The sequence below is a fragment of the Pseudomonas canadensis genome, from assembly GCF_030980095.1.
Lineage (GTDB): Bacteria > Pseudomonadota > Gammaproteobacteria > Pseudomonadales > Pseudomonadaceae > Aquipseudomonas > Aquipseudomonas canadensis.
On the sequence record NZ_CP133298.1, the window covers coordinates 3246655 to 3705155 of the forward strand.

Here is a 458501-nt window from a genome sequence, read left to right on the forward strand (position 1 = left end):
TCATCCCCCAAAGCCTCCAGCACCGTGCCACCCTCGCGGGTCACGATGGACGCCGGGTACGCGGTAAACCACACCGACGACAGGGCCGAAGCATCACGGGGCCGGGTCTGCGCATACGGCTGTTGCCACAACCGGCCCTGGCCCGAATAGAGCTTGGCCCGCTGGCGTGCCGCGTGCAGCATCGATTGTTCCACCAGCCAGTTCACATGGTTGTTTTCAGCCGCCGTCATATGCCTGATCCCTGTTGTCGTCCAAAGGTTGCTCGTAAGCATAGGAGCCACAACCGGGGCCATTCGTTGCATTGCAATGTGGGGCGACTACTCCAACTGCCGATACTGCCTCGGCGTAAACCCAGTCGACGCCTTGAACTGGCGGGTGAACGCGCTGTGGTCGGTATACCCGCACTGCAACGCCACTTCGGTGATCGGCAGGTCGGTGTGCAACAGCTGGTGCGCATGCTCCAGTCGCACTTTCTGGATCATCTGCCGTGGCGTGAGGTGGAACACGCGCTTGCAGTAGCGCTCCAACTGCGCCACCGAAATCCCTGCGATCCGTGTCAATTCACCCAAGGGCACACGACGGTTGAAGTGCGCGCGGATGTGCGCGTCCACGGCGGCCAGGCGCTGGTACGCCGGGTGGCTTTCGCTGGCGGTCTGCAGGTCGACCGAGATACCGGCCAGGCCAATGATCGCGCCCGAATGGTTGTACAGCGGCCACTTGTGGGTCAAGCACCAGCCGGGTTCGCGGGTGCCGTACAGGTGCAGTTCCAGCTGATCTTCCAGCACAAAGCCCTGCTCCAGCACGCGCCGGTCCTGCTCGGTGTAGCCCGGCCCCAGTTGCGCAGGAAAGACTTCGGCACTGGTCTTGCCCAGCAGCGGTTGCAGCTGCTTGAGGCCGCAGCGCTGCACCAGGGTGCGGTTGGCGAGCACATAGCGGGCCTGGGTGTCCTTGATGAAAATCGCCGCATTGGGGATCACGTCCAGCATCGGCAATAGCTGCGCGACACTGCCCAATAACTGTTCGATGTCTTGGGGGTTGCTCCCTTGGCAAAGGGTCGCAAACGCGCTCTGCATCATGACGGTTGCTCCCATTGTTTGCCTGGACGGCTAGCAGATTGCCCGATGCCCTGCGCCCTGTCGAGCCACCAAAACTGTGCTGATTTCGTCATCGATGCCAGCAAAAAACATCAATCGCGCCGCCGTTCATGAGTTCACTCTATGGCCACTGCATGCCTATCCAATAACTCACAAGAAGGCGACGCTATGTCAGCTCAAGGCAAGTTCAAGAAACAGCTTTCCCTGATGGACCTGACCTTTATCGGGTTGGGTGCCATCTTTGGTTCGGGCTGGTTGTTCGCAGCCAGCCACGTATCCGCAATCGCAGGCCCGGCGGGCATTATTTCCTGGCTCATCGGTGGTTTCGCGGTACTGCTGCTGGGCATTGTGTACTGCGAACTGGGCGCCGCATTGCCGCGTGCCGGCGGCGTGGTGCGCTACCCGGTCTACTCCCATGGCCCGCTGTTGGGCTACCTGATGGGTTTCATTACCCTGATTGCATTTTCCAGCCTGGTGGCTATCGAAGTGGTCGCCTCGCGACAGTACGCGGCGGCATGGTTTCCCGAGCTGACCAAAGCCGGCTCCAGCGACCCGACCACCCTGGGTTGGCTGGTGCAATTCGCCCTGCTGTGCCTGTTCTTCGTGCTCAATTACCGCAGCGTGAAAACCTTCGCCATCGCCAACAACCTGGTCAGCGTGTTCAAGTTCATCGTACCGTTGCTGGTGATTGGCGTGCTGTTCACCTTCTTCAAACCGGCGAACTTCCAGGTGCAGGGTTTCGCGCCGTTTGGGCTGTCGGGCATCGAGATGGCGGTGTCGGCCGGCGGGGTGATTTTTGCCTACCTGGGGCTGACGCCGATCATCTCGGTGGCCAGTGAAGTGAAGAACCCGCAACGCACGATTCCCATTGCCTTGATCCTTTCGGTGTTGTTGTCGACCGCGATCTACGTGCTGCTGCAAACCGCCTTCCTCGGTGGCGTGCCCACGGAAATGCTTGCCAATGGCTGGGCCGGGATCAGCAAGGAACTGGCGCTGCCCTACCGCGATATCGCCCTGGCGCTGGGCGTGGGCTGGTTGGCCTATCTGGTGGTGGCCGACGCCGTGATCTCCCCCAGCGGCTGCGGCAATATCTACATGAACGCCACGCCCCGTGTGGTGTATGGCTGGGCGCAGACCGGCACGTTCTTCAAGATTTTCACGCGTATCGATGAGAAGTCCGGCATTCCACGGCCCGCGCTATGGCTGACCTTTGGCTTGTCGGTGTTCTGGACCCTGCCGTTCCCGTCCTGGGAAGCACTGATCAATGTGGTGTCTGCGGCGCTGATCCTCAGCTACGCCGTGGCCCCGGTTACTGTTGCCGCGCTGCGTCGCAATGCACCGCAGATGGCGCGGCCGTTCCGGGTCAAGGGCATGGCGGTGCTGGGCCCGCTGTCGTTCATCATCGCCGCACTGATTGTGTACTGGTCTGGCTGGGGCACGGTGTCCTGGCTGCTCGGCCTGCAGATCCTGATGTTCGTGGTGTACCTGTTGTGCGCACGCTGGGTGCCGACCGCACACATCAACCTCAAGCAGCAAGTGCGCTCGTCTGCCTGGCTGATCGGCTTTTACGCGGTGACGATCCTGCTGTCCAAGCTCGGCAGTTTTGGCGGCATCGGCGTGATCAGCCACCCGCTCGACACGATTGTCGTCGCCGTTTGCGCACTCGGCATTTACTACTGGGGCGCAGCCACTGGCGTGCCGGCTCACCTGGTACGGCTGGAACACGAAGCCGATGAAAGCGAAGCGGTCGACGAACCTCACGCGCCGCTGACACCCGCGACTTACTGATTCAGGAGCCTTTTATGAAGCGACTGCATGTGATCGACTCCCACACCGGCGGCGAACCGACGCGCCTGGTCATGAGCGGTTTCCCGGCGCTGAACGGCGCGACGATTGCCGATCAACTGCACAGCCTGCGCACCGAGCATGATCAATGGCGCCGCGCCTGCCTGCTGGAGCCGCGTGGCAATGATGTACTGGTGGGCGCGCTGTATTGCGAGCCCGTTACGCCAGGCGCGATCTGTGGCGTGATCTTCTTCAACAACGCCGGTTACCTCGGCATGTGCGGCCACGGCACCATCGGTCTGGTTGCGTCGCTGCACCACCTGGGCCGTATCCAGCCCGGCGTGCACACGATCGACACGCCCGTTGGCCCGGTGGCGGCCACGCTGCACGAAGACGGCAGCGTAACCCTGCGCAATGTGCCTGCCTATCGCCTGCGCCAGCAGGTGCCGGTGCAAGTGCCGGGGCATGGCGTGGCCTACGGCGATATCGCCTGGGGCGGCAACTGGTTTTTCCTGGTGTCGGACCATGGCCAACGCTTGCAGATGGACAACGTGGATGCGCTTACCGACTACACCTGGGCGATGCTCAAGGCCTTGGAAGAGCAAGGCATTCAGGGTGCAGACGGTGCACTGATCGACCATATCGAGTTGTTCGCCGACGACGACCACGCCGACAGCCGCAACTTCGTGATGTGCCCCGGTAAAGCCTACGACCGCTCGCCCTGCGGCACCGGCACCAGCGCCAAGCTGGCGTGCCTGGCCGCCGATGAAAAACTCAAGCCGGGTGAAACCTGGACCCAAGCCAGCATCACCGGCAGCCAATTCGAAGGCCGCTACGAATGGGACGGCGAGCACATCCGCCCCTTCATCACTGGCAGCGCCTACATGACCGCCGACAGCACCTTGCTGATCGACGAGCGTGACCCTTTTGCCTGGGGCATCTGAACCCTTCCCTGTTTGTACTGAACGTTCCAAGGAGTTAGAACAATGAGCGACAACATCTTCACCGGCTGCATCCCCGCCCTGATGACCCCGTGCACCGCCGAGCGCAAGCCCGACTTCGACGCCCTGGTCGCCAAGGGCCGCGAGTTGATCGATATCGGCATGAGTGCCGTGGTGTACTGCGGCTCCATGGGCGACTGGCCGTTGCTCACCGAAGCCGAACGCCAGGAAGGCGTGGCACGCCTGGTGGCAGCCGGTGTGCCGACCATCGTTGGCACCGGCGCGGTCAACAGCCGCGAAGCCGTGGCCCATGCCGCCCATGCGGCCAAGGTCGGCGCCCATGGCCTGATGGTGATTCCGCGCGTGCTGTCCCGTGGTGCCTCCGCTAACGCGCAGAAGGCGCACTTTTCGGCGATCCTCAAGGCCGCGCCAAACCTGCCAGCGGTGATCTACAACAGCCCCTACTACGGCTTCGCCACCCGCGCCGACCTGTTCTTCGAACTGCGTCGCGAACACCCGAACCTGATCGGTTTCAAGGAATTCGGCGGCGGTGCCGACCTGCGCTACGCCGCAGAGCACATCACATCCCAGGACGATAACGTGACCCTGATGGTCGGCGTCGACACCCAGGTGGTGCACGGTTTCGTCAACTGCAACGCCACCGGCGCCATTACCGGCATTGGTAACGCCTTGCCTCGGGAAGTGTTGCAACTGGTCGCGCTGAGCAAAAAAGCCGCCAAGGGCGATGCCAAGGCCCGTCGCCAGGCCCGTGAGCTGGAAGCGGCGCTGGCGGTGCTGTCGTCGTTCGATGAAGGCTGCGACCTGGTGCTGTATTACAAGCACTTGATGGTGCTCAACGGTGATAAAGGCTACGCCCTGCACTTCAACGACACCGACGCGCTCAGCGACGCGCAACGTCGTTACGCCGAAAACCAGTACGCGCTGTTCCGCCAGTGGTACGCCACCTGGTCGGCGGAACAGAACGTCGCCTGACCCCTTGCGCGCCGCTGCGGTTCTCGCAGCGGCCAACCTCTTTTCTACCAGGACGATCCCATGACTCTGACGGGCAAAATGCTGATCGGTCAGCACGCCACTACCGGCAATCGCGAGGCGATCCGGGCGGTCAATCCCGCGACCGACACCCCCATGGAACCGGCCTATCCGGGCGGCAACGGCGAACAAGTGGCCAAGGCGTGCGCTCTGGCGTGGGCCGCGTTTGATGGGTACCGCGAAACCTCGCTGGAGGTTCGAGCCACATTCCTTGAGACCATCGCCGCGCAAATCGAAGCCCTGGGTGATGAGCTGATCGAACGTGCCGTCGCCGAAACCGGCCTGCCCCACGCGCGCATTCAAGGCGAGCGCGGGCGTACTTGCGGCCAACTGCGCACCTTCGCCCGCACCGTACGCGCCGGGGAATGGCTGGATGTGCGGGTGGACCCTGCACAGCCGCAACGCCAGCCGCTGCCTCGCCCAGACCTGCGCCAGCGCCATATCGCGCTGGGCCCGGTGGCCGTGTTTGGTGCGAGCAACTTCCCCCTGGCGTTTTCCGTGGCGGGTGGCGATACCGCCTCCGCGCTGGCCGCCGGTTGCCCGGTGGTCGTCAAGGCCCATGGCGCGCATCCAGGCACCAGTGAACTGGTGGGCCGGGCGGTGGCGCAAGCCGTTCAGGCCTGTGGTTTGCCCGAGGGCGTGTTTTCGTTGCTGTACGGTTCAGGTCGCGAGGTGGGGATTGCGTTGGTCACCGATCCGCGCATCAAGGCAGTTGGCTTTACCGGCTCGCGCAGCGGTGGCGTGGCGTTGAAACAGGCGGCGCAGGCACGGGCCGAGCCAATTCCGGTGTATGCGGAAATGAGCTCAATCAACCCGGTGTACCTGTTTGCGGCGGCACTGGCCGCCCGGGGTGAAGCATTGGCCCAGGGCTTCGTGGCTTCATTGACCCAGGGTGCCGGGCAGTTCTGCACCAACCCAGGGTTGGTGATCGGGGTGCAAGGGCCGGCCCTGGATCGCTTCATCCGCACCACCAGTGAGTTGCTGCCGAGTTGCGCGGCGCAGACCATGCTCACACCCGGTATCGCCAGTGCCTACGATTCCGGCGTGGACGCATTGACCGAACACGCCAAGGTTGTCGCACAGGGTTTGCCGGCGACGGGCCCGAACCAGGGCCAGGCCCATGTGTTTGTGACCCAGGCGCAAGCGTTCCTGGCCAATCAACACCTGCAGGCCGAAGTCTTCGGCGCGGCGTCGCTGATAGTCGTCTGCGCTAACAATGAAGAAGTGCGCCAGGTGTCCGAACACCTGGAAGGCCAACTGACCGCCACCCTGCATCTGGACGAAGACGATCTGCCAAGCGCCAAAGCCCTGCTGCCGGTTCTGGAGCGCAAGGCCGGTCGCCTGCTGGTCAACGGCTGGCCGACGGGTGTGGAAGTCTGCGATGCCATGGTTCATGGCGGGCCCTTTCCCGCCACATCCGATTCGCGCAGCACGTCGGTGGGCACGGCGGCGATCCAACGGTTTTTGCGCCCCGTATGTTATCAAGACTTCCCCGATGCACTGTTGCCTGCCGCGCTCCAGCACGGCAACCCTTTGCTGCTGCGGCGCTTGCTCGATGGCCAGAGGGAGGCGTAGGCCATGTCCGATCCGGATATCATCGTGGTCGGCGCCGGCATCATCGGCGTCGCCTGTGCCCTGCAACTGGCTCGTCAGGGGCGCCAAGTGCTGGTGGTCGACCCGCAGGAACCGGGTATGGGCGCGTCGTACGGCAACGCCGGGCACCTGGCGACCGAGCAAGTGTTTCCCATCGCCGACCTATCGATCCTCAAGCGCTTGCCCGGCATGCTGCTGGACCCCATGGGCCCACTGCGCCTGGACTGGAAATACCTGCCGCACGCCCTGCCCTGGTTCGTGCGTTTGCTGCTGAACCTGCGTCCGGCGAACTATCAACGCACGGTCGCGGGTATCCGCGCGCTCAATGAAGGCAGCCTGGGCGCCTGGCAGCGCTTGCTGCACAGCATTGGGCGCGCGGAGTTGCTGCGTGAGGATGGCTCGCTGCTGGTGTTTGAACGGGCGGATTCACGGGAAGCCCTCAATGCCTTGCAGCAGCGCATGCAACAGCAGCAGGTGCCGGTGGCGTTCTGGTCCGGCGATGCCATACGCGGGGCTGTACCGCAGTTGAGCGACAACATTCAGGGCGGGCTGTTTTTTCCCGGCACCGGGCACTTTCTTGATCCTTACCACGTGGTCTGCGAACTGGTGCGGGCAGCCAGAGCCAGCGGCGTGCAGTTTCTTAAACGCCAGGTGCTGGATGGCCGCGTCGACGCACAGGGCATCTCACTCTCCACTGACCAGGAACCGCTGAGCGCGCGTCAGGTCCTGATCGCCTGCGGCGCCCATTCGGCCAAACTGACCGCCGCCCTGACCGGCAAAAAAGTCCCGCTGGACACCGAGCGCGGCTACCACCTGATGCTGCCCAATGAACACCACCGTCTGCCGTTTGCGGTCACCTCCCTGGAGCGTAAATTCATCATGACGCCCATGACCGACGGCTTGCGCCTGGCCGGCACGGTGGAATTCGCCGGCCTTGATCGGCCTGCGAATATGGAGCGTGCCTGGCAACTGCATCGGTTGAGCAAGGGGTTGTTTCGCGAGGACTTGAGTGCAGAAGGTGCAACGCCGTGGATGGGGTTTCGGCCGTCATTGCCAGACTCGCTGCCAGTGATTGACCGGGTGTGTGACGGGAAGGTGCTGCTTGCGTTTGGGCATCAGCATTTAGGGCTGACACAGGCGGCGGTGACGGCGGAGTGGGTTGGGGAGTTGGCGAGAGTGGGCCAGGCACCGTCAGTGGCCCCCTATCGCCTGGACCGATTCTGAACTCTCTGTAGTGAGCAGGCTTGCCCTGCGCTGGGCTGCGAAGCAGCCCTAAACCCAGACGGCCGATTTCCGACTGAAGAACTGCGGTGCCTGCAGTGGGGCCGCTTCGCGGCCCAGCGCAGGGCAAGCCTGCTCACCACAACAAGCCTGTTTACCCCAGCAAATCGGCTCACTTCAGGGAGCTTCGTGATCCCTTAGTTGATGGGTAACAGGTTTTAAGTAGAGGCCTTGAACAATGCGTCAGCCATTTCTTCAATGTCATCACGCATGCAAAGCTTTTCCAACCACGCCTGCGGAATACCTTGCACGCCATAATGTGCCCCCGCCAATTGCCCAACGATAGCAGCCGTTGTATCAGCATCATCGCCCAGGTTCGCGGCCGCCAACACCGCGTCGGCGAAGCTGTCAGTCTGAAGGACACACCACAGCGCCGCTTCTAATGAGGCCACCGCGTAACCAGAACCCGTGATTTACGCGAGCCTCTTGCTGCAATAATCCCCCTGGGCAATTGCTACGACCTTCGGCGCAGAGATACCGGCACGCGAAACACTCAACATCTGCTCCTTTGTCGCACCACTCAACGCATTACTGATTGCCCGCGCCAGCACCACGCAGCACTCGATTGCCTCTTGAGCGCCATGCGTCGTACGAGAACTTTGACGGGAAAAATCGTCGATAGAGTAAACGTCAGGGAAGTAAAACAACACTATCGGCGCGAGACGCATAAGCGAGCCGTTGCCCGCAGAAAAAGGATCAGTAGAGCCCGCAAATGGATCACCGTGCGTCTCGAATGCCGTGAGTGCAGAGCGCACGGTCATACCGATATCAAAGCAATCGCCCGTGGAGCTCAAGTAGCCCCACTTCCACCAGTTCAAATACCGGCCCATCTGGTCGGCTGCGTCGAATCCACCTTTGCACAGCAGGCTTTCGGCCAAACACAGCGCCATTGAGGTGTCATCTGTCCATTGGCCCGGCTTCAGGCTGAACGGACCTCCACCCACCATATCGGTGAGCGGTGTGAATGTGCCGCGAGGCATGAATTCAACCGTAGTGCCTACCGCATCGCCGCACGCAAGGCCCAGCAAACTACCGCGATAACGATCCAAAAGTGTCAGAGGCATAACCCTTCCTTGAAAAAATCAGTCAGTCATCACCTTACTTGACCAAGCGCTTCTCCTTGGAGGGGCGATATCCGAAATACGAGCTATAGCACTTGCTGAAATGACTCGGCGAAACAAACCCACACGCCACCAGCACCTCCACCTGTGACAACTCGGTGTGCTGCAACAGCCGCCGCGCTTCCGTCACGCGCAGTTCCATATAGTAGCGCTGCGGCGTGGTATCCAGTTGTTCCTTGAACAAGCGTTCCAACTGGCGCCGAGAGCGGCCGGCGTAGACGGCCAACTGGTCCAGCTCCAGGGGTTCTTCGAGGTTGGCGTCCATCAGCTTCACCACTTCACGCAGGGGCGCGCTGACGCTGACGTTTTCGGTGGGCTTGATGCGCCGGTAGCGGGATTCTTCGAAGGCCAGGATGTCTTCGATGCCCTCGACCAGGGCCTTGTCATGCAAGCCCTTGATCCAGTCCAGCGCCATGTGGAAGGCTCCAGACGGGCTCGAGGCGGTAAGGCGGTCGCGATCGATCACGTAGGGTTCGCTGGTGACGTGGGTGGCCTTGGACACTTCTGCCAGTGCCGGGCGATGTTCCGGGTGGATGGCGCAGCGATAGCCTTGTAACAGTCCGGCACGGCCAAGGAACCAAGCGCCGTTCCACAGGCCGGCGAGGCTGATGCCCTGTTCGGCGGCAGCGCGCAGCAAATGAATGAAGTCTTCGCCGGCCTTGAGTTCCGTGCGAAAGCCGCCGCAGATCACCAGCAGTTCCAGGTCTTGCAGCGCCAACACGTCCAGGCGTGCATCCGGGCGGATCACCAGACCAAGGTCGCTGATGACTTCACCCTCATCACAGCCGAACGTACGCGAGGCAAACAGGTCGGGACGCAGCAGGTTGGCGGTAACGAACGTGTCGAGGGTCTGGGTGAAGGCCGGCAGGGAGAAGTGTTCGAGCAACAGGAAGCCGACGCGGGTGACCGACGCCGGCTGCGAGGTTTCGTTGAGGTAGCGCAGGTTCTTGCCTTTCATGCCACCGCTGAATTGACGTCTTTCCATCGAGGGTTGGCCCACTCTTATTGTTGATGCACTGGGCGCCATCTTAGGGGCAAATACGTTGGCTGTCTCAGGCACTGAGCCTGAAAAAACCTTAACCCTTCAAAGCCCCCGGCAGAACAGCCGCAAGCGCATCTGATACGTTTTTTTCTTTGCCATCTGCATCTGTATCGAAACGCCTCCTGGGCGGACAATAGCGCCATCCCCACCCCCTTCCCTTCGGAGGCCTTATGACCAAGATGGCACTTTTCCTGTTCGGCTTTTTGGTACTCACCATCGGCATCGGCCTGCTGGCAACCATCTCACCCGTCTGAAGCGGCCCTCAGCTGACAACCAGCATCGGGTACAGTGACAGCACCAGCAACGCCGCCATCGACCAATTGAACACCCGCAACCAGCGCGGCTCACGCAACACATTGCGCAAGCCGCTGCCACACACGACCCACACGCAGACGCTGGGCAGGTTGACCACGGCGAACACCAGTGCAATCACCAGCACATTGGTGACGTAGCCTTCAGCCGGCGTATAGGTGGTGATTGCCCCCAACGCCATGATCCAGGCCTTGGGGTTCACCCATTGGAACGCCGCCGCGCCAAGGAAGGTCATTGGCTTGCCCTGTTCATCAGGGCTGTCGGACATGCCGCCCGCCGTCGCAATCTTCCACGCCAGGTACAGCAGATAGGCTGCGCCCACGTAGCGCAGCACGGTATACGCCCACGGAAACACCTTGAACACCTCGCCCAACCCCAGGCCTACCGAAATCACCAGCAGCATGAAACCAATGCTGATCCCCAGCGCGTGAGGCATCGAGCGGCGAAACCCGAAGTTCACGCCCGACGCAAGCAACATAGTGTTATTGGGTCCCGGGGTGATCGAAGACACGAAGGCAAACAGCACAAAAGCTGACAACAGGCTGGTAGACATGAACATAACGCGGCATCCAAGCGGAGGGGTATGCCAGCGACAGTAGAGGGTTATGGACTGCCCTGCCCCGTACAGCCACGTCACGATTGAGGCATACACTTTTTTGCCAAAGCTTTCACAAACCTTTCACAGATAGAGGAATAGGGTGAATCCAGCTCCTAATGAACATCCTTTTAGCCCGCGCGCCCCACGCGGGCTTTTCTTTGCCTGGGGTTTATCAGAGGCAAAAAAAGAGGCAAGCCCTTCATCAAGGCTTGCCTCCCATCTCTACCCGTCAGCGCGGGCCGCCACCACCGCCAGGGCCGCCGCCTTGCCCGTGCCCTCCACCGTGACCACCACCACCGCCGCCACCCGGCGGCATGAACATCCAGCAGCCCGACAAGGTCGACAACAGCGCGACAACCACTGCCGCCTTGGTTAGATAACTCAACTTCATGACCACACTCTCTTACTTGACGAGATTAACTTCTCGCTGGATATGACAGTGCCAACTCAAATGCGTCACGGCTATCGTGTAACCTGTTGGTAGGGTTTGTAAGCCCGGCGGTACAAGCTGCCGTCAGTTCTGCGGCCGTTGTTTGGTCGAGTCCAGCTCGGCTTTTTTGGCAGTGCTGATTTCGGTGATTTGCGCCGACTTGGCGATCGCAAAATCGAATGTATCCTGCATCTTGGCAATGGCATCGGTGGCGGTGCCTTTCAGCCCACCGTTGGCCGCCCAATCGAAGTTCCACACGCCCGACAGGTTATCGGCACCGGCCACGTCGTGGGTTTCGATGGCGGTGAACACGTCAGGGTGACGCTCCATGTACCTGGCAGCATCGGACACCTCGGCAGGCACTTTGCCCGAGGCATTGTTGGCCAACTGGGTCAGCTCCTGCTTGGTGATGGCCGACTTGCCGGTCTGGCGCATATAGTCGGCAATCACTTTGCTGGACTTGGCAATGTTCAACTTGTCATCGAACGCCGAAGGTGACGCTTTAGGCGTGTTTGCCCCGCTGCCGGCGGGCGTTACGGTAGTAGACATCGGCGCTGCTCCCCTGAAGGTACGAATGAAATCGTCGTGCTGACGATAGCCTGGCGCCGACGTTAGCATGGGCAATGGGCCATTAACCTGTGCTTCACAACAATTCACAACGCCAGGCTGTCCGGCTTCAATGAGCGCACACCATTCGGCTGGCATGAGCCTACACTCATGGAAAAACTGATTACAACAAGGCTCGCCGGGACCCACCAATGAGAGATCTCCCCCCCACTGCCACGCTTCGCGCGTTCGAAGTCGCGACCCGACATGCGACGTTCACTTCAGCCTCAGAAGAATTGCATGTGACCCAGAGCGCCGTCAGCCACCAACTCAAGCACCTTGAAGACCTCTGGGGGTTACAACTCTTCCAACGCGGCAAGTCTTTGCGGCTGACCCCAGCCGGTGCGGCACTGGCGCCTATCGTGCGCGAGTTTTTCATGAACCTGGAAGCCACATTGACGGACCTTAGAGAACAAAAAGGCAGGGTTCGGCTCAAGGTCAGCACCACCTATTCTTTCGCACTGAAATGGTTGCTGCCCCGGTTGCCAGGTCTGTCGCAGCGGCACCCGGAAATTCTAATCACGCTGGAAACCAGTGACAAAGCGATCAACTTTTCCAGCGCGGATTCAGATGTCGCGATCCGCCTGGGCAACGGTCATTACCCCGCCTTGCATTCGGAGTTCATGCTCAGGGAGCAAATTTTCCCGGTGGCCAGCCCTGACCTGCTTAACCGTTTTGGCACCCCGAACGAGCCCGCCGAATTGTTGCGTTACCCGCTACTTACGCGTGACGGCGCAGACCTGGTGCCCAAGTGGGAAGCCTGGTTCGAGCACGTCGGCGTGGGCGTTTCGACACTCAAGGAAAGCGTCAGGTTTGCTGACACCAACATGACCATAGAAGCCGCCTTGCTGGGCCAGGGCATCGCCTTGGCCCGTAGCGGCCATGTCGAGGCCGAAATCAACGACGGCAGCCTCATGAGGCTGTTCAATGTGCCGTTCGCCTCACCGGTCGCCTATTTCTTTGTCTGTCCCAAAGGGCTCGAAACACAGCCTCACATCATCAGCTTTCGTAACTGGCTGCTGGCGGAGTCGACTCAGGCCCAGCAACACTATCGTTGACAGTATGAGGAATGGCTCATGCCAGGATGAAGGGACTTCGCTGTTGTCCAGCCGCCAGTTTGCTTAACATGGCGCATGCCCTTTCCTATCGTATTACTCGTCCTCTTCGCCGCCCTCTTGCACGCCAGCTGGAACGCGCTGCTGCGTGTCGGCACCGACAGGCTCTGGTCGATGACCGTGATGTGCCTGTCGGTCGCCCTCGTCAGCATGGGCTTTGCGCTGTACCTCCCAGCGCCTGCCGCTGCCAGTTGGCCTTACGCCGCGCTCTCGGGTGTCTTGCACGTCGGTTATAACCTGTTCCTGGTGCGCAGCTACAAGGTGGGTGATCTGGGGCAAACCTACCCGATCGCCCGCGGCTCCTCGCCCATTTTGATCACATTGTTCGCCATGGTGTTTGCTGGCGAAACCCTCAGCACCAGTGCCCTGTTCGGCATTGCACTGGTGTCGAGCGGCATTATTTCACTGGCTTTCAGGCAGCGCAGGCTCGCGGTCCCCAGCTTGCCTTACGCCTTGGGCACGGGTTTTTTCATCGCAGCCTACAGCGTCACCGATGGCATAGGCGCGCGACTTTCAGGTGCGCCGCTGGCCTATACCGCCTGGATGTGCGCCCTCTGGGGCGTACTGATGCCGCTGGTTTATATCGGTCTGCGCGGCGCACGCAGCCTGCTTGCCCCGCGCCCGGGGCTCATCACCGCCTTGATGGGTGGGCTGGTCTCCCTGCTGGCCTACGGCATTGTTATCTACGCCATGTCTGAATCGCCGATGGGATCGGTTTCGGCCTTGCGCGAGACCAGCGTACTGTTTGCGGCGTTGATCGGTTATTTCTTCCTGGGCGAGACACTGACTGTCCGCAAAGTCCTGGCGTGCGCAGTGATTGCCACCGGCACGATGCTAATTGGCTAAATTCACCTCCCTCATAAAAGGTTCAAGACATGGCTACCGGCCCTTCAGCTCCCCTGATTCTGATCACCGGCGGTAGCCGGGGTGTAGGCGCGGCAACGGCGCGGCTCGCCGCAGCGCAAGGCTATGACGTCGTCATCAGCTACATCAACAATGAGGCCGCCGCACTCGGCGTGGTGGCTGACGTGCAAGCGCTCGGACGACGCGCCTTGGCCATACGCGCCGACAGTGCCGACCCGGAACAGGTCGCGCATCTGTTCCGAGCCATCGACGACACGTTCGGCCGCATCGACGTTCTGGTCAACAACGCCGCAATCATCGCGCTTCAATCGCGCTTTGAAGACCTCGACTTTGCCCGCATGCAACGCATCTTCGCAATCAATGCCATCGGCCCGATGCTCTGCGCGCAGCAAGCCGTGAAGCGCATGTCTTTTCGACACAGCGGCAACGGCGGCAGCGTGATCAACGTCTCCTCGGGCGCCGCGCGGTTGGGCAGCCCCAACGAGTACGTCGACTACGCAGCGTCGAAGGGAGCACTGGAAACCTTCACCATCGGGCTATCCAAGGAAGTCGCGCGCGACGGCATCCGCGTCAACTGCGTTCGCCCAGGGCATATCTACACCGAAATGCACGCCAGCGGCGGAGAACCGGGTCGCGTGGATCGCGTCAAGGAAAGCATCCCGATGGGCCGGGGCGGCGAGCCCGAAGAAGTGGCGCGGGCCATACTGTGGCTGGCAGGTAAAGAGGCGTCGTTTGTTACCGGGACCTTTCTGGATGTGACTGGGGGCAAGTGAGACATTTGCACACGCTTGACTGGGAACACACACTGCGTCATCGAGCATCCAACCAGAACAAATACTGATAACGGTTCCATTGAAAAAAACGGGAAAACTCATGGGGATTAACGTCACGATGCTAAAGGGCATTTGCTTCCTGACGATGGGTGCCATTGCCCTCGATGCGCTTGCGGGGACGTCGGAACAGAACTATCTGTGCAAGACGCAAGAAACACTGCTGTTCGGCTGCGACTCCGGGCCGAAAATGATCTCGGTTTGCGCATCACACGATTTCTCAGCGACAACCGGCTATGTGCAATACCGATTTGGTACGCCCGGCAAAATCGAGTTGAGCTACCCCGAAAAACCGAGCCCACCGAAGGGTCACTTCTGGCTCAGTTCCACGGCCTACTCCGGTGGAGGCGAAGCTCATCTGCGCTTTACCAATCATGGGGTAACCTACGCCGTTTTCGACCGTATGGTACGCACCAACTTTACACCCGGAGAACCCAACGACCCCGAGATGAGCGAGGGAGTGGTCGTGCGTCCGCAGGGAAAAAAAGCCACACGGCGGCTTTGTACCTATTCCGAAGGCGGGATTCGCGAGCAAGCTTATACAACCATCGAACGTGAAGATTTCGACGATAGCCTCGTTCCTTAAGCGCGAATGTCGCATGATCACCGCCTGGCAACCGACTGACACGAGAACCACCATGCTCCGTATCTATCCAGCGACCCCAGCCGATCTTGAAGCCTTGCGCGAAGTCGGCTGCACCACCTATCGAGAACACTTTGCACACATCTGGTCGCCTGCCGGATTGCAGGCGTTCCTTGATCGGGACTTTTCCCACGACGCCTTACGCCAATCACTCGAAACATCCGACAGCCCTCTATGGCTGCTCGCTTCAGATGACAACGCGCAAGTCGTAGGCGTGGCAAAGGTCAACTGGTCGGCGCCGGCGCCCATAACAGGCGAAGCTGGCGCAGAACTGCGCAAGATCTACTTTCTCAAATCCGCCGCCGGGCGCGGGTATGGCAAGCGATTTATGCAGTTCATTTGCGACCAGGCGGTAGAGCGTGGTGAGCGCTCGCTGTGGCTGACGGTGCTCAAGTCCAATCCCGATGCACGACGGTTTTATGAGGCGTTTGGGTTCAAGTGGATCGGAGAAATTCCGTTCAAAACGGACCTGGCTGAAATCGGGATGGATGTGATGGGGCTTGAACTGCAGCGGCAGGATGGATAAATGGATGAGTTGATACAAGGCCTCGACGGGCCCAGGACGGCGCAGCAGGAACTGTTCTACGACCTGGAAGATGCGTCGGCGGTGATTGGGTGGTCGGTGGTTGAGCTGAGCGCTTTGGCGGCCAGCGGCAAGACGCCGGATGAGGCAGTGGCATTGATGAAGATTTGCGCGCTGCTGGCGGCGCAGCAGGAGAAATTGCGGGCGTATGCAGGTGAAGTCAAAGACCAGAGGATCGTCAGGTCTCAGGTCCTATAAGCCCGACGCAGCGGTCGGGCTCATTGAATTACAAATGTTCAGTTGTCGGGATGCTCGCTCGCCACTGAATCAGCGGCGTCTACATCCGACATGTCCTCTTCAAGAGGCGCGTCATCGTCCGGTGGCAACGGAACACCCTCCTCATCGCGCTTCGGATCGTGCCCTGTCTCATTGTCGGTGCCGCGAGTTACATCCTGCTGAGAAATATTCCCAGGGGCATTTTCATTGATTTCCATGCTGGCTCTCCGTTCTTACGCTCGGGATATCGGCGCTTAAACATGGGATCAGGCAGTGGTCTGCGAGTGCGATGTACTTGACGAACGGCAGAAAGCCTTGCGCAATGGCAAGGCGTTTCAGAGTCAATTCCTAACGCACCAGACTTCCAAAACTTTTTCGAAGCCAATAAAAAACCCCGTAGACGTTAATCTACGGGGTTTTCAAGAGTGGAGGCCGAGGTCGGAATCGAACCGGCGTAGGCGGATTTGCAATCCGCTGCATAACCATTTTGCTACTCGGCCTCAAACGATCAATGTCCTGACTGCTGACACTCACCGGATAAAAACTTGAGTGGGCTGTAAAACCCTGCCTCTACTCTAACTCATTGAATACATTGAAGTTTTTAATGCTTCATTGCGTTCGATGGGCGCCATTATGTACGTATTTGCCAAAGCGTGCAACCCCTTGATTTCAAAAATATTTCGTATTGGCATCAAGGAGTTGCGTACCTGCCCTACTCCTTGATGCGCAGCTGTTGATAGTGCGGGTCGGCCTTGATTTGCGCTTCGGTGAAGGGCAACGGGCTGAGCTTTTTCTGGGAGAAGGCTTGGGTCTGGTCCTTGGCGTGTTTTGACGCCGGATTGCTGGACTCGGAGAACGCGAGTACGCCTTGGGCGTTGGGCCCCTCGTCGTCGAAGGTGACGATTTGCAGGTAGCTGGTGCCGCTGACCACTTCGCGCTTGCCGTCAGCGCGGGGCACGGTTTGCATGGCGTTGTAGATCCCCAGTTCTTGCGGGCCGCCGTGGATCGGGGTTTGGCCGGAGACTTGGAGGTCGCCCCAGGTGCCGTCTGCGGTGAGGCCGAGTTTAGCGACGTCGGCGGTGGACGCCAGCATGGCTTCGCGCAGGGCTTTGGCGACATCGGTGCGCTCGATAGCCAGGCCACGTGGCGTGGTGAGGGGTTGCGCCGGGTCGAAGGCGACGCGCCAGGCATCGGGAATTTGCTGCAGGTGTTGCACCAGGTTGATGAAGTGCACCAGGCCGATGCCGCTGTCGAGGTTGGCGTGTTGGTCCCAGTTTTTCAGGTGGGTGCACAGGGGTTGCAGCGCAGTGGCGTCGGCGCCGAGGTGTTTGGCGCAGAATGCGAGTAGGTCGGGCATGACTTGGCTCGCCAGGTACACCTCGTTGTCCATCACCATGTTTTGCAGGTCGGTGACGCTGATCGGTTTGTCCAGGGATTGCAGGCGTTGCAAGGCAAAACGCGCGCGTGGGCCAAGGCCGATGTGGTCCTGGCTGATCACCGGGGAGAAGCCGGTGAGCGGCGCCTTGGGGTTGGCTAGCCAGGCCGAGTCGTTGGAGTGCTGGACGTAGTCGGTGCGTTGCAGTTGCGGCAGTTGGTCGGCCGCGAAGATGCCGGCCTGGGCTGCGCGTGGGTCAACGTCCCAGGCGCAGGCGCTGTGGGCGCCGTCGAGCATGATCATCTGCAGGCCGGCACGGGGGTCGCTGCATTGTGCGAGTTTGGCCGCGCTGACGTTGGGCACCACCGACTGGTTCATGTACAGGCTCTGGCCCTGGTCATCGGCGGCCAGGGTGTTGACCCACGGGATACCTTGCAGGGTGTGCACCGAGGTTTTCAGTTGGTCCAGACTGCCCGCGCGGTTCATCGCGTACCACTGTTGCAGCACGCGGTCGTTGCCCAGGTTGGCGTCACGCAGGCTGAAAGCGTAATGGCTGTCCCAGTCGAGCTTGCCCGGCCATTGCACCACCGGACCGAATTGCGAGCTATAGACGGTGTGCGACTGGCCCTTGAGGCTGCCATCGGCTTGCTTGACCTGCACCGTCACCGTGGTTTTATCCAGGGCCACGGATTTGCCATCGAGCAGATAGCGCGTGGAATCCTTTGGGTCCAGGGTCAGGCGATACAGGGTGAAGTGCTTGGACGTGTCCACGGTGTGGGTCCACGCCACATGCTGGTTGAAGCCGATATTGATCACCGGCAGGCCCGGCAACGCAGCGCCCATCACATCCAGCTGACCGGGGATGGTCAGGTGCATTTCATAAAAGCGCATGCCGCCCACCCACGGGAAGTGCGGGTTGGCCAGCAGCATGCCGCGCCCGTTGAACGAACGATCGCGGCCCACCGCTACGGCGTTGCTGCCACGATCGAAGGCGAAGCGCTGCTGATTGGCGGCGGCCACTTCAAAGGCTTTCGAGTCGGTCGATACACTGGCTGTGGCTTGGGGCGGCGTCGCACCGACCAGGGCTTCAGCGAATTGGCCGACACCGCCTTCCACCAATAACCTACGGGTCAGCTTGACCAAGTCTTCAGCCACCAAGGGCCGCACCCACGCCGCCTGGCACTGCGCCGGAGCGCCCTGCTCTTTCAGGTAGCGGTTGTAGCCGGCCACGTAACCTTCGATACGCTGTTGGATCTGCGGGCTTTGCGCTTTCCAGAATGCGGCGACCGATTCCGGCGTATTGAGCCACGTGAAAAACACATCACTGGCCAGGTTATTGCGCTCTTCCAGGGTCGCCTGCTCGGGGCCGAAGAACTTGGCGCGCTCGCCATTCACCGTGACCACTTCATTGGCCAGCAGGCACAGGTTGTCCTGGGCGTAGGCGTAGCCGATGCCGAAGCCCAGGCCACGCTCATCGTTGGCGCGAATGTGCGGCACGCCGTAACTGGTACGCCGGATATCCGCCGAGGCTTGCGTCACTTGTTCCCGCGCCGAGACGGCCAGGCTCAACCCCAGTAACACGCCCGCCACACATACCCTGGACAACCCATTGGAAATAATCACGCAAACTCCACCGTCAGATTTAACCGCCTCACAAGGGGTAATGACCCCACCGTAAGAACGCAAATCACCAGGAATAATTTAGCGCGACAGCGTGTTTATTTAAGGCCGCGCAGATGTGACAAAACCGATACTGACAAAATTTCTACATCCGGGACTTCATGATTTCGCTCGCTCGTTCGTCTTATCAACTAAGAGCGCTCATTTTTTCCTGATCAGGCTCTGATAAGGAGTTTTTGCATGTACAACCCGCAAGTGCCCACGGATGGACATTCACCGGCTGCCGAGGCCAGTTTCGGCAACGGCGCACAAGCGTTCGGCAAAGCGCCCGAACAACAAGGCAACCAGCGTATCCGCCACCTGCTCAAGTGTTTTGGCTTGCGCACCAGCCTGATCCGGCTGAAGGTCATCGACGCCCTGCTCACCGCCGCCGACAACAGGCGCACCCTCGGGGTACGCGGTGTGCACAGTCATCTGCTGGAGCTGGGCATCCCGTTGTCGTTTCTCAGCGTGCGCGAGGTGCTCAAGCGCCTGTGCAGCGAGGGCGTGATCACCCTCAATGCGGATAAAAGCTACAGCCTCCATGAAGAGGCTGCCAAGGTGCTCGAAGGCCGAGCCTGATCGCCCTTATAGCTTGACCTTGCGGCGCATGATGCCGTTGATCACCACCACGACCACTGCGACGGCAATGGCGATGGTCTGGAATGTCTTCTCACTGATAACCCCGGTGTTCTGCAAATAGGACAGGCCAAACATCGTCGCCAGTACGGCCAGGGCAATCAGAATCGAATATTTCAAACGCTGCTTTTGTGTCATGACGGGTTCCTGAACCTTGAAAATGAAGCGTCGAACCTGTCCTACGCGCAAGGGCGAACAGGTCCGACAGGCGCTCATGTTACAGGCGATGAAAAACTTTGGCTCGACCAATCAACCGGCGTGCACCCAACGCTGGTGCAGCCAACGCGCCAAGGCATCCAGCGCAAAGCCCAGCAACCCGATCAGCAGCACCATCGCCATCAGCTCCGAGTAGGCCAGCCGATCACGGGTGTCGAGGATGTAGTAGCCCAGCCCGGCACTGACCCCGAGCATTTCGCATGGCACCAGCACGATCCACAAGATACCGATGGCCAAACGCACGCCGGTCAGCACGTGCCCGACCACTCCAGGAATGATCACCCGGCGCAAGGTCTCCCAGCGCGTCGCACTCAGGCTGCTGCTCAGCTGTAGCCAGCGCGGGTCCAACTGCCGCACGCCGGCAGCGGTATTGAGCATGATCGGCCACACGGCGGCAAACGCCAGCAGGAAATAGATCGGCTGATCCCCTACCCCCATCAGCATCACCACGATGGGCATCCACGACAGCGGCGAGATCATGCGCAGGAACTGAAAGGCCGGCGTGGTCGCCGCTTCCAGCTTGCGCGAACTGCCCACCAGCAGCCCCAACGGAACGCCTACCAACAACGCCAGGAACAACCCGACAAAAATGCGCTTCAGGCTCACAGCAATATGCACATACAGCTCACCGCGCCCCAGCAATTCCCACAGGCTACTGAAGGTGGCGGCCAGGGAAAAACGCGCAGACAACCCCTCCGTCGCGCCAAACACCTTCACCCCCAGCCACCAGAGCAACAGCAACCCCGCCAAGCCACTCAACCCGAGCAACCAGCCCGGGATTTCACGGTTGTTCAAACGCTGATCTCCTCATGCCGCTCATAGCCGTCCGGCAAACCAAAGGTCTTCATGCCGCCCACGGCCTCGATGGCATTGCGCACGAAGCGGTCGTCCACCAGGTCCTTGGCGACGAACGCCGCGTCGAGGTCAGCGAGGAATTTCTTGTCGCCCTCGATCAGCGTGTCTTTCAAACGCCGTACCAACTCCTCGGTGTAGCTGGGGAATGGATAAGGTTGAAAGTCGATACGGTGTTCATCCCAATTGCCGTGTTGGATCGCACCGTCTGCCAGGTAGGCGGCACGGTCAGTTGCGGCGGGTGCGAGTACTTTGCTCAATACCGGCTCGGCATGCGGGGTGTAGCGATTCGGGCCGTCCTTGGACAGCAACTTGACCGCCTCTTCGCGGTTGTCGCGAGTCCAGACCTGCGCCTTGACGATGGCGTTCACCACCTTCTGCGACCAGTCCGGGCGATTCGTTAAGTCGTGCTCATGCATAAACACCACGCAGCACGCGTGGTTGCGCCACACGTCGCCGGTAAAGCGCTGCACGCGGCCAACCTTGAGGTTTTCCGCCAGGGCATTGAACGGCTCGGCGACGATATACCCATCGATGCGCTGGCTGGCCAGGGCCGGCGGCATGTCCGAAGGCGGCAACACGATCAGGTTGACCTCATTGGCCGCAATCGCACTGCCCGCCGCCCGCGCCACTGGCGTGAGGCCGTTGTCGCGGAACAACTGCTGCACCACCACGTTATGGATCGAATACCAGAACGGAATCGCCACCGATTTGCCGCCCAGCTGTTTCACGTCCGTGATGCCCGGCGCCACGGTCAGGCCCGAACCGCCCACATGGTTCCAGGCCACCACCTTGGCCGGGACCTTGCTGCCGTAACGTGCCCATACAGTCATGGGAGATAGCAGGTGAATCACATTGACCTGGCCCGAGATGAACGCCTCGATCACCTGCGCCCAACTGCGCAGCAACACCGGGCGCTCAGCCTTGATGCCTTCAGCGTCGAACAGGCCATTGTTGTGCGCCACCAACAACGGCGTAGCGTCGGTGATCGGCAGGTAGCCGATGCGCACCGGCGCATCCGGCTCGCTGGCGGCGCGGGCTTGCAAACTGCTGAGCAGCGGCAACGCGCCGGCGGCGCTGAGTACGGCGGAGAGTTTGAGAAAGTCGCGGCGCGAATGGGTCAGGTCATCCAGGCACATGGGCAGGCTCCAGCAGATCAAGGGGGTTGGGTTGAGGGCGGCTCGCCTGCCGTAAGGTTTTAAGGATCTCGATGCGCAGCGCGCCGATGGCTTCCACCTGTTCTTCGCGGGGTTGCGGCAGGTCGATCAGCCATTCGCCCAACGTCCGCGCCGGGCGGTTGCCCAGTAGCAGGATGCGGTCGGACAGCAGCAGCGCTTCGTCAATGTCATGGGTGATCAGCACCGCCGCCGAACCCTGTTCGCGGTTGACCTTGAGCAGCAGGTGTTGCATGTCGGCGCGGGTCACTTCGTCCAGGGCGCCGAAGGGTTCATCCAGCAACAGCACCTGAGGCTGGCGCGCCAGGCAACGGGCCAATGCGGTGCGCTGGGCCATGCCGCCGGACAGCTGCGCCGGGAATTGCTGGCGCGCATGCTCCAGGCCGACGGCGGCAATGGCATGGTCGACGCGCTGGCGGCGCTCGTCAGCGCTCAAATGGGGTTGCCGGGCGAAATCCAGGCCAAAGGCGACGTTCTTTTCCAGGCTTAGCCAGGGCAACAGACTCGGGTCCTGGAACGCCACCGCCACGCGTGGATGGGGACCCTTCAAGGGCTCGCCCAACGCGCGCACACTGCCGCCTTGCGGTGCCTGCAAACCGGCGAGGACGCGCAACAGACTGGACTTGCCCACGCCGCTGGGACCGAGGATCGACACCACTTCACCGGGTTGCAAGTGCAGGTCGAAGTGCTGTAACACCGGCCCGCTGGCATAGCCCAGGCAAATCCCCTGGGCACTCAGTACGGCACTTGTCATAGGTTGGCCTGACGCTGCAGTTCAGTACGCAATTGCACCAGGCTTGGGGTCACGATCGGCACAAACGCCGACTCACGCCAACGTCGCGCAAAACCATTGCCGTGGGCGGTGAGATAGGCCTTGCCGCCGCTGGCCTGCAACTCCAGTTGCACGGCGCTGGCGGCAGTCTCCGCCAGGGCGATGCGCAGCTTGAACAGCGGCACCGGTTCGGCGGCGAAACGCCCGGCAAGCAGACCGCTTTTCAAGTCGCGGACCAAGTGATCCAGGGTCACGCGCAGGGTTTCCAGTTCTTCGCGCAGTACCGTACGGGTCGCGCCCAGATGGTTGGCGACTTCCGCCAGGGAACGACGTGCCAACCCGATGGACATCCCGCACTGCAGGCCCAGGAACGCCGGGCGCACCGCCGGCAGGAATGTGCGTGCGTCTTCATGCAGCAGCCAATCGCGGCTCAGCTCCACGCCAAGCAAATCCAGGGCGGCGGTGTTGCTTGACTGCAAGCCGAGCAGTTCCAGGTCGCGAGAGCGCTGCAAGCCCGCCACCGAGTCCGGAATGGCCAGGATAAACGGCGCGCCACCCTCCGCCAGTTCGATGGCCGCCGCCGCGACAAAACCGTTCCGTCGCAGGTTGGTCACCCAGTGCAGGCGACCGTTGAGGGTCCAGCCATCGTTGGACGGTTCGGCACTGATCTGCAGGGTCTCAATGCCCGACAAGAACTTCATCGCATTTGACAGTCCTGTCGCCCCCGCCAACTTGCCGCTGAGCAAATCCGGCAACAGCTGTTCACGCAGCCGCGCATTCGGACTCTGCAGCAAATACTCGATAAACGAGCGCTGGCCCCAGCACACGAACGCCGCCGCCAGGGAATGGCTGGCGACATTGGCGATGGCCTCCACGGCGCCCGCCACATCGCCGCCCAGGCCGCCCAGTTGAGCCGGCACGCCGATGCGCAACACGTTGGCCTCTGCCAGCCGCGGCAGCACTTCCTGTGGATCGCAACTGCCCACGTCCAAGGCCTGCGCCTGGATGTCGAGCCAACGGCTCAAGATGGGGTCAAGCATTCCTGTTTCTCCTTTACAGCGGGTGGGCCAACTTCAGCTTGCGGGTTTTTCCCAACGGTATTGCGCCAGCTCGGGGTTCAGCGGGGTACGAGCAAACACGTTAGCGAAGTTGCACAGGGTTGCCAGGCTGACGCCCAGAATCACTTCCAGGGCCTGGCCTTCGGTGTAACCGACGGCGCGGAATGCGTCATAGCCCGCATCGCTCACATCACCCCGGGTGGCGATCACTTCGCGGGTAAAGGCAGCCAGGGTTTCATAGCGGGCATTGGGCAACTCGCCGCGTTGACGCAGGGCTTCGATGACGGCTTCCGGCAACTTGGCTTTGTTACGCGCAACGGCGGTGTGGCCGGCCACGCAGAAATCGCAGCCGTGGGTGGTGGCGGCAATCAGTTGCACCACCTCGCGATCGGCGAGGCCGAGTTCGGATTTGGCGTTCAAAGCGGAGACGGTGATGTAAGTTTCCAGCGCGGCCGGCGCATTGGCCAGCACCGCAAGCAAATTGGGGATGAAGCCCGAGCCTTTCAGCGCGTTTTCCAGCAAAGGCTTGGCCGCCTCCGGCGCGGTTTCAGGGGTGAGCAAGGGTACACGGGACATGGAGCAGTCTCCTGATGGGTTCGTGTATCCAGTCTGTTGGTTATAAAAAATCGCCTCAATAGTCTAAAGTAGCGATTACTTGCTCTTGAGTCTTTCCATTAGATGAATTCGTCCAGTGCACTTGTCGATTGGTTATTAGACAGCCTCGAACTCGACACCAGCCTATTCCATGTAGGTCGTTATTGCGGCGACTGGCATGCGAGCACCCATGGCCTGGCGAGCGCGAGTTTCCACCTGATCGTACAGGGCCAGTGCTGGCTGCATATCGACGGCGACGCCACGCCTCATCGCCTCGACAACGGCGATGCGGTGTTCCTGCTGCGCGACCTTGAATATCGCCTCTCCGGCGAGCCCACGGCGGTGGGTGCGCAGGAATGCCCGCGTGTGCCAATGGTGCCCCTGGACAGCGCCGCCAGCGATGGCGTCGGCCTGGTGTGTGGGTTCTTTCACTTCCAGTCGGGATTGTCAGCGATGATCGTCGACACCCTGCCCGCGTGGATCATCCTACGGGCGGGCGATCCCTCACTGACCGCCGCGCGCAACCTGTTCGAACTGATCCTGCAAGAATGCCAGCGCCTGCCTGCGCCCTCCTCGGCCTTGCTGGAACGGCTTTGCCACCTGCTGTTTCTATATGTACTGCGCCAACAGGTGCTGGATAACAGCGAACTGGGCGGCCTGGCGGCGCTGGGTCGGCAGCCGGCGTTTGCCGGTTTGCTGGAACAGTTGATCGCGCACCCGGCCGATGCCTGGACTCTGGAAAGCATGGCCGCCTGTACCGGGCTGTCGCGTTCGGCGTTTTTCAAGCGCTTCAATGAACTGTGCGGACAGTCACCGGGCCAGGTGCTGCTGATGATGCGCATGCGCCATGCCTGCCAATTATTCAAGCAGGACCAGACGGTGGCGGATGTCGCGCTGGCGGTGGGTTATCAGTCAGTGGCGGCGTTTACCCGGGCGTTTCACAAGGTGACGGGGCAACAGCCTGGGGCCTATCGAAAGGCACAGGCTTAGCGTCGCAAACCGGTGCCGGGGGTGGCGCAGAGTTCGACCAGCCAATCCACAAACACCCGCACGCGTTGGGACAGTTGGCGGTGCGGCGGGTACAGCGCCGTCAAGGCCATTGTCGGCACGGCAAACCGGGGCAGTACTTCCACCAGGGTGCCTTGGGCCAGTCGTTGTCTGGCGTGATAGTACGGCGCCTGGATCAACCCATAGCCAGCTTCGCAAGCGCAGAAGTAGCCGTCGGCGCTGTTAACTGCGACCACCTTTGGCAAATTGAGCGTGCGCAATTGGGAGGCGAGTAGAAACTCCAAGCCAAACCGTTTGCCGCTGGCGGCCGAGACGTATTCGACCATCTGATGGTGGGCTAAGTCGTCGAGCGTGTCGGGCACCCCCATACGGTCAAGGTAAGCGGGGCTGGCCAGGGTGATTTGATCCATCATCGCCAGCGGCCGCGCCACCAGCGAATCATCCAGTGCCAGGCCACCGCGCAGCACACAATCGACGCCTTCACGGATCAGGTCCACCGGCCGGTCATTCAAGCCGATTTCCAACTCAATCTGCGGATACAGGGCAGTGAACGTGGGCAGTGCGGGTATCACCAGATACCGGCCAATACCCGCCGGCATATCAATGCTCAACGTGCCACGTGGGCTCTGCCGACTGGCGGAAAACACCGCTTCAGTTTCCTCAAGGTCCGACAGCAATTGCACACAGCGCTGGTAATACGCGGCGCCATCCAGTGTCGGGCTAACCTGCCGTGTAGTGCGTTGCAATAGTTGCACGCCGAGGTGCGCCTCCAATTGCTTGATCAGCACCGTCACCGAGGCACGGGGCAGTTGCAGGCTGTCGGCGGCCTTGGCAAAGCCCCGCAGTTCGACGATCCGGGTGAACACGCGCATCGCGTTGAAACGGTCCAAGCGCCGGCTCCTTGAGCTGATTATTTAGAAATACCGAATAGTGTTAGTGCTTTTAGCCGGTTTATCCCGATTTTGTCGAGCGTGACAATGCAGGCCTTCCCAACCAGGAGCTGGCCCCATGCACACCCGTCCACTCGGTACCAACGGTCCCCTCATCTCCGCCATCGGCCTCGGCTGCATGGGCATGAGCGATTTCTACACACCCGGCAGCGACACCCGGGAAGCCACCGCGACCCTGCACCGCGCGTTGGAACTCGGTGTCAACTTTCTGGATACTGCCGACATCTACGGCCCGCACACCAATGAAGAACTGATCGGCAAAGCCATCACGGGTAAACGTGACCAAGTGTTCCTGGCCAGCAAATTCGGCATTGCGCGCGACCCGGCCAACCCGGCGTTGCGTGGCGTCAACGGTCGCCCCGAGTACATTCGCAAGGCGATTGACGGCACGCTGCAACGCCTCGGCGTCGACACACTGGACCTGTACTACCAGCACCGCATCGACCCGGATGTCGCCATCGAAGAAACCGTCGGCGCCATGGCCGAGTTGGTGCAACAAGGCAAAGTGCGTTATCTGGGATTGAGCGAAGCGTCCGCCGCGACCTTGGAACGGGCCCATAACGTGCATCCCATCAGCGCCCTGCAAAGCGAATATTCGCTGTGGAGCCGCGATCAGGAACACAACGGCTGCCTCGCCGCCTGCCAACGTCTGGGCATTGCTTTTGTGCCTTATAGCCCGCTGGGGCGTGGTTTCCTCACCGGCGCCCTGCAAAGTCCGGATGATTTCAGTGCCGATGACTACCGCCGCTTCAGCCCGCGTTTCCAGGGCGAAAACTTCGGCAAGAACCTGGAACTGGTCAAGCGAGTGCAGGCACTGGCAGCCGACAAAGGCGTGAGTGCCGGTCAACTCGCGCTGGCCTGGGTACTGGCGCAGGGTGACTTCATTATTCCGATTCCCGGCACCAAGCAGCGCAAGTACTTGGAAGAGAACGTTGCAGCCCTCTCGATCAGCCTCAGCCCGGCCGAATTGGCGGCGCTGGAAGCGATCTTCCCTGTCGAGGCAACCGCTGGCCTGCGTTACCCGGAAGCGGTAATGGCCATGCTGGATATCTGACCGAAGGAGCGCCCTCGCCAGGCGCTCGTTTTCTTGCACGACCGTACCTAAAGCTCCTCCTCGCCAAGCCGATAGCCCGACGAAGCTCCAACAAAGCCACGTCGGTGATAAATGCTTCGTAAGGACGACCCCATGCCCCCACTGCGCTCTATCCAAGCCCGCTATACCCTGTTCCTGGTGCTGTTCGTCCTGGTGTTATTTGTGTTGACCGTAGTGGGCATCGGCCAGTTGGTCGCGCCCACGTTGCGTCACACCGAAGAACAGGTGGTGCTCAACCGCATCGCCGAGGTGGCTGAACAGATCCAGGGCGAGCTGAACAAGGTTCAGTCCCAGCAACGCAGCATCACCCAGACCATCCCGTTGCTCGACAGCGATGCCATCGACAAGGTCCTGCCTGGCCTGGTCGACCAGTACGGCGAGCTGAAAGTCTTCGGTGGCGGGATCTGGCCGCTGCCCAACCAGCGCACACCGGGGCGCAACAAGCACAGCACGTTCTGGCACCGGGATGCTTCGGGCAAACTGGCAGTCAACACTTTCTGGAACAGCGACCCCGCCCCCAACTATTACGACCAGAGCTGGTACAAAGGCGGCCTGGCCTCCCCGCGTGGCCAGTGCGCCTGGGCGGCCGCTTATAAGGACGACGCCAGCCAGGAGCCACGCACCAACTGCGCCATGGCAATCCAGCGCGACGGCGTGCCGTACGGCGTCGCCACCATCGACGTGACCCTGGGCTTCTTTAATGACTTGGTAGCCAGTAAAGAAAAAGACATCGGCGGGCAAATGCTGATCGTCGAGGGCGACGGCAAGATCATCAGCAACAGTTCGCGCATCAGCGGCCCGGTGGTGTTGAAAAACATCAGCGAACTCACCGGCACCTCGGCGTTTGCCGCCCAGGTCAGCAAGGCCCTGACCAATCGAGACCAGGCGCTGCAGCGTAGCGAGTTCGACAATCAGGGCGTGGCCAGCACTTTCTATATGCGCCCGATCGGTGGCACGCCGTGGTTCCTCGCCACCGCCCTGCCCACCTCGCTGATCACTGCACAGCGCGATGACGTACTCGGCACTCTGGCCCTGCTGCAAATCCCCATGGTGTTGCTGCTGGTGCTGCTCGCGGTGTATGCGATCCGCCAACTGGTGCAGCGCATGAAGTCGCTGAAATCCAATATCGACGCGCTGTCTGCCGGCGATGCCGACCTGACGCGACGCATCACCATCCGTGCCGAAGACGAGCTAGGCGCCATTGGCCACTCAGTGAACCGTTTTATCGTTTACCTGCAGAACATGATTGGTGAAGTGACCCAGGCCACCGGCGCCATGTCGTCGAGCCTTGAGCAACTGCAACGGACCTCGGCGCACACCAACCAGATCCTGGTGCGACATGCCTCGGAGACCGATCAGACGGTCACCGCCATCACCGAAATGAGTTCCACCGCCGACACCGTCGCGCAAAACGCCGCCGAAACCGCCGCGTTCACCCAGCGCGCCAATGAGCATGCCGACCGCTCCCGCGTGGTGGTGGGTGAAGCATCCACCAGCGTCAGCGCCTTGATCGGCGAAGTGTCCAGCGCCACCCACAGCGTGGAAAACATGCGCCAGGACGCCGCACGCATCACTGAAACCCTCGGTGTGATTGGTGCGATTGCCGGCCAGACCAACCTGCTCGCCCTCAACGCGGCGATTGAAGCCGCGCGTGCTGGCGAGCAAGGCCGGGGCTTTGCGGTGGTGGCCGATGAAGTGCGTGCGCTGGCTGCCCGCACCCAGGCCAGCACCTCGCAGATCAACGACATGCTCACGCGCCTGACCGCGGGCGTCAGCTCCTCGGTGGCCGCCATGGAAAACACCCAGGCCAGTTGCCAGTCGGCGGCGGATGCCACGGCACGGGTAAACACTGGCCTGGATGAAATGGCCGGTTCGGTCAGCCATATCAACAACCTCAGCACGCAGATCGCCACGGCGGCCGAGCAGCAGAGCGCGGTGACCGAGGAGATCAACCGCAGCATGGTGCAGATCCGACAAATGGTCGAAGAGCTGGTGCAGAGCGGCCATGCCACCGAAACCAATACCCAAAGCCTGCTGGAGGCGAATGGCCGGGTGATTGCCTTGATGGGTCGATTCAAGGTTCGCTGATAAACGGCTGAAACACTCCCGTGCAATGTGCGGGAGTGGGACTATTCTGACAGCTCCTAGTCGCAACACAGGAGGTGTGCCATGCGAGCTGCCGAGCAGTCGGTCCGTTTGGAGCGGATCAGTCAGGAACGCTTTATCCGAGCCCCTATCGAAGCCGTCTACGAGTATGTGACCCAACCGGATCGCTGGCACGAATGGCACCCCACGTCCCTCAGCGCCGATACCGGCAACGCCGGTTCATTGCCTGCCGGTGCACGTTTTACCGAGTTCATTGACTTGCTGGGGGTGCGCGTGCCCATGAGTTACCGCGTGCAGATCGCCCGGCGCCCTGGCGAGTTCAAGACGGTGTTCACCTCCCTGGCCGTTGATGGCTCCATTCACTACTACCTGCTGCCTCATCAGGGCGGCACGCTGTTCAAGCGGGTGCTGACCTACGAGACCGAGCTGCAACTGGCCACCTTGCATGAACGCATGATCGAGTTGTCGACCATTGCCCTGGACCAGCTCAAGCACCGCTTGGAAAACCCACCCTTCGTATAATTTGGAAACATTCCCAACCGGTAGGCGCTGGCTTGCCTGCGATGACAGCGTCATGATCGCCGCCATCCCGACGGCCCTCTCCTACACGCGAGTTCCTATGAAAACCACATTGCGCCTGGCCCTGCTGTCAGCCCTGTTCACCACCACCCTGGCCCAGGCCGCCGACCTGATTCCCATCGACGTGCACCGTGACGCCAACTGCGGTTGCTGCAAAAAATGGATCAGTCACCTGGAAAGCAACGGTTTCAAGGTCAATGACCACGTCGAAGCCGACATGAGCGCCGTCAAGCAACGCCTGGGCGTGGCGCCGCGCCTGGGTTCGTGTCACACCGCCGTGATCGACGGCAAGTTCGTCGAAGGCCACGTGCCCGCCGAACAGGTGCTGGCGTTGCGCAACCGCGATGACCTGCTGGGCCTCGCCGCGCCGGGCATGCCCATGGGCTCACCGGGCATGGAAGTCGAAGGCCGCAGCGAGGCCTATCGAGTCATCGGCCTGACCCGTGAAGGCAAAGACGTGGTGGTGGCGCAATACCCGGCGCAATGATCGCCGGCTATCTAGGGTTATTCTTCGCGGCGTTTGGCGCCGCGACGCTGTTGCCTCTGCAATCGGAAGCCGTGCTGGTGGGCCTGCTGCTCAGCGGGCATTACAGCCTGTGGCTGCTGCTGGGCGCTGCCACGCTGGGCAATGTGCTGGGCTCCGTGGTGAACTGGTGGTTGGGGCGTTGGGTTGAGCACTTCAAGGGGCGGCGCTGGTTTCCCGTCAGTGACAAGCAGTTGGACAAGACTCGTAACCATTACCAGCGCTGGGGTCATTGGACGTTGCTGCTCAGTTGGGTGCCGATCATTGGCGACCCGCTGACGTTGGTCGCTGGGGTGATGCGCGAGCCGTTGTGGCGTTTTTTGCTGCTGGTGACCCTGGCGAAAGCGACCCGGTATGGCGCGCTGGCATGGCTGACCTATAGCCAGTGGACCCGCCTCTAGTCCCCTGACCGTAAGTCGCCACTGTCATTTCTCACAGCTAGACGCTCGCATCTGACTGATGTCTGCTGACCTTGCATGGCACTTTCTCAAATGAGCCTACAAGGAGCACCACCATGTCTGACGAATCCCTCGACAAACTACCCGTCCGGTACACGACGCGCATCGCGGACCTGGAACCACCGCCCTACAATGACAACACTGTGCGTCCGGTAGTGGACCCTCCTGCTGACGTAGGGGTGGGCATTCGAAGTCTTGAAAACCGCTTTTTGATTACCTTTGAGCGCTGGACCGGCGCAAGTATCGGCGACATCTTCGAATTTTATATGGGCGACAGGCGCGTTCCCAAGGCATGGGGGGAAATCCTGCCTGGTCAAATCGGCCAGAGCCGCTTCCAGCTCTCGGTGCTCCGCGAAAATGTGCCATTTGGCAGGCCGGGCGAACAAGGCAGTGTATTCCCCTGCTATGGGTTGGTCAGGCGCATCGGCAGTACAACTGAAAGCACGTCGCAGGAACAAACCTTTTTTATCAAGGCTACCCGCCCAGGTGGAGTCGATCAGGACCCGGGGGAGCCGAACCATTCAAGGTTGCGTCTTCATCTGCCGGCCGACCTGAGCGGCCCGGATGCCGTGCTGGATCTCGATCGCGCGCGCGACGGGGTGCTCATAACCATCGAGCACTACCCTGACGCGTTCAAGGGGGACACTGTCGAGCTGTACTGGAACGGCCACTTGGTGACCCACGTGCTGAGCGAAGACCAGGCCCGCGGGCTCGCGCCCATTGAGGTGTTCGTCCCGCCGGAGATTATCCTGCTGCCAGGCGGCAGCGGCCAGGTCATCATCAGGTTTCGGGTTTACGACGTCGTACTGAACTTCTCCGGGGACGTTCAACAGTGGTCCGAGGCGGTACGCCTGGAAAGTGACCTGGATCCAAATCAATTGGATACCCCCTTCTTTCTGGTCGACGGAAATCCGACGGTGTCGGTCAACTTTGACACACAGAGCGAAGCGCTCTTCCAGGTGGGCGTCACTGTGCCTCGCAGGCTGCCCCCCAACAACACCGCCACACCTGCAGGTACCCAGATCATCGTGACGCTGCGCGGGCAGCTTGACGACAACAGCGTTCCGCCGTTCGAAGTTCAATTGCCACCGGTGACTGCCACTGTCGGCTTGACGCGATTTATTACCGTCGAAAACAGCATCATCAAACGCTTGATCAACGGTTCTCTACAAATTACCTATCGGTTGGAATTCCCACTGGGCACCGTGATAGGCAACTCCCGTCGTACGACCGTCACGATTTTTGGTACCTCGTCCACCATGCCGGCGGTTGATATCGAGGAGGATGAAGGGGGTCTGATCGATCCGACCGTTCCTTACCTCAAAATCAACTTCCCGGAATACACCCCTTACAACGCGAATTACCCCGTCACGTTACGCATGGAGGCGGACCAAACGGGTGGCGGCGTAGTGTTTTATGAACAAACCCAGCAAGCCGGTGCTCCTCCGCCGCCCACACGCTATCGCATTGTAACGGCGGCTAACTTCGCCCGGTTCATTGGGCTCGGCCCGGTCAACGTGTTCTATCGCGTCAACGACGGAGTGAACACAGTGCTGGATGCTGGCGTGCTGACGGTCCGTGAATCCGATCACCGGATAGTAGAGATTGGCGCACGTATTGCCGACCTGCCGGCCCCCCTGATTGACGGGGTAGACGACAACGACAACCTCGACCCGAAGGACGTGATCTTCCAGGTCGAAGCCACGCTCCCCTATACCCGCTTTATGCCAGGCGACACAGTAATCTGGCGCTGGACTGGCTCGGGGGTGGGTGGCAGTACCGGGGGCGAAATTGATGTGGTGGTGGCGGGGCAAATTTCGTTCTCGGTGGAACGTCAATTTGTCGACTTGAACAACAATGGAACGATTCGGTTCGGCTATACCCTCATTCGCGGCTTGGACACGCTGCGCTCTGAAGTGCTTGAAGTGACTGTCGGTAAGGCGTTGGGGGTATTGCCTAGACCGGAAGTACTCGAAGCTTCGAGGCACCCTGACGAACTGCGTCCGGAGTCCGCCACAGTGAAAGCGACCATTGAGGTCTCGTTCCCGACAATGTCGCCGGAGGACAGGATCCTGGCAGTGTGGAGTGGGCTTCCCGACATTGGTACACACGAGGAGACTCAATTTGGCAATACCTTCAAGACCGTGCATTTCGATGTGCACAGTGATGTGATCGGAGCCAGCATTCTGCCCGAAGGCCGCGTCATTACCGTGCAGTATTTTGTGCTGCGCGGAACACGGAAAATACCTTCACCGATTCTGCTGTTGCAGTTGTTGCCCCTGACCACACTGCCGATCCCCACCATCGAAGGGCAAGACAACCCGATACTGAACATCGCCCGACTCAATGGCCTTGAGCGCACCCTGATCAACAAGTGGGAGTTTTCTCACCCGGACCAGCTGATGTGGATGGAATATGAAGGCGAATACGACGACGGCGAGCGGTTCTTTGAGGCCACCTACACAGCGAACCTGGTCACGAGCGACGGCGCGATGCAAGGCATCATGCCACCGACGCCGGTGGATAAGTTGCGCAAGCTCAAGAATGACTCGTTTCTGAAGATCAGATTTTGGGTCAGCTTTGATCGCAGCTCCGACAGGAGCCATGCGACGCTGTTCCGCGTGCGCGAGTATGTCGTACAGGCCGTTCCTGGCGTGCTGCCACATCCGTTTATCGGCGGTGCATCCGGGGTCGGGCCAGAAGTGACGGTGGATCCGTTGCCCATTGAACACAACACCACGGTGACCGTCCGTTACGATGGAATGCGCAGTACAGACAAAATAACCTTGAGCTGGTTTTTCCATGATTGCACGGAAGAACAGAGGACACTCGACGGCCAGGACGGCGGGACAGTGGTCTTCAACCTCACCAGCGCGGGTTTCCTGAATTACAGCGTGAACAGCACCGTGCAGTTGAAGTATTCGGTGCTGCGCGAGGGTTCCCCCGAGCCGACTCCATCCGAAGTGCAGACGGTACAGGTCAACACCATTCCTGCCATAGACTTGCCGGCGCCCCTGATCAACAACATCGCCAACAACGGCGTGATAAATCTGCCAACCATCAGCGGCAACCCCAACTCCGCAGTCGCGAAATGGCCGTTGAGCGCCAAGGATCAATACGTATGGCTGTACTGCATCGCGGGTGACAATGTGCTGACCGTGATTGACGGTGAGCCTATCGACGGCACCGAGGCAGCGAACGGGTTGACCAACAAACCAGTATTGAGGACCTGGCTGGCGGCGCTGGTTGATAACACGAGTATCAGGGTGGTTCTCAAAGTGGCTTACACCCGGGCCAATGATGTAGAGCAGGCGGTCGTCTTCTCTGAGACCCTCTACACGGTGAAGACAGTGCGTCCGATAGCCCTGGATGAAAGTCGCATGTTCGTGAATCTAGGGGGCTGGTTGCTGCAAGGCTTCGGATATACCGACGTGGTTTATACGGGCACAGTTCGGCAGGCCAGTGGTGGTGAAGGAACCTTATCGTATTCCTCCAGCAACACGTCAGTCGCTATCGTTGATAACTCGGCAAACAGGGGACGATTGACGTTCACGGGCACCGGCACGACGACGATCACTGTTAGAGATCAGAAGAGTCAGTCGAAGAGTTACGACATCCAGGTATCTGGTGGCGGCAGAATTTGCAGGCTGGTCGGGAACGGCACGTTTGATCAAATGCTCGCGACCATTGGCAGCTTAGGTGGCTCGATGCTCACATATGGTACAGCGTCTTCGCTCAATTCAAGGTTCGCAACCCGGTTCCCTCGCACGGGAGAAGCATGGGTGAACGAAGGCGTTCCGCCAATATCTCCTACAAGTCGTTATTTGGTCAGGGTCTACAATGGCCAAGGAATCGGAGGTGGTTTTTACGGTAATGGGAATTTCGACGGTTACGGAATTTTCTAAAGCCGGAGCCCGTTGAAAAGAACAGAGAAGGCGAGTTTATCCAACCGATAAACTCGCCTTTTTTATGGCCGCAATTGCGCCCGGCACAGCGTTAACCTGCCCTTAATCCCCCCTCCACAGTATCCGGCTATTGTTCCCGGAGTTCGCCCATGCCACGTATCCGCATATTTTGCCTCACCAGCCTGCTGACGGGCTGCACCCTTCCCGCCACTGAAGGCCCCGTCTACGGCCCCGAGCTGCAAGGCTTTGAATACCCCTACCCCGTCGAGCATTTCAACTTCAAGTCCCAGGGCAAACCCTTGCAAATGGGCTACATGGACGTACCGGCCAATGGCCAGGCTAACGGTCGCAGCGTGGTGCTGATGCACGGCAAGAACTTCTGCGGCGCCACCTGGGAAGGCTCGATCAAGGCCCTGAGCGACGCCGGTTACCGGGTCATTGCGCCGGACCAGATCGGTTTTTGCAGCTCCAGCAAGCCCGACCATTATCAATACAGTTTCCAGCAGTTGGCGACCAACACCCATCAACTGCTGGAAAAACTCGGCATTCAAAAGGCCACCGTTATTGGTCATTCCACCGGTGGCATGCTCGCCACCCGGTATGCGCTGATGTACCCCGAGCAGACCGAACAGCTGGCGATGGTCAACCCGATTGGCCTGGAAGACTGGAAGGCGCTGGGCGTGCCGTCGCTCACCGTCGACCAATGGTATGCGCGTGAACTGAAAGTCAGCGCCGACGCCATTCGCAACTACCAACTCAACACCTATTACGTCGGACGCTGGAAGCCCGAGTACGAGCGTTGGGTAGACATGTACGCCGGCCTGAGCAACGGCCCGGGGCATACCCTGGTCGCATGGAACTCGGCGTTGATTTACGACATGATCTTCACCCAGCCGGTGTACTACGAGTTCAAGAACCTGCAAATGCCCACACTGCTGCTGATCGGCACATCCGATAACACCGCTATTGGCAAGGACGTTGCGCCGCCGGCAGTCAAGGCCAAGCTCGGCAACTATGCCGTGCTGGGCAAGCAAGTGGCCAAGTTGATTCCCCATGCAACCCTGGTGGAGTTCCCGGGCTTGGGGCATGCACCGCAGATGGAGGAACCGGCTCAGTTTCATAAAGCGCTGTTGCAGGGTTTGAACGCCCTTTAATCCAACCTTTTTCGAGGCACTCGTGAATGTCGGTACAGATTGCAGTCATTGATGATTGGCAGAATGTGGCCAGTGGCGTGGTGGATTGGTCGGTGCTTGAGGCCGTGGGCCAGGTGCATTTCCTGCACGATTACCCGGCCGATACCGTCGCCATGATCGAGCGTTTGCAGAGCTTCGAGGTGATTTGCGTGATGCGCGAACGCTCGACCTTCGACAAGACCCTACTGCAAGGTCTGCCCAAACTTAAATTGCTGGTCACTGGCGGCATGCGCAACGCGGCCATCGACATTCCTGCGGCCAAGGCGCTGGGCATCACGGTCTGCGGCACCGACAGCTATAAACACGCTGCGCCGGAATTGACCTGGGCGCTGATCATGGCCTCCACCCGCAATCTGCTGGCCGAGGCCAACTCCTTGCGCGCCGGCCACTGGCAGATTGGCCTGGGCGGTGACCTGCATGGCAAGACCCTAGGCATTCTCGGCCTCGGCAGCATCGGCCAGAAAGTGGCCCAGTTTGCCCAGGTGTTCGGCATGCGGGTGATTGCCTGGAGTGAAAACCTCACGCCGGAACGCGCGGCGGAATCGGGCGTGACCTGGGTCAGCAAGCAAGCGTTGTTTGAACAGGCGGATATTCTCACCGTCCACCTGGTGCTCAGCGACCGCAGCCGTGGGTTGGTGGATGCCGAAGCACTGAGCTGGATGAAACCAAGCGCTCGCTTGGTCAATACGGCGCGCGGGCCGATTGTGGATGAGTCGGCGCTGGTGCAGGCGTTGGAAAACGGTCGCTTGGCGGGAGCGGCGCTGGATGTGTATGCCGAGGAGCCGTTGCCGGTGGATCACCCGTTCCGCCGCCTGCCCAATGTGCTGGCGACGCCGCATGTGGGGTATGTGAGTGAACAGAATTACCGGCAGTTTTACGCGCAGATGATCGAAGATATTCACGCGTGGGCGAGCGGCGTGCCCATTCGCGTGCTGGGCTGACGCACCATTCAAGGGCAACCCGCACCCGCTTGGTGTTCACTGAACCTTGTGTTGAGCAGGCTTGCCCTGCGCTGGGGCGCTAAGCGGCGCTGATGTCGAGATCCGGTCGGGAGCGCTTCGCACTCCAGCGCAGGGCAAGCCTGCTCACTGCATACCGGCGTTTTCTACGAGAGCATATGGTTACAAGTTTTTGTCCTACAAAATTCCCCCAGAAACCCTACGCGCTCTAGGATCTGTCCTAGACTCATGACCGATGGGTCCGTTCGAAAACAAAAACCCCGCAAAAAATCGAAACTTTCCAACTCTGCCGTAGGTCCAGTTTTAAGGTAAGGCGTGCACGCGTGGTTCACGCGAAATGCCCGTCCATCCAATCTTTTTTGGCTAACCGTGCAACTGGCATACGCCTTGCCAGTTTGTACAGTGCTTGTGCGCCTGGCCGCAGGATGTGGCCATCGGAGCTAATGGCAGCGGGCCATTAGCCGACCAACATGTGGGAGAGAACTATGATCAGTGCCGCTGTAGATATTCAGGGAGAGCGTGTCAGTCAGCCGGTAGGGGGACCTTCGTTGGTCGACCTGCCCACCACTGTGCGGCCGATCGTGAGTCAGAATCCTAATCGCAAGAAAGTCCTGTTCGTGACCTCTGAATTTGCCGACCTGGTGAAAACCGGCGGCCTGGGCGATGTGTCCGCGGCCCTGCCCCGCGCCATGGCCCACCTGCACGACGTGCGGGTGTTGATTCCCGGTTACCCGCAGGTGATGGAGAGCGATAACCCGATCCATATCATCGGTGAGCTGGGTGGCCACGCCGCGCTGCCGCCGTGCAAGATCGGGCGCATGGACCTCAAGGACGGCCTGGTCATTTATGTCCTGATCTGCCCCGAGCTGTACGAGCGCGAAGGCACACCCTACGGCGCCAATAACGGCCGCGACTGGCCGGACAACCACATTCGTTTCGCCCGCCTGGGCCTGGCCGCCGCCGACATGGCCGCCAACCTTGCGCAAATCCACTGGTGCCCGGACCTGGTGCACGCCCACGACTGGCCCGCTGGCCTGGCGCCGGCATACATGCACTGGCGTGGGTCACGCACGCCGACGCTGTTCACCATTCATAACCTGGCTTATCAGGGCGTGATCAGCCTGGCCTCGACGCCGGAACTGGGCATTCCACCCCACGCCTTGCAGCAGGAAGGCATGGAGTTCTACGGCAAGATGTCGTACCTCAAGGCCGGCATGGCGTATTCCAGCCACATCACCACGGTGAGCGCCACCTACGCCCGGGAAATCACCACCCCGGAATTCGGCTGCGGCCTTGATGGCTTTCTTGCCAGCAAGACCCAGCAAGGCTTGCTCAGCGGCATTCCCAACGGCATTGAAGACAGCTGGGAAACCTCCACCGACCCGCACCTGACCCACAACTTCAACATCGGCGACTGGGAAGGCAAAGCGGTCAACGCGGCCCAAGTGCGCGAGCTGTTTGGCCTGAGTGAATCCACCGGCCCGCTGTTCGCCGTGGTCTCACGCTTGGTGTTTCAAAAAGGCCTCGACCTGACCGAAGCCGTGGCCAGCTTTATTGTCGAGCAAGGTGGGCAGATCGCGATCATCGGTCGCGGCGAGCCGGAAGAAGAAAACGCCATGCGTGAACTGGCGCTGCGCTTCCCTGGGCAGATCGGTGTGCGTATCGGCTTCAACGAGACCGATGCCCGGCGCATGTTCGCCGGCAGTGACTTCCTGCTGATGCCATCGCGCTACGAGCCGTGCGGCCTGAGCCAGATGTACGCCCAGCGCTTCGGCTCGCTGCCCGTTGCGCGTAATACCGGCGGCTTGGCCGACACCATCGAAAATGGCGTGACAGGCTTCCTGTTCAATGAATCCACAGTCGAGAGTTACAAAGAAGCCTTGAGCCGCGCGTTCAAGGTGTTTGCCTACCCTGGCCTGCTCAATGCAATGCGCTGCCGAGCAATGACGCAACCGTTCAACTGGAGCCAGGCGGTGGAACCCTACGCCGAACTGTACGAACAGCTTGTGGCCAAGGCCTTGGGGAAATCCGCTAAATAATCAACGGGAGGTCTCTATAGATGCCGTTACGGACTCTGGAAACCTGGCCCCACGGCGCAATCATGCTGGACGCGCAACACACGCGTTTTGCCTTGTGGGCGCCAGACGCGTTTTATGTCAGCGTTGAATTGGAAAACGGCAAGTCCATTGCCATGCTGCCGCAGGCGGATGGCTGGTTTGAAACCGAAATAGCGTGCCCGGCGGGCACGCGCTACCGCTTCAATATCGACGGGGAAGTGGATGTACCCGACCCTGCCTCCAGGGCCCAGGCCTCGGATGTGCACGGTTGGAGCCTAGTTGTCGATCCCCTCGCCTATCAATGGCGCCACAGCCAGTGGCAAGGCCGTCCCTGGCACGAAGCCGTCATTTATGAGCTGCATGTCGGCGCAATGGGCGGCTACGCCGGCGTCGAGAAGCACCTGCCACGCCTCGCCGAGCTGGGTGTGACCGCGATTGAATTGATGCCGCTGGCGCAATTCCCCGGCGAACGCAACTGGGGCTATGACGGCGTCCTACCCTATGCACCCCAGGCTTCCTACGGCACGCCTGATCAACTCAAGCACCTGATCGACAGCGCCCACGAACACGGCCTGGCGGTGATCCTCGACGTGGTTTACAACCACTTCGGCCCCGACGGCAACTACCTCGGCCAGTACGCCAAAGGTTTCTTCCAGGAAGACGTGCACACGCCCTGGGGCGCCGGTATCGACTTCGACCGGCGTGAAGTGCGGGATTTCTTCTTGGATAACGCCTTGATGTGGCTGCTGGAATACCGTTTCGACGGCCTGCGCCTGGACGCGGTACATGCCATCGACAACCCGGATTTTCTGAAACAACTGGCTCACCGCGTTCGCGAACAAATCGACACCGGCCGACACGTCTGGCTGATGCTGGAAAACGAGTTCAATCAGGCCAGCCTGCTGCAACACGATTTTGACGCGCAATGGAATGATGACTTTCATAACGTCCTGCACGTACTGCTGACCGGCGAAACCGACGCCTACTACAGTGACTTCGCCGAAGAGCCTACCGCCAAATTGGCGCGCTGCCTGGGCGAAGGCTTCATCTTCCAGGGGCATACCACCCGGCATGGTCATGAACGCGGCGAACCCAGTGGGCACCTACCGCCAAGCGCGTTTGTGGCGTTTTTGCAGAACCATGACCAGATCGGCAACCGCGCCCTGGGCGAGCGCCTGCACCAGCTGTGCTTGCCGCAAGCGTTGAACGCGGCGACCACCCTCCTGTTGCTTTCACCGATGATCCCGCTGATGTTCATGGGCGACGAAGTCAACGCCAGCGAGCCATTCCTGTTCTTCACCGACCATCACGGCGAGTTGGCCGAAGCGGTACGTGAAGGACGGCGCAATGAGTTTGCTGATTTCGCCGCGTTCAAGGACCCGGAACGACGTGAACGCATTCCCGATCCCAACGACGCGACCACCTTTGAACAATCGGCCCCGTCGTTTACCGACAACCCGCACGCCCAGCTCTACCGCCAACTGCTGAACCTGCGCCACCACCATATCGTGCCGCACTTGCCGGGCAGCCTCGCGCTGGGTGCGCAGGTGCTGGCCGAGGGGGCCGTCAGCGCACGCTGGCGCCTGGGTAACGGCAGCCTGTTGCAGATCGACCTCAACCTGAGTGCCGCGCCGCTGGATCACCCGGCGGCGGGCGCTGTCCTTTTCGAAACGCCTGCCAACCTCGGCGCCCAGCTGCCGGCGTGTAGCGCACGCGTTACCCTATCCCCTGTTGGAGAGCACCCTTGAGCGAAGCGAACCTGGAAATCCTCGCCAGCCGAGCGGGCCTGGCCGTCGATTGGATCGACGCAAACGGCCGCCCGCAACGTGTGAAACCCGACGCTTTGCGCGCCGTTCTCAAAGGCCTGGGCCACCCGGCCGACAGCGATGCAGAGATCGACGCCAGCCTGCTTGAACTGGAACAGGCACAACAAGACAAACACCTGCCACCGTTGATGACCATCGACAGCGGCGAAAGCCTGGATCTGGCCCGTTACTTTGACCCGGACACCCTGTGCCGGGTCAGCCTCGAAGACGGTGAAACCCTGGAGCTGCGCCTCGATGGCGACGCCGTGTTGCCCGGCGTCATCGCCCTGGGTTATCACCAAGTGCATATCGCCGGGCAGACGTTCACCCTAGCCGTCGCCCCCACCCACTGCTACAGCGTCGCCGAGGCCGTCGACAGTCGCCCCGCCCGTGCCTGGGGCCTCAGCGCGCAACTGTATAGCTTGCGCCGCCTGGGCGATGGCGGTTTTGGCGACACCCTGGCCCTGGAACATCTGGCCCGTTCGGCTGCCGAACGCGGTGCCGATGCCTTGGCAATCAGCCCGATGCACGCCATGTTCAGCGCCGACACCGAGCGCTACAGCCCGTATTCGCCCTCCAGTCGCTTGTTCCTCAACAGCTTGTACGCCTCGCCGGGTTGCATCTTGGGTGAGCGCGAAGTGCGCAACGCCATTGAATCCCTCGGCCTGACGGATGAACTGCACGACCTGGAACAACACAGCCTGATCGACTGGCCCACAGCTGCCAAGGCCAAGCAGCGTCTGATGCGGAAGCTGTACGAAGACTTCCGCCACGGCCAGCATCCACAACACGCCGATTTTCTGAGTTTCCGCCAGGCCGGTGGTGAAGCGCTGGAAAACCATTGCCGCTTCGAAGCGGTGCAATCCGCGCGCGCCGCCAAAGGTGAGGATCTCGACTGGCGCCACTGGCCTGAAGACTGGCGCAACCCGCAGAGTCCGGCACTCGCAGCCTTTGCCGCAGAAAACCAGGATGAGATCGGCTACTTCGCCTTCAGCCAATGGCTGATCGCCCGCTGCCTGGAGCGCGCGCAACAAGCCGCTCGCGGCAGTGGCATGGGCGTCGGATTGATCGCCGACCTGGCGGTGGGCGCCGACGGCGGCGGCAGCCAAGCCTGGAGTCGTCAGGATGAACTGCTCGCGGACCTGACCGTGGGCGCGCCACCCGACATTCTCAATCGCGCCGGGCAAGGCTGGGGCATCTCCGCGTTCTCGCCTGAAGGCCTCAAGCGCAACGGCTTCCGCGCCTTTATCGAGATGCTGCGCGCCAACTTCGCCCATGCCGGTGGCCTGCGTATCGACCATGTGATGGGCCTGCAACGCCTGTGGGTGATGCCCATGGACGCCTCGCCGCGTGAAGGCGCCTACCTGTATTACCCAGTGGACGACCTGTTGCGCCTGCTGGCCCTGGAATCCCATCGCCACCAAGCCATCGTGCTCGGTGAAGACCTGGGCACGGTGCCGGACGGCCTGCGCGAAAAACTCATCGCCCGCTCGATCCTCGGCATGCGCGTGTTGCTGTTCGAGCAAAACCACGACGGCCAGTTCAAGCCGATCCTCGACTGGACGGACAACGCCCTGGCCACCACCAGCACCCACGACTTGCCGACGCTCAACGGCTGGTGGCACAGCCGCGATATCGACTGGAACATCCAGCTCGGCCTTATCGATGCGCCTACCGTGGAGCAATGGAGCGAACACCGCCTGCGCGAACGCCAGGCACTGCGTCAGGCCTTGAGCCAGGACCCGCAGAACTTCGTCGATGAGATCCGCAACGAGACCGACCACATGATCGACGCCAGCGTCCGCTACCTCGGCCACACCCGCGCACCGTTGGTGCTGTTGCCGTTGGAGGATGCGCTCGGCGTCGAGGAGCAGGCCAACCTGCCCGGTACCACCGACACCCACCCCAATTGGCGCCGTCGCTTTGTGGGTGAGGCCTCCAGCCTGCTCGACAATGCCGGGGCCGCCCGCCGCCTCGAACTGTTGGCCGTCGCGCGCAACCAAGCCTATGAGCGTGACCGATGAAAGCACTGCCCCTGCGCGCGACCCAGCGCCTGCAATTTCATAAAGGTTTTACCCTGGACGACGCGGTGCCCCTGGTGCCCTACTTCGCCCGCCTCGGCATCAGCCACCTGTACGCTTCACCACTGCTCAGCGCCCGCGCCGGTTCCATGCACGGCTATGACGTGGTGGACCCCACACGCGTCAACCCTGAACTGGGTGGCGAAGCCGCCTTGCGCCGCCTGGTCGCCGCGTTGCGTGAACACGGCATGGGTCTGATCCTTGACATCGTCTCCAACCATATGGCCGTGGGCGGTGCGGATAACCCCTGGTGGCTGGACCTGCTGGAATGGGGACGCATGAGCCCCTACAGCGAGTTCTTCGATATCCAGTGGCACTCGCCCGACCCGCTGCTCAAAGGCCAGTTGCTGATGCCGTTCCTCGGCAGCGACTACGGTGAAGCCTTGCAGACTGGCACCGTGACCCTGCAATTCGATGCCACCCACGGCGCGTTCTACGTCGAGCATTACGAGCATCGCTTTCCGATCTGCCCACGAGATTACGCGGTGATTTTGGGTAGCGATGAATTACTCAAGCCCTTGTCCGACCGCTTCAGCGCCCTGGCCTATCAGGACGATGCTTACCACGAGGCCGCCTGGCTCAAACAAGCCCTGGCCGAACGGGCCACTGAAGACGAAGTACGCCAGGCCATCAACAGACAGTTGGCGACGTTCGATTTTGACCGCCTGCACCACCTGCTCGAACAACAGGCCTATCGACTCGCCAGTTGGCGCACCGCAGCGGACGATATCAACTGGCGGCGCTTCTTCGATGTCAATGAACTGGGCGGCTTGCGCGTGGAACGCACCGCCGTATTTGAAGCCACCCACGGCAAGATTTTCGAACTGATCAGCGAAGGTTTGGTGGATGGCCTGCGTATCGACCATATCGACGGCCTGGCCGACCCGCGCGGGTATTGCCGCAAGCTGCGGCGCCGGGTGGATTCGCTGTCACCGCAGCGGCATTTACCGATCTTCGTGGAAAAAATCCTCGGTGAAGGCGAAACACTGCGCGAAGACTGGCAGGTGGACGGCACCACCGGCTACGAATTCATGAACCAGCTGTCGCTGCTGCAACATCACCCGGACGGTTTTGAACCTTTGGCCGAACTGTGGACCCGTCACAGCGAACGGCCCTCGGCCTTCATCGAGGAAGCGCGACTGGCGCGCCAGCAAATCCTCAACGGCTCGCTCGGCGGCGACTTCGAAAGTGTGGCCCAGGCCCTGCTGCAAGTAGCCCGCGACGATGTGATGACCCGCGACCTGACCCTAGGCGCCATCCGCCGCGCGTTGCAGGAACTGATCGTGCATTTCCCGGTGTACCGCACCTACATCAGCGCACGTGGCCGCAGCGACGCTGACGACCAAGTGTTCCAACACGCCATGGACGGCGCACGCTCCACCTTAGGCGAAGGCGACTGGCCGGTACTCGATCACCTGGAAAAATGGTTGGGCGGTCAACCCTGGCGCAATCGCCCGGTAGGCCGTGAACGCAAGATCCTCAAGCATGCTTGCGTGCGTTTCCAGCAATTGACGTCGCCCGCCGCCGCCAAGGCCGTGGAGGACACCGCGTTCTATCGCTCGGCGGTACTGCTGTCGCGCAACGACGTGGGCTTCAGCACAGAGCAGTTCAGCGCGCCCTTGGCCGACTTTCATGCTGTCAACCAGCAGCGTTTGCAGACCTTCCCCGACAACCTCCTGGCGACTGCCACCCACGACCACAAACGCGGCGAAGACACCCGTGCGCGCCTGGCGGTGCTGAGTGAGTGCGCGCCGTGGTTTGTTGAACAGGTGGAACACTGGCGCACCCTGGCCGCTCCATTGCGAACCGACGCCGCGCCCTCGGCCGGCGACGAATTGATCCTCTATCAAGTCTTGCTCGGTAGTTGGCCGTTGGATCAGGGCACTGAGTTTGACGGCTACCAGCAGCGCCTGTGGCAGTGGCAACAAAAGGCCCTGCGCGAAGCCAAGTTGCAGAGCAGCTGGAGCGCGCCCAACGAAGCCTATGAACAAGGTGTCGAAACGTTCCTTTCACGGCTGTTGCTCAGCGATGAAGGCCACGCGCTGCGTACCGCCATCGGCAATGCCGCTCAGGTGATTGCCCCGGCGGGCGCGTTGAATAGCCTGGCGCAATCCTTGCTTCGTATGACCGTGCCGGGTGTGCCGGACCTGTACCAGGGCGATGAGTTCTGGGACTTCAGCCTGGTAGACCCGGACAACCGTCGCCCGGTGGATTTCAGCGCACGGCACCAGGCACTGGCGACCCCACCGGACATCGGCGAACTGTTGTTCAACTGGCGCGACGGGCGTATCAAACAGGCGTTGATTGCTCAGGTGCTGGCCTTGCGCAAGGCCCTGCCTGAAGTGTTCCGCAGCGGCACCTACACGCCGCTGGAAGTGGTCGGCGAGCACGCTGACCGGGTGGTCGCATTCTCTCGCGAACACCAGGGCAAGTACCTGCTGGTGTTGGTGCCACGCTGGCCCCATCACCTGCTTGAAAACGGTGTGCACCCTCAGATCAATGCGCAGGTTTGGGGCGATACACGGGTGAAATTACCGTTCGCCGCCACAACGCAAAACTGGAAGGGACTTTTTCATACAGGTGCAGTCACACCAGACAAGGAGCTGTTGGTTAGCGCTGCCCTGGGGGATTTCCCGGTCAATGTCTTTATCAATCCTGATGATCAAGAAAGCTGAAAATTTTCTGTGAGGAGCATTGTGATGAGTACTGAAGACAAACGCATACGCGAACTGGCGCATCAGATCTGGGAGTCCGAAGGCAAACCCCATGGTGAAGATGCACGCCACTGGGAGATGGCGCGCAAACTGGCGGAAGCCGAAGCGCTGACGCCAAGCAAGCCCAAGGCAGCGGCCAAGCCCAAGGCCGGCGCTCCCAAGCCGCAGGCGAAAGCCAAGCCAGCGGCGCCTGCGGCCAGCAAGCCGGCGCCACCGGCCGCTAAAAAACCACCGGCGCCCAAAAAGCCCAAGCCTTGACCCCTCACCTCTTGCCGGCGCTGTCGGCAAGAGGTGATTTCACCTTCCAGACTCCCAGCTGAAATTTCGTCAGCACGGCCGCGTTCGGCCCGAAAAAAGACCTTTGCAGGAGCAACTCAATGAGCAAACCCGATAAAACCCCTTCGACGCCGGGCAACGAGCCGTCGCGGATTCGTGAAGGTTTGCCCTTCCCCCTTGGCGCGACCTGGGACGGCCTGGGTGTCAACTTTGCCTTGTTCTCGGCCAACGCGACCAAGGTCGAACTGTGCCTGTTCGATGATTCAGGCGAAGTCGAGCTGGAGCGCATCGAACTGCCGGAATACACCGACGAAACCTTCCACGGCTACCTGCCCGACGCCCACCCAGGTCTGATTTACGGCTACCGTGTGTACGGTGCGTATGACCCCGCCAACGGCCACCGTTTCAACCACAACAAATTGCTGATCGACCCCTACGCCAAGCAGCTGGTGGGCGAATTGAAATGGTCCGAGGCGCTGTTCGGCTACACCATCGGTCACCCGGATGACGACCTCAGTTTCGATGAACGCGACAGCGCACCCTTCGTGCCCAAATGCAAAGTCATCGACCCAGCACACACCTGGGGCAACGACCAGCCGGTGCGGGTGCCGTGGGACCGCACGATCATCTACGAGACCCATCTGCGCGGGATCAGCATGCGCCACCCTTCCGTGGGCGAGTCCGTACGCGGCACCTGCGCTGGCTTAATGGAAGACGACGTGCTCAAGCACATTCGCCAGTTGGGTGTGTCGTCAGTCGAGCTGCTGCCCGTGCATGCCTTCGTCAACGACCAGCATTTGCTGCAAAAAGGCATGACCAACTATTGGGGCTACAACAGCATCGCGTTTTTCGCCCCCGACCCGCGCTACCTGGCCAGCGGCAAGATCGCCGAGTTCAAGGAGATGGTCGCGCACCTGCATGAGCAGAAGCTCGAAGTGATCCTCGATGTGGTCTACAACCACACTGCGGAAGGCAACGAGCGCGGCCCGACCCTGTCCATGCGCGGTATCGACAACGCTTCGTACTACCGCCTGATGCCGGATGACAAGCGTTTCTACATCAACGATTCCGGCACCGGGAATACCCTGGACCTGAGCCATCCGTGCGTATTGCAGATGGTCACCGACTCGCTGCGTTACTGGGCCAATGAGATGCACGTCGACGGTTTCCGCTTCGACCTGGCGACTATTCTTGGCCGTTACCGCGATGGTTTCGATGAACGTCACAGCTTCCTGGTCGCTTGTCGTCAGGACCCGGTATTGCGTCAGCTCAAATTGATCGCCGAGCCGTGGGACTGCGGCCCCGGCGGTTATCAGGTGGGCAACTTCCCACCGGGCTGGGTGGAATGGAACGACCGCTTCCGCGACACCGTGCGTGCTTTCTGGAAAGGCGATGACGGCCAACTGGCGGACTTTGCCGGGCGCATGACCGCTTCGGGCGAGATGTTCAACCATCGTGGCCGTCGTCCCTACAGTTCGGTGAACTTCATCACCGCCCACGACGGCTTCACCCTGCACGACCTGGTGTCGTACAACGACAAGCACAACGAGGCCAATGACGAAAACAACCAGGACGGCAGTAACAACAACCTGTCCTGGAACCATGGCGTCGAAGGGCCGACTGACGATCCGGAAATCAACGAACTGCGCCTGCGCCAGATGCGCAACTTCTTCGCCACCCTGCTGCTTGCCCAAGGCACGCCGATGATCGTGGCCGGTGATGAGTTCGCACGCACCCAGCACGGCAACAACAACGCCTATTGCCAGGACAGCGAGATCGGCTGGGTCAACTGGGACCTGGACGACGACGGCAAGGCCTTGCTCAAGTTTGTGAAGCGTCTGATCAAGCTGCGCCTGGCTTATCCGATTCTGCGGCGTGGGCGCTTTCTGGTGGGCGACTACAACGAAGACATCGGCGTGAAGGACGTCACCTGGCTCGCGCCGGATGGCAATGAGATGACCACCGAACAGTGGCAAGACAGCCACGGCCGCTGCCTGGGCATGTTGATGGATGGCCGCGCCCAGGAAACCGGGATACGCCGTGCCGGCGCCGATGCCACCTTGCTGTTGGTGGTCAATGCCCACCACGACATGGTCAATTTCCGCCTCCCGCCGGTGCCCGAAGGCGAGTTCTGGACCTGCATGCTCGACACCAACTCCCCGGCGGTACGCGGCCAGGAACGCTTTGATTTTGATCATGAGTACGCGGTGACTGGGCGTTCGTTGTTACTGTTTGAATTGCAGCGTGAAGACGAGGTGTGAAATGGCACTGCATGGATTCCTTCAAGGCTACCGGGGCTACGCGGACACGCAAGCCCTGGGCGCGGCCCTGAAGGCGCTTCAGGAGGAAGGCCTGGACCAGCTGCCCTTACCGGGCGGCGGTCAGACCCTGGAACGGTTCAGCCGCTTGGCACAGGTGGCTGCCCATGACCTGCGCTTGTGCAAGCTGTTCGAGGGCCACACCGACGCGTTGGCAATCATTGCCGAACTCAATAGCCCCTTACCCCCCTTGGGCAGCATTTGGGGCATGTGGGCAGCTGAGCCCCCCACCGCCAAGGTGCGCGTTTTCAAAGATGGCCATCGCCTGAAGTTACAAGGGCGTAAAGCCTGGTGTTCCGGCGCGGCGGTGGTCAGCCATGGCTTGCTGACGGCCTGGGACGAAGAAGACCGCCAGCAGTTGGTGGCGGTGCCTATGGATCAACCCGGTATCGTGGTGACGGACGAAGGTTGGAACGCCGTGGGCATGGCCGCCACCGGCAGTGTGGAAATAGTGTTCGACGAGGCCTGGGGGCTGGCCGTGGGCGGACCGGGTGATTACCTCGCGCGCCCCGGTTTCTGGCAAGGCGGCATTGGCATTGCCGCCTGCTGGTACGGCGCGGCCCAACGTCTGGCAGAAGCCCTGCGTGAGCAGTGCAGCAAACGCCCCGAGCCCCACGCCCTCGCCCACCTCGGTGCGGTCGACAGCGCACTGAACAGCGCCGCTTGTGTACTGCGCGCCAGCGCGGAACAGGTCGACCGCGAACCCAAGGCCAATGGCAGGGAGCTGGCGCAACAGACTCGGGCCTGTATCGAGGACACCGTCGAACAAGTGATTCACCACGTCGGACGCGCTGTGGGTGCGGGGCCGTACTGCAAGGATCCGCATTTCGCCCAGTTGATGGCGGACTTGCCGGTGTATGTACGCCAGAGTCACGCCGAGCGCGACTTGGCCGGCCTTGGCGAGTTGGTCGCCGGCGAACCCACAGGGAGGTGGCAGTTATGAAACCCAATCCAATCGTTGGCCAAGGCACGCCGCTGCATCGCTGGCAGGCATCGCCAAAGATGGCCGAGCTGCCGCCGATCAGCGTTGCGCAATTGGTTCCCGAAGGCCACCGGGCGGTGATCATCGCCCCCCATCCGGATGATGAAGTGTTGGGTTGTGGTGGCTTGATGCAGGGGCTCGCGGCACTTGGCCGTCCGATCCAACTGATTTCGGTGACCGATGGCAGCGCCAGTCATCCCGGCTCGCGGCGTTGGCCAGTCGAGCGCTTGAGCGTCGTGCGCCCCCAGGAATCGGCCCAGGCGCTGCATCGTCTCGGCTTGCCGCTGCACAGCCTGAAATGGCTGCGTGCGGGGTTTACCGACAGTAAGGTGGCGGCGCGGGAGGATGAACTCGCGGCGTTTATCCAGCGTTACCTCAAACCCACCGACGTCGTATTCACCACCTGGCGCGAAGACGGTCATTGCGACCATGAAGCCGTCGGCCGTGCCAGCGCCAAGGCCTCCCTTGCGGTCGGCGCAACCCTGTATGAACTGCCGGTGTGGACCTGGCACTGGGCAACGCCCGAGGATGACCAGGTGCCTTGGTACCGCGCCCGCAAGATTCCATTGACCTGTGAAGCGGTAGCCCGCAAACGCCACGCCATCCATGCCTTCGCCAGCCAGTTGGAGGGTGATCCGCAGATCGGCCTGGCGCCCGTGCTGGCGCCCTATGTGGTGGAGCGCCTCTTGCAGCCCTTTGAAGTGGTATTCGTATGAGTGTGGCCACACCGTATTTCGACCAATTGTTCGCCAATAACGACGACCCCTGGGCCTTTCGCCAACGCTGGTACGAACGGCGCAAACGCGCGTTGACCCTGGCGGTGCTCACCCGGCCACGTTATGCCTCGGTGTTCGAGCCCGGTTGCGCCAATGGCGAACTCAGCTTCGAACTCGCGCCCCGCTGTGACCGCCTGCTGTGTTGCGACACAGCCTCGGCCGCCGTCGCCCTGGCACGCGGTCGCTTGCTGGGCTTTGCGCATGCCGAGGTGCAGCAAAGTCGATTGCCCGAACAGTGGCCCGCGGGCCAGTTCGACCTGATCGTATTTAGCGAATTGTGTTATTACCTCGACGCCGATGACCTGAGCGCGCTGGTAGATCGTGCTCGCGCTTCGCTGACCGACAACGGCCAAGTGCTGGCCTGTCACTGGCGCCCCGCCATCGAAGGTTGCCCACAAACCGCCGAGCAGGTGCACACCCTGCTCCATCAGCGTTTAGACATGCCTAACGTCTGCAGCCACCACGAACACGACTTCCTACTCGACTTGTGGAGCCGTGACGGCACTTCGGTCGCCACCCTAGAGGGCTTGCGATGATCGGCATTCTGATCCCGGTACATAATGAACAGGCCTTGCTGGCGGACTGCCTGAGCGCGGCATTGATCGCGGCCAGCCATCCAGGTTTACTGGGTGAGGAAGTGACTGTCTTGGTTGTACTCGACAGTTGCAGCGATGACAGCGCCGTGATTGCCCAGGCCTACCCAGTGCAATGCCTGGAAGCCCAGGTGCGCAACGTGGGACACGTACGTGGCGTGGGCGCGCGGCATCTGCTCAACCAGGGTGCACGTTGGATCTCCTGCACCGACGCCGACAGCCGCGTGGCGCCTGATTGGCTGGTGGCCCAATTGGCGCTAGGGGCCGATGCTGTGTGTGGCACGGTCACCGTGGACGCCTGGGGTGAAGGTTTCGACTCTGCAGCGCAGATTCGCTATAACCAGGCTTACGAGGCGCGGGACGGCCATCGGCATATCCACGGTGCCAACCTGGGAGTGAGCGCCGGTGCCTATGTCCGCGCCGGTGGCTTCGAACCCCTGGCGTGCCATGAGGATGTGCAATTGGTGCGTAACCTGGAGTTGTGCGGCGCCTCCATCGCCTGGAGCCATACCCCGCAGGTGATCACCAGTGCGCGCCTGGACGCCCGCGCCCAGGGTGGTTTCGGTGATTACTTGAAGACCCTGATGCACGCTACTTGAAAAAAACGACATTACAAAATGTAAAACCGACAGATCCTTGTCTATGCTGATGACGCCTTGCTGGCGTTCCAAGGGTGGAGTGCTATGCAGCCACTGCGGCGGAGCCTGTAGTGGATAGAAGAGTGTCGTCCCGTCAACGGACCACGACCCAGCATCAATCGACAAGGATGTGACACCCCATGAAGCTTGCTTCCTTAAGCGACGGCCGTCGCGGCCCCGAGCAAATCTGGAACAGCGCCCCGCAGTTGGCGCAAATCCCTCCTATCTCCCCGTCCTCATTGGTGCCACCGGGCGCGCGTGTGGTCATCATCGCCCCCCATCCCGGTGACGAAGTGCTGGCCTGTGGCGGCCTGCTGCAATTGCTCAGTACATTGGAGCATCCACTGCAACTCATCTCGATCACCGATGGCAGCGCCAGCCACCCAGGGTCCGACGTCTGGCCCGCCAGCCGCCTGAGCGTGGTACGGCCCCAGGAAAGTGTCGAGGCCCTACGCCGCCTGGGTATGCCCTTGCACAGCCTGAAGTGGATTCGCGGCGGCTTCTGTGACGATGCCCTCGCCGGCCGCGAGGCGCAACTGAGCCAATTCATCGCGCGCTACTTGCAACCGGGCGATGTCGTGTTCAGCACTTGGCGCAATGACGGCAATGACGACCACGAAACCGTCGGCCGCGCCAGCGCCAACGCCTGCAGCCTGGTGAGCGCGCGTCTGTATGAACTGCCGATCTGGGCTTGGCACTGGCCCGCTCGGGAAGGCGCAATCATCCCCTGGCAACGCGCACGCAAGGTGCGTCTGGACACGTGGACCGTCGCACGCAAGCTCCATGCAGCCCATGCCTATGCCAGCCAGTTGGCTGGCGACCCGCAGATCGGTCTGGCACCGATGCTGGCCCAGGTGCTGCTGGAGAGAATGCGTGAACCCTATGAGATCGTGCTGTCTTAGCCGCCGATCCGTCCTACCTGGCAGCGGCTGCCGAAGGGGTGACTGGGGGCTTCTCAATTCAACGTCTGCAAGGTTTGTATCGCAGTGTGTACAGAGCTCACTGCGATACACAGCCTTTAACTCAACGGGTTTCCTGAAACAGGCCAGATACAGCCCGGCGTTCAACTGAGCACCAGGCACACATCCAGCCGCAGGAGGCTCGCCATGCACACTCAGTTGACTCGCCGTTTCAACCGACACTCCCTTTTCCTGGCCGTGGCCTTGTCGCAATTCGGCATTCTGGGCATGGCCCGAGCCGAAATGCCCGAGGCGCCTACCCGCGCCGTCGCCAGCCCACAAACCGCCTTCGGTGCCCTCAAGCACGTCAAGGCCGGCCTGCTGGACGTGGCCTACGCTGAAGTTGGCCCGGCCACCGGCCCGGCGGTGATCATGCTGCATGGCTGGCCCTACGATATCGACAGTTACGCCCAGGTCGCACCGCTGCTGGCGGCCAAGGGTTATCGCGTGCTGATCCCCTATGCCCGGGGTTATGGCGGTACGCGTTTCCTCTCGGACAACACCCTGCGCAACGGCCAACCGGCTGCCCTGGCCAGTGACGTGATCGACTTCATGGACGCGCTGAAGATCAAGCAAGCCGTACTCGGTGGCTACGACTGGGGCGCACGCTCGGCCGACATCGTTTCGGCGCTGTGGCCGGAACGGGTCAAGGCGCTGGTGTCGGTCAGTGGTTACCTGATCGGCAACCAGGCGGCGGGCAAGAACCCTTTGCCGCCTAAAGCTGAACTGCAATGGTGGTATCAGTTCTACTTCGCCACCGAGCGCGGTGCAGCCGGCTACCAGAAAAACACCCACGATTTCGCCAAGCTGATCTGGCAACTGGCTTCGCCGCAATGGAAGTTCGATGACGCCACCTTTGACCGCAGCGCCAAGGGCCTGGAGAACCCGGATCACGTCGCGATCAGCGTGTTCAACTACCGCTGGCGCCTCGGCCTGGTCCAAGGTGAGACGAAGTACGATCCCCTGGAGCAGAAACTCGCCCAGGCGCCTTCGATTGGCGTGCCGACCATCACCCTCGAAGGCGATGCCAACGGTGCACCGCATCCGCAGCCCGAGGACTACGCCAAACGTTTTACCGGCAAGTATGAGTTCCGCCTGATCAACGGCGGCGTGGGCCACAACCTGCCTCAGGAAGCGCCCGAAGCGTTTGCCAAGGCGGTCATTGATGCGGATCACTTGTGACCGAATGCGGCGCCTTCATCCAATGGCCTCCCTTAAAGCGTGAAAACTGATAAGCAACTCCCAGCCAGATAAACCAGGCCGGCATCACGCACAGCGCCAAGCGTGTATCCGGCCGCAACGCCAACAGGCCCAGCACAAACGCGAGAAACCCCAGCGAAAACCAGGCCATCGGCACACCGCCAGGCATCTTGTAGAGGGATTTGGCGTGCAGGTCCGGACGCTTCTTGCGGTAGGCGATGTAGGACGCCAGGATCGTCGACCAGGTAAAAATCACCAGGATTGCCGACACTGTCGACACGATGGTGAAGGCGGTCATCACCTCTGGCACCACAAACAGCAACACCAGCCCCAGCAACATCAGCAGTGTCGTAAACGCCAGGCTGATAAACGGCACGCTGCTCTTCGACAAACGCCGGAAGATCCCCGGCGCATCCCCCAGGTCAGCCAGGCCGAACAACATACGGCTGGCGGAAAACACGCCGCTATTGGCCGACGACGCCGCGGAGGTCAGCACCACGAAATTGACGATGCCCGCCGCTGCCGGAAAACCCGCCACCAGGAACAACTCAACAAACGGGCTTTTGCTCGGCGAGACTTGCTGCCATGAGGTCACCGCAATGATGCACGCCAGAGCCAGCACGTAGAACAGGATGATGCGCAACGGGATCGAATTAATCGCCTTGGACAAGGTTTTTTCCGGCGCACGGGTTTCGGCGGCGGCAGTGCCGATCAGTTCGGTGCCGGCAAAGGAGAAAATCGCCATCTGGAACCCGGCAAAAAAGCCGAACAAACCATTGGGAAACGCGGCCTGTTTATCCAGCAAGTGCGTCAGCGAAGCGGTGACGCCCGTCGGCGAGACAAACGAGCTGGCGATCAACACCACGCTCACCCCAATCAAGGTCACTACGGCGATGATCTTGATAATCGCGAACCAGAATTCCACTTCGCCAAACAACTTCACCGTCAGCACATTCAACGCAAACAGCGTAAGCAACATGCCCACCGCCGGCATCCAGGCCGGCACATGGGGAAACCAGTACTGGAAGAAGCCACCGACCACCACCGCATCCCCCACTACCGCCACGCTCCAGCTCAACCAATACGACCAGCCGAGAAAGAACGCCGCACGCGGCCCCAGATAGGCGCCGGCAAAGTCAGCGAAGCTCTTGAAGTTCAGGTTCGACAGCAGCAACTCGCCCATGGCGCGCATCACGAAATACACGAAGAGCCCGATGATCATATAGATCAGGATGATCGAGGTGCCGGACAGCGCAATGATCTTGCCGGAGCCCATGAACAGGCCGGTGCCGATTGCACCACCCATGGCCATCAATTGGATATGGCGGTTGCTCAGGGTGCGTTGCAACGCTGGCTTTTCACAAAGCCCGGACGTGGTTGTTTTCATCACAAAACCTCTTGTTATGTTTTTGAGTTTTGGCAGAAGAAAAGACGACGGGTTGTTGTTATCGGGTGCTGCTTTCAAAACCGTGCAGCACGTTGACGGCGTTGATGCCGATTTCATCGACCATGTAGCCGCCTTCCATCACGAACAGGGTGGGCACGCCGACGCTGGCGATGATTTCGCCCATGCCGAGGAAGTCCTGGCTGTCGAGCAGGAAGTGGCTGATGGGATCGTCCTTGAAGGTGTCAACGCCGAGGGAGATCACCAGCACCTCGGGCGCGAAGTCGCGCAGTTGCTGGCACGCATTGATCAAAGCGGTCTGGTAGTGCGCCCACGTGGTGTTTTTCGGCAACGGATAATTCAGGTTGAAGCCCTCCCCTGCGCCCGCGCCGCGCTCACTGGCTGCGCCGGAAAAGTACGGGTAAGAGACTGCCGGATCGCCATGCAGGGAAATGAACAACACGTCCGGGCGGTCGTAGAAAATATTTTGCGTGCCGTTACCGTGGTGGAAATCCACATCCAGCACCGCCACGCGCTTGGCGCCTTGAGTAATAGCCTGCTGCGCGGCAATCGCTGCGTTGTTGAGGTAGCAATAACCGCCCATGTATTCGCGGGCTGCGTGGTGACCTGGTGGGCGGCACAGGGCGAATGCACTGTGATGGCCTTCGTCGATCAGCGCCAGGCCGGTCAAGGCGATATCGGCGCTGGTTCTGACCGCATCCCAGGTGGTGCGGGTAATCGGCGAGCCGGCGTCCATGGCGAAGAAACCGAGCTTGCCGTCGATGAAGTCCGGGACTTGATGGTTGGCCAGGTCACGCACCGGCCACACCAGGGGCAATGCATCATGGCTACGGCCAATGGCGGTCCATTCGGCCCAGGCCGACTCGAGGAATGCCACGTAGCGTTCGCTGTGGGCGTTGACGTAACAGGCCCGGTCAAAGCGGCGCGGCGTGATGATATCGCCCAGGCCCACCTGCCTGACGCGATCGCGCACGGTGTCGGCGCGACTGGGTTGTTCGAACGACGGTTTGAGCACGCCGTCCTTCAGTTCAGTGCCGTGGTGCAAACGGTGGGCTTCGCTAAAAACAGTCAACATGAGTGGGCATCCGCCAGTAAAAGACAGGGTCTATTTTGTTCTGGCAGCGTCGGGCTTTCTTTGCTTTTATTTGCGGCACTGTTAGTTTTATCGGGAATATTTACCCCTACAGCGCCTAGTTATGAAAAATAAAACCAATCAGGTCGTTCTTGACGACACCGATCTCGCCATCCTCGCGCTACTGCAGGAAGATGCGAGTATTTCCAACGCGCAGTTGAGCGAGCGTCTATCCCTGAGCCTCACGCCCTGCTGGCGTCGGCGTAAACGCCTGGAAGAGGAAGGTGTAATCAAAGACTACCAGGCCAATCTCGATCGCAAGCTGCTCGGGCTGAACATCATGGCGTTCGTGCATGTGCGTTTCGCGATCCACACCGATCATGCACCGGATGCGTTCGAAGCGGTGGTGAAGGAGCTGCCGCAGGTGCTGTCGTGCCACAAGATCACCGGTGATGCGGATTACCTGTTGCAGGTCCTCGCGGAAGATCTGGACAGCTACAGCGAGTTTGTCGAGAGCGTGTTGCGGCGCCAGTTGGGGATTGCGTCGATTCAATCGAGTCTGGCGCTGAGGGAAGTCAAGGCGACGAGTCGGGTGGCCATTCCAAGGCATGAATAGTCATCCATGAGATCGCGTTTGCTGGGGCCGATTTAGCAAATCGCTGCCAGTAAATTGTGAAAAAAACGTTAACTAATTCTCTCCGAAGGCTTTTTCCTTCGAACTCAATCTGCCACACTGATGCGAATAATTATCAACACCTTTATTATTCGCTATGGAAGGCATTCGGGGAGAGTCAGTTCCATGTCTGTGCAACAACACGGCAGCAAAGGTTTTTCACCCAGTCTGATGGCGTTGGCCGTCTGTCTTGCAAGTTCAACGGCGGCCTTTGCCGCTGAGGCGGAAAAAACCGCCCCGCTCGAATTGGGTGCCACCCAGATCAGCACTGAACAGCTGGGCCAGACCACCGAAGGCACCCAGTCCTACACCACCGGCGAGATGGCGACCGCCACCAAACTCCCGCTGACCATGCGTGAAACACCCCAGGCCGTCACGGTCATCACCCGCCAACGCATGGACGACCAGGCCATGACCAGCGTCAACGACGTGGTCAAGAACACGCCCGGCCTGTTCCTCAGCCAGTCCAGCGGTCCTGGCCGGCAGACGTACAGATCACGTGGCTTCGACATCGACAACATGATGTTTGACGGCATCCCCAGCTCCTATTCCGGCTACGCCAACAGCGTGCAGCCCAACCTGGCGATGTTCGACCGTGTAGAAGTGATCCGTGGCGCCACCGGCCTGGTCACCGGCGCCGGCAACCCTTCGGCGGCGATCAACTTTGTGCGCAAGCGCCCGACCGCCACGCAGCAGGTATCGATCACCGGTGCCGCCGGCAGTTGGGACGATTATCGCGGCGAATTCGACGCTTCCAGCGCCTTGAATGACAGCGGCACCCTGCGTGGCCGCGTCGTAGGCTCCTACCGCGACGCCAACAGTTTCCGCAAAGGCGAAGAAAGCGACCACGGCCTGTTCTACGCCATCGGTGAAGCTGACCTCAGCGAAAACACCACCGCCACCCTGGGTTTCTCGCGCCAGGAAGACCAGACCAACTTCTTCTGGGGCGGCCTGCCCATCGGCACCGACGGCCATCACCTGAACCTGCCCCGCTCCACCAACCCCGGCTCCGACTGGGAAAACAAGAAGCTGACCATCGACACTGTCTTCGGTGATATCGAACATCGCTTCGCCAACGACTGGAAGCTCCACATCGCAGGTTCCTCCTCTCAGTTGGACGGTGTGTTCACCGGCACCTACCAGTCGCGCTACCAGACCACACTGGCGCGCACCGCCTATCAATCGCACCAGGACGACAAGCAGTACGGCCTGGACACGTTCCTCAGCGGCCCGGTCGAAGCGTTCGGGCGCACCCATGAAGTGGTGGTCGGTACCAGCAAGCGCATCTACGACGCCACGTCCAAGGAATACAGCCCCTACGACACCAATTACCCGCTCAATGGGGCAAAACCGGACTTCGTACGTGACGGCAAAGGCCACAGCATCACCACCCAGGACGGCGTTTACCTGACCACCCGCCTGAACCTCGCAGACCCGCTCAAGGTGATCCTCGGCGCGCGCGTGGACTGGTATGACTACGATGACCGCCAAGGCGACGGCGACTACAAAGTCACCCGTAACCTCACGCGCTACGCCGGCGTGATCTATGACCTGAACGACCAGTACTCCGTGTACGCGAGCTACACCGACATCTTCACACCGCAGACAAGCCGCGACTTCTCGGACAAGCCACTGAAGCCCATCGTCGGCGAAAACTATGAAGTCGGTATCAAGGGCGAATACTTCAACGGCGCGCTCAACGCCAGCCTGGCGGTGTTCCAGATCGACCAGAAAAACCGTGCGACCCTGCCCGAGAGCCAAGCCGGTTGCCCGATCATGGCGTGCTACGAAGCCTCCGGCCTGGTACGTAGCCAAGGCATAGACCTTGAGCTGCAAGGTGCACTCACCGAAAACTGGCAGGTCGGCGGCGGTTTCACCTACACCCGTGCGCATTACATCAAGGACACCAATGCGGCCAACAACAACCAGCGTTTCGACACCGACACCCCGGAACGTTTGTTCAAACTCACCACCTCCTACCGCTTCCAGGGCCCACTGGAAAAACTGCGCATCGGTGGCAATGTTTACTGGCAGAGCCGCATGTACAACGATGTGGTGCTCGCCAACAGCAATACCTATCGCCTGGAACAAGGCAGTTATGCCGTTGCCGACGTGATGGCCGGTTACCAGGTGAACAAACACCTGGACCTGCAGTTGAACGTGAACAACATTTTCGACCGCACCTATTACTCGGCCATCGCCACCAGCCCGATCTGGGGTTCGACCGACACTTACGGTAACCCGCGCAGCTTTGGCGTCACGGCCAAATACAGCTTCTGATCGTGATCCGATCAACGGCTACCCGCCCGGGTAGCCGTTCCTCAAGTCCCGCCGCCGGATGCCGATAACCGTTGGCATCACTGAATCCAATAAAAACTAAAAACACCTGATTCGCTCCACCCTGCCCCTCACTTTGATTCGGCCAGACCACAGGGAGTAAGTGTGAATGCCCACCCGCGCGCGTTTTTTCGAGCACTACCGTAAAGCCGACCGCATCATGCTGGCGTTGATCTGGTTGATGTTCCTGTTCTCCCTAGGCTTGGCGTTCTGGCATGACACCTTGATGCAAGCCGCCATCATCGGCGGCGGCACCAGCGTGGTGCTCACGGCGCTGTACCGTGCGATAGGCAGCACCCGCGTGATGCGTTGTGCCCTCGGCGCGGGCCTGATGATCATGGCGGCACTGCACATCAACCAGGCCCAGGGCGTGATCGAATCGCACTTCGGGATCTTCGCGCTTTTGGCGGTGCTGACGTTTTATCGTGACTGGCTGCCGATCCTGGTCGCCGCCGCCACCATCGCCGTGCATCACGTGGTCTTCCATGCCCTGCAACACCAAGGGTTCCCGGTGTTTGTGATGGAGCATCACGGCGGCTGGACCATGGTGTTCGTCCACGCCTTCTACGTGGTGATGGAAACCGTCGCCCTGCTCTACCTCGCCGTGCACAGCCAAGCCGAAGCGGTCGAGAGCCAGGAAATGCTGGAGAAGATGCTCGCAGTCACGTCCCAATTCAGCGCGCAAACCACCCATGGCGAAGGCAAGGTGCATGTGTCGTTGGCCACGCGCTTCGACCACTTCCTGCAACAGATCACGCACCTGATCGACGGCGTCGCCCGCGACTCCCACGGCCTCGGCCAACTCGGCCAGGAACTGGCCAGCGCCAGCGGTACCCTGGAAAAAGGCGCTCGGCATCAATTGGCGCAGATCACCCAGATGACCGGCTCGATGCAGCGCATGGAAGACGCCATGGGCCATATCGCCGTGCACGTCGAGCAAGCGGTGGACCACGCCGGCAAGGCCAGTCAACAGATCCAGCGCGGCCAGGAAAGCGTCAGCCGTGCCCAACAGGAAATCACCCAACTGGCCACACGCCTCAACGGCACCCACGAAACGGTGCAGGGCCTCGCCGTGCAAGCCGAGCAGATCGGCACCGTGCTCGAAGTGATCAACAGCATCGCCAACCAGACCAACCTGCTCGCCCTCAACGCGGCCATCGAGGCCGCCCGCGCCGGCGAGCAAGGCCGCGGCTTTGCCGTGGTCGCCGACGAAGTGCGCAGCCTAGCGCAGCGCACGGCGGTGTCCACCCAGGAAATCAAGACCATCATCGAAGGCCTGCAACACGGCAGCCGCCAGGCCGTGGAAGCCATGCACGACAGCCGCCAAGGCGTGGAGCGTTGCGTTGAAGACAGTCAGGTAGCCGTCGACATGCTGCGCGCGGTGGGAAGCGACATTGCGCACATCGACGATCTGAATGGACGGATCGTGACCACCACCCGCGAACAGACCACGGCGAACCTGGAGATTGTCGGGCGGTTGCAGTCGGTGCAGAGCATTGCGCAAAGCACCGCCGACGATGTGGAAACCCTGGCGCGCAGCAGCGAGCGATTACCGCCGATTGCAGTGCGGCTGGATGCGTTGGGACGCAGGTTCCACCCCTAGGCCCAGTAGCCCCCAATCCCGTCCCACAGCAGCTTCAGCGCCGTGATAATCAGCAAGCCATAGCAGGCGCGATAGAGCTGGCGCTGATCCAATCGCGCATGCAGCCGCCAGCCCAGCCACACGCCACTGGGCACGGCGAACAAACAGATAAGCGCCAGACCCAACACGTTGCCGGTAGGCCTGGCGAGGATCAACCACGGAATCGCCTTGAGCACATTGCCCACGGTGAAAAACAGGCTGGTGGTCCCGGCGTAAACCTGTTTGCTCAGGCCCAGTGGCAGCAAGTACATCGCCAACGGTGGCCCACCGGAATGCGCAACCATGGTGGTGATTCCCGAGGTGACCCCAGCGGCCACGGCCTTCGGCGTTGAGCGCGGCTTCACACTGACATTTCCCCCGGCCCTGAACCACAGGCCGACGAACACCAGCGTGACCACCGCCATCACGATGGCAATCGCACGGTGATCCAATACGCGAAAAAGCAGGTAGCCAACGCCGATTCCGACCACCAACCCAGGTACCAGTAACGTGAGGTCGGGCTTTGACCAGGTCGACGGTTTCCAATAGCGCAGGCCGAACAGGTCCATGGCGATGAACAACGGCGCCAGCAAGCCGCCGGCAGTGATCGGGTCCATCACCAGCGACAGCAGCGGGATACCGACGATGGCAAAGCCGCCGCCAAAGGCGCCTTTCATAAAGCAGATCAAAAAGACCCCGGCAAAGGTCACAAGGATCGTCGTGGTTGTCAGCTCAAGTTCCATGGCGTGCATTCATTTCGCAGAGAAGAGACGTCATAATCTCGCGCATCACCGGCACCGCAAAAAGTACCAGTTTTGAGGTTTTTCCATGGGCCAGTTATCGAACCCCAGGCGCGGCGCGGAACGCCGCCTCTACACCAAGCTGCGAGCGCAGATAGAGGACGGCACCCTGGCGCCCGACGCGAAGCTGCCCTCCACCCGTGCCATGGCGGAGACGCTTGGGGTCTCGCGCACCACGGTCACCGCCGCCTACGAGCAATTGGCTGCCGAAGGGTTTGTGGTGACCGCCGTGGGCAAGGCCGCCAGGGTCGCAGCCCTTACCAGTGCGCTTCCTGTCGTTGGCACCGTGCCCCGCGACAGCCCGCCACCCCCATTGTCGCGCTATGGGCAGCGGGTTGCCGCTCTCACGCCCTATCACATGGTTTCGCCCACCGCGCGCATCGACTTCCGATATGGAGCGGTCGCCTCGCGGGACTTTCCGGCACTGGGCTGGAACCGCGCCTATCGAGCCGAACTGATCAAGCGCCAACCTACGCGGCCTTACGGCCAGCCCGAAGGCGAAGCCGCTTTGCGCCAGGCGCTGCAAGGCTACCTGCGCCGCGCCCGTGGCTTGACCTGCGATACCGAGCAGCTACTGGTGGTGCACGGCTCCCAGCAAGGGCTAGACCTGTGTGCCCGCTTGCTGCTCAACCCTGACGACGCCTTCATTTTCGAAGACCCCGGCTACCGCATGGCCCGCTATTGCTTCGAGGCCACCGGCGCAACGGCCTTGCCCATCCCGGTGGATGCATCCGGTTTGCAGACACACCTGTTGCTGGATGACCCGCGCGCACGGTTGGCCTACGTCACTCCGTCGCACCAATTCCCCATGGGCGCCGTGCTGTCCATCGCGCGACGCGTCGAACTGCTGAACTGGGCAAAGCGCCATCGCGCCTGGATCATCGAAGACGATTACGGTGGCGAGTTCCGTTACGGCCAGCGTCCCATCGACGCCTTGCAATCGATGGATGCCGAGGCCCGCGTGATCTACGTCGGCACCTTCTCCAAGGCGCTTTCGCCGCAACTGAGGTTGGGTTACCTGGTACTGCCGCGCGAACTGGTGGGCGTGTTTCGCGAGGCCAAACGGTTGACCGATCGCAACGAAACCCGTTGGGAGCAAAACGTGCTTGCCTCGTTGATCGACAGTGGCGCCTACGAACGCCATCTACGCCGCTTGCGCCGTGATAACGAAGGCCGACGAAAAGCCCTGCTGGATACCGTCGACCGCCACTTGGCGGGGCTTGGAAAACTGGAGGGCATGGCGGCCGGGTTGCACGGTGTATTGCTATTGCCAACCCTGCATGCCCGGGATGAAAGCGCATTGCAGGCGATGGCGCTTGAGCGCGGGATAGGTGTGTATCCGCTATCGCCGTTGTTCACGTCGGCAAGAGAACGACCGGCAAGCCTGATACTGGGCTATGCCGGGCTTACTGTGCAGCAGATTGATGAAGGCATCAGGATACTTGCGCAAGTCATTCGGCAGGTCATGGGAGCAGTCCGCGCGCCTCTCATACCCCAAAGTTGAACGCGATGGAGATCCGCGGCCGCGTCCCCTCAAAGCGTCGTACCGAGTGCATCAACCAGGACGGAAACATGATCAATGTCCCGCTGCTGGCAACGCAGGTGCTGCTGAACCCGGCGGTCAGGCAATCCTCGACCCGCATGCGCAAGGCGGGATTGTAGGTCGAGGCCACCATGCCTCGCGGATCAACGAATTCCAGGTCGCCGCCGACGGTGGCGTCCTCTTCACGGCCTCCTGCATCAACCCAATACACCCCCGACCAGAATGCTCCCGGATGCCCATGCAGCGCATTGCTGTGGCCAGCCTGGCTCACATTGGCCCACGCGTTGAGCTTCCACTCGAAACCGGGCACGGTTAATCCGAAGCCTTCGTGATGAACCGCAGTCAGTTCGGTGGCGAACTGCGTGGCGAAGGCCACCAACGCGCCGCAGGCGTCCCCACCCCACTCCTGAAAATCGTTCGCGGATTGCCAGCCGCCATCGTTGCTGCGCTGGGCGCCGCACTGGTCCTGGGCCATGCGGTGGGTGACGAGCGCTTTGAGCTCTGCGTTGAGCGTGTCGGCGTTCGGGTATTGGATGCTGGCCAAGGGCGTTGTGAACAGCCGCCGGATGTTGATCAGCTCCGGATTCAAAAGATTGTCGCTCGACTGCATCGGGTAATCATCATGTTTGCCAGTAGCCACAAACCATAACGGCATCAAAGGTTCAGCGATGTAAACCATTGTTAAAGTCTTAACCAAAGTTGCGCACACGCTCCTTGCCTCACCTGGCCCAATTCCTGCCTCCCCCAACTCGACCAAGTCGCTACTGACTACGCGGACGACTCTTTTGGGCCCCGCCGCCCAACCGCCAGCCCCGATAATCAGCCATCCCCGCACCTATCCCGAGGCCTCACCCCATGACGAGCCCATCCACCGAACAGGTCAGCCCCCAGACTTTGCTAAAGGTCATTATCGCCGCCGGCATCGGTAACTTTGTCGAGTGGTTCGACTTCGCCGTCTACGGTTTCCTCGCCACCACCATCGCCCAGCAATTCTTCCCCAGCGGCGACGCCAGCGTGGCATTGCTCAAGACCTTCGCCGTGTTTGCCGTGGCGTTTGCCTTCCGGCCACTGGGCGGGATTTTCTTCGGCATGCTCGGCGACCGTATCGGCCGCAAACGCACGCTGGCCATGACGATCCTGTTGATGGCTGGCGCCACCACCCTGATTGGCCTGCTGCCGACCTACGCAGCTATCGGCGTAGCGGCGCCGATCCTGTTGTCGCTGATTCGCTGCGCCCAAGGGTTCTCCGCCGGGGGCGAATATGCCGGGGCCTGTGCCTATCTGATGGAGCACGCGCCCAGTGACAAGCGCGCCTGGTACGGCAGCTTCGTGCCGGTGTCGACGTTTTCCGCCTTCGCTGCCGCCGCGGTGGTGGCGTATGCACTGGAAGCGTCGTTATCCGCCGAGGCGATGGGCAGTTGGGGCTGGCGCTTGCCGTTCCTGATCGCCGCGCCGCTCGGCCTGGTGGGGCTTTACCTGCGCTGGAAGCTGGACGAGACGCCCGCCTTCCAGGCCGTGAAGGAAGAACACACGGTGGCCCACTCCCCGCTCAAGGAAACCCTGCGCAACCATGGTGCGGCGATCTGCTGCCTGGGCGCTTTTGTGTCACTGACGGCGCTGTCGTTTTATATGTTCACCACGTATTTCGCGACCTATCTGCAAGTGGCGGGCGGCTTGAGTCGGGCGATGGCGTTGCTGGTGTCGCTGATTGCGTTGATCTTCGCGGCGGCGATTTGCCCGCTGGCGGGGCTGTATTCGGATCGGGTCGGGCGTCGTGTCACCGTGATGACCGCCTGCGTGCTGTTGATGGTCGTGGTGTATCCGTCATTCCTGATGGCCAGCTCCGGTTCGTTCGTGGCGTCCATTGTCGGCGTGATGCTGCTGGCGGTGGGGGCCGTGCTGTGTGGGGTGGTCACGGCAGCCTTGCTGTCGGAAACGTTTCCGACCCGCACGCGCTACACCGCCTCGGCGATCACCTACAACCTGGCCTATACGATCTTCGGCGGCACCGCGCCGTTGATGGCGACCTGGTTGATCAGCACCACCGGCAGCAATCTGTCACCGGCGTTTTACCTGATTGCCGTGGCGTTGCTGGCGTTGGCGGGTGGGCTGGCGTTGCCGGAGACGTCGCGGATTTCCTTGCATGACGTGGGTTCGGAGGAAAAAGACGCGGCGCCCTTGCTTTCGCGAACACGGGTATGATCCAGGCTCACACGGCACGACTGGACCCACGCTTATGCCCGCCTCCCAAACCCGCCCGTCCCTCGCGCCGTTGCTCAAGCCTGGCGAAACCGTGGTGCTGTTCGACGGCGTGTGCAAGCTGTGCAACGGTTGGGCGAGGTTCCTGATCCGTCACGACCGCCAACGGCGCGTGCGCTTGGCGGCGGTGCAGTCCCCCGAAGGCCAGGCGTTGCTGGCCTGGGCGGGGCTGCCCCTGGATCAGTTCGACACCCTGGCGGTCATTCGAAACCACCATTACTGGGTGCGTTCGGACGCCGTGTTCGAAATCGTTGCGCAACTGCCTGCCGTGTGGCGTCCATTGCTGCTGTTGCGCATCATCCCACGCGCGCTTCGGGACTGGGCTTACGACCGCGTCGCACGCAATCGCTATCGGATTTTTGGGCAGTACGACACCTGCCTGTTGCCGCATCCAGACCATGAACAGCGTTTTCTGAAGGCGCCGCAGTGAACCCTTTGGTGCGCACCTGCTAAACCGCCGCAGCCATGCGCGCTCGAGAACCCCAGGCGAACGTCACGACCATCAGCAACCCCAAGCCCGCCATCGCGGCGCCGGCCAGGGAAATCGCCGGGTAGCCCAGCCCTGCGTTGATCACTGCGCCACCCACTGCTGCGCCAATCGCGTTGCCGAAGTTGAAGGCGCCGATGTTCACGGCCGAGGCCAGGTTCGGCGCATCTTTGGCCGCTTCCATCACACGCATCTGCAACGGCGGCACGACGGCGAAGCTGGCGATACTCCAGATGAGGATGCTCACCGCTGCCGGTATCGGCCAACGCATCAGGAATGCAAAGGCCAGCAGGACCAGAATCAGTGCGCTCAGCGAGACGATCAGGGTCCGGTCGATCGAGCGATCTGCTGCCTTGCCCCCCCATATATTGCCCAGGGTCAACCCGACGCCGAACAGCACCAGCATGGCCGTGATAAAGGGAGTAGACGCATGGGTCTGGTTGCTCAGGATCGGCGCGATATAGGTAAACACGGTGAACATAGCACTGGAGCCCACCACGGTCAGGGCCAGTGCCGCCAGTACCGAACCGCGTCCCAGCACTTTGATTTCGGCCAGCACACCGTCACTTTTCGGCAACGGCAGGTTAGGCAGCGCGAACCACAGCGCGACCATGGTCACCAGGCCCAGTCCGCCAATGCCCCAGAACGCCGTACGCCAGCCAAGCAGTTCACCAAACCAGGTCGCCAGTGGCACGCCACCAATGGTCGCCAGGGTCAGGCCCATAAACATCGCGGCGACAGCTCCCGCGCGCTTGTCCGGCGCGACCACACTGGCCGCGACGATGGAACCGACGCCAAAAAACGCGCCGTGGTTGAGCGAAGTGATGACGCGGGCAATCAACAGGTCGTAATAGCCGGTTGCAAGCGCCGACATCACGTTACCCAGGGTGAAAATGGCCATAAGCCCGACCAGCAAGTGACGACGGGGGATCTTGCCAGTGGTCAAGATCATCAGTGGCGCGCCGAGCAATACCCCCAGGGCGTAGGCGCTGACCAACAGCCCCGCAGTGGGAATCGAAACGCCAAGGTCATTGGCGATGGTGGGCAACATGCCCATGGGCGCGAACTCAGTGACGCCAATGCCGAAGGCACCGACAGCAAGGGCTACAAGGGGTGGATTGATACGCATGGAAGACTCCTCATTTATGCCGCAAATGCTACGATCAACGCTTTAACGGCACTAGACCGTTTAATTGGCAATCACCTTTGCGCGCGAGGCAAAAATGGATTTCAACGGCAGGTCGGGTGAGATGGCGGTATTTGCAATGGTGGCGCAGGAAGGCAGCCTGTCGGCAGCAGCGCGGGCATTACGATTGACGCCCTCGGCCGTCAGCCGCGTCATCGCACGCACAGAACAACGCCTGGGCACCCGCCTGTTGATTCGTACGACCCGCGCCCTCGCCTTCACAGCCGAAGGCGAGGCGTACCTTCGCGGCGCCCGGCGCATCCTGGCCGACATGGCGGAAGTCGAAGAAGCCATCGCCGACCAAGGCGCGCCCAAAGGCCGGCTGCGGGTCAGTGCGGCCCTGGGCCACGGCCGCATGGCCATCGTGCCGTTGGTGGCGGCGTTCAGCGCCTGCTACCCGAACATTGTGGTGGACCTGACCTTGGGCGACGAAGTGGTCGACATCCTCGGCGGCCAGGCTGACGTCGCGATCCGCTTTGGCGACCTGCCAGACAGTCCGCTGACAGCACGGCGCATCGGCGACACCGGCCAGGTCCTGGTGGCGTCGCCGGAGTACCTCGCGCAACACGGCACACCTCTGGAACCCAACGACTTGCTGCGCCACAACTGCCTGCGCTTCAACTTCCGCCGTGCGCAATCCGACTGGCCCTTCGCCCGTGACGGCCGGGAGTTTTCCCTGAAGATAAACGGCAATATCGAATGCAGCAGTGGCGAAGCACTCGCTCAACTGGCGCGGTTAGGCGCCGGTATCGCACGCATCGGCGAGTTCACGGTTGCAGAAGACCTGCAACGCGGTCACCTGGTGCCCCTGCTGGAATCCTGGAACCCCGGCGACCGGGAGCCGATCCACGTGGTGTTTGTCGGCGGTGCGAGCATGCCCGCGCGGATCCGCGTGTTTGTGGATTTCTTGCTGGAACATCACCGGCTATAAACGTGCAGGCTTGTGCAGCCGCTCAAGCACCTCGTCAGCCGCCTCGCGCCATGCCTGTGTCGCGCCTTTGTTTCTCAACACCTCCAACCCAGCCGCGGTAAAGGTGCCCGGTGTCGCAATCGCGCTACCCAACGCTTCCAGACTCGCGGACGGCTGGTGACGGGCGCTGGCCAAGCAGTCTTGCAGGTTGCCCATCACCAGTTGGGCAGCCTGATCCTTGGACAGGCCTTTGTCGGTAAACCACTGCTGAAGATCACTCAGGAAGAAATAGAACCAACCGTTCATGCAGGCCGCGACAGTGGCCAGTTCGAACGCCTCTTCCTCGTCCAGCACCACCAATGAACCGAGCGCGCCCAGCAGTGTTGCATAGGGTTCGCCACCGGGCGTGATCACCACAGTCGTCTGGTTGATCTGGGCGGCATAGGACAGCATGGCGCGCACGACACGCGCCTGCGGGAACCGGCGTTGAAGCTCGGCCAGCTTCAATCCTGCTACCAACGACACCAGCGTTTGCTCAGGTCTAAGCTGCACTTCATTCGAAAGCTGATCGACCACCTCCGGGCGCACGCCCAAGACTAACAAGTCCGCCCCATCGACAACCTGTTGATTGTCAGCCATCACCTCACAGTCCCACTGTTCAGCGAGCTGCTGCGCACGTTCGTGGTTACGCGCAGACAGCAACACCCGCCCGCCAAACCCACTGCGCCGCAGGCCGATCACCACCTTTTCCGTCAGCTCACCGACGCCCAGGATTCCAATCTTCAGCACGCTGTCCGCTCCGATTAATTCTGTAGTCGGGAGCATCATAGGCACGATTCCCGTCTTCATGCAGGCGGACGTTCACGCTACACTCGCCGCTCTTAACATCGGCCAGGAAGGCACGCATGAGCGCTCAAGGTAAAGACCGGCAAATCGACAACATCGAATTCAACGTCAGCGATATTGCCCGCAGCAAAGCCTTCTACGGCGGCGCGTTCGGCTGGACGTTCGTCGATTACGGCCCCCTCTACACGGAGTTCAGCGATGGGCGTCTGACAGGCGGGTTCACCACGGGGGAGCCGGTTCGGCCGGGTGGCCCGTTAGTTATTTTGTACGCCGATGATCTCGATGCCACGCAGCAGCGACTCAAAGCCCTGGGGGCTGTCATCACCCGCGAGACATTTTCGTTCCCTGGTGGACGCAGGTTTCACTTCACCGATCCGGATGGCTATGAACTGGCGGTTTGGAACGCTGATCAATAGGCCTCAACCCGACGCCTAGGCGAAGGCATCAATCGCTGCCTCTCAAGCCCCACTCTTACAGAATATGAAGGTTAACCATGCGTTTTCTCTTTCCCCTGGCGTTCAGCTTGACGCTTATCGGCTGCGCCACCACCAAAACCGACGTTCGCAACGAAACCCAGATCAGCCAATACGACCCGGCCAACTCAGCCCGCGTCCGTTTCATCACGGGGGACACCACCAACGCGGGCTTCCTCAGCGGCCAGACTTGCGAGGCGTTTTACAACGGGTCCCTGCTGACCAAAACGCCTGAAGAAGCTGGATGGCAAACAGCCCATGTCGACTCGGCGGGCCTCTACCCTTTCAGGGCCACTGACAGTCAGAACAGCGTGATTGGCATGCCTGCCAGCAAGGCAAGCAAAGCCATCAACCAGTCACCCAAAGTGTTTGACGAGCACGTCATTCCGGCGGGTAAACCCTTTATTGCAGGGTTCGCCATGGGCGGTTCGCAAATGTCCTGCTTTCCCGCGCCTGTCACACTCATTCCCGCGCCCGGCAAAGACTATGAAATGGAACTTCAGATGGTCAAAATCAGCACGTTCAAGGCAGGTTGCGTGATTGCCGTTCGCCAACTTTCCGCTCAAGGCAACAACACCGTTGAAACACCGCTCAGGCCGCAGATATGTGCCAAAACCCCGTCGGGTTGGTACACCGTCAACCCGAAACCTTTGCCCTGAAATGCCTGGGCAGGACGACAGAGTCGTCCTGCTTATCGGACATATCCCTGACCTGGGACCCGGCTTGTATTCATGGAGGAAAAATGCGGATCTACATCACAGGAGCATCGTGCGCGGGCGTCACCACGCTGGGTCACAACCTCGCCACGCGGCTCGGTATACGGCAAGTCGACGTCGATGACTTTTACTGGATGCCCACCAACCCTCCTTTCACAACCAAGCGACCTCCCAGCGACCGCGTTTCCCTGATGCAACAAGCACTCGGTGACGACGGCTGGGTGCTGAGTGGTTCCTGCATGGTGTGGGGCGATGCGTTGATTGCCGATGCTGACTTGATCGTGTTCGTCGCCACCCCCACGCCCGTTCGCCTCGAACGGTTGGCGGCCCGCGAGAAGGCGCGTTTCGGCGATCGGATCGCACCCGGTGGTGATATGTACGCGATACACGTGGCTTTTCGGGAATGGGCTTCGCAGTACGACGATCCAAATTTCTCAGGGCGTAACCGGGCGTGGCATGAGGCATGGCTATCACAGCAGACGGTACCGCTCTTACGGATTGACGGGATGCGCAGTGCTGAACAGATGGCCGCTGATGTCGCAAATGCCACGATAGCTCAAAACAAGAACGGCTGAGGCTGTCCAACGACTTCCACTCCCCTTATCCTCACACATCCCCGCCCCCGCGAACCCGGAGCCGCCATGGACCTCGCCACCCTCGCCCTTTTCCTCCCCGCCTGCTTCGCCCTCAACATGGCGCCGGGCCCGAACAACCTGCTGTCCGTGAGCAACTCCACCCGCTACGGCTATCGCATCTCCTGTTTGGCGGGCATCGGCCGTTTGCTGGCCTTCGCCGGCATGATCGCCCTCGCATCCGCCGGGTTGGCGGTGGTGTTGCAGACGTCGGAGCTGCTGTTCTACGGGATCAAGATCCTGGGCGCGGCATATCTATTTTATCTGGCGTTTCAGTTGTGGCGGGCCAATCCGGAGGCAGAGGCGCAGTCCGCGACGGCCAAGGTGGGATTGTGGGCGTTGGCGCGGCAGGAGTTTTTGGTGGCGGCGGGCAATCCGAAGGCAATCCTGATCTTCACCGCCTTCCTCCCACAATTTGTAGTGCCCGGCGAGCCCATCACCCCGCAATTCGCGCTGCTCGGCGCAATGTTCCTGGTGCTGGAGTGGATCGCCATCAGCGCCTACGCCTATATGGGCTTGCACATGCGCCGCTGGTTTGCCGAGCCGCGGGGCAAGCGGATTTTCAATCGGTGCTGCGCAGGCTTGCTGTCGGCGGCGGCGACGGTGTTGTTGATGGCGCGCAGGGCTTGAATAACGATTTAACAGTCAAGGAGACACGCAATGAAAACCCTGGTGGTAGGCGCAAGCAAAGGATTGGGCAAAGCCCTGATCGAAGGGCTCGGTGAGCCTGGGGATACGCTGATCGGCGTGTCCCGCAGCCGCCCTGAGCAGTTGGCTCACAAGGACGGCGTCGAGGTGCAGTGGATCGAGGCCAATCTCGCTAAACCCACCCAGGCTGCGCACGTCATCGCCGAGGCGATTGCCGATAACGGCTTGGACACGCTGATCTACAACCTAGGCATCTGGGAAGAGTTTGCTTTCGACCCGGCCTACAACTTCCTGGCCGACGATGATGAGCAGATCGAGGCCATCGTCACCTGCAACATCACCTCTACCCTGCTGCTGATCAAGCGCCTGTTGCCGATGCTGCTTAAAAGCCAAAACCCGAGGATCATCCTGACCGGCTCCACTTCCGGCCTGCCGCAAAGTGGCCGTCCGGAGGTCGCCTTCGGGGCCTCGAAGTTTGCCTTGCGCGGGATTGCCGATGCGTTGCGTGAAGGCTATCGCCAGCAGCGCCTGGCTATCACCTGTCTGAATCTGGGGTACTTGAACACTGAGGATCCCCTTGGCACGCCGCGCGAGCAAGCCGCGCAGCGGGATGAAGGCCACTCGATTCCTGTGCACGATGTGGTGCAGGTGGTACGCATGACGTTGAGCCTGTCCTCGGCCAGCTTCGTCAAGGACATCACTTTGCCGGCGATACTGGACGAGCGCTTTTGACCCAGGAGTACGCGACATGACCCGAGACGAACTCGCCGTCTAGACTCCACACAGCCATTTTCCTGTGGAGACCGACCATGAAAAGCAAAAACACCCTCTGCCTCTGGTACAACGGCACCGCCCTGGAGGCTGCCACCTTCTACGCCATGACCTTCCCGGACAGCAAAGTCAACGCCGTGCACCTGGCACCCGGCGATTATCCGTCCGGCAAACAGGGCGACGTGTTGACCGTGGACTTCACCGTCTTGGGCATCCCCTGCATCGGCCTCAACGGCGGGCCGATCTTTCCCCATACCGAGGCGTTTTCGTTTCAGGTGGCCACTGATGACCAGGCCGAGACGGATCGTTACTGGAACGCCATCGTCGGTAACGGTGGCCAGGAAAGCGCCTGTGGCTGGTGCAAGGATAAGTGGGGGTTGTCGTGGCAGATTTCACCGCGCGTGCTGACGGACGCCGTCACCCACCCGGACCCGGCCGTCGCCAAGCGCGCCTTTGACGCAATGATGACCATGAAGAAGATCGACATCGCTGCCATTGAAGCGGCGGTGGCCGCCGGCTAAGGCAATGCCTTGAGCATGGCCTTTGCCGCCAGGGCGTGGACCTTGCGGGTGGGGTGCCATTCGTCCCAGTAGTAATGCGCATCGGCATCGGCGCACACCGGTTTCACGTCCGGGTAGGTGGCCTGGCACGGTGTGTCCAGGTCCGTGAATCGATTGGCTTGCGGATTGGCGCGTAGCGCGTCGCTGAACGCCAGGTGATCGAAGTAGGTGACCTTCGCCACGCCAATCTGCGCCAATATGGCCGGGAGCTTCTGTGCGAGCAATTGCTGGTAGTGCTTCGCGTTGTCGACCTGGTTGCCCTGCACCACGGCGGGCACGTGACTGAGGTCCGTCGTGCCCACCACCATTACATGCCTGGCCCCCGCGGCCACCAGTTGCTCGGTGGCGTTGCGGATGTTGACCAGGCTCGACTCACTCAAGGCCTCGATGGTTTCAGGATGGGAGAAGTCGGCCCATTCAAAAAAATCGTTGGCCGAGATGAAGATGAAATACAGCGCCTTGGGGTCGGCCTTGTGGGACTTGGCGGCCTGCAAGTGCTCGGCGACTTGGCCGAGCACGCCTGTGTCCTGGGTCGGCATCAGCCACGTATAGTAGTTGCCGTGGCCGCTTTTGGCGCCGCCCACGGCGTAGTCGGTCAGCGGTGTCTTCAACGCCTGGGCCAGGCCTTCGACGGCGGTTGGGCCGTTGCTCCAGCGTCCCTTCCAGTAAAGCGGGCCAGGCAGTGCCTGCGCGTCCTTGACCTGCTGCGCGGCAAGCCGGGAGGTAAGTGCTTCGCCCGCGCCATTGTCGGAATAGCTGTCGCCAAAGGCATACAAATGATCGTAGGTCGAGGCGCCAAAGGCGGTCGACACAGACAGGGTCAGCAAAGCGGCCAAACACGCGCGTCGGATCATCGAGGTTCTCCCGGAATGTCCGAATAGACTATCGGCTGGCAGAAAGTACGGCTGGACGATTGCGACCCGCACATATCCGGCGGCGGCCATGCTAGCGCTGTACAGATGCCGTCATGCTCGTTAGGCTTTTGTCTCGCAACATCCGGCTACAGATTCGGCTCAATCGGCCGCCACTCTTATCTCCCTGAATGGACTCAACGAGGCTCTCGTGCGCGTTATTACTTCTCTCTTGCTCATCGGTAGCCTCGCTACCCTGGCCGGTTGTGCCACCCAGAAAAACCAAGTCGACCGCATGTTCGCCGACACCCTCACCCAGCCCCTGGTTGAAAACAGCATCGTGCGCGAGGGCGACTCGCTCAGCTTCGAGCTGCTGATGCCGGGCGGCCCGAGTGGTCTGCGGCGCACCATGCAATTCGAGGCCGCTTGCTCATCGCCGCAACTGCACTTGCTGTACCTGGACGGCTCACAACGGGTCTACCCGGCCAGCGCTGGCCGTTACAGCGCGGCGCGCAAGTTGTCGCCGCAATTGCGCGCGACCTTGGCTGCCAACCAGACGTTCATACGCGCCTGTGCCGAAACGCCAAAGCCAGACTGGCGCCTGGTGCAGGCCAACGCGCACGATAGCCAGGTATTGATTGACGCCAACAGCATCAAGACGGTGAATGGCGAAACGCGCTTTTGGGCCGCCTTCGACGAACCGGCGGTGCTCAACGACATGCCCTACAACGCCCCCTATGCCCAGAAGCGTGAACACTTTGCGGTGTCTTGCACGGGCGGGACCTATAAGGAACTGGCCGGCTACGACATGGACGCCGACAATCGCGTCAGCGACGGCCGTGTCGACAGCTTTCCCACGCCGCAGAAGATCGCCGGCAGCAATGCCGACTATGAGTTGTTGTTCAATAAAGTCTGCGCGACGCCACAGACAATCGCCGCGCTGCCGGTGTTCAAACCACGCCTGAAGGCGCCGATGAACATCGCACTGACCTCGGTGCAACCACAGGTGCTGGCCGCAATCACGCAGTTGAACCTGGACAAACCCGCGCGCGCCTTCAAATATGTGCATATGACCGGCACGTCGACGCTCAAGGGCGAAACCAGCCAGTTTCAGAGTGCGGAATTCATCAGCCAAGACGCGGCGAGCGAGCAATTGGCCATCGCCACCCGCGGGCAGGGTTATGAAAGCCACACGGTGAGCTGGCGTAACCTCATCCCGCTGGTGGCAAAAAACACCTACAGCTCCTCGGGCATGGCAGAAAGCGAGGCGCTGACGCAATTGAGCTTCACCGGCAATTGGAAGGCCCTGCCAGTTGGCGATACCGTGGTCTACCAAACCACCCGCGCCAGCCTCAACAGCCTGATTGGCAGCCGTACCAAAGTCCAGACTACCCGCTGCGTAGTTGAACGCGAACTGCAAGCCAGCGAGCTCAACCCTGGCCTGCTCGGGGCGGCCAAGGCCCTGAAGTGCAGCTTCGACAACGATGAATACAACCGGGTGAACCACCTGTACTACCTGACCGACTACGCCTACTTCTACGAGTCGAGCACGGACAAGAACGCGTTCTACTACTCCGACACGCGTATCGATAAATTCGAATAAGCCCCGTTGACACACTCTGCAATATTCCATGAAGATGGAAGCCTTATTCAGGGTGTGTCAGCCAATGTCCGCAATGTCCTCCGTTAACCTTTCCGTCATTGGCTCCCCTGCCAAGGCGCAAGGTTGCGTTGCGCACGCCCTCAAATCGAAGAAACAGTCGCTCATGTGACCGGGGCGCGCTGTCCCGTCAGATGAGCTGACAGGACATTGAGCGCGACGGCCTTCCTCCCTTGCACAATTCCCTCTGCCCTTCTGACGGTGACTCCAGCGGTCAATCATCAGGAGAAAGTGCATGTCATCGTTTCAAGGTATCTGGGTTCCCGTGGTCACACCGTTCCATGACGGCGCCATTGATTTCATTGGCCTGCACCGCCTGGTCAGCCACTTGCTGGAAAAACACGTGGCCGGGATCATGGTGTGCACCACCACCGGGGAAGCGGCGTCGCTGAGTCGTCAGGAACAATTGGCGGTGCTCGATGCGGTGTTGCAATGGGTGCCGGCGCACCGCGTGGTGATGGGCCTGGCGGGCTATAACCAGATTGAGCTGCTGCACTTCCAGCGTGAAATCCTGCAACGCCCGGTGGCTGGGCTTTTGGTGCCGGCGCCGAGTTACATCCGCCCGTCCCAAGCGGGTTTGGAGGCGTTTTTCCGCACGGTGGCCGATGCCTCCAGCGTGCCGATCATTCTTTACGACATTCCCTACCGCACTGGCGCTACTTTCGAGCAGGCGACCCTGCTCAACATCGTCGCCCATGAGCGCATCGTGGCGATCAAGGATTGTGGTGGCAACCTGGGCAACACCCTTGCACTGCTGGCCAGCGGTGACGTGGACGTGTTGTGTGGCGAAGACGTACAGATTTTCAACGCACTGTGCCTCGGCGCGACCGGTGCGATTGCGGCCTCGGCCCACCTGCACACCGAGCAATTTGTGGCGCTTTTCCAGCAAGTGCGCGACAACCAACTGGCTGAAGCGCGAGCGACATTCTTCCAGTTGCTGCCACTGATCAACACGCTGTTCATGGAGCCCAATCCAGCACCGGTAAAAGCCGCGCTGGCTGTGCAAGACTTGATCGGCAGCGAATTGCGCGCACCCATGCAGGCCGCCAGTAGCGCCGTCGTCACGCGCTTGCAGCAGGTACTGAACCCGGCCGGCTAATGCGCCAAAAACAGACAGCCAACGGACCGTCCGGTTGCGACCGGACCGATCCCGGCCTATCGTCGAACCCATGCTTTGCCTTTTGCTGTCCAACCCATTCGTATTCAGGTGACGACATGCCCACGCTTTCCCGCCCCGCCGTCCTCGAATTGATCGGCAACACGCCGCTGGTTCGGGTCAGCCGGTTCGATACCGGCCCCTGCACGTTGTTTCTCAAGCTTGAATCCCAGAACCCCGGTGGTTCCATCAAGGACCGCATCGGCCTGGCCATGATCGACGCCGCCGAGCGCGACGGCCGCTTGCGCCCCGGCGGCACGATTATCGAAGCCACCGCCGGCAACACCGGCCTGGGCCTGGCACTGGTCGGTCGGGCCAAGGGCTACCGGGTGGTCCTGGTGGTACCCGACAAGATGTCCACGGAAAAGGTGCTGCACCTCAAGGCCATGGGCGCCGAGGTGCACATCACCCGCTCCGATGTGGGCAAGGGCCACCCCGAGTATTACCAGGACGTGGCCGCGCGCCTGGCCAAGGATATTCCGGGCTCGTTCTTCGCTGACCAATTCAACAACCCGGCCAACCCCCTGGCCCATGAAACCAGCACCGCGCCGGAAATCTGGGCGCAGACCCAGCATGATGTCGACGCGATCGTCGTCGGCGTCGGCTCTGCCGGCACCCTCACCGGCCTGACGCGCTTCTTCAAGCGCGTGCAACCCGAACTGGCCATGGTGCTGGCCGACCCGGTGGGCTCGGTGATGGCCGAATACAGCCGCAGTGGCAAAATGGAAACGCCGGGCTCCTGGGCGGTGGAAGGCATTGGCGAAGACTTCATTCCGTCGATTGCCGACCTGTCCAGCGTGCGTCACGCCTATTCGATCAGCGACGAAGAAAGTTTCGACCATGCCCGGCAGTTGCTCAAGGCCGAAGGCATTCTCGGCGGTTCCTCCACCGGCACCCTGCTCGCGGCCGCCCTGCGTTACTGCCGCGAACAGACCGAGCCCAAGCGCGTGGTGACTTTTGTCTGCGACACCGGCACCCGTTACCTGTCGAAGGTCTACAACGACCAATGGATGAATGACGCCGGCCTGCTGCACTACAAGCACTACGGCGACCTGCGCGACCTGATCGCGCGGCGCTTCGAAGACGGCCGCGTGATCAGCGTAAGCCCCGACGACACGCTGCTCACCGCCTTCCAGCGCATGCGCCTGGCGGATGTCTCGCAGTTGCCAGTGCTGGTGGACGGTCAAAAACTGGTCGGCGTGATCGATGAATCCGACATCCTGCTGGGCCTGCACCAGGACGCCACGCACTTTTCCATGATCGTCTCCAGCGCCATGACCGACACCCTGCAAACCCTGGCCCCCAGCGCCAGCCTGGCCGAACTGCAGGCGGAGCTGGATCGCGGCCTGGTCGCCATCATTGCCGACGCGTCAGGCTTCCACGGCCTGATCACCCGCGTCGACCTGCTCAACCACCTACGGAGATCCCTTGCATGAGTCAGTCCGATAAAAGCGCGTTTGCCACCCGTGTGATCCATGCTGGACAGTCCCCCGACCCGACCACGGGCGCGCTGATGCCGCCGATCTACGCCAACTCTACCTACCTGCAAGACAGCCCCGGCGTGCACAAAGGCTTCGACTACGGCCGCTCCCACAACCCCACGCGGTTTGCCCTGGAACGCTGCGTGGCCGACCTGGAGGGCGGCAGCCAGGCGTTTGCTTTCGCGTCCGGGCTGGCGGCGATTTCGACAGTCTTGGAGTTGCTGGATGCCGGCGCCCATATCGTGTCCGGCAATGACCTGTACGGCGGCACCTTCCGGCTATTCGACAAAGTGCGCCAACGCAGCGCCGGGCACCGTTTCAGCTTTGTCGACCTGAGCGATTTGTCGGCGTTTGAAGCGAGCCTGCAGGACGACACGCGCATGGTCTGGGTCGAGACCCCCAGCAACCCGCTGCTGAGCCTGACCGACCTGAGCGCCATTGCACGTATCTGCCGTGATCGCGGCATCATCTGTGTGGCCGACAACACCTTCGCCAGCCCTTGGATCCAGCGTCCTCTGGAGCTGGGCTTTGATGTAGTGGTGCATTCCACCACCAAATACCTCAACGGCCACTCCGATGTGATCGGCGGCATCGCCATTGTCGGCGACAACCCCGAACTGGCGGAGCGCCTGGGCTTCCTGCAAAACTCGGTCGGCGCCATCGCCGGGCCCTTCGACGCGTTCCTCACCCTGCGCGGCGTGAAAACCCTGGCGCTGCGCATGGAACGCCATTGCAGCAACGCCCTGGACCTCGCCACCTGGCTGGAGCAGCAACCGCAAGTGGCACGGGTTTATTACCCGGGCCTCACGTCCCATCCCCAGCATGAACTGGCGCGCGAACAAATGCGTGGGTTTGGCGGGATGATTTCGATTGACCTGAACAGCGACCTGGCCGGCGCCACGCGTTTCCTGGAAAACGTCAAGATCTTCGCCCTGGCCGAAAGCCTTGGCGGCGTGGAAAGCCTGATCGAACACCCGGCGATCATGACCCATGCAAGCATCCCGGCGGCAACGCGGGCGCAGCTGGGGATTGGGGATGGGTTGGTACGCTTGTCGGTGGGGGTTGAGGATGTGGAGGATCTGCGGGCAGATTTGGCGCAAGCCTTGGCACTTATCTAAATAGGTTGGCTTAGCCTGTGTGATGGGCTGGCTTGCTGTGGTGAGCGGGCTTGCCCCGCGCTGGGCTGCGAAGCAGCCCTAAAACCAGACGCCGCATTCTGCCTGACAGAATGCGGCGTTTTTATTGGGGCGGCTTCGCCACCCAGCGCGGGCGGTGCGACGATTCGACAAGCCCGCTCACCACAACAGCCCGCTCACCATACCAAAGCCAATCACCACACCAGGCCAGCTCCCACAGAAAGTTGTGTCAGGCTGAGGTGACGTTGGCACGCGCCGCATGCAGCTTCTTGTAGCTGTCGATCAAGCGCAAATGCCGATCCAGCCCTTCCAGCTTCATGCTGGTCGGCGTCAAACCATAGAAACGCACATCGCCCTGTACCGAACCAATCACCGCATCCATCCGCTCATTGCCAAACATGCGACGGAAGTTGGCTTCGTAGTCCGCCAGTTCCAGGTCATCGTCCAGTTCCATCTCCAGCACCGCATTCATCGCCTGGTAGAACAGGCCACGCTCAGCGGTGTTGTCGTTGTACTGCAGGAACATCTCCACGCACTCCTTGGCCTCTTCATATTGCTGCAAGGCCAGGAAGATCAGCAGTTTCAACTCCAGGATGGTCAGCTGACCCCAGGCAGTGTTGTCATCGAATTCGATGCCGATCAGGGTGGTGATATCGGTGTAGTCGTCCAGCTCGCTTTCGATCAGGCGCTCGACCAACGCTTGCAACTCTTCCTCGTTGAGGCGGTGCAGGTTGAGGATATCCTCACGGAAAAATAGCGCTTTGTTGGTGTTGTCCCAGATCAGGTCATCCACCGGGTAGATTTCCGAATAGTCCGGCACCAGGATGCGGCACGCGGTGGCGCCGAGGTGTTCGTACACGGCCATGTACGATTCTTTACCCATGCCTTCTAGAATGCCGAACAGGGTCGCAGCTTCCTGGGCGTTGGAATCTTCACCTTCGCCTGAGAAATCCCACTCGACGAATTCGTAATCCGATTGGGCACTGAAGAAACGCCACGACACCACACCGCTGGAGTCGATGAAGTGCTCGACGAAGTTATTCGGCTCGGTCACCGCCTGACCTTCGAAGGTCGGCTGCGGCAAGTCGTTGAGGCCTTCGAAACTGCGGCCTTGCAGCAGTTCGGTGAGGCTGCGTTCCAGCGCCACTTCCAGGCTTGGATGCGCACCGAACGAGGCGAACACGCCACCCGTGCGCGGGTTCATCAGGGTCACGCACATCACCGGGAATTCGCCGCCCAGGGACGCGTCCTTGACCAGCACCGGGAAACCCTGGGCTTCCAGACCCTGGATACCGGCCAGGATGCTCGGGTACTTGGCCAGCACCTCGGCGGGTACATCCGGCAAGGCGAACTCACCTTCGATGATTTCACGCTTCACCGCGCGCTCGAAGATCTCCGACAGGCACTGCACCTGGGCTTCGGCCAAGGTGTTGCCGGCGCTCATGCCGTTGCTGAGGTAGAGGTTTTCGATCAGGTTGGACGGGAAGTACACCACTTCACCGTCCGATTGGCGCACGAACGGCAGCGACACAATCCCGCGCGCTTCGTTGCCGGAGTTGGTATCGAACAGGTGCGAACCACGCAGTTCGCCCTCGCGGTTGTAGACCTTCAGGCAGTAGGCGTCGAGGATTTCACCTGGCAGCTCGTCGTTAGGGCCCGGCTGAAACCAGCGCTCATCCGGGTAATGCACGAACGGCGCATTCGCCAGTTCCTCACCCCAGAACTGATCGTTATAGAAGAAGTTGCAGTTGAGCCGCTCGATGAACTCGCCCAGTGCCGACGCCAAGGCGCCCTCTTTGGTCGCGCCCTTACCGTTGGTGAAGCACATCGGCGAATGTGCATCGCGGATATGCAGCGACCACACGTTGGGCACGATATTGCGCCACGACGCGATTTCAATCTTCATGCCCAGGCCGGCCAGGAGGCCGGACATGTTGGCAATGGTCTGTTCCAGCGGCAGGTCTTTGCCGGCGATATAAGTGCCACCCTCTGACGTCGAGTTGGGCATCAACAACGCCTGGGCGTCGGCGTCCAGGTTTTCGACTTCTTCGATGACGAACTCAGGCCCGGCCTGCACCACTTTCTTGACCGTGCAACGGTCGATGGAACGCAAGATGCCTTGGCGGTCTTTGTCGGAAATGTCGGCCGGCAGCTCGACCTGGATCTTGAAGATCTGGTTGTAGCGGTTTTCCGGGTCGACGATGTTGTTCTGCGACAGGCGAATATTCTCAGTGGGGATATTGCGCGTCTGACAGTACAGCTTCACGAAGTACGCCGCGCACAACGCCGACGACGCCAGGAAGTAATCGAACGGCCCCGGTGCCGAACCATCGCCTTTGTAGCGGATGGGCTGGTCGGCAATCACCGTGAAGTCGTCGAACTTGGCTTCAAGCCGGAGGTTGTCGAGAAAATTGACCTTGATTTCCATGGGGGCACACCAGAATAACGGCTAAACAAAAATGGCCGCCATTATGAGGTTTTTCGGCAGGAAGTTTCAGGCTTTTGACCAGTGGCTGGCGAATTGACCAATGTGGATTAACCTTTTCGCAGATGGCGCCGATGGACTGAGGGCAACCAGGGAGTAGTCGGAATGCGCAATAACCAGCCCGTAACACAGCGTGAGATTTCCCTCGCGCCTTCGCAAAAACTCATCTCCGCCACGGATGTCCGAGGTGTCATCACTTACTGCAACGACGCGTTTGTCGACATCAGCGGCTTTGAACGCGCTGACTTGATTGGCGCGCCGCAGAACATCGTCCGTCACCCCGATGTGCCCCCCGCCGTGTTTGCGCACATGTGGAGCGCACTCAAGCAAGGCCTGCCCTGGATGGGCATCGTCAAGAACCGCTCGAAAAACGGCGATCATTATTGGGTCAACGCCTACGTCACCCCCATATTCGATGGCAGCAAAGTCGTTGGTTTCGAGTCCGTGCGGGTCAAGCCCACGGCGGATGAAATCCGTCGGGCCCAGGCCCTGTACCGCCGCATCAGCCAAGGTAAACCGGCCGTTCCGCGGCAGGATGCCTGGCTGCCGGCGGCCATCAGTTGTGTGCCGTATGTGGCAACCGGGCTTACCGGCTGCCTCGCCGGTTTGTTCCTCAGCGCGCCCGTCGCCATTGCTGTGACCGTTGCAGTCGCAATCCCGGTGGGCGTGCTCTGCTCACGCTGGCGTCAAGGCAGCACGTTGCGTCTGTTGCACGGTGTGGAGCCCTCGACCTCGGATGCCTTGATCGCGCAGATGTACAGCGACGCCAGCGGGCCACAGGCACGTCTCGAAACGGCGTTCCTCAGCCAGAACGCACGCCTGAAGACCTGCCTCACCCGCTTGCAGGACAGCGCCGAGCAACTCAGTGCCTTGGCCGGGCAATCCGATCAGTTGGCCACCGCTAGTTCCAAAGGCCTGGACCGCCAGCGTGTCGAAACCGAACAGGTCTCGGCCGCCGTCAACCAGATGGCCGCCACCACCCAGGAAGTCGCCAGCCACGTGCAACGCACCGCCGACGCCACCCAGCAAGCCAACGTCCTGACCGGGCGCGGGCGCGAAGTGGCACGCGACACCCGTGAGGCGATCGAACGCCTGTCTGCGGTGGTCAGCGAAACCGGCGCGACCGTGGCGCAACTGGCCAAGGACAGCGACGAAATCGGCAGCGTGGTGGACGTGATCAAGGGCATTGCCGACCAGACCAACCTGCTGGCCCTCAACGCAGCCATCGAAGCGGCGCGTGCCGGCGAGCAAGGCCGTGGTTTTGCCGTGGTGGCCGACGAAGTGCGGCAGCTGGCACAACGCACGTCCCAGTCCACCACCCAGATCCATGGGTTGATCACCCAGCTGCAGGCGTCCTCCAACAATGCCGTGCAAAGCATGGAACACGGCCAGCGCCAGGCCCAGGAAGGTGTGGCTTGGGTGCTGGAGGCGGACCAGGCGCTGGTCGGCATCAGCGAAGCGGTGTCCCATATCACTGACATGACCACCCAGATCGCCGCCGCCACCGAGGAACAGAGCGCGGTCGCCGAGGAAATCAGCCGCAACATCACCACCATCGCCGAACTGGCCGACCAGACGTCGATACAAGCCCATCAATCCACGGACCTGAGCAAGGAGCTGACGAACAACGCGTCCACCCAATATGCGTTGGTTGAGCGGTTCAATCGCTGAGCCTACGTTTACAGTAGCAAGCCCGCTTTCTGTAGTGAGCGGGCTTGTTGTGGTGAGCAGGCTTGCGTGGTGAGCGGGCTTGCCCCGCGCTGGGCTGCGAAGCAGCCCCATAGCCAGGCACGATGGCGTGCCTGACACACCACGTCGCTCATCGATGGGGCCGCTTCGCAGCCCAGCGCAGGGCAAGCCTGCTCACCACAGGAAAATCGCTCATCCCAGGATAATGGAGATTTGCTTAGGCAAACCTCCACCCATCATGAATCCCCCCATGCCCATTACCAATATCCTCCTCGCCGCTGCCACGCTGGGGATCAACCCCGGTTGTCTGCTGTGGTCTCCAATATTGATCGGCGCCACGCAGTCGCTTTCCGGTTTCCTGCGTCGCGAAAAGGTCATCCAGTGGATGGACAGCACCACCGGTATGATCTTTGTGTTGTTCGCAGCAAGGCTGGCGTTCAGCAAGCGCTGAATACTCGCTTAGCCCAGGCGCATTGAAAGTTCGATGTCATCGGTAAACGGCACCGACAAGTAACCGTTCTCCGGGGCGCGCACATAGGCCAGGTATTCAGGGCAATAATCGGTGTTGTCCGCGACTACCAGTGCGCCAGGACGCAGGTTGTTTTCCACCAGGTTCAGTACGTCGCCATACAGCGTCTTGGCGCCGTCCAGCAGCAACAGATCGACAACATCCGGCAAGTCGCTGGCCAGGGTCACCAGCGCGTCACCTTCGCGAATGTGGATCAGGTCGCTCACGCCGCCTTCGATGAAATGCTCGCGCGCCAGGGCGATCTTCGAGGCTTCAAATTCGCTGCCGATCAGCACACCGCCGCCGTTGTCACGCAGCGCGGCAGCCAGGAACAAGGTCGACAGCCCAAATGAAGTGCCAAACTCCACAATCGCCCGCGCCTTGTTGCTGCGCGCCAGCATGTAGAGCAGCTTGCCGGTGTCCTGCGACACGGGCAGCCACAGGTCCTTGAGCATCGAATACAGCGCCATGTATTCGGTTTTGCTGTGCATTAGCCGTTCGCGTTCTTCCTTGGATACCGAGTTCACCAACGGGCTGGTGGCCGCATTGGCCTGGGCATAAAGACGTTCGATAAGGGGCGCCAGAGGCGCGGTGGTCAGGCTCGACATAATTGATTTCCAGTGAGGTGGGACTAAGATGCGACTAATTCGTCGCATTAAAAGTATGCGAGTCATTCGCATCCTTCGCTATTCGCATTAGCCCTGCTTCAGGAGCCCCGTATGACCAGCCGCCAGACCCCACGTATTTCCACGCGCAAACACCCGCAACAGGCCCGTTCCACCGAGTTGGTGGCGGCGATTCTGCAAGCGGCTATTCAGGTTTTGGCCAAGGAAGGCGCCACCCGTTTCACCACTGCACGGGTCGCGGAAAAGGCCGGCGTGAGCGTGGGGTCGGTGTACCAGTACTTCCCCAACAAAGCGGCGATTCTGTTCCGGTTGCAGAGTGATGAGTGGCAGCAGACCACCCAGATGCTGCGCGACATCCTGGAGAAACGCGACGAAACGCCACTGGATCGCCTGCGAACGTTGGTGCACGCCTTTATCCAATCGGAATGCGAAGAAGCGCAGATGCGCGGTGCGCTGAGTGACGCGGCGCCGCTCTATCGTGATGCGCCGGAGGCCCTGGAGGTGCGCGCGGCGGGACGGCAGGCGTTCAAGGGGTTCATGCTGGAGTTGTTGCCTGAGGTGTCGGTTGACACGCGTACGGTAGCCAGTGATTTGATCCTGACCACGCTCAGTTCAGTGGGGAAGGAGTTCTCCAACAGTCCGCGAACGGCTGAAGAGATCGCGGTTTATGCCGAGGGGATGGCTGAAATGTTTCTTGCGTATGTGAATGTGCTCAACCTGGTCCAAAGGGCAACCGATACCTCATTTCTACCAGAGTGACACCTCCCCTCTGAAGATTACGTTCACTCCCCGCGTCCTCGACACAGCCCATCCTGCGATAAAACCGGATAGCCCTTTCATTTCGGCTCAAGACCCAAAGCGTCAAACCCTGAAACCCCTCCTCCCTCAGGAACTGCAGGCCCGCATTCCACAACGCCAGCCCAACGCCGGCTTGCCAATACTTGGCTAAAACATAAATGGCCATGACCTCACCGGTGTTTGCTCCGGCAGCTTCTTCGTCGCGACTGGCACCGACCGATATCCAGCCCACAACGTGCCCGTCCAGCTCCGCGACCCACACGTCGGACTCGCCCGACTCAATCGAGCGAACCCAAAAGGATTCGCGCCGAGCCAGCGTTGCATCCAGCCCATTCAAGAACTCGGCAGGCATCATGTCACGATAGGCTTCCTGCCAACTGCGGATATGCACCTGGGCGATGGCGTTGGCGTCGCCAGGTAACGCTTTGCGGATCATTAATCTATTCCTTATTCAGTCAATGTCCTTCAAGTAAAACCAACCTTCATGACCGTTTACCCTCGTGGTATGTTTCGAGCCCAACCCGCAAAAGGAGGTGCCATGCAATCGTTAGCCATCAACGCCGCACTGCTGATCATCGACATGCAGCAAGGCATGAACCGACCAAAGCTGGGACGACGCAACAACCCCGACGCCGAAGTGCAGATACAGCGTCTGCTGACTGCCTGGCGTCAATCCGACCGCCCTGTTGTTCACATCCGGCACATGTCCCGCTCTCCCGACTCGGTGTTCTGGCCGGGCCAGCCGGGCTGCGAATTCCAGCCGGCGCTGCAACCGCTGGCGCATGAGCATGTGACCGAAAAGAACGTTCCGGATGCCTTCGTCGCCTCAGGACTGGAACGCTGGCTGCACGCGCGCGGGATCCGGCAACTGGTGATCGCCGGCGTGATCACCAACAACTCGGTCGAGGCCACGGCACGCTCAGGCGGCAACCTGGGTTTTGCGGTGACGGTGGTTTCGGATGCCTGCTACACCTTCGACCAAACCGATTTGTCCGGGCGCCTGTGGCCCGCTGAAGACGTGCATGCGCTGTCGCTGAGCAACCTGGCGATGGATTATGCCAAGATTGCCGAGGTCGACGAAATCCTGGCATGCACGGGATGAAGAGGATGGATTTACCTTAATCCGGAAAACCGTATTGCTTCATTTTGACCCACTCGGTAATCTCTTCGAACGTTGTAAACTCATGATTGGAAACTTTTAATATCAAGGCTCTTGTCAACGTCTCTATTCTCAACACTTCTTGATTATCTGCCCGCTCTCCCGCATGCGCGATTTTACTTCGAATACCATAGAGTAGTTTTATTTCCTTTTCGATACCCAAGCGCTCAGCGGGCAATTCAGAAAAGATAAACGCAGCCCGCTCCGATATTTTTTGAGTGATACTGCCCATTGAAGTCATAAATGTCTGCACCTCCTTGCCAGTGAGCAGGCACTCTAATGAGATTGCGAAAAACAAGAATTGCTGCTCATTGGTATCAGCATTAACCGCTTTACCAAACCAATAAATGGATTGAGCGACGGACTTCTCAACCGATGTTTTCTTCAGGTAACTCTGAAGAAGCGGCCGATATTCCTCTACGATGATCTTGCGGACGGACTCATCTACCAAATGGTAAGTGGTGACGGGTTCCTCAGGTTGAAGCATAGATAAGGGTTCACAAATAGCCTGATACCCATCAAGCCCGGGATTCAGAAGCCTGAAATTCAGTTCGTACGGGAAGTTATGGAACGGGCTCTCGGTATCGTTGTATTGATAATAAACAGTAGAGTCTCCCGATTCGGAACCCCATATCGAAACCTTTCTGCGCCTGGGAAAAAAATCACCATAATCTTTGTCATACCAGTTACTTGAACGTTTCCAGGCTCTGTAGGAGGAAGATCCAACATGCAGTGAAAGCAAGGCACAAAGGTATTCCGCGAGTTCAAGCGCTCTGGTGATAGCCTCTCTGTCATCCGTGACAGACTCAACTTCAAGATAGCAATGTGATGAATCCAAAGCATTGATATCATGCTGAGAACTAAAACGTGCTGTGCCATCCTTTAACAACTCTGGAAGGAGTCCTTCATCGCGCCGATAGAGAACGCCAAACCCAAGATCCATTGATGGGACGCGCATATCAATACCTTGAATTGGTATGCACGTAGTGCGCTTCTTGATTAATCCGGCAAGGTGGTCAATCAACGCATCAGCTGCTTCTTCACAAGTACTCATGGACACGCATACTTTAGCAACTGCATTGGAAAAACTTTCTTCAGTGAGGGTTGGGCAATTATTTTGAAAAATTTTCAATGCCCCTTTCAGACCCTTTCGATATTCTACTTCGTCCCAAGCCACAAGCCTGTAGGGCTTCCCATACAAGTTGAATGTTTTATCTTGCTTACTCGACGATATTATCGTGGTGGCCGAGACCGATTGCTGCAAATACTTAACGAGGTTTTTGCCATCCATAACAAGTTCCTAACACCTGCGATATTAGTAGACAACGCCAATACGATGACGGGAAGCGGACCAGTCCCCGAAGGCTTTTTAGTAGGTTGACGGATTTTCCAACAATTCGGCAATAGCTCGGCACAACGTCCCATGTTCATGCTCTGTATACGGTACCGCGTTTTTCCAATCATAAAACCACGCCGGCATCGTGCGTTTGTCGTCCGGTTCCGAGGCATAGCGCGGGAAGAGATGGCAATGCAACTCCGGCTCGGAATTGCCCAGGATCTCGTAGTTCATGCGCAACGCACCGGTAGCCTGCAACACCGCATCGCCAAGGCGGGCCATGTCCAACAGATAGGCTGTGCGGGCCTCGGTGTCCAGGTCGTTCAGGCTGGCAACGACCGGGTCAGGCAGCAGCAGGCAGTAACCGGGTAGAAACTGTACATCACCCATGACCGCCCAGCCTGAAGCCATGCGGCAAATGACTTTTTCGTTGGCGCCATTGCGGGCGAGCGCGACGCGCTCCGTGATAAGCGGCATACAGTGTCCTTGATCTGAGTGAGGTCCAGGCGGCATCTTAACGCGACTTCAGCAACTGGCGGGCTTGTTGTAGTGAGCGGGCTTGCCCCGCGCTGGGGTGCGAAGCAGCCCCAGTAAGATCACCGTGTTTATTCAGACAAACCGCGGGGTTTGGTTCTAGGGCTGCTTCGCACCCCAGCGCGGGGCAAGCCCGCTCACCACAAGCAAGCCCGCTCACCGCAGTAAGTCGGCTCGACGCAAGACCCTGCACACAGCATCAATCCAATGCCAATTCCACCACCCCAGCGTTCAACCGCACCGGCCAAACCCGCAGCCTCTGATCAGGCGCTTCCAGGCACTGCCCGTCCTCGAGCCGGTAATGCTGCTTGTAGATCGGCGCCGCCACCACCAGGTCGCCCTTGATACTGCCGATCAAGCCGCGTCCGATCACATTCGCGCCGGATTCCGGGTCATGGTTGTCGATGGCGAACAACGTCTGGTCCTGCGCACCCGGCAGGTAGAACAGCGCCACTTGCGCGCCGTCCAGCCACACCACCACGCCGGAATTGCTCACCAGGTCGGTCTCGCTGCACACACCTTTCCAGGTGGTCAGGTTGCGTTGCGGGTTGGCTTGGCTCATCAGGCAATCTCCTCGGTGACGGGAATCAGGTTGAGTTCGGCGGCCATGATCGGCCGGCGTTGGCCGCGCTCCTGGACGAAGTGGATGTCCGGGTCGGGGCGTTTGTCGTTGACGAAGGTGCGGAAGCGCTTGAGTTTTTCCGGGTCTGCGAGGGCGTTGGCCCATTCGCATTCGTAGCGGTCGACCACCAGCTGCATCTGCGCTTCCAGCTCTGCGCCGAGGCCCAGGCTGTCGTGCAGGATCACGTCCTTGAGGAAATCCAGGCCGCCTTCGAGGCTTTCGCGCCAGACCGAGGTGCGTTGCAGCTTGTCGGCGGTGCGGATGTAGAACATCAGGAAGCGGTCGATGTAGCGGATCAGCGTGGCGTCATCCAGGTCGGTGGCGAACAGCTCCGCATGGCGTGGGCGCATGCCGCCGTTGCCGGCGATGTAGAGGTTCCAGCCCTTCTCGGTGGCGATCACGCCGACGTCTTTGCTCTGGGCTTCGGCGCATTCGCGGGTACAGCCGGACACTGCGAATTTGAGCTTGTGCGGCGAGCGCAGGCCCTTGTAACGGTCCTCGATCAACAGCGCCATTTTCACGCTGTCCTGCACGCCGTAACGGCACCAGGTGCTGCCCACGCAGGACTTCACCGTACGCGTGGATTTGCCGTAGGCGTGCCCGGTTTCAAACCCGGCGGCGATCAGTTCGCTCCAGATATCCGGCAGTTCGTGCAGTTGTGCACCAAACAGGTCGATGCGCTGGCCGCCGGTGATTTTGGTATAGAGGTCATATTTCTTCGCGACCTCGCCAATCACGATGAGTTTATCCGCGGTGATTTCGCCGCCTGGAATACGCGGCACCACCGAGTAGGTGCCGTTTTTCTGCATGTTGGCCATGAACGTATCGTTGGTGTCCTGCAACGGCACCAGGGACGCATCCATGATCGGCTGGTTCCAGCACGACGCCAGGATCGAGCCCACCGCCGGCTTGCACACGTCGCAGCCGGTGTGACCACGGCCGTGTTTGGCCAGCAGTTCGTCAAAGGTGAGGATGCCTTCCACGCGTACCAGGGCGTACAACTCCTGCCGGGTGTAGGCGAAGTGTTCGCACAGGCTCTTGTCGACGCTGACGCCACGGGCGATCAGTTCATGTTCGAACACCTGCTTCAGCAAACCGGCGCAGCCGCCGCAACCGGTGCAGGCCTTGGTCTGGGCTTTGAGCAGGCCGAGGTCGCTGCAGCCGCCGTCGATGGCCGAGCAAATCGCGCCCTTGGTCACGTTGTGGCAGGAGCAGACGGTGGCCGATTCCGGCAGCGCACCGGGGCCGAGGGTCGGTGCGCCGTTGGACGACGGCAGGATCAGGCTGGCCGGCTCGGACGGCAGCGCGATGCTGTTTTGCATGTATTGCAGCAGGGTGTCGTAGTAGCTGTTGTCGCCCACCAACACCGCGCCGATCACATGTTTGCCCGACGCATCCACCACCAGGCGCCGGTAGCTGGCGCTGGCTTCGTCGATGAACTGGTAGCTGCGCGCGCCCGGCGTGTGGGCATGGGCGTCGCCGATGGAGCCCACGTCGACGCCGAGCAACTTGAGTTTGGTCGACATGTCGGCACCCACAAACGGCTCGGCGGTTTGCGCGCACAGCAGTGCGGCAACGCCACGGGCCATCTGATAGCCCGGCGCGACCAGGCCGAACAGGCTGCCGTTCCAGGACGCGCATTCGCCAATCGCGTAGATGTTCGGGTCGATGCTCAGGCATTCGTCATTGATCACCACTCCGCCACGCGGGCCGATGTCCAGGCCGGCCTGGCGGGCCAGTGCATCCTGGGCGCGGATACCGGCGGAGAATACGATCAGGTCGGTTTCAAGGAACTCGTCATTGGCAAAATTCATGCGGTAGCGGTACTGCTCACCCGCGCTGATGGATTGGGTGGCGCGCGACAAATGCACGCCCACGCCCAGCCGTTCGATCTGCGCCTTGAGTGCCAGGCCGCCAAAGTCGTCGAGTTGCACCGGCATCAAGCGCGGCGCGAACTCCACCACATGGGCCTCAAGGCCGAGGCTTTTCAGGGCATTGGCGGCTTCCAGGCCCAACAGGCCGCCGCCCACCACCACGCCGCGTCGTGCATTGGCGGCTGCCTTGCGAATCGCGTCCAGGTCTTCAAGGGTGCGATACACCAGCCGTGAATCGCCTTCGGCGCCTTCGATAGGCGGCACAAACGGATAGGAGCCGGTGGCCAACACCAGCTTGTCATAGGCGACGCAGCCGTCAGCGGTGATCACCTCGCAGCGGGCGCGGTCGATCTCCAGCACCGGTACGCCGAGATGCAGGGTGACACCCGGCGTCTGGTACAGCGAGGCGTCGGACAAGGCCAGCGACTCGGCGTCGCGGCCAGTGAAATACTCGGACAGGTGCACCCGGTCATAGGCGCGCATCGGCTCTTCGCTGAACACATGCAAACGGTAGTGATCCAGCGCGCCGCGCTCGATCAATTGCGCCACACAGTGGTGGCCGACCATGCCATTGCCGACGACGATCAAGGTTTTGAGATGGTTCATAGTAAGCACCCGACAAAGCTCATCACGGTTTTAAAAAAGCAAAAAAAAACGCCTGAAACCTTGCGGTTCCAGGCGTCTTTGCCTGTTCTTATGCGGGTTCGGATCGGGCGACTGCGCCGGATTCTCCGCTATTGCCCCTGGTGTCGATCGTCGTTGACCGAAGTGGGTTGAGGGGGAGCTTGCAGGGTCTGTGCCAAGCGGATGCAAGGCCTGTGTTCACGGCTCAACAGGGGAGTCGGCGATGCCAAGCACCACCTCCAGCGCCTCCAACTGGTGCATCTCGCGTCATAAAAGTGCATGACTCGCCATGAATGAATGGTTTTCTGTGGTGAGCGGGCTTGCCCCGCGCCGACGGCGCCTCGGTATCAAGGGGCAGTTCAAAAACCTGGCGCGTGACTTGCTAGGAACACCCCAACCAAGCAGTCAACGCTGACTGCCCTCTCACGACAAAGGCGCCGTGTAATCCCCGTTCTGAACGGAGGGTTGCAAGGCGCCTTTTTTGTTTACGCAGGTTTCAGATGGCCAACCAAAGCATACGCAGTGTGTGTCCCTATTGTGGCGTGGGCTGTGGCATCGTCATGCAGGTGCAAGACAACAAAGTGGTCAAGGTGATCGGCGATAAGGCCCACCCCACCAACTTTGGCCGCCTGTGCACCAAGGGCACCACCTGCGGGCAAGCCATCGCCGAGTCCGGGCGCATGGAAAACGCCTATGTACGCCAGGCGCGGGAGCATGACCCGGTGCGCATCGGCATGGACAACGCCATCCGCGAAACCGCGCACCGCCTGCGTCACACCCTCGACACGCACGGCCCGGACGCCTTGGCATTCTACGTGTCAGGGCAGATGTCGCTGGAGTCCCAGTACCTGCTCAACAAATTGGCCAAGGGCTTCGTCCGCACCGCCAACATCGAGTCCAACTCGCGGCTGTGCATGGCCAGCGCCGGCAGTGGCTACAAACTCTCCCTTGGCTCCGACGGCCCGCCGGGGTCATATGAAGACTTCGATCGCGCCGACCTGTTCTTCGTGATCGGCGCGAACATGGCTGACTGTCACCCGATCCTGTTCTTGCGCATGATGGACCGGGTCAAGGCCGGGGCGAAGCTGATCGTGGTCGACCCACGGCGCAGTGCCACGGCAGACAAGGCCCACCTGTTCCTGCCGATCAAACCCGGCACCGACCTGGCGTTGCTCAATGGTCTGCTGCATCTGCTGGTCAAAAACGGCCACACCGACCCTGCCTTTATCGCCACCTTTACCGAAGGCTGGGAGGCGCTGCCGGAATTCCTGGAGGACTATTCGCCAGATCAAGTCGCCGCCATCACCGGCCTGGCCGAAGCCGATATCCGCCAAGCCGCCGACTGGATCGGCCAGGCCGCCGAGTGGATGAGCTGCTGGACCATGGGCCTCAACCAGAGCACCCACGGCACCTGGCACACCAACGCGCTGTGCAACCTGCACCTGGCCACTGGTGCCATCTGCCGTCCGGGCAGCGGGCCGTTTTCCCTCACGGGTCAACCCAACGCCATGGGCGGGCGCGAAATGGGTTACATGGGCCCTGGACTGCCGGGGCAACGTTCGGTGCTGGTCGAGGCCGACCGCGCCTTTATCGAAGACCTGTGGCAGATCCCCCACGACAGCCTGCCGCGCCAGGCTGGCAGCGGCACCGTGGCGATGTTCGAACAGATGGCCGCCGGGCAGATCAAGGCCTGCTGGATCATCTGCACCAACCCGGTCGCCAGCGTGCCTAACCGGCAGACCGTGATCGAAGGCCTGCAAACCGCCGAACTGGTGATCACCCAGGATGCTTTTCTCGACACCGAGACCAACCGCTACGCCGACATCCTGTTGCCCGGCGCGCTGTGGGCCGAGGCCGAAGGGGTGATGATCAACTCCGAGCGCAACCTGACCCTGATGCAAAAGGCCGTGGATGCGCCCGGCGAGACCCTGCCCGACTGGCAGATCATTGCCAGGGTCGCTTGCGAAATGGGCTTTGCCGATGCGTTCACCTATGCATCCGCCGCCGACGTGTTTGAAGAAATCAAACGCGCCTGGAACCCCAAGACCGGCTACGACCTGCGTGGTGCGAGCTACCCGCGCCTGCGTGAGAAGCCGCTGCAATGGCCTTGCGCGGCGGAGGATGGCGCGGACCGCAACCCGATCCGCTACCTGGACACAGGCACCCTCGCCTTCGCCACCGAAAACGGCAAAGCCCAGTTCTTCGCCCGCCCCCATATGCCACCCGCAGAAATGCCGGAAGACGCATTCCCCTTCGTGCTTAACACCGGCCGCGTGCAGCACCAATGGCACACCCTGACCAAGACCGGCAAGGTTGCAACCCTGAATAAACTCAACCCCGGCCCCTTTGTGGAATTACACCCCGAAGACGCGAGCCGATTGGGTATCAAGGACAAGGATCGAGTCGAGATACGCTCCCAGCGCGGCCGCGCCGTGCTGCCCGCCGTGGTCACCGACCGTGTGCGGCCAGGCAATTGTTTTGCGCCGTTCCACTGGAACGATGTATTCGGTGAAAACCTGGCAATCAACGCGGTGACCAACGACGCGGTGGACCCGATTTCCTTACAGCCGGAGTTCAAGTACTGCGCCGTCGCCCTGGCCCGCGTCGAGCTGATCGAACACCAATTCCTGGACCGCCCTTCCCCCGTAGCAGAGGACACCGCCATGTCGCGCCTCGACGCCTTCGCCGAAATCGCCGGCATCCGCAACCTACCCGCGCCCCCCTTGAGCGAGAATGAGCGCACCTACCTCGCCGGCTTTCTCAGCGGCCTGCAGTCCAACGCCGCGCGCCAGGCGGTCGGCGTGCCGACCATGCCCGCCAATGCACCGCTGGCCGATGCCGCGCGGCTGTGGCTGAACGGCTTGCTCGGCGGTTTGTTCAGCCATACGCAATCCCTCGCAGCGCCCTCCCCAGCCGTCACCTTGTTGTGGGCCTCGCAAACCGGCAACGCCGAAGCTTTGGCCGAGCGTTTTGCCAAACGGCTGCGTGACGCGGGCATTGCCGTGGAACTGAGCGCGATGTCGGATTTCCCGGCGAGCAAACTGGCAAGCATCCACACCCTGGCGCTGATCAGCAGCACCTTTGGCGACGGCGACCCACCGGACAATGGCGAAGGTTTCTGGCACAGCCTCAGCACTGCCGAGACGCGCCTGGAGTCCTTGCGCTTTGCAGTGCTGGCCCTGGGTGATCCGAACTATGACCAGTTCTGCAACCACGGCAAGCAACTCGACCAACGCCTGTTGGAACTGGGCGCCACCCGCCTGCTGGAACGCGTCGACTGCGACACCGAATTCGAAGCGTTGGCCGATGCGTGGCTGGTGCGTTTCCAGCAAACCCTCGCCCCGACAAAGCCCGTCGCGCCCGCCACCCCCGCCGGTAAAACCAAATTGTACGGCTCACGCCTGCTGCTCAACCGTCACCTGAACCCGCTAAGTCCCCACAAGGAAACCCGTCAGTTCGCCCTCGACCTGGCCGGCTCCGGGCTGACCTACGAAGCCGGCGATGCGCTGGGCGTACGGCCGCGCAACTGCCCCGAACTGGTCAACGAACTGCTCGACCTCACCCGCCTGAACGCCCATACCAGCGTGAACATCGAGACCTTCGGCGATGTGCCGCTGCAACAGGCCTTGACCCAACACTTCGAAATCGCCCGGCCCAGCAGCGACACCTTGGCCTTCATCGCCGAGCGCAGCGCCAACCCTGGCCTCAAGCACTTGCTCAACCCCGAACACAAGGCCGAACTGAATGACTGGCTGTGGGGCCGGCAACTGGCGGATGTGCTGCAGGCATACCCCATCGAGTGCTCGGCGGATGAATTACTGGGCACCCTCAAGCGCTTGCAACCACGCTTGTATTCAATCGCTTCGAGTGCCAAGGCCTATCCGCAGGAAGTGCATCTCACCGTGGCTGCCGTGCGCTATGGCAAGCGCAAGGGTGTGTCCTCGACGTTCCTGGCTGACCGGGTCGGCGACGGCGAAGTGCCGCTGTTCGTGCAGCCGTCCAAGCACTTTCGCACGCCCACTGACGGCGACGTACCCATGATCATGATCGGACCCGGCACCGGTATCGCGCCCTTTCGCGCGTTCTTGCAGGAACGTCGCGCGCTGGGTCATCAGGGGCGCAACTGGCTGTTCTTCGGCGAACAGCACGCCGCCAGCGATTTCTACTATCAGGACGAACTGCAAGGCATGCAGCGCGACGGCCTGCTCAACCACTTGAGCCTGGCGTTCTCGCGCGACCAGGCGCAAAAGGTCTACGTGCAGGACCGCATCCGCGAACAGGGGGCCGAGCTGTGGCGCTGGTTGCAGGATGGCGCCAAGCTGTACATCTGCGGTGACGCTAGCCACATGGCCAAAGATGTCGACCAGGCCCTGCGCCAAGTCGCGCAAACCCACGGCGGGCTTGGCCTCGAGGGTGCCGTGGAGTACTGGCGGCAGTTAAGTGAGCAGAAGCGTTATCTGCGTGATGTGTATTGATTGGATACAGAACAATAAGCACTTTGTATTGTGTACAAAAAACCCTAAAGATTTACCGGGGCCGAGCCGAAACATCAGTGATAGCAAATCGCCGTAATCCTGATCGAGGTGCGCGACGATTTGGCCGCCCTTCACGCTGATGGTCGTCTCGATGAAAATAAAAAATAAGCTGGTACTCGCATTTGTCTCCGTTGCTTTCATCCCGGTAAGCCTGGTGGCCGTGATTTCGGTCATGAACACGCGGACCCAGGCGGTGGATCAGTTTATCGACGGCAGCACCCGGGAAATCCGTCAGATCGACGGCAATATCCGCCAGTTCTTCGACGGTACGCTGCAAAATGTCGATCAAATGGCCACTGATCCTGTATACACCTCAGTGAACACGCTGAAGAACTACCAGCCTGCCGACGCGGCCAGCCAGCCCATGCCCGCCGAGGCGCAAGCGGTGATCGACCGCTTCGCGCGCTTTGGCGCCACACACCCGGCGGCGGCCATCCTGTCCATCGGCCTGGAAGACGGCACCTACGCCAAATGGCCGGATGACCCGCAACTGGCCAAGTACGACCCGCGCACCCGCCCCTGGTACAAGGCGGCCATGGCCAGCCCCGGCAAGACCGTGCGCACCCCCGCGTATTACTACGACAAAGATGACGTCGCCCTGGTGGGTACCGCGCGCGCCCTGCTGGAAAACGGCAAGGCCAAGGGCGTCTTCGTGGTCAGCGTCTCACTGAAAAACCTCACCGAACTGCTCAAGAGCATCAAACTGGGCGAAAGCGGCTACGTGATGCTGATTGAGGACGGCGTGGTGCTGGTCGACCCGCGCAACGCCGCCCACAACTTCAAGCCGCTCAAAGACCTGGGCACAGCCTATGCACAGTTGGCGGACACCGCACAGGGCTCCACTGAAGTGGTGATCGATGGCGTGCGCTACATGGCCAACGTATGGACCTCCCCCGGCCTCGGCTGGCGCTACATCGGGCTGATCGAACACCGTGAAGTCATGGCCGAAGCCACGCGCATGACCTACCTCACCGCCATCATCGTCGCGGTGCTGGTGCTGATCTTCGGGCTGATCGCGGCAGCGTTTTCCAAGGTCATCGTCAAACCCATCGGCCAGGTCAGTACCGGCTTGCAGTCCATCGCCCAGGGCGAAGGCGACTTGCGCCACGAACTGCAGGTCCAGGGCAAGGATGAAACCGCCGAACTGGCCGGCTGGTTCAACAAGTTTCTCGCGGCGATCCGCCAACTGATCCAACACATCGGCGCCGCCTCGGCCAATTTGCAGAACGCCTCCAAGGTCAACAGCGAGGTGGCGCACAACATGAACGAGGCGGCCGGGCGCCAGCGTGAGGCGGTAGAACTTGTCTCTACGGCGTTCAACGAAATGGTCGCCACGGCCAACGAAGTCGCACGCTCCTGCAGTGGCGCGGCGGAATCCGCCGAGAACGGGCACCGGCGTGTGGCCGAGGGCAAGCAGCAGATCGAAGTCACCACCGACAACGTCAACCGCCTGGGGCGCCGCCTGACCGAGTCATCCCAGGCCATGGTCGAACTGGAAGCCGGCAGCCGCAGCATCAACCAGATCCTCGGCACCATCCGTGCGATTGCCGAACAGACCAACTTGTTGGCGCTCAACGCCGCCATCGAAGCCGCCCGCGCCGGTGACCAGGGCCGTGGCTTCGCGGTGGTGGCCGATGAAGTGCGTGCCCTGGCCAAGCGCACGTCCGACTCCACCGGTGAGATCGAGCAACTGCTCGGCACCCTGGAAAACAAGACCCAGGAAGTCACCCAGAAGATGGGTAGTTGCCTGGACTTGTCGCGGGCCAGCGTGTCGTCCATCGAAAGCGCGCGGGACAGCTTTGAAGGCATCCAGACGTCGGTCAACGAAATCCGCGACCAGAACCTGCAGATCTCCGCCGCCGCCGAGGAACAACACAGCGTGGCCGAGGAGATCAACCGGCATATCCAGCAGATCTACGACGAGGCGCGGCTGGTGGAAAGCCTGGCCAACTCGGCGCAGGACGACTCTGGGCGGTTGTCGAATTTATCGGATGAGCTAAATGGCTTGGTGGGGCGATTCAAGTCCTGAGAAAGTCAGCGATTTGCTGCCACATCGCGCCAGGGTTGGAATACATCGGGAAGCGCCCGCACTCGACAATCGGCGCCAGCCGCACGCCGTGGGCCTGGATGTGCGGCAGGTAGGACAGCCCGGCGTTCTGCTCGCCGTACATGAACAGCTTCGGGCAGGGCAGCCCAGGAACTTGCCCATCAGGTCGGCGTTATCGGAAAGCTCGACCATCGACTGGAAGATTCAGCGCACGGCGCCCGCCCGTACCTTATGGCGCAGGCTCGCCGAATACAGCGCGCTGGCCAAGCTCGACAGGCTGGTGCGCGTACGCGCGGCCAAAGCATGGTGGCTGGGCAAAGCCACCATCAAGCGGTCTTCCCGCAACGGCAGCGACTGAACCGTCGGGCCCGGGTCGCCGTCCAGCCGGGCAAAGGCCAGGTCGATATTCCCTGCTTCCCCCCGCCGCGAACGCTCGAACAGCGTGACCTCGAGCGCCTGCTCCAGCACCTGGATCTGCTCGCTCAGCGGCGGCTGCGACATCCCCAGGTACTATCCCCCCCACGCTATCCACGATGCGAAGCGAGCCGCTCTTGCTCTTGCTCTTGCTCTTGCTCTTGCTCTTGCTCTTGCTCTTGCTCTTGCTCTTGCTCTTGCTCTTGCTCTTGCTCTTGCTCTTGCTCTTGCTCTTGCTCTTGCTCTTGCTCTTGCTCTTGCTCTTGATCTTAGGCGCCCCGTCAAACACGCTGGCCGGAATTCGACAGGGATTTGGGGGGTAAACCGGCAGGGATGCCGGTTTAGCCGCCCCGCGCCATGGATGGCGCGTGGCGGCGGCCCCCCAAATACCTGGCGGATTACGGGCACACCGAGCCTAGGCGAGGTGCCGAGTGTTGGGGCAAGAGCCTTTTGCTTACTTTGGGGCTTTTCCAAAGTGAGCCGCCGTAAGGGCGGAACCATTAGCAGCCGTTACCTAAATAACGGATATGTACCTAGTCTGATCCAACATTCTGGTCGGCTGTCAGGCCGTCTTCGCGGGCAAGCCAGCTCCCACAGTTTTGAATCGCGGGGCAACAGTCAGAGCGTGGTCGGCTGTTAGGCCGTCTTCGCAGGCAAGCCAGCTCCCACAGTTTTGAATCGCGGGGGGACAGTTAGATTGTGGTCGGCTGTTAGGTCGCCATCGCTGGCAAGCCAGCTCCTACAGAGGAACGGCCGTATGACTTCGCTGTAAAACCATCCACCCCAGAAACGCTTGAAGCCGGGCCAAGAACCTTTCACTGTCAGCACCCGGGTTTCGAGCCTCAAACAGAAAAAACGCCACCTGCGTCACCCGCATCGGATACCTCTGCACGAACAGCGCCACATACTCCTCCAATGTCTGCGGCCAAGTCGCCCCCTCTACCCCGCACACTATCTGGGTCGCCCTGATCAGCTTGCGTGACGCTTCGCGCTGCAGGCGAAGCCGCTCGTGTTCGGTGTCGGCACGCGCAATGCGGCTGAGGTAGGCGCTCAGCACCGCTTCAAAGTCACCATTCACAGCCAAGGCGATGTCCAGTGATGGCCGAAACCGCTCGAACTGCACCGCCAGATCATTGCCCCATACGCACCGGCAATGGTGCTTGAGCCAGAACCCCCAACGATGTTTATTCTCAACAGCCAGTACCTGCGCGCGGCTGCCGATATCGAAATCGACCTTGGTGACTGACGGGTGCCGCAGCGCCAGGTCGCACCGAATCCGTTCCAACCGCTCCAGGCTCGCAGCGGTAGGCGGCTCGCTCAGCACCAACGTGAGATCAAGATCGGATACACCCGGCAGCGCATCGCCGCGTGCAACACTGCCATAGACATAAATGCCGTCAACCCCCAAGCCTGGCTGCGAGAGCAGGCCGCAGGCATCCTCGAGCAAAGGCTGAAACTCACGCTGCACGGGGGCGTCGGGAACCGTGAGGATAAAACCCTCGGCGTCCACACCCATGGGTTGCGATGCACTCATGGGCGATGCCTCTCGATCACCATGCCTTCTGCTTCAGTCGGCACGCAGAAATGGCGGGTAATCAGATCGAACTCGGCATCAGTGGCGGCGAAGTCATGCTCACCCTGGGCATTGCGCGCGTGCAGCCGGGCCCGGCAGGTGGCGTCGTCCAGTTCAAGGTAATGCAGGCAGTGCCGGACCTTGGCGACCTGTGCCAAGCCCAGCAGCCATTCGCGGTTAGCCAAGGTGTTGGCAGGGAAATCCAGCACCACGTTGGTACCCGACTGCAGCACATTGATCACCAATGGGCCCAGTACGCCGCGTATTCGCTGGGCACAACGGATGTAGTCGGCAATGGAGCGGATTTCACCGGGGTAAAGCGTGGCAAGCCAGTGGTCTTCGCTGAGTACAATGGCCGCGTGCTCGGTGGCCAGGGTCTTTGCGAGCGTGGACTTGCCGGAGGCGATCTTGCCGCAGAGCAAATGCAGGGTTGGCATGGCAAGGTTCCTTATGTGAGGCCAGCCAGCATGCACGCTGGGGGTTGATCACACAACGCGCCGCTGCCAGTGCGCGTAGAACGCGAGGGCCGCGACGTTCTTGTCCTTGGCTTCAAGCATGATGTCGAAGCGGTCGAGAAACTGCAGCGCGTAATCGTTGGTCCAGCGGTTCCACATTTGCGCGCTGTGGGCGTAGAGGTCGCGCTTGGAAACCACCTGCAACAGCGCGTCCATTTCCAGCTTGTGCTCGGCGTCGAACCCCAGTTCCTGCAGGCTCTCCTGCGGTTGGGAGTAGTGCATGGTCGGGCGAACGCCGCGCCAGCTTTCGATCACACGGGCGACCCGTTCCGAGTGGGGGTCGATGTAGTCGTTTTCATTGATCCAGCAGTGGTGGATGTCCAGCACCACTGGCGCCAGGTCCGCGACTTGCAGGCAGTGGTCCAGGCCGTAGGTCTTCTCGTCGTTCTCGAAGGTAATGCAGTTGCGCGCCACTTCCGACAGGCGCGCCCACACCGCGCGGGTACCCGCCACACCAAGGCGACCGGCGATATGCACGTTGCACTTGAGGTCCTGGAAGCGTCGGCCGTAGCCCATCATGCGGATCATGTCGGCGTGGTATTCGAATTCGGCCAGGCTGTTTTCCACCACGCCAGGGTTCTCCGAACCCAGCACACAGTACTGGCCGGGGTGGAACGACAGGCGAATATCCGCAGCGCGCGCCAAGTCACCGATCGCGGCAAACCCCTCGACCAACTGATGCTCGATGGCCGGGTCCTTGTACACCGCGGCGATTTTCGGATGGCTGTAGAACGGCAACAGATCGCTGCTCAGGCGCAGCATGCGCAAGGTTGGCGGCAATTCGGCGACATACGCCAACAGGCGCAATTGAGCCGCCAGGTTGTGGGTGACCACCTCCACCAATTTGTCGCGGGCCACTTGGGGCGTGACACTGTCCATCCAGCGCAACGTGGTGGTGCGCGGGTTGAAGGGGCCTTCGATCAACTTCAAGGCGCTGGCCGACAGCAGGCGTTCGGGGTGCTTGTACTGGCACGCGAAGCCGATTCGAGGGTGGGTCATGGAGAGGCCTGGAGGTGAACAATCGTGGGAATTATAAGAGCTTAGGTGGGTAACACCGCCAGGGGTTCACTCTGGAAAATAAGTTGAATCCTGGTTTTCGCAGGCAGTCACCTATAAGGACAACAGCGAGACGACAACGCAACGGAGGTGGCTATGAACCTTGCAATGACACTCTTCAGCCTGTTTGCCGGATGGATGGCGATTGTGTTTTCGATGATGTGGGGCGTACTGCGGGTGGTACGCTGGCACCATGATTAGCACGCCGGATGGGCGCTACTTTGTGGTCAAGGGCCAACTCTGGCGCTGCACCAACCCGGCGCTGGACGAAGACACCCGCCAGCGCCTGGTCAATGCATTGATGGACGCGCGCCGTGCCGTCAAGGCGGCCAAGGCCTCGGGTGACCCGCAACAACTGAGGGTGGCGCGACACCAGGTGCACGGTGCCAAGGTCGACCTTGGCGAACGCGGCCCCGTCTGGTGGAGCGATGGAAGCCCGGACTTCAATCGCTGTCAGGTTGCCAATACGCCTTATGCCCAATGGTTTGAAAAACATCTGGACATGAAACCCCAGTGAACTTTCCCGCGAACGCCACGCTCCTTTCCTATGCGAAGTCATTGCGCCCTGAATCCAGGAGCGCTGAACGATAAGGAGCCGCCCCCCATGACTACCCCCCCCGCCTACTACGCAACACGGCCAGGCCCGCTGCATGCACTCTTGCTGGCTGGCAGCGTACCGTTGTTTCTGGGTGCCCTGCTCAGCGACGTTGCCTACGGCCAGACCTACCAGATTCAATGGGCCAACTTCGCTTCCTGGCTGATTGCCGGCGCCTTGGTGTTCAGTGGGTTCGCGCTGTTGTTCGCGCTGGTCAACCTGCTTCGTGCGCGGCGCAAATCCGGACGACCTGCCACTTACTTCCTGTTGCTGCTGGCGGCCTGGGTACTGGGTTTGATCAATGCTTTCCAGCATGCCAAGGATGCATACGCCATGATGCCCGCCGGCCTGGTGCTGTCGGTGATCGTTACGCTGCTGGCACTGGTGGCTGCGTGGATCGGCCTGTCTGACCTGCGTTCGGGAGATGCCAAATGAAAACGTCCAGCACCCTGACCCTGTTGAGCGCCGCCCTGTTGCTGACCGCCTGCGGTGGCGAAGGCGACAAGACCCAGGCCCGCGGCCCTGACCCCAAACTGCCGGAGCAGCAAAGCAGCCTGCTGCCGAGCATGAAGATTGCCGAACCAGTGCCGTGGGGCGAGCAAAAACCCAAGGTCCCGGAAGGCTACAGCGTGACCGCTATCGCCACCGACCTGGCCATACCGCGCCAGACCCTGGTGCTTCCCAACGGCGACATCCTCGTCGCTGAAGGCCGTGGCGGCAGTGCGGCCAAGCTCAAGCCCAAGGATGTGATCGCCAGCCTGATCAAGGCCGAAGGCAACACCAAGGTCAAAGGCGGCAACCGCCTGACCTTGCTGCGTGACGCCGACGGTGACGGCACCTATGAACTCAAGACCGTGTTCGCCGAAAACCTCAACGCGCCGTACGGCCTGGCGTTTGCCAACGGCAAGCTCTACGTGGCCAACCAGGATGCGCTGGTGAGTTTCGACTACGCCGACGGCCAGACCAAGGCATCTGGCCCGCCCACCAAGGTCACCGACCTGCCGGCGCAGATCAACCACCACTGGACAAAATCCCTGGCGGTGAGTGCAGATGGCAGTCAGCTTTACGTGGGTATCGGCTCCAACAGCAACGTTACCGAACGTGGCATGGAAGTGGAGATCGATCGCGCAATGGTCTGGCAGATCGACGCCGCCACTGGCGCGCACAAGCCTTATGCAACAGGCCTGCGCAACCCGACGGCACTGACGATCCAGCCGGACACCGGGCAACTCTGGACCGTGGTCAACGAACGCGACGAACTGGGCCCCGACTTGGTGCCGGACTACCTGACCTCGGTGCGTGAAGGCGCGTTCTATGGCTGGCCCTACAGCTACTGGGGCCAGAATGTCGACCCACGTGCCCAGCCGCAGAACCCGGCCAAGGTCGCCGCCGCGATCAAGCCGGATTACAGCCTGGGCTCCCATGTGGCAGCGCTCGGCGTGGACTTCTCCATCCCGCAAATGGGCGAGCAGTTCGCTGACGGCGTGTTTGTCGGTGAGCACGGCAGTTGGAACCGCGACAACCCGGTGGGCTACAAAGTGATCTTCGTGCCGTTCAGCAACGGCAAGCCGTCCGGCGAACCGATCGACTTTGCCACCGGCTTTCGCGGAGACGACGGCAAGACCCGTGGCCGCCCCGTCGGTGTGACGGTGGACCCCAAAGGTGCGCTGATCATTGCCGATGACTTGGCCAACACCCTTTGGCGGGTGACGCGTAACCGCTAAGCAAAGTGTTTGACATGGTTGCCTTAAGCAACAATATAATTGCTTCAGGCAACCATTCGAGCATTCCCGCATGTCCACTCCCCTGCTTGTCGAACGCGCCGGCATCGTGCGCGGCTTCAATCGCTTCTACACCCACCAGATCGGCGTGCTGCAGGAACATCTGCTGCAGAGCGACTATTCGCTCACCGAAATCCGCGTGATGTACGAATTGTCCACCCGTGGTGATCTCACCAGCGCCGACCTGTGCCAGATGCTCAGCCTCGACGCGGGTTACCTGAGCCGATTGACCAGTGGTTTCGAAAAGAAGGGCCTGATCCAGAAAGTCCGCTCCGCCACCGATGCCCGAGCGGTGCAACTGCACCTCACCGACCACGGCCGTGCGGTGCTGGCGCCGCTGGAACAGCAGACCCAAAGCGAAGTCATCGCCCTGCTCGACAACCTGCCGGAAGCCCAACAGCGGCAACTCACCGACGCCATGAAGCGCATCCAGGCCCTGCTGCAAGGTACGGCGCCCAGCTATCTGCTACGCGATCCGCAACCCGGCGACATGGGCGTGGTGGTGCAACAACAGACCGCATTGTATGCCCGTGAATATGGTTGGAACTGGGAGTTCGAAGCATTAGTGGCGGAGACGGTCGCCAAGTACCTGAGGGCATTTGATCCAACCTGCGAGCGTTGCTGGATCGCGGAAAAGGACGGCGAAGTGGTGGGTTCGGTGTTCGTTATCCGCCACGGCGAAACCACAGCCCAACTGCGCATGCTCTACGTGGACGCCAGTGCGCGCGGCATGGGCATCGGCCAACGGCTGGTGGATGAGTGTGTGCGCTTTGCCCGGCAGGTCGGCTACCAACGCATGCAACTGTGGACGGTGGACGTCCTCGGCGATGCACGCAAGCTGTATCAGAAGGCCGGGTTCGCGTTGGTCGAGGAAGAAACGATAGACAGCTTCGGCAAATCCCTGGTCAGCCAGACCTGGGCGCTCACGCTGTAAAGTGGTCCCGCGCCGTTGCGGCGCGGGACATAAGACCTTACAGGTCAGTGATTTCCTTGTGACGTGGCACCAGCGTCTTCATCACGCTCCAGGCCACCAGGTAGGCCAGTGCGCAGATGGCGAACATGATCATGTAGCCGGTATGGATGTCGCCGACGGACTTGTAGTAGTCGAACACCCAACCGCCGATCTTGGTCATTACCACGCCACCCAGGCCGCCGGCCATGCCGCCGATACCGACCACCGAGGCCACGGTTTTCTGCGGGAACATGTCCGACACCGTGGTGAAGATGTTGCATGACCACGCCTGGTGCGCCGAGGCGCCCACGCCAATCAGCAATACCGGCACCCAGAAGCTGATATAGCCCAATGGCTGCGCCAGCAACACCACCAGCGGGAACAGCGCGATCACCAACATGGCTTTCATGCGGCCATCGTAGGGCGCATCGCCGCGTGCCATGAAGTAGCTCGGGAACCAGCCGCCGCCGATACTGCCGACCATGGTCATGCTGTACAGCACCGCCAGCGGCATCACGATATCGGCGCCTTTCATGCCGTACTGCGCCGACAGGTAGGTGGGCAACCAGAACAGGAAGAACCACCACACGCCATCGGTCATGAACTTGCCGAAGGCAAAGGCCCAGGTCTGGCGATAAGTGAGCAGCTTGAACCACGAAACTTTCTTCTCCACGGCGCCGGCCGGTGACGGGGTGAAGGGTTGCACGGTCTGGTCGCTGCGGATGTAAGCCAGCTCCGCCGCCGACAGGCGCTTCTGTTCATCCGGCTTTTGGTAGAGCGCGATCCACACCGCCACCCACACAAAACCCAACGCGCCAATCACGATGAACGCGGCTTCCCAGCCCCAGAGACCAGCGATCAACGGCACGCAAATCGGCGCCAGGATCGCGCCCACGTTGGCGCCGGAGTTGAAGATGCCGGTGGCCAGCGAGCGTTCTTTCTTGGGGAAGTACTCGGCGGTGGCTTTGATCGCAATCGGGAAGTTGCCCGCCTCGCCAATCGCCAGCACCGCACGGGACAGCATGAAGCCCGCAATCGACACCGGGATCACCGCCAGGCCTATCGCCCCGCTGATGGCAGCGATGCCCTCGCCCATCGGCACCGAGAACGCATGCATGACGGCGCCCGTGGACCAGATACCGATTGCCACCACATAAGCCGCCTTGGTGCCGATCTTGTCGACAAAACGCCCGGCAAACAGCATGGAGATCGCGTAGACAAACTGGAACACCGCCGCGATATTGGCGTAATCGGTGTTACTCCAGCCAAATTGCGTGGACAACTGAGGGGCCAAGAGACTGAGCACCTGGCGGTCGAGGTAGTTGACGGTAGTCGCGAAGAACAGCATCGCGCAGATGGTCCAGCGATAGTTGCCTACAGCTTGGCCAACGCGGTGAGCGTTGATGGGCTCGTTCAAGTTCATGGCATCACTTTTTATTTTTGTTAGGTAGGACACATGTAACGTCATATGTCGTCGTACAACTGCGACTTTTATATCGGGACGCCTGAACGCTGTCAATCTGAAAGATTGCCGTTTATCGAGGTATTGCGCGGGTATGTGAAATGTCAGGCAAAAGCAGTTGTAGGATGACGAGCGCGTAGTACCAGGCTGGGTGCCTTGCCCGGCACATCATCGAGCGTACCGAAAGGCTGCATGCCGATCTTTTCCAGTACACGGATGGATGCCGCGTGATCCGGACGTACCAACCCGAACACTTCGGGCAATCCAAGTGTTTCGAAGGCCAGCTTTAATGCATCACGGCCCAACTCGGTGGCGTAGCCCTGCCCCCAGGCTTGCGCCGCAAACCGGTAACCCAGGTTGATGCGTCTTTCGGTCAGGTAATCCATTGGCGCGATTCCACCAAAGCCGATGATGTGATCCGGCGCTTCGACGCGTGCAATCGCCCACCAGCCGTAGCCTTGGGTAGCCCACTGTTTGAGCCAGTGATCGAGCAGGCGTTGTGCAACCTCCAGGCTGGCCATGGGGCCGGCGGGGTTGAACAGGTTGGTCTGCGGATCCCCGTAGATCGCGAACAATCGCTGCACGTCACCGGGTTGTGGGCGACGGTAGGTCAGGCGCGAAGCGGCAGCAGGCATTCGGATTCCTCTCCTTTAGTTGTAGTGAGCGGGCTTGCCCCGCGCTGGGTGGCGCAGCCACCCCAATGTAATCACCGCATTTCTTCAGACAAAAATGCGGTGCTTGGTTTTAGGGCCGCTTCGCAGCCCAGCGCGGGGCAAGCCCGCTCACCACAGCAAGCCCGATCACCACTAAGCCTGCTCACCACAAAGAATGCAAAAAAAGCAAAATAGTGGTGAATTATTTCATGTCCGCTTGTATCTGAACTGACAGAGCGGTGCCATCGCAACGATGGCACCTCCCCTGTTCTGCTTTAGAGTGTCCCGCATGAAATTACGTAAGAAAAGCGTCAAGCCCATCGGATTGAAAGACATCACCATCGTCGACGACACCAAGGTGCGCAAGGCAATCACCGCCGCTGCCCTGGGTAACGCCATGGAATGGTTCGATTTTGGCGTCTACGGCTTCGTCGCCTATGTGCTCGGCAAAGTGTTCTTCCCCGACGCCTCACCCAGCGTACAAATGATCGCTGCACTCGGCACGTTCTCGGTGCCGTTCCTGATCCGTCCCCTGGGTGGCCTGTTCTTCGGCGCCCTGGGCGATAAATACGGACGGCAAAAGGTCCTCGCCGCGACCATCGTGATCATGTCCCTGAGCACCTTTGCCATCGGCCTGATCCCCTCCTACGCCTCCATCGGTATCTGGGCGCCGATTTTGCTGTTGCTGTGCAAAATGGCCCAGGGCTTCTCGGTGGGTGGTGAATACACCGGCGCCTCGATCTTCGTCGCCGAGTATGCCCCGGACCGCAAGCGTGGCTTCCTCGGCAGTTGGCTGGACTTCGGATCCATCGCCGGTTTCGTGCTGGGCGCGGGCGTTGTCGTGCTGATCTCAAGCATATTGGGCGAAGCTGACTTTGAGTCATGGGGCTGGCGCCTGCCGTTCTTCCTTGCCCTGCCCCTGGGCATTATCGGCCTGTACCTGCGTCATGCGCTGGAAGAGACCCCAGCCTTCCAGCAGCACATGGACAAAATGGAGCAAGGCGACCGCGAAGGCTTGACCCACGGCCCCAAAGTCTCGTTCAAGGAAGTGGCGACCAAGCACTGGCGCAGCCTGCTGACCTGCATCGGCATCGTGGCGGCGACCAACGTGACCTACTACATGTTGCTCACCTACATGCCGAGCTACCTGTCGCACAACCTGCACTACAAAGAAAACAGCGGCGTGCTGATCATCATCGCGATCATGGTCGGCATGCTGTTCGTGCAGCCGTTCATTGGTTTCATAAGTGACAAGATCGGCCGCAAGCCCTTCATCATCGCCGGCAGTATCGGCCTGTTGTTCCTGTCCATCCCGGCGTTCATGTTGATCACCAGCGGCAAGATCGGCCTGATCTTCGCGGGCTTGCTGATCCTCGCCGTGATCCTCAACTTCTTCATCGGCGTGATGGCCTCGACGCTGCCCGCAATGTTCCCGACTCACCTGCGCTACAGCGCGTTGGCCAGTGCATTCAACGTGTCGGTGCTGATCGCTGGCGTGACCCCGACCGCAGTAGCCTGGTTGGTGGAAAGCACCAACGATCTGTTTATGCCTGCTTACTACCTGATGGTGTTTGCCGTGGTCGGCCTGATCACCGGCCTGACCATGAAGGAAACCGCCAACAAGCCACTGCGTGGCGCAGCGCCGGCCGCTTCGGACATGGAAGAAGCCAAGGAACTGCTGCAGGAGCATCACGACAATATCGAGCAGAAGATCGAAGACATCGATGCCGAAATTGCCGAACTGGAGGCCAAGCGCAAGAACCTGGTCGAGCAACATCCGCGTATCAACTAACACCTGAAAGCGCGTGGCGGCTCGGGCCGCCACGCTACTGGAGTATCCCCATGGTTCCAAGCGTCACCGCACCACAGTCCCTGCTCAGCGCCGATGAGCGTGCTGCCATCGCCGAAATAGAAGCCACCACCAGCATCTTGCAACTGGTCACCCGCCTGACGGGGATGCGCTTTGCCGGCATCGCCAAATTCACCGACCTGGAATGGGTAGTCTGCTCGGTGCACGACACCGGGGACATGGGCATCCATGTCGACGATGTGCTCGATCTGGAAACCACCCTGTGCAGCGAGTTCTGCATCAACCCGCAAACCCTGTTCATCCCGCAGATCAGCCAGAACGGCCGCTTCGCAGCCCGCCCGGTGGTCAAGCAATTCGCCATTGAGAGCTATGCCGGCGCGCCGATTTTCCTGCCCGATGGCCGCCTGTTTGGCGCTCTGTGCGCGCTCGATTCAAGAGCGATGCTGTTTGAGGACCCCAACCTGCCGGAAACCCTGAACCTGTTTGCGCGGCTGATCGGGTGCATATTCTTTGCTAATTTGACGTCCGATCATTGACCTCGGTCCTGCCACGCAGCGCCGCGATATCACGTTTGGGTGGCACCCCAAACAACCGGCCGTATTCGCGACTGAACTGAGAGGGGCTTTCATAGCCCACCTTGAACGCCGCGCTGGACACGTCCTGATGCTCGTTCAACATCAAGCGCCGCGCCTCGTTAAGGCGTAGCCACTTCTGATACTGCAACGGGCTCATTGCCGTCAGTTGGCGAAAGTGATGGTGAAACGTCGCTGCGCTCATTTGCACGCGCGCGGCCAACTCGTCTACGCGCAAGGCCGCGGTGTAATTGAGCTTCAGCCAATCGATGGCCTTGGCAATCCGATACCCCTGGCCGTCGACGGAGCAGATCTGGCGCAATCGGTTCGCCTGGTCGCTTTTCAGTAGCCGGTAATGGATTTCGCGCTGAATCAACGGCGCTAGCACCGGGATGGCTTCAGGTTCATCGAGCAGCGCCACCAGGCGCGCAAACGATGCCAGCATGCCCTCGGTCACCGTGCCGATACCCACGCCCTTCAACACTGCCCGCTCCCGCGTTGGCGGAAGCTCACTCTGGGCGATCAGCTCGGCCAATATGCGCAAGTCCAGCTTCAACGTGAGCCCCAGGCACGGTTGCTCTGGGCTGGCCGCCAGCACTTCGGAGTTGGCGGGAATGTCCAGGGAGGTCACCAGGAAGCGTGACGTGTCATACGGGTAGCCTTCGCCACCGACCCACAACTGCTTTTCACCCTGGGCGACCAGCACGATGCACGGTTCCACCATGCACACGACGGGTGTTGCAGGCTGATCACGGTGATAAAAACCCAGGCCCGGAATCGGCATGGGGTAGTCACCGGGCGCGTGCACGCGCGAGCCGATGGCTTGGATCAGCGCATTCAAGGATGTTTGATGAGTGGTCATTACAGGCTCTTTCCTCTCTTCATCGGACTTTACCCCGTCGCGCCCATGGCCGTCCCCGGCAAACTACAAGACTCAGAGGATCAGGCAAGTATTCCAGTCAAACGCACTACAGAACCCTGCTCTCACTCGGGAAAATGCGCGGACCAACCTTCTCGAGGAACCCCCGATGAAAAGCCTCTTGCTCACCCTGAGTTTGCTGGTGACCTCAATGTCGACACTGGGAGCCGATATGTCCAATGGTGCTAACAACTTCTACCAAAGCGAGCGGGTGACCGTCGAAAAAGTCACCTTCAACAATCAATATGGCATGACGGTCGCAGGCAACTTGTTTGTGCCCAAGCACCTTGCCCCCTCTTCAAAAAATGCGGCAATCATCGTGGGCCACCCGATGGGCGCCGTCAAAGAACAGAGCGCGAATCTGTACGCCACCAAAATGGCCGAGCAGGGCTTTGTCACCCTTTCCTTGGACTTGTCGTTCTGGGGCGCAAGCGCTGGCGAGCCGCGCAATGCCGTGTTGCCCGATCTTTACAGTGAAGCGTTCAGCGCCGCCGTGGATTACCTCGGCACCCGCCCGATGGTCGACCGCGAGCGCATCGGCGTGATTGGCATCTGCGGCAGCGGCAGCTTTGCCATCGCAGCGGCAAAGATCGACCCGCGCCTCAAAGCCATCGCTACGGTGAGTATGTACGACATGGGCGCAGCCAACCGTAACGGCCTTAAACGCGGCGTGACCTTGGCGCAGCGCCAGCAAGTACTGCTGCAAGCCGCCAACCAGCGTTATGTAGAGTTCCAGGGTGGCAACACCGTCTACACCGGCGGCACGCCTCAGACCCTGACCGGCGATGCCGTGGGCGATGAGTTCTACGACTTCTATCGCACGCCGCGTGGTGCGTTCACCCCGGCGGGTGCCTCGCCGCAAAACACCACGCGGCCGACGCTGACCAGCAACGTTAAGTTCATGAATTTCTACCCGTTCAACGACATCGAGACGCTTTCCCCACGACCACTGCTGCTGATTGCCGGTGCCAATGCCCATTCCCTTGAGTTCAGCGAGGACGCCTACCAGCGTGCTGCCGAGCCCAAGGAACTGGTGATCATCCCGGATGCCGGCCATGTGGACCTGTACGACCGAGTCGGCCTGATCCCGTTCGACAAGCTGACCAGCTTTTTCAGGAGCAACTTGAAGTGATCTCCGACACCCCGAAAAACTGGGGCGCTGTGCTCGCGATGTCCCTGGCCGCCTTTGCCCTGGTGGCGTCCGAGTTCATGCCCGTAAGCCTGCTCACGCCCCTGGCGGCCGACTTGCAGATTACCGAGGGGCAAGCCGGCCAGGGCATTTCGGTGTCTGGTCTGTTTGCGTTGCTTACCAGCCTGCTGATCGCAGGCGTAGCGGCGCGGGTCGAGCGTAAGCGCCTCTTGCTGGCCTTGACCGTGCTGATGATTGTTTCTGGCACCGTGGTGGCGCTGGCACCGAATTACCCGGTGTTCATGCTTGGCCGTGCGTTAATCGGCGTGGCCATCGGTGGCTTTTGGTCATTGTCGGCCGCCACGGCCATGCGCCTGGTGCCTGAGCCCCAGGTGCCGCGTGCGCTGGCGATCGTCAATGGTGGCAACGCTTTGGCGACGGTGATCGCCGCGCCATTGGGCAGTTTTGTCGGCGGCTTGATCGGCTGGCGCGGGGCGTTCTTTTGCGTCGTCCCCGTCGCGACGTTGGCAGCGGCCTGGTTGATGATCAGACTGCCTTCAATCAAGGCTCAAGGCGTCGCCAAAAACAGCAGCCTGCTGCACTTGATGAAACGCACGCCGGTGGCCTTGGGCATGCTGGCGGTGAGTGTGTTTTTCATGGGCCAGTTTATGTTGTTCACCTACCTGCGGCCGTTTCTGGAGGCCGTCACCCAGGTAAGTGCGTCCGGGCTGTCGTTGATCTTGCTGGTGCTGGGATTGGCTGGTTTTGCGGGGACGTTGGTGATTGAGCGTTTCCTGAAAAAAAGCCTGTTCCTGACGCTGGGCATTATTCCGCTGGTGATGGCCGGGATTGCGCTGGCGCTGGTCATGTTTGGCAGTTCCACAGCGATAACCACGCTATTACTGGGGCTCTGGGGCCTGGTCGCCACCGCCGCCCCCGTGGGTTGGTGGACCTGGCTGTCAAAAACCCTGCCCGACGACGCCGAGGCAGGGGGTGGCTTGATGGTGGCGATCATCCAACTGGCGATCGCTTCCGGCGCTATCGTGGGCGGCCTGATGTTCGACCTGAGCGGGTATCAGGCGACATTCGAGTTGAGTGCTGCGGTGCTGAGCGTCGCGGCCCTATTGACGTGGTTGGCAACGCGCGCCAGCAGCCACCCTCCCCGGCGGTCTAAATGTTTTGCCAGAGCTGCCGATAGCAAGGGATACCCCTGACAAGCAGCGACGCCCTGCGGGAAACTATGCCGAACGCTCTCGCCCCTATCGTCCGCTCGCTTTCCGATCGCACCAGTCTGTCGCTGGCGCGCACCTCACTCTTCAGGTTCATGGCCTTGCTGGCTGTGGTGTTTGCCGCCGCGGCCTACTCGTTGGTCTATCTGGCCCATGAACTGGACCGCTCCGAGCAGGCTGAAAGTGCGTTCTATACCCGCAAAGCCGTGCAGTCGCTGGAAAAGTCCCTGCGGGTGACGGTCAAGGACTACGCCTTCTGGAGTGACGCCTACAAGCATTTGCATATGACGGTAGACGCTGATTGGGCCTTTGTTCGTGGCAACATCGGCGCCACACTGTTCGATGATTTCGGCTTTCAAGGCCTGTTCGTGGTCGACGACGCCAACCGCACGATGTATGCCGTCGTTGACGGCCAGTTACAGACCGTCGAACTCAACCAGTGGCTCGGTGGGCCCATCACCGAGATTCTTGAGCAGGCTCGCGCGGGCGCAGACAATGAGACACCCGCCACGGCCTTTATCAATGTGCACGGCAGCCCTGCACTGGTAGCTGCCGCCGCCATCACCCCCGGTACCGACCCCACGGTGTTGCCCGACGGCCGGACAGCGTCGGTGCTGATCTTTATCGATATTCTCGACAGCGCCAAACTGGCGGTGATCGGCGATGAATTCGGCGTGGACAAACTGCACGTCGCCACCGCCGATGAAATCGGCAAGACCTTGCTCTTCCCCCTCGGCGCCAACGGCTCGGCCGGCAGCCTCCACTGGGAGCCGGCTCGTCCCGGCTTGCGCCTGATGGGCGTAGGCCTACCGCTGCTGGGCCTGGCTGCGCTGCTGGTGTGCGTGATGACCTGGGTCATTTCGCGGCGCACCACCGCCGCCGCACTTGCCCTGGACGCCAGTCATTCATCGCTGCAGAACAGTCAGAACGCCCTGGCCACCAGCGAAGCCCGCTTTCGCGATGTGGTGGAAGCCAGTTCCGATTGGGTATGGGAAATCGACGCCGGCTGGCGCTTTACCTACCTGTCGGAACGCTTTGAAGGCGTGACCGGGCTGGTGCGCAACGCTTGGATCGGCGCCACAATGAACGATTTGCTGGAGACCGAAAGCGGCCTGCTCTCCCAGTGGCTCAGCGCCCCCGAACGTCGCCCGGATATCAGCGTGCAGTGTCGTTACGTCGATGCATTGGGGCTGGAACGCAGCACTCGACTGTCCGCACGGCAGATGCCATGTGGCGGGTTTCGCGGAACGGCCACCGATGTAACGGAAGAAGTCGAGGCCCGTCGACGCATCGAGTTCCTGTCCCAGCATGACGCCCTCACCGGGCTACCCAATCGCACGCGCCTGCAGGCGTTTCTGGAGGGCAAGTTCAAGGCCTTGTCGTCGTTGGAGCAGCCGTTGGTCATGCTCAGCCTGGACCTCGACCGGTTCAAACCGGTCAACGACTTGCTTGGGCACGCTGCCGGTGATCGGGTGCTCAACGAAGTGTCGGCCCGCCTGGCGGACTGTGTTCGCCATGGGGATCTGGTCGCACGAATCGGCGGTGATGAATTTGTACTGATCCTGACCGATGCAGGCACTCAAGACGAAGTCGAAGCCCTGTGCAAGCGCTTGATCGAATCCATCGAGCGTACGATCAGAATCGACGAGCAGGAGGTGTTTGTCAGCGCCAGCATCGGAATCGCCATCGCCCCCACCGATACCCGTGAAGCCACGGAACTTCTGCGCTACGCCGACATTGCCTTGTACGAAGCAAAGGCTGCGGGGCGCAATACCTGGCGGTTCTACTCCGGCGACATGAACGCGCGGATTATCGAACGCCGCCGCTTGGAGAGCGACCTGCGCTATGCGATCAAACACGGCGAGCTGCGCCTGCATTTCCAGCCGCGCTATCGCATCGCCGACGGGCAAATGGTCGGCGCCGAAGCCCTGGTGCGCTGGCAACATCCCGTGCGTGGGCTGATCGCGCCTGACACCTTCATCCCGATTGCCGAGGAGTCCGGGCTGATCCTGGCGTTGAGCGACTGGGTACTCGAAACCGCCTGCGCGCGTGCCGCCCAATGGCCAGAGCATCTGTTTGTGTCGGTGAACCTGTCACCCACCGAATTCAAGCGCGGCAACCTGGTCGAGCGCGCACGCCAGGCATTGGCGACGTCGGGTATCAACCCGGCACGGGTGGAACTGGAAATCACCGAAAGCGTCATGCTCGATGATACCGACGGCGCACTTGAGGTCATGCATACGCTAAAGCACTTGGGCCTGCGTATCGCCATGGATGACTTCGGCACCGGTTACTCATCCCTGAGCTACCTGCGGGCGTTCCCATTCGATGGTTTGAAGATCGACCGCAGCTTCCTGACCCGCCTGGAAGAAAGCGACGATGACAAGGCGATCATCCAGGCGATTGTCGGCCTGGGCCGGGCCCTGGCACTGACGGTGACAGCCGAAGGCATCGAAACCGCCGAGCACTTGGCATTACTCAAGAGCGTGGCCTGTGAGGAGGGCCAAGGCTATTTCCTCAGCCGACCGCTGGACATTGATGCGTTCAACGGTCTGTTGGACCTGCACGCCAACCTCACGCAGGCGCCTACCTGAAGAAATGACTCGGCGTCTTGCCGAACTGTTTCTTGAACATACTGGTAAAAGCGCTCGGACTTTCGTAACCCAGTTCCAGGGCGATATCGATCACCTTCTCCCCCACCGCAATCCTCTCCAATGCCAGCAGCAGCCGCGCCTGCTGGCGCCACTGGCCGAAGGTCATGCCGGTTTCCTTGCGGAACAGACGCTGGATGGTTTTCTGATCCAGGTTCAGGCGCTCACTCCAGTGGGCGACCGTGGAGGCGTCGCCGGGCTCTTCCTGCAACGCGAGGCAAATGCGCTGCAGGCGCGGGTCGGCGGGCTGCGGCAAGGACAGTGGCAAGGCCGGCAGGATGGCGAGCTCGTCGAGGATCAGGTGCATGATCCGCGCATCCCGCGAGTCCTCGGCATACGGCGGTTTCAGGCTCACCGAGGCCTTGATCAGTTCGCTCAGCAGCGGCGAGATACTTACCGTCTTCGGCTCGCCGGGCATGTTCGGGAAACGATCCGGGCGCACAAACACGCTGCGCATTTTCAGGGTGCCCACGCAACGCAGGGAATGCACCTGCCCGGCGGGCATCCAGATCCCGCGATTGGGCGGCACCGTCCATTGGTTGAGCGCCGAGTACACCACCATCACGCCTTCGATGGCGTAGAGCAGTTGGTGCTTCTCGTGGCTGTGGTCGGGGATCACCCAGTTTTCCGGATAATCCGTGGCGGAACTGATGACCGCCCACGCACCTTCGTTGATTTCCTGGAGGAATTCGTTCAGTGGTTTGATGATTTCGCCCTTTTTGCGATGGTTGTCGCCCGAATTACGCGAGACAGGCATCCCTGACGAATCTAGCATGAACGCCGAATCATTTTGTAATGGATGGCGACCTTAAGAAGTTGCCGCCTCTGATTAGCTGCCTTGTATGGAATGCCTGCATGTCGACCCTCACCGCGTCACCCGCCGCTGCAACCACCACACCCCAAGCCAGCCCTTTGGTCATGCGTGTTCTCGGCGCCTGCGCCCTGGCGCATTTGATCAATGACCTGATCCAGGCTGTGCTGCCGTCGATCTACCCAATGCTCAAGGCCAACTACGGCCTGTCGTTTACCCAGGTGGGCCTGATCACCCTGACGTTCCAGCTGACCGCATCCCTGCTGCAGCCGTGGATCGGCTACCACACCGATCGCCACCCGAAACCCTGGCTGCTGCCGGCGGGCATGGTTTGCACCTTGATCGGCATTCTGATGCTGGCGTTTGTCGGCACGTTCCCGGCGATTCTGCTTGCAGCAGGCCTGGTGGGCGTCGGCTCGTCGACCTTCCACCCGGAAACCTCCCGCGTTGCGCGCCTGGCGTCCGGCGGTCGCTACGGCCTGGCGCAGTCGACGTTCCAGGTCGGTGGCAACACCGGCAGTGCTTTCGGCCCGTTGCTGGCGGCCGCGATCATCATTCCTTACGGCCAGGGCAATATCGCCTGGTTCGGGTTGTTTGCAGTGTTCGCCATCTTGGTGCTTTACGGTTTGAGCCGCTGGTACCGCAACCACCTCAACCTGTTCAAGCTCAAGCAAGGCGGCAAAGCGACCCACGGCTTGTCCAAGGGCCGCGTGACCTTCGCCCTGGTGGTACTGGCCGTGCTGGTGTTCTCCAAATACTGGTACATGACCAGCTTGACCAGCTACTTCACGTTCTACCTGATCGAAAAATTCCAGCTGTCGGTCGCAAGCTCCCAAATGTACCTGTTCCTGTTCCTCGGCGCCGTGGCCGTCGGCACCTTCGCCGGCGGCCCGATCGGCGACAAGATCGGGCGCAAGAAAGTCATCTGGTTCTCCATCCTCGGCGCCGCGCCGTTCACCCTGGCCCTGCCCTACGTCGACCTGTTCTGGACGGCGGTGTTGAGCGTGGTGATCGGGTTCATCATCGCGTCGGCCTTCTCGGCCATCGTGGTGTATGCCCAGGAACTGGTGCCGGGTAACGTGGGCATGATCGCCGGGATCTTCTTCGGCCTGATGTTCGGGTTTAGCGGGATTGGCGCAGCCTTGCTCGGTTTGCTCGCTGATACCCACGGTATCGAGTACGTCTACAAGCTGTGTTCGTTCCTGCCGCTGGTGGGCATTCTGACGGTCTTGTTACCCTCCACCAAAGGCATTTGATCGCGCCTACGCCCACGACTGACGCAGGCAAGGACGCCTGCGTATAGCCATTCCGTGCTTAAATCCTTGTTTGGCAGTTTCCCGTGAGCTTCTGCCCATCCAAGGACCTCCCGTATGCGCCTGCCTGACTTCATTCTCGCGAACCTCGAGCCGATCCTTCAGGCGTGGGAAGACTTTGCCCGCACCATCCAGACACCTGGGGCCGACCTCGACCGTGGAGGCTTGCGCGATCATGCCGAGCAGATGCTTCGCGCCATCGTGAGTGACCTGCGCACCACCCAGACCGTGCAGGAGCAAACTGACAAGGCGCAAGGGTTGGCGCCGCAGAATGACGAAGAAAGCCCGGCTGAAACCCACGCGGTGACACGCTTGATGGCGGGTTTCTCCATCGACCAGATGGTGTCTGAATACCGCGCGTTGCGCACCAGCGTGCTCAGCCAGTGGCTTGATCAGGTCAAACACGGTACGGCGCTGGAAGTCGACGACATGAACCGCTTCCATGAAGCCATCGACCAGGCACTGGCAGAATCCATCGCCAGTTACTCACGTGCCGTAGAAGCGTCGCGCAATGTTTTCCTGGGCATCCTCGGCCACGACCTGCGCACGCCGTTGGGCGCGATTCTGCTGGGCGCCGACATGCTCCGGCGCTCGCCGACTGTGGACGAGCGCGGCAGCCGTGTGGCCACGCAGATCTATACCAGTGTGCAACGTGCCAGCCAGATCGTCGGTGATCTGCTGGATTTGACACGTTGTCAGATGGGGCCAGGCATTCCGGTCAAGCGTACTGAGGTCGATCTTGCACCGATCTGTGAACGCATTGTCGAGGAGATCCGAGCCTTTCACCCGGCTTCGAACATCGTCTTCGAAGCAAAAGCCCAGGCGACTGGCAGCTTTGATGGCCCGCGCATGGAGCAGGTATTTTCCAACATCATCAGTAATGCCGTGCAACACGGCGATGCACAGTTACCCATCACAGTCGAGTTGGCGACTCGCGCAGAGACGGTGGTGTTCACTGTGCGCAACGGTGGCAACCCCATTTCTGCCGATGTCCTGCCGTTCATATTCAATCCCATGGGGCGCTTTTCCCAACGGTCGGTCATTGAACACGGCCCAGCGGAAGGTCTTGGATTGGGCTTGTTCATCGCCTCTGAAATTGTCACCTCCCATCAAGGTTTAATTGAGGTCGAGTCAGATCTGGCGTCGGGAACGGTGTTCCGCGCGACGTTGCCAGTGCGTTAAATTGAATGCGTTGATAGCCGTTCGCCAGTAAGCCTCCGAAAACCTCGCGCGAACGCTTACAATCGCGGTTTTCAACGCAACCCTGGCAGACCCGGCAGCACATGACGCTCGACCCTCCTACGATTTTGGCACTCACCGTTGCCCTGGCAGCCGCTGCCGCCCTGTACCTGGCCGTTGAATGGCGCAGCGTGCGCGAACCTTCGCTGCTGTGCTGGAGCGCCGGTTTTGCCACCATCAGCATCGGCTCCACCCTCGCCCTGCTGCGCATCAACGGCTATTTGATGATCGGCATCTGGTTCGCCAACGGCTTGCTGGTGACCGCGCATTTCCTGTTCTTGCTCGGTGTGGCGCGATTCACGCAAACACGCTTGTCGCCCGTGTGGCTGCTGATGCTGGTGGCCTGGTTTTGCATGCTGATGCTGCCGAGTGATCCTTCATGGTCTAAAGCCATGCTAGCGGTACAGTCGCTGTTGGTGGCGTTGCCGACCCTGCGCGCCAGCTTTTTACTGCGGCCCCATGGCAAATCCCTGAGCATCGGCGCCGTGCAACTACGCTATGTGCTGTTGATCCACGGCGCGTTTTATGTGGTCAAGGCGCTGTCGGTGCTGATCCCCGGCACCTTGATCGACCTCGCCGCGTTCAAGGGCGAGATCATCCAGATTTCCCTGGTGGAAGGCGCCATGGCGATCATGCTGATCGCGTTGTCGATGACCGGCTCCGAACGCTACCGACGCGAACAACAGATTGCCCGCCTCGCCGCCCGCGACCCACTGACCGCCCTGTACAACCGCCGCGCCCTCGACCTGCGCGCACCGCGCCTGCTGGCCCAGGTCTCGCCGGCGCAACCCGGCGCGTTACTGCTGATCGACATCGACAACTTCAAGTCGGTCAACGACCTCTACGGCCACACCGCCGGCGACCGTTTGCTGATCGCCTTGAGCGAGATGATTCGCAGCGTGGTGCCCCAGGGAGCATTGGCCGCACGCCTGGGCGGGGATGAGTTCGTGATCCTGCTGAACCCGGCGTCCACCGAGCAGATCGTCGAACTGGGCAGCAGCCTGCGCGACCAGTTCCAAAAGCTGGCCGCGCAGACCTTCACCACGCCGGCGCCGGTAACCCTGAGCATCGGCGCCAACCTGTTCGACCAGCCGCCACCGAGCCTCACGGCGTTGATCGAGCAAGGCGACACCACGCTGTATGAAACCAAGCGTGGCGGGCGCGATAGTATCCGGTTGGTGGATAGAACGGGAACCGCACCCTATGGTTAAGTGGAAATCACCATCAGCCTGGCAACCACAGTGGCGCCCTGCCCGAGCAGGCAGATTGCGCCCAGCCCATACGCGAGCGTCCGCCAGGGCTGGCACCCCACCAGATACATCACCGTATGCGCAACCCGTGCAAGGGTAAAACAGACAAATAACCCTGCCGTCACAGCGCCGCTCGCCCCCAACGCAATACACAGCCCGCCCAACACGAAAAACAGTGGAATATTCTCCAAGTCGTTCGCCCAGGCCTTGGTCGCCCTCATCACTTGCGGCAGTTCCGCTGAATGCGCAGCACGCTTGAAGAACGCTGCATCCTCCAGGTTGGTAAACGCCTGGCGCCGTATCCGAAAGATCCCCTGATAACAGGAAATCGCAAACATCTTCAGGCACAGCACCAGCACACAGAGTGCGTAGACGTGCAAAAGCTCATTCATCACGCCCCCCGTACACCACCAGATAGAGCAACGGCCCCACCGACACAAACACTGCCGTCAGCACAAAATACGGCAGCAACGAAACCACCGAGCGCCCGCGACGTCGTGCGTCCTGGTACATCCACACACACGCCAGCACCGCCATCAAATACAGGTCGATCACCACCTGCGCGGTGTCCGGCCGTGACATCAGTTCACGGCCAAAGGCCCACAGCGACTGTTCGGCTGTCAGCATCGTCGCCAGGGTGTAGAACGAAAATCCCAGCAAACCGGCCAGGGCGATAAAGCGACTGCTCATGGTCTCTTCCTTGAAGTGATGGAAGCCCACGTTAGTGATAAGGTTCGGACCCTCGCAATGACCTCGGAGGTCATGATTCCGCCATGGACAACCTTGTTACTGCCGGCGAACAGCTGCGCCAATTGCGCCGGCACGCCAAGCTGAGCCAACTCGACCTGGCCCTGATCACCGGCATTTCCCAGCGTCACCTCAGTTGCATCGAGACCGGTCGCGCCAAACCAGGCACCGCCACATTGCATAATCTGTTGACGGCACTGGAGGCACCGCTGGAGCAGTGCAACCGCGTATTCCTCGCCGCCGGCTATGCGCCGCGCTACACCGCCACCCCGCTCGCCTCGCCGGCCATGGCAGCAATCCGCGAAGCCGTCAGCCATGTGCTGCACGCCAACAATCCGGCCCCTGCCATCCTGTTGGGCAGCCAGTGGGAAGTGCTGGCGGCGAATGCCAGTACCGGCCTGCTGTTTGAATTAGTGGGCATCCGGGCGGATGCCGCTGAGGGCGTGAACTTGCTGTCGACGCTGCTGCAGCCGGGCGGCCTGGGCGATCACCTGATCAATGCCAAGGAGATCCGCGCCCTGGCCTGGCAGCGCGCCACCCGTGAAGCGCTGGGCAATCCCGAACTGGCCGCATTACTGGCGAGTTTGCCGACACCGGCCAACACCGAACTGCCCGCGCACATGCCGCCGCTGGTACTGACCCGCGTGCGCTCACGCCAGGGTGAACTGAGTTTTTTGTCCACCTTCACCACGTTTGGCATGCCCCAGGACATTACCCTCACCTCCCTGCGGATCGAACATCTGATTCCCGCTGACGAGGCCACCTGGCAGGTGATGCGTGGCGCCTATGCGGAGTATGCGGCGCTGGTTTTGTGAAATATCTGTACGTAGACTGCCGCCATACCCCCACTTGAAGGCGGCGAAAAAAACGTGATGCAAGTTACCGAAGTCTCCATTGCCCAATTGCGCGCTGCGCTTGAATCCGGCCAGACCACGGCGGTTGAACTGGTCAAGGCCTACCTGGCGCGGATCGAGGCCTATGACGGCCCGCAGACCGCCACCGCCTTGAACGCCGTGGTGGTGCGCAACCCCGACGCCCTGAAAGAAGCCGAGGCGTCCGATGCACGCCGGGCCAAAGGCGAAATCTTGGGGCCATTGGATGGCATTCCTTACACCGCCAAAGACAGCTACCTGGTCAAGGGCCTGACCGCCGCCTCCGGCAGCCCGGCGTTTGCCCGCCTGGTCGCCCAGCGTGATGCATTCACCATCGAACGCCTGCGCGGCGGCGGCGCCATCTGCCTGGGCAAGACCAACATGCCACCGATGGCCAATGGCGGCATGCAGCGTGGTGTGTATGGCCGGGCGGAAAGCCCGTATAACGCCGACTACCTGACGGCGCCGTTTGCCTCCGGTTCGTCCAACGGCGCCGGCACCGCGACGGCGGCCAGTTTTGCCGCGTTTGGCGTGGCCGAAGAAACCTGGTCCAGCGGACGCGGCCCGGCGTCCAACAATGGCCTGTGCGCCTACACCCCGTCCCGTGGCGTGATTTCGGTGCGCGGCAACTGGCCGCTCACACCGACCATGGACGTGGTCGTGCCTTACGCCCGCACCATGGCCGACCTGTTGGAAGTGCTCGATGTGGTGGTGGCCGAAGACCCGGACACCCGTGGCGACCTGTGGCGTTTGCAGCCGTGGGTGCCGATCCCGAGCGTCGCCTCGGTGCGCCCGGCGTCCTACGCTGAACTGGCCGTGAGTTGCGAATCCCTCGCCGGCAAACGCTTTGGTGTGCCGCGCATGTACATCAACGCCGACCCTGACGCAGGCACCAGTGAAAAACCCGGCATCGGCGGCCCTACCGGGCAGAAGATCAACACCCGCGCCAGCGTGATCGACCTGTGGAACGACGCGCGCCAGGCGCTGGTTGCGGCCGGTGCCGAAGTCATCGACGTAGACTTCCCGCTGGTGTCCAACTGCGAAGGCGACCGCCCTGGCGCACCCACCGTGTTCACCCGTGGACTGGTCTCCAAGGAGTTCCTCCACGATGAACTGTGGGAACTGTCGGCCTGGGCCTTTGATGACTTCCTGCGTGCCAACAATGACCCGGCCCTCAACCGCCTGGCGGATGTGGACGGCCCGAAAATCTTCCCCCACGACCCCGGCACCCTGCCCAACCGTGAGGACGACCTGGCCGCGGGCATGGACGAATACGTGCGCATGGCCGAACGCGGCATCACGCCTTGGAACGAGATCAGCACGGTCCCCGATGGCCTGCGCGGTTTGGAACAGACCCGCCGCATCGACCTGGAAGACTGGATGGACACGCTCGGTCTCGACGCCGTGTTGTTCCCGACCGTGGCTGACGTAGGCCCGGCGGATGCTGACGTGAATGAAGCGTCGGCTGACATTGCCTGGAGCAACGGCGTGTGGGTCGCCAACGGCAACCTCGCCATCCGCCACCTCGGCGTGCCGACCGTCACCGTGCCGATGGGCGTGATGGCGGATATCGGCATGCCAGTGGGGCTGACGTTTGCCGGACGGGCATATGACGATTCGGCGTTGCTGCGGTTTGCTTCTGCCTATGAAGCCACCGGCAGCAAACGCCTGATTCCACCGCGTACACCCCCGCTGGCAACTGACTAAACGCCCTCCCAGTAGGAGCCGGCTTGCCGGCGATAGCGGTCTAACTGTGAGGTTGCGCAGCCTGGACCAACGCCATCGCCGGCAAGCTGGCTCCTACAGTTGAATCGAGTGTCACATCAAGCGCTGTGGGCGACGGCAATCATATCGATCTCCACTGCCGCCGACTTCGGCAGTTGCATCACCCCCACCGACGTACGCGTATGCACCCCGGCGCTGCCAAGGATCTCGTGCAACAGATCCGACGCACCGTTGGCCACTTCACTCTGCTGATCAAAATCCTCGGCACTGCGCACATACACGGTGATGCGCAGGATTGCCTTGACCTGGTCCAGCGAACCCAAGGCCTGCTTCAGCAACCCCAGGCAGCGCAACGCGCTGATACCGGCGGCGATTTGCGCCTGGGCCAAGGTCAAGGTGTCTCCGACCTTGCCCGGCAGCACGATGGCATCGCCGACCCGGGGAATCTGGCCGCTGATGTACAGGTGGTTGGCGTCCCGGACCAGTGGCGTGTAGTTGCCACCGACTTTGAATTCATCCAGCTGATAGCCGAGACGTTGCTGGGCGGCCTGGTATTTTTCGTCGGGTGTCATGGGCGTGAATCCTCGTTTCGGCGTTGCCGCTCGTCCACCACGTCGCCCAGAGTCTTGGGCACCTCGTTGCGGATCCAGGCCATGAACGGCCGGTCGAATTTGAACCCTGGGCCGCAGTGTTCACGCATGAAGCGGCGCACGTTTTGAGTGTTTTTGTAGTGTGGGGTTACCGGAGTGGCGCGGGTGAGTGTGTCGCTGTGCCAGTCAAAATCCATTTTGTCTCTCGGGCAGTGTCAGGTTTCGGCAGTAGCATAGCGATGTGCTACTTGCACAGGAAGCGAGGCATGATTAGATCGACGTGTTGAGACATCGTATAAGTTTGCGTGTGTTTTATAACGCCTTAAAGCCTAATCTATTCAACATATTTCGAAATTTCACTTTCCTTCCCCACCCGAAATATTGCATGGTTGTACGACGACTTAAGCTGTCGTGCCAGCCTCCAACAACAATAAGGAAACACCCATGCAAAACGTCAAAGTGCTGATCGGATTTCTGTGCCTGTTCACCGGTTATGTCGCAGCCGCGCCTGCCCCTGCCGAAAAGGATGTGGCACAAGCGGTCGACCAACTGACCCAAGCCATGCTGCACCTGGACCTCAAGCAACTTCACGCGTTGACGGCCGACAAGCTCACCTACGGTCACTCCAGCGGCAAGGTGCAGAACAAAGACCAATTCATCGCTGACCTGGAAACCCATACCAGCGCCTTCAAGACCCTGGAAATGCAGAACCAGACCATCACCCTGCAAGGCGACACCGCGCTGGTACGCAACCACTTCCATGCCCTGGCCGTGAACAGCGGCGTTGAAGTGCCTACCGACATCGACAACTTCCAGGTCTGGCAGAAACAGAAAGGCAAATGGTTGCTGATCGGGCGTCAGGCTTACAAGTACTGATGTCCAGCGGTGAGCCGCCGAAACCGGCTCACCACGCCACCACCTTGCGCACCTTGAGCAACGCTTCGCGCAGTGCCGACATCGGCACCGAACCCAAGGCCAACCGCAACGCGTGCGGGACATACCCCGAGACGGCAAACGGCTCGGCGGTGGACACTGAAATATTGTCGCGCTGCAAGGTCATGGCGACCTGATCGGCCCGGGCGTCTTCCGCCAACGGCAGCCATAGAAAATACGACGAGGGATGGCTGATGGTGGTCAGCCCTTTGAACACCTGAGCGGCCAAAGCCTGGCGTGCCTGGGCGTCCTCGCGCTTTTGCGCCTCAAGCTGTGCCACGGTGCCATCCTCCAGCCATGCCACCGCCATGGCGCTCATCACGCCGGGTACATTCCAGGTGGTGGCCATGAGGGTGCGCTCCAGCGTCTTTACCCATTCCATCGGCGCCGCGACAAACCCCACGCGTAGGCCCGTCGCCACACTTTTTGACAGCCCACCCACATACACCGTGCGTTCCGGCGCCAGCGTCGCCACCGGGGGCGGTGGGTCTTCAGCGAGGAACGCGTAGGCCGCGTCTTCGATGATCATCAGATTGTGCTGACGGGCGATGGACACCAGCCGTTCGCGTTGGACCAGATCCATCACCCAACCGAGGGGATTGTGCAGGGTCGGCATGCTGTATACGGCGCGCACCGGGCGCTTGCGACACAGGTTTTGCAAGGCTTCCAGGTCCGGGCCGGTCGGCGTCACCGGGATCGCGACAATTTCCAGGTGCAGGGTTTCGGCCAGTACCTTGAAGCCCGAATAGGTCAACGCATCGACCGCAATCACGTCACCGGGTTTGAGCAACGCCATCATCGTTACCGCCAGGCCATGTTGGGCGCCACTGACCAGCAGCACTTGGTCGGGCTCCACGGTAAGCCCACGGTTCAATAAGTGCCGCGCAAAGGCCGCGCGCTCATGCAGACGCCCGGCGTGGGGCTGGTAACGCAACAGCGCTTCAAGGTCGCCGGACAGCGCCAGTTGGCGCAATGCTGTGCGCAACAGGTCTGCCTGGCCCGGCAACGAGGGATAGTTGAAATTGAGGTCGAGCATGCCCGCCGTCACCGTCATCTGACCACTGCCCTGCCCGGGCGGCAACGAGATTTCGCGCACGAAGGTGCCACGCCCGGGTTCGCCGCTGACCAGGCCCATGGCCTCAAGCTCGGTGTACACGCGGCTGGCGGTGACCAGTGCCAGGCCATGCTCGGCGGCCAATTGACGATGCGTCGGCAGGCGCGTGCCAGGCGGCATTTGGCCGCTGCGGATGGCTCCAGCAAAGGTGTCGACCAAGGACTTGTAGCGAGCGCGCGGCATTGGGATGTATCCATGACAATTTTTTGATTGTCTTAATGCTCGCCCCTAGGATGGCCTGAACGCAACCCCTCCGGCTTCGGGCACTCCCTCATGGAACGTACATCCCCTCTCAACACCCTGGACACCAGTACCCAGGGCTGGATCAACGGTTTTATCGGCGTGGTGATTTTCAGCGGTTCATTACCTGCCACACGATTGGCCGTGATGGAATTCGACCCAGTGTTTCTCACCATGGTCCGTGCCGCGATCGCCGCCGTCCTCGGCGTGTCTTTGCTGTGGCTATTCAAGGAAAAACGCCCCGCGCGCAATCAGTGGGTGCCGCTGGCGATTGTCGCCCTAGGCGTGGTGATTGGCTTCCCCTTGCTCACCGCCCTGGCGTTGCAATACGTGACCTCGGCCCACTCCATCGTATTCATCGGCCTGCTGCCCCTCGCCACCGCCGTGTTTGGCGTGTTGCGCGGCGGCGAGCGACCGCGGCCGGTGTTCTGGCTGTTCTCGGTGCTGGGCAGTGTGCTGGTGATGGGTTATGCCGTCGCCCAAGGCTTGAGCGCCGCACCGGCCGGCGATCTGCTGATGCTGCTGGCAGTGCTGGTGTGCGGCCTGGGTTACGCCGAAGGCGCCAAGCTGTCGCGCAGCCTGGGCGGTTGGCAGGTGATCTGCTGGGCACTGGTGGTGTCGATGCCGGTGGTGGTGCCGTTGAGCCTGATGCTTGCGCCGTCGAGTTTCAGCGGCATCAGCCTGCCCGCCTGGTTGAGCCTGGCTTATGTGTCACTGTTCAGCATGCTGATCGGCTTTGTGTTCTGGTATCGCGGGCTGGCCCAGGGTGGCATTGCCGCCGTCGGCCAGTTGCAGTTGCTGCAACCATTTTTCGGCCTGGCGCTGGCGGCAGGCCTGCTGCATGAGCAGGTCAGCCTGGGCATGGTGCTGGTGACGGTCGCGGTGATCGGCTGCGTGGCCGGCGCAAAGAAGTTCGCGCGTTAACGCTGCGGCGCAACCATCTTGAACTTGATGTTGATGTCATTGGATACCACGCTGTTGCCGGCCCACTCACCCTCGCCGATCTTGAAGTCGCCACGTTTGAGGACGAACTCACCGTCGAACACGCCAATGCCGCTCTGCTCCTTGAGCACCACGTCCACGTCCACCGGGCGCGTGGTGCCCTTGATGGTCAGATTGCCGCTGATCGTGTAGCGGTTGTCGCCCAAGGCTTTGACGCCGGTGGATTCGTACACGCCCACCGGAAACGTCGCGGTATCAAACCAGGACGCGCGTTGCAGCTCGCCGTTGGCGTCCGGGCTGCCCGCGTCGATACTGGCCAGATGGATCTTGAGCAAGGCATGCCCGGCCTCCGGTTTTTGCGTGTCGAAGGTCAAGGCGCCTTCAAACTCGCTGAACGTGCCATACACCCGCTGCCCCAATTGCTTGTAGGTGAAGCTGATCTGGCTGGCGGTGCGGTTGACGTCCTTGTACTCCACCGCCTGGGCGCTGGCACCATAAGCAAGGATCAAGGCCAGTACGGCGACCGGGGACATAAGACGTTTCATGCAACGCTCCGCTAGAGGTAAGGACACAGGTACTGAGCTAACACGCCACACCAGGGATTTATTCCCATCCGGCGCCTGTCCTGCTAAACAGAGTAGTCGCACACGCACATATAAGGACTCTGCATGCACGCCCCTTCACTCCAGGACATCACCGCGCCGGAAGGCATCTGCTACGGCTGCGGCGGCAGCAACCCCCACGGCCTGCACATCAAGAGCCGCTGGGACGCGGACGGCATCCACCTCGTCGCCGAGCACCTGCCCGAAGCCCACTACAGCGGCTGGCCCGACCTGGTCTACGGCGGCCTGATCGCCATGCTGGTGGACTGCCACTCCAACTGGACCGCCATGGCCTACCACTACCGCGCCGAAGGGCGCGAACCCGGCAGTCTGCCGCGCATCGACTGCGTCACCGGCAACCTGGGGATCAAATTCATCAAGCCGACGCCCATGGGCATCACCCTCACCCTGCGCGCGCGGGTCGACGGTGACGTGGGACGCAAGACCCGCGTGATCTGTGAGGTGTACGCCGGTGACGTACTGACCGCCATCGGCGATTCGATCTTCGTGCGCGTCGACACCGGTCAATTGGCCGCCGTCGCCCATGGTCGCGAGGGCTGATCCTGGGCTACATTGACCGCCACCGCTAATCGAGGATGCACCGATGACTCGTCTGACCGCGAAAGACTTTGCCCCCGAACTGCTGGAACTCTACGACGGCTATGCCCACGGCAAGATCAACCGCCGCGAATTTCTCGACCGCGCTGCGCTGTTCACCTTTGGCGGCCTCACCGCTTCGGCCTTGCTGGCGGCCCTGAGCCCCAACTACGCGCTGGCCGAACAAGTGAAATTCACCGACCCGGACATCGTCGCCGACTACATCACCTACCCCTCGCCCAAAGGCAACGGCACGGTGCGCGGCTATCTGGTGCGCCCAGCCAAAGCCACGGGCAAGCTGCCAGCGGTGGTGGTGGTCCACGAAAACCGCGGCCTCAACCCCTACATCGAAGACGTCGCCCGGCGCCTGGCCAAGGCCGGCTTCATCGCCCTGGCCCCGGATGGCCTGACCTCGGTGGGCGGTTACCCCGGCAACGATGAAAAAGGCGTGGCCCTGCAACAGACCGTCGACCCGACCAAGCTGATGAACGACTTCTTCGCCGCCATCGAATGGCTGATGCACCACGACAGCAGCACGGGCAAGGTCGGAATTACCGGCTTCTGTTATGGCGGCGGCGTGACCAACGCGGCAGCGGTGGCCTACCCGGAACTAGGTGCGGCCGTGTCGTTTTATGGGCGCCAGCCGCAAGCCAAGGACGTGCCACGGATCAAGGCGCCGATCATGTTGCATTTCGGTGAGCTGGATACGCGGATTAACGAGGGTTGGCCGGCGTATGAGCAGGCGCTCAAGGCCGCCGGCACCACGTATGAGGCGTATATCTACAAGGGCGCCAACCACGGCTTCCATAATGATTCGACGCCACGCTATGACGAGGCGGCGGCGAATCTGGCGTGGGAAAGAACGTTGGGTTGGTTCAACAAGTACCTGGTTTAAGCGTTTACGCTTTCACACATCCACCTTTTAAACGCCAGCATCGCTGGCGTTTCAGCGCGCGACTGCAAACGCGTCAACCAATAGCTGCCCGTGCTAATGCCGACGTCGAAGGGCTGGCGGATCACGTCGCTCTCCAGTTGCCGCGAAAACATCATCGCCGGCGCCAGTGCCACTCCGATGCCTTGCAAGGCGGCTTCCATCATCGCCAACGAAGAATCGAACACGATGCTGCGCGGCACTAAAGTATCAGCGGGTAGACCGGCGGCCTGAAACCACAGGTTCCATTCATCGGTGCGATAGGAGCGCAGCAAGGTGTGTTTGAGCAAGTCTTCCGGTGCGTGCAGTTGCTCGGCCAATGGCGGCACGCAAAGTACGGTGAGAGGCGCTGCCAGTAGCTCACAGGCGTCGGTGCCGTGCCAGGCACCCGCGCCGAAGCGGATCGCATAATCCAGTCCTTCGGCCGCCACGTCGACACGGTTGTTGTGGGTGGACAGGCGCAGGTCGATAAACGGGTAACGCGCCTGGAACTCGGGCAGCCGTGGCAGCAACCAGCCCACAGCAAAGGTGCCGACCGCGCCCACCGTGAGCACTTCACGGTAATGCCCGCCTTCGAATTGGCTCAAGGTCTGGGCGATGCGGTCAAACGAGTCGCGCACCACCGGCAACAGGGTTTCGCCTTCGCTGGTGAGCATCAGGCCACGGGGCAGGCGCTTGAACAAGGTCACGTTCAACTGCGTTTCCAGGCTTTTGACTTGATGGCTGACCGCCGCCTGGGTCACGCATAACTCGATGGCGGCGCGGGTAAAACTCAAATGCCGGGCCGAGGCTTCAAAGGCACGCAGGGCATTGAGGGGAAGATGGGAGCGCAGCATGCTTGACCCCAATTAATCTAATGGCAGGTGCGAGATATCATCGTTTGCCCAACGCCCGCGAACTGCCTACATTGGCCACGCCCGCGCAGGCTCTTCATTCAATCGATCACTCTCATGGAAGCGATATCATGCCTCAACTCTCCCTGTCCGGAGTGCGTAACTTGGGCGCCCTGGCGTTATTTCTCGCCACCGGCCACTGCCTGGCCGCCGACGACCTGCGCGCCGTAGTGGACGCCAGCGTCAAGCCGCTGATGCAGCAACAGTCTATTCCAGGTCTGGTTATCGGTGTCGTCAAGGACGGCAAGGCGCAATACTTTAACTACGGCGTTGCCAGTAAAGACGCCAAACAGCCTGTCAGTGAGAACACCCTGTTTGAAATCGGCTCGGTCAGCAAGACCTTCACCGCAACCCTCGCCGGCTATGCCGTGGCGAGCGGCAAACTGACCCTCACCGACCCGGCCAGCCAGTACCTGCCAGCGTTGCGCGGCGGCAAGTTCGACCACATCAGCCTACTCAACCTGGGCACCTACACCGCCGGTGGCCTGCCGCTGCAATTTCCCCGCGCGGCGGACAACACCCAGCACATGATCAGCTACTTCCAGCAGTGGAAACCCGACTTCGCCCCGGGTACCCAACGCCTGTATTCCAACCCGAGCCTGGGCCTGTTCGGCTACCTGGCGGCGCAGAGCCTGAAGCAGCCGTTTGATCAACTGATGGAGAAAACCCTGCTTCCGAAACTGGGGCTCAAGCACACCTTCGTCACTGTTCCCAAGAGCCAGATGAACCTGTACGCCCAGGGCTATGGCAAGGACGGACAACCCGTGCGAGTCGGCCCCGGCGCGATGGACAGCGAGGCCTATGGCATCAAGACCAGCGCTTCGGACCTGTTGCATTACGTAGAGGTCAATATGCGCCCGGCGACACTGGACCCAGTGCTGCAACAAGCCATCACCACCACACACACCGGCTACTACACTGTCGAGGGCATGACCCAGGGGCTGGGCTGGGAGATGTACCCTTACCCGATCAAGCTGGACGCCCTGGTGGAGGGCAACTCGACAAAAATGGCGATGGAACCGCATCCGGTGAACTGGCTGACCCCGCCACAAGCGCCGCGCGCCGACACGCTGGTGAACAAAACCGGCTCGACCAATGGGTTCGGTGCGTACGTGGCGTATGTGCCAAGCAAGGGGATGGGGGTGGTGATCCTGGCAAACAAGAACTACCCGAACGGGGAGCGAGTGAAAGTGGCCCATGCGATCTTGAGTTCGCTGGACCATTAAAGGACCCAGCGCCCTTTGCAGGAGCCGGCTTGCCGGCGATGGCGTCCTTGATTGCTGTACCGAATTCAAGGGCCTCATCGCCGGCAAGCCGGCTCCTACAGGGGGGCGACTACATACCGAGCCAGTGCGGTAACGCCAGGGAGATAAACGGCAGGTACGTGACCATGATCAGGAACACCAACAAGATCATCAGCCACGGCAACGCCGCCCGGATAGTCTGCCCCAGGGTCAGCCCGGTCACCGCCGAGGTCACAAACAGGTTCAACCCCACCGGCGGGTGAACCAGGCCAATCTCCATGTTCACCACCATCACGATGCCCAGGTGAATCGGGTCGATGCCCAGCTTCATGGCAATCGGGAAGAAGATTGGCGCCAGGATCAGCACAATGGCTGACGGCTCCATGAAACTGCCGGCAATCAGCAACACCACGTTGACCATGATCAAAAAGCCAATCGGCGTCAGACCTTCAGACAGCACCCACGCAGTGATTTCCTGGGGAATCTGTTCGGTGGTCAGCACATGGGCAAAGAGCATGGCATTAGCGATGATGAACATCAGCATGATCGCCAGGCGCCCGGACTCCAGCAGCACCTTGGGGCAATCGCGCAGCTTCATATCTTTGTAGACGAACAGCGCGACAAACGCCGAGTACACCGCCGCCACCGCCGCGGCTTCGGTCGGGGTGAACATGCCGCTGTAGATGCCGCCGAGGATGATCACCAGCAGCAACAGGCCCCAAAAGGCACGGCGCGCGCAGGTCAGCCACTCGCGCAAGGTCGCCCGTGGCTGGGCCGGCAGCTTCTTGATGCGCGCCACGATGTAGATCGCGATCATCAGCATCAGGCCCAGCAGCAACCCTGGAATCACGCCGGCCATGAACAGTTTGCCGACCGAGGTTTCGGTGGCCGCCGAATACACCACCATCACAATCGAGGGCGGAATCAGAATGCCCAAGGTGCCCGCGTTACAGATGATCCCGGCGCCAAACTCCTTCGGGTAACCGGAACGCACCATGCCGGCCACAGCAATCGAGCCCACCGCCGCCACCGTTGCCGGAGACGAACCGGACAGCGCGGCAAACAACATGCACGCCAGCACCGCCGCAATCGCCAGGCCACCACGGATGTGGCCGACACAGGCGTTGGCAAAGTCGATCAGGCGTTGCGCCACGCCGCCGGTGGTCATGAACGCACCGGAGAGCAGGAAGAACGGAATCGCCAGGAAGGTATAGGCGTCGGAGGTCTCGAACAGCTTGATCGCCAGGGAGCTCACCGAGTCCTGGCTGAACATCAGGATTGACACGGCGCCGGACAGGCCCAGGGAAATCGCGATGGGCACGCCGAGGAACATGAACACGAACAACAACAGGAATAGACAGAGCACGGCCATCAGTGACGCTCCTCATGGCTGCCGGCCAACTTGCTGGCCTCACCAGCCTCATCGGCCAGCCCCAACCCGACCTGACGGTGGGTAAAGATGCGGTAGAAAATTTCCAGGTAGCGGATGAACACCATGGCAAAACCGATGGGCACGATGATCACGATATCGCCCACATCGATGCCGTACTGATCGAGGTCCTCGGCGCCGATATGCGCGCCCATCACGGCGCTCACCCACTTGTAGCTGGCGACCATGAACAGCCCTGCGTAGGCCAGGCAGCACAGGCAGGCGAGCATGCCGAGCACGCGTTGCACCGGGCGCTTGGTCAACTTCACCAGTGCGTCCACGCCAAGGTGGCCGGCAGTGCGCACACCGTAGGAAATACCGAAGAAAATCAGCCAACCGAACATGGCCTTGGTCAGCGCCACGCTCCAGGTCATGTCCTGGGCCCAGGTCATGGTGTGGTCACCCAGGGCATTGAAGAAGTTGCTGCTGAAGGCCCACCTGTCGGCCAGGGCAAAAAACAGCGTGTAGATGTTGTTGAGCATGACGTAGACGAATGTCACCAGGGTCATGGCGGCCAGCAGGAAGGCGATAAAACCTTCCTCCAGGTGCTCCCAGACGCGCCTTAGCGTTTGCATGGCAAAACCTCGCGAAACTGGACGGGGGTATTCACAACAAGTCACTGACGAAACCGGATCAATGTGGGAGCTGGCTTGCCTGCGATGCGGGCGACTCGGTCTTTCAGGAACACCGAGGCGGTGCCATCGCGGGCAAGCCCGCTCCCACAGGAGTCGGGTTTGTTTCAGCAATCGATCACTGGTTGGACGCGTCGGCGGCCTTGATCAGGTCAGCCCCGATCTCACCCTCGAACTTCTGCCACACCGGGCGCATGGCTTCGCGCCACAGCTGGCGTTGCTCCGGGGTCAGTTCGATGATTTCGCTGGTCTTGGAATCGACGATCTTCTGCTTGGCTGACTGGTTCAGCGCTTCGGCCTGCTTGTTCACCTCGACGGTAACCTCGACCATGATCTGCTCCAGCGTGCTGCGGATGTCCGGTGGCAGGCCGTTCCAGAACTTGGCGTTGGTGATCACCATGTAGTCGATCAGGCCATGGTTGGACTCGGTGAAGTATTTCTGCACCTCGTTGACCTTCTGGCTTTCATAGTTCGACCAAGTGTTCTCGGTGCCATTCACGGTGCCGGTCTGCAGGCCCTGATACACCTCGGCAAAACTCATCTTGCGTGGGTTGGCGCGGATCGCCTTGAACTGCTCTTCCAGCACGCTTGAAGCCTGCACACGGAATTTCAGGCCACGGGCGTCCTTGGGCTCATGCAGCGCCTTGTTCGACGAGAGTTGCTTGAGACCGTTGTGCCAATAGGCCAGGCCGAGGATGTTCTTGTCCTGCATGGAGGTCAGCAGTTCCTTGCCCTGGGCGGCCTGGAAACGGTCGACGGCGGCCAGGTCGTTGAACAGGAACGGCAGGTCGTAGATCTGCACTTGCTTGGTGTACTGCTCGAACTTGGCCAGGGACGGCGCCAGCATCTGTACATCGCCCAGCAGCAGCGCTTCCATTTCCTTGCCGTCGCCGAACAGCGACGAGTTCGGATACACCTCGACCTTGACCTTACCGGGCAGGCGTTCTTCGGCGAGTTTCTTGAACAGCAGCGCGCCCTGGCCCTTGGGGGTGTTTTCGGCGACCACGTGGGCGAACTTGATGACAATCGGTTCTGCCGCCTGGGCCAGGCCCGCGGCAAACAAGGTGGCGGCGCACAGCAGCGCCCGGGAAAGCTTGAGCATGGGAAATCACCTTCTTATTGTTGTGTTGTAGGGCAAGGTGCCTGATGTCACGCGTGTAGTGAATTTCGATTTTTTGATACCTGCGTTCGGTCTGGACGAACGCTAGATCTGAGCCGCCAACAGTCGTTGCGCGCGCAGCAACACCGGCGCATCCACCATCTGCCCATCGATCTGATAGGCCCCTGCCCCATGGGCGCCGGCATCCACCACGCGCTGGGCCCAGGCCAGGTCTTCGGCGCTTGGCGCCAGCGCCTGGTGAATCACGGCCACCTGCTTGGGGTGGATACACAGCGCCCCGGCAAACCCCATCTCATAGGCATGCCGGATCGAGCGGCGCAGGCCTTCAGGGTCATCGATGGCCGGGTGCACGCCATCCAGCGGTGCGACCAGACCGGCGGCACGGGAATGCACGATCAGCGCCAGGCGCGCCTGGTCCAGGGCGAACTGGGCGGCCGCAGAATTGCTGCTCAGGTTCAAGTCCAGCGCCAGGTCCAACCCGCCGAATGACAGGCGCTCCACCTGCGGTGCATGGGCGATCTCGGCCACCGCCAGCAAACCCCGCGCACTCTCGATGATCGGCCAGATGAGTTTGCCGGTGGCCGCCACTACGGCGACCTGGGCTGCGCTTTCGACCTTCGGCAACAGGACACCCGCCACATTCGGATGCGCCTTGCAGAACGCCACATCCTCAAAATGCCCGGCATGTTCCGGCGCGTTGATCCGCACCCACACCTGGGCGGCGGGATTGGCCGTCAAAAACGCCCCAAGGTTATCCCGCGCCTGGCGCTTGAGCGGCTCTTCCACCGCATCCTCGAAATCCACGATCACCGCGTCGGCACCGCTGGCCAAGGCTTTGGAAAATCGCTCCGGTCGGCTACCGGGTACAAACAACGCAGAGCGCACAAGAGGGTTTGGCATCACACAATTCCTTATTGTCACGCCCGATGTAGAAGCTGGCTTGCCAGTGATGAGGCCCTTGAAATCAGTGCATGCTCAAGGCCGCCATCGCCGGCAAGCCGGCGCCTACAACGGGGCGCGGGGTCAGATGACGCCGCGGGTTTTCAGGGTTTCGATGGCGTCGGCGCTGAAACCGAGCTGGTCGAGAATGGCTTGGCTGTGCTGCCCCAACGCGGGCACGGCGTCCATGCGCGGGGTAAACGCGGCATTGCGTCCCGGTGGCAGCAGCGACGGCAACGGCCCCGCCGGGCTATCGACTTCGCGCCAGCTGTCGCGGGCTTTGAGTTGCGGGTGGTCCCACACGCCTTGCATATCGTTGACCCGGGCGCTGGCGATCTGCGCGTCTTCCAGGCGCAGGATCACCGCCTCCGCATCCAACTGCGTGAAGCTGTCGACGATGATCTGGCGCAGCACGTCGCGATTGGCCGAGCGCTTGAAGTTGGCGGAGAAACGCTCGTCGGTCGCCAATGCCGGGGTGAGCAACACCTTGTCGCAGAACGCCGCCCATTCGCGCTCATTTTGTAGGCCGAGCATCACGGTGCCGCCGTCGCCGGTGGGAAACGGTCCATAGGGATAGATCGTCGAATGCGCTGCCCCGGCACGCGGTGGCTGCGGTGCACCGTCGAACGCGTAGTACATCGGGTAGCCCATCCATTCCACCAGGCTTTCCAGCATGCTCACGTCGATGCGGCTGCCCTTTCCCGTCTTGCCGCGCAGCAGCAGCGCCGAGAGGATGCCGCTGTAGGCGTACATGCCCGCCGAGATATCGGCGATGGAGCAACCGGCCTTGGCCATCTGGTCTTCACCGGGGCCACCGGTCACCGACAGAAAGCCACCTTCGCTCTGGATCAGCAGGTCGTAGGCCTTTTTCTTTTCATACGGTCCACCTTCGCCGTAGCCAGAAATATCGCAGACGATCAGGCGCGGGAAGCGCTCATGCAATGCCTCGAACGACAGGCCCATGCGCGCGGCGGCGCCGGGCGCCAGGTTCTGCACCAGTACATCGGCGTCAGCCAGCAGGGCGTCGAGAATATCGCCGGCCTCGTCCTGCTTGAGGTCCAGGGTCAGGCTTTCCTTGGAGCGGTTGGTCCACACGAAGTGTGAAGCCAGGCCGCGCACGCGCCCGTCGTAGCCACGGGCAAAATCACCGGCACCGGGGCGCTCGACCTTGATCACGCGAGCGCCCAGGTCGGCCAGTTGACGGGTGCAGAACGGCGCGGCAATCGCGTGTTCCAGGCTGACAACGGTGATGCCGTCCAGCGGTCTTGGGTTAGTCATGACAGTTCCTCAAAGCCAGTCGGCCATGGATGCGGCGTTGCGCAGGTCCCAGACCTTGTCGATCAGGGCATTGGCCTGGGCCGGTGTGCGGGCGTTGCTGAATTGGCTGAGGCGCTGGAATTTATCGGCCAGCTCCGCACGGCTCAGGGTGTTACCCGGATCGCCCTTGGGCTCGTCGATGGCGCCGTGCAGCGTGCGGCCATCCAGCGTGGTGACGGTAACGCGACCGAGCCAGCGCTGCGGGTAAGCGCGGTCGACTTCGGCGTCGAGGGTCATGCTGACCTTGTCGCGAAACGCCGAGACCGCTGGATCGGTCAACGCCAGCTTATGGAACTCGGTGAGCCCGGCCTTGCCATGCACGGCAATCAGGCCCAGCACGGTGCCCATGGAGAACTTGGCCTGGTGCACGCTGGTCGGTACTTTCACGCGGCCCAATACATCGATGGCGCCCTGGTGCACCCGGGTTTCCACGTGGGCGATCTGTTCGGCCTGCAGGCCTTCGCGCTGCATCAAATGCAACAGCGCATCGGCGGCCGGATGGGTATGGCGGCATGAGGCGTGGAACTTGAACGAGGTTTCCAGCAACGCCCAGCGACTGCCGAGATCGGCAGACAATTTGGCCGGCTCGGCATCACTGGACATACCGGCGGCCAGACCTTGATCGCCTTCAAGAATATTGCGCGCACCGGTCAGCCCATCCGCCGTCAGGTAAGCGGCGAGCAAGCCGTCCGCTGCGGCTTTCGCCGTGTGCAGTTGCTTGGAATCAGCGGCATCACGCAGGAACTCCCACAAGCCGGCCGCCTGGGTACCCGCGCTGCCGAGCAGGTTGATGAATTGTTCTTCGCTGAAATCCAGCAACTTGCCTACGGCTACCGCCGCCGCCAACGTGCCGACGGTGGCCGTGGTGTGGAAGATGCGGTAGTGGGAACGGCCCATGAATTCGCCGATGCGGATACCCGCTTCATAACCGGCCACCGAAGCCAGCAGCAAATCGCGACCGGACCTGCCGAGGTCCTGGGCGGCCGCCAGCGCGGCCGGAAACACCACGGTCGCCGGGTGCAGGACGGAGCTGTTGTGCAGATCGTCCTGCTCTACCAGATGGGATGAAGCCGCGTTGACCAGCGCGGCGAAATACGCGCTGGTGCTGCCGCCATTGACGATCACCTGCGCCGGGCCGCTGCTCGGGCCCATTTTCTGCGCGTAACGCTCGAACAACGCAATTGGGTGCGCGCCCTGGCTCGCCAGTGCCGAGGCCAACCAGTCCAGGTACAAATCTTCGGTGCGCGCGAGGACGTCTTCCGGCAGTTGCGCGTAATCCAGTTCGGCCAGGAACCGACACAAAGCTTGGGTATGGCTCATGGTCAGGCCCTCAGAAGCTGCGTGGCAGTTCGAGCAAATGCTCGGCCACGTAGGACAGGATCAAGTTGGTGGAGATCGGCGCCACCTGGTACAGGCGCGTCTCGCGGAATTTGCGCTCCACGTCGTATTCGCAGGCAAACCCGAAACCGCCGTGGGTTTGCAGGCAGGCGTTGGCCGCCTCCCAGGACGCCTTGGCCGCGAGGTACTTGGCCATGTTGGCACTGGCCCCGGCATTGGTGCCGCTGTCGTATTCCTCACAGGCGCGCCAACGCATCAAGTCGGCCGCCTCGATCTCGATATGCGCTTCAGCAATCGGGAACTGCACGCCCTGGTTCTGCCCGATGGGCCGGCCAAACACCACGCGATCACGCGCATAGGCGCTGGCCTTTTCGATAAACCAGCGGCCATCACCGATGCATTCGGCGGCGATCAACGTGCGCTCGGCGTTGAGGCCGTCGAGGATGTACTTAAAGCCCTTGCCCTCTTCACCAATGAGGCTGTCCAGCGGCAACTCCAGGTTGTCGAAGAACAGCTCGTTGGTTTCGTGGTTGACCATATTGGCGATGGGCTGCACGGTCAGGCCGGTGCCGATGGCTTCGCGCAGATCCACCAGAAAAATCGACATGCCCTCGGACTTTTTCTTCACCTCGGCCAAGGGCGTGGTGCGCGCCAGCAGGATCATCAGGTCGGAATGCTGGACCCGCGAGATCCACACCTTCTGGCCGTTGATCACATACTTGTCGCCACGCTTGATCGCCGTGGTCTTGATCTTGGTGGTGTCGGTGCCAGTGGTGGGCTCGGTCACGCCCATGGATTGCAGGCGCAATTCGCCGCTGGCGAGCTTGGGCAGGTAGAAGCGTTTCTGTGCGTCGCTGCCGTGCCGCAGCAAGGTGAACATGTTGTACATCTGGCCATGTACGGTGCCGGAGTTGCCGCCGCAGCGGTTCACTTCTTCAAGGATCACTGAGGCTTCAGCCAGGCCCAGTCCGGAGCCGCCGTATTCTTCGGGGATCATCGCCGACAGCCAGCCAGCGTCAGTCAGCGCCTTGACGAAGGCTTCGGGGAAACCCTTTTCCTCGTCAATCCTGCGCCAGTAAGCGGCATCGAATTCAGCGCACAAGGCGCGCACGCCTTCGCGGATGGCATTGAGTTCTTCATTGTCATTCGGGTTCATTAACGGCTCTCCGCCTGTTGTTCTTGGATTATTCGAAATGCACGCTGGCTTGCTGCGCCAGGCCATCGGCGTTGCTGGCCCACAGCTCTGCCACGCCGGCTTCGGTCACGCGGCCGCCCACTTCAAACGGCTGCGGCGCAATCAACGGGCGCACGCCGCGATAGGCAAAACGGCGTAAGGTTGCGCCAGGGTTGGCGCGGCAGAATGCGCGCAGGCTCAGGGTGGCGATGAGCGGCCCATGCACCACCAGGCCTGAGTAACCTTCGGTGCCGGTGACATAGGGGTAGTCGTAGTGAATGCGGTGACCGTTGAAGGTCACTGCGCTGTAGCGAAACAGCAGGGTGGGCGTGGGATCGACGGTTTCAGACCATTCGCCCTGCTCCAGCGCGTCACCGCTGCCGGATTTGGGCGGCGTGGGTTCGCGGTAGACGATGTCCTGTTCCTCGCGGATCGCCAGGCGGCCGTCCTGGGAATAGTCGTGGCGCACGGTGACAAACAGCAGCGAACCGGTGCGACCGGTTTTTTCTTCGACCTGGGTAATGGTCGACACGCGCGTCGCCGCCTCACCGGCCCGCAGTGCCTGCAGGAACTCGATGCGCCCACCGGCCCACATGCGATTGCGGTTGTCGGCCGGCGGCAAGAACCCGCCACGGGCCGGGTGACCGTCGCTGCCCAACGCAGTTTCCGGCAACGGGTCCTGGAAGAAACACCACTGCCACAACGGCGGGATGTCCGCGCCGTCTTCGGGCACTTCTTCACCGAACGTAGCGGCGATACGCTTGAGCAGGTTATGGCTAAGGTGGTCGTGGGCGGTTTCGCTTCGGCCGATCCAATCGGTGGCGCTCATCGGGTGCAGGTCCTCGGGCAGTGAGTGTCTGCCCCGGATCATGCAAGCCTATCGCCGTTCTGAGAATTTGCATTTCAATAAACCGGCGTTCGGTTATGCTGAACGCCGCCATCCTGTACCGGGAGCCTTGCATGCACTTCGATCTGGCCGACCTGCGCCTGTTTATCCATATCGCCGAATCCCCCAGCCTGACCCAGGGCGCCAAGCGTGCGTTCCTCTCGCCGGCTGCCGCCAGCGCAAGGATCAAAGCCCTGGAAGGCCAACTCGACACCCGCCTGCTCTACCGCGACAGCCGTGGCGTGGAGATCACCCCGGCGGGCGAACGCTTGCTGCACCATGCGCGGCTGATCATGCGCCAGGTGGACTACCTCAAGAGCGAATTCACCCAATACGGCGTGGATTCCGCCGGGCATATCCGCATCTTTGCCAACACCACGGCCGTCACCGAATTCCTACCCGAAGTGCTGGCAGGTTTTCTGTCACAGCGCCCCGGCGTGACCGTCGACCTGCAGGAACGCCTGTCCCGCGACATCGTGCGCGGCGTGCTCGATGGCACCAGCGACATGGGCATCATCGCCGGCCCCGTGGAAGCGGCAGGTTTGCAGGTGCTGCATTTCAGCACCGATGAGTTGGTGCTGATGGTGCCGGTCGGCCATCCACTGGCGGACCAACCCTCAGTCACACTGGAACAGACCCTCGCCTACCAGCATATCGGCCTGCACGAAGGCAGTACCTTGTTGAGCTTCCTGCGCGAACACGTCGAGCGGCTGGGCAAACATCTCTCGCTGCGTATCCAGGTGTCGAGTTTCGAGGCGATCTGCCGGATGGTCGAGGCCGGTGTGGGGATCGGCATCATTCCGGAGTCGGCCGCCGTGCGACACAGCCGCACCATGCAATTGGTCGCCGTAAAACTGGATGAGCCCTGGGCGATCCGCGAGCGCAGCATCCTGGTGCGGGAGCTGGAAGCGTTGCCCGGCACCATTCGTGCGCTGATTGCCACGTTGATGCCGCAAAGCGCCTAAGCTGAACAGTCACCTTGCCAAAGGAGTCAGCCCATGCAGCTTGAAGGATCCTGCCATTGCGGCGCCGTCACGTTCAGCCTTGCCAGTGCCCATCCCTACCCTTATCAGCGTTGCTATTGCTCGATCTGCCGCAAGACCCAGGGCGGTGGCGGCTATGCGATCAACCTGGCCGGCGACACCCAGAGCCTGAAGGTGCGCGGGCGCAAATTCATTTCGGTCTACCACGCCAAGCTCAAGCCCGAAGGCGCCAGCCGCGCCCATGCGAGTACGGCCGAGCGGCATTTCTGCTCGCAATGCGGCAGCGCGTTGTGGTTGTTCAGCCCGGAATGGCCGGAGCTGATCCATCCGTTTGCCTCGGCCGTCGATACGCCATTGCCGGTGCCACCGGAGCATACGCACTTGATGCTGGGGTCCAAGGCGCCCTGGGTAGAGGTCACGCTACGCAAGGGCGACCTGCAGTTCGATGAGTACCCCGAAGAGTCGATCGCTCAATGGCATGAGCGTCACGGCGTGGCCCGTTAACAGTCTTTGACAGTTTCTCGACAAAGCTGTCAAAGACCCTCGGGCGCCGCAGCCCTAGCATTCGAGCATCCAAACCACCTGTCGGGTGCTCGTCATGCTTCGCACATTGCGCGGTCTTCCGTTGCTCGGTTGCCTGTTGGGCAGCATTGGCTGCCAGGGGCAGTCACCTGCCCCGCCGCCGATTCCCAAGGGCGACTACAGCGCGATCATCCGCTACCTGCAAACCCGGATTCCCCGCGACATGGCCCAGGCCAATGTGCCCGGCTTGTCGATTGCACTGGTCAACGGCCAGGAGTTGATCTGGACTCGCGGGTTCGGCATGGCCGACAAAACCAAGGGCTTGCCAGTGACGCCGAACACCGCCTTCCGGGCCGGTGCGATCTCCAAACTGCTCACCGCCAGCGCGGCCCTGCAACTGGTTGAACAACAGCGACTGGCGCTGGATGCACCGATCCAGCAGACCCTGCGCGAGTTCTATGTGCGCTCGCGCTTCCATACCGACCAGCAGGCCGCCGACCGCGACATCACCTTGCGTCGCCTGCTCAGCCATCAGTCCGGCTTGCCCAGTGAACACCTGCGTGACCTGCGCAACAACTACGCCATGGGGCAGATGCCAATGCGCCTGTCCGGCGTCTGGTTGAGCACACCGCCCGGCACGCAAGTGGCCTATTCCAACCTGGGTTATGCGCTGGTGGGCGCTGCCATCGAGCGCAGCAGCGGCAAGGAGTTTGAAGCCCAGCTGCAACACAGCCTGCTCAAACCGCTGGAGATGGACCACGCGAGCTTTGTCGGGACGGCTGCGCAAATCGGCTATCGCGCCCAGGGCTATCAGGAAGGCGTCGCCAGCACCGATGCGCAACTGCGCGACATCGCCGCCGGCGGTTTGTGGGCCAGCTCCAGGGACCTCAGCCATTACGTGCAGATGCTGTTTGCCAAAGGCCTCTACAAGGGCAACCGGGTAATGACCAGCCGCTCCATCGATGAAATGTTCACCCAGCAAAATACCGGCAACGCCCTGGACTTCGATTGCCAGATCGGCCTGGCGTGGTTTCTGGCGCCCTGCGGTGACGAGCCGATCGGCCCAGGGGTGCGCACCTACCAGCACAGTGGTGGTGGCGATGATTTCGCCGCACAGCTGACCCTGCTGCCGGACCATCAACTGGCCGTGATCATCATGGCCAACGACAGCAATGCCGAAGATCTGGTCGCCACACTGGCAACCGACACCCTGCGCCTGATGCTCCAGGCGCAAACCGGCGAGCAGGTCTGCAGCGAAGACTGCCAGGCACCCCGCCACGGACTCAAGCTGCGCCAGGTGCCGGCCGCCATCGACCGCAAGCGCCTGGCCGGGTTCTACGCCACCGCCTGGGGCGTGTTCCGGATCAAAGATGATGACCAGCGGCTGCTTGGCGAACTGGCCGGTTTCAACTTCGAACTATTGCGCGACGATCACGGCTGGCTGCGCGCCCAGAAGAAAGTCTTCGGTTTCTGGCTCAAGGATCTCGGTGAGCTAGGCCAGGTCCAACTCGACGTCATCACCGTGCAAGGCCGGCAGATGCTCACCGCGCGCAGCCACGGCCAGCGCATCGCCATTGGCGAACGCATCGACCCGCCGCCGCTGCCTTTGGCCTGGGCCGACACCGTCGGCACCTACCAAGTACTCAACACCCACGAACCCGACGCGCCATTGAGCGGCATCAGCGTGCGCCTCGAAGAAGGCTTCCTGGTGATTCGCGGCCAACTGCACGACGAACCGCTGACCGACTACATCCTGCTGCCCGTGGACAACGCCCACGCCGTACTGGCCGGCAACGGCTATGGCCTGGGTGACACCGTGAGCCGCCAGATCAACGGCCTGAGCGCGTCGGGCTACTCCTTCAAACGTACCCATCCACCCTTGAGTTTCTAACCGACATGAAAACCCTGATGAGCCCGAAAAACCTCTGTCTGTCCATTACCTCACTGTGTTTACTCGCGGGCGCCAACAGCGCACTGGCCGAGGACTGGACCTACAGCCTCAAGGCCGGTGTGGCCAATCTTCCGCGCTACAGCGGCAGCGATGAACGCATGACCGCCCCAGTGTTCGGCGGTGCCATCGTCAGCCCTTGGGGGATTTTCCTCGACACCGACAAGGGCCTCGGCTGGGGCTACGAAGGCAATGCCTTGAGCTTCAGTGCCTACGTCGGTGCCAGCGCTTCGCGCAAGGACAAAAGCGAGTCCATGCACCTCGGCTCCAAGCGCCTCAAGGGTATGGGCGAGATCAAGTCACGCCCGCAGCTGGGTGTGAGTGCCAGCTACAACCTGGGCGGCGTGATTATAGGTGCCACGCTGGAACATGCCCTCAAGGAAGATGATCACAAGGACAGCGGCAAGGCGTTCACCCACTTGGAATTGAGTCTGGGCACCAACCTGTATGAAGGTCGTTTCGGCTCCGTCGACGCCAGCCTCAGCAGCCATTTCGGTGACCGTGACTACTTGCAGACCTGGTACGGCCTGACCACCGGCCAAGCCGCCCGCAGCCGCTTCAAAGCCTATAAAGCCGGTGCGGGCAATATCAGTAATGGCATGAACCTGGTGTGGAGCCTGCCGATCAGCGAGCACACCCAGTTCTCGACCTTGCTGGATGTGCAGTACCTGGCGGATGAAGCGGGCAAGAGCCCGATTGTGGAGCGGCGGTTGCAGACGTCGGTGATGGGGGTGCTGGAATACAGCTTCTAACAGGTCGTTAACTGTGGTGAGCGGGCTTGCCCGCGCGGGGCTGCGGAGCAGCGCCAAAACCAGACCCCGCATTTTGTCTGAAAAAATGCGGTGGTTTTATTGGGGTGGCTGCGCCACCCAGCGCGGGGCAAGCCCGCTCACCACAACAGGCCGGCTCACCACAATAATCCCGGCTGCCCCCTTATTCGGCATACGCCCACGTCATTCGGAATGAGGCGCCGCCCCATTCCGAGTCCAGCACCTGCACCTGGCCACCGTGCCATTGCGACACCCGCTGCACCAACGCGAGGCCAAGGCCGAAGCCGCCAGTGCGGCGGTCGCGGCTGGCGTCCAGGCGCATGAAGGGCTGGAAGATCTTCGAGCGGCCTTCTTCCGGTACCCCGGGGCCGTCGTCACACACCCGCACTTCGTAGCCGCTGCCGAACTTGACCAGAGACACTTCCACACGGCGTTCGGCGTAACGGATGGCGTTGCGCAACAGGTTGATTACCGCGCGCGCCATAAAGCGCGGCTCGATCTGAATAAAGTCCACCTCGCACGTGCGCAACGACAGCTGGATACCCGCCGCTTCAGCCTCCAGCGCCACGCTGCCGATCACGCTGTCGAGCCAGCTGTGGGCCTCGATTTTTTCGCGGGTGACTTGGGTGGCACCACGTTCCAGGCTGGCGTAGGTGAGCAGTTCGGAGACCATTTCTTCCAACTCGCCAAGGTCGGCATACATGTCGGTGATCAATTCGCCGCGCTGGCGTGGATCGGTCTGTTGTTTGAGCTGGTCGAGTTCGAACGACAGCCGCGCAATTGGCGTGCGCAGTTCGTGGGACACGGCGTTGGTGAGTTCACGCTGGTTGGCGATCAGGCTTTCGATACGCTCAGCCATCTGGTTGAAGTGCCCGGCCAGCTCGCGCACGGTGGAACGGCGTGGCAGCAGGATGCGCGAACTGAGATCGTTATCGCCGAAACGCTGGGCCGCCAGGCGTATATGCTCCAGGTCGCGCCAATGCGGGCGCACCCAGAAATACAGCACGATCGCCAGGCTCAGCCCCAGCAGGCTGTAGGCCCACAAGTACAGCCATTTCGGCTCGTCGGGCAGCTTGATATTGAGCAATTGCGGGCCGCCGTCGATATTGGCGATGAACTCCATGAAGTCGCCCCGCACCACCAACTGCCCGGCCGCCAGCAACTGTTGCTCACGCTGATCCAGCGCCAGTTCATCGCGCTGCACCAGCTTGAGGTGCAGGCCGTAATGGGGTTGCAGCTCGGCCAGGCGTGCCTGACGGGCGTCACCCCGCAAGGGCCGCAACTGCTCGACCAAACCATAGGCCGGCCCGCGCAAGGCTTCGCGGTTATAGGTTTCATTGGCTTCGGGCAGCAGCTCGTCGAAGGTGTAGTTGACCAGCCAGATCGCCCCCGCCAGGCCCAGCGCCAGGATGATGTACAGGCGGATATAGAGCCGCAGCATCTAAGCCTCCCACGCGAACGGGTTGAACAGGTAGCCCTTGCCCCAGATGGTCTTGATGCACACCGGTTCGCGCGGATTGTCGTTAAGCTTGCCACGCAGTTTGCTGATGTACACATCGACACTGCGGTTGAGACCGTCGAACGCAATGCCACGCATACGGTTGAGGATGTCATCGCGGGACAGGATCGTCCCCGAGTTGCTGGCCAACAACCACAACAGCTCGAACTCCATGGTGGTCAGGTCGATCTTGTCATCGCCCAGGCTGACCACCCGGCAACTGCGATCGATGGCCAGCCGTCCGAAGGCCAGCGAGCCTCGTACGGTCGGCTCCGGCGCCTGGCGTCGTTGCAGCGCACGCAGGCGCGCCAGCAGCACAGGGGGCTTGATCGGCTTAATCACGTAATCGTCGGCACCGGACTCCAGCCCAAGGATGTGGTCCAGGTCATCTTCCTTGGCCGTGAGGATCACGATCGGCGTGTCGGACACGGTGCGGATCCCGCGACACACATGCAGGCCGCTCTGGCCGGGGAGCATCAGGTCGAGTACGACGATCTTCGGCTTGAACTCCAGGAACGCGGCCAGGGCCTCGTCGCCCCGATGCTCCACGCGCACCTCAAAGCCATGCTGCGCGAGAAAGTGCGCGATCAGCCCTGCCAGTTTTTCGTCGTCCTCAACGAGCAAGACCTTGCCCAGCCCCAGGTTTTCCATAAGTTCTCAGTATGCAGACACAGATTGAAGAGCGGGCATTATAGGTGGCAAGCTGGGCAACTAAAGCAGCGGGCCAGCATTGGCCGACGAAGCTTCATGCTTTTAAGAGTTTTTAACAAATAACCTGCAATCTTTAACGCCATCCACAGGGAGTTGTATGCGCAAGGATTACTTGGCGTTCTTTGTTTCGTTGTTCTTGTCGCGACTGGCGGACCAGATTCTGCTGTTTATCGTGCCCTTGATCGTGTTCCAGACTACCCAGAGCGTGGCCTGGGCCGGACTGGCCTTTTTCGTCGAGTCGCTGCCGCGTTATCTCGCGTTCCCGGTGTGTGGCGCATTGTGCGACAAGTTCGCACCGGTGCGCATCCTGCATATCAGCCAGGTTTGCCGGGCGCTGGCTTGCGGGGTGGCCGTGATGTTGTACGGGGTATTCGAAGGTATCCTCTGGATCGTCCTGCTCTCGGCGCTCTGCGGTGTGCTGACCACCCAGGGCATCATGGCGCGAGAAGTGCTGATGCCTCATGTCTTCCCCCACTACAGCTATGCCAAGACACTTTCCTATTCGCAGATTGCCGACCAGAGCGGGCTGGTGCTCGGGCCATTGGTAGCGGCGCTGATGCTGGAAGTATGGGCCTGGCACTGGGTCGTACTCGGGGTGGGCGGGCTGTTCTTATTGGCTGACCTGGCGATGCGGGCGTGGCAACGCTCCAGCACCACACGCCTGGAAACTTTCGAGCAGCATCGGGATATCTGGCTGCGGCCACTGAAGATTGCCTTCGGGCATATCCGCCGACTGCCGGAATTGAAGCGAGTCATCACGCTGGCCGTGGGTGTGAACCTGATCATCGGCGTCACGCTGGCCACGTCTGCGGCGATGGTGACCGGCCAATTTGCGCAGGATAAGGACACCTATGCCCTGCTGCAGGCAGCCGGCGCCTTGGTGACCATCGGGATTCTGTTTTATTTGGCGCGGGCCGGGCTGCCGCTGAAGGTGCTGGGCGGGTTGTCGTATTCAATGATTGCAGTCGGAGCGGTGATCATGGCAGTCAGCCCTGACGTGTGGCTCTACGCCGTGGGCTTCCTGCTGGTCACCGGTTTCGACAAGATGTTCAACGTCTACCTGCGCAGCACCCGTCAGCGGGTGATTCCCGTGCAGGACTTCGGCAAGACCGTGGGCGTGATCACCCTGCTCAACAACCTGCCGCAACCCTTGGCGGGACTGGCGATTGCAGTGTTGGCGGCGCCTCTGGGCACGCAGGCGGTGATCCTGCTGCTCGCCGGAATCACCGCGCTGATCGGCGTGGCCGTGGCCTCAGGCTGGCACGCCACTGTGAAAGCGGAACTCGATGTCGGGTGATTCGATCAGTTCCTGCTCGGCCGCCCTCACCCGCTCGATCACCTGGGCGACGTCCTTGGCGTCGCCGTATTGGTACGCCAGCTTCAGGTAACCCTGGAAGTGCCGCGCTTCGCTTTTCAGCAAACCGAAGTAAAACTTGCCGAGTTCTTCGTCCAAATGTGGCACGAGTGCTTCGAAACGCTCACAACTGCGCGCTTCGATAAACGCGCCCACTACCAGGGTATCCACCAGTTTGACCGGCTCATGGGTGCGCACCACTTTGCGCAAACCCGAGGCGTAACGACCGGCATTCAATTGGCGCAACTCGACTTTGCGCTTTTTCATCAGGCGCATGACCTGTTCATGGTGCACCAGTTCTTCGCGGGCCAGGCGCGACATCATGTTGATCAGGTCCACATGACTGTAGTACTTGGCGATCAGGCTCAGGGCGGTGCTGGCCGCTTTGAATTCGCAGTTCTTGTGGTCGATCAGCAGGGTGTCCTGATCGGCCAGCGCGGCCTGGACCCAGGCGTCAGGGGTGCGGCAACCGAGGAATTCGTGGATTTCTGGCAGGTTCATCGGGCTCACGGGCAAAAGGATCACAAAAGGCCGGCGATTATACCGACCCCGCCGCAGACCACCAGCCACCGGCCTTGATGTGCATCAACATGACGTGCGCGCGCCAGCAACTATAGTTGTTCCAGGCCCCCGCCCTTTTTTATGGAGATCCCGACCATGCAAGCCATCCGCAGCATCCTGGTGGTCATCGAGCCCGAGCATTCGGAAAGCCTGGCCCTCAAGCGTGCCAAGTTGATTGCCGGGGTCACCGGCGCGCACCTGCATTTGCTGGTCTGCGACAAAAAGCATGAGCACTCGGCGCTGCTGAGCCTGCTCAAGTCGGGCTTGCAGGAAGACGGCTACAGCGTCAGCACCGAGCAGGCGTGGAATGCCAACTTGCATGAAACCATTATCGACGTGCAGCAGGCCGAAGGCTGTGGGCTGGTGATCAAGCAGCACTTCCCGGACAGCCCATTGAAAAAGGCACTGCTGACGCCTGCGGATTGGAAGTTGCTGCGTTATTGCCCGACGGCGGTGTTGCTGGTCAAGACCGCTACGCCGTGGACCGACGGCGTGATCCTGGCGGCGATCGATGTCGGCAATACCGATGGTGAACATCGCTCACTGCATAATTCGATCATCGACCATGGCTTTGATATCGCCCACCTGGCCAAGGCGCAATTGCATGTAATCAGCGCCCATCCCTCGCCGATGCTGTCGGCGGCGGACCCGACGTTTCAGCTCAGGGAGACCATCGAGGCACGTTATCGCGAGCAATGCAGGGCGTTTCAGGCGGAGTTCGATGTGGATGACAAACACCTGCATATCGAGGAAGGGCCGGCGGACGTGTTGATACCGCATCTCGCCCACAAGCTGCAGGCGGCGGTGACTATCATCGGTACCGTGGGGCGTACGGGCATTTCCGGCGCATTGATTGGCAACACCGCAGAGGTTGTGCTGGATACGCTGGAAAGCGACGTGTTGGTGCTCAAGCCCGAAGAAGTGATGGACCGCCTGGTGGAACAGGCCACCAACGCATGACAGCTAGGCGCCAAACGCATCCTTGAGAAACCCCGGCGCGATATAGCGCTGGTAGTGGGCTTCGGAAAGGATAAAGAACTCCCGATCAATGGCATCGCGCAGGTCCGGCAAGGGCCAGTCGCGAAACTCGGGCAACAGCACCATGCCGTAGGCCTCCAGGTTATTGATCACCCGTGCTCCGCGAGCGATCAATTGGTACGCCCAGCAATATTCGGACTGGTGCGGCACGAAGCGGATCTTGCGCTGTTCCAGTTGGCCGCGCAGGGTCTTGGGGTCAAAGACCTCCAATTTGCCGGCCATCACTTGAACCAACAGCTGCTCCAGCCGCAGCCAGACCGCACGCTTTTCCTCTTCGCCGTAGCCGTTCCACTGGATCACTTCGTGGTGAAAGCGCTTGCAGCCACGGCACACGAGATCGCCGTAGACCGTGGAACACAGGCCGACGCAGGGGGTCTTGATGGTTTGGTTGGACATGGGCAGCGACACGCAAATCAGCGAAACAATGCGCCATGTTAGCCCTTTGTCTAACCTTCATCACCCTGCAAACTTGGTTAGGCAACTTACCTTTAGAATTTTTTTGCCGTAGAATCATCCGGCCTTGTAAGGCGCCAATAATCCGCTGGAAGCTGTTTTCAAAGCGTCACGAGCACAGTCGTTCCTTCAGAACGGTGTTGGCGCGGGTCCTGACTCGGTAGGTCAGAGCCCTCGCCAACCCTCATCAGCTCCGTTCTGCAGGCGTAAAACTTTGAAAGCAGCTTCTGTGAGGAATGCCGGCAGCGCTGGCTTTGCGGCCCAAAAAGCCCCCGAGCGCATGCGTGCCGTTCATTTCTGGATGAGCGTCCCGTGGGACCACTGATGAGGGTAATAACTGTGCTTGAAGCCTACCGCAAACATATCGAAGAGCGTGCAGCCCTGGGTATTGTTCCCCAGCCGCTTAACGCCGAACAAACCGCAGGCCTGGTCGAGCTGCTGAAAAATCCTCCGGCTGGCGAAGAAGAATTCCTCGTTGACCTGATCACCAACCGCATTCCACCAGGCGTTGACGAAGCTGCCTACGTCAAGGCCGGTTTCCTTTCTGCCCTGGCCAAGGGCGAAGCCACTTCCCCCCTGATCAGCAAGCAACGCGCCGTTGAACTGCTTGGCACCATGCAAGGCGGCTACAACATCGTGACCCTGGTCGAGCTGCTGGACGACGCCACACTGGCACCGGTCGCCGCCGCCCAGCTCAAGCACACCCTGCTGATGTTCGATGCATTCCACGACGTGGCTGAAAAAGCCCGTAACGGCAACGAGCACGCCAAAGCCGTGATCCAGTCCTGGGCTGACGGCGAGTGGTTCAGCAACCGCCCTACCCTGGCCGACAAGATCAGCCTGCGCGTCTTCAAGGTGACCGGCGAAACCAACACCGACGACCTGTCCCCTGCTCCAGATGCCTGGTCCCGCCCTGACATCCCGCTGCACGCCCTGGCCATGCTGAAAATGGCCCGTGAAGGCATCGTGCCGGACGAGCAAGGCAAGACCGGCCCGATGAAGCAGATCGAAGAAATGCGCGGCCAAGGCTTCCCGATCGCCTACGTCGGTGACGTGGTCGGTACTGGCTCCTCGCGTAAATCCGCGACCAACTCTGTGCTGTGGTTCTTCGGCGACGACGTTCCGTACGTGCCGAACAAGCGCGCCGGTGGCTTCTGCTTCGGCAGCAAGATTGCTCCGATCTTCTACAACACCATGGAAGATGCGGGCGCACTGCCAATCGAGTTTGACGTTACCAACATGAACATGGGCGACGTGATCGACCTGTACCCGCATGCTGGCAAGGTCTGCAAACACGGCACCGACGAAGTCATCACCACCTTCGAAATGAAGACCCCGGTGCTGTTGGACGAAGTCCGCGCCGGCGGCCGTATCCCGCTGATCATCGGCCGTGGCCTGACCGACAAGGCGCGTGCCGAACTGGGCCTGGGCCCAACCGACCTGTTCAAGCTGCCCGAAGCGCCTGTCGACACCGGCAAAGGCTTCACCCTGGCACAGAAAATGGTCGGCAAGGCCTGCGGTCTGCCAGAAGGCAAAGGCGTTCGTCCTGGCACCTACTGCGAACCGAAGATGACCACCGTCGGTTCCCAGGACACCACCGGTCCGATGACCCGTGATGAACTGAAAGACTTGGCGTGCCTGGGCTTCTCGACCGATCTGGTCATGCAGTCGTTCTGCCACACCGCGGCCTATCCAAAGCCGATCGACGTGACCACCCACCACACCCTGCCTGACTTCATCATGACTCGCGGCGGTGTTTCGCTGCGTCCAGGCGACGGCATCATCCACAGCTGGCTGAACCGCATGCTGCTGCCGGACACCGTCGGCACCGGTGGTGACTCCCACACCCGTTTCCCGATGGGCATCTCGTTCCCGGCCGGTTCCGGTCTGGTCGCGTTCGCCGCAGCCACTGGCGTTATGCCACTGGACATGCCGGAATCGATCCTGGTGCGCTTCAAAGGCAAAATGAAACCTGGCATCACCCTGCGTGACCTGGTTCATGCCATTCCTTACTACGCGATCCAATCGGGTCTGCTGACTGTAGAGAAGAAAGGCAAGAAGAACGCCTTCTCCGGCCGCATCCTGGAAATCGAAGGCCTGAACGACCTGACGCTGGAACAGGCTTTCGAGCTGTCCGACGCCTCGGCTGAACGTTCGGCTGCCGGTTGCACCATCAAGCTGTCGAAAGAGTCGATCACTGAGTACCTGAACTCCAACATCACCCTGCTGCGCTGGATGATCGGTGAAGGTTACGGCGACCCACGCACCCTGGAACGTCGCGCCCAAGCGATGGAAGCCTGGGTCAAGAACCCTGAGCTGATGGAAGCCGATGCCGACGCGGAATACGCTGAAATCATCGAGATCGACCTGGCCGAGATCAACGAGCCGATCCTCTGCGCACCGAACGATCCGGACGATGCCCGTCTGCTGTCGAGCGTTGCCGGCGAGAAGATCGACGAAGTGTTCATCGGTTCGTGCATGACCAACATCGGTCACTTCCGCGCGGCCGGTAAGCTGCTGGAGCAGGTCAAGGGCCAGCTGCCAACTCGTCTGTGGCTGTCGCCGCCGACCAAGATGGACGCTCACCAACTGACCGAAGAAGGCTACTACGGCATCTACGGCAAGGCTGGCGCGCGCATGGAAATGCCGGGCTGCTCGCTGTGCATGGGTAACCAGGCACGTGTAGAGCCGAACTCGACCGTTGTGTCGACGTCGACCCGTAACTTCCCGAACCGCCTGGGTGACGGCGCAAACGTCTACCTGGCTTCGGCCGAGCTGGCGGCAGTGGCTTCTACCCTGGGTCGCCTGCCGACCGTCGAAGAGTACATGGGCTACGCGGCGAAACTGGACACCATGGCCAGTGACGTTTATCGCTACCTGAACTTCGACCAGATTGCTGAGTTCCGCAAGATCGCAGCTAGCGCCAACATTCCGGTGATTCAAGCCTAAGGTGTTGATGTGAAGAGGCGCCGCGTATCGTGAGGTACGCGGCGTTTTTTTATGCCTGGGATATGGGTGAGACCGGGTGCATATCCGTTATTTGGGTAACGGCTGGTATTGGTTCCGCCCTTACGGCGGGTCACTTTGGAAAAGAGCCGGAATGCCGGCCCAGCCCAAAGTAACCAAAGGGCTCTTGCCCCAACACTCGGTACCTCGCCTAGGCTCGGTATGCCCGTAATCCGACAGTGATTTGGGGGGCCGCCTAAGATCAAAATCAAAAGCAAGAGCACAGCGGCCTGACAGCCGGCTTGAGTGGTGTGGAGCAAAGGCAAGTGCAAACGCGGTCGTGTAGGAGCCGGCTTGCCGGCGATGGTCTTCAACGATGATGCGGGGAACCAGACAAAACGCGGCGGTCTCACGTTTTTCGCCGGCAAGCCGGCTCCTACACGAAATCGCGTATCCACGATGCGAAGCGAGTCGCTTTTGATCTTGATCTTAGGCGCCCCGTCAAACACGCTGGCCGAACGCAGGCTTGAATCCGTGGGTAACCCGGCAGGACGCCGGGTTAGCCGCGCTGGGCCAAGGATGGCCCATCGCGGCGGCCCACGGATTCAAGCCTTCGTTACGGCACACCGAGCCTAGGCGAGGTGCCGAGTGTTGGGGCGGAGCGTTTTTGGTTACTTTTTGCGCTCTTCAAAAAGTGACCCGCTGTAAGAGCGGAACCAATTTTAGCCGTTACCGCAGCAACGGATATGTACACCAACAGACCACACCAACCTCAAGCAAAAAACGAATAAACCACCGCACTGATCGCCACCAACCCCACCGCCGTGACAAACACATTGGACGCCTGCCCACGGTACTTGGCCATGGCCGGCACCTTACGGATGGCATACATCGGCATCAGAAACAGGATCGAAGCAATGATCGGACCGCCCAGCGCCTCAATCATCCTGAGAATGCTTGGGTTCAACGTCGCAACGATCCAGCACACCACCAACATGAACGCCGCCGTCATCCGGTCCAGACGCTTGGCCTCAGGACGACGACCGGTCTTCAGCACCAGCCCCTTGAGGCCTTCACTCGCACCGATGTAATGCCCCAAGAACGACTTGGCAATCGCCACAAACGCGATCAACGGCGCTGCAAACTCGATGGTCGGATTATTGAAGTGGTTGGCCAGATACGACAGGATCGACAAATTCTGTGCCTTCGCCTCGGCGAGCTGCGCCGGCGACAGGGTCAGCACGCAACTGAACACGAAGAACAGCACCATCACCACCATCAGCAGATGCGCGCGAGACAGGATCTGCGAGCTGCGCTCATCAGCGTGGACGCCGTACTGGCGCTTCTGGTCCACCGCAAATGCCGAAATGATCGGCGAATGGTTAAACGAGAACACCATCACCGGAATCGCCAGCCACAGGGTATTGAGCAAGGCGGACGGCGCAGGCACCACGCTGGCAGTGCTGAGAATGCCGCCATTCCAGTGCGGGATCAGGTACACCGCCAGGAACAGCAACGCGACGATAAACGGATACACCATCAGGCTCATCGCCTTGACGATCACTTGCTCACCGCAACGCACCACGGCCAGCAAACCGAGGATCAGCACGAACGACAGGAGCGCCCGTGGCGGCGGCATGATGTGCAGTTGATGCTCCATGAAGCTGCCGACGGTGTTGGTCAACGCCACGCTGTAGATCAGCAGGATCGGAAAAATGGCGAAGAAGTACAGCAAAGTGATCAGCGCGCCGGCCTTGATGCCGAAGTGCTCTTCGACCACGTCGGTGATGTCGGAGCCTTCACGGCCGGACAGCACGAAACGGGTCAGGCCACGGTGGGCGAAGAAGGTCATCGGGAACGCCAGCAGCGCGAGGATCACCAGCGGCCAGAAGCCACCCAGGCCCGCGTTGATCGGCAAGAACAGCGTACCGGCGCCAATGGCGGTGCCGAACAGGCCAAGCATCCAGGTGGTGTCCTGGCGGCTCCAGCTTGTGAGGGTTGCAGGTGTCGTTGCATAGCGTTCGTCGACGCTATTGGCCTGATCATTCATCCGGTCGGATCTCCGCATTTACACGGCCGGGACGAGTCAGAAAAACCTGACAGGCAGCGCCCCGACCATAGAAGGGGCCGGATTGTCCGGGATTCTTGTGAATAAGCAAAGACTTAGCTGAGGAACGGTGGTGCGGTGCAGGCCCGCAGGGGCACCTGTATACGGCGGTATTCGGGGCGTGCGGCTGAATGTGAAATATACATTCCCGCACAAATCTATTTTAGAATCGCACGTGATCCTGTAGTTTTCATCCAGCATCCGCCGTTTATCCAGAGAGCCCTGCCATGCCTCGCGTTTCCCGCAAACAAGCCGAACTCAATCGCGAAATCATCGTCGAGGCTGCCACGCATCTGTTTCGCGAACGCGGCTTGCACGGCATTAGTCTGTCGGACGTCATGGCCGCCGCGGGCTTGACCCACGGCGGTTTCTACGGGCACTTCGCCTCCAAGGAAGCCCTCGCCACCGAAGCCTGCCAGCAGGCATTCGAGCAAGCGAACCTGGGCTGGCAGGCAAAAATCGATCACAGCGAAGATCAACAGGCTGCCCGCGTGGCCGTGATGGGGCCTTATCTGACAGCCACCCATCGCGACAACCCTGGCGATGGCTGCCCTGTGTCGGCCTTCGCCCCGGACATGTGCCATGAGCCCGCCGACAGCGCCTTGCAGCACGCCTTTATTGAGGGCGTCGAGAAGTCCCTGGAGGTCTTTGCGCAGATACAGGATGGAGATCGCCAGGCAATGCTGGCCAACTACGCGATGATGATTGGCGCAGTGACCCTAGCGCGTGCGACACGTGGCATTGAGCTGTCAGATGAGTTCCTGGTTGCTGCACGAAATGCCCTACTGGCCGTTGACAGCCCTTCCTCCGTCCCGGCATGATCAGGCCATGAACATTTTCCAGCGCTTCCTCACCCGCACCACCACCACGACCGCTTACGGCGGGTCGCGCGGTGGCTGTGAGTGCCTGAGCTAGACACTTCACAGATTCAACCCAAGGCCCCGCCAGCAATGGACGGGGCCTTTTTATTGCTCCGTCCATGTGGCTATCACAAGGAGCAACACCATGGCTGACGCCCTGCTGATCATCGACATGCAAACCGGCTTATACGATGGCCCGGAAAAACCCTTCGAGCGCGAACGCGTGCTCGCCACCCTCAACCTGCTGATTCAGCGTGCACGCCATGCTGGCGCCCCGATCTTCTTCGCCCGTCACACCGGCCCGGCAGGTTCACCGATTGAAGCCGGGAGCCCGCTCTGGCAGTTGTGGCATGAGCTTGAGGTGGATGAGTCCCGCGATCACCTGTTCAACAAGACCCGCCCCAGCTGCTTCCTGGGCACAAATCTAGAACAGCAACTGAGAGCAGCGCAGGTCAAAGACCTGGTGATCGCCGGTATGAAAACCCAGTTCTGCATCGACACTACTTGCCGGGTCGCCGTGGAATTAGGGTTTTCGGTGGCGCTACCGGAAGACGGCCATACCTGCATGGACACACCGGCACTCAAGGCCGAAGCGATTATCGAGCATCACAATGCGACCCTTGCCGGGGCGTTTGTGAAGCGTACATGCGCGGCCGAGGTCCGCTTCTGATCGCACAAATACGGCATACTCCCCCACTCAAACCCTTCAGGAAGAGCCTTCCGATGACCGCTACTGTTCTGGTCCTGGTTGAAACCATCAACGAATACCTGCCCATCATCGAGGGCAATGACTTTCATGTGATCCTGGCACCGACACCCGCCGAACGCGCCGAAGCCATCAAGGCCCATGGCAGCCAGATCAGGGCCGTGCTGACCCGTGGCCCGCTGGGCTTGTACGCCGAGGAAATCGCCGCCCTGCCCCTGCTGGAAATCATCTGTGTGATCGGTGCCGGCTACGAGCACGTAGACCTGCAAGCCGCCAGCAATCGCGGGATCGTCGTGACCAATGGCGCCGGGGTGAATGCGCCGTCGGTGGCCGATCACGCCATGGCACTGCTGCTGTCGCTGGTGCGCGGCATCCCGCAGACCGACGCCGCCGTACGACGCAGCGAATGGCCGAAAGTGATGCGCCCGTCCCTGGGCGGCAAGCAACTGGGCATCCTCGGGCTGGGTGCGGTGGGCCTGGAGATCGCCAAACGTGCAGCCCTGGGCTTTGGCATGGAGGTGAGTTATCACAACCGCCAGCCGCGCGATGACGTGGACTACACCTACTGCGCCACTGCGGTGGAACTGGCGCGCACCGCGGACTTCCTGATCCTGGCCACGCCCGGCGGCGCCAGCACCCGCCACTTGATCGATCGCCACGCCCTGGATGCCTTGGGCCCGAATGGCTACCTGGTCAATATTGGCCGTGGCAGCGTGGTGGTCACCGCCGACCTGGTCGCTGCCCTGGAACAACGCCGCATCGGTGGCGCCGCATTGGATGTATTCGACGACGAGCCCCAAGTGCCCGACGCCCTCAAGAAACTCAGCAATACCGTGCTCACCTCCCACGTCGCGGGCCTGTCGCCCGAAGCGGCCCATGACACCGTGCAGCGCGTGGCCGACAACCTGGTGGAATACTTCGCCGGTCGCCCCGTGCTCACGCCGGTTGCCCTGCCCTCGCCCACTAAATGACCGATCAGGCACGCTGATCATCGTCCAACACGCTAACCTATTAAACCGCCCCGACCTTGTCGCTGGGCGGTTGTGCGCATTAGATTAGGAAATAGTCCAAGGCCTTTAGAATAAGCAGAAGGGATAAGCATGGCGCTGAACGACCAATCGACCCAGATTCGCCCAGGCGAAGAACTTGATGCCAGCCTGATCGATCCCTACCTCAAGGCCCATATCCCCGGCCTGAGCGGCACGCCCACCATCAGCCAGTTTCCCGGTGGCGCGTCCAACCTGACCTATCTGCTGGAATACCCGGGCCAGGAATTCGTGCTGCGTCGCCCACCCTTCGGCCACAAGGCCAAGTCCGCCCATGACATGGGCCGCGAGTACCGCATTCTCAACCAGCTCAAAGATGGCTTCCCCTATTGCCCCAAGGCCTACGTGCATTGCACCGATGAGTCAGTGATCGGCGCCGAGTTCTATGTGATGGAGCGGGTCAACGGCATCATCTTGCGCTCCGACCTGCCACCTGAACTGGGCCTGGACGCCGCCAAGACCGAAGCGCTGTGCAAAAGCTTCATCGACAAGTTCGTCGAACTGCACCAGGTGGACTACAGCGCCTACGGCCTCGCCGACCTGGGCAAGCCGGAAGGCTATGTAGCGCGCCAGATCCTTGGCTGGAGCGATCGCTACGAAAAAGCCCTGACCCCCGACGCGCCGCGCTGGGAAGCGGTACGCGCCTGGCTCAACGACAAGATGCCCGCCGACCACCCAACCTCCAGCATCGTGCACAACGACTATCGCTTCGATAACGTGATCCTCGACCCGCACAACCCGATGCAGATCATCGGCGTGCTGGACTGGGAGCTGACCACCCTCGGCGACCCGTTGATGGACCTGGGCAACACCCTCGCCTATTGGATCGAAGCGGCCGACCCGGCGCCGGTGCAACTGATGCGCCGCCAGCCGAGCAACGCGCCGGGCATGCTCACCCGCCGTGAATTCGTCGACTACTACGCTGAACGCGCTGGTCTCCAGATCGACAACTTCGACTTCTACTACACCTACGGCCTGTTCCGCCTGGCCGGCATCGTGCAGCAGATCTACTACCGCTTCTTCCATGGCCAGACCCAGGACAAACGCTTTGCGCAGTTCATTCACATGAACACGCTGCTGGAGCAGATGAGCCTGAACGTCATCAGCAAATCGTCCCTTTAAGGAACCGCTATGTCCAAGACCCACCTGTTCGACCTCGACGGCAAGATCGCATTCGTTTCCGGAGCCAGCCGTGGCATCGGCGAGGCCATCGCCAAGTTGCTGGCCCAGCAAGGCGCCCATGTGATCGTATCCAGCCGCAAGCTGGAAGGCTGCCAGCACGTGGCCGACGCAATCATCGCCGATGGCGGCAAAGCCACGGCCGTGGCCTGCCATATCGGTGAAATGGAACAGATCACCCAAGTGTTCGCCGGTATCCGCGAACAGTTCGGGCGCCTGGATATCCTGGTCAACAACGCCGCGACCAACCCACAGTTCTGCAACGTACTGGACACCGATCTCGGTGCATTCCAAAAGACCGTTGATGTGAACATCCGTGGCTACTTCTTCATGTCCGTGGAAGCCGGCAAGCTGATGCGCGAGAACGGCGGCGGCAGCATCATCAACGTCGCGTCGATCAACGGGATCTCCCCCGGTGTATTCCAGGGCATCTACTCGGTGACCAAGGCCGCCGTGATCAACATGACCAAGGTGTTCGCCAAGGAGTGCGCAGCGTTCGGCATTCGCTGCAATGCCCTGCTGCCGGGCCTGACCGACACCAAGTTCGCCTCGGCGCTGGTGAAGAACGACGCGATCCTGAAAATGGCGCTCGCGCAGATCCCGCTCAAGCGCGTGGCCGACCCGAGCGAAATGGCTGGCGCGGTGCTGTTCCTGGCCAGCGATGCATCGAGCTACACCACCGGTGTGTCGCTGAACGTGGACGGTGGTTTCCTGTCCTGATCTCACAAACGACACCCCACCCTGTAGGAGCGAGCTTGCTCGCGAAGAAAGTCAGGCCACCGCGAGCCTCCAGACAGCACGCGTTATCGTTGACGACCTTCGCGAGCAAGCTCGCTCCTACAGAGGTGAGGCATTCGGCGGCTGCTGTCGAAAACTGACCGCCAGGCGGTTCCAGCCACTGATGCTGGACACCGCCATGGTCAGGTCTACCAGTTCCTGCTCGCTGAACTCCACCCGCACGGCGGCGAACAGTTCATCCGATACCACCGAGGTCGGCAGTGTCGCGACCGATTCGCTCCAGGCCAACGCGGCCTTTTCCCGCGCCGTGAAGAACGGCGAATCCCGCCAGACGCATAACGCGAACAAACGTCGCTCGGTCTCGCCGCGCTGACGTGCCGCCATCGAGTGCATGTCCGTACAGAAACCACAGTGGTTGAGCTGCGAGACACGGATCTTGATCAGTTCCAGCAAAGGCTTTTCGATGGACAAGCCGAAGGTCGTCGCCTCCAGCATCAGCATGCCTTTGAGCGCCTGCGGTGAGGCGGTGTAGTAATCCAGGCGGGGTTCCATGGGGATTGCTCTCTGGCGGTAGGTTCAATGACAGTCCAGCCTAGAACCCACAGGGCATAAGCCCTATAGCCAATCGGCCGGTTTATGCAGAGACCATTTTGAGCCTGCCACGCACGCGCGTACGCTTGGCGCAAAGTAAATGCCCGGAATAAGACATGGAACTGCACGTTGTGATCAACGGCCGTAAGGATCTGGCCGAACAGTTGTACCAACAGTTGCGTGAAGCCATTGGCTCCGGACGCCTGGCAGCCGGCGCGCAGTTGCCGCCCAGCCGCTTGCTCGCCGAGCAGTTGGGTGTGTCACGCAAGACCGTGTCGGACACCTATGCCACCCTGACCTACGAGGGATTGCTGATCGGCAAGACCGGTCGCGGCACCTTCGTCAACGCCCGTGCGCCACAGACCGAACGCCTGCAAACCGCCACCGACCTGGCCTGCGCCGCCAACTTGGCGAAGTGGCAATCACTGCCCTCGCCCATGCGCCACCCCACCCGCGACAGCACGCTGCGCTATGAATTTATCGGCGGCGCCACCAGCCGCAACCAGTTCCCCCAGGATGAATGGCGGCGCTGCACACAGGACGCTCTACGCCGCATCGCCCAAAACAGCGGTTTCTACAGCCAGCCCGAAGGCTTGCCGGCGCTGCGCAGTGCCATTGCCGGGCATATCGCGTTTTCACGCGGGGTCAACTGCCGTGACAGCGACATCGTGGTCACCAACGGCGCGCAGCAGGCGCTGGACCTGATCTCCCGTGTGGTACTGGAACCGGGCAGCATCGTCGCCATGGAAGACCCCGGCTACAGCCCCGCGCGCCAGATGTTCATGGCCATGGGCGCCCGTGTCGCCAGCGTGCCGGTGGACGAACAGGGTATACGCGTCGACCAGATTCCCGACGGCACACGCCTGATCTACGTGACGCCCTCCCACCAGTTCCCGCTCGGCATGCCGATGAGCCTGCCGCGCCGTGAAGCCTTGCTGGCGCGGGCGTTCGAACTGGGCGCGATCATTATCGAGGACGACTACGACAGCGAGTTCCGCTACGAAGGGCGACCTACCGACTCCCTGCAAAGCATGGACACCCGTGGCGTGGTGACCTACGTCGGCACCTTCTCGAAAACCTTGCTGCCGGAGCTGCGCCTCGGTTACGCGGTGCTGCCACCCGCGATTTATGGCGCAGTCCTCAAGGCCAAGCAGCTGACCGACCAGCACAGTTCCACACTGCCGCAATGGGCCCTGGCCAAGTTCATCAGTGAAGGCTACCTGCTCAAGCATATCCGTCGCTGCCACACGGTCTACGCCGGGCGCCGTGAACGCATCCTGCAACGCCTGGCGGGCGACTTGTCGCCGTGGTTCGAAGCGGTACCAACCGTGGCCGGCTTTCACATGGCCGCGCTGTGCAAGGTGCCGGTGAACATTCCCCTGCTGATGGAACTGGCACGCCAGGTAGAAGTGGGCTTGTATCCCCTGGATGTGTTCTTCCACGATGTGCCGGTCCGCCCGGGGCTGATCATCGGCTTCGGCGCCATCGAAACCCTGGACATCGACCCGGCGCTGGACAAGGTGCGAGACATTCTTCAGCAGATTGGCTAGTGGATTTTCCGCCGGATTGGTCATTGGTCCTGGCTCAGTCAGGCTCTAGCCTGTGCACTGACCCGACCTCGGAGACCATCGCCATGCCAGCCTGTGCCTTCAACACTGTCCATGTCCGTGCAGTAGCCGGGCGCTCAGCGGAACTGGGCGAGCGCCTGCAGCAGATAGGCGACGCCGTGCGCACCGCCCCCGGCTGCCTGGACTACAGGGTGCACCGCGACCCGATAGACCGCGATCTGTGGATCGTCACGGGTCATTGGGCCTGTGCCGAGCAGCTCAGCGCACACTTCGCATTACCGGCCCTGCAAGGCTTTATCGAATTGACCCGTGAACACCTGGCCCGTCGCCTGGATTTCGACCACTGAAGTATTGGTCTCCTGGTCTTAGCCAGGATTGGTCATTGGTCACCCAGGCCTTGCGGCGTAGGGTGAAGAAGTCTTGAACTACTCGGAAACTTCGCCATGAAACGACTGCTCGCCGCCTCCCTGATGCTCGCCTCGCTCAGCGTCTTTGCCCACGAACCGGTGTACAACCAGGAGTCGATCAAGGTTCTGCAAGAACACGCTTTGACCAATGTACCCGGCAAGAAAACCATCATGCTCACCGTAGACTACGCCCCCGGCCAGGCCACCGTGCCCCACAGCCACACGGGTACGGCCGTGGCCTATGTGCTGGAAGGCGCGATTACGTCGCGGGTGAATGATGAGAAAGCGAAGACCTACCAGGTCGGTGAATCGTTCTACGAACCTGCGGGCTCGCGGCACTTTGAATCGAGCAACGCCAGCCAGACAAAACCGGCCAAGTTGCTGGTGGTGATGGTACTGGATGACAAAGCTGAGGTGCTTACCCCCCTTCCAAAATAACAAACGTTTTAGGAGCCGGCTTGCCGGCGATCACGGTGGTTCAGCCAACACATCTGTGCCTGATAGACCGGTATCGCCGGCAATCCGGCGCCTACAGGTTCAAGCGAGTAGCGTCAGTGACTCAGGGGCGTTTGAACTGGCCGCGCAGGTTTTCGATCTGCGCGCGACACGCGCAACCCTCAAGATGATCATTGACCATCCCCATCGCCTGCATCAACGCGTACATTGTGGTCGGCCCCACATAGGTCCAACCACGCTTCTTCAAGGCTTTCGACAAACGTACCGAAGCCGGTGATGTGGGGTTGCCCGTCCAATAAGCCATATCCACTTGTGTCGGGCGCTCATCTTCAATGGGCTCAAACGCCCACAACCAGCGTGCCAACGAACCCGACTCGTCCACCAGCTCACAAGCCCGGCGCGCATTGTTGATGGTGGACACAATCTTGGCCCGATTACGCACGATGCCCGGATCCTGCATCAACCGTGCGATATCCGCCTCGCCATACTGCGCGACCCGGCGAAAATCAAAACCCTCGAACGCCACCCGAAACTGCTCACGCTTGCGCAGGATGGTGATCCACGCCATGCCCGCCTGGAAACCCTCCAGGCAGATCTTCTCGTACAACTGGATATCATCCGCCACCGGCACGCCCCACTCCGAGTCGTGGTAACGCGGGTATTCCGGCGCCGCTGTGCGCCAGGTGCAGTAGGTCTGCCCGGTTTCGTCAGTGGTCAGTCCTGGTGTGTCCATCCATCACCTCATGTGCCGAGCGGCGGATGATAAGCGAAAAATTTTCCCTCGCGCCAACCGCTCAAGCACCACCCTTACCGACCAACTGGTCAGACCGGGACCTGTCAACCGCCAAATAATTGCTTGTGATTTCAAAAATACCGGGCGTAGACTGGCCGCGCACTGGACTTACCGGTAAGACCACAACAATTAAGCCCTGGAACCACCAGGGCACCGAATAGAGATCCCTCCCATGCTCAGATGGTGCTCGCGTTCGATTTTCCTGCAAGTCGTGATTGGCCTGATGCTCGGCATCCTCTGCGGTCTGGCCCTTCCCGAATTCTCCTCGCAACTCAAACCCCTGGGTGACGGCTTTATCAAGCTGATCAAGATGCTGATCGGCCTGATCGTGTTCTGCGTGGTGGTCAGCGGCATTTCCGGCGCGGGCGACCTGAAGAAAGTCGGACGCATCGGCCTCAAGTCGGTGATCTACTTTGAAATCCTGACCACCGTCGCCCTGGTGATCGGCCTGGTGATGGCTTTCAGCACCGGTATCGGCCAAGGCGCCAATATCCACCTGGAGCAGTTGTCGTCCGCCGGCCTCAATGAACTGGCCGACAAGGGCCAGCACATCCGCGGCACTAGCCAGTTCCTCATGGACTTGATCCCCAACTCGGTGATCGGCGCCTTTGCCGACAATAACGTGTTGCAGGTGTTGCTGTTCTCGGTGCTGTTCGGCAGTGCGTTGAATCTGGTGGGCGAAGCCGCCTCGGGCATCTCGCGGCTGATCAATGAACTGAGCCATGTGATCTTCCGCATCATGGGCATGATCGTGCGCCTCGCGCCCATCGGTGTGTTCGGCGCGATTGCCTTTACCACCAGCACCTACGGCCTGGATTCCCTGCAACACCTGGGCAGCCTGGTGGGATTGTTCTACCTGACCTGCTTTGCCTTCGTCGGGCTGATCCTCGGCCTGGTAATGCGTCTGTCGGGCCTGCGCATGCTGCCTTTGCTCAAATACCTGCGTGAAGAGCTGCTGATCGTGATGGGCACCGCCTCCTCCGACGCCGTGCTGCCACAGATCATGCGTAAACTTGAACATCTGGGCATCGGCAGCTCCACCGTGGGCCTGGTGATTCCGACCGGGTATTCGTTCAACCTCGACGGGTTCTCCATCTACCTGACCCTGGCCATCGTGTTTATCGCCAACGCCACCGGCACGCCGCTGTCGATGACTGATCTGATGACCATCCTGCTGGTATCGCTGATCACCTCCAAAGGCGCCCACGGGATCCCCGGGTCAGCGCTGGTGATCCTGGCGGCGACGCTCACGGCAATTCCGGCGATCCCGGTGGTGGGCCTGGTGCTGGTGTTGGCGGTGGATTGGTTCATGGGCATCGGTCGCGCATTGACTAACCTGATCGGCAATTGCGTCGCCACCGTGGCCATCGCCCGCTGGGAAAAAGACATCGACATCCAGCGCGCCAACAAGGTGCTCGACGGCCAGCAAGGGTATGCCTTCCAGGCCAAGAAACCGGTACTGCCCGCGCACCAAGAGTTCTGACCGATTTCATGAGCGACACCGTTCAAATGTGGGAGCGGGCTTGCTCGCGAAAGCGCTGGGTCAGTCACAGATGGATTGACCGAATGACCGCATTCGCGAGCAAGTCCGCTCCCACAGTTAAAAGTCGCCATGCTCGCTAATGTAGTCGCAACATAAAGGAGAGGTAGACGTGATCAGCACCTCAACCGTCGTCAATTCAGTGGTAGAAAAACTCCGCGCCGCCCTGGCGCGGGGTCAGTGGCGCCGTGGCGAAATGCTCCCCGGTCAGCGCGAACTGGCCGAACAGATGGGCATCAGCCGCCCCAGCCTGCGTGAAGCGGTGATCGTACTGGAAACCCTCGGGCTGGTGCGCTCCATGCCCGGCAAAGGCGTGGTGGTGCTGGAAACCAGCGTCAGCGAGCCGCAATCCAGCGACGCCGTGGCCGACGCCAGCCTGGAAGACATCCTGCAACTGCGCTACACCCTCGAACCCTTCATCGTCGGCCTGGTGGCCCAGTCCATCAGCAGCAAGGAAGTCGGCCAACTGCGCCTGACCCTGATGGACATGCGCGAAGCCCTCGACGCGGGTGACGCAGAGGCCGGAATGAATGCCTACATAGCTTTTCACGAAGAACTGTTCGCCCTCACCTCCAACCCGATCTTCCAGAACGTGGTGCAACAGACCAGCAACGCCCTCAAGCAAAGCGCCCAGGTACTGCGCAACTCGCCAGAACACCTGGCAGAGCGCCTGCAGGAAAACGAAGCCGTGGTGCGCGCCATCCGCAACAAGAACAGCGCCCTGGCCAGCGCCGAGATGCGTCGGCACATCCTTCAGGAAGGCTTGCGCATGGGCATTCGCTTGAACATCCCGGACGACCATCTGGGTAGCTGATTTTTTGGAGACAGGCCATGACCGCCCACGCCTTGCACTACGAACCTATCCTCCCGACCCTGCGCCTGGTCGCCGGTAAAAAGCCTTCGGTCGATGACATCTACCCGCGCCTGTTCGACGCCATTCTTGAACAGCGTATCGCCCCGGCCAGCCGCTTTACCGAAGAAGGCCTGGGCGAGATCTTCGGGGTGAGCCGCAGCGTGATTCGCCGCGTATTGGCAAAGCTGTCCCATCAGCAAGTGATCATTCTGCGTCCCAACCAGCGCGCCCAGGTGGCTGCGCCGGATGCGCAGCAAGCCCGGGAAATCCTGGAAGCGCGGCGGCTGACGGAGATCACCGTGGTGCAATTGGCCTGTGCGCAGGCCACGTCGACGCAAATCCGGCATCTACGCGAACTGATTGCTCAGGAACGCGAGCATATTGAACGGGACCAACGCGGGCCAGCCATTCGCCTCTCCGGAGAATTCCACCTGCAACTCGCAGCGATGGCGCGTAACGCGCCCTTGGCGCAATTTCTCAACAGCCTGGTGCCGTTGACCTCCTTGATCATTGCCCAGTACGAAGCGAAGGCGTGCACCTATTGCGCGTGGCAAGAGCATGAAGCGATTGTGGATGCCGTAGAACAACGCGATGTGAACAGCGCAATAAACCTGATGACCCAACATCTGGATCACCTGGAAGCCAAATTGCTCAGCCACTAGGACCAGATGGCCCACCCTGACTGACTACAATTACAACGCTGATTTACGAAATCACCGACAGCACGGACGGTTATAGAACTGCAAAACTGCGTTCATTCCTAAAGCCTTGGACACGGATGAATAGCACTATGCACCCCCTCACTTTCGCACTGGTCACTGGCCTGGTCATTACGCAGTTCAGTGCCAATCTACGGGCCGGCGACGCGTTAACTGCCGGGACTGACATCATCACCCCGGCAACCCCCGTGTGGTTGGTTGAACAACCCTACGCGGATAGCCCGATGCTGACCGCCCGCACCTTCGGTGGCAGCGCTTACGGCGACTACCACGTCAAGGCCAGCCTTGAGATCAGCTGTTTCCCAAAGAGCCCGACCGCCAGCATTGCACTGCAAATCACACCGGAATCACTGGGCTTTGACATCGCGCCATTCGAAGGACCAGACGCCAGCGCAAATGGGCCATTGCGCATCACTACTGCAACACGCACGGCCATCGATCACTCGGTAAACGGCGTCTGGACTTACGGCGGTGCATTCCAGATCGGTACGATATTTGCGCTCAGTGCTACTGTTCCGCACGACGAATTAGCCTATTGGGCCAGCGATGCCTCACGCGGCCAGACACTAAAACTCTCAATAGCGCCCGCCAAAGAGGGTGGCAAACCGCTGACCGCAACGTTCTTGTTGCCTACAAACAACAACGGCTTGAAAAGAGTCATCCAGCCGTGCCTGGCCAATGCCAGTTTTTAACCGAAAAAAAAGCCCCGTATCTCAGGATACGGGGCTTTTTGTCTTACAGCTGAATCACGCCGGTTGCAGCACCGACTGACCGCTCAACGCCAGGTCCAGCAACTCACGGTTGGCCACCGCGTACATGGCGTAGTCCGTACCCACAGCGGCACGGATTTCCACCATCATCGCCACCCAACGCTCTGCCATGTCCTTGTGCTGCTCAAGCCACAGGGCCACGCGGGCTTCCATGTCTTGTGGCGCGTCGGCCATTTGCAGCACGGAGATGGTGATCGCGCGTTGCTGCCAGTCCACGTCATCGCGGAAGGCTTCACGGGCCTGGGCCTGCCAGTTGTTGGCCACCGGCAGATCGCTGATCTGCTGCAGGTACCACGGCAGGTCCAGGGCGCTGCCGACGGCGAAGTAGGCCTTGGCTACTTCAGCGGCGTCATGCCCGGTCACGTCGGCGGCTTCGATGATCGGCAGCAAGGTGTACAGGTGAGTAGTGCCTGCAACCATGCGTGCCAACAACTCCGGCACACCGGCTTCGGTGTACTTGCCGTAACGGTTCTGCCAGCCTTCGCGGGTCGGGCCTTCCAGCAGTTCGTCGAGCTTGAGGCCCAACGCCGCCAGGTGCGGACCGAAGTGCGCGGTGTCACGCCCAGCGTCCTGCTCGTTGCGACGGCTGCGCAAGAACCAGCGCGTCGCGCGGCGGCCCAGGCGCATCAGTTCGTCCATCAACTCCAGTTGCACGTCAGCGGAAACCTGGTGGTCCAGGGCTTCAATCTGACGGAACCAGTGCGGGAGGTGGAAGATGTCACGCACGATCACATAAGCGCCAGCAACGTTCGCCGGACTCATGCCCGTTGACTCCTTGAGTCGTTGAACGAAGGTGATGCCCATGTGGTTGACCAGGTCGTTGGCGATCTGGGTGCTGACGATCTCACGCTTCAGGCGGTGGCGACGCATGGCCTCGGAGAACTTGGCGACCAGGCTCGGTGGGAACGCGGTCTCCATGTCACGGGTCAGGTAGTCATCATCCGGCACCAGGGACTTGAGCAGCGCTTCCTTGAGGTCGATCTTGCTGTAGGAGATCAGCACCGACAGCTCCGGACGGGTCAGGCCCTTGCCATTCGCGGCGCGCTCGGTGAGCTGCTCCTCGGTCGGCAGGTACTCGATGGCGCGGTCCAGCTTGCCACGGCCTTCCAGGTCGCTCATCAGGCGCTTGTACTCGGCGGCACGCTCGTAGGCACGGCGCGCAGCCAGGGACAGGGCCTGGGTCTGCTTGTAGTTGTTGCCCAACACCAGGTTGCCGACTTCGTCGGTCATGCTCGCCAGCAACTGGTTGCGTTGCTTGTCGGTCATGTCACCGGCCTGCACCACTTCGTTGAGCAGGATCTTGATGTTCACTTCATGGTCGGAGCAGTCCACACCACCGGCGTTGTCGATGAAGTCGGTGTTGGAACCGCCGCCATTGAGGCCGAATTCCACACGACCCAGCTGGGTCATGCCGAGGTTGCCGCCCTCGCCTACCACCTTGCAGCGCAGCTCGTTGCCATTGACGCGCAGCGCGTCGTTGGCCTTGTCGCCCACGTCGGCATGGCTTTCGGTGCTGGCCTTGACGTAGGTACCGATGCCGCCATTCCACAACAGGTCCACCGGCGCCTTGAGCAAGGCGTTCAGCAGTTCGGTCGGGGTCAGTTTGTCGGCCGAGATGTCGAAGCGCTCTTTCATCTGTGGCGAGATGGCAATGCTCTTCGCGCTGCGCGAGAAGATACCGCCGCCTTCGGACATGATGCTGGTGTCGTAGTCGGTCCAGGCCGAACGTGGCAGCTCGAACATGCGCTGGCGCTCGACGAAGCTGGTGGCCGGGTTCGGGTTTGGATCGATAAAGATATGCAGGTGGTTGAACGCTGCGACCAGTTGCAGCTTGTCGGACATCAACAGGCCGTTACCGAACACGTCACCGGCCATGTCGCCGACGCCCACCACGGTGATGCTGTCTTCCTGCACGTTGATACCGCGCTCACGGAAGTGACGCTGCACACCGACCCACGCGCCCTTGGCGGTGATGCCCATCTTCTTGTGGTCGTAACCGGCGGAACCACCGGACGCGAACGCATCGCCCAGCCAGAAGCCGTAGTCGATGGCGATGCCGTTGGCGATGTCGGAGAAGGTCGCAGTGCCCTTGTCCGCTGCGACGACCAGGTACGGGTCATCGTCGTCATGGCGCACGACGTTGGCCGGCGGCACCAGGGCGCCGTCTTTCAGGTTGTCGGTGATATCCAGCAGGCCGGAAATGAAGATGCGGTAGCAGGCGATGCCCTCGGCCGCGATCTCGTCCCGGCTGCCGCCCAATGGCAGGCGACGCGGCAGGAAGCCGCCCTTCGCACCCACGGGCACGATGACCGAGTTTTTCACTTGCTGGGCTTTTACCAGGCCAAGCACTTCGGTACGGAAGTCTTCTTCACGGTCGGACCAGCGCAGGCCGCCGCGCGCGACGTTGCCGAAGCGCAGGTGCACACCCTCAACCCGTGGCGAGTACACGAAGATTTCAAACTTCGGCACTGGCTTAGGCAATTCAGGGATCGCGTGCGGGTTGAACTTGAAGCTGAAGTACGACTTGTTCTGGCCGTTGGCGTCGGTCTGGTAGAAGTTGGTGCGCAGGGTGGCCTTGATCAGGTCCAGGTAGCGACGCAGGATGCGGTCTTCGTTGAGCACCTGGACGTCGTCCAGGGCGGTGAGGATCGCTTGCTCCAGGCGTTGCTGCTTGTCTTCCAGGTCTTCGGCGGTGAGCTTGCGCGCCAGGTAGAAGCGGGTCTTGAACAACCGGGTCAATTCGCGGGCGATGTCGGTGTGGTTGTTCAGGGTGCTGGCGATGTAACCCAGGTCGAAGCCCAGGCGGATCTGCTTCAGGTAACGGGCGTAGGCACGCAGCAGCGCCACGTCGCGCCATGGCAGGCCGGCGGTCAGTACCAGGCGGTTGAACGCATCGTTTTCGGCGTCGCCATGCACGATGTGCACAAACGCGTCCTGCAGGGTGTCGTTGAGCTGCTGGATGTCCAGGTTCACGCCTTCGGCGGCAATGAACGCGAAGTCATGGATCCAGAACTCACGGCCATTGGCATGGCGCAGACGGTACGGGAATTCACCCAGCACACGCAGGCCGAGGTTTTCCAGGATCGGCAACACGTCGGACAGCGCCAGCGGGGTGTCGGCGTGGTAGAGCTTGCAATGCAGCTCGCGCTGGCCGGAAACCTGGCCCAGCGGCTGGTAGAAGCTCATTACCAACGGGTTGGCTTCGGTCAGGCTGAGCAGGTGCTGCATGTCGACCACGGCCGAATGCGCAGCGAAACGCTCGCGGTAACCGGCCGGGAAGCCTTTCGGGAAGTCCGCCAGCACGTTGGTGCCATGGGCCTCGCCGAAGCTTTCCACCACCAGGCTGGAATAATCGTCCTGCCAGCTGCGGCAAGCCTGTACCACTTCTTTTTCCAGTTGCAGCGGGTCGATGTCCAGGCGGTTCTTCGGGTCAACCCGCAGGATAAGCTGTACACGGGCCAGCACGGACTCGGAGAAGAAAGTCCAGAACTCGCAGTCCGACGCCTTCAGGCGATCCATCAGCACTTGCTGGATCTTCTGGCGCACTTCGGTGGAATAGATGTCGCGTGGCACATAGGCCAGGCAGTAGCAGAAACGACCGTAAGGGTCTTTGCGCAGGAATACGCGGATCTTGTTGCGTTCCTGGATCTGTACGATCGACATCACGGTGCTGAACAGTTCGTCGACCGGGGTCTGGAACAAATCGTCGCGTGGCAGCACTTCAACCACCTGCGCCAGTTCCTTGCCCAGGTGAGCCTTGGGCTGGAAGCCGGAGCGGCGTTCGATTTCCGCGACCTTGCGACGGATATACGGAATCACCCGCACGCTTTCGCCATACACCGACGAGGTGTACAGGCCCATGAAGCGGTGTTCCTTGATCACTGTGCCGTCGGCGCTGATCTCACGGATCGACACGTAGTCCGGATACGCCGGGCGGTGTACGCGGCTCGGGTGCGCCGCCTTGGCAAACGACAGCACGGTCGGCTCACGCAGGTAGGCCACGGCATAGTCTTCGATGCGCAGGTCGTCGGCGGTGAGGCCGGCGCGCAACAGTTTGGTCAGGCCGAGGAACGAATCGGCGTCATATTCGATATGACCGCCATCCGCCTCGTCACGTACCACGAATTCTTCATAGCCGAGGAAGGTGAAGTGGTTGCCCACCAGCCATTCCAGGAAGTTCTTGATCTCGGCCTTCTCTTCGCCGTCGATGCTGAACTGGCTCGCGTCGATACCGGCCAGCAGGTCCTGGACCTTGGCTTTCATCGGTTCGAAATCAGCCACGGCCACGCGTACTTCGCCCAGCACCTGCTCCAGCTCTTTGCTCAGCACGTTCAGTTCGGCGGCGTTGGCGCAGCGGTCGATTTCCAGGTACATCAGCGATTCTTGCAGGATGCCTTCGCCCTGGGTGCCTTTTGGCAGGATTTCCACCAGCTCGCCCTTGGCGCCACGGCGTACGCTGAGCACGGTGGTCTGCAAGGTGTGGATGCTGTAGCCGCGGCGGTTCAGCTCGGTACGGACCGAGTCCACCAGGAATGGCAGGTCATGGTGCAGCACTTCGACCGCAGTATGGGTCGACTGCCAGCCATGACGTTCGTAATCGGGGTTGTAGACCCGCACTTGCGGTTGGGTATGGTCAAAGCGCTCAAGCAGGCGCCACGCAGAAAGAGTGCAACCGGCCAGGTCGGAAAGGCGACGCTGGGTCAGTTCGTCCAGGGAAATGATGCCGAAAAATTGTTCAGCGAACAGCGCCACTTGTGGCAGTGCCTGTTCACTGATGTGCTGCGCCAGTGCCGCTTGCAGTTGATGCTGGAAGTCGGCCTTGCTGGCTGCGGTGAAGAACGCCATCTGTGGTACTCCGCTTGGGCTTGTTATTGATGGAAGCGTCGCGTGTTATCCCCTTGCGGGGAGACCGTCAGCGCTGTTCGCTGGTACTGATATAAGCACACTAGCGAATCAGGGTGACAGGTGAGTGAAGCTGGACAAGACAGTCAGGTCACATACAACTTCCATTGGACATACGCCTTGCCAGGCGACGGTACGACGGGCAGGTCAGGTTCCCGGCACAGGGCACATCCGTTGCGCAGCTTAACGAGTGTGGGAAGCCCGCTGCTTGCGACGCTGCGACATATTCGGTCATCGGTAAGCAGGCACTGGGTTGCTACTTGGGCAACCCGCAATATCCGGCAAAGAAACCGGCTATTTCAACGCCCGCGAGTACCAGAAATGACTGATAGTGCCCGTCAGGTCATGCACTGGGTCTGACACAGGATGCAGCACAAAATTCGCCGCAATGGCACAATTGCCCGCATTACGCCCTACCCCAGACAGGATTCCCCATGCTGCAGCTGAAAACCGACGCCCTGATGGTCACCCCGTGCGATGACGAAGAAGACAACATGGCGATGCTCTGCTGCCACGGCAAGAACGGCGAGATGTTCATGCTGACCCGCTACCCGGATGAGGACGAAGTGGAACTGACCTGGGATTACGAACCGTCGACCCTCGACGGGCTGAAAGTCACCCTGGGCGCCACGACCCTGCTGGTTGAACTGGCCGCAGGTGATGCCGATGCCCTGGGCGGCAAGGACCAGTTGGAGATCACCCACGCCACGGCCGCCTCCGACCTGGACGAGGTTGAAGAGACCTTGCAGAACATTCTCAACGGTACCGGCACCTTCACCCGGATTTAAACCGCACCAACGATAAAATGTGGGAGCTGGCTTGCCTGCGATGCGGGCGACTCGGTCTATCAGTCAGACCAGGGCGATGCCATCGCAGGCAAGCCAGCTCCCACAGTAACGGTGTTCGCAACAGAAAGTACGCGTGCCTCTGTTTGTGCGTTACACACAAAAATCCTACAAGTATTGCCAAAAATACCCGTTACTCCGTTAGTCGCCGCCCCCCTCGATGCATTAAAGTAGACGCCCCAGGCCTTGGCATTTTTCACGATGCCCCGACTCATCTCTTCAGGAACCGTCATCGATGGAACATCGTGAAGCGCTGCTTGCGCTGCGAACCTTTCTTTCTACGCAGATTCTCGGCCAGGAAAAACTCATCGATCGCTTGCTGATCGCCTTGCTCGCCGACGGCCATATGCTGGTGGAAGGTGCGCCAGGCCTGGCCAAGACCAAGGCCATCAAAGAGTTGGCCGAAGGCATCGAAGCGCAGTTCCATCGCATCCAGTTCACCCCCGACCTGCTGCCCGCCGACATCACCGGCACCGAGATCTATCGCCCGGAAACCGGCAGTTTCGTGTTCCAGCAAGGGCCGATCTTCCACAACCTGGTGTTGGCGGACGAAATCAACCGCGCCCCGGCCAAGGTGCAGTCAGCCTTGCTGGAGGCCATGGCCGAGCGCCAGGTCAGCGTCGGGCGCAGCACTTACGACCTGTCGCCGCTGTTCCTGGTGATGGCCACGCAAAACCCGATCGAGCAGGAAGGCACCTACCCGCTGCCCGAAGCCCAGCTCGACCGTTTCCTGATGCATGTGAAAATCGGCTTCCCGGACGCCGCCGTCGAGCGACGCATCCTGCAACAAGCCCGTGGCGAAGCGCTCAACGGCGAAACCAAGCCAGAGCGGCGTGTCAGCCAGCAGGCGATCTTCGCCGCGCGCAAGGAAATCCTCGGCCTGTACATGGCCGACGCCGTGGAGGAATACCTGGTGCAACTGGTGATGGCCACGCGCACCCCGGCCAAGTTCGATCCGGAAATGGCCGAGTGGATCGCCTACGGCGCCAGCCCACGCGGCTCCATCGCCCTTGACCGCTGTGCCCGCGCCCATGCCTGGCTGGCCGGTCGCGACTTCGTCAGCCCGGAAGATATCCAGGCGGTACTGTTCGACGTGCTGCGCCATCGCATCATCCTGTCGTTCGAGGCCGAAGCCGCTGGCATTGACCAGGACCGTGTGGTGCAGCGCATTCTCGACGTCGTTGCCGTCGCTTGAAACCCATGAACGCCGGTGATGGGATCCGCGCCACGCTCAGCGAATTGATCGAGATGCGCCATCGCGTGCGCGAAGTGCAGCTGTTTTCCACGCCGAGCCAGCGCAGCCCATTGATCGGCCTGCACCACTCCAAGCTGCGCGGGCGTGGCGTGGACTTCGACCAGGTGCGCGTGTACCAGGCCGGCGACGATGTGCGCACCATCGACTGGCGCGTCACCGCACGCACTCAGGAGCCGCACACCAAGCTGTTCCATGAAGAACGCGAGCGTCCGATCTTCATCATGGTGGAGCAAAGCTGCCGGCTGTTTTTCGGCTCGGGGCAGATGTTCAAGTCGGTGCTGGCCGCCCAGGCCGCCAGCCTGATCGGTTGGGCCGCGCTGGGGCATAACGACCGTGTGGGCGGGCTAGTGTTTGGCGACAACGAGCATTATGAAATCAAGCCGCGCCGCAGCAAGCAAAGCCTGCTGCAACTGCTCAACCGCCTGGTGCGCGTCAACCAGAGCCTGAGCACCGAGAGCCGCCCCGAAGCCGACGCCCTCGGCATGGCCCTGCGCCGTGGCCGCGAGGTGTTGCGCCCTGGCAGCCTGGTGATTGTGATCTGCGACGAACGTGCGCTGACCGAAGGCGCCGAGCAACAGCTGAGCTTGCTGTCGAGACATTGCGATTTGTTGCTGCTACCGATTTCCGATCCACTCGATCACGCCCTGCCTGCCGCCGGGCTGCTGCGTTTTGCCGAGCGCGGCGCCCAGCTGGAACTGGACACACTGAATTTCGACCTGCGCCAGGCCTACAAGGCCCAGGCCGAAGCGCGCATTGCGCGCTGGGAGCTGCTCGCGCAGAAACTGCGCGTGCTGTTGATGCCCCTGAGCACCCAGAGCGAAATGGTCGAGCAACTGCGCGAATACCTCAACCCGCAACGCCCGGTTAAAAAACAATGAGCAGCCTCGACCAACTGCAACCGCTGATCGCCCCACCCGCCATCGGCTTCTGGCCGCCCGCGCCGGGTTGGTGGCTGTTGCTGCTGGTGATTCCGCTGCTCGGCTGGGGCCTGTGGTCACTGCGCCGCTTTCTGCCGACCCGCCGCCCCATCGCCCGTGCCGAACAACCGCTGGACCCGCTGCGCATCGCCGCCCTGGCAGAGCTTGCGTTAATGCCCAAGCCTTACGATGGCGCGCCCGCCGGTGCCTGGTTGCAACAGCTCAATGGCCTGCTCAAGCGCTTGTGCCGCAACGACTACCCCTACAGCCAGAGCCACACCCTCAACGGCCGCAAATGGCTGGCATTCCTCGACAACCGCTGCCCCGCTGCCGGCCTCACGCGCTGGATGGTATTGGTAGAAGGTGCCTATAAACCCGAATGCAAACTCGACGACAAGGCCATCGCCGGCCTGACCCAAGCCGTCGACACCTGGATTCGCAAACATGTTTGAGTTCGCCTGGCCGTGGATCTTTGCCCTGTTGCCCTTGCCGTGGTTGATGCGCCTCGTGCTGCCGGCCGCCGACAGTGGCGAGCCCGCGTTGAAAGTCAGCTACCTCAGCGACCTCGAAGGACTGGCCCGTCGCCGCGCCCGCGTCAACCTGCCCGGCTGGCGCCAGCAAGCACCGTTCGTGGTGCTGTGGTTGCTACTGCTCACCGCTGCCGCGCGCCCGGAATGGCTCGGCGAACCGCTGCCAATCGCCGCCAGTGGCCGTGACCTGTTGGTGGCAGTGGACGTTTCGGGGTCCATGGATTTCCCGGATATGAATTGGCAGGACGAGGACGTGAGTCGCTTGAGCCTGGTCAAGCACCTGCTCGGCGATTTCCTTGAGGGGCGCGAAGGTGATCGCGTCGGCCTGATCCTGTTCGGCAGCCAGGCATATCTGCAAGCCCCGTTGACTTTTGACCGCCGCACCGTGCGCACCTGGCTGGACGAAGCGCGCATCGGCATTGCCGGCAAGAACACCGCGATTGGCGACGCCATCGGCTTGGCCCTCAAGCGCCTGCGCCAGCGCCCGGCGCAGAGCCGCGTGCTGATCCTGGTCACTGACGGCGCCAACAACGCCGGGCAAATCGACCCGCTGACCGCCGCGCGCCTGGCGGCTGAAGAAGGCGTAAAAATCTATCCAATCGGCATCGGTGCCGACCCGGAGCAAACCGGCTCCCTGGGTATTCTGGGCGTCAACCCGAGCCTCGACTTGGACGAACCTGCACTCAAGGCCATCGCCGAAGCCACCGGCGGTCAGTACTTCCGCGCTCGCGATGGTGAAGAGCTGCAAGCGATCAAAGAGACGCTTGACCAACTGGAGCCGGTCGAACAGCAACCCACCCAAGCACGCCCGGCCCTGGCGCTGTACAGCGCGCCACTGGCCCTGGCCTTGGTGCTGAGCATGTTGCTGGTGATTCAAGAACGCTGGCCGAACAACGCGCTGCAACGGCTGTTCAACAAACTATCAAGCAAGGGGATATTCCTGCAACAACACCCTGAGTGGCGTCAGCGCCTCAAGCGTCTGCGTTTGCGGAGGCGTCGATGATCGACCTGTGGCCGCACTGGTTTCGTCCTTGGTGGTTGTTGCTGCTGCCGTTGCTTGGCTGGCTGCTGTGGCACCTGTGGCACCGGCAAAAACGCGCTGGGCGCTGGCAGATGATCCTGCCGCCGGCCTTCCACGCCGTGCTGCTCAGTGGTGGCAACGGCCGTGAAAGCAAATCACCGTGGATAGTGCTGGGTATTGCCTGGCTGCTGGCCGTGCTGGCATTGCTCGGCCCGAGCTGGCAGCGTGTGGAGCAGTCCAGCCAGAAGCCTTCCGACCCGCTGGTGGTGTTGCTGGAACTGACCCCGGAAATGCTTGCCACCGACAGCCCGCCCAACCGCCTGGAGCAGGCACGCCGCAAGCTGTACGACTTGTTGCAGGCGCGTACCGATGCGCAAACCGCCATCGTCGTGTATGCCGGCAGCGCACACACCCTGGTACCGCTGTCGGATGACCTGGCTACCAGCCGCAACCTGCTGGAAGCCCTGCGCCCGTCGATCATGCCTGAGCCGGGCCATCGCGCCGACCTGGCCGTCGAGAAAGCCCTCGGCCTGCTCAAGCAAGGTGGCCTCGGCCAGGGTCGCCTGCTGCTGATTGGCTCCTCGCTGTCCAAACAGGAACGCCAGGGCATTCGCCTGTTGCTGCAAAGCGCCCAGGCGCCCACCCTGTCGATTCTGGGCATCGGCAGCCGTGAAGGCACCCCTGTGACCCAGGAGAGCGGCGAATTCCTCAAGGACGAACAAGGCGCGATCCTCGTCCCACGCCTCGATAGCCCGACACTCAAGGCCTTCGCCAGTGAAATGGGCGGCCGCTACCGCGCTGCGCGCCTGGACGACAAGGACCTGCGTCAACTCGGCGTGCTCGACCCGCCACAAACCCTGCGCAACGACGGCCAACTGCTGCACCTCGACACCTGGGCCGACCAGGGTTACTGGCTGCTCCTGCCCTTGTTGCTACTCGCTGCCTGCGCCGGGCGGCGTGGCTGGTTGTTCTGCCTTCCGCTGCTGCTGTTGAGCGCGCCGCAGCCCAGCTACGCATTCGGCTTGCAGGACTTGTGGTTGCGCCCCGACCAGCAAGGCCAATACCTGCTGAAGAAAAAACGCCCCGCCGAAGCCGCCGAACACTTCCAGGACCCGCAGTGGAAAGGCGTGGCGCTTTACGAGGCCGGCAACTATGCCGAGGCGATCAAGCTGTTTGCCGAAGGCAATGACGCCTACTCCCACTACAATCGAGGTAACGCCCTGGCCAAGTCCGGTGAGTTGGAAGCCGCCATCGACGCCTACGAACAGGCCCTGGAAGCGCAACCCGACCTGCAACCGGCGCTGAAAAACAAGGCGTTGGTGGAAGCCCTGATGCAGGAACAGGCCGAACCGGAGCCCACCGAGCCTGCAAAGAACGAGGATGACGAAACCACCCAACCCGGCCAAACTGCGCAACCGGGCGCCAGTGGGCAAAACGCTACGGGGGGCGAGCCGCCGTCCCAAGGCCAGGGAGCCGGCACTGACGACACCCAGCCCGGCAACACACCGCAAACCACGGGTAACGAAGTGCCGGGCAGCGAACTGGGTGACGAACAGACCACCACCCCGCCGCTACGCCCTAATGACGCCAGTCTCGACGGTGAACACCGCCAGGCCCTGGAGCAATGGCTGCAGGAAATCCCGGACAACCCCGGCGAACTGCTGCGCCGCAAATTCTGGTACGAACAGCAACAACATCAGGACAAGACTCGATGAGCCGCCGCACCACCCTACTGCTCCTGCTCGCCCTCTCGGCAGGCCACGCCCAGGCGGCGACCCTGTCCGCCAGCGTCGACCGCAGCCGCGTCAACTCCGGGGAAACGGTGGAACTGACGGTGGAATCCAGCGACGTCACGCAGTTCGGCAAGCCCGACCTGTCGCCGCTGGATGCGCAGTTCGAAGTCAGCGGCACGCGCCAGATCAACCAACTCACCACCCTGGGCGGCGATAACCACGCCACCACACGCTGGATCATCACCCTGTTGCCCAAGGAAAACGGCACAGTGGTCATCCCGCCCCTGCAAGTGGGCGAATACAAGACCCAGCCGATCAGCCTGCAAGTGGTAGAAACCGCCAGCCAGAACACCGCCGCCGAGCTCGCGCCGGTGTTTGTCGAGGCCAACCTCGACCAGACCAGCGTCTACGTCCAGGCCCAGGCGCTGTTGACCGTGCGCGTCTACCACTCAGTGTCGCTGTATGACGACAGCAGTCTCACACCCTTGCAAATTGCCGATGCGCGCGTGGAGCAGCTGGGTGAGTCGCGTACCTACGAAAAGGTCATCAACAGCATCCGCCACGGGGTGATCGAAACCCGCTACGCGATCTATCCGCAGCACAGCGGCACCCTGGCGATCCCGGCGCAGACCTTCAGCGCGACGCTGGTGGAGTCGCGCCCGCCCCAGGAAAACACCCTGCAAGGCACCAAGCCCGGCAAGCTGATCCACGTCAGTTCTGCGCAGTTGCCGCTGGTGGTCAAACCCAAGCCCGCGCTGTACCCCGCCGATACGCCATGGCTGCCGGCACGCAGCCTGACCCTCAGCGAACACTGGAACCCAGAGCCTGAGCATGTGCAGGTCGGCGACTCCCTGACCCGCAGCCTCACGGTCAAGGCCGAGGGCCTGTCCAGCGCGCAACTGCCGGCGCTGCCCAGCACCGAGATCAACGGCCTGCGCCGCTACCCGGACCAACCGTTACTCGGCAACCAGACCAACGACCGTGGCCTGATCGGCAGCCGCGAAGACCGCGAAGCCCTGGTGCCCACCCGCGCCGGCAGCCTGGAACTGCCCGCCGTGGAAGTGGTGTGGTGGAACACCCATGAAGATCACTTGGAGCGCACCAGCCTGCCGGCGCGCACCGTGCAAGTTGCGATCAACCCGAGCCTGGCAGTGGACACGCCCGCCACCCCCACAGTCATCACCGCGCCGGACGATGAACGCCTGTGGCTGTGGCAACTGAGCACGTTGGTCCTTGCCTGCACGACCCTGCTGGGTTTTGGCCTGTGGTGGCGTGCACGTCGACAACCGGCCGTGCTACGCGCCGCGCAAACCGGCCCGAGCCCACGCACCTTGCTCGACGACCTCAAACGCGCCACCCAGGCCAACGACCCGCATGCCACCCGCCAGGCGCTCGACGCCTGGGCGCGGCAGCAACCGGAAACACTCGCGGATATGGCGGCGCGGTTTGTGCCGCTGTCGGATGCACTGGATGGGTTGAACGGCGCGCTGTACAGCGAGAGTGGGCATTTCTGGCTGGGTGAAGATCTATGGCGTGCGGTGAAGGCCATTCCGGTGGCTGAGCGCGAGGTGGACCCGGCGACGGATACCACCAGCTTGCCGCCGCTCTATCCCAAGTAACGCGGATCCAACCAACACCACAAAACCCTGTGGGAGCTGGCTTGCCTGCTCCCACAGGGGATCTAGCGTTTGATCGATAAGCTACCGATCCTCTCGGGTATGCCACAGGCGCAATAGATAGACAGTGGAATCCACTATCTCGTAACGCATTTCGTAATGACCGATCTGAATCCTGCGCACATCCCTGGGCTCGAACTCTTCCAGGCGTTCGCCGATACGAGGGTTAGCGAGCAGCGTCATGGGCGCAGCGGTAAGTTGCTGCACCGTTCGTGCAGCGGCGGGTTGATTGACCAATGCTAGAAACTCATACAGTCGGGCGAGGTCGGAAAGCGCTTTGGCCGTCCACTTCAACTCCATCAGCGCGGCACCGGCAATGGCGCATCGCCGCTGAGGCTATCAGCCCAGGCCTGGACTGCCTGGTGGTCAATCACGCGGCCAGCGTCAACATCGGCCAAGGCCTCGCGGGTCAGACGACTACGCTCTTCTTCCTGTTCAATCCAGGCAGACAGCGCCTGCTTGACGATCCAGTTTCTGGAGCGTTCCAGACGCTCTGCCATCAAATCGACCTTTTGGGCCAGTTGCTCGGGCACGTGCGCGGTGACAGACCTGGTTTTAGAGGGGGTGGCCATGTGGGACGACTCCTGATTGGTAGAGTTCTCTGGTGGCTTTAAGTATGCGCCACGACGCAGCAATCTTAATCAAAGTTAATCATAGTGAGTAACTGTACAACATCAACCGCCCTTGCGCCTGCTTACTCCACTGGCAAAGTGTCGCTCCGTCGCTGCGCAGCCACGACCGCGACCGCAGCGGGCACCATCCAAGGGATGAGCAGTGATCAGCACTTGATCAACAGCGCCAAAACACTCGCCGACCGAGCGCTGGACTGCCTGCATAGCGCATAGCCCCTGTGGGAGCTGGCTTGCCTGCAATAGCGGTGGGTCATCCAGCAGATTTTTCGAATGACACACCACCATCGCAGGCAAGCCAGCTCCCACACAGGTAAACTCCCCTCCTTTTCATCTCTTCAACGGAGTTCGCCTTGCGTCTGTTTCACACCTCCGACTGGCACCTGGGCCAAAACCTCCACGGCCAGGAACGCGACTTCGAACACGCCTGTTTTCTCGAGTGGCTGCTGGGTCAACTGAAAGCCCATCTGCCGGATGTACTGCTCATCGCCGGGGATATCTTCGACACGGTCAACCCACCGCTCAAGGCCCAGGAGCGTCTGTATGACTTCATCATCAGCGCCCACGAACAGAACCCCAAGCTGACGATTGTGATGATCGCCGGCAACCATGACTCCGGCTCGCGTATCGAACTGCCCGCGCCGTTGATGCGCCGCCTGCGCACTCATGCGCTCGGCCGCGTGTTGTGGCTGGATGACGGCCAACTCGACGCCGAACGCCTGCTGATCCCCCTGCCGGACGCCAAAGGCAAGATCGCCGCCTGGTGCCTCGCGTTGCCGTTCCTGCGCCCGGCAGAAGTGACCGGTGCGCACTTGGGTGACGACTACCTGCGCGGTATCGGCCAGGTGCATGAATGGTTGATCGCCGCCGCTAACGCCAAGCGCAAAAAAGGCCAGGCGCTGATTGCTATCAGCCATGCGCACATGGCCGGTGGTTCGGTGTCGGAAGACTCCGAGCGCAGCCTGATCATCGGCAATGCCGAGGCGTTGCCGGCCAGTCTGTTTGATCGAAGTGTCGCTTACGTCGCCCTCGGCCATTTGCACAAACCGCAGAAGGTCAATGGCGAGGAACGCATTCGCTACAGCGGCTCGCCGATTCCGCTGTCGTTTTCCGAAATCGGCTACAAGCACCAGATCCTCGACGTGACTTTCCAGGGCCAATGCCTGGTGAGTGTCGAGCCGCTGCTGATTCCGCGCTCGGTCGACCTGCAGCGCCTGGACGCCGCGCCGCTGGCCGATATCCTCAAGGCCCTGGCCGAGTTGCCCGACGTCGACCTGCTGGCCGAAACCCAGCGCCACCCTTGGCTGGAAGTACGCGTACGCCTCGACGAGCCGCAACCCGACCTGCGCCAGCAGATCGAAAGCGCCCTGCAAGGCAAGGCCGTGCGCCTGGTGCGCATCGCCGCTGAATACGCAGGTAAAGGCAGCCGTGAAGATGAAGGCGACGACCGCCTGATCGAACTCGACCAGCTCACGCCCCAGGAACTGTTCAGCCGCGCCTGGCAGGACAGTTATGGCAGTGAAGTGGATGAACAGACTTTGAAGGACTTCGCCGTGCTGCTCCAGGAAGTGCAACAGGAGGATGAACAGCCATGAAGATCCTCGCTATCCGCTTGAAAAACCTGGCTTCATTGGCTGGCCCGTTTGAAATCGACTTTACCGCCGAGCCCCTGGCCAGTGCCGGATTGTTCGCGATTACCGGGCCGACCGGCGCCGGTAAAAGTACCCTGCTCGATGCCTTGTGCCTGGCGTTGTTTGGCGCCGTGCCGCGCCTGGGCGACACCGGCCAGGCGAAGATGCCGGATGCCGACAGCGACATTTCCATCGGCGACCCGCGCACCCTGCTGCGGCGTGGCACCGGTGGCGGTTACGCCGAAGTGGATTTCGTCGGCGTGAGTGGCCGTCGCTATCGCGCGCGCTGGGAAGCCAATCGCGCACGCGACAAGGCCAGCGGCAAGTTGCAGAACAGCCGCCAGAGCCTGATCGACCTGGACAGCGACCAACTGCTGGCCAGCCAGAAAACCGAATACAAAACCCAGCTGGAACTGGCCCTGGGCCTGAACTTCGAACAGTTCACCCGCGCCGTATTGCTCGCGCAAAGTGAGTTCAGCGCCTTCCTCAAGGCCAACGACAACGAGCGCAGCGAACTGCTGGAAAAGCTCACCGACACGGCCCTGTATACCCAACTCGGCCGGCGCGCATTCGACAAGGCCAAAGAGGCCCGGGATGCGCACAAGCAGTTGCAGGACCAGGCGACCGGTGTGGTGCCGTTGGCGCCCGAGGCACGTGTGGAGCTGGATCAGCAGTTCGATGCTGCACAACAGCAACTCAAGACCCAGCAAGCCCAACTCAAGCAACTTGAACTTCAGCACACCTGGCTCAAGGAGCTGCGCGAATGGCAGGAACGCCAACTCGCCGCCACCGAACAACTGCAGCGTGCACAGGCCGAATGGGATAATCAGCGCCAGCAACGTGAAGACCTGGGCCGCCTGGACCAATTGGCGCCACAACGTCATCAGTTTGCGCGTCAGGCAGAAGTCAGCAACGTGCTTGCTCCGTTGGCCGCGCAGATTCAGTCGCATATCCAACAACAAGCCCAACTGCACACCCGCCAGGAGCAGGCCCAGCAGCAACAAGCCAGCGCACAAACTGCGTTGGCTGAAGCCCTGAAAAACCAAACTGATGCAGTGCCATTGCTGCGACAGGCGTTTGAAGAGCAAAGCACCCTCGCCCACTTGACCAAAGAGCTGGCCAAGCGCACCGAGGAAAAACAGCAGCACGAAAGCGCCTGCACCGAAGGCCAGGCCCAACTCACCGGGCTGCTGGAAAAACAGAGCCATGTCGCTGAACGCCTGCAACGCCTGGCGACCGAGCTTGAGCACAGCGCCGTCCTCGCGCCACTGAGCGATGCCTGGAGCGCCTACCGCGACCGTCTGCAACAGCTGATGCTGATCGGCAATCGCCTGAATAAGGGCCAGGCCGAACTGCCGCAATTGGAACAGCGCGCGACCAGCGCCGCCGAACAGTTCACTCAGCAACGCGAAGCCCTGGACCTGCTGTATCAGGAAGCCGGTGCCGAACCTCATGCCGTGGCCGAGCAGATCCAATTGCTGGCCAGCCTGCTGCAAGACAATCGCAAACAGCAACGCGCCTTCGAAGACCTGACGCGCCTGTGGGACAACCAGCAACAGCTGGACCAACACGCCGCCAGCCTGACGCAAAAGCTCACCGATGCCCAACAGCAACGCGAACAACTGAACCAGATCGGCCTGCAAACCAAGGCCGAGCTGACCGTTGCCGAACAGACACTGAACGTGACCAAACAACTGCTGGAACGCCAGCGCCTGGCCCGCAGCGCCAGCGTCGAGGAGTTGCGCGAGCAGTTGCAGGACGACCAACCCTGCCCGGTGTGCGGCAGCCACGAACACCCGTACCACCAGCCCGAAGCGTTGCTGCAAAGCCTCGGTCGTCATGACGAAAACGAAGAAGCCACCGCGCAGAGAGCCGTGGACAGCCTCAAGGAAAAACTCACCGAGTTGCGCGGCGAAGTGGGCGGTTTGATCGCCCAACAGAAGGAGTACCTGCAACAGCAGGAACACCTGGCGACGCAACAACAAGCACTCCAGCCAAGCCTGGATGCGCACCCGCTGGCCGCGTCGTTGCTCAACCAGGAAGCCGCCAAACGCAGCACCTGGCTTGAGCAGCAATTGGGCCAACTGAGCCAAAGCATCACTCAGGACGAACAACGCCAAAGCGCCCTGCTCAACCTGCAACAAAACGCCGGGCGCTTGCAGCAGCAGTTGCACGCGGCCCAGGAAGCCAGCCAGCAGGCCCGTCAATTGCTGGTCGATCAGCAACGCGAGCTGACCAGCGACCGTGAACGCCTCGACCAGGAACTGAGCGCCTTCGCCAGCCTGTTGCCCGCAGAAATCCTGGATGGTCTGCGCGCCGAGCCGGCTGCTACCTTCATGCAGCTGGACCAGCAAGTCAGTCAGCGCCTGGAACAGCTGGGTCACCAACGCGATGAGCTGGCCGAGCAACAAGAACGCCAACAGGCGATCGAGAAGGCACAGACCCACCAGCAACATCGTCAGCATCAGCTTGATGCGCTGATTCAGCAGGTCACCGAACTGACTGTCCAGCAACAGACGGCACAGGAAAAACTCAGCACGCTGCTCGGTGAACACACCAGTGCCGAACACTGGCAGCAACAGTTGGATCAGGCCGTGACCCAGTCACGCCAAAGCGAAACCGACGCCAACAAACACCTGCAAGAAATCCACAACGCCCTGATTCAACTGGCCGCCGACCTCAAGGCCCAGCAGGAGCGTGAACAGGCGTTGCTGGCCGAACAACAGGCCCTCGTCACGCGTATCAGCGAATGGCGCGCCTTGCATCCGGAACTGGACGACGCTGGCCTCACCCGCTTGCTGGCCTACGATGACGCTCAGGTCAGCCAATTGCGTCAACAGTTGCAGCACAGCGAAAAAGCCGTCGAACAGGCCAAGGTGTTGTTGCAAGAGCGCGAACAGCGCCTCGCCGATCACCAGGCCCTGCACAATGGCAACCTCGCAGCCGAGGAGCTGGACAGCACCTTGGCTACGCTCAATCAACAACTGGCCGAGAGCGAGAAACACTGCGCCGAATTGCGCGCGCGCCAATCCGAAGACCAGCGCCGCCAGGACGCCAACCAGGCCTTTGCCGAGCAGATCGCCAAGGCCTATGACGAGTGGCAACGCTGGGCACGCCTGAACGCGCTTATCGGCTCGGCCACCGGCGATACTTTCCGCAAGATCGCCCAGGCCTACAACCTCGACCTGCTGGTGCACCACGCCAACGTGCAATTGCGCCAACTGGTACGGCGTTATCGCCTCAAACGCGGCGGCAGCATGCTCGGCCTGTTGGTGATGGACACGGAAATGGGCGACGAGCTGCGCTCGGTGCATTCATTGTCCGGCGGCGAAACCTTCCTGGTGTCCCTGGCGCTGGCGCTGGGCCTGGCGTCGATGGCCTCCAGCACATTGAAAATCGAATCGCTGTTTATCGATGAGGGGTTCGGCAGCCTCGACCCGGAATCCCTGCAATTGGCGATGGACGCGCTGGATGGCTTGCAGGCCCAGGGCCGTAAAGTGGCGGTGATCTCCCACGTACAGGAGATGCACGAACGCATTCCGGTGCAAATCCAGGTCAAGCGTCAGGGCAATGGCTTGAGCACGTTGGAGGTCAAGTGAGCGAGGCGCTGCTGTATTCGTTCCGGCGCTGCCCCTATGCGATGCGGGCGCGGCTGGCCCTGCGCTACTCGGGCGTACCGGTGCGCATCGTCGAGGTGAGCCTCAAGGCCAAGCCCGCAGAAATGCTGGCGCTGTCGCCCAAGGGCACGGTGCCAGTGCTGAACGTTGACGGGCAGGTGATTGAAGAAAGCCTGGAAATCATGCAGTGGGCCTTGGCGCAGAACGACCCGGATAACTGGTTGCTGCAAGGCGACCCGGCCATATTCGCGTTGATTGCCGAGAACGACCAAGGCTTCAAGTATCACTTGAATCGATACAAGTACGCCGAGCGCTACCCGGAGCAGCCGATGGAGCATTATCGGGCCGGGGGTGAAGTGTTCCTGCAAAAGCTGGAAGCGTTATTGGCAGATCGGGATTACCTGATGGCCAACCACCTGACCCTGGCGGATGCTGCACTGGCGCCGTTTGTGCGTCAGTATGCCCATGTGGATCGAGTGTGGTTTGCCGGTACTCCGTACAAGCGGTTGCAGGCTTGGCTTGAGCGCTTTATGGACTCAGCGTTGTTCATCGCGGTGATGGCAAAACCCTGAATCCCGCGTCGCCTGCATCGCCCGCAACGCGCTTACTGCTGGGTTTTGTGATCCAGTGCGGCGTAGAAGTTGGCGCTTTGTTGCAGGTATTTCTGGGTGTAGGCGCTGGTGCTGGATTTTTTGCCGGAGACTTCCACGCTGGCCGCGGCTGGCAGGGCAACAGTGGCGGAAACAGCGGAAGCGGCGATGATGGAGAAGAGATTCAGATTCATGTCGGTAACCCTTGTGTTCGTTTGGTTGAGTGGCCGGGGAAGGCCTTGGAACCAAACTTACGCCCGAGGGCTAAGCCTTAGAAATGCTTTGAAACAGTAGCCGCTATTAATGGAATTAATAGAAAGGCTCAGGCCCCGCATGGCGGGGCCTGTGGCTTATTGACGCACCAGGAACTTGAGGTCGCTGGGCGCATCGATCGGCAATTTCTGCACGGTTTTACCCAACAGGCCGGTTTTGGGATCGCGTTCGACCACCACGATTTCATTGCTTTTCTGATTGGCGATCAGCAAAAACTTGCCGCTCGGGTCCAGGCTGAACTCGCGCGGATGGTCACCTTCCACGGAACGGCGTTGCAATTCCTTGAGGTGCGCGGTGGCCGGGTCGATGCTGAACACCAGCAGTTGATTGGCCGTGCCACGGTTGCTCAGGTACAGGAATTTGCCATCGCTGGAGGCGTGCAACGCGGCACCGGCCTTGTCGGCCACCGGTTGCCCGGCGGCGAAGTCCACCAACTGCGTCTGGGTCAGTTGGCCGTCCTTGTAGTCGAACACCGCCACCTGCGCGCTCATCTCGGTGGTCAGCCAGGCATGCTTGCCATCCGCACTGAACAGCAGATGGCGCGGACCGCTGCCAGGCGGCAATCGCACCGAGGCCGGGTTGGCCGGGGTCAACGGCAGCTCATGGTTGGCCTTAGGGTCGTAGTGGTAGGCAAACACCTTGTCCGCACCCAGGTCCTGCACAAACACGTACTTGCCATCCGGCGACGACACCACCGAATGCACGTGGTTGGACGCCTGGCGCTCAGGGTTGACGCGACTGGCCGGGTGCCCGCTCAGTTGCACCGGCGCCGACAGCTTGCCCGTGGCATCCACCGGCAGCGCCGCCAGGCTTCCGCCCGGATCTTCCAGCACCGAATAGTTGGCGACGAACAGGTAGCGTCCATCGGCAGCCACGCTGGAATGGGTCGGCTCATTGCCCAGGCTCTGCACCTGGTTGATCAACGTCAGCTGATGATTCTGCGGATCGATGCTGTAGCTGCTCACCCGCCCGACCGGGTCTTTCTGGCCTGGACCGTTCTCGTTGACCACAAACAGGTGCTTCTGGTCCTTGGAGATCGTCAGCCACGACGGATTGGCCGCCTTGGCCGCCAACAAAGGCTGGCCTTGGAACTTGCCAGTGCGGCTGTCGAATTGCAGGCGATAGATGCCTTCGCTGCTGCCGGCGGTGTAGCTGCCGACCAACAGCTCATAGGTGTCGGCCGGCGCGGCTTGCACCGACATGGCACCAACACTGCCCGCCATCAGCAGGGGCCAGAATTTACGCATCGTCATCCGCTTCATCCTCGTCGTTATTGTTGTCGCCCTTGATCGCGCTCAGGCAGACCAGACGATGTTCACCGTCGTCGTTGCGCAAGAGCCAGCTTTGCAGGCTGTCATCAAAGGTGGCGGCGTTCAGTTGTTCTGGACTGAACTTCCAACGCTTGAGTTCCCGGCCGTCCATGCTTTCGATCAGCAAGTGCTGGTCGAACGTGAAGTCGAAGGCGTGCAGCCCGTTGATGATCAGCATGTCGCTGTCGGTCAGGGCGGTGCTCAGGTTGGGTTGCGAATCGGTCATGATGTGAAGTCACTGCGGGGGAAAAGACACATGATAGGTCAATTCCCCCGCGGTGCCTTGCGGCAATGGTCTAATCGATCAATGCGCGAAGAGTGAATTGCCCTTCTGCCCCGCCAGTTTCTCCGGCTTGATCAGGAACCGCGCCAGCGCCGGCAACAGCCACAGCGCCCCGAACATGTTCCACAGCAGCATGAAGGTGAGCATCAGGCCCATGTCGGCCTGGAACTTGATCGCCGAGAAGATCCAGGTGCACACACCGATTGCCAGGCACAAACCGGTGAACAGCACGGCTTTACCGGTGGACTTGAGCGTCTGGTAATACGCCTCTTGCAGCGGCAAGCCGGCGCGCAGGAAGCTTTCCAGGCGGCTGTAGATGTAGATGCCGTAGTCCACGCCAATCCCCACGCCCAGCGCCACCACCGGCAAGGTTGCCACCTTGACGCCGATACCCATGAACGCCATCAACGCGTTGCCCAGCACCGAGGTCAGCACCAGCGGCAACACGATGCACAGGGTTGCCGCCCAGGAGCGGAAGGTGATCATGCACATGGTCGCCACGCACAGGTACACCAGGATCAGGATGGTCAGTTCTGACTCCTTGATCACCTCGTTGGTGGCCGCCTCGATCCCGGCGTTACCGGCGGCGAGGATGAACTCCAGGCCGTCCTTGTTGTTCTCCTTGGCGAAATCCTGCACGGCATGCACCGCGCGATCGAGGGTTTCGGCCTTGTGGTCGTTGAGGAACACCAGCACCGGCGCCAGGGAGCAGTTGTTGTTGTACAAGCCATCGGCACGGGCGATGGAGTTGTTCAGCACATCCGGGTTACGCGACAGGGTTTCCCATTTCAGATTGCCCTCGTTCATGCCCTTGATCATTTGCTTGGACACGGTCACCAGCGAGATCGCCGACTGCACGCCCTCGGTGTTCTGCATCTTCCACATCAACTGGTCGATGGGCGCCATGGCTTCATAGCGTGAGCAGCCTTCGGCCTTGGTCTTGACCATCACCACCAGCACGTCGGAACTGGTGGAGTAGTTGCTGATGATGAAGTTGTTGTCTTTGTTGTAGCGCGAGTCCGGGCGCAGTTCCGGCGCGCCTTGGTCGAGGTCGCCGATCTTGAGGTTCTGGCTGTACCAGAGACCACCCCCAAAGGCGATCAGGGCCAGGAAGATCGAGACCGGTGCGACTTTCGGGCTGGCGAATTTCGACAGCATGCGCCAGAACGGGTGTTCGCGGTTCGCGTCTTTCTTGCTCTTGGCGATGGCGCGCTTGCTGATGCCGACGTAGGAAATCGCCACCGGCAGTAGGATCAGGTTAGTGAACACGATCACCGCCACGCCGATAGAGGCGCCGATGGCCAGTTCACGGATCACGCCGATGTCGATGATCAGCAGCGTGATGAAGCCCACCGCGTCAGCGAGGATCGCGATCATTCCCGGCAGGAACAGTTGGCGGAAGGTGCGGCGTGCAGCGGTCAGGGCGTTGTCCGCCTCGCTGGATTGCAGGGCGATACCGTTGATCTTCTGCACGCCGTGGGAAATACCAATGGCGAAGATCAGGAACGGCACCAGCATCGAGTAGGGATCCAGCCCGAAACCGGCGGCATGCATCAGGCCCAGTTGCCAGACCACCGCCACCAGAGTGGTGCTCAACACCGCAATGGTGCTGCGCAGACAGTTGGTGAACCACAGCAGCAGGACCAGGGTAATACCGAACGCCACGCCGAAGAACAGCACCACCATGATCAGGCCATCGATCAGGTCACCGACTTTCTTGGCGAAGCCGACGATGTGGATCTGGACGTTGGGGTTCTGCTCCTGGAATTTGGTGCGGATCTTGTCTTCGAGTTCATGGGAGAACTTGCGGTAGTCGAGGGCCAGCAACTTGCCCTGATCCTGCGGGTCCGGGTAGGACTCCAGCAGCGGGATGTCGACGATGCTCGATTTGAAATCGTTGGCCACCAGGCGCCCGACCTGGCCGGACTTGAGCACGTTGTTGCGCAACTGATCGAGGCTTTCCGGCGAGCCGTTGTAGCTCTGCGGGATCACTTCACCGCCGGCAAAGCCTTCTTCGGTCACTTCGGTCCAGCGTACGCTGGGACTCCACAGCGACTTGAGGCCCGAGCGGTCGACGCCGGAGATGTAGAACACTTCGTCGTTGATCTGACGCAGAGTCTCCATGTACTCCTTGGTGAAGATGTCACCGTCCTTGGCCTCCACCGAGATGCGCACCGTGTTGCCCAGGTTCGCCAGGTCATTGCGGTGCTCCATCATCTTCTCGATGAAGGGGTGCTTGAGCGGGATCATCTTTTCAAAGCTGGTGGACGGGCGAATCAAGGTCGCCTGCCAGAACAGGAAAATGCTCACCAGCAGGCAGATCACGATCACTGCCGGGCGGTTGTTGAAGATCAGGCGCTCAAGAAAGGTCGCTTTATCGTTGTGATGACTGCTCATTCTTTCCCCGCCTTCTTATTGTTTTGTAGGTTCGGCGCCATCGGCTTTAGCGACGCGAACGCCCCCCTGCCCGGCCAGAATCAAGTTGCCATTACCCGCCGCCGTGACGGACGACAGGGAAATCCGATCCGGACGGTTGAACACGCTGAAGGTCACGCCGTCGTCATGGCTGACCACTACGCTGCCGCCGTTGCCGACCACGACAATCGAGCCGTCCTCCAGCAAGGTCGCGCCGGACAAACCAAACTCCAGCGCTCCCCGCGCAGCGTTCAGTTCAACGGGCTCCCAGGTGCTGCCGAAATCCGTGGAACGGTACAGGTTGCCGCGCAAGCCATAGGCCAGCAGGGTTTGCGGCTGGGCGGTGCCGATCACGCCAAACAGCGAGCCCTCGTAGGGGCCTTCGAGTTTCTCCCAGGTCTGGCCGTCGTCGCTGGAGCGGAACATGCTGCCCTGCTCGCCGACGATGAACAGCCCGGCGTCCTTGATATGGGCGATGGCGTTTAGGTGGTACTGGTCTTCGTTGTCGAGGCGGTCGCTGACGTCTTGCCAGGTCTTGCCGCCGTCGGTGGTTTCGATCAGCGCACCGTAGGCGCCGACCGCCAGGCCGTGATTGGCATCGTTGAACCACACGTCGAGCAGCGGGGCTTCGCGTTTAAGATCCTGGTACTGCTGGGTCCAGGTGGCGCCGGCGTCGGAACTGGCAAGAATCTGCGCATCGTGGCCCACCGCCCAGCCTTGCTTGTCATCGACGAAAAACACCGCCGTGAGCAACTGTCGGGTGGGGACTTTGGCTTGGGTCCAGGTGCTGCCCTGATCATCGGAATAGAGGATGTGCCCGCGATCACCGACCGCCACCAGGCGTTTGCCCGCGTGGACTACATCGATCATCAGGCCTTTGGCGGCCTTGGGGGATTCAATCGCAAACGAGGTATCGCTGGCGGCCTGGACGGCTGCCGGTAACACGACAGCGCCAAACAGCGAGAGCGCTGCGGCCAGCATCGCAACCCTGCGTGCGGCGCGTGGGCGGCAGACAACCCAACCCATGACAGGCTCACTCATAGACCTTTCTCCCATTTATTATTGTTATCGCTGCCTTCCGGGGCCTTGAAACCTGCAATCTAGAGCGCCTGGAGGAAGCAGGGGCCATCCTATCGGGCTTTCGAATCGTCTGACAATCGGCGCTACGTTATCTTTTGTTAACTGAGCCCCTTTCGTCAGCGCCTGAATATAGCTGCATTCGCGGGGCTGATTGCCGCAGCATCAATGAATTTTTATTCCATCTATTGAAATATGGGAATATTTATTCCATTAATAGCCTTCCTGAAAACAATAATCCAAAGGACCACGGCGATGCGTGAACTCGGAATCGGCTTGATCGGCACAGGCTTTATGGGGCGCGCCCACGCCCTGGCCTTCAATAACGCCCGCGCGGTATTCGAGCTGCCGGTACACCTCAAGCTGGCAGCACTGGCCGACGCCGACACCGAGCGCGCACAACGCTGCGCCAAGGACTGGGGATTTGCCCAGGCCCATAGCGATTGGCAGGCGTTGATCAATGACCCCAACGTCGACGTAGTGGCCATCACCACGCCCAACCATTTGCACTACCCCATGGCCATGGCGGCCATCGCGGCGGGCAAGGCGGTGTACTGCGAAAAACCCCTGGCCGTGAGCCTGGAACAAGCCGATGCCATGCGCCGCGCCGCCAGTACTGCGGGCGTGGTGACGCGGGTGGGCTACAACTACCAGCACAACCCGATGATCACGCTGGCGCGGCAGATGATTGCCAGCGGCGAGTTGGGCGAGATCATCAGCTTCCAGGGCGAGTTCAGCGAAGATTTCATGGCCGACCCGGCCTCACCATGGTCATGGCGCTGCGAAGTCGAGCATGCCGGCGGCGCCCTGGCGGACCTGGGCAGCCACTTGCTGTCGATGGCGCGTTATCTGGTAGGCGACGTGGTGAGTGTGTGTGCCGACACCCAGACCGTCCACGCCCAACGACCTGCCGTCAAAGGCAGTGCGCAGTTGAAACCCATCGCGGTGGATGACCAGGTGCACGCCCTGCTGCGCTTCGCCAATGGCGCGCGTGGAACGGTGAGCAGCAGTTGGCTCAAGCAGGGGTACAAAAACCACCTGAGTTTCGAAATCAGCGGGACCCGTGGCACCTTGGCATTCGATCAGGAGCGCTTGAATGAATTACAGGTGTGTCGCGTCGGCCAGGACGGTTTCCAGCGTTTGCTCGCAGGCCCTGCCCTGCCCGGTTATGCGGCGTTCAGCCCGGCGGCGGGGCATCAGTTGGGCTACAACGAGTTGAAGACGCTGGAAGTTCAGGAGTTGATTCTGGCGTTGGCGGGTCAAGGTGCGGATGGCACTGACTTTGAGGCAGCGTGGGAAGTTGAGCGGTTGGCGACGGCGATTCGCGTGGCGGCCAAAGAAGAACGCTGGGTACACATCGAAGAGGTTTAACAGCCCCGAAACTTGTGGTGAGCGAGCTTGCCTCGCGCGGGGCAAGCCCGCTCACCACAAAAAGCAAAGTCTAGCGCAGTGCTCGGCGCAGGACTTTGCCCACGGTGGTCTTTGGCAGCTCAGTAGTGCGGAACTCCACGTACTTCGGCACCTTGTACCCCGTCAGGTACTCCCGGCAATGCGCAAGAATCTGCTCCTGGGTCAGGTTCGGGTCCTTGCGCACCACGATGATCTTGACCTTCTCCCCGGTCACGCCATCTTCCACGCCAATCGCCGCCACTTCAGCCACACCAGGGTGCAGCGCCACCACGTCCTCGATTTCATTGGGGTACACGTTGAAGCCGGAGACCAGGATCATGTCCTTTTTCCGGTCTACCAGGCGGATAAAGCCGCGCGCGTCCATCACGCCGATATCCCCGGTCGACAACCACCCTTCGGCATCCAGCACCTCGGCAGTGGCCTCCGGACGTTTCCAATAACCTTGCATCACTTGCGGCCCGCGCACTTGCAGTTCGCCCTGCTCGCCAACCTCAGCCAACTCACCGTTTTCGCGGATAAACCGCACCCAGGTCGAGGGCAATGGCACGCCGATGCTGCCGGTGAATTCCATCTCGCGCATGCGCGCAATGTTGATCGGGCTGATGCTCACCACCGGCGAACATTCGGTGAGGCCGTAGCCTTCGATGATCGGCAGCCCGGTGACTTCCTTCCAGCGCTTGGCCACCGCCGTGTGCGTGGCCATGCCGCCCGCGATCACCATGCGCAGGTCGGAAAAGTCACGTGCGCAGAATTCCTTGTTCTCGAGCAGGCCGTTAAACAAGGTGTTGACCCCGGCAATCCCGTTGAAGCGCTCCTTGCGCAGGATCATCTGCACGCGCTTCACGTCCCGTGGGTTGGCGATCAGGATGTTGCGCCCGCCCAGGCACATGAACATCAGGCAATTCACCGTCAGGGAAAAGATGTGGTACAGCGGCAACAAGGTGACGTTGGTTTCCTGCTTGTCCTGGTCCAGTTGGTCGCCAACCCAGGCCTTGGCTTGCAGCAGGTTGGCGATGATATTGCGGTGACTGAGCATCACGCCCTTCGCGTCGCCGGTGGTACCGCCGGTGTATTGCAGGAAGGCCAAGTCGTCGAGGTGCATCTCCACCGGGAAATGAGTGAGCGCCCGCCCCTGTTTCAGCACCTGGTTGAAGCGTAGCGCGCCGCGCAGGTTGAACGCCGGCACCTGCTTTTGCACGCGGCGCAGGATGAAGTTCATCGCTGCCCCTTTGAACGTGCCGAGCAAATCGCCGATGGCCGCGATCACCACACGCTTGACGCTGCTGCCGGTGATGACTTTTTCCAGGGTGTGGGCGAAGTTCTCGAAGATCACCACGGTTTCCGCGCCGCTGTCCTTGAGCAGGTGCTTGAGTTCATGGGAGGTGTACAGCGGGTTGACGTTGACCACCACCGCGCCGGTCAGGATCGTGCCCAACAGGCAAATCGGATACTGCAAGCAGTTGGGCATCATCAGCGCCACACGATCGCCTTTCTTGACGCCTTGCCCCTGCAGCCAGGCGGCGAAGGCATAGCCTTGCACCTGCCAGTCGGCGTAGGTCATTTCGGTGCCGATGCTGACGTACGCCACTCGCTCGCGAAATTTCTCCAGGTGCTCCAGGAACACCTCGCGCAGCGACGGGTATTCCTCGATAGCGGCGTCGATATCCGCCGGGACGCCGGGCAGGTAAGCGTTCAACCAGATCCGTTCGGTGTGTTCCAGGCTTACAGCGTTCATGGCAGTCTCCTTGTTGTTGTTTTTGATAGAGCTACTTTTCGACGATGGCGGTAATGCCCAGCCCGCCCGCCGCGCAGATGGAAATCAGGCCGCGCCCGCCGCCGTTCTCATGGATGATCTTGGCCAGCGCCGCCAATTGCCGGCCTCCTGTGGCAGCAAAGGGATGGCCACAGCCCAGTGAACCACCGTTGACGTTCATCTTCGCGCGATCGATGGTGCCCAGAGGCGCTTCCAAGCCTAGGCGCTCGCGGCAATAATCGGGGTCTTCCCAGGCCTTGAGCGTGCACAACACCTGGGCCGCAAAAGCTTCATGGATCTCGAAGAAGTCGAAGTCATCGAAGCTCAGCCCTTCGCGCTTGAGCATGCGCGGCACCGCATAGGCCGGAGCCATCAGCAGGCCCTCGGTGCCGTCGACGAAATTCACCGCCGCCGTTTCGCCGGTACGCAGGTAGGCCAGCACCGGCCAGCCGTTGGCAACCGCCCACTCTTCACTGGCCAGCAGCACCACCGAGGCGCCGTCGGTCAGGGGCGTGGAGTTGCCGGCTGTGAGGGTGCCGTTCTGGCGGTCGTAGGCTGGAGATAGGCCAGCGAGCTTTTCCAGGCTGGCATCGGCGCGCAGGTTGTTGTCCCTGGCCAGGCCGCGATGGGGGCTGATCAAGTCGTCGAAGAAGCCGCGCTTGTAGGCCGCATCCAGGCGCTGATGGCTGGTGAGGGTCAACTCATCCTGGGCCAGGCGCTTGATCTGCCAGCGCTTGGCCATTTCTTCGCAGTGTTCGCCCATGGACAGGCCAGTGCGCGGCTCGCCGTTGCGCGGTAACAGTGGTTTGAAGAACATTGAGGGCCGGACCTTGAGCAACGTCTTCAACTTGTCGCCCATACCCTTGGCACGATTGGCTGCGAGCAACGTGTGACGCAAGGACTCATTGATACCGATGGGCGCGTCAGAGGTGGTGTCGGACCCGCCCGCAATGCCCACCTCGATCTGCCCGAGGGCAATCTTGTTCGCCACCAGCAAGGCGGCTTCCAGCCCGGTGCCGCAGGCTTGTTGCACATCGTAGGCCGGCGTATCCGGCGACAAGGTGGTGGACAGCAACGACTCACGGGCCAGGTTGAAATCCCGCGAGTGCTTGATCACCGCCCCGGCGGCAAACTCACCGAGGCGTTGGCCGTGCAGGTTGTAGCGGTCGACCAGACCTTGCAGCGCGGCGACCAGCAGGTCCTGGTTGCTGTCGTGGGCGTACACCGTGTTGGAGCGAGCAAACGGGATGCGGTTGCCGCCGATGATCGCGACGCGGCGGACCGGGGCCGGGTTGAAGCTGTAGTCACTCATTCCAGGTTCTCTTTCCAGATGAAAAGGCCACGCATATGGGGTTTGTCGCCGGCGAAATTGCGCACTTCGAACTCGCGGCGCGGGCTGGTCACCGGATGACTCCACAGCGCGACCTGGCCGGGCAGGAAGATCGGCAGCTTGAAGTCACAATGGGCCTCGGCCTGGTCCAGGCCACCAGGCGGTTGCTGGGCGGCGAGCGCACGGCCCAGGGTCCACATGCCATGGGCAATAGCACGGCGAAAGCCGAACAGCTTGGCGCCGATCACCGAGGTGTGAATCGGGTTGAAATCCCCTGACACCTTGGCAAAACGCCGGCCCAGGTCGGCGGGCAACACCCAGCGCTGGGTGCGCAGCAAGCCCGCCTCCTGCAAGGGCAACACGTCACCCCACGGTTCGCCAACCGGGTCCTTGACGTCCCGGCGCAGGTACAGGCTGTCGCTTTCCCACACCAGCGTGTCGGCACCGTAGGCACGGGTGGCGATGCTCAGCGCCTGGCCCTTGGGATGGGCGACCCAGCGCTCGCAATACACCTCAATGCGCAACGCCTGGTCTTCGTGCAAGCGCTGGTGCTGACGGATGCGATTGGCCAGGTGCACCATACCGCTGGCCGGGTACGGAAAGCTGGGGCGAGTCAGCAGCATCAAGTGCAAAGGGAACGCCAGCACATGGGGATAGGACAGCGGCACCCCCTGCTCGCGGCGAAAACCACAGGCACGACCATAGGCGGCGATGTCGGCGGCAGACAACGCCACTGCCGAACGCACCAGGCGTTCCGTGGGCAGTACAGGCGCACCGTCAAGCTTGGGCTTGCGCAAGGCGCGCACGCCGTCCAGCAGCAAGCGGGTGCGTGAAGGCGGCGGATCAATGATCTGCGTCACGTAGTCCATGGCTCAGGCTCCCAGCAGGCTTTGGCCGCACACCCGTACGACTTGGCCGTTGACCCCGCCGGACGCCGGATGCGCCAGCCAGGCGATAGTTTCGGCCACGTCGATCGGCTGCCCGCCCTGGGACAGCGAATTCATGCGCCGCCCAGCCTCACGGATCATCAGCGGGATCTTGGCGGTCATCTGGGTTTCGATAAACCCCGGCGCCACCGCATTCACCGTCACTTGCTGTGCCGATGCACGCGGTGCCAGGCCCTGCACCAGGCCGATCACACCGGCCTTTGAGGTGGCGTAATTGCTTTGTCCGAGGTTGCCGGCGATGCCGGAAATCGACGAGACACAGACAATTCGTCCTCCAGGATTCAGGCCTTGGCTATCCAATAACGCATTGCTGAGCTGCAAAGGCGCTTCGAGGTTCACCGCCAGTACGCTGCGCCACGCGGCCTCGGTCATTTTGGCGATGGTTTTGTCACGGGTGATCCCGGCGTTGTGCACCACCACGTCAAAGGCGCCGTAGTGGCTGACATGGGCTTGTAGCAGTGCGGCTGCGTCCGTCGCGGTGATGTCCAGGGGCAGCGCCGAACCGCCGACGCTGTCCGCCGCCTGTTGCAATGCCGCCTGGGCCTGGGGCACATCCACGCACACTACGTGCGCGCCGTCCCGCGCTAATACCTGGGCAATCGCCAGGCCGATGCCACGGGAGGCGCCGGTGACCAGGGCACGACGTCCGGCGAAGGGTTTGTCCCAATTGACCGTGACTGGGCCGTCCACGGTTTTTTCCAGGCGCACCACCTGCCCCGACACATAGGCCGAACGGCGCGACAGGAAGAAACGCAAGCTGCTGTCCAGCGCGTCTTCAGCTCCCGGCGCCACGTAGATCAACTGCACAGTGATCGCCCGACGCAGCTCCTTGGCCAGCGAGCGCACCAAGCCTTCAAGGGCGCGTTGGGCGATGGCCTGGGGTAAATCCTGGCAATGTTCCGGCGCGGTGCCGAGCACCACCACGCGGCCGTGGTGGCCAAGGCGCTTGGCGTTGGCGTGGAAGAACACATACAGCTCGTCCAACTGTTGCAGGTCGGCCACGGCGCTGGCGTCAAATACGGCGCCCTGCACTTTCACCGTAGACGGCGCCTTGAGCGTGGCCGGGGTGGCACTGACGGTGTCCGTTGCCGCGAAGATCCGCTGCACCTCGTCGGCCAGGCGCCCTGCCCCGGCGACGATCACCGGGTTGACCAAGCCCTGCTGGCCGCGGCGGTAGCGTTGCAATGGCAAGGGTTGCGGCAAGCCGATGGCCTGGGCCAGGCGACGGCCCCAGGCGGAATTGACGAAAGAAAGGTAGCTGTCACTCATAGGTAGTTCTACTCACAACGCTGTCTTGGCTGTAAACCCGATCAGTGTGGGAGCGGGCTTGCTCGCTCCCACATTTGGACCGTGTTTCTCCTAATTGACCGAGGCGTTTTCACCTTGGGCGGTTCGGCGCTTTGGCACAGGCTCCAGCGCTTGCTTGCGCTGCTGCAACGCCTCCAGCAAGCCGAAGTCCTGCGGAAAGTCATCTACCTGGATGCCGTGGTCGGCGTATTCCACATAACGGCCGAGCAAGGTGTCCTCGTCATCGCTGATCAAGTCCAGCGCGCGCGCCTTGACACGCCAGGCGGTGAAGGCTGTGGCGGAGATCGGCATGGGTTCGATCACGCCTTGCTTGACCGCGGGCTTGAGCCGGGCATCGATCAGCTCGACCTGCGGCAGCAGGCGGAAACCCAGTTCGCCGTAGGCCAATTTGTCGATTTCCGGACGTGGGATATAGGAATTGGCCAGCAAGCGGTCGCGGGTTTCGCCCGGTGTCTGCACCACCTCGGCCACTTGGGCCAGCAGACGATCCGAGGGTTTGCGCAGTGGGATACCGAACGGGAACGTCAGGCCACGCAACACCGCTGCGGCAGGTTTCGACGGGTAGTTATCGAGCACTTCCGCCAGCGCTTCGTGGGCCCGCAGCAACGCGTCCTGGGCCGCCCAGTGCACCAGCGGCAGATCCGCCTGGGGCCGGCCATCGTCCTCAAAACGCTTGAGCACGCAGGACAGGATGTACAGCTGCGACAGAATATCGCCCAAACGCCCGGTGATACTTTCCTTGCGCTTGAGGGCACCGCCCAGCACGCCCATGGAAATGTCCGAAATCAGCGCAAGCACCACTGACAGACGATTGGCCTGGCGGTAGTAGGACGCCAGCGCCGGGTCGGTCTTGGTCGGGGCAGAAATCAACCGCCCTCCTGTCAGGGAATGCACCGCAGCACGGACGGTATTGGCCAACACAAAGCTCACGTGGCCGAACATGGCGCTGTCGAAGGCTTCCAGCGCTCGACGTTTGTCCGGATTGCGCGCCGCTTCCATTTCACGGAATACATAGGGATGGCAGCGGATCAGGCCCTGACCAAAGATGATCAGGCAGCGCGTCATGATGTTCGCGCCTTCCACCGTAATGGCAATGGGGCTTTGCTGGTAGGCACGGGCCAGGAAGTTGTTGGGGCCCATGCAGATGCCCTTGCCGGCCACGATGTCCATACCATCATTGACGATGATCCGCGCACGCTCGGTGACGTGGTACTTGGCGATCGCCGAGATCACCGACGGTTTCTCACCCGCGTCCAGGGACGCTACCGACACCTTGCGCACCGCATCGCAGGCATACAGATGTCCAGCCATGCGCGCCAAGGGCGCCTGCACACCTTCGAATTTGCCGATGGGCAGGCCGAACTGTTTGCGCATCGCGGCATAGGCGGTGGTGCCACGCACCGCCACCTTGCCCAGGCCGACGTTGGCCGACGGCAGGGAAATAGCCCGGCCGGCTGCCAGGCATTCCATCAACATGCGCCAGCCGTTGCCGACTTGTTCGCGGCCGCCAATCACCCATTCCAGTGGGATGAATACATCCTTGCCGGTGGTAGGACCGTTCTGGAAAACGGCATTGAGTGGCCAATGGCGGCGACCGCTGTTTACCCCCGGATGGGACGTCGGGATCAACGCACAGGTGATCCCCAGCGAGCCGGGCTGGCCAAGTAAGCCATCCGGGTCTTCGGCGCGAAACGCCAGGCCGAGCACCGTGGCAATCGGGCCCAGGGTGATGTAGCGCTTGTCCCAGGTCACCCGGAAACCCAGGACTTCCTGGCCTTCATGCTGGCCTTTGCAGACAATGCCCAGGTCAGGAATCGCCCCGGCATCGGACCCCGCATACGGGCTGGTCAGGGCAAAGCACGGGATGTCTTCACCCCGCGCCAAGCGCGGCAGGTAGTAATTGCGCTGGGCATCGGTGCCGTAATGCAACAGCAGCTCGGCCGGGCCTAGGGAGTTAGGCACCATCACCGAAATGGCGGCCGCCGAGCAACGCGTCGACAGCTTCATCACCACCTGCGAGTGCGCGTAGTGGGAGAAGCCTTTGCCGCCGTATTGCTTGGGAATGATCATGCCGAGGAACCCGGCATCCTTGGTGTACTGCCAGCCTTCGGGCGACATGTCCTGCCAGACCTGGGTGGTTTCCCAGTCGTTGGCGATATCGCACAGGGTTTCGACTTCGTTGTCGAGGAAGGCTTGCTCTTCAGCGCTCAGGCTGGCCGGTGCGGCTTGCAGCAGGCGCTGCCAGTTGGGCTTGCCGCTGAACAGCTCGGCATCCCACCACACGGTGCCGGACTCGATGGCGGCGCGCTCAGTGTCCGACATTGCCGGCATGATCGTACGAAACAAGCCCAAGGCCTTGCTGGTCAGCAAGGTACGGCGCAGGGGTTTGATCGTCATCAGCAACGCGGGAGCGACCACCAGTACCGCCGCGACTGTGGCGCCTAAACCGGCCACCACGTTGAACAGGTAACCCGCCGCCAGCCAGATCAGGCCTGCACCCAACCAATGAAGGGCAGCGGCTTGTCGATACGCCAGGGCAATCGCAGCTGCGAAACCCACCAATAACCAGATAATCATGGGGATACCTCAATTCGATTCAGGGCACGACCATTACGCTGGCCGCTCGATGTGAGCTGCGGCGTAAAGCCACACTACAAACTCGGAACGCTAAATTCAAATTTTGTTTTGAAATTTTTATTTAATGCTTGGGCGAAAAAAGAGTGGCTGAACACGTCAGCCGGGTCTGTCACTACGCTGGAAACTACCCATGAAATGAGGATGAATGCCTGGACGAAGGCACCAAGATGCGCTTGATGCCTCCCTGCCATCACTCTCCGCAACGCATCAGAACGCGTAAGTGGCCGATACGCTGACCACATCACCCGACGACTCCGCCTTGCCATCGAGGCTTGCACCGCCCAGGCGATCAACGTTTTGAGTCTTGAGCTTGACCTCCTGCACGAACTGATGGGAATAGGCCAGGTCGACACTCAGCCCCTTGATTGCTTTCACGTCATAGCCAGCCCCCAACGACAGGAATGTACGGTCGCCATCCGGGATCCGCGGGTCGCGGGTCGAATTGCGTGTCGGCGTCTGATCAAGCGCGACACCCGCTCGCAGGGTCAGCTCGTCGGTCAAGCGATAGTCACCACCGAGGGAGTACATCCAGGTGTCCTTATAGTTATACGGGATAGACACAATCGTGTTGCCACCGGACTTGAGCGTCAGGTCTTTGAATGAGGACCACTGCGTCCAGGTCACGCTGGCTCCCAAGGTGAAACGATCGTTGAACTGGTGTACCCAGTCCAGACCCGCTGTGGCAGGAATATCCAGTTGGACACTGGCGTGCGCGCCGTCCGGCATGAGCTCCAACCCTGGATAAGCGGTGTTCACCAATGTACCGCTGCCGCCAAATGGGCTCGGCTGTGTCATCAGGTTGTAGGAAAACTGATCGGCGTACATGTTGTATTTGCCGGTCATCTTGTTCTTGATCTTAGCGTGGTAATTCAAGCCAAGCGTATCGCGCTCGGTAGGTTTCCAAACGACGCCGGTAAACCAGCCAGCCGAGATATTGTCAACTTTGACACGCATCAGCGCACTGCCGACATCCGACGGGAAATTGATCCCTCCCAGCACCGAATCGGACACTGCCGCGGCAGATAACAAGTCGACGTTCTGACTGACGAATCCCTTACTGTGCTGCACGATCACACCACCACCGATGGAGAATTGATCATTCACTTTGAAAGACAGGGACCCGGTCAAACCTACGGTTTCAATTTTGGTATCCACGGCAAAGTCGCGCAGTTTCGAGTCCTGGTCCCAAGTGGAACGCATACCCTGGGGCACCACCTGGCTCAAGCCGAATGCGAAGCGATCCCCCAGGGGCATGACCATGAAACCGGTCGGCAACCAGGCAGTAAACCCGCCTTGGCCGCCATCGTTGTTGTTGACCGTGGCCACCGCAACATCGGGAAAACCATTGGCATCCAATGGCGTATTGGAAATGGGGTTGCCCGCATAATCAGAGGCATCGCCCTTGTACTTGATCTTGATGCGCGCGTAGTCGACGGTAAATTGCGCAACGTTGTGCTCCACAAACGCCATGGCCGCAGGGTTGTTGTATGCCGAGCTGGGGTCATTCTTGAACAGCGAACCACCGCCAAATGCCCGCCCCCAACCTGGCGCGCCGTAGGTCGGTGTCGAAAAACCACCGGCCTGCACCGGGGCGGTCGCCATTGCCCCGCCAATCAACGCCAGCCCCAACAAAACCTGCACATGTTGTTTCTTATTATTCATGCGGCACTCCTTATTGTTATCTCTCTGAGCCAGCCCTGCCGGTTCGTCTTTCGGCTTGCAATTCATGAACTGGCGCCCAGTCAAGGCGCCAGTTTTTCAACGGGTGATCAACCCTTCGTTCTTACGCGCGCCTCAAGGCACGATCGTCAACGCTGGGCTTGGGGTGACGCTCAGGCTCACCACGGTGCAACTGCCACTCAGGGTCTGGTTGGCAGCGGTCAGCACACCACCGCTGTAGCCCACGGTAATCGTCGAAGGGCCGCAATTGGAGGCTGGGTACAGAATCGAGCTGGCGATGGTATAGCCGACGTTTGTCACCGAACCGGCGGCAGGGCCGGTGGCAGTCAGGGTCCAAGGCAGACCGGTGATCTTGGGCAGCGCGCACAGGCCGCCACCGGTGACCGCGACGCCGGTGATCTTGGCAACGCCTGTCGCATCGACATTCCCGGTAAAAGTGGCACCACAGTTAACGGTGGCCTGGAAGGACGAAGGCGACTTCACCGAGATGGTGCCTGGCGCAGTGAAGCTTGTGCTTACAGGACTGATGCTGTAGGCGTTCGCCATCGAAGCAGCACCCATGCAAACAGTCAAAGCAGTCAACGACACGAGGGTTTTCAAGCTTTTCATTGTTTTTCCTCACATGTTATGGCGAAGTCAATTCGCCAGGGGTAATGGCCATGAACGAGAGGTCACGGTGAAACTGCAGAACTTCCCTTTCCAGCCAAATTTCAATTCAATTACCGAAACACCATCTAACGCTTATTCAACAACTTTGAAGTTCGGCGGCATCTTGATCGACACCGTCTTGATCTTGCAGTCTTCGCCGATCGGGACATTGGCGGCTTCCAACTTGCCGGTGGCGTTATCCCAGGTACCGTCGGCGGTCGAGGGGCCGCACTTGCCGCCGAGGCCGAATGCATGCACATCGACGCTGATCTTCGACATGGAGCCGCTCTTGGTGTCTTTGGCTACTAAGATCCATGGCAAGTTGGTGGCTTCGACCCGGCTGCACTTGAGGCCACCGTCGAATTCAACTTTGTCGACGTTCACTGATGAACCATCGGCGGCGACCTTGCCGGCCACCTTGATGGTGCAGTCGGCACTGATCAGCGCGCCTTTGGAAAAGCTGATGGGCCCCTGGGCGGTAAACGCACTGCCGGCGGGTTCGATGCGCGCTGCCTGGGCCTGGTGATAGGCGATCAGGCCCAGCGCAGCCAATACGATATGTGTGGTGAATTTGGCAGGTGCTTGCATGGTGTACGTCCTTCCCTTTAATTATTTTTGTTCGGGTCAAACAACTTTCTGGCAACCGATCTGGAAAATCCCGGGCGATAGAGGCCTGCGCGGCACGCAGGCCCCGAGTACGCAAACAATGTGTTACATGAACTTAAAACGGTTTGGCGCTGTTGCTGTACTTCTCCAGGTACTTCAACCGTTGTGAAGGTTGAAGATTTGTAAGAGTGATATCCCCGGCATAATGATTCAGTACACGATGGTCCATGCGGCGGCGCCACAAGTACGGCACATACGCCCAGACAATCATGCTCGCGTAGCCATAGGGCAGTTGCGGCGATTCATCAAAGTGGCGCAACGACTGGTAACTACGGGTCGGGTTGGCATGGTGATCAGAGTGCCGTTGAAGTTGGAACAGGAAGATATTGGTAACAATACGGTTGCTGTTCCATGAATGCCGTGGAGAGCAGCGCTCATAACGACCATTGGGCAACTTCTGGCGTTTAAGTCCGTAGTGTTCGACATAGTTCACTACTTCCAACAGCGAGAAACCGTAGATGCCTTGGATGATCAGGAACGGCACAACCGCCCATCCAAGCCAGGCGATCATCGCCCCCCACAACACCACGCTGTACATCCAGGCGCTCAGCACACCGTTTTGCCAGTGCCAGGCAGGTAGATCGAGCTTGCGCAGACGTTCGCGCTCCAGGTTCCAGGCCGAGCGGGCACTGAACCAGACCGAGCGTGGCAGGAACGCCCAGAAACTCTCCCCCAGCCGCGAACTGGCAGGATCTTCTGGCGTGGCAACACGTACGTGATGGCCACGGTTATGTTCGGTGTAGAAGTGCCCGTAGAAGGTCGGGGCCAGGGTGACCTTGGCCAGGAACACTTCCAGCGCATTGGGTTTATGCCCCAGCTCATGGGCCGTGTTGATCGCGATGCCAGTTGCGGCGCCGGTCGACATGGCCATGCCCAGGTAAGTGAACCAGCTCACTTCGCCATGCAGTTGAGTGCGTGCAGTGATGTAGCTGGCGGTATGGGACAACCAACTCGACGGTTCCAGGTTCGCGGTGGCCTGCAACAGCCCACCCTGGATGATCCAGTCGATACCGGCAGCGGCGAGCCAACCCGTAATCAGTACCGACGAGATGACAAACAGCACGCCGGTGTAGACGATCCAGCGGTAGTAACTTTGGGATTCAAGGTGGCTGACGGCTGATTCGGGCGGGTTGCTCACGTCTTCACCGAGCAGGCCGTCAATCAGCGGGATCAGGCCGAAGATCACCAATACACCGACCCACCAGAGTTGCTGGATACCGGTGGTAATAGCCAGTGCGCCAGACAACAAAGGGGTGGCCAGGGGCATGATGCCCAACCACCACAGGTGACGCTTGCCGTCGGTCCATACGCTTGGAGCTGCCAGTGTCTGATTCATGGCAGCCACCGATGCTGGGAAGCGGAAAACAGGTTCAGGGAGCGTTGACTGCTCCAGGAAATCAACCATGCGATAAAAGACGTTTTTTTCATTTTTATTCGCTCTTAGGCATTTCAAAAATCATTTCAAAATAAACATTGAAATATTTTTTTAAAGAAATAGCGCGGAATCGTTAGGTCGTCAACTACTTTTTCGAGGCCTTTTCTACGTGACTGGGCAGTCTCTTTTTCAGCCGCCTGGTCAGGTCTCTAGGGCAAGCATTTCGGACGGTACAACCCGCAGTGGACGACACGGTTATTTGCTTGCCAACGCAAACGGCGGATGCAGGATCGCAGCGGTTGGCGCTGGCCGCGCACGCTTGGCCAACTGTTGCACCGCCTCCACCACCCGCGCGGTGGCAGTGATCGGCAACATGTGCCCGCGTCCCTCCACCACCTGCAGCTTCAGGCCTGGGACCTTGTCGGCCAGGGCCTGGCCGTGTTTGCGAAAGTCCAGGACCTTGTCCTGCGCGCCATAGATCAGGCTGATGGGCAACGTTAATTGCGGGTAGCGCTTGACCATGTCCGGCAGGGCGTCATTGACCAGGGAGATCTCGCTGGACGCGGCATAGAAGTTGTCGGGGCGCATGCCCAGCAGGCCACCTCCACGGGTGGCGAAATCGTCAGGGGCATTGTCTGGTGCGAACACCCCCTTGACCACCGCACGGCGCGTCAACAGGCCAATGGGCACCGTGAGGGTGTGAGACACCCAGCGCCGCAGCCAAGCCGGTCGCACCGCCAGTGACCAGAACACCACGGGCAACGTGGGTTGTGGATGGGTCAGTGGCGCCACCAATACCAACCCCGACACCGCATGGGGATGGTCGAGGGCCAGCGCCAGGGAAATCGCACCGCCCAGGGAATGCCCCAGCACCATGGGTTTATCCAGGCCGAGCGTATTGATAAAGGCCGCCACCTGACGCGCCTGGGCCGGCAGGTCCGCAGCGGTGCCTTTGTGGCGCGTGGAATATCCCGACCCAGGACGGTCAAGCGTGATGACACGGAAGTGTTCACGCAACTGCCCGGACAGTGCATACGTCAGGTTGCGACTGCTGCCCATCAACCCGTGAATCATCACCAGCGGTGGGCCCTTACCCTCTTCGTAGTAATGAAAGCGCTCGCCATCCACCTCCAGAAAGCGCCCGTTGCTCGGAACGGCGGCTTCAATGCGCCGTTTCATCCACGCGCTGAATCCCCATAAAACGGCGCTCGCGCCTATCAACACAGCCGCAGCGATAACCCATTCAACAGCCATAGCTCGGTCCTCTGCATCCCTGCTGCTGTCGACCCGACCGGAATTGATCAAGGCCTCAGCTATCGCCCATACCCTGGGCCTGAACATCGTGCTTGTCCGTCGGACAAATCACACATGAGGAGCCTGGGACTAGCGTAGGCGATATTTTCAGGTAGATTATTTAAAATCTTTTTTAAAATAAGTAATTCAATTTTTCTTTGCAATGGTGTTCTATCTAAAAGACACAACAAGAAAAGGAGCACACCCGATGCCCATGAAGGAATGCTTATGAATACCCAGAGCGACTCTATCGACATCGCGATCATTGGCTCCGGCTTTGCCGGGCTGTGCATGGCGATCAAGCTCAAGGAGGCCGGGTTCACCGACTTCTTTATCGCCGAACAGGCCGACACCCTCGGCGGCACCTGGCGTGACAACCACTACCCAGGCTGCGCCTGCGATGTGCAGTCCCATGTGTATTCGTTTTCCTTCGCGCCGAACCCGAACTGGACGCGGCAGTTCGCGCCACAAGCGGAGATCCGCGCTTATCTGGAGCAATGCGCCACGCGTTTCGAGCTGGCGCCCTACTTGCGTTTCGGCATGGGCCTTGAACGGGCAGTTTTCGATGAGCAACAACAGCGCTGGCAATTGCGCTTCAGCGATGGTCGCCAGGTCAGTGCACGGGTGCTGGTCTCGGGTATGGGCGGCCTGTCGCGGCCGGCGCTGCCGGATATTCCAGGGCTCGACAGCTTCAAGGGCAAGCGCTTTCACTCACAGCAGTGGGACCACGCGTACTCCTTGAAGGGTAAACGCGTGGCGGTGATCGGCACGGGCGCCAGCGCCATTCAATTCGTGCCGCAGATAGCGCCGCACGTGGCTCACCTGGACCTGTTCCAGCGCACGCCACCGTGGATCATGCCCAAGCCCGACCGGGCCATTTCGCCTTTCGAACGCTGGTTGTTCAAACACCTGCCTTTCACCCAACGCCTGGTGCGCAGCGCCTTTTATTGGGCGCTCGAGGGCCGCGTGGTCGGCTTTGCCCTGCACCCACGGCTGATGAAGATGGTGCAGAAAATCGCCCTGCGCCACCTGCACAAACAAGTGGCGCGCCCTTCCCTGCGCAAGACCCTGACCCCGGACTACACCATCGGCTGCAAGCGCGTGCTGATCTCCAATGACTACTACCCTGCGCTGTCACGCAGCAATGTCGAGGTGGTCACCGACAATGTATTGCGCATCGAAGCCGACGGTGTGATCACCGCCGACGGTATCAAGCACCCGGCCGACTGCCTGATCTTCGGCACCGGCTTCCAGGCCACCGATCCCCTGCCCCGCGACTGCATCATCGGGCACGGCGGCGTGGACCTGATGGACACCTGGCAAGACGGTGCCCATGCCTACAAGGGCACTACGGTGCCCGGTTATCCCAACCTGTTCCTGATCGTCGGGCCCAACACTGGCCTGGGGCACAACTCAATGATCCTGATGATCGAAGCACAGGTGACCTACATCCTCGACGCGCTTGAGCAAATGCAGCGGCATCGCATCGCCAGCGTGGATGTCAAACCCAGCGTGGAAAGCGCCTACAACCAACAGCTGCAGGCCCAGCTCAAGCGCACCATCTGGAACACCGGAGGATGCCAAAGCTGGTACCTGGACCCACGCACGGGCAAGAACACCACGTTATGGCCGGGCTCGACCTGGCGCTTCAAACGCGTCACCCGCCAGTTTGCGCTCAAGGACTATGTGACCAGTCTGATGCCGGTCAATGCGCCCAACCGGCCTGTACCTACGCCCCATTCCACTGCCGAAGGGAGCTTGTCATGAAGTCATTCAACGGCCGTGTCGCGGCCATTACCGGCGCTGCATCCGGCATGGGTCGCGCCTTGGCAATGGCCCTGGCGCGGGAGGGTTGCCACCTGGCGTTGGCGGACAAAAACAGCCAGGGGCTGGAACAGACGTTGGCATTGATCAAGGCCTCAACCCTGGCACCGGTGTTGATCACTACGCAGGTGCTGGATGTGTCCGATCGCACGGCCATGGAGGACTGGGCTGCACGCTGCGCAGCCGATCACGGCCAGGTCAACCTGGTCTTCAACAATGCCGGGGTGGCCCTGTCGAGCACGGTGGAGGGCGTGGACTACGCCGACCTGGAATGGATCGTCGGCATCAACTTCTGGGGGGTGGTCCACGGCACCAAGGCGTTTCTGCCGTACCTCAAAGCCTCAGGCGACGGCCATATCGTCAACACCTCCAGCGTGTTCGGCCTGTTTGCCCAACCGGGCATGAGCGGCTACAACGCCACCAAGTTTGCCGTGCGCGGCTTTACCGAATCCCTGCGCCAGGAACTGGATATGCAGGGTTGCGGCGTGTCAGCCACCTGCGTGCACCCCGGCGGCATTCGCACCGATATCTGTCGCAGCAGCCGTATCGACGCCAACATGACAGGGTTCCTGATCCACAGCGAACAACAGGCCCGCGCCGACTTCGAAAAGCTGTTCATCACCGACGCCGACCAGGCTGCCAAAGTGATCCTGCACGGCGTACGCAAGAACAAGCGCCGCGTGCTAATCGGCCGCGACGCGTATTTCCTCGACCTGCTCGCCCGCTGCCTGCCGGCGGCCTATCAAGCGCTGGTGGTGTTCGCCAGCAAACGCATGGCGCCCAAGCCACGCACGCCGGTGTTTGAAACCAACGACGAGCCCCGTCTCTGAACAGGAGCACGCATTATGTTGCCGATCCGCCGTGACATCCGTTTCGCCCTGCCCGCCGAGCACATCAAGGACTGGCATGAACAGGGTCCGTTCATCACGCACTTCTTCAATGCGCTGTCGCTGCTATTTCCCCAGGGCGAACTGTTTTTCATGGACAGCGTGCGTCACTACCGCCAGCGTATTGATGACCCTGAGCTAAAAAAAGAGGTCCAGGGGTTTATCGGCCAGGAAGCCATGCACAGCCGCGAACACGTGGCCTACAACGACTTGCTGCAAGCGGCCGGGTTGCCGGCGCATACCTTGGACCGCCGATTGAAATTCATCCTCGACTGGCAGAAAAAACACATGCCGGCGTCTTTCAACCTGGCCGTGACCATTGCCTTGGAACACTACACCGCGATGCTGGCCGAAATCCTGCTGAGCGATCCGTCTCGCTTCGGTGACTCACTCAAGGGCTACCAACAGATGTGGTACTGGCATGCCCTGGAGGAAACCGAACACAAAGCAGTGGCCTTCGATGTCTGGAACACCGTAATCAAGCCCGGGCCCATGCGCTATTTGCTGCGTACCGGGACCATGCTCACCACCACGGTGTTGTTCTGGCTGGTGGTGTTCGATTTTCACCTACGCCTGCTGATCGCTGACCGCAAGTCTGGCGGGCATCTGAAAGGCTTCTGGCGCATGCTGAAATTTCTGTATGGCCCCAGGGGCGTGTTCCCACGGATGCTGGTGCCGTGGCTGCATTACTTTAAACCCGGCTTTCACCCCTGGGATCACGACAACCGTGCGCGCCTGGCCGGGATTGACGCCCTGGTCGAGGAGATCGAGCAGACCCAACGCGTGTATTAGGCTCGCGCCAAGGCAGCGCGCTCACGCACAAAACCTTCCAACTGATCGCCCGGCAGTGCCTTGCTGAAATACCAGCCCTGAATGATCAACTCGGCGCCGGTGTTCAGGAAGGCCAACTGCTCGGCGGTCTCCACGCCTTCCACCACCACGCCCAGGTTCAGCGCCTCACAGAAGCGCAACATGCCGGTCATGACCTGAGCGCCCTTGGGATCGTGCTGGGCCACCACGAAACTACGATCGATCTTGATGAAATCCACCGGAAACTGATGCAGGTAACTCAAGGCCGAAAACCCGGTACCGAAGTCATCGATATAGACCTTGGCGCCGATGGCTTGCAGCTTCTGGATAGTCTGGCGCGTGGCTTGGATATCGCTGACCAGCGCGTCTTCGGTGATTTCCACCGAGACTTGCCCGTGGGCCTGGGCCAGGATTTCTACGAGGCGCTCACCGTAGGCGGCGTCGGTCAAGGTCGCGCTGGAAATATTGATGGTCATCGGCAAGGCAAAGCCGAGCTTCTGCCACTTCTGGTATTGGCGCACCGCCTGGGACGCGACCCACACATCCACGTCCGGCATCAACCGCGCCTGGGCCAGCCACTGCAGGAACTCCCAGGGCGAATGCACCTTGCCTTGGGCATCGCGGGCACGCATCAGCGCCTCACAACCGGTGCACAGGCCGGTACGGGTCGAGACCTGTGGCTGGAATTCGAGGTAGAACTCGTAGTCGCTGATTTGCTGGATGCGGCTCAGTTCATTGGCCTGGCGCGCCAGGGCCTTGTGAGACGCAAGCACGGGGTCCAGCTCACGCAGCCGGCCCTTTTCTTCAAGACCTCGAAAGGTCATGTCCAGGGACTTGAGGTACACCGTGCCACCTTCAGTGGTCTGGCGATGGATCGCGTGCACATACGGCGCATACACCAACGTGCCGAGGCCCAGCAGCGTCAGCTGCAACGCCACTGCCGCGAGGTCGCCGTGCGTGCTCAGGTAGGCATTGAGCAGCACAGGCGCCGTAAACGGAACGCTGACCACCGCCGGCGAGACCCAACCCATCTGCACCACCGTCAACGCCACCATGGCGTTCAACGCAGGCACAATCAGAAAGGGAATGAACAAGCGCGGATTGAGGATGATCGGCAAACCGAACAACAGCACCTCACTGACGTTGAACAGCGACAGCGGCAGACTTGCCACCGCCAACAAGCGCATGGACTGGCTCTTGGAGAACAGCAAGATCGCCAGCAACAGGCATAGTGCTCCGCCCGAACCGCCGATAAACGCGAAGCTGCCCAGCAGGCCGCTGTTCAACAGGTATTTGAGCGGCTCGCCCGCCGCCGCCGCGGCATTGTTCAGCACCACCGCCTGGTCCAGCACATCGAACAGCGGCTGCATGGCATAGACACCGTGGATGCCGAAGAACCACAGCAGCGAATTCATCAGGGTCACAAACAGGCCGCTACCGTAAGGCGATTGCAAGGCATCAAGTACTTGTGGTCCCTGCAACTGCGCCACATAAGGCACCTGCAACAACACGGACAGCACCATCACCAACGCCAGCGCGGTGATCGCGCCAGGCACCACCATATTGATCGTGCCCCGCAGGTTGTGCCCTACCAAGTCCTCATTGACCAACCGAGTCCAGCGATAACGGTGCAGCCAGGCGATTGCCGGCACATTCAACAGCGGCGAGGCAATCGCGATAAACAGGACGAAGGTGGCTGAAGCCCGGGGGTATTCACGCAGGATAAACGTCGCCACCACCACATGGGCCAGGCACAGGAACGCTACCGGCAGTTGTGGCAGACGATGCTGGATTGCCAGCATGTAACCGATGGACGCAGCGACCAGCAGCGGGATCACGGAGCTGATCTGGTTATGCAAGCCAGCGAGGAACGCCACCACTTGCGCATCGAAACCCAGCACCCGCGCGCATTCAGACAGGATCAGGAAGCTTGCCGACACCAACAGGCATGGCAGGATCCACAACAAACCTTCGCGAATCGCTCGAAGAGACTCAGTGCTGGCCAAGGCAGCCAGACGTTGGGTGAAGAAAAGCTTGAACAGCGTTTGCGCCATGACCCATCCCTCTGCCCATCGCCCTCTGTCCCTGGAAGGCAGGGCCGGAAATACGGGGTTAACGCTACACGTCCTGGCACGATGAGCGAAAGCCTTTTGCCATTCATCCAGGTGTTTTTTCCGTAATGGATGACAGGCAATTCTTTAGATTCTCTAAATAATTGAATTTTCTTACGTGGACCACTGACCAAATCTGCTGCGGCGCGGATAGCCTACCTGTTATTGTTTTTACTCAACCTCATACTTGCAATGACCCACCGCCGGCTACGCAAACGCGCCCGCCATATCCAAAGCCCGGCCATCGAATGGAGTAAGTCCTTGTCACCACCCGGCGATAACCACCAGTTGGCATTGAACAGGTTCGTCAACGAACACCCCGATGTCGCTGCAGAACTCGACACCCTGAACCCGCTCGCCGCACAAGCCAAGGGCGAAACCCTGGCGCAGTACCGCGCCGAACGGCTGCACGAGGCCTTCGAAGCCGAGGCCGAACGCCAGGGCCTGTTTGCCTGGGAGTTGACCCTGAAACTGACCGCCGAGTCGCCCGAAGCCTTTGAAACCCAACGCCTTGAAGTACACAAGGAAGTGGCACAGATGGCGGGGTTGAGCTGGGACGAGTACTGTCGGATGCATGATTTGGCCGGTTGACGCACTAGCCCATGAACCATAGGCACCGACGGGCTGCCAACCCCTCGCACAGCTCGGCAACATCGACGGTTCGCTGCTCAGGGTCCATGGCCAGTGCTGAACATAACAAAGGCCAGTACTGCCTGGGCAGTTGCCTGGGCCGCGGCAACCGTTGATTACGTTGACGCTCTACGGGCCGCCGTCCCTCTGCCATTTCGTAGAGCACTCGGGCCGCCCCATACAAGTCGGCGCTCGCCGACGGCAACCCGCCTGCCATCAGCTCCGGCGCTGCATAGGCGGGAGTCCAGGCATTCAGCCGGTTGCGGCTCAAACCTGGTAATCCAGCCTCCGCCTGGGCTTGCGCGTGACCCAAGCCAAAATCGAACAGACGTACCCCCTGCTCCCCGACCATGATATTCGCCGGTTTCACATCGCCATGCAGGACACCTTGCCGATGGGTGTAGGCCAGTGCATCCAGCAGTTGCAGGGCCATGGGCTGTAACTCCTGCCACGGCAATCCCTGAGGACATTCCGGAAGCACTCGGTCGAGCGTCAGGCCGGGCATCAGTTCCATGGTGAAGAACGCCACTTGGTGCGCCGTGTCTACCTCGAAAGAAAATGCACGTACCACATGGTCATGTCGCAGGCTTCGGGTCAGGGCGAATTCGCTGTAGAGCAGCACATGCGCGTCAGTGGACGCGGATAGGGTCTCGCTTAACAATTTCAGCGCCACGCGACAGTCTGGCTCGCCGAACGCTTCATGCAGCAAGTCCCGCGCGCGATAAACCACACCCATTCCCCCGGCACCGAGGATTCGCTCAAGCTGATAGCGCCCGGCCAGCACTTTCGGCGGGCCTGCCGCCGCGCTCATGGCCGGACCACCACGGCGGTCAGATCATCCCGTGCCGGCCCCAGCAGCACACTGCTGAACAACCGATCCACCGCCTGCCGTGGCGTGCTCGCGCTCATGGCACTCCCCAATTCCCGGTGACTGAGCCCCTGGTACAGACCGTCGCTGCACAACAAAAACACGTCACCGGGCTGGGAACGCAGTTCCAGTATCTCAAGGCTCAATGGCTGCCTGGCACCCACCGCGCGGGTCAAGGCTCTTGCGCCAGGATGAGCCTGGGCGAGTTCCGGGCTCAACTGTTGCGTGTCTATCAGTTGCTGCTGCAAGGAGTGGTCCCGCGACAGTTGATACAGCCGCTGCCCTCGCCACAGGTAGCATCGGCTATCCCCGGCCCAGATACAGGCGGCGCGATCATGTGCCAATAACAGCACCACCACGGTACTGCCCATGATGCCCGCCACGCCATCGGCGGGTTGTAACTGGCTGTCGAGACCCCGTAGGCACCGTCGAACGGCCTCGATCCGTTGGTCGAAATCGCCTTGGCCTGGCAGTGCAGCAAGGCTGCGAACCACCCGTTGGCTGGCTACATTTCCGGCATGATGCCCGCCCATACCATCCGCCACCGCCCAACAACCCCGTTGCGGGCAATCGAGGAAGGCATCCTCGTTGCGTGCACGGCTCTTGCCTTGCGCCGTGCGCCCGGCACTCAGCCATGACTGCGCACCGCTCACAATTGCTCCGGCAGGCGGAAGGTGCGCCACGTCGCCATATGGAATGGGCTTGGGTCGCGTTGACTGGTGAGCAGGTAATTGGCCCGCAGGCCAGCTAGGTCAGCCTTGAGAACCTGCGCATCCCTGCCGCTCGCGGGCTCGCTTTGCATCAGGTCGAAAAACCGGAACATCGACCAGGCGCCACGGTCTTTCTCAATGCCCAATGGCCGCTCGGCACCGCGCTCCAGCACCAGGCTGCTGCGACCATTCTCCGCTTCACTCGGCCAATGGAACGCCATCGACACGATCGGGCCGTGGCGGTATTCCAACTGCTGATCACCCACCCGCAGCGTCGCCCGGCTGACGGCCTGGTCCAGGCTGTAGGGCGCCAGCGTGAACCGTACGGCCCAATCTCCCTGTTCCTCGGTAAAAAAACCTTGGCGAATGATCTGGGCCTTGGTCAGCTGTTCCAGTAACAGGCGCGACATCGGCAGGCTGCGCCCTTCTATCCCCCGCAGGCGATAGCGGTTGCCCTCGACGGTGACGAACGGCCGCAGGTAGCTCTCAAAAAAGCGCGCCATAGCACCCCGAGGCTTGAAAAACGCCTGGAAGTCGCCTAGGGCAACGTCACTGCCCGCATGCGCATCGAATGGGTAACGACGCTGAATGGCTTTCGCATAGAAGCCATAGACTTCGTTTTGATAGTGCTGATTTACAAACCCGTAGGCGCCATCGAGCAGTTGGCGCCAGCTTTGGTCGGCAATGCCTTCGAACCACCCTTTGAGCGGCTGCGGAAAGCGAGCCGCCGTGTCACGCAAGTTGCCCAGCAGCGGCTGCTGTCCATCCATCCGTTGCCTGGCCATTTTGAACGCTGCCTGCTCCGGTGAGCTGTCCCGGCTCACTGTCGACAATTGCAATTGCAGCTCATCCAGCAAGCGCAATGCCTGCGTCAACTCGCCCCTTGGGTTCTGCTGTTCGTCGAGCAATTGATGCAAGGGCTCGAAACGGCGTTGCAAGGCACGCCGGGCATTATCAGGTAACACTGCTCGGGTCAGGTCCCTGGAAGTCACCGTGCCCAGCTCGCCGACTTGCTGGACTTCCGTTTCAAGTCGATCGGAAGCCGACACTAAGCGAGTGTTTTCGCGCACCTGCTGCAACAACTGCACCAAAGCCGATTGAGCCGATGTAAGGCTTGCAAGCTGTTCAGCGTCTTGTTGCAGGCTGCCACTTTCCCGCAGCTTGATCCGACCGAGAGCGTCGCTCCAGGCGTCGGCGTACTCACTGAAATAGCGCTGTTCCAGCGCCAGCATCAGCCTGCGTAGATCCATTACACTCAGGTCAGTACCCTCTCCAAGTACCCAATTGTCCTGAGCAATGGCATTGACCATCTGAGTACCCTGCTGTTCGAACAGCAGTAGGTATTTCTTGGTATAAAACCCCGGTATAGGCGGCTCGCCTCTGGTAAACGCCGGACCTTCGGCCAGGCGATAAGGCTCCAGGTTTCGCGCTTGCTCCCGCAGCGCCCTGTAGACCACCTCCATCAGTGACTCACCGCGTAATACCAAGCGAGCCTGGGCGACCAACTCTTCATTCAATGGCGCCTGAAACGGTTGTTCGAGGAGGCGTAAAAAGTGTTCATTCAAGCGCTTATTCGCCGAAGAGTCTCCCGACCACTGGCCAGACACATACTCTGCCAGCCAGCCCTTATCAAGCCGCCCACGCAGATTGAGCATCAGGTAGGCACGCAGGCTATCCAGCAAGTGTTCGCGGTCACCCAGGCTGCCTCGCACTCGCCCTTCGAGCAGGGTGGTCACGTATGGCAAAAACTGCTGCTGCAGGGCGTGTTCATAAGCTGCAGCCAGTGGCGGGCTACTCAGCGCCCCCTGATACAAGCCGGCCCGATCAATCCACCGTGCTTCGGCCTGCGGTGAAAACACTTGGGTTGCCGCCAGTCGACCGTCCAGCAGCGCCAGCAAAGCATGGCTCTCGTCCGCCCCTCGCGGCGGGGCGGGCTGGGTGCTGATCAGTCCCCGTAATTGCACTAGGCGCTGATGGTTGAACGCGTAACTGTGCGCCCACACTACCCCCACAGCCCCGATAACCACAGTCGCTGCCAGCGCCATCAATCCGTGGCGTCGGCGTATGCGCTGCCGTTCCGGATCAAGCAGCCCGGCCAGGTCGGCCTCGGCAAAAATCACGCGCTTAAACAGCCCCTGTACAAAATGGGGACGTACATCGACGGTCTTCGCACACGTCAGATAGAAACCTCGCAGAGCATTGATAGGCTGATAGCGATTGACAGAAAACGCCGCCTCGATAAACAGGCATAGACAGTCACCAATGCGTGCGACCTGCCGGGGAAAATCAAGCATGCGCCTTCGACGCTCGACATTTCGCTCGTGATGCAAGCGCGGAATCAACTCCCCACCCAGGCGTTGCAGCAAGCTCTCGAACACTGCTCTCACTTGGACGAGGTCGGTACCCAGATACCCTCCCAGGACCTGGTCTGCATCATCGCCCTGCTGAGCATCAAAAAACTCGGAAAACCCGGCCAACCGGTCAGACTGGGTCAACACCAAATACACTGGTACATCCACGTGCAGTGTTTGCTGGATATCCTGCAAGCGGGTACGCACATGGCGGGCATGACGTTCCAGGTCGTGCTCATTGCTGCTTGAAAGTGTGTCGACTGACAACGTGACGACTACGCCATTGAGTGGCCGCGACCTACGCCGCCGCTTGAGCATGTCGAGTAGGGTCGACCATCCCGCTTCATCCACTGAAGAGTCCGGCTGGCCCAGATAACGGCCCGCGGCCTCGACCAGTACGGCTTCTTCGGCAAAATACCACTCACACCAAGACGTGGCCCCCTGTGGCGCCGTTTCAGGGGAGTCCAGTGCAGACGGCAAGCCGCTGGCCGCCAGCAGGCTGGTCTTGCCGCTGCCTTGCTCGCCAATCAATAGATACCAGGGCAACTCCTCTCGCCAACGCTCGCTGCGCTCACCGTAGCGTCGTGAGGTTTTCAACGCCTGCAGCGCCTCCTTGAAGCGCTCCCGCACCTGTCGTATTTCATCGTTGATCAGTGCCTGCCGCTGATGACGCTCATGCTCTGCTGGCTGATTCAACCACACGGTACGACGCGCGCCAACCACGACCATCGCCAGCCCCCACAGCAATAGAAACCCGCTGATGGTCAGCAAACGGGACGTCGGACTTTGCCAGAAACGGTAGTCATCCACCGCCAGCAAGGGCCCGAAAAACCACACCAGCAGCGCACTGGACAGCACTAGGAGCAAGCTGTATACCCAACTTTTGCGCAGCACCGTACCCACTCCTTTGAAGAATGCGTTCATCCATTGCTCCCAGCGTTACGAGGGTGTCCGAGACAAGCCTGACACCAGAGGTTGAAGAGGTTGCAGCGCCGCCTCGCGCTCCTGGTTCAGCACCCAGGCAAACCCCGAATACATCACCAGTAAACAAGCCAGCACACAAATAACGACCCACATGACGGAGACAATCCGTATTCGTACCCGAGGAACTTTCCCTCTCTCGGGAGTGATGGATAGCGGCACCCGGTCACCTCGCACATGCCTGACCTGGCGGTAAACAGCATCTTGGATCGTTTCCAGTTGCCCCCTTCCCCGCTCCATGACGCGGTATTTGCCTTCGAATCCCAACGACAGGCACAGGTACATAAGCTCCAGCATGGCAATATGCTTGACGGGATCGCGGGACAATCGCTCCAGCAACTGGAAAAACTTTTCACCACCGAAGGTTTCGTTGTGAAAGCGGCTCAACAGGCTCTTCTTCGACCAATCGCTGCAACTGCCCCAAGGCGTGGTGACTACCGCCTCGTCGATGACACTGCACAGCACATAACGCGCCGACATCACCTGGCTGCTCTCTGCCCCCAAGTGCAAGGCATGGGCCTCAAATGCGCTGATGGACGATGAGAGCTGGTCATTGAGCGCTTGCAAGCTTTCCCGAGCGGGGCTGGCCTTGAGCTGGGCAATCTGCGACAAGAGCTCCCAGCCCGCTGCCAACAGCATGTTGGTGCCCATTTTGAAACGCTGCCCCGGGAGGTTGGCGGCGTAGATCATCCGATCTTCCAACTGCGCGAAGCGTGGCGGCGATGGGAAGTCTGTAACGGGTCCCAGCGCCGGCCCGAGCCCATCACGGTCAAGTAGTACGGTTTTTTCATCCTGCGGGTATTCACTGCCCTTCGTCATGGTATTCAGTTCCTGATAGCCCAGAAGTTGAGTTCTAGCTCCGCGAATTCGCCGCTCGCGTGGAAGGCAAAACCACCCGACTGCTCCAACTGCGCGATGTCACGAGGACTGAGTTCGAGCATGAAATAGGTCTTGGCGGCGTGATACGGAATCTGCCGCGGCGCGACCGGCAGCGGCTGGACCTTGATACCGGCCAGGTGCAGGTTCACCAGCTCGCGGATGCGTTCTACGGCGCCGATCTTGAGATGCGCCGGCAAACGATGGCGAAGCTCTTCCGAATCACATTGGGCGGTGGCGGCCAAAATGAAGGTGGCGGTGCCGAGCAACTTGAGATCACTGAGCGGGCAAACCAGCACCCCGTATTGCCGCTTTTGCAACGCCAACTCGATGGCATGTTGTTCCAGCACCGACGACAATACAGCGCGAAGCCCCTCCATCAGCCCACGAAAGCTCGCCCCCTGATCGCCATGCCGGTAGTGCACGGCAAGTTGTGCGCGCTTGTTGTCGTTGGCGAACGTCGACAGTTCGCCGAGGATCGAGAGCAACTCCCGATACAGCAGCTCCGGACGCACTTGAGCCTGCACCAGGTAGTGACGCAGGACCAACTCGGCACGATTGATCAGTTGCAGCATCAGAAAGTCGCCGACCTGTGCTCCTGTCGAGGCACCACTCCCCTGGATTCGCGTTGCAATCGCATCGCCACGCGTCGCCAGCAGACTGATCACCTCCTTGATGCATGACGGCACATATCCGGCGCTCTGGAGATAGATGAACGTCGGCACAAAGTCCGCATCCAGGCTTACGCCATCCTCGCGAGTCGAATCTTGCACTTGGGCGACCTGGAGCTTCACGTAGAACGCATCACTGGGCCCATCGCCCAGCATCAGCCGAAAGTCCGGGTGTGCACAGTTGATCTGGCAACGAGAATCAACGCCGGCGTTGGAGTCGCCGATTTCCGATTCACAGGCGACGTAGCGTGCCAGCACATCGCTTTGCTCCTTCCTGCGCACCTCAACCTGATTCTCGGTCGCCAGCGGCAACGCCAGATAAACAGCTTGCCTGCCCGCATTGGCAGGCACCTGCAACACCAAAGGCTCCATCGCGCCGCTCAACTCAAACAAGCTGCCGTCCGGCAATACTCCGCTGGCCTGGTTGACAACGACCTTGCCCAGGTTGAGGTACTGCATATCGATGTCCAGGATCAGGAACCCCCACGCATCACTGCTCAGCAACCGAGTTCGGTTGAGCTGTCGATGGTAGTAGCGGTCATTGTGTTGCAAGTGCTGGGGCCGCAACAGCATGCCCTCTTGCCAGATAACGTTATGGACCTGCATCTCAATTCTCCGTCCTGTCTGTCTGAGGGGTTGCCATCCGTAGCCCCGTCTGGTCCAACACAATGTCGGCACGCGTAAATTGCCCCGGGACTACCGGCAGCACGAGCCGCCATTGCACATGAGGCAAGTCGCGATACGCCGCCAGTACGCCGACATAGCGGCTATGCGGCTGGACACTGAGCTTGAGTGCCTGCCGTTCACCAGGACGCAATTCCAACTCCTCGCTGCTGACCCAATCCTTGGAGAGTGTCTGTTCGGAGCGGTCGTAGAGGCTGAAAAAATCGGCATTTTCAAAGGCCACGGGGTGCCGTAGTTCAATCAGTTGCACCACCACGGGAGAGGGGCGACCGTGCAGGTCGGGGTTGACTTCGTCACCTGCGATCAACGTCAAGTCCAGTTTGGTCAGGGTCGAAAAAGGTGAAAGGCTGCTACATCCGGCCAACAGGCACAGTGCTGACAGCAGTGATAGGGCCGCAACTCGGCACGCGAACATCATCCTGGGCACCCCACATTCAGGGCGCAAATCAGGCGTACCTGCTCCTCATAGGCACTGGAAAAATCATTACGCGACCACTGATGGCCCAAGGGATCTTCGTCAACCAATCGTCGATAGTGGCGTTGGTATGCCCGCCAATAAGCTGCCTCGGTGAAAAACCTGGGTGGCTTGCCCTCGCGCTCGAAGCACAGCAACAAATGCCCCGGCGCAAAGGCTGCCAATGCACCCCGCACCGCGGTCCGACAAGCCACGGTCATGGCCACTTGATGAACTTGCAGGTCTCGACAGGCCTGGGCGACGGCTTGCTCGGCAGCGAGCTCTCCCGGGGCACCAGCCCCCAGCAGTGACGCCATGGCAGCCTGGCTGTCGGCGCAAGCTTTCAGCGGGTTGAGGATGTTTGACACTGGGGGGGTCAATGCAATGTTGATCTCGCTGTTCAGCTCATCGCGGGTTCGTAGGTTTTGCTGCAGCCCTTCGATGACTTGTCTGAACAGCCCGGCCACCTTGATCGCGAGGGCTTCGCGGACTGGCGTATCAAGCGTATCCACTTGCACACCCAATGCTTGCGCAAACTGCGGCCAGAACACATGCGAGGCAGAAGGCAAGGCCATGGCGGGTTCGGGAGGTATCTCTTTCCTGTCGGGTTCAGCCCATGTCGGTACGATCAGATGATCGCGATCCACAGGCCCTTGAATGTGCGATTGGAAAGTCACCTGCGTTGACGTATCCAGGCCGTCCAATTCTGCCGATGAGCTGACACGCATTTGCTCGCGATCCAGCGCGTCAACAGGGTCAAGCCCGAGGAACGCGTCGTCTGGAATCACATCATCCCCAGCAAACGACCGCCGTTCATTTGCCACCAACCGGGCACGAATTTCCAACCGTCCCAGTTGGTACACTTCACCCTCAGTGATCAACCGCGCCTGCCCTTTGCCCAGGCGTTCCATGCTGCCTGAAACACTGATGCCGTTGCTGCTGATATCCGTCAGGTAGTAGTGGCCTTCTCGATAACTGACCAAGGCGTGATGACTGGAGATCAGGCGGTGGGTATCGGGGATGATCCAGTCACAACCCGTCCCACGGCCGATCACACCGCCAACACCATCAAACGCCTTGCGCGCCAGCGGTTCACTATTCACGCCACTGCAGACTTCAAACACTAATTGCATGGCAGAGCTCTCCTGCTCACTGCCCACGACGTGTCGCCTGGGGGTCACCCAACGGACGGTAGTCGGCATCATCAAAGACATAATTGGCGTTACAGCCGCTCAACAAACACAGCACAAGCACCAGGGCTTGCCACGGATGAAAAAACATCAGGTATCTCCCATGAAAATCAGGTGCCCACACTTCTTCCATTCAGCCTTCCTCACGGACATCGCCAACGGGAATCTTCAGGCGCGCCAGGCGATAGAGCAGCGTGCGGCGGGCGACACCCAGCTCACGCGCAGTTCGGGTGCGATTACCACGGTTCTTGTGCAGACAATCGATCAGGAACACCCGCTCTACCCGCTCCAGACGTTGGCGCAACGTCGCATCGACGGAGTCATTGGCTGGTGGCGCAGGCAAGGAAAGATGCACCGGCAGGATCACCCCGTCATCGCAGAGCAGTACCGCACGCTCCACCAGGCATTTGAGCTCACGAACATTGCCGGGGAAGGCGTAGCTCGACAGTTGGTCAAGGGCCGCGCTGGACCACGACACCGGCACACGTCCAAGTGCAATGGAAGCTTGCTGCGAAAAACCCCGCGCCAACAGCAACACATCGCCGTCACGCTCGCGCAAGGGCGGCAGTTCGATGGGGAATTGCGCCAGCCTGTAATAGAGGTCTTCGCGGAAACTGCCTTGGGCTACCATCGCGCAGAGGTCACGATGTGTCGCAGCAATGATGCGCACGTCAACCTTGTGTGCGGCAGTAGCGCCCAGCGGGCGAACTTCGCCTTCCTGCAGGACCCGCAGTAACTTGGCCTGCAGCGACAGCGGCATATCGCCGATTTCGTCCAAGAGCAGCGTGCCTCCATGCGCCGCGTCAAACAGCCCCACATGGTTGCGTTCAGCTCCCGTGAAAGCCCCTTTGCGATAGCCGAACAACTCGCTTTCCAGCAATCCTTCGGGAAACGCCGCACAGTTTTGCACCACGAACGCTTTGCTTTTGCGCGGACCTGCAGAATGGATAGCCCGTGCCACCACCTCTTTGCCTGTCCCCGTCTCGCCGCGCAGCAATACGGTGTAAGGCGTCTGCATGACCTTACCGATCAGGCGGTACGTCTGATCCATCGCCGTACTGCTGCCGATCAGCCCAAACTCCGCTCGAGGGGCCGGTTTACGGTCATTCAAAAGGGCGATACTTCCTGTGGAACACTGACTCTTCAGTAGAGTCCGCTGCATCAAGGCAAAACTTCCCAGCTGGCTCAAAGAGAGGGAGTAGTCGTGCAAATTTCTCCGGCATTGGCTGGCAAGCAGCAACACGCCGTTGATGGCCTTGTCGCGGTTGAACAGCGGCACACACGACAGCGCTTCCCAGGGAGTCTCCAGTGCTGGCAGAAACCCGCACTCGTACACGCTGCCGGCGAGGTCCTCCAGGCTAAGAGCCGTTTTATGGCTGAGTACATAGTGCAACACCTGCTCATGCTGAAAGTCCTTGGTTCCGACTGGATCGCCGGAACAAAACACTCCGAGCAAATGCTGGGCAATCAGTTCGAGTCGGCCAGTGGACTCATCGCGCCAGTACCACTGACTGAGTTCGCATTGGCTCAACTGCGCCACAGCCGCAACACAGAGCCCGGGCAAGGTGATTTCGTCGCCATCGGCACCCAAACGAACGAACCAGCCTAGCAACGCGTCGAGGTATGCCTGTGATTGGGGCTCCTGGGTGGGTCGGCTCTCCCTCATTGGCTGAACTCACAGAGGGGAGAACCATTCTCCGTCAGGTACGCATGCACATGCGCCAAGGGTTCGTCTTGAGCCATCGCCGCCAGCAAGCGATCCACCACCTGCGGCAACAAATGGAGTTCGATCCATTGGTCAAGGTAGCGAGCGCCGCTATCGCTATGGGCGCAACGCTTGGCCATGTGTGCAACCAGCTCGGGCGTATAGCTGAACGCCAGCTTGCGCAGATGCAACCGTTGACCCAAGCGTTCCAGCTTGAGTCTCGTCAAGTCATGCAGAGCCTCACCCGTCACCGGGTAATACGGCACGACGCGCATGCGAGCCAGCAATGCGGGTTTGAAGTGGTCGCGCAGCAACGGACGGATCGCCTCTTGCAGCACTGGCACTTCAGGTCGCGCGCCGTCTGCGCACAGTTCACCGATGCACTCGCTGCCCAAGTTGGACGTCATCAGGATCAGCGTGTTGCGAAAGTCAATTTCCCGGCCTTCCCCATCATTGGCCAGGCCTTTGTCGAAAATCTGATAGAACAGGTTCAAGACTTCCGGGTCGGCCTTCTCGACCTCGTCGAGCAACACCACAGAATACGGGCGTTGACGTACGGCTTCGGTCAGCACACCGCCCTCGCCGAAACCGACATAACCGGGCGGTGCGCCAATCAAGCGAGACAGTGAATGTTTTTCCTGGAACTCCGACATGTTGAGGGTGGTGACAAAACGCTCACCGCCATACAACAGATCGCCCAGGGCCAGCGCAGTCTCGGTCTTGCCCACGCCACTTGGGCCCACCAGCAGGAACACACCAACCGGGCCTTCGGCCTTGTTGAGCCCTGCTGCAACGGCGCGCAGGTTGCGGTCCAGAGCCTGCACCGCTTGTTCCTGGCCAAGAATGCGCGCGCGTAGGGCATCGGCAAAACCCAGCACCCGTGTACTGTGCTCACATGCCAACTGTTCAACCGGGATACCGGTCCAGCCACTGATGACCTCCGCCACCAGGTGCGGGCATACCTGCTGCGCCGATGTTTGTTGCTCCTGCCAGCACTGTTCCAGAAGCTGGCGCTCGCTTTCCATTTCCTCCATGCGTAGGTTCAACCCGTGGAGTATTTGCTCATCCACGGGAAACCCTGCATCCCTGTCACGACCTATTGCCTGATGCTGCCGCACGCCTTTCGCCTGTTCCGCATAGAGGCGTTGCAACTCTTCGGGCGCCGCCTCCCTACGGGTACGCAAACGAGCGCAAGCGGTGTCCAACACATCCACCGCCTTGTCGGGCAACTGGCGCCCGCTCAGATAACGGGCACTCATCTGCGCCGCCGCCACAACCGCATCGTCCCGCACGTAAACGCCATGGCTGCGTTCATATACCGAGACCAGTCCGCGCAGGATCGAAACCGCCTGCTCGACACTGGGTTCGCCAACCAGTACAGGCTGAAAGCGCCGTGCCAACGCCGGATCTCTCTCGAAGTACTTCTTGTATTCCGACCAAGTGGTCGCAGCGATGGTGCGCAATTCACCACGGGCCAAGGCCGGTTTCAGCAGATTAGCCGCATCAGACCCACCCGCCGGAGCGCCCGCACCGACCAACGTATGCGCCTCATCGATAAACAGGATCACCGGTTTGGCCGAGGCATTGACCTCGTCGATCACGCCCTTGAGGCGCCGCTCAAATTCACCCTTGATGCTGGCTCCAGCCTGGAGCAGCCCCATATCCAGGGTCAGCACCCGCACATCCTTTAGAGCGGCTGGCACCTGCTCGGTGGCAATGCGCAGCGCGAGGCCTTCGACAACGGCCGTCTTGCCTACACCGGCTTCGCCGACAAGTATTGGGTTGTTTTTGCGCCGGCGCATGAGAATGTCGATCAGTTGGCCGATCTCAGTTTCGCGGCACACCACCGGATCGATACGGCCTTCAAGCGCCTGGCGCGTCAGGTCGTGAGTGAAGTGCTCCAGCAATGATTCGCTCGTCGGCGAAGGATCCGCGCCAGGCGACTGACTCGACACAAAGCCCAGTAAACGCTGCGTATCCAAGCGGTTCAACAAAACCTGATAGGCACTCCCCGCATGGTGCAGCGGGTGACGCAGCAGTGCCAGCAACAGCGCGCCATGATCGACTTCAGTCTGGCGCAGTTCCAGATGGGCAACCATCAAGGCCTGCTGCAGCCATTGCACAAGCGATTGGGCAAACACCGGGTTGCGTGATGCGCTCGCCTCCCCCTTGGGCTGCAGTGCCGCTTGCAACTCACCCACCTCAATGCCTGCATCTGCCATAGCCCGTACGAGAAGGCCGTCTTGATGCTCCAGCAGGGCCAGCAACAAGTCTTCCACCAGTACTTCTCTGCCGCCGCGCGTTACGCAACGTTCAGCAGCGCGCACCAAATCCCGACGGGCCTGGGTGGTCAATGTCTGAATAAGTTGTTGCAGATCCACATTTATCATAATGATTCATCCCTCATGAGCGTTGCCCGGCACCATGACCACCCCGTCGGAGCAGTCATGCGCCAGCCACGTGGTCCAGCCGAGGCGACAGACGTTGTGTTCGCCAATGTGCAACGGTCGGATCTCTTCCTTGGCCAGCACCAGCCGCACGTCATAGTCCAGTGGATCCCGAGATGTGAGGCGCACCAATGAACACAGCAGCGGGTAGTCGGGCCCAGTGGGCAGAAAGCCATGGAATTGCTGCCAACACAGGCCCTGCAGATGCACCCTGAACTTGCCACTACAGTCGGCAACCTGACTGCCCAATACCTGGTCACGGCCAAGTACGCTATTCGCGGTGCCGAGCCGATTTCGCTGTGCGTCAGCGATTGCAACCGTACGCAGTACCCACTGCTCAATGAACAAGCGGTGGTGTTTGAAGTAGTAACGCAACACCGTCTCGATCAAGGCTGCCGAATGCGCCCGCAGGCTAAGTAACCCCAAGTAAGGCAACAGCCGCTCGCAGTTCAATTGCGCGACACTGCGAATCTGCTGGCCGCTCAGGCCGATCAACGCGAACATCTGCTCGGATAACGTGTCACGCGCGCCTGCCTGGAACCGCGCCCGGTAACGGTACTTGCGCCAGATGGGTAGCATCAGTCGTTGCAAACGGTGATGAAACACGTCCAGAAATTCTCGCGTAGTACTGCCACCCACTCCGTCGGCACACGCTTGTTCGCCATAAAACGCCGGCAAGGGCGACCCCGCGCCACACAAGCCCAAAAGGTTGAGGCGAAGACGCGCACGCAACTGCCCGTGCTCAATGAAAAACTCCACCCGGTCAATATCGTGACCGGGAAAGCCAAGACCTGGATTGGCTTGAAACTCCAACAAGTCATACAACGCGTCGTCATCCGACAGGGGATGGGCTTCGCGCAAGCGGTTGATCACCTGCAAAACCGCCTGGAACAGCGAATACTCGCGGATGCCCCGGGACAGTCGCGTCAAAGCAGGGGCTGCTGCCCCATCCGTGGTGGCCATAGGTACACGTCTCCTTGTGTGCTGATGACTCTTAGTTCGTGGTAGGCGTTGAGACTGGCGTAAAGCGCGAAGAACTCGTTGAGTACCGACGCGAAGACGAATACTTCGCCATGCCCCAGAAAGCCTTGGGGGTCGATGCTCAGATCAATTCGTATCCCCCGAAACGGCAAGCCCCGTTGCAATCGGTCGACCGCCGTATGACTGACGGATCGCATTGCGCCCAGCTTCCTCTCACTGACCTTCTGCGCTTGCCGATCGTGGTAGCGCGGTAAGTCATAGGTTTGAAGGATTACCTTCAAGGCGTTGATGTCGCTCAACGACAGATAGTTGAGCGACAGGTTGCTGATCAATCGCCAGAGAAAATCCTGATCCAGGGGTGGCGAAAAACTGGCCGTCGGTGCGCAGATGTTCCGAAACGACAACCCCTCTGGCGTCTGTTCGCAGGGCAGGTTTATGTCCCCAAGCTGCAACAGCCGAGGTAGGTTGTGATTGGTACACGTCAACTCGATCGACAGTGTTTGCTGCTCTGACTCAGGACCGTTACCAAACGCAAGCCAGGTTTCAAGCCCTGCATGCTGTGCCGATGGCCGTTGACGAATGCTATAACTCACCGGGCTATCCGCCTGGTCGATGTCGCCACCATGTTCGAAGGATTCGAAGGGCACGTAAGCCTTGTATCCACGCCCACCCGGTTGCCACCCTGTGACACTGTCGACGGAAAATACACTCGCGTTTTCCCGTGAGTATTCGCCAGGGACGAGCAGATACTCATCCTGCTTGCCGTCCAGCCGGATGGGCACCGCATCATGCTTGAACAGGTTCACGATAGGGGTGCAGTACAGTTTGACGTTCTCCAGGGTGGGCTGCTGGGACTCACGCCATGGCGTGCGCAACTCGAAGCGCAACATCACCCCACGCACCTGCTTGAGCAATTCGCCAGGTAAATCCTGCAGCACGCCCAAGCCCCCGACATCGACAAACAGGTACTTGTCAGGAAAGGCAAAATACTCCTGCAGGTGGCGATACCCTGGAAAGGTATTTTGCGGATACGGGATCAACGCCTGTTCCTCGCTGAAACCCACCGGCTGGACCTGGTCGGCGCCCAGCCGCAGTGATAACGCCTGGCCATTAACCCCGTTGACCGGCAGGCCATCGTGGCCCAAAGGTAGCAACTCGATACCGTCAAGATGACGCAGCAGGCTCAGGTACAGCTCCTGGCTGATGTAGCGATCTCCGGCGAGATGCAGACGCAACTGAGTGAACGTCCATTCACTGAAATTACCTTCGGCGCTCATGTCCAGACGCAGGCTCAACTTCCCCCGCCCTGCCTGGGTGCCGTACTCCAACGCGCTCAGTTGCAGCGGTAGAACCTGCGTGGCATAGCAGGTCCGAAAACGGCACCGCTCGCCATTGACTGCGGCGCTTTCGACCGGCGTGTCCCTCGCCACCCACACGTCAGGACCGGAGTGTTTCAACGGATCAAATTGCAGCATGCTGAACGCGGGCATCGGGCGCATGTAGTTGGGCCAGAGCAAATGCATCAGCGAATGTGTCAGTTCTGGAAGCTCGTCATCGAGCTTCTGGCGCAAGCGACCCGTGAGAAACGCAAAGCCTTCCAGCAGCCGCTCTACATCCGGATCTTGACCCGACTCTGCGAGAAAGGGAGCAAGCGCAGGATTGCGTTCGGAGAACTGACGACCGAGCTGGCGCAACGCACTGAGCTCGCTTTGGTAATAACGATTAAACGACATCCGGCAAGACCTCTACCCGACCGGAATCGCATAGCCGAGCGGTGAACACCACGGGGCGTTGGGTGCCCTTGATCATCAAAGTAGCTTCAATGGCGAAGGCCAGGGCCAGTGGGTCGTGGTCCCTCGGCAACGTCTTGACCCGCACATCCTTCAAGCGCGGCTCGTAGGCGCGAATGAATCGCTCGATCAACAAGCGTGACTGAGACAATGACTCATGTAGGCTCTGGTTCATGTCATTGAGGTCGGGCAAGCCGTAATCGGGCAGCGTCTGCACACTGCCCGCACGGATGCTGAGCATTTTTCCCAGGTGGATCGCGACGGACGTCACGGCACTTGCGGGAGTAGCCGGGCGCTCAAGGCGCTGGAAAAGACTCTGGTGGTTGGGCATTACCTGGCCTCTGCTCATTCTTTGTCGAGCTTGCCGACCAGGGACAATGTGAAATCCGCCCCCATGTACTTGAAGTGCGGGCGCACACTCAGGTTGACTCGATACCAGCCGGGCTCGCCGTCGACATCACTGACAACGATGCGGGCCGCACGCAAGGGGCGCCGCCCACGCACTTCGGCGCTGGGGTTTTCCTGATCGGCGACGTACTGTCGAATCCACTTGTTGAGTTCCAGCTCCAGGTCGGTGCGCTCCTTCCACGACCCCAATTGCTCACGCTGCAGGACCTTGAGATAGTGGGCTAGGCGATTCACCACCATCATGTAGGGCAGTTGGGTGCCCAGACGGTAATTCAGCTCCGCCTGCTTGCCTTCCGGACTAAGACCAAAGTGTTTTGGCTTCTGGACCGAACTGGCGGAAAAAAACGCTGCGTTGTCGCTGCCCTTTCGCATCGTCAGGGCAATGAATCCCTCTTGCGCCAGTTCGTACTCCCGGCGATCGGAAACCAAGACTTCAGTCGGAATCTTGGTTTCGATTTCACCCATGCTATGGAAGTGATGCAACGGCAAGTCTTCCACCGCACCACCGCTTTGCGGGCCGATGATGTTCGGACACCAGCGAAACCGCGCGAAACTATCGGTCAGGCGTGTGGCAAAAGCGTAGGCCGTATTGCCCCACAGGTAGTGTTCATGGCTGTTGACCACGTTTTCCTGGTAGGCAAAGGTCTTGACCGGGCATTCAAGGGGATCGTATGGCGTACGAAGCAGGAAACGCGGCACGGTCAAGCCGATATAGCGTGAATCTTCGCTTTGGCGAAAACTTTGCCATTTGGCGAATTGAGGGCCTTCGAAATGGTCCTTCAGGTCTTTGAGATCCGGCAGACCGGTGAAACTTTCCAACCCGAAGAACGCAGGCCCTGCAGCGGCGATAAAAGGCGCATGGGCCATGCAGGCCACACTGGAAGCGTACTGCATCAACTTCACGTCGGGGGCGCTGGGAGACAGAAAGTAATTGGCGATAATTGCGCCCACCGGCTGACCACCAAACTGACCGTATTCCGCACTGTAGATATGTTTGTACAGACCGGACTGGATCACTTCAGGTGAGTCCTCGAAATCTTCCAGCAGATCTTGCCGAGAGACGTTCAGCAGTTCGATCTTGATGTTCTCGCGGAAGTTGGTGCGATCAACCAACAACTGCAGGCCTTTCCAGGAAGCTTCCAAGGCCTGGAAATCCGGGTGGTGCAGGATCTCATCCATCTGAAGACTAAGCTTCGTGTCGATCTCGGCAATCATCCGGTCGACCAGCCGTTTCTTGACGGGCTCGCCTCGGTTCTGCGGTTTGATCAGCTCTTCGATGAACGCCGAAACACCACGCTTGGCAATACCATAGGCCTCGTCGTCCGCACTCAGCAGAGTCTGGGCAACGATGTTATCGAGAATGCTGTATTGATGAGCGGTTTGTGCAGGCAGTGAGTGCTGTTGTGTCGTCATGAGCTCAGTGTCCTTTTACTGAAAAATGTCAGGCGTCAGGTGTATCCAGTCCCAGCTCAGCCAATACCCGAGCACGGGAATCGTCATCGGCGAGGGCCTGTTCGATAGCTTTGCGAAAGCTCGGCGTGTTGCCCAATGGTCCTTTGAGCGCCATGAGTGCCTCGCGCAACGCCATCAGCTTTTGCAGTTCGGGAACCTGCTCTACCAGGTTCGCCGGATTGAAATCCTTCATGGAATTAATGCGTACCTGAATGGCCAATTCCTCAACACCCGCATCCTCCTGCAGACGGTTAGGCACGTTCAGCGTCAGGCTCAATGCCTGTTTGGCCAACACGTCATCCAGGGTGTTCTTGTCGATCGCAATAGGCTTTCGATCTTCGAGCTTGCGCACATCTTCACGCTGGGTGAAATCGCCCAGCACCAACAGTTTCAACGGCAGTTCGACCTCTTCCTGCGCACCGCCCAAGGCGGGCTTGAAAGTGATGTTGATACGTTCCTTGGGGGCGACCGAACCTTCTTTGGCCATGGTGTTTCTCCTTACTCAGTGGCTCGAAAGCCTATTCAAGTACCGCTTCCAGATCGAAGAGGCACAGCCTGCGGTGGGTGTCTTCCTTGCGCTCGAGCACGGCGTGGTTTTGTGGCAACAGATCACAGCAGCGATACAGAAGCTGGGTTACCTGAAGGGCCAGTTCCGGCTCCCAACGTTCAAGACCTGTGTGTTGCAGTTCGTGGTCCAGATGTTCGAGCTGGATCTTCGCCAGCTCGTGCTTGCCGGCTTGTACACACAGCCTCGCCTGGGCAAGCCGCCAATGAAATCGCGCGCGCTCGCTGCGAGCGGCATACATGCCTTTTTTGAGTTCATGGATTGCGGCTTTGAGCCCGTCCTTTCGCAACCGGGGTGCCACTGCCTGCAAGGCGATCTCCCAAGGCTCGGCTTCGGCATCAATCATCACTGCGGCTGGTTCGGGTATTTGCAGACGACGGCTGACCTGCTGCGTGATCCAGTCACGGCTGGCGGCATCGGCAAAAGGAATGCCGTCGTGAAAACAGAACGACGGCAGGTCCGGCAGACGTTGCAGCAGCAAGGCGAAGGTCACTTCCAACTCAGTCATGGCCTGTTCCGCCTGCAAGGCTTCCAGGCATCGCCAGAGCATATGCAGTCCGTCGAACCAGAACATCGCGCCGGCGAGACTGGTTTCGAGTTCCAGTATCAGGTCGGCGTAATGCCCCTGAGCAAAACGCTCCTGATAACGTTTGAGCTTGTCAGGCGCAGGCCCGCGCAAGGCGGTAATCCGCTCGCTGTCGGCATCCGGATACCCGCTCAGTACGAGCCAGTTCAACGTTCGGTTGAGGCGCAACGCACGCAGATCGGTGGCGTTCTGACGCAACCACCAGGCACACAAGGAGCGGGCCTGCTCCTGCAGAGTGCGTAGCAACTTGTTGGCGTCTTTTTCGTTGTCCACGACCGCTTCAGGTTTGAGTAGTTGGCTGGTCGCGTGCCTGACCTGCGCTATGACACCGCTCATCCCTGCCGCCAGAGCATGGTCCTGAACAGCCAGCTCCAGCCGCTGAGCCAATTGCCTGCGGATCGGCAGCAGCAAAGGCGCCTCATCTCCCAAGTGCCTGGTCCATACCTCATCGAGGCAAACCAGTTGCTCAAGTACTGCACGAAACAAGGGCTGCTGGCTCTGCAGGGGCAGGCCTTGCGTAAACAGAGGTTCGAGACGTAGTACCAACCAAGCAAATGACGCACCGCGAGTACGCAGTTTTTCGGGGTAGACCACCGACCAATGGTGCTCGCAGAGATAACGCAGTAATCCGAGCCCGGCTAGCAGGCCTGTATAGGACTCGCACTGGTGCAACGCCCAGGTCAGCCAGACGGCCGAGCGCAGATCCTTGGACTGATGTCGCAACATTAGCTCGCTGGTTTCCAGGACCTTGCGCCAATCGGGCTGGCTGCTGCCATGAATCGATTGCGCCTTTGCCAACTCGGATTCCAGGCATTCATATTCACTCGAAAAGCGCATATCGCTGCCCGCAAAACTCGATTGCGCACAGGGCGACCTGGCAACTTCAAGATAATGATCACACAGCGTGTCCGAATAAGACATTTCACACCAGGCGCAACTAACCAAGACAGGACCAGCCAACTAACCACACGTAAAGTGCGCAGCAGAAAGCCATCTAAACCTTGCAGGAATCCCTGCAAAGCTCCAGAACCTTAGCTACGCCTAAAACATTCAGCAAGCGACGAAATAATAGTTAATCCTTTTCCTACAAACCCCTTAAATCAGCCACTGCGCAGCATTTTGCGCACTCATTCATCCCCGCTCGTTCGGATTGACGTTACAAGCCAGCCATTCAAATAAAGTCTCAACCGAGCAACTAAGTGCGCAGTAATGCGCAAGAAAAACCAATTTAAACCCACCAAACATACCCTGACCGCTCAACAATCCTAACTTATATACAGCCTAACCCTAACAATCATTACCCCACACACTTTCAGGCACGCTTCTTGTAATAGGCAAAGTCCCATCCGCTGCATTTATCGGTGGGACTACCCCTTCAATCAGACAAGGAAACCCGTCATGCCAACACCCGCGTATCTCTCCGTCACCGGCGTCAAACAAGGTTTGATCACGGCAGGCACGTTTACCCAGGACTCGGTAGGTAACATTTATCAGGAAGGCCATGAGGACCAGATCCTGGTCCAGGCGTTTTCTCATCAGGTGATCATTCCGCGCGACCCTCAATCCGGCCAACCAACGGGCCAGAGGGTGCATAAGCCCATGATGATCAGCAAAGTCTTCGATAAGTCCTCACCATTGCTGTTCAGTGCGTTGACCAGCGGCGAAGAGGTCAAGTGCCGGTTGGAGTGGCTGCGCACCTCGTCGGCCGGCACACAGGAGCACTACTTCACGATTGAACTGGAGGGCGCCACCATCGTGGACATCCAATCACGCATGCCCAACTGCCAGGACCCGGACAACGCCCACTTCACCCATCTGGAGGATGTGTACTTCACCTACCGCAAGATCGTGTGGACCCACGAAGTGTCTGGCACTTCCGGGTCCGATGACTGGCGCAGCCCGGTTGCCGGTTAACCCGGATTAGCCCGGGAACGGTGCCAAGGAAGGCGCCGCTCCTGACGGTTGGCTAAACCATCGCCAAAGGGTGCTTGCGCTTGGGTGCGCCAAACACGCGATCAATTGCGTCCAGGTCGTGTTCATCCAGCACCAATTTGGCGGCGGCTGCGTTGAGTCGCACATGCTCCGGCGTGACGGCTTTGGGAATTGCGATCACGCCGTCATGGCGCAACACCCAGGCCAGGGCGACCTGCGCAGGTGTGACCTCATGGCGACGGGCGATCTGCTTGAGGGTCGGGCTGGACAACAGCTCACCGCCCTGGGCGATCGGGCAGTACGCCATCAAGGGCAAGTGGTGCTGTTGCCACCAGGGCAGCAGGTCGAATTCGATGCCGCGCTCATCGATGTTGTAGAGCACCTGATTGGTAGCGCAGGCCGGGGATGCAAGTTCCTGCAGGTCGGCCACATCGAAATTGGAGACGCCCCAGCGGCCGATCTTTCCGGCTTCGCGCAGGCGTTCAAACGCTTCGACAGTTTCCTCAAGGGGGTGCTGGCCACGCCAGTGCAACAGATAGAGGTCTATATAGTCCGTGCCCAGGCGCTGGAGGCTGGCTTCACAGGCGCGGGGCACGCCCTTGTGGCTGGCATTGTGCGGGTAGACCTTGCTCACCAGAAACACCTGGTCGCGCCTGCCTCGAATCGCTTCTCCAACGACGCTTTCAGCGCCGCCCTCGCCATACATTTCGGCGGTGTCAATCAAGGTCATACCCTCGTCAATACCCAATTGCAGCGCGGCGACTTCGGCGCGGTGCTGGTCGGGGTTTTCGCCCATGCGCCAGGTTCCCTGGCCGATAACAGGGACGGGAACACCCGCCAGATCAATGGTACGCATGACAACCTCCTGATGAGTTCGCGGATTAACAGTCTGGCATTGACCGGACAAAAGGGTTCAATCGAAGTAAGGTTAGCCTCTGTCAAGTCGCCAGGAAGAATCTGCAATGCTGTTTGTCGTCATGCTCGGGGGCAAACACCCACGAGCAAAGATTGAAGTTCACGATGTGGTGTTCGCTGTGGCGGACACGCTGGAAGCGACCTACCCGCAACTACGCGCCGACTGGTTCGGCAGCCCCAAGGGCGTACATATCGATTCTTGGATGGCAGTAGAGGGCGTGGACGGTTGGAGAGTCGAACTCAGCCATCTGGCCCCGGCGGCTGGCGCGCCTCACCTCTACTTCATCAACCTTGGCGGTTACGAAGCCAACAGCTTTGGTGAAGCCCATCACTACCTGCTGGTGGTAGCCCGTAACAAACAGGAGGCCATGAGCAAAGGCAAACAACACACGCGGCGCCAATGGTCCCAAGCCCACACCGATGGAGTGCTGGACATCGACGACTGCCTGCCCATCGACCTGGTGGACGGTCGCTATATCCACTTGGTGCAGGGCACGCACCGGCCAATACTCCAGCAGAACGACTACATCGTCCTGAGCTGAACCCTACCCGAACGGGGTATGGCGCCCACCGGCTATCTGCCTGACAGTGCAATCAGTCCCTCAGACTGATAACAAGCACAACTCAAGGTGGGCCCCATGCGTAAAGCCTTTATCGCTCTGTCCAGCGCTCTACTGCTTGCCACCTCCACCTTGACTCAGGCCGCCGACGACCCAGGCAATACCTTGCGCATCTACAACTGGGCAGACTACATCGGTGATACCACCCTGGCCGATTTCGAGAAAGCCACGGGTATCAAGGTGATCTACGACACTTACGATTCCTACGAAACCGTGCAGGGCAAGCTGCTGTCCGGGCGTTCCGGATATGACCTGGCCCTCCTCAACGCCTCCCTGGTGCCGCTGCTGATCAAGGGCGGAGTCTTCCAGCCACTGGACAAGTCCCAGTTACCCGACTGGAAGAACCTTGACCCTTTGGTGCTGAAAAGCCTGCAAGCCCACGACCCTGGCGTCACCTATTCCGCGCCCTACACCTGGGGCAGCAATGGTGTGACCTACAACGTCGACATGATCAAGGCGCGTATGCCGAACGCCCCGCTCGGCTCCCTGGCGATGATCTTCGATCCCAAAATCGTGTCGAAATTTGCCGACTGCGGCATCACCTTCATGGACTCCCCCACCGACATGATTCCCCTGGCCCTGACCTACCTCGGTCTGGACCCCAACAGCGTCGCGCCAAAAGACTTGAAGGCTGCTCAGGACGTGCTGATGGCCGTACGGCCGTACATTCGCAAATTCGACTCCAGCGGTTTCATCAATGGCCTGGCCAATGGTGACCTGTGCCTGGCAACCACGTGGTCAGGCGACTACGCCACCTCCCAGGCACGGGCGACGGAAGCCGGCGCCACTATCAAGCTGGACTACTTCATTCCCAAAGAAGGCTCGTTGATCTGGTTCGACAACTTCTACATTCCCATCGACGCCCCCCATGTCGCCAATGCCCATAAGTTCATCGAATTTCTCCTGCAACCCGGCACCATCGCCGGCGTCAGCAACACCATCCACTACGCCAACAGCAACCTCGCATCCAAGCCGCTGGTCAACGCCGATATCCGCGACAACCCGGCTATCTACCCGGACCCGGAGACGATGCAACGCCTGTTCACCCAGCAAAGCCAGCCGCCGGCTGCCGTGCGCCTGATCACCCGTACGTGGAACGCCGTCAAGACCGGCAAATGACTCCCAGCCTTTGAAGGTAAACGCCATGACTCTGCCCAATCCTGAATTCTTCGCCCAGTTCAACCACAACCAACTGGACGCTGCCGACAAAGCCCACTACATGCACGGTTTTCATATGTTCGACGAACACCGTGAACAGGGCTCATTGAATATCGCCGCAGGAGATGGCGCTTATATCTATGACACCCACGGCAATCGCTACCTGGACGCGGTGGGCGGCATGTGGTGTACGAATATTGGCCTCGGCCGCGAGGAAATGGCCGACGCCATCGCTAATCAGGTGCGCCAACTGGCCTACTCCAACCCGTTTTGCGACATGGCCAACGTGACAGCCATCGAACTGTGCGCCAAGTTGGCAAGCCTGGCCCCAGGCGATCTTAATCATGTGTTCCTGACGACTGGAGGGTCCACAGCGGTGGATACGGCGTATCGACTGGTGCAGTTCTACCAGAACAGCCGTGGCAAACCGGCCAAGAAACACATCATTTCGCGCTTCAGTGCCTATCACGGCTCGACATTCCTGACGATGTCCATCGGCAACAAGGCCGCGGACCGGGCGCCGGAATTCGATTTCATGAGCGACCTGTTCCACCACATCTCCTGCCCCAATTACTACCGGGCTCCGGAAGGGATGAGCGAAGCGGACTTTCTCGACTTCCTGGTGAATGAGTTCGAAGACAAGATCCTGACCCTCGGCCCGGACAACGTGGCCGCATTCTTTGCCGAACCCATCATGGGCTCCGGTGGCGTGATCATTCCACCCGAGGGCTACCACCAGCGGATGTGGCAAATCTGCCAACGCTACGACCTGCTGTATGTCGCCGATGAAGTGGTCACCTCATTCGGACGCCTGGGCGCATTTTTTGCTTCCAAGGACGTCTTTGGCATGCAGCCGGACATCATCACTACCGCAAAGGGCCTGACTTCCGGCTATCTGCCGTTGGGCGCGTGCATTTTTTCGGAGCAGATCTGGCAGGTGATCGGCGAGCCGGGCAAGGGCCGCTGCTTCACCCATGGGTTCACTTACAGTGGCCATCCTGTCAGTTGCGTGGCAGCGCTGAAGAACATCGAGATCATTGAGCGCGAGAACCTGCTGGCCCATGTCGAGGATGTGGGCACCTACCTGGAGCAGCGCCTGCAAACCCTGGCCGGACTGCCGCTGGTAGGCGATATTCGCAGTCAGCGCCTGATGGCCTGTATAGAGTTTGTCGCCGATAAACACACCAAGGCACTGTTGCCGGATGCGGTGAACATTGGCGAACGCATCCACCTACGGGCCCAGGCAAAAGGTTTGCTGGTACGCCCTATCGGGCATTTGAACGTGATGTCGCCGCCGCTGATCATCACCCACGCGCAAGTGGACGAGGTGGTCGAAACCCTGCGCCAGTGCATTCTCGACACTGCGGCCGAACTTCGCCAGAGCGGCGACTACCAGGGACGATGAGCCACAACGCCGAGCCTGTTTCGAGGTTTTTGCCGGGACGCTGGCCGGCGGGTAGACTGGCCCGCATGAACGCACCGATCGATCAGCCCCCTGCCCTCGGCCCCCAGGCACTCGAAACCTGGCACGACGCCTTGGCCCAGGCGTTTATCCAGGTCGATGAAGCCCGATTCCTTGAGTACCTCGCCGCCGCGCTGTGTGCCCTGTGCCCCATCGAATCGATGATGATCAGCCTGGAGCGCCAGGGCCAGGCGCCACGCCTGCTCTATCAGCAAGGCATCCCACGGGAGCATCAGGACGAGATCATCCATCGCTACTTTTCCCGTGGCTACCAGTTGGACCCCTTCTGTCTGGCAGTCGATAAAGGCTTGGCGGAAGGCTTCTACTCGTTGGCGCAAATCGCGCCGGATGACTTTTTCAACAGTGAGTACTACAAGACCTATTACCTGCGCAGCGGCGGTGCCCTGGAGAGTTACCACATCGTTGACTTGTGCCCACGCAGCAAGATTTCCCTGTGCATGTTCCAGGGACTCAGCGCCGGCCAATTCAGCGATGCGCAACTGGCCGTGCAGCGCTCTGCCCACCCGGTGATCCGCGCGCTGTTGCACCGGTTTGGCACCACGGGTGGGTTGGACGAGGTGGTGGGCGACCCAGCCTTCAGTCAAACCCGCGCACATCAACAGATTGAAGCAGCCTTCATGGGCTTTGGCAGTGGGCTGCTGACAGTGCGTGAGCGCGAAATTGCGCACTTGATCCTGCGGGGGCACTCGGTGAAGTCGGCAGCGCAAGTGCTGGGGATTTCGCCGGAGACGGTGCGCATGCATCGCAAGCATGTGTACACCAAGTTGGTCATCAACTCCCAGGCGGAGCTGTTTGCATTATTTATTGATTGGATGACGCGGCAGCAGTAGGGTTTACCAACTGCCGGACGCCCCACCGCCGCCACTGGAGCCACCACCCCCTGAGGAACTGCTGCTGGAACTGGAGCTGCTGGAGCTCGAACTCGATCCACCGCCCGAAGACCCCGACCCGCCGCTGGTCTTGCCAAAGATGAACAGCGCGGCAAACGAGGCAATCGGGAACGCGTACAGCCAGCCATTACGGCCGAGCTCCATCAGCACGCCCGCTGCCACATACACCCCCACCGCTGCCAGCAGCCGCGCAACAAAACCCACGCGGCTCTGCTTCCAGGCGTCCTTCATGATCACCAACAGCACCAGGTACAACCCCAGAACTACCAGCGCACCCAATGGAAATACCAGCCAGTGGATAAAGTTGACGTCGGCATATCGCTGATCAACCACCAGCAAGCCCAGGATGTAGACCAGCAGCCCTATCACGCCGTAAAACACCGAGCGCGCCATCCACAATGCGCCGAAGGTCGCGCCGCCGATCAGCATGATCAGGGGCATCACCAGCAGAAACATCGCCCAGTCGCGGCCCTCACCCACTATCACTAGCAGCAACGTGGCAACCACCGCGGCAATCAACGCGCGGCGCCACCGCAGTTTGCCAGCACTCATCAGCACGCCGCCAATGGCTCCTAGCACAAACGCCAGCGCGATTGCGATGAACTGCGGATTGACCCTTGTCCCTGTGGCTTTAGGCAAATCACCGCCATCCACCAGGACCACCAGGTCGTTGACGCCCTGGGAGACACCGCCGACGAAATCCCCCTGGCGAAAGGCCGGGGTGATGTGTTCTTCGATGATGCGGTGTGCGAGCAAATCTGTGACCGTGCCTTCCAGGCCATAGCCCACCTCGATACGCACCTTGCGGTCTTCTTTAGCGACCACCAGCAGGATGCCGTCATTGACATCCTTGCGTCCCAGCTTCCAGGCGCGGAACAGTTGGTTGGCGTAGTCCTCGATGCTCGCGCCGCCGGTGGTGGGCACCAGCAACACGGCCACTTGCGAGCCCTTGCGTTGCTCAAGATCGGCGAGTTGGTTTTTCAGACGGGTGGTGGTGCTGGCATCCAGAGTGTTGGTGAGGTCGATCACCCGTTGGTCGAGGGCCACGCCAAGCGGCGAAGTGTCCGCCTGGGCGGTGCCCAGCAGGCCTAGAAACACCAGCGGCACCAGACTCAAGACGGACTGCCGCAGAATCGCCATCATGCTTTGTTACCTGAAGTTTCTTCCTGAAGGCGGCGACTTTACCTTATCTGCGCTATATCGCGTGACCCCGCACCGATGACTATCTAAACTCCCTCCATACATAGCAAAACGCCACAGTCAGGAAGCCCATGGATCTGCGCCACCGCAACAATATCAGAGTGAAAGGCAGCGGCAGCTCGACCCTGGTGTTTTCACACGGCTTCGGCTGCAACCAGGCCATGTGGAACTACCTGGCACCGCAGTTTTTCGAGCGCTTCCGCGTAGTGATGTATGACTTGGTGGGCGCCGGCCTGTCAGACCTTAGTGCATTCGACAAGACCAAATACAGCACCTTGGACGGTTACGCGCGCGATTTGAACGAGATTATCGACGCGTATGCCGTGGGCCCGGTGATCCTCGTGAGCCATTCGGTGAGCGCCATGATCGGCACCCTCGCCGACCGCCACGCCCCCGGCCGGATCGCCGCCCACGTCATGATCGGCCCCTCGCCGCGCTATATCGACGCAGACGGTTATGTCGGCGGCTTCAAGTTGGCGGATATCCAGGACCTGCTCGATACCCTCGACAGCAACTACCTCGGTTGGTCCAGCGCCATGGCCCCGGTGATCATGGGCGCGCCCGACCAACCCGCGTTGGGTGAAGAACTGACCGAGAGTTTCTGCCGCACTGAGCCGGCCATCGCCAAACAATTTGCACGGGTGACGTTCATGTCGGACAACCGCCAGGACGTGATCGGCCTGGCCACTCCGGTACTGATCCTGCAATCGAGCGACGACCTGATCGCACCCGTGGCCGTGGGCGAATACCTGCACAGCGTGTTGCCCAACAGTACCTATTGCCTGGTGGACAACGTCGGTCATTGCCCCCACATGAGCGCGCCGCAGGCCTGCGCGGAGGCTATGAAACGCTTCCTGGCGCCGTGGGCGGTCTCCCATGTCGGCTGAGTTGTTCGACAGCGCCGCCTGCGCCCTCGCCGTCACGGCGGAGGACGGCACGATCCTGCAAGCCAATTCGCGCTTCAGCGAGTGGCTGGGGTTCAGTACGACGGAGCTGTGCGGCAAGCGTTTCCAGGACTTGCTGACCATGGGCGGACGGATCTTCCACCAGACCCACCTGGCGCCGATGCTGCGCATGCGTGGCAGCGTCACCGAAGTCAAACTCGACATGCTGCACCGCGAAGGCCACAAGCTGACCGTCCTGCTCAACGGCATCAAACGCGAGCAGGACGACGGAACGCTGTACGACCTGGCGCTGTTCGGCACCACCGACCGCGACAAGTACGAGCGCGAGTTGCTCAATGCACGCAACTTCGCCGAAGCGCTGTTGCAGGAAAAGACCGCCACCGAACTTGCGCTCAAACTGGCCCAGGCCGAATTGAGCGACGCCTATGCCATTTCCCAGCGCCGAGCGCTGTTTGCCGAGCAGATGGTGGCGATTGTCAGCCATGACTTGAAGAACCCGCTCACCGCAATCCGCATGGCCTCGGATTTTCTCAACCGAGGCGAACGCACCGCCAAGGAGCACCAACTGCTGGGGCACATTGGCCAGTCGTCCGAGCGTGCCCAGCGCATGATCGCCGACCTGCTGGACTTCACCCAGGCGCGCGTCGGCCAGGGGATCACCATCAAGGCTGCGCCGTTGGACCTGCATGAGGTGATTCATCGCGCCGTGGATGAACTGCGCGTGGCGTTTCCTGCGGCAAACTTGGTGCATCTCGCCGAGGGCAGTGGCGAAGCTTGCCTGGACGCCGACCGCGTGCAGCAGATCATTGGCAACCTGGTGGCGAACAGCGTGGCGTATGGCGATCTGCAACGGCCGATCACCGTCACGTCACGGTTGGGACAGGGTCGGTGCGAGGTTTCAGTACACAACCACGGCAAGGTCATCCCCGAAGCCTTGCTCACCGAGCTGTTCGAACCTATGACCCGTGGCACCGACCAAGGCAGTGACGTGCGCAGCGTAGGCCTCGGCCTGTATATCGTTCGCGAGTTGGCCAGAGTGCATGGCGGCGATGTGGCGGTGAGTTCCTGTGTCACGGGCGGCACCACGTTTACCGTCAACTTTCAGCCAACGTAGGCGCTGCCCTGTATCACCGGTTCGACGCTGCCCGTCAGCACTACGCCGCCCTCGCCTGCCCAATGCACAGTGACCGTGCCGCCGTCGCATTGCACTTCGACGGTATCGTCCAGCAGTCCACGACGAATCCCATTGACCACCGCGCCACAGCAGCAGGAACCGGAGCCCAACGGCACGCCGCCGCCGCGCTCCCAGATGCGCAGGCGGATATGGCCACGGTCGAGCACCTGCACAAAATGCACATTGGTCTTGGCCGGGAACAACGGGTGGATTTCCAGCGCCGGGCCCACGGCTGCCATATCGACAGCCGCGATGTCTTCCACGAAAAACGTGCAATGCGGGTTGCCCATGCTGCACGCCGCCGGGTTGCCGTCGATGGGCAGCGTGCGGGTATCCATGGCCTCGGCCAGCGGCACGGCCGACCAGTCCAGCGACGGCTCACCCATGTTCACCGACACTTGCCGCCCCGCTGTCCGCGTACACATCAGCAAGCCACGGTCGGTACGCAGCACCACAGAGTCCGTGCCCGCCTCATGCATCAAGCGGTCCGCGACGCCACGGGTAGCACTGCCACAAGTGGCCAGCGGCGTGCCGTTGGGGTTCCAGAACTTGATGCGTGCGGCGGCGTCGTCACAATCGAGTACCACGGCCAGTTGGTTGAAACCAATACCGGTGTGGCGGTTGCCGAGTTGGCGGGCGATTTTCGCGGTGATCGGATCGTCCAGGCCTCGGCGGTCGATGATGATGAAATCGTCGCCATGAGCGTGCATTTTTACAAACGGCAAGGGCATGGGCTGTCCTGTGGTCGACCTGCAGGGGAACTGAAGGATACCCTGAACCCACGCAACCTTATCGAGAGCATCGCATGTTAATTGTCTTCAACGGGCTGCCCGGTACCGGCAAAACCACCCTTGCCCAGGCACTGGCACGCCAGATCGGCGCGGTGTACCTGCGCATCGACGTGATTGAGCAGGCAATCCGTGATGCGGGTATGTTGGCGGGCGACGTGGGCGCCAGCGGTTATGGGGTGGCGAATGCCTTGGCGCTGAGCAACCTGCGATTAGGGCAGACGGTGGTGGCTGACTGTGTGAACCCGGTCCAGGAAAGCCGGGAGGCGTGGAAGACCTCGGCGGCAATGGCGGGTGTGGCGTTGCTGGATATTCGGGTGATCTGCTCTGACCGACAGGAGCATCAACGCCGGGTGGAAACCCGAACGGGCGATATTCCCGGCCTGGTTGCCCCCTCTTGGGCGTCGGTGCTGGCGCATGAGTACGAGGCTTGGGCTGAAGTGCCGCTCACGCTCGACACCGCACTCATGACGCCGGATCAGGCTGTGACAATGGTGCTGGCAACCCTCAAAGCACAGTCCCCATCGCCTTCATCAACACCAGGTCCCGTCCATAGATATCTGGCGCATACACCAACCCCCCCTCGCGATTGACCTCCACCGTCCAATAACTCAACAGCACCGGCACCGGCGTGGCCAACCTGAATTCATGCGTCACGCCGGTGGCCAGCAATTCATCGGTGCGGGTGCGCTCGGCTGGGCTCACCAGCAAATCCCGCAGCAGTAATGGCTGCTCGACCCGCACACACCCCGAACTGAACGCCCGCGGCCCTTTGGTGAACAGCGGCTGGCTCGGCGTGTCGTGCAGGTATACCGAATACGGGTTGGGAAAACGCATTACGATCTTGCCCAGTGGGTTGCGCGGGCCGGCTTCCTGGCGCAGCAGGATATTGCCGGGGCGAGCCCAGTCGATTTGCTCGGGCGCCAGCGGGTGGCCCTCGGCGTCAAGCACTTGCAGGTTTTGCTGGCGCAGGTATTCGGGGTTGAGGCGGATGGCCGGGAGTTTGTCCTCGCGCATGATGGTGGGCGGGATGGTCCAGGTGGGGTTGAGGGTCAAGCGGGTGATGCGCGACTTGAGCAACGGCGTCTGGCGTTCGGCACGGCCCACTTGCAGACGGGTTTGCCACACCGGAATCCCGCTCTGGTATACGCTCAGTTGCGCGGCGGCGACGTTGACCAGCACGCCTTCAGGCTCCAGGTCCTGGGCCAGCCAGCGGAAGCGTTCGAGGTTGATGCGCAGTTGTTCGCGCCGGACCAGCGGGCTGATGTTCAATTCGGCCACCGTGCCGGCGCCGATCACGCCGTCGGCCTGCAACGAGTGGCTGAGCTGGAAGGCCTTGACCGCCTTGACCAGTTCATCGCGGTACTGCTTGCCGCCAGGTGCCTGGGTCAGGTAGCCACCACTGACCAGGCGCCGCGCCAGCTCCGGCACGCGTGGGTCTTCCATGCCGGGGCGCAACAGCGGACCACCGGCAACCGGGTCCCAATGCGGCAACGGTTGCAGACGCACGGTGGAATAGGCGTTGCGCAAGCTGCGATACAAATCGGCACTGGGTCGCGCCTGGTCGAATGCCTGTGCCATGTCTTGCAGGCCTGTGGCGGCAAACGCCAGCACTTCAACGTTAGGGTCGCGGGTGGGTGGCTGGGAATGCCACAGGGGTTCGAAGCGCGATTGTTGCAGGCGGCCGTAATGCAGGTCCTGCAGGGCTTGCAGATAATGCTGGCTGCTGGCGATATCGCTGCACAGCACGTTTGCTGTGGCATCCGGCGCAGGCAAGCTATAGTGGGTGGGGTCCAGGCCGTCATCGGCGAGCATCAGCAACTGAGATTGCAGGGCTTGTCGACGTTCATCGGCGGACCACAGCGGCACATTGCCTTGCTGTTGATAGAAGGCTTGCAGGCGCAGTTGGGCAGCGGCGTCGACCTGCGGCGCCAGGCCGGGGCAGACACTCGGCAGTTGCGCCAACGCCTGTTGCACGGGGGCCAGGTCCACCGGCGCCGGGGTGGTTACCGGCAACGGCTCGACCGGCAGCGCGTCGGCTGTCGCGACCAATGGTGCAACGAGCAGGCAAATGCTCAAGTAACATGCGTGTTTTTTGAACAATTGACCAGGCTCCAATCCACACCGGGGGACACTTCGTAGATGCTGACTTTCATGCGCCGCCTCGGTTTGATGACCGTGGCGTTGGCTGCCTTGAGCAATTTTGCGCTCGCCGCCAACCAGACCTCTCCTAACTTGTATAGCAGCCTGGCGCGCTCGGCTCCAGAACTCAATCCCACCGTACTCAAAAGCGCCCTGAACGCGGTGCAGTGCGCGGTCAATAACGGCGAGGAACGTTCCGAGCGCCTAGCGGTTATTGACTACTCCCAGCCTTCTACCGCCCGTCGGCTGTGGATCTTCGATCTGCGCAAGAAAACCCTGGTGCTACGCGACTTGGTAGCCCATGGCGCCAAATCCGGGGAAAACTTCGCCACCCAATTCTCCAACCTCGAAGGCAGCCACCAGTCCAGCCTGGGACTGTTCCGCACCCAGGAGAGCTACCTGGGCACCCACGGCTATTCACTGCGCATGGACGGCCTGGAGCCGGGTTTCAATGACCAGGCCCGCGACCGCGCCATCGTTATTCACGCCGCCGACTACGTGAGCCCCTTGTGGAGCAAGCGCGAAGGCCGTATCGGCCGCAGCCAGGGTTGCCCGGCAGTGCGCCCGCAGGTGGCGCGCCAAGTGGTGGACAAGCTCAAGGATGGACAGTTCATGTTTTCGTGGTACCCCGACCAGCGCTGGTTGAAGTCTTCGACCTACCTCAATTGCAAACCCCAACAGGTGGCGAGTAGTCGTACAATCCGTGGCGGATAGCCTGTCCCCATAGATAAAGAAGAGAACCACGCATGCTTCTACACCACTCCACCTGGATCGAGATCGGGCAGTTTCTGGAACGCAGCCGCACGGTGGTGATTCCCATCGGTTCCAACGAACAGCACGGCCCTACCGGCCTGCTGGGCACCGACTGGATGTGCCCGGAAATCATCGCCCATGAAGCGCAGAAGAACGCCGATCTGCTGATCGGCCCCACCTTTAACATCGGCATGGCCCAGCATCACCTGGGTTTTCCCGGCACCATTTCCCTGCGCCCTTCTACCTTCATTGCCGCAATTGGCGACTGGGTGCGCTCGCTGGCCGGGCATGGTTTCGAGAAGATCCTGTTTCTGAACGGCCACGGCGGCAATATCGCCACGATTGAAGCGGCATTTTCCGAGCTGTACGCCGAGGCCAGCTTCGCCCGTCGCCCGGCCGGGTTTGCGTTGAAGCTGGTGAACTGGTGGGACCTGGAAGGCGTGAATGACCTGGCGCAACGCCAATTCCCGCTGGGCCATGGCAGCCATGCCACGCCGTCGGAGATTGCGGTGACCCAATGGGCCTATCCGGACTCGATCAAGACGGCTTATTATTCACCGCAAATCGCCAATACCGGGCCGATCCGTGAAGCGCTGGACTTCCGCGCGCGCTTCCCTGATGGACGCATGGGCTCGGACCCGGCGCTGGCGACGGTAGAGAAAGGTGGGGAGTTGGTGGCGTTGGCGGCGCAGGGTTTAGTCAAGACGGTCAATGCCTTCAACAACGAAGCCAAGCCCTAGGCCATACGCGAAATTATTGGCATTCCTTGGCAGCAAGCTCAAGCCGCGACGGCGTAATCGTCGACGCCAGCGGCTTGCGCTCATACAGGAACACCTTGCCGCCGTCCTGGGACTTGTAGGCCTCCAGCACATCATCGGCGGCAATCTTGCTGGTCAACACCACTTTGGCGTGGCGCGAGTTCTGCGTCACGGTGGAGGTGATCTTGTGCTTTTCCAGCTTGGGCAGCACGCACTGCACATAGGCTTCAGGCGTTTTGCTGGTCTGCAAGGTCAGGGTTGGAGCGTTGGGGGCGGAAACACAACCGGCCAACATCAGAGAAGCAAAGGCCAAGGCCGGGGCGAAAAAAGCGCGCATGAAAAATTCCTGATTATAAAAAATAAAGGTCCACATCAACCTGCACGAACCAACGCCTTGAGCGAGGCATCGAACTGCTTCAAGGCATCCAGTTGCACGTCCCGCTGCTGCTCGATCTGCGCAGCAATTTCCGGCGCCGCCTGGTCATGCACCCACACCGACGGCACCTGCTTGTGCACCGAGCCTTCGGCCTTGGCGATGTATTGCAGGTTCGCATCATAGAACCGCGCAATAAAACGCGCCTCGACCTGGTCGTTACGCTGGGTCAACAGTTGGTTATGGGTATCGAGCATCACCACCACATCAGGGTGAGCCAGCACCAGGGCATCCAGGTTGTCGTAGACCGTCACCGACAAAAAGGTTCCCTGCAGCGAACTCATCAACCAATCGATGGCCAGTTCCGGGTCGGAGCTGTTGACGAACGCCTGGCGGATACGCCCGTCGAGGGCACCCTTGGCGCCATTCAAGGCCATGTCGTGGTAGCGTTCAAGGTAGCTGAGGTTGTCGCGGGTGCTGTCAGTCAGCAATACACCCACCGACTGCGCGTGCTGCAGGGAGTCTACGCTACCGTTGATAGGTAGCAAATGGCTCGTACGCAGATCATCGGCGATTGCCGCGTTGTTGATAGCAACCGTGCCGAGCATCAAAGCCATCAACGCCAGCTGAATAAACGTCCTCATCGCGCATTTCCTTGAACAGCGTCTCGATGGGGCGATTTTCCGCTTTTCCTGCAAAAACAGAACTTGCGATCCTTGATGGTGACTATTATCTGAACCGATAGTGCTGACATAAAACTTATAAGGACCACGCCATGAAGCCCCACCAGAAAACCTTCGACCGCATCCGCGAAGCCGTACTACCGGAGTTTCGCGAGCGGGTCGCCGATTACCTGGCCGACTATGAGAACGTGTTGCAGGACGAAGCGGCGGACCCCGATCAACTCAACGCCAGCGCCCAGCAACTGCGCGGTTACCTGCGGGGTTTGAACACCACGCGGGTATTGGGCATGGCGGACTGGGAGGAACTGGACCGCCGCGTGAAGGAGGACTGGCTACGCGTGGTGGAAGCCGAATAACTGGCGGGGCGTGTCGATCAGCAAGGCCTGCTCGGTCTGCGCGGACCAACCCAGGGCTTGGCGCTGCTCCATCACTGCGCCATAGCCGATGGACGCTTCATGCTGGGTGTGCGGCCAGTCACTGCCCCACACCAACCGATGCAGGCCAAAGCTCTGCTGCAGCAACGGAATGGCCTGGTGGGCAAATTCAAGGTTCTGTGCCGCGCTCCCGCCGAGGCGATAGATTCCCGAGACTTTCAGCCACAGATGGCCACCGAGCGCCAGCTCCAGCAACTCGGTAAAGCCACGCTGCTCCACGCCCAGTCGCGCGTCGGGTCGCCCGAAATGATCGATCACCAGTTCCACCCCGAACGGCAGCAGTTGCCGCACCAGGTGCGGCAGGTCGTCCAGTTCGCGGTGCAATTCCACGTGCCAGCCCAGTTCGACGATATGCTCAAAGAACACTTTCCATCCCGGCTCATTGAAGTCCGGCAGTGCCCGGCCCACCAGGTTCAGCCGCACGCCCACGACACCTGAGCGCGCCATGGCGTGCAGAGTGTCGCGCGGAATATCGCGTTCAACCACCACCACACCGCGCAACCGGTCGGGTGCCTGCTGCAAGGCGGCCAGCAGGTAGCGGTTGTCGGTGCCCAGGAAGCTGGGCTGCACCAGCACGCCATGGCTCAAGCCGTTGGCGTGCAAGTGACCGAAGTAATCCGCCAACGTGGCGTCGTAGTCAGGGGTATAGCGACGTTCGCCGGCCAAAGTCAGCGTGCGGCTGAACACATGGGCGTGGGCGTCGATGCCGGTGATGGAGCAGTTATCGAGCATGAGGTTCGTCTTTCAAGAGTAAAAAAGGGTCAAGCCTGGGCGCGCTGGCCCGTCACCACATTGTCAATCGGCGCAGCTTCCAGCACGCGACCACGGGTTTCCGGCAGGCACAGCGCGGCGATCACCGCGACGCCGTAGGCAATCCCGGCATCGATGCCGATGGCCGAGCCGAGGGACATGGAGTCGCTCATATGCCCCACCAGGAACGGAAACACGGCCGACAGCACGCGCCCGAAGTTGTAGCAAAAGCCCACGCCGGCACCGCGCACATCCGCCGGGTACAGCTCGTTGAACAACGCCCCAAGGCTGGCCGGAATGCCGGCCGCGAAAAAGCCCAGCGGGAAGCCAAGGAACAGCATCTGCGTGTTGGTCAACGGCAGGAATACATAGGCCTGCACGGTGATCACACAGCACAGCGCGAACAGCACGATGTTCTTGCGCCGCCCGATGCGATCAATCAGCAAACCACTGGCGATGCAGCCGCACCAGAAGGCGAAGATGATCACCGCCAGGTAGCCGCCGGAGTTGAGTACCGACAGGTTGCGCTCAGTCTTGAGGAAGGTCGGCAGCCAAGTCATCACCGCGTGGTAACCGCCATGGGCGCCCAAGCCCAGCAGACCGCCGAACAACGTGACGCGAATCAGCTCAGGACGGAAGATGCCCGCCAGCGACTTGAAGAAACTCGGTGGAATCGCCTGTTCGTTTTGCAGGCGCTGGAAGCTGTCGGGCTCCTCGACATTGCGGCGCACCCAGATAATCAGGAACGACGGCAACAGGCCCACCACAAACATCACACGCCAGGCCATGTCCTGCGGCACAAACGAATAGATCAGCGCAAACACCCCGACCGCTACACCCCAACCCACAGCCCAGGCGCTCTGCACGGTACCCATCACCTTGCCGCGGTACTTGGGATTGATGGTCTCGGCCATCAACACCGCGCCCGCTGCCCATTCACCGCCGATTCCGAAGCCTTGCAGCGCTTTGACGATCAGCAACTGGTGGAAGCCCGTGACAAACGCCGACAAGAAAGTAAAAAACGAGAACCACAGGATCATCCACTGCAAGGTGCGCACCCGGCCGTAGCGGTCAGACAAGGTGCCGCCGACCCAACCGCCGATGGCCGAAGTCACCAGCGTGACGCCGCTGATCAACCCCGCATCGCCTTTGCTCAAGGCGAACGCAGCGATGAGTGCCGGGATCGCCAGACCGAACATCTGTACTTCCAATGCGTCGAGGGACCATCCGCCGAAGCAGGCCCAGAACGTTTTGCGCTCCCGGGGAGTGACTTGGCGATACCAACTGAACATGATTTTTATCCTTATAGGTCAAACGCGAGGCAGCCGAGCGCGAACCGTGCCGCAGCCGGGCCAGTGTTGGGCAAACAGTTAACGGTGCGGGTGTCGGGTCAGCGAATGTCCACGCGGTAGCGGAAGTGCTCGGCGTGCCCGCGAGAGCGTCGCCACTCGAGGGGCTGGCCGGCGTAATCGCGGGCCAGGCGCTCGATCACCACCACCGGGCTGTTGACCGGCACCTGCAGCAATCGCGCGTACACCTCGTTGACCGATTCGGCGGTCAGGGTTTCCTCGGCCGAGGCCACCACTTGCCCGCAGACGTCTTCATACACCGGATAAAGCAACGGGCCTTGCTGGGACAGGTCGATATCCAGCAACGCCTGGAAGCGCGTGCGCGGTAGCCAGATCTCTTCGGCCAGCAGCGGCTGCACGTCAAACAAACGGGTACGCAGGATGCGGATCACCTGGGACTCGGGCGCCAGGCCCAACGCCTCACTGACCGCCGACGGCGCGGCCAGGGATTCAACTGTGAGGATGCGGCTTTCCGGCACCTGACGCTCGCCCGCAGGGCCTTGAAAACGGAAAAATCGAAACAGGGAGGACTGGAATTGCGGGCGACGCACAAAGGTGCCCCGACCCTGCTGGCGCTCAAGAATGCCTTCGCTCACCAACGCATCGACGGCCTTGCGCACGGTGCCGGTGGACAGCTCGTACTCGGCGGACAGCACCGCTTCGGTGGGAATGGCTTCACCGGGGCGCCAGCGATTGTTGGCGATCTGCTCGACCAGGTGGTCGCGCAGGCGTTGGTATAGCGGCAGACGGGCATCACTGGACAAGGTATTCATGGGGCCACATTCACTTTGTTATTTAGTCATATATATGAATATGGCGAGAGTATTTGTCCGCCGGGTGACGCCTGTCAAGCGCGCCACCGCGGATAGAGGATGAATGGTCGGCTACAGCGCCGGGCGTTGCTGCCGCACCCACGCCTGCACGGAAGGCCGCTGCCACTGGCGCTGCGCATATTCCACCAACTCGGCGGGCACGCTGTCGCCATTGAGAATCAGGCGATTGAGCATCACCGCCAGGTCCACATCCGCAATCGACCACGCGCCGAACAGATACGCCCGGTTACCCGCCAACAGTGCCTGGGCCGCGCTGATCAATTTGCGTGCCGCCGCTTCGGCCACGGGGGACAATGGCGGCATCTTCTGCCCGTAGAACACCACCATCGTCGAACGCTCCTGGCGGATCGGCAACAAGTCGCTGCGCAACCAGGCCTGCACCTGCCGCGCCCTCGCCCGCTGCTTGGGATCGGCCGGATAGACCGGTGTCTCGGGGTAAGTCTCTTCCAGGTACTCAGTAATTGCCGAAGACTCCGACAGCGCAAAGTCTCCTTCTACCAGCGTCGGCACGCGCTGGGTCAGGGACAGTTGGGCGAAGTCGGCGGTCTGGTTCTGCGCGGCGTCCAAGTCCAGGGTCAAGGTGTCGAACGCCAGGCCTTTTTCCCGCAGGGTGACGAACACCGACATCGCGTAGGGGCTGGTATACAAATGATCAACATACAGGCGCAACGGACGCTGGCTCATAACGATTCTCCGTGAGTGGAACACCACGCTACGAGATGTGCGGCGAGAAAGACAATGCGCTGTTTGTATGGGGCCATTCCTACTCGGAATACCGGGCTAACCGGCAAAGCCACCCTTGTCTAAAAAGGCGCGCTCCTCCTCCGTGGTCTCTCGCGCCAACACGCCATTACGATGGGGAAAGCGCCCGAACTGCTCAATAATGCGCGCGTGCTCCTTGGCCCAATGGTAAGTGTTGGCGTCCAGTTGCTGGTTCAGGACCAGTGAGCGCTGCTGATCCGCCGGGTCTTCGGAGTGTTCGAACGGCAGGTAACAGAACGCACGCAATGCCGGCTCAATCTGCTGATCCAATCCAGCGTCGACCATGCGCCTGGCATACAGGCGGGCCAATGGGTCGGTGGCGAACATATGGGCAGTGCCGCGAAAAGCGTTGCGCGGGTATTGGTCAAGCAGGATCAGCAGCGCCAGAGCCCCTTGCGCCGAGTCCAGCCAGTGCTCCAGTTCGCGCCGGGCGGCTTGCAGGTGGGTGGTGTGGAAGGTGTCGCGGAAAGTTGCGTCGAAGACCTCGTCCTTGGCGAACCAGCGTTTGGGGCCGGCGTGTTTCCAGAAGTCGAGGACGGATTGTGGAGTAGTCATGATGAGGGGCCTGCACAAACGATTTCACTGACAGTATCAGAATCCTTAGTGACGAATCGCGGCAACGCGGCAATTAATGTTATAGGATAACACCCCATTTCCGCCCTGCCCTGTGACCCTCGCCCATGACCGATGCTGTTCCCCTGCGCCAACGCCTGCTGTCCATCGATGCCCTGCGCGGCCTGGTGATCCTGTTTATGCTGCTTGACCACGTGCGCGAAACCTTCCTGCTGCACCGTCAGGTCAGCGACCCGATGACCATCGACAGCACCGAGCCTGCGTTATTTGCCAGCCGCACCCTCGCCCATCTGTGCGCGCCAGTGTTTGTGTTGCTCACGGGCTTGTCGGCCTGGCTGTACGGCCAGAAATACCAGGGCCGGCGCGATGTGTCGGCGTTCCTGTTCAAGCGTGGGCTGTTCCTGGTGGTGCTGGAGTTCACCCTGGTCAACTTCGCCTGGACCTTCCAACTGCCGCCTAGCGTGATCTATATGCAAGTCATCTGGGCGATTGGCGTGAGCATGATCGCCCTTGCGGCGCTGGTGTGGTTGCCGCGCCCGCTGCTGATCGTGTTGGCAGTGGTGATCATTGCCGGGCACAACCTGCTGGATGGGCTGCACTTCGAGGCCGGTTCGGCACTGCATATTCCGTGGACAATCCTGCATGAGCGCAGTTGGATCGAAGTGGGCGAGTCGCTGCGCCTGCGCGTCACTTATCCGGTGCTACCGTGGATCGGTGTGATCGCCCTGGGCTACAGCCTCGGCCCCTGGTTTGCCAAAGACATGCAGCCGGCGCAGCGCCAGCGTTATCTGTGGCTGGGCGGTGCAAGTGCATTGATAGGGTTCGTGGTAGTGCGAGCGGTCAATGGGTATGGCGAAAAACCATGGCAAGCCTACGACAACGGCGTGCAAACCCTGATGAGCTTTTTCAACATCACCAAGTACCCGCCTTCGTTGTTGTTTCTGGCGCTGACATTGGGGATCGGGCTACTGCTGTTGCTGGCGTTCGAGAAGGCGGGAAGCAAGCGTTGGATCAGCATGCTCGCCACCTTCGGTGCAGCACCGATGTTCTTCTATCTGCTGCACCTGTACGTGCTGAAAATCCTCTACGTCGCATGTGTGGCACTGTTTGGCCTGAATCACGGCAACTACTTCGGCTTCGACGGTATGGGCGCCATTTGGCTGGTGGCGTTGCTGCTGCCGCTGGCGCTGTACGCGCCGGTCCATTGGTTCGCCGGGCTCAAGGCCCGGCGCCGCGACCTGGCCTGGCTCAAGTACCTGTAGAGGCTCGATCTATGCGTGAGTGGAGGTGAAAAGGTCCACTCATGTTGCGACCAGATGCACATAGAACGCGTGAAACATGAAATACGCACACACCGCCAGCGCCAGGCCCATGCAGCGGTTGAACACGGTAAACGCCGACGCCCCGTTGATCCGCCGTCCCAGCATCGCGCCAAGCAACGCATAGAGCCACGGCGCGCCAAACGCGCCAAAAGCCAGCAACGCCGACACCAGCGCAATCGACACCCCGGTGATATGCGCCGCCGGCAGCATGACGCTGGTGATCGGCAAAACCGCCATGATGCCCTTGGGGTTGAGCAACTGGATCACCAGACCGTTCCAGAACGTGAGGGTCTTGGCCGGTGCGGTAGAGACTTTTTCATCGACCACCGTGCGCGCAGTGAACACCTGATAAGCCAGGTACAAGGTGTACACACCGCCAATCAACGAGATATAGGGCAACGCTGCCTGGGAAATGATCGCCTCGCCGGTGTAACCGAACAGCACGAACAACACCAGCATCGCGCAGCCCACGCCGATGAAGAACCCGGTGGACCGCCGGAACTGGCCGGTGAGCCCGGCGTTGAGTCCCATGAAATTCACGGGGCCGGGGCTGTACATGACGCTGAAGGCGTAGAGGAAGATGTCCATGGAAGACCTGCAGTAGAAAGAGTGTGGCGAGTCTACTGAGGGAAAGAAGGGCGAATCTTGTACGTTTGTGGTGGCGTGAGCGAGGATCTACTAGGACCAGAGCAATATCACAAAAACCATTGACGCTATTTCATCACGTCCCCAGACTTGAGGATTGCTGTTTATCCGGTTGAACCGTGCAATTTGTTTAGCGCGGTCGAGTTAGAAAACCACTCAGAATAACCTCCCACATGAATGCAACCGTTTCCCGCTTCAAACAAAACGTCACTGGTCGAATAAAGGCTAACTTCCAAGGCTACCCGCTACACGAAAAATTCTACTTAGTCAGTGCTTATATTCTTGGCGGCTACGTGTTCGCCAGTTTCATAGCGGTGTTGATTTTTCGAGCAAACCTGATAGATCCCTTTGCGAAATTCAGTGCGTATTTGATTGCAGCAACCTGCACCGTTGCCGTTGTCATCGAGTATTGGGCAACGCTCAAAGCGCTGTATGAAAAAACGTGGTTCAAGTGGGCGTTGGGCATCATCGGCGTGCTTGCATTCAAATACTCTGAACAGCACGCCAACGGGTTTATCAATGACTTTACCGGAATAGACCCGGGCTATCTTCCAGCGGCCTCGTCTACACTGACCACCCTCTTTGTACTCTATTCCTGGCTGCTGGCGGTCTCATCGTTCCTTGCTGTTTTTATGCTTTTGCATTGGGCCTTTGTTGGCTTTGAAAAGCCGAAAGGCGAACGACAGCTGAGAGACTGGAAGTACATTGCAAGGTTTGTGGGATTGTTCGTCATTTTCATCATTACCAGCATGGCCACTCGTACGTTCGAAGAAAGAGGTTCACTGACCGCTGCCCTTGCCAGACAAGTCGTACTTTCGACCGAGTACTTTAAAAAATCGCACTGCACTAACATTTCCCCATCCCAACGATCAGCGAACCTGTCAGACGGACTTGTTTCGGTGTATCAACCTGAATCAAACACTTTCGACGTCGTCAGGTGTGAGGCCTCGCGCTCAAGAGAGTGAAGGCAGTCAATTGCTGTCAAGCTGGCGTACGTTCTGGTTACCGTGCCAGCACTTACAGAACGAGAACACCTATGGACACAACGACTCAAGGCAGTTGCCTCTGCGGCGCAATCACTTATCACGTTTCGACACCGCTCAAGGCCGTCACCCACTGCCACTGCAAAAAATGCCAGAAAGGCCATGGCGCTGCGTTCGCGACGTATGCCAGCGCGCGCCGATCAGAAGTGACGATCCGGGCTGTGCGTGACACGCTGAAAAGCTATGAATCTTCGCCAGGTATCACCCGTCAATTCTGCTCGGAATGCGGTTCATCGCTGTTCTGGAGCGACGCTGAAGGAAAGTATCCAGAGTGGATTTCGATCGCGCTGGGCACGCTCGATACCCCGCTCAAGGTAAAGAGCCAGGCGCACAGTTGCATTGAGTCCAAGGCACCCTGGCTTGGTGGACAGTTCCTTTGAGTCCGCTCAACGCAAACGTCTCGATACGCAAACTGGAGCAGCTCCCGGTGCAGATCCGAGCCCTCGAAGCTCAGGCAGTCGCCGAAGGCTTCCGGTTCCTGACACGATTGATCACGGAGTGGGAAGACAGCTCCAATCGATTTGATCGGCCGGGCGAATGCTTTCTGGGAATGTTTTGTGATGGGCAGTTGATCGCCGTCGGCGGTCTTTCTTGTGATCTCGTCGCGGGATCAGGAGTTGGACGGCTTCGCCGGGTATACGTAGAACGTACTTACCGTGGGCGACAGGCTGGCAGGGCCTTGGTGGTGCAGCTGCTGGAAAATGCTGCCGTGCATTTTCACAAAGTACGTCTGTCCACCGACACATCTGAGGCCGCAGCTTTTTATCTTCGATGCGGTTTTGAGCAGGTGGCTGATGACACCGCCACCCACGTAAAAATCTTGAAAAACGGCTGAAACGGATGCTGCCGGCTCCGCAACACACAATAAAATGGGGATCGTCGAGCTTCAGCGAGGCTACGATGGTGGTGTGTCAGCGGCATCTCTATCGGCAGTGCCGCCGTCATCGCGGCCTCGCTGGGGCTCGACGGCTCCCACAGTGGGTTTTGCAGTGCTTGAAAGGTCGTTACATCAACGGAATCGAGTAATTCACAAACACCCGATTCTGATCCTGGTCCCGCGCCACGTCACTGCGCGACACACCGTTGCGCCAGCCAAACCCAACGTTCTTGAAGGTGCCGCTCTGCACCACGTAATCCAGCGCGATATCCCGCTCCCACTCGCTCGCGTCGTTGCCACTGGCGGTAAGGATGTGGTCGCCCTTCAAGTACATCACCGACGCCTTCAACCCCGGCACGCCGAGTGACGCGAAGTCATAGGCGTATTGCGCAAAAGCGGTGCGCTCGCCGGCCTGGATGAAAGTCTGCACGGTACGGTCGGTGTAGAGATACAGGCTGGAACCGCCCTCCCCTTTGTTCACCAGGCCGCCCTGGTTGAGTTGGGCGAAGTTGCTGTCGTCCGAGACCTGCTGGTACCCGGCGGTGATCGCGTGCGGGCCCAGGGAGTAGATGAACGCCGCGCTCCAGGTGTTGTTGTCGATTTCACCGGTGCCGTTCTTGGTATAGCCGCCGAGTTTGTAACCTTCGGCACGGCCGGCGGCGCTGCTGTTCTTGCCGTCGGCGGTGGTCTTGAAGTAGCGCAGGTCGGTTTTCAACGAGCCGTAGTCGCCCAGGGGCAATACGTGGATCAGCCCGGCGAAATGCTGTTGGTAATAGTCTTCGAGGTTGGCGTAGTAGTACTGGACCATCAGGTCCTTGGTCACCTGGTAATCGGCACCGGCGTAATTGAATTTATTGCTTTCCTGGGTGCCGCCCGCCGCAGCCAGACCACTACGGTCGCTGGAGCCACGGCCGGTGGTGTGTTGCAGTTGGCCGCCGATCAGGGTCAGGTTGTCGATGTCCTTGCTGGTGATTTGCCCACCTTCGAACGATTGCGGCAACAGGCGGCCGTCGTTGCTCACCAGGATCGGCAGGTTCGGCCGCAGGTAGCCGTAGCGCAGTTCGCTCTTGGCAAAACGGGCCTTGGCCGTGGCGCCGCCACGGGCCCAGTTGTCGGTGGCCTTGCCGTCGTCGTTGGGGATCATCGAGCTGCCCACGTGGCGGCCGGCACCGCTGTCCAGGGTGATGCCGAGCATGCCGATCGCGTCGAGACCAAAACCCACGGTGCCGTCGGTGAAGCCCGATTGATAGTTGAGGATAAACGCCTGGCCCCACTCTTCGGTCTTCGACGGTGCGGCGATGCCATCCCGGTTGTCGTTGTTGAAGTAGAAATTGCGCAGGCTCAAGTTGGCTTTGCTGTCGCTCAAGAAATCAGCCGACGCCAAAGGGCTCAGGGCAACGCCCAGGCTGCCGGTCAATACGCTTAACACATTCAAAGTGGCTTTCATCACAACCTCAGTCAATTAACCCATGAGCGTCATAAAACGGATACGGCCCCGGGTAGTCCCCGAATACGCCGTTGTGGCTGATCAAACCCTGTTGCGCCTCCCAGCGATGCAACAGATAGCCCGCCGGCTCCAGGTTGAAATGCGCGGGCGCCGCTTCTTGTAGGTCCAACACGATCTGGTGCGAGGTGCCGGGGCACACACAACTCAAGCTGCCGCCAAAACGGCGTTGCATCGGCCGGTGCAAGTGCCCGCACAGCAGGCGCTCGACTTGCGGATGGCGGGCGACGACCTGCTCCAGCGCCGCCGCATTGATGAAGGGTTCGCGGTCCATATGGCCAATGCCGCTGATAAACGGCGGGTGATGCAAAATCAGTAAGGTCGGCGCATCCGGACGCAGGGACAATTGCGCGTCGAGCCACTGCAATTGGCTGTCGAGCAACTGGCCGCCGTGGCCGCCGGGGATGGTGGAGTCGAGACCGATCAGGCGCAGCGGATGCTCGTCCACTACCCAGTCCAACGGGCCCTCTGCGGACACAGGCAGATAGGCGTGATCCCGGAACGCCTCCAGCAACGGTGCGCGTGTGTCGTGGTTACCCGGCACCAGGTAGCACGGCATGTGCAGGCGGGCGATTTCGGGGTGCAGCACCGCGTATTCATCGGCGCGGCCGAAGTCCACCAGGTCACCGCTGATCACCACGATATCGGGCTGCGGATGGCTGGCGTTCAGATGATCGACGGCGCGGCGCAGCGCGCCTAATGTATCGACAACCCCATAAGTAAGGCGCTGGCCGGCTTTAAGGTGCAGGTCGCTGATCTGCGCGACAAGAAACGGACGATTCACAGTAGATTCTCAAGCATTCAGGGTGAACAACATGTGTGGCGCAATCGCCAGGGCAATCGGCGCTCCGACGGCGTACAGCTGGTTGTCGCTGCTGTCGACCAGCAGCGGTTGCGGGCCGCCCACATCCACCAGCAAACGGCTTTGTGCGCCCTGGAAAAACTGCGCCAACAGATGGCCGTGCAAGTGCCCTTCTCCCTCCATCACCTTCAGGTGTTCGGGACGGCAATAAACCGTGCTGGGCCGCTCGGCGGCCTGCCACGGCAACTCGCCGCCGCAGACTTTCAAGCCATGGGCCGAAGGCTCGATCACGGTGAAGGCATTGAGGTTGCCGACGAAGCCCGCGACGAAGGCGTTGGCGGGTTTCTGGTAGATGTCACGCGGGCTGGCCAGTTGTGCGACACGGCCGTGCTCCATGACCAGGATGCGGTCGCCCAGGGCCATGGCTTCGCCCTGGTCGTGGGTGACGAACACCGAGGTGATGCCAAGGCCGCGCAGCAGTTCACTCAGTTCGCTGCGCAGGCGTTCGCGCAATTGCGCGTCGAGGGCCGCCAAAGGTTCATCCAGCAACAGCACTTTCGGACGCGGCGCCAAGGCACGGGCCAGGGCCACGCGCTGACGCTGACCACCGGAGAGTTCATGGATGCTGCGCTTGCCGTGATGCTGCAAGCCCACCAGCTCAAGCAACTCGTCGCAGCGCTTGTTGCGCTCAGTCACCGACATCCCGCGAATCTTCAAGCCGTAGACGATGTTCCCCGCCACATCCAGGTTGGGAAACAACGCGTAGTTCTGGAACACCATGCCCACGTCACGTCGCTCGATGGGCAGGCGCGTCACGTCCTGATCGCCAAACAACACCTGGCCCAGATCCGGGCGCTCCAGGCCGGCAATCAGGCGCAAGGTGGTGGTTTTGCCACAGCCGGACGGGCCGAGGATCGCCAGGGTTTCGCCGCCTTCGACGGTCAGGTTCAAGTCATGCACGGCCACGGTGCCGTCGGCGAACGCCTTGCGACAGCCTTGCAGGCGGATAGTGATAGCGGTCATCGACGCTCTCCACGGGACAAACGGGCACTGATGGCCTGCAGCGCAACCAGCAGCGGCACGATCATCAGCAAAAAGATAAGGGTGTAGGCGCTGGCGATTTCCAGGCGCGCCGAGGCATAGCTGTCGGCCAGGCCCACGGGCAGCGTCTTGGTCATGGGGGTGTGGAGCATCCAGGTCAGGTTGAATTCACCCAGGGACAAGGTCACTACCATCAGCACACCGGCCAGGATTCCTGCGCGGCAGTTGGGTACCACCACACTGAAAAAGCGCTTGATGGGACCCGCACCGAGACTGGCCGCCGCTTCTTCCAGCACTGGCAGTTGCTGGCGTTGCATCACCGCCATCACCGGGCGTACCAGGAATGGCAAGGTGAACAGCACATGCCCGACCAGGATGAACGCCCAACTGCTGCGAAAGCTGCCGAACTGGCCGTAGGTGAGCAGCAACGCCAACGCACTGGCCAACCCCGGCATCGCCACCGGCAGCACCATCAATTCTTCGAAGACGCGGCTGAAGCGGTTGTTCATCCGCACCAGGGCGTAGGCCGCCGGCACGCCAATCACGCAGACACACACCGCGCAGGCCAGCGCCAATTGCAGCGACAACCACACGGTGGGCGAATAGGCCTGCCACACCTGGATCAGCCAATCGAAGGTCAAGCCACTGGACAGACCGACGAAGAAGTTGCGGGTCAAACCCGCCAGCAACGACATCAGCACCGGCACCAACATGAAGGCGCACACCAGCAGGGTGAACAGCAGTTGCAGCACAAACAACGATGAGCGCTTCACAGCACAGTCCCCGCGTTTTTCACCAGGCGCCGCGTGAGCAGCAACACGGCCCAGGTCACCGCGCCGAGCACCACCGACAGCGCGGCAGCCACGGCAAAGTTGGCGTAGTTGGTGAATACGTTGTAGATCGCCACCGGGGTGACATTCAGTCGCGTGCCCAAGGTAAAGGCCGTGCCGAAGGCGCCCATGGACGTGGCAAAACAGATCGCCCCGCAGGACGCCAATGCGGGCGCCAGGCCCGGCACGATCACGTCGCACACCACGCGCCAATGCCCGGCGCCCAGGGAGTGCGCAGCTTCTTCCAGGCTACGATCAAGGCTCTCGCAAGCGGCCATCACCGTGAGGATCACCCGTGGAATCGAGAAGTACAGGTAGCCCACGAACAGCCCTGCCAACGAGTAGGCAAAGATCCATCGTTCACCGGCCAGTTGCAGGCCCAGTGAGGCCAGCAAACCTTGACGCCCTGCCAGCAGAATCACCAGGAAGCCCACCACCACACCGGGAAAGGCCAAAGGAAAAGTGAGCAACGCCACCAGTGCCGAGCGCCCGAAAAACTGGTGCCGGGCGAGGAACACGCCGCTGATGCCGCCGATCACCAGCGCCACCAGCGTCACCACCACGGCCAGGACCAGCGTTTGCCCAAGGCTGCCCAGGTACTGCGCGCTGCTGAGCACCTGCCAGTAACCGCTGCCGTTGCTGTCGCGGCTCTCGGCGCCGAGCACCATCAAGTGCGCCAGCGGCAGCAGCCAGAACGCGAGCAGCACCGCAAAGGCCGGGGCCAACGCCCAGGCGGCATGTTTTGCCGATGCTGCCACTTACTTGACCTCGTTCAGGTAACGGGCGGCGAAGGCTTCCTGCACTGCGGCCATTTTTTCGTAGTCCACCACCCCGGCGCGGGCATAGTCGCTGTCGGGCAGGAACTGTGCGGCCACGTCAGCCGGCATTTTCATCGGGCGCACAGGGCGCAGGTAGGCCTTGGCCCAGAGTGCCTGGCCTTCGTCCGACAACACGAAGTCGAGGACCTTTTGCGCATTGGCGCGGTGCGGTGCGTTGGCCACCAGGCTCATCACGTAGGGCACGCTGATGCTGCCTTCCTTCGGGATCACAAAGTCGACGTTGGCTTTGTCTTTGTAGCGCGCGCGGTAGGCGTTGAAGTCGTAGTCCACCAGGATCGGCAACTCACCGGACAGCACCCGCGCATAGGCGGTTTGCTTGGGCACGATGGGCGCGTTCTTCGCCAACTTCTGGAAGTAGTCGATGGCGGGGGCGAAGTTGTCGAGGTCACCGCCCAGGGCGCGGTTGATCGCCACAGCCGAGACGTAGCCAACGAAGGCGCTGGAGGGATCGAGGTAACCGACCATGCCTTTGTACTCAGGCTTGAGCAGATCGGCCCAGCTTTGCGGCACCGGCAAACCACCGAGCGCGTCGACGTTGACCATGATGCCCAAGGTGCCGGAGTGGATCGCGAACCAATGGCCGGCCGGGTCCTTGAGGCCAGCGGGGATCTGGTCCCAGGCCTTGGGCTTGTAGGTGCCGACCACCTCGGCTTTTTGCGCCTGCAGGCCGAAGGTCACGCCGTAGTAAACGACGTCAGCGACCGGGGCGGCTTTTTCCGCCACCAATTGCGCCAGCGACTGGCCGGAGTTCTTGTTGTCCAGCGGCACCTGCACGCCTGTGCTGGCAGCGATGGCCTTGAGCTGGGTGCCCCAGTCGGCCCAGTCCGGCGGGCAGTTGTAGCAGATCGCGGTTTCGGCGGCCTGGGCCAGGCTGGCCGCACCGCACAGCAGCACGGCTGCCAGGGTTTTACTGAGTGCGCGCATCAAGGGTTTCCTCGTGGGGTTGAGTACTGTCGCCCGGCCGGATATGGCAAGGCAGGCAATGGGACGTCGGGGCGTTGCCGGCGATTTGCGCCAGCAGTTGGTCAATCACGGTGCTGGCCAGCAAGGCGATGGGTTGCACCACGCTGCACAGGGTTGGGTGCATCTGGGTGCCGAGGCTGATGCCGTCGAAGCCCATCACCGACAGCTGTTCGGGCACGTTCCAGGCGTTGCGGCGCAGTTCGGCGATCAGGCTGATCGCCAGGAAATCGTTGGAGCACACCAGTGCGGTGGGTGCTTCGGCGCCCTGCAGAAAAGGTGCGATGGCGGTGAATTCGGCCTGGGTGTGAGCCGGCATTTCAATCACCGGGCGGGGGTCGAGAGCGTATTCGCGCATTGCATCGCAATAACCGGCGTAGCGCAGGCGGGCACGGTCGGATTGCAGCGCAGGGCCGGCGACCATGCTGATGCGTCGATGGCCGGCTTCCAGCAGATAACGCGTGGCCAGGGCCATGCCTGCGCGGTTGTCCACCGACACGGCGCTGTAGTTGGGGTTGCTCGGTTGGTGATAAGCCAGCACGAATGGGGTTTGTTCGGTGTTCAAGCTGCTGAGCACGCTGTTGCTCTCGGCATCAGTGACCGTCAGCACCAGGCCATCGACGCGCTGGCGCAACAATTCTTCCACCACAATGCATTCGCGTTCGCTGCTGTAGTCGGTAGTCGCCAGCAACAGGCTGTAGCCCCGCGCCCGGGCGGCGCGCTCCATGGCCTGGAATTGTTCAGCAAACACCGGATTGAGCAGATTGGGCACCACCACGCCAATCAACTGGGTGGTTTGCAGGCGCAGTTGGCGGCCCAGCAGATTGGGGCGAAAACCCAGCTCACGGGCGGCGGCGAACACCTGCTCCCGGGTAGTCGGGCGCACCTGGTCGGGAGAAGCAAAAGTGCGGGCGGCGGTGGCGCGGGATACGCCCGCCAGCCGGGCTACGTCTTTCAGGTCAGTCATTGTCACTCGCTTGAGATCGATCTCATTGGCGAGGACAGTAGCGGGGGAATGTGGCAGTTCAGTGCCGAGAACATGACGATTTGATGTCATCCAAGGACTGCTGCTATGCACCTGTGGTGAGCGGGCTTGCCCCGCGCTGGGTGGCGAAGCCACCCCAATAAGGACGTCGCGCAGCTCCAGAAAAATCGTGGTGCCTGGATTTAGGGCGGCTTCGCCCCCCAGCGCGGGGCAAGCCCGCTCACTACAAAAAAACGGTGTCAGCCCCTGAACAGTCACACTCCAGCGCTACGCTCGTAAACCAAGGGCAGCAAAATCCGCCCACTAACCTTTCGATTCGATCCAAGTGCGGGCACAATGCGTGTCCTTTTTTGGCAGGCACCGCCGCAGGCTCTCAAAAATGATCAAAACGCCGTACTACCTCATCGATAAACAGAAGCTTCTGGTCAACATGCAGAAGATTGCTTACGTGCGCGAAAAGTCCGGCGCCAAGGCGTTGCTGGCGCTCAAGTGCTTTGCCACCTGGTCGGTGTTCGACCTGATGCAGCAATACATGGACGGCACCACCTCGTCGTCGCTGTATGAGCTCAAGCTCGGCCGCCAGAAGTTCGAAGGCGAGGCACACGCCTACAGCGTGGCCTGGGCCGACGATGAAATCGAAGAGATGCTGGATAACTGCGACAAGATCATCTTCAACTCGATCAGCCAGCTGCAGCGTTTTGCCGAACGTTCCGAGGGCAAGACCCGTGGCCTGCGCGTCAACCCACAGGTGAGCAGCTCCGACTACCTGCTGGCCGACCCGGCGCGTCCGTTCAGCCGTTTGGGCGAATGGGACCCCGTGAAGATCGAAGGCGTGATCGAACAGATCTCCGGCTTCATGTTCCACAACAACTGCGAGAACGGCGATTTCAGCCTGTTCGACAAAATGCTCGGCACCATCGAAGAACGCTTCGGCGCGCTGCTGCACAAGGTCGAGTGGGTCAGCCTCGGCGGCGGCATCCACTTCACCGGTGACGACTATGCGGTGGACGCGTTCTGCGCGCGCCTGAAGGCGTTCTCCGAAAAGTACGGCGTGCAGGTGTACCTGGAACCCGGCGAAGCGGCGATCACCAACAGCGCCTCCCTGGAAGTCACCGTGCTAGACACCCTCTACAACGGCAAGCACCTCGCCGTCGTGGACAGCTCCATCGAAGCCCACCTGCTGGACCTGCTGATCTACCGCCTCAACGCCAAGCTGGCGCCAAGCGACGGTGAACACACCTTCATGGTGTGCGGCAAATCCTGCCTGGCCGGGGACATCTTCGGCGAGTATCAATTTGATCGTCCGCTGGCCATCGGCGATCGGCTGTCGTTCATCGACACCGCAGGCTACACCATGGTCAAGAAAAACTGGTTCAACGGCCTGAAAATGCCGTCCATCGTAGTGAAACAACTCGACGGTACAGTCGAGGTGGTTCGTGAATTTGGTTACGACGACTACCTGTCCAGCCTTTCGTAAGCTGGCGGATAAAGGAGAGATAAAGCAATTGAAAAAGAACGTTCTTATCATTGGTGCAGGAGGTGTCGCCAAGGTGGTGGCCCACAAGTGCGCGCAGCACAACGACGAACTCGGTCGTATTGCTATCGCGTCGCGCAACATCTCCAAATGCCAGGCCATCATCGACAGCGTCAAGGCCAAGGGTAGCCTCAAGATTCCCGCCGACATCCAAGCCTTCGCGCTGAACGCCCTGGACGTGGAAGCGACCAAGGCCCTGATCCGCGAGACCGAATCGCAGATCGTCATCAACGTGGGTTCCGCGTTCCTCAACATGTCGGTGCTGCGCGCCTGCATCGACACGGGCGTTGCCTACCTCGATACCGCCATCCACGAAGAGCCGGGCAAGGTCTGCGAGACCCCGCCGTGGTACGGCAACTACGAATGGAACCACCTGGAAGAGTGCAAACAGAAGAACATCACCGCCATCCTTGGCGTGGGCTTCGACCCAGGTGTCGTCAACGCGTATGCCGCGCTGGCGCAGCAACAGCATTTCGACCGCATTGATTCGATCGATATTCTCGACGTCAATGCCGGCTCCCATGGCAAATACTTCGCCACCAACTTCGACCCGGAAATCAACTTCCGCGAGTTCACCGGACAGGTGTGGAGCTGGCAGAACAGCCAGTGGACCAGCAACACCATGTTCGAAGTCAAACGCACTGATGACCTGCCGGTCGTCGGTTCGCAGAACCTCTACCTCACCGGCCACGATGAAGTGCACTCACTGTCGAAAAACCTCGACGTGCCCAACGTGCGTTTCTGGATGAGCTTCGGCGAGCACTACATCAACGTGTTCACCGTGCTGAAAAACCTCGGCCTGCTCTCCGAAAAGCCGGTCACCACCGCCGAAGGCCTGGAAGTCGTGCCGTTGAAACTGGTCAAGGCCGTGCTGCCCGACCCGTCTTCGCTCGCCCCTGGCTACACCGGCAAGACCTGCATCGGTGACCTGGTCAAAGGCACCAAAAATGGCCAGCCCCACGAGATGTTCATCTACAACGTGGCCTGCCATGAAGAAGCCTTTGCCGAAACCGACAGCCAGGGCATCTCCTACACCGCAGGCGTGCCACCCGTAGCCGCTGCGCTGCTGGTTGCCCGTGGCGAGTGGGATGTGAAGCACATGGCCAACGTCGAGGAACTGCCGGCCGAGCCGTTCCTGAAAGCGCTGGACGTGATGGGGTTGCCGACTCGCATTAAAGACGAGAACGGTGATCGGGCTTGGGATGCGATTGCCTGATAAGCGCTCGCTGACCAAAAAAATGCGCTCCTAGGGGCGCATTTTTTGTTTTGGGCACACACGGCCACTGTAGGAGCCGGCTTGCCGGCGATTTCGTTGGGTCAGTAACAAATGCATCAGCTGACACACCGCTATCGCCGGCAAGCCGGCTCCTACAGTTGATCTGCAGCGGATGTGAGAGTGGAGTTACTCGAGGTTCCGTGCCGAATTGCTCAACGCCCGCGAACACTGCAACAACGCCGGCGCCAGCTGCCGCTCGGCATCCGCCCTGCTCCACCGACTGGTCGGCGCCACCACATGCACCGCCGCCACGGGTCGGCCATTGGCGCCCAGCACTGGCGCACCGATGGTCATATCGCCCAGGAACAGCTCCTGGCCATTCACCGCGTAGCCCTGCTCGCGCACCTGTTGCAACGATTCCAGAATCTGCCCGACGTCAGTCAACGTCTGGCTGGTGTGCGCAATGCGCTGGCTGTTTTCAATCAACACCAACGCCTCCTCCTGCGGCAACGCGCTCAAATACGCCCTTCCCGACGCCGTGCAATACATCGGCACCCGCGAACCAATCGGCATGTGCACCGGCACAAACCCTGAGCTGACGAAACGCGCGATATAGGTCATGTCGTAGCCCGCAGGCTCGGTGAGGCATGACGTCTCGCCGGTCAACCGCGTCAGCTCCGACAGAAACGGGTTGGCCACTTCGATCAACGAATGCGCATCCAGGTAACTGAAGCCCAACTCCAGCACCCGGGGTGTGAGTTGGTAATGCCGTGTGCGGGAGTGTTTCCGAAGGTAACCCAGGCTTTCCAGGGTAAACACCATGCGCTGGGCCGAGCTTTTGGTCATGCCGGCGGCTTCGGCCACCTCTGCAAGGCTCATGCTACGGCGCTGCGCGCTGAATGCCTTGAGCACCGACAGGCCTTTTTCCAGGGATTGGTTGTGCAGACTGTTGCGTTCTTCGGACATGGCGGACTCGCGGTCAGGTCGATCAGGCGTGGCGATATTTCTACCTTAAATGACAAAAATAGACCATTAAAAATCGCATATCGATACGACTGGTTCATTTTTTCTATTTTTGATAGCTAATATCGATTTTTATCAATCGAAATGGCACAGAGCTTGCGATTTCATCAATAACCGCTCGCGGTACTGACGATCCGTTTTCCTTCTGGAGTAACCCGATGAACAGTCTTTCGCCCTTGTTTCGCCGCCTTGCCTTCGGTTTGTGCGCCGCCTTTTGTGTCAGCGCCGCGCACGCAGACAGTGCGTCCTCGTACAAAGTCGGTGCAACGGCCAGTGGCTCGCCGTTTACCTTCCTCGACATCAAGAGCAACAGTATCCAGGGCGTGATGGTCGATGTGGCCCAGGCCCTGGGCAAGGCTGGCGGGTTCACCAGCCAGATCGAGCAGACCAACTTCGCCGCGCTGATCCCCTCCCTCACGTCCGGCAAGCTCGACTTCATTTCCGCCGGCATGCTCAAGACCGAAGAGCGCACCAAGGTGGTCGACTTCAGCGCCCCGGTGTATGCCTACGGTGAAGGCCTGATCATCAATGCCGACGACAACACGGCCTACCCCGACCTCACGCCCCTCAAGGACCAAGTGGTCGGCGTGCAGGCCGGAACCGTCTTCTACGACCAGTTGAACAAGCTCGGGATCTTCAAGGAGATCCGCACCTATGACTCCATCGGCGAGATGGTCCGCGACCTGTCCCTGGGCCGCATCAAGGCCGCCGTGGGAGACCAGCCCGTGGTTGCCTACCAGATCCGCCAGAAACTGTTCAAAGGCGTGAAACTGGCCCCCGACTACAAGCCTACCAACGTCGGCGAAGTGTGCCTGGTGGTGCGCAAGGGCGATGCGCAAACCCTCGAACGCTTGAATACAGCCATCGCCAGCATCAAGGCAGATGGCACCCTCGACAGCATCCTCAAGAAGTGGGGACTTGATACCCAGGTGCGTCCATGAACCCGGCCGAGTTCCTGCAAAACGCCCAGGACTTCTTGCCGATCCTGCTGCAAGGCGCCTGGGTGACTATCCAGATTACCGTCCTGTCGTTCCTACTCAGCAGCGCGATCGGCCTGGTGCTGGCGTTGCTCAAGCTGTCGCCGATCCGCGCGCTGTCGTGGACAGCCAGCACTATCATCAACGTGATCCGTGGCCTGCCGATCATTGTGCAGCTGTTCTACATCTACTTTGTGCTGCCGGACATGGGCGTGCACCTCACCGCGTTCTACGCAGGCGTGATCGGCATGGGCATCGCTTACTCGGCGTACCAGGCCGAGAACTTCCGCACCGGCATCATTGCCGTCGAACAGGGCCAGCGTGAAGCCGCCGAAGCCTTAGGGATGCGCTCGGCGCTGATGATGCGTCGGGTGATCCTGCCGCAAGCGTTTCGCATCGCCCTGCCGCCGTATGGCAACACCCTGGTGATGATGCTCAAGGACTCGTCGCTGGTCTCCACCATCACCGTCGCCGAGATGACCCGCCAGGGCCAGCTGATTGCGACGTCGACCTTCCAGAACATGACCGTCTACACCCTGGTCGCCCTGCTCTACCTGCTGATGAGCCTGCCGCTGGTGTATGGCCTGCGTCGCATGGAACAGCACCTGGGCCGGAGGAAAAAAGCATGATCGAGATTCGCCAACTGCAAAAACACTACGGCAGCCACCGCGTGCTGCACGGTGTCGACCTGGACGTGGCCAAGGGTGAAGTGGTGTGCCTGATCGGCCCCTCGGGCTCGGGCAAATCCACCTTGCTGCGCTGCATCAATGCGCTGGAAGCCTATGACGGTGGGCACATCCATGTGTTCGGCGAAACCGTACAGCGCGGCAGTAAGACCGTGCACGCCCTGCGCAGCCGCATGGGCATGGTGTTCCAGCGCTTCAACCTGTTCCCCCACCGCACCGTGCTGGAAAACGTCATGGAAGGCCCGGTGTACGTCAAAGGCGAACCTGCGCAACAGGCCCGTGAGGAAGCCTTGGTGCTGCTGGAAAAAGTCGGGCTGAGCGCCAAGGCCGACGCTTACCCGGAACAACTCTCCGGTGGCCAGCAGCAACGCGTGGCCATCGCCCGCGCCCTGGCGATGAAACCCGAGGCGATGCTGTTCGACGAACCCACCTCCGCCCTCGACCCGGAACTGGTGGGCGATGTGCTGGCGGTGATGCGCACCCTCGCCGACGAAGGCATGACCATGATCGTGGTCACCCACGAAATGGGTTTTGCGCGGGAAGTGGCCGACCGCGTGTGCTTCCTGCACGGCGGCTACATCGTCGAAAGCGGCGCAGCTGAACAGGTGCTGGGCAATCCGCAGCATCCGAGGACCCAGGACTTCCTACGGCGAGTGCTGCACCCCACTGGCGATACGCGGAGCCTGTCATGAAGTCATTGTGGTCAGCGACCGCGCCTTCGGTGGTGCGGACACCTGCGTTGAGCGAGTCGGTGAAGGTGGATGTGGCGATTGTCGGGGCTGGCTATACAGGCTTGTCGACGGCGCTGCATTTGGCCGAGCGTGGCGTGAGCGTGTGTGTACTGGAAGCTAACGAACCGGGTTGGGGTGCGTCCGGGCGCAACGGTGGGCAGGTCAACCCGACGCTCAAATATGACCCGGAGCAACTGGTGCAAATGTACGGATCGGCGCGCGCAGAGCCATTGATCTCGACTATTTCGAGTTCGGCCGACCTGGTGTTCAAGCTGATCGAAAAGCACGGCATCGATTGCGCGCCGGTACGCAAGGGCTGGATGCAGGTGTCGTACAGCGAAAAAGGCGTCGCCGGGTTGCACGTGCGGGCAGATCAGTGGGCCCGGCGGGGTGTGCCGGTGCAGCGGTTGGATGCAGCAGCGGTGGCTTCGCGGATGGGCAGTGACGCCTTTGCCGGTGGCTGGCTGGACGGCCGGGCCGGGGCGATTCAGCCGTTGGCGTATGCTCGTGGGTTGGTCGGTGCGGCGTTGGCGGCGGGTGCAAGGATTCATGGACAGAGTGCGGTGACGGGGTTGCAGCGTCAGGGGTCCGGCTGGCAATTGCAGACCGCCTCCGGGGCGCAGGTGACCGCCGACCAAGTGGTACTCGCGACTAATGGATACAGCGGCAACCTGTGGCCGGGCATGGCGCAAAGCATCCTCGCTGCGAACAGTTTCATCGTCGCCACCAAGCCTTTGACGGGGCACGCGGCCGAAAGTATTTTGCCGGGCCAGGAAACCGTTTCCACCGCACAAAGGCTGCTGCTGTACTTTCGCAAAGACAGCCATGGGCGCTTGCTGATGGGCGGACGCGGGCTGTTCAACGATCCCACTTCGCCCACGGATTTTGCTCATCTGGAGCGTTCGTTGGCACTGCTGTTTCCGCAGTTGGGGCCATTGGAATTCGAATACCGTTGGGCTGGGCGTATCGCAATCACCCGCGACTTCATGCCCCATGTCCACGAACCGGCACCGGGGCTCACGTTGGCACTGGGTTGCAATGGCCGTGGGATTGCGTTGTGTACCAGCCTTGGACAGCAATTGGCGGGACGGTTGTGTGACGGCAAGGCAGAATTTGCCTACCCGGTGACGGCGTTGCAGCGCTTGCCGATGCATGGGTTGCAGCGGTTTTATATTGGGGCTGGGGTGGCTTGGTACAGCCTGCTGGATCGGTTGAACATCGGTTGAATCGCCAAATACTCTAAAGAACTGTCAACACTCACAGGTTACCCAACCCACACACTCCGCTAGTCTGAGCCAGTCGAGCTCATTTCTCGACTGGCCCCCCGTTCACCATGCGCGAAAGGAATCGTCCATGAACCCGCAAAAAAACGCCTACAACCTGTCGGTACGCGTGGTCGGGCTGGTGTATAGCCTCGGTTGCTACTTGGTTTTCCTGGTCACATTCCTTTACCTGATTGGCTTCGTGGGTAGCATCGCGGTGCCCAAGAACATCAACGATGGGCCACTCATCGACTGGCCACTGGCAGCATTAGTCGATGGTTTGCTGGTTATCCTGTTTGGTCTCCAGCACAGTCTGATGGCGCGTAAAAGCTTCAAGAGCCGGCTGACCGCACCCATTCCGACGGCGGCTGAACGTTCCACCTATGTGTTGCTCAGCAGTCTGGTACTGGGGGTGATGTTCTGGCTGTGGTACCCCATCAACTTCCCGGTATGGCGTGTCGAAATACCTTGGGCCAGTGCCTTGATAACGGGGCTGTTCTGGATGGGATGGGCCATTGTCTTACTGGCGACGCTGTTGATCAGCCATTTCGAACTGTTCGGGCTCAAGCAAGCAATTGACCGCTGGCGCGACACAACGCAACACGCGCCCGTGTTCAGGACCCCACTGTTGTACAAGCTCGTTCGTCACCCGCTGTACCTGGGGTTCCTGATTGCCTTCTGGGCTACGACTGACATGACGGTCGGGCATTTACTGTTCTCGATGGGCCTGACGGTCTATCTCTTTATCGGTGCTTACTTTGAAGAGAGGGACCTGGTGGTGTTGTTTGGTGATAGATATCGGCAGTATCAGGGAGAGACCAGCATGATTTTGCCGGTGCCGAAGAGACGGTCCAAGGGGCGGAACACAGACTCTTAATCGCCCCTGAGCCCCCCTGTGGCGAGGGCGCTGGGCATCTGCCGTCTGCTGGAAGGTGTGCAACTTTTAGTGAACAAGGCATTGGATGACGCTCATCCAACCGCCTGAACGTAGACGACATAAGGCGCCTGAGCTATCTTCGGACGCCTTATCGATCGACCCGGAACAGGAAGTTACCGCTTGAGCATGTCGTCCCTACTGCGAAGCCGCACCTTTGCCCTCTTCGCAGGCATCGCCTTTATTGCCATAGACCAACTCGTCAAACTACTGGCCTTGGTTTCACTGCAGGCCAACAGCTTCAAATTCGGCGCCAGCCCAATCAACCTCGCGCTGGAACTGAGCCTGAACCCAGGCGCCTTCCTCAGCCTGGGCGCTGCACTACCGGCGCAGGTCAAACAGCTGATCTTTATCGTGGGTGTGGCGGTCGTGGTGGCTTGGGCGATGGGGTGGTCACTTTCCAACTGGAGCCAATCGCTGCGTAAAGTCTTGCCGCTGTACGCAATTGCGTTGGGCGGTATCGCCAACCTGATCGACCGCGTCTTTCGTGACGGGCATGTCGTCGACTACATGGTGTTGAATGTAGGGCCGACACATACCGGCGTGTTCAATATTGCTGATATCGCAATTACGGCCGGTGCGATTTATTTAATGATCGACTTATTGGTACGACCGCGAAGGGCATAGTTCGATGAGCACATTACGTAAAAGAAGGCGTCTCACCTTCTACGTCAACTTATCGATCACGTATTGCTGAAACCAGGCAGGCTGCGTATCCGAAACGATATCGATATCCTCACCTTCGGTAATTTCCGCAAGCTGAGCGAAACTAGGCTCACCGTCTTGCGAGTTATCAAAGATATAAGCTCTGTTTGAAAGCAATACAGCGTCGGAGAGATTTTCCAGCGAGCGCTTGTAACGAGAGCGAATTTTGTCCGCAGGAACATCATGTCCCCCGATTGATGCCCTATACGCAACCCGCGCAACATTGATATCGGCATCCGCAGTGGCGACGTAGTAAACGTATACCCGATACCCAGCTGCTTTCGCCTGCCGCAGCAACTCTATCTTGCTGCTATCTGACATGACGGTTTCAAAGGTAAAACTCACCCGTTCTTCAATCAAAGAAACTCGAACAAAGTCAGACAACGCAGAGGCTATATAGGAGTCCACCTGCCTTGAGGGAAAAGCGATTCGATCGCCGTCCACGACTAAGTCTTCCAATTTGGCAAGGGAATCGGGAAATTTCAAAGTAGCGTATGACCGCGTAAGAACGGAATCGCCCGTCTGGCATATTGATCGAGGCCAAATGCAGCGAATTCAAAAGCTCCCGTTTCGCGGACGCTCAACTCAATTGCATCAGGGTTGATGTAGTTCACCAGCAAATGAGCCGGAACTTTCGAGTTGAACGTGCTCTTTCCACTCCCGTTCGGTCCGGCGAACATCCGGCCCCTGGGGGTGGTACTCAAGCCTGAATCTGCGCCTGGGTAGACCGTCGATCCAAGAGAGACTTCTTGGTTTTCAAGCGGGTGCCCGCCTTGAGAGTGCCGTAGGTTTCCACGGGGCGGATAACGAACGTTTCTGTATTTGAAACTTTCACCAGCTGGCCGGCACGGACCACAAGCACAGATTCGCCCTTGGAAAGGGCAACCTCGTAGGCATCTCTGAATGCCTTGGCTGCAATAGAGGGAATACTCGATTCTTGAGCAAGAATCTGCGCTTCGGTGATTTGTGGCTTAACTTTTTTACGTGACATGCTGGTCTCCGGCTCAGGACGGGGGCGGATCAATGGCGGTTAGCATAGATCACCTCAAGCGTCGAACGCAGATTCGACTTTACCTCAATGTGTGTCCCGTGTCCTCACCCCGCCGTGCGACCCGGTGTTTACGCGCTTCCCATTCGATCTCTCAAAACACCGACCACCCAATCCGCTCACTCAACAACTCCAACGCTTTCATTCCCGCCAGCGAGTTCCCCGCCGCGTTCAACTCCGGTGACCACACGCACACCGTAAACTGCCCCGGCACCACCGCGACGATCCCGCCCCCTACCCCGCTCTTGCCCGGCAACCCCACGCGATAGGCAAAATTGCCCGCCTCGTCATACAGCCCGCTGGTGGCCATGATCGAGTTGACTTGTTTAGTCTGGCGCGCGGTGAGGATCTGCTCGCCGCTGTGAGCGCTCACGCCTTCGTTGGCCAGGAAGCTGAACGCCCGCGCCAGATCCAGGCAGCTCATCTGCAACGCGCAGTAGTTGAAGTAACTATGCAACACCGCATCCACATCGTTGTGGAAGTTACCGAACGACTTCATCAGATACGCCATGGCCGCGTTGCGCGCACCGTGTTGCGCCTCGGATTCCGCGACGATGCTGTTGACCAGGATCTGCGGGTTGCCCGACAGGCGCCGGACGAAATCACGCATCGACAAGATCGGCACGGCGAAGCGCGATTGGTTGATGTCGCAGATCACCAGCGCGCCGGCATTGATGAACGGGTTACGCGGGCGGCCGCGTTCAAATTCAAGCTGCACCATGGAGTTGAACGGCTGCCCGGAAGGCTCGTGGCCCAGGCGTTCCCAGATGGTTTCGCCGCCGTGGTCGATGGCTTGCACCAGGCTGAACACCTTGGAAATGCTCTGCACCGAGAACAATGTATCGGCGTCACCGGCGCGGTAGGCGGAGCCGTCGTTGCCGTACACGGCGATGCCGATCTGGTTGGCGGGTACATCGGCGAGCGCGGGGATGTAGTCGGCGACTTTGCCGAGGCCGATCAGTGGACGAACTTCGTCAAGGATCGAGTCCAGCAGCGCCTGCATGTCTTGTCCTGTCATCTGTCTTTGAATCAGTGATAAGCGGGGCGCGGAGGATACTTCAATGCGCGCGGAAGCCCCACACAATCTCTACCACCCGCTCGGCCACCACCAGATACACGAGGATCAACAACAGCTGTAGCGCCAAGTGATAACGCAGCTTGGCCAATCGACGGATGCCATCGCTGACGTTCAACAGCATCAACAGCGTCGACAGCACAATCAACCCCCAGCCGGCCACGCTGGAGGCAAACACCCCGATAAACAGGTCCTGGTGGCCCACGAGCGTGTTGGTCCCCGCCGCAAACAACAGCGCACACACCAGCAGGTTTTTCACGTTGTCGAAAATCTGTGTGCTCAGATCGTTTTCCAGCAAGGCCAAATACCGCTTCCATAACGTGTGCATGGGTAAGTACCGGGTAGGGATCGCTCGTCAATCAAAGTAGTCCAATTGCCCGTACACTGCACCGCTGCGCTTACCCTATGAGGACTTTTGCATGAAATTGATGATCGGCCTGGCCGCCCTGCTGTTGGTATCGGCTTGCACCACGACCGCGCCCACCACGCCACCCGCCCAAGACTCCGCTGCGTCGACGTGCCTGGCCGGCGGCGGCACCATGAAGCAAGTCGGCAAGTTGCAGAGCTGGAAGTGCATCACGCCGTACAAGGATGCAGGCAAGGCGTGTACCGACTCTAGTCAGTGTGATGGCGAGTGCCAGACCAGTGTCACCACCCAAACTGGCAATGGCCCGGTGACAGGCGCGTGCCAGGTAGATAACAGCCACTTCGGCTGCTCGGCGACGGTGGAAAAAGGCAAGCTCGGCCGAGCGATTTGCGTGGATTGAGTCTCGCCACCGATCGAACTGTGGGAGCTGGCTTGCCTGCGATGGCGGTGTATCAGGTAGCGTTGTATTAACTGACAGTCCGCCATCGCAGGCAAGCCAGCTCCCACAAGAGGTCTGTAGCGCTGCTTAGAAATGCGCCACATCCGACACCCGCTCATCCAGCACATCCCGCGCCAGCGCCCAGGCGCGATCCTTGGATTCCACCACCAGCAGCGGGTAGCCCCAGGCCTTGCCGAACATTACGGCAAACGGCTTGAGTGCCAGGCGTTGCGCGGGGCTGGGCTCGACTTGGATCATGCCTTTGACGTAGGTGCGCAACGCCTGCTTGTTTTTCTTCATCCAGATCGACGCTTGCTTGCGCTCCTCATGAGAATGTTCGTGGTTGTTCTCATCCACGGACTTCTCGTGCAGCAACAGGAAGGGTTTCTGACGGGCCAGCAGGCTTTCGAAGACCAGGAAGGCATCCTCCGGCCCGCCCTCGTTGGGTGCGTCGAAGACGATTTTCACCACTGGGAATGTTGAGCTGTCGAGTCGCATGGCAAATCTCCTTGTTGAGAATGTATCTCACTATAACGACCACCCCACTAGACGGCATTGCACAGAATAGCCAGAATGTTTCGCAATTCAGCCAAGCTTGAAGCCGCCATGCAACGCCACCGTCTCGATCAACGTGACCCCTCCAGAGTCAAGGACGCCGACCTGCTCCCGCGTGCAGTGATCGCCGTGAGCGCCACCAGCACGTCCGAGAGCTGGGAGCATGCCCCGCATTCCCATCGCAAGGGCCAGTTGATGTACACCCTGCGCGGGGTGATTCATTGTCAAATCGAGGCCGGCATCTGGATCGTGCCGCCCCAGTGCGCATTGTGGATTCCCGGCGGCATGTCCCACGCCGCACGCGGCTCCGGCGAAGCGCAGGTGTATTGCCTGTTGATCGACCCGGACGCCGCCGGCGCCCTGCCCCCGCAATGCTGCACACTGTCGGTGTCCGGCCTGTTGCATGAACTGATCAGCAAGGCCGTAAGCTTCCCGCCGATGTACGAAGAGGACGGCGCGCAGGGCCGCCTGATCCGCACGCTGCTGGACGAACTGGCCCAGGCGCCCATCGAGGACCTGCACCTGCCAATGCCCCAGGACCCGCGCTTGCGGCGCCTGGCCGACAGCCTGCTGGCCGCCCCCGGCGATAAGGCCACCCTCGGCCAGTGGGCCGTGCGCATCGGCATGAGCGAGCGCAGCATGACCCGCCTGTTGCTGGAAGAATTTGGCCTGAGTTTCGGGCGTTGGCGCCGGCAGTTGCATGTGATCCTGTCACTGCAACGCCTGGCCAGGGGCGACAGTGTGCAGCGGGTCGCCCTGGACCTGGGCTATGAGAACGCCAGCGGCTTCATCACCATGTTCCGCAAGGCGGTGGGCCAGCCGCCAGCACGTTACCTGGCCGATCGCGCCGGTGCGTCAAAGGCCAACGCCGCCGCGACCATTGCCTTGCACGCGCTACAGACGCCAGATCAGCGCTGAACCGGAATGCGAATATCACCGCCGCGACACTGGGTCTTCACACTTTTGGGGCAGCCGGCAAAGCGCAGCTCCTTACTCAGGCACACCCGCACTTCGGACAGCACCTTGCCCTTGCAGATCACCGCCACACTGTGATCGCCCATGGCTGGGTTGCTCTGTCGGAACAGCCGTTCGATGTCCTGTGCCTCAAGGTAACTGGGCACATTGAAGGGCTGCAGTTGCTGCGGAATCTGCACCGTGGCCAGCGCTGCGTCGGTTGCTTCCAGGTAACGCGTGGGCCCCAAGCCGCTGCACGTGCCGTGTTTGGCCCACTCATGCTTGAGCAACGCCTGTGTGGGAAACATCAGCGCGCCCTTTGCCAAGTCGTCGGCCGACAACCGCGATTGCGGGTCGCACGACGCCGGCCACCCGCCACGGGCGTACTGCGGCCATAACCCGTGCAATACAAAGCCGTAGCCTTTACCTGTGCATTGCTCGTTGTTCGGGTGCGTCAAGCAGAACGTGGGCGACCACGACAGAGACAACACATAAAAATCAAAATCCCCTGCCGGGCGTTGCTCACGTGGCGCAGCCATTGCACTGGTGGCTATGACCAGCCACACCATCATCCAGTATTTCATCCGTCTATTCCTCGAAAAAACAGAACCCTATCGCACCTACCCAGGATGATGGGGGTTACGTTGTAGCACCTTGTCGAGGATCCGATCGGTCTTCAACGCCTCGATCGCTTGGGAAGGGTGTTCGGCTTCCCCGCGAATATGGGCATTCATGGCCAGCACGTGATGCCACTGGATATGCGCGTGGCAAGGCACCTCCAGCACTTCGTCCACCTCGCCTTCAAGGCGCAGCGGCTGGTCTTCGAATACGGCAAAAGTGATGCGCCCCTTGCTGCCGATCAGCTCGACCTTGTCTTCGCGGCGGTCGGCGACAAAGTTCCAGCAGCCCATGCCCAGCGCGCCGGACGCGAACGTCCAGCAGGCAGTCACCGCATCCTCGGCGGCGTAGCGCCCGGCCTGTCGCGCGGTGAAGCCCGAGACCTCGACGATATCCCCGGCCAGGTACTGGAACAGGTCAAACCCGTGGCTGGCCAAGTCGGCAAAGTAACCACCACCGGCGATGAGCGGGTCGGTGCGCCAATTGGCGGCACTGGCATCGTCGGCGCCTGGTGGCTTGCACAGGGTCCAGGTCAGGTGGCGCAGTTGGCCGATGCGCCCGTCCTGCAGCCACTGACGCACCTGCTGGAAACGCGGCAGCGAGCGGCGGTAATACGAGACAAACAGGTGCAGGCCGGCACGCTCGAAGGTGCGCTGCATCAATGCGCTTTGCTCGGCATTCAACGCCATCGGCTTTTCGACACAGCAGTGCTTGCCCGCGGCGGCCACCATCAGGCTGTACTCGAGGTGGCTGTCGGGTGGCGTAGCGATATACACCGCATCCACTTCGGGATCATTGATCAGGGCCTGAGCGTCGGTGTAGAAGCGGGCAATGCCGTGGCGTGTCGCATAATCGCGCACCGCTTCTTCACGACGCCCCATCACGGCCACCAACGCAGAACCTGGCGCTTTGTAGAAAGCGGGTCCACTCTTCAATTCAGTGACACTGCCACAGCCGATCATGCCCCAGCGTACGGTGCTCATCTGCTCTCCTCGTGCGTTTTGATCAATCGGGCAGTATCCACAACCCCACACGTCAGCGCCATAACCACTTAGCATGACAATTGCATTACACTTTTATGACACTCATCCCGCTGCGGGGGCACAGACGATGAAAATACGGGCCACGGTCATTTGCGAACACGAGGGGCATATCCTCTTCGTGCGCAAGGCCAGATCGAAATGGGCGTTGCCGGGCGGCAAGGTCGAACGCAATGAGCGACCGGTTGGCGCGGCTGAACGCGAGCTGGAAGAAGAAACCGGATTGAATGTGGACGGCTTGTTGTACTTGCAGGAGTTGAAAGCCCGCGACACTGTCCATCACGTGTTCGAAGCGTCGGTGGTGAACATCGCCGATGCAAAACCTTGCAATGAAATAATCGACTGCCAGTGGCACCCCTATGGCGCCATGGATGATCTGGACACCACCGAAGCCACCCGACGCATCGTTAAGTCCTTCCTACGTCGCCTGTAGTTCGGCGCTTTGGCCACTGGCCAACAGACCTCGCTTCACCCCGCCATTATCTTTCTGCCGTTCGACAAAGGACCTGACGAACGCGGCAGCGGCTGCGTGCGCCACCGGTACGGCCATGGCTTGGCGGATGGTCATGAAATCGTCCTGCACCAAGCGCCATTGCGCAGTGACCTGGGTTTGCAGGAAGTCCCGCACCCCTGCCGCCGCATCCAAGCCTTGTTCGATAAACCAATCCACCGCTGCGGCCGAGGTCGGCGCGCGTACCAACTCGGCATGCTCGACGGTGCGGCTCAAGTACAAATCGTACGCCGCACCCTGGGCGACGGCGATGCGTCGGCCCGGCGCGTCCAACTGGGCAACGTCGGTGAACGGTGAGTCCGCCGCCACCAGATACGTGCCCTTGATCGCTACATACGGCGCGCTGAAGGCTATTTCCTTTTCACGCACCGGCTCGATAGCTAGGAACGCCACGCGCCAGACGTCCTCGGACAAGGCGGCGAAGACCTTACCCGCCGCCTCGAATGTGATGAGCTCCAACTCGACACCCAGCTCTGCAGCCAGCGTCTTGGCCAGCGCCACGGAAACACCTTGGGCCTCTGCGTTCGCACCGCGTTGCGCCAGCACCGGGTTGCCGAAGTTGATGGCGGCGCGCAGCACGCCATCGGGGGCCAATTGTTGCAGTACGCGGGGGTCAATCATCGAGCGCTCCTTGGCGGGTCCGTTGCACAGTTTTGCGGATCACAAACGGCAGCACGCCGCCGTGCACAAGGTAACCAAGCTCTTGCAGCGAGTCGAGGCGCAATACCAAACTGCATTGGGTGAGACCACCGTCGGCGCGATCGATCTGCAGGGTGATCGGGTTTTCGCCCACCTGCAGGTTATCCAGGCCGAGGAAGGTCAGGCGCTCGCTGCCGTCCAGTGCCAAGTCCTGCACCGTCTCGCCTTCGTTGAATACCAACGGCAACACCCCCATGCCGATCAGGTTGCTGCGATGAATACGCTCGATACTGCGCGCCACCACCGCCTTGATGCCCAGCAAACTGAGGACCTTGGCCGCCCAATCGCGGCTGGAGCCAGCGCCGTAGTTAATCCCGGCAAACAGCACCGTAGGCGTACCAACGTAGCTTTGCGCAGCCAGATACAGCGGCTGATAGTCCGTATGGTCGGCGTTCCACGCCCACACGCCTGGACGCGGCGCTTGCGTCGGGTCCAACAGGTTGTTCAGCCGCGGGTTGGTAAAGGCGCCGCGCACCATCACTTCGTGGTTGCTGCGCCGGGTCGAGTACTGGTTGAAATCCGCCTCGGCCTCGCCCCTTTCACGCAGCCAGGCACCGGCTAGGCTCTGCGCTGGGATAGTACCCGCTGGGGAGATATGGTCGGTGGTGACGTTATCGCCCAACACCGCCAACACCCTGGCGTTGCACACCGATAAGCGCGTCGCCGGCAACGCCTGAACATCCGCCAGGTACTGCGGGCGGCGCAGGTAGGTGGAGTCGGGATGCCAGGCAAACTGCACGCTGCCATCGGCTTCCAGCGCCTGCCAGTGATGCGTGCCCTGCCAGAGCAGTTCACTGCGTTGCTGGAACAACGCCGGCCGCACTACGTCAGAGACTTGCGCCGACACATCGGCGTCGCTGGGCATCAGTTCATGCAGGTACACCGGTCTGCCCTGGGTATCCAGTGCCAGTGGCTGGCTGGACAGGTCGATGTCGATGCTCCCGGCAATCGCATACGCCACGCACAGCGCGGGCGATGCCAGGTAGCCGGCCGGGACTTTCGGGTTGACCCGCCCCTCGAAATTGCGATTACCCGACAGCACCACCACGCCCCTGAGCCCCTGCTCGGCGAAGGCCTCCACATGCGCCTCCAGGCTGCCGGAGTTACCGATGCAGGTCATGCACCCAAAGCCCGCCAGGTCAAAACCCAGCGCAGCAAAATCCTTCAGCAAACCTGCCGCTTCCAGATAGTCCGCGACCACCCGCGAGCCCGGCGACAGCGAGGTCTTCACCCACGGCCTGCGCCCCACGCCACGTGCCCTTGCATTACGCGCCAGCAACCCGGCCTGGATCATCTGCGCCGGGTTGGCGGTGTTGGTGCAACTGGTGATCGCCGACATCACCACCGCGCCGTGGGTCAGCGGCGCCTCAAACGATGGCTCGAAAAACAGCTGCCCGGCCTCGCCTTGCACGTGTTGATGAAACGAAGCACCGGCCGCCGCCAGCGACTGACGCTGATGGGGCTGATGCGGCCCGGCCACGCTCGGTTCCACCTGCGCCAGGTCCAGCTCGATCAATTCATCAAAACGCGGCTCGGGTTCCCCTTCTTGACGCCACAACGACTGCGCCGCCATATAGGCCGAGACCTTGGCCAGCAGCGCCGCCGGGCGCGCGCTCAATTCAAGGTAAGACAAGGTCTCGTCATCAAACGGGAAAAACACCACTGTCGCGCCATACTCCGGCGCCATGTTCGCCACCGTGCCTCGCGCCGCCCAACTCAACGACGCCAACCCCGGCCCGGTGAACTCGACAAACTTGCCGACCATGTTGCGTCGACGCAGCAACTCGGTCACGGTCAACGCCAGGTCTGTCGCCGTTACGCCGGGACGCAAGGCGTTGCTCACGCGAATCCCCACCACCTGCGGGAACGGAATCGGCACCGGTTCGCCCAGCATTGCCGCCTGCCCTTCCAGCCCGCCCACGCCCCAGCCCAACACACCGATGGCATTGATCATCGGCGTGTGGCTGTCGGTGGCGACCATGCAGTCCGGGTGCAGTAGCACGCCGCCGTCAGCGGCGGGACTTTCCCACACCACCTGCGCGATGGACTCCATGTTCATCTGGTGGATGATCCCCGTGCCCGGCGGGATCACCTTGAAGTTGTCCAGGCTGGCCTGAGCCCACTTGATAAAACGGTAGCGCTCACTGTTGCGGCGAAAATCGATATCCAGGTTGGCCTCAACCGCCCCCGCTTCGGCGTAGTGCTCGACAATCACCGAATGGTCGATGGTCAGCACCGCCGGAATGGCCGGGTTCACCGCCGTCGGATCACCGCCCAGCTCCGCCACCACATCGCGCATCCCGGCAAAGTCCGCCAGTGCCGGCAGGCATGTGGTGTCGTGGAACATCAGGCGATTGGGCTGGAATGGCACCTCGCAGTCCGGCCCTTCGCCTGTGGCGCGCGCCAGCACGGCAGGTAATGAGGCCGGGGCGCACCGGGCGATGTTTTCCAGCAGGGTGCGCAGTGAATACGGCAGACGGTGCAATTGCGCAGGCGTCAGCAGTTTATACAGGTCGATATAGGCGTAGCGCTGCCCGTCGATGCGCAGATGGTTGATCGGCTCATTCATAGCTGCGCAAAGACCTGTTCGATACGGGCCAGGCCCCAATCCAGTTCGTCGCGGGTGATGGACAACGGCGGCGCGATGCGCAGCACGTTTTCGTGGGTTTCCTTGGTCAGCAAACCTTCGGCAAGCAGGGCTTCGCAGATCGGCCGGGCATCACGATCCAGCTCCACACCGACCCACAACCCACGCCCGCGGATCTCAAGGATCGCTGGGGCATTCATCGCCTTGAGGCGTTCCACCAGGTAATGGCCGAGCTGCGCGCTGTTGTCGATCAGGCCTTCGTCCTCCAGTACGTTCAGGGCTTCCAGGCCAATGGCGGCGGCCAGCGGATTGCCGCCGAAGGTCGAGCCGTGGCTGCCGGCATCGAACAGGTCCATGATCCAGTGATCCGCCAAAAACGCCGACACCGGCATGATCCCACCGCCCAGCGCTTTACCGAGGATCAGCGCATCCGGGCGAATGCCTTCATGCTGGAAGGCAAACCACTTGCCGGTACGGCCCAGGCCCGACTGGATCTCATCGAGGATCAGCAAGGTATTGGTCTCATCGCACAGTTTTCGCAACTCGCACAGGAACCCGGCTGGCGGCACACGAATACCCGCTTCACCCTGGATCGGTTCGATCAACACCGCGCACGTGTCAGCCGTGATCGCCTGGCGGAAACTCTCGATATCGCCAAAGCGTGCCTCGGTGAAACCGTTGCAGAACGGGCCGAAGTCGGCCTTGTAATCCGCCTCGGATGAGAAGCCGACGATGGTTGAGGTGCGTCCGTGGAAATTGTTGTCGGCCACCACGATCTTTGCCTGGTTCGCGGCGATGCCCTTGACCCGATAGCCCCAGCGACGCGCCGCCTTGATTGCGGTCTCCACCGCTTCGGCGCCGCTGTTCATCGGCAACGCGGAATCGAAACCGCTGATGCGGCACAACGCTTTGAGGAAATTGCCCAGCGGCTCGCTGTAGAAGGCACGGGACACCACGCTGATCTTGTCGATCTGCGCCACTGCGGCGGCGCGGATGCGCGGGTGCACATGGCCGTGGCTCACGGCGGAATAGGCCGACATCATGTCCAGGTAGCGCTTGCCGTCATCGCCAATGGCCCAGACGCCCTCGCCCTTGACGATGACCACCGGCAGTGGCGAATAGTTATGGGCGCAGAATTGGTGTTCGAGGTTGATTGCCGGGTTGGCGTGCATGGAGAGTCCTGCCTAGTAGATATCTGATCAAGCGCTGAGCAGCTTGCCGCTGCGAATCGGTGTAGCCCCGGAAACGCGGCCCAATGGGTCGCCCGGCTTCACAAAACGCACATCACGGCGCATGTACAGCACACCGGTGTTGTGACTATTGACCGTGACGGTCTTGCCGCTATGGGGGTCGACGATATCGAACAGCGCCTGCCCTGCTTCGATCCGGCTACCCACCGCCGCACGGTGCACCAGCACCCCGGCACTCGGTGCGTAGAACTGCTCGCTGCCCGCCAGCGGCGTGGCCGGGCTACGCAGCGCCGGCAAAGGACGCGGGGTGCCATCGATGGCGCCGAGGTAGGTCAGGTAATCGATGATTGCAGTGGCGTCGTGGTCCGCCAGTTCGTAGGTCACATCACGCTGGCCACGGTGCTCGACCGTCACCGCGATGCTGCTGTCCGGGATCGGGAAACGCGCGCCAAAACGCTCGCGCAGGTTGACCCACAGCAGGTACAGCGCTTCATCGAAGGAATTGGCCTGGGAATCAGTCGCCAGCAAGGTCGCTTCAGCACCAATGTAACGGGCCAGCGGCTCGATGGTCGGCCACACCGATTCGCCGGTATACAGATGCATTGCCGCTTCGCGGGAGCAATGCAGGTCGAGGACGATGTCGGCATCGTGGGCCAGCAGCATCAGAGTCTGCTGCAGCGACTGGTATTCATCCATCGGCTGAGCGGCGCGCAGGCATTCACCCCAGGCCTGGCGGATCAGCGTGCGGTTGACGTCGATGTCCTGGCCGAGCCGGTGCTCGATTTTCTCGGCAATGGCCTGGTAAGGCACCGGGAATCCACGGTTATAGTTGCGCCCGCTGCCCAGTTCAAAGCGGCCACTGGGCGCGCCCAGGATGTATTGGCCCAGGCCGGCCGGGTTGGCCACGGCCACCAGTACGATCTGCGCGTTGAGGCGGTCGGCATTCTCCAACGCCGTCAGTTGCTGGCGCAGGTGCGCAGCCACCAGCATCGCCGGGGTTTCATCGGCATGCAGCGCCGCCTGGATATAGATTTTCCGACCGGCACCCACTGCACCGTAATGCTCACTTTCCACGTGCCGGTGGGTGCCTTGTGTCGCTTGCAGCAAGGGATGCTGATTAAGTTTCATAACGCAGAAGTCTCGATATTCGAGTGACAGAACTTGGGAAAATACTAACGAGACCGGGTGATCGCCTGTAAGGGCGGCCGGGGCTATCTTGATCTGCAAAACCGATCAGCCCAGGCCGCCCCGCCCGTGGTTACCAGAGCGCCAGGGTGTAGCCCAGCAGCACGCGGTTTTCGTTGACGTCGTTGTAGAAGTTGCCCTTGGCCAGGGCGTTGCGCCAGCGCATCGACACGCCCTTGAACGGGCCGGTCTGCACCACATAGCTGATGTCCAGGTCGCGCTCCCATTCACGGCCTTCGCCGTTGAAGCCGATCACCTCAGCCGAATCCCCTTTGGCGTATTTGATGCCGAACAACAGGCCCGGCAGGCCCAGGTCGGCGAAGTTGTAGTCGTAGCGCGCATGCCAGGCGCGCTCCTTGGTCTGGGTGAAGTTGGTGAACTGGTACTCGGTAAACAAGTAACTGATGGAGCCATCCAGGTAGGTGAACGGCGTGGTGCCGTACTGCTGCTGGAAGCCGCCGCCGATGCTGTGGCCGCCGTACTGGTAGGTCAGGCGTGTACTCAAGGCACGGTTGTCGACGTTACCGGCCAGGCCCGCACCGTCCTTGTCGGCCTGGAAGTAGCGCGCGTCGGTCTTCAGATTGCCCGGCCCCAGGCCGAAGCTGTTCTTGAAGCCGCCGTATTGCTGGTGGTAGATGCTGTCCAGCTCGGCATAGTGGTAACTGAGCAAAGTGTTGGGCGTCAGCGAGTAATCACCGCCGGCGAAACGGAACTGGTCACTCAGGGCCGTGCTTTTGTAGACCTTGCTGATGGTGGTCAGCTTCATGTCTTCGTAATTGGTGGAGTCGCGGTCCTTGGCCTGGTCCAGTTGGCCGAGGCTGATCTTCAGGTTGCTGATGTCGTTGGACACCAGTTGCGTACCGCTGAAGGATTGCGGGAACAGGCGGCTGGTGTTGGGTTGCAGGGTCGGCAGGTCCGGCACCAGGTAGCCCATGCGCACTTCGCTCTTGGCGAAGCGGGCCTTGGCGGTCACGCCGAGTTTGGAATAGCTGTCGGAAGCGCGTTTGTCGCTGTCGCGCTGCAGCAAGCCTGTGCCGGATTTGTCCGGGCTGGAGTCGAGTTTCACGCCAAGCATGCCCATGGCATCCAGGCCAAAGCCCACGGTGCCATCGGTAAAACCCGACTTGATCCCCAGCAGAAAACCCTGGGCCCATTCGGCGCGCACCGACTGGCTAGCCTCTTCACGGTAGTCACGGTTGAAGTAGTAGTTCTTCAATTCCAGCGTGCCGCTGCTGTCCTTGATGAAGTCGGCATGGGCGGCGAACGGGATCATCCCGCTGCTCACGACGCCAACGCCGGTGATGAGTTGAGTCAGGGATTTTTTCATTTTTTTAAGCTCCTGGCAGTGTCATGGTTGGGTTTTTTTTATTGTTCTTCGGACATGGCTTCGCCGTTCGCGCAAATCCGGGATTTGCGCGGCGGGTGACGTCAGTCCTGGGCTACAGCGCTAGCGGTACGGGGCCTTGGCGGATGCGGTAGCCACCGTTTTCAAGTTTCTCCAAAGGGCTGGCGGCGGCCAGCAACTTGCGGGTGTAAGGGTGTTGCGGGCGGTCGAAAATTTCATCGCGGGCGCCCATTTCCACCACCCTGCCCTCGCTCATTACCGCGACCCGGTGGGCAATGCGCTCCACCGCCGCCAGGTCGTGGGAGATGAACAGGCAGGCAAAGCCGTATTGCGCCTGCAGGCGTTCGAACAGTTCCAGAATCTGCTTCTGGATGGTCATGTCCAACGCCGAGATCGGCTCGTCGGCGATCACCAACCGTGGGTGACGCACCAGTGCGCGGCCAATAGCGACACGCTGGCGCTGACCACCGGACAACTGGTGCGGGAAGCGTTCGACAAACTGCTCGGCCAAACCGATGTCCAGCAAGGTCTTGGTGACCCGTTCACGCTTCTGCTCGGCACTCATGCCAGGCACGTGACGCAACGGTTCAGCGAGGATGTCGCCGATCTTCATGCGCGGGTCGAGGGACGAGTACGGATCCTGGAAAATCATCTGGCATTGCAGTCGATGTTCGCGGTTGCCCGACTTCAGGATGTCCACGCCCTCAAACTCGATGGCACCGGCACAGGCTTTATTCAGGCCGACAATGGCGCGGCCCAGGGTGGTCTTGCCCGAACCACTGCCGCCCACCAGCGCCAGGGTTTCCCCCGGTGCGATGGAGAGGTTGGCCGAGTGCACCACGCGTTTGAACGCGGTGCGGCCCCACAGGCTGCGCGGGCCGGGGTGTTCGATGCACACGTCCTTGACCGTGAGCAACGGGCCGTCGGCCTGGGGCAAGGCCGCCAGTACCCCGCGACGCGGCAATGCCTCCAGCAACTGCCGGGTGTACTCGGCCTTGGGTGCCAGCAGGATCTGTTCAATGGTGCCCTGCTCCACTGCGCGGCCTTCACGCATTACCACCACCTTGTGGGCGTAGCGCGCCACCAGGGACAGGTCATGGCTGATGAACAGAATCGCCGTGCCCTGCTCGCGGGTGAGGTCGAGCATCAGCTTCAACACGTCCAGCTGCGCCAGGCAATCCAGCGCGGTGGTGGGTTCATCGGCAATCAGCAGCGCCGGGCGCAGCAGCATCACCGACGCAAGCATGATGCGTTGGCGCATGCCGCCGGAGAACTCGTGGGGGAACGCCGTCAGGCAACGCTCGGCGTCCTTGATGCCGATATGGCCGAGCATCTCCAGGCTGCGTTCGCGGATCTGCTCATCCGTCAGTTTGGTGTGCAGGCGCAGGCCCTCGGCCATTTGCTCGCCGATGCTCATGGACGGGTTCAGCGACACCATCGGTTCCTGGAACACCATGCCGATCTTGGCCCCGCGCAGCTCGCGCAATTGCTCGGGCTTGAGGCTGTTGAGGTCATGGCCTTGGAAGCGGACCTGACCGCCACAGTGTTCCAGCGGCGGCGGCAACAGGCCGATGGCGGCGCGGGCGGCCATGGTCTTGCCGCTGCCGGACTCCCCCACCAAGGCGACAATTTCGCCGGGGGCGATGGTGAAGCTCAGGTCATTGACCGCCAGCGGGCCGTGAGTGCCAATGCGGATTTTCAAGTGATCGACGGCCAAAAGTACGTCAGGCATGCTCATTTACTCATCCGTGGATCAAGGCGGTCACGCAAGGCGTCGCCACACAGGTTGAACGCCAACAACGCCATGGCGATGCAGACACCGGGAAACAACCCCAGCCAACTGGCCGTGGCGATATACGGCCGGCTGGCCGCAAGCATGTTGCCCCAGGTGGCTGCCGGTGGCGGTACGCCCAAGCCGAGGAAGCTCAGCGAGCTTTCCGCGAGAATCGCCCAGCCGAACATGCTGGTAGCCAGCACACACACCGGCGCCACACAATTCGGCGCGATGTGGCGCAGCATGGTGTACAGCTCAGAGTTGCCGATCACCCGCGACGCTTCGACAAACTCCTTCTCCCGCAGCGACAGCACCGTACCGCGCACCACGCGCACCACCGACGGCGTGTACGCCAGGCTCAGGGCGAACACGATGCCATATAGGCTCGGGCCGATAATCGCCATCAACCCCAGCGCCAACAGGATCCCAGGGAACGCCAGCAACGCGTCGTTGATCATCATCAAGCCACGGTCGACCCAGCCGCGCAGGAAACCGGCCAGCAAGCCCAGAAAGGTGCCGGCGATAATCGCCATGCTCACCGTCAGCACACTCACCCACAGGCTGGTGTGCGCGCCGATCATCAGGCGGCTCAACACATCGCGGCCATATTCATCAGTGCCCAACCAGTGCGCGGCGGTCGGCGCCTGCAAGCGCGCCAGCAAGTTCAGCGCCAGCGGGTCGTGGGGCGTCCACACCAGGCCGAGCGCGGCCATGATCAATAGCAAGCCCAACAGGAACGCACCGATCAGCGCGTTCAACGGCGGCACGCGCCAGGCCCTGGGGCCACGCACCGGCGCAGGCAACAGCACCTCGGGTGCAACAGGCAGTGGCTTATTCATAACTTAACCCTGGGGTCGAAGAGCGGGTACAGCAGGTCCACCAACAGGTTGACCAGCACATAGACAAAGGTCACGAGCAGCAGGCAGCCCTGCAGCACCGGGTAATCCCGGGCGTAAATGGCGTCGACCATCAGGCGGCCGATGCCCGGCAGGGTGAACACGGTTTCCAGCACGGCGATGCCGCTGAGCAGGTTGCCGAGGATCAGGCCGATCAGGGTCAGCGTCGGTGCAAACGAGTTGCGCAGCGCATGGCGCCACAGCACCGCACGCTCCGACAAGCCTTTGGCCCGCGCATGGGTGATGTATTCCAGGCGTAGCACTTCGATCGCACTGGCCCGCGCCATCCGAGTGATCGCACCCAGCTCCACCAACGTCAGGGTGACAATCGGCAGCACGATGAAACTCAAGGCCTGCCACGGCGATTGGCCGAACGACACGTAACCCACCACCGGCAACCAGCCGAGCTTGATGCCGAAGGCATACAGCAACAGCAAGCCGAGCCAGAAGCTGGGGATCGACAGCAACAGCGTCGCCGTCGACACCACGCCGAAGTCCAGCGCACTGTCCTGCTTCCACGCCGACAGCAAACCCGCCGGCACTGCAATCAAGGCCGCCAACAACACCGACACCAAGACAATCCCGGCACTCATCTGGAACCGATCCAGGATCAGCGGCAACACCGCCTCATTGGTGGTGATCGAATGCCCGAGGTCACCGCTGAGCACCGCCTTGAGCCAGATCACAAACTGCACCGGCAACGGCTGGTCCAGCCCCAGGGACGATCGCGCCACTTCCAGGCTGTGGGCGTCGGCCATGTCGCCAAGCATCAGCAACGCGGGATCACCCGGCACCAGGCGGATGATCGCGAACACCATCAGCGAGATCAGCAGCAAAGTGGGCACCGACATCGCCAGGCGTTGGGAGATAAAACGGAACATCCTCAATTACTCCCGGCGGCGGGGACGCTGACAGTCCACAGGCGCGGCTTGGACACCGGCCAGGTGCGCAGGCCCTTGACGTAATCTCGGCTGGCGGCAATCGCGTTGCCGTTGTACATCGGGATCATCGGCACATCCTTGATCATCTGCTGGTGCAGTTGATCGAACAGCGCCTGGCGCTTGCTGATGTCGCCTTCGCGCTGGGCTTCACGCAGCCACTCGCGGGCCTGAGGGTTGTCCCAGACCTTGCGCGACTCCTTGTCCTTGTCGCCAGTCATTGAATCGAAGCTCAGGGCCGGGTCGAGGCGTTCGGAGTACGGGAACGCCATCATCTGGTAGTTGCCGCTCTGGTAGCGCTCAAGCTGCGTGCCCCACTCCAGGGTTTCCAGTTCCAGGTTGATGCCGCTGGCCTTGACCATGGCCTGCACGAACACGCCCATGTCGAAGATCGCCGCATAGCGTTTGTTGACGATCAGCTTGATTGGTTCGCCTTTGTAGCCGGCTTCGCGCAGCAGTTGCGCAGTCTTGGCCGGGTCGAAGGTGAAGCCCTGGTCTTCGACGGCAGTGTGGTAATGGCTGCCGCTGGCGACCATCGAGTTGTTGGCCTTGGAGCGGCCACCGGTCAAAGCTTCGACAATTTGCGCCGAATCCAGGGCATGGGCGATGGCCTGGCGCAAACGTACATCTTTTAGCAGCGGATCGCGGGTCTGGAACAGCAATGCATTGACTGACATGGTGCCGCTGGAGGTCACACGCACACCGGAATGGGCGGCCAGTTCTGTCGCGTCCAGCGGGGTGACATCAATCAGCAGGTCGACGTTTTTCGACAACAACGCGGCTTTGGCGGCGGCCGGGTCCGGGATGACCAGCAGGCGCACGCGGTCCAGGCTGGTGGACTTGTTGCCGGTGTAGCCGTCCGGCTCTTTTTCGTCGCGAGGGGTGTAGTTGGGGTTGCGCAGCAGCTCGACGTATTGGCCAGGCTTCCACTCGCCCAGTTGGAACGGGCCGGTGCCGACCGGGGTCTTCCAGCTGCCGTCGGCGTTGAGCGAGTCTGCAGACAGGATGCCGCTGCCGCCACATTCAGGCAACGCGGTGCTGGTCAGGAACAGGCCATTGGGCTTGTCGAGGGTGAAGACCACGGTGAGGGGGTCCTGGGCGCTGATGTCGACGATCTTCGCACCGCCATGCCCATCGAATTCAGGGGCGCAGCGCCATTGGGTCTTGGGGTCGAGGAAGCGCTTCCAGGTCCATAGCACGTCAGCGGAGGTCAATGCCTTGCCATTCTGGAACTTCACCCCGTCGCGCAGGTGAAAGGTATAGCGCAGGCCGTCATCGGACACCTGCACGTCCTTGGCCAGCAGCGGGCCGACGGTAGCATCTTCGCGGAAGGCTACCAGCCCTTCGGTGATGTGCATGATCACGGCGTCGGAGTTGGTGTCACGGTTCACACCCGGATCGGTGCTGCGGATGTCAGCGTTGAGCGCCACCTTCAATACACTTTCAGCGTGAGCAGTGCCCACCAGCGCCGCAGACAAGGCGCCCGCCAGGATAAGAGTCTTGTTCATGGATAACTGCACCTTAAATGTTCCTTACGCATGGGGTTCGGACGCTGGCAGGACCCAAAAAGAGGCACGGCCGAACACCTGGAGAGTTGTTGTTGTTTTAGTCGCCTTCACGGTTGGCGAATGTTCCTGGACCGATCTTATTCTTCACGCGGCAAGCTTGAGAAGAACGCTCCACGTGATCAGGCTCGGCTTTTCCGATCACCTGCCGAGCCTGTCCTCACTTGCCTCCAGCCTACCGAAAAACCAGGGTCTGGAGCCGTTTGCATGCGTTCAAAAATAATGAACCTGATCGGCTAAACCGATCTGTGCGCACCTGGAGCCATCAGATAAGCTGGCGGGCATTCAATGGTTTAAATGCTGAAACCTGAGGCAGTCCTTAATGACTCTCACCCATCTTCGCGCATTCTGTGCCGTGGTCGAAAAAGGCAGCTTCCGCTCTGCCGCACGCCAATTGGACGTGGCGCAAAGCACCCTGACCCAGTCAATCCAGACCCTGGAAAAGGAACTGGGCGTGGTGCTGCTGCAACGCTCGAACCAAGGCATTAACCTGACGTCGGCTGGCGAAGTCTTCCTCGTGCGCGCGCGCTCCATCACCCTCGACTGCGAACGCGCCCTACTCGACCTGCAACCCTGGAAAGGCGAGCTCGAAGGCCATATCGACCTGGGTGTGACATCCGAACCCCTGGCCGAACTGCTGGTGCCGGTGCTGAGCAACTTCACCCAGCGCTTCCCGCGCATCCAGGTGCACGTGGCCAGCGGCACCACCAAGGGCCTGGTGGAAAAAGTCCGCGATGGCCGCCTGGATTTCGTGCTGTGTCCATTGGCGCCGAACGTTACCGACATCGACCTGTCCATCGACCGCCTCTACAGCTCCAGCGCCGGCATCATTGCGCGCAAAGGCCACCCGTTGGCCCAGGCCAAGTCGGTGCAGGAACTGGTGGACTGCCAATGGATCAGCGTGCGCTCCACCGGCGTGATCGGCGGCGCTGAAAACCGTTTGGTCCAACTGTTCCGCACCCAGGGCCTGGCACCGCCAAAGATCGCCATCACCACCGACTCGCTGCTGGAAACTCTGCACATCGTCTCGGAAACCGATTACCTGACCATCGAGCCACGCATGCTGCCGGGGATGAAGCTGTTCTCCAGCGCACTCACCACCATCGGCATCGAAGAACCCCTGGCACCCCGTGATGTGTGCCTGATCAGCCGTCGTTCCGCGCCCCTCACCGGGGTCAGCCAGGAACTCACCAGCATGCTGATTTCCTACTCCCGGCTGGTGCACCGCAGCCGTTGATCCACCCTTTTGCCGAGCGTTTCCATGCCCCTGACTTCCTATGACGGTTTGCCCCGCGCCAGCGCTAGCAGTGTTGGTGTTGACCCCGACCGCCTGATCGCATTTCTCGACGAGGTCAAGGCTGCCGGCCTCGACCTGCATGGTTTCATGCTGCACCGCCACGGCCATGTCGTCGCCGAAGGCTGGACCTGGCCGGTCGACCCCAACGAACCCCGCGTGCTGCACTCCATGGCCAAGAGTTTCACCGGATGCGCCATCGGCCTGGCCATCGAAGAAGGCTTGCTCAAACTGGACGATCCCCTGGTCATCTTCTTCCCCGACCAAGTGCCTACCGACGCCGACCCGCGCCTGGCCGACATGACCGTCGAACACCTGCTGACCATGCGCACCGGGCACGCCAGCAATACGTCCGGCTCCGTATGGCGCGGCATCAGCACCAGCTGGATCGCGGAATTCTTCAAAATCCCTTTGGCCTACGCGCCCGGCACCGAATACGTCTACACCAGCGCGGCCAGCTACATGCTCTCGGCGCTGATCAATCGCGTTGCCGGGCAGACCTTGCACGACTACCTCAAGCCGCGCCTGTTCATCCCCTTGGATATTCATAACGAAACCTGGGACATCGGCCCGGACGGCGTGAACCCCGGCGGCAATGGCCTCACCGCACCGGTGTCGGCTGCGCTGAAACTGGCAGTGCTGCACGCCCAGGACGGCTTGTGGAATGGACAACAAGTATTGCCGGCCGCCTGGGTCCGCGCCGCCACCCAACCCCAAGGCGGGCCGGACAGCCGTTACGGCTACCACTGGATGATGAAGCCCAGCGGGGCCTTCAGTGCGCTGGGGGTGTTTGTGCAGATGGCCGCGGTGTACCGCGAGTACGGCGCAACACTGGTATTGGTGGGTGGGATAAAAAACTCGGCGGCGATCCTGCCGTTTGTCGAAGCGCATTTCCCGGCGGCATTCACCAGCGGCGGCAGCCCTGGCGCAGATGCACGCCTGGAACAGCGGCTGACGAGCATGGCTGAGCGACCTTCGCTAGTGTCTTTATGTGCTGCACCAGCGAATGCGAAGCGCGTGTTTGGAATGGCCGACAACGGCTTGGGCGTGCGCCAGTTGTCGTTTGAGTTTGCAGGCGATGTCTTGACCTTTGAACTCAGCGACAGTCAGGCCACCCATTCGTTGAAGGTGGGCGTTGATCACTGGCTCAGCGGCCTGACCAGCATGCCCGGCCGGGCGTTGCATCACGGTTATGAATTCAACGGCGCGCAGATCGTTGCCGGTGCGCGCTGGCTGGACGCCAGGACGCTGGAAATGACCTGGATCTACCCTCAAACGGCATTCAGGGACCAGGTGGTGTGTGTGTTCGACGGGGATGGCGTGAGCTTTGCGCGCACAGTTAACGTCAACAGTGCGGAGCGCGAGCAGGCAGTGTTGATCGGCAGATCGCGCTAAGCGATCTTCCGCTCGCCACAGGGAGGCTTAAGCACCCGGCTGCAGTAACAACGCCACCAGCGCACTCCATCCCGTCTGATGCGACGCGCCCAGCCCGCGTCCCGTTTCCCCGTGGAAATACTCGTGGAACAACACCAAATCACGGCTGGCCGGGTCGGCTTCCAGCTGGGCGTATCCCGCCATCGACGGCCGTGAGCCATTTTCATCCCGCAGAAAGAGACGCGTCAGGCGCTGACTGAGGCTGTCAGCCACTTCTTCCAAGGAGGACAGGTAACCACTGCCGCTCGGGTACTCCACCGAGAAGTTGTCCGCGTAATAGCGGTGAAACTCCCGCAACGATTCGATCAGCATGTAGTTCACCGGCATCCACAACGGCCCGCGCCAGTTGGAGTTGCCGCCGTACAGCCACGAGTCAGATTCGCCGGGCTGGTAACTCGCACTCAGGGTATTGCCGTTCATTTTCAACGCCAGCGGTTGTTCGGCAAACGCCTTGGACAGGGAGCGCACGCCAAAGGCCGACAAGAACTCTTCGTCATCCAACATGCGCCGCAACAGGTCCTTGGTGCGTTCGCCGCGCAGAAGCGCCAGCAGCAGGCGATTGCCCTGCCCCGGCTCGTTCCAGCGCGAGACCAGTTTGGCCAGGTCGGGCCGGTGCTTCATGAAGCCCAGCGAACGCTCGCGCAACCCTTCCAGGCCTTCATGCTCGCGCTGCTCCAGCACCAGCACGGCAAACAGCGGCATTAGCCCGACGATCGAACGCAGGCGCACCGGTTCGTTCTGGCCATCGGGGCGATGCAGCACATCGTAGAAGAACAGGTCCTGCTCGTCCCACAGGCCTTCCGCGCTGTTATCGACGCGGTTGATGGCGCCGGCGATATACAGGAAGTGCTCGAAGAACTTTACGGCGATGTCGACATACACCCCGTTGCGCTTGGCCAGTTCCAGCGCGATGCGCATCAAGTCCAGCGCATAGGCCGCGACCCACGCCGTGCCGTCGGCCTGATCCAACTGGTAACCCGGTGGCAACGCGGCCGAGCGGTCGAACAAGGCGATATTGTCCAGCCCTAGGAAGCCGCCTTGGAACAGGTTGCGCCCTTCGGCGTCCTTACGATTGACCCACCAAGAGAAATTCAGCAGCAGCTTGTGGAATATCCGCTCTAGGAAATCCATATCGCCTACGCCAGTCAGCGCCTTGTCCTGCTGGTAGACCCGCCAACTGGCCCAGGCATGCACCGGCGGGTTGGCGTCGTCGAAGCGCCATTCGTAAGCCGGCAATTGGCCGTTGGGGTGCATGAAGCGGTCTTTCACCAGCAGCAACAGTTGCTGCTTGGCATAGCCCGGATCGATCAGCGCAATGGCCACTGCCTGGAAGCCTTGGTCCCACGAGGCATACCACGGGTATTCCCAGGTATCGGGCATGGAAAGGATGTCGAAATTCGACAGGTGCCGCCAATGGGTATTGCGGATATGCAGGCGCTCGGGCGGCGGCGCAGGTTGTGCCGGGTCGCCGTCGAGCCATTGGTTCACGTCGAAATAGTAGAGCTGCTTGGACCACAGCAGCCCGGCCAGGGCCTGACGCTGCACATTACGCGCGTCCTCATTGGCAATGCCGTGTTGCAAGGCGGCGTAGAAGTCATCGGCCTCCTGGCGGCGTTGTTCGAACAGCTTGCGGGCGTTGACAGGCGGTGCGTCGACCGGGGCAAAACGCAAATAGAGGGTTTTGCTTTCCAGGCCTGCCAGATCGAGGATGAAGCGTGCGGCGACTTTGGTGCCGCAGTCACGGCGAACCGCCGATTGCTCACCGCCGACCACGTAATCATTGATCCCATCCTTGAACGGCCCCGGTGCCGGCTGCCCATCCAACCGGGGGACATTGGTTTCGTTCTCGCAGAATAACCACTCCACCCCGTCCTGGCCCCAGGCATTGAGATGGCGATCCGCCAACTCATGATGACGCGCCAGCACCTGCTCCCCGTCCCGCGTCAACTGTGGCTTGGGCGCGTCGAAGGTCCAGCTCCAGTCATTGCGCGCCCACAGCTGGGGCAACACCTGCAAACGCGTTGGCTGGTCCGAACGATTGTGCAGGATGACGCGCATGAAAATGTCGTCAGGCTGATGCTTGGCATATTCGACGCTGACATCGCAGTAGCGGTTGTCTTCGAACACGCCGGTATCGAGGATCTCGTACTCGGCATCTGCCAGGCCACGCCGGGCGTTTTCGCTGATCAGGTCGGCGTAGGGAAAGGCGGCGTGGGGGTATTTGTAGAGCATGCGCATGTAGGCATGGCTCGGTACGCCGTCGACGAAAAAGTACAATTCCTTGACGTCTTCACCGTGGTTGCCTTCGGCGTTGTTGAGACCAAACAGGCGCTCCTTGAGGATCGCGTCACGTCCGTTCCACAGGGCCAGGCCCAAGCACCAGCGTTGGGACTTGTCGCTGAAACCGGCTAAACCATCCTCGCCCCAGCGATAGGCGCGGCTGCGTGCGTGTTCATGGGGGAAGTAGGTCCAGGCGTCACCATCGGCGCTGTAGTCTTCGCGCACAGTGCCCCATTGGCGTTCACTTAAATAAGGGCCCCACTCGCGCCAGCACTCGGCATCCGGCTGCGCCAGGCGCTGGCCTTCGAGGGTTGCAAGTATTCGGTTGTCGGGTGTGGCCGTCATCGGGTCGTCCATCGCCTACCAAGTGAGAGGCAGTGTAGAGCCCAATGACGCCCGGGTGCACATGAAGACTTAGAAGATCGCGTAGGTGTAGTTGAAGATCAGGCGGGTCTGGTCCTGGTCGGCGGTGCCGGTGTTCTTGCCGTGATAGGTGCCGGTACGGAAAGTCGTACCAAAACCTTTCAGAGGACCGGCCTGCACAACGTAGTCCAGGCGGAAGTCGGCTTCGTTTTCTTTCTGGTCAGGGCCACCGGCTACCTTCGACTTGATGTCCCGGCCATCCAGGTAAGCCACGGACGCCTTCAGACCCGGCACGTAGGCCTTGAAGTCATAAGAGTACTGACCAAAGTTGACCTGCTCGCCCGCGCGGGAGAACTGGCCGACCACGGCGTCGGTGAACAGGTAGAAGTCACTGCCGCCAGCGCCTTGTGCGTGCGGATCGGCCAGGCTGCCCTGGTTCACCCACACAAAACCGCCGTCGTCACCCACGCCAATGTGGCCGAGCATCAAGCTGCTGCCGCCCAACTGATAGGTGAAGGCCGCACTGTAGGTTTTGTTGTCCACTTCGTTGGCGTGCTTGGCGTAGCCGCCGTTGTTGTTGAACTGGTAGCCACTCTCGCCGTTCTTGCCGTCGCTGCTGCTGTCGAAGTAGCGCAGGTCGGTCTTGAACGACTGGTCATTGCCCAGCGGCAATACGTGGACCAAGCCGAAGTAGTTCTGTTTGTAGAAGTCCTGCAACTGGGCATAGTAGTACTGCAACGTCAGGTTTTTCGCGATGACGTTGTCGGAAGAGCCAAACGGCTTGTAGTCAACCCCACCGAACTTGAAGCTGTCACTGTCGCGAGTCCCACCGGCCACGCTCAAGCCCGTAGAGTTGCTGGAGGCACGGCCTTCAGCGCGGTTCAGTTCACCGCCGGTGAAGGTGACGTTGGGGATGTCGTTGGAGGTCAGGATGCCGCCGTCAAAGGTCTGCGGCGCCACGCGGCTGTCATTGGACACCAGGATCGGCAAGACCGGCGCCAAGCCACCCCCCACATGCAACTCGGTCTGGGAAATGCGGAACTTCACGTTGCCCGCCGCGCGCCCAAAGGAGTCGGCAGGTTCAGTGCCGTTGTTCTTGGTCGGAAAGAAGCTGTTGCCGTTGCCCGACAGGCCCGCGCCCGCCGTGTGGCCATCGCCACCGTCCAGACGCAGCGCGCCGAAGGCCATGACGTCAAACCCCAGGCCGACGGTGCCTTGGGTGAAGCCGGATTTGTAGTCAAAACGCAGCGCGGTTGCGGTTTCGCGCAGGTCGTTATTGGTCCCCGAGCGGTTATCCGCGCTGTAGTACATGGTCCGCGAGCTGATGGCCGCGTGACTGTCTTCAAGGAAACCGCTGTGACCGTTGCCCGTGCCAAGCGAACCGAGCCCGAAATCATCAGCGAATGCCTGTTGTGCAAGAACGGCGGCGGTGATCGACAACGCCAGTGTAGAAATTTTCATTAACGACAGCCCCTAAACATTTTTTTATGTGTCTGGTGTGCATAACGGCGTTTTCATCCTTGCAAACGTGACGATTCTTTCATGCCGACCGGGGCGGACTCCGTGAAGAATTAGTTAGGAAAACCGCCCTTAAATGAAATTTCTCAGGGGCTGGTTTTTGTCATATTCACGTCATCTCATTCATTTGCAGAATGAAGTCCTGAGGATTCTTCGTTTGCAAGCGCGACTTGCGCTCAACAAAATCCAGGCACAGGCCACCTCTATCGTCATAGCCATCAGGAATTTTTCTATGCCTAGCACCGCACATGTCAGCCCAGACGAGATCCGCAAGGGCTTTTCCAAGGCCATGTCCGACATGTACCGAGATGAAGTTCCCCTGTATGGCGCGCTGATGGAGCTGGTGGCCGAGACCAATGCCCACGTGCTCGACACCCAGCCGCAGCTGGCGCAGCAGCTGCAACGCACTGGCGAAATCCAGCGCCTGGACATGGAACGCCACGGCGCGATCCGTTTGGGCACGGCTGAGGAACTGGCGACCATCAGCCGCCTGTTCGCAGTGATGGGCATGCAACCGGTGGGCTACTACGACCTGACACCGGCTGGCGTGCCTGTGCATTCCACTGCGTTTCGTGCCGTGCATGAACAAGCGCTGCAAACCAGCCCGTTTCGTGTGTTCACCTCATTGTTGCGCCTGGAACTGATCGAGAACTGCGACCTGCGCGCCTTTGCCGAAACCGCCCTGGCCAAGCGTTCGATCTTCACCCCTGGCGCCCTGGCGCTGATCGAACAGGCGGAAAAGGAGGGAGGCCTCAACGCTGAGAACGCCGATGAATTTGTCCGCCAGGCCTTGGAAACCTTCCGCTGGCACCACACCGCCACCGTCACCGGCGCGCAGTACCAGCAACTGAGCGACCAGCATCGCTTGATCGCGGACGTGGTCGCCTTCAAAGGCCCGCACATCAACCACCTGACCCCGCGCACCCTGGACATCGACCACGTCCAGGCCGCCATGCCCAACAAAGGCATCACGCCAAAAGCCGTGATCGAAGGCCCCCCTTGCCGCCGCTGCCCGATCCTGCTGCGCCAGACCAGCTTCAAGGCCCTGGATGAACCCATCGCCTTCACCGACGCCCAAGGCAGCCACAGCGCACGCTTTGGTGAAATCGAACAACGCGGCGTAGCGCTCACGCCCAAAGGCCGTGCGCTGTACGACCAGTTACTGAACGCCGCGCGCGACGAACTGGGCGCTTTCCCCAATGAGGGCAACGCCGCGCGTTATGTCGAATTGATGGAACGGCACTTCCAGGCCTTCCCGGATGATCACGCGCAGATGCGTGAACAGGGCCTGGCCTACTTCCGCTATTTCACAACCGAGCAGGGCCTGGCGGCGCGCGGTTCGGCTGATCAACCGCGAACCCTGGACGCATTGATCGCAGCGGGCCACATCGATGTGGAGCCTTTGGTGTATGAAGATTTTCTGCCGGTGAGTGCAGCGGGGATTTTCCAGTCAAACCTGGGGGATGCGGCGCAGAGTCACTACGCAGCCAACTCGAACCAGGCCGAATTTGAAAAAGCGCTGGGCCGTCCGACGATCGATGAATTGAAGCTGTATGGCGAGACGCAGCAGCGCTCGATTGATGCGTGCACACAGGCACTGCTGGCCTGAAATGAAGTACCCACCCGGCTCACCAGCGCAATCCTTGCGCCGCAACAGTCCCCAGAGCCGGGTGGGCGGTGGGCATCATAGGCAGTGAAAGCCGCCCTGTCCTTCAGACAATTCTGAACAAATGTGTCCGCGCCTGTAGGAACGCGGACGGTGGCTTACCCCAACTTCGCCACAATGTCGTCTTTGATCAACAGTCGTTTCTTCTTCAGTTTCTCCACATCCTCATCGCTGGCGCTTGCCGATTCTGCCTTCAGCACCTCCTTGTCAGCGTCATCGTATTGAGTGAGCAGCGAGTCCAGACGTTTGTCGCTCGCCCTGCGTGCGTGAACGACTTCCTTGCTCAACCCCAAGTCCTGATACAGGTCGTGTTTCACTGGCATGGCGTACCTCCGCAAGTTGATCAATGGCTTACGCCCTAGAAGCTAGACCATTGCGAGGGGTCTTGTCATGTCCGGGGTCAATACAGCCCCGTTCGTCGCGGCGCAGGTGTTTGGATCAAACCTTTGCGGCGCCCTGCCCTCCACTCTAGATAGCCATTCGAGGGAGACCGGTTTCATGACTCATGCTGCCACCGCTGTCGACACCCAATGCATCAACACGATCCGCACCCTGGCCATGGACGCCGTGCAGAAGGCCAACTCTGGCCATCCGGGCACGCCCATGGGCCTGGCGCCGGTGGGTTACACGCTGTGGAGTCGCTTCCTGCGCTACCACCCGGAGCATCCCGACTGGCCCAACCGTGACCGCTTTGTGTTGTCGGTGGGGCATGCGTCGATGTTGCTGTATTCGCTGCTGCACCTGGCGGGTGTGGTGGAAATCGACGCCCATGGCAAGCGCACTGGCCAGCCGGCGATCAGCTTGGACGATATCAAGCAGTTCCGGCAGGCCGATTCAAAAACCCCGGGCCATCCCGAGTACCGCATGACCACTGGCGTGGAAACCACCACCGGGCCACTCGGCCAAGGCTGCGCCAACAGCGTCGGCATGGCGATGGCCGAGCGCTGGTTGGCCGAGCGTTTCAACCGTGATGGCAAGGTGTTGTTCGACTACAACGTCTACACCCTGTGTGGTGACGGCGACATGATGGAAGGCATCAGCAGCGAAGCCGCGTCGATGGCCGGGCATTTGAAGCTTGCGAACCTGTGCTGGATCTTCGACAACAACACCATCAGTATCGAAGGGCACACCGAGTTGGCGTTCAGCGAAGACGTGATCAAGCGCTTCCAGGCCTATGGCTGGCACACGTTGCACGTGACTGACGCCAATGACTTGCAGGCGCTGAGCGCAGCGTTGGAGACATTCAAGGCGAACACAGGAGCGCCGACCCTGATCGTGGTCGACAGCGTGATCGGCTACGGCTCGCCCCACAAGCACAACACCGCCGCCGCCCATGGCGAGCCATTGGGTGATGATGAGATTCGTCTGACCAAGGCCGCTTATGGCTGGCCACAGGATTCAAGTTTTCTGGTGCCGGACGACGCGCGCACCCTCTTGCGTGATGCCCTGTTGGAACGCAGCCAGGCCTTATACGAAACCTGGAGTCAGCACCTGTCGCAGCTGGCGCAGCACGAGCCGGAACTGGCTGACGAGTTGCACCGCATGCGCGCAGGGGAAATGCCCGAGCATTGGCTGGACAATTTGCCGCACTTCGACAGCGACACCAAGGGCGTGGCCAGCCGCGCAGCCGGTGGCGAAGTGCTGAATGCGTTTGCCAAACAAATCCCCTGGTTGCTCGGCGGCTCGGCAGACCTGTCACCGTCGACCAAGACCAACCTCACCTTCGACGGCGCCGGGCGTTTCAGTGCCGACGACTACAGCGGGCGCAACCTGCACTTCGGCATCCGTGAACACGCCATGGGCGCGATTGCCAATGGCATGGCGTTGTCCTACCTGCGGCCGTACACCTCGACCTTCCTGGTGTTCAGCGACTATATGAAACCACCGATCCGCCTGGCGGCGATCATGGAGTTGCCGGTGGTGTTTGTGTTCACCCATGACTCGATTGGCGTCGGTGAAGACGGGCCGACGCACCAGCCAATCGAACACCTCACGCAACTGCGCGCCACACCGGGGTTGCTGACGCTGCGGCCCGGCGATGCCAACGAAACCCTGGAGCTGTGGAAGGTCGCCCTGGCGCAAACCCATCGGCCGAGTTGCGTGGTGTTGTCGCGCCAGCCGTTGCCGACGCTGGATCGTACGAAGTATGCGGCGGCGTCCGGGGCAGCCAAAGGGGCCTATGTACTGGCGAGTGCCGAAGAGCCCAAAGTGATTCTGCTGGCGACCGGCAGCGAGGTCAGCCTGGCCGTGGCGGCGTATGAACAGTTGAAAGTTCAAGGGATCGCTGCGCGGGTCGTTTCGATGCCCAGCTGGGAATTGTTTGAAGACCAGGACCAGGCCTATCGCGACAGCGTGTTGCCGCCAGCGCTGAAAGCGCGGGTCGTGGTGGAACAGGCTGGGCCATTGGGCTGGGACCGGTATGTGGGGCAGACCGGCGCCAAAGTGGTGATGAACAGCTTCGGTGCGTCGGCGCCGCTGGCGAAGTTGCAGGAGAAGTTTGGGTTTACGGTGGAGAATGTGGTGGAGCAGGCTTTATCGCAGGTTCAACTGATTCAGGGTTGAGCTAAAAGTAGGATTGCGCGCGAATGCGGGGGGCAGTTTTTTTGGGTGGAGTACATATCCGTTATTTAGGTAACGGCTACTTATGGTTCCGCTCTTACAGCGGCTCACTTTTGGAAAGGCCGGAATGCCGGCCCAGCCAAAAGTAAGCAAAAGGCCTTCGCCCCAACACTCGGCACCTCGCTTAGGCTCGGTGTGCCCGTAATCCGACATGGATTTGGGGGGCCGCCTAAGATCAAAATCAAAAGCACAGCGGCCTGACAGCCGGCTTGAGTGGTATAGAGCAAAGGCAAAGGCGAACGCGTTTTCTGTAGGAGCTGGCTTGCCTGCGATGGTCGTTAACGATGACGCGGGAAACCAGAATGAACGCGGCGTTCTCACGTTTTTCGCCGGCAAGCCGGCTCCTACAGGGACCGCGTAACCACGATGCGAAGCGAGTCGCTCTTGATCTTGATTTTGATCTTAGGCGCCCCGTCAAACACGCTGGCCGAACGCAGGCTTGAATCCGTGGGTAACCCGGCAGGACGCCGGGTTAGCCGCACTGGGCCATGGATGGCCCATTGCGGCGGCCCACGGATTCAAGCCGGAGTGAGGGCACACCGAGCCTAAGCGAGGTGCCGAGTGTTGGGGCAAGAGCCTTTTGGTTACTTTTGGGCTCTTTTCAAAAGTGACCCGCCGTAAGGGCGGAACCAATATCAGCCATCACCGCAGCAACGGATATGTACACCAACACAAATACCCCCCCACATGTGATCGAAATTGCCAGTTAAATCAGCTCTCGGGCCAGGAACGGCGCAGTCCGGCTCACCTTGCTTTTCGCAACTTTCTGCGGCGTACCACTGACAACCACCTTACCCCCCAAATCCCCCGCCCCTGGCCCGATATCAATCACCCAGTCACTCTGCGCCACCACGCGCATCTCATGCTCCACCACAACCACCGTATGCCCCGCGTCCACCAAGTGATTCAACTGGCTGAGCAAACGGTCCACATCCCGTGGATGCAGCCCGGTGGTCGGCTCATCCAACACATACAAGGTCGCGCCCCGCGCATTACGTTGCAGCTCAGTCGCCAGTTTGATGCGCTGCGCTTCACCACCCGACAGCTCAGTGGCCGGTTGACCCAGGCGCAGGTAGCCCAGACCGATATCCCGCAACACCTGCAACGAACGCAGCACGCTCGGCTGCTCGGCGAACACGTCCACCGCTTGCTCCACCGTCAGCCCCAGCACTTGGGCGATGGTCAAGCCTTGCCATGTCACCGACAGGGTCTCTGGGTTGTAGCGCGCTCCATGACAGGTCGGGCACGGTGCGTACACGCTCGGCATGAACAACAACTCGACACTGACAAAACCTTCCCCTTCGCAATTCGGGCAACGGCCCTTGGCGACGTTGAAGGAGAATTGCCCGGCATCGTAATGACGCTTCTTCGCCGCCGGTGTGGCCGCGAACAGCTTGCGCACGTTGTCGAACAGGCCGGTATAGGTCGCCAGGTTCGAGCGCGGTGTGCGGCCGATGGGCTTCTGATCCACCTGTACCAGGCGGCGGATGTGCTCCAGCCCGGCTTTGATGTACCCGCCGCTGGTTTGCGGCGCGTCGTCTTCCAGGCTTGGTTCTTCGTCATTTTCCACGGCGCGCCCGAGACCGGCGCCAACCAGTTCCAGCAGGGCCTGGCTGACCAGGCTGGACTTGCCCGACCCGGAAATGCCGGTGACCGCGGTGAAGCAGCCCAGCGGAAAATCGACGTTCAGGTCCTTGAGATTATTGCGCGTCAGCCCTTGCAGTTTCAGCCAGCCGGTGGGCTCGCGGCGCGCCTGGTTCGGCGCGCGTTTTTCTGCGAACAGGTACTCACGGGTCTGCGACGCCTCGATTTGCGCAAGCCCTGCGGGCGGGCCGCTGTACAGCACCTGCCCGCCCTGTTCGCCTGCCGCCGGGCCGACGTCGATCAGCCAATCGGCGCGGCGCATGGTTTCCAGGTCATGTTCCACCACAAACAATGAATTGCCCGCGGCTTTCAAACGCTCCAGGGCGGTGAACAACGCCTCGCCATCCGCCGGATGCAGACCCGCCGAGGGTTCATCCAGCACGTAAATCACGCCGAACAACTGCGAGCCCAGTTGTGTGGCCAAACGCAGCCGCTGCAACTCCCCGGACGACAAGGTCGGCGTACTGCGCTCCAGGGACAGATAACCCAGGCCCAACTCGGTCAACGTGCTGACCCGCTCCAGCAAATCCTGGGCAATACGCTGCGCCGCCAGACGTTTTTCCACCGACAGTTTCATCGTGTCCTGGCCCGCCGCCACCGGCCGCAGCAACTCGGCCAAGCGCGTCAATGACAACTGCGACAACTCACCGATGTCCACCCCGGCAAACTTCACCGACAGCGCGGCCTTGGTCAGGCGTTTGCCTTCGCACAACGGGCAGGCGCTGCCCTGCATGAACTGCGAGACGCGCTTCTTCATCAGCGCGCTCTGGGTGTGGGCAAAGGTGTGCAGTATGTAGCGCCGGGCGCCCATGAAAGTGCCTTGGTAGCTCGGCTCCAGTTTGCGCTTGAGCGCATCGCGGGTCTGTTCCGGAGTAAAGCCAGCGTAGACCGGTGCGGTGGGGGTCTCTTCGGTGAACAGGATCCAGTCGCGCTGCTTTTTCGGCAGGTCACGCCACGGGATATCCACGTCGTAGCCCAGGGTTACCAGGATGTCCCGCTGGTTCTGGCCTTGCCACGCCAATGGCCAGGACGCCACTGCACGCTGGCGGATGGTCAACGAAGGGTCCGGCACCATCAACGCTTCGGTCACTTCATACACACGGCCCAGGCCATGGCATTGCGGGCATGCGCCCTGGGGAAGGTTCGGCGAGAAGTCCTCGGCATACAGCATCGGTTGTCCCGGCGGATAGCTGCCAGCACGGGAGTACAACATGCGGATCAGGCTCGACAACGTCGTCACGCTGCCCACCGACGAGCGCGCACTCGGCGTACCGCGCTGCTGTTGCAGGGCCACGGCGGGCGGCAGGCCTTCGATGCTGTCCACGTCCGGCACACCGACCTGGTCGATCAGCCGTCGCGCATACGGCGCCACCGACTCGAAATAACGCCGCTGCGCCTCGGCATACACCGTGGAAAACGCCAGGGACGACTTGCCGGAACCCGATACACCGGTAAACACCACCAAGGCATCCCGGGGAATATCCACATCGACGTTACGCAGGTTGTGCTCGCGGGCGCCGCGCACGCGGACGAAGCCGCTTTGCTGGGCAGTGATCGCTGGGATGTTGCGCTGTGAAGTCATGGACAACCTTGTCGGGCGGTGAGCACGCTGCGCACCCGTTGCGTCAGGGCTTCGGGGCTGTAGGGCTTGCTCAGCAGATGAATTTCGGCGCTCAGCAGGTGATTGCTGGAGAGAATGTCACGCGTATGGCCGGAGGTGAACAACACTGCAACTGGAGGATTCTGTGCACGGGCCCAGTCGGCCAGGTCGGTGCTTTTGACGCGGCCAGGCATGACCACATCGGTGAAGATCAGCTCCGGCTGCAAACCGGATTGCAGCTTTTGCATGGCCTGGTCGCCGTCATCCGCCGTGAGCACGGTGTAGCCGGACTGTTCAAGCAGCTCGACGACGGTCAGGCGCACGCCTTCATTGTCCTCGACCACCAGGATGGTTTCCTGGCCGCCATTCTGAGGGATCTGATCGATATGCACATCAAGGCTTTCCGGCTCCAGGCTGTGGGGGAAATACATCTGCACCACAGAACCCTTGCCCTCCTCGCTCCACATCTCCACATGCCCGCCACTCTGGCGCACAAAGCCGAACACCATGCTCAACCCGAGGCCGGTGCCATGGCCTTCGCGCTTGGTAGTGAAAAAGGGTTCGAACGCCCGTTTCAACGTGGACTCGGACATGCCGACACCGGTGTCGATCACCGCCAGTCGCACATATTCGCCAGGCTTGATGCTTTTGCCCACACAATCGTCCGGGTTGAGGATGATGTTTTCGCCGGTAATACGGATCACGCCTTCGCCCTGCATGGCGTCCCGGGCGTTGATCGCCAGGTTGAGCAGCGCATTTTCCAGCTGATTGCGGTCGACGTTGATAAACCAGGAGTCCTGGGGCAATTGCACATCGATATGGATGGTTTCCCCCAGTGCCCGTTGCAGCAGTTCACCAAGACCCGCGTAGATGCGTTGCGGGTTATACACCGCCGGCGACAAGGGTTGGCGACGGGCAAACGCAAGCAACTGCGACGACAGCTTGGCCCCGCGTTCCACCGCCGCAATGGCCGCGGCGACACGGCGCTGCACCTGGGCGTTGTCCGGTTCATGGCGAGCCAGCAAATGCAGGTTGCCGGCGATCACTTGCAGCAGGTTATTGAAGTCGTGGGCCACGCCACCGGTCAGGCCGCCGATGGCTTCGAGTTTCTGCGACTGGCGCAGTTGGTCCTCGGCAGCGGAACGCGCGTGCACCTCAGCGGCGACCCGTTGCTCCAGGTTATGCGTGAGTTCCTGGCGCACCTGTTCGGACTTCACCAGTTCGGTGGTCTCCACCACAATCGCCAATACCCCGGCCGGTTGCTGGTTGTCGCCGGCGACCGGGCTGTAATACAGGTCCAGCCACACGGTTTCCGGCTTGCCATTGCGCAAAAGCACCAGGTCCTTGTTGTTGAACGACAGGGTGCCGCCGGCCAGGCAGGTATCCATCACATGGCGGTTGAACTCGGCGACTTCCGGCCAACCCAACTCTACCGGCGTCCCCAACAGGTACGGGTGGCGGCCACCGGCAAAGGCCGAGTAGCTGTCGTTGTAGATCATGTACCCCCATTGGCCCCACAGCATCACCATGGGCACCGGTGACGCCAGCATCATCTGCACGGTGCAGGTCAGGCTGGTGGACCATTGGTCGATAGGGCCCAGGTCGGTGGTTGCCCAATTGAAGTCGCGGATACGCTGGGCCATTTCTCCGGCCCAACCTTCACAGCCGTGGGGGTTGGATAAAAATTGCATCATTGAACTCTGCGCAAAGAAAGGACAGCCGCAAAATTTGGAGCGCACCAGGGCCGGATGGTTTCATCTTGTATAACTTAGGGGGTAATGGCCGCAGAAGCCACTGCCCCTAATGAAAATCCCGGCTGCGCACATGGATGCCTTCCAGCAATGGCGTCAGGTCGGTAAGGCGCCCGGCAATCAGGTGCCGCACTTCGCCCACCGCTTCCCAGCGACCGTCTACTTTCAGCAACCGCGAGCCCACCAATGCCTGGCGTTGACGCTCAGCCAGGTCACGCCAGACCACCACATTGAGGTTGCCGAATTCATCTTCCAGGGTGACAAAGGTCACCCCACTGGCCGTGCCGGGACGTTGTCGACCAGTAACCAGCCCGGCGACACTGACATTGCGCCCATGCTCCACCGCCATCAGCTCCTGGGAACTGCGACAGCGCCGCTTGCGCAGTTCCGCACGCAACAACGCCAACGGATGCGGCCCCAGGGTGGTGCCGACCGTGGCGTAGTCGGCGTGCAGGTCCTCACCCACGGTGGGCTCCGGCAATTCCACCACGGCTTCGTCCGGGCTCGGCAGGCCGGCAAACAGCCCGAGTTGCTTGTGTACGCCGGCCACTTCCCAACGCGCCTTGTGTCGGTTGCCAGCCAGGGCGCGCAAGGCGCCGGCATCCGCCAGCAATGCCTGGGCGCGTGCATCCAGCCCGGCACGCTCGTCCAGGTCGGCAATATCGCTGAACGCCCGGCGCTGGCGTGCGCTTTCGATGCGCCGCGCATCTTCTTCGCGAAACCCCGCGATCATGCGCAAGCCCATGCGAATCGCCGGCTGTGCGCCGTCAATCGGCTCCAGGCTGCAATCCCAGTCGCTGGCCTGCACGTCCACCGGGCGGATCTGCAAGCGATGGCGCCGCGCGTCCTGCAGGATCTGGTCCGGGCTGTAGAAACCCATGGGCCAGCTGTTGATCAGCGCACAGGCAAACGCCGCCGGCTCATGGCACTTGAGCCAGCAACTGGCGTAGGTCAACAAGGCGAAACTGGCCGCGTGGGACTCGGGGAAACCGTAGCTGCCAAACCCCTTGATCTGCTCGAAAATCTGCGCGGCAAAGGCCTCGCTGTAGCCGTTTTTCAGCATGCCGGTGCGCAGGCGCGCCTGGTGCGGTTCCAGGCCACCGTGGCGTTTCCAGGCGGCCATGGAGCGGCGCAACTGGTCAGCCTCGCCGGGGCCATAATCGGCGGCGACCATGGCGATCTGCATCACCTGTTCCTGGAACAGCGGAATGCCCAGGGTGCGCTCCAGCACCACTTTCAGTTCGGGTGACGGATACGTGGTGGCCTCCTCCTTGTTCCGCCGTCGCAAGTACGGGTGCACCATGCCACCCTGGATCGGCCCCGGCCTCACGATAGCGACCTCGATCACCAAGTCATAGAACGTTTGCGGCTTGAGCCTGGGCAGCATCGACATCTGCGCCCGCGACTCGATCTGGAACACACCGATGGTGTCGGCCTTGCTGATCATCGCGTAGGTGGCCGGGTCTTCCTTGGGTACCGACGCCAGGCTCATGTCACGGTTGCGATGGCGGCGCAGCAGGTCGAAACAGCGGCGGATCGCGCTGAGCATGCCCAAGGCCAGGATGTCCACCTTAAGCAGGCCGACGGCGTCGAGGTCGTCTTTGTCCCACTGGATGATGGTGCGCTCGGCCATGGCGGCATTTTCCACCGGCACCAGGGTGTCCAGCGGGTATTCGGAAATCACGAAGCCACCAGGGTGCTGGGACAGGTGCCGGGGGAAGCCGATCAATTGCTGGGTGAGCGTGAGCACGCGGCGCAGGATCGGGCTATCGGGGTCGAAGCCGCCTTCGCGCAGGCGCTCCAGCGGAGGCGCGTCGTCACTCCAGCGCCCGCAGCAGTCGGCCAGGGCATTGATCTGATCCGGCGGCAACCCCAGGGCCTTGGCCACATCGCGCACCGCGCCGGACGCGTGGTAACTGCTGACCACCGCCGTCAACGCCGCGCGGGTACGGCCGTAGCGCTGGAACACGTACTGCAGCACTTCTTCGCGGCGTTCGTGCTCGAAGTCCACGTCGATATCCGGCGGCTCATTGCGCTCCCTGGAAAGAAAACGCTCGAACAGCATGCTGGTCAGGCTCGGGTCGATCTCGGTGATGCCCAAGGCAAAACACACCGCCGAGTTGGCCGCCGAGCCGCGCCCCTGGCACAGGATCGACCGGCTGCGAGCGAACTGCACAATGTCGTGCACCGTGAGGAAGTAGCTTTCGTAACCCAACTCGCTGATCAACTCCAGCTCGCTGTTGATCTGCTGCAAGGTCTTGGCGTCGACACCCTGCGGCCAACGTTTGGCGATGCCTTCTTCGGTCACGGCGCGCAGCCAGGATTCGGCGTCGTGACCTTCAGGCACCAGTTCCCGTGGGTAGTGATAGCGCAATTGGCTGAGGTCGAAGGTGCAGCGGCGGGCAATGGCCTGGGTTTCGTCGAGCAACGACGCGGGGTACAGCGCGCTTAACGCCTCCAGGCTGCGCAGGTGCCGCTCGCCATTGGGGTGCAGCCGCGTGCCGGCTTCGGCCACCGGAACGTGATGGCGGATGGCGGTCATGGTGTCTTGCAGGGCGCGGCGGCCACGCGCATGCATATGCACATCGCCGCAGGCCACAGCTGGGATATGCAGGCTGGCGGCCAATTGCAGGCGTTGTTCCAGGTGGCGAGCATCGTCCTGACCGCAGTGCAGGTGCACCGCCAGCCACAGGCGTTGCGCGAAGGTCCGGCACAGCCATTGGACGTCGGCCTGGGTGTCGCTGTCTTCGGCCACCCACAGCGCCAGCAGGCCGGGCAGCGGTTGCTCGAAGTCCTCGCGCAGCAGGCGATAGCGGCCTTTTTCGGCGCGCCGCCGGGCCAGGGTGATCAAGCGGCACAGGTGCTGGTAGCCGCTGAGGTCTTCCACCAGCAGCACCAGTTTCGGGCCGTTGTCGATACGCATCTCGCTGCCAATGATCAGCGGCAGCTCCACCGCCTTCGCCGCCTGCCAGGCGCGCACAATACCCGACAAGGTGCATTCGTCGGTGATTGCCAGGGCGCTGTAGCCTTGGCGCTTGGCGCGTTCGAACAGTTCCAGCGCACTGGAGGCGCCACGCTGGAAGCTGAAATTGGACAGGCAGTGCAACTCGGCGTAGCTCATGACCACCACCCCCTGTAGAAGCCGGCTTGCCGGCGAGGGTCGTCAACGATAACGCGGACAGCCAGGCAGAACGCGGTGCCTATGGTTTTTTCGCCGGCAAGCCGGCTCCTACAAAGGGAGGGTGTGTTCATGAGAACCAGCCTTGCAGCCACAATCCATCACTTTGCCCGACAGTGCGAAAGGCCCAGCCTTGCTGGCCGGCGCGGGTCTGGATCAGGTAGTAGTCACGACGAACATCGGCGCCGTCCCACCAGCCGGACTCGATGCGTTCCGGCCCCATGAGGATCTGCACGCCCTGCTCGCCCAGCAAGGTCGGTTCGTTCAGCAGCCAGCCGGGGCGCTGCACTTTGTTCAAGGTTGGGCATGGGGTTTTATCCGCTGCCGCTTGCCAGGCGCATTCGGGGCGGTGGTCGGCGTGAAAGCGCAAGCCCTGCACCGCCTCATCGCCCAAGCGGGCACGCAGGCGTTCGCGCAGTTGCTCCCACGGCAGGGTTTGTTGCGGGCGGTCGTCGAACAGGTCCTGGCGCTGGGGCACAAACACCGGCAGGTCCTGGGCCACCAGGCGAAAGCCGCGTACCGGTGAGGTAACTTGCATCTGCTCCAGACGGCCACGGGCCAATTCAAACAGCATCGCCGGTTCGCGTTCGGCACTGAGCAGGCCGACCTTGATCACGCTGTCGGGCGCCTGGGCGTGTTCAAGATGCAGGTCGAAACGCTGCACGCCACTGTCGCGGCCACACAGGAACGCGGACAGATCGCCAGTCAAACGCCTTAACGGAAACAGCAGCGCCTGATGGGATTGCACGTCGAAATTCAGCTCGATACGCACATCAAACCGGTCCGGCGGCTGATAGAACGCCAAGGCCAGCGGCCGCTGCCCAGCCAGTGCATCCAGATGCTTGAGCAGGCCGGCCTCAAAGCGCCGTGCCAGGGTATGCCGAGGCAGCGCCTGCACTTGGGCCAATGTGCGCAGGCCCATGCGCGACAAAGCCGTGGCGGCCTGCGGATCGAGGCCGGCGCGGTCGATGGGCAGCGGCGCCAGGGCCTGCATCAAGCCGTCATCCTGCACCGCCAGGCCATCGTAGATATTTGCCAGCACCCGCGCCGCCGCCGGGTTGGGCGCAGCGACTATTCGGTGACGAAAACCCAGTTCGGTCAATTCCTTGCGCAAGCGCGCTTCGAAGCGCGACCAAGGGCCGAACAGCCCCAGACTCGACTCGATCTCGAACAACAAGGCACGCGGATAGTACAGGCTGACCTGGGAGCTGAACTGATAGGCCCAGGCAGCGAGGAACTGCTGGTAGCGTTCGATTTCGGCGGGATCATATTCGGCGCTGGCAAAGGTCTTGACCAGGGCATGCGCCGCCGTCAGGGATTGACCGGGACGCAAGCCCAGGGCACGGGCGGCATCGTTGACGGTTTGCAGCAGACGGCGTTGCGGCGTGCCGGCCAGCAAGACCAGGGGTTGCTCCGGCTCGGGGTGCACACGCTGCACCCCGTCCAGCGCCAATTGCGGGAAGACAATACACACCCAACGCATGGCAACCTCAATGCCCCGCCAGTGCAATCGGCGCCGAATGGGCCAGGCCGCCCCGGCACTTGAGCACCCGCACCTGCGCAGGTTTGGCCTCCACGGCCAGGCGCAAGGCGGCCGGTGATGAATTGACCGCCTCACTCAAGGCACGCCAGGCAAAGGCCAGGGTCTGCCCGGTTTCCGCCGCCACTTGCAAGCGCCGCAGCGCGCGGTCATCAGCCTTGCGCGGCCAGCACAACACTGCACCGCAACTGCCGGAACGCAGGCATTGCTCCACCGCCCACAAGGCATCGCGCTCCTCGGCCTGGATCACCGAAAGCAGGCGCAGATCCACCCCGGCGTTCTGCCAGGCATGCGGATAGGGCGTGTAGGGCGGCGCCACCAACACAATGCGCTCGCCCGCCTTTGACAAACGGGCCAGGGTTGGCAGCACCAGTTGCAGTTCACCCACCCCCTCCTTGGCCATGAGGATTTCACTCAAGGCCGCCTCCGGCCAGCCGCCCGTGGGCAATACAGCATCCAGCGCTGCCAGCCCGGTGGGATACACACTGGCCGGCGGCGCGGCGGGCCGGCCTTTCCAGACACGCCCGCCATTGAACAGCGTGTCCAGTGCAACCACGGCGCCCATCAGCCTTGCCTCACCAAGCCGCAGAACACCCCTTCGATCGCCAGGTCCTGATCGGGCCCGACCACAATAGGTTGATACGCGGGGTTGCGCGGCAGCAAACGCACACTGTCGCCATGGCGTTCGAAACGCTTGATAGTCACTTCACCGTCCAGGCGCGCCACCACAATCTGCCCGTTCAAGGCCTCGGCACTGCGGCGCACGCCCACCAGATCGCCATCGAGAATACCGTCCTCGATCATCGAATCACCCTGCACGCGCAGCAGGTAATCCGGAGTTTTCGCGAAGGTCGATGGGTCGAGTTGCAGGCGGTTGTGCACTTCGGCATCGGCACCGATGGGCAAACCAGCAGCCACACGGCCGAGCACCGGTACATCCAGCCATTCCGGACGCTTCGGTTGATTGAGCAGGCGAATACCGCGCGCCTGGTTCGGGTTGACCTCGATAAACCCGGCTTCCGTCAGCGCCAGCACGTGCTTGCGCGCCACGCTGCGCGAGGCAAAGCCGAACGCCTCGGCGATCTCGGCGAGGCTGGGAGGCTGGCCTTGCTGCGCGATGCGGTCGCGGATAAAGGTCAGGATGGCGGTACGGCGGGGGGTTAGAGTCGTCATGGAGTACATTTGTACTCCTGTGGGAATTTTCTGACAATAGCCGCTAGTCGTGTGGGGGACGACAAGGTTTGTCGAAACGTCCCACGTATCGGCCGGATTAGCTCTACTCCCCTCCCCTTAGAACCTCAGCAAAGTCCCTCGCCTGAATACACAGTGCGAGGGATTGCGGATGAATTTTCTTGTTGGAGCTGTTTCTTGAACCCGGCCATTGGCAGGCTGGCCCTGACCCCAATGGAGGTGAAAACGGTCGATGTCGAGGCTGTCTTTCGCGACTTCCGAGAATGCCTGAATACCTTTGACGACTGGGCATCGAGCTTTTGGAGCTTTTCGGCGCTGGATGTCGAGCAGGTCTTCAAGGTCGGGGACGAAGTGGCGCTGGTCGCGCCGATCAACCGCTCTCTTTACCCGAGCAGCACCGTCGCTACCTGCCAGGCCAACGGCACGTTGACCCTGGTGCATATGTTCCAGAGCACGCGATTTGTGCCCATCGGCAACACGCCGGTGATTCTGCAACGCGTCGACCCCAACGGCGGCCCACTCGGCGAGCCGATCCACAAGACCATCGGCCCGAGCGGCATTCTCGAAATCGACGAGTGTGAGCGCAACCAACAGTATCGGGTCAGCTTCTATCCCAATGTCTCCAAGGATCACGTCAAGGCGCTGTATGCGTCTTATCAGACAGTGATTGATGAACTGGAAATCCGTCTGCGCAACGAGTGGACCGGCACCTTCCAGACGCTGTGGAAGGACTACACCGATGCGAGCCCGCTTGATCAACGCAGGATGCTGGAGGCGGCGTTTCTGCGCGGCATGGGCAAGGCGCTCTACAACCTCTGGGACAACCTCACCCAGCTGTGCGACCTGCTGGCCGACCTCAAGCCCAACAGCGAAAAGCTCCTGCACTACCTGTCCCAAACCGAACTGGATGAACTGCTGAAACTGGGCAGCGAGTCCATCGCAAAAGGCTTGTTGGTGCTCAGCGATGAGCCGCTGCTGTTCATTTATGTGTCGGCAATTTGCAGCTGGATTCGGATGTTGCCGCCGCAGGAGATGAACGAGGTGATGGGTGAGATCACCGGAGAGATCCTGATCAACCTGGTGCTGATCTGGGCGACGGCGGGCATGGGCGTGGCGGTGCGCCTCGGCGCCCAGGTGATGGGGCATATCAAATCCGGTCGGGTGCGCAAATGGCTGGCGATGTTGGCCGATCAGTTGGTCGGGCCTCGGTTGGACGTGCATGTCGAAACGGCCAAGCCCATGTTGTTGGGTAGCTCGGCGACGCCGATTCGGACGGTTCCGGATGTGCCGTTGAAGGCTGGGGATCAGGTGGTTTCCAACGCGGTGCCGGTGGTGCGGGACAAGTCCCAGCGGACGGTGTTGGTGCGCCAGGAACATGTGGATGATGCGCCTGCTGTTGGGAAGAATCCGGCTGGGGATGCGGCGGCGTCGTCGGACAAGACGGCCACCAACGGCTGCCCGGTGTCGATGGTCACGGGCGAGGAGCTGCTGACGCTCACCGATGGCGCGCTGGACGGGATCTTGCCGTTTGAGTGGACGCGGTTGTATCGCACCAGCGCGGTGGAAGTGGATTGTGGGTTGGGGTTTGGCTGGAGTCATTCGCTGGCGCATCGGCTGGTGGTTGAGGGTGACACAGTCGTTTGGACCGATCATGAAAACCGGTCGACTGCCCTGCCCTTGCCTTCTGATTCTCGACCTGCGATTACCAACAGCCTGGCCGAAGCGGCGATCTACTTGGGGTCGTTGCCCGATGAGTTGGTGTTGGCTCAGTCGTCAAGTTTCTACCACTTTCGCGACGGTGTGCTGACGGCGATCAGCGATGCGTATGACAACCGGTTGCGCATTTCCCGGAATTATCTGGGGCAGATTGAGCGGCTGGATAACGGCGTCGGGCGCTCGTTGTTTCTGCGCTATGCGTCGGGCCGCATTGTGGCGGTGGACTACCAGATTGAGCGGGCGGTGGATGAAGGTCCGTTTGTTTGGGTGACAGAGCAGAACGTTGTTGCCTACGCCTATGACGCGACGGGTCGGTTGGTTTCTGCGACCAATGCGGTAGGCGAAAGCGAGGTTTATCGGTACGACGAGCAGCACGTCATTCTTGAGCGTCGCTTGGCCGGTGGCGCGAGTTTCTTTTGGGAGTGGGAAAGGTCTGGTAAGGCGGCGCGATGTGTCCGGCATTGGGCCAGTTTCTCGCAGATGGACACGCGCTATGCCTGGGATGACAACGGGCAGGTCACGGTGTTTAACGCCGATGGCAGCCAGGAAGTCTACGTGCATGACCAGCGGGCGCGGCTGGTGCAGCGGGTGGATCCTGACGGCGCTGAGCACTTCAAATCTTACGACGACAAGGGAAGGCTGACGGTTGAGCAGGATCCGTTGGGGGCGATCACGGCCTACCAGTACGACGAAGCTGGGCGTTTGGTGGCGTTGTTTCCGGGGGATGATGAGCCAACGACCTACGAGCATGACAATGGGTTCGTACGGGTTGTGCGGCGTGGTGAAGCGGTTTGGAAGTATGAGCGTAATGACCAGGGCGACGTTACGCGTAGGACCGATCCTGACGGCAACGCTACTGACTACAGCTACAACAAACGCGGACAACTGACGCAGGTTTGGCTGCCGGATCACAGCTGTCACCGACTGGTCTGGAATGAGCGCGGGCAATTGCTTGAAGAGCAGTTGCCGAATGGCGGAATCAAGCGCTACCGCTATGACGATCTCGGGCGAAAAATCAGCCTGGAAGACGAACACGGCGCGCTCACGCAATTTGAGTGGAACCACGTAGGACGATTAGTCCAAATCGTCTTGCCGAGCGGTGATACGCGTAAATATACCTACAACGCGTACGGAAAAATCACCTCCGAACGCGATGAACTCGGCCACGTCACTCGCTACGAATACGCCGATGGCCTGCACCTGATCAGCCGGCGCATCAACGCTGATGGCACTCAGGTCAAATACCGTTACGACAATGTGCGGTTATTGCTGACCGAGATCGAAAATGAGGTGGGCGAGACCTACCGGCTCCAGTACCACAGCAACGGCCTGATCCAGCAAGAAATCGGCTTTGATGGCCAGCGCACAGCTTACCTCTACGACCTCAACGGCAACCTGCAGGAAAAGACCGAGCATGGCGATGATGGCAGTCAGTTACCCGTTACGAGCGCGACTACGCCGGACGACTCGTAAGAAAAACCCTGCCCGACGGCAACCTGGTCGATTACGCCTACGACCGTCAGGGCAATCTCTTAAGCGTCGAAGATGGCCACTGGGCGTTGGCCTACGAGTACGACAGCCAAAACCGCCTCACCGCCGAACACCAAGGCTGGGGCACGCTGCGCTATGGCTACGACGCCTGCGGCCACCTGCAAAACCTACGCCTGCCCGACAGCAATCGGGTGGCGTTCAACCACGGCAAAGGCGGCCACCTAGTCACCGTCGAACTGAACGGTGAAACCCTTACCTCCCACCTGTTCAAGGCCGGTCAGGAACACCAACGCCAACAAGGCCAACTGATCAGCCACTACCACTACGACGATCAACAACGCCTGCACGCCCACGCCGTTACCCAACAGCAACACACGCTTTACCAACGCCACTACGACTACGACAAAGCCGGCAACCTCACCCGCTTGCTCGACACCCACAAAGGCGACCACCACTACCACTACGATCCGCTAAACCGCCTCACCCGGGCCAACCACTCGCAAAGCGAGCAAGAACGCTTCGGCCACGACCCCGCCGGCAACCTGCTCATGCAAAACCGCCCCGGCCCCGACATCGTGGCCGGCAACCGCCTGATGATCCAAGGCGACAACCATTACGACTACGACGCCTTCGGCAACCTCATCCGCGAACGACGCGGCAAAGGCCATCAACTCGTCACCGAATACCGCTACGACTGCCAGCACCGCCTGATCGGCATTAAAAAACCCAACGGCCAGACCGCCAGCTATTGCTACGACCCGTTTGGGCGGCGGATCAGCAAGACCGTCGACAGCGTCACTACGGAGTTTTTTTGGCAGGGCGACAGACTCATCGCCGAACACCAAGCGGATCGCCATCGCAGTTACCTCTACGAGCCCGACAGCTTCCGGCCGTTGGCACTGCTGGAAGGCTTTGGTCCAAAGGAAACCAAGGCCTACCACTACCAACTCGACCACCTCGGCACGCCACAGGAACTTACCGCCTCCGATGGCGAAATCGTCTGGTCCTCGCACTACCGCGCCTACGGCGAAATCAGCCGACTGGACGTCGGAAAAGTCGACAACCCGCTGCGCTTCCAGGGCCAATACTTCGATCAAGAAAGCGGACTGCACTACAACCGCCATCGCTACTACAATCCGGATGTCGGTCGCTACCTGACGCCGGATCCGGTGAAGTTGGCGGGTGGGATCAACAGATATCAGTACGTAACCAATCCGACCGCGTGGGTAGATCCGCTAGGACTGAGCTGTAAGGTTGGAAATTGCCCTGGTGGCATACTAGATGCACATGAAAATGCAGGCGGGCACTTGATTCGAAAGCATGTTGCGCAGACGGAAGCACAACTGATTGCAAGGCTCAATCTGGAACCGCATATTCCCGCAGCATCAACCTTCAAAAATCTAGAAGAAGCAGAAGCCATTGTGTCTGGGAGCTTGAACAATCACCGAAACGAAATTGTAGAGTTTTTAGAAGGAGATAAGGACAAACATATAATCAACGACCGTTCTAGGCAGCCTGTTGGCGTGAGTATTATTAGAGGCACTGAAACGCCTGAGCTTGTTTACAATTTCATTCTAGTTCTGAAGAGAAGACCCAACATGCCAGATGGCTATCTATTACTGACGGGATACCCGGAAAAATGAAAATTCCATTGACAGAGCTGCAGCAATTTTTCGGCGCTTACTTTAATCAGGACTGGACAATAGAATATTCGACAGCCGACGAAGTGATAGACGCCTTCCTGCTTGATTCTTCAAGAGCCACAATAACAATTGTAAAAAAAGAAATACTAGAATTGATAAATGACTATATAGACGAGCCTGCCCTTCAAAAGAATTTACTGCACAAGCAACATTGTTATTACTACTACCCCAGTCAATGGGCTTCAGGATTATCCTGGCTGAATCACATTATCGTGAAATTCGATAATTACTTAGTTAAACAAGAAAACCCTGTTTGAAACGTCCCCCTGTGTCGAGCGAGCTTGATCGCGTTGGGCAATCAGCACTGTCTGTTCTGAGGCTGCTCCGCAGCCCAGCGCAGGGCAAGCCTGCTCACCACAATGATCGTATTCACCCGCTAATCAGCGAACTCACCACCCTTCTTTGAGCATCCTCAACTCCAAATGCTGCAACAACATAATGGTCTTCCCATCCACAATCTCCCCGCTCTGCACCATCCCCAGCGCCTGTTCAAACCCCAGCTCCAGCACCTCGATATCCTCACCCTCCTCTTCCAGCCCACCGCCGCTCCCCACCCGATCCCCCGGCTGATACTCACCGATGAAAAAGTGGATCCGCTCCGTCACCGACCCCGGGCTCATGAACGCCGCATAGATCTTCTCCACATGCCCCACGCGATACCCGGTTTCCTCTTCCGCTTCCAGGCGAATACGTTCTTCGGGACTGGCGTTGTCGAGTAAACCGGCCGCCGCCTCGATCAGGTAGCCGGGGTAGTCATTGACGAACGTCGGCATGCGAAATTGGCGGATCAGCAACACCGTGCGCTGCTCGCGGTTGTACAGCAGGATGGTCGCGCCATTGCCGCGGTCGTATACCTCGCGGGTCTGGGTTTGCCAACTGCCGTCGCGGCGGCGCAGGTCGAAGCTGTATTTTTTCAGCAGGTACCAGTTTTCCGAGAGGGTCTCTTCGGCGGTGATGCGAACGGGGCTGTTGTCCATGCTCGGGTTTCTCAAGAAAAGGGTTGTGTGTGTTTGATGCTGTTCCAGGCAGCAGCGACTGCTTCGGCGCTACTCGCCTTGATCCGTGCGAGGTTGCGCGGGTAGTCCACCCCTGGGTTTTCGGTGAAGCGCGTGGCCGTGAATTGGCCGTTGCTGGCGCGCAGGATATAACCCGTGTCCTCGCACTGCGAGGAGGCGAGAAACAGCACGCCCGGCGTCACCCAGTCGGGCTTGAGTTCGTCCGGTTCTTCGGTCACGCCCCACATGCGCGTCTTGGCGACCGGTGAGATTGCATTGACCTTGATCCCGGCCTCAGCACCTTCGTGGCTCAACGCGTTCATGATCCCCAGTTGCGCCATCTTGCCCGCGCTGTAAGCCACCAGGCCGGTCTGCTCATACTGTGCGTACATGGCGCGGTCGGAGGTGGTGAGGATGATGCGCGGCGCAGATGAGCGCAGCAGGTGCGGCCAGGCGTGCTTGCACAGCCACAGCGGTGCGTAGAGATTGATGTCCATGGCGCGTTGCAGGAACGCGGCGTCAAGGTCGGCGATGTTCTGGTAACCGACCCAGCCGGCGTTGTGGATCAGGATGTCGAGTTGGCCAAAGGCCTCGATGGCGTAGGTGATCAGTTGCTCGCAACCCGCGTTCGTGGACAGGTCACCGCCGTGGCCGATCACGTTCAAGCCTTCGGCCTGCAAGGCTTCTGCCGCGGCCTGGACCACCGAGGCATCGCTGCCCGCGCCGGCATTGTCGGCACCGATATCGCTGATCACCACCCGTGCGCCGCCCTGGGCCAAAGCCCGTGCGTAACTGAGACCCAACCCGCGTGCACCGCCGGTGATGACTGCAATTTTGCCTGTGAAATCCATGTGCTTGCTCTCCTGTTCGGGCCGCCCACCCTAACAACCTCGGCGCGCCTTGTTCAATGCTGTAATACTTTGCAAGCAATCCCCGTTGACGGCTGTCGAATTAATTCCTGCCTGGCTGGGCCATCTGGTAAAACCCCTGCTTCACCTTTTTCCTGGAACCTTCATGTCCTCTCGTTTTCTCTCGCGCCTGAGCCTGCGCTGGTTTCCCATGGTGTGCATGGCGTTGTTGATCGTCGGCCTGCCGGTGGGTTGCGCGGTGCTGCAACACAAGGAGCGCGAACTGGTGTTTCGCATCGAGCCGGGTACCGCCAGTTGGTACAGCGGCTTGCCCAAGGCGGTGCAAGAGTTCGAACTCAAGCCGGCCAGTTTCAAAGCCGGACAGAATATCCATGGCTGGTGGTACCCGGCGGACAACAAAGACGCGCCCGCGGTCCTCTACCTGCACGGCGTGCGCTGGAACCTCACCGGGCAACTGTTTCGCATCGAGCAGCTGCACGCCCTGGGTTATTCGGTACTGGCTATCGACTATCGCGGCTTCGGCCAGAGCCACGGCGAGCTGCCTTCGGAAACCACGGTTTACGAAGACGCGCGCGTCGCCTGGGAACGTTTCCAGGTGCTGCAACCGGACCCGAATAAGCGCCTGATCTACGGACATTCCCTGGGGGGCGCGGTGGCCATCGACCTGGCTGCCGAGCTGGGCAAACAGACTCCACTGCCGGTGCGCGGGCTGGTGATCGAATCCACCTTCACGTCGCTGGCAGATGTGGCCACGGCCGTGGCGAATACCTCGTTGCCGGTGCGCTGGTTGCTGTCGCAGAAATTCGATTCCATTGACAAGATTGCCGATATCCATATGCCGCTGCTGGTGGTGCATGGCCTTGATGATCGCTACGTGCCGCCGCGTTTCAGCCAGCAATTGTTTGAAGCTGCCCAGGAACCCAAGCGGCTGTTATTGGTGCCCGGTGCCAGCCATAACAACAGCATGAGCCTGGCCGGTCGCAGCTATGGCCAGGCGCTGGAAAAACTGATGCACGCGAAGATGCCGGACCAGGTTGCCACACACTCCACAGGTCGAAGCGCAGACTCGTAAAAGCGTATTTCGGCACTGGGTTCGCGCTTGCGTGTCAAGCGCAAACCCTGCCCATACTGGGCCAAAACAGAAGTTGATCAAATAATGACCTCTGCCGAAATCGCCAACCCTGCCGGGGCTTCGCAAAGTTATCCACAGAGATACCCACGGTTTTCGTGGACAACTCTTTTTATATTTTTACGTTTTTTTTGCTCAGCAAACGCTTTCAGGAAATGTACCGGGCAACAAAATCTCGCGATTCACATCGCGTATATCGTTATACCCACACAATGCCATCGACACGTCCAACTCACGGGCGATGATCTCAAGCGCCTTGGTCACACCCGCCTCGCCCATCGCGCCCAAACCATACAAATGCGGGCGGCCGATCATGGTGCCTTTGGCGCCCAATGCCATCGCTTTGAGCACGTCCTGGCCGGAGCGAATGCCACCGTCGAGCCATACCTCAATGCGCTCACCCACCGCTTCGACAATCGCCGGCAACTGGCTGATGCTCGAAGGCGCACCGTCCAGTTGACGGCCACCGTGGTTGCTCACCACCAGTGCGTCGGCACCGGCGTTCGCCGCCAGGCGAGCGTCTTCTACATCAAGAATGCCCTTGATGATCAACTTGCCGCCCCAGCACTTCTTGATCCACTCCACATCGTCCCAGCTCAGGCGCGGATCGAACTGCTGGGCGGTCCAGGAAGACAGCGAACTCATGTCTGCCACGCCTTTCACGTGCCCGACGATGTTGCCGAAACCCCGGCGTTTAGTGCCGAGCATGCCCATCACCCAGCGCGGCTTGGTGGCCATGTTGAGGATATTTGGCAAGGTCAGTTTCGGCGGCGCCGACAGGCCATTGATCAAATCCTTGTGACGCTGGCCAAGGATCTGCAGGTCGAGGGTCAGCACCAGCGCATCCACACCGGCAGCCTTGGCCCGCTCGATCAGTTGTTCGATAAAGCCGCGGTCGCGCATCACATAGAGTTGGAACCAGAACGGCTGGCCGACGTGCTCGGCGATGTCTTCCAGGGAGCAGATGCTCATGGTCGACAAGGTGTAACGCAGGCCAAATGCGGCGGCGGCGCGCGCGGTCAGAATCTCGCCATCGGCGTGCTGCATACCGGCCAATCCGGTGGGTGCCAGTGCCACCGGCATGGCCATCTCCTGGCCGATCATCGTGGCGCGGATCGAGCGCTCATCAATGTTGCGCGCCACCCGCTGGCGGAACTTGATGCTGGCAAAATCACTTTCATTTGCCCGGTAAGTGCTCTCAGTCCAGGAGCCGGAATCAGCGTAGTCGTAGAACATGCGTGGGACACGTTTTTGCGCGAGCTTGCGTAAATCTTCGATGGTTGTAATCAACGACATCTAGGTCACCTCTCCCTGAACTGAATGCTGAGAGTAACCGCCCATCGCCTGCGCAACCAGCCATTGCGTTTAGATAGCCGTACGGCTAACCTCGCAGAAACCTGCAAAAAAGCGCACAAACATGCACAACACTCATCACGACATCGACCTGCCTTCTTTGCGCAAACAGAAAATCCTGTTGCTGCTAGAGCGCGATGGCAAAGTCACCGCCTCGGAGCTGGTGGAACACTTTGCCGTGTCCCAGGACACCATCCGCCGCGACCTCGGCGAACTCGCGGCCGCCGGCCTGTTGCAACGCGTCCACGGTGGCGCCCTGCCCCGGCCCAAAGACACCGGCAAAGACTTCTTCACTCGCGTCGGCGAGACCAGCGAAGCCAAGCGTCACCTTGCGCGGCTGGCCGCCGACCGTGTGGAAGATGGGCAGATCGTACTGTTCGATTCCGGCTCTACCACGCTGCAGATTGCCCAGTCATTGCCGCGCTCGATTCGCCTCACGGTGGTCACGACATCCCCCATGATCGCCATCGCCTTGGCCGACCATCCCGATGTGAAAGTGATCCTCACGGGCGGCCAGCTCAACCCGGCGACTCTGTCCACCAGCGGCCATGAAACTGTGCGCATGATCCAGGGCATCAAGGCCGATTTGCTGTTCACCGGCGTTTGTGCGCTGCATCCGCAAGTGGGCATCAGCTCGCTGCATTTTGATGAAGTGGCGGTCAAACAAGCCCTGCTCGACAGTGCCTCCCATGTGGTGGCGGTGACCATGGCGGACAAACTCGGTGCCGTGGAACCTTTTGTGGTGGCACCGTGCGGTCGCATTCACACGTTGATTACCGAGTGGCATGTACCGAGTGTGGAGGCGTATGAGCAACTAGGGTTGGAAGTGCTACGCGTGGAAGTCGAGTAGGGACAGCGCGTCGGGCGTGGCCAAACCGCTGGCGGTATTGTCGAAGATGCACCAGGTGGGAATGCCAGCCGCAACAGACGCGCTCAATAAACGCGCATACGCTTGAATGCGTTCAGGCCCATAACCACTGTGGTAGATACGCGGTGCTCCGTGCAGGCGCCAATAATGCACGCCCTGCCAACCGGCCGGAGTATTTCCCGCCTCGATGACCGGCGGGTCGGCAGCCACTCGCCCAATCTGCAGATCCTGCAGCATCTCTTCAGCCGCTAACCAACTCGCGTGCCGTGGTTCCAATACGACAGCGCCTGTAAACCGTCGGCGCAACCCCGTGAAGAATGCGTTGGCAACAACCGGTTCGTAATTCAACGAAGGCGGCAATTGCACCAGCAGGCAACCTAATTTTTCACCCAGTTGCAGGCATTGCCCGAGAAACGCATCCAGTGCGGCCTCGCAGCCCTGCAAGCGCAATTCATGCGTGATGCGCTTGGGCACCTTGACCGAAAAACCAAAGCCCGACGGCACCGAATGTGCCCAACGCGCGTACGTCTTCGCCAAGTGCGGACGATAGAACGAACTGTTGATTTCCACCGCATTGAAGCGCGAAGCATAACGCTGCAAATGCGTGCCCTCGTCGGCAAATGCTGCCCAGTACTCACGCGGCAAACTCCAGCCGGCACAGCCCACAAACAGGGTTGCCGTCAAAACAGCACCTTGGCGGCATCGCGCATGAAAATCTCGATGGTCTTGGGCCCCACACCATCGAATTCCCCAAGGCGCTTTTCGAAGGACGCTCGGCTCTCGCTGGCCCTGCGCATATGCGTGATCTTTCCCGCGTACTCAGCACTCAACTTGGCGCTGAGGTCGAGCAAACGTTGCGCGGTGGTTTCGTCATAGCGCACGTAATGCGCGCGCCCGAGCATGGCGACCAACTCACGCGATGTGCAGTGCTGCAGCTTGCGCGCCGTGTCGCGGCCCTGCTCTTCAACGATCACCTTGTAGGCCTGTGCGGCAATCGGTGCCTGGATGCGCTTGCCCATCAGGAAGCTGGCGATAAACCACTTGAAGAGGCCGTCATCATCGTCGGGTTTGAGCTCGATGCCCAACTCCAACGCGGTGATAGATCGGGCCATGTTTAATGGCCCAGCTTGCGCTCGGCCTTGGCGGCCTGCTCGTTGATGGCATTGGTCTGGCGCTCGGTGTCCTTGATCGAGGTGGGCGTCAGCACTTTATCGACGGTTTCGGTGTTGGGATTTGGGCGCTCCAGGGTCTGGCCTTTTGTGGCTTTATCAGTGCCCTGCTGAGCTTCTTCGGAGCTGATGGGTGCTGGGGTCTTATCGGCAGTCATGGTGTTTCTCCAATCAATGAATGCCCGCAGAAATATCGGGCACCTATGCAGCAGAAGCCTTCAGCCTTGGATAGTTCAAGGAAATTGACCGCGCCAACCATCCAAGAAATAAGCGCAAATTAATTTAAACCTTTGCCGCCCGGGCCGGATCAACTCTCCCATACCCCATCCATCCTTCCCCCCCCCATCAGGAGACACTCGATCATGAGTTCAAACCTTAACGGCAAGAAGATTCTGGTCATCACGTCCAACACCGGTATCGAGCGCGATGAACTGCTCAAGCCCCTGGAAGCGCTGCGCGGCTATGGCGCGACAGTGACCCACGGTTCCAGCAAAGGCGGCACGACCCAGACCTTCGTCGGCGATACCGAGAAAGACAAGACGGTAGAGTCCGATGCGGCGCTGTCCGAGCTATCGGGCAGCGAGTTCGATGCACTGGTGATCCCCGGCGGCACCGTTAACGCGGATACCTTGCGCCAGGATGCGGCGGCGCTGACGTTAATCAATGAGTTCGTCAAAGCGGGTAAAACCGTGGCGGCAATCTGTCACGGGCCATGGGCCTTGATCGATGCAGGTGTGATCAAGGGCAAGACCCTGACCTCCTATAAAAGTGTACGTATCGACTTGGAAAACGCCGGCGCCGCAGGCTGGGTCGATGCCGAGGTCAAGGAATGCCAGGCCAACGGCTGGACGTTGATCACGTCGCGTACACCGGACGATTTGTCAGCGTTCAGCGAGGCAATCGCCAAAGCTGTAGCCGGCTGACTCCGAGCAGAACGAAAACAGGCGCCGCAATGGCGCCTGTTGTCTATTTAGGCCTGACTCAACTTTTACGCTGCTCGGGCATCTCGCGTTTGGGCCCGAACATCGCCCAGGCGATAAGCCCAAACAACGGCACAAAAATCAGAATGACCAGCCACAATCCTTTCGACTCCCAGCCCCCCGTGCTGCGCAGTACGATATTGATGGCCCATAGTTCCAAGAGCAGCAGAATCACCGCCAACCCGATCCAGATGTATTGAATTTCCATGCTTCACCTCCTAGGTCGTATGCATTAGGTCAAGCGATGGCTGCGAGGGTTCATTAAAATTTGCGTCAACTGGCACGGGTTGTGGAATGCAACGTGTCACAGGCAACACCATGCAACCTGCACGACACGCTCCACCTTCAGCTTATCGTAGGCCATTGAATTACTTGATGAATTCAAAATAGCTCAAGTTGGTACAACTGATGCACCTGAGTACGGGACGAGGCATGCATTTCGACATGCCCTGAATATTTCCGTGAGGTGTCACCCATGAATGCCATTGACCTGCTCAAAGCCGACCATGAACGCGTGAAGGCCCTGTTGACCCAATTGAGTGAATCCACCGAACGCGGGGTTAAAAAACGCACTGAGCTGTTGGCCAAGCTAGAAGCGGAAATAAGCCTGCACACCAAGCTCGAAGAGGAAATTCTTTACCCGGCGTTCAGGAAGGCCGGTGGCAAGGAGCAGGACATCATGTATCACGAAGCCAAAGAGGAGCACCGAACTGTCGATTCCTTGGTACTGCCGGATCTGAAGCAGACCGAACCTTCCACTACGGAGTTTTCCGGTCGCGTAAAAGTGGTCAAGGAGCTGCTGGAACACCACATCGAGGAAGAAGAAACCGAGATGTTCCCGCAGGCGAAAAAACTGCTGGGCAAAGCGTTGCTTGAAGAGTTGGGCGCTGAAATGGAAGCGATGAAAGCGGCGCATAAAAAATTGCAGTCGACCAAGCCAATGGCGGCCTGATCGAGGCATGACCCGAGCCTGGAGGAAACTCAGGCTCTTGATGCATCACGATAGGGGATTGCATCATGAAGACCAGATTGCCCCAAAGGATTTTACTTATAGTCGGCCTGTCAGCTCTGCTCGCCGGCCCCGCCTACGCCGCATTTGGCGATAACCCCGAACCAGCTGCTAGCGCGTTGAGTGGCGACAGCGCTGCCGGTTCAGCACTGCCGCCGGGAACCTACCCCAGCAGCCCCTCCGACAGCGACAAGAAAACCAAAGAAACTGCAAAGCAGCCGAGCAAGCCGGCTAAACCTGCCGACCGCCAGCAAAAAGAAACTCAGCAAAAAACCCGGTCAGGCAGTTGACGCCTCATTCGTTCCCGGCGACTCGGGCGCCAGCCCCCAGTCGCCGTGTTCATACCCGTCATCAGCGAGCATTTCCGCCGGGTGCAGGGTGCGCGCAGGCCAGGTCGGCCACGCCGTAACAGCCTCTCAAGGCACCGACAACCACCCACTGAAACTGTCCGGCGCCTTTAACGGGCACCAGGCGAAATCCCCGGGCGGCGGCGGCAACGCCTGCTGTTCGGCCCCTGCAGACCGGGCGTCTTTCCAATCTACAACCCGTGACGACTGCCAGGCCAGGGCCACACCCTGGGCCTGACTTTCATCCGTATTGACCCAACGCGCCGCAGCCGCCGCCATGAACGCCTCGATCGGCTTGTCGTCGATCTGCGACCGATACGGCGAGCCCAGCAGCCAACGGCAGACATTCAGGTGATAGGTCCAATCCAGCGGCGGCCGGTTGCGATAGGCCCAGGTCATGAAGCTGCGAAACAGGTTCAATCCTTCAGGCGGATCCAGCTTGAGCAGCGCCGGGCAGATATCGAACAGGGTGTGCCAATACGGCAACAACCGCGCATCCAGGTGCACGAAGCTGCGGGAATTACTCGGGTATTCAGGCGGCGCCGGTTCCGCGTGCAGGCGGCGGGACGCCTTGCTGACCAGGCGGCTGGCGCCTGCGGGCAACAGGTGGTTCATGAAACGCACTCACAGTCATGACGATGGAATGCCGCCCGATCACGGGAGGCCCAAGGCATACGTCAGAAAGTGGGGGAAGCGCGAGGGTTGGCCGAAGGCCAGGCATAACGCGGTGGCGCCTTGTTGCGCCGTTGGTGAGCGGGTCGAGGGGCTTGCCGCAGGCCCAACAGCCAGGCGAGACCCACCAGAAACACCAGCGCAACCGTCAAGGCGTTGCAGACCGGGCAAGCAAAGTAGTTCGAGATGTTGCCGGAAGACGGGCTGCCCAACCCTTTGTCGGAAAGTGGTGCCGGCTTGCCGTCCACCGAACAGAACGCCCCGCCGATGCCATTCAGTTCCTGGCCCATCATCTGCCCATGCCCCAAACCGCAGACGAACAGGTTCATCAGCACGCAGAAGTACAGGGCCCAGGCAATCAGGGAACGGTCGGGGTGGCTCAATTTCATGGCGGCGACTCTACCACCAGAGCCGCCAAAGGATGAAGTGTCGCAGGCCCCTGTGGCAGAACGTCGCAGATTACGTGCACTTCCCAGGGTTGGTAGACTGGGCGCCCTCAAAGCCTGACGTATTGATCCAGAGCAATGCAGGCGTTTCACAGGATGCACGTTGATGAGTACCTTATTCACCCGCCGCAAAGTGCTGACCGGAATGGGCCTGCTGGGCCTGGGCAGCCTGCTGGGCGGCTGTGACTACAGCCCCAAGCTGAACTTCAAGTACGGCAAGGACCTGAGCGACAAGATCATGGGCCGTACCTTCAAGCTCAAGAACACCGACGGCGAAACCGTCACCTTGAGTTCGTTCCGTGGCCTGATGCCGGTGGTGTTCTTCGGTTTCACCCAATGCCCGGCCGTGTGCCCAACCACCCTGGCGCGCGCCGCGCAGGCCAAGAAGCTGATGGGCCGCGACGGCGAAATCATGCAGGTGGTGTTCATCACACTGGACCCGGAACGCGACACCCCCGAGATTCTCGACAAGTACGTCAAAGCCTTCGATCCGAGCTTCGAGGCGCTGTACGGCACCCCGGAAGAAATCGCCGTGGCCGCCAAGGAATTCGGGATCTTTTATGAAAAGATCCCCGCCGGCGACACCTACACACTGTCCCACACCGCCACCAGCTTCGTGTTCGACACCCGTGGCAACCTGCGCCTGGGCCTGCAGGCATCCCTTACCGCTAAAGAGTGCGCAGAAGACCTGCTCACCGTCATGGAGGTCTGCTAATGACTGCCGTTCAACACCTCAAACGCACCCTCATCGGCCTGACCCTGCTGGGCCTTGCCGCCCACGCCAGCGCCAAGGTGCAAGTAACCGACGCCTGGGTACGCGCCACCGTGCCGGGCCAGCCGTCCAGCGGCGCGTTCATGACCGTCACCGCCGACAGCGACAGCCAACTGCTGAGCGTGGCCTCGCCGGTGGCCAAGGACGTGCAGATCCATGAAATGAGCATGAAGGACGACGTGATGCGCATGGGCCCGGTGAATTCGGTAGCCCTGCCCGCCGGCAAGGCCGTGTCCCTCGACCCTAACGGCTACCACGTGATGCTGATGGGCCTGACCGGCCAGATCAAGGAAGGCGACCAGGTGCCGCTGACCCTGACAGTGCAGAACGCCAAGGGCGAGCAGCAGGCGATTGAAGTGAAGGCACCGGCCCGTGGCGTGGACGGGATGGATCACAGCAAGATGCATTGATGGGGACTGTGGCTGACGGGTTCGGAAGGTTTGTCAGTTCTGTTGTGGTGAGCGAGCTTACTGTGGTGAGCGGGCTTGCCCCGCGCTGGGGCGCGAAGCGGCCCCAACCAAGAGCACTCAATTCCCTCTGACAGAACGCAGTGGATGGTTTTAGGGCTGCTTCGCAGCCCAGCGCGGGGCAAGCCCGCTCACCACACCAAACGAGCGTTTTATCGGCTTGGCGCGGGCGTCGGGTGGGGTGTATCGCTACGGATCAGGCCACCTGCCCTTGGCTGCGTCATCAGGTGAAAACTCTCGCTGAGCAACTCGACCGTGGCGCGAATGCTGTCGGTCTGACGCGGTACCGCGAACAACCCATAATTGACGCTTAACGCCGGGCTGCCGTTGGGCCCCAGTGCGATCACGCGCATGGTGTCCGGGCGGATATTTTCGGCAGGCAACAACGCGACGCCCAAGCCGCTTTCCACGGCAGCCATGATCACGCCGATATTCGGGCTGGTGACGGTGACACGGAAATCGCGGCCGGCAGTCAATAACGCGTCGAACATCAGGCGCCGCCACGCGCAAGGTTCGGCGTACACGATGACATCCAACGCCAACGCCGGGTCGATCTCGTCATCGATCCCGCACACCCAATACAACGGCATATTCCAGGTATGCACGGGGTCGGCGGCAAATACCGAGCTCACGCCAATGGCAACGTCGAGCAAACCATCGTGCCAGCGTTCAGCAAGTGCATCGCCGTGGTCCACGGTGATGTCCATGTGCACGTGGGGGCTGGCACGGCGTAAGCGGCCCAGGGCGGCTGGCAATGCTGAGACGGCGACGTCTTCCGACAGGCCGACGCGCACCGTGCCCATTACCGTACGCTCCTTCAAGCGTGTCGCCACTGTTTCGCCCAACGCCAGGATGCGTGTGGCATAGCTGAGCAACAGTTCGCCCTCAGTGGTCGGCACCACGCCACGCCCGGTGCGACGCAACAGGCGTTGCCCGAGCAATTCTTCCAGCCGGCGAATCTGCGCGCTCAGCGCCGATTGCGCCCTGCCCGCCTGTTGCGCGGCGCCACTGAGGCTGCCGTGATGACACACCGCAACAAAGGTGCGCAGCAAATAAGGTTCGAACGCGTCGGATATCATGTTTGGCATAACTCTGAATCAACCGCTATCAGCCTACCTTGATACCCATCGTATGACTACGCTGCTCAGCCTGTTCAATCAGTGAGTAGAAACATCATGGATAACCCCCAGAACCCGCGCGTCGTATTGGCCGCTCGCCCCGAAGGTCGCCCGAAAACCAGCGATTTCCGCCTTGAGTACGCACCGATCCCCGAGCCGAACGATGGACAGGTGCTGCTGGAAAACCTTTACCTGTCTCTCGACCCTTACATGCGCTGGCGCATGAGTGCAGCCAAATCGTATGCCGAGCCGGTGGGCATCGGTGAGGTGATGGTCGGCGGCACCGTGGCGCGTATCAAGCACTCACGTCACGTCGATTGGCACGCAGGCGATATCGTATTGGCCTACGCCGGCTGGCAGCGCTTCGCGTTGTCTGACGGACAAGACCTGCGCCGCCTGGACCCAAGCGTCGCACCGCTGACCACCGCCCTCGGCGTGCTGGGCATGCCGGGCTTCACGGCCTACGCCGGCCTGCTCAATATCGGCAGACCCAAACCCGGCGACACCGTAGTCGTCGCAGCCGCCAGCGGTGCAGTCGGTTCAGTGGTCGGCCAGATCGCCCGCCTGCACGGTGCTCGTGCCGTGGGCATTGCCGGGGGAGCGGATAAGTGCGCATTCGTGAAAGACGAACTCGGCTTTGATGCGGTCATTGACCATCACGCAGCGGACTTTGCCGAACAGCTGGCCATGGCGTGCCCCCAGGGTATCGACGTGTACTTTGAGAACGTCGCCGGACCTGTCTGGGATGCCGTGCGACCGCTGCTCAATGATTTTGCGCGTATACCCGTGTGCGGGCTGATCGCTCATTACAACGATGACGCCCTTCAAGAAGCAACGATGGACCGATTGCCTGCAACGATGCATGACATTCTCGCCAAGAGCCTGACCGTGCGTGGGTTTATCCAGACCGAGTTTGTCGATCAGCAGCAGGACAAATTCCTGCACGACGCCGCGCAGTGGATCGCCGAAGGCAAACTCAAATGGCGCGAGGACATTGTCGACGGACTGGCGCGGGCACCCGAAGCGTTCATCGGGCTGCTGGAAGGTCGCAATTTCGGCAAGTTGATCGTGCGCCTCAATCCACAATAAACAGCTTCGCCCCACTAGTCGTCGATGAGCGATGGCCTTCCATGTCATTGCCCACCTGGTAACTCATTCCGGCCGTCAGGGTGAACTGACGGCCGTCTTCCAATTCGGTGTGCAACTCGCCTTCAAGGCACAACAGAATGTGCCCTCTCCAGCACCAGTGATCCGCAAGGTAGCCGGGGGTATATTCGACCATGCGCACGCGGGTTGTGCCGAAGTGGCAGGTGCGCCATAACGCATTGCCGGTAATGCCTGGGTGAATGGCAGGTTCGACAGTAGACCAGTCGGTGGTGCCAAAAGGGACGGCAGTGAGTTCCATGGTGGGCTCGATGGTTATTTAGCGAGGCTTGAGGCTAATCATCTGGAGCAACGGGCGATAGGCACAGATCAAACGCTTTTCTGGGATACAGGTATCCTGCTCGCACCGCTCCCCTGGATTCGCTTATGCACATCGACCCCGCGTACATCCTTCACGAAACCGAACACTGGCTGCTCAACCACCACCTGGCCTCGGCGTTGCCCGGCTACCTGATGTTGGGCGCCAAGACACCGATCCATTCCCTGGCCGACATGCCGGAAGCAGCGCTGGCCGAGTTGGGTGGGCTGCTGGCGAAAACCCAGCGAGTGGTAGAAGCGCAGCTCAAGCCGAAATGGCTGTACATCAGCCGCTATGGACACATGCCGGGATTCCCGCTGCATTTTCATTTCATACCGGTGTACGACTGGGTGGAGGAAGCATTCTGGCGGGATGATCGGTATCGCTTGCTGCAGGATTTTGGCTCGCAGCCCCCGACGCAAACGTTGACCGATGGCGCGGAGTTAACGCTGTTTGTGTGGCGTGAGTTTGGCGAGAGCCTCACACCACCGGTAATCCACGGAGCCTCGGTGGCGCAGGTCATCGAACGCCTACAGGCACGTTTTGATGATTGAAACAGTTCCACTGTAGGCGCTGGCTTTCCAGCGAAAATCGGCAACGATGACACTGGTGTTCTGGATGAGTGCGGCGTCCGTGATTTTTTCGCCGGCAAGCCGGCTCCTACAGGGGTTGGGCATCAGGTCGTAAGGTGTTTAGTCATCGGGATACAGGCCAACTGCAACCCTGATGGTGAGTGATAGACCGCCTGCTCATCTCCCGCATACCCGTGCGCGCGGTAGAAATCCACTGCATTCAGCGTCGAATCCAGCACCAATGTGAGGATGCCCCGCTTATGCGCCTGGTCCTCTAGAAAATCCAGCATCGCCTTGCCATAGCCGCATCCGGTGTGATCCGGCAGGACGAACAGCGCGCCGACTTCATTGTTGTCCGGATCAAGCATTCCAGTGACGACCGCCTGACCCTCCACCCACCCCAGGTAAAACGGTTTATCCATCAGCGCGCTGTAACCATCTTCGGCCTTACCCCGCGTCCACAGCAGCATTTGCTCGCGCGTGTACGCGCCGATGCATTGGCCGCGAATGGCCTGCAAGCGGATGTCGAACGCCACCTGGGCGTGTTCTGGGGTAGCCCGTTTTATCTCCAGCATTTCACGCTCCTTCCATGAAATCATCGTGCCATTAGCACACTTGTGCTAATCGACCCCTCCCCCCTGCGGCGCTATATTCCCCGACACTTCCAGCGCTCCTTCGGCACCGTGCATCTCTTGCGCGTGGGCGCGTTGTGCGCTGGAAAAACCATAACAACCCCAAGGAAGAAGCACCATGAAACTGCAATCCTCTGTTACCCGCCTTACCCTGTTGGGTGCCCTGATCATCGGCGTGGCCGGCTGCAGCAACATCAAGCCTACCGAAGACCACCTCAAGACGCTGTCGGAAACCAACCTGGGTGAGCCGGTCAAGCGTATCTCCAATGTGCGCAGCGACTCGATGACCACCTACTACGTCGCCAGCGCAGCATCCGGCGAGTACAACTGCTCAGTGCCCAGCGGTGCCAGCGGCGGAGCGTTCGCGGTGGCGAGCTTTGGGCTGATGAAGCCTGCCGCCTACTGCCAGCCCAAAGGTGCACGCGGCAACCCCCTTCAGGGCTTCACCCAGTAACCGCCTCCTGGCTCAGGTCCCGCAGAACACCGCGCAGTTCAGCGGGGCGCACAGGCTTGGAGAGAATGGCGATCTGACGGTCGTGCAACGCGGCCTGGATTTTCTCCACATCGTGCCCGGTGAGGATCAGCGCCGGGACCGCCCAGCCACGTTGTTCGCGCAGGGCATCAATGCATTCGATACCGGTGGCGTGGTTACCCAGATCGTAGTCGGCGACGATGATGTCGCAATCACTCACCAGATCACGCCCCGAGGACGCCGCCTGCACCTCGCATCCCCAGCGCTCCAGCAGCGCCTGGGTGGCGAGCAACACGTTGTGGTCATCTTCCACCAGGCACACCTTCAACCCGGTGAGCAACCCGGCTTGGCGCGTGTCATCACGCGGAGCCGTTGCTCGCGGCGCGGTGGCCAGGGTGAGGCCATACAGGCTTACGGAAGTGCCATGACCCACTCGTGAACGCAGGCTCACTTGAACCCCCATCAACTGCCCCAAACGCTTGACGATGGACAGCCCGAGGCCCACGCCTTCGACGTCTTTGTCACGCAGGTGGCGTACCCGATAAAACTCCTCGAAGACCTTTGACAGATGCTCCTCGGCAATCCCTCGCCCCCGGTCATGAATCTCCACCGCCAAGCCGCCGTCGCGAATGCGCACGCCGATCAGCACCGGACGATGCGCGCCATATTTGAAACAATTGGACAGCACGTTCTGCACCATGGTCGCCAACAGCGCCGGGTCGACCAGCACCCAGTGCGCGCACGGCCGCAGGCGCAATTCCACCCCCGCCCAGCGCGCGGCCTCGGCGTTCTGGCGCACCAGGTCGGCAAGGAACTCGCCCAGGTGTACCGCCTGGTATTTAGGCAGCAGGCGGCCGTTGTCGAGGGTGTAGAGGTCGAGAATCGAGCGGAACAATTGCGACACGTTCAGCAGCGAACGGTCGATGTTATCCACCAGGCGCCGCTCTTCATCGCCCAGCCGGGCTTCGCGCAGGCACGCGGTGAACAGGCCGATGGAGTGGATGGGTTGGCGCAAATCATGGCTGGCCTGGGCGAGGAAACGGGATTTTTCCAGGTTGGCGGCGATGGCCTGCTCAGATGCCTTGCGCGTGCGCTCCAGCAGGATATGCGCGTACACCGGGATCACCGTGCTGGTGATCATCAGCATCAGCACCATGAAAGGTTGCGCCTGCCACACCGGCGTGAGGCGATACACGATCAGCAGCGCCAGCAACGCCAACGCCGTGGCAATCGCCAGGTATCGCGAGCCGTAGCGCATGCCATTACCGAGGTTGACCCACACCATCACCGCATACAATGGCAAGGCCGCCTCGCCGCCGACCACCATACCGAACGAGGTGCCGGTGTAGTCGTGAAGCATGCCGAAGATCCGCCGCGCCGGATAATGCCCGGGCCAGCGCACAATCACCTGGCGCAAGACTATGGAGGCCAGCAGGAACAGGAAGATATACAGGATCACCGGCAGGTAGGTGTCCACCGACTGTCCGGGCAGGAAGCCCAGCGCGCCGATATACACAATGGCAATGCTGGCCACCACAATGCGCAGGTTGGCTTGATCGAGTTCGGAGTTGGTCTCAAGACTCATGGGGTTACGTCCTTGTGCGGCAGTCATCAATTCCTTCACACCCCCCAGGCAGGCCCAGGGCGCGGTGGTAAGGTAGCATGCAACTGCACAGCCTTGCCCCAGGAAGGAGCACTCCTATGACCGGTCGCATCATCATCGCCGACGATCACCCGATGTTTCGCGAGGCCATGTTGCGCACCGTACAGCGCATACTGCCGGACGCTTTGATGCAGGAAGCTGGCGACCTGGAAACGGTGCTCGCGCTGATCCGAGAAGGCGGCGAGGTCGATACCCTGATCCTCGACCTGCGCTTCCCCGGCCTGACCTGCATGAGCCAATTGGTCGACCTGCGCCAGCAACTGCGGCGCACCACGTTGATCGTGGTGTCGATGGTGGATGACCCGGCATTGATCGATCAGGTCATGGCCCTGGGCGCAGATGGCTTCATTGGCAAGAACATCGCCCCCGATGAGATCGGCCAGGCCCTGCTGGCCATCCGCGAAGGCGAAGTGCTGGTCAAGTTCGCCCCCTCCGGCCTGCTGCCGCTGGACACCCACACCCTCACCGCCCGCCAGCAGGACGTGCTGCGCCTGATCGCCCAAGGCAAGACCAACAAGGAAATCGCCAAGGCCCTGGATATCTCGCCGTTTACCGTGCGCATCCATGTGTCGTCGTTGTTGCGCACGCTGGATGTGCCGTCGCGGGCGGCGGCAGCGGTGAAGTATTCCGGGGAGTTTTAGTGGTAAGCGGGTTCACCAAAGACGCTGCTTGCCAGTCGCTTGGTCAGCCCTGCATCCGATATTTATGCTCACTTCCCAGCTTAATAATATTTTATTTATAACCCCCCTCCCCCTAGCCTTGAAGTCATGCCAACGCTGAATCCAACTGCATTACGCAAGGACAGAGACATGACTCAAGCAATAACAAAAACAGACACGCTGGTGGTAGGCGCCGGCCAAGCTGGCGTGGCCATGAGCGAGCATCTGAGCAAGCAAGGGGTGCCCCACTTGGTGCTGGAGCGCAGCCGTATCGCCGAGCGCTGGCGCACCGGGCGTTGGGATTCGCTGGTGGCCAATGGGCCGGCCTGGCATGACCGCTTTCCGGGGCTGGAATTCGACACGGTCGCTCCGGATGGATTTGCGCCGAAAGAGCATGTGGCGGATTACTTTGAAGCCTATGCCCGCAAGTTCAATGCGCCGATCCGTACCGGCGTGGATGTGCTGTCCGTGGTGCGTAATGTCGGCCGCCCAGGCTTTACCGTGCACACCAGCGAAGGCGTGATCGAGGCCAACCGTGTGGTCGCCGCCACCGGGCCGTTCCAAAAACCAGTGATTCCGGCCATCGCGCCGAAAGACAGCGCGCTGCACCAGATCCACTCCGCCGACTACCGCAACCCCGCGCAATTGCCGGCCGGTGCGGTGCTGGTGGTGGGCGCGGGTTCCTCCGGCGTGCAGATCGCCGATGAATTGCAGCGCTCCGGACGCCAGGTGTATCTCTCGGTCGGTGCCCACGACCGCCCGCCCCGCGCCTATCGCAATCGCGACTTCTGCTGGTGGCTGGGGGTGCTGGGCGAGTGGGACCAGGCGGCCATGAAACCCGGCCGTGAGCACGTGACCATCGCGGTCAGCGGCGCACACGGCGGCAAGACCATCGACTTCCGTGAGCTGGCCCAGCAAGGCATGACCCTGGTCGGCCTCACGCAAGCCTTCAACGGCAGTGTCGCCAGCTTCCAGCCGAACCTGGTGGAAAACCTGGCACGCGGCGATGAAAACTACCTGGCCCTGTTGGACGCAGCCGACGCCTATATCGAGCGTAACGGCGTCGATCTGCCGCTGGAGCCCGAAGCGCGTCGCGTATTCCCTGACGCCGACTGCATCAAGCACCCGATCCTGGAACTGGACCTGGCCCAGGCCGGTGTCACCTCAATCATCTGGGCCACCGGGTTTGCCGTGGACTACAGCTGGTTGAAGGTCGCCGCCTTCGACGAAGCCGGCAAGCCCCAGCACCAGCGCGGCGTGTCCAGCGAAGCCGGGATCTACTTCCTCGGCTTGCCATGGCAATCGCGTCGGGGTTCATCGTTTATCTGGGGCGTCTGGCATGACGCCAAGTATGTGGCCGACCACATCGCCATACAGCGTCAATACCTTGAATACCGCGAAGCCGCCCCGGTGGTTCGTCCCTCCCCTGTCAGCGCCTGATCCCTTTATTGCCGGAGTTTTTGATGCCTACTCACACTCGCATCCGCATGTTCAACACCAAGGAAACCTACCCTAACCAGAGCCTGGACAACGACCTGTGCCAGGCCGTACGTGCCGGCAATACCGTGTACGTGCGCGGCCAGGTGGGCACGGATTTCGAAGGTAACCTGATCGGCCTTGGCGACCCGCGCGCCCAGGCTGAGCAAGCGATGAAAAACGTCAAGCAACTGCTGGAAGAGGCCGGTTCCGACCTGTCGCATATCGTCAAGACCACCACCTACCTGATCGACCCGCGCTACCGCGAGCCGGTGTATCAGGAAGTCGGCAAATGGCTCAAGGGCGTGTTCCCGATTTCCACCGGGCTGGTCGTATCGGCGCTCGGTCAGCCGCAGTGGTTGATGGAAATCGATGTGATCGCCGTTATTCCAGAGTAAGGAGCCGCACATGACCTTTTCAATCGTCGGCCGTTGTGCCGAAACCGGCCAGTTGGGCATTGCCATCAGCTCATCGAGCATTGCCGTAGGTGCCCGTTGCCCGTGGCTGCGGCCCGGCGTGGGCGCGGTGTCGACCCAGAACATCACCCTCCCGGCCCTGGGCCCGGACGTGCTGGACCTGTTGGAGCAAGGCCTCACACCCGCCGATGCGGTCGACAAGGCGCTGACGCGCAACGGTTACAGCCAGTACCGGCAACTGACGGCGATTGATCACCTGGGCCGCAGCGTGCATTTCAGCGGCAGCGAAACCCTCGGCACCCACAACGCCGTGTCGGGCGAACAATGTGTGGCGGCGGGCAACATGCTCGCCGACCGCACGGTGATCGAGGCGATGATCACGGCCTTCGAGCAAGGTGAAGGCCAGTTGGCGGACCGGTTGCTAGCGGCGATGCATGCCGCCATCGCCGCCGGTGGCGAAGCCGGCCCGGTGCACTCCGCCGCGCTGGTGGTGGTGGGCGAACTGACCTGGCCCATCATCAACCTGCGCGTGGATTGGGCCGATGAACAACCGATCCTTGAATTGCAAAAGCTCTGGGAGGCCTATCGCCCGCAAGTGCAGGACTACATCGACCGCGCCCTTGCCCCGGACCGCTCCCCTGGCTACGGCGTGGCCGGAGACGACCGATGAGCGCCAGCCGCGAACTGCTGCAGGCGCTGGTGGGGTTTGACACCACCAGCCGCGAATCCAACCTGCAACTGATCGAGTTTGTACGCGATTACCTGGCCGGTTTCGGGGTATCCAGCGAGTTGGTCTACAACGAAGATCACAGCAAGGCCAATTTGTATGCCAGCGTGGGTCCGGTTGAGTTGCCGGGGATCGTGCTGTCGGGGCACACCGATGTGGTACCGGTGGACGGCCAGCCCTGGACCGTACCGCCGTTCGAGCTGACCGAACGCGACGGCAAGCTGTTCGGCCGCGGCACCGCCGACATGAAGGGTTATATCGCCTGCGTGTTGGCACTGGTGCCGGCGTTGGTCGCGGCGCCGTTGCGGATGCCGGTGCACATCGCACTGTCCTATGACGAAGAAGTCGGTTGCCTGGGCGTGCGTTCGTTACTCAAGGTGCTTGAAGAACGGCCAGTGAAACCCATGCTGTGCATCATCGGCGAACCGACCGAACTCAAGCCGGTGCTCGGCCACAAGGGCAAGTTGGCGATGCGCTGCGACGTGCACGGCGAGGCATGCCATTCGGCCTATGCACCGTATGGCGTGAATGCGATTGAGCATGCTGCCGAGCTGATTGGTGAGCTGGGACGGATTGGCCAGCGGCTGCGGGAGACCCAGGATGCGCGGTTTGATCCGCCGTTCAGCACGGTGCAAACCGGTGTGATCAGCGGTGGCAAGGCCCTGAATATCGTCCCGGCGGATTGCCGGTTCGATTTTGAAGTGCGTGCGTTGCCGTCGCAGGACCCCGCCGAAGTGGCTGAAGAACTGAAGGCCTACGCCGAGCAGCAGGTGTTGCCGCGCATGCAGGCGGTGAGTGCGCAGAGTGCGATTCACTTTACTGAGTTGTCGGCCTACCCAGGCTTGGTCACCGATGAGCGCAGCCAGGCGGCGGAGTTGATCGCGGCGTTTTCCGGCTCGCGGGCGTTCGGTACGGTAGCGTTTGGTACCGAGGGTGGGTTGTTTGACGCCGTGGGCATTCCCACGGTGGTGTGCGGGCCGGGGAGCATGGACCAGGGGCATAAGCCGGATGAGTTTGTCAGCCTGGAGCAACTGGCGGGGTGTGACGCTATGCTGGGGCGGATGCTGGACTCGATTCGCGCCTGAACACTTCATGCAAATCCCTGTGGCCTTGTTTTTGTGGTGAGCGGGCTTGCCCCGCGCGAGGCAAGCTCGCTCACTACAAAAGCTCGGTTCCTACGGCCGGAGCCCTAGGCGAGGAGTCGGGCGAGTTCTTCGCGGCAGTAATCGACAAACAGTTGCACCGGCTTGGTCAACGGCGCGCGGCGAAGCCAGACTGCCGACAAGCCTGAACCGGTCACCGTTTCTGCCAACGGCACACACACCACTTTCTGCCCATCGTAGGTGTATTCGGTAAACGGCTTGGTCACCAGGATGGAAAACCCGAACCCCCGCCCCACCATCCCCCGCACCATCTCGATGGACGGCGAGCTGAACACGATATTCGGCGTCAGCCCGCGCTCTTCAAAGATGCTCACGAAGTAGGTGCGACTCGGCAGCACATCCAGCAAGATCATCGGCTCCAGCACCAGGTCCGCCAGTGAGACCTTGGCCTGCTGCGCGAAACGATGATCCGCCGGCAACAGCGCATAGGGCTGCTGCGGCGGCATCAATGGCGTGGTTTCGATGGTCGTGCCCAGGTCATGTTCGAACAGCATCGCCACGTCGATACTGCCCGCCGTCAACGCCTGCACCAGTTCCTGCTGCTCGCCATCACGAATGCGGATCTCCACCCCCGGCCAACGCGCCTTGAAGCCGGCGATCAAGCGGGGCAGGTAAAGCGGCGCCACGGTTTCAAAGCAGCCGATATCGATTTGCCCCGCCACCACGTCATTGTCCGCGAGGGCGTTCTGCTCGAACTCATGGGCTACGCGCAGCAGTTCCAGGGCCTTGCGATAGAAGCGTGCGCCGCTGGGCGTCAGCGACACCCCCTGGGCGTGATGACGGATAAACAGCTGCACGCCAAAGCTGTCTTCCAACTGCTTGATCGCCGTGGACACCGACGGCTGCGCGATGTACAGCTTGCGCGAGGCCTCGGCGACGCTGCCGCATTCGGCCGTGGTGACGAAATATCTGAGTTGGCGCAGGTTGTACGCAGCCATCGGGACCTCCAGAAACGTGGGACTTCGCCCGCTAAACAGGTGTAGGCAACATACCGGAGCGCGGCACGGCTGCGAGCTATATTTTTTAAGGTCTATAGCAACAAACTTACTAATTTACCTCCCTGCGCCCATTGCAGATCATCACTCCAACAACAAAGCGCCGCGCACGTGGCGCACAGCGAAGTACGTCAACGTACTCACCTTGCCTTGGAGTTCGTCATGGTCACCACTGCAACATCCTCCGCCCCGCTTATCGAAAAACACACGATTGGATACGTGCCTCCGGAAGATCGCCATGGAAAGGTAAGAGACCTGTTCACCTTGTGGTTCGGCGGCAACATTGCGCCGCTGCCGATCGTCACGGGTGCGCTGGGTGTGCAACTGTTCCACCTCAACCTCCTCTGGGGCATCGTCGCCATTCTCGTCGGCCACCTGGTCGGCGGCGTGCTGATGGCGCTGCACTCAGCCCAGGGCCCGCAAATGGGCATCCCGCAAATGATCCAGAGCCGCGCCCAGTTCGGCTCCCTCGGCGCCTTGCTGGTGGTGGTGATCGCCGGCGTGATGTACATCGGTTTCTTCGCCTCCAACATCGTACTTGCGGGTAAATCCCTGCACGGCGTAGTCGACGCGGTGCCCGTGCCGGTGGGCATCGTGATCGGCGCCATTGGTTCCGGGATCATCGGCATCATCGGCTACCGCTTCATCCACGTGCTCAACCGCATCGGCACTTGGGTGTTGGGCGCCGGGATCGTGCTGGGGTTTGGCTATATTTTTACTCACGTGCAAACCACCGACTTCCTGACCCGCGGTGAATTCAACATCTCCGGTTGGCTGGCAACCGTGTCCCTGGCGGCGCTGTGGCAAATCGCATTCGCCCCTTATGTGTCCGACTACTCCCGCTACCTGCCGGCAGACGTGCCGGTCGCATCCACCTTCTGGACCACCTACCTCGGCTCGGCCCTGGGCTCCAGCCTGTCGTTCATCTTCGGCGCCGTCGCCGTCCTCGCCACGCCAGTCGGCATGGACACCATGGACGCGGTCAAACTCGCCACCGGCGCGATCGGCCCATTGATGCTGGTGCTGTTCCTGCTCAGCGTGATCAGCCACAACGCCCTCAACCTGTACGGTGCCGTACTGTCGATCATCACCCTGGTGCAGACCTTTGCCTACCGCTGGATTCCAACGGCCAAAAGCCGCGCGGTGATCTCGATCCTGGTGCTGGCGGCCTGTGCGATTGCCGCGGTGTTTGCCTCCAAGGACTTCATCGGCCACTTCGTCGACATGGTGCTGGTGCTACTGGTGGTACTGGTGCCGTGGACGGCGATCAACCTGATCGACTTCTACGCGATCCATAAGGGCAAATACGACATTGCCTCGATCTTCCGCGTGGATGGCGGGATTTACGGGCGGTACAACCCACAGGCGCTGTTGGCGTATGCGGTCGGCATTGTGGTGCAGATTCCATTTATGAATACGCCGCTGTATGTGGGGCCGATTTCGGAACACATCAACGGGGCGGACTTGTCCTGGGTGGTGGGGTTGGTGGTGACGTCGCCGTTGTATTTCTGGTTGGCGAGCCGGGACAGTGCGTATAAGCGTCGGATGAAGGGGGGGAAGCTGGTGGGTGGGGTTTGATACATTCGCCGCCTGCAACTTGAGCAATCAGAAACCCCGCCTTGGCGGGTTTTCTAATTTTTGGATAGCTCGTCAGATGCTTTTTTATGGCAAACCGGCTTGTTGTGGTGAGCGGGCTTGCCCCGCTCACCACAACAAGCTCACTCACCACAACAAGCCCATTCAGGTCTTTAGGGAGTGCTCTACAGGGGGTTTTGTGTTGCTGGGGTCGATGTTTGTCTATCATGTGGCCTCTCGCTCAACGCCTCAGGAAACGTCCATGCCCGCCCTCACCTTCCGCAACGCCGTAGCCGCCGACGCCGCCCGTTGCTTTGACATCGAGATCAGCGCCTACGAAGGCGACGAAGCCGCGACCCTGGAAAAGATCGCCACGCGCATTGCGCAGTACCCGCAAGGCTTTTTGATTCTGGAGGCCGAGGGCCAAACCGTGGGTTTCATCAACTGCGGTTGCGCTTATGACGTGGTGATGTCGGACGAGGCGTTCAAGGAGTTGGTGGGCCATTCGGCCGAGGCGCCGAATGTGGTGATCATGTCGGTGGTGGTCGACCCGGCGCATCAGGGTAAGGGCTATTCCAAGGCGTTGATGACAGAGTTTGTGCAGCGCATGCGCACCATGGGCAAGCAGGCGATTCACTTGATGTGCAAAAAACATCACGTGCCGTTGTACGAGCGCATGGGCTATGACTATGTGCGACCTTCGCCGTCGGATCACGGTGGCATGGCGTGGCATGAAATGGTCATGGCGCTCTAGAGATGAACGCAGCGCATGTTGAAATCAGCGACCAACCAACCCCCGATGCCGAGCGTATTCTCGTTCGGTGAAGTGCCCTGCAAACCTGAGGGTAGCAGCCGGGTATTTCTGCCTATGCAGTTGTGAGAGACAGCGCTTTGCCAAACAAGCGGTTCTGATGGGTTTCGCCCTGGAAGCTATACGTCGGCGAACCGAGTAACACGTAGCCACGTTTTGGATAAACTCCCAGGGTCCGTTCATTCCCCACCCACACGGTCGCCCACAACAATGAAGCGCCCCCTTGCGCCGCCCGCTCCTCGGCCGCCGTCAACAGTCGATAGCCGATGCCCAGGCCAGTGAAGCGCTCTTGGAGGTACAGGCGTTGCAGTTCAGCAACATCGGGCGCTGAGATCACCGCGTGTTCAGCACGCCACTTGATTTGGGCGAAACCGACAAGGTGGCCGTTGGTTTCGGCAACGAAGGGATATCTAACCGCCTACTCAAGCGGCTGATTTAAGCCACCGCCCGAGAGGAAGCGCCCCCTGTCGTCCAACGCCAGGGCATTGGACGATGTAAGCTCCCTTTACTCAGCGAGCCTCATCGCCATGGAGCATCTGCGTCATTTCACCCAACCCGTTGAAAACCTCTCCCCTTCACCCGACTATCTGAGCCAGGCGCAAAGCATGGGACTCAAGGCCAGCCAGACCCTGGCCGCCAACCTGATCAACACACTGTCAGTGGCATTAGGCCCAACCCCGCCGCGCTCGCTGCATGAGCTGCGCGTCACCATTCCCGAAGACTCACTACTCAGCAGTTGGCTGGCCGTGTACTGGAAAGCGATCAATCAACCGGCCTTTCTGGATTGGGCAGATGCTCTTGACCTGGACCTGCCAACGTTGTTTCTGCAAGGCACCCGTTTAAAAGCGAGGAAACAGGCGCCCCACCACGCGCCGTTGCACACCTTCACACTGGCTGATGACTCGGGATGGCGGGAAGTGGCGTACCCGATCCTGGCGATCACCCAAGTCATCGACACCGGCAACGTTGGCATGCCCTATCTGGGCAACCGTTTCGAGATCGAGGACCGCACATTGCCCTTGAAACTGGCCCTTGCCTTCCATGGCTACCCGCTGCCCGACAACAGCTTGCAGGTGCAGGTGATTGTCGATGAGCTACACGCGCTCAACGGTTTTCCTGGCATTGATGACAGCGGCCACAGCAAGTCGGTTATTCATAGCGAGCTGAAGAACCAGCAATTGGACTACCAGCAGTTGATTCGCGTACTGGAGGAAACCCGCAACGGCGACCAAGATTTTGATTGGCTCCAGGTGTACCGCAAACACATCGCCTTGCGCTCTGACTCGCTGCTGGCCCATACCATGAAATACGCGACCCGACTGCTGGGTGCGCTTATCGGGAAACTGGGCCTCGACAGGGATGCCGAAAAAACCGCCAGCTACTATTACGATTACGAAATGCGCGCGCTGTGCATCCTCCCGCCCAGCCGTCAGAACAACACTCGTTATATTCCGCCCTCGGATACACCTCGGTGGCAAGAGTTGGAGCGACTGGCCGCCACACTCCAGAGCAATGTGTACCAGGATGAGACATTCAGCGTGGCCTCCTTGTTGTCCGTCTACGGTATCGAACGCCCTGCCAGCGGAGGCGATTTGACGCAACTGCTGGCGTTGTTACGCCAATGGTCGCCACCTGTCGTGCCCTACATCAGTGAATGGGCACGCTCCTTCTCTGCGGTCTATGCCCATCGCTACTACCTGGGCCTGCTAAATGATCGTTACCACATGCAGGTCGCGCTGCAACAAACCGCTTTAGGTAAACAAGCGGCGGATAGAATCGAGCTCAACCGGATCGTCGACATGGACCCGGATGTCTTCGGGCCTGGGCTGGAAAAGGCCCGTCAATTGCTGGTGAAGCTGACAGAGCACTCGGATTTCATCGCCCTGCGCGATGCTAAAGGCATTGACCCGGGCAGCCATGTGTTACTCACCGTTGCGCATATGGGCGCCCGGGGGCTGGACGGGCAGTGGAAGCAACTCAGTGCTGAAGTACTGGAGAATGAGCGCCTGCGAGCGCTGCTACCGCCGCTGCTGATTGCCGTCCGAAACAACGGAGGCGAATTGCGCAGTAATGGCGAGGTCTCCCTCAAGCAGGCGCTCGCGCTCTGTGACGTCGAAGCCCCCAGCAACGCGGGTGAAGCACTTAAGACCGCTCGCCTGCTGGCAATCCCTTTGACCATCAAACCTCAGTCCAGCCAGTACTGGGGAGCACTGACCCTGGCGCAACCTTCACGCTGGACCTTGTCGCGGCCCCAAAACCAGCTGATCCTCGATATCAGTCGGCGCACCCTTCCGCAGACGTACTCCCACCTGTTTACCTACCTTAGCGAACCGATCCTGAAAGACAGGCCTGTGCACGACGTGCGCGCCGAAGCAGACTTTTTGCTGTCTCACCTACTGCATTCCACCCGCGCCCTGGCGCTCGGCGAAGAGTTGTCAAACCAGGTCGATTGGCATGGGCGCGACGCCGGTGAAACCACCACCCGTGCCAGCCGTAAGGCATTGGTGCTGGCCGCGCTGATACTGAGCCTGGACCCTGCATTGAATGCACCCCAGGGTTCGATCAACGTGTTCGACCTGACGGACAGCTACCTATGGGGGGAGTCCCTTGCGTTCGTCCGCGAAATCATCGAAGCCAGCCTGACGGCGCTTTCACGCCCAACAGCAGCCCTGGCCGCACACGTGCTGCTGTCCAACAAATCGCCGGAGTTCCTGATTCGAAATATTCCAGAAGCATTGCCCTTCATGACCTCCCAAGCCTGGGTGCTGTTCAAACACTACGTCATGTACACCGAGCAGGAATTGTCGGGCTCGTCGCGTCAACTGAGCTACGACGACTTAATGACCCTCGCCCACATGCCGGCGTCAGCCAGATGGACACGATTTCTCAACCATAACAATGTAACCGCGCCGATTGTTGATTGGGCGGTCGCCAACGGCGTGTTGGCAAAGGGCGAGACTTACACCGCCATTGAGACCAACGAAGCCATAAAGGCGCTCAACAAACAACGCGAGCGCCTGAAAAATGCGCTGGAGACCTTCTCTTCAGCGTTCACTTCGCTTCACGAGACAGCGCTTCAAGACCTGCAACGGGTCTACCCGCAACAGACAGAGCTGCAAGCACCCATCCTGGAATCGCCGCCGGATACAAAGCAGTACACCCTGGTTGAACTGCACATGGCAGGTGAGCTGAAAGCTCAGGCCAAGCGTTGGCGCACGTCCGAAGACAGCCTCGACTACCCGGAAGTGGCGAAGAACTTCCACCAACTGAACAACATCAACGCCCGATTTGGCAACGCCTTCACCCGTAGGCTGGATCAATTGCAGGTGGCGTATGTGGAGACCGTCACTCACTGGCTGTCACATTTGTCACTGCCAAGACGCGAAGCACTGGAGTATGGACAGGTTGAGTGCTTCAGCCTCAGCAAGGCAGCCACTCATGGCCGGTTTGCAACACTGGTTTATGTCCAGTACTTCAGCGACCGGTATTTCTATGAATTTTTCCCCCTGCACCATGTCATCCTGCCGCGACGCGACCTTGAATACGCCCACGTCATCCAGGCGACTGCCGAGGGCAACACGCCCAGGCCCCATGCGTGGAAGCGATTCAACTGGCCCGCCTATGCAGAAGGCCGTGCGCCCGATAAATCTGCGCTCCCGTCGCTGCAACCCGAAGTGATCATCCGCAAACTCGACCTCACCCTGCCCATGCCCCAATGGCGCAACCCGGATGAGCGCAGGCCCCGCGCGCCGCAGACATTCAACTCCGCACGCTCCAGCGCTTTGGCGACGCTGATCGTCCAGCGCCAACTGCTGCTGGGCAGTGCGGCGCTGCGCGAGCGTGCGGCCAACCCGCTCACGCTTAAACAGGCGGCTGGCGGGTACGACCCGTGGACAGCGTATATCAATCGCCTGGTGCCCAATGGCGACCGCGCGGCGTTGCTGGTCTGACAAGCATGGCGATGGGGCGCCGGGCTGTGTAATGATCGCCGCTCGACGTCGCTCAGGATGGAACCCTCTTCATGTTGCCGAACGCCATCACTCACCCTTTGGATTCGCCCCGCTTCTGGCGCGACGAGCGCCTGCCCTTCGTTGAAGCGCGCACCATCGCCGATGGGCGCAAGGTGACCTATAGCCGTCACGCGCATGAGCATTTCTCCATCGGAGTAGTCACCACCGGACGCAGCTATTACCACTACGGCGCCGAAACGTTTGAGATCAGCGCCGGCACGGTGGTGTTGATGAACCCTGGCGACGTACACGCCTGCAACCCCATCGCCAATGAGCCGTGGTCCTACCAGATGCTGTACATCGACACGCCCTGGCTGACCGACTTGCAGCACCAGTTGGGGTTCGGCACGGACCAGGGTTACCGCCCATTCAACACGCCCTACACCCGGGACACGGTGCTCTACGATGGCCTGTTGGAGTTGTACGGGATACTGGCGGATGAACAGGCCGAACACCTGCAAAAACAGAGCGCGCTGGTGAGTTACTTCACTGAAGTTCAACAGCGCCTCAACCCCTCCGGCACGCCGGTGCGTGAGGTCAACCACAAGCTGGAACGCGCCGCCGACTACATCCGCGAACACTGCACCGACGCCCTCAAACTGGAAGATATCTGTGTAGCAGCCGAGCTTTCACCGTCCTACCTGATCCGTGCGTTCAAGCAGTATTACGGCCTGACGCCCCATGCATTCCTGGTCAACCAGCGTATCCAGTTTGCCCGCGCGCAATTGCGCCAGGGGGAACTGATCGCCGATGTCGCGCTGGCCGCAGGCTTTGCCGACCAGGCGCACTTCCAGCGCACCTTCAAGCAGCATTTTGCTGCCACACCGGGGCAGTACCGCGACCGGCTCAAGCCATCAATAAATAACCCACACTGGCCACCAGCAACGCGGCCATTGAGCGGTTGAACACGCGAACGCCCTGAGGGTTGCCGAGGTAGCGGCGCAGGAATGTACCAGCGTAGGCCCAGCACGCCACCGACAGGTAGCAGATCACCAGATAGAGCGCCGCAAACAGCCAGACCTGTGCGGCATCGCCATCCGCCACAAACAAGCCCATCCCGGCCACGCAGGCCAGCCACGCCTTGGGGTTGAGCCATTGCATGATCGCCCCATAGACCATCGACGGCGCCGTTGCGGCGCCCTCGGCATCCAGCCGGCCATCGTCCGCGGCCAGTTTCCAGGCCATGTACAGCAGGAAGGCCACCCCGCCCCACTGGATCAACTGGGTCAAAATCGGCCAGCGCACCAGCACCTCATGCAAGCCCAGCCCAATCAACACCAGCAACAGCGTGAAGCCGACGGCAGCACCGAACACATGCTTCTGGCTGGCGACAAAACCGAAGCGAGCCCCCGAACTCAGCGCCACCACATTCACCGGACCCGGCGTGATGGACGTGGCCAGGGCGAAGGCAGCCATGGAAATAATCAAGCTCATTGCAACTCCTTTTTGTTCGATACCGTGATGGTGTGGCCACGGTAAACGGCGAGTCAGATCGCGGTATTGAACAAAATGACCCTCGTCGGATTCGCCACTCGACGGAAAAAGCCCGCCTGCAGCTGCGCTGGAAACCACGCTTGACCAGCAACACGCTGATCGATTGTGCCAATGGCCTGATCGCCCACAAGGTCGTTTAGATGCTTTTATTCCATTGATATAACTGCATTTTTTTCTTTCGAAAGGCCGGTTTTGATAGGCAAAAATGCGTATTTGTCGTGCAGGAGCCGGTGCTAGAGTTCAGCCCCTACTCATCGCAAAGAAGGAACCGCTATGTCACGTCGCCTGTTGGCAGTTGCCTGCCTGATGCTGTCTTTTTCTGCGGCTCAAGCCGCTGAACGCTGGGAAACCCTGCCGCCGACTCCCGCCGCCGTGACGGGCGCGAAAACCGGCTACGCTGCCGTCAACGGCATCAAGGTCTACTACACCCGCACCGGTCATGGCTCACCCGTGGTGCTGCTGCATGGCGGTTTGTCCAACTCCGATTACTGGGGCAACCAGGTCAAGGCGCTGGCGGCCAAGCACACGGTGATCAGTATCGACAGCCGTGGCCACGGGCGCAGTTCGCGGGATGACAAACCTTACGGTTATGACCTGATGGCCGACGATGTGGTGGCCGTGCTCGACCACCTGAAGATCCCCCGCGCCGATATCGTCGGCTGGAGCGACGGCGCCATCATCGGCATCGACCTGGCCCTGCGTCACCCGGACCGTATCGGCAAAGTATTCGCCTTCGCCGCCAACACCCAGACCTCGGGTGTGAAGGACGCCGTGGAAAAAAATCCGACCTTCGCCGCCTTTATCGAACGTGCTGGCAAGGAGTACGCCAAACTGTCGCCGACGCCTAAAGAGTACGACGCGTTTGTCGAGCAGATCAGCCATATGTGGGCCAGCCAGCCGAACTGGACCGACGCCCAACTGCAGAGCATCAAGACGCCGATCCTGATTGCCGACGGCGACCATGACGAAGCAATCAAGCGCGAACACACCGAGTACATGGCAGCGACCATTCCAAGTGCTGGCCTGTTGATCCTGCCGAACACCAGCCACTTTGCGTTCCTGCAGGACCCGGCGTTGTTCAATGCGGCCGTACTGGGCTTCCTTGACAGCAAATAGACGCTGTACCCGCCGGCGCGCAGTGTTGATCACCGATCATGAACCTGGCGGTAAAGGCTTCGTTGTCCACGGACAGCCCGGTGTACCTCAACCGTTGATCAACGAAAAATGCGCGCCGACTCCGGCGCGCACGCCCTCCGCCACGGCCAGCGCTACGGATCCGGCGGCGAGGGACGCATCGCCACAGGCAAACACGCCAGGCATGGATGTCTGGCGCATGTCATTGGTGTGCAGGTAAGCACCGGTGGGGCCGTCGTCAAACTCACAGCCAAGTTGCGCGGCCAAAGGGCTGATTTGGGTGCGAGACATCGTAAAGATGCCGTCGAGGCTGAACACTCGGCCATCGTCCAGCTGCAGGCCGGCTCGCTCGCCGAAGATGCGCCGTACCGCGCCGCTTTCCACGCTGACCCCACGCCGATCCAACTGCGCCTGTTGTTCGGCATCCGGGGTGAACACGCCTTGGGTGAACAACGTGGTGGTGCCCCAGTCCGGCAGCATCAGTGCGTGGTGCATGGCCAGGGGTGAAGTTGCCAACACACCGATGCGGCCTTTGTCCAGCTCGTAGCCGTGGCAGTAAGGGCAATGGAAAACGTGCTTGCCCCACCGCTGTTCGAGGCCTTCGATGGCGGGCAACGTGTCCACCACCCCAGTGGCCAGGATCAGGCGTTTGGCGTGAAAGGTACCGTTGCATTCGCTGCGAACGGCAAACCCTTGTGATTCTGCACTCGCCTCAATCACGCTGTCTTGCACCCAAGTGACCGTCGGGTACTGCATCAATTGGCTGCGGCCTTGAGCAACGATGGCCTCCGGAGCCTGGCCATCCTGGCCGAGGAAACCGTGAGACGTTGCCGCAAAACGGTTGCGCCGTTGCCCCGCATCAACCACCAGCACCTGGCGTCGCGCCCTTGCCAGTTGCAAGCCCGCTGACAGACCGGCATAGCTGCCGCCCACGATAATGACGTCGTACATCATGATGGTGATCCCTGCTTTATGCATTCGGTTGTCCGAATGCTTTCACGACACACCATATGTTACGTGAAAATACTGCGTCAAGACTCTCGCAACTTTTTAGGTTACGAACGATACTTTGGTCCGAATCACCCTGAGGTTTATTGATGAGAAATGACACCCGACTGTCGCGTATGCTCCACGTACTTATCCACATGGGTCGCCATGAAGAGCGCGCAACCTCGGAGACTATCGCGCAAATGCTCGGCACCAACCCGGTTGTGGTGCGGCGCACACTCGGGCTGCTCAAGGAAAAAGGGTATGTACGCTCGGAGAAAGGTCACCAGGGCGGCTGGAGCCTGGGTAAGCCCCTGAGTGAGATCACCTTGCTGGAGATTCACAACGCCCTGGGCACGCCGTCGATATTTGCCATCGGCCTGTCGACCGACCACCCGCAATGCCTGGTGGAACAGGCGGTGAACGCAGCGCTGACCGATGCCTTTGACCAGGCTCAGTCGTTGTTGCTGGCGCGGCTGGGGGATGTAACGCTGGAACAATTGGCGAATGACTTTGACCAGCGCTATCGCATCGCCATGGCGCGTTGACCGGCTACAACCCGCGATTGCGCAACCATTGCAGGAAACCCTTCTTGACGGGTACCACCGGCGCGTCCTGAGTCAAGGCCTGCGCGGCGTGCAGGCGGAAATCCAGCAAGGTTTTCATGGCCTCGCTGATGTCGTGCCGCGCATCCAGGCAGGGCTTCAAGTATTCCTTCTCGATGCGGTACAGGGTGCAGAAGGTCTTGGCTGAGAAATCCGCCAGCGCCGCCTGGTCTGACAGAATACCCGCCTCGCCAATCACCTCCGCCGGCCCCATGCGCCCGGCTTCGAACTTGTGTCCGCCCTTGGTCAGCATCACTGAGACCACCCCGGATTCGACGATAAACAAATGATCACTGACCTCCCCGGCCGGCAGGATCATCTCGCCGGCACGGTAAGTGTGCAGGGTCATGTTCTGGCTGAAGGTGTCTTTCTCTTCCTGGCGCAAGGTGGAGAAAATCGACGAGCGCTCAAGCAGCGCGCGTGCGGCGGACATCGCCGGCGGCGCGCTGCTTTCAGTGGCCGACAGCAGGCCGACGCCCGCCGCTTGCAGGTGACGGAAGGCCAGGTCGTAAAGCTGGTTGCGCACCTCCCGCTTGAGGGCCATGGCCGGTACAAAGCCGCTGATTTCATACTCGACGCCAACACTGGCCGAGGTCTTGAACGCCACACTCGGCGCCGGCTTGCCCAGCAGCGGCCGACACCCCTGCATCGCCCGCTCCAGCGCCTCGATCACCGTTTGCGGGCGCGCATGGGGGCTGACTTGCAGGCTGACCGAGAGGCCGAACATGTCCGCCGGGCGCGAGAAATTGATGATCTTGGCCTTGGCCGCCAGGGAGTTGGGGATCACCGCCAGGCTGCCCTGGGAGGTTTGCAGACGCGTGGCGCGCCAGTCAATATCGGTCACGCGGCCTTCGGTGCCGTCGATAGAGATCCAGTCATCGATCTGATACGGCTTGGTGGTGTTGAGCACAATCCCGGAAAACACATCGCTCAACGTGCTTTGCAGCGCCAGGCCGACAATGATCGCCACCGCGCCGGAAGTAGCGAGCACGCCCTTGACCGGCAGGTCGAGCACATAGGCCATGGCGGCGATGATCGCGATCAGGAAGATCACGGCGCCAACCAGGTCCTGCAACAGGCGCCCGGTGTGCCCGACGCGCTGCATCATCACCGCACCGAGCAACACCGTCAGCGTGCGCGCCGCGAACAGCCACCAGCCGATCTGCAAAGCAGTGGCCGCCAGGTGCAATGCGGTGTTGTCCGCATAGGGTGCCATTTGCATGGGGTTCATGCCGTCGTTGAACAGCACGGCGCTGTACACGGCAAAGATCGCCAACCGCGCCGCGAGCTTCCAGTTGGCGAGGTTGACGGAAATAAGGCGCCACACGGCAATGTCGATAAAGATCAGCGCCAGGGCGCACAACATCGGGTGATCAGCGATAAATGAGGGCATCCAGGCGACTCCAGGGTGAATGCCGTGAAGATCGCATGAATTGGAGATATCGGGTATAGCGCAAAACGAAATGTGGGAGCGGGCTTGCTCGCTCCCACAGGGGATTACCACTAGCTGTCAGATGTGCATCTGGCCGAATTTACCGGATTGAAAGTCCGCAAACGCCTGATGAATCTCCTGCTCGGTATTCATCACGAACGGGCCATGCCCGACGATAGGCTCGTCGATGGGTTCGCCACTGAGCAGCAACACCTTGGCGTCGTCGTTGGCCTCCAGTGTCAGTTGGCGACCATCACGCTCAAACAGCGCCAATTGCCCCTGGCGCGCAACTTCCGCGCCATTGACCAACACCGTACCGCGCAGGATCACCAGGGCTGTATTACGCCCTTCGTGCAGGTCCAAAGTGACGGGCTTGCTGGCGTTGAGGCGCAAGTCCCACACGTCGATAGGCGTAAAGGTGCGGGCCGGGCCTTGGGTGCCAGCAAACTCGCCAGCAATCAGGCGCAGTTGCCCGGCGTCGTTGGCCAACGGCAGTACCGGAATGTCGCCATCGACAATCGTCTGGTAACCGGCGTCGGCCATTTTGTCCTTGGCCGGCAGGTTGACCCACAGTTGCACCATCTCCAGCGCCCCGCCGCTACGGGCAAACGCTTCGGAATGGAACTCTTCGTGAAGAATGCCTTTGGCGGCAGTCATCCATTGCACGTCGCCGGGGCCGATGGTGCCACCGGCGCCGGTGGAATCGCGGTGTTCGACTTCGCCATCGTAGACGATGGTCACGGTCTCAAAGCCGCGATGAGGGTGTTGACCGACACCGCGACGTTGTTCGGTCGGAGTGAAATCCGCTGGACCGGCGTGGTCCAGCAGCAGGAATGGGCTGATGTGCTTGCCCATGGTGTCGTAGGAAAACAGCGTACGCACCGGGAAACCGTCGCCGACCCAATGGCCGCGAGGGCTGGTGTAGATGCCGATAAGCTTTTTCATGGTGTACCTCCAAAGTGCATACACCATAAGGCTGCTGGCCGTTGGGCACTAGCCGGCAAAAGCGGCCTGGATCGTCCTACGTATAGGACAATCCCTTGACCTGGCGCTGACGCAGCAGATGAAACGCGACAAAGGCCGTCAGCGCAAAACAGGCCTGGATGATGATCATCGGCGCGGCACTGCCATCGCGCAGTTGGCTCAGCAAGACACCGCTGCAGGTGGCGCCGAACATCTGCGCAAACCCCATCAAGCCTGCCGCCAGACCGGCACGGTGTGCGTTGGGCATGACGCCACCCGTCACCGACCCTGGCAGCACCAGGCCGCCGCCCAGGGTGACCAGCGCGATCGGAATATCCAGGCCGAGTACCGACAGGCCAAACAGCGCATAAATGATCAGCGCTGACACCCCGCCGATGGCCACCATCGTCACGCCCATCGCCACAATCCTCTGGGGACCCAGGCGCAGGATATTGCGTCGGGTGTAGGTGGAACCGACGATGAGCATCGACACGATCAGGCCGAAATTGATCCCGTACTCAAGAGTGCTGAAGCCCAGCAGGTTGATAAACACCGCCGAAGAACCGGCAATCACCGCAAACATCGCGCCATAGGTGCACGCCAAGGCCACGGCGAACGCACGGTATTGACGGCCCTTGAGCAGATCCAGGTATTGCCCACCGAGGGTGCGCCAGTGGCCGGCCTTCGGATCGAGGTAGTGGTTGCTCTCGCGAAAGAACAGTAAGGCCAGCAGCAACACTACGCTGCCAATCACCAGCGCCAGGACGATCGGCGCGTGCCAGCCGAAGAGTTTGATCAACAGGCCACCGACCATGGGTGCCACCACAATGGCGTAGAGCATGCCGATCATGGTCAAGGCCAGTGCAGGCCCCGCCTCGGCCTTCCATACGTCCCGCACCACCGTGCGCGCCAGTACCAACGCGGCGCAGGCGCCCAGGCCTTGCAGCACGCGGGCGGCGATGAACTGGTGGATATCGTGGACCAACAGCATCGACAAGGTCGCCAGTACGTACAGCACCAGGCCGCCGATCAGCACCGGACGCCGGCCGATACGGTCCGACAGCGGGCCGAACAGCAATTGCCCGAGACCAAAGGCAGCGACAAATGCCGACAGCGCCATCAATGCCGAGCCGGCTGGCGCTGCCAATGCCTGCTCGATGGCGCCAAGACCAGGGATGATCAATTGGGTCGAAACCTCACCCAGTGCCGTCAGGGCCACCAGTAAAAACAGCAGGCTTCGCGAGGGGACCGGGGCATTTGTCATGAGGTGTATCCGGGGGGCTGGATTAATTTATATTTCGACCATAATATGCGTAAAAAATTATGTCCATAATTTTTTGCCCAACGGTTATCCCCGGAGCCCGCCATGCACCCTCTTCCCCTGCGTCTTCTCACGCCCCTGGCCCTATTGATGGTCCTCAATGGTTGCAACAGCAAAGCCGACACCGCCGCCGAAGTCCCTCAACCGCGCCCGGTCCTCGCGGCCAAAGTCGAAGCCGCCGACACGCAACAGAGCGCCTATACCGGCGTGGTCGCGGCACGTACCGAAAGCGACCTGGGTTTCCGGGTCAGCGGCAAGGTCATCGAACGCAAGGTCGATCCTGGCCAGCACGTGTCCCGTGGCGACACCCTATTGGTGCTGGACATCGGCGACTTCGAACTGGCCCTGCGCTCGGCAAAGAACCGCGTCAACGCCGCCCAGGCACAACTGCGCCAGCGTCGTGACGACGAAAACCGCTACCAGCGCCTGGCCAATACCGGCGCCGTGTCGCGGCAGATCTTCGACCAGTCCGCGACCAACCTGCGCGTCGCCGAAGCCGAGCTGGCCTCGGCGCAATCCGACGCCAGCCAGATCGAAAACCGTCGCACCTACTCCGTGCTCAAAGCCGATGGCGACGGCATCATCACCGACGTGCGTGTGGATCGCGGCCAGGTGGTCGCCGAAGGGCAGATTGTGGCGCGCCTGGCCCACGACGGTGCCCGCGAAGCCATCGTCAACCTGCCGGAAAACCAGCGCGACCAGGCCTCACAGAAAGCCCTGGCATTCCCCTTCGGCGCGCCTGACCAAGCGGTGAGCGCCACGTTGCGCGAACTCTCTGCCAGCGCCGACCCGACCACCCGCACCTACCGTGCCCGCTACGTGCTGCACGGCGCCGTCGACCGCTTCGCCCTCGGTTCCACCATCACCGTGCGCCTGCAAGGCAACGGCCAGGCCGAGCAAACCCGCGTGCCCATCGGCGCACTGCATGACGCGGGACAAGGCACCGGCGTGTGGCTGATCGGCGCAGATGACAAAGTCAGCTTTGCTCCCGTGAACGTCGCCAGCCTCGGCCAGGAAGACGCGCTGCTCAACAGTGGTGTTGCCCCCGGCCAGGTCATCGTTGCCCTCGGCGCACACCTGCTGCACAGCGGTGACGCCGTGCGCCTGCTGCCCGCGCAAGTACTGGCCCTCAACCGCAAACAGGACAACTGAGCATGCGCGGTATCAACCTCTCCGAACTGGCGGTCAAACATCGCGCGGTCACCCTGTTCCTGATCATCGCGATCCTCGCCGCCGGGATCTTCTCCTTCGGCAAACTGGGACGCGCGGAAGACCCCTCCTTCACCGTCAAAGTGATGACCATCACCGCCGCCTGGCCCGGCGCCACTGCCCAGGAAATGCAGGAACAGGTGGCCGACCGCCTGGAAAAACGCTTGCAGGAACTGGACTACTACGACCGCGTCGAGACCATCGCCCAACCCGGTTTCGTGTCGATGCGCATGACCTACAAGGAGTCCACGCGCCCCAGCGAAATCCAGGACCTGTTCTACCAGACCCGTAAAAAGCTCAGTGATGAAGCCGCGAAGCTGCCCAAGGGTGTGATCGGGCCATTCTTCAACGATGAATATTCCGATGTGTATTTCGCGCTGTACGCTCTGGAAGCCGAACACCTGCCTCATCGGCAACAGGTGCAGATGGCCGAAGACCTGCGCCAGGGTTTGCTCAACCTGCCGGGGGTGAAGAAGGTCAATATCCTTGGCGAACAGGCGCAGCGGGTGTTTGTGGAGTTTTCCTACGAGCGCCTGGCAACCCTGGGCATCAAGCCGGATCAGATTTTTGCTGCATTGGCCGCACAAAACGCCGTGGCGCCGTCGGGTTTCGTCGAGACCGCCGGGGCCCGCGCCTATATCCGTATCGACGGTGCGTTCGACAGCCTGTCGCTGATCGAAAACGTGCCGCTGGAAGTCAATGGCCGCGTGTTACGCATCGCCGATGTAGCCACCGTCAGCCGAGGCTATGAAGACCCGCCCAGCTACCGCATCCGTCACCAGGGCGACCCCGCGTTGATGCTGGGCGTGATCATGGAGAAACACTGGAACGGCCTGGAACTGGACAAGAGCCTCAAGGCCCAGGAAGCCAGGATCCAGGCCGATTTGCCGCTGGGCGTGAACTTCGCCAAGGTCTCCGACCAGGCGAAGAACATCAGCTTGGCAGTGAATGAGTTCATGCTGAAATTCTTCGTCGCCCTCGCGGTGGTGATGGTGATCAGCCTGTTGGCCCTGGGTTTCCGTGTGGGCCTGGTGGTGGCAGCAGCGGTGCCGCTGACCTTGTCGGTGGTGTTTGTGATCATGCTGCTGACCGGGCGTGAATTCGACCGCATCACCCTCGGCGCGCTGATCATTTCCCTGGGTTTGCTGGTGGATGACGCGATCATCGCCATCGAGATGATGGTGGTGAAGCTCGAGGAAGGTTTCGATCGTATTCACGCCGCCACCTTTGCCTGGAGTTCCACGGCGGCGCCGATGCTGACCGGCACGCTGGTCACCATCATCGGCTTTCTGCCGGTGGGGTTTGCCCGCTCCGGTGCCGGGGAATATGCCGGCAACATCTTCTGGATCGTCGGCTTTGCGCTGATCTCGTCCTGGCTGGTGGCCGTGGTGTTCACGCCGTTTCTGGGCGTGAAACTGCTGCCGCAGATCAAGCCTGTGCCTGGCGGCCATGACGCAATCTATGCCGGGCGTTACTACCAGAAGCTGCGGGCATTGGTCGAAGCCTGCGTGCGTGGGCGCTGGCTGGTCACCGCACTGGTGGTGGCGGCGTTTGTGCTGTGCGTGCTGGGCATGGGTGTGGTGAAGAAACAGTTCTTCCCCAATTCCGACCGCTCCGAGCTGATTCTTGAGGTGTACATGCCGCCCGGCAGCGCCTTCAAAAGCACCGAAGCGGTGGCTGCGCAGTTGGAAAAAGCCCTGCTGCAAGAGCCGCAAACCACAATGGTCGACACCTATGTGGGCGGCGGCGCACCGCGTTTCTTCCTGTCGCTGAACCCCGAACTGCCGGACCCGGCATTTGCCAAGCTGATCGTGCAGACCCCGGACTCCCACGCTCGTGACGCCTTGAAACTGCGCATGCGTGAACGCATTGCCGCCGGTGAGTTTCCTGCGGCGCGGGTGCGCGTGACGCAGTTGCTGTTCGGTCCGCCCGTGCCGTTCCCCGTGGTGTTCCGTGTGTCCGGCCCTGACGTGGACGTGCTGCGCGGGGTCTCCGAAGACGTGCGCAAAGTCGTCGCCGCCAACAAGCTGACCAAGGACGCCTTCCTCGATTGGGGCGAGCGCACCAGCGGCTATCGCCTGGTATTGGATCAAGACCGCCTGCGTTTGCTGGGTTTCACGCCCAACGAGGTCAAGTCCCAGCTCAATGCCTTGCTCAGCGGCAATCCAATCACCGAAGTGCGTGAAGGCAACCGCACCGTCTCCGTCGTCGCCCGTGCCCAGGGCAGCCAACGTGAAGACCTCGGCAACCTCAACAACATGACCCTGACCAACAGCGCCGGCACCTCAGTGCCATTGGCCCAGGTCGGGCATTTCCAGGCGGTGATGGAAGAACCGATCCTCAAGCGCCGCAACCGCGCGACCACCGTGGAAGTGCGCGCCGACATCATTGACGGCGTGCAACCGCCCGACGTGGAAATGGCCGTGTACAAAGACCTGCAACCGCTGATCGCCAAGCTGCCCGCCGGTTACCAGATCGACATCGGCGGCCCGGTGGAAGAAAGCGCCAAGGCCAACGTCGCCCTGGCCGCGCTGTTCCCGATCATGATCCTGCTGACACTTACGGTGATCATGTTCCAGGTACGCTCGTTCGGCGTAATGTTCATGGTCTTCGCCACGGCGCCGCTGGGGTTGATCGGCGCGGTGCCGACCTTGTTGCTGTTCAACCAGCCGTTCGGCTTCAACGCGATCCTGGGCTTGATCGGGATTGGTGGGATCCTGATGCGCAACACGCTGATCTTTACCGACCAGATCCGCCAGAACCAGGAGCACGGCATGGCGATCCGAGAGGCGATCGTCGAAGCCACGGTGCGGCGTGCAAGGCCTGTGATCCTCACGGCATTGGCGGCGGCGCTCGCGTTTATTCCGCTTACGTTGTCGGTGTTCTGGTCGTCCCTCGCCTATGTGCTGATTGGCGGGGTGTTGGTGGGCACGGTGTTGACGCTGCTGTTCCTGCCGGCGTTGTGCAGTCTGGTGCTGGGGCGAACGCGCACAAAAACTGCTGAAACCTCCCACGTAACAGCGAGATAAGCTCTACAGATATCACCTGAAAACCTCTGCAAAGTCCCTCGCCTGATCACACAGTGCGAGGGATTGCAGATGGATTTTCTATTGAGTGCGTTGGCTTTCTGGGCATCAGCCGCAGGGAGTCGGCGCCGGAGTCCCCTGTGGTGAGCGAGCTTGCTCGCGATGGGCCGCGCAGCGGCCCCAATCCAGGCGATGGGGATTTCAGGCAAATCGGCATCGACTGTTCTAGGTCTGCTACGCAGCCCAGCGCAGGGCAAGCCTGCTCACCACACCTGCTCACAACAAAAGGATGTCAATCACCGGAAAATCACCGCTTCGACAACTCCATAATCATCCGACTCAGCAAATAAACCCGCGGCACCACACTCTCCACCTCCGCATATTCCTCCGGCGTATGAATATTCCCGCCAACAATCCCAAACCCATCCAACGTCGGCGTCCCAACCCCAGCCGACAGGCTCGCATCCGCCGCCCCGCCGCTGCCTTCAATGGTCAGCGTCTTACCCAACTCCGCATAAATCCCCTGGGCGATCGCGACCAGTTTGTCCGACTCTGGCGTTTGCGGCATAGGTGGCAACCCACGCTGCAGGCTGGTCTTCACTTCGGTCTCCGGGATGAGCTTGTTCGCTGAGACGCGCGCCAGGTCTTTCTCGATGCGATCAAACTCTTCCGGCAATGCCGCACGCACGTCGGCCTTCGCAGTGGCTTGGTCAGGAATGACGTTGGTACGATCCCCCGCCTTGATCACCGTAAAGTTGATGGTGGTTTTCTTCTCCTCATCCCCTAGCTTGCCCAGTTGCAGGATCTGGTGCGCGGCCTCCATGGCGGCATTACGGCCAAGTTCCGGGGCCACGCCGGCGTGAGCGGCTTTGCCTTTGACTTCGACCACGGCGGTGGCGCTGCCTTTGCGCCACACCACGAGGCCGTCGGCGGGGCGGCCGGGTTCGAGGTTGAGGGTGACGTCGTGGCCCTTGGCGGTTTTGCGGATGAGGTCGGAGGCGGCGTCGGAGCCGGTTTCCTCGCTGGCGTCGAGCAGGAAGGTGATCTGCGCATAGTCCTTGAAGCCTTGGTCCTTGAGGACTTTGAGCGCATAGATGCCGGCGACGATGCCGCCCTTGTCATCCATCACGCCGGGACCGTAGGCGCGGCCGTCCTTGATATGGAACGGACGCTGGGCAGCCGAGCCTTCCTTGAACACTGTGTCCATGTGGGCCATCAGCAGGATCTTGGCTTTGCCGGTGCCCTTGAGGGTGGCGACCACGTGGCTGTTGTTGGCCGCTTTGTCCGGCACCAGCTCGATAGAGAAACCCAGCTGTTTCAGCTCATCCACGGCAATGTCGCGCACTTGGGTCAGGCCCGGTTCATAGCCTGAGCCCGAGTCGATATTCACCAGGCGCTCCAGCAGTTTCAGGGCCTCGGCCTTGTACTGTTCGGATTGCGCCTGGATCTGTTTATGGGGTTCGGCGCTGTAGGCCGGCAGGGCGAAGGACAGGGCCAGGGTGGCGGCCAGGAGGGTACGGGGGAAGGTGAAGAGCATGAACCGATCCTTGTTTTTGTTGAAAGGTGCCGCCACACCCTACTCCACTAGATCGATCGCAACCAACTCCCCTGTACCGAGCTGACGCGGTTGCGCCCGCTGCTCTTGGCCTCGTACAACGCCTGGTCGGCATCGTTCAGCCATTGGGTGGAGTCGGCATGGCTCGGTTGATACGGCGCCAGGCCGATGCTCAAGCTGGCGCGCAAGGTCGGGTCCTGGGCGTAGGCCAGGGCGTTGAAACGGTCACGCAGGGCATCCATCACTTCAGTGGCGCGGTTGAGCGGCATGTCGGGCAGGATCACACAGAACTCGTCGCCACCGTAACGCCCGGCCAGGTCAGTGGCACGCAGGTTCTGGCGCAGCACTTTGCTGAGCTGGCGCAGGACGATATCGCCGGTGACATGGCCATAGGTGTCGTTGATGGTCTTGAAGTGGTCGATGTCGATCAACGCGATGGCGGCGCCGGCAGGACCTCGGCGGCAGCGTTGGAATTCGATTTCCAGATGGTCCTTCCAGGCGCCATGGTTGAGCAGGCCGGACAGGCTGTCGGTGCGGCTCAGGGCCAGCAGTTCGCGCTTGTGCCGCGCCAGTGTCACCGCCTGGCGATAACAGATCCAGCCCAACGCCAGCGGATACAGCATCAGGATTGGCAGGCAAGCATAGAGTTGCCCCTGAGAGGTGACGGCGATAAACGCGGGTGCAAAGATCAGTAACGCGGTGCCGATACCCAGCGCCTGCGCCACCCACCCTGCCAGCATGAAGCGCGGACCGCCGATGGCCACGTTGTTCATCGTCATCATCGACAAGGTAGTCACGCTGGGCAGCGGATTGAAGTGCATGGCGCCCACCCAAAACCCACCGCAAAAGGAATCGAACAACAGGTTGCGCCGCTCGCTGCGCAGAGCGTTGGTGCTGCGCAGCGTCAACTGAAAAGCCACATGCGGCCAGGCAAACGCGTTGATCACCATCCAGGCCCACACCCACCCAGCGGGGTCCAGGGGATACATCCCGAACACCACACAGACAAAACCGAGTGTCAGCCCAAGGGTACGGGATTTGTACAGCCGTGAAGCGAGCGGAAGTCCGGTGCCTTCTGCAGCTGACATGGTGAGGTGAGATCCTGGAGGAATGCCTGGAGTCTAACAGGGCAACGGCAGATCGCCACTACCGCTCATAAGCTCACTTCTCAGTGGGCAAAGCCCCGCGCCAGCATCAGTGCTACGCCCAACAGCAACAGGGCCGTGATCCGCTGCAACACCACCCGACGCTTGGGGTTTTCCAACACATGCTTGATGCGCTGGCCGAAGTAGCAATACAGGCAGCCGCTGGCGAATTGCAGCAACAGGAATGTCAGCCCGAGGATGGCAATGTCCACCGTCGAACTGTGCTCTCCTGTCCCGGCGAACTGCGGGAATACCGCGCTGAACATGATGAGGGTCTTGGGGTTGGAAAAACCGGTCAGCAAGCCCTTGCCGAACAGGTTGCGCGCCGCTTCCACATGGCCGATCCGTTCGATCACCACGCCGCTGCTGGTCCACTGTTTGTAGGCGAGGTGCAGGACGTACGCCACGCCGACCACCTGGATCACTTGGGTGATCACCGGATAGCCTTTGATCAATTCGGAAAAGCCCACGGCAAAGATCAGGATCGAAATCAGGTACGACACACTGGCGCCGATTTGTGCCGGGATCGAACGGCGCAACCCGTCACGCACACCCAGGCTCAACAGCAGCAGGGTCATGGGGCCGGGGCTGAACGTCATGGTGGCGCAAAACAGCAGGAAATACAGGAACGAGGAAAGGGTTAACGCACTTGTCATGGCCGGGGACCTTGAGGATAGAGCCCGCAGTCTAGGCAGCTGGCATTGCGCAAGGCAGGTAAAGTGATGCCTAATCCGCCCTGACTTTACCGGTAAAATCACCAGCAAAGATAAGGAAATCACGTGTTCGTATCGGCCATCGCCTTTGTAGAAGGCACCCCCAAGGTGCAACAGATCGTCGAGGCGTTCAGCCAGGCCATCGAAAACGGCGAATGGGCGCCCGGCAGCAAATTGCCCTCGGTACGCGAACTGACCGAGACCCTGGGCGTGAGCAAGTTCACCCTCAATGAAGCCCTCGACCGCCTGCGCGGCCGCAACCTGCTCACTTCCAGCCAGGGCCGTGGTTATTTCGTGGCGATGGAGACCGTGCGTCCGCCCGCTGCGAACTGGTTGGACCTGCTGCCTCAAGACCTGCTCAGCGTATTGCGCCGCCCCTTGGCCGCGGCCAACGGCGACCTGCGCCCTGGCGGCGGCCACCTGCCGGAATCCTGGCTGGACAGCGAAGCTCTGCGCCAGACCTTGCGCAGCGTGGTGCGGGCGCCGTCACTGCGCATCGCCAGCCTGGGCACACCGGCCGGGTTGCTGCCGTTGCGCCAGGCCCTGCAACAGAAGCTGCATGGCGAGGGCCTGTCGGTGTCGGTGGAACAGATCATCACCACCCCCAACACCGTGCAAGGCCTGGACATGCTGATGCGACTGCTGGCACGTCCCGGCGATACAGTCCTGCTCGATGCACCCTGTTATTTCAACTTCCACGCCAACCTGGCCCTGCACGGGGTCAAGGTGGTGACGATCCCGCGGCGCCCCGACGGTTTTGACTTCACGGCCCTCGAACACCTGCTGGCCGAGCATCGCCCCCGCCTGTACCTGACCACCAGCGTGTTGCACAACCCCACCGGCCACTCCTTCAGCCCCGGCCAGGCGTTCCGCCTACTGCAACTGACCCAGCAGTACCACTGCCATATCGTCGAAGACGACCTCTACGGCGACCTGCATCCCAACCCACCACCGCGCCTGGCCGCCCTCGCCGGCCTGGACCAGGTCACCTACCTGTCGGGCTTTTCCAAGATCCTCAGCGCCAACGCCCGCGTCAGCTTCGTGGTAGCCGCGCCGCAACTGGCGGCCAACCTCACCAACATGAAGCTGATGAGCGGCGGCGTGACGTCCGAACTGTTCGAGCAAATCGTGTACCGCATGCTCAGCGAAGGCAGCTACGCCAAGCACCGCAAGCGCATGGTGCAGCGCTTGATGGAAGCCGGTGGACGCGTGGAGCAATGGCTCAAGCGTTGCGGTTGTGAATTGCCGATGGGTTACGAAGGCGGGATGTTTATCTGGGCGCGCCTGCCGCCTGGGGTCAACGGCGAGCTGTTGGCCCAGGCGGCATTAAAACAAGGCATGGTGCTGGCGCCCGGCGCGCTGTTTGGCTATGACCCGGCGCAGCGTGACTCGATGCGTTTCAACGTGGCCCACAGTGATGAGCCAAAGGTCCAGCGGCTGTTCGAAACGCTGCTGGGCAAGGCTTCGCACGCCCTTTGACTGATGAACATAGCCTGTCGCACCCGCCATTTTGCATCGTCGTGTATCTGCTTATCGCCAGATACACTGCAATACAAAGGGTACAAGGCAAGGGCGTCGCCAATGGCTAGACTGCGCCCCAATGAGTATTTAACGAGGAAGGCAGCATGGATCATGTCGATCACATTCTGATCGTCGATGACGACCGGGAGATCCGCGAACTGGTAGGCAACTACCTGAAGAAAAACGGCATGCGCACCACCGTGGTCGCCGACGGCCGCCAGATGCGCAGCTTCCTCGACACCACTCCCGTGGACCTGATCGTGCTGGACATCATGATGCCCGGTGACGACGGCCTGCAGCTGTGCCGCGAACTGCGGGTGGGCAAGCACAAGGCCACTCCGGTACTGATGCTCACCGCGCGCAACGATGAAACCGACCGCATCATCGGCCTGGAAATGGGCGCCGACGACTACCTGGTCAAACCCTTCGCCGCCCGTGAATTGCTCGCGCGGATCAACGCCGTGTTGCGCCGCACACGGATGCTACCGCCGAACCTGGTGGTCAGCGAAACCGGACGGCTGATCCGCTTCGGCCGCTGGCGCCTGGACACCACCGCCCGCCACCTGCTTGACGAAGACGACACCCTGGTGGCCTTGAGCGGTGCCGAATATCGCTTGCTGCGGGTGTTCCTCGACCACCCCCAACGCGTGCTCAACCGCGACCAGTTGCTCAACCTGACCCAAGGGCGGGATGCCGACCTGTTCGACCGCTCCATCGACCTGCTGGTGAGCCGCCTGCGTCAACGCCTGCTGGATGATGCCCGCGAACCGGCCTACATCAAGACCGTGCGCAGCGAGGGCTACGTGTTTTCGCTGCCGGTGGAAATCCTCGGGGCCGAGCAATGAGCCTAAGGTTTCGCTGGCCGCGCACCCTGGCGTCGCAACTGTCGCTGATCTTCCTGATCAGTCTGCTGTGTGCCCATGGCTTGTCCTTCAGTGCGCAGTTCTACGAGCGCTACATCAGTGCGCGCACTGCCATGCTGGGCAACCTGGAAAACGATGTGTCCACCTCGGTGGCAATCCTCGACCGGCTACCGGCCAACGAACGGTCCAGCTGGTTGCCGCGTCTCGACCGGCAGAACTACCGCTACCTGCTGAACGCCGGCGAGACCGGCGAACCGATGAGCAGCGATGATGTGCCCATGGCCGCCACCTCCATCGCAGACGCGCTGGGAGAACACTACGCGCTGACCTTGCGCGACATTCCCGGCATGCAGAAACACTTCCAGGTGCACCTGACCCTGGCCGATGGCAGCCCGATCACGATCGACGTACGCCCCGCCGCCCTGCCCGTCGCCTACTGGCTTCCGGTGGTGCTGGTGTTACAGCTGGCACTGTTGCTGGGCTGCACCTGGATCGCCGTGCGCCTGGCCATCCGCCCACTGACCCGCCTCGCTCGCGCCGTGGAAACCCTCGATCCCAACGCCCACCCCACGCCGTTGGACGAAAAAGGCCCCACCGAAGTCGCCCACGCGGCGGCCGCGTTCAACGAGATGCAAAAACGCATCGCCGAGTACCTCAAGGAACGCATGCAGATCCTGGCGGCGATTTCCCATGACCTGCAAACCCCGATCACCCGCATGAAACTGCGCGCCGAGTTCATGGAGGATTGCGCCGAACGCGACAAACTCTGGAGTGACCTGGGCGAAATGGAACACCTGGTGCGCGAAGGCGTGGCCTATGCGCGCAGCGTCCACGGCGCGACCGAAACCAGCCACCGGATCAACCTCGACGCCTTCCTCGACAGCCTGGTGTTCGACTACCAGGACATGCACAAACAGGTCAGCCTCACGGGTAAAAGCGCCGTCGTGTTCGACACGCGCCCCCACGCCTTGCGCCGGGTGCTGGTGAATCTGGTGGACAACGCTTTGAAGTTTGCAGGCAGTGCCGAATTGGAAGTGGGCTCGACGGCGGACGGGGAATTGTCGATCAAGGTATTGGATCGTGGCCCGGGGATTGCCGAAGACGAACTGGTTCAGGTGATGCAGCCATTCTACCGCGTCGAAAGTTCACGCAATCGCGGAACGGGCGGCACCGGACTGGGGTTGGCGATTGCACAACAACTGGCCGTGGCGATAGGCGGCTCGCTGACCTTGAGCAATCGGCCGCAAGGTGGGCTGTGTGCCGAGGTACGCGTGGGGCTTTAAGCCAAGGCGACCGGTGTTGCCGACGCGTGCGGACGGTGCGCAGATGCAAATTATTGATATATAGCCAAACTCATGATTAAACATTTTAATAATTAGGTTAGAACCAATCGGCATTTTACAGCCTCGGTCCCGCCACCTACTTTGGAGGCGAATAACCGACCCCCTGCCCGGTGGAGGTGTCACTCACGCACGACACAAGGACAGACCATGAGCATTGAATTCATCGGCTACATTGGCGGCCATCACGCTTCCGAAATCCACCCGCGCAGCGGCCCTACGCTGCAACCCGACTACGTAGAGACCGTGGCCCGCGCCCACGAAGACGCCGGCTTCGACCGCGCCTTGGTGGCCTTCCATTCCAACAGCCCGGACAGCACACTGATCGCCTCCCACGCCGCCAGCGTGACCCAAAAACTTCAATTCTTAATCGCCCACCGTCCCGGTTTCGCCCAGCCCACCTTGGCTGCGCGCCAGTTCGCCACCCTGGATGTGTTCAACGGTGGGCGCACGGCCGTGCATATCATCACCGGCGGCGACGACCGCGAACTGCGTGCCGACGGCAGCCACATCGGCAAGGACGAACGCTACGCCCGCACCGACGAATACCTGAGCGTGGTGCGCCAGGAATGGACCAGCGAACAGCCTTTTGACTTCAAGGGCACCTACTATCAGGTCGAAGGCGCGCACTCCACCGTGAAGTCGCCGCAACAGCCGCATATCCCGCTGTATTTCGGTGGTTCGTCCAAAGCCGCGATCGAAGTGGCCGGCAAACACGCCGATGTGTATGCGCTGTGGGGCGAAACCTACGAACAAGTGCGCGAGATCGTGACCCAGGTGCGTGCCGAAGCAGCCAAGCATGGACGCACCATTCGCTTCAGCCTGTCGCTGCGGCCGATCCTTGCCGAGACCGAAGCACTGGCGTGGGCACGGGCCGAGCGCATCTTGCAGCAGGCGACCGAGCTGGCAGAGAAACATGGTTTTGTGCGGCGCGAACCGCCGAATGAAGGCTCGCGCCGGTTGCTCGCAGCGGCGGCGCAGGGGTCGCGCCTGGATAAGCGCTTGTGGACGGGGATTGCGGGGTTGCTCGGTGCACAGGGTAACTCCACCTCGCTGGTAGGCACCGCTGAACAAGTCGCAGAGGCGTTGGTGGATTACTACGATCTGGGGATCACCACGTTCCTGATCCGTGGGTTTGATCCGTTGAATGATGCCATCGACTATGGCAAGCGCCTGATTCCCCTCACTCGCCAGCTGATCGCTGAGCGCGAGCAGGCCCAGCAAGTGGCTTGATCCCCAGGGGAGTTGGTTAGCCAACTCCCCCACTGAAGATTCAGTTCTTGTAGTCGGTATCACTGCGCTCCAACTGCCGGATCAACGCATTCCAATGCCGCGCCACACCTGGGCCTTCCCCACTGGCAAACACCTTCGCCTGCTGCTCGACCTTCTCCACCACCTCCCTCGGCGGGAAGATCAATTGCGCATTCCCCGCGGCCTGCGCCGCGACCTGGATATTGCACGCACGCTCCAACTGCTGCAGCTGCTGGAACGCATGCTCGACACTGACGCCTGCGGTCAACAACCCATGGTTACGCAGGATCATCACGCTCTTGTCTCCCAGGTCCGCGACCAGGCGCTCACGCTCGTCCAGGTCCAGGGCGACGCCTTCATACCCGTGGTACGCCACCCGCCCGGAGAAACCAATGGAATGCTGGGAGATCGGCAGCAGGCCGTCTTTTTGCGCTGACACTGCAATTCCGTCGCGGGTGTGGGTGTGCAGCACTGCTTGCAGGTCGTGGCGTGCACCGTGGATGGCGCTGTGGATCACATAGCCGGCGTAGTTGATGCCCAGGCCGGTAGGATCGTCGACGATGGTGCCATCGAGGTCGACCTTGACCAGGTTGGACGCGCTGATTTCATCGAACAACAACCCAAAGGCATTGATCAGGAAATGCTCGTCCGGGCCCGGTACACGGGCGGAGAAGTGGGTGTAGATGTGGTCGGTCCACTTGTACAAGGCCGCCAGGCGATAGGCGGCGGCCAGTTTGACGCGCACTTCCCATTCTTCCGAAGTGACGCGCTGGCGAACATTAGTGGAAACGCTGGAAATCGAGGTGACGCTGCTCATGGCAAAACTTCCTGGATGGCCTTAAGGACTTCCAGGCAAGCCTAGGGGATGCAAAAAAATAATAAAAAGCACATTTTAATCTAAGCTAATTATTATTTTTTTTCATATCAAGCTGCATCCTTGATCTTGTGCAACGAGGCCGCGACCCACTTGCCAAACGCATCCACCGGCCCCTGCAGGTTACCCAGGAAGTGCGGATAGATCAGCCAAAGGTCCATCACCGGCTTGAAATCCTTGAGCGGCACCACTGCCAGTTGCTCACGATGGGCGCTGCGTTCCAGCAACGGGCGTGGCACCAGGCCAAGACCCAGGCCGTCCGCCACCAAGCCCAATTGCAGCTCAGTGCCAAAAGTCTCCAGGTTCACCCGCAATGCCAGCCCCTGGTCGGACAAGGTCCGCTGCAAGCCTGCGCGGAAACCGCAACCGTCCGGGTTGAGAATCCAGCCGTTCTGGTACACATCCGCCAGCTTGCAAGGCTTCTTCGGCAGTTGGGCCTTGGCACACACCACCACCAGTTCCATCTTGCCGATGGACTCGCCGATGATGTTGTCCGGGAAGATCTTGCCCGCCGGGAACAACGCCGCAGCCGCATCCAACTCGCCGCGCTCGATCTTGCCGACCAGTTGGCTGCCCCAGCCCGTGGCGACCTGAGCGCGCAGGTCCGGGTATTCGGTACGCAGGAGCTTGAGCGCATCCAGCAGCACCACATCGCCAATGGTCTGCGGCACACCCAGGCGCAGCACGCCGGTGGGCGGTGCGTCGGTGGCCACCAGCTCACGCAGGGCATCCATCTCGCGCAGGATCAGCCGGCACTGCTCGTAGACGCGGGTACCGATCAGCGTAGGTTTGAGGGGTTTGGTATTACGGTCGAACAGTTCCACGCCCAGCGCCTGCTCGAAGTTCTGCACACGGCGGGTAATGGCCGGCTGGGTCAGTTGCAACGACTCAGCGGCATGGCTAATGGACTGGCAACGAATCACTTCGACAAAGGCATCGATATCGTCAATTTTCATTTGGGCCGCACATAGAGAACAGTCATTAAGATGTGTGCGAAGCATAGTTGCAGGAAAGCTATCTGGATAGTCCGCGCTGTGATCGATAACGTCTAACGCTATTCAGACCGGTTCTAAATTACCTTCAGCTATAAGCTAATCATTAAAAAATAGCATATTAACTATAAACATTATGCTTAGATAAACCCATCACCACCGACCACACCATGGAATTGTCATGACCCAGGCCAAGCATCCCGAAAGACTCAGAGCCTTCATCGGCGCCCTGGCGGAATTGATCGACGGCAATCCACGCGAAGGCGACCTGTTGCACCGGGGCGGCAAACTGCTGGCGCAACTGGTCAGCCATGATGACTGGCTCCCCGATGCGTTCGCCCAGCCCGATCCCGAGCGTTATCAGCAATTTCTGCTGCACGCCGACTCGCGCCAGCGCTTCAGCATCGTCAGTTTTGTGTGGGGGCCGGGCCAAAGCACGCCGATTCATGACCATCGGGTGTGGGGCCTGATCGGCATGCTGCGCGGTGCCGAATTTTCCCAAGGCTTCGAGCGCGCGCCGGATGGCCGCCTGGTGCCTGAAGGCAAACCGATCCAGTTGGTGCCGGGCCAGGTTGAAGCCGTGTCGCCCAAGGTCGGTGACATCCACCAAGTCAGCAATGCCCACAGCGACCAGGTGTCCATCAGCATCCATGTGTACGGCGCCAACATCGGTGCGGTGCGTCGGGCGGTGTACCAGCCCGACGGCAGCGAGAAACTGTTTATCTCCGGTTATTCCAACGCCTTCCTCCCGAATATCTGGGATTTGTCCAAAGAAAAGAGCCCTGCCCTATGACCACCGCATCCACCCGCAGCTTTGCCCAGCTTCGCCAGGCCCTGTTGGACCATCAAGAAGTCGCCCTGATCGACGTGCGCGAAGAGGCGCCGTTTGCCGAATCCCACCCGCTGTTCGCCGCGAACATACCGCTGTCCAAACTGGAACTGGAGGTGTATTCACGCATTCCACGGCGTGACACCCAGGTCACCGTCTACGACAACGGCGAAGGCCTGGCGGCCCGTGCTGTCGAGCGTCTGAGCGCCTTGGGCTACACACAGGTCAGCCTGCTTGAAGGCGGGTTGGACGGTTGGCGCAAGGCCGGTGGCGAGCTGTTCATCGACGTGAACGTGCCAAGCAAGGCGTTTGGTGAACTGGTGGAAAGCCAGCGGCACACACCGTCACTGGCCGCTGAAGAAGTACAGGCCCTGCTCGACAGCCAGGCCGATGTGGTGGTGCTCGACGCGCGGCGTTTCGACGAATACCAGACCATGAGCATTCCCACCGGCATCAGCGTGCCCGGTGCCGAGTTGGTGTTGCGCGCCCGCGAGCTGGCGCCGGACCCGGCCACCCGCATCATCGTCAACTGCGCCGGGCGCACCCGCAGCATTATCGGCACCCAGTCGCTGATCAATGCCGGCGTGGCCAACCCGGTGTCGGCGCTACGCAACGGCACCATTGGCTGGACCCTGGCCGGGCAGAAACTCGCCCATGGCCAGTCGCGCCGTTTTGCGCCGACCTCGGAAGAGCATCGCCAGGTCGCCGCCGCCGATGCCCGGCGGGTTGCCGACAAGGCCCGCGTGGGCCGCGCCACCCTGGCCGATCTGCACGCCTGGCAGCAGGAACCGACGCGTACCACCTACCTGTTCGATGTGCGCACGCCGGAAGAATTCGAAGCGGGGCATCTGCCGGGCGCGCGCTCCACGCCAGGCGGTCAGTTGGTGCAGGAAACCGATCACGTCGCCAGTGTGCGTGGCGCGCGGCTGGTACTCGCGGATGACGATGGCGTGCGCGCCAACATGTCCGCCTCCTGGCTGGCCCAGCTGGGTTGGGAAGTTTACGTACTGGATAACCTGCAACCCACGCACTTCAGCGAGAAAGGCACCTGGATCGCACCGGTACCGACGCCCGCCCAAGCCGAGCTGATCAGTCCGCACACCCTCGCCGACTGGCTCGGCCATGGCGACACCGTGTTGCTGGACTTCACCGCCAGCGCCAACTACGTGAAACGTCACATCCCCGGTGCCTGGTGGGCGCTGCGGGCACAGCTGCCCCAGGCCCTGGCCAAAGTGCCTGCCGCGCAACGCTACGTGCTGACCTGCGGCAGCAGCCAACTGGCGCGCCTGGCGGTGGCGGAAGTCGAAGCCATCACCGGCAAGCAGGTGTTCCTGTTACAGGACGGCACCGCCGGCTGGATCAACGCGCAACTGCCGCTGGAAGAAGGTGAAACTCACTTGGCCTCACCGCGCATCGACCGCTACCGCCGCCCGTACGAAGGCACCGACAACCCCAAGGAAGCCATGCAGGCCTATCTGGACTGGGAATTCGGCCTGGTCGACCAACTGGCGCGTGACGGCACCCATGGTTTCTATGTGATCTGACGGTATGCCCTTGCCGGGCCTTCCCAACAGCCGACCCCTTCTCCAGGCGGAGGCGACTGCAACCTAAAACCCTTAGCCTGGAGCCTCTCTTATGCGTCTGACCCTGCCCCTCCTGCTGATCGCTCTACTATCGGGCATCACCTACGCCGACGACCTGCAACCCTTGCGGGTCGCCAATCAGAAATCCACCATCAAGGCGCTGCTGGAAGCCTCCGGCGAATCGAAAAACGTGCCCTACGAAATCCGCTGGTCGGAGTTCCCTTCGGCCTCGCCCCTGGGTGAAGCCTTGAACGCCGGGGCCGTGGACATCGGCGCCCTCGGTGACGCGCCCTACGTGTTCGCCCTGGGGGCCGGCGCGTCGCTCAAGGTGGTCAGCATCATTCACTCCGAAGGGCGTAACACCACCGCCCTGGTGGTGCCCAAGGATTCACCGATCAAGACTGTCGCCGACCTCAAGGGTAAGAAGATTGTCACCGGGCGTGGCTCCATCGGCCATTACCTGGCGATCAAGGCCCTGGCCACCGCCGGGCTGACCTCCCAGGACGTGCAATTCATTTTCCTGCTGCCGAGCGAGTCGCGCCTGGTGCTGGACAACGGCACCGCCGACGCCTGGGCCACTTGGGACCCGTACACCACCGTGGTCACCTCGCAAAGCCAGGCCCGCGTGCTGATCAGCGGCAACAAGCTGCTAAGCAATCACCTGTACCTCGCCGCCACCAGCCAGGCCATCGCCGACAAGCGCCCGCAACTGGACGACTTTGTCGCCCGTCTCGACCGCGCCTATGCCTGGGCCAACGTGCACCCCAATGAATACGCGGCCGCCCAGGCCAAGATCACCGGCCTGCCGCTGGCAGTGCATGTGGAAGTCGCCAAGGACACCCACCTGACGCCGGTCGCCATCGACGACGCGGTCATCAGCGGCCTGCAAGCGACCGCCGACACCTACCAGAAAGAAGGCCTGCTGCTCACGCATATCGACGTGTCACAGGGCTTCGACAAAAGCTTCAACGCCAAGCGTGCCCCCCTTTCCCAAGCCTCGCGCTAATAGGAGCAGAACATGAGCAAGCCACGTCAATTCAAACCGCGCCATTTAAAATTGGGTGCAATGGTCCACGGCGTCGGTCACGGCTGGGGCGAATGGCGCCACCCGAACGCCCAACCCAACGCCAGCACCAGCTTTGGCTTCTACAAACAGCAGACTGAACTGGCCGAAGCCGCCAAGTTCGACTTCGTGTTCATCGCCGACAGCCTGCATATCCACGCCAAATCCAGCCCGCATTACCTCAACCGTTTCGAGCCGCTGACCATCCTCTCGGCACTCGCGGCAATCACCACGAACATCGGCCTGGTGGCGACCGTGACCGTCAGCTACACCGAGCCCTACCAGGTGGCGCGCCAGTTCTCGTCCCTGGACCATATCAGCGGCGGCCGCGCCGGCTGGAACGTGGTCACCTCCTGGTTGAGCGGCACCGCCGACAACTTCGGCAAGGCCGAGCATCCGCCCCATGCCGTGCGCTACCGCATCGCCAAGGAACACGTGAACGCGGTCAAGGGCCTGTGGGACTCCTGGGAAGACGACGCCTTTGCCTACAACAAGCAATCCGGCGAATTTTTCACCCCGAGCAAGCTGCATGCGCTGAACCACAAGGGCGAGTTCTTCTCGGTGAAAGGCCCACTGAACATCGCGCGTTCGCGTCAGGGCCAGCCAGTGATTTTCCAGGCGGGCACCTCCGAAGATGGGCGCAACTTCGCCGCAGAAAACTCCGACGCGATCTTTGTGCATGTGGACAGCATCGAGGAAGGCCTGGCCTATTCCCAAGACCTGAAGCGCCGCGCCAAAGGGTTTGGCCGCGACGCCGACAGCCTGTCGATTTTGCCGGGTATCCGCCCGATTGTTGGCCGCGATGAGGCCGAAGTGGAAAGCCGCTATCAGCAGGCCGTGGACCTGGTCACCGTGGAAGATGCAATCGTCGCCCTCGGCCGCCCATTCAACGACCACGATTTTAGTCAATACCCGCTGGACGCCCCCTTCCCCGAACTCGGTGACCTGGGTTCCAACAGCCAGAAAGGCGGTTCCGACCGCATCAAGCAATTGGCCAAGGACGAAGGCCTGACATTGCGTGAGGTGGCGCTGCGCTTTTCGCGGCCAAAACGTGATTTTGTCGGCACCCCGGAGCAAGTCGCTGACGCGATCCAGACCTGGTTCGAAACCGGCGCCAGCGATGGTTTCATCATCAATTCGGTACTACCGGATGGCTTGCAGTATTTCACCGAACTGGTGGTGCCGGTGCTGCAGCAACGCGGCCTGTTCCGCACCGAATACAGCGGCCAAACGCTACGCGACAACCTGGGCCTGGACGTGCCGGCCAACCGCTACAGCGTCGCCGTCGAGGTTGAAGAGCAGCAGCAGGCGCTGGCATGAGCCAATCCTCGCACCCTTCCCTACGCTCCGTGGAAGTCGCCCATTTCGACGCCCTGCTCGAACGCCTCACTGCCGAGCTGGCCAGCACCGCACACGTCTATGACGAGAGCGGCGCCTTCCCCCATGCCAACTTCCAGTTGCTGCACCAACATGGCTTGGTCGCCCTCACCGTGCCCAAGGCCCTGGGCGGCGGCGGCGCGAGCCTGCCCCAGGCTCGCAAGGCGATCAGTGCGATCGCCAAGGGCGAGCCGTCCACCGCGCTGATCCTGGTGATGCAGTACCTGCAACACACGCGCCTGCAAGACAGCAAAACCTGGCCGCCACACCTGCGCGCACAAGTGGCGAAAGACGCCGTGCGCAACGGCGCCTTGATCAACGCCCTGCGCGTCGAACCCGACCTTGGCACCCCGGCCCGTGGCGGCCTGCCGGCGACCACCGCCGTACGCACCGCGGAGGGCTGGCGCATCAGCGGCCGCAAGATCTACTCCACCGGCAGCCACGGCCTGAGCTGGTTCAGCGTATGGGGCCGCAGTGACGATGCCGACCCACTGGTAGGCGCCTGGCTGGTGCCCAAGGACAGTCCCGGCGTGACCATCATCGACACCTGGGACCACCTGGGCATGCGTGCTACCTGCAGCCATGAAGTGGTGCTCGACAACGTGCTGGTGCCGCTGGACCACGCCGTCAGCGTCAGCCCGTGGAGCGCGCCGTCGCCGGAGCTGGACGGCGAAGGTTTCCTGTGGATGTCGGTGTTGTTGTCCTCGGTATACGACGCCGTGGCCCAGGCTGCGCGGGACTGGCTGGTGAACTGGCTGGAAGAACGCGCGCCGTCCAACCTCGGCGCTGCGCTGTCGACCTTGCCACGTTTCCAGGAAACCGTCGGCCATATCGACACCCTACTGTTCGCCAACCGCAGCCTGCTTGATGCTGCCGCCGAAGGCCACACCCCGGCCGCCCATGCGGCGCAGTTGAAGTACCTGGTGACCCACAACGCGATCCGCGCCGTGGAGCTGGCCATCGAAGCCTCGGGCAACCCCGGCCTGTCGCGCCATAGCCCGTTGCAACGGCATTACCGCGACGTGCTGTGCAGCCGCGTGCATACCCCGCAGAACGACGCCGTATTGCAAGGCGTCGGCAAAGCCGTCTTCGCCCAACGCCAGAAGGAACGCACATGAGTCAGGTGATTGTCGCCAGCCAGCTGGACGAAGATTTCAATGAAGTGATTCGCGAGCGCTTGGCAAAGATCCATCCCGACGCCCAGGTGATCGACGTGCCCGTTGGCGTACCGAGCGACCTGCCGCCCCAGGCGAATATCCTGCTGCTGCGCCCGATCAACGTGCGCGGCTACACCGCGCCGGACACGCCGCCACCGGGTTGGCCTTACGGCGTGCAATGGGTGCATCTGGTGTCGTCGGGCATCGATTTCTACCCGCAATGGCTGTTCAACGGCCCGCCGGTGACCACCTCCCGTGGCAGTGCCGCTGACAACCTGGCCGAGTTTGCCTTGGCCGCGATCTTTGCCGCCGCCAAGCATTTGCCGGACATCTGGGTAAAGGATTCGCAGTGGAATTTCACCGCGTTGCGCCCGCTGAAGGGCACCACATTGGGCATCCTGGGGTTTGGTGCGATAGGCGAACGTCTCGCGCAAAAAGCCCTGGCCCTGGGGATCAAGGTCGTAGCGTTGCGCCAAAGCCAGGAGCCTTTCAGCGCGGGAGTGGACGCCGCCAAGGACATCCACGACCTGTTCGCCCGCGCCGATCACCTGGTGGTGGCCGCACCGCTGACCCCGTCCACGCGGCATATCATCAACCGCGATGTACTGGGTAGCGCCAAGCCTGGGCTGCACCTGATCAACATCGCGCGGGGCGGGCTGCTCGACCAGGAGGCGCTGTTGGAATCGCTCGATAACGGGCAGATCGGGCTGGCATCGCTGGATGTGACCGAGCCGGAGCCGTTGCCGGACGGGCATGCGCTGTATACCCACCCGAGGGTGAGGTTGTCGCCACATACCTCGGCGATTTCCACGAATAGCCGCAATGAAATTGCCGATACGTTTTTGGCGAATTTGGAGCGGTATGTGGCCGGACTTGAACTCCATAACCTGGCGAGTACCCCCGTGTAGGAGCCGGCTTGCCGGTGATGGCGTCCTCATGATCACCACCAGGCTCAAAGGCCAATCGCCGGCAAGCCGGCTCCTACAGTTGTTATTTGATGCGGTAGTGGAAGGTGTTGCGCACCGCCGGTACGGGGACGGCCTTGCCATCCACCACCCTCGGCTGGTAGCGGAAGGTATTCGCCGCCGCCAGTGAAGGCCGCATGAACAGTGGATGGCAGCCGTCCAGCACCTTGGGGTTTTCTACACGCCCTTGGGTGTTGACGGTGTACTCCACTGAACAATCGCCTTCGATGTTTTTGTCCAGGGCACGTTCCGGATAGTCCGGCGCCTCTTTGCTCAAGGGTTGGTACTGACGGCTGTCGAAGGCCGGCGCGGCGGCCGGTGCTGCAGGGCGCGCACGTTCAGCGGCGAGGCGCTCCCGGGCCAGGCGCTGCTGCTCCAGCTCGCGGTTGCGCTGTTCAGTGGCCAGGCGCTCCTGTTGCTGCTCCAGCTTCTTTTCCTCGACCCGCTTGCGCGCCAATGCGGCTTTTTCCAGTTTTTGTGCCTGGATCTGTGGATCGATCACCGGTTTCGCCGGCACGGGAGCGACCACAGGCTCCAGAGCAGGCGCTGCGACGGCCACCGGCTCAGGCACGGGAGCGGGCGTCGGCGGCACCACCACCAACTGGGTATGCATCACCCTCGGCGTTTCCACCTGCGGCTTATCTGTCGACCCACCCAGCATCAACACCGCCAGCACGCCTACATGCAGCGCCACCGCGAGGCTGGCCGCCACGCTGTTTCTCCAGAACCCGGAAGGCTCCCCAGGCTCCACTGCGAGCATCGGACTGTGCATGATCATCGCCGTCATTGCGGGGCCTCGGTCACCAACCCCAGATTGCTGACACCGCCCTTCTGCAACACCGCCATGGCAGCCACGACCCGGCCGTAGCCAGCGCTGTCGTCGGCGCGGATATACACCTGGGTATCGCTGCGCGCCGCCACCACCTGCATGACCTTGACGCCCATTTCATCCAGGGTCACGGCGCTGTCGGTCTGGTGCGTGGTATCGAGTTCGCCCCCCAGGTTCCAGTAGTAGCCGCCGTCAGCCTTCACCGACAGCGTGAGGATCTGCTGGCGCGTATCGGTGGCCAGTGCCTCGGCGGCGACTTTGGGCAGCTCGATTTTTACGCCTTGGGTCAGCATCGGCGCGGTGACCATGAAGATCACCAGCAGCACCAGCATCACGTCGATGTAGGGCACCACGTTCATCTCGGCCTTGGGCCCGTGCTTGCGTTGCGGCCTGGTCAACATCGGTTTGCTCCTTGTTCAGGCGGCCACGGCCAGGTTGATCGGCGTACCGCGCAAGGCGCGGTGCAGGCGCACTTGCAGTTCGTTGCCGAAGGCGTAGTAGCGGGTCAATAGTGTCTGGCCACGTGCCGCGAAGCGGTTATAGGCGATCACCGCCGGGATCGCCGCGAACAAGCCGATGGCAGTGGCGATCAGTGCCTCGGCAATGCCCGGTGCTACCGTCGACAACGTCGCCTGCTGCACCTGGGACAAACCGATAAAGGAATTCATGATGCCCCACACGGTGCCGAACAAGCCGATGTAGGGGCTGACCGAACCCACGGTCGCCAGGAACTGCAGGCCCTTTTCCAACTCGATTTCCTGCTCGGTGATCGCCACCTGCAAGGCGCGCTCGACCCCTTCCAGCACGGCCGGATCGTGGCCCTGCAGGTGCTGGTATTCCTGCACTCCCGCGATAAAGATCGGCGCAATGCCGCCCTCGCCCGCCTGCAGGGTGTCGCGGTACAGCGGCTGCAAGTCCGCAGCGCTACGAAAGCGCAGCACAAAGCCCTTCAACTGGCGCTCCAGGCGGCGCAACACACTGGCGCGCTGGATGATCAGGTACCAACTGAGCAAGGACGCCAGCAGCAGCGTGACCATCACGGCCTTGACCAACAGGCTGGCGTCACTGATCAAACCCCAGATCGTCATATGTTCCATCGTCGCGTGCATGGTTAAGCTCCTATTCGATTAAAAAGTGATGACCGGGTGATGACGCCTACGGCAATTTCAATGCGCGGGTCACCTCGGCCCACGGCACGAACTTGAAGTTTTGGGTCTGCTCGGGCATGCGCTTGCGGCCGTCCTGCACCACCAACATGCCCTTGCTCCAGGGCCCGCCGAGGTTCATGGCCGTCACTTCCAGACCGTCGGTTTCCGAAGCGCCATCGATCCCCGCTGCCGCGTTCAGGCCGACACGAAAGGCGCCGTGGGTGGTGAACGGCGGCTCGGCATCCAACACCAGGTAGCTGTCATTGCCCTGGCTGGAGATCACCAGGTAGTCGCGTTCCTTGCTCTGGTACAACGCCAAACCCTCGACATCCGCATGCAACTGCGGGCCGACCTTGATCACGCTGGTGAGCGTGGCCGGTTGGTCGGCACGGGCATCCACTGCCCAGACGCCGACATCTTCTTCACCGATGAACAAGCGCTGACGCTGGTCATCGGCCACGCAGCCCTCGGGTTGGCTGTCGACTTTGAACTGGCGCACCAGTTCGCCCTGCACCCGGCCGTCCGGCGCACTCAGGCGGTATTGCAGGAAGGTGCCGTCCTTGCCATTGGCGATCGCGTAGATCTCGCCGCTGGCGGGCTGGAACAGGCAAATGCCGTAGATCTCCTTGAGCGGCGTCGGTACTTCACCCGCTTCACGCAACTCGCCGCTCTGGCGGTCGATGCTGAACAGGCTAAGGCTGTTGTGATCGCGATTGCTCGCCACGGCGAGGTCGACTGTTTGCGCGCCGAGCTTGAAGTTGGCGCGCACGTCAACGTTATTCAAGCGACCGACCGCCAGCTCCTGCAGCAGCTTGCCGTCGAGGTCATAGGCCAGCAGGCCTTGCTTTTTGTTAGTGCCGAGCACGCGGCTTTTGGCGGGTTGTTCGGGGTGAATCCAGATTGCCGGGTCATCCGCCGCATCCCCCTGGCGACCGACCGGGTCGGTCTGGTGCAGCGCAGCGACTTCCGGCAGCACGGGCTCGACCGGCACAGGCTTGGCCTTCCACTCGAGTGCGCCCTGATAGAACTTGCCGGTGTCATCGTCACGTACCAGCAGTTGCTGGCCGTTGATGCTCAGTTGCTCCGGTTCCTTGAGCCCCGGCAGCGTCAGGCTGGCGTGTTCGACCCAACGCACACCGTTCTGTTGGAACAGATGCAATTGGGCGGTCTTCGGATCAAGTGCGACCACCCCGCCCGGCACCAGCGCCATGGCGCCAGCCTCGCGCTTGGGGTTGTCGAACAGCGCCACCGGGGTGCGTTTCACATCCGCCTCAGGGTGTGCCGGGTAAGCCCACCAGCCGACGTTTTCTTCATTGACTACCAACTGCTGGGTCGCGTCATCCACCTGGCAGAACTGCGCCGACGGCGGCAGCGGCAAGCCGCGCACGCGCTGAGGGTTGCTTAACAGCGTCGTACCATTGCCCACCAGCCATTGTTCGCCTTTGCCCTCTTCCCCCACCAGGAACACAAACAGGTTGGCGGCTGCGTCGCGGAACAGGCACAGGCCATTGACCGGGTAATCGCGGGCGGGCAGGTACAGCGGTTTGCCAAAGGTTTTGGTCGCGGCATCAAGGCTCACCAACAGCGCCTGCTGGCGGTCGTTGTCGAGGCTGGCAACCAGCACCTGGGTGCCAGCGGCGCGGGTGTCGAGGCTGCTGAAGTTGCCTTTGAAGCTGGCCAACTCGGCACCTTGGTTATCGAGCAATTGCAGGCCGTCACGGGTGCTGGCGGCCAGGCGCTGGGTGGCATTGGGCAGGAAGGTCACGGCTTCGGCCTTCAGGCTCGGTGCCCAAGGGGTCAGCGCCAGGTCGGCGGCCATGACCGGCGAGCAAGCGGCCAACGCGATCATCAGGTAGAGCTTGGAAATTCTCATGAACAATCAAAATCCTTGTCTTGTAGGAGCGAGCTTGCTCGCGAAGAACGGCAACGATGACGCGGGCTATCTGGATGCACGCGGTGCCCTGGCGTTTTTCGCGAGCAAGCTCGCTCCTACAGTGGAACCGTGGGGGGTTAGAAATGGGTGAAGGTCAGGCCTACTTTGTAAGTCGGGCCGTACTCTTCGTACTGGCCGTTGTAGCTGCGGTGGCCGGTGTAGACGAAGTACGACTCATCGGTGAGGTTCTGGGCCTCGAAGCTGACTTGCAGGTTCTTGGTCAGCGAATAGCGCGCGCTGAAATCGACGAAGGTCTGGGCGTCGACGTGCAGGTCGTGGGCCTTGTCGTTGATCGAGGCCAGCTCAAAGAGGTAGGCCGACTTGTAGTTGGCCGACAGGCGCAGGCTGAGCTTGTCGTTTTCCCAACCGAGCATCAGGTTGCCGACGGTGTCCGACTGATTGGGCAGGCTGATGTTGCGCTTGCGATTCGCGCCGCTGGCGCTGTCGAAGCCTTCGATGTCAGCACTGGAACGGCTGAATGTGGTGTTGGCACCGACCAGCAGGCCATTCCACGGTGCCGGCAGCCAATCGAATTTCTGTGAGTAGGCCAGTTCCAGGCCGTAGAGCTTGGCGCTGTCGCCGTTGGCGTAGGTATGCGCCTCGGAAAAGTTGGTCCAGGCCCCAGTGCCCGCCAGGTCAGTGTTGTAGACGAAGTTCTTGATGTCCTTGTAGAACACAAATGCGGAGACCGTACCGGCACGGCCCATGAAATGCTCGATGCCCAGGTCCAGGTTGCTCGACTCCAGGGGTTTGAGGTCCGGGTTGCCGAAGGTGGCTTCGTCATCGTCGATCACGAACCCCGGCGCCAATTGGCCAAAGGTCGGACGCACCACGGATTTGGTCCAGGCCGCGCGCACCTGGGTGTTCTTGTCGATCTGGTAGCGCGCATGCAGGCCGGGCAGCCAATGATGGTAGCGGCGCTTGGTTTCGGTGGCCGTAAACACCCCGTCCGTGGCGCCGGTACCCTTGGCTTCGAATTCGGTGCCCTCGTAGCGCAGGCCGGCGATAAAGCGCCAGTCGTCGATGTCGATGGTGTTCATCAGGTAACCGGCGTTGATGTCTTCACGGATGGTGAAGTCGTTGACCCGGGATTCGGTCTCGTCATAGAAGTCCGCGGCGTTGAGGCCTCCGATCAACTGCTTGATGCTGCTGGGGCTGATGCCCGGCCCGTAGTTGCCCAGGCGGTAGTCGACGTTGCCTTTCTGGAATTGGCTGAGGTTGAGCTGGTCGTCGGTAAAGCCGAGGGTGTCGAAGTCTTTGTAGACCCAGGCCTCCAGATCGTTGTCCTTGTTGCGACGGCTGACTTTGCCGCCGAACTTCACCTGGGACGCATAACCGCTCAGGTCATAGTCACGGGCCAGGTCCAGGCGCAGGTTTTTCTCGGTGTCCTTGGTGTTCTGTTTTTCCCAGTCGACCTTGTCGAGGGTGAAGTTGCGCGCGTCGTAGAAGCCGCTGCCAATGATCGGGCGTGGCTTGTCCTTGTCGTAGAAGCCGCTGTTGGCAAAATCGCCGCCGTCAAATGTGGCACCGGCGATGTGCGCCGGGCTGTCTTCGCTGGATTGGCTGTAGCCGGCCTGGCCGCTCAGGGTCCACAGGCCGAGCATGCGCTCGCCGCCGAATACGTAGGACTGGATTTCCTGGGTTTCTTCGCGGTTCTTCAGCTTGCGTTTGGCCTCGGCATCGCCCAGCTCGCCGGGCGCTTGGGGGTCGGCAAATTCGAGGCTGGTGGAGTTGCGGGTCTCGGTGTCTTTGTAGCGGCTGTAGAGGGTGCGCAGGTAGTAGCTGCTGAGGTCATCGGGCTTGTAGTCGAAGTTGAGGCCGCCACCGGCACGTTCTCGGCTGATGTCGTAGTCGCGCTGCTCGAATTCATTGAGTTTGGCGCCGTTGGTGAAGTCCCAGGCGCCGCCTGTCTCGACGTTGTCCGAGCCGAAGTCGCGCTTCTGCCAGCTGAGTGCAGCGGCCACGCCGAAGTTGTCGATGCCGTCGCCGAGACTGAAACGGTTACTGGCGGCACCGGAGAATTTCGGGCTGGTCTGGTGGGTGTTTTTGTCGTAGCTGGCCTCGGTGCTGCCGGTGTAGAACAGCCCCTTGTGGTCGAAGGCCGACAGGCTCTGCACATCAACGGTGCCGCCGAGGGAGTTGGCGTCCATGTCCGGCGTGAGGGTCTTGATCACCGACAGCGACTGCACCAGCTCCGAAGGCAGTACATCGAGGGCCACGGCGCGGCGTGCGTTTTCCGGGGCCGGCACCAGGGTGCCGTTGATGGTCACGCTGTTAAGGTCCGGGCCAAGGCCACGCACGCTGACAAAGCGCCCTTCGCCCTGGTCGCGCTCCACACTGATGCCTGGCAGGCGCTGCGCCGCCTCAGCGACGTTTTCATCCGGCAACTGGGCCACGCCGTCGGCATGCACCACGCTCTTGATGCTGTCGGCGCTGCGTTGCTCCTTGAGCGCCTGATCAATGGCTGCCGCCTGGCCGACCACCTCGACGTGCTCGGTGTTGGCCACTTCGGCCGCCGAAAGCCGCTCACTGGCCATTGCCAGGGCCAAGGCAGTAAGCGTGAAGCCGACGAGCCCGGTGCGCTTGTACATGCAATCCTCCCCAAGAATCCGTTGGCGCCAGGCAAGAGGCCCGGCAACTGGGAGGGCACGCTAGGGGTGGGGGATGACGGTTCTGTGACAGGGGTTGGCGCAAAGCCACGTAAACCGCGGTTTTTAGCTTGTTCCGGCAAGCAAATGAGCTGAAATGACCTCGATCAAAATGTGGGAGCGGGCTTGCTCGCGAATGCGGTATTGCAGCTAGCACATGTGTGGCTGATCCACCGTATTCGCGAGCAAGCCCGCTCCCACATTTGTTTTGTGTTTGGCAGGAGATTGTGTGTATGGCATGAGCTGATTCGACCCCTCCCCACCGTCACGCAACCGTCACATCCATCTGCTGTGCTGGCGCCCATCGCTTTTTTGCCCAAGGACTCGCGGCCATGTTTTCCGTGCTCAAACCCCACCGCTGGAAACTCTCCCTGTTGCTGATCGCCGCCAACCTCGGGCTGATCCTGCACCTGGCCTGTGGCGAGTTGAAGAGCGTCAGCGAATGGGTGTGGCTGGACATCTTCGGCGAAGGCGGCTCCGCGCTGTTGGCGCTGGTCTGGCTGGGCCTGGTGCTGAAAAGTCGCCCCGCCGGGCGCGTCACCAACTACCTGGCGTTAGGCCTGTCGTGCATTTTCTTCTCCTGGTGGATCGACAGCCTCGATGAGTTCATCCGCCTGCCCGACAGCATTACCTGGGATCACTGGCTGGAGTCCGGGCCGATGCCGGTGGGCATGATCCTGCTGACCATCGGCATCTACCACTGGCACCGCGAGCAACTGGCGATCAGCGCGCAGATGGAAAAGCGCGAGCGGCTGTTCCGCGAGCATCGGCTGTTCGACAAACTCACGCCGCTGGCCGGTGCCGACTACCTCAAGCGCCAATTGGCCGACAGCCTGCAAGACAGCCACGCGCAGCAACAACCGCTGTCGCTGCTGGCCCTGGACCTGGACAACTTCGCCGCCATCAACCAGGCCTACGGGCATGCCGAAGGCGATGCGGTGTTGCAGGCGCTCAGCCATTTGTTATTGCTCAACCTGCGCCGTCAGGACCTGCTGTGCCGCCTGGCCGGTGACCGGTTTGTGGTGCTGCTGCCCAATACCGGCGAGCGCCAGGCCAAGGAGCTGGCGCTGGAGTTGCAGCAGGCCGTGCGCGGCCTGGCCCACAAGACCCGGCTGCACGGTGAGCGCCTGCAACTGGCGGCGACCACCGCCGTGGTCATGGCCCTGAACGAGCTGCCCCATGACTTGCTCAAGCGCCTCAACCTGGCCCTGGCCAGGGCCAAGCAACCCCTGGCGAAAAGTGCCTGAAATGGCCGTTAAAACCAGCTGGTACGAGGCCGACAGCCGCTTCATCCCCGGGCACTATCAACCGGCCACGTTGATCGACCTGGCCCTGTCCCGGGACATCGACAGCCACCGCCTGCTGCGCGGCACCGGCTTGTTTCACGAAGACATCCTGGCCGGCACGGCGCGGCTGAGCCCGCAGCAGTTCCTGGGTTTGATCGGCAACAGCCGCAAACTACTCGACGCAGACGACAGCAGTTTTCTGTTTGGCCAGCGCCTGTTGCCCGGTTATTACGGCGCCGCCAGTCATGCGCTGGGCCATGCACAGAACCTGCACCAGGCCCTGGATATCCTGATCCAGCAACAGGTGTTGCTCAGCCCGCTGGTCACCCTGCAACTGGAGCTGGATGAGCACCACGCCTATCTGTATTGGCTGGACAGTTGCGGCGCCGGCGAACACTGGCGCTTCTTGCTTGAAGCCAGCATGACCTCACTGGTTGCCATGAGCCAATGGCTCAGCGGCGAACGCCTGCCGTGGACGGCCAGCTTCAGCCATGCCGAGCCGCGCTATGTCGAGCAATATTGGGTGCACCTGGGGGAAGACACGCGTTTCGAGCGGCCGCTGGACATGCTGAGCATCCCGCGCGAGCACCTCACCCGCGCCTGGCCGGGCGCCTCGGCCACCGCCGGCCAGGTAGCGCGCCAACAAGCCCGCGAGCAGATCGAACAGCTGGGTTTCACCGGCAGTTTTCTGGATTGTCTCTACGACTACCTGCGCGAGCAGGTGCGCCAGCCGCCAAGCCTGGAACAAGCCGCGCAGGCCTTCGCCATGAGCCCGGCGACCCTCAAGCGCAAGCTGCACAAACACGATACCGGCTTTCAGCAACAGGTCGACCGTGTGCGCAAGCAAGTGGCGCTGCACCTGTATCAGGTCAAGGGCTACAGCAATGACGAAGTGGCGGCGTACTTGAACTTCAACGACGCAGCGAACTTTCGCCGTTCATTCAAGCGCTGGACCGGCAGCACGCCTAACCTGATCCGCCAACTGTTCAACAGCCGCTAGCCAGGCGCTCGCGCAGAAACTCCACCAGCGCCTGCACCGGCCGCGAGCTTTGCCGGTGTTGCGGGTACACCGCCGACAGGGTCAACGCCTCGGGCGCGAACTCGTCCAAGAGAGTAACCAGGCGGCCGTCCTTCAACGCATCGCCGACGATAAAGGTCGGCAGGTAGGTCACACCCAAGCCGGCGATGGCGGTGTCGCGCAGCAAGTCGCCGTTGTTCACGCGCATACGCCCGCTCACGTTCAGCGCCTGTAGCTTGCCTTTGAAACGCCATTGCACTTGGCGGCCATGGCCGTAGGGCAGGCAGTCGTGGTCAGCAAGATCTTCGGGTTTTTGCGGTGTGCCGCGCAGGGCCAGGTAGTCGGGGCTGGCGCAGTACACCCGGGGGATGCTGGCGATACGGCGCGCAATCAAAGTGGAATCCTCCAGGGTGCCGATGCGCAGCACCAGATCGTAGCCTTCGCCGATCAGGTCCACGGGGCGGTCGCTCAAATCAACCTCCACCGACACTTGGGGATAGCGCTGCAGGAACAGCGGCAACAGGCAGCCCAGGTGCGCCATGGCAAACGACAACGGCGCGCTGAGGCGGATGGTGCCGCGTGGTTCGCTGTTCTGCCCGGCGATACCCTGCTCCACTTGCTCGACTTCACCGAGCAGGCGCAAGGCGGATTCGTAGTAACTCTGGCCGAGTGGCGTGACATCCAGACGGCGCGTGGAACGGTTGAGCAGGCGCACGCCGAGGCGGTCTTCCAGCTGGATCAGGCGGCGGCTGACGAACTGCTTGGACAGGCCCAGTTGCTCGGCGGCTGCGGTGAAACTGCCGGATTCCATGACCTGGCAGAACAGACGCATGTCTTCGAAGGGGTTCATTGTCGCTTCTCGGTGGACATTTGGCTGGTTTATAGCCTGTCTATTGCCACACCACAAACCAAAAGGTGGGAGCGGACTTGCTGTGGTGAGCGGGCTTGCCCCGCGCCGGGCTGCGTAGCGGCCCCAAAGTCAGCTACGCGTAAACTTGCGTCGCCAATCTGGGAGCGCTTCGCACTCCAGCGCGGGGCAAGCCCGCTCACCACACAAGCCCGGCTCCCACAGGGGTATTGGGGGGTGCTTGGGGACAGCTTACTTGGTGGTAAACGCCGAGTAGCTGTTCATCAGGTTGCGGTAGTTGGGAATGCGCGGCGACAGCAGGTTGGCCAGGCCTTCCATGTCGTTGCGCCAGTCGCGCTGCAATTCGCAGGCAACCGCGAACCAGTTCACCAGTTGCGCACCGGCGGCGGTCATGCGCGCCCAGGCCGCCTGTTGCACAGTTTCGTTGAAGGTGCCCGACGCATCAGTAACCACGAACACCTCAAAGCCTTCCTCCAGGGCGCACAAGGTCGGGAACGCGACGCACACATCCGTCACCACACCGGCAATGATGATCTGCTTGCGGCCAGTCGCCTTGACGGCCTTCACGAAATCTTCGTTGTCCCAGGCGTTGATCTGGCCAGGGCGGGCAATGTACGGCGCGTCCGGGAACAGTTCCTTAAGTTCGGGCACCAGTGGGCCGTTGGGACCGCTTTCGAAGCTGGTGGTGAGGATGGTCGGCAGGTTGAAGAACTTCGCCACATCGGCCAAGGCCAGGACGTTGTTCTTGAATTCGTTGGGCGAGAAATCCTGTACCAGGGAGATCAGGCCAGTCTGGTGGTCGACCAACAGTACAACAGCATCATCTTTGTTCAAACGAGGGCTAGCCATGGTTCAACTCCTTACGGGGGATGGGAAATCAGAAAGCAAAACACGAGCAGCCAAACGCACCCCAGAATCCCTGGAAGTCGCTGACCGGCACGCTGGAAAGCCGCGCCTTTTCATGGCTGTGGGAATGCACGCCGCACGGGCCGCTGCACTGGTGAACCTGAGCCTGCAACGGCGAACTCGGGCGCCAGTGACCCGGCACCTTGACCACCGGCGACCAGTCCGGCAGCACCGGCACGCGGGGCGGTGCGAAATCTTCGAAGTCACCGGCGCCGTAGACCACCTTGCCGCCGACCACGGTGAGTACCGATTCGATCCACTTGATGGCTTCTTCGTCGACACTGAAGAAGTCCGCCGACAGCGCCGCGACGTCCGCCAGTTGGCCAACCTTGATCTGGCCCTTCTTGCCTTGCTCGGACGAGAACCAGGCGCTGCCATGGGTGAACAGTTCCAGCGCCGTCAGGCGCGGCAGGCCTTCGGCGTGCAGCTCCAGGCCGCCAACGGTGCGACCGCTGACCATCCAGTACAGCGAGGTCCAAGGGTTGTAGCTCGACACCCGCGTAGCGTCAGTGCCCGCGCCGACCGGCACGCCTTCGGCGAGCATGCGCTTGATCGGTGGCGTGGCTTCGGCCGCCTTGGCGCCGTAACGCTCAACGAAGTACTCGCCCTGGAACGCCATGCGGTCCTGGATCGCGATACCACCACCGAGCGCCCGCACTCGTTCGATGTTTTTCGGCGTGATGGTTTCAGCGTGGTCGAAAAACCACGGCAGGCCGTTGAACGGAATGTCGCGATTGACCTTTTCGAACACGTCGAGCATGCGCGAGATGGATTCGTCATAGGTCGCGTGTAAACGGAACGGCCAGCGTTGCTCCACCAAGTGACGCACCACCGGTTCCAACTCCTGCTCCATGGTCAACGGCAGGTCCGGGCGCGGCTCAAGGAAGTCTTCGAAGTCGGCCGCCGAAAACACCAGCATCTCGCCGGCGCCGTTGTGGCGCAGGTAGTCATCGCCCTGGTGCAGGGTGACGCTGCCAGTCCAGTTCTTGAAATCGCTGAGTTCTTCCTTGGGCTTCTGGGTGAACAGGTTGTAGGCGATGCGCACCGTCAACTGTTCGTCCTTGGCCAACTGCTCGATCACCGCGTAGTCATCTGGGTAGTTCTGGAAACCACCGCCGGCATCAATGGCGCTGGTGAGGCCTAGGCGATTGAGTTCACGCATGAACTGGCGGGTCGAGTTGACCTGGTATTCCAGCGGCAGTTTCGGGCCCTTGGCCAGGGTCGAATACAAGATCATCGCGTTGGGTCGCGCTACCAGCATACCGGTGGGGTTGCCGTTGCTGTCACGCACGATCTCGCCGCCCGGCGGGTTCGGCGTGTCCTTGGTGTAGCCGGCCACACGCAGGGCGGCGCGGTTGAGTAAGGCGCGGTCGTACAGGTGCAACACAAATACAGGCGTATCCGGTGCGGCCTGGTTGAGTTCTTCCAGGGTCGGCATGCGCTTTTCGGCGAACTGGAATTCGTTCCAGCCGCCGACCACGCGGACCCATTGCGGCGTCGGTGTGCGGTCGGCCTGGTCCTTGAGCATGCGCAAGGCATCGGCCAGTGACGGCACGCCTTCCCAGCGCAGTTCCAGGTTGTAGTTCAGACCGCCACGGATCAGGTGTAAGTGCGAGTCGTTGAGGCCGGGGATCACGGTGCGGCCCTTGAGGTCGATGACCTGGGTGCCATTGCCGCGCAGGGCCATGGCTTCACCGTCGGTGCCCACGGCGACGAAGCGCCCCTGGTGGATGGCGACGGCCGTGGCGCGGGGGTTTTCACGGTCCACGGTGTGGAACTGGCCATTGAACAGAATCAGGTCGGCGTTCATAGGGTTTCCTTTACGGAGGCTTCGAGCCAGGGAGCGAACAGGCGGGTGGCCGCCGGCATCAGCAGGTAGACCACCAGCAGGACGATGGTCAGGGTGACCAGGAAAGTGGCGACCACGTAGTTGGAGAGGAACGGATGCAGGCGCAGCACCGGGCCCCAGATGATCGGCACCAGCAGGGTCAGCGGCAGGATCACGCAAAGGGTGACGACCGCCTGCTTCCAGCGCGGTGGCTTGGCGGCATTTGGGGTTTCGGGGTTGAACCAGAATTCGTTGACCGCGCCGATTTCGGTGTTGTCGCCGTCGGCGAGCATGGGGGTGGCTTCGGCGATCAGGGTTTTGCGCTCGGGGGATTCGAGCCAGGTTTCCAGGTCGTCGGTGGAGCGGTAGCGCAATACGCAGGTGAACAGGGCCAGGCTGCCTTGCTTGCCGCGCACCACGTCGACACCGAGATGGCCTGGGCGTGCGCCGGCGATGCGTACGATGCGGCGTAGCCAGGCTTCGTAGTCGGCTTCTCGGCCTGGTTTGATCAGGTGTTTGACCACCAGGGTGACGACTTCGTCGGGGGTTGGTTTTGTTGCTGGGTCCATGGCGTGGTCCTCTGCCTTGATGTTTCAGCGATGAGGGAGTTTGCGGGGGTTGGGGTGGGGAAAATTGGATGTACGTGCTGTTTGGGTTGGGTTGGGTTGGGTTGGGTTGGGTACATATCCGTTATTTGGGTAACGGCCACCTATGGTTCCGCTCTTACAGCGGGTCACTTTTGGAAGAGCGCCAAAAGTAACCAAAAACGCTTCGCCCCAACACTCGGCACCTCGCCTAGGCTCGGTGTGCCCGTAATCCGACAGGGATTTGGGGGGCCGCCGCCACGCGCCATCCATGGCGCGGGGCGGCTAAACCGGCATCCCTGCCGGTTTACCCCCCAAATCCCTGTCGAATTCCGGCCAGCGTGTTTGACGGGGCGCCTAAGATCAACATCAAAAGCAAGAGCACAGCGGCCTGACAGCCGGCTTGAGTGGTGTGAAGCAAAAGCAAAGGCAGTCCACTGTAGGAGCTGGCTTGCCCGCGATGGTCGTTAACGATGACGTGGGGTGTCTGGATGAACGCGGCGTTCTCACGTTTTTCGCCGGCAAGCCGGCTCCTACAGGGACCGCGTATCCACGATGCGAAGCGAGTCGCTCTTGATCTTGATTTTGATCTTAGGCGCCCCGTCAAACACGCTGGCCGAACGCAGGCTTGAATCCGTGGGTAACCCGGCAGGACGCCGGGTTAGCCGCGCTGGGCCAAGGATGGCCCATCGCGGCGGCCCACGGATTCAAGCCGGAGTGAGGGCACACCGAGCCTAGGCGAGGTGCCGAGTGTTGGGGCGGAGCGTTTTTGGTTACTTTTTGCGCTCTTCAAAAAGTGACCCGCTGTAAGAGCGGAACCATAAGCCGCCGTTACCCAAATAACGGATATGTACTCATTTAAAATAATCACCCCCCCCGAGCCATATGCTCCCCAATCCGTGCCCGTAACCACCGCTCCGCCGGATCATTGTCATGCACCCCACTCCACACCATCGACAACTGCGCCTCCTCAATCGCAAACGGCGGATCCTCCGCGCGTAACGACGTCCCCTCGGTCAACGCACACGCCGCATAATCCGGCACCGTCGCAATTATCTGCGTCCCCGCCAACAATGCCCGCAACCCACTGAACTGCGGCACCGCCAACACCACCCGCCGCGCCCGGCCGATCCGCGCCAAATCCAGATCGATATTGCCACTCAAGTCCCCCGAGAACGACACCATTGCATGAGGACGTTCACAGTAATCATCCAGCGTAAGCGGCTCGACACCACCATCCCCACGCAAGACCTTGCACGGAATATCCCGCAGCTTCTTGCGCTTGGCATTCGCCGGCAATTCAGTGGTGTAACTCACCCCCACCGAAATCTCGCCACTGGCCAGCAACGACGACATCAACAGGTAATTGGCCCGACGCACCACCACGATGATCCCCGGCGCCTCCTCGCGCAATTGACTGAGCAACGGCGGAAACAGGCCAAACTCAGCGTCATCAGAGAGGCCAATGCGAAACACCGCACAACTGGTGGAAGGGTCGAAATCCTTGGCACGGCTGACCGCTCCGGAGATGGTGTCCATGGCCGGTTGCAACTCCTTGAGTATCGCCACGGCACGTGGCGTGGGCTCCATGCCCCGCCCGTTGCGCAGCAGCAACGGGTCGTCGAACAGGTCGCGCAGACGCCCCAACGCCGCACTCACCGCCGGTTGGCCCATGAAGAGTTTTTCGGCGACCCGGGTCAGGTTCTTCTCGAACATCAGTGCTTCGAAAATCACCAGCAGGTTCATGTCGACGCGGCGCAGGTCGTTGCGGTTCATGGGAAGCATCCAAACGGTTGGCAAGCGCACAGATAAGCATGCAAAACCCGACCGGCATTGCATGTCTGTGCTGTCTTTTTCACCTCGGCACCTGGCGAAATTAACAACGATTAACTCGTCAGCCGGACGGTCCGGCAACAAGATTGACCGCGTCTACACTGCATCCATCCACCGGGAACGCTCCCATCGACTGCGGATATTTGTCATGGCCCGACTCGATCAATATGCACCTCGTTTGTCCGCCACCGGAGGCCTGTGCCCTCGGCGCGAGCGCATCGCCAAGCAACTGATCCTGGCCAATCTGGGCGAGAGCCTGGCCATTGCCGACCTGGCCCAGGCCTGCGCGCTGTCGCGCAGCCATTTTTCCCGGGCGTTCAAGTGCACCACCGGGTTGTCACCGCAGGAGTGGATCCGCCAACAGCGCATCCAGCGCGCCAAGGAGCTGATCACCAGCTCGTCCCTGAGCCTGACGCAAATCAGCCTGGAATGCGGTTTTTGCGACCAGGCGCACTTCTGCCATATGTTCACCCGCAGCGAAGGCGTCAACCCGATGACCTGGCGAAATCACCACTTACGTCACAAGCTTCAAGTCATCGCAGCCTAGTGGTCGGTGCGTACCTGGAATATGCTGGCCGCTCCCCCCTTTCCGAGCACGGCCAGCCATGAGCGACCCCGGCGACCAGGCCGTACATTTCGGCCCCTATCGCATCCACCCGCGCCAACGCTTGGTGCTCGAGGCGGGTCGCCCTTTGCGCCTGGGACGGCGTGCGGTGGAGATCCTGCTGATCCTGCTGGAGCAGGCCGGCAATGTGGTGAGCAAACAGGAGTTGATCGCCCGCGTCTGGCCCAAAAGCGTGGTGGAAGATGGCAACCTGCGGGTGCATATGGCGGCGTTGCGCAAGGCTCTGGGCGATGGCCAGGCCGGGCAACGCTATATCGTGACCGTGGCCCAGCGTGGCTACAGTTTTGTTGCGCCACTGAGCATCGAACCGATGACACCGCCTTCCGAAGGTGCCCCACAACGCCCCTGCCACAACCTGCCTTTGCGGCGTACCCGGATGATCGGCCGCCAGGCCTTGATCGACAGCCTGGTGCAGCAACTGCCGGAACAACGCTTTATCACCCTGACCGGCGCCGGCGGCATCGGCAAGACCACTGTCGCGCTGCGGGTGGCGGAATTGTTGATCGGGCATTACCGCGACGGCATCCGGCTGTTCGACCTGGCGCCGTTGAGCGCGCCATCGATGATCCTGCCCAACCTGGCTGCCCTGCTCGACGTCACTCATGCCGAGCACGAACCCTTGGCGACCTTTGCGCGCAGCCTGCAGGAACGCCAGTTGCTGCTGGTGATCGACAACTGTGAGCACCTGCTCGACGACATCGCCCTGATCAGCGAAACCCTGCTGCGCCATGCGCCCAGGCTGCACATCCTGGCCACCAGTCGCGAGGCATTGCGCGCCGAAGGCGAATCCGTGCAGCGCCTGGAACCCCTGGCCTGCCCGCCCGTCACCGGCAATCGCGCCCAAGCGTTGGGCTACCCGGCCCTGCAATTGTTGATCGAGCGAGCCATGTCCCATCAGGACAGCTTCGAGCTGAGCGAGGCCGAGCTGCCGCTGGCGATTGATATCTGCCAGCGCCTGGACGGCATTCCGTTGGCGATCGAGTTGGTGGCGGCGCAGATCGAGCGCTTTGGCTTGCCAGGGCTATTGGTGCAGATGGAGGACAATTTCCGCCTGCTGACCCGTGGCCGGCGCAACGCCCTGCCTCGTCATCAAACCTTGCGCGCGACGCTGGACTGGAGCTTTGAGCTGCTGACCGCCTGCGAACAGATCTGCCTGCGTCGCCTGGCGGTGTTTCGCGGCGGTTTCAGCCTGGCCAGTGCGGCGGCGGTGATTGCCGGGGAACAGGTAGCACCCGCCGAAGTGCTGGGCTCAATCACTCAACTAGTCGCCAAATCCTTGCTTAACGTCGAGGCCGGTGATGATGAGATGGTGTATCGCCTGCTGGACATCACCCGTACCTACGCCCTGGAAAAGCTCAGCGTCGCCCAAGAGCTTGACGCCACCCGCGAACGCCATGCAGAGCGGTGCCTGGCGCTGATGGAACAGGCGCGCGACGATTGGGATTCGGTCGCCACCCAACCCTGGATCGACCGTTACGCGCCGCTGCGTGAAGATATCCGCGCTGCCCTCGACTGGGGGCTCGCGCAGGCGGGCGAACACCTGCTGGCGATCCGCTTGACCGTCAGCGCAATGCCGCTGTGGCAAGAATTGTCGTTGCTCAGGGAACACCGTTTGTACGTGGACAAGGCGCTGGCGTTGATGGACCAGGCCGCATCGCCCTGCCCCCGCTTGTCGATGCAACTGCAACTGGCGCTGGGCAGCCTGTCCTATCACGCCATGGGCGGGGCCCCGCAGACCATTGCCGCGTTCGTCCGTGCGCGGCACCTGGCCGAAGCGCACGAGGACGTCGCGGGGCAACTGCGCGCGGTCTCCGGGCATATGGCGGTGAACCTGTGTGCAGGCCAGTATCGTCAGGCGCTGGCGCAAAGCGTGCAGTTTGATCGCCTCGACCCACGCACCGACCCGCAACTGGATATCAGCGCCCAGCGTCTGCGGGTGCTGGCCCAGCATTACAACGGCAACCAGGCACTCGCCCGGCACAATGCCGAGCAAGTGATCCAACGCATGGCGCACAGCGGCCACGTCAACCGATTTGCCCACGGCATCGGTGTGCAATACGACCAGAGCGTTGCCTCACTCACGGTGCTGGCGCGAATCCTGTGGTTGCAAGGCTTTCCCGAGCAAGCCTGGCGCACCGCCAACCAGGCGTTGGAACTGGCGCAGCAGATCAATCATGGCACCTCCATCTGCTACACCCTGGCGTTGGCAGGCGTGGTCATCGCCCGTTACAACGGTGACGAAGACACCGCCCAGACCCTGCAGGCACTGCTGTTGGAACATGCCCACAAGCATTCGGTGCAGTTGTTCAAGACGTGGGCAGGTCACTACGCGGGAATCCTTGGGCGCAAGGACCTGCAAGGCCTGGGGTTGATTGAGGATATCCTGGTCACGCTGGGTTCCCATGCACTGGACGAGCCTGGGTTCGAACGCGCCCGCGCGGGCGACGCGGGTTGGTGCACCCCGGAGATCCTGCGGATACACGCAGAAAGCACGACCGATGCCCGTGCGGCCGAAGCGCTGCTGCTGGAAGCTTTGGGCCTGGCTCACCAGCAAGGCGCGCTGGCCTGGGAGTTGCGCTGTGCGACGTCGTTGGCACGGCTGTGGCAGGCGCAAGGCCGCGTGCAGCCGGCCCGCGATCTGCTGAGTTCGGTCTACACGCGGTTCACGGAGGGCTTTGCCACCCAGGACCTAGTCCGCGTACGCGGCCTGCTCGACGAGTTGCAGGACAAACGGCCGGCCTGAAAACGGCCCCAGGTAATGCTCATAGCCCTGCTGCAAGCGCGCGACCTGCATCGGGTCGCGTAACTGCGCGAGTGCATAGCTGCGCACGCAGTTGAGCAGGCGGTAACGGGCATTGCCGGGGCCGGGTTCGAGGGTCAGCAACGAAGTGCTCACCAGACGCCCCAGCAGGTAGGCCAAGTCGGCATGTTCCAGCTCGGTACCAGCGACCAGTTCACTCAAGGCGGGCAAGGTGACCGCCATCTTGAACAACCCCAATTGCAGGAACAGCCAGCGCTCCGGCAGGCTCAGGCGCTGGTAGCTCCAGTCCAGGGCCGCGTTCAGGGATTGATGACGTTCCACCGCCGTGCGCCGGCCCCGGCTCAGCACTTGCACGCCTTTGCACAGTTGCTGCTGCAATCCACGCACGCCAAGGGCGTCCACTTGAGCGGCCGCCAGCTCCAGGGCCAGGGGAATGCCATCCAGGCGTCGACAGATGTCACGCAGCGGGGCCAAGTCTTGGGGTCGCAGCACAAAGCCTTGCTGAGCAGCACGTACTCGGGCGACGAACACTTGCACCGCCGGGTAAGCCATCGCTTCTTCGACACGGCTTAACGCCGATGGCGCAGGCACCGACAGCCGAGGCACGCGTTGCACCCATTCCCCGGAGACTTGCAGGGCTTCACGACTGCTGACCAGCACACTGACCTGAGGCGCCGCTTCGCGTAGCACGTGCACCAGGTGACGGCAGGCACCGAGTAGCAGGTCGGCACCGTCGAGCACCAGCAACAACTGGCGGGCCGCTAATTGCCGCCCCAGTTCAGCGGCATTGGCGCAGGGTTCAAGGTGCAGTACCGAAGCCAGGTGACGCAGCATGCTCATCGGCGCTTCCACCGTGGCCAAATCGACCCACCACACGCCGTCCCGGTAACGCGGCAACACCCGCTCAGCCAACGCCAGGGCCAGGCTGCTCTTGCCCACGCCGGCACACCCGGTGAGCGTCATCAGGCGTTGGCCGGACAGGCGTCTCACCAGCACGCCCAACAGCTCATCACAGCCCATCACCGGACTCAGGCGTGCGGCGAGGTTATGCAGGGGTAACGTGGCCGGCACAACCCCGTGCACGGGGGCGGCGAAACAGTAGCCACGCTGTGGGTCGTTGAGAATGAAACGCTGCCCATCAAGGGCGCGACGCAATGCAGCGATGTGCACCCGCAGGTTGTTTTCTTCCACCACGCTGTTCGGCCACACGCGCTCGATCAAGGTGGCCTTGCTGATGTACTGCCCAGGCGCTTCAAGCAGCACCGTGAGGATATCCAGCGCCCGCCCGCCCAGAGGCACCGGCCAGCCTGCCTTGCTGACCAGACGCTGTTGCCGGTGAAAGACATAGGCGCCGAAGCGCACCGTGCCATCAGCGTCAATCGCCTGAGGATTGTTCATCTGTGCAAAAGCGCTGAAACACCCGGCCTTGGGCGTTCGCGCATCCTTTTCCGTGGGCTTGCCGCTATCTTGCCAGTTGGCGATGACAGGACAATGCTGGCACAGGGAGTGATACGGACATTCGGGTGCGCCAGACGGACATTCTGTCGTTAACTGAACTGTTGTCGGTATTGGGTCGGGTTGAGGCCCAGTTTTTCGCTGAACAGAAAGCGCATGTGCCGCACGCTGCCGAAGCCCGCGTGGAAAGCCACGGTCTTGAGCGGCAAGTCGGTGGTTTCCAGCAATTGCCGGGCGCGGTCGATGCGCGCGCCCTGCAGGAATGCCATGGGCGTCATCTGCACATCCTTGGCAAACAACCGCGCAAAGTGGCGCGCGCTCATGCCGGCCAGTTCGGACATGGACTCGATAGTGAACGGTTGATCAAGATGCTCCAGCACATGCTTCTGCACGCGGGTGATCGCCGTTTCCTGAGGCGCCACCGCCGCCGTCATCGGACTGAATTGGGCCTGGCCGCCCTGGCGTTTCATCACCACCAGCAACACCTTGGCCACTTCCACGGCGACATGCTTGCCGTGGTCCTGGGCCACTACCGACAGCGCCAGGTCGATACCGGCGGTGACGCCACCCGAGGTGATCAGGCGCCCGTCCTGCAAATAGATACGGTCGGTTTCCACAACAGCCTTGGGGAACGCCTTGATCAGCCGCTCCGTGTAGTGCCAGTGAGTGGTCACACGATGGCCGTCCAACAACCCGGCATGCCCCAGCACAAAGGCGCCGGTGCAAATGGAGCCGAAGCGACGCGCCCGTGGCGCTGCCGCCCTGAGCCACGGCAGTAAGGCGGGATGGCATTCGTTGTAGGCACCAGGACCGCCGGGCACCAGCAGCAGGTCGTAGGCATCCTGGGCCTGGTCCAACAGCAAGTCGGTGTGTACCGCGACACCATTGGAGGCGCGCAACGCGCCGGGCTCCGTGCCGAGGGTAAGGATCTGATAGTGATCCGCCGCTGGCAGGTAGCGGTTGGCAATGGAAAACACTTCGAGCGGCCCGGCCATGTCGAGCAGGAGGAAGTCCGGAAATAGCGCCATGGCCACGGTTTTCATAGCGAGAAAAGTCCATCGAGAAGGAATGCGGCCGCCATTATTGCACGTCCAGAACTGTCAACTTGAAGGCGACAGTTATTCAGATTTCAGCTTCTTAATGAATCATTCATTAACCATTAACCTTCTTCTCAACGCCGGAGCCCTGCATGCCGCAGCCCGCTCCCACTTGAGGACAAGACCATGCTGACCCTTCGCAAAGCTTCCGAACGCGGCGCCGCCAATCACGGTTGGTTGAAGTCGTTCCACACCTTCTCGTTCGCCAACTACTGGAACCCGAAAGAACAAGGCTTTTCCGACCTGCTGGTGATCAACGATGACCGCGTCGCGGCCGGCAAAGGTTTCGGCCAACACCCGCACCGCGACATGGAGATTTTCTCTTATGTGCTGGAAGGCGCGCTGGAACACAAAGACACCCTGGGTACCGGTTCGGTGATCCGCCCCGGCGATGTGCAACTGATGAGCGCCGGCAGCGGCGTGGCCCACAGCGAGTTCAACCACAGCCAGACCCGTGGCGTGCACTTCCTGCAGATCTGGATCGTGCCGAATGAAGCCGGCGCCGAACCGCGTTATCAACAGGAGCACTTCAGCGAGGCGCAGAAACGTGGGCGCTTGCAGTTGATCATCTCGCCGGACGGCAACGACGGTTCCCTCAGCGTGCGCCAGGACGCACGGGTGTATGCCGGGCTGTTCAGCGGCGACGAAGCCGCCACCCTGGACCTGGCGCCGGATCGTCATGTGTACATCCATGTGGCCCGAGGCAGCGTTGAAGTCAACGGCCAGCGCTTGCAGGAAGGCGACGGCGCCCGCGTGCGGGATGAACGGCAGATCCGCCTGGGCCATGGTGAGGACGCCGAAGTGCTGGTGTTCGATCTGCGCCCGCAAGAGCTGCCGCAGATGCCATGACCAGGCGTGCGATGGCTCGTCGGAACGAGCCATCGCTGGCGTCGATAGTCACCATCAGCCCAATGAAGTTCTCTTAAAAAATGCAACGCGTAACATCAAACCCATACCAGCAACAACCCAAACTAAAACACTCGGAGCACACTCTCATGAAACGCCAAATCTTGCTTAGCCTCGCTTTCTCGGTACTCGCTGCAAATGCTTTTGCCCATCCTGTCGTCGCTGAAGGCGGTTCGGATCGCCTGATCGAAAGTCGCGTCGCAGAGGGTGGCTCGGACCGCCTGCAAGGTAACCGCGTTGCCGAAAATGGTTCGGACCGCCTGCTGGAACGCCGTGTTGCCGAAGGTGGCGCTGATCGCCTGCAAGAACGTGGCCTGGCTGAAGGCGGTGCTGATCGCCTGCAAGAACGTGGTCTGGCCGAAGGCGGTGCTGATCGCCTGCAAGAACGTGGTCTGGCCGAAGGCGGTGCTGATCGCCTGCAAGAACGTGGTCTGGCCGAAGGCGGTGCTGATCGCCTGCAAGAACGTGGTCTGGCCGAAGGCGGTGCTGATCGCCTGCAAGGCAACAACGTTTAACCCCGCGCTGCTGGCGGGAACCCCAAACCGGCCTGATCAGCCGGTTTTTTTTCGCCCTCGATGAAGTGCGGCTACGCCGATGAACCAAGCCGGGTAGGCAAACGCCGGCACATGAACGTATCTGGCTACCAACTTTCTCCCAGCCCCAGCAGGCCCAGAATCTGGCGTCGCAAGTCCACCAGATAAGGATCGTCCCGGTGTCGGGGGTACGGCCGGTCAATCGTCAGTTGCGCCAGGATGTTCGCCGGACGATCGCTGAACACCACCACCCGGTTGGCCAACAGCAAGGCTTCTTCCACATCGTGGGTCACCAGCAAGGCCGTATAGCCCTGGCGCTGCCACAAGTCGATCAGTTCCTTTTGCATGGTGATACGGGTCAGGGAGTCGAGTTTGCCCAACGGCTCGTCGAGGATCAGCAGGCGTGGTTGATTGACCAGTGCGCGGGCCAGCGCCACCCGTTGCGCCATGCCACCGGACAACTGCCGTGGATAAGCGCGAGCGAACTGACTGAGACCGACTTTTCCCAGGGCTTCGTCGACCTTTGCCGAATGAGTCTTGAGTAGCCCCTGCGCTTCCAGGCCGACGGCGACGTTGTCCCACACGCGGCGCCATGGGTAGAGCGTCGGGTCCTGGAACACCACCACGCGGCTCGGGTCCGGGCCGGTGATGGCTTCACCGTCCGCCAGCAAACGGCCGGAGTCTGCCGGTTCCAGACCGGCCACCAAGCGCAGCAAGGTCGACTTGCCGCATCCCGAAGGCCCGAGCAAGGCCACGAATTCACCTGGCGCCACAGCCAACGAAACCCGCTCCAATACCGGCAGATGCAGGCCGTCCAGGGCAAAGCCATGGCTCAGGTTTTCTATGCTCAGCGCCAAACCTTCCGACGCCGATACTGCGTGTGCCAGGGCTACCATTTCATCGATCCTTTCTGCCAGGCCAACAACCGGTCACGCACCAGGAACAACCCGGTGATCAACCCTGAACAAGCGAGCGCCATGATTAGCAAGGCGGCGTACATATTCGCGTAGGCGGCCCAGCCCTGGGCCCATTGCAGGTACCACCCGATACCGGATTTGACGCCCATCATCTCCGCCACCACCAGCGTCGAAAACGAGGCGCCCAGGCCCATGAAAAGGCCGACAAATACATGCGGCAACGCGGCGGGAATCGCCACCTTGAAAATCAGAAAAGCTTGCTTGGCGCCGAGGGTGCGGGCCACGTCGTAATAGGCTTTGTCTACACTCGCCACGCCGGACCAGGTAAGCACCGTGACCGGAAACCAGGTGGCCAGTGCGATCAAAAATACGCTGGCGCTCCAACTGCTCGGAAACAGAAAGAAGCACAGCGGCAACAACGCCGTCGACGGCACCGGACCGAGAATGCGCAACACCGGGTGCAACCAGTAGCCGATGCGCGTGGACCATCCGATCGCCACCCCCGCGATAAACCCGGTGATCGCGCCCAGCGCCACGCCCGAACCCAGCAGCAACGCCGAGTGCCACAGGCTGTCGGCCAGGCGTGGGTAGTCTTCGATATACACGGCCAGCAAGGCCTGGGGCGGCGCAAAAAACGGCACCGGCAACAGCGCCAGTTTGGCGGTGAGTAGTTCCCAGATACCCAGCAGCACCGGCAAGGCGATCAGCCAGGGACCCGCGTTGCGCAGGCGCAGGCCCAACCTCGCTATCTTGCGCCCCAGCAGGCTCAATACGATGAACAGCGCCGCGATGCCCACGCACAGATTGGCCAGGCCTTGGGTCATCGGCCAGTTGCGCGTCGCGTTGGGCCAGTAGCTGATCAGCAGCGCGACGGCCAGCCAGGCCCCCACCACCGCCACGCCCTGCCACCAGACTTTGAACGCCAGGGACGGGTTCAGGGTTGCCGCATCAACTGAAGACATCGGCGGTGATCTCCTTGGCAAACTCCACCGGGTCGGTGCTCTTGCTGATCACTTCGACGGTTTTCAAGTCGGTGACGTAGGTGAGGATTTCCTGGGTCAGCGCCGCGCCCACCGCGTGATGGCCGTGGGTGTGGTCGTGGAGGATCGCCTGCACTTCTTCTACCGAAGTATTCAGCGCATGGGCCTGGAAGCCTTTGGCAACTTCTTCGGGGTGCTGCACGGAATAGTCGTGGGCTTCCAGAATCGCTTGGGTCAAGGCCGCGACCACGCGTTTGTCTTCGCGCACCAGTTTGCCGGTGACGCCGACCACGCAGCAGCTGAGGTTGGCGTACTCTTCCACCAGGTTGGTGGACAGCTCGCGGGCCACGCCGGATTTGATCAGGCGGTACATGAACGGGTCACTGCCACTCACCGCCTGCACTTCGCCACGCTCGAGGGCCGTGCCGAGCAGGTCGGCCGGGTACAGCCGCCATTCCACGTCGCGCACCGGGTCCACGCCGTGTTTCTTCAGCAGGATCGAGAAGAAATTGCGGTCCGGACTGGCCATGTCGGTCACGCCGATAGCCTTGCCCTTGAGGTCTTCGAGTTGGGTCACGCCGCCGTTCACCGCACTGAGCAAACGCAGGCAGCCGCCGTGAGTGCCCGCAGTGAGTTTCACATCGAACCCTTGCTCCAGCGCCTTGAGCCAACGCAGCGCCATGCCCACGCCCGCGTCGGCTTTACCGGTGGCGATGGCCTCCAGCAGTACTTCGGTTGAGTTGCCGAAGTTGACCAGTTCCACGTCCAGATTGTGCTTGGTGAAAAAGCCTTGGCCGTGGGCGATCACCACTGGCGCCAGGCATACGGCGTTGAGGTTGACTGCCAGCTTCAGCTTGCGCGGTGCGTCGAGGCGGATGAATTCACCGCTGCCGGCAGGTTCCTGTGAAGTGTTATGGCCGGCGTGTTCATCGGCGGCGAAGCCCAGGCGTGGCAGCGACAGGCTGGCCAGCGTAATACCGGCCAGCCCCAGCAGGCGGCGGCGGGTTAAGTGATCGAAGTCAGCCATACACAATATTCCCTATAAATGAGTGTTCGGACGGTGTGGCACCTGTAGGAGCCGGCTTGCCGGCGATAACATCGGGCCAGTCGACATCACGGCTGACTGATACACCGCTATCGCTTGCAAGCCAGCTCCTACAGGGACCGAGCTCAGGGGTTGAGATCGGCGAGGCCGAGGTGCTCACGCAACGTCGAGCCTTCATACGCCGTGCGAAACAACCCCTTGCGCTGCAAATGCGGAATCACGCTCTCGACAAACTCGGTGAACGAGCCCGGCAGATACCCCGGTGAAACCACGAACCCATCGCAACCGCCCTGCTCAAACAGCTCGGCCAACTGATCGGCCACCTGCGCGCCCGTCCCCACCAACTGCGGTACGCGCACGCTGCTGGCGAAGAGGCGCCCGAGTTGTTCCAGGGTGGTTTGCGGGCCTTGCATCAACAGCTTTTCAGCGGCGGCCGGGTGGATCAGTGGCGACTGGGCGATCTCGGCCAGGGTCGCGGACAGCGGGAATGGCGACAGGTCCACATTCAGCTGCGACGCCAGGGTCACCAGCCCCAACTCAGGCCGAGCCAGGGCGTTGTGCTGATCACGTTTGGCGCGAGCTTCAGCTTCGCTCGCGCCAATGAACGGCATCACCGCCGTCAGCACCTTGCAGCTGTCAGCCTCACGGCCTTGCTGCACCACCTGCGCACGCACGTCATCGCGAAACGCACGCATGGCCGCCAAATGCGGGTGAATGGTGAAAATCGCCTCGGCCCACCGCGCGCCAAAGCGCCGGCCCCGCCCGGACGAACCGGACTGGATCAGCACCGGTCGCCCCTGGGGCGTGCGCGGAATATTCAACGGGCCTTCGACCCTGAACCACTCACCCTGATGTTGCACCGAACGGATCAACTCGGGGTCCGCCAGCACGCCGCTTTCTCGGTCCAGCTTCAGCGCGTCCTTGCCCCAGCTGTTCCAGAGCTTCAGCGCGACTTCGACAAACTCATCGGCGCGGTCATAGCGCAGATCGTGTTCCAAGTGCTTGTCCTTGCCGAACAGACGCCCTTCGCTGTCGTTCATCGAGGTGACGATATTCCAGGCTGCACGGCCCTTGGACAGGTGGTCGAGGGTGGCGAATTCACGGGCGATGTGCGCCGGTTCGTAATAGGTGGTGGAACGGGTCGCTCCGAGCCCAAGCTTGGTGGTCTTGCCGACCAGGTAAGAGAGAATCGGCAGCGGGTCCAACCGCGTAGCGTCCTGGGCACCGTAGCGCAAGGCGAACTCGCGGGAGCCGCCCATTTGATCGCCCACGGCCAGGCGATCGGCGAAGAACAGGAAGTCGAACAACCCCTCCTCCACCACTTTGGCCACCCGCGCGTAGTACTCGGGGTCAAGGTAATTGCCGACGGTCTCCGGATGACGCCACACGGCGTGGCTGTGCACCACCGGCCCACTCAACAGGAACGCGGATAAATGGATCTGGCGGTTTTTGGTCATGGAATATTTTCGCTTAAAAATTCCATTTAATTATATTAATCACGAACAACTATGAAAGAACCATATAGTTCTATGGTTATTACCGATGGGTTTGATCTCAAAAAAAGCGCCCTAAGCTAAGACCGAAAGAGTATTTAACGAATAGTTTTTAGAACTTTAAGCTCGACGCTATTCCGTTGAAGATCGAGCTCGCCATGTCCATACGTCGCCCCCTCGCCGCAGTACTCGGGTTGCTGGCCTTTTCCGTCGCGGCGAGCGCCGAAGCCCAGGAAACCGTGCGCATCGGTTACCAGAAGTCCTCGACCCTGATCACCCTGCTGAAAACCCAAGGCACCCTGGAAAAAGCCCTCAAGGCCGACCACATCGACGTGAGCTGGCATGAGTTTCCCAGCGGCCTGCCGCTGCTCGAAGCGCTCAACGTGGGCAACGTCGACATCAGCGCCGACGTGGCCGATACCGTGCCGATCTTCGCCCAGGCCGCCCAGGCCAAGCTCACTTACTTCGCCCAGGAAGCACCCTCGCCTTCAGCCCAGGCCATCGTGGTGCGCAAGGACTCACCGATCCAACAACTGGCGGACCTCAAGGGCAAGAAAATCGCCGTGACCAAGGCGGCGGGCACCCACTATTTGCTGATCGCCGCGCTGGCCAAGGCGGGCCTGGAATTTTCGGATATCACACCGGCTTATCTGACACCCGCCGATGGTCGCGCAGCATTCGAGAACAACAAGGTCGACGCCTGGGTCACCTGGGAACCCTTCCTCACAAGCGTGCAACGTCAACTGCCCACGCGCACCCTGGCCGACGGCGCGGGGCTGGCCAGTTACAAGCGCTACTACCTGACGGGCACGCCTTACGCCAAGGCGCACCCTGAGGTGTTGAAGGTGGTGTATGAACAGCTGGAAAAGGCCGGCCAGTGGGTGAAAACCAACCCGCAGGACGCGGCCAGGATCCTCGGCCCGCTGTGGGGCAACCTGGATACGGCCACCGTTGAAGCCGCCAATGCACACCGCAGTTACCAGGTGCAGCCGGTGACGCTCGACCAACTGGGCGAACAGCAGAAAATCGCCGATGCGTTCTTCAAGGCAGGCCTACTGCCCAAGGCCGTGGATGCCAAGGATGTGCAGACCTGGAAGCCTTGACGGACTGAGCGGGCGAACCCGGTTAAGTGGTACAAAGGGCGACCCTGTACTCGCCCCAGGAAACCGTCTTTCATGACCGCCATCGCTCCACTCGTTCAACCGCGCACCCTGCAAATGGGCCTGCTTGACCTGACCGGTGCCCAGACCGTGTTCTGGGCCAACCCGCTCACCGAACAGGTCAGCGGCACCCGCGATCCCCAGGGCCGCCTGCATGTGGACGGCACCCTCAAGGTCAAGGGCTAGGCCGACTGTTCGCCGCCGGTGACGTGGCCTACGCCGCCACCGACACCCTGGGCAACTCGACCTTGGCGCCTGGGGCGCCGTGTTCACCGAAGGCTGGGACCGCCAGCTGAAACTGGTCGGCCAGGAAGCCAGGGACCTCAAGCACCAGATCAACACCGTGTGGATCTACCCACCGGCCGCTGATCGTGCGGTGGCGCTGGCGGCGGCAGACCCATTGATTCCGGTGGCCTGATCCCCGTACGCCCTACACCGGCCAGCTCACTCCGTGCTGATCCGGTCATTCCCGAGCGCCCGCCGATAATTGTTAGGCGGGTGTTTTTTTTGCGCACTCACCCAACGAATACGCCGCCAAGGCCCCCACCACTCCGCCTACCATCGGCGCCAGCCAGAACAGCCAAAGCTGCGCCAGGTACTCGCCGCCGGCAAACAACGCAGGCCCGGTGCTGCGTGCAGGGTTCACCGAGGTATTGGTCACCGGAATCAACACAAGGTGAATCAAGGTCAGGGCCAGCCCAATCGCAATCGGCGCAAAGCCAGGCACGGCGCCTGGTGCGGTCACGCGCATGATGATGAACAAGAAAAAGAACGTGGCGATGAATTCCGCGAGCAACGCGGCCTTCATATCAAAGAGGCCAGGGCTTAGTGGGCCATAACCATTGGCGGCAAAACCACCCACTGCGAAATCCGGCTGCCCGCTGGCAATCAGGTACAACGCTGCCGAAGCGCCAAGCGCTCCAGCCACCTGCGCCGCGATATACGGCAGCACATCACTCCCCGCCACACGACGCCCCGCCCATAAACCCAGGGTCACCGCCGGGTTGAAATGCCCACCCGAAATACTGCCTACCGCATAGGCCATGGTCAGCACCGTGAGCCCGAACGCCAGCGAAACGCCGACAAACCCAATGCCCAGTTCCGGGAAAGCCGCCGCCAGGATGGCGCTGCCACAGCCGCCGAAGGTCAACCAGAAAGTACCGATAAACTCGGCGGTCAAACGCTTTTGCACAATCGACTCCATTGCTGTTCAAGTGCCGTCACCACAGGCCGTGGGCGGTCTTGGGCGACGGTAGCAATGGGTATCAAATTGTTGTGTAAGACTTGTCCTGTTTTATCGGGTTACGACACCCTGCCCAAACCGGCGGATCGCCAGGCAGTAGCCAATCAACGCCAGCGCCGCCAGCAAACCGCCCGCCGCGCCGATCCAGGCAAAGCCAAACTGGCTACCCACCCAACTGCCCATCAGGGCGCCGCCGCCGATGCCGATGTTGTAGATGCCGGAAAACATCGCCATGGCCACGTCGGTCGCATCCGGCGCCAACACCAGCACCTTGGATTGCATCGCCAGGCCGAAGCCCATGATCGCCATACCCCAAAACACGCTCAGCACCACCAGGTAGGATTCTGCGCCACTTAACGGCAGCAGCAGCGCCAGGCACGCGGCGAGGATGAATACCGCGCCGACTACGAACAGGTGCGGATTGAAGCGGTGCACCAGGCTGAACAACAGCGAGCCGATGATGCCCGCGCCGCCGAACACCAGCAGGATCAGGGTCACCGCGCTGCCGCTCATGCCGGCCACGCCTTCGACGAAAGGCTCGATGTAGCTGTAGGCGGTGAATTGCGCGGTCACGGTCATGGCCGTGAGCACGTACAACGCCACCAGCGCCGGGCGCTTGAACAGCAGCGGCAGGCTGCGCAAGGAGCCGGAGTTCTGGCTCGGCAGCAGCGGCAAGGTGCGCGCCAGCCAGAACACCAGGGCGGCGGCGAACGCGCCGATCACCAGGAACGTGGTGCGCCAGCCCATGGCTTCGCCCAGCAGGCGGCCCAGTGGAATGCCCAGGACCATCGCCAGAGAAGTACCGGTAGCCAGCAGGCCGAGGGCTTGCACCTGCTTGCCTTCCGGCGCCAGGCGTACAGCAAGGGACGCGGTGATCGACCAGAACAAGGCGTGGGACAAGGCAATGCCAATGCGACTGAGCATCAGCAGGCCGAAGCTGTTAGCGACGCTGGAAAGGATGTGGCTGACGATAAACATGCAGAACAGCACGATCAGCAGCTTGCGCCGTTCGACGTTGCGGGTCAGCAGCATCACCGGCAGCGAGGTCAGGGACACGATCCAGGCGTAGATGGTGAGCATCAACCCGACGCTGGACACGGGCATGTCGAAGCTGGCGCCGATGGCGCTGAGCAGCCCGACGGGCACGAATTCGGTGGTATTGAACACAAAGGCGGCCAACGCGAGGGCGATGACCGGTTGCCAGTTGGCTTGGGGCGTTGCGGCTGAAATGCTCATTGAAGGGCGCGGTACTCGGACGATGATCAGACGGCCACCCAGGACAAGCGCCGCCGCCGAGCATTCTATAGGTTTCTGGCGCGGCTGTTGACGCCGATCCGGCTCAAAACCACCTCAGGGCGTCACGGCGCGGTCATGGTGACCACGTAGGCCCCAGATTGAATGGGCTTGCCGAGGGCGTCCACCAGCACATACCGCTGGTCGTAATAGCGCCCATCACTGCGGTCGGCGACCAACTTGACGTCTGCCTGCGCAGTGCCCAGCGCCGTCACCGTGCGCACGGGCTGCACCGCGAACTGGCTGCCACGCAAGGCCTGCGGGCAGCCCTTGAGCTCCAGCGTCGACCCGCCTGGTGCAACTGCATGACAGCCGGGCTCGACGATACTGCCGTGAAACTGAATGACGCCTGAGGGCCCTGCCAGGCTAGCCCCCGCCCATACCGCAAGAACGCCGGTAACCAGTGACAAACGCTTAACGTTCATGTCGACGCTCCTTCTTGGGTAGTTAAGAAGGTAGTCGCCTGGGCCGGCGTTTACTTGAGCCTATTCGCCGAAGGTTGTGACAGGGATCATGGATCCACCTGGCCCATCAGTTCCGGAATGCTTTCCGGCCGCTTGGCATAACGCTGCGCCAGACCCGCGCAGACCATCAACTGGATCTGGTGGAACAGCATCAGCGGCAGGATCAGCACCCCCATGGAGGCTCCGGCAAATAACACCTGGGCCATCGGCACGCCGGTTGCCAGGCTCTTTTTCGAACCGCAGAACAGAATGGTGATGCGGTCTTCCTGGTTGAAGCCGAAGGCTTTGCCCAGCACGGTCGAAGCCACCAGCACCAAGGCGAGCAGCACGCAGCACGCCACTACAAGACCGCCCAGTTCCCACAGCGGGATCTGGTGCCAGATGCCCTCGTTGACCGCTTCGCTGAACGCGCCGTACACCACCAGCAGGATCGAGCCCTGGTCGACAAACTTCAACCAGGATTTATTGCGGCCGACCCACTCACCGATCCAACGCCGGGCGATCTGCCCGGCGATGAATGGCAACAGCAATTGCACGCTGATCTTCAGGATCGCGTCGACGGTAGAACCGCCCTCGCCGTGCACGTTGAGCAACAGCGTCACCAACAACGGCGTGAGAAAGATCCCGAACAGGCTGGACGCCGCCGCACTGCAAATCGCCGCCGGGATATTGCCCCGAGCCAGGGACGTGAAGGCAATCGCCGATTGCACCGTGGCCGGCAAGGCGCAGAGGTACAGCATGCCCATGTACAGGTCTTTGCCGATCAACGGTGACAGCACCGGCTTGAGGGCCAGGCCCAGCAGCGGGAACAGAACGAAGGTCAGGCTGAACACCAACAGATGCAGGCGCCAGTGGCCGGCACCGGCAACAATCGCCTGACGCGACAGCTTGGCGCCGTGCAGGAAGAACAGCAGCGCGATCGCCAGGTTGGTGACCCAGCCGAAGGCCACGGCGGTCTGGCCGCTGGCGGGCAGCAGGGAAGCGAGGATCACCGTGGCGATCAGTGTCAGGGTGAAGTTGTCGGGCAGAAATCGGGGGCGAGTCATAAGCAGGATCTTCCGGGGGTTGCCAAGAGCGTCGTCGCGACTCTAACGTAACGGCTTGTTACCGACTAACGCCAATGAGCCAGTAAATGCCGCCAAAAGGACATGACAAGACCGTCCGCCGCAGTGTGCCCGGGCTTTCCAGCCTGCCACGGCCGGTGTACGGACGCACCGAATCCTTGCCCAATCGTGCGCTGACCCGTCGCCACAGCCACCCGTGGGTGCAATTGTCCTACGCGATTTCCGGGGTTCTGGAGATCCAGACCAGCGTCGGCCGCTTCGTCGCGCCGCCTCAGCGGGCAGTGTGGATTCCGGCCGGCATGCCGCACCGCGTGTTCAGCTCGCCCCACACGGAAATGCGCAGTTTGTACCTGGATTGCAGCGTCACCACCTGGGCGGATGAGCGCTGTCATGTGCTGGAGGTGAGCAGTTTGTTACGGGAGTTGATCCGCAGCTTCAGCGAATTGCCGGTGGAATATGCTGAGGATGGACCGGATGGGCGTTTGGCCCAGGTGGTGCTGGACCAACTGGCGGCGGCGCCGCAAGTCGACTTGATGCTGCCGCTGCCACTGGACCCGCGTTTGCGCCAGATCTATCGCAGCCTCAACTCACACCCGGAGCAGCAGACGACCTTGGGCCAGTGGAGCCAGAAGCTGGGGGTGAGCGAGAAGACCCTCAGCCGCTTGTTCCTGAGCGACACCGGGCTGACCTTTCGGGCGTGGCGTCAGCGTTTGCGGTTACTGACCGCCCTGCCCGCCCTGGAGCAAGGCGAGCGGGTGACGGATGTGGCGCTGGGGTGTGGATACGAATCCACCTCGGCGTTTATCAATGCGTTTCGCCAGCAGTTCGAGGCGACGCCGGGTGAGTTCTTTCGCTAGGCAGAGGCCTTCGCCAGCATCGCCTGGAGCAACACATCCGCCCCCGCCGTCGACCATTCCTGAGAAATTTCTTCCGCCTCGTTATGGCTCAACCCATCCACGCAGGGCACAAAAATCATCGCCGTCGGCGCCACCTGGTTCAGGTAGCAGGCATCGTGCCCAGCACCGGAAATCATCGCCCGATGGCTGTAGGCCAATGCCTCAGCCGACGCCCGCACGACCTCGACACAGCCCGCGTCAAAGGCAATCGGCGCGTACTGGAAAATCTGCTTCACGCTGTGCTGCAAGCCAATCCCGTCGGCAATCTGCGCCACGGCATCGCGCAACTGCTGGTCCTGGCGCGCCAGCACCGCTTCGTCCGGGTGACGGAACTCCACACTGAAGAACACCCGCCCCGGCACCACGTTGCGCGAGTTAGGGAAGATATTCGCCATGCCCACCGTGGCCCGCCCTTCGGCGCCCTGCTCCAGGCCCAGCCCGTTGACGGCCTCGACCACACGGGCAAAACCGAGCAAGGCATCCAGGCGATGATCCATGGGCGTAGTGCCGGCGTGGGCGCTGCGGCCGCTCAGTTCCACTTCGTACCAGCGCTGGCCCTGGGCGCCAGTGACCACGCCGATGGTAATGCCCTGTGCCTCCAGAATCGGGCCTTGTTCAATATGCAGTTCGAATGCGGCGTGGATCGCTTGGCCACCCACCGGCTCGGTGCCAGCGTAGCCGATTTGCTGCAGCGCCTGGCCAATGGTCACGCCGGCTTTGTCTTCCCGGGACAGCCCGTATTCCAGGTCAAACACCCCCGCATAGACGCCCGACGAAATCATCGCCGGCGCAAAACGTGAACCTTCTTCGTTGGTCCAGTTGACCACTTCGATGGGCCGGTCGGTTTCAATGCCCAGGTCGTTCAGGGTGCGCAGCACTTCCACCCCCGCAAGTACGCCGTAGATGCCATCGTACTTGCCGCCAAAGGGCTGGGAGTCGCCGTGGGAGCCGGTCATCACCGGGGCCAAATCATCGAAGCGCCCCGCACGACGGGCGAAGATATTGCCCATGGCGTCCACGCGAATGCTGCAACCGGCCGCCTCGCACCACTGCACGAACAGGTCGCGGCCACGGCGGTCTTCGTCGGTCAGCGCCAGGCGCGAGACGCCGCCTTTTTCGGTGGCGCCGATCTGCGCCATTTCCATCAGCGAAGCCCACAGGCGTTCGCCGTTCACACGCGCCAGCTTACTCATGAGGTTTGGCCCGATAGCGGAAGTCACAACGGTGATCGCCGCCCATGATGGTCTGGGTGCGGGTCAACTTGATGTCCGGGTTGTAGCCGACGATAAACAGCTCGTCACGGTTGCACGACAGCAGATGGCCGATCTCGCCCAGGCCCATCTCGTGGTACATCTCGGCGTAGCGGCAGCGCTTGACGTCGTAGTCATAGTGCTCGGCGTCGCTGGCGATGATCTCGACCTTCAGCGCGTCATCCTTTTCCCACAGCACTTGCAGCTCGACGAAGCTCTTGAGGTCAGCGCCCTGCTCTTCCAGCGAAGCAAAATGCTTGCCGGCCTGGATCGCGGCATTGCCCACGGCTTCACCGATCACCGCAGCGGCAAAGTCCTTGCCCTGTTCGCGCTTGAGGATCTCGTAGATCGGCTTGATGATTTCGGCCTCGATGCGCCGCCGGGCGAGGATGCCCAGTTCACCTTCCAGTTTGCTCATTGTGTGCCTCCATCAGCTCCACAAAACCTATTAATTCCCCCCAAGCTCAAAGGGGGGCTCTCTCTGGTGAACGGGCTTGTTGTGGTGAGCGGGCTTGCCCCGCGCTGGGCTGCGTAGCAGTCCCATTGGGAACGCCGCGGTGTGTCAGACAACTCCTCAGCGCCTGGTTTGGGGCCGCTTCGCAGCCCAGCGCGGGGCAAGCCCGCTCACCACAGTAATCCTCCTCACCACACTAAAGTATGCTCACCCTAGATCAGCGGTTATTGACCGCCTGCCACGCTCACCGGCTGCCATTGATTGGCCTTGACCTGGTAAACGGTGAACGACGGTTTCTTCAAGTTGCCTTCGCCGTCAAAGGCGATGGTGCCGGTCACGCCCTCATAGCTAATGGCGCGCAGCACCGGCAGGTATTTCTGCGGGTCCACCGAATCGGCCTTTTCGATCGCTGCCACCAACACCCCCACACCGTCGTAGGCGAACGGCGCGTGCAGCTCGATGTTGGTTTTGTAGCGTTCCTTGTAAGCCTGCTCGAATGCCTTGCCGCCCGGCATCTGCGCAATCGCCAGGCCCGGCTCCAGGGCGATTACGCCCTCGCCTTCGTTCTGCGCCAATTGCAGGAAGGTCTGGCTGACGAAACCCCCGGCGCCCATCAATGGCGCCTTGATCCCCAACTGCTTGATGCGACGGGCCAACGGCGCGGCCTGGGCATCGACGCCGCCGAAGAAGATCAGGTCCGGGTTATGGCTGCGGATATTGGTCAGCACGGCGCTGAAGTCGATAGTCTTGTCATCCACGTATTCGCGGGACACCACCTTGGCGCCTCCGGCTTCGATGGATTTGACGAACTGGTCCGCCAGGCCCTGGCCGAACGCGGTGCGGTCGTCGATCACGGCGATACGCTGGGCTTTCAGGGTTTTCAAGGCATAGTCGCCTGCTACCTGACCGCCATCGTCGTCATGGCCCATGATTCGGAAACTGGTGTCGAACCCTTGCTGGGTGTAAGCGTGACCGGTAGCCACCGGTGCGACCTGGGCGATGCCCGCGTCGTGGTAAACCCGTGCCGCCGGGATGCTGGTGCCGGTGTTCCAGTGGCCGACCACGCCCACCACGCCTTCATCCACCAGGCGCTGGGCCACGGTGACGGCGGTGCGTGGGTCGGACTGGTCGTCTTCGGACACTAGCTTGAAGGTCACGGCTTCACCGTTGATTTTCGGGTGCTTGGCGTTGGCCTGGTCGATGGCCAGTTGCGCGCCGTTTTCCAGGTCCTTGCCGATCCGTGCCGACGGGCCGGTGAGCGGACCGGCGAGGCCGATCAACACAGTCTGGTCGGCCTGGGCCACGGCGCTGGCCAGGCTGCTCAGGGCCAGGCCGATCAATGCGGTTTTTTTCAAAGTGTTCATGGGTTATTCCTGCTAAGTGTCGGGCGGGTCGGAACACGCCGGGCGTCCGGTAGCGTCATGGTTTTATTCACCGAGGTAGGCACTGCGCACCTCGGGGTGTTCAAGCAAAGCCTGGGAGGGGCCGGTCAAGGTGATGCGCCCGGTGTCCATCACGTAGGCACGGTCGGTGACTTGCAGCGCCAGCCGTGCGTTCTGCTCCACCAGCAACAGGGTCATGCCCTGGCGACAGACGTCGTCGATCACCTGGAAGATCTTCTCGACCATGATCGGCGCCAGGCCCATGGACGGCTCATCCAGGATCAACAAGCGCGGGCGTGACAACAGCGCACGGGCCAGGGCGAGCATCTGTTGCTCGCCACCGGACAACAGGCCGGCGGACTGATGCAGGCGTTCTTCCAGGCGCGGGAAGTGTTCGAACAACTGGCGCATTTCGCGCTGCACTTGCTCGTTATCGCGACGCAGAAAGGCGCCAGCCTGCAGGTTTTCCAGCACGCTCATGCGCGCGAAAATCCCGCGGCCTTCCGGGACCATGGCGATGCCCTGGCGCAGCAGTTTTTCCGGCGCCTGGCCGAGAATCGATCGCCCGGCAAAACGGATCTCACCCTTGGCCGCTGGGAGCAAACCAGTCAAGGCCTTGAGGCTGGAGGACTTGCCCGCGCCATTGGCGCCGATCAGCGTGACACGCTCGCCTTCAGCGATATGCAGGTCCAGAGATTTGACGGCCTCAATGGCGCCGTAGCGCACCTGCAAGCCCTCGACGTTCAACAAGGCTTCAGACATGCGCGCTGGCTCCCAGATAGGCCTGGATCACCGCCGGATGCTGACGCACTTCGGCGGGTGGGCCGACGGCGATGACCTGGCCGTAGTCGAGCACGCTGATGCGGTCGCATACGCCCATCACCAGCTTGACGTCGTGTTCGATCAGCAACAGCGTGTGGCCGTCATCGCGGATCTTTTCCAGCAGGCCGCGCAGTTGCACTTTCTCGCTGGCGTTCATTCCGGCCGCCGGTTCATCCAGGGCCAACAGGCGTGGCTCGGTGGCCAAGGCGCGGGCGATTTCCAGGCGGCGTTGATGGCCGTAACTGAGGCTGTCGGCGCGGTAATTGGCAAAGCCGGCCAGGCCTACATACGCCAACAAACGATGGGCATGGGCGCGGGTTTGCGCCTCTTCTTCCTGCGCGCGGCGGTGGCGGCTCAAGGCCGCCCACAGGCCGTTGCGGGTGCGCACATGGCGCCCGACCATAACGTTTTCCAGGGCGCTCATCGCATTGAACAGGCGGATGTTCTGGAACGTGCGGGCAATGCCCGCCTCGGCCACCTGATGCACGCTGGTGGGCTGGTAGTCGCGGCCATCTAACTGGAAACGCCCGGAATCCGGGGTATACAAGCCGGTCATCACATTAAAGAACGTGGTCTTGCCCGCGCCGTTCGGGCCGATCAACCCATAAATCTCACCGGGCTGGATGCTCAGGCTCACATCGGTCAGCGCCGCGACGCCGCCGAAGTGCTTGTTGACGTGGTCTATCTGCAACAGCGGTGCGTTCATCGTGCCACTCCTTTGGGCCACAGCCCGGCCGGTCGATAGAGCATCGCCAGAATCAGCGCCAGGCCGTAAAACAACTGGCGGATGATTTCCGGGTCCACCAGCACCTGGCCGAACAGCGCCTGCTGCAGCGGGCCCATGCTGGCGCGCAAGGCTTCGGGCAAGGCCGCCAACAGCACGCAGCCGAGGATCACGCCAGGGATATGGCCCATGCCACCCAGCACCACCATGGCCAACACGGCGATGGACTCGTTGAGGGTGAAGGACTCCGGCGAAACAAAGCCCTGGAACGAAGCGAACAGCGCCCCGCTCACCCCGCCGAACGCGGCACCAATGGCAAACGCCAACAGCTTGAGACGCACGGTGTTCACGCCCATGGCCCGCGCCGCTTCTTCGTCTTCACGGATCGCCACCCAGGCGCGGCCGATGCGCGAGCGCTCCAGGCGGATGCAGGCAAACAGGATCAGCACCACCAGCGCGGTGAACAGGTAGTAGTAGAGATAGACCGACGGCAGGCGCAGACCGAATAGTTCCTGGGTGCGACCGAGGTTCACGCCCAGCAGGCTGACCGGATCGACCTGGGCAATGCCTTTGGGCCCGTTGGTGATATTTACCGGGCGATCGAGGTTGCGCAGCAGGATGCGGATGATTTCGCCAAAGCCCAGGGTGACGATGGCCAGGTAATCGCCGCGCAGGCGCAGGGTCGGTGCACCCAGCACTACGCCGCAACCGGCAGCAAGCAGCGCGCCCAACGGCAGGATCAGCCAGATCGAGGTGTGCATCCCTGCCGGCAACAGCGCGGCCAATGCCGGGAACTGTTGCAGCAGATGGGGTGACGAGAGCAACGCTGCCAGATAGGCACCCACCGCGTAAAACGCGATGAAGCCCATGTCCAGCAGCCCGGCGTAACCGACCACGATATTCAGGCCAAGGGCGAGCATGATGTACAGCAGGGCAAAGTCCAGGGTGCGCACCCAGGTGTTGCCGCCGGCATGCCCGACGATCCAAGGCGCCAATACCAGGGCCACGGCGAACAGCAGCAAGCCGAGACTCGCACGCTTGTTGGGAGACAGAGACTTGATCATGCGCGGGTCGCCAAACGTTCGCCCAACAACCCCGAAGGACGGAACACCAGCACCGCGATCAACACGATAAAGGCGAACACATCCTGGTAATTACTGCCGAACACGCCATTCGTGGCCGCGCCCAGGTAACCCGTGCCTAGGGCTTCGATCAGCCCCAGCAGCAGGCCACCAAGCATGGCGCCCTTGAGGTTGCCGATGCCGCCCAGCACCGCTGCGGTGAAGGCTTTGATGCCGGGCAGGAAGCCCATGTAGAAATGCGCGCTGCCGTAGTTGCTGGCCATCATGATCCCGGCGAGTGCTGCCAGGGCGCCGCCGATGGCAAAGGTGATGACGATAATCCGATTGGGGCTGATGCCCATCAAACTGGCGACCTGGGGATTCTCCGCCACCGCACGCATGGCCCGGCCGAAGCGCGTGCGCTCCACCAGCACCAGCAGCGCGACCATCACCGAGAGCGCGATAGCGATAGTAGTCAGCGCCGTGACGTTGGTAATCGCTGGGTGCGCCGAGGCACCGGCCAACACTTCAATCGGCGCCAGCGACAGCAGTTGCGGGAACATCTGCGGGTTGCGGGTCCACACCAGCATGGCGATGGTTTGCAGCAGCAACGACACGCCAATCCCGCTGATCAGGGGCGCCAGGCGCGGGGCATGGCGCAGGCGACGATAGGCGACGCGTTCGATCACCACCGCGAGTACCGCGCAAACCGCCATGGCAACCAAGGTTGCACTGAGCAGCACCAGCACCGGCGGCAGCGCAGGCCAAGCGGCCTGCACCAGGCGGATCACCGACAACCCCACCAACGCGCCGATCATCAGCACATCGCCGTGGGCAAAGTTGATGATGCGCAAAATGCCATAGACCATGGTGTAACCCAGGGCCACCAGCGCGTAGAGACTGCCCGTCATCAGACCGTTGAGCAGTTGTTGGATAAACCCATCCATCAGGACCAGAAACCTCAGTGCGTGCAAGGGCGGCACACTAAGCATCTATTCTGTTTTTATCAAATATCAGAAAGTCATATGCATATATCAAACGAATAACAGGCTATTTATGCCAGATATACGGCATTTATGGCTCTTTATTCAGGTTAAAAGTTAGTATTTAATTCAATACATGAATAAATCAGAACAGTTAGCCAACGACCCTCCCCTGCGTGCCGTGCGCACGTTCGAAGCTTTCGCGCGCCATGGCGGAGTGAATGCCGCCGCGCGCGAGCTGGACGTGTCCGCCTCGGCCATCAGCCATCAATTGCACTTGCTGGAAGATTTCCTGCAACAGCCGCTGACCTTGCGCCAGGGCCGTAACCTGGTGCTTACCGATGAAGGCCGTGAGTATTACCGCGCGATTCGTTCGGCCTTCGCCGTACTGCGCAGCGCCACCGAGCACGTGCGCGAAAAAAGCGCCACGCGCCAGGTGACCATCAGCCTGATCCCGCTGTTTGGCATCAACCTGTTCATCCCGCGCCTGGCGGATTTTCTGAAGGACCACCCGGCGCTGGACATCAACGTGACCTACGCCAACCACCGCAGTTACCCCAGCGATGCAGCCGACCTGTCGATCCGCTTCGGCACCGGGCATTGGCCGGGTTATCACAGTGAGCCGCTGATCTCTGGCGCGGTGACACCTTATTGCAGCCGCGATTTCCTGGCGCAGCACGGCCCTATCGACTCACCCGAGGCGCTGAGCCAACTGCCACTGCTGCACGACGAAGAACGCGGCACTTGGGGCCAGTGGTTCGAAGCGGCCGATGTCGACACCACGGCACTGAATGGGTTGTTGCTGGAAGACGGCCAACTGGCGCTCACCGCCACCCTCACCGGCCTCGGCTGCGCTTTGCTGCGCGAGCCGCTGGTGGCACCACTGGTGGCCAGTGGCGAGCTGGTGAAGTTGTTTGAACTGGAGGTCAATGATGGCCGCCAGTACTACCTGTGCCGGCGGGCCAACAGTGAATTGTCGAGCGAGGGGAATGACTTGTATGACTGGATCAAGCGCAGTCTGATCGCCGTTTAACCCAACCTACTGTAGGAGCGAGCTTGCTCGCGAAGAACCCAAGAGCGCCGCGTCAAACCCGATGCGCTGCGTTATCGTTAACGACCTTCGCGAGCAAGCTCGCTCCTACAGAAAGCGATTTCAGCTGCCATTGCCGCCATGGGCTTCTTCAAAGAAGTAGTCCTTCCAACTGGCGGCCTTGTTTTTCAGCACGCCGAGTTCCTGCAATTTTTCGGCGTAGATGTAGGTACGCTGCGGCACGATGGTGAAATCGATTTCCGGGTCCTGGACAATCTTCTCTACCAGGTCCAACGGCAATTTCGACTGTTCTACGCGAATATAGGCCTTGGCCGCAGCCGGCTTGTCGGCCTTGATGATCTTTTCGGCCTCGGCCAGCGCGTCATAGAACGCCTTGTAGGTCTTGGGGTTTTCGTCGTGGAATTTCTGCGTGGTGTAGAGCACGTTGAACGTCGCCTGACCACCCAGGATGTCGTAGGAACTGAGCACCTTGTGCACGTTGGGATTCAACAGTTCCTGGTACTGGAACGGCGGGCTGGAGAAGTGCGCGTTGATCTCCGAACCACCGGCAATCAGCGCGGCAGTCGCATCAGGGTGGGCCAGGCTGATGGAGATGTCGTCGAACTTCTTGTAGTTGGCGTCGCCGAACTGCTTGGCGGTTTCGATCTGCAGGGTGCGCGACTGGAAGCCCACGCCAGCGGCGGGCACGGCGATGCGGTCTTTCTCGGTGAAGTCCTTGAGGGTTTTCACGTTGGGGTTGTTGGTCAACAGGTAGTTGGGCATCGAGCCGAGGGAGGCGATGGCCTTGACGTTCTGCTTGCCCTGCGTGCGGTCCCACAGGGTGAGCATCGGCGGCACCCCGGCCGAGACCACATCCAAGGCACCGGCCAACAGCGACTCATTCATCGCGGTGGCACCGGAAATGCTGTTCCACTCCACCTTGATGTCCAGTCCCTGTTCCTTGCCGTGCTTTTCGATCAGGTTCTGGTCACGCACCACATCGAGGATCAGGTAGCCGATGCCGAATTGCTGGGCGATGCTGATCTTGCCTTCGGCGTGGGCGCCGATACTGATCAAGGCTGTCGCAGCAGCCAGCAGGGTCAGGGAAGAACGCTTGAAAGTCATAGGAGTCTGCCGCGTTTTTAATAAGGTGATGGAGCCTAGCGGCGATTTTTAAGACTGGAAAAGAATATCGGGATCTATTGTTATGCAAATAACCCACAAACAGGCGCTCGGCTGGTATTGTGCCGCGCTTTGAAAACCTGCCGCACACTGCGAGGAAATGGACGTTGAACACTGACGAAAAAATGACCGGGGACCTGTTCGAGGTGGATAAGCGCCTGTCACTCAAACCCGTGGTGGACTTCAACGCCTACCTGCGCAGCGCCTTCGGCGACGGCCCGTGCAGCTGCATCCGCTGCACGGCCAGCCAAGGTGATGAAACCGGCTACGAGTTCCAGCACACCTTCACCTTCGATGGCAAACCCACCCACCGCCGCTTCGCCACCACGGCGGGCAGCGATGTGTTGCAAGCGTTGAAGAAAGCCTGGTTGTCGTACACCAAGGCGGAGTTGCCATTGAGCGGTGTACTGGCGCTGGACACGGTGAAGGAGTTTGTCGAGCCGCAACTGCACAAACGCCTGGCACCGCTGTTTTTGGCCAGTGGGTTGGTCAAGGACGTAGAGGGAGAACCACACTTATTGCCTCAAACGACCGGCTGAGAGAAGCGCAGCAGTTAAAGACGACAAGACAATCATAGGGATATATATGCTGGCCACACCCGAACAGTCAGAACAATACCGAAGCTTGTTGAAGGAATATATTGAACTTCACAAAAGCGATGTATCCGACTACATACAAACCATGGCAAACCAGGTGGGTAGCACTTTATTGGGGCGCCGCGACTATACGTTCCCCATACAACATTCCACCTACCATGACGACCAGCTATTAAGCATTAAGAATCTACTGACATCTCCGATAAATGAAACCACTATTGAACTCATTCACTTTGAGATTGCAAAAACATTAAGGTATATAAGCGCGGCAGGCTCCACACCCAATTTCAGTACATCACCCATCATTCAGTTCTATATCTATCCTCAATTCAAGGAGATCCTCCTCTCCAGGATCGACGAAATCAGATTCGGCGTCACCTACACGATTTACCGTGAAAAAACTGAATATAATACTCGAAGCATTGATAAGACGACTCGAAAGATCAAGGAGTGGAGCTTAAGCATAGGCGAGTGGGAGAAGCGAGCGACAGAAGCAGAGGGCCGATATAGAGAGGTGGTATCAGGCAACAATTACCTTGGCCTGAGCCATGCCTTCGACAAGATAGTCGAAAGCAAGAACAAAGAGCTCTCAGGGCTTCTCTCTGCGCTCAAGATGGCTGGCGCACTTGCCTTATGCCTTCCTCTCTTTCAGTTGTTGCTCGGGATAGTACTTTTCTTCTTTAGCAAAGAAACCACTCTCCCGTTCCTCACGCTCACGTTTTCAGTTGCCGTAGAGATTATCTTGATCTACTACTTCAGACTAATTCACACACGCTGGACAGTGCTAAAAAATCAAGTATCACAACTCGAGCTCAGAAGTTCCATGTGCGCATTTGTTCATGATTATGCTGCCAAGTCCAAGGACTTGGAGCGCGAAACCCTCATGAAATTTGAAAACATGATTTTCTCCGACGTTATCAGCGATAACTCACCACCTCCCAGCATTTACGACGCAGCCGACTCAATAGCCAAACTGCTAGGTGCATGGAAGAAACCAGGACCATAAATCAATACACATTCAATGCCCCTAGGCCCTAACCACGTAAGAATTGCATTCGCTGGCATCGTTATCGTAACAAGCAAATAGTCACTTTGTGATCCGAGACACTTTTTATACGCCCGCCAGCACCCTTGGATCACCGGAGCGCCAGACGTTATTCACCGTCACCCGTCGACTCAGCCAGACGCTTGCCTCCCTGACCAGCTCAACGTCATAACGGCTCTTCATCGTGCCGCGATGGGTCGCTTTGCGGCACATGCTGCGTCTCCACCAAGGCGTCCAGACGGGCGCTGCCCCCTTCCAGTGTCACTCGCGCGTTACTCACGGAGTGCGTGGTATCGAGCTGGCTGAGCGCCCCAGACAGCGCGGCGACGATGGTGTCGCAGCCTTCCAGCACGGGGCGTTCACGTGTCGGCGGTGGTTTGAAACTCAGTAGACGTCATGGGGGCAATTTCTGTGGCGATTAGTAATCAATGATCTGCGTACCGGCAATCGTCTGGGCAAAGCCCGCGCCGAACAGTTTGGCCGGGGTTTCGAAACCGGCCCGGCGTTCGCCACCGAGCACACGGCGTGCAGCTTCCACGGCGGCCAGTGGGGTGTAGCTGTAGCCGTTGATGGTCTCGATGACCGAGCGCGCCACCGAGCCGTCGATGCCGGTGACTTCGGCCACGGCGCGCACGCGGTGGGCGTCACGTTGGGCCTGGGTAGGACCATCGGGCAGCAGCGACAGGTCGCCCTCAGGAAAGGCTTCGCCGGTGATGCGCACAAACATGGCGATCGTCGGGATGGCACTGGAGTGCCAGGCGGTCACCAAGTCACCAAACGACAACGGCGCGCACAGTGCCGGTCCGTCGCCAAAGTCCAGGTGCTGAGGCTGGGCGTCCGGTGTGGCGACCAGTTCGCCATCGATGCGTGCCATCACGCCTGCACCGAGGATCTCGCTGACACTCATGGCCGAACCACGCGACATAGCGCCAGGCACCTGCAAGGCGATTTTTATCGACTGCGGCTGTTGCACACGGCGGGCGACGTGCATGGCCAGGCAGTCGGTGGGCACCACGTCCCAACCCACGCCGGGCAGCAACATCACGTCCGCTTCGGCGCCCAGTTGTTCGGCAAGGCGGTACACGTTGATTTCGGCGGTGATGTCCAGGTAGTCGGTGCCATTGGCAATACAAGCGCGCATCAGCGCTGCGGCGGTCTGGGCGAACGGCCCGGCAAAGTTGAGCAGCACGTCGATGCCTTCCAACTGGGCGGTATCTGCCGTGAATACGCGGTACGGCGCGTCCAACTCAACCGCCAGGGATGCCAGGCGCTCGGCGTTGCGGCCGGCCAATACCAGGTTGAGACCCAGGGTTTTCGCGTGCTGCGCCGCCATACGTCCGGTGTAGCCGGTGGCGCCGTAGATCATCAGGGTTTTCATGAGGTGTGCTGCCAGTTCTTGTAGACGAATTCGAGGCTGTAGTCGTCCGGGTCAAGCACGTTGGCCGCGTAGTAGTTGGGGTCATAGTGCAGGCGTGCGCCCGGTGCGCCATTGTCGGTGGCGCCGTTGGCCAGGGCGGCGGCGTAGGCGTTGTCCACCTCGGCGCGGTTATTGGCGACGAAGCCCACATGCACCGCTCGCCCTTCCACCACGCCTTCGCGCAGCCAGAAGAACATCCGGCCATTGGCGCCAAAGCCCTTCAGGTCCGGGTGGCCGGGCGGGCCGTCCTTGCCGTCGTAGTCATGCCGCGCGGTGATGCCGAGGGGCGTCAGGGTGGCTTCATAGAAGCGGATCGAGCGTTGGATATCGCTCACCGAAATAAACAGATGATCGAGCATGGTGGAGCCTCCTGATTCAGATGATGTAGCCGCCCGCGACCTCGACGGTCTGAGCATTGATCCAGCGGCCTTCTTCCGACAGCAACAAGGCGATAACCCGCGCCACGTCTTCCGGTTCGCCTACACGGCCGAGGGCGGTTTGCCCGGCCAGCAGCGCTTCGAATTCATCGTTCAAGCCGCCGCCCAGTTCGGTGCGAATGGCTCCGGGGGATACGGCATTGGCGCGGATACGTCGTTCACCGAATTCCTTGGCAATGTAACGCGTGAGCACATCCAGGCCGCCCTTGAACGCCGCGTAAGGCGCGACGCCCGCCGTCGCCACACGGGTAGTGGCGCTGGTGAGGTTGACGATGCTGGCGTGTTCTTCCAGCAGCGGCAGCAGGGTTTGGGTCAGGAAAAACGGGCCCTTGAGGTGCACGTTGAACAGGTCGTCGAATTGCGCCTCGGTCACCGACTCAAGGGGGTTGAACAAACCATAGCCGGCGTTGTTCACCAGGCCGCTCAAGGTGCCCGCGCCCCAGGTGGCCTGCAAGGCGTGCGTCACGGCATCACGAAATGCCGCGAACGTGCTGACAGTGGCAACATCCAATTCCAGCGCCACGGCTTTGCCGCCGCTGGCCTCGATGCGCTGAACCACCGCCAGTGCCGCGTCCGAGTTGCGGTTGTACGTCAGGATTACCCCATGCCCCTGACGTGCACACAGCTCGGCGGTACTGGCACCGATCCCACGGCTGCCTCCGGTAATCACGATAACGCCCATGGCCTGCTCCACTGCTGAAAAGTTGAGTGGCCACAGTAGCCATCGCCCGACTCCTCAACGCAGCCGTTCCTACTCCAATCCTGCCTGTTTCTGCTTTTTGCTTGCACGACGCTCAACGGAAGGCACAGCATGGCCGCCATGAATACTCAATTGATCGAATTGCGCGCCTTGGCCGCCAAGGCCGAAAACCGCCGCACCGAGACCGGCATCCCCCGCGTGGCGATGGTCCAGGGGGCGATTCCCGAGCATATGCTGGCGGCGGTGTATGACCCGATGATCAACCTGATCCTGCAAGGCAGTAAGTGCATGACCGTGGGCGACCGCACCCTGCATTACGACCCGGCGACCTATTTTGTGATGTCCATCGAGTTGCCCGCAGTCGGCGTGGTGAACCCGGCGATCACAGGCGAACCCTACCTGGCGGTGAGCCTGACGCTTGACCCGACCGTCCTGACCACCCTGCTCAACGACCTGCCGGCACCCAACGGACGGTGCGAACAGGAAGCCGGTTTCTCCGTGGCGGCCGTCACGCCCGCCTTGATGGATGCCTGGGTGCGCATGTTGCGCCTGATGGGCGACCCGGTGGCGATTGCCGCCTTGGCGCCCGCGTACGAACGGGAAATCCTCTACCACGTGCTGCAAGGCCCTCACGGCTGGATGTTGCGCGAGATTGCCGCACCGGACACCGCCATGGCGCGGGTCAGCCGGGCGATCCAGTGGATCCGGCGCGACTATGCCGAGCCGATTCGTGTGGAGGCGTTGGCGCAGAAGGCTGCAATGAGCGTTTCGGCATTTCACCGGCACTTCAAGGCGGTGACCAACCTCAGCCCGTTGCAGTACCAGAAACGCGTGCGGCTGTTGCAGGCGCGCACGTTGATGGTGGCCAGCGCCAGCAGCGTGACCAGTGCGGCGTTTGAGGTGGGGTATGAAAGCGCGACCCAGTTCAGCCGGGATTATGCGCGGGTGTTCGGGTTGCCGCCGGCACGGGACACGGCGCGAATCTTAGCGGCGGCGCGAGACTGATGTGGCGAGGGAGCTTACTCCCGCTGGACTGCGCAGCAGGCCCATTTTTTGGGGCCGCTTCGCGGGCCAGCGGGAGCAAGCTCCCTCACCACAGGTTCAGCGTCAATGACTCAATGCGTTACTTGCGCGCCGCCTCCCACTGTTTAAGCAAGTCGCCATAAGCCACGGTCTCGCCTTTCGGCTTCTCGTTGGCCAGTTTCGGTTTCGGCGCGCCCGGCTGGTCGAACCAGTATTGCGCGTCACGCTCTGGGTTCATTTTCGGGCCGCACACCGGTTGCACCTTGGAGCGTTCCAGGCGCGTCATGATCGCGTCCTGTTCCTTGGCCAGGTTGTCCAGCGCCTGCTGCGGGGTTTTCTCGCCGCTGGCGGCCGCCGCGATGTTGCTCCACCACAGTTGTGCCAGGCGTGGATAGTCGGGCACGTTGGTGCCGGTCGGCGACCATTCGGTACGGGCCGGGCTGCGATAGAACTCCACCAGGCCACCCAGTTTCGGCGCCATGTCGGTCATGGCCTGGGAGTTGATGTCGGACTCACGGATCGGCGTCAGGCCGACGATGGTCTTCTTCAGCGAGACGGTTTTCGAGGTCACGAACTGCGCGTAGAGCCAGGCCGCGAGTTTCTGCTTCTCAGGCGTCGACTTGAGGAAGGTCCAGGAACCTACGTCCTGATAGCCCTTCTTCATGCCCTTTTCCCAGTACGGTCCTACCGGCGACGGCGCCATGCGCCACTTCGGCGTGCCGTCGGCATTCACCACCGGCAAACCCGGTTTGACCATGTCGGCGGTAAACGCGGTGTACCAGAAAATCTGCTGGGCGATGTTGCCTTGGGACGGCACCGGGCCGGATTCGGAGAAGGTCATGCCCGCCGCCTCCGGTGGCGCGTAGGCTTTCATCCAGTCCACGTATTTCTGGGTGGCGTAGACGGCGGCAGGGCCGTTGGTGTCGCCGCCACGGGTGACGCTGGAGCCGACCGGGTGGCAGTCCTCCACGCGAATGCCCCACTCGTCCACCGGCAAGCCGTTCGGCAGGCCTTTGTCGCCACCACCGGCCATGGAGAACCAGGCATCGGTGAAGCGCCAGCCCAGGGACGGGTCTTTCTTGCCGTAGTCCATGTGCCCGTACACGCGCTTGCCGTCGATTTCCTTGACGTCTTCGCTAAAGAACTTGGCGATGTCTTCATACGCCGACCAGTTCACCGGCACGCCGAGTTCATAACCGTACTTTTCCTTGAACTTGGCTTTCAGGTCCGCGCGCTCAAACCAATCGGCGCGGAACCAGTACAGGTTGGCGAACTGCTGGTCGGGTAGCTGGTAGATCTTGCCGTCCGGCGCAGTGGTAAAGGAGATACCGATAAAGTCCTTGATATCCAGGGTCGGCGAGGTGAAGTCCTTGCCTTCGTTGGCCATCAGGTCGGTGATGGATTCGGTCTTGCCGTAGCGAAAGTGCGTACCGATCAGGTCCGAGTCATTGACCCAGCCGTCATAGATGTTCTTGTCGGACTGCATCTGGGTTTGCAGCTTCTCCACCACGTCGCCTTCCTGCAGCAGGTCGTGGGTCAGCTTGATCCCCGTGATTTCGCTGAAGGCCTTGGCCAGCACCTTGGACTCGTACTCGTGGGTGGTGAGGGTTTCCGACACCACGTTGATCTTCATCCCACGGAACGGTTCCGACGCCTTGATAAACCACTTGAGTTCCTCAAGCTGCTGTTCAGCGGTGAGGGTGGACGGTTTGAATTCGCTGCCGATCCATTTTTTCGCGGCATCTTCGTACGCATCGGCCCAAGCCGAAGCGCTCAAACCGCTGAGGGCCAGTACGGCGGCCAATGAAATGCTATGTCGCAGCTTATTGTTCTTATTCAACATAGAGACCTCCAGGTTGTTTATTCACAAGGGCATCAGCCCCAACGCATCACACTCAACAGCCATACCAGGGAGAGCGCGGACGCCACCCAGATGCTCCAGTCGGTAGCGCCAATGACCAGTAAATGCAGGTAGGCACTGCCGAGAAGACCGATAAACAAACGATCACCACGGGTGGTGCTGATCGGTAACAAACCGCGCCGAGGAATGCTCGGCGAACGCAATTCCCAGGTGGTCATGCCCGCGAGGATCAGGGCTATGGCACCAAAGAACAGCGCGGTGGGGGTGGTCCAGGCCATCCATTCCATCATCGACTCCTCAGACCCGGCCCAGGGCAAAGCCCTTGGCCACGTGGTTGCGAACAAACCAGATCACCAGCATGCCGGGAAGGATAGTCAACACCCCCGCCGCCGCCAGCACGCCCCAATCGATACCCGACGCCGAGACCGTGCGCGTCATTACTGCCGCGATGGGCTTGGCGTTGACCGAGGTCAGGGTGCGCGCCAGCAGCAGTTCGACCCAGGAAAACATGAAGCAGAAAAACGCGGTCACCCCGATGCCGGAGCCAATCAACGGGATGAAGATCTTCACGAAGAACTTGGGAAACGAGTAGCCGTCGATGTAGGCGGTTTCGTCGATTTCCTTGGGCACCCCGGACATGAAGCCTTCGAGGATCCACACCGCCAACGGCACGTTGAACAGGCAGTGGGCCAGGGCTACGGCGATATGGGTGTCAAACAGACCAATCGACGAATACAGCTGGAAGAACGGCAGCAGAAACACCGCCGGCGGCGCCATGCGGTTGGTCAGCAGCCAGAAGAACAGGTGCTTGTCACCCAGGAAACGGTAGCGCGAAAACGCATAGGCCGCCGGCAGCGCCACGCTCAGGGAGATCACCGTGTTCAGGCTTACGTAGTACAGCGAGTTGAGGTAGCCGGTGTACCAGCTCGGGTCGGTAAAGATCACCTTGTAGTTGGCCAAGGTGAAATCCTGCGGAAACAGCGTCAGCCCGCCGAGGATTTCGGTGTTGCTCTTGAAGGACATGTTCAGTAGCCAGTAGATCGGCACCAGCAGGAACAGGATGTAGATCAGCAGCGGAATAAGCTTGCGCTTGCTCATGTTGGCGGCCTCAGCGGTTGGCGTCGGAGTGGGTCATGGCGGTGTAGAACAGCCAGGACACCAACAGGATGATCAGGAAATACACCAGCGAGAAAGCCGCCGCCGGGCCCAGGTCGAATTGGCCTACGGCCATCTGGGTCAGCGTCTGACTCAGGAACGTGGTGGCGTTACCCGGCCCGCCGCCAGTGAGGACGAACGGTTCGGTATAGATCATGAAGCTGTCCATGAAGCGCAGCATCACCGCGATCAGCAGCACGCTTTTCATCTTGGGCAACTGGATATGTCGGAACACCGCCCAAGGCGATGCCCGATCAATCCGCGCAGCCTGGTAGTACACGTCCGGAATCGCGCGTAGCCCGGAGTAGCAGAGCAGCGCCACCAGCGACGTCCAGTGCCATACATCCATTACCAGCACCGTGACCCAGGCGTCCATGGTGTTGGCCGCGTAGTTGTAGCTGATACCCAAGGCGTTGAGGCTGTAACCCAGCAAACCGATATCGGCGCGGCCAAAAATCTGCCAGATCGTACCCACCACGTTCCAAGGGATCAGCAGCGGAATCGCGAGAATGATCAGCACCAGCGACGACCAGCGGCCCTTGGTCGGCATGGTCAGGGCGATGGCGATGCCCAGCGGAATTTCGATCAGCAGCACGCAGGCCGAGTAGATGAACTGGCGCAGCAGCGAGTCGTGCAGACGCGGGTCAAGCAGCACCTGCTTGTACCAGTCGGCGCCGACGAAGTAGCGGCTGGACTGGTCAAAGATGTCCTGCACCGAGTAGTTGACCACGGTCATCATCGGGATCACCGCGCTGAACGCCACCAGCAGGAACACTGGCAACACCAGCCACCAGGCCTTGTTGTTCTGCACCTTGTTCATGGCTGCACCTCCAGCAGGTAATCGTCGGCGTACACCATCAGCCACTGCGCGGGAAAGCTGATGGAGGCCTTGCCTTCGGGCACCGGTTTGTCTTCGGCCAGGCGCACCTTGAGCAACGCGCCATCCAGGTTGAGGGTGATGATTTTGTAGGTGCCAAGGTCTTCCAGGTGTGTGACCTCGGCCTGCAGGGCGTCGGGATTGTGCTCGTCCCACACGTGGATGAATTCCGGGCGGATGCCGACCTGCAGTTTCTGGTAGTCGGTGCTGGCAATGCGTTGCTGCAGCGCCTCGGACAACGGCAGATGGGTGCCGGCAAAGCGCACCCCGCCCGCCTCCGCCTGCACCTCGATCAGATTCATCCCAGGACTGCCGATGAAATAGCCGACAAAAGTGTGGCTAGGCCGTTCGAACAGGTCACGCGGCGTGCCGAATTGCACGATTTGCCCGCCGTACATCACCGCGATTTTGTCGGCGAAGGTCGAGGCCTCCAACTGGTCGTGGGTGACGTAGACCATGGTGATGTTGAACTGCTCGTGGATCTGTTTGAGCTTGCGCCGCAGTTTCCACTTGAGGTGCGGGTCGATCACCGTCAGCGGTTCATCGAAAAGGATCGCCGACACGTCATCACGCACCAGGCCACGGCCCATGGAGACTTTCTGTTTTTCGTCGGCGGTGAGGTTGCGGGCCTTTTTGCTCAGTAGGTTTTGCAGGTCGAGGACTTCGGCAATTTCCTGCACTTTGCTGTGAATTTTCGCCTCGGCCATGCCCTGGTTACGCAGCGGGAACGCCAGGTTGTCGAACACCGTCATGGTGTCGTACACCACCGGGAACTGGAACACCTGGGCGATGTTGCGTTTTTCCGGGGTGAGGTCGTTCACGACTTTGGCGTCGAACAACACCTGGCCTTCGGACGGGCTGAGCAGGCCGGAGATAATATTGAGCAAGGTCGACTTGCCGCAGCCCGACGGCCCAAGCAAAGCGTAGGCTCCACCCTGCTCCCACACATGGTTCATTTCCCGGATGGCGTAGTCCTCAGGACCACTTGGCGTAGGGCTGTAGCTGTGCGCCAGGTTCTGCAAATGGATCTCGGCCATCAGGCAACCCTCGCGACACGGCGCCCGGGGGCCTGGACCAAACGGCCCTGACCATCGAACACAAACAGTTTATGGGTGGGGATGTACACACGGATCGGCGCGTCGACGTCGTACTCGTGCACGCCCGGCAGGTGCAGTACCAGCAGGAAATGCTCGCTGCGTACGTGCAGGAAGGTTTCCGAACCGCTGATCTCCGCGACTTCCACGGTGACCGCCAGCTCCAGGTCGTCATCGTTGCTCGGCACCAGGCTGATATGGCTGGGGCGTACGCCGAAACGGAACTCGCCTTCGCCGATGGGACGCAGGTCGACGTTGAGCGGGAAGTGCACGAAATTGGCGAAGCTCACTTCGTTGCCACTGATGCGACCTGGCATCAGGTTGATCGGCGGCTCGGAAAACAGCTCGGCGGCCAGCACCGTCTGCGGCTGGTGATACACCTCGGCGGCCTTGCCGCTCTGGATCACCCGGCCTTCATGCAGGATGGTGGTGGTGCCGCCGAGGGCAAGGGCTTCATTGGGCTCGGTGGTGGCATAGATGGCAATGGTATGGCGCGCGGCGAACAGCTCGCGCATTTCCTGACGCAGCTCTTCGCGCAGTTTGTAGTCCAGGTTCACCAGCGGCTCGTCGAACAGGATCAGCTCGGCGTCCTTGACCAGCGCGCGGGCCATGGCCGTGCGTTGCTGCTGGCCGCCGGAGAGCTCCAACGGGTGGCGCTGGAGGAATTTTTCGATACGCAGCATTTTCGCGGTTTCTAGCACCTTGCCCTGGATCACCTCGTTGGACACACCGGCCTGGCGCAAGGGCGAGGCGATGTTTTCGAACACGGTCATGGTCGGGTAGTTGATGAACTGCTGGTACACCATCGACACGTTGCGCAGGCGCACCGGTTTTTGCGTGACATCCACGCCGTTCATCAGGATGCGGCCGCTGTTGGGCTTGTCCAGGCCGGCCATCAGGCGCATCAGGCTGGTCTTGCCGGACAGGGTGCGGCCGAGCAGGACGTTGAAGGAACCGGCTTCGAATCGCAGGGTGGCGTCGTCGATCCAGGTTTGGCCTTCGACAACGCGGGAGACATTTTCCAGGGTCAATGACATGACACGACCTTTTTATTATTGGAATGAATCTGGCAATCCGCTAGAGCGAGTTTCGTGCCAGAACTGGCAGGTGCTTGATCCACAAGGAAATGACGAGAGAGCGATGCTCAGGAGTGAACAGAAATGAACAACCCTGGCTGAACAACTGAACACTCAGGGGGTTGACAATGAACAGCACTGAACAACACTAGTTAGGCCCCCGCGCCTGCGGGCCCCCATAAAAACAATAAAAAGCAGAAGGTCGCCCATGGCCGAACCACTGGCTCACGACACCCTTATCCAGGAATCCTGGCGCCGTTGCCGCGCCTTCGGCCTGGATCACCAGAGCACGCCCAGCTTCGACCAACTCCCCGCCGAGGGCATCAGTCAATTGCTGGAAAGCCAGCATTCGCTGGTGCAGACCACCCATCAGGAAGTGCTGCCCTACTACGAAAACATCCTCAGCAATTCCAATTGCCTGATCATGTTGGCCGACAACCAGGGCCAGGTGCTGACCAGTTGGGGCACCCAGCGTTTTATCGAGCCCAAGCTGGCGCGTGGCTTCAACCCTGGCGCCAGTTGGATGGAGCGCTCCAGCGGCACCAATGCCATCGGCACCGCGCTGGCGTGTGCCCAGGCGGTGCATATCGAACACGATGAACACTTCCTCAAGGCTAACCGCTTCATGACCGGCTCGGCGGCGCCGATCTTCGATGCCCAGCGCGAAATCATCGCAGTGCTGGATGTGTCCAGCGACAGCTACCTGCCGCCCTCCCACACCCTGGGCATGGTCAAGATGATGAGCCAGACCGTGGAAAACCGGCTGATCCTCAATCTGTTTCGCGGCGAGCACTTCCAACTGACCTTCAACACCGGCCTGAGCAACCTCGACAGTCAATGGGCGGGCTTGTTGATTTTTGATGAGAGCGGCCAGGTGTTGTCGGCCAACCGGCGTGCCGACAACCTGCTGGGTATCAGCTTGTCGCGGGTGATGATCGACAGTTTGTTCAAGGTGTCATTGCTGGAGTTGTTGAACCAGCCGGAAGGGCTGCCCTTCTCCCTGCAAGCCGCGGGACGCAACCGTTTCCAATGTTTGTTGAGACGCCCCAAGCAGGTACCCGTGCAGGCACGCGTGTTCACCGAGCCAACGCCGCCGAAGCCTGCGTCGATCGGTCTCAAGACCCTGCACTTTGGCGATGTGCGCGTGGAAAAAGCCGTGCGTCAGGCCGAACGCTTACTGGAGAAGGACATTCCGCTGCTGATCCACGGCGAGACCGGCGTGGGCAAGGAAGTGTTCGTCAAAGCTCTGCACCAGGCCAGTTCGCGCAGCCAGAAGGCGTTTATCGCGGTGAACTGTGCGGCGATTCCCGCCGAACTGGTGGAATCGGAACTGTTCGGCTACGAAAAAGGCGCCTTTACCGGCGCCAATCAGAAAGGCAGCATCGGCCTGATCCGCAAGGCCGACAAAGGCACGCTGTTTCTCGATGAGATCGGTGATATGCCCCTGCCGACCCAGGCCCGTTTGCTGCGGGTGTTGCAGGAACGCTGTGTGCAGCCGGTGGGCAGCAGCGAATTGTTCCCGGTGGACTTGCGCATCATCTCGGCCACTAACCGCGCGTTGCGTGAGCTGGTACAGGCCGGACGTTTCCGTGAAGACTTGTACTACCGCATCGGCGGCCTGACCCTGGAACTGCCGCCGTTGCGCGAACGGACCGACAAGCAGGCGCTGTTCCAGCAACTGTGGCAGCAGCACCGCGAGCCGACTCAATGGGCGGGCCTCAGCGCCGAAGTGCTGGCGCTATTCGAGCAGCATCCGTGGCCGGGGAATCTGCGTCAGGTGAGCAGCGTGTTGCAGGTGGCGCTGGCCATGGCCGAAGAACAACCGATCCGCGCAGAGCATCTGCCGGATGATTTCTTTGTCGACTTGAAGGTGGAGCCGCCGCTGCCCGCCAGTGAATACCTGGATGACAGCATTGACCTGAACCAGCGCTTGAAGGCGGCCGGCGGCAACATCTCCCACCTGGCGCGGGAGCTGGGGGTGAGCCGCAATACCCTGTACAAACGTCTGCGCCAGCACGAACGCTAGCGCGGCTTGACCACCACCAGCAGGTCGGTGAAGTACTCCACCTGGATCGGCAAGTTGTCAGCCAGTGACGAGAGCGCCGCCGCCGTGTCGTCCAGCTTGAACACGCCGGACACCCGCAGGTTCTGCAAGGCCTGGGGATCGAAGCGCAGCATGCCGTGGCGGTAGCTGGCGAGGGTTTGCAGCACCTCGCTCAAGGGTTGGTCATTGACCTTGAGCAGGCCACGGGTCCAGGCGTCCGGGTCGCTGTTGCCGATGGCTTGCGGCGGTTGGGCACGGCCATGGTCGAGGACCGTACGCTGGCCGGCCGTGACCTTGACCCCGTCGCGGGTGTCGCCTTTGACCGCGACGGTGGACTCGATCACCGTGACCACCGTGGCGCCATCCGCCGCACGCTTGACCAGATAACGCGTGCCCAATGCCGTGGCCGTCCCTTGGTCGGTACGCACCACGAACGGCCTTTGCGCATCCTTGGCCACCTCCACCCAGAGCTCGCCCTGCAGCAGTTCGATGACCCGTTGATGGCCGTCGAACTTCACGTCCACCGCGGAATTGCTGTTGAGCTGCAACTGGCTGCCGTCTTCAAGGGCGATCTGCCGGCGCTCGCCAACGCCGGTGCGCTGGTCGGCCATCCAGACCGGCAGGTGTTGCAGGCCCAACCAGCCGCACAAGACTACGCCAAGCAAGCCCACCACCTGCGCACCCCGCGGGCGTCGTGGAGTGAATGCGCGGTTCAGGGCAATGCGTGCGGGTTTGGCCGGCAGCGTATCGAGGCTGCCCCATAACGCGCCCATGCGTTCGATGGCCACGGCATGACGCGGGTCGGCCGACCGCCAGGTGTTGAACGCCTGGCGGTCGGCTTCGGTGACGCCTTCGTCGTGCAGGCGGGTAAGCCACTGCGCCGCTTGCTGGATGATCTGTTCGGAACTCATGCCAGCGGGTCTGCCGGGTGCAGGCTGTGGTAGCAGTGCACCAGGGCACTGGAGATGTAGTTTTTGACCGTGCTGGGTGACACGTCCAGACGTGTGGCGATTTCGCTGTAGGTCAGCCCATCGAGACGACTCAAGAGGAACGCTTCGCGGGCCTTGGCCGGCAATCCGGCAAGCATCTCAGCAATGCGTTCCAGGGCTTGCAGCGCCACATGAATAGCGGCCGGGTCGGGCATGCCTGCGTCTTCGCTCTGGATCACCAGGGCTTCCATGTAGGCTTTTTCGATGCGACGACGACGGGCGCCATCGATCAGCAACCGCCCTGCCGTGGTGGCGAGGAATGCACGCGGCTCTTTGATCTGTTGGGGTTCGGCCAGCATCAAGACGCGAATGAAGGCGTCATGGGCAAGGTCGGCAGCATGTTGGGAACACCCGAGCTTCCTGCGCAGCCAGCCATGCAACCAACCGTGGTGCTCGCTGTACATCGCCGTAAGGGTCTGCTGCCGGACGGAGTCGCCCAGCGCGGCCGGAATGTCATGCATGCGCAAAAAGATCTCAAATGGGAATAGTTGCCAATTGCGCAAACAATGCCAGTAAAACGGTGTAGGAGCAAGTGCCGCTCCTATGTCGGATGCTGCCCACTGTAGGAGCCCGGCTTGCCGGCGATGGCGCCCTTGAGATCGCTATCGCCGGCAAGCCGGGCTCCTACAGTGGAACGGAGGTGTTTTAAAAATGACGTTCCTTTAGCGCCAGCTCCAGGACACACCGGTGTAGAGGCCACGGCCGTCCGCTGGCGTGGAGCGCGCCATGTCTACGCCCTTGTCGTCATACCCCGGCGTGACGGTATTGGCGTAGCGCCGGTTGGTCAGGTTGCGCAGGTCGACCCAAGCTTGCCAATCCTGCTTGGGTGCGTCGTAGCCGAAGGTAGCGCCGAGAATGGTGTAGGACGCGGCGTAGTAGGAATTGGCGTAGTCCACCGCCACTCTTGATGAATGCTCGGTGTTGAGGCTGGTGTAGAAACCGGTCGGATGGCTGTAGCGCACTTGCGCCTGATAGTAATGCTTAGGGATGCCCGGCAAGGTGTTGTCGCCGAAACGGTCGTCGTCGCGGTAGTGGAAGTCACTGAAAGTGTAGGCCTGGCGCAGGGCGAGCTGGCCGTCGCGGCCGCCTTCCCATAACGGGCTGAGCAGGCTGAGTTCCACGCCCTGGTGAATTGTCGGGCTGGCATTGTTTTCAGCGACGATGGCGTTGCTGGTCGACGTCTGGGGCTGGGTTTCCACGGTGAGCAACTCATGGCGTACTTCGGAGCGGTACAGCGCCAGGTCCCACTGGCCGAGCCACGTTTCACCACGGCCGCCGATTTCCAGGGTGGTGGCGGTCTGGTTTTTCAGACTCACGCCTTCACGTGCCAAGCCTTTGGCCGGGCCACTCGCAAAGTATCTGCTGGAACCCCAGATCATCGACCACGCATGCGGCGGCTCGACCGAACGGCTCAGGTTGCCGTACACCTGCAGTTGCGGGGTAAAGTCATACCGCAGGCCGATGCGCGGGGCGTAGTCCCAGTCATGCTGGCTGAGCGGCGCCTGTCCTTCTGGGTAGGTGACTTGGGTCTCGCGACGCGTGTAGATTGCCGCCAGGCCGGTGGTCAGCCACAGGTCGGGGACCAGTTCGAGGTCGTTACCGACATGCAACACGGTGTCGGAACCCAGGTAGCTGTAGTCACGGGTCTTGGTGCCGGGCGCGTAGCCGGCAGTATTGCCGGCCGGCGTGCGCACGTATTCCGAAGCGCCGTTATTGGGCATCGCCTGGGTGGTGCGCAGGCCAACGGTGGTTTTGCTGTCGTGGCCGAACAGCGTGTCCTGGCGGATGTAATTGAGGGTGCTGCTGATATCGGTGTAAGCGACTTTCAGGCGGTTGGTGCCTTCGCGCAGGTCCATCGGGTAGTCGTGGTACGCCAGGCCGACTTCGACCCGGGCATTGTCATCCAACTGCAAGGTGGTTTTGTTGGCGATCCAGGTAGACCCTGGTTGCAGGCGCTTGGAATCGCGGGCGGCGTTGAGGCTGTTGGCCGCGCGTGGGTCATGGCTGATCTGGCTGCGCGTGAGTTTGCCGGGGGTGTCGTTGGTGGTTTCGCGGTAGCGGAAATAGAAGCGGGTTTCCAGGTCCGGGTTGAAACGGTAGCCGAAGTTGCCGGCCACGCCCTTGCCGGTGCCGGCGCTCTGGCGCTGGTAGCCGTCGGACTCGGAGTCGGTGAGGCTGATGTAGTAGTCAGCGTCCCCCAACACCTGGCCCGAGCTGATCTCGCGCTGGGCGTAGCCTTTGCTGCCCGCTTCGTAGCGCAGTTGCAGCTTGGGTGCGTCGTAGCCGGTGCGCGTCACGTAGTTGACGGCGCCACCGAGGGCCAAGGCACCCTGGTCAAAACCGTTGGCGCCCCGCAGCACCTCGACGCGGCTTTGCCACAACGGGTCTTTCAGCTCATAAGGTGTGCCGCCGGGACCGGTCAGCGGCAGGCCATCGAACATTTCGTATAGACCGGAGGCATGGGAACCGGGGCTGCGGTTCAGGCCCGAACCGCGAATCGAGAGTTTCACCCCTTCGTTGTTCGCCGCCTTGGCGTATACCCCGGGCTGGTACTTGAACACGTCTTCGTTGGTGCTCACCCGCCCCTGCTGCACACTATTCATGTCGATGTAGTTGGTGCCGCCGGGCACGCTCTTGAGCTGCGCCTCAGCCACTTCACCCGCACTGGCTTCGCTGCCGGTAACTTCGACCGGGGCCAATTGCAGGTCTTCGGCGTGCACCAGCGAGCTTAACGTCAGGGCGGCAAACAGCAACGGAGAGTGGCGCAACAGCATCAGGCAGGTCCTTGGAATTCGGGGGGCACGTGGTGGGAAGGCTGGGACGCTCGCCAGGTCACTCCTTATTAACGGACCAGAGCCTTCCTACAACAGCGCCGGACCGGAATCCTTTGCTAAGTCCGAAATCGAATTACCACATGCAAACTCAGTATTTAAAGAAATAACCGCCACGCATTACTGTGGAGTCACTGAGTCAACCACGTACCCAGAGATCGCCCCCATGCACGTATCCGCCACCGTCATCGACTTCACACTCCACCGTAAACGCCGCCAAGCGCGTGCAGCGGCCGAGTTGATGTGGGCGATGTACGCAGCGCGTGCCGGGCTGGCGGTATTTACCGCTCAAGCCGCCACGTCCAGCGATACCCGCCGGGCGTAAGGCCGATGAATTTCCTGCACGTGATTCCAGAACCACCTGAACCGCTGCCCAAGCCCGGCACTGACGACGATGTAATCAGCCAGTGCGTCGCCCACAACCTGCAACGCCTGCGCAGTAAGCGCCATTTGTCTCTGGACGGGTTGGCGCGCGCCTGTGGCGTGAGCCGAGCGATGCTGGCGCAGATCGAATCCGGGCGCAGCGTGCCGTCGATCAAGGTTCTGTGCAAGATCGCCAAGGGTCTGAAGGTATCTGTGGCAGCGTTTCTGGAGGACCGCGCGTTTGAGGGGGTGGAGGTGCTGCCGGCGCAACAGAGCAAGCGCCTGGTCAGTGCCGATGGTGCGTTTATCAGCCGAGCGTTGTTCCCCTACGATACGGCACGCCAATCAGAGTTTTACGAGATCCGCCTGCGGGCGCTGGGCGAGGAGATTTCCAAAGGCCACGGGCCCGGTATCCAGGAAAACCTGGTGGTGGCCCAAGGGGTGTTGGAAGTCAGCGTCAACGATGAGCGCTACCTCCTTTCAACCGGCGACTCGATCTTGTTCTACGCCGATCAGCCCCACCGCTACCGCAACCCGGCAGACAGCGAGGCAGTGGCCTTCCTGGTGATCACTTACCCCGAGCGCCTGGATTGACCTGGATTGAAATGCAAAACGCCCCGAATAATCGGGGCGTTTTTTATTGCGCCGGACCTATCAGCAGGTGCAGCACATCATCGGCATGCCGTTGCAGCTCATCATCATCGGCATAGCGCAGTCGTTCATCATTTTGTTCATCAGCATGCAGCAGTTTTTCATCATGTCCATGCTCATGCCCGGCATTGGCATCATTTTGCACATCATGCTGTCACCCATCAGCGTGCATTCCATCACGCACTTCATCATCGGCATTGGGATGCCCATCATCGGCATCATGTTCATGCCCGTCATCATGGCCATGGCATCGGCCGACATGCACATCATCGACATATTGGCGCACTGCATCATCATCGGCATGCCGCAGTTCATCATCATCGCCATCATTTCGGCGTTGGTCTTGAACTGAGCCATGTCCATGCCCGCGGCCGGCTTCATGGTGCATATCATGGCGTCCGCGGCCATTTCGCATTTCATGGTGGCCATCATCATCGGCATGCCCATCATCGGCATCATTGGCATGGCGGTGTTCATTGGCATCTGCATGGCATTCATCATCTTCGAAACTCCGTAATCGACAAGAAATGAGTAAGTTCTGGCGTCGATTCTAAAGCCGGAGAACGGCGGCGCAAGACGACGGCAGAGCAGCAGGAATGGGTGTTCGGAGGGAAGCTTAGTTGAATAGAACAGCTGTAATGGTTGTAAAAGCGACGATTTCGGCACTCTTGCAGTGTCAATAACTGCTGTATTTCGCCATTTGACGCTATGGATATTCGATGGAGGAATAGAGACCAATCTTAAGGAAATAAACGTTCTAACGGATGGGGAGACGCAACCATTCGACACTTCATGACTTGGGAAGCTAAAACCCCAGCCTCCCGACCACGTCATCTAAATCCAGCGTTTAGTTCGAAATACTGTGAAAGCCAAACTGCAGCCCAGTATGTTCACCTGTAGCTGGTTCGTAGACGCTGCCGCCCCACACACAAAACCCTCAGCTATCGAAGACTTTCAGCACCCGCATCAATTCTTCCGCTTCTGATCCAGGAACAAACCGGAAGCCATACATCTCATCAGTGCTGAGAATTTCGCCCAATACCTCCAGCAATTGCGCCTCAGTCGGTGAATCACGCAGTAACTTGTGCGCGGGCAGGAGCAAATCGGACGAAACGCCTTGAACGCTCGCCGCGTCGATCACTGCAAACAGGATAAAACGCAAGCGTATTTCTCTTTCAGTAGGCCAAACCGTTTTTCGCTTTCCCATGGTAAAGGCCTCAGATTTCAGAAAAATCCGAGGCTATTGATGAGCGCGAAGTGTTTCAAGCATGGGGCGGCAAGATAGGCAAAGTCCTACACGTCAAAAGGAAACACCGTACACTTATCCTGAGGCTGACCCGTTTATTGCACCGGCAAAAAATTCATCAGCAACAAACTCTGCGCATAGTTCAGGCCAATACGCCGGTAGCGTTCGTCGAGCATCTGGGTCAGCAGGTCGAGACGCGCGACGATCTTGCCGAACTCCACCGCGAAACTGAGGTTGCTGCCCTCCTCCGATATCTCGTTGGAAAACAGCAGCAGCACGCCATTCGCATCCTGGCGTTTGCTCAGCAGCCAGGTGGCCTTCTCGATATTGCGCGCAGCATTGCTGACGAACTGCGGGTCGATCGAGTCGGTGATGTAGAACTCGGTACGTCCGCCGTGGGCGGTCACGATCATGCTGCCGATGGCATAGATAAAAGCGCCGACCCGATCGCCCTTGAAGTCCGGCCCCAAGGAATAGCTCAGCGCCTCCAGATCACGCCGATCGCCCAGCGCGGGCAGGGATCGACGCTGCTCAATGGCCTGGCGAATCTCCCGCGCCGCCGTCACAGCGTCTGGGTACCCCGACTGCCGCCACTGGCTGGGGTTGCGCAGATAGAGCTTGTTCATCAGCAAATACAGGCTCTGCAGGTTGTCGCGCATACCCAGTGTCGCCATGCGATCGACACTGGTCTGGAAGAACTCATCGGGCTTGCCATTGCTGAACTGCTTGGCGATATCCCGACCCTGTTGCTGGCTGCAACCGCTGGCACACAGCATTAACAAGACCGCCAGCAGCAACGGCTGGCGCATCCGCCGACTGTTAAAACAAGGAAACGTGCGATACATCGGCACCCGATCTGATTCATCCGCCCACGCGGGGGATCGGCGGGACTGGGACAAGGATAGAGCGGAGAAATCCAGAAAAGTGCAGCGGTCGAGAGCAGATAGTTGTAACTAAAGACCGCTGGGCAGATGAATGGGCTTGATTCTGAATAATTCTTTTCAGGATCTATACTCATTAAAACAGCAGTACAAAGGGTGATGGCGATGAAACATCCAATTCGTGCGCAAATGGTTGTTCAGATGATTTGCCTGCTTTCGGTGGCACAGCTTTTTTGCTGAGCTGCAGGTCAGGGTTTCCACACTCAGCCGCCGTTGCGGCGGTGGAAGGTATTGCCAACTACCCACTCCAATCTGGCCCGACATCCGAATGCCGGGCCAGCACGTGCAGCTACAGCAAGACAGTGGCCAGCATGCCCAAGGCCCCCAGGCAAAACCCGATCAACGCACCTCGCCCGGGAAACTCCTGGAACAGCACCCAGATCACGACCGGTTCCAGCAGCAATAACGAGGTGACGGAAACCACTGTGACCACCCAGATATCACCGACCGCCCGATACCCCAGCCAATAAGCCCCCAACAGACACAGCCCCGCAAAGCACATCACCACCACCGGCATGATGAATGCCTGCCACGAGCCGTCACTGGCTTGAGCCAGCCTGGCAGTGACTACCTCACTGTAGATTGCACAAAACTCACCGACGACCATCAATCCTAAAGCAGAAACTCCGAGTAATTCTTTGGACATATCAAAAACTCCTTCGTATTCAACGCACTGTTTTTCAACTCCCAGCGGGCGATGCCGCTGCCGAGGGTCTCGTTGCAGCGATACGAAGCAGCCTTGAACAGGCCTGAATTGCCGAAGTGCTTTTGCATGCTCATGTCCTTTATAGGGGTGAGTCTCAGCGACCAGATTAGGCGCCGGCTCCGATCATACGTTTGGCCAGCGGTTTTTAACAATCAGGGCACAATTGGCATGAACGGCATTAAAAATGTGCAATCCCCCTAGGCGCCTTACGTGATGATCGGGCTATGATCGGCCATCTGAACCGGACGCCCTATGCCCCATGCCCGTTGACCTGCAAGCCCTTTATCCCAAACTGATCCACTTGATGCTGGATACGGTCTTCGTCGTCGACAGCGATAACCAGATTGTCTTCGTGAGCGATGCCTGCGAGGCACTGCTCGGCTACCGCGCCCAAGAGTTGACCGGCACCCCGATCACCGACTACATGCACCCTGAAGACCTGGCGCGCACCCGCGCCTCCATTGTGCGGGTCATGAATGGCCAACCCCACGTCGACTTCCGCAATCGTTACCTGCGCAAGGATGGCAGCGTCGTGCACATTCTGTGGGCGGCCTTCTGGTCCAAGGAAGTCGGCGCGCGGATCGGTGTCGCGCGGAACGTGACGGCGCTCACCCAGGCCGAGGAAGAATTACGCTTTCTCGCCCATCATGATCCGCTGACGGCCCTCACCAACCGCTCGCTGTTCAATGAGCGACTGAACCAAGCCCTGCAATCCGCACGGCATCACAACCAAACGCTCGCTTTGCTGTTTCTGGACATCAATGACTTCAAGGGCATCAACGATGTGCATGGCCATGCCATGGGCGACCGCGTGCTCTGTGTGATTGCCCGACGACTGGAGCGCTGCGTGCGCGAGAGCGACCTGGTAGCCCGGATGGGCGGAGATGAATTTACCGTGCTGATCACGGATGTTCAGTCACAGGATGCGATGGCCGGCAAGGTGGCGCAGATACTGGCGGTCATGGCTGAGCCGCTGGGCACTGAGTTTGGCGGGGTCAAGATGCCGTCGTGCAGCGTCGGCGTAGCGTTTTACCCGGCGGATGGGGAAGATGCGGATACGCTATTGAGTCATGCGGACGGGGAGATGTATCGGGTGAAAAGGTTGCGGTGGAATTAATCGCCAGCCGGGCTGGCGATGATCTTCTGTGACGACCTAGCTCGAACGCTGAGCAATCGCCAATGACGCACCAAAGGCCACAAGCAGGCCACCAAACACTTGGTCAATCCAACGCCGTGCGGCCAGCAACTTCTCACGCACCCGCCCAGCGGAGAAGCACAGCGCGACCAGGCTGAACCACGCGACGTGTGCCCCCGCGATAAACACGCCATAGGCCATCTGCACGGCTACGCCCGTTTCCGGTCGCACCACCCCCATGAACAGACTGACAATGAAAATCGCGGTTTTAGGATTCAACGCATTGGTCAGAAACCCGCTGCGCAGCGCCGCCAGATCGGACAGGGCCGGCGCCGGAGTGTCGGCATGCTCACTCGCTGGCCTGGCACGCAGCATGTTGATACCCAGGTAGACAAGGTACGCCGCTCCGGCCAGCTTCAACAGGGTGAACAACCACAGGCTTTGTTGAAGTACCCACCCGAGACCGAGCAGCGTATAGCCCACGTGTACCAGCACCCCCATTCCGATTCCCAGCGCCGTGAAAACACCCGCCCGCCGGGACAGTAGCAACCCGTTGCGGGAAACCATGGCGAAATCCGGCCCAGGACTGATACATGCCAACAGTGTGATGGTGATTACTGCTATCCATTCGTTCATGGTGTACCTTGAGAAATATCGATCACAGCCGTTATTTTTTCAGACTCTAACGACAGGCACTAACGATGTTTTCTAAAGAAAAAGGTGATTCTAAATCGTCTATTTCTGACCTGCGCATGCCCTCTTTACTTGCACTGCGTTGCTTCGAATCCGCCGGGCGGTTTGAAAGCTTTGCCCGTGCAGCAGAGGAATTGCACCTGACGCCAGGTGCCATCAGCCGCGCGGTTCGCTTGCTTGAAGAGGACTTGGGCGTTGACCTGTTCGATCGACGTAATCGCAAGGTTTTTCTAACGGATACCGGAAGACGCCTCGCAAAGGCGGTCAGTGAAGGGTTTGGGGTGATGAGCCACGCCGTGCGCGAGATCCGCACCGAATCCCGCCGCGCACGACAGCTTGTTCTGTCCTGCGAGCCCACCCTGTTGATGCGCTGGCTGATCCCGCGCTGGAGCGACTTCCAGGCACGTTACCCAGGGTTGGACATTCACTTAGTGGCGGGTGGTGGGCCATTTTCGTTCGACCAGGGCATAGACCTCGCTATTCGACGTGACGACTTCCCCCGTCCGCCCGACTATCACGCCGTGGCGCTATTCCCGGAAAAAGTTGGACCTGTCTGTCGGCCGGAAAAGGTCGACACATGGTTCGACACAAGCAAGGACATTTTGCGCTCATCGGCCCCACGACTTCAGACGAAAAGCCGGCCGACGGCGTGGCAGGAATGGGCAACGGCAAAAGAACTGCCACCCCCTGTGATGGAGATGCAAGCATTTGAGCACTTTTACTTCAGCATCCAGGCAGCTGTAGCAGGCCTCGGGGTTGCCATCGGCCCCTGGCATCTAGTGCGCGACGACCTCCAGAACGGCGTATTGGCTGCGCCCATGGGATTCGTTGAAGACGGCTCAAACTATTGCCTACTGTCTCCGGCGGAGCCCGAGAAAGGCAGCGTGGAAATGGCGTTGATTGAATGGTTGCAGACGGTGGGCTAATCAAGTCGCGGGTAGGTATCAAGGCGCGCAAATGATTTCCCGCCCTTCCAATGCAAAAAGCATCATCGCAGCACACACTCTAAGGATCGCCTGATTTTCTCAGGTGTGCGTGATCGATAGGGTGGCCGTCCATCTTTCCCCATCACGGCCGCAAACAAAATGTGCGTTTCAAAAAAACAACGCCGACTGCGTGTACTGTTGAATACCGCAGCCGTAATAGTCTCTGCTTATTCAACGGATACATTGGCCGCGAATTGTGCTTTCACCCAAGGGAAAACGTTCACAGCTAACTACGCAGCTGCACCGGTTGCCTTGACGGTTCCTCGAGATGCGCCTGCAGGCACGGTGGTGTATCAAGAATCCATCACAGCACCACAGCAAGGTTTTAACTGCACCGGTTCATCCCCTTTTATCTTTAGACTCAACCCGACACTCGGCAGCGTTACCACTGGCAACACCTATCCCCTGGGCAAGACAGGGCTATCACTCAAAGTCAAGAACACACAGAATGGTTATTTAACTGCAGACAGGCTTCTCAGTGGGTCTTACTTAGACCCTATCAGGACATACACCATTGAAATTATTAAATCAGGTGAACTGTCATCGAAAAATGAGGTTCCCGCAGGCAATCTTGGGGCGCATCGGTACGGTGACCTTGACCTTGTGAGCATCAACCTGGCCAATCCAATCATCTTGAACGCCGCGTCCTGCGAGACACCAGACGTATCTGTTCAAATGGGAGATGACTACTACCTGGATGAGTTCACCAATATCGGTGATACGTCTCAAGCCGTTAAATTCAACATTGGCCTTAACCAGTGCCAGACCGGTATCCAGAAGGTCACTTATTCCCTTAACGCAACTTCTCAAGTGATTGACCAGCAGCAGGGCATCGTAGCGTTGAACGCCAGCTCAACGGCCAAAGGCATCGGCCTGAAACTGATGAACGACAGCGGTCAACCCATCGCCCTGGGTACCACTTACCCATTCAATGGCTTCAATAGCACCGGCACCAGCTTCAACATCCCGCTTTCTGCGGCTTATTACCGGCTGGCTAATGGCGAACTCAAGGCGGGTACTGCAAACGCGTCGGTAACCTTTGTGATGAGCTATTTGTAGAACGCTCAGTGTCGGCACGGGCTGTGTCGAAACGTAAAAAGCCAATGCCCCGACAGGTCGGGGCATTGGCTTTTGTAGTCTTGGATAAACCCACAGCGCTTTTAAGCCTTACGGGCCCACCTGACCTCTCTAGACCAGGAAGCACCCACGGCGGGTCTACCTATATTATTTGGCTTGGCGAAGCACAAGCTCCGACAGACGGGTCTTCACCCGGAAGCAGAACTCACGAATTTGAAATTGATAGGCGGGCATGACCATATAGTTCAAATCAGCACCCAACGAGTCCTTGATTTGCATATATTTAGCGGTCTTGGAAGCAATGGCTTGGTATTCCGCCTCGTATTTAACGTAAGACGGCTTGTTGTAAACCTTCAAGACATCCAGCTCTTTACGGCATTGCTCTGCGCGACTTGTTTCTGATTCTGGCTGAGCGGCCTCTGGAGAAGCATGGGCTGCAACGTCAGCAGCAGGTTCAGACTCATATCGCACAGTATAATTAGGTGACGACGGTACGGCTTCAGGTGATGCTTCATGGACGACGGCAGGAGGTGGAGTCACTTCAGTTTTTTCTGGAGTTTTCGTAGCGCATCCCGCGAGGGCAAGTCCTACCACTACAACGATGCCACACATTTTATCCATCGGTTTCACCAAGAAGTAATTATGGTTGGCTGAGTCGTTAGGTTCTGGGTAAAAGCAATAGCTCACTCAATGATCGAGTGTAGATTTTCTACCAGACTCAAGGCGCTCAGCCTCTCTTCCTTGAGCGCACAGACGGGTAATAGTAGTAAAAAAACAAAGAGATGACGAGTAAAAGCTCGATCGCAGAGCAGATGCGAAGATCAATGCAATTCGTGCAACCCCCAAGCCCTTCAAATAGGCAAAGGTAGTCAATAGCAACGGCCCTGAATGGGGCCGTTGTGATGCAGGGCATTAAGACTTGACCCAATCCAAATCTACCGGGCCGTGGATACCGTCAACCTGGCCCTTGCTGCTGTGTTGCCACCACTCCCAGCTTTTACCCTTGGCGCTCCAGGTTTCAGGCACTGTGGGCTGAGCCACTTCCCAATGGGCAATCCACAGCGGGCACACACTGAAATCGTACTTGCGCCAGGCCAAGCGGTTACTCCAGATACTGGGAGATGCGTAGATGTGCGGGTATGCCCCCTCCAGCAGAGAAACCCTTATCAGCGTCACCAACTGAAACAGGGCATCGGCCATCTGATCCGGGCTGGCCCCCTCGTTGCGATTGGTCTCGACATCAATGACCAGGATATCCCGCTTGGCGTTGAACGCCACCTCGGCCAGACGCCCCTTGATATTGGTCAACTGCTCGCACGGCGTACTGCTCAACGCACGAAAATAGTGATAGACCCCGGCTTTCAAACCGTTTGCCTGCATACCTTGGAAGTTCGTGACAAATTTTGGGTCGGTGTAGTCTCCACCCTCTGTCATTTTGGCGATTGCATGGGTAATGCCCGCAGCCGCAACGCGGGTCCAGTCAATATCGCCCTGCCAGCGCGACACGTCGATGCCCCGCGCATTTTCGTTTTTAATCGGGTCGTTGCAACTCATCTGTGCGTTCCTGCAATGGATATCGGGTCGATTCTTTCATCGACACACATCAGCAATGCACTATTGGACTACCGCCCCCCACCCGGCGATAACGAAATAGCAGGCAAAAAAATCCCGCAAAGCCTATTGGCTCGCGGGATCTTTTTTCATGTTTAGCGGGAAACCAGGGATTCGAACCCTGGAGACGCTATTAACGTCCGCCGGTTTTCAAGACTGGTTGTTTATCTATATATTACAACAAGTTAGATTTAAATCCGTTCCGCATCGTAGCATTCCCGAAATCGCTGGAGGCCCCGTAGATCAAGGGGCGCGTATCGGGCTGCGGAAATGATTCCCCCTCACCGGCGTTCTGCCGACGAACACCACTCCCAAATCCTAAGCGCCTCGCTTACCGCGCGCGCATACAGTATTTGAGTTTTGAAATATGAACGTTGACGTGGATACCGATATAAGCAATCAGACATCTGACGACCTGAGCTTTCGTCCCATCGACTTGAATACACAGGAGCGCGACCACCTACTCATGGAGAACCAGCGATTCCTGTCCGAGATTCGTCAAGCTCAGAGCCCTATTGCCAACTAGGCTGAACAGATGCCTGGAGGGAAGAATCATGTGCGGAAGGCTTACACAGTATCGCGGAATCCACGACTTTGTTGCAGCGCTTAGCATGCCTAATGCCCTGGCCAACTCCGCGGGCGATCAGCCGATTGAGCGCTACAACGTCGCCCCATCCACCCAGGTCGCCCTATTGCACATCCAGGGCGAACTACTGCACGCCGACTTCGTGCGGTGGGGGTGGCGCCCTCATTGGGCAAAAGACCGCGCCGCGCCAATAAATGCGCGCGCCGAGAAGGTTGCACATGGCCCGTTCTTCCGGGCGATCTGGCCGCATCGAGCAATCACGCCAATCGACAACTGGTTTGAGTGGGTGGATGAAGGTGGGCCGAAGAAACAGCCCTATCTGATCGGTCGACGCGACGGTGCCCCAGTGCTATGTGCTGCCATCGGCCAATTACCAGATGCTGACGAAGGCCCAGGCGACCATGACGGGTTCGTGATCATCACCGCCGACAGCGCCGGCGGCATGGTGGATATCCACGACCGTCGGCCAGTGGTGCTGACTCCGGAACTGGCTCGGGAATGGTTGGACCTGGCCACGCCCAGAGAGCGCGCAGAGCAGATGGTACTGCACCAGGGCGAGCCGGCCGAGGCCTTCGAGTGGTTCAAGGTCGATATCGCCGTGGGCAATGTGAGGAACAAAGGGCCCGAACTGATTCGCCCCTTGAGCTAAGGCTCCGAGAAATACCACATCACAAACGCTACCGCTGCAACCCAGCCCAGAGTTAGCAGAAACGACAGACCTGCAAGCCTCTTGTCCATGACGCCCTTCAATAAACCAAATGATCGCAATACGAACCAACTCCGAGAGAGTAGTTCATTGATCTCAGGGTGCAATTGCACGGACGTACGCCTGGCATGCCCGCAGCGCGATCAGTCCTTAGTCGCCGGCATCGGTGATGGCGATAATTCGTTGAGCGTGCGCCGGGTCAAGTTGGGCTCGACGGGTTGCATGAACCACGCCGACGGTGCCGGGGGCGGCAGGCACTTTGCTTGACCGAGAGCCTGAATGACTTGCCAAACTGCCGCAACCGCCCGTGGAGACGGATCGTTGTCATAGGCTGGTAGTTGATCGCCGATACCTGCATCAATTTCTCCGAGCATGAAAAAACCGCCCGTAGGCGGTCTTGTGAATTTCGTTTTTCAGTTGTAGTCGACGTAGGGGCCAATATAAAAACCGCCAATATCGCCACTGATTCTGTACAGACTTTCCTTCCCTGGCTGAACGGAAGCTGCAATGGTGCGGATCGCCGATCCAGCACGAAGGCCAGATCCTGCCAGGCCAGCACCGAGATTTGGTGATCCCGGTGGAAGGTAAAACGTAGCCCGCTGCCCTGTGCCAATTTTCGCTGCTTTGCGACCGTCTACATAGACGACAATATCGCAGCCAGATCCCACAGCGCCCGAATCGCGCACAACCGTGATCTTCCCGCTTTCACCGGCTGGCTACGCCTGGAAGGCATAAACTTCATCCGACGGCACCGGCTTCGCGTCTCTTACCGATATCGCCGTTGAAGTACACCCCGCCAGCATCGCCACTGCTACCGCCGCTATCAAAATCCGCATGTTGGCGGGACTGTAGCACTGGGGAGAAGGAGCAAAGACACACATCAACCGCGTCCCGTCAGAAATACTCAGACGGTAGCGAGAATAAAGATCCGTTTGAACGGAAATAAAGTCCGCCCATCCCCTTCTGGCGGGTAATACTCATGAACCAGCTTCAGGAAGTGATCTAGGAAACACTGCCGCTCGAACTCATCCAGCGCCAAGAGCACCGGCCGTAACGCCGAAACCTTGACCCAATCGAAAATCGGCGACTGACCTTCCACCACCTGTAAGTGTTCGGTTTCCCAGATATCCAAATCCTTGGTCAGTGGTGCCAGCAGACGATAATAACGATCCAGTGATAACACTGGGCGCTCAGCCATGAACCGACGCAACTCCACTGTACCCAATGGACCTCCGTCGAGCCCTGCGTGATCAAGAGTTTCTAGCATCAATTGATACCACAGCGCGTCACGCCAATTAGGCATGTGTGCTGCTAGACAACCTCCAGGGTTGAGTTGTCGCAACAGGCGTGGCAGCAACACGTCGTGACCACTGATGAAATGCAGTACTGCAGCAGCAAACAGTAGGTCAGCAGGTTGCTCTGCCTGCCAGCTCTGTAAGTCGCTTTTATACCAAAGGGCCTTGATCGGCAAATAGCTGGCCTCACCAAGCATCTCTGCCGAGCTATCGACTCCCGTCAGATCGGCATGCGGCCAGCGCTTGGCCAGGAGGTGAGTGGCAATGCCAGTACCGCATCCAAGGTCATAGATTCGTTCAGGATTTTCCAAGCAAATATGGTCCAGCAACTCGACCACCGGACGCTCCCGTAGTCGAGCAAATTTCAAATAGGCCTGAGGGTCCCATTGAGTATTACTAGGCCTTGCCGTGGACGGCTGAGGCTTAATGTCCATACGTGATTCCTTCCGATCAGAGTTGTCTTCCGATGACATTCAAGGTTCTGAGGAGCAGTGCAACGCCGCGTCGGGTGTCCTTTTCGCGGAGGAGCGACAGCAACCCATAGATGTTGGGAGGCGCCGCCTCCGCGGCAGTCTCGGCCGTGGCCATGCGTAGCGCATTGCCCAGACTCCAAGTGACGGCGGTGGTGCTCTCAAACAACCGGCCAAGTTTTTCCACAGTCGCTAGGTCAAGCATGTCGACGGTGTCGGAGATCAGTGAGGCCAGGTCGACTAGATTATCCAAGCGCCCTCCATCCAGGAGCGGTTTCAGCTTGTCCAGTAATGCCTCTATCCCAGCATTCTGGTCTAGCGAGTCGGTATTAACATCTGCACTCTTTGCGAGTGACTCATTGAATACATCCATGTGAATTTACGCCTCCCTGTGCGCGGTCAAAGCATTCCGCGAGCCACAGCCCAGTAAAGGCCGCGGTTGAATCCATTGCGCAGAAGGCCACCCAGTTTACTTGGCGGGGTCGGCATCACGTCGTGGGCATAGTCGTACCAAAGTGGCATCCCAGCATTAAGGCCCATCTGCGCCACAGCTTGGACACGCCCGTCATAAACTGCATTGGGGCTTCCCAAGCGGATTGCAGCGGCAATATTGTTGGCGATCACCGGCGCCTGGTTGTGGCAAGCCCCACCCGCCTTACTGATTGGTAGATCGACCGTGTCACCGATCACATAAACGCCTTCAAGCCCATAGACCTGTAGCGTCTCATGATGAGTTGGCAGCCACCCTTCATTGTTCTGTGCCTGAGAAACGCCAGACTCAAGCACCACGTCAACTGCACGAATCGGCGGGGTTGCCATCAGAATGTCGAACGGCTGCGCCTCTCCCTCTTCCGAGTAAGCTATTCGTTGTTCCGGGTCGACTCTGCTCAGTGTGAAACCCCGTTGAAAGCGAATATTCTTCTGTTCGAAGATCCCCGGCAAAATCTCCCCGGTGGGTCGTTGTAGGAATAAGCAATTACGCAACAACTGTGCAGTTGTGGGATAGGTGTAAATGATTTCTACCTTGTCCCTGACGCCGCGACGACGAAGGAAGTCATCAAGCATCAACGTGGTTTCGATGGGAGCAATACCGCACTGATGCGGTACATTGGGGGTCTTGGGAAAGGAGACGGTGACGAAAATTCGACCTTTTTCAATGGTACTTAGACGTTGAGCCAGTTGTCGCGCTGGCTCGTATTGGTAGAAGTGGTCACCGGCCTCCTTGAGGCCTTCGATACGTTCCGGAGCAGGTAAGCAACCGGTGGCGATCACCAGAAAATCATAGCCATGACGCTTGCCACTAAGGGTTCTCAGCTCTTGTCTGGCGAAGTCAAAACGAATTACCTCGTCGACTTGAAAATCTATTTCCGGACGTAACAATGAGCGCTCTGGACGTTTGAGCTCTTCCTGAAAAAAAAGATTGAATGCGACGTACATGAAGGCGGGCTTGTAGAAGTGGTCCTCAGAGTTAGAGAGCAGAACGATCTTCAGCTGCCCCCGAAGAATTTCAGGATAGAGCTTGGTGACTAGTTGATTGGCAAGCATCGTGCCGCCCATGCCACCGCCGACGATGATTATCCGCTTCTGCATGATCCGCCCTCCATGGCGTATCCAATATCCATTCGACATGAATGGTAGTTGAGAACCGCGGGAAGCAAGGATGAAGTCGCGATAAGAAAAAATGCATTAGTCGCTAAGTGAATATGTTCTTTACAAACGCCGTAAATCACCCCTGATTTTTTAAATAATGATCGACCGCTTCGGCCGATTGCTGCCTTTCGCGAAAGACAGTTTTGGGTCGAAAGCGGGCGCACTACATACTATCGCCCTGGCTAGACATCCAGCTTGGATGAAATGCCAGTGGCTGGAATTGGGATGCTTGTAGTAGCGTTGTGCCTTCCTCATTCGCATACGGATGCGCAAATGAATTGCAGTGTCGCTAGCAAGAATGCTGATCGTGCCAAGGAAATTAAAGATGCCATCCAAAACGCAGGCAGAACCGTTACAGAGCATGAGAAGGCACGAATAATCATTTTCGGCGCCTTAGACGGCACGAAGATTCCCACAATCAAACTCTGTCAAAAGTATCTAAATATCAAAGATGTAAATCGGCCACCTCACAGTTTCAGCAATGAAGCAATAGACGTTTTTGGCAGGCTGATAGAACTGATCAGGGAATCTAGTCGATGGGATTTGAGCGATATTGCAGACGACCTTGCTCTTACTCACGACATCAAACTCCTGCCATAGCTATGGCCTTGTAAAAGAAGTTCCCCAGTTCTTCGCCTGCAAGCCCAAGGACTGGGGTTGCGCCAATATCGGCGCGTTTATGACTTGGAGGTCAATGTGAGCAACGACGACCACGCACAAAGCAAAAGGACTGGATATATACATGGGGCGTAGTGCGTGACGAACCCAACATTATGGTAGGAGCTTTCCCGAGCAAAGCTGCGGCAGAAGCCAGAGCGCACCTTTCCAGAAAGCGTGACGCTATCGATTTCGAGTGCGCCATCCAAGATGGAAACCACCGCCTCGGCACCGCTTACCCCTTCACTGGAATTGGTAATTAGATTTCGAATAGTCAGTTCGTAGTTTGACTGCCTTGCATATCTCACCCCTGCGGACATACCGCGTCATGTTGGTTGTTTCGCATCTTTGTGCCTGAGTATCAGGCGAGCTCTGTCATGCCATGGCCCGCCGTACACGATAATTTCCGACGGCCTGCCGTACAGGTGGTGCAGTAGAAAAAGCCCTGGGCCGAATGCGCCCGACTCTTCGCCAGGTAACGCCGGATCGGTGACCAGATAAACCCCTGCATGATTCGGGTGAACCGTTCTCCCCACATGCATGACGATCAAGTCACCGCGCTGTGGCCTAACCGGAACGGCTGGAAATACGTTCTGACGCGGGCAAGATGCCCAGTGGTCGGACGCGTCTACGCGCGCATGAAACTGGCTGGGGTTAAACCATCAGCAGAAAACATTGCGGCCGAAGCCTGGTCGCTGGACCTGTCACGGGTAGGATGAAGAAATGCGAGCGAAAAAGGCGGCAAACAGGGACCTGCCGCCGCGAATGATTCGGCGCGTGCGCGCGCTGAAAGGCGGTAAGAGTGGGTTGGGTACGACTACGACGGGAGGAATGAAGACGGGAAGCGGGTAGAGATCACGCTCGGGATTGACTTGGACATCGCCAAGGCTGAATGGGCAAAGCTCGACTGCAAGCCAGTGCCAAAGAAGAACGCCCTACTGGGCCAGGTGTTTGATCGGTACGAGCGGGAGATCATCCCGGGGAAGGCGCCCAAAACGCAAAGCCTGAGTTGATGCGGAAACGATAAGTAGATGAGCGGCTTGATCTCTCGTACCCCAGAAACGCAAAAGCCCCGCTAATGCGGGGCTTTTGTTTGAATGTTGGCGGGAAACCAGGGATTCGAACCCTGGAGACGCTATTAACGTCCGCCGGTTTTCAAGACCGCTATGCAAATGCAGGCTGGCTGCGGCCTTGAATGCAAAAAGAGTTCCATTACTGAGAGAAATGTATAGAGCTGGAGATCGCATTCTACAAGGGGTACGCTTTTAGTTTTGGAACTGTCTTAACACCCTTCCCAGCGTCATATTGGAAACTGCACGCTGCTAGCAAAACGCCTTTGCGGTCTGCAATAGATATCAAGAAATAAGGATTATTATGCTTCGAAACACTCGATACTGAGAACATCTTAAGTCACAACGTTAATTTAAACGCATCGGTGGGCACGATATAAACAAGATTTCTTCACGAGCCAGATATTCAGCGCCAGCTAAATGTAAAAGTAGCTTGCCCATTGGCAGTACCAGGCTGCATGCTTTTACCAGTTCGCACGTATCGCGCTCGTAGTGGGATTTGAAATAACGCTTCGCCACGCTTGATTTCACCTGCTTTCCATTGATTAACATTGTCTGGGGCAGAAGAGTCAGGCCCAAATTTTAGAAGGTCATCACCGTGAAAAATTTGTATACCTATCCCGCTTGCAGTTGAACCAGCACTTAACGACAGTACATCCGAAATATTTCCGGGTGAAACAACATCAGTCAAAGTGACATAAGGATATGTTGACACACCTACATCCCCGCCCGTGCAGGACAGTGATATAGAAAAATAGCTTGGACTTGATGCATCTCCGATGTTAGCAAAAGAGCTCAAAGATACCTTCCCCAATCGCACCGGAATGACGGGCGTGGAGACCTTACAACTTGGTCCAACATTGACCGAGGAAGTACCACTAACTTGCAGAGTGAACTTAGACCAGCAAGGTTGATTGTAGCCAGCACACAGATACATAGTTAAACTAGGAACAGTAACCGAAGCAGTGCTAATGGATCCTACCTTAACGAGTTCAATTGAGAATTCTTGCTGATAGCTGTCACCCGCTACCCACTGTTTTATAGGATAGTTAACTCCAATCTTCGCATTTAACCCACCGGGGTAATCCCTAGTAGTAGCCAACACCTTATACCTCACTCCTATACCTGCGACACCCGTAAAAAAAACATCTTCAAATCCAGACACTTTGGATGCACTTGATCCAAACCTGAAAAGTTTCTCATCGACATTCCCACTCAACTGCGTAACAACTATAGGAGAAGACCAAATAACACTACCAATGGCAAGACTACCTGGGGCGCTTATAGTCAATGGCAGCTGCACAGTGGCATTCGTTGGTGTAAACACCCCTAACGCTTGTGCTTGCATTATAGAGCACATAAAAAAAGCAACTACAAAACAAAAACTCCAGCGCACAATAATTACCATGTCAAATAATCACATATAAGCCTAATACTACGCGATCACTAAATAGCACACCAAAGGGATAATCAAAGGACCACGCAGGATAAATCCCAACCCAGATAAAGATAAATCCTACACGCGAAAAAAAGCGGCTGGCCGCCTGTGCTCAACAGCCTCCCTCAGATTCGCAAACACAAAAATTTACCTGCCTGTCTAATAAGCCCTCGAAGGATCAACGATGCCTTGGACTGCCCCCGGCACCGTAGACTTTACGGATGTGTTTGATCACCCGGATCTGCATTGGCACGATAACCAGCTGTTCGCTGGTCTCCTCGCCGATCACGTGTTTGCGGCAACCGCAGACGCCGGTCGGTTCGTGTTCGGGCAGTTCATGGATGACTTCGATACGCGGCAGCTCAGCCGACAACGGTTTGCGTTTGCCTCGGCGGCTAGTCGAAGTAACGACTTCCTCTTCCACATCCTCGACGGCCAGCAACGGGTCACTTTCAGGCTCGTTGAACAGCGCCAGTTGCGGATATTGGGCTCGACCGTTTGTTCGGATTTGCACCCGAACAAGCGTTTGCGCAAAAGCTTGATCTGTTCTTTCAGATCGACAATGTTGCCTTCATGGTTTTCCAGCACTTGAGCTTTTTTTGCTTGGCGAATCAGCGCCTCAAGCAACAACTGTTTGAGCAGAACAGAATCATCAGGAAGGTCATCGGGTAGGGACATCATCGTACGGATAATACCGGCTCAGGCGGCGAAACGAGACGTCAAAACCTGATGAGGACGATTACGCCAGAGATTAAATCCGTCGAGCAGCCAGTTCAGTTCTTGCACCGTCAACTCGATCGCCTCGTCGGTGGCGTCGGCTGAAGTTTTAAAGCGTTCAGACTCAAGGCGCTTGAGCCAAAGGCAGAAGCCATTGCGCTCCCAGTACAACACCTTGACCCGAAGGCGGTGTCGATTCAAAAAAAAAAGAGCACGGGGGTCAAACACCGCGACTTTGATATCCAGTCGACCAGCGAAGCCAGGCCATCGATGGACTTTCGAAAATCAACCGGTTTTGGGTAGAGGTACATTTTTTCAACGCTGGCATTGGGACTCATCATGGTGATGAGCTCCTGATAGAAATCGGGAGCACAGCATCAGCCGTCAGCGATTTGCTTGGAATGTGGAGTTCATGGGGCGGATACATTGATGGTTTCCGCACTTGGACATATTGGCCGGCCTGCAGGTCGCGCAGATCAAGGGGCGCATATAGTGCTCCGGAAATGCCCCCCCAGGCGTCATACCGACCGAAAAAACTACCTAACATGCCACAAGCTCTTGAACTCATCGTATCGCCGTGCTCGGCTAATCTTGCAGAATTCCCCATTGCGGCAAGTAAGATCTATCTTGCGGTAGAGCTGGAAAAATCTGATTTCCGCCAGTTGCTCTGCAATGGAAACTAAATCTAGCTAAATTTAGCCTGACTATATTATCAGGCCAAATCAGACTGGAGAAGAATATGACGTTATCCATTAAAACTAACATTTTAAGCCATGCGGGTATGTTTATAATATTCCTTATATATTCCTCATTCAGCGATGCCGCTTGCCAGGAAAACAACGTATACATAAAGCCCACGATCAGCGAACTTCAATTTGCCTCCAGCGCCGCCGGCAAAGGTGGAATGTTATCAAGTGCGTGGCATGAAGCCACAATACAGTTATCCTGTACAGATATGCCAACTGGAGTTGGTGCACAATACGTATACAATTATTTTATGAAGCCCACCTATGCCGGTTCTTCAACATCCTTTGAGGGACAAAACTATGCGCTATGGTCAACGAGCGATCCAGATATATTCATCATAGCGTCTATCGCTAAACCAGATGGAAGCTTTTCTTCAATCACCTCAAGCGAGTTCGATAAGACAATAAAAATTTCAAAACCTGACGCCAATAAAAATATTCAGGAACCAATACGGGTGCGCATTAGATACCTTTCAACAAAGTCAAGCTTAAAGCCTGGACTTAAAGTTATTAACGAAATCCCGCTACTGGTTGGGGTCGTTAGTGGAAGCGGGGTGGCATGTACGGCCCGCCCCGGCGGCTTGACCGATTGCTATTCGAGAGTATCCCCTGTTGTCATAAGCCCAGCATCATTTAACGTAAATAGGGTTTCATGCACACTGGACGCACCCGCTCTGGTTAAGTTGCGACCGCTCAATATCTCGAGCCTTCCAAGTGCGGGCGCAACAGTCGAGGTAGCATCTTTTCAACTAGGCGCCTCCTGCAACAAATCACCTGTTGCCTATAATGTGTACTACAGCATGACTGATGTGAATACCCCCTCCAACACCTCTAATAATTTGACGCTGGCTGCTCTACCAGACCAAGCCTCAGGTGTCGCGCTGCAAGTGCTCGACGACGGGAAAGCAGTAAGTTTCGGATTTAAAGGCAGCCTCAATTCAATAGGAATGATGGCAACTACGGGTGGAATAAAGAGAAAGATGCTGAACGTGGTCTATATCCGCGGCAACGAAATGGTAAAGCCGGGTAAAGTCAATGCGGGAGTTACCGTCACTCTAGCTTACGAGTGAGCTCCCCTAGATGTTTGCACTGATCTACATTTGAACGACCATAGAAATATAAGGCATATCGCGCTGCTAGCCCGTGCGCCAGGCTTGAACCTACCACGCGCCAGCAAACCCGATGGCCAGCGCCAGCATACTCAAGCCAAACATCCGCCCTGGCCTCATCACGGCACTTCTTTGAAGAAGGCGTATTGCCCAAGGCACAGCGTTTGCTTTGCCATCTCCGCCCGGACCGGGGCTCTGCGCAGCACGGTGGCGTAGCAGGGCGTGGCTCGCTGGTCGGGTCGGGTGCCGTGCCGTGCCAGACAACACCCGGTCAGCCGCACTCTTTTCACCCTCCCCCGGGGTCCTGTCGCTCGATTTCCCACTCAATAATTTGCCTGCTACGCTGTTCGCTCCACGGAGAAACAAAGATGCCGAACTCAGATCTACTCCCCTCCCTGCTTTCCAAACTCTACGAAAACCAACTAGCCCTTGAGGCGTCCATCCTGGAATTATCCAACTGGGTGGAGCAGCGTGGCTCTGCCGAGATAGCGAATAATGTTCGTGGCGCCCTTCAAGCCATCGACGATAACGAGGAGTTCATCAAACTGACTCTGGCGGTACTGATGAGTCCTGAATAACAGCTAATTGCAGGCTACAACCCAAAGCTGGTCCAGCTTGGTGGTGTAACTCTGGCTCATCATCTCCCGACGCATACCCCAGTCGGGGTTGGTGGGCACGCTAGCAGAACGAAGCGTTCCCCTTCCCCACCGCTCATTGATCTGATCAAGGACCGTCATAACTTGGGTTGCTTCCGTCGGCTGCGATATTGCAAAAAGATCATCGGTGTAATCGCCTGGCTGACACAGGTTGAGCAGCATCACTTCGGCCTTGCTGTATTTGAAACCCGGCCGAAAAATCCTGTCGAGCGCATCGACAGCGGCTTTCGTGAGCAGGCGCACGTCATCGGTGGGGTACGGCATATCGACCACCACGCCGTTGGCATACTTCGCCTCCTCGGGGTTGAACATGCCTGTGCGGATGCAGACGCGGACCTTTTTACAAAGTGAGTTTTGGGCGCGAAGCTTTTCTGAGGCGCGCATCATGTAGGTGGCCACCGCCTCCTTGATCGGCGGCAGATCGGTCAGCCGTTTGCCGAACATCCGGCTGCAGCATATTTCTTGCTTGGGCGGGTCGGGCTCGTCAAGTTCCAGACACGATGTGCCGGCCAGTTCCCGCGCCGTCTTTTCGATCACTACGCTGAATTTCTTACGGAGCGTCCAAGGATCTGCCTTGGCCAGGTCCATCGCTGACTTTATGCCTATGGCGTCGAGGTGGAGCTTCATTTTGCGGCCCACGCCCCACACTTCGCAGACGTCAGTATTACGCAGCACCCAATCGCGCTTGACCGGATCGGTGATGTTCACCACGCCACCGGTCTGAGCTTGCAAGCGTTTAGCCGTATGGTTTGCCAGCTTGGCTAGGGTCTTTGTACTGGCGATGCCGACACCAACGGGAATGCCGGTACAACGAAGTACTTGGGCTCGGATCTGTCTGCCGAGCGCGTCAAGTTCACCGATCCCAGTGAGGTCGGCGAAGGCTTCGTCGATGCTATAGATCTCGACGGCGGGCACCATACTCTCGATCAGCGTCATGACCCGCTCACTCATGTCCCCGTAAAGGGCGTAGTTTGACGAAAACGGGACAATGCCGTTCTGCTGGAGCTTGTGCTTGATCTGGAAATACGGTTCGCCCATCTTAATGAAAGGCTTAGCGTCGTAGCTTCGGGCAATGACACAGCCATCGTTGTTGCTGAGGACCACGATAGGCGTCTTGGCCAGGTCGGGCCGGAACACTCGCTCGCAACTGGCATAGAAGCTGTTGCAGTCGATCAGTGCGAAGGTTGGCTGCTGCTTAGACATGGCTGCGCACTGTGCTGGTGATCACGCCCCAGATCGACAGTTCGTCGCCTTCGAGAATGTAGCGTGCCGGGAACTTGGGGTTTTCGGAAAGCAGGACCACCTCCCTACCGCGCTTACATAAGCGCTTGCAGACGGGCTCATTGTTCAGCAAAGCCACCACCACATGCCCATGGAGCGGCTCAATGGCACGATCCACCACGGCCAGGTCCCCATCGAATATCCCGACGCCTTGCATGCTCTCTCCGGTGATTGCCACCAGGTACACGTGAGGCGCTCGGATATTCAGGACCTCATCCAATGAGATGTGCTGCTCGATGTGGTCCGCTGCCGGCGAAGGAAACCCGGCCGGAACCTGGAACGAGCACAACGGCAGCTTAGCGCCGACCTCAGCAATGGGACCTAGGATGGTAAAGCTCATGACGGGGCCTTTTACAAATACTGTACGAATGTACAGTTAACTTTGTAGGGCACTTGCGGTCAATTTTTCCGTAGGGAATTTCGACAGGCGGAGCGTTGCCCACCGATCACAACGTGTCACGCCTTCTCCAGGCTCAAGCCCAACCAACAAACGGCCTCATTCTGTATCCGGTTCAGATACAATCCCGGCCTGCCGTTGTGGAACGAAACACCACAAAGCTTTTTAGCAGCGATAAGCACAACTTTCTCCGGGGCACGCACGTTTTACATGGATAAGTCAAAAACGGAACACCATCTAACGCATCCCAAGTACAGGGCAGACATTGATGGCCTTCGAGCCATTGCGGTCCTGGCCGTGGTAGCTTTCCATGCATTCCCATCGAGCCTTAGGGGAGGTTTTATTGGTGTCGATATCTTCTTTGTGATATCGGGTTTTCTAATATCAACTATCATTTTAAGTAGCTTAGAAAAAAACTCATTTAACTTTGTCGAATTTTACGTCAGACGAATCAAGCGCATCTTCCCAGCATTATTGCTGGTCTTAGCAACCTGCTGCGTAGCAGGTTGGTTCTTGTTACTAGCCGATGAATACCAACAGCTCGGCAAACACCTTGCAGCCGGCTCGGTGTTTATTTCGAATTTGGCATTACGCCAGGAAAGCGGATACTTCGACAACTCCGCAGACACCAAACCACTTTTGCACCTGTGGTCACTGGGTATTGAAGAGCAATTTTATATCGTATGGCCGCTTATCCTTTATGCTGCTTGGCGGGTAAGATTTAATCCATTCATCGTCATCATTATTGCAGCGGCAGTTTCGTTCAGCCTTAACATCAGCAATGTGAGGACTAACCCCTCCTTCACCTTTTACTCTCCACAAACAAGGTTTTGGGAGCTGCTGATAGGTTCTGCGCTGGCCTATATCAATCTCAACAAGGAGAGGCTGTTCTCCCCTCTAAGGCTGTCCGTGTTGACGCGTTCAAGATGCTCAGAGGTTTTCTCTGCATTGGGCGCCGTCATGCTCTTAGTGGGCTTCCTGAGGATTAGCGAGAGTCGTCCCTTCCCAGGCACCTGGGCGTTGCTTCCCACATTAGGTACAGCGCTTTTAATCGCAGCAGGATCCGGCGCTTGGCTGAACAGAAACGTTCTAGCGAACCGAAGTTTGGTATGGTTCGGCCTGATAAGCTTTCCCCTTTACCTTTGGCACTGGCCGCTGCTCTCTTTCGCGTACATCGTCGAAGGCGCGCTGCCCTCAGCGGCCATCCGAATGGTTGCGGTTGTCGCGTCTATCGCACTGGCCTATGCGACTTATAGACTCATCGAGAAGCCTATCCGTACGAACACCAGCAGTAACAGAGCCGTGTTCGTAATGGTCACAACGATGGTTGCAGTTGGCCTCGGCGGCTTTAGCATCTTCAAA

414 protein-coding genes, 1 tRNA gene and 17 pseudogenes (2 of these 432 only partly in view) are annotated in these 458501 nt (G+C 60.6%); 204 read left to right on the plus strand and 228 right to left on the minus strand.

Going from position 1 to position 458501, the window contains the following annotated elements; all coding sequences use genetic code 11:
• Together treS and RB216_RS14775 are read right to left on the minus strand one after the other, a co-directional pair.
• Positions 1-230, minus strand: the 5' end (the start) of a protein-coding gene (gene treS / locus RB216_RS14770) for a maltose alpha-D-glucosyltransferase (RefSeq protein ID WP_028616258.1). 1834 nt of this gene lie to the left of the window's left edge; the window shows 230 of its 2064 coding nt (coding positions 1-230); its start codon is at positions 228-230; its stop codon lies beyond the left edge, outside the window.
• Positions 231-317: 87 nt separating this feature from the next.
• Positions 318-1076, minus strand: coding sequence for an AraC family transcriptional regulator (locus RB216_RS14775; protein WP_308907461.1), 759 nt, complete (start codon positions 1074-1076; stop codon positions 318-320).
• 186 nt (positions 1077-1262) lie between these two features.
• Between RB216_RS14775 and RB216_RS14780 the strand changes: the two genes are divergently transcribed.
• From RB216_RS14780 to RB216_RS14800, 5 genes are read left to right on the plus strand one after another with little or no spacing between them, the layout of a single operon-like run.
• Positions 1263-2882: an APC family permease gene (locus RB216_RS14780; RefSeq protein WP_028616260.1), complete on the plus strand. Its 1620-nt coding sequence runs from the start codon at positions 1263-1265 to the stop codon at positions 2880-2882.
• A gap of 14 nt (positions 2883-2896) precedes the next feature.
• The gene (locus RB216_RS14785) at positions 2897-3823 is read left to right on the plus strand and encodes a 4-hydroxyproline epimerase (protein ID WP_308907462.1); all 927 of its coding nucleotides are present in this window, start codon (positions 2897-2899) and stop codon (positions 3821-3823) included.
• 42 nt (positions 3824-3865) lie between these two features.
• A complete protein-coding gene (locus tag RB216_RS14790; protein WP_308907463.1) occupies positions 3866-4813 on the plus strand; it encodes a dihydrodipicolinate synthase family protein in 948 nt (315 codons plus the stop codon).
• A gap of 60 nt (positions 4814-4873) precedes the next feature.
• Positions 4874-6445, plus strand: coding sequence for an aldehyde dehydrogenase (NADP(+)) (locus tag RB216_RS14795; protein ID WP_308907464.1), 1572 nt, complete (start codon positions 4874-4876; stop codon positions 6443-6445).
• Positions 6446-6448: 3 nt separating this feature from the next.
• Entirely contained in the window at positions 6449-7687 is a 1239-nt protein-coding gene (locus RB216_RS14800; RefSeq protein ID WP_068933039.1) for an NAD(P)/FAD-dependent oxidoreductase, read from the plus strand.
• Positions 7688-7902: 215 nt separating this feature from the next.
• Here RB216_RS14800 and RB216_RS14805 read toward each other — a convergent pair.
• The 5 genes and pseudogenes from RB216_RS14805 to RB216_RS14825 all read right to left on the minus strand — a co-directional run bounded on the left by RB216_RS14805 (position 7903) and on the right by RB216_RS14825 (position 11796).
• Positions 7903-8808: pseudogene (locus RB216_RS14805) on the minus strand (ADP-ribosylglycohydrolase family protein).
• Positions 8809-8842: 34 nt separating this feature from the next.
• Entirely contained in the window at positions 8843-9850 is a 1008-nt protein-coding gene (gene souR / locus RB216_RS14810) for a transcriptional regulator SouR (protein ID WP_372514683.1), read from the minus strand.
• 319 nt (positions 9851-10169) lie between these two features.
• A complete protein-coding gene (locus RB216_RS14815; RefSeq protein WP_028616266.1) occupies positions 10170-10778 on the minus strand; it encodes a LysE family translocator in 609 nt (202 codons plus the stop codon).
• Positions 10779-11046: 268 nt separating this feature from the next.
• Complete coding sequence (locus RB216_RS14820) at positions 11047-11208, minus strand: hypothetical protein (protein WP_162834921.1); 162 nt, start codon at positions 11206-11208, stop codon at positions 11047-11049.
• Between the two features lie 123 nt (positions 11209-11331).
• Positions 11332-11796: a hypothetical protein gene (locus RB216_RS14825; protein WP_122814657.1), complete on the minus strand. Its 465-nt coding sequence runs from the start codon at positions 11794-11796 to the stop codon at positions 11332-11334.
• Positions 11797-12005: 209 nt separating this feature from the next.
• Here RB216_RS14825 and gcvA point away from each other — a divergent pair, with 209 nt between their 5' ends.
• The 6 genes from gcvA to RB216_RS14855 all read left to right on the plus strand — a co-directional run bounded on the left by gcvA (position 12006) and on the right by RB216_RS14855 (position 16086).
• Positions 12006-12911, plus strand: coding sequence for a transcriptional regulator GcvA (gene gcvA, locus RB216_RS14830; protein ID WP_308907465.1), 906 nt, complete (start codon positions 12006-12008; stop codon positions 12909-12911).
• 75 nt (positions 12912-12986) lie between these two features.
• Entirely contained in the window at positions 12987-13814 is an 828-nt protein-coding gene (locus tag RB216_RS14835) for an EamA family transporter (protein ID WP_028616269.1), read from the plus strand.
• A 29-nt stretch (positions 13815-13843) separates the two neighbouring features.
• Positions 13844-14605, plus strand: coding sequence for an SDR family oxidoreductase (locus RB216_RS14840; protein WP_068933033.1), 762 nt, complete (start codon positions 13844-13846; stop codon positions 14603-14605).
• 100 nt (positions 14606-14705) lie between these two features.
• Positions 14706-15248, plus strand: a complete 543-nt coding sequence (locus RB216_RS14845) for a hypothetical protein (protein ID WP_050587844.1) — start codon at positions 14706-14708, stop codon at positions 15246-15248.
• 52 nt (positions 15249-15300) lie between these two features.
• Positions 15301-15831: a GNAT family N-acetyltransferase gene (locus tag RB216_RS14850; protein ID WP_122684927.1), complete on the plus strand. Its 531-nt coding sequence runs from the start codon at positions 15301-15303 to the stop codon at positions 15829-15831.
• Positions 15832-16086, plus strand: a complete 255-nt coding sequence (locus RB216_RS14855) for a hypothetical protein (protein ID WP_028616272.1) — start codon at positions 15832-15834, stop codon at positions 16084-16086. It begins immediately after the preceding gene.
• A gap of 38 nt (positions 16087-16124) precedes the next feature.
• On the opposite strand, the gene RB216_RS14860 is transcribed toward RB216_RS14855, so the two are convergent.
• The 3 genes from RB216_RS14860 to pvdQ form a co-directional block, all read right to left on the minus strand.
• Positions 16125-16322 (minus strand): hypothetical protein, encoded by a 198-nt coding sequence (locus RB216_RS14860; RefSeq protein WP_028616273.1) that lies wholly within the window; start codon positions 16320-16322, stop codon positions 16125-16127.
• Between the two features lie 208 nt (positions 16323-16530).
• A tRNA-Cys gene (locus RB216_RS14865) sits at positions 16531-16604 on the minus strand.
• 212 nt (positions 16605-16816) lie between these two features.
• The gene (pvdQ, locus tag RB216_RS14870; protein ID WP_308907466.1) at positions 16817-19102 is read right to left on the minus strand and encodes a bifunctional acylase PvdQ; all 2286 of its coding nucleotides are present in this window, start codon (positions 19100-19102) and stop codon (positions 16817-16819) included.
• Between the two features lie 237 nt (positions 19103-19339).
• On the opposite strand from pvdQ, the gene RB216_RS14875 reads away from it, so the two are divergent.
• On the plus strand, positions 19340-19720 hold the full coding sequence (locus tag RB216_RS14875; RefSeq protein WP_068932928.1) for a fe2+ zn2+ uptake regulation protein: 381 nt from the start codon (positions 19340-19342) through the stop codon (positions 19718-19720).
• Positions 19721-19726: 6 nt separating this feature from the next.
• Here RB216_RS14875 and RB216_RS14880 read toward each other — a convergent pair whose 3' ends face one another.
• The 6 genes from RB216_RS14880 to RB216_RS14905 all read right to left on the minus strand — a co-directional run bounded on the left by RB216_RS14880 (position 19727) and on the right by RB216_RS14905 (position 24426).
• Positions 19727-19915 carry a hypothetical protein gene (locus RB216_RS14880; RefSeq protein WP_010210250.1) on the minus strand — a complete coding sequence of 63 codons (189 nt, stop codon included), beginning with the start codon at positions 19913-19915 and terminating at the stop codon, positions 19727-19729.
• Positions 19916-20026: 111 nt separating this feature from the next.
• A complete protein-coding gene (locus RB216_RS14885; protein WP_372514809.1) occupies positions 20027-20773 on the minus strand; it encodes an ABC transporter permease in 747 nt (248 codons plus the stop codon).
• A gap of 11 nt (positions 20774-20784) precedes the next feature.
• Entirely contained in the window at positions 20785-21984 is a 1200-nt protein-coding gene (locus RB216_RS14890) for an ABC transporter substrate-binding protein (RefSeq protein WP_308907467.1), read from the minus strand.
• Positions 21971-22774, minus strand: coding sequence for an ABC transporter ATP-binding protein (locus tag RB216_RS14895; protein WP_028616278.1), 804 nt, complete (start codon positions 22772-22774; stop codon positions 21971-21973). Before RB216_RS14895 ends, RB216_RS14890 begins: the two co-directional genes overlap by 14 nt.
• The gene (locus RB216_RS14900) at positions 22771-23832 is read right to left on the minus strand and encodes an acyl-CoA dehydrogenase family protein (RefSeq protein WP_068932921.1); all 1062 of its coding nucleotides are present in this window, start codon (positions 23830-23832) and stop codon (positions 22771-22773) included. Before RB216_RS14900 ends, RB216_RS14895 begins: the two co-directional genes overlap by 4 nt.
• A 33-nt stretch (positions 23833-23865) precedes the next feature.
• Entirely contained in the window at positions 23866-24426 is a 561-nt protein-coding gene (locus RB216_RS14905; protein WP_308907468.1) for a carboxymuconolactone decarboxylase family protein, read from the minus strand.
• A 102-nt stretch (positions 24427-24528) separates the two neighbouring features.
• Between RB216_RS14905 and RB216_RS14910 the strand changes: the two genes are divergently transcribed.
• The gene (locus RB216_RS14910; protein WP_028616281.1) at positions 24529-25434 is read left to right on the plus strand and encodes an AraC family transcriptional regulator; all 906 of its coding nucleotides are present in this window, start codon (positions 24529-24531) and stop codon (positions 25432-25434) included.
• On the opposite strand, the gene RB216_RS14915 is transcribed toward RB216_RS14910, so the two are convergent.
• Positions 25431-26342 (minus strand): LysR family transcriptional regulator, encoded by a 912-nt coding sequence (locus RB216_RS14915; protein ID WP_122814602.1) that lies wholly within the window; start codon positions 26340-26342, stop codon positions 25431-25433. The genes RB216_RS14910 and RB216_RS14915 overlap by 4 nt on opposite strands.
• 118 nt (positions 26343-26460) lie before the next feature.
• Between RB216_RS14915 and RB216_RS14920 the strand changes: the two genes are divergently transcribed.
• The 20 genes from RB216_RS14920 to RB216_RS15015 all read left to right on the plus strand — a co-directional run bounded on the left by RB216_RS14920 (position 26461) and on the right by RB216_RS15015 (position 53599).
• Entirely contained in the window at positions 26461-27456 is a 996-nt protein-coding gene (locus tag RB216_RS14920) for an aldo/keto reductase (RefSeq protein ID WP_308907469.1), read from the plus strand.
• A 132-nt stretch (positions 27457-27588) separates the two neighbouring features.
• Positions 27589-29583, plus strand: a complete 1995-nt coding sequence (locus tag RB216_RS14925; RefSeq protein ID WP_068932918.1) for a methyl-accepting chemotaxis protein — start codon at positions 27589-27591, stop codon at positions 29581-29583.
• 81 nt (positions 29584-29664) lie between these two features.
• Positions 29665-30123 (plus strand): SRPBCC family protein, encoded by a 459-nt coding sequence (locus RB216_RS14930; RefSeq protein ID WP_028616285.1) that lies wholly within the window; start codon positions 29665-29667, stop codon positions 30121-30123.
• Positions 30124-30220: 97 nt separating this feature from the next.
• Positions 30221-30667: a DUF411 domain-containing protein gene (locus RB216_RS14935; RefSeq protein WP_308907470.1), complete on the plus strand. Its 447-nt coding sequence runs from the start codon at positions 30221-30223 to the stop codon at positions 30665-30667.
• Positions 30664-31104 (plus strand): YqaA family protein, encoded by a 441-nt coding sequence (locus RB216_RS14940; RefSeq protein ID WP_308907471.1) that lies wholly within the window; start codon positions 30664-30666, stop codon positions 31102-31104. Before RB216_RS14935 ends, RB216_RS14940 begins: the two co-directional genes overlap by 4 nt.
• Positions 31105-31217: 113 nt before the next feature.
• Positions 31218-35066 (plus strand): immunoglobulin-like domain-containing protein, encoded by a 3849-nt coding sequence (locus tag RB216_RS14945; RefSeq protein ID WP_308907472.1) that lies wholly within the window; start codon positions 31218-31220, stop codon positions 35064-35066.
• A gap of 149 nt (positions 35067-35215) precedes the next feature.
• Positions 35216-36220, plus strand: coding sequence for an alpha/beta fold hydrolase (locus RB216_RS14950; protein ID WP_308907473.1), 1005 nt, complete (start codon positions 35216-35218; stop codon positions 36218-36220).
• A gap of 26 nt (positions 36221-36246) precedes the next feature.
• On the plus strand, positions 36247-37200 hold the full coding sequence (locus tag RB216_RS14955; protein WP_068932909.1) for a D-2-hydroxyacid dehydrogenase family protein: 954 nt from the start codon (positions 36247-36249) through the stop codon (positions 37198-37200).
• A gap of 503 nt (positions 37201-37703) precedes the next feature.
• Positions 37704-39257 (plus strand): glycogen synthase GlgA, encoded by a 1554-nt coding sequence (gene glgA / locus RB216_RS14960; protein ID WP_073860001.1) that lies wholly within the window; start codon positions 37704-37706, stop codon positions 39255-39257.
• Positions 39258-39277: 20 nt separating this feature from the next.
• Complete coding sequence (gene treZ / locus RB216_RS14965; protein ID WP_308907474.1) at positions 39278-41023, plus strand: malto-oligosyltrehalose trehalohydrolase; 1746 nt, start codon at positions 39278-39280, stop codon at positions 41021-41023.
• Positions 41020-43104 carry a 4-alpha-glucanotransferase gene (malQ, locus tag RB216_RS14970; protein ID WP_308907475.1) on the plus strand — a complete coding sequence of 695 codons (2085 nt, stop codon included), beginning with the start codon at positions 41020-41022 and terminating at the stop codon, positions 43102-43104. The genes treZ and malQ overlap by 4 nt, the downstream gene beginning before the upstream one ends.
• Positions 43101-45836: a malto-oligosyltrehalose synthase gene (locus RB216_RS14975; protein WP_308907476.1), complete on the plus strand. Its 2736-nt coding sequence runs from the start codon at positions 43101-43103 to the stop codon at positions 45834-45836. The genes malQ and RB216_RS14975 overlap by 4 nt, the downstream gene beginning before the upstream one ends.
• 24 nt (positions 45837-45860) lie before the next feature.
• Complete coding sequence (locus tag RB216_RS14980; protein ID WP_308907477.1) at positions 45861-46133, plus strand: DUF2934 domain-containing protein; 273 nt, start codon at positions 45861-45863, stop codon at positions 46131-46133.
• A gap of 119 nt (positions 46134-46252) precedes the next feature.
• Positions 46253-48412: a glycogen debranching protein GlgX gene (gene glgX, locus RB216_RS14985; protein WP_028616295.1), complete on the plus strand. Its 2160-nt coding sequence runs from the start codon at positions 46253-46255 to the stop codon at positions 48410-48412.
• Position 48413: 1 nt separating this feature from the next.
• Positions 48414-49412 (plus strand): acyl-CoA dehydrogenase family protein, encoded by a 999-nt coding sequence (locus RB216_RS14990; RefSeq protein WP_308907478.1) that lies wholly within the window; start codon positions 48414-48416, stop codon positions 49410-49412.
• On the plus strand, positions 49409-50167 hold the full coding sequence (locus RB216_RS14995) for a PIG-L deacetylase family protein (RefSeq protein ID WP_028616297.1): 759 nt from the start codon (positions 49409-49411) through the stop codon (positions 50165-50167). Before RB216_RS14990 ends, RB216_RS14995 begins: the two co-directional genes overlap by 4 nt.
• Positions 50164-50763 (plus strand): SAM-dependent methyltransferase, encoded by a 600-nt coding sequence (locus tag RB216_RS15000; protein ID WP_305381074.1) that lies wholly within the window; start codon positions 50164-50166, stop codon positions 50761-50763. The genes RB216_RS14995 and RB216_RS15000 overlap by 4 nt, the downstream gene beginning before the upstream one ends.
• Entirely contained in the window at positions 50760-51419 is a 660-nt protein-coding gene (locus RB216_RS15005; RefSeq protein ID WP_308907479.1) for a glycosyltransferase family 2 protein, read from the plus strand. Before RB216_RS15000 ends, RB216_RS15005 begins: the two co-directional genes overlap by 4 nt.
• Before the next feature lie 179 nt (positions 51420-51598).
• Positions 51599-52360, plus strand: a complete 762-nt coding sequence (locus RB216_RS15010; RefSeq protein ID WP_028616299.1) for a PIG-L deacetylase family protein — start codon at positions 51599-51601, stop codon at positions 52358-52360.
• A gap of 204 nt (positions 52361-52564) precedes the next feature.
• Complete coding sequence (locus RB216_RS15015) at positions 52565-53599, plus strand: alpha/beta fold hydrolase (protein WP_308907480.1); 1035 nt, start codon at positions 52565-52567, stop codon at positions 53597-53599.
• Here RB216_RS15015 and RB216_RS15020 read toward each other — a convergent pair.
• A complete protein-coding gene (locus RB216_RS15020) occupies positions 53577-55004 on the minus strand; it encodes an amino acid permease (protein ID WP_308907481.1) in 1428 nt (475 codons plus the stop codon). The genes RB216_RS15015 and RB216_RS15020 overlap by 23 nt on opposite strands.
• Positions 55005-55062: 58 nt before the next feature.
• Entirely contained in the window at positions 55063-56097 is a 1035-nt protein-coding gene (locus tag RB216_RS15025; RefSeq protein WP_028616302.1) for a histone deacetylase family protein, read from the minus strand.
• Between the two features lie 121 nt (positions 56098-56218).
• On the opposite strand from RB216_RS15025, the gene RB216_RS15030 reads away from it, so the two are divergent.
• The 3 genes from RB216_RS15030 (at position 56219) to RB216_RS15040 (ending at position 60707) form a co-directional block, all read left to right on the plus strand.
• Positions 56219-56710 (plus strand): Lrp/AsnC family transcriptional regulator, encoded by a 492-nt coding sequence (locus RB216_RS15030; protein WP_308907482.1) that lies wholly within the window; start codon positions 56219-56221, stop codon positions 56708-56710.
• Between the two features lie 183 nt (positions 56711-56893).
• Entirely contained in the window at positions 56894-59047 is a 2154-nt protein-coding gene (locus tag RB216_RS15035; RefSeq protein WP_308907483.1) for a TonB-dependent siderophore receptor, read from the plus strand.
• A gap of 166 nt (positions 59048-59213) precedes the next feature.
• Positions 59214-60707 carry a methyl-accepting chemotaxis protein gene (locus RB216_RS15040; RefSeq protein ID WP_028616305.1) on the plus strand — a complete coding sequence of 498 codons (1494 nt, stop codon included), beginning with the start codon at positions 59214-59216 and terminating at the stop codon, positions 60705-60707.
• Here RB216_RS15040 and RB216_RS15045 read toward each other — a convergent pair.
• Positions 60704-61468, minus strand: a complete 765-nt coding sequence (locus RB216_RS15045) for a sulfite exporter TauE/SafE family protein (RefSeq protein WP_122727292.1) — start codon at positions 61466-61468, stop codon at positions 60704-60706. The genes RB216_RS15040 and RB216_RS15045 overlap by 4 nt on opposite strands.
• Positions 61469-61553: 85 nt before the next feature.
• On the opposite strand from RB216_RS15045, the gene pdxR (RB216_RS15050) reads away from it, so the two are divergent.
• A complete protein-coding gene (gene pdxR, locus RB216_RS15050) occupies positions 61554-63029 on the plus strand; it encodes a MocR-like pyridoxine biosynthesis transcription factor PdxR (protein ID WP_308907484.1) in 1476 nt (491 codons plus the stop codon).
• Here pdxR (RB216_RS15050) and RB216_RS15055 read toward each other — a convergent pair.
• On the minus strand, positions 63013-63678 hold the full coding sequence (locus RB216_RS15055; RefSeq protein ID WP_308908884.1) for a TIGR02466 family protein: 666 nt from the start codon (positions 63676-63678) through the stop codon (positions 63013-63015). The two genes, pdxR (RB216_RS15050) and RB216_RS15055, sit on opposite strands and share 17 nt — an antisense overlap.
• Positions 63679-63923: 245 nt before the next feature.
• Here RB216_RS15055 and RB216_RS15060 point away from each other — a divergent pair, with 245 nt between their 5' ends.
• Complete coding sequence (locus tag RB216_RS15060) at positions 63924-65270, plus strand: MFS transporter (protein ID WP_308907485.1); 1347 nt, start codon at positions 63924-63926, stop codon at positions 65268-65270.
• Between the two features lie 34 nt (positions 65271-65304).
• Positions 65305-65757, plus strand: coding sequence for a thiol-disulfide oxidoreductase DCC family protein (locus RB216_RS15065; RefSeq protein ID WP_028616310.1), 453 nt, complete (start codon positions 65305-65307; stop codon positions 65755-65757).
• 19 nt (positions 65758-65776) lie between these two features.
• On the opposite strand, the gene RB216_RS15070 is transcribed toward RB216_RS15065, so the two are convergent.
• Positions 65777-66943 (minus strand): MFS transporter, encoded by a 1167-nt coding sequence (locus tag RB216_RS15070; protein ID WP_308907486.1) that lies wholly within the window; start codon positions 66941-66943, stop codon positions 65777-65779.
• A 94-nt stretch (positions 66944-67037) separates the two neighbouring features.
• On the opposite strand from RB216_RS15070, the gene RB216_RS15075 reads away from it, so the two are divergent.
• Positions 67038-67931, plus strand: a complete 894-nt coding sequence (locus tag RB216_RS15075; protein ID WP_068933376.1) for a LysR family transcriptional regulator — start codon at positions 67038-67040, stop codon at positions 67929-67931.
• On the opposite strand, the gene RB216_RS15080 is transcribed toward RB216_RS15075, so the two are convergent.
• The gene (locus tag RB216_RS15080) at positions 67926-68699 is read right to left on the minus strand and encodes an NAD(P)-binding domain-containing protein (protein ID WP_068932887.1); all 774 of its coding nucleotides are present in this window, start codon (positions 68697-68699) and stop codon (positions 67926-67928) included. The genes RB216_RS15075 and RB216_RS15080 overlap by 6 nt on opposite strands.
• 116 nt (positions 68700-68815) lie before the next feature.
• On the opposite strand from RB216_RS15080, the gene RB216_RS15085 reads away from it, so the two are divergent.
• The 6 genes from RB216_RS15085 to RB216_RS15110 all read left to right on the plus strand — a co-directional run bounded on the left by RB216_RS15085 (position 68816) and on the right by RB216_RS15110 (position 72517).
• The gene (locus tag RB216_RS15085) at positions 68816-69172 is read left to right on the plus strand and encodes a VOC family protein (RefSeq protein ID WP_028616314.1); all 357 of its coding nucleotides are present in this window, start codon (positions 68816-68818) and stop codon (positions 69170-69172) included.
• 77 nt (positions 69173-69249) lie between these two features.
• A complete protein-coding gene (locus RB216_RS15090) occupies positions 69250-69888 on the plus strand; it encodes a hypothetical protein (protein WP_122684895.1) in 639 nt (212 codons plus the stop codon).
• A gap of 83 nt (positions 69889-69971) precedes the next feature.
• Positions 69972-70520 (plus strand): ATP-binding protein, encoded by a 549-nt coding sequence (locus tag RB216_RS15095; RefSeq protein WP_308907487.1) that lies wholly within the window; start codon positions 69972-69974, stop codon positions 70518-70520.
• Positions 70521-70586: 66 nt separating this feature from the next.
• Positions 70587-71207, plus strand: a complete 621-nt coding sequence (locus RB216_RS15100) for a LysE family translocator (RefSeq protein ID WP_308907488.1) — start codon at positions 70587-70589, stop codon at positions 71205-71207.
• A gap of 30 nt (positions 71208-71237) precedes the next feature.
• Entirely contained in the window at positions 71238-71957 is a 720-nt protein-coding gene (locus RB216_RS15105) for an SDR family NAD(P)-dependent oxidoreductase (RefSeq protein WP_305381096.1), read from the plus strand.
• 77 nt (positions 71958-72034) lie between these two features.
• Positions 72035-72517 carry a VOC family protein gene (locus tag RB216_RS15110; protein WP_068932877.1) on the plus strand — a complete coding sequence of 161 codons (483 nt, stop codon included), beginning with the start codon at positions 72035-72037 and terminating at the stop codon, positions 72515-72517.
• Here RB216_RS15110 and RB216_RS15115 read toward each other — a convergent pair.
• Entirely contained in the window at positions 72514-73410 is an 897-nt protein-coding gene (locus RB216_RS15115) for an SGNH/GDSL hydrolase family protein (protein WP_308907489.1), read from the minus strand. The two genes, RB216_RS15110 and RB216_RS15115, sit on opposite strands and share 4 nt — an antisense overlap.
• 208 nt (positions 73411-73618) lie before the next feature.
• On the opposite strand from RB216_RS15115, the gene RB216_RS15120 reads away from it, so the two are divergent.
• From RB216_RS15120 to RB216_RS15135, 4 genes are all read left to right on the plus strand, one after another.
• Positions 73619-75010: a hypothetical protein gene (locus tag RB216_RS15120; protein WP_308907490.1), complete on the plus strand. Its 1392-nt coding sequence runs from the start codon at positions 73619-73621 to the stop codon at positions 75008-75010.
• A 292-nt stretch (positions 75011-75302) separates the two neighbouring features.
• On the plus strand, positions 75303-76166 hold the full coding sequence (gene dapA, locus RB216_RS15125; protein ID WP_308907491.1) for a 4-hydroxy-tetrahydrodipicolinate synthase: 864 nt from the start codon (positions 75303-75305) through the stop codon (positions 76164-76166).
• Positions 76167-76282: 116 nt separating this feature from the next.
• A complete protein-coding gene (locus RB216_RS15130; protein WP_028616323.1) occupies positions 76283-77659 on the plus strand; it encodes a pyridoxal-phosphate dependent enzyme in 1377 nt (458 codons plus the stop codon).
• On the plus strand, positions 77656-78822 hold the full coding sequence (locus RB216_RS15135; RefSeq protein ID WP_122727326.1) for a cystathionine gamma-synthase: 1167 nt from the start codon (positions 77656-77658) through the stop codon (positions 78820-78822). Before RB216_RS15130 ends, RB216_RS15135 begins: the two co-directional genes overlap by 4 nt.
• 247 nt (positions 78823-79069) lie before the next feature.
• Here RB216_RS15135 and RB216_RS15140 read toward each other — a convergent pair whose 3' ends face one another.
• The gene (locus tag RB216_RS15140) at positions 79070-81268 is read right to left on the minus strand and encodes an OsmC domain/YcaO domain-containing protein (protein WP_305381109.1); all 2199 of its coding nucleotides are present in this window, start codon (positions 81266-81268) and stop codon (positions 79070-79072) included.
• A 162-nt stretch (positions 81269-81430) separates the two neighbouring features.
• Here RB216_RS15140 and RB216_RS29975 point away from each other — a divergent pair.
• From RB216_RS29975 to RB216_RS15150, 3 pseudogenes are all read left to right on the plus strand, one after another.
• Positions 81431-81703: pseudogene (locus RB216_RS29975) on the plus strand (PAS domain-containing protein); the annotation flags it as partial.
• Positions 81704-82051: 348 nt separating this feature from the next.
• Positions 82052-82996 (plus strand): annotated as a pseudogene (locus tag RB216_RS29980) (methyl-accepting chemotaxis protein); the annotation flags it as partial.
• Between the two features lie 325 nt (positions 82997-83321).
• A pseudogene (locus RB216_RS15150) lies at positions 83322-83465 on the plus strand (LysE family translocator); the annotation flags it as partial.
• Positions 83466-83473: 8 nt separating this feature from the next.
• On the opposite strand, the gene RB216_RS15155 reads toward RB216_RS15150, so the two are convergent.
• Entirely contained in the window at positions 83474-84130 is a 657-nt protein-coding gene (locus RB216_RS15155) for an O-methyltransferase (protein ID WP_068932864.1), read from the minus strand.
• Positions 84131-84241: 111 nt separating this feature from the next.
• On the opposite strand from RB216_RS15155, the gene RB216_RS15160 reads away from it, so the two are divergent.
• Positions 84242-84907, plus strand: a complete 666-nt coding sequence (locus RB216_RS15160) for a TetR/AcrR family transcriptional regulator (RefSeq protein ID WP_308907492.1) — start codon at positions 84242-84244, stop codon at positions 84905-84907.
• Here the strand turns inward: RB216_RS15160 and RB216_RS15165 are convergent.
• Positions 84861-85382 (minus strand): GNAT family N-acetyltransferase, encoded by a 522-nt coding sequence (locus RB216_RS15165; protein ID WP_028616330.1) that lies wholly within the window; start codon positions 85380-85382, stop codon positions 84861-84863. The two genes, RB216_RS15160 and RB216_RS15165, sit on opposite strands and share 47 nt — an antisense overlap.
• A 102-nt stretch (positions 85383-85484) precedes the next feature.
• Here RB216_RS15165 and RB216_RS15170 point away from each other — a divergent pair, with 102 nt between their 5' ends.
• Positions 85485-86048 (plus strand): cysteine hydrolase family protein, encoded by a 564-nt coding sequence (locus RB216_RS15170; protein ID WP_028616331.1) that lies wholly within the window; start codon positions 85485-85487, stop codon positions 86046-86048.
• 16 nt (positions 86049-86064) lie between these two features.
• On the opposite strand, the gene RB216_RS15175 is transcribed toward RB216_RS15170, so the two are convergent.
• The 4 genes from RB216_RS15175 to nirB all read right to left on the minus strand — a co-directional run bounded on the left by RB216_RS15175 (position 86065) and on the right by nirB (position 91077).
• Positions 86065-87396 (minus strand): HEPN domain-containing protein, encoded by a 1332-nt coding sequence (locus RB216_RS15175; protein ID WP_028616332.1) that lies wholly within the window; start codon positions 87394-87396, stop codon positions 86065-86067.
• A 78-nt stretch (positions 87397-87474) separates the two neighbouring features.
• Positions 87475-87918: an HIT family protein gene (locus tag RB216_RS15180; RefSeq protein WP_028616333.1), complete on the minus strand. Its 444-nt coding sequence runs from the start codon at positions 87916-87918 to the stop codon at positions 87475-87477.
• A gap of 256 nt (positions 87919-88174) precedes the next feature.
• The gene (gene nirD / locus RB216_RS15185; RefSeq protein ID WP_028616334.1) at positions 88175-88537 is read right to left on the minus strand and encodes a nitrite reductase small subunit NirD; all 363 of its coding nucleotides are present in this window, start codon (positions 88535-88537) and stop codon (positions 88175-88177) included.
• The gene (gene nirB / locus RB216_RS15190; protein WP_028616335.1) at positions 88537-91077 is read right to left on the minus strand and encodes a nitrite reductase large subunit NirB; all 2541 of its coding nucleotides are present in this window, start codon (positions 91075-91077) and stop codon (positions 88537-88539) included. The genes nirD and nirB overlap by 1 nt, the downstream gene beginning before the upstream one ends.
• 518 nt (positions 91078-91595) lie before the next feature.
• Here nirB and RB216_RS15195 point away from each other — a divergent pair.
• The 3 genes and pseudogenes from RB216_RS15195 (at position 91596) to RB216_RS29875 (ending at position 97659) form a co-directional block, all read left to right on the plus strand.
• Positions 91596-95570: a bifunctional nitrate reductase/sulfite reductase flavoprotein subunit alpha gene (locus tag RB216_RS15195; protein ID WP_308907493.1), complete on the plus strand. Its 3975-nt coding sequence runs from the start codon at positions 91596-91598 to the stop codon at positions 95568-95570.
• A 232-nt stretch (positions 95571-95802) separates the two neighbouring features.
• Positions 95803-96804: pseudogene (locus RB216_RS29870) on the plus strand (cache domain-containing protein); the annotation flags it as partial.
• A gap of 87 nt (positions 96805-96891) precedes the next feature.
• Entirely contained in the window at positions 96892-97659 is a 768-nt protein-coding gene (locus RB216_RS29875; protein WP_371857077.1) for a methyl-accepting chemotaxis protein, read from the plus strand.
• Here the strand turns inward: RB216_RS29875 and RB216_RS15205 are convergent.
• The 5 genes and pseudogenes from RB216_RS15205 to RB216_RS15225 form a co-directional block, all read right to left on the minus strand.
• Positions 97649-97801: a hypothetical protein gene (locus tag RB216_RS15205; protein ID WP_162531429.1), complete on the minus strand. Its 153-nt coding sequence runs from the start codon at positions 97799-97801 to the stop codon at positions 97649-97651. The genes RB216_RS29875 and RB216_RS15205 overlap by 11 nt on opposite strands.
• Before the next feature lie 134 nt (positions 97802-97935).
• A pseudogene (locus RB216_RS15210) lies at positions 97936-98184 on the minus strand (helix-turn-helix domain-containing protein); the annotation flags it as partial.
• A 646-nt stretch (positions 98185-98830) separates the two neighbouring features.
• The gene (locus RB216_RS15215; protein ID WP_028616339.1) at positions 98831-99625 is read right to left on the minus strand and encodes a nucleotidyltransferase domain-containing protein; all 795 of its coding nucleotides are present in this window, start codon (positions 99623-99625) and stop codon (positions 98831-98833) included.
• A complete protein-coding gene (locus RB216_RS15220; protein ID WP_308907494.1) occupies positions 99622-100101 on the minus strand; it encodes a P-loop nucleotide/nucleoside kinase family protein in 480 nt (159 codons plus the stop codon). Before RB216_RS15220 ends, RB216_RS15215 begins: the two co-directional genes overlap by 4 nt.
• A 48-nt stretch (positions 100102-100149) precedes the next feature.
• Positions 100150-101178 carry a UV damage endonuclease UvsE gene (locus RB216_RS15225; RefSeq protein WP_028616341.1) on the minus strand — a complete coding sequence of 343 codons (1029 nt, stop codon included), beginning with the start codon at positions 101176-101178 and terminating at the stop codon, positions 100150-100152.
• Between the two features lie 250 nt (positions 101179-101428).
• Here RB216_RS15225 and RB216_RS15230 point away from each other — a divergent pair, with 250 nt between their 5' ends.
• The 4 genes from RB216_RS15230 (at position 101429) to RB216_RS15245 (ending at position 104545) form a co-directional block, all read left to right on the plus strand.
• Positions 101429-101752, plus strand: a complete 324-nt coding sequence (locus RB216_RS15230; RefSeq protein ID WP_028616342.1) for a hypothetical protein — start codon at positions 101429-101431, stop codon at positions 101750-101752.
• An 87-nt stretch (positions 101753-101839) separates the two neighbouring features.
• Entirely contained in the window at positions 101840-102265 is a 426-nt protein-coding gene (locus RB216_RS15235) for a DUF2231 domain-containing protein (RefSeq protein WP_068932854.1), read from the plus strand.
• The gene (locus tag RB216_RS15240; protein WP_028616344.1) at positions 102262-103554 is read left to right on the plus strand and encodes a PQQ-dependent sugar dehydrogenase; all 1293 of its coding nucleotides are present in this window, start codon (positions 102262-102264) and stop codon (positions 103552-103554) included. The genes RB216_RS15235 and RB216_RS15240 overlap by 4 nt, the downstream gene beginning before the upstream one ends.
• Before the next feature lie 70 nt (positions 103555-103624).
• Positions 103625-104545 carry a bifunctional helix-turn-helix transcriptional regulator/GNAT family N-acetyltransferase gene (locus RB216_RS15245; protein ID WP_308907495.1) on the plus strand — a complete coding sequence of 307 codons (921 nt, stop codon included), beginning with the start codon at positions 103625-103627 and terminating at the stop codon, positions 104543-104545.
• 37 nt (positions 104546-104582) lie between these two features.
• On the opposite strand, the gene RB216_RS15250 is transcribed toward RB216_RS15245, so the two are convergent.
• Together RB216_RS15250 and RB216_RS15255 are read right to left on the minus strand one after the other, a co-directional pair.
• Positions 104583-105986 carry an MFS transporter gene (locus RB216_RS15250; RefSeq protein WP_308907496.1) on the minus strand — a complete coding sequence of 468 codons (1404 nt, stop codon included), beginning with the start codon at positions 105984-105986 and terminating at the stop codon, positions 104583-104585.
• A gap of 143 nt (positions 105987-106129) precedes the next feature.
• The gene (locus tag RB216_RS15255) at positions 106130-106660 is read right to left on the minus strand and encodes a GNAT family N-acetyltransferase (protein WP_308907497.1); all 531 of its coding nucleotides are present in this window, start codon (positions 106658-106660) and stop codon (positions 106130-106132) included.
• 307 nt (positions 106661-106967) lie between these two features.
• Here RB216_RS15255 and proP point away from each other — a divergent pair, with 307 nt between their 5' ends.
• Entirely contained in the window at positions 106968-108470 is a 1503-nt protein-coding gene (gene proP / locus RB216_RS15260; RefSeq protein WP_038849597.1) for a glycine betaine/L-proline transporter ProP, read from the plus strand.
• A 50-nt stretch (positions 108471-108520) separates the two neighbouring features.
• Positions 108521-109024, plus strand: a complete 504-nt coding sequence (locus RB216_RS15265) for a GAF domain-containing protein (protein ID WP_028616349.1) — start codon at positions 108521-108523, stop codon at positions 109022-109024.
• Here the strand turns inward: RB216_RS15265 and RB216_RS15270 are convergent.
• A complete protein-coding gene (locus tag RB216_RS15270) occupies positions 109002-109922 on the minus strand; it encodes an AraC family transcriptional regulator (RefSeq protein ID WP_028616350.1) in 921 nt (306 codons plus the stop codon). The two genes, RB216_RS15265 and RB216_RS15270, sit on opposite strands and share 23 nt — an antisense overlap.
• A 166-nt stretch (positions 109923-110088) precedes the next feature.
• On the opposite strand from RB216_RS15270, the gene RB216_RS15275 reads away from it, so the two are divergent.
• From RB216_RS15275 to RB216_RS15285, 3 genes are read left to right on the plus strand one after another with little or no spacing between them, the layout of a single operon-like run.
• Positions 110089-111111, plus strand: coding sequence for an alpha/beta hydrolase (locus RB216_RS15275; RefSeq protein WP_028616351.1), 1023 nt, complete (start codon positions 110089-110091; stop codon positions 111109-111111).
• Between the two features lie 38 nt (positions 111112-111149).
• Positions 111150-112322, plus strand: a complete 1173-nt coding sequence (locus tag RB216_RS15280) for an MFS transporter (RefSeq protein WP_308908885.1) — start codon at positions 111150-111152, stop codon at positions 112320-112322.
• Between the two features lie 26 nt (positions 112323-112348).
• Positions 112349-114931, plus strand: coding sequence for a bifunctional diguanylate cyclase/phosphodiesterase (locus tag RB216_RS15285; RefSeq protein WP_068932841.1), 2583 nt, complete (start codon positions 112349-112351; stop codon positions 114929-114931).
• Here RB216_RS15285 and RB216_RS15290 read toward each other — a convergent pair.
• Positions 114924-115745, minus strand: a complete 822-nt coding sequence (locus RB216_RS15290) for an AraC family transcriptional regulator (RefSeq protein WP_028616353.1) — start codon at positions 115743-115745, stop codon at positions 114924-114926. The genes RB216_RS15285 and RB216_RS15290 overlap by 8 nt on opposite strands.
• A 98-nt stretch (positions 115746-115843) precedes the next feature.
• On the opposite strand from RB216_RS15290, the gene RB216_RS15295 reads away from it, so the two are divergent.
• The 3 genes from RB216_RS15295 (at position 115844) to RB216_RS15305 (ending at position 119562) form a co-directional block, all read left to right on the plus strand.
• The gene (locus RB216_RS15295) at positions 115844-117055 is read left to right on the plus strand and encodes an MFS transporter (RefSeq protein ID WP_028616354.1); all 1212 of its coding nucleotides are present in this window, start codon (positions 115844-115846) and stop codon (positions 117053-117055) included.
• A 114-nt stretch (positions 117056-117169) separates the two neighbouring features.
• Complete coding sequence (locus tag RB216_RS15300) at positions 117170-118294, plus strand: sensor histidine kinase (RefSeq protein WP_068932837.1); 1125 nt, start codon at positions 117170-117172, stop codon at positions 118292-118294.
• Positions 118295-118395: 101 nt separating this feature from the next.
• Positions 118396-119562, plus strand: coding sequence for a GGDEF domain-containing protein (locus tag RB216_RS15305; protein ID WP_122814586.1), 1167 nt, complete (start codon positions 118396-118398; stop codon positions 119560-119562).
• On the opposite strand, the gene RB216_RS15310 is transcribed toward RB216_RS15305, so the two are convergent.
• On the minus strand, positions 119559-119993 hold the full coding sequence (locus RB216_RS15310; RefSeq protein WP_028616357.1) for an MAPEG family protein: 435 nt from the start codon (positions 119991-119993) through the stop codon (positions 119559-119561). The two genes, RB216_RS15305 and RB216_RS15310, sit on opposite strands and share 4 nt — an antisense overlap.
• On the minus strand, positions 119986-120291 hold the full coding sequence (locus RB216_RS15315) for a DUF2834 domain-containing protein (RefSeq protein ID WP_028616358.1): 306 nt from the start codon (positions 120289-120291) through the stop codon (positions 119986-119988). The genes RB216_RS15310 and RB216_RS15315 overlap by 8 nt, the downstream gene beginning before the upstream one ends.
• Positions 120292-120374: 83 nt before the next feature.
• On the opposite strand from RB216_RS15315, the gene RB216_RS15320 reads away from it, so the two are divergent.
• Positions 120375-121163, plus strand: coding sequence for a helix-turn-helix domain-containing protein (locus RB216_RS15320; RefSeq protein ID WP_308907498.1), 789 nt, complete (start codon positions 120375-120377; stop codon positions 121161-121163).
• A gap of 54 nt (positions 121164-121217) precedes the next feature.
• Positions 121218-122927, plus strand: coding sequence for an amidase (locus RB216_RS15325; protein ID WP_308907499.1), 1710 nt, complete (start codon positions 121218-121220; stop codon positions 122925-122927).
• 116 nt (positions 122928-123043) lie between these two features.
• Here the strand turns inward: RB216_RS15325 and RB216_RS15330 are convergent, their stop codons facing one another.
• Together RB216_RS15330 and RB216_RS15335 are read right to left on the minus strand one after the other, a co-directional pair.
• Positions 123044-123517: a RidA family protein gene (locus RB216_RS15330; protein ID WP_122684839.1), complete on the minus strand. Its 474-nt coding sequence runs from the start codon at positions 123515-123517 to the stop codon at positions 123044-123046.
• Positions 123514-123732, minus strand: a complete 219-nt coding sequence (locus tag RB216_RS15335; protein WP_308907500.1) for a DUF6434 domain-containing protein — start codon at positions 123730-123732, stop codon at positions 123514-123516. The genes RB216_RS15330 and RB216_RS15335 overlap by 4 nt, the downstream gene beginning before the upstream one ends.
• A gap of 247 nt (positions 123733-123979) precedes the next feature.
• Between RB216_RS15335 and RB216_RS15340 the strand changes: the two genes are divergently transcribed.
• Positions 123980-124411 carry a nuclear transport factor 2 family protein gene (locus RB216_RS15340; RefSeq protein ID WP_016979456.1) on the plus strand — a complete coding sequence of 144 codons (432 nt, stop codon included), beginning with the start codon at positions 123980-123982 and terminating at the stop codon, positions 124409-124411.
• A 28-nt stretch (positions 124412-124439) separates the two neighbouring features.
• On the opposite strand, the gene RB216_RS15345 is transcribed toward RB216_RS15340, so the two are convergent.
• A complete protein-coding gene (locus tag RB216_RS15345) occupies positions 124440-125765 on the minus strand; it encodes an aminotransferase-like domain-containing protein (protein ID WP_308907501.1) in 1326 nt (441 codons plus the stop codon).
• 90 nt (positions 125766-125855) lie between these two features.
• Here RB216_RS15345 and RB216_RS15350 point away from each other — a divergent pair, with 90 nt between their 5' ends.
• A complete protein-coding gene (locus RB216_RS15350) occupies positions 125856-126746 on the plus strand; it encodes a DMT family transporter (protein WP_122814582.1) in 891 nt (296 codons plus the stop codon).
• Here the strand turns inward: RB216_RS15350 and RB216_RS15355 are convergent.
• Entirely contained in the window at positions 126743-127297 is a 555-nt protein-coding gene (locus RB216_RS15355; protein WP_372514811.1) for a YceI family protein, read from the minus strand. The two genes, RB216_RS15350 and RB216_RS15355, sit on opposite strands and share 4 nt — an antisense overlap.
• A gap of 135 nt (positions 127298-127432) precedes the next feature.
• Between RB216_RS15355 and RB216_RS15360 the strand changes: the two genes are divergently transcribed.
• Positions 127433-127927: a hotdog fold domain-containing protein gene (locus tag RB216_RS15360; RefSeq protein WP_122814581.1), complete on the plus strand. Its 495-nt coding sequence runs from the start codon at positions 127433-127435 to the stop codon at positions 127925-127927.
• A 43-nt stretch (positions 127928-127970) separates the two neighbouring features.
• Positions 127971-128858, plus strand: coding sequence for a YghX family hydrolase (yghX, locus tag RB216_RS15365; protein ID WP_068932815.1), 888 nt, complete (start codon positions 127971-127973; stop codon positions 128856-128858).
• On the opposite strand, the gene RB216_RS15370 is transcribed toward yghX, so the two are convergent.
• Entirely contained in the window at positions 128855-129730 is an 876-nt protein-coding gene (locus tag RB216_RS15370) for a LysR family transcriptional regulator (protein WP_028616368.1), read from the minus strand. The genes yghX and RB216_RS15370 overlap by 4 nt on opposite strands.
• Positions 129731-129858: 128 nt before the next feature.
• Between RB216_RS15370 and ampC the strand changes: the two genes are divergently transcribed.
• Positions 129859-131013, plus strand: coding sequence for a class C beta-lactamase (gene ampC / locus RB216_RS15375; RefSeq protein ID WP_308907503.1), 1155 nt, complete (start codon positions 129859-129861; stop codon positions 131011-131013).
• Between the two features lie 109 nt (positions 131014-131122).
• Here ampC and dctM read toward each other — a convergent pair whose 3' ends face one another.
• The 8 genes from dctM to RB216_RS15415 all read right to left on the minus strand — a co-directional run bounded on the left by dctM (position 131123) and on the right by RB216_RS15415 (position 139809).
• Positions 131123-132403, minus strand: a complete 1281-nt coding sequence (dctM, locus tag RB216_RS15380; protein WP_068932811.1) for a C4-dicarboxylate TRAP transporter large permease protein DctM — start codon at positions 132401-132403, stop codon at positions 131123-131125.
• Positions 132403-133035: a TRAP transporter small permease gene (locus tag RB216_RS15385; RefSeq protein ID WP_308907504.1), complete on the minus strand. Its 633-nt coding sequence runs from the start codon at positions 133033-133035 to the stop codon at positions 132403-132405. Before RB216_RS15385 ends, dctM begins: the two co-directional genes overlap by 1 nt.
• A 175-nt stretch (positions 133036-133210) precedes the next feature.
• Positions 133211-134194, minus strand: coding sequence for a TRAP transporter substrate-binding protein (locus RB216_RS15390; RefSeq protein ID WP_068932806.1), 984 nt, complete (start codon positions 134192-134194; stop codon positions 133211-133213).
• Positions 134195-134296: 102 nt separating this feature from the next.
• Positions 134297-135112, minus strand: coding sequence for an HpcH/HpaI aldolase/citrate lyase family protein (locus tag RB216_RS15395; RefSeq protein ID WP_028616373.1), 816 nt, complete (start codon positions 135110-135112; stop codon positions 134297-134299).
• Between the two features lie 123 nt (positions 135113-135235).
• Positions 135236-136429 (minus strand): CaiB/BaiF CoA transferase family protein, encoded by a 1194-nt coding sequence (locus RB216_RS15400; protein WP_308907505.1) that lies wholly within the window; start codon positions 136427-136429, stop codon positions 135236-135238.
• A gap of 9 nt (positions 136430-136438) precedes the next feature.
• Positions 136439-137788 carry an MmgE/PrpD family protein gene (locus tag RB216_RS15405; RefSeq protein ID WP_308907506.1) on the minus strand — a complete coding sequence of 450 codons (1350 nt, stop codon included), beginning with the start codon at positions 137786-137788 and terminating at the stop codon, positions 136439-136441.
• A gap of 10 nt (positions 137789-137798) precedes the next feature.
• Positions 137799-138962 (minus strand): acyl-CoA dehydrogenase family protein, encoded by a 1164-nt coding sequence (locus RB216_RS15410; RefSeq protein ID WP_308907507.1) that lies wholly within the window; start codon positions 138960-138962, stop codon positions 137799-137801.
• Between the two features lie 28 nt (positions 138963-138990).
• Positions 138991-139809, minus strand: coding sequence for an HTD2 family dehydratase (locus RB216_RS15415; RefSeq protein WP_068932800.1), 819 nt, complete (start codon positions 139807-139809; stop codon positions 138991-138993).
• A 131-nt stretch (positions 139810-139940) separates the two neighbouring features.
• Between RB216_RS15415 and RB216_RS15420 the strand changes: the two genes are divergently transcribed.
• The 4 genes from RB216_RS15420 (at position 139941) to RB216_RS15435 (ending at position 144071) form a co-directional block, all read left to right on the plus strand.
• Positions 139941-140831 (plus strand): LysR family transcriptional regulator, encoded by an 891-nt coding sequence (locus RB216_RS15420; RefSeq protein WP_028616378.1) that lies wholly within the window; start codon positions 139941-139943, stop codon positions 140829-140831.
• A 33-nt stretch (positions 140832-140864) separates the two neighbouring features.
• Positions 140865-141353 carry a GFA family protein gene (locus RB216_RS15425; RefSeq protein ID WP_028616379.1) on the plus strand — a complete coding sequence of 163 codons (489 nt, stop codon included), beginning with the start codon at positions 140865-140867 and terminating at the stop codon, positions 141351-141353.
• 94 nt (positions 141354-141447) lie between these two features.
• A complete protein-coding gene (locus tag RB216_RS15430) occupies positions 141448-143262 on the plus strand; it encodes a serine hydrolase domain-containing protein (RefSeq protein ID WP_308907508.1) in 1815 nt (604 codons plus the stop codon).
• A gap of 5 nt (positions 143263-143267) precedes the next feature.
• On the plus strand, positions 143268-144071 hold the full coding sequence (locus RB216_RS15435) for a MipA/OmpV family protein (RefSeq protein ID WP_308907509.1): 804 nt from the start codon (positions 143268-143270) through the stop codon (positions 144069-144071).
• A gap of 181 nt (positions 144072-144252) precedes the next feature.
• Here RB216_RS15435 and RB216_RS15440 read toward each other — a convergent pair whose 3' ends face one another.
• Positions 144253-145530, minus strand: a complete 1278-nt coding sequence (locus tag RB216_RS15440) for an ATP-binding protein (RefSeq protein WP_028616382.1) — start codon at positions 145528-145530, stop codon at positions 144253-144255.
• Complete coding sequence (locus RB216_RS15445; protein WP_028616383.1) at positions 145531-146238, minus strand: winged helix-turn-helix domain-containing protein; 708 nt, start codon at positions 146236-146238, stop codon at positions 145531-145533.
• 157 nt (positions 146239-146395) lie between these two features.
• On the opposite strand from RB216_RS15445, the gene RB216_RS15450 reads away from it, so the two are divergent.
• Positions 146396-147595, plus strand: a complete 1200-nt coding sequence (locus RB216_RS15450; protein ID WP_308907510.1) for an MFS transporter — start codon at positions 146396-146398, stop codon at positions 147593-147595.
• Here RB216_RS15450 and RB216_RS15455 read toward each other — a convergent pair.
• Positions 147551-148153, minus strand: a complete 603-nt coding sequence (locus RB216_RS15455) for a MiaE family protein (RefSeq protein ID WP_016979482.1) — start codon at positions 148151-148153, stop codon at positions 147551-147553. The genes RB216_RS15450 and RB216_RS15455 overlap by 45 nt on opposite strands.
• Positions 148154-148309: 156 nt before the next feature.
• Between RB216_RS15455 and uspL the strand changes: the two genes are divergently transcribed.
• Positions 148310-149173, plus strand: a complete 864-nt coding sequence (uspL, locus tag RB216_RS15460; RefSeq protein WP_028616385.1) for a universal stress protein UspL — start codon at positions 148310-148312, stop codon at positions 149171-149173.
• Between the two features lie 3 nt (positions 149174-149176).
• Here uspL and RB216_RS15465 read toward each other — a convergent pair whose 3' ends face one another.
• Positions 149177-149647, minus strand: a complete 471-nt coding sequence (locus tag RB216_RS15465; RefSeq protein ID WP_016979484.1) for a DUF1289 domain-containing protein — start codon at positions 149645-149647, stop codon at positions 149177-149179.
• A gap of 396 nt (positions 149648-150043) precedes the next feature.
• Here RB216_RS15465 and acnB point away from each other — a divergent pair, with 396 nt between their 5' ends.
• Positions 150044-152653 (plus strand): bifunctional aconitate hydratase 2/2-methylisocitrate dehydratase, encoded by a 2610-nt coding sequence (gene acnB / locus RB216_RS15470; protein WP_028616386.1) that lies wholly within the window; start codon positions 150044-150046, stop codon positions 152651-152653.
• A 769-nt stretch (positions 152654-153422) separates the two neighbouring features.
• Here acnB and RB216_RS15475 read toward each other — a convergent pair.
• Positions 153423-154700, minus strand: coding sequence for a serine/threonine transporter (locus tag RB216_RS15475; protein ID WP_122684816.1), 1278 nt, complete (start codon positions 154698-154700; stop codon positions 153423-153425).
• Between the two features lie 284 nt (positions 154701-154984).
• Between RB216_RS15475 and RB216_RS15480 the strand changes: the two genes are divergently transcribed.
• The 5 genes from RB216_RS15480 (at position 154985) to RB216_RS15500 (ending at position 159268) form a co-directional block, all read left to right on the plus strand.
• A complete protein-coding gene (locus RB216_RS15480) occupies positions 154985-155578 on the plus strand; it encodes a TetR/AcrR family transcriptional regulator (protein ID WP_308907511.1) in 594 nt (197 codons plus the stop codon).
• 184 nt (positions 155579-155762) lie between these two features.
• On the plus strand, positions 155763-156287 hold the full coding sequence (locus tag RB216_RS15485) for a cysteine hydrolase family protein (protein WP_122814566.1): 525 nt from the start codon (positions 155763-155765) through the stop codon (positions 156285-156287).
• Between the two features lie 53 nt (positions 156288-156340).
• Entirely contained in the window at positions 156341-157294 is a 954-nt protein-coding gene (locus tag RB216_RS15490; protein ID WP_028616457.1) for a 2-hydroxyacid dehydrogenase, read from the plus strand.
• A 129-nt stretch (positions 157295-157423) separates the two neighbouring features.
• Positions 157424-158491 (plus strand): phosphotransferase family protein, encoded by a 1068-nt coding sequence (locus tag RB216_RS15495; protein ID WP_308907512.1) that lies wholly within the window; start codon positions 157424-157426, stop codon positions 158489-158491.
• Positions 158492-158500: 9 nt separating this feature from the next.
• Positions 158501-159268, plus strand: a complete 768-nt coding sequence (locus RB216_RS15500) for an SDR family oxidoreductase (protein WP_010210056.1) — start codon at positions 158501-158503, stop codon at positions 159266-159268.
• A gap of 117 nt (positions 159269-159385) precedes the next feature.
• Here RB216_RS15500 and RB216_RS15505 read toward each other — a convergent pair whose 3' ends face one another.
• Entirely contained in the window at positions 159386-159838 is a 453-nt protein-coding gene (locus tag RB216_RS15505; protein WP_028616460.1) for a carboxymuconolactone decarboxylase family protein, read from the minus strand.
• Between the two features lie 155 nt (positions 159839-159993).
• Between RB216_RS15505 and pdxR (RB216_RS15510) the strand changes: the two genes are divergently transcribed.
• The 3 genes from pdxR (RB216_RS15510) to RB216_RS15520 all read left to right on the plus strand — a co-directional run bounded on the left by pdxR (RB216_RS15510) (position 159994) and on the right by RB216_RS15520 (position 162290).
• Positions 159994-161427 carry a MocR-like pyridoxine biosynthesis transcription factor PdxR gene (gene pdxR, locus RB216_RS15510; RefSeq protein WP_122814565.1) on the plus strand — a complete coding sequence of 478 codons (1434 nt, stop codon included), beginning with the start codon at positions 159994-159996 and terminating at the stop codon, positions 161425-161427.
• 83 nt (positions 161428-161510) lie between these two features.
• The gene (locus tag RB216_RS15515) at positions 161511-161792 is read left to right on the plus strand and encodes a putative quinol monooxygenase (RefSeq protein ID WP_028616462.1); all 282 of its coding nucleotides are present in this window, start codon (positions 161511-161513) and stop codon (positions 161790-161792) included.
• Positions 161793-161888: 96 nt separating this feature from the next.
• The gene (locus tag RB216_RS15520) at positions 161889-162290 is read left to right on the plus strand and encodes a cupin domain-containing protein (RefSeq protein WP_068932782.1); all 402 of its coding nucleotides are present in this window, start codon (positions 161889-161891) and stop codon (positions 162288-162290) included.
• Positions 162291-162411: 121 nt separating this feature from the next.
• Here RB216_RS15520 and RB216_RS15525 read toward each other — a convergent pair whose 3' ends face one another.
• Positions 162412-163041: a DNA-3-methyladenine glycosylase I gene (locus tag RB216_RS15525; RefSeq protein ID WP_308907513.1), complete on the minus strand. Its 630-nt coding sequence runs from the start codon at positions 163039-163041 to the stop codon at positions 162412-162414.
• A 217-nt stretch (positions 163042-163258) separates the two neighbouring features.
• On the opposite strand from RB216_RS15525, the gene RB216_RS15530 reads away from it, so the two are divergent.
• The 4 genes from RB216_RS15530 to RB216_RS15545 all read left to right on the plus strand — a co-directional run bounded on the left by RB216_RS15530 (position 163259) and on the right by RB216_RS15545 (position 166905).
• A complete protein-coding gene (locus RB216_RS15530; RefSeq protein WP_174890959.1) occupies positions 163259-164584 on the plus strand; it encodes a C4-dicarboxylate transporter DctA in 1326 nt (441 codons plus the stop codon).
• Between the two features lie 169 nt (positions 164585-164753).
• On the plus strand, positions 164754-165455 hold the full coding sequence (locus tag RB216_RS15535; protein ID WP_028616466.1) for a FadR/GntR family transcriptional regulator: 702 nt from the start codon (positions 164754-164756) through the stop codon (positions 165453-165455).
• Positions 165456-165472: 17 nt separating this feature from the next.
• Positions 165473-166156: a GntR family transcriptional regulator gene (locus RB216_RS15540; protein WP_028616467.1), complete on the plus strand. Its 684-nt coding sequence runs from the start codon at positions 165473-165475 to the stop codon at positions 166154-166156.
• A gap of 128 nt (positions 166157-166284) precedes the next feature.
• On the plus strand, positions 166285-166905 hold the full coding sequence (locus tag RB216_RS15545; RefSeq protein WP_308907514.1) for a hypothetical protein: 621 nt from the start codon (positions 166285-166287) through the stop codon (positions 166903-166905).
• A 54-nt stretch (positions 166906-166959) separates the two neighbouring features.
• Here RB216_RS15545 and RB216_RS15550 read toward each other — a convergent pair whose 3' ends face one another.
• Positions 166960-171828, minus strand: a complete 4869-nt coding sequence (locus RB216_RS15550) for an NAD-glutamate dehydrogenase (protein WP_028616469.1) — start codon at positions 171826-171828, stop codon at positions 166960-166962.
• Positions 171829-172319: 491 nt separating this feature from the next.
• Between RB216_RS15550 and RB216_RS15555 the strand changes: the two genes are divergently transcribed.
• The 7 genes from RB216_RS15555 to RB216_RS15585 all read left to right on the plus strand — a co-directional run bounded on the left by RB216_RS15555 (position 172320) and on the right by RB216_RS15585 (position 179805).
• Positions 172320-172673 (plus strand): hypothetical protein, encoded by a 354-nt coding sequence (locus tag RB216_RS15555; protein ID WP_028616470.1) that lies wholly within the window; start codon positions 172320-172322, stop codon positions 172671-172673.
• Positions 172674-172965: 292 nt separating this feature from the next.
• Positions 172966-173925, plus strand: a complete 960-nt coding sequence (locus tag RB216_RS15560; protein WP_003174327.1) for an AAA family ATPase — start codon at positions 172966-172968, stop codon at positions 173923-173925.
• A 5-nt stretch (positions 173926-173930) separates the two neighbouring features.
• Complete coding sequence (locus RB216_RS15565) at positions 173931-174863, plus strand: DUF58 domain-containing protein (RefSeq protein WP_068935907.1); 933 nt, start codon at positions 173931-173933, stop codon at positions 174861-174863.
• Positions 174860-175354: a DUF4381 domain-containing protein gene (locus RB216_RS15570; RefSeq protein ID WP_028616472.1), complete on the plus strand. Its 495-nt coding sequence runs from the start codon at positions 174860-174862 to the stop codon at positions 175352-175354. Before RB216_RS15565 ends, RB216_RS15570 begins: the two co-directional genes overlap by 4 nt.
• Positions 175347-176435 carry a vWA domain-containing protein gene (locus tag RB216_RS15575; RefSeq protein ID WP_122814562.1) on the plus strand — a complete coding sequence of 363 codons (1089 nt, stop codon included), beginning with the start codon at positions 175347-175349 and terminating at the stop codon, positions 176433-176435. Before RB216_RS15570 ends, RB216_RS15575 begins: the two co-directional genes overlap by 8 nt.
• Positions 176432-178168, plus strand: coding sequence for a tetratricopeptide repeat protein (locus RB216_RS15580; protein ID WP_028616474.1), 1737 nt, complete (start codon positions 176432-176434; stop codon positions 178166-178168). The genes RB216_RS15575 and RB216_RS15580 overlap by 4 nt, the downstream gene beginning before the upstream one ends.
• On the plus strand, positions 178165-179805 hold the full coding sequence (locus tag RB216_RS15585; protein ID WP_308907515.1) for a BatD family protein: 1641 nt from the start codon (positions 178165-178167) through the stop codon (positions 179803-179805). Before RB216_RS15580 ends, RB216_RS15585 begins: the two co-directional genes overlap by 4 nt.
• An 81-nt stretch (positions 179806-179886) precedes the next feature.
• Here RB216_RS15585 and RB216_RS15590 read toward each other — a convergent pair whose 3' ends face one another.
• Both RB216_RS15590 and RB216_RS15595 read right to left on the minus strand, forming a co-directional pair.
• Positions 179887-180162 carry a type II toxin-antitoxin system RelE/ParE family toxin gene (locus tag RB216_RS15590; protein WP_028616476.1) on the minus strand — a complete coding sequence of 92 codons (276 nt, stop codon included), beginning with the start codon at positions 180160-180162 and terminating at the stop codon, positions 179887-179889.
• The gene (locus tag RB216_RS15595; protein ID WP_028616477.1) at positions 180162-180434 is read right to left on the minus strand and encodes a CopG family ribbon-helix-helix protein; all 273 of its coding nucleotides are present in this window, start codon (positions 180432-180434) and stop codon (positions 180162-180164) included. Before RB216_RS15595 ends, RB216_RS15590 begins: the two co-directional genes overlap by 1 nt.
• 410 nt (positions 180435-180844) lie before the next feature.
• On the opposite strand from RB216_RS15595, the gene RB216_RS15600 reads away from it, so the two are divergent.
• The 3 genes from RB216_RS15600 to RB216_RS15610 are packed head-to-tail and all read left to right on the plus strand — an operon-like array spanning position 180845 to position 186311.
• Complete coding sequence (locus RB216_RS15600) at positions 180845-182086, plus strand: exonuclease SbcCD subunit D C-terminal domain-containing protein (RefSeq protein WP_028616478.1); 1242 nt, start codon at positions 180845-180847, stop codon at positions 182084-182086.
• The gene (locus RB216_RS15605; protein WP_308907516.1) at positions 182083-185721 is read left to right on the plus strand and encodes an AAA family ATPase; all 3639 of its coding nucleotides are present in this window, start codon (positions 182083-182085) and stop codon (positions 185719-185721) included. The genes RB216_RS15600 and RB216_RS15605 overlap by 4 nt, the downstream gene beginning before the upstream one ends.
• Positions 185718-186311 carry a glutathione S-transferase gene (locus RB216_RS15610; protein ID WP_068935895.1) on the plus strand — a complete coding sequence of 198 codons (594 nt, stop codon included), beginning with the start codon at positions 185718-185720 and terminating at the stop codon, positions 186309-186311. Before RB216_RS15605 ends, RB216_RS15610 begins: the two co-directional genes overlap by 4 nt.
• A 32-nt stretch (positions 186312-186343) precedes the next feature.
• Here RB216_RS15610 and RB216_RS15615 read toward each other — a convergent pair whose 3' ends face one another.
• The 5 genes from RB216_RS15615 to RB216_RS15635 form a co-directional block, all read right to left on the minus strand.
• A complete protein-coding gene (locus tag RB216_RS15615; RefSeq protein ID WP_016980181.1) occupies positions 186344-186523 on the minus strand; it encodes a hypothetical protein in 180 nt (59 codons plus the stop codon).
• A 156-nt stretch (positions 186524-186679) separates the two neighbouring features.
• On the minus strand, positions 186680-187855 hold the full coding sequence (locus RB216_RS15620; protein ID WP_308907517.1) for a lactonase family protein: 1176 nt from the start codon (positions 187853-187855) through the stop codon (positions 186680-186682).
• A complete protein-coding gene (locus RB216_RS15625; RefSeq protein ID WP_016980183.1) occupies positions 187842-188138 on the minus strand; it encodes a DUF5629 family protein in 297 nt (98 codons plus the stop codon). Before RB216_RS15625 ends, RB216_RS15620 begins: the two co-directional genes overlap by 14 nt.
• A gap of 78 nt (positions 188139-188216) precedes the next feature.
• Positions 188217-190592 (minus strand): efflux RND transporter permease subunit, encoded by a 2376-nt coding sequence (locus tag RB216_RS15630; RefSeq protein ID WP_028616482.1) that lies wholly within the window; start codon positions 190590-190592, stop codon positions 188217-188219.
• A 15-nt stretch (positions 190593-190607) separates the two neighbouring features.
• Positions 190608-191636 carry a WD40/YVTN/BNR-like repeat-containing protein gene (locus tag RB216_RS15635; protein ID WP_205036257.1) on the minus strand — a complete coding sequence of 343 codons (1029 nt, stop codon included), beginning with the start codon at positions 191634-191636 and terminating at the stop codon, positions 190608-190610.
• Between the two features lie 306 nt (positions 191637-191942).
• On the opposite strand from RB216_RS15635, the gene RB216_RS15640 reads away from it, so the two are divergent.
• Complete coding sequence (locus RB216_RS15640; protein ID WP_308907518.1) at positions 191943-193058, plus strand: Gfo/Idh/MocA family protein; 1116 nt, start codon at positions 191943-191945, stop codon at positions 193056-193058.
• A 70-nt stretch (positions 193059-193128) separates the two neighbouring features.
• Here RB216_RS15640 and RB216_RS15645 read toward each other — a convergent pair whose 3' ends face one another.
• The 10 genes from RB216_RS15645 to RB216_RS15690 all read right to left on the minus strand — a co-directional run bounded on the left by RB216_RS15645 (position 193129) and on the right by RB216_RS15690 (position 206695).
• Complete coding sequence (locus RB216_RS15645; RefSeq protein WP_068935889.1) at positions 193129-194832, minus strand: AMP-binding protein; 1704 nt, start codon at positions 194830-194832, stop codon at positions 193129-193131.
• Positions 194833-194863: 31 nt separating this feature from the next.
• A complete protein-coding gene (locus RB216_RS15650; protein ID WP_068935887.1) occupies positions 194864-196162 on the minus strand; it encodes an acetyl-CoA C-acetyltransferase in 1299 nt (432 codons plus the stop codon).
• Positions 196159-197049 carry a MaoC/PaaZ C-terminal domain-containing protein gene (locus RB216_RS15655; RefSeq protein WP_236319029.1) on the minus strand — a complete coding sequence of 297 codons (891 nt, stop codon included), beginning with the start codon at positions 197047-197049 and terminating at the stop codon, positions 196159-196161. The genes RB216_RS15650 and RB216_RS15655 overlap by 4 nt, the downstream gene beginning before the upstream one ends.
• Positions 197050-197052: 3 nt before the next feature.
• On the minus strand, positions 197053-198396 hold the full coding sequence (locus RB216_RS15660) for a 3-oxoacyl-ACP reductase (protein WP_122684780.1): 1344 nt from the start codon (positions 198394-198396) through the stop codon (positions 197053-197055).
• A gap of 90 nt (positions 198397-198486) precedes the next feature.
• Positions 198487-201012, minus strand: coding sequence for an acyl-CoA dehydrogenase (locus tag RB216_RS15665; RefSeq protein WP_308907519.1), 2526 nt, complete (start codon positions 201010-201012; stop codon positions 198487-198489).
• 267 nt (positions 201013-201279) lie between these two features.
• Positions 201280-202734: an outer membrane protein transport protein gene (locus tag RB216_RS15670; protein WP_308907520.1), complete on the minus strand. Its 1455-nt coding sequence runs from the start codon at positions 202732-202734 to the stop codon at positions 201280-201282.
• Positions 202735-202866: 132 nt separating this feature from the next.
• Entirely contained in the window at positions 202867-203361 is a 495-nt protein-coding gene (praB, locus tag RB216_RS15675) for an alkane oxidation protein activator PraB (protein WP_028616491.1), read from the minus strand.
• A gap of 132 nt (positions 203362-203493) precedes the next feature.
• Entirely contained in the window at positions 203494-203988 is a 495-nt protein-coding gene (praA, locus tag RB216_RS15680; protein ID WP_028616492.1) for an alkane oxidation protein activator PraA, read from the minus strand.
• 133 nt (positions 203989-204121) lie between these two features.
• A complete protein-coding gene (locus RB216_RS15685; protein ID WP_308907521.1) occupies positions 204122-205402 on the minus strand; it encodes an alkane 1-monooxygenase in 1281 nt (426 codons plus the stop codon).
• A 294-nt stretch (positions 205403-205696) separates the two neighbouring features.
• Positions 205697-206695 (minus strand): alpha/beta fold hydrolase, encoded by a 999-nt coding sequence (locus RB216_RS15690; protein ID WP_050587848.1) that lies wholly within the window; start codon positions 206693-206695, stop codon positions 205697-205699.
• A gap of 267 nt (positions 206696-206962) precedes the next feature.
• On the opposite strand from RB216_RS15690, the gene RB216_RS15695 reads away from it, so the two are divergent.
• Genes RB216_RS15695 through RB216_RS15705 form a run of 3 tightly spaced genes read left to right on the plus strand, consistent with a single transcriptional unit; the run spans position 206963 to position 210237 of the window.
• Complete coding sequence (locus RB216_RS15695) at positions 206963-208501, plus strand: flavin-containing monooxygenase (RefSeq protein WP_308907522.1); 1539 nt, start codon at positions 206963-206965, stop codon at positions 208499-208501.
• The gene (locus tag RB216_RS15700) at positions 208498-209388 is read left to right on the plus strand and encodes an SDR family NAD(P)-dependent oxidoreductase (RefSeq protein ID WP_028616496.1); all 891 of its coding nucleotides are present in this window, start codon (positions 208498-208500) and stop codon (positions 209386-209388) included. The genes RB216_RS15695 and RB216_RS15700 overlap by 4 nt, the downstream gene beginning before the upstream one ends.
• 15 nt (positions 209389-209403) lie before the next feature.
• Positions 209404-210237, plus strand: a complete 834-nt coding sequence (locus RB216_RS15705) for a metal-dependent hydrolase (RefSeq protein ID WP_028616497.1) — start codon at positions 209404-209406, stop codon at positions 210235-210237.
• Here RB216_RS15705 and RB216_RS15710 read toward each other — a convergent pair.
• Complete coding sequence (locus tag RB216_RS15710) at positions 210234-212309, minus strand: EAL domain-containing protein (RefSeq protein ID WP_028616498.1); 2076 nt, start codon at positions 212307-212309, stop codon at positions 210234-210236. The genes RB216_RS15705 and RB216_RS15710 overlap by 4 nt on opposite strands.
• A 318-nt stretch (positions 212310-212627) precedes the next feature.
• Here RB216_RS15710 and RB216_RS15715 point away from each other — a divergent pair, with 318 nt between their 5' ends.
• On the plus strand, positions 212628-212957 hold the full coding sequence (locus RB216_RS15715) for a DUF6388 family protein (protein WP_028616499.1): 330 nt from the start codon (positions 212628-212630) through the stop codon (positions 212955-212957).
• 4 nt (positions 212958-212961) lie between these two features.
• Here RB216_RS15715 and RB216_RS15720 read toward each other — a convergent pair whose 3' ends face one another.
• From RB216_RS15720 to tssA, 16 genes are read right to left on the minus strand one after another with little or no spacing between them, the layout of a single operon-like run.
• The gene (locus RB216_RS15720) at positions 212962-213807 is read right to left on the minus strand and encodes a serine/threonine-protein kinase (protein ID WP_028616500.1); all 846 of its coding nucleotides are present in this window, start codon (positions 213805-213807) and stop codon (positions 212962-212964) included.
• A complete protein-coding gene (locus tag RB216_RS15725) occupies positions 213804-214517 on the minus strand; it encodes a PP2C family protein-serine/threonine phosphatase (RefSeq protein WP_122814549.1) in 714 nt (237 codons plus the stop codon). Before RB216_RS15725 ends, RB216_RS15720 begins: the two co-directional genes overlap by 4 nt.
• Positions 214514-217849, minus strand: coding sequence for a type VI secretion system membrane subunit TssM (gene tssM, locus RB216_RS15730; RefSeq protein WP_308907523.1), 3336 nt, complete (start codon positions 217847-217849; stop codon positions 214514-214516). Before tssM ends, RB216_RS15725 begins: the two co-directional genes overlap by 4 nt.
• 15 nt (positions 217850-217864) lie before the next feature.
• On the minus strand, positions 217865-218725 hold the full coding sequence (gene icmH / locus RB216_RS15735; protein WP_122684770.1) for a type IVB secretion system protein IcmH/DotU: 861 nt from the start codon (positions 218723-218725) through the stop codon (positions 217865-217867).
• 5 nt (positions 218726-218730) lie between these two features.
• Positions 218731-220059 carry a type VI secretion system baseplate subunit TssK gene (gene tssK, locus RB216_RS15740; RefSeq protein ID WP_308907524.1) on the minus strand — a complete coding sequence of 443 codons (1329 nt, stop codon included), beginning with the start codon at positions 220057-220059 and terminating at the stop codon, positions 218731-218733.
• 1 nt (position 220060) lies between these two features.
• Complete coding sequence (gene tssJ, locus RB216_RS15745; RefSeq protein WP_372514688.1) at positions 220061-220552, minus strand: type VI secretion system lipoprotein TssJ; 492 nt, start codon at positions 220550-220552, stop codon at positions 220061-220063.
• The gene (gene tagH, locus RB216_RS15750) at positions 220552-221724 is read right to left on the minus strand and encodes a type VI secretion system-associated FHA domain protein TagH (RefSeq protein ID WP_308908886.1); all 1173 of its coding nucleotides are present in this window, start codon (positions 221722-221724) and stop codon (positions 220552-220554) included. Before tagH ends, tssJ begins: the two co-directional genes overlap by 1 nt.
• Positions 221725-221740: 16 nt before the next feature.
• Positions 221741-221872: a hypothetical protein gene (locus RB216_RS15755; RefSeq protein WP_028616507.1), complete on the minus strand. Its 132-nt coding sequence runs from the start codon at positions 221870-221872 to the stop codon at positions 221741-221743.
• A gap of 42 nt (positions 221873-221914) precedes the next feature.
• Positions 221915-223447 (minus strand): sigma-54 interaction domain-containing protein, encoded by a 1533-nt coding sequence (locus RB216_RS15760; protein WP_308907525.1) that lies wholly within the window; start codon positions 223445-223447, stop codon positions 221915-221917.
• Positions 223444-225876, minus strand: a complete 2433-nt coding sequence (locus RB216_RS15765) for an AAA family ATPase (RefSeq protein WP_236319704.1) — start codon at positions 225874-225876, stop codon at positions 223444-223446. Before RB216_RS15765 ends, RB216_RS15760 begins: the two co-directional genes overlap by 4 nt.
• 6 nt (positions 225877-225882) lie before the next feature.
• A complete protein-coding gene (gene tssG, locus RB216_RS15770; protein WP_028616510.1) occupies positions 225883-226896 on the minus strand; it encodes a type VI secretion system baseplate subunit TssG in 1014 nt (337 codons plus the stop codon).
• Complete coding sequence (tssF, locus tag RB216_RS15775) at positions 226860-228647, minus strand: type VI secretion system baseplate subunit TssF (protein WP_122814540.1); 1788 nt, start codon at positions 228645-228647, stop codon at positions 226860-226862. The genes tssG and tssF overlap by 37 nt, the downstream gene beginning before the upstream one ends.
• The gene (gene tssE, locus RB216_RS15780) at positions 228637-229035 is read right to left on the minus strand and encodes a type VI secretion system baseplate subunit TssE (protein ID WP_122684756.1); all 399 of its coding nucleotides are present in this window, start codon (positions 229033-229035) and stop codon (positions 228637-228639) included. The genes tssF and tssE overlap by 11 nt, the downstream gene beginning before the upstream one ends.
• 14 nt (positions 229036-229049) lie before the next feature.
• Positions 229050-230525: a type VI secretion system contractile sheath large subunit gene (tssC, locus tag RB216_RS15785; RefSeq protein WP_028616513.1), complete on the minus strand. Its 1476-nt coding sequence runs from the start codon at positions 230523-230525 to the stop codon at positions 229050-229052.
• 28 nt (positions 230526-230553) lie between these two features.
• A complete protein-coding gene (gene tssB / locus RB216_RS15790) occupies positions 230554-231051 on the minus strand; it encodes a type VI secretion system contractile sheath small subunit (protein WP_028616514.1) in 498 nt (165 codons plus the stop codon).
• Between the two features lie 31 nt (positions 231052-231082).
• Positions 231083-232636: a type VI secretion system protein TssA gene (gene tssA / locus RB216_RS15795; protein ID WP_308907526.1), complete on the minus strand. Its 1554-nt coding sequence runs from the start codon at positions 232634-232636 to the stop codon at positions 231083-231085.
• 477 nt (positions 232637-233113) lie between these two features.
• On the opposite strand from tssA, the gene RB216_RS15800 reads away from it, so the two are divergent.
• A complete protein-coding gene (locus RB216_RS15800) occupies positions 233114-233629 on the plus strand; it encodes an Hcp family type VI secretion system effector (protein ID WP_010209954.1) in 516 nt (171 codons plus the stop codon).
• Positions 233630-233681: 52 nt separating this feature from the next.
• Here RB216_RS15800 and RB216_RS15805 read toward each other — a convergent pair whose 3' ends face one another.
• Positions 233682-234503: an aldo/keto reductase gene (locus RB216_RS15805; protein ID WP_122684752.1), complete on the minus strand. Its 822-nt coding sequence runs from the start codon at positions 234501-234503 to the stop codon at positions 233682-233684.
• A 106-nt stretch (positions 234504-234609) separates the two neighbouring features.
• On the opposite strand from RB216_RS15805, the gene RB216_RS15810 reads away from it, so the two are divergent.
• From RB216_RS15810 to RB216_RS15825, 4 genes are all read left to right on the plus strand, one after another.
• A complete protein-coding gene (locus tag RB216_RS15810; RefSeq protein ID WP_068935867.1) occupies positions 234610-235104 on the plus strand; it encodes a DUF1543 domain-containing protein in 495 nt (164 codons plus the stop codon).
• A 96-nt stretch (positions 235105-235200) separates the two neighbouring features.
• Positions 235201-236301, plus strand: a complete 1101-nt coding sequence (locus RB216_RS15815; protein WP_028616518.1) for a polyamine ABC transporter substrate-binding protein — start codon at positions 235201-235203, stop codon at positions 236299-236301.
• Between the two features lie 25 nt (positions 236302-236326).
• The gene (locus RB216_RS15820; protein WP_308907527.1) at positions 236327-237745 is read left to right on the plus strand and encodes an aminotransferase; all 1419 of its coding nucleotides are present in this window, start codon (positions 236327-236329) and stop codon (positions 237743-237745) included.
• 65 nt (positions 237746-237810) lie between these two features.
• Positions 237811-238653: a response regulator transcription factor gene (locus RB216_RS15825; RefSeq protein WP_236321749.1), complete on the plus strand. Its 843-nt coding sequence runs from the start codon at positions 237811-237813 to the stop codon at positions 238651-238653.
• A gap of 3 nt (positions 238654-238656) precedes the next feature.
• Here RB216_RS15825 and RB216_RS15830 read toward each other — a convergent pair whose 3' ends face one another.
• Positions 238657-239856, minus strand: a complete 1200-nt coding sequence (locus RB216_RS15830; RefSeq protein ID WP_308907528.1) for a TPM domain-containing protein — start codon at positions 239854-239856, stop codon at positions 238657-238659.
• 128 nt (positions 239857-239984) lie between these two features.
• Here RB216_RS15830 and RB216_RS15835 point away from each other — a divergent pair, with 128 nt between their 5' ends.
• On the plus strand, positions 239985-240800 hold the full coding sequence (locus tag RB216_RS15835) for an alpha/beta fold hydrolase (protein WP_028616522.1): 816 nt from the start codon (positions 239985-239987) through the stop codon (positions 240798-240800).
• Positions 240790-241932, plus strand: a complete 1143-nt coding sequence (locus RB216_RS15840) for a PAS domain-containing sensor histidine kinase (RefSeq protein WP_028616523.1) — start codon at positions 240790-240792, stop codon at positions 241930-241932. Before RB216_RS15835 ends, RB216_RS15840 begins: the two co-directional genes overlap by 11 nt.
• Here RB216_RS15840 and dapF read toward each other — a convergent pair.
• Complete coding sequence (gene dapF, locus RB216_RS15845; protein WP_028616524.1) at positions 241920-242723, minus strand: diaminopimelate epimerase; 804 nt, start codon at positions 242721-242723, stop codon at positions 241920-241922. The genes RB216_RS15840 and dapF overlap by 13 nt on opposite strands.
• Positions 242724-242797: 74 nt before the next feature.
• Here dapF and RB216_RS15850 point away from each other — a divergent pair, with 74 nt between their 5' ends.
• The gene (locus RB216_RS15850) at positions 242798-243373 is read left to right on the plus strand and encodes a P-loop nucleotide/nucleoside kinase family protein (protein ID WP_028616525.1); all 576 of its coding nucleotides are present in this window, start codon (positions 242798-242800) and stop codon (positions 243371-243373) included.
• Here the strand turns inward: RB216_RS15850 and RB216_RS15855 are convergent.
• Positions 243288-244883, minus strand: coding sequence for a L,D-transpeptidase family protein (locus RB216_RS15855; protein WP_028616526.1), 1596 nt, complete (start codon positions 244881-244883; stop codon positions 243288-243290). The genes RB216_RS15850 and RB216_RS15855 overlap by 86 nt on opposite strands.
• Positions 244884-244922: 39 nt before the next feature.
• Between RB216_RS15855 and RB216_RS15860 the strand changes: the two genes are divergently transcribed.
• Together RB216_RS15860 and RB216_RS15865 are read left to right on the plus strand one after the other, a co-directional pair.
• Positions 244923-245636 carry a murein L,D-transpeptidase catalytic domain family protein gene (locus RB216_RS15860; protein WP_028616527.1) on the plus strand — a complete coding sequence of 238 codons (714 nt, stop codon included), beginning with the start codon at positions 244923-244925 and terminating at the stop codon, positions 245634-245636.
• A 32-nt stretch (positions 245637-245668) separates the two neighbouring features.
• The gene (locus tag RB216_RS15865; RefSeq protein ID WP_308907529.1) at positions 245669-246415 is read left to right on the plus strand and encodes a creatininase family protein; all 747 of its coding nucleotides are present in this window, start codon (positions 245669-245671) and stop codon (positions 246413-246415) included.
• Positions 246416-246428: 13 nt separating this feature from the next.
• Here the strand turns inward: RB216_RS15865 and RB216_RS15870 are convergent, their stop codons facing one another.
• Positions 246429-246770, minus strand: a complete 342-nt coding sequence (locus tag RB216_RS15870; protein ID WP_016977143.1) for a hypothetical protein — start codon at positions 246768-246770, stop codon at positions 246429-246431.
• 35 nt (positions 246771-246805) lie between these two features.
• On the minus strand, positions 246806-247450 hold the full coding sequence (locus tag RB216_RS15875; RefSeq protein ID WP_028616529.1) for a hypothetical protein: 645 nt from the start codon (positions 247448-247450) through the stop codon (positions 246806-246808).
• 131 nt (positions 247451-247581) lie between these two features.
• Between RB216_RS15875 and RB216_RS15880 the strand changes: the two genes are divergently transcribed.
• Complete coding sequence (locus RB216_RS15880; RefSeq protein WP_068935851.1) at positions 247582-247845, plus strand: hypothetical protein; 264 nt, start codon at positions 247582-247584, stop codon at positions 247843-247845.
• Here the strand turns inward: RB216_RS15880 and RB216_RS15885 are convergent.
• The 5 genes from RB216_RS15885 to RB216_RS15905 form a co-directional block, all read right to left on the minus strand.
• Positions 247822-248655 (minus strand): amidohydrolase family protein, encoded by an 834-nt coding sequence (locus RB216_RS15885; protein ID WP_028616531.1) that lies wholly within the window; start codon positions 248653-248655, stop codon positions 247822-247824. The two genes, RB216_RS15880 and RB216_RS15885, sit on opposite strands and share 24 nt — an antisense overlap.
• Positions 248656-248684: 29 nt before the next feature.
• Positions 248685-249965, minus strand: coding sequence for an MFS transporter (locus RB216_RS15890; RefSeq protein WP_028616532.1), 1281 nt, complete (start codon positions 249963-249965; stop codon positions 248685-248687).
• Between the two features lie 98 nt (positions 249966-250063).
• Positions 250064-250795, minus strand: coding sequence for a GntR family transcriptional regulator (locus tag RB216_RS15895; RefSeq protein ID WP_028616533.1), 732 nt, complete (start codon positions 250793-250795; stop codon positions 250064-250066).
• A 111-nt stretch (positions 250796-250906) separates the two neighbouring features.
• Positions 250907-251539, minus strand: coding sequence for a glutathione transferase (gene yfcF / locus RB216_RS15900; RefSeq protein ID WP_028616534.1), 633 nt, complete (start codon positions 251537-251539; stop codon positions 250907-250909).
• A gap of 96 nt (positions 251540-251635) precedes the next feature.
• Complete coding sequence (locus RB216_RS15905; protein WP_028616535.1) at positions 251636-252172, minus strand: DUF924 family protein; 537 nt, start codon at positions 252170-252172, stop codon at positions 251636-251638.
• Positions 252173-252297: 125 nt separating this feature from the next.
• Between RB216_RS15905 and RB216_RS15910 the strand changes: the two genes are divergently transcribed.
• Positions 252298-253452: an acetyltransferase domain-containing protein gene (locus RB216_RS15910; RefSeq protein WP_028616536.1), complete on the plus strand. Its 1155-nt coding sequence runs from the start codon at positions 252298-252300 to the stop codon at positions 253450-253452.
• Between the two features lie 39 nt (positions 253453-253491).
• On the opposite strand, the gene RB216_RS15915 is transcribed toward RB216_RS15910, so the two are convergent.
• Positions 253492-254100 (minus strand): LysE family translocator, encoded by a 609-nt coding sequence (locus RB216_RS15915; protein ID WP_068935847.1) that lies wholly within the window; start codon positions 254098-254100, stop codon positions 253492-253494.
• A 230-nt stretch (positions 254101-254330) separates the two neighbouring features.
• On the opposite strand from RB216_RS15915, the gene RB216_RS15920 reads away from it, so the two are divergent.
• The 3 genes from RB216_RS15920 to RB216_RS15930 all read left to right on the plus strand — a co-directional run bounded on the left by RB216_RS15920 (position 254331) and on the right by RB216_RS15930 (position 256035).
• Positions 254331-255122 (plus strand): hypothetical protein, encoded by a 792-nt coding sequence (locus tag RB216_RS15920; protein ID WP_028616538.1) that lies wholly within the window; start codon positions 254331-254333, stop codon positions 255120-255122.
• Between the two features lie 71 nt (positions 255123-255193).
• Positions 255194-255580: a GFA family protein gene (locus RB216_RS15925; RefSeq protein ID WP_308907530.1), complete on the plus strand. Its 387-nt coding sequence runs from the start codon at positions 255194-255196 to the stop codon at positions 255578-255580.
• A complete protein-coding gene (locus tag RB216_RS15930) occupies positions 255577-256035 on the plus strand; it encodes a GNAT family N-acetyltransferase (RefSeq protein ID WP_236318909.1) in 459 nt (152 codons plus the stop codon). Before RB216_RS15925 ends, RB216_RS15930 begins: the two co-directional genes overlap by 4 nt.
• Positions 256036-256204: 169 nt before the next feature.
• On the opposite strand, the gene RB216_RS15935 is transcribed toward RB216_RS15930, so the two are convergent.
• The 7 genes from RB216_RS15935 to RB216_RS15965 are packed head-to-tail and all read right to left on the minus strand — an operon-like array spanning position 256205 to position 263020.
• Entirely contained in the window at positions 256205-257524 is a 1320-nt protein-coding gene (locus RB216_RS15935; protein WP_305381282.1) for an OprD family porin, read from the minus strand.
• 7 nt (positions 257525-257531) lie between these two features.
• Positions 257532-258365, minus strand: a complete 834-nt coding sequence (locus RB216_RS15940) for a phosphodiesterase (RefSeq protein ID WP_305381284.1) — start codon at positions 258363-258365, stop codon at positions 257532-257534.
• Between the two features lie 9 nt (positions 258366-258374).
• On the minus strand, positions 258375-259406 hold the full coding sequence (locus tag RB216_RS15945; protein WP_305381286.1) for an ABC transporter ATP-binding protein: 1032 nt from the start codon (positions 259404-259406) through the stop codon (positions 258375-258377).
• Positions 259403-260197: an ABC transporter permease gene (locus RB216_RS15950; protein WP_308907531.1), complete on the minus strand. Its 795-nt coding sequence runs from the start codon at positions 260195-260197 to the stop codon at positions 259403-259405. The genes RB216_RS15945 and RB216_RS15950 overlap by 4 nt, the downstream gene beginning before the upstream one ends.
• Positions 260194-261012 (minus strand): ABC transporter permease, encoded by an 819-nt coding sequence (locus RB216_RS15955; protein ID WP_028616544.1) that lies wholly within the window; start codon positions 261010-261012, stop codon positions 260194-260196. The genes RB216_RS15950 and RB216_RS15955 overlap by 4 nt, the downstream gene beginning before the upstream one ends.
• Positions 261013-262017 carry an ABC transporter substrate-binding protein gene (locus tag RB216_RS15960; RefSeq protein WP_308907532.1) on the minus strand — a complete coding sequence of 335 codons (1005 nt, stop codon included), beginning with the start codon at positions 262015-262017 and terminating at the stop codon, positions 261013-261015. It abuts the gene before it with no gap.
• Positions 262001-263020, minus strand: coding sequence for a LacI family DNA-binding transcriptional regulator (locus RB216_RS15965; protein WP_122684727.1), 1020 nt, complete (start codon positions 263018-263020; stop codon positions 262001-262003). The genes RB216_RS15960 and RB216_RS15965 overlap by 17 nt, the downstream gene beginning before the upstream one ends.
• A 397-nt stretch (positions 263021-263417) precedes the next feature.
• Between RB216_RS15965 and RB216_RS15970 the strand changes: the two genes are divergently transcribed.
• Both RB216_RS15970 and RB216_RS15975 read left to right on the plus strand, forming a co-directional pair.
• Positions 263418-264515, plus strand: a complete 1098-nt coding sequence (locus RB216_RS15970; RefSeq protein ID WP_308907533.1) for a carboxynorspermidine decarboxylase — start codon at positions 263418-263420, stop codon at positions 264513-264515.
• A gap of 28 nt (positions 264516-264543) precedes the next feature.
• Positions 264544-265788 carry a saccharopine dehydrogenase family protein gene (locus tag RB216_RS15975; RefSeq protein WP_028616548.1) on the plus strand — a complete coding sequence of 415 codons (1245 nt, stop codon included), beginning with the start codon at positions 264544-264546 and terminating at the stop codon, positions 265786-265788.
• A gap of 186 nt (positions 265789-265974) precedes the next feature.
• Here RB216_RS15975 and RB216_RS15980 read toward each other — a convergent pair whose 3' ends face one another.
• A complete protein-coding gene (locus RB216_RS15980; protein ID WP_028616549.1) occupies positions 265975-266754 on the minus strand; it encodes an IclR family transcriptional regulator in 780 nt (259 codons plus the stop codon).
• A gap of 215 nt (positions 266755-266969) precedes the next feature.
• Between RB216_RS15980 and RB216_RS15985 the strand changes: the two genes are divergently transcribed.
• From RB216_RS15985 to RB216_RS16010, 7 genes and pseudogenes are all read left to right on the plus strand, one after another.
• Complete coding sequence (locus RB216_RS15985) at positions 266970-267752, plus strand: ABC transporter substrate-binding protein (protein WP_028616550.1); 783 nt, start codon at positions 266970-266972, stop codon at positions 267750-267752.
• Positions 267749-268417 carry an amino acid ABC transporter permease gene (locus RB216_RS15990; protein WP_308907534.1) on the plus strand — a complete coding sequence of 223 codons (669 nt, stop codon included), beginning with the start codon at positions 267749-267751 and terminating at the stop codon, positions 268415-268417. Before RB216_RS15985 ends, RB216_RS15990 begins: the two co-directional genes overlap by 4 nt.
• Complete coding sequence (locus RB216_RS15995) at positions 268414-269166, plus strand: amino acid ABC transporter ATP-binding protein (RefSeq protein ID WP_028616552.1); 753 nt, start codon at positions 268414-268416, stop codon at positions 269164-269166. The genes RB216_RS15990 and RB216_RS15995 overlap by 4 nt, the downstream gene beginning before the upstream one ends.
• Positions 269163-270431 carry an NAD(P)/FAD-dependent oxidoreductase gene (locus tag RB216_RS16000; RefSeq protein ID WP_028616553.1) on the plus strand — a complete coding sequence of 423 codons (1269 nt, stop codon included), beginning with the start codon at positions 269163-269165 and terminating at the stop codon, positions 270429-270431. Before RB216_RS15995 ends, RB216_RS16000 begins: the two co-directional genes overlap by 4 nt.
• A 127-nt stretch (positions 270432-270558) precedes the next feature.
• Positions 270559-271344, plus strand: a complete 786-nt coding sequence (mddA, locus tag RB216_RS16005; RefSeq protein ID WP_308907535.1) for a methanethiol S-methyltransferase — start codon at positions 270559-270561, stop codon at positions 271342-271344.
• A 27-nt stretch (positions 271345-271371) separates the two neighbouring features.
• Positions 271372-271452, plus strand: a pseudogene (locus RB216_RS29985) (DUF6124 family protein); the annotation flags it as partial.
• Positions 271453-271524: 72 nt separating this feature from the next.
• On the plus strand, positions 271525-272028 hold the full coding sequence (locus RB216_RS16010; protein WP_308907536.1) for a signal peptidase II: 504 nt from the start codon (positions 271525-271527) through the stop codon (positions 272026-272028).
• Positions 272029-272067: 39 nt separating this feature from the next.
• On the opposite strand, the gene RB216_RS16015 is transcribed toward RB216_RS16010, so the two are convergent.
• From RB216_RS16015 to RB216_RS16030, 4 genes are all read right to left on the minus strand, one after another.
• Complete coding sequence (locus RB216_RS16015) at positions 272068-272592, minus strand: ATPase (protein ID WP_308907537.1); 525 nt, start codon at positions 272590-272592, stop codon at positions 272068-272070.
• Between the two features lie 214 nt (positions 272593-272806).
• Positions 272807-273097, minus strand: a complete 291-nt coding sequence (locus RB216_RS16020) for a hypothetical protein (protein WP_308907538.1) — start codon at positions 273095-273097, stop codon at positions 272807-272809.
• Between the two features lie 151 nt (positions 273098-273248).
• Positions 273249-274157 (minus strand): glutaminase B, encoded by a 909-nt coding sequence (gene glsB, locus RB216_RS16025; protein WP_028616557.1) that lies wholly within the window; start codon positions 274155-274157, stop codon positions 273249-273251.
• A gap of 55 nt (positions 274158-274212) precedes the next feature.
• Entirely contained in the window at positions 274213-274557 is a 345-nt protein-coding gene (locus tag RB216_RS16030) for a hypothetical protein (RefSeq protein WP_068936388.1), read from the minus strand.
• A gap of 91 nt (positions 274558-274648) precedes the next feature.
• Between RB216_RS16030 and RB216_RS16035 the strand changes: the two genes are divergently transcribed.
• Positions 274649-274996, plus strand: a complete 348-nt coding sequence (locus tag RB216_RS16035) for a hypothetical protein (RefSeq protein ID WP_028616559.1) — start codon at positions 274649-274651, stop codon at positions 274994-274996.
• Between the two features lie 126 nt (positions 274997-275122).
• On the opposite strand, the gene RB216_RS16040 is transcribed toward RB216_RS16035, so the two are convergent.
• Positions 275123-275533 (minus strand): hypothetical protein, encoded by a 411-nt coding sequence (locus tag RB216_RS16040; RefSeq protein WP_308907539.1) that lies wholly within the window; start codon positions 275531-275533, stop codon positions 275123-275125.
• Positions 275534-275641: 108 nt separating this feature from the next.
• On the opposite strand from RB216_RS16040, the gene RB216_RS16045 reads away from it, so the two are divergent.
• Entirely contained in the window at positions 275642-276508 is an 867-nt protein-coding gene (locus RB216_RS16045; protein ID WP_032864164.1) for an AraC family transcriptional regulator, read from the plus strand.
• On the opposite strand, the gene RB216_RS16050 is transcribed toward RB216_RS16045, so the two are convergent.
• Both RB216_RS16050 and RB216_RS16055 read right to left on the minus strand, forming a co-directional pair.
• A complete protein-coding gene (locus tag RB216_RS16050; RefSeq protein WP_028616562.1) occupies positions 276499-277128 on the minus strand; it encodes a ribonuclease T2 family protein in 630 nt (209 codons plus the stop codon). The genes RB216_RS16045 and RB216_RS16050 overlap by 10 nt on opposite strands.
• Positions 277129-277164: 36 nt before the next feature.
• Positions 277165-278145: a Gfo/Idh/MocA family protein gene (locus tag RB216_RS16055; RefSeq protein ID WP_021491604.1), complete on the minus strand. Its 981-nt coding sequence runs from the start codon at positions 278143-278145 to the stop codon at positions 277165-277167.
• A 127-nt stretch (positions 278146-278272) separates the two neighbouring features.
• On the opposite strand from RB216_RS16055, the gene RB216_RS16060 reads away from it, so the two are divergent.
• Positions 278273-278635 (plus strand): NUDIX hydrolase, encoded by a 363-nt coding sequence (locus tag RB216_RS16060; RefSeq protein ID WP_028616564.1) that lies wholly within the window; start codon positions 278273-278275, stop codon positions 278633-278635.
• Here RB216_RS16060 and RB216_RS16065 read toward each other — a convergent pair.
• The 9 genes from RB216_RS16065 to RB216_RS16105 form a co-directional block, all read right to left on the minus strand.
• Positions 278621-279334, minus strand: coding sequence for a transporter substrate-binding domain-containing protein (locus RB216_RS16065; RefSeq protein ID WP_028616565.1), 714 nt, complete (start codon positions 279332-279334; stop codon positions 278621-278623). The two genes, RB216_RS16060 and RB216_RS16065, sit on opposite strands and share 15 nt — an antisense overlap.
• The gene (acnA, locus tag RB216_RS16070; RefSeq protein WP_308907540.1) at positions 279327-281981 is read right to left on the minus strand and encodes an aconitate hydratase AcnA; all 2655 of its coding nucleotides are present in this window, start codon (positions 281979-281981) and stop codon (positions 279327-279329) included. Before acnA ends, RB216_RS16065 begins: the two co-directional genes overlap by 8 nt.
• A complete protein-coding gene (gene rocD, locus RB216_RS16075; protein WP_122554799.1) occupies positions 281978-283171 on the minus strand; it encodes an ornithine--oxo-acid transaminase in 1194 nt (397 codons plus the stop codon). Before rocD ends, acnA begins: the two co-directional genes overlap by 4 nt.
• A gap of 27 nt (positions 283172-283198) precedes the next feature.
• Positions 283199-284317, minus strand: coding sequence for a succinylglutamate desuccinylase/aspartoacylase family protein (locus RB216_RS16080; RefSeq protein WP_068936392.1), 1119 nt, complete (start codon positions 284315-284317; stop codon positions 283199-283201).
• 130 nt (positions 284318-284447) lie between these two features.
• Positions 284448-285701 carry an OprD family porin gene (locus RB216_RS16085; RefSeq protein WP_308907541.1) on the minus strand — a complete coding sequence of 418 codons (1254 nt, stop codon included), beginning with the start codon at positions 285699-285701 and terminating at the stop codon, positions 284448-284450.
• Between the two features lie 112 nt (positions 285702-285813).
• Positions 285814-287457, minus strand: a complete 1644-nt coding sequence (locus tag RB216_RS16090) for an ABC transporter ATP-binding protein (protein ID WP_028616570.1) — start codon at positions 287455-287457, stop codon at positions 285814-285816.
• Complete coding sequence (locus RB216_RS16095; RefSeq protein WP_308907542.1) at positions 287454-288332, minus strand: ABC transporter permease; 879 nt, start codon at positions 288330-288332, stop codon at positions 287454-287456. Before RB216_RS16095 ends, RB216_RS16090 begins: the two co-directional genes overlap by 4 nt.
• Entirely contained in the window at positions 288329-289270 is a 942-nt protein-coding gene (locus RB216_RS16100; RefSeq protein ID WP_028616572.1) for an ABC transporter permease, read from the minus strand. The genes RB216_RS16095 and RB216_RS16100 overlap by 4 nt, the downstream gene beginning before the upstream one ends.
• A gap of 2 nt (positions 289271-289272) precedes the next feature.
• Positions 289273-290835 carry an ABC transporter substrate-binding protein gene (locus RB216_RS16105; protein WP_308907543.1) on the minus strand — a complete coding sequence of 521 codons (1563 nt, stop codon included), beginning with the start codon at positions 290833-290835 and terminating at the stop codon, positions 289273-289275.
• Here RB216_RS16105 and RB216_RS16110 point away from each other — a divergent pair.
• The 3 genes from RB216_RS16110 to RB216_RS16120 all read left to right on the plus strand — a co-directional run bounded on the left by RB216_RS16110 (position 290834) and on the right by RB216_RS16120 (position 293581).
• On the plus strand, positions 290834-291115 hold the full coding sequence (locus tag RB216_RS16110) for a hypothetical protein (RefSeq protein WP_134743041.1): 282 nt from the start codon (positions 290834-290836) through the stop codon (positions 291113-291115). The genes RB216_RS16105 and RB216_RS16110 overlap by 2 nt on opposite strands.
• 99 nt (positions 291116-291214) lie before the next feature.
• Complete coding sequence (locus tag RB216_RS16115; protein ID WP_308907544.1) at positions 291215-292129, plus strand: LysR substrate-binding domain-containing protein; 915 nt, start codon at positions 291215-291217, stop codon at positions 292127-292129.
• A 24-nt stretch (positions 292130-292153) separates the two neighbouring features.
• On the plus strand, positions 292154-293581 hold the full coding sequence (locus tag RB216_RS16120) for a serine hydrolase domain-containing protein (protein WP_122684712.1): 1428 nt from the start codon (positions 292154-292156) through the stop codon (positions 293579-293581).
• A gap of 27 nt (positions 293582-293608) precedes the next feature.
• Here RB216_RS16120 and RB216_RS16125 read toward each other — a convergent pair whose 3' ends face one another.
• The gene (locus RB216_RS16125) at positions 293609-296245 is read right to left on the minus strand and encodes an MGH1-like glycoside hydrolase domain-containing protein (protein ID WP_308907545.1); all 2637 of its coding nucleotides are present in this window, start codon (positions 296243-296245) and stop codon (positions 293609-293611) included.
• A gap of 69 nt (positions 296246-296314) precedes the next feature.
• Complete coding sequence (locus RB216_RS16130) at positions 296315-297724, minus strand: OprD family outer membrane porin (protein ID WP_028616577.1); 1410 nt, start codon at positions 297722-297724, stop codon at positions 296315-296317.
• 289 nt (positions 297725-298013) lie between these two features.
• On the opposite strand from RB216_RS16130, the gene hglS reads away from it, so the two are divergent.
• Complete coding sequence (hglS, locus tag RB216_RS16135) at positions 298014-299390, plus strand: 2-oxoadipate dioxygenase/decarboxylase HglS (RefSeq protein ID WP_308907546.1); 1377 nt, start codon at positions 298014-298016, stop codon at positions 299388-299390.
• Positions 299391-299545: 155 nt separating this feature from the next.
• Here the strand turns inward: hglS and RB216_RS16140 are convergent, their stop codons facing one another.
• Positions 299546-299770 carry a DUF465 domain-containing protein gene (locus RB216_RS16140; RefSeq protein ID WP_028616579.1) on the minus strand — a complete coding sequence of 75 codons (225 nt, stop codon included), beginning with the start codon at positions 299768-299770 and terminating at the stop codon, positions 299546-299548.
• A gap of 175 nt (positions 299771-299945) precedes the next feature.
• On the opposite strand from RB216_RS16140, the gene tkt reads away from it, so the two are divergent.
• Positions 299946-302009 carry a transketolase gene (gene tkt, locus RB216_RS16145; protein ID WP_308907547.1) on the plus strand — a complete coding sequence of 688 codons (2064 nt, stop codon included), beginning with the start codon at positions 299946-299948 and terminating at the stop codon, positions 302007-302009.
• 763 nt (positions 302010-302772) lie between these two features.
• On the opposite strand, the gene uvrA is transcribed toward tkt, so the two are convergent.
• The 6 genes from uvrA to lexA all read right to left on the minus strand — a co-directional run bounded on the left by uvrA (position 302773) and on the right by lexA (position 312961).
• Positions 302773-305292: an excinuclease ABC subunit UvrA gene (uvrA, locus tag RB216_RS16150; protein WP_068936405.1), complete on the minus strand. Its 2520-nt coding sequence runs from the start codon at positions 305290-305292 to the stop codon at positions 302773-302775.
• Positions 305289-307001, minus strand: coding sequence for an ATP-binding protein (locus RB216_RS16155; protein WP_122684992.1), 1713 nt, complete (start codon positions 306999-307001; stop codon positions 305289-305291). The genes uvrA and RB216_RS16155 overlap by 4 nt, the downstream gene beginning before the upstream one ends.
• A gap of 109 nt (positions 307002-307110) precedes the next feature.
• The gene (locus tag RB216_RS16160) at positions 307111-310182 is read right to left on the minus strand and encodes an error-prone DNA polymerase (protein ID WP_122684700.1); all 3072 of its coding nucleotides are present in this window, start codon (positions 310180-310182) and stop codon (positions 307111-307113) included.
• A gap of 127 nt (positions 310183-310309) precedes the next feature.
• A complete protein-coding gene (locus tag RB216_RS16165; protein WP_308907548.1) occupies positions 310310-311722 on the minus strand; it encodes a Y-family DNA polymerase in 1413 nt (470 codons plus the stop codon).
• Between the two features lie 7 nt (positions 311723-311729).
• Positions 311730-312344 (minus strand): translesion DNA synthesis-associated protein ImuA, encoded by a 615-nt coding sequence (imuA, locus tag RB216_RS16170; RefSeq protein ID WP_308907549.1) that lies wholly within the window; start codon positions 312342-312344, stop codon positions 311730-311732.
• Positions 312344-312961 (minus strand): transcriptional repressor LexA, encoded by a 618-nt coding sequence (gene lexA / locus RB216_RS16175; protein WP_028616585.1) that lies wholly within the window; start codon positions 312959-312961, stop codon positions 312344-312346. Before lexA ends, imuA begins: the two co-directional genes overlap by 1 nt.
• Positions 312962-313183: 222 nt before the next feature.
• Here lexA and RB216_RS16180 point away from each other — a divergent pair.
• Both RB216_RS16180 and RB216_RS16185 read left to right on the plus strand, forming a co-directional pair.
• Positions 313184-317820 (plus strand): annotated as a pseudogene (locus RB216_RS16180) (RHS repeat-associated core domain-containing protein).
• Positions 317817-318137, plus strand: coding sequence for a contact-dependent growth inhibition system immunity protein (locus RB216_RS16185; protein ID WP_122684632.1), 321 nt, complete (start codon positions 317817-317819; stop codon positions 318135-318137). The pseudogene RB216_RS16180 and the gene RB216_RS16185 overlap by 4 nt, the downstream one beginning before the upstream one ends.
• Positions 318138-318269: 132 nt before the next feature.
• Here RB216_RS16185 and RB216_RS16190 read toward each other — a convergent pair whose 3' ends face one another.
• Positions 318270-318857 (minus strand): NUDIX domain-containing protein, encoded by a 588-nt coding sequence (locus tag RB216_RS16190; RefSeq protein ID WP_028616588.1) that lies wholly within the window; start codon positions 318855-318857, stop codon positions 318270-318272.
• Positions 318858-318868: 11 nt separating this feature from the next.
• On the minus strand, positions 318869-319726 hold the full coding sequence (locus tag RB216_RS16195) for an SDR family NAD(P)-dependent oxidoreductase (RefSeq protein ID WP_308907550.1): 858 nt from the start codon (positions 319724-319726) through the stop codon (positions 318869-318871).
• Between the two features lie 163 nt (positions 319727-319889).
• Here RB216_RS16195 and RB216_RS16200 point away from each other — a divergent pair, with 163 nt between their 5' ends.
• Positions 319890-320816, plus strand: coding sequence for an alpha/beta hydrolase (locus RB216_RS16200; RefSeq protein WP_028616590.1), 927 nt, complete (start codon positions 319890-319892; stop codon positions 320814-320816).
• Positions 320817-321008: 192 nt separating this feature from the next.
• On the opposite strand, the gene RB216_RS16205 is transcribed toward RB216_RS16200, so the two are convergent.
• Entirely contained in the window at positions 321009-322169 is a 1161-nt protein-coding gene (locus RB216_RS16205) for an alpha-hydroxy acid oxidase (RefSeq protein WP_122684636.1), read from the minus strand.
• A 121-nt stretch (positions 322170-322290) separates the two neighbouring features.
• Between RB216_RS16205 and RB216_RS16210 the strand changes: the two genes are divergently transcribed.
• Positions 322291-323076, plus strand: coding sequence for a DeoR/GlpR family DNA-binding transcription regulator (locus tag RB216_RS16210; RefSeq protein ID WP_236321099.1), 786 nt, complete (start codon positions 322291-322293; stop codon positions 323074-323076).
• On the opposite strand, the gene RB216_RS16215 is transcribed toward RB216_RS16210, so the two are convergent.
• The 3 genes from RB216_RS16215 to RB216_RS16225 are packed head-to-tail and all read right to left on the minus strand — an operon-like array spanning position 323056 to position 324421.
• The gene (locus RB216_RS16215) at positions 323056-323778 is read right to left on the minus strand and encodes a DUF72 domain-containing protein (protein ID WP_236321098.1); all 723 of its coding nucleotides are present in this window, start codon (positions 323776-323778) and stop codon (positions 323056-323058) included. The two genes, RB216_RS16210 and RB216_RS16215, sit on opposite strands and share 21 nt — an antisense overlap.
• The gene (locus tag RB216_RS16220; protein WP_236321097.1) at positions 323775-324206 is read right to left on the minus strand and encodes a DNA methylase; all 432 of its coding nucleotides are present in this window, start codon (positions 324204-324206) and stop codon (positions 323775-323777) included. Before RB216_RS16220 ends, RB216_RS16215 begins: the two co-directional genes overlap by 4 nt.
• A gap of 2 nt (positions 324207-324208) precedes the next feature.
• Positions 324209-324421, minus strand: a complete 213-nt coding sequence (locus RB216_RS16225) for a hypothetical protein (RefSeq protein WP_028616595.1) — start codon at positions 324419-324421, stop codon at positions 324209-324211.
• A 204-nt stretch (positions 324422-324625) separates the two neighbouring features.
• Here RB216_RS16225 and RB216_RS16230 point away from each other — a divergent pair, with 204 nt between their 5' ends.
• Positions 324626-325186, plus strand: coding sequence for a type 1 glutamine amidotransferase domain-containing protein (locus tag RB216_RS16230; RefSeq protein WP_028616596.1), 561 nt, complete (start codon positions 324626-324628; stop codon positions 325184-325186).
• A gap of 58 nt (positions 325187-325244) precedes the next feature.
• On the opposite strand, the gene RB216_RS16235 is transcribed toward RB216_RS16230, so the two are convergent.
• Positions 325245-325451, minus strand: coding sequence for a PLDc N-terminal domain-containing protein (locus RB216_RS16235; protein ID WP_028616597.1), 207 nt, complete (start codon positions 325449-325451; stop codon positions 325245-325247).
• 267 nt (positions 325452-325718) lie between these two features.
• On the opposite strand from RB216_RS16235, the gene RB216_RS16240 reads away from it, so the two are divergent.
• Together RB216_RS16240 and RB216_RS16245 are read left to right on the plus strand one after the other, a co-directional pair.
• Complete coding sequence (locus RB216_RS16240; RefSeq protein WP_028616598.1) at positions 325719-326195, plus strand: PA2171 family ribosome-binding persister protein; 477 nt, start codon at positions 325719-325721, stop codon at positions 326193-326195.
• A 65-nt stretch (positions 326196-326260) separates the two neighbouring features.
• Positions 326261-326542 carry a hypothetical protein gene (locus tag RB216_RS16245; RefSeq protein WP_073860007.1) on the plus strand — a complete coding sequence of 94 codons (282 nt, stop codon included), beginning with the start codon at positions 326261-326263 and terminating at the stop codon, positions 326540-326542.
• Between the two features lie 126 nt (positions 326543-326668).
• On the opposite strand, the gene RB216_RS16250 is transcribed toward RB216_RS16245, so the two are convergent.
• Complete coding sequence (locus tag RB216_RS16250; protein ID WP_308907551.1) at positions 326669-327214, minus strand: putative natural product biosynthesis protein; 546 nt, start codon at positions 327212-327214, stop codon at positions 326669-326671.
• Positions 327215-327276: 62 nt separating this feature from the next.
• Positions 327277-327660, minus strand: a complete 384-nt coding sequence (locus RB216_RS16255; protein WP_028616600.1) for a DUF2946 domain-containing protein — start codon at positions 327658-327660, stop codon at positions 327277-327279.
• A gap of 163 nt (positions 327661-327823) precedes the next feature.
• Here RB216_RS16255 and RB216_RS16260 point away from each other — a divergent pair, with 163 nt between their 5' ends.
• Together RB216_RS16260 and RB216_RS16265 are read left to right on the plus strand one after the other, a co-directional pair.
• Positions 327824-328432, plus strand: coding sequence for an SCO family protein (locus tag RB216_RS16260; protein ID WP_016976099.1), 609 nt, complete (start codon positions 327824-327826; stop codon positions 328430-328432).
• Complete coding sequence (locus RB216_RS16265) at positions 328432-328899, plus strand: copper chaperone PCu(A)C (RefSeq protein WP_308907552.1); 468 nt, start codon at positions 328432-328434, stop codon at positions 328897-328899. The genes RB216_RS16260 and RB216_RS16265 overlap by 1 nt, the downstream gene beginning before the upstream one ends.
• Positions 328900-329108: 209 nt before the next feature.
• On the opposite strand, the gene RB216_RS16270 is transcribed toward RB216_RS16265, so the two are convergent.
• Positions 329109-330044: a LysR family transcriptional regulator gene (locus RB216_RS16270; protein WP_305381358.1), complete on the minus strand. Its 936-nt coding sequence runs from the start codon at positions 330042-330044 to the stop codon at positions 329109-329111.
• A gap of 87 nt (positions 330045-330131) precedes the next feature.
• Here RB216_RS16270 and curA point away from each other — a divergent pair, with 87 nt between their 5' ends.
• Positions 330132-331163 carry an NADPH-dependent curcumin/dihydrocurcumin reductase gene (gene curA, locus RB216_RS16275; RefSeq protein ID WP_028616603.1) on the plus strand — a complete coding sequence of 344 codons (1032 nt, stop codon included), beginning with the start codon at positions 330132-330134 and terminating at the stop codon, positions 331161-331163.
• Here the strand turns inward: curA and RB216_RS16280 are convergent.
• Positions 331150-331479 carry a DHCW motif cupin fold protein gene (locus RB216_RS16280; protein WP_068934251.1) on the minus strand — a complete coding sequence of 110 codons (330 nt, stop codon included), beginning with the start codon at positions 331477-331479 and terminating at the stop codon, positions 331150-331152. The genes curA and RB216_RS16280 overlap by 14 nt on opposite strands.
• A 125-nt stretch (positions 331480-331604) precedes the next feature.
• Here RB216_RS16280 and RB216_RS16285 point away from each other — a divergent pair, with 125 nt between their 5' ends.
• The gene (locus tag RB216_RS16285; RefSeq protein ID WP_068934253.1) at positions 331605-332090 is read left to right on the plus strand and encodes an HIT family protein; all 486 of its coding nucleotides are present in this window, start codon (positions 331605-331607) and stop codon (positions 332088-332090) included.
• 122 nt (positions 332091-332212) lie between these two features.
• Here RB216_RS16285 and RB216_RS16290 read toward each other — a convergent pair whose 3' ends face one another.
• Positions 332213-332683: a GNAT family N-acetyltransferase gene (locus tag RB216_RS16290; protein WP_308907553.1), complete on the minus strand. Its 471-nt coding sequence runs from the start codon at positions 332681-332683 to the stop codon at positions 332213-332215.
• Between the two features lie 175 nt (positions 332684-332858).
• On the opposite strand from RB216_RS16290, the gene RB216_RS16295 reads away from it, so the two are divergent.
• Positions 332859-333194, plus strand: coding sequence for a hypothetical protein (locus RB216_RS16295; protein WP_028616607.1), 336 nt, complete (start codon positions 332859-332861; stop codon positions 333192-333194).
• Here RB216_RS16295 and RB216_RS16300 read toward each other — a convergent pair.
• Positions 333184-334797 carry an ATP-binding response regulator gene (locus tag RB216_RS16300; protein WP_068934255.1) on the minus strand — a complete coding sequence of 538 codons (1614 nt, stop codon included), beginning with the start codon at positions 334795-334797 and terminating at the stop codon, positions 333184-333186. The genes RB216_RS16295 and RB216_RS16300 overlap by 11 nt on opposite strands.
• A gap of 116 nt (positions 334798-334913) precedes the next feature.
• On the opposite strand from RB216_RS16300, the gene RB216_RS16305 reads away from it, so the two are divergent.
• The 5 genes from RB216_RS16305 to argE all read left to right on the plus strand — a co-directional run bounded on the left by RB216_RS16305 (position 334914) and on the right by argE (position 339238).
• Entirely contained in the window at positions 334914-335516 is a 603-nt protein-coding gene (locus tag RB216_RS16305; RefSeq protein ID WP_028616609.1) for a LuxR C-terminal-related transcriptional regulator, read from the plus strand.
• A 126-nt stretch (positions 335517-335642) separates the two neighbouring features.
• Positions 335643-336974 carry a flavin-containing monooxygenase gene (locus RB216_RS16310; protein ID WP_372514689.1) on the plus strand — a complete coding sequence of 444 codons (1332 nt, stop codon included), beginning with the start codon at positions 335643-335645 and terminating at the stop codon, positions 336972-336974.
• 23 nt (positions 336975-336997) lie between these two features.
• A complete protein-coding gene (locus tag RB216_RS16315) occupies positions 336998-337408 on the plus strand; it encodes a RidA family protein (protein WP_016969085.1) in 411 nt (136 codons plus the stop codon).
• 10 nt (positions 337409-337418) lie between these two features.
• The gene (locus RB216_RS16320) at positions 337419-338096 is read left to right on the plus strand and encodes a DUF1028 domain-containing protein (protein WP_305381373.1); all 678 of its coding nucleotides are present in this window, start codon (positions 337419-337421) and stop codon (positions 338094-338096) included.
• Positions 338093-339238 carry an acetylornithine deacetylase gene (gene argE, locus RB216_RS16325; RefSeq protein ID WP_305381375.1) on the plus strand — a complete coding sequence of 382 codons (1146 nt, stop codon included), beginning with the start codon at positions 338093-338095 and terminating at the stop codon, positions 339236-339238. Before RB216_RS16320 ends, argE begins: the two co-directional genes overlap by 4 nt.
• Positions 339239-339342: 104 nt before the next feature.
• Here the strand turns inward: argE and RB216_RS16330 are convergent, their stop codons facing one another.
• A complete protein-coding gene (locus tag RB216_RS16330) occupies positions 339343-340254 on the minus strand; it encodes a LysR substrate-binding domain-containing protein (RefSeq protein ID WP_068934265.1) in 912 nt (303 codons plus the stop codon).
• Positions 340255-340473: 219 nt separating this feature from the next.
• On the opposite strand from RB216_RS16330, the gene RB216_RS16335 reads away from it, so the two are divergent.
• Together RB216_RS16335 and RB216_RS16340 are read left to right on the plus strand one after the other, a co-directional pair.
• Positions 340474-341889: a purine-cytosine permease family protein gene (locus RB216_RS16335; RefSeq protein ID WP_308907554.1), complete on the plus strand. Its 1416-nt coding sequence runs from the start codon at positions 340474-340476 to the stop codon at positions 341887-341889.
• Between the two features lie 259 nt (positions 341890-342148).
• Positions 342149-342640, plus strand: coding sequence for a GNAT family N-acetyltransferase (locus RB216_RS16340; RefSeq protein WP_028616615.1), 492 nt, complete (start codon positions 342149-342151; stop codon positions 342638-342640).
• Between the two features lie 112 nt (positions 342641-342752).
• On the opposite strand, the pseudogene RB216_RS16345 reads toward RB216_RS16340, so the two are convergent.
• Positions 342753-343097 (minus strand): annotated as a pseudogene (locus tag RB216_RS16345) (GNAT family N-acetyltransferase); the annotation flags it as partial.
• Between the two features lie 127 nt (positions 343098-343224).
• On the opposite strand from RB216_RS16345, the gene RB216_RS16350 reads away from it, so the two are divergent.
• Together RB216_RS16350 and RB216_RS16355 are read left to right on the plus strand one after the other, a co-directional pair.
• Complete coding sequence (locus RB216_RS16350; RefSeq protein WP_308907555.1) at positions 343225-346647, plus strand: hypothetical protein; 3423 nt, start codon at positions 343225-343227, stop codon at positions 346645-346647.
• A gap of 71 nt (positions 346648-346718) precedes the next feature.
• Positions 346719-347612, plus strand: coding sequence for an AraC family ligand binding domain-containing protein (locus RB216_RS16355; RefSeq protein ID WP_308907556.1), 894 nt, complete (start codon positions 346719-346721; stop codon positions 347610-347612).
• On the opposite strand, the gene RB216_RS16360 is transcribed toward RB216_RS16355, so the two are convergent.
• Entirely contained in the window at positions 347554-348141 is a 588-nt protein-coding gene (locus RB216_RS16360; protein WP_028616617.1) for a LysE family translocator, read from the minus strand. The two genes, RB216_RS16355 and RB216_RS16360, sit on opposite strands and share 59 nt — an antisense overlap.
• Positions 348142-348474: 333 nt before the next feature.
• Between RB216_RS16360 and RB216_RS16365 the strand changes: the two genes are divergently transcribed.
• A complete protein-coding gene (locus tag RB216_RS16365) occupies positions 348475-349317 on the plus strand; it encodes an alpha/beta fold hydrolase (RefSeq protein WP_028616619.1) in 843 nt (280 codons plus the stop codon).
• An 87-nt stretch (positions 349318-349404) separates the two neighbouring features.
• Here the strand turns inward: RB216_RS16365 and RB216_RS16370 are convergent, their stop codons facing one another.
• Positions 349405-350289: an NAD(P)/FAD-dependent oxidoreductase gene (locus RB216_RS16370; protein ID WP_308907557.1), complete on the minus strand. Its 885-nt coding sequence runs from the start codon at positions 350287-350289 to the stop codon at positions 349405-349407.
• A gap of 143 nt (positions 350290-350432) precedes the next feature.
• On the opposite strand from RB216_RS16370, the gene RB216_RS16375 reads away from it, so the two are divergent.
• The gene (locus RB216_RS16375) at positions 350433-350870 is read left to right on the plus strand and encodes an Rrf2 family transcriptional regulator (RefSeq protein WP_068934276.1); all 438 of its coding nucleotides are present in this window, start codon (positions 350433-350435) and stop codon (positions 350868-350870) included.
• Positions 350871-350874: 4 nt separating this feature from the next.
• Here the strand turns inward: RB216_RS16375 and RB216_RS16380 are convergent, their stop codons facing one another.
• From RB216_RS16380 to RB216_RS16390, 3 genes are all read right to left on the minus strand, one after another.
• Positions 350875-352320 (minus strand): mechanosensitive ion channel domain-containing protein, encoded by a 1446-nt coding sequence (locus tag RB216_RS16380; RefSeq protein WP_308907558.1) that lies wholly within the window; start codon positions 352318-352320, stop codon positions 350875-350877.
• Positions 352321-352437: 117 nt separating this feature from the next.
• Positions 352438-353304, minus strand: a complete 867-nt coding sequence (locus RB216_RS16385; RefSeq protein ID WP_028616623.1) for a pirin family protein — start codon at positions 353302-353304, stop codon at positions 352438-352440.
• A gap of 76 nt (positions 353305-353380) precedes the next feature.
• Positions 353381-354586, minus strand: coding sequence for a multidrug effflux MFS transporter (locus RB216_RS16390; protein WP_308907559.1), 1206 nt, complete (start codon positions 354584-354586; stop codon positions 353381-353383).
• A 102-nt stretch (positions 354587-354688) separates the two neighbouring features.
• On the opposite strand from RB216_RS16390, the gene RB216_RS16395 reads away from it, so the two are divergent.
• The gene (locus RB216_RS16395; protein ID WP_308907560.1) at positions 354689-355795 is read left to right on the plus strand and encodes an efflux RND transporter periplasmic adaptor subunit; all 1107 of its coding nucleotides are present in this window, start codon (positions 354689-354691) and stop codon (positions 355793-355795) included.
• Between the two features lie 2 nt (positions 355796-355797).
• A complete protein-coding gene (locus tag RB216_RS16400) occupies positions 355798-358881 on the plus strand; it encodes an efflux RND transporter permease subunit (protein WP_308907561.1) in 3084 nt (1027 codons plus the stop codon).
• 304 nt (positions 358882-359185) lie between these two features.
• Here RB216_RS16400 and RB216_RS16405 read toward each other — a convergent pair whose 3' ends face one another.
• From RB216_RS16405 to RB216_RS16415, 3 genes are all read right to left on the minus strand, one after another.
• Entirely contained in the window at positions 359186-360415 is a 1230-nt protein-coding gene (locus tag RB216_RS16405) for a M20/M25/M40 family metallo-hydrolase (protein WP_068934355.1), read from the minus strand.
• A gap of 47 nt (positions 360416-360462) precedes the next feature.
• The gene (locus RB216_RS16410) at positions 360463-361521 is read right to left on the minus strand and encodes a diguanylate cyclase (RefSeq protein ID WP_028616628.1); all 1059 of its coding nucleotides are present in this window, start codon (positions 361519-361521) and stop codon (positions 360463-360465) included.
• A gap of 80 nt (positions 361522-361601) precedes the next feature.
• Complete coding sequence (locus RB216_RS16415) at positions 361602-362234, minus strand: LysE family translocator (RefSeq protein WP_028616629.1); 633 nt, start codon at positions 362232-362234, stop codon at positions 361602-361604.
• A 123-nt stretch (positions 362235-362357) separates the two neighbouring features.
• On the opposite strand from RB216_RS16415, the gene RB216_RS16420 reads away from it, so the two are divergent.
• From RB216_RS16420 to RB216_RS16435, 4 genes are all read left to right on the plus strand, one after another.
• Entirely contained in the window at positions 362358-363770 is a 1413-nt protein-coding gene (locus RB216_RS16420) for an aminotransferase-like domain-containing protein (protein WP_308907562.1), read from the plus strand.
• Between the two features lie 146 nt (positions 363771-363916).
• A complete protein-coding gene (locus RB216_RS16425) occupies positions 363917-364657 on the plus strand; it encodes a response regulator (protein WP_028616631.1) in 741 nt (246 codons plus the stop codon).
• On the plus strand, positions 364654-365958 hold the full coding sequence (locus RB216_RS16430) for an ATP-binding protein (protein WP_068934284.1): 1305 nt from the start codon (positions 364654-364656) through the stop codon (positions 365956-365958). The genes RB216_RS16425 and RB216_RS16430 overlap by 4 nt, the downstream gene beginning before the upstream one ends.
• Before the next feature lie 207 nt (positions 365959-366165).
• On the plus strand, positions 366166-367248 hold the full coding sequence (locus tag RB216_RS16435; protein ID WP_068934286.1) for an LLM class flavin-dependent oxidoreductase: 1083 nt from the start codon (positions 366166-366168) through the stop codon (positions 367246-367248).
• A 40-nt stretch (positions 367249-367288) separates the two neighbouring features.
• Here the strand turns inward: RB216_RS16435 and RB216_RS16440 are convergent, their stop codons facing one another.
• Entirely contained in the window at positions 367289-368083 is a 795-nt protein-coding gene (locus tag RB216_RS16440) for a class II aldolase/adducin family protein (RefSeq protein ID WP_028616634.1), read from the minus strand.
• 107 nt (positions 368084-368190) lie between these two features.
• Entirely contained in the window at positions 368191-369096 is a 906-nt protein-coding gene (locus RB216_RS16445) for a LysR family transcriptional regulator (RefSeq protein WP_122684676.1), read from the minus strand.
• Between the two features lie 217 nt (positions 369097-369313).
• Here RB216_RS16445 and RB216_RS16450 point away from each other — a divergent pair, with 217 nt between their 5' ends.
• The 6 genes from RB216_RS16450 to RB216_RS16475 all read left to right on the plus strand — a co-directional run bounded on the left by RB216_RS16450 (position 369314) and on the right by RB216_RS16475 (position 376049).
• Positions 369314-369925 carry a cysteine dioxygenase family protein gene (locus RB216_RS16450; protein ID WP_028616635.1) on the plus strand — a complete coding sequence of 204 codons (612 nt, stop codon included), beginning with the start codon at positions 369314-369316 and terminating at the stop codon, positions 369923-369925.
• Positions 369922-371505 (plus strand): rhodanese-related sulfurtransferase, encoded by a 1584-nt coding sequence (locus RB216_RS16455; RefSeq protein ID WP_308907563.1) that lies wholly within the window; start codon positions 369922-369924, stop codon positions 371503-371505. The genes RB216_RS16450 and RB216_RS16455 overlap by 4 nt, the downstream gene beginning before the upstream one ends.
• Before the next feature lie 91 nt (positions 371506-371596).
• A complete protein-coding gene (locus RB216_RS16460; protein WP_028616637.1) occupies positions 371597-372550 on the plus strand; it encodes an ABC transporter substrate-binding protein in 954 nt (317 codons plus the stop codon).
• Between the two features lie 12 nt (positions 372551-372562).
• Entirely contained in the window at positions 372563-373927 is a 1365-nt protein-coding gene (locus RB216_RS16465) for an LLM class flavin-dependent oxidoreductase (RefSeq protein ID WP_068934294.1), read from the plus strand.
• Positions 373924-375102 carry an acyl-CoA dehydrogenase family protein gene (locus RB216_RS16470; RefSeq protein WP_308907564.1) on the plus strand — a complete coding sequence of 393 codons (1179 nt, stop codon included), beginning with the start codon at positions 373924-373926 and terminating at the stop codon, positions 375100-375102. Before RB216_RS16465 ends, RB216_RS16470 begins: the two co-directional genes overlap by 4 nt.
• Entirely contained in the window at positions 375099-376049 is a 951-nt protein-coding gene (locus RB216_RS16475) for a D-isomer specific 2-hydroxyacid dehydrogenase family protein (protein ID WP_028616640.1), read from the plus strand. Before RB216_RS16470 ends, RB216_RS16475 begins: the two co-directional genes overlap by 4 nt.
• Positions 376050-376131: 82 nt before the next feature.
• Here the strand turns inward: RB216_RS16475 and RB216_RS16480 are convergent, their stop codons facing one another.
• From RB216_RS16480 to RB216_RS16500, 5 genes are all read right to left on the minus strand, one after another.
• Positions 376132-376893, minus strand: a complete 762-nt coding sequence (locus RB216_RS16480) for an energy transducer TonB (protein ID WP_308907565.1) — start codon at positions 376891-376893, stop codon at positions 376132-376134.
• On the minus strand, positions 376890-377336 hold the full coding sequence (tolR, locus tag RB216_RS16485) for a protein TolR (RefSeq protein ID WP_028616642.1): 447 nt from the start codon (positions 377334-377336) through the stop codon (positions 376890-376892). The genes RB216_RS16480 and tolR overlap by 4 nt, the downstream gene beginning before the upstream one ends.
• A 15-nt stretch (positions 377337-377351) precedes the next feature.
• Entirely contained in the window at positions 377352-378044 is a 693-nt protein-coding gene (gene tolQ / locus RB216_RS16490; RefSeq protein WP_028616643.1) for a protein TolQ, read from the minus strand.
• A gap of 46 nt (positions 378045-378090) precedes the next feature.
• Positions 378091-379956, minus strand: a complete 1866-nt coding sequence (locus RB216_RS16495) for a phytase (protein WP_308907566.1) — start codon at positions 379954-379956, stop codon at positions 378091-378093.
• Between the two features lie 137 nt (positions 379957-380093).
• Complete coding sequence (locus RB216_RS16500) at positions 380094-382607, minus strand: TonB-dependent receptor (RefSeq protein WP_305381411.1); 2514 nt, start codon at positions 382605-382607, stop codon at positions 380094-380096.
• Positions 382608-382996: 389 nt separating this feature from the next.
• Here RB216_RS16500 and RB216_RS16505 point away from each other — a divergent pair, with 389 nt between their 5' ends.
• Positions 382997-383911: a GGDEF domain-containing protein gene (locus tag RB216_RS16505; protein ID WP_308907567.1), complete on the plus strand. Its 915-nt coding sequence runs from the start codon at positions 382997-382999 to the stop codon at positions 383909-383911.
• Between the two features lies 1 nt (position 383912).
• A complete protein-coding gene (locus RB216_RS16510; RefSeq protein WP_236318656.1) occupies positions 383913-384950 on the plus strand; it encodes an AraC family transcriptional regulator in 1038 nt (345 codons plus the stop codon).
• Here the strand turns inward: RB216_RS16510 and RB216_RS16515 are convergent.
• The 5 genes from RB216_RS16515 to RB216_RS16535 form a co-directional block, all read right to left on the minus strand.
• Entirely contained in the window at positions 384937-385818 is an 882-nt protein-coding gene (locus RB216_RS16515) for a LysR family transcriptional regulator (RefSeq protein ID WP_028616648.1), read from the minus strand. The genes RB216_RS16510 and RB216_RS16515 overlap by 14 nt on opposite strands.
• Before the next feature lie 249 nt (positions 385819-386067).
• The gene (ycaC, locus tag RB216_RS16520; protein ID WP_028616649.1) at positions 386068-386685 is read right to left on the minus strand and encodes an isochorismate family cysteine hydrolase YcaC; all 618 of its coding nucleotides are present in this window, start codon (positions 386683-386685) and stop codon (positions 386068-386070) included.
• A gap of 28 nt (positions 386686-386713) precedes the next feature.
• Complete coding sequence (locus RB216_RS16525) at positions 386714-388552, minus strand: amidohydrolase (protein WP_028616650.1); 1839 nt, start codon at positions 388550-388552, stop codon at positions 386714-386716.
• On the minus strand, positions 388549-389139 hold the full coding sequence (locus tag RB216_RS16530; protein ID WP_028616651.1) for an antibiotic biosynthesis monooxygenase: 591 nt from the start codon (positions 389137-389139) through the stop codon (positions 388549-388551). The genes RB216_RS16525 and RB216_RS16530 overlap by 4 nt, the downstream gene beginning before the upstream one ends.
• An 882-nt stretch (positions 389140-390021) precedes the next feature.
• Positions 390022-390930, minus strand: coding sequence for a LysR family transcriptional regulator (locus RB216_RS16535; RefSeq protein WP_068934310.1), 909 nt, complete (start codon positions 390928-390930; stop codon positions 390022-390024).
• Positions 390931-391135: 205 nt separating this feature from the next.
• Between RB216_RS16535 and RB216_RS16540 the strand changes: the two genes are divergently transcribed.
• On the plus strand, positions 391136-391534 hold the full coding sequence (locus RB216_RS16540; protein WP_305381418.1) for a helix-turn-helix domain-containing protein: 399 nt from the start codon (positions 391136-391138) through the stop codon (positions 391532-391534).
• A gap of 58 nt (positions 391535-391592) precedes the next feature.
• Positions 391593-394355 carry an ATP-binding protein gene (locus RB216_RS16545; RefSeq protein WP_028616654.1) on the plus strand — a complete coding sequence of 921 codons (2763 nt, stop codon included), beginning with the start codon at positions 391593-391595 and terminating at the stop codon, positions 394353-394355.
• On the opposite strand, the gene RB216_RS16550 is transcribed toward RB216_RS16545, so the two are convergent.
• Both RB216_RS16550 and RB216_RS16555 read right to left on the minus strand, forming a co-directional pair.
• Positions 394302-395771 carry an ATP-binding protein gene (locus RB216_RS16550; protein ID WP_308907568.1) on the minus strand — a complete coding sequence of 490 codons (1470 nt, stop codon included), beginning with the start codon at positions 395769-395771 and terminating at the stop codon, positions 394302-394304. The genes RB216_RS16545 and RB216_RS16550 overlap by 54 nt on opposite strands.
• A gap of 149 nt (positions 395772-395920) precedes the next feature.
• Positions 395921-396871, minus strand: a complete 951-nt coding sequence (locus RB216_RS16555; RefSeq protein ID WP_028616656.1) for a GlxA family transcriptional regulator — start codon at positions 396869-396871, stop codon at positions 395921-395923.
• 180 nt (positions 396872-397051) lie between these two features.
• On the opposite strand from RB216_RS16555, the gene RB216_RS16560 reads away from it, so the two are divergent.
• The gene (locus RB216_RS16560; RefSeq protein WP_028616657.1) at positions 397052-397774 is read left to right on the plus strand and encodes a pirin family protein; all 723 of its coding nucleotides are present in this window, start codon (positions 397052-397054) and stop codon (positions 397772-397774) included.
• 146 nt (positions 397775-397920) lie between these two features.
• A complete protein-coding gene (locus tag RB216_RS16565) occupies positions 397921-398346 on the plus strand; it encodes a hypothetical protein (protein WP_122683684.1) in 426 nt (141 codons plus the stop codon).
• A 125-nt stretch (positions 398347-398471) separates the two neighbouring features.
• Here RB216_RS16565 and RB216_RS16570 read toward each other — a convergent pair whose 3' ends face one another.
• The 4 genes from RB216_RS16570 to RB216_RS16585 form a co-directional block, all read right to left on the minus strand.
• Positions 398472-399260, minus strand: coding sequence for an ABC transporter ATP-binding protein (locus tag RB216_RS16570; RefSeq protein ID WP_308907569.1), 789 nt, complete (start codon positions 399258-399260; stop codon positions 398472-398474).
• Positions 399254-400243 (minus strand): ABC transporter permease, encoded by a 990-nt coding sequence (locus tag RB216_RS16575; protein WP_028616660.1) that lies wholly within the window; start codon positions 400241-400243, stop codon positions 399254-399256. The genes RB216_RS16570 and RB216_RS16575 overlap by 7 nt, the downstream gene beginning before the upstream one ends.
• Positions 400230-401288 (minus strand): ABC transporter substrate-binding protein, encoded by a 1059-nt coding sequence (locus RB216_RS16580; RefSeq protein WP_308907570.1) that lies wholly within the window; start codon positions 401286-401288, stop codon positions 400230-400232. The genes RB216_RS16575 and RB216_RS16580 overlap by 14 nt, the downstream gene beginning before the upstream one ends.
• Positions 401289-401431: 143 nt before the next feature.
• Positions 401432-402763 carry an LLM class flavin-dependent oxidoreductase gene (locus RB216_RS16585; RefSeq protein WP_308907571.1) on the minus strand — a complete coding sequence of 444 codons (1332 nt, stop codon included), beginning with the start codon at positions 402761-402763 and terminating at the stop codon, positions 401432-401434.
• A 194-nt stretch (positions 402764-402957) separates the two neighbouring features.
• On the opposite strand from RB216_RS16585, the gene RB216_RS16590 reads away from it, so the two are divergent.
• Positions 402958-403902, plus strand: a complete 945-nt coding sequence (locus RB216_RS16590; protein WP_028616663.1) for an aliphatic sulfonate ABC transporter substrate-binding protein — start codon at positions 402958-402960, stop codon at positions 403900-403902.
• Between the two features lie 138 nt (positions 403903-404040).
• Positions 404041-404377: pseudogene (locus tag RB216_RS16595) on the plus strand (NAD(P)/FAD-dependent oxidoreductase); the annotation flags it as partial.
• 72 nt (positions 404378-404449) lie between these two features.
• Here RB216_RS16595 and aqpZ read toward each other — a convergent pair.
• The 4 genes from aqpZ to RB216_RS16615 all read right to left on the minus strand — a co-directional run bounded on the left by aqpZ (position 404450) and on the right by RB216_RS16615 (position 408005).
• Positions 404450-405151: an aquaporin Z gene (gene aqpZ / locus RB216_RS16600; protein WP_372514690.1), complete on the minus strand. Its 702-nt coding sequence runs from the start codon at positions 405149-405151 to the stop codon at positions 404450-404452.
• A gap of 102 nt (positions 405152-405253) precedes the next feature.
• Entirely contained in the window at positions 405254-406438 is a 1185-nt protein-coding gene (locus RB216_RS16605; RefSeq protein WP_068934327.1) for a sugar transporter, read from the minus strand.
• Between the two features lie 122 nt (positions 406439-406560).
• Positions 406561-406920: a fimbrial protein gene (locus tag RB216_RS16610; RefSeq protein WP_308907572.1), complete on the minus strand. Its 360-nt coding sequence runs from the start codon at positions 406918-406920 to the stop codon at positions 406561-406563.
• 86 nt (positions 406921-407006) lie between these two features.
• Entirely contained in the window at positions 407007-408005 is a 999-nt protein-coding gene (locus tag RB216_RS16615; RefSeq protein ID WP_028616667.1) for a bile acid:sodium symporter family protein, read from the minus strand.
• 86 nt (positions 408006-408091) lie between these two features.
• Here RB216_RS16615 and RB216_RS16620 point away from each other — a divergent pair, with 86 nt between their 5' ends.
• Positions 408092-408880, plus strand: a complete 789-nt coding sequence (locus RB216_RS16620; protein WP_068934330.1) for an AraC family transcriptional regulator — start codon at positions 408092-408094, stop codon at positions 408878-408880.
• On the opposite strand, the gene RB216_RS16625 is transcribed toward RB216_RS16620, so the two are convergent.
• From RB216_RS16625 to RB216_RS16655, 7 genes are all read right to left on the minus strand, one after another.
• Entirely contained in the window at positions 408877-410112 is a 1236-nt protein-coding gene (locus RB216_RS16625) for a Zn-dependent hydrolase (protein ID WP_305381437.1), read from the minus strand. The genes RB216_RS16620 and RB216_RS16625 overlap by 4 nt on opposite strands.
• On the minus strand, positions 410105-410587 hold the full coding sequence (locus RB216_RS16630) for an L-2-amino-thiazoline-4-carboxylic acid hydrolase (protein WP_068934334.1): 483 nt from the start codon (positions 410585-410587) through the stop codon (positions 410105-410107). Before RB216_RS16630 ends, RB216_RS16625 begins: the two co-directional genes overlap by 8 nt.
• A gap of 260 nt (positions 410588-410847) precedes the next feature.
• Complete coding sequence (locus RB216_RS16635; RefSeq protein ID WP_305381439.1) at positions 410848-411987, minus strand: branched-chain amino acid ABC transporter substrate-binding protein; 1140 nt, start codon at positions 411985-411987, stop codon at positions 410848-410850.
• Positions 411988-412050: 63 nt separating this feature from the next.
• Positions 412051-412767 (minus strand): ABC transporter ATP-binding protein, encoded by a 717-nt coding sequence (locus RB216_RS16640; protein WP_028616672.1) that lies wholly within the window; start codon positions 412765-412767, stop codon positions 412051-412053.
• Complete coding sequence (locus RB216_RS16645; protein WP_028616673.1) at positions 412760-413533, minus strand: ABC transporter ATP-binding protein; 774 nt, start codon at positions 413531-413533, stop codon at positions 412760-412762. The genes RB216_RS16640 and RB216_RS16645 overlap by 8 nt, the downstream gene beginning before the upstream one ends.
• Positions 413530-414615: an ABC transporter permease subunit gene (locus RB216_RS16650; RefSeq protein ID WP_308907573.1), complete on the minus strand. Its 1086-nt coding sequence runs from the start codon at positions 414613-414615 to the stop codon at positions 413530-413532. The genes RB216_RS16645 and RB216_RS16650 overlap by 4 nt, the downstream gene beginning before the upstream one ends.
• Positions 414612-415559 (minus strand): branched-chain amino acid ABC transporter permease, encoded by a 948-nt coding sequence (locus tag RB216_RS16655; RefSeq protein WP_308907574.1) that lies wholly within the window; start codon positions 415557-415559, stop codon positions 414612-414614. Before RB216_RS16655 ends, RB216_RS16650 begins: the two co-directional genes overlap by 4 nt.
• 172 nt (positions 415560-415731) lie before the next feature.
• Between RB216_RS16655 and RB216_RS16660 the strand changes: the two genes are divergently transcribed.
• Positions 415732-416628: a LysR substrate-binding domain-containing protein gene (locus tag RB216_RS16660; protein ID WP_068934338.1), complete on the plus strand. Its 897-nt coding sequence runs from the start codon at positions 415732-415734 to the stop codon at positions 416626-416628.
• A gap of 120 nt (positions 416629-416748) precedes the next feature.
• On the opposite strand, the gene RB216_RS16665 is transcribed toward RB216_RS16660, so the two are convergent.
• Complete coding sequence (locus RB216_RS16665; RefSeq protein ID WP_028616677.1) at positions 416749-417750, minus strand: ABC transporter substrate-binding protein; 1002 nt, start codon at positions 417748-417750, stop codon at positions 416749-416751.
• A 164-nt stretch (positions 417751-417914) separates the two neighbouring features.
• On the opposite strand from RB216_RS16665, the gene RB216_RS16670 reads away from it, so the two are divergent.
• Positions 417915-418346 (plus strand): hypothetical protein, encoded by a 432-nt coding sequence (locus RB216_RS16670; protein WP_068934341.1) that lies wholly within the window; start codon positions 417915-417917, stop codon positions 418344-418346.
• A gap of 46 nt (positions 418347-418392) precedes the next feature.
• Positions 418393-419409, plus strand: coding sequence for a hypothetical protein (locus RB216_RS16675; protein WP_068934343.1), 1017 nt, complete (start codon positions 418393-418395; stop codon positions 419407-419409).
• 105 nt (positions 419410-419514) lie between these two features.
• Here the strand turns inward: RB216_RS16675 and RB216_RS16680 are convergent, their stop codons facing one another.
• The 4 genes from RB216_RS16680 to RB216_RS16695 form a co-directional block, all read right to left on the minus strand.
• On the minus strand, positions 419515-419661 hold the full coding sequence (locus tag RB216_RS16680) for a hypothetical protein (protein ID WP_236318979.1): 147 nt from the start codon (positions 419659-419661) through the stop codon (positions 419515-419517).
• 205 nt (positions 419662-419866) lie between these two features.
• On the minus strand, positions 419867-420826 hold the full coding sequence (locus RB216_RS16685) for a saccharopine dehydrogenase family protein (RefSeq protein WP_122683704.1): 960 nt from the start codon (positions 420824-420826) through the stop codon (positions 419867-419869).
• A complete protein-coding gene (locus RB216_RS16690) occupies positions 420823-421224 on the minus strand; it encodes a VOC family protein (protein WP_308907575.1) in 402 nt (133 codons plus the stop codon). Before RB216_RS16690 ends, RB216_RS16685 begins: the two co-directional genes overlap by 4 nt.
• 16 nt (positions 421225-421240) lie before the next feature.
• Positions 421241-421984: an SDR family NAD(P)-dependent oxidoreductase gene (locus tag RB216_RS16695; protein WP_308907576.1), complete on the minus strand. Its 744-nt coding sequence runs from the start codon at positions 421982-421984 to the stop codon at positions 421241-421243.
• A 138-nt stretch (positions 421985-422122) separates the two neighbouring features.
• On the opposite strand from RB216_RS16695, the gene RB216_RS16700 reads away from it, so the two are divergent.
• Positions 422123-423007: an AraC family transcriptional regulator gene (locus RB216_RS16700; RefSeq protein WP_204941224.1), complete on the plus strand. Its 885-nt coding sequence runs from the start codon at positions 422123-422125 to the stop codon at positions 423005-423007.
• 118 nt (positions 423008-423125) lie between these two features.
• Here the strand turns inward: RB216_RS16700 and RB216_RS16705 are convergent, their stop codons facing one another.
• The 6 genes from RB216_RS16705 to RB216_RS16730 are packed head-to-tail and all read right to left on the minus strand — an operon-like array spanning position 423126 to position 429049.
• Positions 423126-424868: an ABC transporter substrate-binding protein gene (locus RB216_RS16705; protein ID WP_028616679.1), complete on the minus strand. Its 1743-nt coding sequence runs from the start codon at positions 424866-424868 to the stop codon at positions 423126-423128.
• A gap of 32 nt (positions 424869-424900) precedes the next feature.
• Complete coding sequence (locus tag RB216_RS16710; protein WP_016977309.1) at positions 424901-425173, minus strand: DUF2160 domain-containing protein; 273 nt, start codon at positions 425171-425173, stop codon at positions 424901-424903.
• Between the two features lie 10 nt (positions 425174-425183).
• Positions 425184-425984: a carbohydrate ABC transporter permease gene (locus RB216_RS16715; protein ID WP_003232361.1), complete on the minus strand. Its 801-nt coding sequence runs from the start codon at positions 425982-425984 to the stop codon at positions 425184-425186.
• Between the two features lie 10 nt (positions 425985-425994).
• Positions 425995-426861: a carbohydrate ABC transporter permease gene (locus tag RB216_RS16720; RefSeq protein WP_010209674.1), complete on the minus strand. Its 867-nt coding sequence runs from the start codon at positions 426859-426861 to the stop codon at positions 425995-425997.
• A complete protein-coding gene (locus tag RB216_RS16725; protein WP_308907577.1) occupies positions 426858-427955 on the minus strand; it encodes an ABC transporter ATP-binding protein in 1098 nt (365 codons plus the stop codon). The genes RB216_RS16720 and RB216_RS16725 overlap by 4 nt, the downstream gene beginning before the upstream one ends.
• Positions 427955-429049, minus strand: a complete 1095-nt coding sequence (locus tag RB216_RS16730; RefSeq protein ID WP_028616681.1) for an ABC transporter ATP-binding protein — start codon at positions 429047-429049, stop codon at positions 427955-427957. The genes RB216_RS16725 and RB216_RS16730 overlap by 1 nt, the downstream gene beginning before the upstream one ends.
• 247 nt (positions 429050-429296) lie before the next feature.
• On the opposite strand from RB216_RS16730, the gene RB216_RS16735 reads away from it, so the two are divergent.
• Entirely contained in the window at positions 429297-431114 is a 1818-nt protein-coding gene (locus tag RB216_RS16735) for a sigma-54-dependent Fis family transcriptional regulator (RefSeq protein ID WP_028616682.1), read from the plus strand.
• On the opposite strand, the gene RB216_RS16740 is transcribed toward RB216_RS16735, so the two are convergent.
• The 3 genes from RB216_RS16740 to RB216_RS16750 all read right to left on the minus strand — a co-directional run bounded on the left by RB216_RS16740 (position 431111) and on the right by RB216_RS16750 (position 434895).
• Entirely contained in the window at positions 431111-432043 is a 933-nt protein-coding gene (locus RB216_RS16740) for a FecR family protein (protein ID WP_028616683.1), read from the minus strand. The two genes, RB216_RS16735 and RB216_RS16740, sit on opposite strands and share 4 nt — an antisense overlap.
• Positions 432040-432582, minus strand: coding sequence for a sigma-70 family RNA polymerase sigma factor (locus RB216_RS16745; RefSeq protein ID WP_068936663.1), 543 nt, complete (start codon positions 432580-432582; stop codon positions 432040-432042). The genes RB216_RS16740 and RB216_RS16745 overlap by 4 nt, the downstream gene beginning before the upstream one ends.
• Before the next feature lie 201 nt (positions 432583-432783).
• Positions 432784-434895, minus strand: coding sequence for a TonB-dependent receptor family protein (locus RB216_RS16750; protein ID WP_308907578.1), 2112 nt, complete (start codon positions 434893-434895; stop codon positions 432784-432786).
• A 223-nt stretch (positions 434896-435118) separates the two neighbouring features.
• On the opposite strand from RB216_RS16750, the gene RB216_RS16755 reads away from it, so the two are divergent.
• Both RB216_RS16755 and RB216_RS16760 read left to right on the plus strand, forming a co-directional pair.
• Positions 435119-435277, plus strand: coding sequence for a hypothetical protein (locus RB216_RS16755; RefSeq protein ID WP_162834924.1), 159 nt, complete (start codon positions 435119-435121; stop codon positions 435275-435277).
• A 5-nt stretch (positions 435278-435282) separates the two neighbouring features.
• Positions 435283-435909: a helix-turn-helix domain-containing protein gene (locus RB216_RS16760; protein ID WP_068936667.1), complete on the plus strand. Its 627-nt coding sequence runs from the start codon at positions 435283-435285 to the stop codon at positions 435907-435909.
• Between the two features lie 60 nt (positions 435910-435969).
• On the opposite strand, the gene RB216_RS16765 is transcribed toward RB216_RS16760, so the two are convergent.
• The 5 genes from RB216_RS16765 to RB216_RS16785 form a co-directional block, all read right to left on the minus strand.
• On the minus strand, positions 435970-436467 hold the full coding sequence (locus RB216_RS16765; RefSeq protein ID WP_308907579.1) for a hypothetical protein: 498 nt from the start codon (positions 436465-436467) through the stop codon (positions 435970-435972).
• A gap of 436 nt (positions 436468-436903) precedes the next feature.
• Complete coding sequence (locus RB216_RS16770; RefSeq protein WP_028616687.1) at positions 436904-437173, minus strand: hypothetical protein; 270 nt, start codon at positions 437171-437173, stop codon at positions 436904-436906.
• Between the two features lie 134 nt (positions 437174-437307).
• Complete coding sequence (locus RB216_RS16775) at positions 437308-438021, minus strand: hypothetical protein (RefSeq protein WP_236318972.1); 714 nt, start codon at positions 438019-438021, stop codon at positions 437308-437310.
• A gap of 421 nt (positions 438022-438442) precedes the next feature.
• Complete coding sequence (locus RB216_RS16780; RefSeq protein WP_028616689.1) at positions 438443-438760, minus strand: hypothetical protein; 318 nt, start codon at positions 438758-438760, stop codon at positions 438443-438445.
• Between the two features lie 5 nt (positions 438761-438765).
• The gene (locus tag RB216_RS16785) at positions 438766-438927 is read right to left on the minus strand and encodes a hypothetical protein (protein ID WP_305381461.1); all 162 of its coding nucleotides are present in this window, start codon (positions 438925-438927) and stop codon (positions 438766-438768) included.
• A 191-nt stretch (positions 438928-439118) separates the two neighbouring features.
• Between RB216_RS16785 and RB216_RS16790 the strand changes: the two genes are divergently transcribed.
• Positions 439119-439976, plus strand: a complete 858-nt coding sequence (locus RB216_RS16790; RefSeq protein ID WP_308907580.1) for a diguanylate cyclase domain-containing protein — start codon at positions 439119-439121, stop codon at positions 439974-439976.
• Positions 439977-440012: 36 nt separating this feature from the next.
• On the opposite strand, the gene RB216_RS16795 is transcribed toward RB216_RS16790, so the two are convergent.
• Positions 440013-440630 (minus strand): LysE family translocator, encoded by a 618-nt coding sequence (locus RB216_RS16795; RefSeq protein ID WP_028616691.1) that lies wholly within the window; start codon positions 440628-440630, stop codon positions 440013-440015.
• Positions 440631-440695: 65 nt separating this feature from the next.
• Between RB216_RS16795 and RB216_RS16800 the strand changes: the two genes are divergently transcribed.
• A complete protein-coding gene (locus RB216_RS16800; protein ID WP_028616692.1) occupies positions 440696-441613 on the plus strand; it encodes a LysR family transcriptional regulator in 918 nt (305 codons plus the stop codon).
• A gap of 198 nt (positions 441614-441811) precedes the next feature.
• Positions 441812-442732, plus strand: coding sequence for a fimbrial protein (locus RB216_RS16805; RefSeq protein ID WP_236639970.1), 921 nt, complete (start codon positions 441812-441814; stop codon positions 442730-442732).
• 165 nt (positions 442733-442897) lie between these two features.
• Here RB216_RS16805 and RB216_RS16810 read toward each other — a convergent pair whose 3' ends face one another.
• Both RB216_RS16810 and RB216_RS16815 read right to left on the minus strand, forming a co-directional pair.
• Complete coding sequence (locus tag RB216_RS16810) at positions 442898-443371, minus strand: YuaE family lipoprotein (RefSeq protein WP_236318977.1); 474 nt, start codon at positions 443369-443371, stop codon at positions 442898-442900.
• Positions 443372-443662: 291 nt separating this feature from the next.
• Positions 443663-444304 carry a glycoside hydrolase family 25 protein gene (locus tag RB216_RS16815; protein WP_032864172.1) on the minus strand — a complete coding sequence of 214 codons (642 nt, stop codon included), beginning with the start codon at positions 444302-444304 and terminating at the stop codon, positions 443663-443665.
• A gap of 611 nt (positions 444305-444915) precedes the next feature.
• Here RB216_RS16815 and RB216_RS16820 point away from each other — a divergent pair.
• A complete protein-coding gene (locus tag RB216_RS16820; RefSeq protein ID WP_308907581.1) occupies positions 444916-445596 on the plus strand; it encodes an SOS response-associated peptidase family protein in 681 nt (226 codons plus the stop codon).
• 207 nt (positions 445597-445803) lie between these two features.
• Here RB216_RS16820 and RB216_RS16825 read toward each other — a convergent pair.
• The 6 genes and pseudogenes from RB216_RS16825 to RB216_RS16850 form a co-directional block, all read right to left on the minus strand.
• Positions 445804-445911, minus strand: a pseudogene (locus tag RB216_RS16825) (lysis protein); the annotation flags it as partial.
• Positions 445907-446011 (minus strand): annotated as a pseudogene (locus tag RB216_RS16830) (tail assembly protein); the annotation flags it as partial. The pseudogenes RB216_RS16825 and RB216_RS16830, both read right to left, overlap by 5 nt.
• Before the next feature lie 55 nt (positions 446012-446066).
• Positions 446067-446489, minus strand: a pseudogene (locus RB216_RS16835) (hypothetical protein).
• A gap of 68 nt (positions 446490-446557) precedes the next feature.
• Complete coding sequence (locus tag RB216_RS16840) at positions 446558-447382, minus strand: methyltransferase domain-containing protein (protein ID WP_122555081.1); 825 nt, start codon at positions 447380-447382, stop codon at positions 446558-446560.
• A 16-nt stretch (positions 447383-447398) separates the two neighbouring features.
• Positions 447399-447791, minus strand: a complete 393-nt coding sequence (locus RB216_RS16845) for a DUF1641 domain-containing protein (RefSeq protein ID WP_308907582.1) — start codon at positions 447789-447791, stop codon at positions 447399-447401.
• Positions 447792-447817: 26 nt separating this feature from the next.
• Positions 447818-449008, minus strand: coding sequence for an NAD(P)/FAD-dependent oxidoreductase (locus RB216_RS16850; protein ID WP_122555083.1), 1191 nt, complete (start codon positions 449006-449008; stop codon positions 447818-447820).
• A gap of 255 nt (positions 449009-449263) precedes the next feature.
• Between RB216_RS16850 and RB216_RS16855 the strand changes: the two genes are divergently transcribed.
• Positions 449264-449668, plus strand: coding sequence for a hypothetical protein (locus tag RB216_RS16855; protein WP_308907583.1), 405 nt, complete (start codon positions 449264-449266; stop codon positions 449666-449668).
• Positions 449669-450051: 383 nt separating this feature from the next.
• On the opposite strand, the pseudogene RB216_RS16860 reads toward RB216_RS16855, so the two are convergent.
• Positions 450052-450294, minus strand: a pseudogene (locus RB216_RS16860) (C40 family peptidase); the annotation flags it as partial.
• Between RB216_RS16860 and RB216_RS29990 the strand changes: the two are divergent.
• Positions 450289-450444: pseudogene (locus RB216_RS29990) on the plus strand (DUF4224 domain-containing protein); the annotation flags it as partial. The pseudogenes RB216_RS16860 and RB216_RS29990 sit on opposite strands and share 6 nt — an antisense overlap.
• A gap of 4 nt (positions 450445-450448) precedes the next feature.
• Positions 450449-450726, plus strand: a pseudogene (locus tag RB216_RS16865) (integrase); the annotation flags it as partial.
• A 475-nt stretch (positions 450727-451201) separates the two neighbouring features.
• Here RB216_RS16865 and RB216_RS16870 read toward each other — a convergent pair.
• From RB216_RS16870 to tnpB, 3 genes and pseudogenes are all read right to left on the minus strand, one after another.
• Positions 451202-452143, minus strand: coding sequence for a fimbrial protein (locus RB216_RS16870; RefSeq protein ID WP_308907584.1), 942 nt, complete (start codon positions 452141-452143; stop codon positions 451202-451204).
• 295 nt (positions 452144-452438) lie between these two features.
• A pseudogene (locus RB216_RS16875) lies at positions 452439-452914 on the minus strand (IS66 family transposase); the annotation flags it as partial.
• An 18-nt stretch (positions 452915-452932) separates the two neighbouring features.
• Positions 452933-453178, minus strand: coding sequence for an IS66 family insertion sequence element accessory protein TnpB (gene tnpB / locus RB216_RS16880; RefSeq protein WP_308907585.1), 246 nt, complete (start codon positions 453176-453178; stop codon positions 452933-452935).
• Between the two features lie 511 nt (positions 453179-453689).
• Between tnpB and RB216_RS16885 the strand changes: the two genes are divergently transcribed.
• Both RB216_RS16885 and RB216_RS16890 read left to right on the plus strand, forming a co-directional pair.
• Positions 453690-454766 carry a fimbrial protein gene (locus RB216_RS16885; protein WP_308907586.1) on the plus strand — a complete coding sequence of 359 codons (1077 nt, stop codon included), beginning with the start codon at positions 453690-453692 and terminating at the stop codon, positions 454764-454766.
• 407 nt (positions 454767-455173) lie between these two features.
• Complete coding sequence (locus RB216_RS16890; RefSeq protein WP_308907587.1) at positions 455174-455383, plus strand: hypothetical protein; 210 nt, start codon at positions 455174-455176, stop codon at positions 455381-455383.
• A gap of 3 nt (positions 455384-455386) precedes the next feature.
• Here RB216_RS16890 and umuC read toward each other — a convergent pair whose 3' ends face one another.
• Together umuC and RB216_RS16900 are read right to left on the minus strand one after the other, a co-directional pair.
• Positions 455387-456664, minus strand: coding sequence for a translesion error-prone DNA polymerase V subunit UmuC (gene umuC, locus RB216_RS16895; RefSeq protein WP_308907588.1), 1278 nt, complete (start codon positions 456662-456664; stop codon positions 455387-455389).
• Entirely contained in the window at positions 456657-457082 is a 426-nt protein-coding gene (locus RB216_RS16900) for a LexA family protein (RefSeq protein ID WP_308907589.1), read from the minus strand. Before RB216_RS16900 ends, umuC begins: the two co-directional genes overlap by 8 nt.
• A gap of 267 nt (positions 457083-457349) precedes the next feature.
• Between RB216_RS16900 and RB216_RS16905 the strand changes: the two genes are divergently transcribed.
• Positions 457350-458501, plus strand: the 5' portion of a protein-coding gene (locus tag RB216_RS16905) for an acyltransferase family protein (protein ID WP_308907590.1). Its footprint extends 855 nt past the window's final position; only the first 1152 of its 2007 coding nucleotides appear in the window; it begins with the start codon at positions 457350-457352; its stop codon lies beyond the right edge, outside the window.

Excerpts from the sequence above, each read along its gene's own strand:
- RB216_RS14775 (WP_308907461.1), bottom strand. The coding sequence starts at position 1,076 with ATGATGCAGAGCGCGTTTGCGACCCTTTGCCAAGGGAGCAACCCCCAA.
- RB216_RS14780 (WP_028616260.1), top strand. The coding sequence starts at position 1,263 with ATGTCAGCTCAAGGCAAGTTCAAGAAACAGCTTTCCCTGATGGACCTG.
- RB216_RS14785 (WP_308907462.1), top strand. The coding sequence starts at position 2,897 with ATGAAGCGACTGCATGTGATCGACTCCCACACCGGCGGCGAACCGACG.
- RB216_RS14790 (WP_308907463.1), top strand. The coding sequence starts at position 3,866 with ATGAGCGACAACATCTTCACCGGCTGCATCCCCGCCCTGATGACCCCG.
- RB216_RS14795 (WP_308907464.1), top strand. The coding sequence starts at position 4,874 with ATGACTCTGACGGGCAAAATGCTGATCGGTCAGCACGCCACTACCGGC.
- RB216_RS14800 (WP_068933039.1), top strand. The coding sequence starts at position 6,449 with ATGTCCGATCCGGATATCATCGTGGTCGGCGCCGGCATCATCGGCGTC.
- souR (WP_372514683.1), bottom strand. The coding sequence starts at position 9,850 with ATGGAAAGACGTCAATTCAGCGGTGGCATGAAAGGCAAGAACCTGCGC.
- RB216_RS14815 (WP_028616266.1), bottom strand. The coding sequence starts at position 10,778 with ATGTTCATGTCTACCAGCCTGTTGTCAGCTTTTGTGCTGTTTGCCTTC.
- RB216_RS14820 (WP_162834921.1), bottom strand. The coding sequence starts at position 11,208 with ATGAAGTTGAGTTATCTAACCAAGGCGGCAGTGGTTGTCGCGCTGTTG.
- RB216_RS14825 (WP_122814657.1), bottom strand. The coding sequence starts at position 11,796 with ATGTCTACTACCGTAACGCCCGCCGGCAGCGGGGCAAACACGCCTAAA.
- gcvA (WP_308907465.1), top strand. The coding sequence starts at position 12,006 with ATGAGAGATCTCCCCCCCACTGCCACGCTTCGCGCGTTCGAAGTCGCG.
- RB216_RS14835 (WP_028616269.1), top strand. The coding sequence starts at position 12,987 with ATGCCCTTTCCTATCGTATTACTCGTCCTCTTCGCCGCCCTCTTGCAC.
- RB216_RS14840 (WP_068933033.1), top strand. The coding sequence starts at position 13,844 with ATGGCTACCGGCCCTTCAGCTCCCCTGATTCTGATCACCGGCGGTAGC.
- RB216_RS14845 (WP_050587844.1), top strand. The coding sequence starts at position 14,706 with ATGGGGATTAACGTCACGATGCTAAAGGGCATTTGCTTCCTGACGATG.
- RB216_RS14850 (WP_122684927.1), top strand. The coding sequence starts at position 15,301 with ATGCTCCGTATCTATCCAGCGACCCCAGCCGATCTTGAAGCCTTGCGC.
- RB216_RS14855 (WP_028616272.1), top strand. The coding sequence starts at position 15,832 with ATGGATGAGTTGATACAAGGCCTCGACGGGCCCAGGACGGCGCAGCAG.
- RB216_RS14860 (WP_028616273.1), bottom strand. The coding sequence starts at position 16,322 with ATGGAAATCAATGAAAATGCCCCTGGGAATATTTCTCAGCAGGATGTA.
- RB216_RS14875 (WP_068932928.1), top strand. The coding sequence starts at position 19,340 with ATGTACAACCCGCAAGTGCCCACGGATGGACATTCACCGGCTGCCGAG.
- RB216_RS14880 (WP_010210250.1), bottom strand. The coding sequence starts at position 19,915 with ATGACACAAAAGCAGCGTTTGAAATATTCGATTCTGATTGCCCTGGCC.
- RB216_RS14890 (WP_308907467.1), bottom strand. The coding sequence starts at position 21,984 with ATGTGCCTGGATGACCTGACCCATTCGCGCCGCGACTTTCTCAAACTC.
- RB216_RS14895 (WP_028616278.1), bottom strand. The coding sequence starts at position 22,774 with ATGACAAGTGCCGTACTGAGTGCCCAGGGGATTTGCCTGGGCTATGCC.
- RB216_RS14900 (WP_068932921.1), bottom strand. The coding sequence starts at position 23,832 with ATGCTTGACCCCATCTTGAGCCGTTGGCTCGACATCCAGGCGCAGGCC.
- RB216_RS14905 (WP_308907468.1), bottom strand. The coding sequence starts at position 24,426 with ATGTCCCGTGTACCCTTGCTCACCCCTGAAACCGCGCCGGAGGCGGCC.
- RB216_RS14910 (WP_028616281.1), top strand. The coding sequence starts at position 24,529 with ATGAATTCGTCCAGTGCACTTGTCGATTGGTTATTAGACAGCCTCGAA.
- RB216_RS14920 (WP_308907469.1), top strand. The coding sequence starts at position 26,461 with ATGCACACCCGTCCACTCGGTACCAACGGTCCCCTCATCTCCGCCATC.
- RB216_RS14925 (WP_068932918.1), top strand. The coding sequence starts at position 27,589 with ATGCCCCCACTGCGCTCTATCCAAGCCCGCTATACCCTGTTCCTGGTG.
- RB216_RS14930 (WP_028616285.1), top strand. The coding sequence starts at position 29,665 with ATGCGAGCTGCCGAGCAGTCGGTCCGTTTGGAGCGGATCAGTCAGGAA.
- RB216_RS14935 (WP_308907470.1), top strand. The coding sequence starts at position 30,221 with ATGAAAACCACATTGCGCCTGGCCCTGCTGTCAGCCCTGTTCACCACC.
- RB216_RS14940 (WP_308907471.1), top strand. The coding sequence starts at position 30,664 with ATGATCGCCGGCTATCTAGGGTTATTCTTCGCGGCGTTTGGCGCCGCG.
- RB216_RS14945 (WP_308907472.1), top strand. The coding sequence starts at position 31,218 with ATGTCTGACGAATCCCTCGACAAACTACCCGTCCGGTACACGACGCGC.
- RB216_RS14950 (WP_308907473.1), top strand. The coding sequence starts at position 35,216 with ATGCCACGTATCCGCATATTTTGCCTCACCAGCCTGCTGACGGGCTGC.
- RB216_RS14955 (WP_068932909.1), top strand. The coding sequence starts at position 36,247 with ATGTCGGTACAGATTGCAGTCATTGATGATTGGCAGAATGTGGCCAGT.
- glgA (WP_073860001.1), top strand. The coding sequence starts at position 37,704 with ATGATCAGTGCCGCTGTAGATATTCAGGGAGAGCGTGTCAGTCAGCCG.
- treZ (WP_308907474.1), top strand. The coding sequence starts at position 39,278 with ATGCCGTTACGGACTCTGGAAACCTGGCCCCACGGCGCAATCATGCTG.
- RB216_RS14975 (WP_308907476.1), top strand. The coding sequence starts at position 43,101 with ATGAAAGCACTGCCCCTGCGCGCGACCCAGCGCCTGCAATTTCATAAA.
- RB216_RS14980 (WP_308907477.1), top strand. The coding sequence starts at position 45,861 with ATGAGTACTGAAGACAAACGCATACGCGAACTGGCGCATCAGATCTGG.
- glgX (WP_028616295.1), top strand. The coding sequence starts at position 46,253 with ATGAGCAAACCCGATAAAACCCCTTCGACGCCGGGCAACGAGCCGTCG.
- RB216_RS14990 (WP_308907478.1), top strand. The coding sequence starts at position 48,414 with ATGGCACTGCATGGATTCCTTCAAGGCTACCGGGGCTACGCGGACACG.
- RB216_RS14995 (WP_028616297.1), top strand. The coding sequence starts at position 49,409 with ATGAAACCCAATCCAATCGTTGGCCAAGGCACGCCGCTGCATCGCTGG.
- RB216_RS15000 (WP_305381074.1), top strand. The coding sequence starts at position 50,164 with ATGAGTGTGGCCACACCGTATTTCGACCAATTGTTCGCCAATAACGAC.
- RB216_RS15005 (WP_308907479.1), top strand. The coding sequence starts at position 50,760 with ATGATCGGCATTCTGATCCCGGTACATAATGAACAGGCCTTGCTGGCG.
- RB216_RS15010 (WP_028616299.1), top strand. The coding sequence starts at position 51,599 with ATGAAGCTTGCTTCCTTAAGCGACGGCCGTCGCGGCCCCGAGCAAATC.
- RB216_RS15015 (WP_308907480.1), top strand. The coding sequence starts at position 52,565 with ATGCACACTCAGTTGACTCGCCGTTTCAACCGACACTCCCTTTTCCTG.
- RB216_RS15020 (WP_308907481.1), bottom strand. The coding sequence starts at position 55,004 with ATGAAAACAACCACGTCCGGGCTTTGTGAAAAGCCAGCGTTGCAACGC.
- RB216_RS15025 (WP_028616302.1), bottom strand. The coding sequence starts at position 56,097 with ATGTTGACTGTTTTTAGCGAAGCCCACCGTTTGCACCACGGCACTGAA.
- RB216_RS15030 (WP_308907482.1), top strand. The coding sequence starts at position 56,219 with ATGAAAAATAAAACCAATCAGGTCGTTCTTGACGACACCGATCTCGCC.
- RB216_RS15035 (WP_308907483.1), top strand. The coding sequence starts at position 56,894 with ATGTCTGTGCAACAACACGGCAGCAAAGGTTTTTCACCCAGTCTGATG.
- RB216_RS15040 (WP_028616305.1), top strand. The coding sequence starts at position 59,214 with ATGCCCACCCGCGCGCGTTTTTTCGAGCACTACCGTAAAGCCGACCGC.
- RB216_RS15045 (WP_122727292.1), bottom strand. The coding sequence starts at position 61,468 with ATGGAACTTGAGCTGACAACCACGACGATCCTTGTGACCTTTGCCGGG.
- pdxR (WP_308907484.1), top strand. The coding sequence starts at position 61,554 with ATGGGCCAGTTATCGAACCCCAGGCGCGGCGCGGAACGCCGCCTCTAC.
- RB216_RS15055 (WP_308908884.1), bottom strand. The coding sequence starts at position 63,678 with ATGCAGTCGAGCGACAATCTTTTGAATCCGGAGCTGATCAACATCCGG.
- RB216_RS15060 (WP_308907485.1), top strand. The coding sequence starts at position 63,924 with ATGACGAGCCCATCCACCGAACAGGTCAGCCCCCAGACTTTGCTAAAG.
- RB216_RS15065 (WP_028616310.1), top strand. The coding sequence starts at position 65,305 with ATGCCCGCCTCCCAAACCCGCCCGTCCCTCGCGCCGTTGCTCAAGCCT.
- RB216_RS15070 (WP_308907486.1), bottom strand. The coding sequence starts at position 66,943 with ATGCGTATCAATCCACCCCTTGTAGCCCTTGCTGTCGGTGCCTTCGGC.
- RB216_RS15075 (WP_068933376.1), top strand. The coding sequence starts at position 67,038 with ATGGATTTCAACGGCAGGTCGGGTGAGATGGCGGTATTTGCAATGGTG.
- RB216_RS15085 (WP_028616314.1), top strand. The coding sequence starts at position 68,816 with ATGAGCGCTCAAGGTAAAGACCGGCAAATCGACAACATCGAATTCAAC.
- RB216_RS15090 (WP_122684895.1), top strand. The coding sequence starts at position 69,250 with ATGCGTTTTCTCTTTCCCCTGGCGTTCAGCTTGACGCTTATCGGCTGC.
- RB216_RS15095 (WP_308907487.1), top strand. The coding sequence starts at position 69,972 with ATGCGGATCTACATCACAGGAGCATCGTGCGCGGGCGTCACCACGCTG.
- RB216_RS15100 (WP_308907488.1), top strand. The coding sequence starts at position 70,587 with ATGGACCTCGCCACCCTCGCCCTTTTCCTCCCCGCCTGCTTCGCCCTC.
- RB216_RS15105 (WP_305381096.1), top strand. The coding sequence starts at position 71,238 with ATGAAAACCCTGGTGGTAGGCGCAAGCAAAGGATTGGGCAAAGCCCTG.
- RB216_RS15110 (WP_068932877.1), top strand. The coding sequence starts at position 72,035 with ATGAAAAGCAAAAACACCCTCTGCCTCTGGTACAACGGCACCGCCCTG.
- RB216_RS15115 (WP_308907489.1), bottom strand. The coding sequence starts at position 73,410 with ATGATCCGACGCGCGTGTTTGGCCGCTTTGCTGACCCTGTCTGTGTCG.
- dapA (WP_308907491.1), top strand. The coding sequence starts at position 75,303 with ATGTCATCGTTTCAAGGTATCTGGGTTCCCGTGGTCACACCGTTCCAT.
- RB216_RS15130 (WP_028616323.1), top strand. The coding sequence starts at position 76,283 with ATGCCCACGCTTTCCCGCCCCGCCGTCCTCGAATTGATCGGCAACACG.
- RB216_RS15135 (WP_122727326.1), top strand. The coding sequence starts at position 77,656 with ATGAGTCAGTCCGATAAAAGCGCGTTTGCCACCCGTGTGATCCATGCT.
- RB216_RS15140 (WP_305381109.1), bottom strand. The coding sequence starts at position 81,268 with ATGGAAATCAAGGTCAATTTTCTCGACAACCTCCGGCTTGAAGCCAAG.
- RB216_RS15155 (WP_068932864.1), bottom strand. The coding sequence starts at position 84,130 with ATGTCGAGCCTGACCACCGCGCCTCTGGCGCCCCTTATCGAACGTCTT.
- RB216_RS15160 (WP_308907492.1), top strand. The coding sequence starts at position 84,242 with ATGACCAGCCGCCAGACCCCACGTATTTCCACGCGCAAACACCCGCAA.
- RB216_RS15165 (WP_028616330.1), bottom strand. The coding sequence starts at position 85,382 with ATGATCCGCAAAGCGTTACCTGGCGACGCCAACGCCATCGCCCAGGTG.
- RB216_RS15170 (WP_028616331.1), top strand. The coding sequence starts at position 85,485 with ATGCAATCGTTAGCCATCAACGCCGCACTGCTGATCATCGACATGCAG.
- RB216_RS15175 (WP_028616332.1), bottom strand. The coding sequence starts at position 87,396 with ATGGATGGCAAAAACCTCGTTAAGTATTTGCAGCAATCGGTCTCGGCC.
- RB216_RS15180 (WP_028616333.1), bottom strand. The coding sequence starts at position 87,918 with ATGCCGCTTATCACGGAGCGCGTCGCGCTCGCCCGCAATGGCGCCAAC.
- nirD (WP_028616334.1), bottom strand. The coding sequence starts at position 88,537 with ATGAGCCAAGCCAACCCGCAACGCAACCTGACCACCTGGAAAGGTGTG.
- nirB (WP_028616335.1), bottom strand. The coding sequence starts at position 91,077 with ATGAACCATCTCAAAACCTTGATCGTCGTCGGCAATGGCATGGTCGGC.
- RB216_RS15195 (WP_308907493.1), top strand. The coding sequence starts at position 91,596 with ATGGCCAACCAAAGCATACGCAGTGTGTGTCCCTATTGTGGCGTGGGC.
- RB216_RS29875 (WP_371857077.1), top strand. The coding sequence starts at position 96,892 with ATGAACGAGGCGGCCGGGCGCCAGCGTGAGGCGGTAGAACTTGTCTCT.
- RB216_RS15205 (WP_162531429.1), bottom strand. The coding sequence starts at position 97,801 with ATGTACGGCGAGCAGAACGCCGGGCTGTCCTACCTGCCGCACATCCAG.
- RB216_RS15215 (WP_028616339.1), bottom strand. The coding sequence starts at position 99,625 with ATGAGTGCATCGCAACCCATGGGTGTGGACGCCGAGGGTTTTATCCTC.
- RB216_RS15220 (WP_308907494.1), bottom strand. The coding sequence starts at position 100,101 with ATGCCAACCCTGCATTTGCTCTGCGGCAAGATCGCCTCCGGCAAGTCC.
- RB216_RS15225 (WP_028616341.1), bottom strand. The coding sequence starts at position 101,178 with ATGACCCACCCTCGAATCGGCTTCGCGTGCCAGTACAAGCACCCCGAA.
- RB216_RS15230 (WP_028616342.1), top strand. The coding sequence starts at position 101,429 with ATGATTAGCACGCCGGATGGGCGCTACTTTGTGGTCAAGGGCCAACTC.
- RB216_RS15235 (WP_068932854.1), top strand. The coding sequence starts at position 101,840 with ATGACTACCCCCCCCGCCTACTACGCAACACGGCCAGGCCCGCTGCAT.
- RB216_RS15240 (WP_028616344.1), top strand. The coding sequence starts at position 102,262 with ATGAAAACGTCCAGCACCCTGACCCTGTTGAGCGCCGCCCTGTTGCTG.
- RB216_RS15245 (WP_308907495.1), top strand. The coding sequence starts at position 103,625 with ATGTCCACTCCCCTGCTTGTCGAACGCGCCGGCATCGTGCGCGGCTTC.
- RB216_RS15250 (WP_308907496.1), bottom strand. The coding sequence starts at position 105,986 with ATGAACTTGAACGAGCCCATCAACGCTCACCGCGTTGGCCAAGCTGTA.
- RB216_RS15255 (WP_308907497.1), bottom strand. The coding sequence starts at position 106,660 with ATGCCTGCTGCCGCTTCGCGCCTGACCTACCGTCGCCCACAACCCGGT.
- proP (WP_038849597.1), top strand. The coding sequence starts at position 106,968 with ATGAAATTACGTAAGAAAAGCGTCAAGCCCATCGGATTGAAAGACATC.
- RB216_RS15265 (WP_028616349.1), top strand. The coding sequence starts at position 108,521 with ATGGTTCCAAGCGTCACCGCACCACAGTCCCTGCTCAGCGCCGATGAG.
- RB216_RS15270 (WP_028616350.1), bottom strand. The coding sequence starts at position 109,922 with ATGACCACTCATCAAACATCCTTGAATGCGCTGATCCAAGCCATCGGC.
- RB216_RS15275 (WP_028616351.1), top strand. The coding sequence starts at position 110,089 with ATGAAAAGCCTCTTGCTCACCCTGAGTTTGCTGGTGACCTCAATGTCG.
- RB216_RS15280 (WP_308908885.1), top strand. The coding sequence starts at position 111,150 with ATGTCCCTGGCCGCCTTTGCCCTGGTGGCGTCCGAGTTCATGCCCGTA.
- RB216_RS15285 (WP_068932841.1), top strand. The coding sequence starts at position 112,349 with ATGCCGAACGCTCTCGCCCCTATCGTCCGCTCGCTTTCCGATCGCACC.
- RB216_RS15290 (WP_028616353.1), bottom strand. The coding sequence starts at position 115,745 with ATGCCTGTCTCGCGTAATTCGGGCGACAACCATCGCAAAAAGGGCGAA.
- RB216_RS15295 (WP_028616354.1), top strand. The coding sequence starts at position 115,844 with ATGTCGACCCTCACCGCGTCACCCGCCGCTGCAACCACCACACCCCAA.
- RB216_RS15300 (WP_068932837.1), top strand. The coding sequence starts at position 117,170 with ATGCGCCTGCCTGACTTCATTCTCGCGAACCTCGAGCCGATCCTTCAG.
- RB216_RS15305 (WP_122814586.1), top strand. The coding sequence starts at position 118,396 with ATGACGCTCGACCCTCCTACGATTTTGGCACTCACCGTTGCCCTGGCA.
- RB216_RS15310 (WP_028616357.1), bottom strand. The coding sequence starts at position 119,993 with ATGAATGAGCTTTTGCACGTCTACGCACTCTGTGTGCTGGTGCTGTGC.
- RB216_RS15315 (WP_028616358.1), bottom strand. The coding sequence starts at position 120,291 with ATGAGCAGTCGCTTTATCGCCCTGGCCGGTTTGCTGGGATTTTCGTTC.
- RB216_RS15320 (WP_308907498.1), top strand. The coding sequence starts at position 120,375 with ATGGACAACCTTGTTACTGCCGGCGAACAGCTGCGCCAATTGCGCCGG.
- RB216_RS15330 (WP_122684839.1), bottom strand. The coding sequence starts at position 123,517 with ATGACACCCGACGAAAAATACCAGGCCGCCCAGCAACGTCTCGGCTAT.
- RB216_RS15335 (WP_308907500.1), bottom strand. The coding sequence starts at position 123,732 with ATGGATTTTGACTGGCACAGCGACACACTCACCCGCGCCACTCCGGTA.
- RB216_RS15340 (WP_016979456.1), top strand. The coding sequence starts at position 123,980 with ATGCAAAACGTCAAAGTGCTGATCGGATTTCTGTGCCTGTTCACCGGT.
- RB216_RS15345 (WP_308907501.1), bottom strand. The coding sequence starts at position 125,765 with ATGCCGCGCGCTCGCTACAAGTCCTTGGTCGACACCTTTGCTGGAGCC.
- RB216_RS15350 (WP_122814582.1), top strand. The coding sequence starts at position 125,856 with ATGGAACGTACATCCCCTCTCAACACCCTGGACACCAGTACCCAGGGC.
- RB216_RS15355 (WP_372514811.1), bottom strand. The coding sequence starts at position 127,297 with ATGTCCCCGGTCGCCGTACTGGCCTTGATCCTTGCTTATGGTGCCAGC.
- RB216_RS15360 (WP_122814581.1), top strand. The coding sequence starts at position 127,433 with ATGCACGCCCCTTCACTCCAGGACATCACCGCGCCGGAAGGCATCTGC.
- yghX (WP_068932815.1), top strand. The coding sequence starts at position 127,971 with ATGACTCGTCTGACCGCGAAAGACTTTGCCCCCGAACTGCTGGAACTC.
- RB216_RS15370 (WP_028616368.1), bottom strand. The coding sequence starts at position 129,730 with ATGCTGCGCTCCCATCTTCCCCTCAATGCCCTGCGTGCCTTTGAAGCC.
- ampC (WP_308907503.1), top strand. The coding sequence starts at position 129,859 with ATGCCTCAACTCTCCCTGTCCGGAGTGCGTAACTTGGGCGCCCTGGCG.
- dctM (WP_068932811.1), bottom strand. The coding sequence starts at position 132,403 with ATGGCCGTGCTCTGTCTATTCCTGTTGTTGTTCGTGTTCATGTTCCTC.
- RB216_RS15385 (WP_308907504.1), bottom strand. The coding sequence starts at position 133,035 with ATGCAAACGCTAAGGCGCGTCTGGGAGCACCTGGAGGAAGGTTTTATC.
- RB216_RS15390 (WP_068932806.1), bottom strand. The coding sequence starts at position 134,194 with ATGCTCAAGCTTTCCCGGGCGCTGCTGTGCGCCGCCACCTTGTTTGCC.
- RB216_RS15395 (WP_028616373.1), bottom strand. The coding sequence starts at position 135,112 with ATGCCAAACCCTCTTGTGCGCTCTGCGTTGTTTGTACCCGGTAGCCGA.
- RB216_RS15400 (WP_308907505.1), bottom strand. The coding sequence starts at position 136,429 with ATGACTAACCCAAGACCGCTGGACGGCATCACCGTTGTCAGCCTGGAA.
- RB216_RS15405 (WP_308907506.1), bottom strand. The coding sequence starts at position 137,788 with ATGAGCCATACCCAAGCTTTGTGTCGGTTCCTGGCCGAACTGGATTAC.
- RB216_RS15410 (WP_308907507.1), bottom strand. The coding sequence starts at position 138,962 with ATGAACCCGAATGACAATGAAGAACTCAATGCCATCCGCGAAGGCGTG.
- RB216_RS15415 (WP_068932800.1), bottom strand. The coding sequence starts at position 139,809 with ATGAGCGCCACCGATTGGATCGGCCGAAGCGAAACCGCCCACGACCAC.
- RB216_RS15420 (WP_028616378.1), top strand. The coding sequence starts at position 139,941 with ATGCACTTCGATCTGGCCGACCTGCGCCTGTTTATCCATATCGCCGAA.
- RB216_RS15425 (WP_028616379.1), top strand. The coding sequence starts at position 140,865 with ATGCAGCTTGAAGGATCCTGCCATTGCGGCGCCGTCACGTTCAGCCTT.
- RB216_RS15430 (WP_308907508.1), top strand. The coding sequence starts at position 141,448 with ATGCTTCGCACATTGCGCGGTCTTCCGTTGCTCGGTTGCCTGTTGGGC.
- RB216_RS15435 (WP_308907509.1), top strand. The coding sequence starts at position 143,268 with ATGAAAACCCTGATGAGCCCGAAAAACCTCTGTCTGTCCATTACCTCA.
- RB216_RS15440 (WP_028616382.1), bottom strand. The coding sequence starts at position 145,530 with ATGCTGCGGCTCTATATCCGCCTGTACATCATCCTGGCGCTGGGCCTG.
- RB216_RS15445 (WP_028616383.1), bottom strand. The coding sequence starts at position 146,238 with ATGGAAAACCTGGGGCTGGGCAAGGTCTTGCTCGTTGAGGACGACGAA.
- RB216_RS15450 (WP_308907510.1), top strand. The coding sequence starts at position 146,396 with ATGCGCAAGGATTACTTGGCGTTCTTTGTTTCGTTGTTCTTGTCGCGA.
- RB216_RS15455 (WP_016979482.1), bottom strand. The coding sequence starts at position 148,153 with ATGAACCTGCCAGAAATCCACGAATTCCTCGGTTGCCGCACCCCTGAC.
- uspL (WP_028616385.1), top strand. The coding sequence starts at position 148,310 with ATGCAAGCCATCCGCAGCATCCTGGTGGTCATCGAGCCCGAGCATTCG.
- RB216_RS15465 (WP_016979484.1), bottom strand. The coding sequence starts at position 149,647 with ATGTCCAACCAAACCATCAAGACCCCCTGCGTCGGCCTGTGTTCCACG.
- RB216_RS15475 (WP_122684816.1), bottom strand. The coding sequence starts at position 154,700 with ATGAATGATCAGGCCAATAGCGTCGACGAACGCTATGCAACGACACCT.
- RB216_RS15480 (WP_308907511.1), top strand. The coding sequence starts at position 154,985 with ATGCCTCGCGTTTCCCGCAAACAAGCCGAACTCAATCGCGAAATCATC.
- RB216_RS15485 (WP_122814566.1), top strand. The coding sequence starts at position 155,763 with ATGGCTGACGCCCTGCTGATCATCGACATGCAAACCGGCTTATACGAT.
- RB216_RS15490 (WP_028616457.1), top strand. The coding sequence starts at position 156,341 with ATGACCGCTACTGTTCTGGTCCTGGTTGAAACCATCAACGAATACCTG.
- RB216_RS15495 (WP_308907512.1), top strand. The coding sequence starts at position 157,424 with ATGGCGCTGAACGACCAATCGACCCAGATTCGCCCAGGCGAAGAACTT.
- RB216_RS15500 (WP_010210056.1), top strand. The coding sequence starts at position 158,501 with ATGTCCAAGACCCACCTGTTCGACCTCGACGGCAAGATCGCATTCGTT.
- RB216_RS15505 (WP_028616460.1), bottom strand. The coding sequence starts at position 159,838 with ATGGAACCCCGCCTGGATTACTACACCGCCTCACCGCAGGCGCTCAAA.
- pdxR (WP_122814565.1), top strand. The coding sequence starts at position 159,994 with ATGGAACTGCACGTTGTGATCAACGGCCGTAAGGATCTGGCCGAACAG.
- RB216_RS15515 (WP_028616462.1), top strand. The coding sequence starts at position 161,511 with ATGCCAGCCTGTGCCTTCAACACTGTCCATGTCCGTGCAGTAGCCGGG.
- RB216_RS15520 (WP_068932782.1), top strand. The coding sequence starts at position 161,889 with ATGAAACGACTGCTCGCCGCCTCCCTGATGCTCGCCTCGCTCAGCGTC.
- RB216_RS15525 (WP_308907513.1), bottom strand. The coding sequence starts at position 163,041 with ATGGACACACCAGGACTGACCACTGACGAAACCGGGCAGACCTACTGC.
- RB216_RS15540 (WP_028616467.1), top strand. The coding sequence starts at position 165,473 with ATGACCGCCCACGCCTTGCACTACGAACCTATCCTCCCGACCCTGCGC.
- RB216_RS15545 (WP_308907514.1), top strand. The coding sequence starts at position 166,285 with ATGCACCCCCTCACTTTCGCACTGGTCACTGGCCTGGTCATTACGCAG.
- RB216_RS15550 (WP_028616469.1), bottom strand. The coding sequence starts at position 171,828 with ATGGCGTTCTTCACCGCAGCCAGCAAGGCCGACTTCCAGCATCAACTG.
- RB216_RS15555 (WP_028616470.1), top strand. The coding sequence starts at position 172,320 with ATGCTGCAGCTGAAAACCGACGCCCTGATGGTCACCCCGTGCGATGAC.
- RB216_RS15560 (WP_003174327.1), top strand. The coding sequence starts at position 172,966 with ATGGAACATCGTGAAGCGCTGCTTGCGCTGCGAACCTTTCTTTCTACG.
- RB216_RS15565 (WP_068935907.1), top strand. The coding sequence starts at position 173,931 with ATGAACGCCGGTGATGGGATCCGCGCCACGCTCAGCGAATTGATCGAG.
- RB216_RS15570 (WP_028616472.1), top strand. The coding sequence starts at position 174,860 with ATGAGCAGCCTCGACCAACTGCAACCGCTGATCGCCCCACCCGCCATC.
- RB216_RS15575 (WP_122814562.1), top strand. The coding sequence starts at position 175,347 with ATGTTTGAGTTCGCCTGGCCGTGGATCTTTGCCCTGTTGCCCTTGCCG.
- RB216_RS15580 (WP_028616474.1), top strand. The coding sequence starts at position 176,432 with ATGATCGACCTGTGGCCGCACTGGTTTCGTCCTTGGTGGTTGTTGCTG.
- RB216_RS15585 (WP_308907515.1), top strand. The coding sequence starts at position 178,165 with ATGAGCCGCCGCACCACCCTACTGCTCCTGCTCGCCCTCTCGGCAGGC.
- RB216_RS15590 (WP_028616476.1), bottom strand. The coding sequence starts at position 180,162 with ATGGAGTTGAAGTGGACGGCCAAAGCGCTTTCCGACCTCGCCCGACTG.
- RB216_RS15595 (WP_028616477.1), bottom strand. The coding sequence starts at position 180,434 with ATGGCCACCCCCTCTAAAACCAGGTCTGTCACCGCGCACGTGCCCGAG.
- RB216_RS15605 (WP_308907516.1), top strand. The coding sequence starts at position 182,083 with ATGAAGATCCTCGCTATCCGCTTGAAAAACCTGGCTTCATTGGCTGGC.
- RB216_RS15615 (WP_016980181.1), bottom strand. The coding sequence starts at position 186,523 with ATGAATCTGAATCTCTTCTCCATCATCGCCGCTTCCGCTGTTTCCGCC.
- RB216_RS15620 (WP_308907517.1), bottom strand. The coding sequence starts at position 187,855 with ATGACGATGCGTAAATTCTGGCCCCTGCTGATGGCGGGCAGTGTTGGT.
- RB216_RS15625 (WP_016980183.1), bottom strand. The coding sequence starts at position 188,138 with ATGACCGATTCGCAACCCAACCTGAGCACCGCCCTGACCGACAGCGAC.
- RB216_RS15630 (WP_028616482.1), bottom strand. The coding sequence starts at position 190,592 with ATGAGCAGTCATCACAACGATAAAGCGACCTTTCTTGAGCGCCTGATC.
- RB216_RS15635 (WP_205036257.1), bottom strand. The coding sequence starts at position 191,636 with ATGGGTTGGGTTGTCTGCCGCCCACGCGCCGCACGCAGGGTTGCGATG.
- RB216_RS15640 (WP_308907518.1), top strand. The coding sequence starts at position 191,943 with ATGCGTGAACTCGGAATCGGCTTGATCGGCACAGGCTTTATGGGGCGC.
- RB216_RS15645 (WP_068935889.1), bottom strand. The coding sequence starts at position 194,832 with ATGAACGCTGTAAGCCTGGAACACACCGAACGGATCTGGTTGAACGCT.
- RB216_RS15650 (WP_068935887.1), bottom strand. The coding sequence starts at position 196,162 with ATGAGTGACTACAGCTTCAACCCGGCCCCGGTCCGCCGCGTCGCGATC.
- RB216_RS15655 (WP_236319029.1), bottom strand. The coding sequence starts at position 197,049 with ATGGACTACGTGACGCAGATCATTGATCCGCCGCCTTCACGCACCCGC.
- RB216_RS15660 (WP_122684780.1), bottom strand. The coding sequence starts at position 198,396 with ATGAGTGACAGCTACCTTTCTTTCGTCAATTCCGCCTGGGGCCGTCGC.
- RB216_RS15665 (WP_308907519.1), bottom strand. The coding sequence starts at position 201,012 with ATGATTATCTGGTTATTGGTGGGTTTCGCAGCTGCGATTGCCCTGGCG.
- RB216_RS15670 (WP_308907520.1), bottom strand. The coding sequence starts at position 202,734 with ATGAATAATAAGAAACAACATGTGCAGGTTTTGTTGGGGCTGGCGTTG.
- praB (WP_028616491.1), bottom strand. The coding sequence starts at position 203,361 with ATGAAAAGCTTGAAAACCCTCGTGTCGTTGACTGCTTTGACTGTTTGC.
- praA (WP_028616492.1), bottom strand. The coding sequence starts at position 203,988 with ATGCAAGCACCTGCCAAATTCACCACACATATCGTATTGGCTGCGCTG.
- RB216_RS15685 (WP_308907521.1), bottom strand. The coding sequence starts at position 205,402 with ATGAATCAGACACTGGCAGCTCCAAGCGTATGGACCGACGGCAAGCGT.
- RB216_RS15690 (WP_050587848.1), bottom strand. The coding sequence starts at position 206,695 with ATGGCTGTTGAATGGGTTATCGCTGCGGCTGTGTTGATAGGCGCGAGC.
- RB216_RS15695 (WP_308907522.1), top strand. The coding sequence starts at position 206,963 with ATGAATACCCAGAGCGACTCTATCGACATCGCGATCATTGGCTCCGGC.
- RB216_RS15700 (WP_028616496.1), top strand. The coding sequence starts at position 208,498 with ATGAAGTCATTCAACGGCCGTGTCGCGGCCATTACCGGCGCTGCATCC.
- RB216_RS15705 (WP_028616497.1), top strand. The coding sequence starts at position 209,404 with ATGTTGCCGATCCGCCGTGACATCCGTTTCGCCCTGCCCGCCGAGCAC.
- RB216_RS15710 (WP_028616498.1), bottom strand. The coding sequence starts at position 212,309 with ATGGCGCAAACGCTGTTCAAGCTTTTCTTCACCCAACGTCTGGCTGCC.
- RB216_RS15720 (WP_028616500.1), bottom strand. The coding sequence starts at position 213,807 with ATGAGCGCGGCGGCAGGCCCGCCGAAAGTGCTGGCCGGGCGCTATCAG.
- tssM (WP_308907523.1), bottom strand. The coding sequence starts at position 217,849 with ATGAACGCATTCTTCAAAGGAGTGGGTACGGTGCTGCGCAAAAGTTGG.
- icmH (WP_122684770.1), bottom strand. The coding sequence starts at position 218,725 with ATGACGAAGGGCAGTGAATACCCGCAGGATGAAAAAACCGTACTACTT.
- tssK (WP_308907524.1), bottom strand. The coding sequence starts at position 220,059 with ATGCAGGTCCATAACGTTATCTGGCAAGAGGGCATGCTGTTGCGGCCC.
- tssJ (WP_372514688.1), bottom strand. The coding sequence starts at position 220,552 with ATGTTCGCGTGCCGAGTTGCGGCCCTATCACTGCTGTCAGCACTGTGC.
- tagH (WP_308908886.1), bottom strand. The coding sequence starts at position 221,724 with ATGCAATTAGTGTTTGAAGTCTGCAGTGGCGTGAATAGTGAACCGCTG.
- RB216_RS15755 (WP_028616507.1), bottom strand. The coding sequence starts at position 221,872 with ATGTTTTTTCATCCGTGGCAAGCCCTGGTGCTTGTGCTGTGTTTGTTG.
- RB216_RS15760 (WP_308907525.1), bottom strand. The coding sequence starts at position 223,447 with ATGAGGGAGAGCCGACCCACCCAGGAGCCCCAATCACAGGCATACCTC.
- RB216_RS15765 (WP_236319704.1), bottom strand. The coding sequence starts at position 225,876 with ATGATAAATGTGGATCTGCAACAACTTATTCAGACATTGACCACCCAG.
- tssG (WP_028616510.1), bottom strand. The coding sequence starts at position 226,896 with ATGGCCACCACGGATGGGGCAGCAGCCCCTGCTTTGACGCGACTGTCC.
- tssF (WP_122814540.1), bottom strand. The coding sequence starts at position 228,647 with ATGTCGTTTAATCGTTATTACCAAAGCGAGCTCAGTGCGTTGCGCCAG.
- tssE (WP_122684756.1), bottom strand. The coding sequence starts at position 229,035 with ATGCCCAACCACCAGAGTCTTTTCCAGCGCCTTGAGCGCCCGGCTACT.
- tssC (WP_028616513.1), bottom strand. The coding sequence starts at position 230,525 with ATGACGACACAACAGCACTCACTGCCTGCACAAACCGCTCATCAATAC.
- tssB (WP_028616514.1), bottom strand. The coding sequence starts at position 231,051 with ATGGCCAAAGAAGGTTCGGTCGCCCCCAAGGAACGTATCAACATCACT.
- tssA (WP_308907526.1), bottom strand. The coding sequence starts at position 232,636 with ATGTCTTATTCGGACACGCTGTGTGATCATTATCTTGAAGTTGCCAGG.
- RB216_RS15800 (WP_010209954.1), top strand. The coding sequence starts at position 233,114 with ATGCCAACACCCGCGTATCTCTCCGTCACCGGCGTCAAACAAGGTTTG.
- RB216_RS15805 (WP_122684752.1), bottom strand. The coding sequence starts at position 234,503 with ATGCGTACCATTGATCTGGCGGGTGTTCCCGTCCCTGTTATCGGCCAG.
- RB216_RS15810 (WP_068935867.1), top strand. The coding sequence starts at position 234,610 with ATGCTGTTTGTCGTCATGCTCGGGGGCAAACACCCACGAGCAAAGATT.
- RB216_RS15815 (WP_028616518.1), top strand. The coding sequence starts at position 235,201 with ATGCGTAAAGCCTTTATCGCTCTGTCCAGCGCTCTACTGCTTGCCACC.
- RB216_RS15820 (WP_308907527.1), top strand. The coding sequence starts at position 236,327 with ATGACTCTGCCCAATCCTGAATTCTTCGCCCAGTTCAACCACAACCAA.
- RB216_RS15825 (WP_236321749.1), top strand. The coding sequence starts at position 237,811 with ATGAACGCACCGATCGATCAGCCCCCTGCCCTCGGCCCCCAGGCACTC.
- RB216_RS15830 (WP_308907528.1), bottom strand. The coding sequence starts at position 239,856 with ATGATGGCGATTCTGCGGCAGTCCGTCTTGAGTCTGGTGCCGCTGGTG.
- RB216_RS15835 (WP_028616522.1), top strand. The coding sequence starts at position 239,985 with ATGGATCTGCGCCACCGCAACAATATCAGAGTGAAAGGCAGCGGCAGC.
- RB216_RS15840 (WP_028616523.1), top strand. The coding sequence starts at position 240,790 with ATGTCGGCTGAGTTGTTCGACAGCGCCGCCTGCGCCCTCGCCGTCACG.
- dapF (WP_028616524.1), bottom strand. The coding sequence starts at position 242,723 with ATGCCCTTGCCGTTTGTAAAAATGCACGCTCATGGCGACGATTTCATC.
- RB216_RS15850 (WP_028616525.1), top strand. The coding sequence starts at position 242,798 with ATGTTAATTGTCTTCAACGGGCTGCCCGGTACCGGCAAAACCACCCTT.
- RB216_RS15860 (WP_028616527.1), top strand. The coding sequence starts at position 244,923 with ATGCTGACTTTCATGCGCCGCCTCGGTTTGATGACCGTGGCGTTGGCT.
- RB216_RS15865 (WP_308907529.1), top strand. The coding sequence starts at position 245,669 with ATGCTTCTACACCACTCCACCTGGATCGAGATCGGGCAGTTTCTGGAA.
- RB216_RS15870 (WP_016977143.1), bottom strand. The coding sequence starts at position 246,770 with ATGCGCGCTTTTTTCGCCCCGGCCTTGGCCTTTGCTTCTCTGATGTTG.
- RB216_RS15875 (WP_028616529.1), bottom strand. The coding sequence starts at position 247,450 with ATGAGGACGTTTATTCAGCTGGCGTTGATGGCTTTGATGCTCGGCACG.
- RB216_RS15880 (WP_068935851.1), top strand. The coding sequence starts at position 247,582 with ATGAAGCCCCACCAGAAAACCTTCGACCGCATCCGCGAAGCCGTACTA.
- RB216_RS15885 (WP_028616531.1), bottom strand. The coding sequence starts at position 248,655 with ATGCTCGATAACTGCTCCATCACCGGCATCGACGCCCACGCCCATGTG.
- RB216_RS15890 (WP_028616532.1), bottom strand. The coding sequence starts at position 249,965 with ATGTTCAGTTGGTATCGCCAAGTCACTCCCCGGGAGCGCAAAACGTTC.
- RB216_RS15895 (WP_028616533.1), bottom strand. The coding sequence starts at position 250,795 with ATGAATACCTTGTCCAGTGATGCCCGTCTGCCGCTATACCAACGCCTG.
- yfcF (WP_028616534.1), bottom strand. The coding sequence starts at position 251,539 with ATGAGCCAGCGTCCGTTGCGCCTGTATGTTGATCATTTGTATACCAGC.
- RB216_RS15905 (WP_028616535.1), bottom strand. The coding sequence starts at position 252,172 with ATGACTACTCCACAATCCGTCCTCGACTTCTGGAAACACGCCGGCCCC.
- RB216_RS15910 (WP_028616536.1), top strand. The coding sequence starts at position 252,298 with ATGACCGATGCTGTTCCCCTGCGCCAACGCCTGCTGTCCATCGATGCC.
- RB216_RS15915 (WP_068935847.1), bottom strand. The coding sequence starts at position 254,100 with ATGGACATCTTCCTCTACGCCTTCAGCGTCATGTACAGCCCCGGCCCC.
- RB216_RS15920 (WP_028616538.1), top strand. The coding sequence starts at position 254,331 with ATGAATGCAACCGTTTCCCGCTTCAAACAAAACGTCACTGGTCGAATA.
- RB216_RS15925 (WP_308907530.1), top strand. The coding sequence starts at position 255,194 with ATGGACACAACGACTCAAGGCAGTTGCCTCTGCGGCGCAATCACTTAT.
- RB216_RS15935 (WP_305381282.1), bottom strand. The coding sequence starts at position 257,524 with ATGAAAGCCACTTTGAATGTGTTAAGCGTATTGACCGGCAGCCTGGGC.
- RB216_RS15945 (WP_305381286.1), bottom strand. The coding sequence starts at position 259,406 with ATGACCGCTATCACTATCCGCCTGCAAGGCTGTCGCAAGGCGTTCGCC.
- RB216_RS15960 (WP_308907532.1), bottom strand. The coding sequence starts at position 262,017 with ATGCGCGCACTCAGTAAAACCCTGGCAGCCGTGCTGCTGTGCGGTGCG.
- RB216_RS15965 (WP_122684727.1), bottom strand. The coding sequence starts at position 263,020 with ATGACTGACCTGAAAGACGTAGCCCGGCTGGCGGGCGTATCCCGCGCC.
- RB216_RS15970 (WP_308907533.1), top strand. The coding sequence starts at position 263,418 with ATGATCAAAACGCCGTACTACCTCATCGATAAACAGAAGCTTCTGGTC.
- RB216_RS15980 (WP_028616549.1), bottom strand. The coding sequence starts at position 266,754 with ATGTCCGAAGAACGCAACAGTCTGCACAACCAATCCCTGGAAAAAGGC.
- RB216_RS15985 (WP_028616550.1), top strand. The coding sequence starts at position 266,970 with ATGAACAGTCTTTCGCCCTTGTTTCGCCGCCTTGCCTTCGGTTTGTGC.
- RB216_RS15990 (WP_308907534.1), top strand. The coding sequence starts at position 267,749 with ATGAACCCGGCCGAGTTCCTGCAAAACGCCCAGGACTTCTTGCCGATC.
- RB216_RS15995 (WP_028616552.1), top strand. The coding sequence starts at position 268,414 with ATGATCGAGATTCGCCAACTGCAAAAACACTACGGCAGCCACCGCGTG.
- RB216_RS16000 (WP_028616553.1), top strand. The coding sequence starts at position 269,163 with ATGAAGTCATTGTGGTCAGCGACCGCGCCTTCGGTGGTGCGGACACCT.
- mddA (WP_308907535.1), top strand. The coding sequence starts at position 270,559 with ATGAACCCGCAAAAAAACGCCTACAACCTGTCGGTACGCGTGGTCGGG.
- RB216_RS16020 (WP_308907538.1), bottom strand. The coding sequence starts at position 273,097 with ATGTCACGTAAAAAAGTTAAGCCACAAATCACCGAAGCGCAGATTCTT.
- glsB (WP_028616557.1), bottom strand. The coding sequence starts at position 274,157 with ATGCAGGCGCTGCTGGACTCGATCCTTGACGAAGTTCGTCCACTGATC.
- RB216_RS16030 (WP_068936388.1), bottom strand. The coding sequence starts at position 274,557 with ATGCACACGTTATGGAAGCGGTATTTGGCCTTGCTGGAAAACGATCTG.
- RB216_RS16035 (WP_028616559.1), top strand. The coding sequence starts at position 274,649 with ATGAAATTGATGATCGGCCTGGCCGCCCTGCTGTTGGTATCGGCTTGC.
- RB216_RS16040 (WP_308907539.1), bottom strand. The coding sequence starts at position 275,533 with ATGCGACTCGACAGCTCAACATTCCCAGTGGTGAAAATCGTCTTCGAC.
- RB216_RS16045 (WP_032864164.1), top strand. The coding sequence starts at position 275,642 with ATGCAACGCCACCGTCTCGATCAACGTGACCCCTCCAGAGTCAAGGAC.
- RB216_RS16050 (WP_028616562.1), bottom strand. The coding sequence starts at position 277,128 with ATGAAATACTGGATGATGGTGTGGCTGGTCATAGCCACCAGTGCAATG.
- RB216_RS16055 (WP_021491604.1), bottom strand. The coding sequence starts at position 278,145 with ATGAGCACCGTACGCTGGGGCATGATCGGCTGTGGCAGTGTCACTGAA.
- RB216_RS16060 (WP_028616564.1), top strand. The coding sequence starts at position 278,273 with ATGAAAATACGGGCCACGGTCATTTGCGAACACGAGGGGCATATCCTC.
- RB216_RS16065 (WP_028616565.1), bottom strand. The coding sequence starts at position 279,334 with ATGATTGACCCCCGCGTACTGCAACAATTGGCCCCCGATGGCGTGCTG.
- acnA (WP_308907540.1), bottom strand. The coding sequence starts at position 281,981 with ATGAATGAGCCGATCAACCATCTGCGCATCGACGGGCAGCGCTACGCC.
- rocD (WP_122554799.1), bottom strand. The coding sequence starts at position 283,171 with ATGCACGCCAACCCGGCAATCAACCTCGAACACCAATTCTGCGCCCAT.
- RB216_RS16080 (WP_068936392.1), bottom strand. The coding sequence starts at position 284,317 with ATGAAACTTAATCAGCATCCCTTGCTGCAAGCGACACAAGGCACCCAC.
- RB216_RS16085 (WP_308907541.1), bottom strand. The coding sequence starts at position 285,701 with ATGAAAAAATCCCTGACTCAACTCATCACCGGCGTTGGCGTCGTGAGC.
- RB216_RS16090 (WP_028616570.1), bottom strand. The coding sequence starts at position 287,457 with ATGAGCATGCCTGACGTACTTTTGGCCGTCGATCACTTGAAAATCCGC.
- RB216_RS16095 (WP_308907542.1), bottom strand. The coding sequence starts at position 288,332 with ATGAATAAGCCACTGCCTGTTGCACCCGAGGTGCTGTTGCCTGCGCCG.
- RB216_RS16100 (WP_028616572.1), bottom strand. The coding sequence starts at position 289,270 with ATGTTCCGTTTTATCTCCCAACGCCTGGCGATGTCGGTGCCCACTTTG.
- RB216_RS16110 (WP_134743041.1), top strand. The coding sequence starts at position 290,834 with ATGGATAACTGCACCTTAAATGTTCCTTACGCATGGGGTTCGGACGCT.
- RB216_RS16105 (WP_308907543.1), bottom strand. The coding sequence starts at position 290,835 with ATGAACAAGACTCTTATCCTGGCGGGCGCCTTGTCTGCGGCGCTGGTG.
- RB216_RS16115 (WP_308907544.1), top strand. The coding sequence starts at position 291,215 with ATGACTCTCACCCATCTTCGCGCATTCTGTGCCGTGGTCGAAAAAGGC.
- RB216_RS16120 (WP_122684712.1), top strand. The coding sequence starts at position 292,154 with ATGCCCCTGACTTCCTATGACGGTTTGCCCCGCGCCAGCGCTAGCAGT.
- RB216_RS16125 (WP_308907545.1), bottom strand. The coding sequence starts at position 296,245 with ATGACGGCCACACCCGACAACCGAATACTTGCAACCCTCGAAGGCCAG.
- RB216_RS16130 (WP_028616577.1), bottom strand. The coding sequence starts at position 297,724 with ATGAAAATTTCTACACTGGCGTTGTCGATCACCGCCGCCGTTCTTGCA.
- hglS (WP_308907546.1), top strand. The coding sequence starts at position 298,014 with ATGCCTAGCACCGCACATGTCAGCCCAGACGAGATCCGCAAGGGCTTT.
- RB216_RS16140 (WP_028616579.1), bottom strand. The coding sequence starts at position 299,770 with ATGCCAGTGAAACACGACCTGTATCAGGACTTGGGGTTGAGCAAGGAA.
- tkt (WP_308907547.1), top strand. The coding sequence starts at position 299,946 with ATGACTCATGCTGCCACCGCTGTCGACACCCAATGCATCAACACGATC.
- uvrA (WP_068936405.1), bottom strand. The coding sequence starts at position 305,292 with ATGACTTCACAGCGCAACATCCCAGCGATCACTGCCCAGCAAAGCGGC.
- RB216_RS16155 (WP_122684992.1), bottom strand. The coding sequence starts at position 307,001 with ATGCAATTTTTATCCAACCCCCACGGCTGTGAAGGTTGGGCCGGAGAA.
- RB216_RS16160 (WP_122684700.1), bottom strand. The coding sequence starts at position 310,182 with ATGAGCTACGCCGAGTTGCACTGCCTGTCCAATTTCAGCTTCCAGCGT.
- RB216_RS16165 (WP_308907548.1), bottom strand. The coding sequence starts at position 311,722 with ATGCGTTGGGTGTGTATTGTCTTCCCGCAATTGGCGCTGGACGGGGTG.
- imuA (WP_308907549.1), bottom strand. The coding sequence starts at position 312,344 with ATGGGCGCCGTGGTTGCACTGGACACGCTGTTCAATGGCGGGCGTGTC.
- lexA (WP_028616585.1), bottom strand. The coding sequence starts at position 312,961 with ATGTACTCCATGACGACTCTAACCCCCCGCCGTACCGCCATCCTGACC.
- RB216_RS16185 (WP_122684632.1), top strand. The coding sequence starts at position 317,817 with ATGAAAATTCCATTGACAGAGCTGCAGCAATTTTTCGGCGCTTACTTT.
- RB216_RS16190 (WP_028616588.1), bottom strand. The coding sequence starts at position 318,857 with ATGGACAACAGCCCCGTTCGCATCACCGCCGAAGAGACCCTCTCGGAA.
- RB216_RS16195 (WP_308907550.1), bottom strand. The coding sequence starts at position 319,726 with ATGGATTTCACAGGCAAAATTGCAGTCATCACCGGCGGTGCACGCGGG.
- RB216_RS16200 (WP_028616590.1), top strand. The coding sequence starts at position 319,890 with ATGTCCTCTCGTTTTCTCTCGCGCCTGAGCCTGCGCTGGTTTCCCATG.
- RB216_RS16205 (WP_122684636.1), bottom strand. The coding sequence starts at position 322,169 with ATGTCGTTGATTACAACCATCGAAGATTTACGCAAGCTCGCGCAAAAA.
- RB216_RS16210 (WP_236321099.1), top strand. The coding sequence starts at position 322,291 with ATGCACAACACTCATCACGACATCGACCTGCCTTCTTTGCGCAAACAG.
- RB216_RS16220 (WP_236321097.1), bottom strand. The coding sequence starts at position 324,206 with ATGGCCCGATCTATCACCGCGTTGGAGTTGGGCATCGAGCTCAAACCC.
- RB216_RS16225 (WP_028616595.1), bottom strand. The coding sequence starts at position 324,421 with ATGACTGCCGATAAGACCCCAGCACCCATCAGCTCCGAAGAAGCTCAG.
- RB216_RS16230 (WP_028616596.1), top strand. The coding sequence starts at position 324,626 with ATGAGTTCAAACCTTAACGGCAAGAAGATTCTGGTCATCACGTCCAAC.
- RB216_RS16235 (WP_028616597.1), bottom strand. The coding sequence starts at position 325,451 with ATGGAAATTCAATACATCTGGATCGGGTTGGCGGTGATTCTGCTGCTC.
- RB216_RS16240 (WP_028616598.1), top strand. The coding sequence starts at position 325,719 with ATGAATGCCATTGACCTGCTCAAAGCCGACCATGAACGCGTGAAGGCC.
- RB216_RS16245 (WP_073860007.1), top strand. The coding sequence starts at position 326,261 with ATGAAGACCAGATTGCCCCAAAGGATTTTACTTATAGTCGGCCTGTCA.
- RB216_RS16250 (WP_308907551.1), bottom strand. The coding sequence starts at position 327,214 with ATGAACCACCTGTTGCCCGCAGGCGCCAGCCGCCTGGTCAGCAAGGCG.
- RB216_RS16255 (WP_028616600.1), bottom strand. The coding sequence starts at position 327,660 with ATGAAATTGAGCCACCCCGACCGTTCCCTGATTGCCTGGGCCCTGTAC.
- RB216_RS16260 (WP_016976099.1), top strand. The coding sequence starts at position 327,824 with ATGAGTACCTTATTCACCCGCCGCAAAGTGCTGACCGGAATGGGCCTG.
- RB216_RS16265 (WP_308907552.1), top strand. The coding sequence starts at position 328,432 with ATGACTGCCGTTCAACACCTCAAACGCACCCTCATCGGCCTGACCCTG.
- RB216_RS16270 (WP_305381358.1), bottom strand. The coding sequence starts at position 330,044 with ATGCCAAACATGATATCCGACGCGTTCGAACCTTATTTGCTGCGCACC.
- curA (WP_028616603.1), top strand. The coding sequence starts at position 330,132 with ATGGATAACCCCCAGAACCCGCGCGTCGTATTGGCCGCTCGCCCCGAA.
- RB216_RS16280 (WP_068934251.1), bottom strand. The coding sequence starts at position 331,479 with ATGGAACTCACTGCCGTCCCTTTTGGCACCACCGACTGGTCTACTGTC.
- RB216_RS16285 (WP_068934253.1), top strand. The coding sequence starts at position 331,605 with ATGCACATCGACCCCGCGTACATCCTTCACGAAACCGAACACTGGCTG.
- RB216_RS16290 (WP_308907553.1), bottom strand. The coding sequence starts at position 332,683 with ATGCTGGAGATAAAACGGGCTACCCCAGAACACGCCCAGGTGGCGTTC.
- RB216_RS16295 (WP_028616607.1), top strand. The coding sequence starts at position 332,859 with ATGAAACTGCAATCCTCTGTTACCCGCCTTACCCTGTTGGGTGCCCTG.
- RB216_RS16300 (WP_068934255.1), bottom strand. The coding sequence starts at position 334,797 with ATGAGTCTTGAGACCAACTCCGAACTCGATCAAGCCAACCTGCGCATT.
- RB216_RS16305 (WP_028616609.1), top strand. The coding sequence starts at position 334,914 with ATGACCGGTCGCATCATCATCGCCGACGATCACCCGATGTTTCGCGAG.
- RB216_RS16310 (WP_372514689.1), top strand. The coding sequence starts at position 335,643 with ATGCCAACGCTGAATCCAACTGCATTACGCAAGGACAGAGACATGACT.
- RB216_RS16315 (WP_016969085.1), top strand. The coding sequence starts at position 336,998 with ATGCCTACTCACACTCGCATCCGCATGTTCAACACCAAGGAAACCTAC.
- RB216_RS16320 (WP_305381373.1), top strand. The coding sequence starts at position 337,419 with ATGACCTTTTCAATCGTCGGCCGTTGTGCCGAAACCGGCCAGTTGGGC.
- argE (WP_305381375.1), top strand. The coding sequence starts at position 338,093 with ATGAGCGCCAGCCGCGAACTGCTGCAGGCGCTGGTGGGGTTTGACACC.
- RB216_RS16330 (WP_068934265.1), bottom strand. The coding sequence starts at position 340,254 with ATGGCTGCGTACAACCTGCGCCAACTCAGATATTTCGTCACCACGGCC.
- RB216_RS16335 (WP_308907554.1), top strand. The coding sequence starts at position 340,474 with ATGGTCACCACTGCAACATCCTCCGCCCCGCTTATCGAAAAACACACG.
- RB216_RS16340 (WP_028616615.1), top strand. The coding sequence starts at position 342,149 with ATGCCCGCCCTCACCTTCCGCAACGCCGTAGCCGCCGACGCCGCCCGT.
- RB216_RS16350 (WP_308907555.1), top strand. The coding sequence starts at position 343,225 with ATGGAGCATCTGCGTCATTTCACCCAACCCGTTGAAAACCTCTCCCCT.
- RB216_RS16355 (WP_308907556.1), top strand. The coding sequence starts at position 346,719 with ATGTTGCCGAACGCCATCACTCACCCTTTGGATTCGCCCCGCTTCTGG.
- RB216_RS16360 (WP_028616617.1), bottom strand. The coding sequence starts at position 348,141 with ATGAGCTTGATTATTTCCATGGCTGCCTTCGCCCTGGCCACGTCCATC.
- RB216_RS16365 (WP_028616619.1), top strand. The coding sequence starts at position 348,475 with ATGTCACGTCGCCTGTTGGCAGTTGCCTGCCTGATGCTGTCTTTTTCT.
- RB216_RS16370 (WP_308907557.1), bottom strand. The coding sequence starts at position 350,289 with ATGATGTACGACGTCATTATCGTGGGCGGCAGCTATGCCGGTCTGTCA.
- RB216_RS16375 (WP_068934276.1), top strand. The coding sequence starts at position 350,433 with ATGAGAAATGACACCCGACTGTCGCGTATGCTCCACGTACTTATCCAC.
- RB216_RS16380 (WP_308907558.1), bottom strand. The coding sequence starts at position 352,320 with ATGCCCTCATTTATCGCTGATCACCCGATGTTGTGCGCCCTGGCGCTG.
- RB216_RS16385 (WP_028616623.1), bottom strand. The coding sequence starts at position 353,304 with ATGAAAAAGCTTATCGGCATCTACACCAGCCCTCGCGGCCATTGGGTC.
- RB216_RS16390 (WP_308907559.1), bottom strand. The coding sequence starts at position 354,586 with ATGACAAATGCCCCGGTCCCCTCGCGAAGCCTGCTGTTTTTACTGGTG.
- RB216_RS16395 (WP_308907560.1), top strand. The coding sequence starts at position 354,689 with ATGCACCCTCTTCCCCTGCGTCTTCTCACGCCCCTGGCCCTATTGATG.
- RB216_RS16400 (WP_308907561.1), top strand. The coding sequence starts at position 355,798 with ATGCGCGGTATCAACCTCTCCGAACTGGCGGTCAAACATCGCGCGGTC.
- RB216_RS16405 (WP_068934355.1), bottom strand. The coding sequence starts at position 360,415 with ATGCTCTTCACCTTCCCCCGTACCCTCCTGGCCGCCACCCTGGCCCTG.
- RB216_RS16410 (WP_028616628.1), bottom strand. The coding sequence starts at position 361,521 with ATGTCAGCTGCAGAAGGCACCGGACTTCCGCTCGCTTCACGGCTGTAC.
- RB216_RS16415 (WP_028616629.1), bottom strand. The coding sequence starts at position 362,234 with ATGACAAGTGCGTTAACCCTTTCCTCGTTCCTGTATTTCCTGCTGTTT.
- RB216_RS16425 (WP_028616631.1), top strand. The coding sequence starts at position 363,917 with ATGGATCATGTCGATCACATTCTGATCGTCGATGACGACCGGGAGATC.
- RB216_RS16430 (WP_068934284.1), top strand. The coding sequence starts at position 364,654 with ATGAGCCTAAGGTTTCGCTGGCCGCGCACCCTGGCGTCGCAACTGTCG.
- RB216_RS16435 (WP_068934286.1), top strand. The coding sequence starts at position 366,166 with ATGAGCATTGAATTCATCGGCTACATTGGCGGCCATCACGCTTCCGAA.
- RB216_RS16440 (WP_028616634.1), bottom strand. The coding sequence starts at position 368,083 with ATGAGCAGCGTCACCTCGATTTCCAGCGTTTCCACTAATGTTCGCCAG.
- RB216_RS16445 (WP_122684676.1), bottom strand. The coding sequence starts at position 369,096 with ATGAAAATTGACGATATCGATGCCTTTGTCGAAGTGATTCGTTGCCAG.
- RB216_RS16450 (WP_028616635.1), top strand. The coding sequence starts at position 369,314 with ATGACCCAGGCCAAGCATCCCGAAAGACTCAGAGCCTTCATCGGCGCC.
- RB216_RS16455 (WP_308907563.1), top strand. The coding sequence starts at position 369,922 with ATGACCACCGCATCCACCCGCAGCTTTGCCCAGCTTCGCCAGGCCCTG.
- RB216_RS16460 (WP_028616637.1), top strand. The coding sequence starts at position 371,597 with ATGCGTCTGACCCTGCCCCTCCTGCTGATCGCTCTACTATCGGGCATC.
- RB216_RS16465 (WP_068934294.1), top strand. The coding sequence starts at position 372,563 with ATGAGCAAGCCACGTCAATTCAAACCGCGCCATTTAAAATTGGGTGCA.
- RB216_RS16470 (WP_308907564.1), top strand. The coding sequence starts at position 373,924 with ATGAGCCAATCCTCGCACCCTTCCCTACGCTCCGTGGAAGTCGCCCAT.
- RB216_RS16475 (WP_028616640.1), top strand. The coding sequence starts at position 375,099 with ATGAGTCAGGTGATTGTCGCCAGCCAGCTGGACGAAGATTTCAATGAA.
- RB216_RS16480 (WP_308907565.1), bottom strand. The coding sequence starts at position 376,893 with ATGACGGCGATGATCATGCACAGTCCGATGCTCGCAGTGGAGCCTGGG.
- tolR (WP_028616642.1), bottom strand. The coding sequence starts at position 377,336 with ATGTTGACCAGGCCGCAACGCAAGCACGGGCCCAAGGCCGAGATGAAC.
- tolQ (WP_028616643.1), bottom strand. The coding sequence starts at position 378,044 with ATGCACGCGACGATGGAACATATGACGATCTGGGGTTTGATCAGTGAC.
- RB216_RS16495 (WP_308907566.1), bottom strand. The coding sequence starts at position 379,956 with ATGAGAATTTCCAAGCTCTACCTGATGATCGCGTTGGCCGCTTGCTCG.
- RB216_RS16500 (WP_305381411.1), bottom strand. The coding sequence starts at position 382,607 with ATGTACAAGCGCACCGGGCTCGTCGGCTTCACGCTTACTGCCTTGGCC.
- RB216_RS16505 (WP_308907567.1), top strand. The coding sequence starts at position 382,997 with ATGTTTTCCGTGCTCAAACCCCACCGCTGGAAACTCTCCCTGTTGCTG.
- RB216_RS16510 (WP_236318656.1), top strand. The coding sequence starts at position 383,913 with ATGGCCGTTAAAACCAGCTGGTACGAGGCCGACAGCCGCTTCATCCCC.
- RB216_RS16515 (WP_028616648.1), bottom strand. The coding sequence starts at position 385,818 with ATGAACCCCTTCGAAGACATGCGTCTGTTCTGCCAGGTCATGGAATCC.
- ycaC (WP_028616649.1), bottom strand. The coding sequence starts at position 386,685 with ATGGCTAGCCCTCGTTTGAACAAAGATGATGCTGTTGTACTGTTGGTC.
- RB216_RS16525 (WP_028616650.1), bottom strand. The coding sequence starts at position 388,552 with ATGAACGCCGACCTGATTCTGTTCAATGGCCAGTTCCACACCGTGGAC.
- RB216_RS16530 (WP_028616651.1), bottom strand. The coding sequence starts at position 389,139 with ATGGACCCAGCAACAAAACCAACCCCCGACGAAGTCGTCACCCTGGTG.
- RB216_RS16535 (WP_068934310.1), bottom strand. The coding sequence starts at position 390,930 with ATGAACCGCAACGACCTGCGCCGCGTCGACATGAACCTGCTGGTGATT.
- RB216_RS16540 (WP_305381418.1), top strand. The coding sequence starts at position 391,136 with ATGGCCCGACTCGATCAATATGCACCTCGTTTGTCCGCCACCGGAGGC.
- RB216_RS16545 (WP_028616654.1), top strand. The coding sequence starts at position 391,593 with ATGAGCGACCCCGGCGACCAGGCCGTACATTTCGGCCCCTATCGCATC.
- RB216_RS16550 (WP_308907568.1), bottom strand. The coding sequence starts at position 395,771 with ATGAACAATCCTCAGGCGATTGACGCTGATGGCACGGTGCGCTTCGGC.
- RB216_RS16555 (WP_028616656.1), bottom strand. The coding sequence starts at position 396,871 with ATGAAAACCGTGGCCATGGCGCTATTTCCGGACTTCCTCCTGCTCGAC.
- RB216_RS16560 (WP_028616657.1), top strand. The coding sequence starts at position 397,052 with ATGCTGACCCTTCGCAAAGCTTCCGAACGCGGCGCCGCCAATCACGGT.
- RB216_RS16565 (WP_122683684.1), top strand. The coding sequence starts at position 397,921 with ATGAAACGCCAAATCTTGCTTAGCCTCGCTTTCTCGGTACTCGCTGCA.
- RB216_RS16570 (WP_308907569.1), bottom strand. The coding sequence starts at position 399,260 with ATGGTAGCCCTGGCACACGCAGTATCGGCGTCGGAAGGTTTGGCGCTG.
- RB216_RS16575 (WP_028616660.1), bottom strand. The coding sequence starts at position 400,243 with ATGTCTTCAGTTGATGCGGCAACCCTGAACCCGTCCCTGGCGTTCAAA.
- RB216_RS16580 (WP_308907570.1), bottom strand. The coding sequence starts at position 401,288 with ATGGCTGACTTCGATCACTTAACCCGCCGCCGCCTGCTGGGGCTGGCC.
- RB216_RS16585 (WP_308907571.1), bottom strand. The coding sequence starts at position 402,763 with ATGACCAAAAACCGCCAGATCCATTTATCCGCGTTCCTGTTGAGTGGG.
- RB216_RS16590 (WP_028616663.1), top strand. The coding sequence starts at position 402,958 with ATGTCCATACGTCGCCCCCTCGCCGCAGTACTCGGGTTGCTGGCCTTT.
- RB216_RS16605 (WP_068934327.1), bottom strand. The coding sequence starts at position 406,438 with ATGAGCATTTCAGCCGCAACGCCCCAAGCCAACTGGCAACCGGTCATC.
- RB216_RS16610 (WP_308907572.1), bottom strand. The coding sequence starts at position 406,920 with ATGAACGTTAAGCGTTTGTCACTGGTTACCGGCGTTCTTGCGGTATGG.
- RB216_RS16615 (WP_028616667.1), bottom strand. The coding sequence starts at position 408,005 with ATGACTCGCCCCCGATTTCTGCCCGACAACTTCACCCTGACACTGATC.
- RB216_RS16620 (WP_068934330.1), top strand. The coding sequence starts at position 408,092 with ATGCCGCCAAAAGGACATGACAAGACCGTCCGCCGCAGTGTGCCCGGG.
- RB216_RS16625 (WP_305381437.1), bottom strand. The coding sequence starts at position 410,112 with ATGAGTAAGCTGGCGCGTGTGAACGGCGAACGCCTGTGGGCTTCGCTG.
- RB216_RS16630 (WP_068934334.1), bottom strand. The coding sequence starts at position 410,587 with ATGAGCAAACTGGAAGGTGAACTGGGCATCCTCGCCCGGCGGCGCATC.
- RB216_RS16635 (WP_305381439.1), bottom strand. The coding sequence starts at position 411,987 with ATGAACACTTTGAAAAAAACCGCATTGATCGGCCTGGCCCTGAGCAGC.
- RB216_RS16640 (WP_028616672.1), bottom strand. The coding sequence starts at position 412,767 with ATGTCTGAAGCCTTGTTGAACGTCGAGGGCTTGCAGGTGCGCTACGGC.
- RB216_RS16645 (WP_028616673.1), bottom strand. The coding sequence starts at position 413,533 with ATGAACGCACCGCTGTTGCAGATAGACCACGTCAACAAGCACTTCGGC.
- RB216_RS16650 (WP_308907573.1), bottom strand. The coding sequence starts at position 414,615 with ATGATCAAGTCTCTGTCTCCCAACAAGCGTGCGAGTCTCGGCTTGCTG.
- RB216_RS16655 (WP_308907574.1), bottom strand. The coding sequence starts at position 415,559 with ATGGATGGGTTTATCCAACAACTGCTCAACGGTCTGATGACGGGCAGT.
- RB216_RS16660 (WP_068934338.1), top strand. The coding sequence starts at position 415,732 with ATGAATAAATCAGAACAGTTAGCCAACGACCCTCCCCTGCGTGCCGTG.
- RB216_RS16665 (WP_028616677.1), bottom strand. The coding sequence starts at position 417,750 with ATGACTTTCAAGCGTTCTTCCCTGACCCTGCTGGCTGCTGCGACAGCC.
- RB216_RS16675 (WP_068934343.1), top strand. The coding sequence starts at position 418,393 with ATGCTGGCCACACCCGAACAGTCAGAACAATACCGAAGCTTGTTGAAG.
- RB216_RS16680 (WP_236318979.1), bottom strand. The coding sequence starts at position 419,661 with ATGTGCCGCAAAGCGACCCATCGCGGCACGATGAAGAGCCGTTATGAC.
- RB216_RS16685 (WP_122683704.1), bottom strand. The coding sequence starts at position 420,826 with ATGAAAACCCTGATGATCTACGGCGCCACCGGCTACACCGGACGTATG.
- RB216_RS16690 (WP_308907575.1), bottom strand. The coding sequence starts at position 421,224 with ATGCTCGATCATCTGTTTATTTCGGTGAGCGATATCCAACGCTCGATC.
- RB216_RS16695 (WP_308907576.1), bottom strand. The coding sequence starts at position 421,984 with ATGGGCGTTATCGTGATTACCGGAGGCAGCCGTGGGATCGGTGCCAGT.
- RB216_RS16700 (WP_204941224.1), top strand. The coding sequence starts at position 422,123 with ATGAATACTCAATTGATCGAATTGCGCGCCTTGGCCGCCAAGGCCGAA.
- RB216_RS16705 (WP_028616679.1), bottom strand. The coding sequence starts at position 424,868 with ATGTTGAATAAGAACAATAAGCTGCGACATAGCATTTCATTGGCCGCC.
- RB216_RS16710 (WP_016977309.1), bottom strand. The coding sequence starts at position 425,173 with ATGGAATGGATGGCCTGGACCACCCCCACCGCGCTGTTCTTTGGTGCC.
- RB216_RS16715 (WP_003232361.1), bottom strand. The coding sequence starts at position 425,984 with ATGAGCAAGCGCAAGCTTATTCCGCTGCTGATCTACATCCTGTTCCTG.
- RB216_RS16720 (WP_010209674.1), bottom strand. The coding sequence starts at position 426,861 with ATGAACAAGGTGCAGAACAACAAGGCCTGGTGGCTGGTGTTGCCAGTG.
- RB216_RS16725 (WP_308907577.1), bottom strand. The coding sequence starts at position 427,955 with ATGGCCGAGATCCATTTGCAGAACCTGGCGCACAGCTACAGCCCTACG.
- RB216_RS16730 (WP_028616681.1), bottom strand. The coding sequence starts at position 429,049 with ATGTCATTGACCCTGGAAAATGTCTCCCGCGTTGTCGAAGGCCAAACC.
- RB216_RS16735 (WP_028616682.1), top strand. The coding sequence starts at position 429,297 with ATGGCCGAACCACTGGCTCACGACACCCTTATCCAGGAATCCTGGCGC.
- RB216_RS16740 (WP_028616683.1), bottom strand. The coding sequence starts at position 432,043 with ATGAGTTCCGAACAGATCATCCAGCAAGCGGCGCAGTGGCTTACCCGC.
- RB216_RS16745 (WP_068936663.1), bottom strand. The coding sequence starts at position 432,582 with ATGCATGACATTCCGGCCGCGCTGGGCGACTCCGTCCGGCAGCAGACC.
- RB216_RS16750 (WP_308907578.1), bottom strand. The coding sequence starts at position 434,895 with ATGCTGTTGCGCCACTCTCCGTTGCTGTTTGCCGCCCTGACGTTAAGC.
- RB216_RS16755 (WP_162834924.1), top strand. The coding sequence starts at position 435,119 with ATGCACGTATCCGCCACCGTCATCGACTTCACACTCCACCGTAAACGC.
- RB216_RS16760 (WP_068936667.1), top strand. The coding sequence starts at position 435,283 with ATGAATTTCCTGCACGTGATTCCAGAACCACCTGAACCGCTGCCCAAG.
- RB216_RS16765 (WP_308907579.1), bottom strand. The coding sequence starts at position 436,467 with ATGATGAATGCCATGCAGATGCCAATGAACACCGCCATGCCAATGATG.
- RB216_RS16770 (WP_028616687.1), bottom strand. The coding sequence starts at position 437,173 with ATGGGAAAGCGAAAAACGGTTTGGCCTACTGAAAGAGAAATACGCTTG.
- RB216_RS16775 (WP_236318972.1), bottom strand. The coding sequence starts at position 438,021 with ATGCGCCAGCCGTTGCTGCTGGCGGTCTTGTTAATGCTGTGTGCCAGC.
- RB216_RS16780 (WP_028616689.1), bottom strand. The coding sequence starts at position 438,760 with ATGGTCGTCGGTGAGTTTTGTGCAATCTACAGTGAGGTAGTCACTGCC.
- RB216_RS16785 (WP_305381461.1), bottom strand. The coding sequence starts at position 438,927 with ATGCAAAAGCACTTCGGCAATTCAGGCCTGTTCAAGGCTGCTTCGTAT.
- RB216_RS16790 (WP_308907580.1), top strand. The coding sequence starts at position 439,119 with ATGCCCGTTGACCTGCAAGCCCTTTATCCCAAACTGATCCACTTGATG.
- RB216_RS16795 (WP_028616691.1), bottom strand. The coding sequence starts at position 440,630 with ATGAACGAATGGATAGCAGTAATCACCATCACACTGTTGGCATGTATC.
- RB216_RS16800 (WP_028616692.1), top strand. The coding sequence starts at position 440,696 with ATGTTTTCTAAAGAAAAAGGTGATTCTAAATCGTCTATTTCTGACCTG.
- RB216_RS16810 (WP_236318977.1), bottom strand. The coding sequence starts at position 443,371 with ATGGATAAAATGTGTGGCATCGTTGTAGTGGTAGGACTTGCCCTCGCG.
- RB216_RS16815 (WP_032864172.1), bottom strand. The coding sequence starts at position 444,304 with ATGAGTTGCAACGACCCGATTAAAAACGAAAATGCGCGGGGCATCGAC.
- RB216_RS16820 (WP_308907581.1), top strand. The coding sequence starts at position 444,916 with ATGTGCGGAAGGCTTACACAGTATCGCGGAATCCACGACTTTGTTGCA.
- RB216_RS16840 (WP_122555081.1), bottom strand. The coding sequence starts at position 447,382 with ATGGACATTAAGCCTCAGCCGTCCACGGCAAGGCCTAGTAATACTCAA.
- RB216_RS16845 (WP_308907582.1), bottom strand. The coding sequence starts at position 447,791 with ATGGATGTATTCAATGAGTCACTCGCAAAGAGTGCAGATGTTAATACC.
- RB216_RS16850 (WP_122555083.1), bottom strand. The coding sequence starts at position 449,008 with ATGCAGAAGCGGATAATCATCGTCGGCGGTGGCATGGGCGGCACGATG.
- RB216_RS16870 (WP_308907584.1), bottom strand. The coding sequence starts at position 452,143 with ATGCAAGCACAAGCGTTAGGGGTGTTTACACCAACGAATGCCACTGTG.
- RB216_RS16885 (WP_308907586.1), top strand. The coding sequence starts at position 453,690 with ATGACGTTATCCATTAAAACTAACATTTTAAGCCATGCGGGTATGTTT.
- RB216_RS16890 (WP_308907587.1), top strand. The coding sequence starts at position 455,174 with ATGCCGAACTCAGATCTACTCCCCTCCCTGCTTTCCAAACTCTACGAA.
- umuC (WP_308907588.1), bottom strand. The coding sequence starts at position 456,664 with ATGTCTAAGCAGCAGCCAACCTTCGCACTGATCGACTGCAACAGCTTC.
- RB216_RS16900 (WP_308907589.1), bottom strand. The coding sequence starts at position 457,082 with ATGAGCTTTACCATCCTAGGTCCCATTGCTGAGGTCGGCGCTAAGCTG.